This is a genomic window from Flagellimonas aquimarina (genome assembly GCF_003149745.1).
Lineage (GTDB): Bacteria > Bacteroidota > Bacteroidia > Flavobacteriales > Flavobacteriaceae > Flagellimonas > Flagellimonas aquimarina.
Map to the genome: position 1 here is coordinate 230,687 of NZ_QGEG01000001.1, position 461,373 is coordinate 692,059.

At 37.9% G+C, this 461,373-nt stretch carries 418 protein-coding genes, 4 tRNA genes and 2 pseudogenes (2 of these 424 only partly in view); 201 read left to right on the forward strand and 223 right to left on the reverse strand.

The features are described 5' to 3' along the window. Window positions 1-859 carry the 3' portion of a DNA polymerase III subunit alpha gene (locus tag DKG77_RS01070; protein WP_109659368.1) on the forward strand. 2,141 nt of this gene lie to the left of the window's left edge, so only the last 859 of its 3,000 coding nucleotides appear in the window; its start codon lies off the left edge, out of view; its stop codon occupies window positions 857-859. 2 nt (window positions 860-861) lie between these two features. On the opposite strand, the gene DKG77_RS01075 is transcribed toward DKG77_RS01070, so the two are convergent. The 6 genes from DKG77_RS01075 to DKG77_RS01100 form a co-directional block, all read right to left on the reverse strand. Continuing rightward, on the reverse strand, window positions 862-2,139 hold the full coding sequence (locus tag DKG77_RS01075) for an aminotransferase class V-fold PLP-dependent enzyme (protein ID WP_109659370.1): 1,278 nt from the start codon (window positions 2,137-2,139) through the stop codon (window positions 862-864). A gap of 97 nt (window positions 2,140-2,236) precedes the next feature. Further along, on the reverse strand, window positions 2,237-3,415 hold the full coding sequence (locus DKG77_RS01080; RefSeq protein ID WP_109659372.1) for an acyl-CoA dehydrogenase family protein: 1,179 nt from the start codon (window positions 3,413-3,415) through the stop codon (window positions 2,237-2,239). 56 nt (window positions 3,416-3,471) lie between these two features. After that, window positions 3,472-4,185 (reverse strand): tRNA1(Val) (adenine(37)-N6)-methyltransferase, encoded by a 714-nt coding sequence (locus DKG77_RS01085; RefSeq protein ID WP_109659374.1) that lies wholly within the window; start codon window positions 4,183-4,185, stop codon window positions 3,472-3,474. Beyond that, a complete protein-coding gene (locus tag DKG77_RS01090) occupies window positions 4,178-5,608 on the reverse strand; it encodes a sulfatase family protein (RefSeq protein ID WP_109659375.1) in 1,431 nt (476 codons plus the stop codon). Before DKG77_RS01090 ends, DKG77_RS01085 begins: the two co-directional genes overlap by 8 nt. A 57-nt stretch (window positions 5,609-5,665) precedes the next feature. Continuing rightward, window positions 5,666-6,193 carry a ribosome maturation factor RimM gene (gene rimM / locus DKG77_RS01095; protein WP_109659377.1) on the reverse strand — a complete coding sequence of 176 codons (528 nt, stop codon included), beginning with the start codon at window positions 6,191-6,193 and terminating at the stop codon, window positions 5,666-5,668. 11 nt (window positions 6,194-6,204) lie between these two features. Beyond that, window positions 6,205-6,837 carry a 30S ribosomal protein S16 gene (locus DKG77_RS01100; protein WP_109659379.1) on the reverse strand — a complete coding sequence of 211 codons (633 nt, stop codon included), beginning with the start codon at window positions 6,835-6,837 and terminating at the stop codon, window positions 6,205-6,207. 232 nt (window positions 6,838-7,069) lie between these two features. On the opposite strand from DKG77_RS01100, the gene dnaE reads away from it, so the two are divergent. The 6 genes from dnaE to DKG77_RS01130 all read left to right on the forward strand — a co-directional run bounded on the left by dnaE (window position 7,070) and on the right by DKG77_RS01130 (window position 17,869). Next, window positions 7,070-11,455 carry a DNA polymerase III subunit alpha gene (gene dnaE / locus DKG77_RS01105; RefSeq protein ID WP_109659381.1) on the forward strand — a complete coding sequence of 1,462 codons (4,386 nt, stop codon included), beginning with the start codon at window positions 7,070-7,072 and terminating at the stop codon, window positions 11,453-11,455. A 105-nt stretch (window positions 11,456-11,560) separates the two neighbouring features. Continuing rightward, complete coding sequence (trxA, locus tag DKG77_RS01110) at window positions 11,561-11,878, forward strand: thioredoxin (protein ID WP_109659383.1); 318 nt, start codon at window positions 11,561-11,563, stop codon at window positions 11,876-11,878. 83 nt (window positions 11,879-11,961) lie between these two features. Then, window positions 11,962-12,891, forward strand: a complete 930-nt coding sequence (locus DKG77_RS01115; RefSeq protein ID WP_109659385.1) for a DUF58 domain-containing protein — start codon at window positions 11,962-11,964, stop codon at window positions 12,889-12,891. 134 nt (window positions 12,892-13,025) lie between these two features. Further along, window positions 13,026-13,099 (forward strand) — tRNA-Asp (locus DKG77_RS01120). 433 nt (window positions 13,100-13,532) lie between these two features. Beyond that, window positions 13,533-15,395, forward strand: a complete 1,863-nt coding sequence (locus DKG77_RS01125) for a tetratricopeptide repeat protein (protein ID WP_109659387.1) — start codon at window positions 13,533-13,535, stop codon at window positions 15,393-15,395. 236 nt (window positions 15,396-15,631) lie between these two features. Next, window positions 15,632-17,869, forward strand: coding sequence for a hypothetical protein (locus DKG77_RS01130; RefSeq protein ID WP_109659389.1), 2,238 nt, complete (start codon window positions 15,632-15,634; stop codon window positions 17,867-17,869). A 295-nt stretch (window positions 17,870-18,164) separates the two neighbouring features. Here the strand turns inward: DKG77_RS01130 and DKG77_RS01135 are convergent, their stop codons facing one another. From DKG77_RS01135 to DKG77_RS01165, 7 genes are all read right to left on the reverse strand, one after another. Continuing rightward, window positions 18,165-18,860: a hypothetical protein gene (locus DKG77_RS01135; protein ID WP_109659391.1), complete on the reverse strand. Its 696-nt coding sequence runs from the start codon at window positions 18,858-18,860 to the stop codon at window positions 18,165-18,167. Window positions 18,861-18,957: 97 nt separating this feature from the next. Beyond that, entirely contained in the window at window positions 18,958-19,377 is a 420-nt protein-coding gene (locus tag DKG77_RS16910; protein ID WP_165819322.1) for a helix-turn-helix domain-containing protein, read from the reverse strand. 734 nt (window positions 19,378-20,111) lie between these two features. Then, window positions 20,112-20,555: a GNAT family N-acetyltransferase gene (locus DKG77_RS01145; RefSeq protein ID WP_109659394.1), complete on the reverse strand. Its 444-nt coding sequence runs from the start codon at window positions 20,553-20,555 to the stop codon at window positions 20,112-20,114. After that, on the reverse strand, window positions 20,552-20,725 hold the full coding sequence (locus DKG77_RS17270; protein WP_417935450.1) for a DUF1272 domain-containing protein: 174 nt from the start codon (window positions 20,723-20,725) through the stop codon (window positions 20,552-20,554). Before DKG77_RS17270 ends, DKG77_RS01145 begins: the two co-directional genes overlap by 4 nt. A gap of 32 nt (window positions 20,726-20,757) precedes the next feature. Continuing rightward, window positions 20,758-21,345 carry a hypothetical protein gene (locus DKG77_RS01155; RefSeq protein ID WP_133248396.1) on the reverse strand — a complete coding sequence of 196 codons (588 nt, stop codon included), beginning with the start codon at window positions 21,343-21,345 and terminating at the stop codon, window positions 20,758-20,760. Between the two features lie 189 nt (window positions 21,346-21,534). Then, window positions 21,535-22,305 (reverse strand): DUF3108 domain-containing protein, encoded by a 771-nt coding sequence (locus DKG77_RS01160; protein WP_109659401.1) that lies wholly within the window; start codon window positions 22,303-22,305, stop codon window positions 21,535-21,537. 9 nt (window positions 22,306-22,314) lie between these two features. Then, window positions 22,315-22,854 carry a DinB family protein gene (locus tag DKG77_RS01165; RefSeq protein WP_165819323.1) on the reverse strand — a complete coding sequence of 180 codons (540 nt, stop codon included), beginning with the start codon at window positions 22,852-22,854 and terminating at the stop codon, window positions 22,315-22,317. A gap of 385 nt (window positions 22,855-23,239) precedes the next feature. Between DKG77_RS01165 and DKG77_RS01170 the strand changes: the two genes are divergently transcribed. Both DKG77_RS01170 and DKG77_RS01175 read left to right on the forward strand, forming a co-directional pair. Beyond that, window positions 23,240-24,142 (forward strand): sensor histidine kinase, encoded by a 903-nt coding sequence (locus DKG77_RS01170; RefSeq protein WP_165819324.1) that lies wholly within the window; start codon window positions 23,240-23,242, stop codon window positions 24,140-24,142. Between the two features lie 2 nt (window positions 24,143-24,144). Further along, window positions 24,145-24,834, forward strand: coding sequence for a LytR/AlgR family response regulator transcription factor (locus DKG77_RS01175; protein WP_109659407.1), 690 nt, complete (start codon window positions 24,145-24,147; stop codon window positions 24,832-24,834). 3 nt (window positions 24,835-24,837) lie between these two features. On the opposite strand, the gene DKG77_RS01180 is transcribed toward DKG77_RS01175, so the two are convergent. The 5 genes from DKG77_RS01180 to DKG77_RS01205 form a co-directional block, all read right to left on the reverse strand. Beyond that, window positions 24,838-26,031, reverse strand: a complete 1,194-nt coding sequence (locus DKG77_RS01180; RefSeq protein WP_165819325.1) for a serine hydrolase domain-containing protein — start codon at window positions 26,029-26,031, stop codon at window positions 24,838-24,840. A 253-nt stretch (window positions 26,032-26,284) separates the two neighbouring features. Beyond that, a complete protein-coding gene (locus DKG77_RS01185) occupies window positions 26,285-27,394 on the reverse strand; it encodes a helix-turn-helix domain-containing protein (RefSeq protein ID WP_109659411.1) in 1,110 nt (369 codons plus the stop codon). 364 nt (window positions 27,395-27,758) lie between these two features. Next, window positions 27,759-28,823, reverse strand: coding sequence for a dipeptidase (locus DKG77_RS01195; RefSeq protein ID WP_109659415.1), 1,065 nt, complete (start codon window positions 28,821-28,823; stop codon window positions 27,759-27,761). A gap of 48 nt (window positions 28,824-28,871) precedes the next feature. Next, window positions 28,872-29,336: a RidA family protein gene (locus DKG77_RS01200; RefSeq protein WP_109661359.1), complete on the reverse strand. Its 465-nt coding sequence runs from the start codon at window positions 29,334-29,336 to the stop codon at window positions 28,872-28,874. Window positions 29,337-29,347: 11 nt separating this feature from the next. Continuing rightward, window positions 29,348-30,661, reverse strand: coding sequence for a gluconate:H+ symporter (locus DKG77_RS01205; RefSeq protein WP_109659417.1), 1,314 nt, complete (start codon window positions 30,659-30,661; stop codon window positions 29,348-29,350). Between the two features lie 350 nt (window positions 30,662-31,011). On the opposite strand from DKG77_RS01205, the gene DKG77_RS01210 reads away from it, so the two are divergent. Continuing rightward, the gene (locus DKG77_RS01210) at window positions 31,012-31,341 is read left to right on the forward strand and encodes a YegP family protein (protein WP_109659419.1); all 330 of its coding nucleotides are present in this window, start codon (window positions 31,012-31,014) and stop codon (window positions 31,339-31,341) included. Between the two features lie 106 nt (window positions 31,342-31,447). Here DKG77_RS01210 and DKG77_RS01215 read toward each other — a convergent pair whose 3' ends face one another. The 7 genes from DKG77_RS01215 to DKG77_RS01245 all read right to left on the reverse strand — a co-directional run bounded on the left by DKG77_RS01215 (window position 31,448) and on the right by DKG77_RS01245 (window position 41,248). Continuing rightward, window positions 31,448-33,493 carry a DUF2231 domain-containing protein gene (locus DKG77_RS01215; protein ID WP_109659421.1) on the reverse strand — a complete coding sequence of 682 codons (2,046 nt, stop codon included), beginning with the start codon at window positions 33,491-33,493 and terminating at the stop codon, window positions 31,448-31,450. 13 nt (window positions 33,494-33,506) lie between these two features. Next, on the reverse strand, window positions 33,507-34,361 hold the full coding sequence (locus tag DKG77_RS01220; protein ID WP_109659423.1) for a chitobiase/beta-hexosaminidase C-terminal domain-containing protein: 855 nt from the start codon (window positions 34,359-34,361) through the stop codon (window positions 33,507-33,509). After that, entirely contained in the window at window positions 34,358-35,395 is a 1,038-nt protein-coding gene (locus tag DKG77_RS01225) for an NHL repeat-containing protein (protein ID WP_243414776.1), read from the reverse strand. The genes DKG77_RS01220 and DKG77_RS01225 overlap by 4 nt, the downstream gene beginning before the upstream one ends. Then, on the reverse strand, window positions 35,392-36,882 hold the full coding sequence (locus DKG77_RS01230) for a DUF1501 domain-containing protein (RefSeq protein WP_109659427.1): 1,491 nt from the start codon (window positions 36,880-36,882) through the stop codon (window positions 35,392-35,394). The genes DKG77_RS01225 and DKG77_RS01230 overlap by 4 nt, the downstream gene beginning before the upstream one ends. Window position 36,883: 1 nt before the next feature. Next, complete coding sequence (locus DKG77_RS01235) at window positions 36,884-39,241, reverse strand: PSD1 and planctomycete cytochrome C domain-containing protein (RefSeq protein ID WP_109659428.1); 2,358 nt, start codon at window positions 39,239-39,241, stop codon at window positions 36,884-36,886. Window positions 39,242-39,419: 178 nt separating this feature from the next. Then, a complete protein-coding gene (locus DKG77_RS01240) occupies window positions 39,420-40,160 on the reverse strand; it encodes a LytR/AlgR family response regulator transcription factor (protein WP_109659430.1) in 741 nt (246 codons plus the stop codon). Continuing rightward, a complete protein-coding gene (locus DKG77_RS01245; RefSeq protein ID WP_109659432.1) occupies window positions 40,157-41,248 on the reverse strand; it encodes a sensor histidine kinase in 1,092 nt (363 codons plus the stop codon). The genes DKG77_RS01240 and DKG77_RS01245 overlap by 4 nt, the downstream gene beginning before the upstream one ends. A gap of 229 nt (window positions 41,249-41,477) precedes the next feature. On the opposite strand from DKG77_RS01245, the gene DKG77_RS01250 reads away from it, so the two are divergent. The 13 genes from DKG77_RS01250 (at window position 41,478) to DKG77_RS01310 (ending at window position 66,353) form a co-directional block, all read left to right on the forward strand. After that, window positions 41,478-43,721 carry a GH92 family glycosyl hydrolase gene (locus tag DKG77_RS01250; protein WP_109659434.1) on the forward strand — a complete coding sequence of 748 codons (2,244 nt, stop codon included), beginning with the start codon at window positions 41,478-41,480 and terminating at the stop codon, window positions 43,719-43,721. Between the two features lie 19 nt (window positions 43,722-43,740). Further along, complete coding sequence (locus tag DKG77_RS01255) at window positions 43,741-45,618, forward strand: sodium:solute symporter family protein (RefSeq protein ID WP_109659435.1); 1,878 nt, start codon at window positions 43,741-43,743, stop codon at window positions 45,616-45,618. Window positions 45,619-45,658: 40 nt separating this feature from the next. Then, entirely contained in the window at window positions 45,659-46,624 is a 966-nt protein-coding gene (locus tag DKG77_RS01260; protein WP_109659437.1) for a glycoside hydrolase family 130 protein, read from the forward strand. A gap of 1 nt (window position 46,625) precedes the next feature. Beyond that, the gene (locus DKG77_RS01265) at window positions 46,626-47,717 is read left to right on the forward strand and encodes a carbohydrate-binding family 9-like protein (RefSeq protein ID WP_109659439.1); all 1,092 of its coding nucleotides are present in this window, start codon (window positions 46,626-46,628) and stop codon (window positions 47,715-47,717) included. A gap of 15 nt (window positions 47,718-47,732) precedes the next feature. Continuing rightward, window positions 47,733-49,985: a GH92 family glycosyl hydrolase gene (locus tag DKG77_RS01270; RefSeq protein ID WP_109659441.1), complete on the forward strand. Its 2,253-nt coding sequence runs from the start codon at window positions 47,733-47,735 to the stop codon at window positions 49,983-49,985. A gap of 1 nt (window position 49,986) precedes the next feature. Further along, complete coding sequence (locus DKG77_RS01275) at window positions 49,987-52,332, forward strand: GH92 family glycosyl hydrolase (protein ID WP_207785424.1); 2,346 nt, start codon at window positions 49,987-49,989, stop codon at window positions 52,330-52,332. After that, window positions 52,332-54,566: a GH92 family glycosyl hydrolase gene (locus DKG77_RS01280; RefSeq protein ID WP_109659445.1), complete on the forward strand. Its 2,235-nt coding sequence runs from the start codon at window positions 52,332-52,334 to the stop codon at window positions 54,564-54,566. Before DKG77_RS01275 ends, DKG77_RS01280 begins: the two co-directional genes overlap by 1 nt. A 296-nt stretch (window positions 54,567-54,862) precedes the next feature. Further along, window positions 54,863-58,015 (forward strand): SusC/RagA family TonB-linked outer membrane protein, encoded by a 3,153-nt coding sequence (locus DKG77_RS01285; RefSeq protein WP_109659447.1) that lies wholly within the window; start codon window positions 54,863-54,865, stop codon window positions 58,013-58,015. A gap of 11 nt (window positions 58,016-58,026) precedes the next feature. Next, on the forward strand, window positions 58,027-59,517 hold the full coding sequence (locus DKG77_RS01290; protein ID WP_109659449.1) for a SusD/RagB family nutrient-binding outer membrane lipoprotein: 1,491 nt from the start codon (window positions 58,027-58,029) through the stop codon (window positions 59,515-59,517). A 141-nt stretch (window positions 59,518-59,658) separates the two neighbouring features. Beyond that, window positions 59,659-63,006, forward strand: a complete 3,348-nt coding sequence (locus DKG77_RS01295) for a VCBS repeat-containing protein (protein WP_243414778.1) — start codon at window positions 59,659-59,661, stop codon at window positions 63,004-63,006. Window positions 63,007-63,018: 12 nt separating this feature from the next. Further along, window positions 63,019-64,461 carry a sugar MFS transporter gene (locus DKG77_RS01300; RefSeq protein ID WP_109659452.1) on the forward strand — a complete coding sequence of 481 codons (1,443 nt, stop codon included), beginning with the start codon at window positions 63,019-63,021 and terminating at the stop codon, window positions 64,459-64,461. 2 nt (window positions 64,462-64,463) lie between these two features. Continuing rightward, the gene (locus DKG77_RS01305) at window positions 64,464-65,405 is read left to right on the forward strand and encodes an ROK family protein (RefSeq protein ID WP_109659454.1); all 942 of its coding nucleotides are present in this window, start codon (window positions 64,464-64,466) and stop codon (window positions 65,403-65,405) included. A gap of 699 nt (window positions 65,406-66,104) precedes the next feature. Further along, window positions 66,105-66,353, forward strand: coding sequence for a LytR/AlgR family response regulator transcription factor (locus DKG77_RS01310; protein WP_279305969.1), 249 nt, complete (start codon window positions 66,105-66,107; stop codon window positions 66,351-66,353). Window positions 66,354-66,382: 29 nt separating this feature from the next. On the opposite strand, the gene DKG77_RS01315 is transcribed toward DKG77_RS01310, so the two are convergent. From DKG77_RS01315 to DKG77_RS01405, 20 genes are all read right to left on the reverse strand, one after another. Continuing rightward, entirely contained in the window at window positions 66,383-66,751 is a 369-nt protein-coding gene (locus DKG77_RS01315) for a DUF7009 family protein (RefSeq protein ID WP_109659456.1), read from the reverse strand. Then, entirely contained in the window at window positions 66,751-67,335 is a 585-nt protein-coding gene (locus tag DKG77_RS01320) for a precorrin-2 dehydrogenase/sirohydrochlorin ferrochelatase family protein (protein WP_109661361.1), read from the reverse strand. The genes DKG77_RS01315 and DKG77_RS01320 overlap by 1 nt, the downstream gene beginning before the upstream one ends. Further along, window positions 67,322-67,921 (reverse strand): DUF4202 domain-containing protein, encoded by a 600-nt coding sequence (locus tag DKG77_RS01325; protein WP_109659458.1) that lies wholly within the window; start codon window positions 67,919-67,921, stop codon window positions 67,322-67,324. The genes DKG77_RS01320 and DKG77_RS01325 overlap by 14 nt, the downstream gene beginning before the upstream one ends. A gap of 73 nt (window positions 67,922-67,994) precedes the next feature. After that, window positions 67,995-68,285 (reverse strand): DUF6958 family protein, encoded by a 291-nt coding sequence (locus DKG77_RS01330; protein WP_109659460.1) that lies wholly within the window; start codon window positions 68,283-68,285, stop codon window positions 67,995-67,997. A gap of 42 nt (window positions 68,286-68,327) precedes the next feature. Further along, window positions 68,328-69,161 carry a GIN domain-containing protein gene (locus DKG77_RS01335; protein ID WP_109659462.1) on the reverse strand — a complete coding sequence of 278 codons (834 nt, stop codon included), beginning with the start codon at window positions 69,159-69,161 and terminating at the stop codon, window positions 68,328-68,330. Window positions 69,162-69,177: 16 nt separating this feature from the next. Beyond that, window positions 69,178-71,523, reverse strand: coding sequence for a TonB-dependent receptor (locus DKG77_RS01340; protein WP_109659464.1), 2,346 nt, complete (start codon window positions 71,521-71,523; stop codon window positions 69,178-69,180). Window positions 71,524-71,537: 14 nt separating this feature from the next. Beyond that, the gene (locus DKG77_RS16915) at window positions 71,538-71,714 is read right to left on the reverse strand and encodes a hypothetical protein (protein ID WP_165819326.1); all 177 of its coding nucleotides are present in this window, start codon (window positions 71,712-71,714) and stop codon (window positions 71,538-71,540) included. Next, window positions 71,707-72,378 (reverse strand): hypothetical protein, encoded by a 672-nt coding sequence (locus tag DKG77_RS01345; RefSeq protein ID WP_109659466.1) that lies wholly within the window; start codon window positions 72,376-72,378, stop codon window positions 71,707-71,709. Before DKG77_RS01345 ends, DKG77_RS16915 begins: the two co-directional genes overlap by 8 nt. 104 nt (window positions 72,379-72,482) lie before the next feature. Then, the gene (locus tag DKG77_RS01350; protein WP_133248397.1) at window positions 72,483-73,571 is read right to left on the reverse strand and encodes a hypothetical protein; all 1,089 of its coding nucleotides are present in this window, start codon (window positions 73,569-73,571) and stop codon (window positions 72,483-72,485) included. Next, complete coding sequence (locus DKG77_RS01355; RefSeq protein WP_109659470.1) at window positions 73,552-74,097, reverse strand: hypothetical protein; 546 nt, start codon at window positions 74,095-74,097, stop codon at window positions 73,552-73,554. The genes DKG77_RS01350 and DKG77_RS01355 overlap by 20 nt, the downstream gene beginning before the upstream one ends. Continuing rightward, window positions 74,097-74,636, reverse strand: a complete 540-nt coding sequence (locus tag DKG77_RS01360) for an RNA polymerase sigma factor (RefSeq protein WP_165819327.1) — start codon at window positions 74,634-74,636, stop codon at window positions 74,097-74,099. The genes DKG77_RS01355 and DKG77_RS01360 overlap by 1 nt, the downstream gene beginning before the upstream one ends. A gap of 160 nt (window positions 74,637-74,796) precedes the next feature. Next, window positions 74,797-76,746, reverse strand: coding sequence for an OmpA family protein (locus DKG77_RS01365; protein WP_165819328.1), 1,950 nt, complete (start codon window positions 76,744-76,746; stop codon window positions 74,797-74,799). A 1-nt stretch (window position 76,747) separates the two neighbouring features. Beyond that, a complete protein-coding gene (locus DKG77_RS01370) occupies window positions 76,748-77,668 on the reverse strand; it encodes a PorP/SprF family type IX secretion system membrane protein (protein ID WP_243414783.1) in 921 nt (306 codons plus the stop codon). 37 nt (window positions 77,669-77,705) lie between these two features. Further along, entirely contained in the window at window positions 77,706-87,839 is a 10,134-nt protein-coding gene (locus DKG77_RS01375) for a PKD domain-containing protein (RefSeq protein ID WP_109659476.1), read from the reverse strand. A gap of 577 nt (window positions 87,840-88,416) precedes the next feature. Then, complete coding sequence (locus tag DKG77_RS01380) at window positions 88,417-88,971, reverse strand: hypothetical protein (RefSeq protein WP_133248398.1); 555 nt, start codon at window positions 88,969-88,971, stop codon at window positions 88,417-88,419. A 218-nt stretch (window positions 88,972-89,189) separates the two neighbouring features. Beyond that, window positions 89,190-90,089 carry an alpha/beta fold hydrolase gene (locus DKG77_RS01385; protein ID WP_109659480.1) on the reverse strand — a complete coding sequence of 300 codons (900 nt, stop codon included), beginning with the start codon at window positions 90,087-90,089 and terminating at the stop codon, window positions 89,190-89,192. Window positions 90,090-90,154: 65 nt separating this feature from the next. Then, window positions 90,155-90,631 (reverse strand): hypothetical protein, encoded by a 477-nt coding sequence (locus DKG77_RS01390; RefSeq protein WP_109659482.1) that lies wholly within the window; start codon window positions 90,629-90,631, stop codon window positions 90,155-90,157. A gap of 84 nt (window positions 90,632-90,715) precedes the next feature. After that, on the reverse strand, window positions 90,716-91,402 hold the full coding sequence (locus tag DKG77_RS01395) for a DUF4386 domain-containing protein (RefSeq protein ID WP_109659484.1): 687 nt from the start codon (window positions 91,400-91,402) through the stop codon (window positions 90,716-90,718). Window positions 91,403-91,596: 194 nt separating this feature from the next. Continuing rightward, window positions 91,597-91,719 carry an NAD(P)-binding protein gene (locus DKG77_RS01400; RefSeq protein ID WP_243414871.1) on the reverse strand — a complete coding sequence of 41 codons (123 nt, stop codon included), beginning with the start codon at window positions 91,717-91,719 and terminating at the stop codon, window positions 91,597-91,599. Between the two features lie 473 nt (window positions 91,720-92,192). Further along, window positions 92,193-92,273 (reverse strand) — tRNA-Leu (locus DKG77_RS01405). 152 nt (window positions 92,274-92,425) lie between these two features. Here DKG77_RS01405 and DKG77_RS01410 point away from each other — a divergent pair. From DKG77_RS01410 to pth, 3 genes are all read left to right on the forward strand, one after another. Then, window positions 92,426-93,367: a ribose-phosphate pyrophosphokinase gene (locus DKG77_RS01410; protein ID WP_109659486.1), complete on the forward strand. Its 942-nt coding sequence runs from the start codon at window positions 92,426-92,428 to the stop codon at window positions 93,365-93,367. 19 nt (window positions 93,368-93,386) lie between these two features. After that, complete coding sequence (locus DKG77_RS01415) at window positions 93,387-94,043, forward strand: 50S ribosomal protein L25/general stress protein Ctc (protein WP_109659488.1); 657 nt, start codon at window positions 93,387-93,389, stop codon at window positions 94,041-94,043. A gap of 83 nt (window positions 94,044-94,126) precedes the next feature. Further along, window positions 94,127-94,756, forward strand: a complete 630-nt coding sequence (pth, locus tag DKG77_RS01420; protein ID WP_109661364.1) for an aminoacyl-tRNA hydrolase — start codon at window positions 94,127-94,129, stop codon at window positions 94,754-94,756. Window positions 94,757-94,758: 2 nt separating this feature from the next. Here the strand turns inward: pth and DKG77_RS01425 are convergent, their stop codons facing one another. Then, on the reverse strand, window positions 94,759-95,445 hold the full coding sequence (locus DKG77_RS01425) for a hypothetical protein (RefSeq protein ID WP_109659490.1): 687 nt from the start codon (window positions 95,443-95,445) through the stop codon (window positions 94,759-94,761). Then, window positions 95,442-99,212, reverse strand: a complete 3,771-nt coding sequence (locus DKG77_RS01430) for a reprolysin-like metallopeptidase (protein ID WP_109659492.1) — start codon at window positions 99,210-99,212, stop codon at window positions 95,442-95,444. Before DKG77_RS01430 ends, DKG77_RS01425 begins: the two co-directional genes overlap by 4 nt. Before the next feature lie 55 nt (window positions 99,213-99,267). Between DKG77_RS01430 and DKG77_RS01435 the strand changes: the two genes are divergently transcribed. The 19 genes from DKG77_RS01435 to DKG77_RS01525 all read left to right on the forward strand — a co-directional run bounded on the left by DKG77_RS01435 (window position 99,268) and on the right by DKG77_RS01525 (window position 113,210). Further along, the gene (locus DKG77_RS01435) at window positions 99,268-100,197 is read left to right on the forward strand and encodes a bifunctional riboflavin kinase/FAD synthetase (RefSeq protein WP_109659493.1); all 930 of its coding nucleotides are present in this window, start codon (window positions 99,268-99,270) and stop codon (window positions 100,195-100,197) included. A gap of 1 nt (window position 100,198) precedes the next feature. Next, window positions 100,199-101,515, forward strand: coding sequence for an HTTM domain-containing protein (locus DKG77_RS01440; protein ID WP_109659495.1), 1,317 nt, complete (start codon window positions 100,199-100,201; stop codon window positions 101,513-101,515). Between the two features lie 52 nt (window positions 101,516-101,567). After that, window positions 101,568-102,839: a serine--tRNA ligase gene (gene serS / locus DKG77_RS01445; RefSeq protein WP_109659497.1), complete on the forward strand. Its 1,272-nt coding sequence runs from the start codon at window positions 101,568-101,570 to the stop codon at window positions 102,837-102,839. Between the two features lie 78 nt (window positions 102,840-102,917). Beyond that, window positions 102,918-104,702 carry a tetratricopeptide repeat protein gene (locus DKG77_RS01450; RefSeq protein WP_109659499.1) on the forward strand — a complete coding sequence of 595 codons (1,785 nt, stop codon included), beginning with the start codon at window positions 102,918-102,920 and terminating at the stop codon, window positions 104,700-104,702. A gap of 35 nt (window positions 104,703-104,737) precedes the next feature. Then, a complete protein-coding gene (locus DKG77_RS01455; RefSeq protein ID WP_109659501.1) occupies window positions 104,738-105,055 on the forward strand; it encodes a DUF4286 family protein in 318 nt (105 codons plus the stop codon). 4 nt (window positions 105,056-105,059) lie between these two features. Further along, a complete protein-coding gene (locus DKG77_RS01460) occupies window positions 105,060-105,368 on the forward strand; it encodes a gamma-glutamylcyclotransferase family protein (RefSeq protein ID WP_165819329.1) in 309 nt (102 codons plus the stop codon). 18 nt (window positions 105,369-105,386) lie between these two features. Beyond that, window positions 105,387-106,259, forward strand: a complete 873-nt coding sequence (rsmA, locus tag DKG77_RS01465; RefSeq protein WP_109659505.1) for a 16S rRNA (adenine(1518)-N(6)/adenine(1519)-N(6))-dimethyltransferase RsmA — start codon at window positions 105,387-105,389, stop codon at window positions 106,257-106,259. Beyond that, on the forward strand, window positions 106,246-107,598 hold the full coding sequence (gene mgtE / locus DKG77_RS01470) for a magnesium transporter (protein WP_109659507.1): 1,353 nt from the start codon (window positions 106,246-106,248) through the stop codon (window positions 107,596-107,598). Before rsmA ends, mgtE begins: the two co-directional genes overlap by 14 nt. A gap of 52 nt (window positions 107,599-107,650) precedes the next feature. Beyond that, window positions 107,651-108,016 carry a cupin domain-containing protein gene (locus DKG77_RS01475; RefSeq protein ID WP_109659509.1) on the forward strand — a complete coding sequence of 122 codons (366 nt, stop codon included), beginning with the start codon at window positions 107,651-107,653 and terminating at the stop codon, window positions 108,014-108,016. 14 nt (window positions 108,017-108,030) lie between these two features. Continuing rightward, window positions 108,031-108,963 (forward strand): 2-hydroxyacid dehydrogenase, encoded by a 933-nt coding sequence (locus DKG77_RS01480; protein WP_109659511.1) that lies wholly within the window; start codon window positions 108,031-108,033, stop codon window positions 108,961-108,963. Window positions 108,964-108,972: 9 nt separating this feature from the next. Then, complete coding sequence (locus DKG77_RS17205; RefSeq protein ID WP_109659513.1) at window positions 108,973-109,386, forward strand: response regulator transcription factor; 414 nt, start codon at window positions 108,973-108,975, stop codon at window positions 109,384-109,386. A 97-nt stretch (window positions 109,387-109,483) separates the two neighbouring features. Then, a complete protein-coding gene (locus DKG77_RS01490) occupies window positions 109,484-109,990 on the forward strand; it encodes a DUF4199 domain-containing protein (RefSeq protein ID WP_109659515.1) in 507 nt (168 codons plus the stop codon). Between the two features lie 7 nt (window positions 109,991-109,997). Further along, on the forward strand, window positions 109,998-110,453 hold the full coding sequence (locus tag DKG77_RS01495; RefSeq protein ID WP_109659517.1) for a DUF1801 domain-containing protein: 456 nt from the start codon (window positions 109,998-110,000) through the stop codon (window positions 110,451-110,453). 37 nt (window positions 110,454-110,490) lie between these two features. Beyond that, window positions 110,491-110,877, forward strand: a complete 387-nt coding sequence (locus DKG77_RS01500; RefSeq protein ID WP_109659518.1) for a VOC family protein — start codon at window positions 110,491-110,493, stop codon at window positions 110,875-110,877. A gap of 55 nt (window positions 110,878-110,932) precedes the next feature. Then, window positions 110,933-111,367, forward strand: coding sequence for a TM2 domain-containing protein (locus DKG77_RS01505; RefSeq protein ID WP_109659520.1), 435 nt, complete (start codon window positions 110,933-110,935; stop codon window positions 111,365-111,367). Between the two features lie 82 nt (window positions 111,368-111,449). After that, complete coding sequence (locus tag DKG77_RS01510) at window positions 111,450-111,773, forward strand: ArsR/SmtB family transcription factor (RefSeq protein WP_109659522.1); 324 nt, start codon at window positions 111,450-111,452, stop codon at window positions 111,771-111,773. Window positions 111,774-111,775: 2 nt separating this feature from the next. After that, window positions 111,776-112,273 (forward strand): DUF6428 family protein, encoded by a 498-nt coding sequence (locus DKG77_RS01515; protein WP_109659524.1) that lies wholly within the window; start codon window positions 111,776-111,778, stop codon window positions 112,271-112,273. A 9-nt stretch (window positions 112,274-112,282) separates the two neighbouring features. Beyond that, complete coding sequence (locus tag DKG77_RS01520; protein WP_109659525.1) at window positions 112,283-112,774, forward strand: GNAT family N-acetyltransferase; 492 nt, start codon at window positions 112,283-112,285, stop codon at window positions 112,772-112,774. A 13-nt stretch (window positions 112,775-112,787) separates the two neighbouring features. Beyond that, window positions 112,788-113,210, forward strand: a complete 423-nt coding sequence (locus tag DKG77_RS01525) for an arsenate reductase ArsC (protein ID WP_207785426.1) — start codon at window positions 112,788-112,790, stop codon at window positions 113,208-113,210. Window positions 113,211-113,228: 18 nt separating this feature from the next. Here the strand turns inward: DKG77_RS01525 and DKG77_RS01530 are convergent, their stop codons facing one another. The 4 genes from DKG77_RS01530 to DKG77_RS01545 form a co-directional block, all read right to left on the reverse strand. Further along, window positions 113,229-114,245, reverse strand: a complete 1,017-nt coding sequence (locus tag DKG77_RS01530; protein ID WP_109659529.1) for a carboxypeptidase-like regulatory domain-containing protein — start codon at window positions 114,243-114,245, stop codon at window positions 113,229-113,231. 12 nt (window positions 114,246-114,257) lie between these two features. Beyond that, window positions 114,258-116,054 (reverse strand): GNAT family N-acyltransferase, encoded by a 1,797-nt coding sequence (locus DKG77_RS01535; RefSeq protein ID WP_109659531.1) that lies wholly within the window; start codon window positions 116,052-116,054, stop codon window positions 114,258-114,260. A 77-nt stretch (window positions 116,055-116,131) separates the two neighbouring features. After that, the gene (locus DKG77_RS01540) at window positions 116,132-117,382 is read right to left on the reverse strand and encodes an aspartate kinase (protein ID WP_109659533.1); all 1,251 of its coding nucleotides are present in this window, start codon (window positions 117,380-117,382) and stop codon (window positions 116,132-116,134) included. A 33-nt stretch (window positions 117,383-117,415) separates the two neighbouring features. After that, window positions 117,416-117,898, reverse strand: coding sequence for a GNAT family N-acetyltransferase (locus DKG77_RS01545; RefSeq protein WP_109659535.1), 483 nt, complete (start codon window positions 117,896-117,898; stop codon window positions 117,416-117,418). 114 nt (window positions 117,899-118,012) lie between these two features. Between DKG77_RS01545 and fbp the strand changes: the two genes are divergently transcribed. Continuing rightward, a complete protein-coding gene (gene fbp / locus DKG77_RS01550) occupies window positions 118,013-119,017 on the forward strand; it encodes a class 1 fructose-bisphosphatase (RefSeq protein WP_109659537.1) in 1,005 nt (334 codons plus the stop codon). Window position 119,018: 1 nt separating this feature from the next. Here fbp and DKG77_RS01555 read toward each other — a convergent pair whose 3' ends face one another. Then, a complete protein-coding gene (locus DKG77_RS01555; RefSeq protein ID WP_109659538.1) occupies window positions 119,019-119,441 on the reverse strand; it encodes a hypothetical protein in 423 nt (140 codons plus the stop codon). Window positions 119,442-119,535: 94 nt separating this feature from the next. Here DKG77_RS01555 and DKG77_RS01560 point away from each other — a divergent pair, with 94 nt between their 5' ends. The 3 genes from DKG77_RS01560 to mfd are packed head-to-tail and all read left to right on the forward strand — an operon-like array spanning window position 119,536 to window position 126,054. Beyond that, entirely contained in the window at window positions 119,536-122,016 is a 2,481-nt protein-coding gene (locus DKG77_RS01560) for a ligase-associated DNA damage response DEXH box helicase (RefSeq protein WP_417935452.1), read from the forward strand. Next, entirely contained in the window at window positions 122,013-122,645 is a 633-nt protein-coding gene (gene pdeM / locus DKG77_RS01565; RefSeq protein ID WP_109659540.1) for a ligase-associated DNA damage response endonuclease PdeM, read from the forward strand. The genes DKG77_RS01560 and pdeM overlap by 4 nt, the downstream gene beginning before the upstream one ends. 55 nt (window positions 122,646-122,700) lie before the next feature. Further along, entirely contained in the window at window positions 122,701-126,054 is a 3,354-nt protein-coding gene (gene mfd / locus DKG77_RS01570) for a transcription-repair coupling factor (RefSeq protein WP_109659542.1), read from the forward strand. A 7-nt stretch (window positions 126,055-126,061) separates the two neighbouring features. On the opposite strand, the gene DKG77_RS01575 is transcribed toward mfd, so the two are convergent. Next, window positions 126,062-127,270 carry a carboxypeptidase-like regulatory domain-containing protein gene (locus tag DKG77_RS01575; protein ID WP_165819330.1) on the reverse strand — a complete coding sequence of 403 codons (1,209 nt, stop codon included), beginning with the start codon at window positions 127,268-127,270 and terminating at the stop codon, window positions 126,062-126,064. A gap of 285 nt (window positions 127,271-127,555) precedes the next feature. On the opposite strand from DKG77_RS01575, the gene DKG77_RS01580 reads away from it, so the two are divergent. After that, on the forward strand, window positions 127,556-129,910 hold the full coding sequence (locus tag DKG77_RS01580) for a sel1 repeat family protein (RefSeq protein ID WP_109659546.1): 2,355 nt from the start codon (window positions 127,556-127,558) through the stop codon (window positions 129,908-129,910). A 5-nt stretch (window positions 129,911-129,915) separates the two neighbouring features. Here the strand turns inward: DKG77_RS01580 and DKG77_RS01585 are convergent, their stop codons facing one another. Continuing rightward, window positions 129,916-130,887 carry a hypothetical protein gene (locus DKG77_RS01585; RefSeq protein WP_109659548.1) on the reverse strand — a complete coding sequence of 324 codons (972 nt, stop codon included), beginning with the start codon at window positions 130,885-130,887 and terminating at the stop codon, window positions 129,916-129,918. 308 nt (window positions 130,888-131,195) lie between these two features. Between DKG77_RS01585 and DKG77_RS01590 the strand changes: the two genes are divergently transcribed. Further along, window positions 131,196-131,909 (forward strand): Dph6-related ATP pyrophosphatase, encoded by a 714-nt coding sequence (locus tag DKG77_RS01590; protein ID WP_109659549.1) that lies wholly within the window; start codon window positions 131,196-131,198, stop codon window positions 131,907-131,909. On the opposite strand, the gene DKG77_RS01595 is transcribed toward DKG77_RS01590, so the two are convergent. The 4 genes from DKG77_RS01595 to DKG77_RS01610 form a co-directional block, all read right to left on the reverse strand. Further along, a complete protein-coding gene (locus tag DKG77_RS01595; RefSeq protein ID WP_109659551.1) occupies window positions 131,889-133,046 on the reverse strand; it encodes a serine hydrolase domain-containing protein in 1,158 nt (385 codons plus the stop codon). The two genes, DKG77_RS01590 and DKG77_RS01595, sit on opposite strands and share 21 nt — an antisense overlap. 73 nt (window positions 133,047-133,119) lie before the next feature. Further along, complete coding sequence (locus tag DKG77_RS01600) at window positions 133,120-135,024, reverse strand: DUF3352 domain-containing protein (protein ID WP_243414784.1); 1,905 nt, start codon at window positions 135,022-135,024, stop codon at window positions 133,120-133,122. A 140-nt stretch (window positions 135,025-135,164) separates the two neighbouring features. Beyond that, a complete protein-coding gene (locus DKG77_RS01605) occupies window positions 135,165-135,824 on the reverse strand; it encodes an aspartate kinase (RefSeq protein WP_109659555.1) in 660 nt (219 codons plus the stop codon). Window positions 135,825-135,876: 52 nt separating this feature from the next. After that, on the reverse strand, window positions 135,877-136,236 hold the full coding sequence (locus DKG77_RS01610; protein WP_109659557.1) for a YraN family protein: 360 nt from the start codon (window positions 136,234-136,236) through the stop codon (window positions 135,877-135,879). A gap of 169 nt (window positions 136,237-136,405) precedes the next feature. Here DKG77_RS01610 and DKG77_RS01615 point away from each other — a divergent pair, with 169 nt between their 5' ends. Both DKG77_RS01615 and DKG77_RS01620 read left to right on the forward strand, forming a co-directional pair. Continuing rightward, entirely contained in the window at window positions 136,406-137,917 is a 1,512-nt protein-coding gene (locus DKG77_RS01615) for a DUF1800 domain-containing protein (RefSeq protein WP_109659558.1), read from the forward strand. A 7-nt stretch (window positions 137,918-137,924) separates the two neighbouring features. Then, window positions 137,925-139,637: a DUF1501 domain-containing protein gene (locus tag DKG77_RS01620; RefSeq protein ID WP_109659560.1), complete on the forward strand. Its 1,713-nt coding sequence runs from the start codon at window positions 137,925-137,927 to the stop codon at window positions 139,635-139,637. A gap of 86 nt (window positions 139,638-139,723) precedes the next feature. On the opposite strand, the gene DKG77_RS16920 is transcribed toward DKG77_RS01620, so the two are convergent. After that, window positions 139,724-139,888, reverse strand: a complete 165-nt coding sequence (locus DKG77_RS16920; RefSeq protein ID WP_165819314.1) for a hypothetical protein — start codon at window positions 139,886-139,888, stop codon at window positions 139,724-139,726. Between the two features lie 163 nt (window positions 139,889-140,051). Here DKG77_RS16920 and metG point away from each other — a divergent pair, with 163 nt between their 5' ends. From metG to DKG77_RS01650, 6 genes are all read left to right on the forward strand, one after another. Further along, window positions 140,052-142,133 (forward strand): methionine--tRNA ligase, encoded by a 2,082-nt coding sequence (gene metG, locus DKG77_RS01625; RefSeq protein ID WP_109659562.1) that lies wholly within the window; start codon window positions 140,052-140,054, stop codon window positions 142,131-142,133. Between the two features lie 19 nt (window positions 142,134-142,152). Then, the gene (locus DKG77_RS01630; RefSeq protein ID WP_109659564.1) at window positions 142,153-143,538 is read left to right on the forward strand and encodes a hypothetical protein; all 1,386 of its coding nucleotides are present in this window, start codon (window positions 142,153-142,155) and stop codon (window positions 143,536-143,538) included. A gap of 38 nt (window positions 143,539-143,576) precedes the next feature. Further along, a complete protein-coding gene (locus DKG77_RS01635) occupies window positions 143,577-145,706 on the forward strand; it encodes a Tex family protein (RefSeq protein WP_109659566.1) in 2,130 nt (709 codons plus the stop codon). A 7-nt stretch (window positions 145,707-145,713) separates the two neighbouring features. Further along, window positions 145,714-146,616: a histone deacetylase family protein gene (locus DKG77_RS01640; RefSeq protein WP_109661371.1), complete on the forward strand. Its 903-nt coding sequence runs from the start codon at window positions 145,714-145,716 to the stop codon at window positions 146,614-146,616. A gap of 29 nt (window positions 146,617-146,645) precedes the next feature. Further along, window positions 146,646-147,485 carry a phosphatase PAP2 family protein gene (locus DKG77_RS01645; RefSeq protein WP_109659567.1) on the forward strand — a complete coding sequence of 280 codons (840 nt, stop codon included), beginning with the start codon at window positions 146,646-146,648 and terminating at the stop codon, window positions 147,483-147,485. Between the two features lie 68 nt (window positions 147,486-147,553). Next, on the forward strand, window positions 147,554-148,075 hold the full coding sequence (locus DKG77_RS01650) for a ferritin (RefSeq protein WP_109659569.1): 522 nt from the start codon (window positions 147,554-147,556) through the stop codon (window positions 148,073-148,075). A gap of 251 nt (window positions 148,076-148,326) precedes the next feature. Here the strand turns inward: DKG77_RS01650 and DKG77_RS01655 are convergent, their stop codons facing one another. Continuing rightward, window positions 148,327-148,767, reverse strand: coding sequence for a hypothetical protein (locus DKG77_RS01655; protein WP_133248399.1), 441 nt, complete (start codon window positions 148,765-148,767; stop codon window positions 148,327-148,329). Window positions 148,768-148,904: 137 nt separating this feature from the next. Continuing rightward, window positions 148,905-149,237 (reverse strand): single-stranded DNA-binding protein, encoded by a 333-nt coding sequence (locus DKG77_RS01660; protein ID WP_109659572.1) that lies wholly within the window; start codon window positions 149,235-149,237, stop codon window positions 148,905-148,907. Between the two features lie 465 nt (window positions 149,238-149,702). On the opposite strand from DKG77_RS01660, the gene DKG77_RS01665 reads away from it, so the two are divergent. From DKG77_RS01665 to DKG77_RS01680, 4 genes are all read left to right on the forward strand, one after another. Beyond that, window positions 149,703-150,197 carry a DUF2391 family protein gene (locus DKG77_RS01665; protein WP_109659574.1) on the forward strand — a complete coding sequence of 165 codons (495 nt, stop codon included), beginning with the start codon at window positions 149,703-149,705 and terminating at the stop codon, window positions 150,195-150,197. A 101-nt stretch (window positions 150,198-150,298) separates the two neighbouring features. Then, window positions 150,299-150,697, forward strand: a complete 399-nt coding sequence (locus DKG77_RS01670; RefSeq protein WP_109659576.1) for a hypothetical protein — start codon at window positions 150,299-150,301, stop codon at window positions 150,695-150,697. 80 nt (window positions 150,698-150,777) lie between these two features. Then, complete coding sequence (locus tag DKG77_RS01675) at window positions 150,778-155,109, forward strand: CusA/CzcA family heavy metal efflux RND transporter (protein ID WP_109659577.1); 4,332 nt, start codon at window positions 150,778-150,780, stop codon at window positions 155,107-155,109. A 10-nt stretch (window positions 155,110-155,119) separates the two neighbouring features. Further along, a complete protein-coding gene (locus DKG77_RS01680; protein ID WP_109659579.1) occupies window positions 155,120-156,259 on the forward strand; it encodes an efflux RND transporter periplasmic adaptor subunit in 1,140 nt (379 codons plus the stop codon). Here DKG77_RS01680 and DKG77_RS01685 read toward each other — a convergent pair. The 4 genes from DKG77_RS01685 to DKG77_RS01700 form a co-directional block, all read right to left on the reverse strand. Further along, a complete protein-coding gene (locus tag DKG77_RS01685; protein ID WP_165819331.1) occupies window positions 156,240-158,435 on the reverse strand; it encodes a xanthine dehydrogenase family protein molybdopterin-binding subunit in 2,196 nt (731 codons plus the stop codon). The two genes, DKG77_RS01680 and DKG77_RS01685, sit on opposite strands and share 20 nt — an antisense overlap. 4 nt (window positions 158,436-158,439) lie before the next feature. Then, the gene (locus DKG77_RS01690) at window positions 158,440-158,904 is read right to left on the reverse strand and encodes a (2Fe-2S)-binding protein (protein ID WP_109659583.1); all 465 of its coding nucleotides are present in this window, start codon (window positions 158,902-158,904) and stop codon (window positions 158,440-158,442) included. Between the two features lie 157 nt (window positions 158,905-159,061). Then, window positions 159,062-159,817 carry a LytTR family DNA-binding domain-containing protein gene (locus DKG77_RS01695; RefSeq protein WP_109659584.1) on the reverse strand — a complete coding sequence of 252 codons (756 nt, stop codon included), beginning with the start codon at window positions 159,815-159,817 and terminating at the stop codon, window positions 159,062-159,064. Continuing rightward, window positions 159,814-160,155, reverse strand: a complete 342-nt coding sequence (locus DKG77_RS01700) for an avidin-fold protein (RefSeq protein ID WP_243414786.1) — start codon at window positions 160,153-160,155, stop codon at window positions 159,814-159,816. The genes DKG77_RS01695 and DKG77_RS01700 overlap by 4 nt, the downstream gene beginning before the upstream one ends. Before the next feature lie 157 nt (window positions 160,156-160,312). Between DKG77_RS01700 and DKG77_RS01705 the strand changes: the two genes are divergently transcribed. From DKG77_RS01705 to DKG77_RS01730, 6 genes are all read left to right on the forward strand, one after another. Continuing rightward, on the forward strand, window positions 160,313-161,152 hold the full coding sequence (locus tag DKG77_RS01705; protein ID WP_109659586.1) for a bifunctional transcriptional activator/DNA repair enzyme AdaA: 840 nt from the start codon (window positions 160,313-160,315) through the stop codon (window positions 161,150-161,152). 7 nt (window positions 161,153-161,159) lie between these two features. Beyond that, window positions 161,160-161,873, forward strand: coding sequence for a 2OG-Fe(II) oxygenase (locus DKG77_RS01710; protein ID WP_109659588.1), 714 nt, complete (start codon window positions 161,160-161,162; stop codon window positions 161,871-161,873). A 2-nt stretch (window positions 161,874-161,875) separates the two neighbouring features. Continuing rightward, window positions 161,876-162,133 carry an Ada metal-binding domain-containing protein gene (locus DKG77_RS01715; protein WP_109659589.1) on the forward strand — a complete coding sequence of 86 codons (258 nt, stop codon included), beginning with the start codon at window positions 161,876-161,878 and terminating at the stop codon, window positions 162,131-162,133. 77 nt (window positions 162,134-162,210) lie between these two features. After that, window positions 162,211-162,537 carry a hypothetical protein gene (locus tag DKG77_RS01720; protein ID WP_109659591.1) on the forward strand — a complete coding sequence of 109 codons (327 nt, stop codon included), beginning with the start codon at window positions 162,211-162,213 and terminating at the stop codon, window positions 162,535-162,537. A gap of 82 nt (window positions 162,538-162,619) precedes the next feature. Beyond that, on the forward strand, window positions 162,620-164,815 hold the full coding sequence (locus tag DKG77_RS01725) for a carbohydrate binding family 9 domain-containing protein (RefSeq protein WP_109659593.1): 2,196 nt from the start codon (window positions 162,620-162,622) through the stop codon (window positions 164,813-164,815). Between the two features lie 75 nt (window positions 164,816-164,890). Continuing rightward, window positions 164,891-165,487: a GNAT family N-acetyltransferase gene (locus DKG77_RS01730; protein WP_109659594.1), complete on the forward strand. Its 597-nt coding sequence runs from the start codon at window positions 164,891-164,893 to the stop codon at window positions 165,485-165,487. Here the strand turns inward: DKG77_RS01730 and DKG77_RS01735 are convergent. From DKG77_RS01735 to DKG77_RS01755, 5 genes are all read right to left on the reverse strand, one after another. Continuing rightward, entirely contained in the window at window positions 165,484-166,629 is a 1,146-nt protein-coding gene (locus tag DKG77_RS01735; protein WP_109659596.1) for a glycerate kinase, read from the reverse strand. The genes DKG77_RS01730 and DKG77_RS01735 overlap by 4 nt on opposite strands. Window positions 166,630-166,640: 11 nt before the next feature. Further along, window positions 166,641-168,245, reverse strand: coding sequence for a sodium:solute symporter family protein (locus tag DKG77_RS01740; protein ID WP_109659598.1), 1,605 nt, complete (start codon window positions 168,243-168,245; stop codon window positions 166,641-166,643). Then, complete coding sequence (locus DKG77_RS01745; RefSeq protein ID WP_109659600.1) at window positions 168,242-168,835, reverse strand: GNAT family N-acetyltransferase; 594 nt, start codon at window positions 168,833-168,835, stop codon at window positions 168,242-168,244. The genes DKG77_RS01740 and DKG77_RS01745 overlap by 4 nt, the downstream gene beginning before the upstream one ends. Before the next feature lie 10 nt (window positions 168,836-168,845). Then, a complete protein-coding gene (locus DKG77_RS01750; RefSeq protein ID WP_109659602.1) occupies window positions 168,846-170,162 on the reverse strand; it encodes an MGH1-like glycoside hydrolase domain-containing protein in 1,317 nt (438 codons plus the stop codon). 87 nt (window positions 170,163-170,249) lie between these two features. After that, on the reverse strand, window positions 170,250-172,913 hold the full coding sequence (locus DKG77_RS01755) for a TonB-dependent receptor (protein WP_109659604.1): 2,664 nt from the start codon (window positions 172,911-172,913) through the stop codon (window positions 170,250-170,252). Between the two features lie 185 nt (window positions 172,914-173,098). Between DKG77_RS01755 and DKG77_RS01760 the strand changes: the two genes are divergently transcribed. Genes DKG77_RS01760 through DKG77_RS01770 form a run of 3 tightly spaced genes read left to right on the forward strand, consistent with a single transcriptional unit; the run spans window position 173,099 to window position 175,394 of the window. Continuing rightward, window positions 173,099-174,124: a LacI family DNA-binding transcriptional regulator gene (locus DKG77_RS01760; protein ID WP_109659606.1), complete on the forward strand. Its 1,026-nt coding sequence runs from the start codon at window positions 173,099-173,101 to the stop codon at window positions 174,122-174,124. A 38-nt stretch (window positions 174,125-174,162) separates the two neighbouring features. Next, on the forward strand, window positions 174,163-174,867 hold the full coding sequence (locus DKG77_RS01765) for an SIMPL domain-containing protein (protein WP_243414789.1): 705 nt from the start codon (window positions 174,163-174,165) through the stop codon (window positions 174,865-174,867). 38 nt (window positions 174,868-174,905) lie between these two features. Next, the gene (locus tag DKG77_RS01770; protein WP_109659610.1) at window positions 174,906-175,394 is read left to right on the forward strand and encodes a DUF6265 family protein; all 489 of its coding nucleotides are present in this window, start codon (window positions 174,906-174,908) and stop codon (window positions 175,392-175,394) included. A gap of 48 nt (window positions 175,395-175,442) precedes the next feature. Here the strand turns inward: DKG77_RS01770 and DKG77_RS01775 are convergent, their stop codons facing one another. Further along, the gene (locus DKG77_RS01775; RefSeq protein WP_109659612.1) at window positions 175,443-176,024 is read right to left on the reverse strand and encodes a TetR/AcrR family transcriptional regulator; all 582 of its coding nucleotides are present in this window, start codon (window positions 176,022-176,024) and stop codon (window positions 175,443-175,445) included. Between the two features lie 37 nt (window positions 176,025-176,061). Beyond that, window positions 176,062-176,811, reverse strand: coding sequence for an SDR family NAD(P)-dependent oxidoreductase (locus tag DKG77_RS01780; protein WP_109661375.1), 750 nt, complete (start codon window positions 176,809-176,811; stop codon window positions 176,062-176,064). Between the two features lie 163 nt (window positions 176,812-176,974). Here DKG77_RS01780 and DKG77_RS01785 point away from each other — a divergent pair, with 163 nt between their 5' ends. From DKG77_RS01785 to DKG77_RS01795, 3 genes are read left to right on the forward strand one after another with little or no spacing between them, the layout of a single operon-like run. Beyond that, window positions 176,975-180,121 carry a VPS10 domain-containing protein gene (locus DKG77_RS01785; RefSeq protein ID WP_109659614.1) on the forward strand — a complete coding sequence of 1,049 codons (3,147 nt, stop codon included), beginning with the start codon at window positions 176,975-176,977 and terminating at the stop codon, window positions 180,119-180,121. Window positions 180,122-180,169: 48 nt separating this feature from the next. Then, window positions 180,170-180,703 (forward strand): pentapeptide repeat-containing protein, encoded by a 534-nt coding sequence (locus DKG77_RS01790; RefSeq protein WP_243414790.1) that lies wholly within the window; start codon window positions 180,170-180,172, stop codon window positions 180,701-180,703. 10 nt (window positions 180,704-180,713) lie between these two features. Further along, window positions 180,714-181,067, forward strand: coding sequence for a hypothetical protein (locus tag DKG77_RS01795; protein WP_109661377.1), 354 nt, complete (start codon window positions 180,714-180,716; stop codon window positions 181,065-181,067). Between the two features lie 14 nt (window positions 181,068-181,081). On the opposite strand, the gene DKG77_RS01800 is transcribed toward DKG77_RS01795, so the two are convergent. Continuing rightward, window positions 181,082-181,552 carry a CBS domain-containing protein gene (locus DKG77_RS01800; protein ID WP_109659618.1) on the reverse strand — a complete coding sequence of 157 codons (471 nt, stop codon included), beginning with the start codon at window positions 181,550-181,552 and terminating at the stop codon, window positions 181,082-181,084. A gap of 121 nt (window positions 181,553-181,673) precedes the next feature. On the opposite strand from DKG77_RS01800, the gene DKG77_RS01805 reads away from it, so the two are divergent. From DKG77_RS01805 to DKG77_RS01820, 4 genes are all read left to right on the forward strand, one after another. After that, complete coding sequence (locus tag DKG77_RS01805) at window positions 181,674-183,953, forward strand: M28 family peptidase (RefSeq protein ID WP_109659620.1); 2,280 nt, start codon at window positions 181,674-181,676, stop codon at window positions 183,951-183,953. After that, entirely contained in the window at window positions 183,946-184,755 is an 810-nt protein-coding gene (locus DKG77_RS01810; protein ID WP_109659622.1) for an SDR family oxidoreductase, read from the forward strand. Before DKG77_RS01805 ends, DKG77_RS01810 begins: the two co-directional genes overlap by 8 nt. 121 nt (window positions 184,756-184,876) lie before the next feature. Further along, complete coding sequence (locus DKG77_RS01815; protein WP_109659624.1) at window positions 184,877-185,251, forward strand: hypothetical protein; 375 nt, start codon at window positions 184,877-184,879, stop codon at window positions 185,249-185,251. Window positions 185,252-185,374: 123 nt separating this feature from the next. Beyond that, a complete protein-coding gene (locus DKG77_RS01820) occupies window positions 185,375-186,070 on the forward strand; it encodes a hypothetical protein (protein WP_109659626.1) in 696 nt (231 codons plus the stop codon). Between the two features lie 5 nt (window positions 186,071-186,075). Here DKG77_RS01820 and DKG77_RS01825 read toward each other — a convergent pair whose 3' ends face one another. Both DKG77_RS01825 and DKG77_RS01830 read right to left on the reverse strand, forming a co-directional pair. Beyond that, complete coding sequence (locus DKG77_RS01825) at window positions 186,076-186,573, reverse strand: nuclear transport factor 2 family protein (protein WP_109659628.1); 498 nt, start codon at window positions 186,571-186,573, stop codon at window positions 186,076-186,078. Next, entirely contained in the window at window positions 186,563-187,060 is a 498-nt protein-coding gene (locus DKG77_RS01830) for a hypothetical protein (RefSeq protein ID WP_133248400.1), read from the reverse strand. The genes DKG77_RS01825 and DKG77_RS01830 overlap by 11 nt, the downstream gene beginning before the upstream one ends. A gap of 64 nt (window positions 187,061-187,124) precedes the next feature. Here DKG77_RS01830 and DKG77_RS01835 point away from each other — a divergent pair, with 64 nt between their 5' ends. Then, the gene (locus DKG77_RS01835; RefSeq protein WP_109659632.1) at window positions 187,125-188,072 is read left to right on the forward strand and encodes an NAD-dependent epimerase/dehydratase family protein; all 948 of its coding nucleotides are present in this window, start codon (window positions 187,125-187,127) and stop codon (window positions 188,070-188,072) included. 25 nt (window positions 188,073-188,097) lie between these two features. Here the strand turns inward: DKG77_RS01835 and DKG77_RS01840 are convergent, their stop codons facing one another. From DKG77_RS01840 to DKG77_RS01905, 16 genes and pseudogenes are all read right to left on the reverse strand, one after another. After that, window positions 188,098-188,526 carry a cyclic pyranopterin monophosphate synthase MoaC gene (locus tag DKG77_RS01840; RefSeq protein ID WP_109659634.1) on the reverse strand — a complete coding sequence of 143 codons (429 nt, stop codon included), beginning with the start codon at window positions 188,524-188,526 and terminating at the stop codon, window positions 188,098-188,100. Between the two features lie 4 nt (window positions 188,527-188,530). Further along, on the reverse strand, window positions 188,531-188,971 hold the full coding sequence (locus DKG77_RS01845; protein WP_207785427.1) for a molybdenum cofactor biosynthesis protein MoaE: 441 nt from the start codon (window positions 188,969-188,971) through the stop codon (window positions 188,531-188,533). A 462-nt stretch (window positions 188,972-189,433) separates the two neighbouring features. Then, a pseudogene (locus DKG77_RS01850) lies at window positions 189,434-189,742 on the reverse strand (GIY-YIG nuclease family protein); the annotation flags it as partial. 595 nt (window positions 189,743-190,337) lie between these two features. Next, window positions 190,338-191,027 carry a hypothetical protein gene (locus tag DKG77_RS01855; protein WP_109659638.1) on the reverse strand — a complete coding sequence of 230 codons (690 nt, stop codon included), beginning with the start codon at window positions 191,025-191,027 and terminating at the stop codon, window positions 190,338-190,340. Then, window positions 191,028-197,633, reverse strand: a complete 6,606-nt coding sequence (locus DKG77_RS01860; protein WP_109659640.1) for an RHS repeat-associated core domain-containing protein — start codon at window positions 197,631-197,633, stop codon at window positions 191,028-191,030. Window positions 197,634-197,637: 4 nt separating this feature from the next. Then, window positions 197,638-198,126, reverse strand: a complete 489-nt coding sequence (locus DKG77_RS01865; RefSeq protein ID WP_133248401.1) for a T9SS type A sorting domain-containing protein — start codon at window positions 198,124-198,126, stop codon at window positions 197,638-197,640. A gap of 4 nt (window positions 198,127-198,130) precedes the next feature. Continuing rightward, window positions 198,131-198,472 carry a hypothetical protein gene (locus tag DKG77_RS01870; RefSeq protein ID WP_165819332.1) on the reverse strand — a complete coding sequence of 114 codons (342 nt, stop codon included), beginning with the start codon at window positions 198,470-198,472 and terminating at the stop codon, window positions 198,131-198,133. Then, window positions 198,432-198,659, reverse strand: coding sequence for a hypothetical protein (locus DKG77_RS16880; RefSeq protein ID WP_133248403.1), 228 nt, complete (start codon window positions 198,657-198,659; stop codon window positions 198,432-198,434). Before DKG77_RS16880 ends, DKG77_RS01870 begins: the two co-directional genes overlap by 41 nt. A 12-nt stretch (window positions 198,660-198,671) precedes the next feature. Next, window positions 198,672-199,409, reverse strand: coding sequence for a tail fiber protein (locus tag DKG77_RS01875; protein WP_109659646.1), 738 nt, complete (start codon window positions 199,407-199,409; stop codon window positions 198,672-198,674). Further along, complete coding sequence (locus tag DKG77_RS17105) at window positions 199,409-200,458, reverse strand: tail fiber protein (RefSeq protein ID WP_109659648.1); 1,050 nt, start codon at window positions 200,456-200,458, stop codon at window positions 199,409-199,411. The genes DKG77_RS01875 and DKG77_RS17105 overlap by 1 nt, the downstream gene beginning before the upstream one ends. Further along, complete coding sequence (locus tag DKG77_RS01885) at window positions 200,455-201,372, reverse strand: helix-turn-helix domain-containing protein (RefSeq protein ID WP_133248404.1); 918 nt, start codon at window positions 201,370-201,372, stop codon at window positions 200,455-200,457. The genes DKG77_RS17105 and DKG77_RS01885 overlap by 4 nt, the downstream gene beginning before the upstream one ends. Before the next feature lie 608 nt (window positions 201,373-201,980). After that, window positions 201,981-202,052: transfer RNA gene (locus tag DKG77_RS01890), tRNA-Arg, on the reverse strand. A 48-nt stretch (window positions 202,053-202,100) separates the two neighbouring features. After that, window positions 202,101-202,514 carry a DUF6691 family protein gene (locus DKG77_RS01895; RefSeq protein WP_109659652.1) on the reverse strand — a complete coding sequence of 138 codons (414 nt, stop codon included), beginning with the start codon at window positions 202,512-202,514 and terminating at the stop codon, window positions 202,101-202,103. A 2-nt stretch (window positions 202,515-202,516) separates the two neighbouring features. Continuing rightward, window positions 202,517-203,074, reverse strand: a complete 558-nt coding sequence (locus DKG77_RS01900) for a YeeE/YedE family protein (protein WP_109659654.1) — start codon at window positions 203,072-203,074, stop codon at window positions 202,517-202,519. A 101-nt stretch (window positions 203,075-203,175) separates the two neighbouring features. After that, the gene (locus DKG77_RS16930) at window positions 203,176-203,322 is read right to left on the reverse strand and encodes a hypothetical protein (RefSeq protein WP_165819333.1); all 147 of its coding nucleotides are present in this window, start codon (window positions 203,320-203,322) and stop codon (window positions 203,176-203,178) included. Window positions 203,323-203,459: 137 nt separating this feature from the next. Beyond that, complete coding sequence (locus tag DKG77_RS01905) at window positions 203,460-203,666, reverse strand: YgaP family membrane protein (RefSeq protein ID WP_109659656.1); 207 nt, start codon at window positions 203,664-203,666, stop codon at window positions 203,460-203,462. 172 nt (window positions 203,667-203,838) lie between these two features. On the opposite strand from DKG77_RS01905, the gene DKG77_RS01910 reads away from it, so the two are divergent. Then, window positions 203,839-204,714 carry a sterol desaturase family protein gene (locus tag DKG77_RS01910; protein ID WP_109659658.1) on the forward strand — a complete coding sequence of 292 codons (876 nt, stop codon included), beginning with the start codon at window positions 203,839-203,841 and terminating at the stop codon, window positions 204,712-204,714. Window positions 204,715-204,756: 42 nt separating this feature from the next. Here the strand turns inward: DKG77_RS01910 and DKG77_RS01915 are convergent, their stop codons facing one another. The 6 genes from DKG77_RS01915 to DKG77_RS01940 all read right to left on the reverse strand — a co-directional run bounded on the left by DKG77_RS01915 (window position 204,757) and on the right by DKG77_RS01940 (window position 209,756). Further along, window positions 204,757-205,029, reverse strand: a complete 273-nt coding sequence (locus tag DKG77_RS01915; RefSeq protein ID WP_109661380.1) for a heavy-metal-associated domain-containing protein — start codon at window positions 205,027-205,029, stop codon at window positions 204,757-204,759. Between the two features lie 17 nt (window positions 205,030-205,046). Next, on the reverse strand, window positions 205,047-205,391 hold the full coding sequence (locus DKG77_RS01920; protein WP_109659660.1) for a rhodanese-like domain-containing protein: 345 nt from the start codon (window positions 205,389-205,391) through the stop codon (window positions 205,047-205,049). Between the two features lie 79 nt (window positions 205,392-205,470). Then, window positions 205,471-205,854, reverse strand: a complete 384-nt coding sequence (locus tag DKG77_RS01925; RefSeq protein WP_109659662.1) for a rhodanese-like domain-containing protein — start codon at window positions 205,852-205,854, stop codon at window positions 205,471-205,473. A gap of 6 nt (window positions 205,855-205,860) precedes the next feature. Next, on the reverse strand, window positions 205,861-207,270 hold the full coding sequence (locus DKG77_RS01930; protein ID WP_109659664.1) for an MBL fold metallo-hydrolase: 1,410 nt from the start codon (window positions 207,268-207,270) through the stop codon (window positions 205,861-205,863). A gap of 58 nt (window positions 207,271-207,328) precedes the next feature. Then, window positions 207,329-209,059 (reverse strand): SulP family inorganic anion transporter, encoded by a 1,731-nt coding sequence (locus DKG77_RS01935; RefSeq protein WP_109659666.1) that lies wholly within the window; start codon window positions 209,057-209,059, stop codon window positions 207,329-207,331. A 64-nt stretch (window positions 209,060-209,123) separates the two neighbouring features. Further along, window positions 209,124-209,756, reverse strand: a complete 633-nt coding sequence (locus DKG77_RS01940; RefSeq protein ID WP_109659668.1) for a Crp/Fnr family transcriptional regulator — start codon at window positions 209,754-209,756, stop codon at window positions 209,124-209,126. A 209-nt stretch (window positions 209,757-209,965) separates the two neighbouring features. On the opposite strand from DKG77_RS01940, the gene DKG77_RS01945 reads away from it, so the two are divergent. Then, window positions 209,966-211,102: a PQQ-dependent sugar dehydrogenase gene (locus DKG77_RS01945; protein WP_109659670.1), complete on the forward strand. Its 1,137-nt coding sequence runs from the start codon at window positions 209,966-209,968 to the stop codon at window positions 211,100-211,102. A gap of 451 nt (window positions 211,103-211,553) precedes the next feature. Here the strand turns inward: DKG77_RS01945 and DKG77_RS01950 are convergent, their stop codons facing one another. Continuing rightward, window positions 211,554-212,165 carry a hypothetical protein gene (locus DKG77_RS01950; RefSeq protein ID WP_109659671.1) on the reverse strand — a complete coding sequence of 204 codons (612 nt, stop codon included), beginning with the start codon at window positions 212,163-212,165 and terminating at the stop codon, window positions 211,554-211,556. A gap of 331 nt (window positions 212,166-212,496) precedes the next feature. On the opposite strand from DKG77_RS01950, the gene DKG77_RS01955 reads away from it, so the two are divergent. After that, complete coding sequence (locus tag DKG77_RS01955) at window positions 212,497-212,832, forward strand: hypothetical protein (protein ID WP_109659673.1); 336 nt, start codon at window positions 212,497-212,499, stop codon at window positions 212,830-212,832. Next, a complete protein-coding gene (locus DKG77_RS01960; RefSeq protein WP_109659674.1) occupies window positions 212,825-213,196 on the forward strand; it encodes a hypothetical protein in 372 nt (123 codons plus the stop codon). The genes DKG77_RS01955 and DKG77_RS01960 overlap by 8 nt, the downstream gene beginning before the upstream one ends. 146 nt (window positions 213,197-213,342) lie before the next feature. Here the strand turns inward: DKG77_RS01960 and DKG77_RS01965 are convergent, their stop codons facing one another. Then, window positions 213,343-213,651 carry a hypothetical protein gene (locus tag DKG77_RS01965; RefSeq protein ID WP_133248405.1) on the reverse strand — a complete coding sequence of 103 codons (309 nt, stop codon included), beginning with the start codon at window positions 213,649-213,651 and terminating at the stop codon, window positions 213,343-213,345. 143 nt (window positions 213,652-213,794) lie between these two features. Further along, on the reverse strand, window positions 213,795-215,453 hold the full coding sequence (locus DKG77_RS01970; RefSeq protein WP_109659678.1) for a hypothetical protein: 1,659 nt from the start codon (window positions 215,451-215,453) through the stop codon (window positions 213,795-213,797). A 496-nt stretch (window positions 215,454-215,949) separates the two neighbouring features. On the opposite strand from DKG77_RS01970, the gene DKG77_RS01975 reads away from it, so the two are divergent. Then, entirely contained in the window at window positions 215,950-216,558 is a 609-nt protein-coding gene (locus DKG77_RS01975) for a hypothetical protein (protein ID WP_133248406.1), read from the forward strand. A gap of 173 nt (window positions 216,559-216,731) precedes the next feature. Here DKG77_RS01975 and DKG77_RS01980 read toward each other — a convergent pair. Both DKG77_RS01980 and rseP read right to left on the reverse strand, forming a co-directional pair. Next, a tRNA-Asn gene (locus DKG77_RS01980) sits at window positions 216,732-216,805 on the reverse strand. Window positions 216,806-216,874: 69 nt separating this feature from the next. Beyond that, the gene (rseP, locus tag DKG77_RS01985; protein ID WP_109659682.1) at window positions 216,875-218,230 is read right to left on the reverse strand and encodes an RIP metalloprotease RseP; all 1,356 of its coding nucleotides are present in this window, start codon (window positions 218,228-218,230) and stop codon (window positions 216,875-216,877) included. Between the two features lie 153 nt (window positions 218,231-218,383). Here rseP and DKG77_RS01990 point away from each other — a divergent pair, with 153 nt between their 5' ends. The 8 genes from DKG77_RS01990 to DKG77_RS02025 all read left to right on the forward strand — a co-directional run bounded on the left by DKG77_RS01990 (window position 218,384) and on the right by DKG77_RS02025 (window position 225,246). Continuing rightward, entirely contained in the window at window positions 218,384-219,058 is a 675-nt protein-coding gene (locus DKG77_RS01990) for an SCO family protein (RefSeq protein ID WP_109659684.1), read from the forward strand. A gap of 86 nt (window positions 219,059-219,144) precedes the next feature. Next, window positions 219,145-219,387: a FeoA family protein gene (locus DKG77_RS01995; protein WP_109659686.1), complete on the forward strand. Its 243-nt coding sequence runs from the start codon at window positions 219,145-219,147 to the stop codon at window positions 219,385-219,387. After that, window positions 219,384-221,621 carry a ferrous iron transport protein B gene (gene feoB, locus DKG77_RS02000; protein ID WP_109659688.1) on the forward strand — a complete coding sequence of 746 codons (2,238 nt, stop codon included), beginning with the start codon at window positions 219,384-219,386 and terminating at the stop codon, window positions 221,619-221,621. Before DKG77_RS01995 ends, feoB begins: the two co-directional genes overlap by 4 nt. Window positions 221,622-221,900: 279 nt before the next feature. Then, the gene (locus tag DKG77_RS02005) at window positions 221,901-222,425 is read left to right on the forward strand and encodes an RNA polymerase sigma factor (protein ID WP_133248407.1); all 525 of its coding nucleotides are present in this window, start codon (window positions 221,901-221,903) and stop codon (window positions 222,423-222,425) included. A gap of 2 nt (window positions 222,426-222,427) precedes the next feature. Beyond that, window positions 222,428-223,219: a HEAT repeat domain-containing protein gene (locus DKG77_RS02010; RefSeq protein ID WP_109661382.1), complete on the forward strand. Its 792-nt coding sequence runs from the start codon at window positions 222,428-222,430 to the stop codon at window positions 223,217-223,219. Window positions 223,220-223,239: 20 nt separating this feature from the next. Beyond that, entirely contained in the window at window positions 223,240-223,992 is a 753-nt protein-coding gene (locus DKG77_RS02015; RefSeq protein WP_109659692.1) for a DUF4097 family beta strand repeat-containing protein, read from the forward strand. Between the two features lie 18 nt (window positions 223,993-224,010). Further along, window positions 224,011-224,721 (forward strand): DUF4097 family beta strand repeat-containing protein, encoded by a 711-nt coding sequence (locus DKG77_RS02020; RefSeq protein WP_109659693.1) that lies wholly within the window; start codon window positions 224,011-224,013, stop codon window positions 224,719-224,721. A 3-nt stretch (window positions 224,722-224,724) separates the two neighbouring features. Next, the gene (locus DKG77_RS02025) at window positions 224,725-225,246 is read left to right on the forward strand and encodes a nuclear transport factor 2 family protein (protein WP_109659695.1); all 522 of its coding nucleotides are present in this window, start codon (window positions 224,725-224,727) and stop codon (window positions 225,244-225,246) included. Between the two features lie 4 nt (window positions 225,247-225,250). Here DKG77_RS02025 and DKG77_RS02030 read toward each other — a convergent pair whose 3' ends face one another. From DKG77_RS02030 to DKG77_RS02045, 4 genes are read right to left on the reverse strand one after another with little or no spacing between them, the layout of a single operon-like run. After that, window positions 225,251-225,643 (reverse strand): DUF423 domain-containing protein, encoded by a 393-nt coding sequence (locus DKG77_RS02030; RefSeq protein ID WP_109659697.1) that lies wholly within the window; start codon window positions 225,641-225,643, stop codon window positions 225,251-225,253. 24 nt (window positions 225,644-225,667) lie between these two features. After that, on the reverse strand, window positions 225,668-226,075 hold the full coding sequence (locus DKG77_RS02035) for a DUF2141 domain-containing protein (RefSeq protein ID WP_109661384.1): 408 nt from the start codon (window positions 226,073-226,075) through the stop codon (window positions 225,668-225,670). A gap of 51 nt (window positions 226,076-226,126) precedes the next feature. Beyond that, window positions 226,127-226,561, reverse strand: coding sequence for a hypothetical protein (locus DKG77_RS02040; protein ID WP_109659699.1), 435 nt, complete (start codon window positions 226,559-226,561; stop codon window positions 226,127-226,129). After that, window positions 226,554-228,593, reverse strand: coding sequence for a S9 family peptidase (locus tag DKG77_RS02045; RefSeq protein WP_109661386.1), 2,040 nt, complete (start codon window positions 228,591-228,593; stop codon window positions 226,554-226,556). Before DKG77_RS02045 ends, DKG77_RS02040 begins: the two co-directional genes overlap by 8 nt. 63 nt (window positions 228,594-228,656) lie before the next feature. On the opposite strand from DKG77_RS02045, the gene DKG77_RS02050 reads away from it, so the two are divergent. The 8 genes from DKG77_RS02050 (at window position 228,657) to DKG77_RS02085 (ending at window position 236,445) form a co-directional block, all read left to right on the forward strand. Beyond that, a complete protein-coding gene (locus DKG77_RS02050; protein ID WP_109659701.1) occupies window positions 228,657-229,763 on the forward strand; it encodes an AraC family transcriptional regulator in 1,107 nt (368 codons plus the stop codon). 82 nt (window positions 229,764-229,845) lie between these two features. Next, window positions 229,846-230,364, forward strand: coding sequence for a hypothetical protein (locus DKG77_RS02055; protein ID WP_109659703.1), 519 nt, complete (start codon window positions 229,846-229,848; stop codon window positions 230,362-230,364). A gap of 8 nt (window positions 230,365-230,372) precedes the next feature. After that, complete coding sequence (locus DKG77_RS02060) at window positions 230,373-231,947, forward strand: alpha/beta hydrolase (protein WP_109659705.1); 1,575 nt, start codon at window positions 230,373-230,375, stop codon at window positions 231,945-231,947. Between the two features lie 174 nt (window positions 231,948-232,121). After that, window positions 232,122-233,642: a serine hydrolase gene (locus DKG77_RS02065; RefSeq protein ID WP_109659707.1), complete on the forward strand. Its 1,521-nt coding sequence runs from the start codon at window positions 232,122-232,124 to the stop codon at window positions 233,640-233,642. Further along, entirely contained in the window at window positions 233,635-234,396 is a 762-nt protein-coding gene (locus DKG77_RS02070; protein ID WP_109659709.1) for a DUF6090 family protein, read from the forward strand. The genes DKG77_RS02065 and DKG77_RS02070 overlap by 8 nt, the downstream gene beginning before the upstream one ends. Before the next feature lie 25 nt (window positions 234,397-234,421). After that, on the forward strand, window positions 234,422-235,180 hold the full coding sequence (locus tag DKG77_RS02075; RefSeq protein WP_109659712.1) for an SDR family NAD(P)-dependent oxidoreductase: 759 nt from the start codon (window positions 234,422-234,424) through the stop codon (window positions 235,178-235,180). A 9-nt stretch (window positions 235,181-235,189) separates the two neighbouring features. Next, a complete protein-coding gene (locus DKG77_RS02080; protein ID WP_109659714.1) occupies window positions 235,190-235,663 on the forward strand; it encodes a hypothetical protein in 474 nt (157 codons plus the stop codon). Between the two features lie 68 nt (window positions 235,664-235,731). Further along, window positions 235,732-236,445 carry a DUF4386 domain-containing protein gene (locus tag DKG77_RS02085; protein WP_109659716.1) on the forward strand — a complete coding sequence of 238 codons (714 nt, stop codon included), beginning with the start codon at window positions 235,732-235,734 and terminating at the stop codon, window positions 236,443-236,445. Between the two features lie 31 nt (window positions 236,446-236,476). On the opposite strand, the gene DKG77_RS02090 is transcribed toward DKG77_RS02085, so the two are convergent. From DKG77_RS02090 to DKG77_RS02100, 3 genes are read right to left on the reverse strand one after another with little or no spacing between them, the layout of a single operon-like run. After that, on the reverse strand, window positions 236,477-236,986 hold the full coding sequence (locus DKG77_RS02090; protein ID WP_109659718.1) for a Cif family virulence factor: 510 nt from the start codon (window positions 236,984-236,986) through the stop codon (window positions 236,477-236,479). 28 nt (window positions 236,987-237,014) lie between these two features. Further along, a complete protein-coding gene (locus DKG77_RS02095; RefSeq protein ID WP_109659719.1) occupies window positions 237,015-237,836 on the reverse strand; it encodes a ZIP family metal transporter in 822 nt (273 codons plus the stop codon). Continuing rightward, window positions 237,836-238,492, reverse strand: a complete 657-nt coding sequence (locus DKG77_RS02100) for a metal-dependent transcriptional regulator (protein WP_207785428.1) — start codon at window positions 238,490-238,492, stop codon at window positions 237,836-237,838. Before DKG77_RS02100 ends, DKG77_RS02095 begins: the two co-directional genes overlap by 1 nt. 86 nt (window positions 238,493-238,578) lie before the next feature. Here DKG77_RS02100 and DKG77_RS02105 point away from each other — a divergent pair, with 86 nt between their 5' ends. The 8 genes from DKG77_RS02105 (at window position 238,579) to DKG77_RS02140 (ending at window position 250,190) form a co-directional block, all read left to right on the forward strand. Beyond that, window positions 238,579-240,837 (forward strand): TonB-dependent receptor, encoded by a 2,259-nt coding sequence (locus tag DKG77_RS02105; RefSeq protein WP_109659723.1) that lies wholly within the window; start codon window positions 238,579-238,581, stop codon window positions 240,835-240,837. Between the two features lie 76 nt (window positions 240,838-240,913). Beyond that, on the forward strand, window positions 240,914-242,140 hold the full coding sequence (locus DKG77_RS02110) for a M14 family metallopeptidase (protein ID WP_109659725.1): 1,227 nt from the start codon (window positions 240,914-240,916) through the stop codon (window positions 242,138-242,140). 71 nt (window positions 242,141-242,211) lie between these two features. Beyond that, entirely contained in the window at window positions 242,212-242,703 is a 492-nt protein-coding gene (locus tag DKG77_RS02115) for a DinB family protein (RefSeq protein ID WP_109659727.1), read from the forward strand. Window positions 242,704-243,142: 439 nt separating this feature from the next. Next, complete coding sequence (locus DKG77_RS02120; RefSeq protein ID WP_109659729.1) at window positions 243,143-244,072, forward strand: TolB family protein; 930 nt, start codon at window positions 243,143-243,145, stop codon at window positions 244,070-244,072. A gap of 122 nt (window positions 244,073-244,194) precedes the next feature. Further along, window positions 244,195-246,624, forward strand: coding sequence for a CehA/McbA family metallohydrolase (locus tag DKG77_RS02125; RefSeq protein WP_109659730.1), 2,430 nt, complete (start codon window positions 244,195-244,197; stop codon window positions 246,622-246,624). 32 nt (window positions 246,625-246,656) lie between these two features. Continuing rightward, the gene (locus DKG77_RS02130) at window positions 246,657-247,712 is read left to right on the forward strand and encodes a bestrophin family protein (protein WP_109659732.1); all 1,056 of its coding nucleotides are present in this window, start codon (window positions 246,657-246,659) and stop codon (window positions 247,710-247,712) included. A gap of 30 nt (window positions 247,713-247,742) precedes the next feature. Continuing rightward, a complete protein-coding gene (locus DKG77_RS02135; RefSeq protein WP_109659734.1) occupies window positions 247,743-248,936 on the forward strand; it encodes a DUF5009 domain-containing protein in 1,194 nt (397 codons plus the stop codon). A 102-nt stretch (window positions 248,937-249,038) separates the two neighbouring features. Next, window positions 249,039-250,190 (forward strand): lycopene cyclase family protein, encoded by a 1,152-nt coding sequence (locus tag DKG77_RS02140; RefSeq protein ID WP_109659735.1) that lies wholly within the window; start codon window positions 249,039-249,041, stop codon window positions 250,188-250,190. On the opposite strand, the gene DKG77_RS02145 is transcribed toward DKG77_RS02140, so the two are convergent. Both DKG77_RS02145 and DKG77_RS02150 read right to left on the reverse strand, forming a co-directional pair. Then, window positions 250,187-250,612, reverse strand: a complete 426-nt coding sequence (locus DKG77_RS02145; protein WP_109659737.1) for a hypothetical protein — start codon at window positions 250,610-250,612, stop codon at window positions 250,187-250,189. The genes DKG77_RS02140 and DKG77_RS02145 overlap by 4 nt on opposite strands. Window positions 250,613-250,681: 69 nt before the next feature. After that, window positions 250,682-251,665 (reverse strand): polyprenyl synthetase family protein, encoded by a 984-nt coding sequence (locus DKG77_RS02150; protein WP_243414793.1) that lies wholly within the window; start codon window positions 251,663-251,665, stop codon window positions 250,682-250,684. 176 nt (window positions 251,666-251,841) lie between these two features. On the opposite strand from DKG77_RS02150, the gene DKG77_RS02155 reads away from it, so the two are divergent. From DKG77_RS02155 to DKG77_RS02180, 6 genes are all read left to right on the forward strand, one after another. Continuing rightward, window positions 251,842-252,390 carry an RNA polymerase sigma factor gene (locus tag DKG77_RS02155; RefSeq protein WP_109659742.1) on the forward strand — a complete coding sequence of 183 codons (549 nt, stop codon included), beginning with the start codon at window positions 251,842-251,844 and terminating at the stop codon, window positions 252,388-252,390. A 5-nt stretch (window positions 252,391-252,395) separates the two neighbouring features. Beyond that, complete coding sequence (locus DKG77_RS02160; RefSeq protein WP_109659744.1) at window positions 252,396-252,809, forward strand: hypothetical protein; 414 nt, start codon at window positions 252,396-252,398, stop codon at window positions 252,807-252,809. Window positions 252,810-253,032: 223 nt separating this feature from the next. Further along, window positions 253,033-253,638 (forward strand): TetR/AcrR family transcriptional regulator, encoded by a 606-nt coding sequence (locus tag DKG77_RS02165; protein WP_109661388.1) that lies wholly within the window; start codon window positions 253,033-253,035, stop codon window positions 253,636-253,638. After that, complete coding sequence (locus DKG77_RS02170) at window positions 253,639-254,970, forward strand: TolC family protein (protein WP_109659746.1); 1,332 nt, start codon at window positions 253,639-253,641, stop codon at window positions 254,968-254,970. A gap of 24 nt (window positions 254,971-254,994) precedes the next feature. Beyond that, window positions 254,995-256,170: an efflux RND transporter periplasmic adaptor subunit gene (locus DKG77_RS02175; RefSeq protein WP_109659748.1), complete on the forward strand. Its 1,176-nt coding sequence runs from the start codon at window positions 254,995-254,997 to the stop codon at window positions 256,168-256,170. A gap of 16 nt (window positions 256,171-256,186) precedes the next feature. Beyond that, window positions 256,187-259,696, forward strand: coding sequence for an efflux RND transporter permease subunit (locus DKG77_RS02180; RefSeq protein WP_109659750.1), 3,510 nt, complete (start codon window positions 256,187-256,189; stop codon window positions 259,694-259,696). A 75-nt stretch (window positions 259,697-259,771) separates the two neighbouring features. Here the strand turns inward: DKG77_RS02180 and DKG77_RS02185 are convergent, their stop codons facing one another. Beyond that, window positions 259,772-260,122, reverse strand: coding sequence for a toxin-antitoxin system YwqK family antitoxin (locus tag DKG77_RS02185; protein WP_109659752.1), 351 nt, complete (start codon window positions 260,120-260,122; stop codon window positions 259,772-259,774). Between the two features lie 332 nt (window positions 260,123-260,454). Here DKG77_RS02185 and aspS point away from each other — a divergent pair, with 332 nt between their 5' ends. The 4 genes from aspS to DKG77_RS02205 all read left to right on the forward strand — a co-directional run bounded on the left by aspS (window position 260,455) and on the right by DKG77_RS02205 (window position 264,583). Then, on the forward strand, window positions 260,455-262,203 hold the full coding sequence (gene aspS / locus DKG77_RS02190; RefSeq protein ID WP_109659754.1) for an aspartate--tRNA ligase: 1,749 nt from the start codon (window positions 260,455-260,457) through the stop codon (window positions 262,201-262,203). A 63-nt stretch (window positions 262,204-262,266) separates the two neighbouring features. Beyond that, window positions 262,267-264,051: a chloride channel protein gene (locus DKG77_RS02195; protein ID WP_109659756.1), complete on the forward strand. Its 1,785-nt coding sequence runs from the start codon at window positions 262,267-262,269 to the stop codon at window positions 264,049-264,051. Continuing rightward, on the forward strand, window positions 264,048-264,311 hold the full coding sequence (locus tag DKG77_RS02200) for a hypothetical protein (protein ID WP_109659758.1): 264 nt from the start codon (window positions 264,048-264,050) through the stop codon (window positions 264,309-264,311). The genes DKG77_RS02195 and DKG77_RS02200 overlap by 4 nt, the downstream gene beginning before the upstream one ends. 80 nt (window positions 264,312-264,391) lie before the next feature. Further along, a complete protein-coding gene (locus DKG77_RS02205) occupies window positions 264,392-264,583 on the forward strand; it encodes a cold-shock protein (RefSeq protein ID WP_109659760.1) in 192 nt (63 codons plus the stop codon). Between the two features lie 57 nt (window positions 264,584-264,640). Here the strand turns inward: DKG77_RS02205 and DKG77_RS02210 are convergent, their stop codons facing one another. Then, window positions 264,641-265,090 carry a nucleoside deaminase gene (locus DKG77_RS02210; RefSeq protein WP_109659762.1) on the reverse strand — a complete coding sequence of 150 codons (450 nt, stop codon included), beginning with the start codon at window positions 265,088-265,090 and terminating at the stop codon, window positions 264,641-264,643. An 83-nt stretch (window positions 265,091-265,173) separates the two neighbouring features. Here DKG77_RS02210 and DKG77_RS02215 point away from each other — a divergent pair, with 83 nt between their 5' ends. Together DKG77_RS02215 and DKG77_RS02220 are read left to right on the forward strand one after the other, a co-directional pair. Then, a complete protein-coding gene (locus tag DKG77_RS02215; RefSeq protein WP_109661390.1) occupies window positions 265,174-266,952 on the forward strand; it encodes a 1-deoxy-D-xylulose-5-phosphate synthase in 1,779 nt (592 codons plus the stop codon). Beyond that, a complete protein-coding gene (locus DKG77_RS02220; RefSeq protein ID WP_109659763.1) occupies window positions 266,943-267,998 on the forward strand; it encodes a DUF3078 domain-containing protein in 1,056 nt (351 codons plus the stop codon). The genes DKG77_RS02215 and DKG77_RS02220 overlap by 10 nt, the downstream gene beginning before the upstream one ends. On the opposite strand, the gene dgt is transcribed toward DKG77_RS02220, so the two are convergent. Next, the gene (gene dgt, locus DKG77_RS02225) at window positions 267,995-269,353 is read right to left on the reverse strand and encodes a dGTP triphosphohydrolase (protein ID WP_109659765.1); all 1,359 of its coding nucleotides are present in this window, start codon (window positions 269,351-269,353) and stop codon (window positions 267,995-267,997) included. The two genes, DKG77_RS02220 and dgt, sit on opposite strands and share 4 nt — an antisense overlap. Window positions 269,354-269,682: 329 nt before the next feature. Between dgt and DKG77_RS02230 the strand changes: the two genes are divergently transcribed. The 3 genes from DKG77_RS02230 (at window position 269,683) to DKG77_RS02240 (ending at window position 273,995) form a co-directional block, all read left to right on the forward strand. After that, on the forward strand, window positions 269,683-270,882 hold the full coding sequence (locus tag DKG77_RS02230) for a porin (protein WP_109659767.1): 1,200 nt from the start codon (window positions 269,683-269,685) through the stop codon (window positions 270,880-270,882). A 75-nt stretch (window positions 270,883-270,957) separates the two neighbouring features. Beyond that, a complete protein-coding gene (locus DKG77_RS02235; RefSeq protein ID WP_109659769.1) occupies window positions 270,958-273,255 on the forward strand; it encodes an inorganic phosphate transporter in 2,298 nt (765 codons plus the stop codon). A 23-nt stretch (window positions 273,256-273,278) separates the two neighbouring features. Then, the gene (locus tag DKG77_RS02240) at window positions 273,279-273,995 is read left to right on the forward strand and encodes a DUF6503 family protein (protein WP_109659771.1); all 717 of its coding nucleotides are present in this window, start codon (window positions 273,279-273,281) and stop codon (window positions 273,993-273,995) included. 3 nt (window positions 273,996-273,998) lie between these two features. On the opposite strand, the gene nadD is transcribed toward DKG77_RS02240, so the two are convergent. The 6 genes from nadD to DKG77_RS02270 all read right to left on the reverse strand — a co-directional run bounded on the left by nadD (window position 273,999) and on the right by DKG77_RS02270 (window position 278,690). Beyond that, window positions 273,999-274,583: a nicotinate (nicotinamide) nucleotide adenylyltransferase gene (nadD, locus tag DKG77_RS02245; RefSeq protein WP_109659773.1), complete on the reverse strand. Its 585-nt coding sequence runs from the start codon at window positions 274,581-274,583 to the stop codon at window positions 273,999-274,001. 4 nt (window positions 274,584-274,587) lie between these two features. Beyond that, entirely contained in the window at window positions 274,588-275,187 is a 600-nt protein-coding gene (gmk, locus tag DKG77_RS02250) for a guanylate kinase (protein ID WP_109659775.1), read from the reverse strand. Beyond that, the gene (locus tag DKG77_RS02255; RefSeq protein ID WP_109659777.1) at window positions 275,184-276,041 is read right to left on the reverse strand and encodes a YicC/YloC family endoribonuclease; all 858 of its coding nucleotides are present in this window, start codon (window positions 276,039-276,041) and stop codon (window positions 275,184-275,186) included. Before DKG77_RS02255 ends, gmk begins: the two co-directional genes overlap by 4 nt. Before the next feature lie 85 nt (window positions 276,042-276,126). Continuing rightward, a complete protein-coding gene (locus DKG77_RS02260) occupies window positions 276,127-276,885 on the reverse strand; it encodes a 3-keto-disaccharide hydrolase (protein ID WP_109659778.1) in 759 nt (252 codons plus the stop codon). Window positions 276,886-276,888: 3 nt separating this feature from the next. Then, window positions 276,889-277,641 (reverse strand): 3-keto-disaccharide hydrolase, encoded by a 753-nt coding sequence (locus tag DKG77_RS02265; protein ID WP_109659780.1) that lies wholly within the window; start codon window positions 277,639-277,641, stop codon window positions 276,889-276,891. Then, entirely contained in the window at window positions 277,638-278,690 is a 1,053-nt protein-coding gene (locus DKG77_RS02270; protein WP_109659782.1) for a sugar phosphate isomerase/epimerase family protein, read from the reverse strand. Before DKG77_RS02270 ends, DKG77_RS02265 begins: the two co-directional genes overlap by 4 nt. A 143-nt stretch (window positions 278,691-278,833) precedes the next feature. Here DKG77_RS02270 and DKG77_RS02275 point away from each other — a divergent pair, with 143 nt between their 5' ends. Then, window positions 278,834-280,537, forward strand: coding sequence for a GMC oxidoreductase (locus tag DKG77_RS02275; RefSeq protein ID WP_109659784.1), 1,704 nt, complete (start codon window positions 278,834-278,836; stop codon window positions 280,535-280,537). Between the two features lie 9 nt (window positions 280,538-280,546). Beyond that, a complete protein-coding gene (locus DKG77_RS02280) occupies window positions 280,547-281,011 on the forward strand; it encodes an ASCH domain-containing protein (protein WP_109659786.1) in 465 nt (154 codons plus the stop codon). A gap of 50 nt (window positions 281,012-281,061) precedes the next feature. On the opposite strand, the gene DKG77_RS02285 is transcribed toward DKG77_RS02280, so the two are convergent. From DKG77_RS02285 to DKG77_RS02305, 5 genes are read right to left on the reverse strand one after another with little or no spacing between them, the layout of a single operon-like run. Then, window positions 281,062-282,198, reverse strand: coding sequence for a Gfo/Idh/MocA family protein (locus tag DKG77_RS02285; protein WP_109659788.1), 1,137 nt, complete (start codon window positions 282,196-282,198; stop codon window positions 281,062-281,064). A gap of 13 nt (window positions 282,199-282,211) precedes the next feature. Further along, window positions 282,212-283,381 (reverse strand): MFS transporter, encoded by a 1,170-nt coding sequence (locus tag DKG77_RS02290; protein WP_109659790.1) that lies wholly within the window; start codon window positions 283,379-283,381, stop codon window positions 282,212-282,214. Between the two features lie 31 nt (window positions 283,382-283,412). Next, window positions 283,413-284,642 carry a nucleoside permease gene (locus DKG77_RS02295; RefSeq protein ID WP_109659792.1) on the reverse strand — a complete coding sequence of 410 codons (1,230 nt, stop codon included), beginning with the start codon at window positions 284,640-284,642 and terminating at the stop codon, window positions 283,413-283,415. Window positions 284,643-284,649: 7 nt separating this feature from the next. Continuing rightward, entirely contained in the window at window positions 284,650-285,093 is a 444-nt protein-coding gene (locus tag DKG77_RS02300; RefSeq protein WP_109659794.1) for a DinB family protein, read from the reverse strand. 12 nt (window positions 285,094-285,105) lie between these two features. Next, the gene (locus tag DKG77_RS02305) at window positions 285,106-286,110 is read right to left on the reverse strand and encodes a sugar phosphate isomerase/epimerase family protein (protein ID WP_109659796.1); all 1,005 of its coding nucleotides are present in this window, start codon (window positions 286,108-286,110) and stop codon (window positions 285,106-285,108) included. Between the two features lie 136 nt (window positions 286,111-286,246). On the opposite strand from DKG77_RS02305, the gene DKG77_RS02310 reads away from it, so the two are divergent. Next, entirely contained in the window at window positions 286,247-287,965 is a 1,719-nt protein-coding gene (locus tag DKG77_RS02310; RefSeq protein WP_109659798.1) for a GMC oxidoreductase, read from the forward strand. After that, entirely contained in the window at window positions 287,965-288,618 is a 654-nt protein-coding gene (locus tag DKG77_RS02315) for a gluconate 2-dehydrogenase subunit 3 family protein (RefSeq protein WP_109659800.1), read from the forward strand. The genes DKG77_RS02310 and DKG77_RS02315 overlap by 1 nt, the downstream gene beginning before the upstream one ends. A gap of 156 nt (window positions 288,619-288,774) precedes the next feature. On the opposite strand, the gene DKG77_RS02320 is transcribed toward DKG77_RS02315, so the two are convergent. Together DKG77_RS02320 and DKG77_RS02325 are read right to left on the reverse strand one after the other, a co-directional pair. After that, window positions 288,775-291,252 carry a ribonucleoside-diphosphate reductase subunit alpha gene (locus tag DKG77_RS02320; protein ID WP_109659802.1) on the reverse strand — a complete coding sequence of 826 codons (2,478 nt, stop codon included), beginning with the start codon at window positions 291,250-291,252 and terminating at the stop codon, window positions 288,775-288,777. Between the two features lie 136 nt (window positions 291,253-291,388). Beyond that, entirely contained in the window at window positions 291,389-292,375 is a 987-nt protein-coding gene (locus DKG77_RS02325) for a ribonucleotide-diphosphate reductase subunit beta (RefSeq protein ID WP_109659804.1), read from the reverse strand. Between the two features lie 921 nt (window positions 292,376-293,296). On the opposite strand from DKG77_RS02325, the gene DKG77_RS02335 reads away from it, so the two are divergent. Next, window positions 293,297-294,031: a LytR/AlgR family response regulator transcription factor gene (locus tag DKG77_RS02335; protein ID WP_109659808.1), complete on the forward strand. Its 735-nt coding sequence runs from the start codon at window positions 293,297-293,299 to the stop codon at window positions 294,029-294,031. 165 nt (window positions 294,032-294,196) lie between these two features. Continuing rightward, on the forward strand, window positions 294,197-296,014 hold the full coding sequence (locus tag DKG77_RS02340; RefSeq protein ID WP_109661392.1) for a tetratricopeptide repeat-containing sensor histidine kinase: 1,818 nt from the start codon (window positions 294,197-294,199) through the stop codon (window positions 296,012-296,014). Here the strand turns inward: DKG77_RS02340 and DKG77_RS02345 are convergent. Then, complete coding sequence (locus tag DKG77_RS02345; RefSeq protein ID WP_109659810.1) at window positions 296,004-296,576, reverse strand: DUF3109 family protein; 573 nt, start codon at window positions 296,574-296,576, stop codon at window positions 296,004-296,006. The genes DKG77_RS02340 and DKG77_RS02345 overlap by 11 nt on opposite strands. 119 nt (window positions 296,577-296,695) lie before the next feature. Between DKG77_RS02345 and DKG77_RS02350 the strand changes: the two genes are divergently transcribed. Further along, the gene (locus DKG77_RS02350) at window positions 296,696-297,274 is read left to right on the forward strand and encodes a MarC family protein (protein WP_109659812.1); all 579 of its coding nucleotides are present in this window, start codon (window positions 296,696-296,698) and stop codon (window positions 297,272-297,274) included. A gap of 17 nt (window positions 297,275-297,291) precedes the next feature. Next, on the forward strand, window positions 297,292-297,495 hold the full coding sequence (locus DKG77_RS02355) for a hypothetical protein (protein WP_109659814.1): 204 nt from the start codon (window positions 297,292-297,294) through the stop codon (window positions 297,493-297,495). Here DKG77_RS02355 and DKG77_RS02360 read toward each other — a convergent pair. The 4 genes from DKG77_RS02360 to DKG77_RS02375 form a co-directional block, all read right to left on the reverse strand. Beyond that, entirely contained in the window at window positions 297,492-299,120 is a 1,629-nt protein-coding gene (locus DKG77_RS02360) for a S41 family peptidase (protein ID WP_109659815.1), read from the reverse strand. The genes DKG77_RS02355 and DKG77_RS02360 overlap by 4 nt on opposite strands. Window positions 299,121-299,135: 15 nt before the next feature. Beyond that, window positions 299,136-299,573, reverse strand: a complete 438-nt coding sequence (locus tag DKG77_RS02365) for a deoxycytidylate deaminase (RefSeq protein ID WP_109659817.1) — start codon at window positions 299,571-299,573, stop codon at window positions 299,136-299,138. A gap of 85 nt (window positions 299,574-299,658) precedes the next feature. Beyond that, complete coding sequence (locus tag DKG77_RS02370) at window positions 299,659-300,243, reverse strand: HupE/UreJ family protein (protein WP_109659819.1); 585 nt, start codon at window positions 300,241-300,243, stop codon at window positions 299,659-299,661. A 9-nt stretch (window positions 300,244-300,252) separates the two neighbouring features. Next, on the reverse strand, window positions 300,253-300,993 hold the full coding sequence (locus tag DKG77_RS02375) for a TerB family tellurite resistance protein (RefSeq protein ID WP_109659821.1): 741 nt from the start codon (window positions 300,991-300,993) through the stop codon (window positions 300,253-300,255). A 125-nt stretch (window positions 300,994-301,118) separates the two neighbouring features. On the opposite strand from DKG77_RS02375, the gene DKG77_RS02380 reads away from it, so the two are divergent. The 4 genes from DKG77_RS02380 (at window position 301,119) to DKG77_RS02395 (ending at window position 303,700) form a co-directional block, all read left to right on the forward strand. Further along, the gene (locus DKG77_RS02380; protein ID WP_109659822.1) at window positions 301,119-301,529 is read left to right on the forward strand and encodes a BrxA/BrxB family bacilliredoxin; all 411 of its coding nucleotides are present in this window, start codon (window positions 301,119-301,121) and stop codon (window positions 301,527-301,529) included. Between the two features lie 64 nt (window positions 301,530-301,593). Beyond that, on the forward strand, window positions 301,594-302,310 hold the full coding sequence (locus DKG77_RS02385; protein WP_243414795.1) for an SDR family NAD(P)-dependent oxidoreductase: 717 nt from the start codon (window positions 301,594-301,596) through the stop codon (window positions 302,308-302,310). A 2-nt stretch (window positions 302,311-302,312) separates the two neighbouring features. Then, a complete protein-coding gene (locus tag DKG77_RS02390; protein WP_109661396.1) occupies window positions 302,313-303,050 on the forward strand; it encodes a lysophospholipid acyltransferase family protein in 738 nt (245 codons plus the stop codon). After that, window positions 303,047-303,700 (forward strand): HD domain-containing protein, encoded by a 654-nt coding sequence (locus tag DKG77_RS02395; protein WP_109659824.1) that lies wholly within the window; start codon window positions 303,047-303,049, stop codon window positions 303,698-303,700. The genes DKG77_RS02390 and DKG77_RS02395 overlap by 4 nt, the downstream gene beginning before the upstream one ends. A 37-nt stretch (window positions 303,701-303,737) precedes the next feature. Here the strand turns inward: DKG77_RS02395 and DKG77_RS02400 are convergent, their stop codons facing one another. Beyond that, entirely contained in the window at window positions 303,738-305,180 is a 1,443-nt protein-coding gene (locus DKG77_RS02400) for a glycosyltransferase family 2 protein (RefSeq protein ID WP_109659826.1), read from the reverse strand. 250 nt (window positions 305,181-305,430) lie between these two features. Between DKG77_RS02400 and DKG77_RS02405 the strand changes: the two genes are divergently transcribed. Next, the gene (locus tag DKG77_RS02405; RefSeq protein ID WP_109659827.1) at window positions 305,431-306,855 is read left to right on the forward strand and encodes a Gfo/Idh/MocA family protein; all 1,425 of its coding nucleotides are present in this window, start codon (window positions 305,431-305,433) and stop codon (window positions 306,853-306,855) included. Between the two features lie 168 nt (window positions 306,856-307,023). Then, complete coding sequence (locus DKG77_RS02410; RefSeq protein ID WP_109659829.1) at window positions 307,024-307,359, forward strand: avidin-fold protein; 336 nt, start codon at window positions 307,024-307,026, stop codon at window positions 307,357-307,359. 29 nt (window positions 307,360-307,388) lie between these two features. On the opposite strand, the gene DKG77_RS02415 is transcribed toward DKG77_RS02410, so the two are convergent. After that, window positions 307,389-307,763 carry a Fur family transcriptional regulator gene (locus DKG77_RS02415; protein WP_109659831.1) on the reverse strand — a complete coding sequence of 125 codons (375 nt, stop codon included), beginning with the start codon at window positions 307,761-307,763 and terminating at the stop codon, window positions 307,389-307,391. An 88-nt stretch (window positions 307,764-307,851) separates the two neighbouring features. On the opposite strand from DKG77_RS02415, the gene DKG77_RS02420 reads away from it, so the two are divergent. After that, entirely contained in the window at window positions 307,852-308,454 is a 603-nt protein-coding gene (locus DKG77_RS02420; protein ID WP_313789366.1) for an NAD(P)/FAD-dependent oxidoreductase, read from the forward strand. Further along, on the forward strand, window positions 308,451-308,768 hold the full coding sequence (locus tag DKG77_RS17255; protein WP_313789691.1) for an FAD-dependent oxidoreductase: 318 nt from the start codon (window positions 308,451-308,453) through the stop codon (window positions 308,766-308,768). The genes DKG77_RS02420 and DKG77_RS17255 overlap by 4 nt, the downstream gene beginning before the upstream one ends. Window position 308,769: 1 nt before the next feature. Here DKG77_RS17255 and DKG77_RS02425 read toward each other — a convergent pair whose 3' ends face one another. The 10 genes from DKG77_RS02425 to DKG77_RS02470 all read right to left on the reverse strand — a co-directional run bounded on the left by DKG77_RS02425 (window position 308,770) and on the right by DKG77_RS02470 (window position 320,766). Continuing rightward, window positions 308,770-310,023 (reverse strand): RNA polymerase sigma factor, encoded by a 1,254-nt coding sequence (locus DKG77_RS02425; RefSeq protein WP_109659833.1) that lies wholly within the window; start codon window positions 310,021-310,023, stop codon window positions 308,770-308,772. A gap of 57 nt (window positions 310,024-310,080) precedes the next feature. Next, window positions 310,081-310,434: a YciI family protein gene (locus tag DKG77_RS02430; RefSeq protein WP_109659835.1), complete on the reverse strand. Its 354-nt coding sequence runs from the start codon at window positions 310,432-310,434 to the stop codon at window positions 310,081-310,083. A gap of 9 nt (window positions 310,435-310,443) precedes the next feature. Then, window positions 310,444-310,797: a YciI family protein gene (locus DKG77_RS02435; RefSeq protein ID WP_109659837.1), complete on the reverse strand. Its 354-nt coding sequence runs from the start codon at window positions 310,795-310,797 to the stop codon at window positions 310,444-310,446. A 98-nt stretch (window positions 310,798-310,895) separates the two neighbouring features. Beyond that, window positions 310,896-311,972 carry a PA0069 family radical SAM protein gene (locus DKG77_RS02440; RefSeq protein ID WP_109659839.1) on the reverse strand — a complete coding sequence of 359 codons (1,077 nt, stop codon included), beginning with the start codon at window positions 311,970-311,972 and terminating at the stop codon, window positions 310,896-310,898. Window positions 311,973-312,070: 98 nt separating this feature from the next. After that, window positions 312,071-312,772 carry a collagen-like triple helix repeat-containing protein gene (locus DKG77_RS02445; RefSeq protein ID WP_133248409.1) on the reverse strand — a complete coding sequence of 234 codons (702 nt, stop codon included), beginning with the start codon at window positions 312,770-312,772 and terminating at the stop codon, window positions 312,071-312,073. Window positions 312,773-312,999: 227 nt separating this feature from the next. Further along, window positions 313,000-314,553, reverse strand: coding sequence for a hypothetical protein (locus tag DKG77_RS02450; RefSeq protein ID WP_243414797.1), 1,554 nt, complete (start codon window positions 314,551-314,553; stop codon window positions 313,000-313,002). A gap of 24 nt (window positions 314,554-314,577) precedes the next feature. Next, window positions 314,578-315,360 (reverse strand): enoyl-CoA hydratase/isomerase family protein, encoded by a 783-nt coding sequence (locus DKG77_RS02455; RefSeq protein WP_109659845.1) that lies wholly within the window; start codon window positions 315,358-315,360, stop codon window positions 314,578-314,580. An 87-nt stretch (window positions 315,361-315,447) separates the two neighbouring features. Next, the gene (locus tag DKG77_RS02460; protein ID WP_109659847.1) at window positions 315,448-316,854 is read right to left on the reverse strand and encodes a sensor histidine kinase; all 1,407 of its coding nucleotides are present in this window, start codon (window positions 316,852-316,854) and stop codon (window positions 315,448-315,450) included. A gap of 139 nt (window positions 316,855-316,993) precedes the next feature. Beyond that, a complete protein-coding gene (locus DKG77_RS02465) occupies window positions 316,994-317,542 on the reverse strand; it encodes a CopD family protein (protein WP_109659849.1) in 549 nt (182 codons plus the stop codon). A gap of 86 nt (window positions 317,543-317,628) precedes the next feature. Then, window positions 317,629-320,766, reverse strand: a complete 3,138-nt coding sequence (locus DKG77_RS02470; RefSeq protein WP_109661398.1) for a WD40/YVTN/BNR-like repeat-containing protein — start codon at window positions 320,764-320,766, stop codon at window positions 317,629-317,631. Window positions 320,767-320,855: 89 nt separating this feature from the next. Here DKG77_RS02470 and DKG77_RS02475 point away from each other — a divergent pair, with 89 nt between their 5' ends. The 7 genes from DKG77_RS02475 (at window position 320,856) to DKG77_RS02505 (ending at window position 327,244) form a co-directional block, all read left to right on the forward strand. Continuing rightward, on the forward strand, window positions 320,856-321,983 hold the full coding sequence (locus DKG77_RS02475) for a DmpA family aminopeptidase (protein WP_109659851.1): 1,128 nt from the start codon (window positions 320,856-320,858) through the stop codon (window positions 321,981-321,983). 65 nt (window positions 321,984-322,048) lie between these two features. Continuing rightward, window positions 322,049-323,179: an SPFH domain-containing protein gene (locus tag DKG77_RS02480; protein ID WP_109659853.1), complete on the forward strand. Its 1,131-nt coding sequence runs from the start codon at window positions 322,049-322,051 to the stop codon at window positions 323,177-323,179. 3 nt (window positions 323,180-323,182) lie between these two features. Next, the gene (locus DKG77_RS02485; protein WP_109659855.1) at window positions 323,183-324,274 is read left to right on the forward strand and encodes a TFIIB-type zinc ribbon-containing protein; all 1,092 of its coding nucleotides are present in this window, start codon (window positions 323,183-323,185) and stop codon (window positions 324,272-324,274) included. Between the two features lie 21 nt (window positions 324,275-324,295). Next, on the forward strand, window positions 324,296-324,802 hold the full coding sequence (locus DKG77_RS02490) for a hypothetical protein (RefSeq protein WP_109659857.1): 507 nt from the start codon (window positions 324,296-324,298) through the stop codon (window positions 324,800-324,802). A 40-nt stretch (window positions 324,803-324,842) separates the two neighbouring features. Further along, complete coding sequence (locus tag DKG77_RS02495) at window positions 324,843-325,607, forward strand: LytR/AlgR family response regulator transcription factor (RefSeq protein ID WP_133248410.1); 765 nt, start codon at window positions 324,843-324,845, stop codon at window positions 325,605-325,607. Window positions 325,608-325,700: 93 nt separating this feature from the next. After that, window positions 325,701-326,162, forward strand: coding sequence for a nuclear transport factor 2 family protein (locus DKG77_RS02500; protein ID WP_109659860.1), 462 nt, complete (start codon window positions 325,701-325,703; stop codon window positions 326,160-326,162). Between the two features lie 104 nt (window positions 326,163-326,266). After that, window positions 326,267-327,244, forward strand: a complete 978-nt coding sequence (locus DKG77_RS02505) for an SMP-30/gluconolactonase/LRE family protein (RefSeq protein ID WP_109659862.1) — start codon at window positions 326,267-326,269, stop codon at window positions 327,242-327,244. Here DKG77_RS02505 and DKG77_RS02510 read toward each other — a convergent pair. Beyond that, window positions 327,224-328,330 carry a lactonase family protein gene (locus DKG77_RS02510; RefSeq protein WP_109659864.1) on the reverse strand — a complete coding sequence of 369 codons (1,107 nt, stop codon included), beginning with the start codon at window positions 328,328-328,330 and terminating at the stop codon, window positions 327,224-327,226. The genes DKG77_RS02505 and DKG77_RS02510 overlap by 21 nt on opposite strands. Window positions 328,331-328,418: 88 nt before the next feature. Between DKG77_RS02510 and DKG77_RS02515 the strand changes: the two genes are divergently transcribed. From DKG77_RS02515 to DKG77_RS02525, 3 genes are all read left to right on the forward strand, one after another. After that, window positions 328,419-329,426, forward strand: coding sequence for a helix-turn-helix domain-containing protein (locus DKG77_RS02515; RefSeq protein ID WP_109659866.1), 1,008 nt, complete (start codon window positions 328,419-328,421; stop codon window positions 329,424-329,426). A gap of 79 nt (window positions 329,427-329,505) precedes the next feature. Further along, window positions 329,506-330,666: a PQQ-dependent sugar dehydrogenase gene (locus DKG77_RS02520; protein ID WP_109659869.1), complete on the forward strand. Its 1,161-nt coding sequence runs from the start codon at window positions 329,506-329,508 to the stop codon at window positions 330,664-330,666. Window positions 330,667-330,694: 28 nt separating this feature from the next. Further along, on the forward strand, window positions 330,695-331,117 hold the full coding sequence (locus tag DKG77_RS02525) for a nuclear transport factor 2 family protein (RefSeq protein ID WP_109659871.1): 423 nt from the start codon (window positions 330,695-330,697) through the stop codon (window positions 331,115-331,117). Window positions 331,118-331,123: 6 nt separating this feature from the next. Here DKG77_RS02525 and DKG77_RS02530 read toward each other — a convergent pair whose 3' ends face one another. Further along, window positions 331,124-332,515, reverse strand: a complete 1,392-nt coding sequence (locus tag DKG77_RS02530; protein WP_109659873.1) for an MATE family efflux transporter — start codon at window positions 332,513-332,515, stop codon at window positions 331,124-331,126. Next, complete coding sequence (gene hemH / locus DKG77_RS02535; RefSeq protein ID WP_109659875.1) at window positions 332,516-333,547, reverse strand: ferrochelatase; 1,032 nt, start codon at window positions 333,545-333,547, stop codon at window positions 332,516-332,518. Between the two features lie 122 nt (window positions 333,548-333,669). Between hemH and DKG77_RS02540 the strand changes: the two genes are divergently transcribed. Next, window positions 333,670-334,494, forward strand: a complete 825-nt coding sequence (locus DKG77_RS02540; protein WP_109659876.1) for an N-acetylmuramoyl-L-alanine amidase-like domain-containing protein — start codon at window positions 333,670-333,672, stop codon at window positions 334,492-334,494. Here DKG77_RS02540 and DKG77_RS02545 read toward each other — a convergent pair. Next, a complete protein-coding gene (locus DKG77_RS02545) occupies window positions 334,480-335,229 on the reverse strand; it encodes a ThuA domain-containing protein (protein ID WP_243414799.1) in 750 nt (249 codons plus the stop codon). The two genes, DKG77_RS02540 and DKG77_RS02545, sit on opposite strands and share 15 nt — an antisense overlap. 10 nt (window positions 335,230-335,239) lie before the next feature. Then, window positions 335,240-336,118 (reverse strand): AraC family transcriptional regulator, encoded by an 879-nt coding sequence (locus DKG77_RS02550; RefSeq protein WP_109659880.1) that lies wholly within the window; start codon window positions 336,116-336,118, stop codon window positions 335,240-335,242. Window positions 336,119-336,327: 209 nt separating this feature from the next. Here DKG77_RS02550 and hemA point away from each other — a divergent pair, with 209 nt between their 5' ends. From hemA to DKG77_RS02615, 13 genes are read left to right on the forward strand one after another with little or no spacing between them, the layout of a single operon-like run. After that, window positions 336,328-337,584, forward strand: a complete 1,257-nt coding sequence (gene hemA, locus DKG77_RS02555) for a glutamyl-tRNA reductase (RefSeq protein ID WP_109659882.1) — start codon at window positions 336,328-336,330, stop codon at window positions 337,582-337,584. After that, window positions 337,581-338,507: a hydroxymethylbilane synthase gene (gene hemC / locus DKG77_RS02560; RefSeq protein WP_109659884.1), complete on the forward strand. Its 927-nt coding sequence runs from the start codon at window positions 337,581-337,583 to the stop codon at window positions 338,505-338,507. The genes hemA and hemC overlap by 4 nt, the downstream gene beginning before the upstream one ends. Next, window positions 338,485-339,150 (forward strand): uroporphyrinogen-III synthase, encoded by a 666-nt coding sequence (locus tag DKG77_RS02565; protein ID WP_109659886.1) that lies wholly within the window; start codon window positions 338,485-338,487, stop codon window positions 339,148-339,150. The genes hemC and DKG77_RS02565 overlap by 23 nt, the downstream gene beginning before the upstream one ends. Next, window positions 339,143-340,168, forward strand: a complete 1,026-nt coding sequence (gene hemE, locus DKG77_RS02570; RefSeq protein ID WP_109659888.1) for a uroporphyrinogen decarboxylase — start codon at window positions 339,143-339,145, stop codon at window positions 340,166-340,168. Before DKG77_RS02565 ends, hemE begins: the two co-directional genes overlap by 8 nt. A 17-nt stretch (window positions 340,169-340,185) precedes the next feature. Further along, window positions 340,186-340,734, forward strand: a complete 549-nt coding sequence (locus tag DKG77_RS02575; protein ID WP_109659890.1) for a GNAT family N-acetyltransferase — start codon at window positions 340,186-340,188, stop codon at window positions 340,732-340,734. Window positions 340,735-340,738: 4 nt separating this feature from the next. Further along, window positions 340,739-341,230, forward strand: coding sequence for a DUF6973 domain-containing protein (locus DKG77_RS02580; RefSeq protein ID WP_417935456.1), 492 nt, complete (start codon window positions 340,739-340,741; stop codon window positions 341,228-341,230). Then, window positions 341,230-342,132, forward strand: a complete 903-nt coding sequence (gene hemF, locus DKG77_RS02585) for an oxygen-dependent coproporphyrinogen oxidase (RefSeq protein ID WP_109659894.1) — start codon at window positions 341,230-341,232, stop codon at window positions 342,130-342,132. The genes DKG77_RS02580 and hemF overlap by 1 nt, the downstream gene beginning before the upstream one ends. A gap of 28 nt (window positions 342,133-342,160) precedes the next feature. After that, window positions 342,161-342,949 (forward strand): PhzF family phenazine biosynthesis protein, encoded by a 789-nt coding sequence (locus DKG77_RS02590; RefSeq protein ID WP_109659896.1) that lies wholly within the window; start codon window positions 342,161-342,163, stop codon window positions 342,947-342,949. Window positions 342,950-342,953: 4 nt separating this feature from the next. Beyond that, window positions 342,954-343,943 carry a porphobilinogen synthase gene (hemB, locus tag DKG77_RS02595; protein WP_109659898.1) on the forward strand — a complete coding sequence of 330 codons (990 nt, stop codon included), beginning with the start codon at window positions 342,954-342,956 and terminating at the stop codon, window positions 343,941-343,943. Window positions 343,944-343,967: 24 nt separating this feature from the next. After that, window positions 343,968-345,254, forward strand: a complete 1,287-nt coding sequence (locus DKG77_RS02600; protein WP_109659900.1) for a serine hydrolase domain-containing protein — start codon at window positions 343,968-343,970, stop codon at window positions 345,252-345,254. A 52-nt stretch (window positions 345,255-345,306) separates the two neighbouring features. Continuing rightward, window positions 345,307-346,428 (forward strand): CNNM domain-containing protein, encoded by a 1,122-nt coding sequence (locus tag DKG77_RS02605; RefSeq protein WP_109659902.1) that lies wholly within the window; start codon window positions 345,307-345,309, stop codon window positions 346,426-346,428. Further along, on the forward strand, window positions 346,428-346,898 hold the full coding sequence (locus tag DKG77_RS02610; protein ID WP_109659904.1) for a methylated-DNA--[protein]-cysteine S-methyltransferase: 471 nt from the start codon (window positions 346,428-346,430) through the stop codon (window positions 346,896-346,898). Before DKG77_RS02605 ends, DKG77_RS02610 begins: the two co-directional genes overlap by 1 nt. A 9-nt stretch (window positions 346,899-346,907) precedes the next feature. After that, window positions 346,908-347,621, forward strand: coding sequence for a 3'-5' exonuclease (locus DKG77_RS02615; RefSeq protein WP_109659906.1), 714 nt, complete (start codon window positions 346,908-346,910; stop codon window positions 347,619-347,621). A 97-nt stretch (window positions 347,622-347,718) separates the two neighbouring features. Here the strand turns inward: DKG77_RS02615 and DKG77_RS02620 are convergent, their stop codons facing one another. Both DKG77_RS02620 and DKG77_RS02625 read right to left on the reverse strand, forming a co-directional pair. After that, window positions 347,719-349,914: a S8 family serine peptidase gene (locus tag DKG77_RS02620; RefSeq protein WP_109659908.1), complete on the reverse strand. Its 2,196-nt coding sequence runs from the start codon at window positions 349,912-349,914 to the stop codon at window positions 347,719-347,721. Window positions 349,915-350,072: 158 nt separating this feature from the next. Further along, window positions 350,073-351,083 carry an endonuclease/exonuclease/phosphatase family protein gene (locus tag DKG77_RS02625; RefSeq protein WP_313789383.1) on the reverse strand — a complete coding sequence of 337 codons (1,011 nt, stop codon included), beginning with the start codon at window positions 351,081-351,083 and terminating at the stop codon, window positions 350,073-350,075. A 33-nt stretch (window positions 351,084-351,116) separates the two neighbouring features. On the opposite strand from DKG77_RS02625, the gene hflX reads away from it, so the two are divergent. Next, window positions 351,117-352,328: a GTPase HflX gene (gene hflX, locus DKG77_RS02630; protein WP_109659910.1), complete on the forward strand. Its 1,212-nt coding sequence runs from the start codon at window positions 351,117-351,119 to the stop codon at window positions 352,326-352,328. A 268-nt stretch (window positions 352,329-352,596) separates the two neighbouring features. On the opposite strand, the gene DKG77_RS02635 is transcribed toward hflX, so the two are convergent. Further along, window positions 352,597-353,529: a DUF3078 domain-containing protein gene (locus DKG77_RS02635; protein ID WP_109659912.1), complete on the reverse strand. Its 933-nt coding sequence runs from the start codon at window positions 353,527-353,529 to the stop codon at window positions 352,597-352,599. Window positions 353,530-353,786: 257 nt separating this feature from the next. On the opposite strand from DKG77_RS02635, the gene DKG77_RS02640 reads away from it, so the two are divergent. After that, window positions 353,787-355,517, forward strand: a complete 1,731-nt coding sequence (locus tag DKG77_RS02640) for a BspA family leucine-rich repeat surface protein (protein ID WP_109659914.1) — start codon at window positions 353,787-353,789, stop codon at window positions 355,515-355,517. Between the two features lie 181 nt (window positions 355,518-355,698). On the opposite strand, the gene DKG77_RS02645 is transcribed toward DKG77_RS02640, so the two are convergent. The 11 genes from DKG77_RS02645 to DKG77_RS02695 form a co-directional block, all read right to left on the reverse strand. Then, entirely contained in the window at window positions 355,699-356,205 is a 507-nt protein-coding gene (locus DKG77_RS02645) for a DUF2480 family protein (protein WP_109659916.1), read from the reverse strand. Window positions 356,206-356,230: 25 nt separating this feature from the next. Next, entirely contained in the window at window positions 356,231-356,560 is a 330-nt protein-coding gene (locus DKG77_RS02650; RefSeq protein WP_109659918.1) for an SUF system Fe-S cluster assembly protein, read from the reverse strand. A 5-nt stretch (window positions 356,561-356,565) separates the two neighbouring features. After that, the gene (locus tag DKG77_RS02655) at window positions 356,566-356,988 is read right to left on the reverse strand and encodes a SufE family protein (protein ID WP_109659920.1); all 423 of its coding nucleotides are present in this window, start codon (window positions 356,986-356,988) and stop codon (window positions 356,566-356,568) included. Between the two features lie 72 nt (window positions 356,989-357,060). Next, complete coding sequence (locus tag DKG77_RS02660; RefSeq protein ID WP_109659922.1) at window positions 357,061-358,287, reverse strand: aminotransferase class V-fold PLP-dependent enzyme; 1,227 nt, start codon at window positions 358,285-358,287, stop codon at window positions 357,061-357,063. Window positions 358,288-358,324: 37 nt separating this feature from the next. Next, entirely contained in the window at window positions 358,325-359,641 is a 1,317-nt protein-coding gene (gene sufD / locus DKG77_RS02665) for a Fe-S cluster assembly protein SufD (RefSeq protein WP_109659924.1), read from the reverse strand. 16 nt (window positions 359,642-359,657) lie between these two features. Then, window positions 359,658-360,410 carry a Fe-S cluster assembly ATPase SufC gene (gene sufC / locus DKG77_RS02670; protein WP_109659926.1) on the reverse strand — a complete coding sequence of 251 codons (753 nt, stop codon included), beginning with the start codon at window positions 360,408-360,410 and terminating at the stop codon, window positions 359,658-359,660. A 17-nt stretch (window positions 360,411-360,427) separates the two neighbouring features. Then, window positions 360,428-361,303, reverse strand: a complete 876-nt coding sequence (locus DKG77_RS02675; RefSeq protein ID WP_109659928.1) for an N-acyl homoserine lactonase family protein — start codon at window positions 361,301-361,303, stop codon at window positions 360,428-360,430. 13 nt (window positions 361,304-361,316) lie between these two features. Further along, window positions 361,317-362,762, reverse strand: coding sequence for a Fe-S cluster assembly protein SufB (sufB, locus tag DKG77_RS02680; protein ID WP_109659930.1), 1,446 nt, complete (start codon window positions 362,760-362,762; stop codon window positions 361,317-361,319). 45 nt (window positions 362,763-362,807) lie between these two features. After that, complete coding sequence (locus tag DKG77_RS02685) at window positions 362,808-363,137, reverse strand: HesB/IscA family protein (RefSeq protein WP_109659932.1); 330 nt, start codon at window positions 363,135-363,137, stop codon at window positions 362,808-362,810. 119 nt (window positions 363,138-363,256) lie between these two features. After that, window positions 363,257-364,597 carry a hypothetical protein gene (locus DKG77_RS02690; RefSeq protein ID WP_109659934.1) on the reverse strand — a complete coding sequence of 447 codons (1,341 nt, stop codon included), beginning with the start codon at window positions 364,595-364,597 and terminating at the stop codon, window positions 363,257-363,259. An 8-nt stretch (window positions 364,598-364,605) separates the two neighbouring features. Beyond that, window positions 364,606-365,871: a choice-of-anchor B family protein gene (locus DKG77_RS02695; RefSeq protein WP_109659936.1), complete on the reverse strand. Its 1,266-nt coding sequence runs from the start codon at window positions 365,869-365,871 to the stop codon at window positions 364,606-364,608. A 63-nt stretch (window positions 365,872-365,934) separates the two neighbouring features. Here DKG77_RS02695 and thiL point away from each other — a divergent pair, with 63 nt between their 5' ends. Beyond that, window positions 365,935-366,981 (forward strand): thiamine-phosphate kinase, encoded by a 1,047-nt coding sequence (thiL, locus tag DKG77_RS02700; protein ID WP_109659938.1) that lies wholly within the window; start codon window positions 365,935-365,937, stop codon window positions 366,979-366,981. A gap of 125 nt (window positions 366,982-367,106) precedes the next feature. Here the strand turns inward: thiL and DKG77_RS02705 are convergent, their stop codons facing one another. Further along, entirely contained in the window at window positions 367,107-367,361 is a 255-nt protein-coding gene (locus tag DKG77_RS02705) for a hypothetical protein (protein ID WP_109659939.1), read from the reverse strand. Between the two features lie 277 nt (window positions 367,362-367,638). On the opposite strand from DKG77_RS02705, the gene brnQ reads away from it, so the two are divergent. Further along, window positions 367,639-368,910 (forward strand): branched-chain amino acid transport system II carrier protein, encoded by a 1,272-nt coding sequence (gene brnQ, locus DKG77_RS02710; protein ID WP_109659941.1) that lies wholly within the window; start codon window positions 367,639-367,641, stop codon window positions 368,908-368,910. Window positions 368,911-368,995: 85 nt separating this feature from the next. Here brnQ and DKG77_RS02715 read toward each other — a convergent pair whose 3' ends face one another. Together DKG77_RS02715 and DKG77_RS02720 are read right to left on the reverse strand one after the other, a co-directional pair. Further along, window positions 368,996-369,700, reverse strand: coding sequence for a hypothetical protein (locus tag DKG77_RS02715; RefSeq protein WP_109659943.1), 705 nt, complete (start codon window positions 369,698-369,700; stop codon window positions 368,996-368,998). Window positions 369,701-369,774: 74 nt separating this feature from the next. Next, a complete protein-coding gene (locus tag DKG77_RS02720; protein WP_109659945.1) occupies window positions 369,775-370,350 on the reverse strand; it encodes a Crp/Fnr family transcriptional regulator in 576 nt (191 codons plus the stop codon). Between the two features lie 309 nt (window positions 370,351-370,659). Between DKG77_RS02720 and DKG77_RS02725 the strand changes: the two genes are divergently transcribed. Beyond that, on the forward strand, window positions 370,660-371,982 hold the full coding sequence (locus DKG77_RS02725; RefSeq protein ID WP_109659947.1) for an AbiH family protein: 1,323 nt from the start codon (window positions 370,660-370,662) through the stop codon (window positions 371,980-371,982). Between the two features lie 357 nt (window positions 371,983-372,339). Here DKG77_RS02725 and DKG77_RS02730 read toward each other — a convergent pair whose 3' ends face one another. From DKG77_RS02730 to DKG77_RS02765, 8 genes are all read right to left on the reverse strand, one after another. After that, complete coding sequence (locus DKG77_RS02730) at window positions 372,340-373,038, reverse strand: hypothetical protein (RefSeq protein ID WP_109659949.1); 699 nt, start codon at window positions 373,036-373,038, stop codon at window positions 372,340-372,342. A gap of 242 nt (window positions 373,039-373,280) precedes the next feature. Beyond that, window positions 373,281-374,999, reverse strand: coding sequence for a serine hydrolase domain-containing protein (locus DKG77_RS02735; RefSeq protein WP_109659951.1), 1,719 nt, complete (start codon window positions 374,997-374,999; stop codon window positions 373,281-373,283). A 69-nt stretch (window positions 375,000-375,068) separates the two neighbouring features. Next, window positions 375,069-375,878, reverse strand: a complete 810-nt coding sequence (locus DKG77_RS02740) for a helix-turn-helix domain-containing protein (protein ID WP_109659953.1) — start codon at window positions 375,876-375,878, stop codon at window positions 375,069-375,071. 161 nt (window positions 375,879-376,039) lie between these two features. Further along, window positions 376,040-376,801: a hypothetical protein gene (locus DKG77_RS02745; RefSeq protein WP_109659955.1), complete on the reverse strand. Its 762-nt coding sequence runs from the start codon at window positions 376,799-376,801 to the stop codon at window positions 376,040-376,042. Window positions 376,802-376,929: 128 nt separating this feature from the next. Then, window positions 376,930-377,589 carry a hypothetical protein gene (locus DKG77_RS02750; RefSeq protein ID WP_109659957.1) on the reverse strand — a complete coding sequence of 220 codons (660 nt, stop codon included), beginning with the start codon at window positions 377,587-377,589 and terminating at the stop codon, window positions 376,930-376,932. A 142-nt stretch (window positions 377,590-377,731) separates the two neighbouring features. After that, the gene (locus DKG77_RS02755; protein WP_109659960.1) at window positions 377,732-377,911 is read right to left on the reverse strand and encodes a hypothetical protein; all 180 of its coding nucleotides are present in this window, start codon (window positions 377,909-377,911) and stop codon (window positions 377,732-377,734) included. A gap of 43 nt (window positions 377,912-377,954) precedes the next feature. Continuing rightward, window positions 377,955-379,247, reverse strand: a complete 1,293-nt coding sequence (locus tag DKG77_RS02760) for an aminopeptidase P family protein (protein ID WP_109659962.1) — start codon at window positions 379,245-379,247, stop codon at window positions 377,955-377,957. Between the two features lie 95 nt (window positions 379,248-379,342). Beyond that, on the reverse strand, window positions 379,343-379,624 hold the full coding sequence (locus tag DKG77_RS02765; RefSeq protein ID WP_109659964.1) for a hypothetical protein: 282 nt from the start codon (window positions 379,622-379,624) through the stop codon (window positions 379,343-379,345). 176 nt (window positions 379,625-379,800) lie between these two features. Here DKG77_RS02765 and DKG77_RS02770 point away from each other — a divergent pair, with 176 nt between their 5' ends. The 3 genes from DKG77_RS02770 to DKG77_RS02780 all read left to right on the forward strand — a co-directional run bounded on the left by DKG77_RS02770 (window position 379,801) and on the right by DKG77_RS02780 (window position 383,588). Further along, a complete protein-coding gene (locus tag DKG77_RS02770) occupies window positions 379,801-382,644 on the forward strand; it encodes a WD40/YVTN/BNR-like repeat-containing protein (RefSeq protein WP_109659966.1) in 2,844 nt (947 codons plus the stop codon). Beyond that, window positions 382,645-383,034, forward strand: coding sequence for a DUF2721 domain-containing protein (locus DKG77_RS02775; RefSeq protein WP_109659968.1), 390 nt, complete (start codon window positions 382,645-382,647; stop codon window positions 383,032-383,034). Window positions 383,035-383,162: 128 nt separating this feature from the next. Further along, window positions 383,163-383,588 carry a hypothetical protein gene (locus tag DKG77_RS02780; protein WP_109659970.1) on the forward strand — a complete coding sequence of 142 codons (426 nt, stop codon included), beginning with the start codon at window positions 383,163-383,165 and terminating at the stop codon, window positions 383,586-383,588. A gap of 10 nt (window positions 383,589-383,598) precedes the next feature. On the opposite strand, the gene DKG77_RS02785 is transcribed toward DKG77_RS02780, so the two are convergent. Continuing rightward, window positions 383,599-384,555 carry a succinylglutamate desuccinylase/aspartoacylase family protein gene (locus DKG77_RS02785; RefSeq protein WP_109659973.1) on the reverse strand — a complete coding sequence of 319 codons (957 nt, stop codon included), beginning with the start codon at window positions 384,553-384,555 and terminating at the stop codon, window positions 383,599-383,601. Continuing rightward, a complete protein-coding gene (locus tag DKG77_RS02790) occupies window positions 384,533-385,423 on the reverse strand; it encodes a RimK family alpha-L-glutamate ligase (protein WP_109659975.1) in 891 nt (296 codons plus the stop codon). Before DKG77_RS02790 ends, DKG77_RS02785 begins: the two co-directional genes overlap by 23 nt. Window positions 385,424-385,663: 240 nt before the next feature. Between DKG77_RS02790 and DKG77_RS02795 the strand changes: the two genes are divergently transcribed. The 5 genes from DKG77_RS02795 (at window position 385,664) to DKG77_RS02815 (ending at window position 390,781) form a co-directional block, all read left to right on the forward strand. Next, entirely contained in the window at window positions 385,664-386,332 is a 669-nt protein-coding gene (locus DKG77_RS02795; protein ID WP_109659976.1) for a succinate dehydrogenase cytochrome b subunit, read from the forward strand. Window positions 386,333-386,334: 2 nt separating this feature from the next. Further along, a complete protein-coding gene (locus tag DKG77_RS02800; protein ID WP_109659979.1) occupies window positions 386,335-388,338 on the forward strand; it encodes a fumarate reductase/succinate dehydrogenase flavoprotein subunit in 2,004 nt (667 codons plus the stop codon). Window positions 388,339-388,343: 5 nt separating this feature from the next. Continuing rightward, window positions 388,344-389,090, forward strand: a complete 747-nt coding sequence (locus tag DKG77_RS02805; protein WP_109659981.1) for a succinate dehydrogenase/fumarate reductase iron-sulfur subunit — start codon at window positions 388,344-388,346, stop codon at window positions 389,088-389,090. A gap of 72 nt (window positions 389,091-389,162) precedes the next feature. Then, window positions 389,163-389,639, forward strand: a complete 477-nt coding sequence (locus tag DKG77_RS02810) for a very short patch repair endonuclease (protein ID WP_109659983.1) — start codon at window positions 389,163-389,165, stop codon at window positions 389,637-389,639. After that, on the forward strand, window positions 389,639-390,781 hold the full coding sequence (locus tag DKG77_RS02815; RefSeq protein ID WP_109661402.1) for a methionine aminotransferase: 1,143 nt from the start codon (window positions 389,639-389,641) through the stop codon (window positions 390,779-390,781). The genes DKG77_RS02810 and DKG77_RS02815 overlap by 1 nt, the downstream gene beginning before the upstream one ends. Before the next feature lie 86 nt (window positions 390,782-390,867). On the opposite strand, the gene DKG77_RS02820 is transcribed toward DKG77_RS02815, so the two are convergent. From DKG77_RS02820 to trhO, 8 genes are all read right to left on the reverse strand, one after another. After that, the gene (locus tag DKG77_RS02820) at window positions 390,868-391,383 is read right to left on the reverse strand and encodes a GNAT family N-acetyltransferase (RefSeq protein WP_109659985.1); all 516 of its coding nucleotides are present in this window, start codon (window positions 391,381-391,383) and stop codon (window positions 390,868-390,870) included. A 326-nt stretch (window positions 391,384-391,709) separates the two neighbouring features. Continuing rightward, entirely contained in the window at window positions 391,710-392,363 is a 654-nt protein-coding gene (locus DKG77_RS02825; protein ID WP_109659986.1) for a 3-oxoacid CoA-transferase subunit B, read from the reverse strand. A 2-nt stretch (window positions 392,364-392,365) separates the two neighbouring features. After that, window positions 392,366-392,626, reverse strand: a complete 261-nt coding sequence (locus DKG77_RS02830; protein ID WP_243414801.1) for a hypothetical protein — start codon at window positions 392,624-392,626, stop codon at window positions 392,366-392,368. 80 nt (window positions 392,627-392,706) lie between these two features. Next, on the reverse strand, window positions 392,707-393,405 hold the full coding sequence (locus tag DKG77_RS02835) for a CoA transferase subunit A (protein WP_109659991.1): 699 nt from the start codon (window positions 393,403-393,405) through the stop codon (window positions 392,707-392,709). Between the two features lie 98 nt (window positions 393,406-393,503). Further along, window positions 393,504-395,828, reverse strand: coding sequence for a penicillin-binding protein 1A (locus DKG77_RS02840; RefSeq protein WP_109659993.1), 2,325 nt, complete (start codon window positions 395,826-395,828; stop codon window positions 393,504-393,506). 5 nt (window positions 395,829-395,833) lie between these two features. Beyond that, window positions 395,834-396,322 (reverse strand): gliding motility lipoprotein GldH, encoded by a 489-nt coding sequence (locus DKG77_RS02845; protein ID WP_109661404.1) that lies wholly within the window; start codon window positions 396,320-396,322, stop codon window positions 395,834-395,836. Further along, window positions 396,312-397,472, reverse strand: coding sequence for a PSP1 domain-containing protein (locus DKG77_RS02850; RefSeq protein ID WP_109659995.1), 1,161 nt, complete (start codon window positions 397,470-397,472; stop codon window positions 396,312-396,314). Before DKG77_RS02850 ends, DKG77_RS02845 begins: the two co-directional genes overlap by 11 nt. Before the next feature lie 49 nt (window positions 397,473-397,521). After that, a complete protein-coding gene (gene trhO, locus DKG77_RS02855) occupies window positions 397,522-398,604 on the reverse strand; it encodes an oxygen-dependent tRNA uridine(34) hydroxylase TrhO (protein WP_109659997.1) in 1,083 nt (360 codons plus the stop codon). Window positions 398,605-398,902: 298 nt separating this feature from the next. On the opposite strand from trhO, the gene recA reads away from it, so the two are divergent. From recA to DKG77_RS02885, 5 genes are all read left to right on the forward strand, one after another. Beyond that, on the forward strand, window positions 398,903-399,910 hold the full coding sequence (gene recA, locus DKG77_RS02865; RefSeq protein WP_109660001.1) for a recombinase RecA: 1,008 nt from the start codon (window positions 398,903-398,905) through the stop codon (window positions 399,908-399,910). Window positions 399,911-400,005: 95 nt separating this feature from the next. Next, window positions 400,006-400,446, forward strand: a complete 441-nt coding sequence (locus DKG77_RS02870; RefSeq protein ID WP_243414803.1) for a hypothetical protein — start codon at window positions 400,006-400,008, stop codon at window positions 400,444-400,446. Window positions 400,447-400,474: 28 nt separating this feature from the next. After that, window positions 400,475-401,005, forward strand: a complete 531-nt coding sequence (locus DKG77_RS02875; protein WP_109660004.1) for an RNA polymerase sigma factor — start codon at window positions 400,475-400,477, stop codon at window positions 401,003-401,005. A gap of 11 nt (window positions 401,006-401,016) precedes the next feature. Continuing rightward, window positions 401,017-402,609 (forward strand): outer membrane beta-barrel protein, encoded by a 1,593-nt coding sequence (locus DKG77_RS02880; RefSeq protein WP_109660007.1) that lies wholly within the window; start codon window positions 401,017-401,019, stop codon window positions 402,607-402,609. A 145-nt stretch (window positions 402,610-402,754) separates the two neighbouring features. Further along, window positions 402,755-403,918, forward strand: coding sequence for a histidine kinase (locus DKG77_RS02885; protein WP_243414805.1), 1,164 nt, complete (start codon window positions 402,755-402,757; stop codon window positions 403,916-403,918). 96 nt (window positions 403,919-404,014) lie between these two features. Here the strand turns inward: DKG77_RS02885 and DKG77_RS02890 are convergent, their stop codons facing one another. Next, window positions 404,015-404,761, reverse strand: a complete 747-nt coding sequence (locus DKG77_RS02890; protein WP_109660011.1) for a lysophospholipid acyltransferase family protein — start codon at window positions 404,759-404,761, stop codon at window positions 404,015-404,017. Window positions 404,762-404,817: 56 nt separating this feature from the next. On the opposite strand from DKG77_RS02890, the gene DKG77_RS02895 reads away from it, so the two are divergent. Then, window positions 404,818-405,060: a GlsB/YeaQ/YmgE family stress response membrane protein gene (locus DKG77_RS02895; protein WP_109660013.1), complete on the forward strand. Its 243-nt coding sequence runs from the start codon at window positions 404,818-404,820 to the stop codon at window positions 405,058-405,060. Between the two features lie 85 nt (window positions 405,061-405,145). Further along, window positions 405,146-406,114 carry a tryptophan--tRNA ligase gene (gene trpS / locus DKG77_RS02900; protein WP_109660015.1) on the forward strand — a complete coding sequence of 323 codons (969 nt, stop codon included), beginning with the start codon at window positions 405,146-405,148 and terminating at the stop codon, window positions 406,112-406,114. Here trpS and dprA read toward each other — a convergent pair. Continuing rightward, window positions 406,111-407,217, reverse strand: a complete 1,107-nt coding sequence (gene dprA / locus DKG77_RS02905; RefSeq protein ID WP_109660017.1) for a DNA-processing protein DprA — start codon at window positions 407,215-407,217, stop codon at window positions 406,111-406,113. The two genes, trpS and dprA, sit on opposite strands and share 4 nt — an antisense overlap. A 104-nt stretch (window positions 407,218-407,321) precedes the next feature. Between dprA and DKG77_RS02910 the strand changes: the two genes are divergently transcribed. Together DKG77_RS02910 and DKG77_RS02915 are read left to right on the forward strand one after the other, a co-directional pair. Beyond that, window positions 407,322-408,266 (forward strand): HU domain-containing protein, encoded by a 945-nt coding sequence (locus DKG77_RS02910; RefSeq protein ID WP_109660019.1) that lies wholly within the window; start codon window positions 407,322-407,324, stop codon window positions 408,264-408,266. Between the two features lie 60 nt (window positions 408,267-408,326). Beyond that, on the forward strand, window positions 408,327-408,839 hold the full coding sequence (locus DKG77_RS02915) for an acyl-CoA thioesterase (RefSeq protein WP_109660021.1): 513 nt from the start codon (window positions 408,327-408,329) through the stop codon (window positions 408,837-408,839). A 3-nt stretch (window positions 408,840-408,842) separates the two neighbouring features. Here DKG77_RS02915 and DKG77_RS02920 read toward each other — a convergent pair whose 3' ends face one another. Genes DKG77_RS02920 through DKG77_RS02950 form a run of 7 tightly spaced genes read right to left on the reverse strand, consistent with a single transcriptional unit; the run spans window position 408,843 to window position 415,594 of the window. Next, window positions 408,843-409,679, reverse strand: a complete 837-nt coding sequence (locus DKG77_RS02920; protein ID WP_109660023.1) for an aldo/keto reductase — start codon at window positions 409,677-409,679, stop codon at window positions 408,843-408,845. Window positions 409,680-409,682: 3 nt separating this feature from the next. Beyond that, window positions 409,683-410,906: a murein hydrolase activator EnvC family protein gene (locus DKG77_RS02925; RefSeq protein ID WP_109660025.1), complete on the reverse strand. Its 1,224-nt coding sequence runs from the start codon at window positions 410,904-410,906 to the stop codon at window positions 409,683-409,685. A gap of 1 nt (window position 410,907) precedes the next feature. Continuing rightward, window positions 410,908-411,693 carry a lipoprotein insertase outer membrane protein LolB1 gene (gene lolB1 / locus DKG77_RS02930; RefSeq protein WP_109660027.1) on the reverse strand — a complete coding sequence of 262 codons (786 nt, stop codon included), beginning with the start codon at window positions 411,691-411,693 and terminating at the stop codon, window positions 410,908-410,910. Then, window positions 411,693-412,607, reverse strand: a complete 915-nt coding sequence (locus tag DKG77_RS02935) for a tetratricopeptide repeat protein (protein ID WP_109660029.1) — start codon at window positions 412,605-412,607, stop codon at window positions 411,693-411,695. The genes lolB1 and DKG77_RS02935 overlap by 1 nt, the downstream gene beginning before the upstream one ends. Before the next feature lie 42 nt (window positions 412,608-412,649). Further along, the gene (locus DKG77_RS02940; protein ID WP_109660031.1) at window positions 412,650-413,666 is read right to left on the reverse strand and encodes a sugar phosphate nucleotidyltransferase; all 1,017 of its coding nucleotides are present in this window, start codon (window positions 413,664-413,666) and stop codon (window positions 412,650-412,652) included. 34 nt (window positions 413,667-413,700) lie between these two features. Further along, entirely contained in the window at window positions 413,701-414,135 is a 435-nt protein-coding gene (gene dut / locus DKG77_RS02945; protein WP_109660033.1) for a dUTP diphosphatase, read from the reverse strand. Next, window positions 414,125-415,594: a lipopolysaccharide biosynthesis protein gene (locus DKG77_RS02950; protein ID WP_109661406.1), complete on the reverse strand. Its 1,470-nt coding sequence runs from the start codon at window positions 415,592-415,594 to the stop codon at window positions 414,125-414,127. The genes dut and DKG77_RS02950 overlap by 11 nt, the downstream gene beginning before the upstream one ends. 173 nt (window positions 415,595-415,767) lie before the next feature. Between DKG77_RS02950 and DKG77_RS02955 the strand changes: the two genes are divergently transcribed. Beyond that, window positions 415,768-417,426: a sulfatase family protein gene (locus DKG77_RS02955; protein ID WP_109660035.1), complete on the forward strand. Its 1,659-nt coding sequence runs from the start codon at window positions 415,768-415,770 to the stop codon at window positions 417,424-417,426. A gap of 83 nt (window positions 417,427-417,509) precedes the next feature. On the opposite strand, the gene atpG is transcribed toward DKG77_RS02955, so the two are convergent. From atpG to DKG77_RS03010, 11 genes are all read right to left on the reverse strand, one after another. Next, window positions 417,510-418,370, reverse strand: a complete 861-nt coding sequence (atpG, locus tag DKG77_RS02960) for an ATP synthase F1 subunit gamma (protein ID WP_109660038.1) — start codon at window positions 418,368-418,370, stop codon at window positions 417,510-417,512. Between the two features lie 12 nt (window positions 418,371-418,382). After that, window positions 418,383-419,963, reverse strand: a complete 1,581-nt coding sequence (atpA, locus tag DKG77_RS02965; protein ID WP_109660040.1) for a F0F1 ATP synthase subunit alpha — start codon at window positions 419,961-419,963, stop codon at window positions 418,383-418,385. 2 nt (window positions 419,964-419,965) lie between these two features. Beyond that, complete coding sequence (atpH, locus tag DKG77_RS02970; protein ID WP_109660042.1) at window positions 419,966-420,505, reverse strand: ATP synthase F1 subunit delta; 540 nt, start codon at window positions 420,503-420,505, stop codon at window positions 419,966-419,968. Between the two features lie 6 nt (window positions 420,506-420,511). Then, the gene (locus tag DKG77_RS02975; protein WP_109660044.1) at window positions 420,512-421,012 is read right to left on the reverse strand and encodes a F0F1 ATP synthase subunit B; all 501 of its coding nucleotides are present in this window, start codon (window positions 421,010-421,012) and stop codon (window positions 420,512-420,514) included. Window positions 421,013-421,092: 80 nt separating this feature from the next. Further along, entirely contained in the window at window positions 421,093-421,284 is a 192-nt protein-coding gene (atpE, locus tag DKG77_RS02980; RefSeq protein ID WP_109660046.1) for an ATP synthase F0 subunit C, read from the reverse strand. Window positions 421,285-421,359: 75 nt separating this feature from the next. After that, complete coding sequence (gene atpB / locus DKG77_RS02985) at window positions 421,360-422,490, reverse strand: F0F1 ATP synthase subunit A (protein WP_109660048.1); 1,131 nt, start codon at window positions 422,488-422,490, stop codon at window positions 421,360-421,362. Between the two features lie 104 nt (window positions 422,491-422,594). Further along, window positions 422,595-422,999 (reverse strand): DUF6168 family protein, encoded by a 405-nt coding sequence (locus DKG77_RS02990; RefSeq protein WP_109660050.1) that lies wholly within the window; start codon window positions 422,997-422,999, stop codon window positions 422,595-422,597. Then, window positions 422,999-423,229: an AtpZ/AtpI family protein gene (locus tag DKG77_RS02995; RefSeq protein WP_097044397.1), complete on the reverse strand. Its 231-nt coding sequence runs from the start codon at window positions 423,227-423,229 to the stop codon at window positions 422,999-423,001. The genes DKG77_RS02990 and DKG77_RS02995 overlap by 1 nt, the downstream gene beginning before the upstream one ends. After that, window positions 423,207-423,641, reverse strand: coding sequence for a bactofilin family protein (locus DKG77_RS03000; protein WP_109660052.1), 435 nt, complete (start codon window positions 423,639-423,641; stop codon window positions 423,207-423,209). Before DKG77_RS03000 ends, DKG77_RS02995 begins: the two co-directional genes overlap by 23 nt. Window positions 423,642-423,647: 6 nt before the next feature. Further along, entirely contained in the window at window positions 423,648-426,203 is a 2,556-nt protein-coding gene (porW, locus tag DKG77_RS03005; protein WP_109660054.1) for a type IX secretion system periplasmic lipoprotein PorW/SprE, read from the reverse strand. Window positions 426,204-426,317: 114 nt separating this feature from the next. Then, window positions 426,318-427,331: a GlxA family transcriptional regulator gene (locus DKG77_RS03010; RefSeq protein ID WP_109660056.1), complete on the reverse strand. Its 1,014-nt coding sequence runs from the start codon at window positions 427,329-427,331 to the stop codon at window positions 426,318-426,320. A 111-nt stretch (window positions 427,332-427,442) separates the two neighbouring features. Between DKG77_RS03010 and DKG77_RS03015 the strand changes: the two genes are divergently transcribed. From DKG77_RS03015 to DKG77_RS03025, 3 genes are read left to right on the forward strand one after another with little or no spacing between them, the layout of a single operon-like run. After that, on the forward strand, window positions 427,443-427,760 hold the full coding sequence (locus DKG77_RS03015) for a hypothetical protein (protein WP_109660057.1): 318 nt from the start codon (window positions 427,443-427,445) through the stop codon (window positions 427,758-427,760). After that, entirely contained in the window at window positions 427,761-428,420 is a 660-nt protein-coding gene (locus DKG77_RS03020) for a DUF2461 domain-containing protein (protein WP_109660059.1), read from the forward strand. 40 nt (window positions 428,421-428,460) lie between these two features. Continuing rightward, window positions 428,461-428,832: a nuclear transport factor 2 family protein gene (locus tag DKG77_RS03025; RefSeq protein ID WP_109660061.1), complete on the forward strand. Its 372-nt coding sequence runs from the start codon at window positions 428,461-428,463 to the stop codon at window positions 428,830-428,832. 48 nt (window positions 428,833-428,880) lie between these two features. Here DKG77_RS03025 and DKG77_RS03030 read toward each other — a convergent pair whose 3' ends face one another. Both DKG77_RS03030 and DKG77_RS03035 read right to left on the reverse strand, forming a co-directional pair. After that, window positions 428,881-429,576 (reverse strand): ABC transporter ATP-binding protein, encoded by a 696-nt coding sequence (locus tag DKG77_RS03030; protein ID WP_109660062.1) that lies wholly within the window; start codon window positions 429,574-429,576, stop codon window positions 428,881-428,883. Window positions 429,577-429,612: 36 nt separating this feature from the next. Then, window positions 429,613-431,082 carry a DUF5687 family protein gene (locus DKG77_RS03035; RefSeq protein WP_109660064.1) on the reverse strand — a complete coding sequence of 490 codons (1,470 nt, stop codon included), beginning with the start codon at window positions 431,080-431,082 and terminating at the stop codon, window positions 429,613-429,615. Window positions 431,083-431,206: 124 nt separating this feature from the next. Here DKG77_RS03035 and DKG77_RS03040 point away from each other — a divergent pair, with 124 nt between their 5' ends. Continuing rightward, window positions 431,207-432,256 (forward strand): ferredoxin--NADP reductase, encoded by a 1,050-nt coding sequence (locus DKG77_RS03040; RefSeq protein ID WP_109660066.1) that lies wholly within the window; start codon window positions 431,207-431,209, stop codon window positions 432,254-432,256. A gap of 46 nt (window positions 432,257-432,302) precedes the next feature. On the opposite strand, the gene DKG77_RS03045 is transcribed toward DKG77_RS03040, so the two are convergent. Further along, on the reverse strand, window positions 432,303-433,091 hold the full coding sequence (locus DKG77_RS03045) for a patatin-like phospholipase family protein (RefSeq protein WP_109660068.1): 789 nt from the start codon (window positions 433,089-433,091) through the stop codon (window positions 432,303-432,305). 310 nt (window positions 433,092-433,401) lie between these two features. Between DKG77_RS03045 and DKG77_RS03050 the strand changes: the two genes are divergently transcribed. From DKG77_RS03050 to arsM, 8 genes and pseudogenes are all read left to right on the forward strand, one after another. Next, window positions 433,402-434,100, forward strand: a complete 699-nt coding sequence (locus DKG77_RS03050; RefSeq protein ID WP_165819334.1) for a TIGR04282 family arsenosugar biosynthesis glycosyltransferase — start codon at window positions 433,402-433,404, stop codon at window positions 434,098-434,100. 53 nt (window positions 434,101-434,153) lie between these two features. Beyond that, the gene (locus DKG77_RS03055; RefSeq protein WP_109660072.1) at window positions 434,154-437,357 is read left to right on the forward strand and encodes a SusC/RagA family TonB-linked outer membrane protein; all 3,204 of its coding nucleotides are present in this window, start codon (window positions 434,154-434,156) and stop codon (window positions 437,355-437,357) included. A 10-nt stretch (window positions 437,358-437,367) separates the two neighbouring features. Beyond that, the gene (locus tag DKG77_RS03060) at window positions 437,368-438,819 is read left to right on the forward strand and encodes a SusD/RagB family nutrient-binding outer membrane lipoprotein (RefSeq protein ID WP_109661408.1); all 1,452 of its coding nucleotides are present in this window, start codon (window positions 437,368-437,370) and stop codon (window positions 438,817-438,819) included. 16 nt (window positions 438,820-438,835) lie between these two features. Continuing rightward, the gene (locus DKG77_RS03065; protein ID WP_109660074.1) at window positions 438,836-440,176 is read left to right on the forward strand and encodes an SLC5/6 family protein; all 1,341 of its coding nucleotides are present in this window, start codon (window positions 438,836-438,838) and stop codon (window positions 440,174-440,176) included. Then, window positions 440,161-440,796 (forward strand): annotated as a pseudogene (locus DKG77_RS03070) (metallophosphoesterase family protein); the annotation flags it as partial. The gene DKG77_RS03065 and the pseudogene DKG77_RS03070, both read left to right, overlap by 16 nt. A 234-nt stretch (window positions 440,797-441,030) precedes the next feature. Continuing rightward, complete coding sequence (locus DKG77_RS03075) at window positions 441,031-441,366, forward strand: arsenosugar biosynthesis-associated peroxidase-like protein (protein ID WP_094999161.1); 336 nt, start codon at window positions 441,031-441,033, stop codon at window positions 441,364-441,366. An 87-nt stretch (window positions 441,367-441,453) separates the two neighbouring features. After that, on the forward strand, window positions 441,454-442,515 hold the full coding sequence (gene arsS, locus DKG77_RS03080) for an arsenosugar biosynthesis radical SAM (seleno)protein ArsS (protein ID WP_109661410.1): 1,062 nt from the start codon (window positions 441,454-441,456) through the stop codon (window positions 442,513-442,515). A 25-nt stretch (window positions 442,516-442,540) separates the two neighbouring features. Beyond that, complete coding sequence (arsM, locus tag DKG77_RS03085; RefSeq protein ID WP_109660076.1) at window positions 442,541-443,509, forward strand: arsenosugar biosynthesis arsenite methyltransferase ArsM; 969 nt, start codon at window positions 442,541-442,543, stop codon at window positions 443,507-443,509. Window positions 443,510-443,613: 104 nt separating this feature from the next. On the opposite strand, the gene DKG77_RS03090 is transcribed toward arsM, so the two are convergent. The 4 genes from DKG77_RS03090 to DKG77_RS03105 all read right to left on the reverse strand — a co-directional run bounded on the left by DKG77_RS03090 (window position 443,614) and on the right by DKG77_RS03105 (window position 446,908). Further along, the gene (locus DKG77_RS03090) at window positions 443,614-444,117 is read right to left on the reverse strand and encodes a DUF2867 domain-containing protein (protein WP_109660078.1); all 504 of its coding nucleotides are present in this window, start codon (window positions 444,115-444,117) and stop codon (window positions 443,614-443,616) included. Between the two features lie 46 nt (window positions 444,118-444,163). Beyond that, entirely contained in the window at window positions 444,164-445,270 is a 1,107-nt protein-coding gene (locus tag DKG77_RS03095; protein ID WP_109660080.1) for an Acg family FMN-binding oxidoreductase, read from the reverse strand. Window positions 445,271-445,286: 16 nt separating this feature from the next. Next, entirely contained in the window at window positions 445,287-445,841 is a 555-nt protein-coding gene (locus tag DKG77_RS03100) for a hypothetical protein (protein ID WP_109660082.1), read from the reverse strand. Between the two features lie 224 nt (window positions 445,842-446,065). Beyond that, the gene (locus DKG77_RS03105) at window positions 446,066-446,908 is read right to left on the reverse strand and encodes an NHL repeat-containing protein (RefSeq protein ID WP_165819335.1); all 843 of its coding nucleotides are present in this window, start codon (window positions 446,906-446,908) and stop codon (window positions 446,066-446,068) included. A gap of 444 nt (window positions 446,909-447,352) precedes the next feature. On the opposite strand from DKG77_RS03105, the gene DKG77_RS03110 reads away from it, so the two are divergent. Further along, a complete protein-coding gene (locus DKG77_RS03110) occupies window positions 447,353-447,970 on the forward strand; it encodes a TetR/AcrR family transcriptional regulator (protein WP_109660086.1) in 618 nt (205 codons plus the stop codon). Here the strand turns inward: DKG77_RS03110 and DKG77_RS03115 are convergent. From DKG77_RS03115 to DKG77_RS03125, 3 genes are read right to left on the reverse strand one after another with little or no spacing between them, the layout of a single operon-like run. Continuing rightward, entirely contained in the window at window positions 447,967-449,016 is a 1,050-nt protein-coding gene (locus tag DKG77_RS03115) for a glycosyltransferase family 9 protein (RefSeq protein ID WP_243414807.1), read from the reverse strand. The genes DKG77_RS03110 and DKG77_RS03115 overlap by 4 nt on opposite strands. Then, on the reverse strand, window positions 449,000-449,605 hold the full coding sequence (locus DKG77_RS03120; protein ID WP_109660090.1) for a DUF4254 domain-containing protein: 606 nt from the start codon (window positions 449,603-449,605) through the stop codon (window positions 449,000-449,002). Before DKG77_RS03120 ends, DKG77_RS03115 begins: the two co-directional genes overlap by 17 nt. Before the next feature lie 38 nt (window positions 449,606-449,643). Beyond that, window positions 449,644-450,576, reverse strand: a complete 933-nt coding sequence (locus DKG77_RS03125; protein WP_109660091.1) for a DUF6427 family protein — start codon at window positions 450,574-450,576, stop codon at window positions 449,644-449,646. Window positions 450,577-450,615: 39 nt separating this feature from the next. Here DKG77_RS03125 and DKG77_RS03130 point away from each other — a divergent pair, with 39 nt between their 5' ends. Next, entirely contained in the window at window positions 450,616-450,837 is a 222-nt protein-coding gene (locus DKG77_RS03130) for a DUF6341 family protein (RefSeq protein WP_109660093.1), read from the forward strand. Here DKG77_RS03130 and purD read toward each other — a convergent pair. The 9 genes from purD to DKG77_RS03175 form a co-directional block, all read right to left on the reverse strand. Then, the gene (purD, locus tag DKG77_RS03135) at window positions 450,832-452,103 is read right to left on the reverse strand and encodes a phosphoribosylamine--glycine ligase (RefSeq protein WP_109660095.1); all 1,272 of its coding nucleotides are present in this window, start codon (window positions 452,101-452,103) and stop codon (window positions 450,832-450,834) included. The two genes, DKG77_RS03130 and purD, sit on opposite strands and share 6 nt — an antisense overlap. A 42-nt stretch (window positions 452,104-452,145) precedes the next feature. Continuing rightward, the gene (locus DKG77_RS03140; RefSeq protein WP_109660097.1) at window positions 452,146-453,123 is read right to left on the reverse strand and encodes a UDP-glucuronic acid decarboxylase family protein; all 978 of its coding nucleotides are present in this window, start codon (window positions 453,121-453,123) and stop codon (window positions 452,146-452,148) included. A gap of 122 nt (window positions 453,124-453,245) precedes the next feature. Continuing rightward, window positions 453,246-454,595 (reverse strand): exopolysaccharide biosynthesis polyprenyl glycosylphosphotransferase, encoded by a 1,350-nt coding sequence (locus tag DKG77_RS03145; protein WP_109660099.1) that lies wholly within the window; start codon window positions 454,593-454,595, stop codon window positions 453,246-453,248. A gap of 130 nt (window positions 454,596-454,725) precedes the next feature. Further along, the gene (locus DKG77_RS03150) at window positions 454,726-455,859 is read right to left on the reverse strand and encodes a glycosyltransferase (protein WP_109660101.1); all 1,134 of its coding nucleotides are present in this window, start codon (window positions 455,857-455,859) and stop codon (window positions 454,726-454,728) included. A gap of 3 nt (window positions 455,860-455,862) precedes the next feature. Next, window positions 455,863-456,894, reverse strand: a complete 1,032-nt coding sequence (locus DKG77_RS03155; RefSeq protein ID WP_109660103.1) for a glycosyltransferase family 4 protein — start codon at window positions 456,892-456,894, stop codon at window positions 455,863-455,865. Beyond that, window positions 456,881-457,558 (reverse strand): O-antigen ligase family protein, encoded by a 678-nt coding sequence (locus tag DKG77_RS16935; RefSeq protein WP_165819336.1) that lies wholly within the window; start codon window positions 457,556-457,558, stop codon window positions 456,881-456,883. The genes DKG77_RS03155 and DKG77_RS16935 overlap by 14 nt, the downstream gene beginning before the upstream one ends. 674 nt (window positions 457,559-458,232) lie before the next feature. Further along, entirely contained in the window at window positions 458,233-459,393 is a 1,161-nt protein-coding gene (locus tag DKG77_RS03165) for a hypothetical protein (protein ID WP_109660107.1), read from the reverse strand. Window positions 459,394-459,395: 2 nt separating this feature from the next. Further along, window positions 459,396-460,580 (reverse strand): glycosyltransferase family 4 protein, encoded by a 1,185-nt coding sequence (locus DKG77_RS03170; protein ID WP_109660109.1) that lies wholly within the window; start codon window positions 460,578-460,580, stop codon window positions 459,396-459,398. Further along, window positions 460,577-461,373 carry the 3' portion of a lipopolysaccharide biosynthesis protein gene (locus tag DKG77_RS03175; protein WP_109660110.1) on the reverse strand. Its footprint extends 640 nt past the window's final position, so the window shows 797 of its 1,437 coding nt (coding positions 641-1,437); the start codon falls outside the window, past its right edge; it ends in the stop codon at window positions 460,577-460,579. Before DKG77_RS03175 ends, DKG77_RS03170 begins: the two co-directional genes overlap by 4 nt.

Genomic DNA, 461,373 nt, shown 5'->3' on the forward strand with positions numbered 1-461,373 from the left:
CGTACTTAATAATGGAGGTGGCTTTTACCGTTCTGAATTTTATATTCATGATGCCCGTATGATGGGAGCAACAATCCATCCTCCCTGCATCAATAATAGCGAAGCATCCAATAGAATCCATAAAAAACATATCTACCTAGGCATGATGTATCTAAGAGATTTGGAAAATAGGGTAATGGAGCGCATTATGAAAGAGCGTATGCTACATGGCAACTTTGTTTCTTTAGAAGATTTTCTTGATAGAGTTACTATTTCTATAGAACAATTATCCATTCTTATTCGTATTGATGCATTTAGATTTACCGAAATCAACAAGCACGAGCTGCTTTGGAAAGCCCATTTAATGCTATCCAAAAATGACCGTTTGGAACATCCCAAGCTTTTTCCTCCCCGTCATCAAAAGTTCCAAATTCCTAGACTACATACCACAAATCTTGAAACTGCCTTTGAACAGTTGGAATTGTTGGGCTTTAGTCTATGCAGTCCTTTTGAGTTATTGGCAGAACCTTTAAAAAACACCAATGGACAACAAGATTTAAAACACTACCTAAACAAACATATCGATATTTACGGGTATTTGGTAACGGTAAAAAACACCAGCACCCACAGCGGCAAGCGCATGCATTTTGCCACAATGGTAGACCAGCATGGAGAAGTGTTTGATACTGTACTTTTCCCTCCGGTTGCTGCCAAGTATCATTTTAGAGGAAAAGGCATTTATCGATTTTACGGCAAAGTGGTAGAAGAATTTGGTTTTTTGAGCATCGAAGTCATTAAAATGCAAAAACAAGATTATATCTCCGACCCCCGTTATGCGGATATGAAAACAAGCAAGAAGTTATTAAAGAATAAGTCTTGAGACTATCCTTTTGCCAGTTCTTCCAAAGCATCGACCAGGTAATCAATGTCCTTTTTAGTAATGTAAATTGCAAAGGAAAGTCGTAGCGCATTTAAGTCATGACTTGTCATGGGTCTACAATCAATACCATAATTGTCCCAAAGTTTTTCTTTGATATCCTTAACGTCAATTCCATTTATTTCCACTACTTGAATAGCACTAGAAAGTTCATCCAATACCGGAGTTTTGATAGTAAAATGGTCATTGCCCTCAATTTTAGACCGAAAATAGGCCTTAAGTTCATAACTGCGCTTATGTATTGCTTCAGCTCCTACTGTATTATGAAAATCTACCGAGGCACCCAGCCCTAAAACCTCAGGCAGATTACGAGTATTATAATTCTCTAAACGGCGGATGCTATCATCGGTATGACCACGGGCGACCATCAAAGGTTTCAAATGATGTTGACTTCCCTTCTTAGCATAAAACACCCCTACTCCTTTAGGAGAAAACAGCCATTTATGGGAACTAGCTGCATAAAAATCACACCCCAATTCATGTAAATCTATCTTAAACATACCTGCGGACTGCGCTCCATCCACAGCTACCAAAATACCTTTTTCATGTGCAATTTTGGAAACTTCCCGCACTGGCAATAGCATGCCATTGGTATTTACAATATGGCACATGGAAATTATCTTGGTCTTCGGGGTTATCGCCTTTTTATAAACCTCCGTCAATTCTGAAACACTTTTGGGGAGTATCGGTAATTCCGGGCGAACCAATTTTATGCCTTTCGTTTCTTGCCACACTTCCCAAGGAATTGTTCCGCTTGGGTGTTCATGGTTGGCCAAAATAATTTCATCACCTGGTTGAAGGTTAAAACTCCGTGCAATAAGATTCATTCCTTCGGTCGTATTGTGAATCAAGGCAATTTCCTCTGCATCAACCGAAAAAAGATTTGCAACAGACTCTCGAACTTTTTCCTTTTCTTTTTGCCATCCTCCCCACATATATTTGGAAGGAAACCCATCCAATAAATTCCTGAATTCCATTGTAGCTTGACGAATATGGGTAGAAGAAGCACCTAAGGAGGCATTGTTAAAATATTGGAGTCCTTCGGCCATATCAAACTGGGACTTAACCAATTCCCAATACGCTTCAGAAGTATCATCCACTTGGGTGAGTCCTTCGGCATGCCAATGATCGGCAAGAGAAGTTCCAAATACAGGTAATGCAAAGGAACCTATTGCTCCTTGACCCAGACGTTTTAAAAAAGTTCTTCGGGTTTTATGATTCATTTCATCTATTAAAGGCGTTGATTAATACACTCGCACCAATCTAATATAAGGATTTCACCTCTGTCCTTTATCCTGAAAATAAAATGATCCGGGTGCTCTATTTAAAAGCAGGGTACCCGGTAATATCAGCACCTGTAATCAATAAATGGATATCATGTGTTCCTTCATAGGTAATTACACTTTCCAAATTCATCATATGACGCATGATGCTGTACTCTCCAGTAATACCCATTCCACCCAAAACCTGTCTTGCCTCGCGTGCAATTTTGATGGCCATATCCACATTGTTACGTTTAGCCATAGATATTTGAGCAGTAGTTGCCCTACCTTCATTTTTAAGCTGTCCCAATCTGAACGCTAACAATTGTGCCTTGGTAATTTCGGTGATCATCTCTGCCAATTTCTTTTGCTGCAACTGTGTAGCAGCAATAGGTTTTCCAAATTGGATGCGCTCCTTGGCGTACCTGAGTGCCGTATCATAACAATCCATCGCAGCACCAATAGCGCCCCAAGCAATTCCGTAACGGGCAGAATCCAAACAACCCAATGGTGCTCCCAATCCACTTTTGCCAGGCAATAGGTTCTCTTTTGGCACTTTCACGTTATCGAAGATAAGTTCACCTGTGGCAGAAGCACGTAGTGACCATTTGTTGTGGGTCTCTGGAGTAGAGAAACCTTCCATTCCACGTTCCACAATGAGTCCATGGATTCTTCCTTCTTCATTTTTAGCCCACACCACCGCAACGTCTGCAAATGGTGAATTGGAAATCCACAACTTGGCGCCATTCAATAGAAAATGGTCACCCATATCCTTGTATTTAGTTTCCATGCCGCTAGGGTTGGAACCATGATTTGGTTCTGTTAACCCAAAGCAACCCATCCACTCTCCTGTTGCTAGTTTAGGTAAATATTTTTTTCGTTGTTCTTCCGTTCCATATGCAAAAATTGGGTACATCACCAAAGAAGATTGAACGGAGGCCGTTGAACGCACCCCACTATCCCCTCTTTCAATTTCTTGCATGATCAACCCATAACTGATTTGATCTAAGCCCGCGCCTCCGTATTCTTCAGGAATATATGGGCCAAAAGCTCCAATCTCTGCCAATCCTCCAATGATTTCTTTTGGAAATTCCGCTTTTTGGGCATATTCCTCTATAATTGGTGAAATATCTCGTTTTACCCATTGACGGGCGGCATCGCGCACTAATTTATGTTCTTCAGAAAGTAAATCATCAAGATTGTAGTAATCAGGGGCTTCAAATAAATCTGGCTTCATTCAAAAAGATTTTAGTCAAAGGTAATAATGAAATGTAACAATTCGAGTTCGAATTGTTACATTTTTATATAAAATGCTTTGGTCAAACTAATATACTCCTTTGTGTATTGTTGACGTTCCAATTCAATAGTCAATTCATCTATTTCAGGCTTCGCTTTAAAAAAACTAAACTCTAGCATGCTCCTTTTAAAGTCTGCATTTGGATTTCCTTTAACTCTGGTTACTCTAACCATATAAAGACCAAACTCATTTGCTAGGTTAATGAATTCCGCTTCCTCTTTGAAAGGAATGATAACAGAAAAAAGACCTTTTTTTGAAAGCAATTTTGAGACTCCTTCCAAAAGTTCATTAAAAGGCAAAGAAATGTTCTGTCTTGCTTTGTCTCTAGAAGCATCTCCGCTTGTAACTTCTTCTGAATAAAATGGTGGGTTTGAAACTATCAAATCATAATTGTCTTCTATCTCATCCGTGAATTCATCCAGCCCCGCATGATAGCAAAATAATCTATCTGACCAAGGCGATGTTTCAAAATTCTCCACACACTGTTCATAAGCATTTTCATCCAGCTCAATGGCATCAATCGTTTCCGCTATGGAACGTTGAGCCATTTGCAATGCTATTAAACCGGTTCCCGCACCTATGTCCAAAATAGAATCGGGTTGGGGTTCTAATGATGTCCAAGCCCCAAGCAACACCCCATCAGTTCCAATTTTCATTGCGCAACGATCTTGATGCACCTCGAACTGCTTAAACTTAAATGGACTATTCATCAATTCTGCCAGGCTCTCTAGTTTCGGACCCTTCTAGTTCATACAAAGAATCTCCGAGTCTTGACCTCATATTGTTGGCCAAATATTTGATCTTGGAAACTACTTCTGGATTTTCAGATGCCACATTTTCAGTCTCACTAATATCATTTTCCATATTGTACAACTCAATTTCCTCCATATCTATCATCTTATATTCTCCAGGTGTTCCATCCTTTCCCGGTTCTTGACCATCCATAGTACGATAACGATGAGGAAAGTACAGTTTCCAGTTTCCATAGCGTACACCAAACATTTCATTCACACGGTAATAAAAGAAATAGGCCTCTTGCACAGGCTCTTTATTCTCTCCAGATAAAACACTCCAAGCACTTTTACCATCAATAATTTGCTCTGGTAATTTAGCGCCAGTAAGCTCAGCAATGGTCGGTAAAATATCTATAGCCATTACAGGAATATCTATTTTTTGTCCTGCTTTAAGTTTGGCAGGGTATTTCATGATAAAAGGTTCTCTTTGACCACCTTCCCATGCAGTTCCTTTTCCTTCTCTAAGCGGCTCTGCACTGCCTGCATGGTTTCCGTAGGATAGCCAAGGGCCATTGTCCGAAGTAAAAATAACAATGGTATTTTCTTCAAGCCCATTGTCTTTAAGAGTCTTTAAAATCTGTCCAACAGACCAATCAATTTCCATAATCACATCTCCATACAATCCTCTTTTTGATTTTCCTTTAAACTTATCCGATACAAACAAAGGAACATGTGGCTGTGGGTGAGGCACGTATAAAAAGAAGGGGTTGTCCTTGTTTCTTTTGATAAAATCTACACTATGCTCCGTTATTTGAGTGGTCAATTGTGATTGTTCCGTCAAGGTGTCAATAACGGTTTCATTTTGATATAATGGCAAATCTGGAAAGCTAAAAATTGGGCCCTGTTGCGGATGGTACGGCCACATATCATTGGAATAGGGAATGCCAAACCATTCATCGAACCCATGATTGGTGGGCAAAAACTTTTGATGGTGTCCCAAATGCCATTTTCCAAAAATTCCAGTGGCATATCCTTTGTCTTTCAACATCTCTGCCAAAGTGGTTTCAGAGTCGTTTATCCCATGGGTATTGTCAGGACCCAAAGCATTGTGGATGCCAATGCGATTAGGATAGCACCCTGTTAAAATACCTGCTCTTGAAGCTGAGCAAACTGCCTGGGCCGAATAATAGCTGGTCAATTTAACCCCTTCGGCTGCCATTTGATCCAAATGGGGCGTTTCTATATCGGGTGACCCAAAAACGCCAACATCTTGATATCCCTGATCATCGGTAAAAATCAATACAACGTTTGGTGGACCTTCAGGTTTTTTGGTTTCTTCCTTTTTATTTCCACATGAAACAAAGCAAAAAATCAGGGCAATGAGGCAAGAGCGATACATAATTTTGAAATTCAAACATGAATCTAAATATAGTGCTAAATCACTACAATTTGATTTTTAGGAGAGGTAGAGTTCCACCAGCCCTTCTGGTGTCTTTACATGAATCTGTTTGTTCTGCCTGTCTACTTTGGTTATGATATCGTCGCTAACGGGAATCAACAACTCTTTGCCATCTTTCTCTGCTTCAAAAAGTTCTTGAGAGGCACTATCGTTTACAGCTTTGATCACTCCGATATCTCCATGGACCTCATCTATAAGAGTAAACCCAATGACTTCATGAAAATAAAATTTGTCTCCGGTCAAAGGTGGGAGCATATCCAATGGCAAATACAATTCTGCTCCAATCATTTTGTCTGCAGTGGGTTCGTCTTTCACCTCTTCAAAATCAATGCGAAGCAATGCGGATTTATGTAATCTACAGCGGTCAATAAAAAATGGAATCAGATTGTTTCCAATTGAAACAAATACTGATTCCATGTTTTCGTAGATATTGGGTTCGTCGGTATCTAATTTTACCAACAATTCACCCTTAAAACTATATTTTGAAACGACTTTGCCCAGGTAGAAGCAATCTTCCTTGCGCATCGCCTGAGTGTTTACTCTTCTTCTTTGCTAGCTTCGGCTTCTTCAGCAGGAGCAGCCTCCTCAACTTTAGCTTCCGGCTCAGCAACTTCTTCTTTAGCTGGCTCTTCAACTGCTGGAGTCTCCTCCGCAGCAGCCTCTGCAGTTTCAGCTACTTCTTCAGCAGGAGCAGCTTCCTCAGCAACTTCTTCTTCTACTTCTGGTAATGCTGCAGCAGCTCTTTTGTCACTAACCTCTTTTTCAGCTTCCAATGCTTTGGCTTTAGCCTCTGCCTTAGCCTTATCCAAACCACCAACTTTAGCAGCCACGGCTTTTTCTTTTTCTTCAACCCAGGCTTTGAACTTTTCCTCTGCTTGTTCTTCAGTTAAAGCTCCTTTGCGAACCCCACCTAATAAATGGTGCTTCATCATAACACCTTTATAAGATAAAATAGCTCTGGCAGTATCTGTAGGTTGTGCACCATTGCTCAACCATTTCACAGATCCATCAACATCTAAATTGATTGTAGCAGGATTTGTGTTAGGATTATATGTTCCTAATTTCTCCAAAAATTTACCGTCTCTTTTTGATCTGGAATCTGCAGCAACCACCCAATAGAATGGTTTACCTTTTTTACCGTGTCTTTGTAGTCTAATCTTTACTGGCATATCACATTAATTTGTAGGGTGCCCGACCCTGATTATTAATTCTTTTTTATCGCTTTCTAGTTAAGCGGGTGCAAATATAATTCAAATACCTTAACAGGCAATATGTTTTGTGTTTTTTATTGGTTGATAAATCTTTACAACTCTTTTTTTGGAAATCTGCCTTCTTCCTTATTTTTATCCATTGCTTTTAATTTAGCTATCGAACACGTTCAAACTAAAAGAACCCTTCAATATGTTTTTAATTTTTGATACTGAAACCACTGGCCTACCCAAGCGATGGAATGCACCAATTACGGATACCGATAATTGGCCCCGTTGCATCCAGATTGCATGGCAATTGCATGATGATTTGGGCAATTTGGTAGAGCATCAAGACATGTTGGTACAACCCGAAGGGTTCAATATTCCGTATGAGGCGGAACAAATCCATGGCATTTCTACCGCCTTGGCCGAACAAGACGGGGTTCCTTTACATGAAGCTTTAGAACTTTTTAATGAAGCGCTTTCCAAAGCAAAATTTGTAGTTGGTCAAAATGTAGATTTCGACATAAACATCATGGGCTGCGAATTCCATCGTATGGATGTTGAAAGTACGCTTACCACACTTCCAGTCCTGGACACTTGTACAGAGGCTACAGCAGAACTTTGTAGAATTCCTGGCGGACGTGGTGGTAAATTCAAATTACCCACCCTTACCGAACTCCATGAATACCTTTTTGACGAGCCTTTTGCAGAAGCACATAATGCAACTGCAGATGTAGAAGCCACTACACGATGTTTTTTAGAACTCGTTCGTAAAAAGCATTTCTCTATCAATGAACTGGACGTACAACCAGACTATTTTGAGCATTTCTCTGAGGCCAACCCACAGGTGGTTGAGCTTATCGGATTAAAACATATCAATCTTAAAAAAGCATCAAAAGCCATTGCAGATGCGCTTTGGGCTGAGGACACTGGAGAAATTTCAGAAGCTGAAATCAATGAAAATGTTGAAAGCCTGGCGGATGCATCCTTTGCACACCTGCACAATCACTCTCAGTTTTCAGTACTTCAATCCACCATAAACATTAAAGATCTGGTTAAGTCAACTGCACAGAATGGAATGACAGCAGTTGCTTTGACAGACCATGCCAATATGATGGGCGCCTTTCATTTTGTAAAAGAAGTAAAGGCCCATAACAAAATCGCAAAGGAAAAAAATGCCGAATTGGCAAAGAACGGAGAAGCTACAACTGAAAAGGAAATAGTCCCCATTGTTGGTTGCGAGTTTTATGTTTGCGAAGACCACACCAATAAAAATGTAAAGGATTATGGTTATCAAATAGTGCTGCTTGCCAAAAACAAAAATGGCTATCTAAATTTGGCCAAAATGTCTTCCATTGCCTATACGGATGGGTTTTACTATGTGCCCAGAATCGATAGAAAAATTGTTGAGCAGTATAAAGAAGATGTAATTGCCCTTACTGGAAATCTTTATGGTGAAGTGCCCAACAAAATATTGAATGTAGGTGAAAAGCAGGCAGAAGAAGCCTTACTCTGGTGGAAAGGTCAGTTTGGAGACGATTTGTATGTCGAAATGATGCGCCATGGTCAAGAAGACGAAGATCGTGTAAATCAAGTTTTGGTTCCACTGGCCAAAAAGCATCAAGTAAAACTGGTGGCTACCAACAACACTTATTATTGCGATAAAAAAGATGCCGAAGCACATGACATTTTGCTCTGTGTAAAAGATGGGGAGAAACAAACCACTCCTATAGGAAGGGGACGTGGCTACCGCTATGGATTGCCAAATCAGGAGTACTATTATAAGTCTTCTGATGAAATGAAAACCTTGTTCAAAGATATTCCTGAAGCCATTTTAAATGTCCAGGATGTTGTGGACAAAGTAGAACCTTTTGATCTCGCAAGAGATGTACTACTTCCAAAATTTGATATTCCACAAGAATTCAAGGTACAAGAAGATGAAGCTGATAGCGGTAAACGTGGCGAGAACTCCTATCTGCGTCATATTACCTATCAAGGTGCTGAAAAGCGCTATGATGAGATTACAGATGAAATCACAGAGCGAATTGATTTTGAACTGAAAACCATTGAGAATTCTGGATATCCAGGATACTTTTTGATTGTTGAAGATTTTATCAGGGAAGCACGGAACATGGATGTATCCGTAGGACCTGGTCGAGGTTCAGCTGCGGGGTCCGTAGTAGCTTACTGTTTGGGCATTACCAACATTGACCCGTTAAAGTACGATCTCCTTTTTGAGCGTTTCTTAAATCCAGATAGGGTGTCCATGCCTGATATTGATATTGATTTTGATGATGAAGGTCGTGGGAGGGTCATGGACTATGTGATCAACAAATATGGCGCTAATCAGGTTGCTCAAATTATTACTTATGGCACCATGGCCGCCAAATCTTCAATTAGGGATACCGCTCGGGTGTTGGATTTACCTCTTAACGATGCAGATCGGATTGCAAAGCTTATCCCAAACATGTCCAAATTGAACAAAATCTTTGGAGTTGAAGAGTCTGAGTTAAAAAAGAAGTTCCGATCAGATGACTTAGAAAAGGTGCATGAGCTCCTTAATATTTCAGAAGGTGATGATTTAGAAGGGCAAACGGTAAAAATGGCCCGTGTTCTTGAGGGTTCACTTCGTAATACTGGAATTCACGCTTGTGGGGTCATTATTACGCCAGATGACATTACCAATTTTGTGCCTGTTGCCACCGCCAAGGATTCGGACTTATATGTAACCCAATTTGATAATTCCGTTGTAGAAAGTGCCGGCTTGCTAAAAATGGATTTCTTGGGATTGAAGACCTTGACGCTCATCAAGGATACAGTAAAAATTGTCAAGGCCAGGACTGGGGTTGAACTGATTCCAGACGAATTTCCTCTGGATGATGAAAAAACATATGAATTGTTCCAACGCGGTGATACGGTGGGAATATTTCAATATGAATCCCCAGGAATGCAAAAGCACATGAAAAACCTAAAACCTACCGTTTTTGATGACCTTATTGCCATGAATGCCTTGTACCGCCCTGGCCCAATGGAATATATCCCCAGTTTTATTGCCAGAAAACATGGGGATGAAGAGATTACCTATGACCTTCCCGATATGGAAGAATACCTAAAGGAAACCTATGGGATTACGGTTTACCAAGAGCAAGTGATGTTACTTTCGCAAAAACTTGCAGGCTTTTCCAAGGGTGATGCGGATGTTCTGCGTAAAGCCATGGGTAAAAAGATTTTCGCCCTACTGCAAAAATTAAAACCACAGTTTCTGGATGGCGGTGAAAAGAACGGACACCCAAGAGATGTTCTGGAAAAAATCTGGAAAGATTGGGAAGCTTTTGCATCCTATGCCTTTAACAAAAGTCACTCCACTTGTTATGCGTTCATTGCATACCAAACTGCATATCTAAAAGCACACTATCCTGCAGAATATATGGCAGCAGTTTTATCCAATAACATGAACGATATTAAGCAGGTCACTTTCTTTATGGAAGAATGCAAACGTATGGGATTGGAAGTTCTTGGCCCCGATGTAAACGAATCGTATTACAAATTTGCAGTAAACCAAAGCAATGCGGTGCGTTTTGGAATGGGAGCCATTAAAGGTGTGGGGCGTTCTGCGGTAGAAACCATTGTGGAAAACAGAAAAGCAGATGGTCCTTATAAGTCAGTTTTTGATCTGGCCAAACGTGTGGAACTGCGTTCCGCCAATAAAAAATCCTTTGAAAACCTTGCTCTAGCTGGAGGGTTCGATTCTTTTGGAGACACCCATAGGTCGCAATATTTTCATGATGAAGGAGATGGGATATCCTTTCTGGAAAAAGTGATAAAGTCAGCATCAAAATATCAGGAAAATAAAAACTCCTCGCAGATGGATATGTTCGGGGGGACTAGCGAAGCGCAAATTGCAGAACCCGTTGTTCCTCCATGCGAAGATTGGGGCACAATGGAAAAACTTCGGCGTGAAAAGGAAGTAGTGGGCATCTATATTTCAGGACATCCTTTGGATGATTTTAAAAAGGAGATCACTGCCTTTTGCAATAGCAGTGTTTCCGCGTTTTCCAATTTGGACAATTATGTCAATCATGAATTGACAGTGGCTGGGGTAATTACAGATGTACAGCATCGTATTTCCAAAAATGGAAAGGGATGGGGTCTTTTCACCTTGGAAGATTACACAGATACTCATGAATTCCGGATTTTTGGAGAAGAATACTTAAAGTTCCGTCATTTTTTAATGATCAATTCCTTTGTGCACGTAAAAACCTATGTTCGTGAAGGGTGGATAAATAGAGAAACCGGTAAAAAAGGAGACCCAAGATTACAGTTTAATGATTTTAAACAGCTTCAAGATGTTATGGACTCCTATGCCAAAAAATTGACCATCAAATTAAATATTGATCGTCTACAGGAAAAGCGAATACAAATCTTAAAGAACACATTGGCATCCCATAAAGGAGACCATATACTCAATTTTGTAGTTTATGAAATGCAAGATGAAATAAAGCTTAATCTTTCTAGTAGAAAACAAAAAGTAAAAATCAACAGTGAACTTCTTTCTGAGCTGGAAGAGAATGAGATACATTACAAATTGAACTGATCCAACAATAATTAATGTTGATGGCACGATAATTAAAACGAATATAAGGCCAGTAAGGAAAGTGGTCAATATTTGACTAAATTTGCGAATATTAAAACAAATAAAATGGCACTAGAAATAACAGATGCAACTTTTGATGAAGTAGTACTTAAGAGCGACAAACCTGTCGTTGTAGATTTTTGGGCAGCATGGTGCGGCCCTTGTAGAATGGTAGGTCCTATCATTGATGAGGTAAGCTCTGAATATGAAGGCAAAGCAGTTGTTGGAAAAGTGGATGTGGATGCCAATCAGCAGTTTGCGGCTAAGTATGGTGTTCGTAACATCCCCACAGTCCTTGTTTTTAAGGATGGTGAGATTGTAAACCGCCAAGTTGGGGTATCTCCTAAGAAAGTATATACAGATGCTATAGAAGCTGCATTGTAAGCTTTATAAATAATTACAAGTTTTAAAAAAGGTTTGGCATGTGCCAAACCTTTTTTGTTTTATATTGAGGCATCAATCTTTGTATGGATATTAGATCAGAACTTCATAAAGCACAACTCTTTCAAAACCTTGAGCTTTTGGCAAACCAAATTGTTGAGGGTTTTATAAGTGGTATACATAAAAGTCCGTTTCATGGGTTTTCTGCCGAATTTGCAGAACATAAGATCTACAATCCAGGAGAAAGCACAAAGCATATTGATTGGAAGCTATTTGCTAAAACCGACAGATTATACACCAAGAGATATGAGGACGAAACCAATTTAAGATGCCATATGATTCTGGATAACTCAGCTTCCATGTATTATCCTGAAATAAAACAACCAGATATAGATAATCTAAACAAAGTAGGTTTTGGGGTCTTGGCCATAGCCGCCCTTATGCAAATTTTAAAAAAACAACGCGATGCAGTTGGGCTGAGCATTTATTCAGATTCATATAATTTTTATGCTTCCGAGAAAAGTAGTGAACGACATTTTCAAATGTTGTTTTCCAAGTTGAACGAAGTTTCAAGAACCGCAAACACTTCTAAAACAACCAAAACTTATACGTATTTGCATCAAATTGCAGAGAAAATACACCGCCGTAGTCTTATCTTTTTGTTTTCTGATATGTTCCAAACAGAAACGGAAGAAGCTCGATTATTTGAAGCACTTCGTCATTTAAAATATAACAAACATGCTGTGGTGCTTTTTCATCTATTAGATTACAAGCATGAACTTAATTTTGATTTTGAAAACACTCCCAAGCGTTTTGTTGATGTAGAAACCGGGGCGCACATAGATTTATATGCAGACAATATTAAAAAGGCTTATCATGAAAAAGTGGAGCAATATCAGGAAGACCTAAAATTGAAGTGTGCGCAATACAGAATAAAATATGTGGGTGTGGATGTAAGCTCCAATTTTTCGCAAGTACTGAACACCTTTATGATAGAGCGGCAAACGTTTGTATAGTTCTTCATTTTATTTTTAAAAAATCTTTTGTTCAATCGAAAACAGGAGTGTATATTTGCACTCGCTTCACAAAAAGCAATTGTAACAAGGTTTGAATCTGACTGTTGTCAGAGTCTATTTTAGATAAAATCATTGGTCTGGTAGTTCAGTTGGTTAGAATACCTGCCTGTCACGCAGGGGGTCGCGGGTTCGAGTCCCGTCCAGACCGCAGAGTTAATTTATAAATCCTTATAAATCATTGATTTATAAGGATTTTTCTTTTAAAGAGAATGAATGAGGTGATAAAAAGATGAACTATTGGCACATAATTCATCGTACTTTTAATCTATATTAAATCAAGACCTCATAAATTTAAAATACTTATGACTCCTCTAGAGTTCTTTTTTCTTTAGATACTTGAGGTTTGATCAATCTTTCCATGAGTTTGGATAGGAATATTAAGAGTACTTAGTATTTTACTTTTCTGCTTGTAATTGGGAATAAATAAAGATAATTGACTACTAATCTCATCCAAATTTGATAAGATATAGTGTTCCTTTCTTTTTGATGTTAAATCGAATTTAGCCAGCCTGTTTCCATAATTAATTCTTTTTCAGAGTGTTGGTTGAAATTGCTTATTTTTAAAAAGTAAACCGACCTCTATGAAATCCTCATGGCTCTATATAGTATTCGCACTTCTCATGGCATCCATTGCCAATGCCCAACATACCAAAACACTTGATAGCTTACTCAAAGTATACCAAAGTCAAGCTGAAGACACATCCAAAATCGGCACCATTAAACTTCTTTTTGACAGTTACTTGAACAATAACCTAAATGAAGCAGAGAAGTACGTTATTGAAGAGCTGGAATTATCCCAAAAACTCGATTACAAAAAGGGGGTGGGAATGGCCTACTTGCATTTTGGGGTATTAGACGAATATCGCTCCCACCTGGATTCGGCCAAAATAGATTACAGCAAAGCCAGAATCATTTTTCGAGATATTGAACACCATGGATTAGAAGCGGTAGCCATCAGAAATTTTGCAGGTGTAGAATACAATTTAGGCAACTATGATGAAGCGCTTAAGATTTTAGACGAGGGTATAGCTACCTTAAACAAACATAGCAGTGATAGCACAGCATTAATTCCATTTTACCATAATAAAGGGTTGATACACAAATTTAAAGGGAATTACAGAATTGCCACACAGCAGGTTATCAAAGAACTGCGGATTCTTGAAAAATTGAACAGGCCTATCCAAAAGGCCGATGCTCTGAATTTGCTGGCAAGCACAGAAAGCATTCAAGCCAATTACGAGAAAAGTATTGAGTATAACCTAGAGGCTCTAGAAGTATACCGAGAATTCAATGATAAATTCTTCGAAGTCAATGTATTAAATGACATTGGTCTCGATTACTATTCGCTTGAAAATTATGAACAGGCTATTGCGTATTTGGGAAAAGCCATTGAGGTAAACAAGATTATTAAAAATCAAAGTCTCAAATCTACTGTTCTAACCAATTTGGGAAATGCGTATGCCAAATCGAATCGACCAAGTGAAGCCATAAACTATATCTCTAAGGGAATTGAAACTGCCGAAAAAATTGGAGCCAAAAACAAAATGGTGGAAGGGTATAATGCCTTGGCGGCAGTACATGCCGGGTTGAACAATAATAATTTGGCAATTTCTTATTATTCTAAGTCCATTGAACATATTAATAAAGGGGGTTCGAAAGCAAATCTCAGTAATGCTTATAAAGGGAGGTCTGAGCTCCACGCCAGGATAAATAACCACAAATTGGCCTATGATGATCATTTATACCATAAACAGTTAAGTGATTCCATATATAACAACACAAAATCACAGCAAATAGGGGAGCTTAAGACGATATACGAAACAGAAAAAAAAGAGCAGCAAATTGCCATGCAAGAAAAGGACATCGCCGTTTTGGAGAAAGAAGCTCAAATAAGTTATCAGCAAAAATTACTCTTAGGAGGTGGATTGGGCCTTGCACTAATTGTACTGGGACTGGGCTTCTATGGCTTTCATCAAAAGGTTAAAAGAAACAAGCTGGAAAAAGAAAAAGTTGATGCCCAATTGGCCTTTAAAAAGAAAGAACTTACCACCCACGCTCTTCATCTTGCAAAAAAGAACGAGGTGCTGGAAAACTTAAAGCAAAGGGTAACTGAGATACAAGAAAAAGAAACGTCAAGCGATTACCGAGAGCTTATCAGTACCATTACTTTTGATCAACAAGACGATAAACATTGGCAAAGTTTTACCCAATACTTTGAGGCGGTACATAAAGATTTCTCCAAAAACGCTGCACAGACCTATCCCACCATCTCCAAAAGTGAACTGCGACTCATGGCACTCATTAGAATGAATCTTTCTTCCAAAGAAATCGCCAATATTTTGAACATTTCCGGTGAGGGTATTAAAAAAGCTCGCCAACGCCTTCGCAAAAAAATGAATCTAGAACGTCAAGATTCTTTGGAAACCACTATTGCGGCGCTCTAATCACTAGAAGCTACTTCCCATTAACCCAATAAAATAAGGCTTTACGGGCTTGTCCCCTTTTTGTCCCCACAGCATTTTTTTATACTGAAAACCAGCGCTTTAAGTTTGGAATGTCATTGAAAACCAATCAAAGCAATGACAACCGTTTTGTGGTCTTGCTCGGTTAAGGGTTCCGGACAGTTACCGAGCGAGTCACACAAAATTTAATCAAGTTTAACCCACAAAACAAAAGGATTATGAAAACCAAAAACGCTCTTTTTCAGAAATTAGGTCTTTTGCTCATACTTGCGTTAACCCTATCATGCGGTAGCGAAGATATTGAAGATGTGATTGTGCCTGACCCCACTGACCCAATCGGGATAGAACCTTGTGACGACCCTTGTGCTAATCCTGACAAATGCCCCGACAAATGCGAAAACCCGGCCACGGGCCTTAATCAAGAATCATTTGTGCCAGAGGGAACTGTCACCGAAACGGATGATGGCTATATGCTAGAAGGCAAATTGACCATTCCATTGGATTCCATCGGCGAAGTTGTATTCGAAAATGCCGATATCGATGTCTCGTTTAATGATGATGGTACATTAAAAGGTTTAACTGGAAATGTTGAAGTACCTCCGCTGGAAAACTTTTTTGAATTTGCACAACCGCTCCAGGCGGATATTGGATTCTACTCGGGGAAATACCTTAATGAAAACCGTAATTATGAAATTGTTCTAAAAGACGATAGGTCGTATTTTGTTTTCAACATACAAGCCAATATTGAGCTTAAAATTGGAGTCAATGATGATCCCAACGCTACCAAACCCCTTTCAATAAGCCCGGGAAGTGCCGGTATAGCCCTTATAACAGATTATACAGATCCAATGTTCTTTTTCTCTATTGGAGGTGGAATTGCTGGCGGGGATGGAGAAGACAACAACAATAACGGTGGTGGTGATAATGGAGGAGATAATGGTAATAGTAGTAATGATGGTAGATTGTTAGGTGTTAGTTTTGGGGGTTCTTTTGGGGGTAATATCGTTTACGAACCCACCAATCCGGTTGATGATGTGGTAAGCTTTGGTGCCAAAACCGTGGTGGGTGGTTCCGCCTCTCTCTTCAAAATAGTTGAGATGAGTGGGCTCTTGTACGAGAACAAAGGTTTTAGCATTGACGCTGATTTACAGGATCCCTTGTCCTCTGATATTGGCGTTGGTTATCGCTCTGGTTTCAACGGAAAGATGGACTTAGCACTTGAAATTAACTCGTTCATCTCCTTTGGCTTTCCGATAGCCTCAGGAAGTGCAGCTGTGGTTGCCGAAGCTTCTACCAATAATGGTATTGAAGCTAGGGCATTTATTAACGGGGAAGTAGACCCGGATTTGTCGTGGTATCCCAATTTTATCCCAATTAAACCCGATGGCAGTTTGAGTGCAGATGGTTATGTAAACCAAAATGGAGTTTTTGATATTGGTGTTCAGGGGACCTTTAGTATTGAAACACCAAACAACCAACAGGGTATTGAGGGGGCCATGCGCTTTTCCAATCCTGCGTTTGAAATAGGGGGTACATACTTCAAAAACGATAAAGAATGGTCCGTACAAGCGGCCATAAAAAAAGACGAGAGCGAAGTGGTGGTCAGCGCACCGACCGATTTTGTTTCTGGCCTAGATGTGGAAATATCCCAAAGAATTGATTCGACTTTGACCGTTGCCCAAGATGCACTTGCCAATTTGGAACAAGCCACGGCAGATTATGAATTTGAGTTGAGCCTACGAGGGTTACGACAAGTTTTACCAGGAATAATCTCGACAGCTTTACAAACGATAGATGATAAAGTAGCTGAAGGAATAGCAGAAGGACGTAGAAGGGCCGAAGAAGAAGTGTCCAGTAGAGGCGCTGTATATTGCAGTGATAATATTCCAAGTATTGTCAACGGGATTGTTAAGCCCTACAGAGATGCCTTGATTCGCATGAGAAACGCCGTAAATAACCAAACCGACAATGACCAAACCAGAGTAGAATTGGAAGCATCGTTAAGGAAATTGGCAAGTTTGGACCGTGTGAACAAAACGGTTACAGCTACCATCACTTGGGGCTTGCCTATTACTGCATGCGCGGTCCCGTTTACCAGCAACCGCAATGTTACCTTAGATTTTCAGGTATTGACCAATGAACAAGTCAACCAGTTGACCTTGGCTGCCGATAATGTGAAGTTCATTGCGGAGACCAGTGATATTATGATCAGTGCCCAGGCTATTTTTGATGCTGTGCCAACTCAAGAAATACTTGATCGTCTTGACAAGTTGAAACAAGACATTGCCAATCAAGTAAAATCATATTCAGATTTTGCAGGGGTTGGATTCATTAAAAACCATAATAGCAATGAATTTATCTTCTTTATTGAACAAGGTGGGGAACGAACAAATGTGGCAAGTTTTAATCTTTTTGACCCGAAATCCATTGTCAAAATATTGGTTCCAGATTTATAATCTAAAGTTTTAGAATAGGCTGAATCATCCTAAAATAGGTTTATTTTGTAATTGATTACGAACCAAAATCTATCAAATACAATTTTTGAAACGCCAAACTTGGTAAAAAGGAAAGCCTTGCGGTGCACCCAAAAAGCAACCATTTTTAGGCCTTAAAACGCGGGCATTTTGAAGAAAAGTTCGGGTTCCTTCCAGACCGCAGAAACAGAAAGTTAAAACCCCAATAATCATTTGATTCTTGGGGTTTTTTTATTAATAGAAACTGAAATCAAAAAACAATTTTACCTGGTTGTCATCATTCAGTTTTTGTCAAAAACTCAACCCCTTTATTAGCCGAACCAAGCCAATAACCAATCCATTGTTCATTCCAATGAGAAGACATATATCTAGGTTCAATTCTCATGTCATATTTACTTTTGGCATTTAACAAAAGTACTCTTCCGGCATAAACGGATTGATATTCCCCCTTTTTTATGAGATTTGTTGCCACGATAACATCTGTTAAAGGGTTATTGGAATTGGAGCTAATGGCTCTTTTCAATTCTGTTTCAGCTTTTTCGTGAAACTCTTTTTTCAAAACTTCATTGACAGAGGTCCATTCACTGAAATTGTAAATCAGTGACTGCAATGCATGGAAGTCGGATTTCATTTTCTGGTTCATCTTTTCGATTCTCCCATATGCCTTATCAATATTTTCTTGTGCTTTTTTGAGCAGAAGCTCCTCAGTTACTCCTTCTGGCCGATTATCTTTTGGTATATTTCTTACTAATTGTGTATAGAAATAACTAGCCCAATAATTTGGGAGCCATTGGTCTTTGTAGCTCTCACTTACTTTTTCCAAGATTTCCGCTCCTTTTTTCCAATCCGAAAAAGTTTCTCCATTGGAGTACGTATCAAAGCCAGTCTTCATATCATCAGAAAAGCTCTTGCTTTGTGCCTTGACAAAAGAAATGCTTAATAAGCATATCACCAATAATTTAGAAGTTTTCATATTTGTGAATTAAAATTTTAGATATCGTAAAACAAATCAAAAGTCAAGAACGCATTACAATAGTTTTTGCTAAATAGGGTAACATTTTAAAAAAGTGTTATTGTAATATTCTGTGTTTGAAACGAAAAGTTTCGGGGGTAATACCCTCAATTCTCTTAAATGTTCTATGAAAACTGGTTTTATTTGAAAACCCAGAATCAAGTGCGACTGCCAGCATTTTAACATTTGTTTTGGAAAGAAGGCTCTTAGAGTGTTCAACCCTGTATTCATTTATATAAGTAAAAAACGATTTCTTATGACCTCTATTAATTCTGTATGAAATTACATGGGAAGGTATCTGCAATACAGATGCTAGATCGTTAATTGTTAAGTTAGGGTTTAGAAAAAGACTATTGGCTAAAACCACCGTATCCATTTCAAATAACTCATCCACTGTCACCTTATTAACTTTGCTCATTGCATGAAAGGCCCTTTTTGGTCCCATTGCCTCAACTGGAATGATCCTTTTCTGTTTCATAACCGCTATTGATAAAATGACCAGATTTATCATAAGTATAAATGACATTATAGAATAAAGCATAGAAGTATCTAGAGCTTCGAACAAGCGAAGTGCAACAGCAAATAAGTATCCAACAAGAACCGCTACACATAAAAAAGTGAACCTATATAAGGATAAAACCCAAAATTTTTCTTTATTACCATGATGTTCAGCACTTCTTCTGCTATATTTTATAATCGTGATTAAACTAAAAAAGAGGTAAATAAACATTGAAAAAATAGACACTATCCATAGGAATGATATCAGCTTATCATAATATTGATTTCCGAAAGGAACAAAACTGTCAAGAAGAAAGCTCTTTGTACTGAGTGGTAAAATAAAAAAAGGAATCAATAACAACAATGAAACAAGTGCAGGGACAAAATGAAGGGTAATAGCCAAATAACCCAATTTTTTTACCTGGGCAAATCTTAATGTATATATAAGAAAAAGTGGACCAACACATAGTCTGATTGGAAACCGGTATCCAAAAAACCCTACTAGTTTATCGAAACTGTTGGGTGATCTAAAAATGCTATATTCAATTAAATGTATAGCAAACAAAATAGTTGTCAAACCAAAAATCCGCTTGTAGTTTTCCGTTTTTTCAAATAGTAAAATTAACCCAACTATTAAACCCTGTCCAGCACCAACAAATAGCAGCGCACTTTTCCAATCAAAAAGCATTTTATAAGGATATTAAGAATGTCATTCTATCCAGACCAGGCATAAAAGTTATGCTCAATGTCCAATGAAAAGTCAGTTTTTTTATACAGTCGATTGGCAATGACATTATTCCTTTGTGTTTCTAAAGTAAGCTCACAAGCACCTGTTTCCCTACATAGATCTTTAGCACAATCCAATAATTCTTTTGAAATGCCAAGTCCTCTGAAATTCTCATCAACAAATAAATCATTCAACAACCATATTTTCTTTAGCCGTGTGGAAGAAAAAAGAGGATACAATTGGGCAAAACCGATAATTTGATTATCCTTATTTTCACAAATAAACACTACTGATTCGCCATTCTTAATGCGATGTTCAATGAAATTGGTAGCAAGTTCCAAGTTGGGTTCTTCTCCATAAAAAACCCTATATTCTTCAAATAGTTTAACTAGCTTGGGTATATCCCCAAATATGGCTTTTCTGAACTTCATTGCACTTTTCTTTTAGGACGAATAACCAATTCTCCATTACAATTAATACAATTGTAATTCATACCTGTAGAACAAGTGCTACAAAATGTAAATTCATAACTACATATATACGCATCAGACTCATGATTTAATATAATATCACACTTTTCACATTTATTCCGCATTTCCATAGCTATAGTCCTAATAAAACTTTTCGCAAAGCTTATACTTTCATTCGCCTTGCACTTATTTTGCTAATTGGTTCCCACTTTCCATTGTCTGAAAGAATTTCATATTTCCATTGAAAAGAATTTTCTTCTATATCATAAAAAGTGACTAACCATTTCCCTGTTCCATCATGCATTTGAATTTTTCCATCTCTATATTCAGCCTCAAACTTTGGCGAGATTTTATGGGGTCTTGAATTCATAACAACAGCTTCCCACTTTGCAGTCTTTGGATTAAAAATAAATATGCCAGTGGCAAAATACTCTTTACTAATTGGGTTTGGAGAAGTATCCTCTTGCCACCATTGATTAAGTACTGCATGACCTCCAAGCACATATTCCCATTTCCAAGTAGCTTTGTTGGAATACCACTTAGCTTCCGTTTTGTTTCTTGTATCCAAGTCTATTGAAATGCAGTCCCATTCTCCAGCTAATTGACCCCATTGCTCTGTTTCTTTTGGGGCACTCGGGTTTATTTTACCATAGTTCCCCAAATTTGTTGTTAGCTTAATTTTGCCATCGTCAAGTTGATTGCATCCCATCCAAGCAATTAGAATACAAATTAAAACAAACGCCTTCCTCATATCGTTATTTACTTTTCTCAATCATTGTTACATAATTATGCTATTGACTCCCTTTTTTTTCAATGATCAACTATTATGAAAGTCATTTACTATTTAGAAAAAGGAGGGTATTTTAAAGAAAAAAGATTTATAAACGATTATAGACCTTGCATACTCATTAACTTTGAACCCAATAACCTCCCTTTCCATTCAAGATTCATTTAGCTTCCATTGAAACCAAACCCCCTTGTTTTCCATCTTTATCATAGCTTTTTTTTCGGTATCAATCCAAAATGTTTTTTCCCGGCTGCCCCTGGACAAAACCTTCCATGTTTCATACTTTTTTCCTTTAATACGGACGTTCTCCTTTCCAAGGACTTCAACATTTGCCCAAATTATTGAAGATCCATTATTTAAATCCAACATGGGCAACGATACTTTGTATCCCTTTTTTAAAGGAAGGACTCCCAATAAATAATTTAACATGGCTGGCTCAAACACTTCATGTGGAAATACTCTATCGTATAACAAAGGAGTTTTTAATTGAGAATCCTCTGTATATGGAGCTAGCTTTCCTATAAGTTTATTGTTCTCAAACTTTAAGTTCCCAGTATATTCAGAAAAGGCATTTTTAAAGGATTTTTTATAAAATGCCAAGGTTTTAGCATCAAAATAAACTGTATCTGGTGAGGCTTTTCCATTAACCATGAAATCAATGTTTAGCTGCCAATACTTATTATTGTCAATAAAAATTTCTTCTAAGCCATAAACCATTGTTCCCCAGGGTTTGGAATATTTATTAGAGTGCAAATCCTTCTTGACAATTTCCAGTTCTTTACTTCCTGGCAAAATCTTCTGGTATAAAGGAATGTTTTCACTCTGTTCATTCTTGGAACATGAATACAAAACAGCGAGCACTAGTAACCAAACCCAGCTGCGATTGACTTCCTTATGAAAAAACCCCTTTAAGACCAAAAACATATACAAAATTTAGAAACTCCATCCAGAAGATGGTGCCGGTTCTATATTATTTAGTCTAGCATATATTGTTATTTTACCATATTCAAGCTGAAAGTGACTATAGATCATTAAAAGCCCTTGATGTTTAGTGATTTTTCTTCCACTCCCAGGTCTTCCCCATTCGATTATATCGCCAAGTGCGCTATCATTTAAGGACAGTAAGTTTTGCTTGAAATAGTCAGATGATTTTCTAAAAAGGTCGATTATTCCATTTTTATCATTTGGAGGGTTCTTTTTGTCAAAAGAAAACTCAGGTCTTTTTCCAAAGACCATCATTCCCAATCCAATATTAGACCTTGTCAAATGATTGATTTGTTCGCCAAAACTTCTGATTTTTTCATTTGGCTTTTGATCATATAAAGATTCGGGTATTCTCTCAGCCGTATCTATTAGCATTTTAGACATATTATCCCATGCCTTTTCATAATCGCCCACCGTCATTTTCTGACCGGTCATCCATTGTGAGGCTAAAAAAACAAATACGTACGCTATTCTTTTGACATTTTTCATTTTATAAAAACTTAAGTCATCCTTCATTCTAAATATTTAAATGAATGTATTATTGAAGTTTTCCGTCTGCAACTTATTGTTATTAATTAATTGATAACAGGTATAGATCACTAAAATCTGATGACATAAAAGCTTATTGCATTTTTTGAGCTTTTATAACACGATACAGTACGTTCGTAACAACTAGCTTAAACCTAGTGCCAATTTTAACTATATTACATCAATGCAAAGATTATTGGTCAAAAGAGCAATTCACGTACTTGTTCATATAATTGTATGGATTTTTGCCACCTATTTTATTGCTCGCACATTTAGCTTAGAAACTGATAGCATTGTTGAATACCGAGGAGGAATTCAATCCATAACCAAGGTCTATAATTATAAGTTGCAATATGGATTACTGGCAACTATAGTTTTTAAAGTAGTTTTCTTCTACCTAATTTCTTTCTTTTTCTCAAGACTGATTTTTGAAAAAAAATATTTTAAATTCTTTGGACTTACACTATTCTTAATAGTGTTCTTTCTGTTATTGGAGAAATTGACATTATTAATCTTCTGTGATAAATTGTGCTTTTCAAGATATTTAAGAATTGGGATTGGTCTTTATTTATTCTTTGCAGCTGCATCAATCATATATAGTTTTTTGGCCCAATGGAAAAAGGACCAAAACATCAAAATAGATTTGTTAGAACAAAAAAGAACAGCGGAGCTCAACCTATTGCGCTCTCAAATAAATCCCCATTTCCTTTTCAATTCTTTAAATAATCTTCTTTCTATAGCCGAGAGAGAAAACCAAAAAGATGTTTCAAACGGGATATCTCAGTTATCGGAGTTATTAAGATTTATGCTATACGATAGCAGTTCAGAAACTATTTCAGTTACTAAGGAAATTGAGTTCATTGATAATTACATAAGTTTGAACAAACTTAGATTTGACCACACTGATTCAATTGAAATAAGGTTTGAAGTAAAGGGTGATCTTGAAAATATCAAAATTTACCCTGCTCTGCTAATTCCCTTTGTTGAAAATGCATTTAAGCATGGTATCAATATTTACGAAAAATCATATGTCAAAATCAAGCTTGAAATTGAAAACAAAACACTCTATTTCCTGGTTGAAAATTCTTTACATGTAAATGATCCCTTGAATGAATTTGAAAATAACAGTTCTGGAATTGGGTTAACAAATGTTCGTAGGAGGCTGGAAATACTCTATCCAAAAATGCACATCTTAAAAATATATGAACCAAAAGAAATGTTTAAAATAAATCTTGAGATTGTTTTATAGTTATGTTACAAGTTGTTATCATTGACGATGAGCCTAAGGCGATTGAATTATTAAAAAATTATATTGAAAGACTGCCTTTTCTCAACTGCCTTGAATCATTCAGAAACCCACTTGACGGATTAGGTTTTATACAATACAACCAAGTAGATCTTTTATTATTGGATATAAACATGCCTAAATTATCGGGTATATCTTTAGCCAAGACAATAAAGCCAAGCACTAAAATCATATTCACCACTGCCTATTCGGAGTATGCAGTAGAAAGTTATGAGTTAAATGCTATAGATTATTTACTTAAGCCGATATCTTTTGAAAGATTCTTAAAGGCCATCGTAAAAATAAAAAATGTCGAAAACAAAGAACCTTTATCAAGTGTCGAAAACAAAAGCATAAGTCTTAAGAGCGGACATATACTGCACAGGGTTAATCCTAGAAACATTTTATATCTAGAAAAACAGGGCAACTACATGTTTTACAACCTGAACGAAGGAAAAAGAATCATGGTAAGGGAAAGTATCTCTGATGCCCTTACCAAACTTCCTAACTACTTTATCCAAATACACAGGTCTTTTATCATTTCACTAAATAGCATAGAATCAATAGAGTCAAATCATCTCCTTATAAAGGGAGAAAAATTACCTATTGGGAAAAAATATAAAGAAAAATTGATTTCTTTTTTAAATATAAAATGATTTCTATTCATTATGAAAAAGCTTCGCAATATTAAACACCTCGATCAACCCATAATCATTTGGGTTCAATAAACCAGTATCACTATTTGCGCAAATTGCCACAACAATATTATCCTCAAGTACCTTTAGCACAAAAGAGCGCCCTCCTACTGAACTTCCTCCATGATGTATTACTGTTTTTTTTGATTTGGTGAAGTACGTTTTTCTAAAGCCCAACCCATAACCTGTGTTTTCCCCATTCCTTAATCTTTGAGATTCAAAGATTTTGTTTTGAGACTCTTCTGTCAACAGAGCGTCCAATTTCGTAAACATCAAAGCTAAATCTTTAGGAGTGGACAGAAAGCCGCCACCTGCCCATTTGTTGCTTAAATCAACTTCAAGAGTTTTCCTTATTTCGTCTTTTTTAATTGAAGAGCTATAACCTATATAATTCATTCGCTTATCATCCGGTATGGTATGGATCATCCCTAAGGGTTCGAAAATCTTCTGGTCCATGAAGCGCAAATACAGATCACCAGTTATTTCTTCTATCACCCCACTAAGAATAGAATAATTATAGGAACTGTATTCATAATTGGTTCCCGGTTCAAAAAGCAAGTCGTCATCTTTGAATATGTTCATAGCTTCATGTACACTTTTGTAAGACTTGTTAGACAACATCTCCAAACCTTTATATCCTCGAACACCACTTTGGTGACATGCTAAATCCTTAATTCTTATTTCATACTTTTTCTTTGGAAAAGAAGCTAAAACATTACCTATAGCTTCATTTAGGTCCAGCTTTTGATCATCCAATAATTTCCCCAACGCAATTCCCGTCATACTTTTAGATATGCTTCCTATCCTGAACAAGGAGGAATTAGTAATAGGGTGGTTAAATTCAATATTTTCACATCCAAATCCCTCATTCCAAATAATTTCATCATTGATAGCTACACATATTGCCAATCCGGGAATTCTATATTTTCTTTTTAAAATTTTCAAACTGTCTCTAGCAGCTGAAATTGAGTTGAAATAAGACCCATTCGCAATAGCCCAATTATCTTGTACACTACAATTTGAGGCTTGGGCATAAGTATAGTTGGGACCTCTTTCCAATAACCTTTTGAAGAGATCATATTGATATATTAAAAGCGTAGCCAAAATAATGGTGATTATCAAAATAGTGACACCTCCAATTTTTTTCAGTTTTTTCATTTTAAATTTCTTTAGCGATTTCTTAATAGTTTCCGTTATCACTTTGATTAAACCCCTACTCCCCATAATCTAATTACCAAATATTTCTACTATCAATCTATTTCAGGTTTATCCTTTTTGTTAGAAAATGTTTAGAGAATATAAAAGAGTACTATGGGCATTATGTCTTGTAAATGGTCCAATGTAATAAAGATCAACAGCAAAGAAGTCTCAGAAAACTTATTGAGACTTAATCTTGAAGCGATACGGAATTTTAAAAGCTGTTTCGAAAGGCTCTGGGAGATTGGTTTGTAAATTTCTTGAAAATCCTATTAAAAGTCGCCTTAGAATTAAATCCGCAATCATAGGCTATGCTCATGATTTTAAGATTCTCATACTTAGAATCTCCAAGACGTTTTTTTACCTCATCTACCCTATATTCATTTACAAAGTAATAAAAGTTCTTTTTCAACTTTCTATTTAAGGCAAGTGATATGTCTTTTTCGGTAAATCCAGATTGGGAACTTAACATTGTCAGGTTTAATTCAGGGTTCAAAAAAAGTTTTTCGTTTTTCATTATACTTTTCAAAACCGCTATAGGTTTAGAATAGTCTTTATCATCAACAATAAAATCAGCTTTAATGGGTGGATTATAAATTTGAGCTTGACCAAAACCCCTTATACTTAACCAATAGATTGTAATTATCAAAATGAGCTGAGTAACCCAGCGATAGGAAAATAAAAGTCCTTGATTGTATTCCACAGTAAAATCTATGAGTACTTCATAGTCCACCAACTGAAATAGTACTATCGCCAAAAAAGAAAATGACAAAACTCCAATGAGCTGTTTTATCCAGTTAAGAGTTACATTATCTATAGTGGATACATGATTCAGCAGGGATGAGTTGTAATTTCCAAGATTCTTATACGCCATAGCTAGATAAATAAAAATCAACGGTATCGCGTAAAACCCTATTGATTCTGTAAAGTTGTGTAGTTTTTGACTGTAATCCTCATTTTCGATTAAAATGTGATAAAATCCATGCAAATAATTTAGGACAAGTGGTGCAAAATGCCATAGATGTTTGGGAAGAAATCTTGAGTCTGGTTGAATAAGACATCTAATGTAAAAATAAAAAGCAGGGCCTAGCCAATACGTCATTGTAAAAGGCAGGTAGTAGAGCCATTCATTGGTTCCATAAAGCTTAAACTCCAAAAATAGGCTGGTCAGCAATGTACTGCTCAAAGAAATAAGGAGCACCAAAAGAAATTTGTTTGCTGTTCGATTATCTTTCTTTACCAATAACAAAAAGGAAAAAATCAAGCCAGTGATTATCGCCGTAAAACTAAGAAGCTGAACAATGTTTACATGGAATTTGATCATTTAGCCATTTCTTAATATTTTCAGGTCTAAGCTATCCATATTTGCTTTCTTTAATCAAAAATGATGTTTAAAATAACAGAAAACCTAAAGCATGGCAAAATGAATAGTTGTTTTCCTATGTATCCATTAAACCAGTTCGAATTTCTTGAGGTTGTATTATGCATAGAATTCATTACAATATCTGCTAATGTTTTCAAGAACTTAGAATCAATGCTTAGCAGGAATTACTTTAACCTATTTGAGTTCAGATATCAGCAGATGTTTAACCATCAATCAATACTTCCTTCCAGACCGCAGAGTTAAATTCCAATTCATTGTTTTTCAATGTTTTGGGATTTTTGCTTTTCTGCTTTCTTGTGATAGATCAATTCCAAGTTCTTTCAAGGAATTTAATGAAATTGAGGTGCATTATATTTTCTACATCACCATCTGAATAACCTCTTTTAGATAGTAAGACAGGAATTTTCTGCAAATCAGCTATAGTATTGAGATCCTCCGGGGATTGTTCCTTTCCAAAAGCCCCGTCAAGATCTGTTCCAATGCCCACATGTAAGGAATTGCCAGCCAGTTGGCAAATGTGATCAATATTATCCACCACTTTGTTTAAGGTAACCCCCATTTCTTTTGGAGTGGATTTTCCCCTTATCCAATTAGGGACCATCATCCATGCATCAAGAGCAATTCCTACGACCGCTTTTCTACTAATAAGTTCATTGATTTGCTCATCCGAAAACTGTCTATTATGATTTACAAATTTCCTGCAGTTGTTATGGCTTGCCCAAACCGGTCCATTGTATATTTTCATGGTTTCCCAAAAACTCATATCACAGAGGTGGGTGGCATCCAAAATAAGGTTGAGTTCTTCTATTTTTTTTAGAAGTTCTTTTCCTTTATAGCCAATTCCCCCAATGGAGTCAGTGCCGTGTGCATATGTCCCTGGCCCATAATGCGCAGGACCAATGGCCCTTAACCCCATTTTATGAGATTTTTCTAGATGCTCTATAGTAACAATCGAATCTGCACCTTCTAAGCTAAGTATGTATCCAATTGGCTTTTTGGAACCATCTTTTTTCCAAAGTGCAATATGTGCTTTTAACTCTTTTATATTGGTAATTTGCACCATCTCACCAATTTCTTCCATAGCCTTGTACCAGGCAAATTGACCCTGGGTTTGCGCCCAAGCCTGGTGCTGTGAGTTCCAACCTGGTAATGGACTTCCTCTTTTTACGTAACGAGCAATTTGTGTTGCTACGCAGAGGCCAACATTACCTTTTCGCATTGCCTGTAACGAAACCGTGTTTTTGCCCCGATCCGGTTTATCGGTCATCCCCATTTCACTCTTTCTAATTTCCTCAACAGTCCAGGTCAAATCCCTGTTCCATTCCAAAGCGTTCATGGCCAAATCCAAATGTGCATCGAATACGAACATAGTTAGGTGTTATAATATATAAATAATACACAGGCAATTTTTGTTGCTTTAATGCAACTGGAACATTGCCTCTACTTCAACGGGAATATTGTCTGGTAACATCATGCCAACTGCACTTCTAACTCCAATGCCGTTTTCTTTTCCAAACACATCAGCCATAAGTTCACTGAACCCATTTACAACATAGGGTTGTCTTCCAAAATCAGGAGTAGAATTCACCATTCCTAAAACTTTGACCACTCTTTTTATTTTATCCAAACTGCCAAAATGTGTTTGAATGGTAGATAACATGGTTAGTCCAACTTGGCGAGCTGCCAATTTAGCTTCATCTTCGTTTAGGTCATCTCCAGCTCTACCTATCATCAAAGTTCCATCCAAATTAATAGGTCCCTGTCCAGAAATGTACAGAAAATTATCCACCACCAATAGTGGCTTGTATACTCCAAGTGGTTTAGGGGCAGGAGGAAATTGAAGCCCCAACTGTTTTATTCTTTCTGAAGGTAAATTATCCATAATTATAAAAATTAAATAAACATATTCAACGTTAATACTCCCAAAAGTCCAATTATTCCAACCAAGGTTTCCATAACCGTCCATGTGGACAAAGTTTCTTTGACCGTAAGGTTGAAATATTCTTTGAACATCCAGAAACCAGTATCGTTTACATGAGATAACATTAGACTTCCGGAGCCAATGGCCAACACCATGAGTTCTGTATTAACACCTGTTCCTGATGCCAGTGGAAGAACAATGCCCGCCGCTGTCAACCCAGCTACAGTTGCAGAACCAACACAAACACGTATTGCTGTTGCTATCAACCAAGCCAAAACCAAAGGAGATACACTAGAGCCTTTTAATGAATCTGCAATATAATTGCTTATGCCACTGTCCACCAGTACTTCTTTAAGAGCACCTGCTCCAGCAATAATAAGAAGAATCATAGTGATACTGGATACAGAACTGGACAGAGAGTCCATAACCGCAATCATTTTTTTACCTCTTGCCAATCCCAACGTATAAATCGCCACCAATACCGAGATTAACATAGCAATAACTGGATTTCCCAAGAACACAAGAATGGTTTTAACACTACTGTCTTGCATAAATTGATCTGCAGCAATGGAAAGACCTATTAACAATATGGGCAGCAAAGCGGTAATAACACTTACCATAACACTAGGCAAATACTCATCCTTTATAACAACCGGATTGTAAAATTCCTTCAAAGGCTTGGCCTCTATTTTTTTTATTGTTCGTGCAAAAAGAGGACCAGCGATAACAATTGCAGGAATTGCTATGACAATACCATAGATCATGGTTTTTCCGATATTGGCATTAAACATCGCTGCTATAGCTGTTGGAGCAGGATGTGGTGGAAGGTATCCATGGGTTACGGATAAGGATGTGAGCATGGGCAACCCAACATATAGCAATGGAAGACCGGTTGAAATAGCAATGGTAAATACTAAAGGGATCAATATTACAAACCCAACGGAATAAAACATGGGAATACCCACAATAAATCCAGTTAAAACCACTGCCCATTGCACATATTTGACCCCAAAAGCTCCTACCAATTTTGTAGTAATCTGTTGCGCCGCACCGCTATCGGCAACCAGTTTCCCCAACATTGCACCTAGACCCAAAATCAGGACCAAAAAACCAAGTGTATTCCCAATGCCCGTTTGGATGGATTTTACAAGACCCTCTAAATCCATGCTTTGGGATATTCCAACAAATAAGGAAACAATTATAAATGAAAGAAAAGCGTTGAGTTTAAATTTTGCGATGAGGAGAAATAACAGGAATATTCCTATTACTACAAAAACAATGGGCATAAATTTTGGTTATTGATCGTATATAAATGTAAGAATTCAGAAGTAAAAACCGCCAACAATCCATCATGGATTACCATCAAAAAAGACAAATATTGTGATGGTTAATACAGAATAACCATTTTAAACCATTCCGTCTTTTAAAATTGATGCAATACCCTGGCCTTGCCATCAATTTTTATTGTTTTACAGACACATTTAAAATACTGGAACATCATTTCTAAAGGACCTCAAAAGCTTTCAGCTAAAGTTGAAGGCTTTTTTATTTTAAGCCGTTTATTATTATTTACTATGCATGATTAGCATATTTTTAATAAAAAACTTAGTTTTAAAGCAATTAAAAACATAATCCCATGGGTAAATTTGAAATAAAGAAAGACAAATCTGGACAATTCAGATTTAATTTAAAGGCCAACAACGGCCAAGTTATTCTAAGTAGTGAGGCATATACTACAAAGCCTGCTTGCGAAAACGGTATCGCATCCGTGCGAACAAACTCTCAAGATGACAATAGGTTTGACAGAAAAACTGCTAAGGACGGCAGCCCTTATTTTAATTTGAAAGCTTCTAACGGACAAGTTATTGGGGCAAGTGAAATGTACTCAAGTGCATCCGCCATGGAGAACGGTGTCGCTTCTGTAAAAAGCAATGCGCCAGATGCTTCTGTCGAAGATAATTCATAGCTTTTTCCAAAATATCTCTTTTATATCATGTTAGTGTTGATATAAAACTTAAGACGGCCCAATTGGGCCGTCTCTCTTTTCTCCTTGACCATAAATCGGCTACAGATTAATTAAAAACCAGTTCATCCAAGAAAATAAAACTATTACCTCCTGGAGCAATATGCCAATCTGGATTTTTTAGTGGGCTTTCAACAAAAAGTTTTACTTTTTTTAATGAAATAGGATCAAAACTAATGTTGTAAGCCATCCGCTCAATATCAATTGAAGGTGTTGGTTTTGGTAATTTTATAGTCTTTATTTTTTTGAAACTATTCCCATCGGCTGAACCCCAAACGGTATAACCTACGGGAAAGAAAATCCAACTAGTGGGTATGGAAAGGCTCCCGACCGAGATGTTGGATATTGTGGTCTGTTCTTTAAATTCAACTGTTGCCGTCATATGTTGACTTTCATAGCCCACCCAATTTCCATCAACAAAGTTAGTTGTCCCCCGTTTAAGGTCCATAAGGGTTTCCCCCCCTTTAGCCGTGTATTTTGGATGAGGTGATTGAGCCAAAGTGATATTGTTGATCTCCACTTGGTTTTTTAGAAAATGTGCAGTACTTGTTAAACTAGGTTCCCAATTGTCCAATGTGGAATATGTCTTTAGGGTAGAGGTTTCTTTAAGATAAAATGGCTCGGTATATTCTTTGGCTATAGTATCATTTTTTGAATTTTCAGTGATATAAAACACCTTGGCACCTTCAAAATATTGTTCTATAGATATTTTTACAGAATCCTTAAAAATTTCTTGGTCTGCAATAATGGTTGGTGGAGATAAGGTGCTAGACGCAAAAACACTATCCGCGACTCGACTTTGCACCATAATTGTTTCATTCTCTTTTTGAAATTCAGAAAGCCCATCTTTGGTCATTTTGGTTTGCCACACGTACAGATTTTTTAAATTAGGTAGCGTTGCTAAAGAGTTAAGGGCAGAATCGTCCAACTCAGAACCATAAAGGTTTAACGATTCTAAAAATTCTAAGTTGCTGATTATCTGAACAGTAGCATTGGTTATCCCTGTATTCTGCAACTGGAGCTTTGTAAGATGTTTAAACTGTTTTAGCCGTTTTGCCAATTCATCGGTTAAATTGGTATATCCTAAGTTTATTTCGACAATATTGTCTTTATAAGGCTTAAGCAAATCAAAGTCCTCATCGCTAAGGTTCTTTCGTTTCAAAAAATTAACGAACAATAACGGCATCTCTTCTGAAGCTAACTGGGCAGAAATATTACTTTGTGACAAACCTGCAATGAACTCTAAAGGCACATCATCCACTTTTTCCGCAATTAGTGCTTTGAGAGAGTTGTCTTTTTCCAATGAAGCCAAAATTGCATCCAACTTTTCATCTGTAGGCAGATTCTTTACCACACAATCAAAACAATTCTCATTTTTCATCCACCAATTCATTAAAAGTACTTCTTCAGAGGTAAGCTGCACTTTTCCCTTTGGTGGCATATGTTCTTTATCTGCCATAGGAAGATAAAGACGATGCATAAGCAACGAAGTCTTCTCCTTCTCCAGTGAATCTAGAAGTGAGCCTGAATCTCCACCAGCCAATAACTCTTTTTGTGATGTAAGCAATAACCCGCCTTTGGCCTTCCCACTATTGTGGCAACTAACACATTTTTGCTGAAGAATAGGTTGAATGACATCTGAGAATACCACTGCTTGTGCTATATCCTCAATTACAGGTTCTTCGTAAGCTTCTTTGAACAAAAAATCTTCGCCATGAGTAAGACTTCCTCCGAAATGGCCTGTTAAGGTCAACAAAATCAACACCAACACAAATACTGGGAAGTACGTTTTTTGAGCCAACCCATTGGCTGATTTCTTTAAGAAAAATAATATCAAAGCTCCCACAGAAAAAGCTACAGCAATCCACCTGTGCCTAAAAAGCAGCTCTTCATCATACCCTCCATTTTCTCCTAAAAACCAACCAGATGCAACTGAAAAGATAGCACTAAAAGCACCTATTGCCAGAGCAAAAAGGATAGTTCCGTTATCTTTTGGGGCCGGTTTTTTATAATAATAGAGCTCCATTAAAAATGCTAAAACCAAAATCCCTATGGGCAAATGGACAAATAAAGGATGTAAATTTCCTAACTGCATTATTAACTTTTATTTATTCAACAATAATTTCATCTACAAAAACCCAAGGCAATGTTCCTTTACCTGGATGCCAACCAGGGATTTCTTTTAAAGAAGAAATGGTTATGGTCAATTCGCTATATTTTTCTTTTTGAACTGGAACCTCAATAAAATCCATTGTCTTGCTTTTTGCTTCATCACCACTGTTCAATTCTATAGCCCCTATATTCCCCTTTTTAGATTTTACACTTATTGAAGCAGGTAAAAAAATCCATGACCCTTGATCTTGTAAAACACTCATGATTAACTTTTCCACCAAAATAGGTTCAGAAAATTTAAGGTCAACAACAATTTCGTTTTCTTGAAAACCCAACCATTTTGCACCATTTCTAAAGTTAACGGTTCCCTTAAGGCCATCTATCAAGGTGTTTTCTCCACTTCCTTTATAATTTTCATTGGGTCCTGGGTTAATATTTATTGCAGCGTTGGAAATATCCTTGCTCATTTTACGTATAACCATCGCTAGCTCTTCGCTAGGCTTAAAATCCTTGTGAAAAGCCCTTACTTTTAAGTGAGTCGTAGTTGTAATTTTTAAAGGTGCCCCATAACTACTGGCATTTTCTGTAACATTGCTTCCGTCCGTTGTATATCGGAGAATTGCATTATCATAAGCCAAATCTACCTTTACCAATGCCGAATTTCTAAAAAGTGATGAATCTATGTGAACTATGGGAAGTGACAATTGAATGGCTGATTCATTTAAAAAAATAGGTTTCTTTGATTGGCACGAAAGAGTGGTTAAACTGAAAAAGAAAATCAAAGCCGTTCCTTTCGCAATCTTGCCAAAAGTGCCAATTGCTGTATTTAACTTAAGACCTAAAACCGTCATACCCGATATAATTTTATGGGATATGTGGCCGAAGAATTCCACTGGGCAACATAAATATTCTCATCTTCATCTATACACACATCATGAGGGTGCGTAAAAATCTTTAAAGTTTGATGCATCGGATTCAGATTGTCATTTTCATATTCTGGAATACTTCCACCCGGAGCAGAAATCAATTTGTTGTTTTCATCTAATATTGAAATAAAACCTGTGCCCTCAGACCCATCTCCAGACCATATAGTAGCCAAGTAAATGTGATTGTTATGTATCACCGGCCTGCATATGTATGCTCCTGGCAAATCAATGGAGTTAAGATAGGTTCCATCCAACGAAAAACGTTTTAGCCTATTTTGTTGGCGAGCGGTTATCAACAAAGTTGGATTCTTTGGGTCACGATCATCAATACAAATACCATGAGCATTATTGAATAGGTGATCTTCATCACCTCTACCCCCAAATATGTTTTTTATGTTTCCTTTGGAATCGTAGTGCGTTATAAATTGAGAACCATACCCGTCTGCAACATAGATATCCCCATTTTCTGCAATAGCGGTTTCTGTGGGTATGTACTCCTCTTTGTTTTGATATTTCCCACTTTCTTTTGGAAATGGAAGAACTTGAATCACTTTTCCATCCAAAGTCGTTTTAATCACCTCGTGCCTATCATTATCAGAGATGTACAAAAATTCGGTTCCATTTTCATCATGTATGGTTAACCCATGTGCACCAGGATATTCTTTTCCCCAAGTATCTAACAATTTTCCAGACTTATCATAGATAAGAACATTGTTTTTGGTGTGATTGGTCAACAGGATAATTCTTCCTTTAGCATCTTGCACCATTTCATGACAGTCCTTCACTGGAAAGTTCTTGCTATTAAGTTTTCCCCAGTTTAAGTCTATCTTATACTGATGACTTCCATGACCGATAACAACGTCTTTTTGCATACGCTCAGAAAATGATAAACTACCTATGGATGCCAAGCTCAAAGAGGCCAACCCTCCTTTTTCGATGAACCGTCTCCTATTCATCATGCCAATATATCTTTTACCAAATGTCCTTCTACATCTGTAAGCCTAAATCTTCTGCCCTGATATTTATAAGTGAGTCTTTCATGATCAATACCCAATAAATGAAGCAGTGTTGCCTGAAAATCATGAACATGCACAGGATTGTCAACTATGTTATAACCAAACTCATCTGTTTCACCATAAACAAAACCTGGCTTAATACCTCCTCCAGCCATCCACATAGTAAAACACCTTGGGTGATGGTCTCTTCCATAGTTAGTATCGGTCAATAAACCTTGAGAGTAATTAGTTCTACCAAATTCACCTCCCCATACAACCAATGTATCTTCTAACATCCCTCTTTGCTTAAGGTCAGCAACTAGAGCAGCCGAAGCTTGATCTACGTCCTTTGCCTGTTTTTCAATTGCGGAAGGCAAATTATCATGCTGATCCCAGCCCATATGGTACAATTGGATAAAACGAACATCTTGCTCCGCCAACCTTCTAGCCAGCAAACAATTAGCAGCATAAGTGCCCGGTATTTTAGCATCAGCCCCATACATTTTATAAATGTAATCCGGTTCGTTCTCTGTGTTCATTACCTCCGGAACAGAAGTTTGCATTCTATAGGCCATTTCATATTGGGCTATTCTGCTTTGAATCTCCTCGTCGCCAAATTCCTTATACTGTTTTTCATTAAGTACGGCTAGATTATCGAGTATGGAACGCTTGGTTTCTTTAGATATACCTTTAGGGTCATTTAAATAAAGAACAGGGTCCTTTGCTGCCCTAAATTGTACCCCTTGATGCAATGAATGAAGAAAACCATTGCCCCATAATCTAGTGTACAAAGGTTGACCGTTTGGTCTTCCTGTTCCCCGCGACAATAACACTGTAAAAGAAGGTAAGTTTTCATTTTCGCTTCCCAGTCCATAACTTAACCAAGAGCCAATACTAGGCCTGCCTGGTTGCTGTGATCCTGTTTGAAAAAAAGTGACAGCTGGATCATGGTTTATTGCTTCGGTATACATTGATTTTACAATACATAGCTCATCTACCATTTTAGCCGTATAGGGCAGTAGGTCACTGATCCATGTTCCGTTTTTACCATGTTGTTGAAAACCAAAATTTGAACCTACCAAAGGAAACTTGTCCTGTCCTGAGGTCATGCCAGTCAAACGTTGTCCGTTACGAATAGATTCTGGCAAATCCTCGCCCCTCCTCTGGTTAAGCAACGGTTTATAATCAAAAAGTTCTAATTGTGAAGGACCTCCACTTTGAAATAGATAAATGACGCGTTTTATTTTTGCGGGATGATGAGGGGAGTTAAGAATACCTTTTATCCCCATTGGATTATCCGCTTTAGTAATTAAACTGCCTTCTTTTTGATAAAAATTACAGCCAAGAAGAGAACCCAATGCCATTCCACCAACTCCCAACGCAGACTTTCCTAAGAAAGACCTCCTGTTCATATTGATTGCGTTGTCCGCTATTATTTTCTTTTCACTCATATTACCCTCTTGAAATGGTTTCGTCTAAGTTTAGTATTGTATGTGCCGTTAAGGCCAATGCCGTTAAATGGTCTGAAGAAACTTCCATATCTGTAGAAAACTCCCCAATTGACAGATATTCGTCAGTAACCACTTCCCCTGCCTTTATCTTTTCAAACGTATCTAAATAAAGGTTATGTAAGATTTTCAATTCTTCCTCATTTGGTTTTCTAGAAGTAGCATTTTGAAAAACATAGCCTATTTGGTTCAATGGTTCTTTACCGCTTGCATCTATGGCTTTGTATGCCAAGGCCCTTGCCGCTTCTATTAACTGTGGGTCATTTAAAAGCACAAGTGCCTGCAATGGCGTGTTAGTCTCTTGGCGCTTTACGGTACAAAGATCTCTTGAGGAAGCATCAAAAGTCATCATAGTCGGCGGCGGTACCGTTCTCTTCCAAAAGGTGTATAAACTTTTTCTGTACAGATCTTCACCTTCACTTTGAACGTAAGTTGAGGTACTTCCACCTCCCCCACCTGTAGTTTCTTCCCATATACCTTCTGGCTGGTACGGTTTTACACTTGGACCACCAACCTCCTCATTCAATAATCCACTTATTTTCAAGGCTTGATCCCTAATCATTTCCGCACTCAACCTTAACCTGGAAGCTCTTGCCAAATAGGTGTTTTCTGGGTCTAATTCTTGCATTTCTTCTGTTATATGACTACTCTGTTGATAGGTGGAAGAGAGCACCATATATTTCATGATTTGCTTAACATCCCATCCTTCTTTCATAAACTTGACCGCCAGGAAATCAAGCAATTCTGGATGCGAAGGCAATGCTCCCTGGTTTCCAAAATCATAAGAGCTTTCCACCAAACCTTTTCCAAACATTCTCTGCCAGATTCGGTTGACCGCAACACGCGCAGTCAATGGGTTTTTTTCATGAAACAACCATTTGGATAAGCCCAATCTGTTTTTTGGAAAGTTATCTGGGAATGGTAAAATAGCCTCAGGCGTTGCAGGAAAGACTTGTTCTGAAGGTTGGTCATAAACCCCCCTATTCAAAACAAATGTTTCTCTCTGTACCGGCATATCCCTCATAACCATTACCTCTACCTTTTGCTCAGGGTTTTTGGTCATGTTCACAAAGTTCAACACCCCTTCTTTATCTTCTTTTGAAACTATTATATATGGTTTCGGTATTTCTTGGGCATTTGCCATAAGCCCTTTCTCATCTATATTATTGAAAAAACCGAAAAGCTGGAAATGTTCCTTTTGGCTTAAAGGGTCATATTTATGGTCATGACAGCGGGCGCATTCCATGGTCATTCCTAAAAAAGCAGTACTAAATGTATTTGTCCTATCCTCTACGTATTCTATGCGGTATTCCTCAGGAATCACCCCTCCTTCTGCAGTTATCTTGTGGTTTCTGTTAAATCCTGTGGCCAAAATGGATTCTTTGGTTGCATTGGAAAGCATGTCTCCCGCCAATTGGTAGGTGACAAATTCATTATAAGGCATATTTTTTTCAAAGGCATGAATGACCCAATCCCGCCAAGGCCACATGGTGCGCTCAAAATCATCTTGATAGCCATGTGTGTCCGCATATCTTGCAACGTCCATCCAGTCTGCAGCCATGTACTCGGCATAAGCCGTGGTATTGAGCAAAGAATCAACAATTTTTTCGTAAGCATTTTTAGAGGTGTCTTTTATGAAGGCGTTGACTTGATCCACACTTGGAGGCAGTCCTGCGATACTAAAAAATGCGCGACGGACAAGTTGTTCTTTAGCAGCTTTTTTTGAAGGCGAAAACCCTTGGAGGTTTAATTTTTCTTGAATAAACTTATCTATCTCGTTTTGGCTCCATTCATCATTTTCAATTATCGGCACTGCTGGGCTAACTGGCGGTACAAATGCCCAATGCTTCTTGTACACAGCGCCTTGCTCCACCCATTTTTTAAGCAGTTCCTTTTCATAATCGGACAATATGAGGTTGGATTCCGGTGGGGGCATTTTAAGCGTAGGGTCATCTTCAAAAATTCGTTTTATCAACTCACTTTTTTCCAAATCACCGGGGATAATTGCATATCTATCTTTGTTCTCACCAATTGCGGCATATGCATCTTCAGGTTTGTTCAAAGAAAGTCCACCTTCAACTGCATTTTTATCTGGTCCATGACAGACGAAACACCTATCAGAAAGAATTGGTTTTATATGAAATGAGAAGTCAATACTATCTGGGATTTGACTTATGGACTGTTCTAGAGATATAATTGCATACTCTCCTTTTTTACTCTGACAGCTTATCACTAAAAAAGACAGAATAACAAAATGTACCGGTAGAAACCTCTTCTTTATCAACGTCCTGATGACAGGCATACAATTGGATTTTTGATTGTTGCTTTGAAGCTAATTAGATAACTGGAATTGCACTCAAAAATTTCGACCAATGGCAGACCAGAAAAGACTAATGAATTTGTTTATGCAAATTCAACTAGAGTTGACAGTACAATTGAGAAACGAGTCTGTTTGAATACAGTAAAAGGGGGAATCTCCATTACTCTGGCGAATTCCTACCCCATGTTATTGAATCGTTTAAAATTCGGCCTTTAGCATCATTTAGGTAGCTCCTGCCTATGGTATACCTAATTCCGTCAACTTCTAAACTATTGCCCTCTATTGCCTCAACCTTATCTATAGCAATAGTGTAGGATCTGTGAATCCGCAGAAATTTATCGGAGGGCAATTCATCCGTAAAACTGCCCAGGGTTTTGTGAATTATATACTTTGCTGAGGTAGTTTTGATTCGAATGTAATCCTTCAGGCTTTCAACTACTACAATTTCATCCAGAAAAATTTTTTGTAGTTTTTTTTTGTCCACTTTGACAAAAATACTTGGCTTTTCGTGCGCTGAATGGGTCCCGCTATTGGATGCTCCTTGTTTTAAGCTTATAATTCGATTTACTGTTTTTAGAAATCTTGGAAAAGGAATAGGTTTTACGAGATAATCAATAACTTCAAGTTCAAAACTCTTTAATGCATATTCTTCATGCGCAGTAGTGATCACTATCATTGGAGAAACATGCAGCGATTCTAAAAAATTGAGCCCGTCCAAAATGGGCATATTGATATCCAGAAAAATGATATCAACTTCATTTTCCTGAAGAAATGATGTGGCGTCGATAGCATTTGAAAAAGTACGGACAAGATTTAATTGTTTTATCTGTTCGGCATAGTTCTTCAATACATTTATGGCCAATGGCTCATCATCAATAATAATAACTCGTAAAGCTGTCATACTTTTAGTTTTAAATCTACATGAAACATATTTTCTTTCTCAAAAATATCAAGGTCATAATCTTTTGAATCATACCCCAGTTCCAAACGTTTTTTTACATTGGAAAGTCCTATGCCGCCACTTCTGGTCGCCACTTTGCTTTCTCTGTCACTAACAGGAATGGTGTTGGACACATTAAAATACAAAAAATCGTCGGCAACACTTATATCTATCGTAATATGCATATCGCCAATGTTTTTGCTCGCTCCATGTTTAAAGCAGTTTTCAATTAATGGAACAAGCAACATTGGAGCTATCATCTTATTCTCTAAATCACCTGAAATCCCAATATCTATTTGTAATGAATCATTAAATCGTATTCGCTCTAAATCTATATAGTTTTGAATACAATCTATCTCGCTTTTAAGGTCTTGCTTTCTTTTTCTTGTGGCATATAGTAAGTATCGCATTAGTCCAGATAGCTTTAGAATTACCTCGGGCGCCTTATCAGATTTTTCAAGAGTGAGTGAATAAATATTGTTTAATGTATTAAAGAAAAAGTGTGGAGAAACTTGCGACCTTAAAAACTTGAGTTCTGTTGTCAATTGTCTTTTTTCAAGGTCATGAAGCTTACTGTTTTCCCGCAACCAATCTACGGTTATCTTAATAGCAGTGGCAAAAGACACCACATAGAGTTCTCCCAACATTGTTTGTATTGCATAGTTTAGGGTCAGCCCTTCTCCTGCCAGTTCGGCTGGTCCCTCTGGCCATACATTAGTACTCACTAAATAGTAGGTAAGGTTATATTTTACCAACAACATAACAAACAATGAAAGCAACACAATTGTGGTATATGTGATGTATTTTCTTTTATAAACATATTTGGGCATCAAAAAATAAATATTGAAGTAAGAAAGGGCAATATGAATTGGAAAACCTATCAAGTTGGTTTTGATGGAGTATTCAAAATCGTCATGCATGCTACCCCAACGCAATGTATTCAGTGCAAAATAAATTGCCCAAAAAATAATATGGTGCATATAGGTAATGCGATACTGTTGCGAAGATTCAGCTTTTAAAAGCTCATCCAATTTATCATTTATGTACATGGATTTCGATGCATTTTATTTGTACGGCTTTTCTGCTGTTTAGCTTTTGGGGCAGGTTGTTGGTCTAATTTTATTCCTCCTCAAAATAAAATTATAAATATTTAGGAATACAATTGCACAACCAATCACAACCATTGAATTTATCTACGCTACCGCCTAATCACCATAAGAAAATCAAATATATTTTGAGGAAAAGTATAAAAAATATCAATATTAATATAATTAGCAGATGAGCAAATCTTCTTTTCTTTTCTTTTTGATAGTGTTCTTCATTGGCTCATCTTGTAAAGAAAAAAAACTAAATAGCACTTCTGATCATTTTACCGGGTATGTAGATCCTTTTATTGGCACAGGTGGTCACGGACACACTTTTCCTGGCGCAACTGCTCCTTTTGGAATGGTGCAGCCAAGTCCGGATAATGGCACCACAGGCTGGGATTGGTGCTCTGGTTACCATATAACAGATTCCATTATTTCTGGCTTTGGACAATTGCATCTTAGCGGCACTGGAATAGGGGATTTGGCCGATCTATTGTTAATGCCAACAAACAAAACGACCAATGTATCTATGTTTGGCATTGCAAGGGATAGTTTGCCCTATACTGCCCGTTTTTCCCATTCTAGCGAAACTGCTTCCCCTGGTTATTACAAAGTTGACCTGGAAAATGATATACGAGTTGAACTTACCGCCAACGAATATGTGTCTTTACATAAGTATACGTATCAAAAAAGTGATGTGCCTTCTTTTATTATTGACTTAGGCTATGCGGTAAATTGGGATGCGCCTACCGAAAGCTACATTGCATTGGAAAGTGAAACCCAGATTGCGGGATACAGACACAGCGCGGGTTGGGCAAAAAACCAAAAAGTATTCTTTGTATTGGAAACCTCAGAACCAATCATAAACGCTCATTTTATGTCCAATGGTGAAACTTTGGGCAGCAGGAAAAAAGCAAAAGGAACAAAAACGGGAGCACAACTCTTTTTTAACAAAGATTCAACCTCAACGGTCGAAATCAAAGTGGCGGTATCTTCCGTAAGCATTGCAAACGCCAAAGAAAATCTTAGAAATTATGGTACTTCCGTTTCGTTTGACGAAGTAAAAAGCCAAACAAACAAAAAATGGGAAGAGCTATTGTCCAAAATTAAGATAGAGACACCTCAAGATTCTCTAAAGACCATTTTTTATACTGCATTATATCATACGCAGGTAGCTCCGGTGCTCTTCAGTGATATTAATGGCGAGTTCCGATTGCAAAACGACAGTATCAGTACTGCCCAAGATTGGAATGCATATTCAACCCTCTCTCTGTGGGACACCTTTAGGGCCGAAAATCCTTTATTAAATATTTTACAGCCTGAAAAAGCAAACGATATTGTGCGGTCTATGCTTGCCTATTATGATGAACAAGGTAGATTGCCCGTATGGACCTTATATGGCAACGAAACCAATACCATGACCGGAAACCATGGGGTATCAGTTGTTGTGGATACCTATTTAAAAGGAATTCGAGATTATGATGTTGATAAAGCATACGAGGCTGTTCGCAATACCATGATGGGAGATATTAGAGGACTGGCACCCTATAAAGAATACGGATATATTCCTTATACAGAATTGGATGAGTCAGTTACGATAAGCCTTGAATTTGCCTATAATGATTGGTGTGTTGCACAAATGGCCAAGGATTTAGGCAAAGAGGAGGATTATCAATATTTCAGCAATCGTTCTAAGGCATTTAGACATCTTTTTGATACCGAAACTGGATTTATGAGAGGTAAGTCCGTAGATGGAAAAAGTTGGAACGAGCCATTTGACCCCAAGTTTTCAAGTCATAGGGAGCATACTGATTATACAGAGGGCAATGCTTGGCAACACAGTTGGTTTGTTTTGCATGATGTTCCAAGTTTTATAGAGTTGCATGGAGGAAACAAGGCTTTTACAAAAAAGTTGGAACAACTTTTCACTGAAAGTTCAGAGATTTCTGGAGAAAACGTTTCTGCAGATATTTCGGGTCTAATTGGGCAGTATGCACATGGTAACGAACCAAGCCATCATATTGCCTACATGTTCAATAGTGCAAAAGAACCATGGAAGACTCAATACTGGGTAAGACAAATATTAGATACCCAATACACTACGCAGCCTGAAGGCTTGAGTGGAAACGAAGATTGTGGGCAAATGTCTGCGTGGTATGTTTTTAGTTCATTGGGCCTCTACCCTATGAACCCGGCATCAGGTCAATATGAACTTGGAAGCCCCCTTTTTAAGAAAGCGACCATAACAATATCAGAAACAAAGGATTTTATCATTTCAGCTGAGAGTACCTCATCAGTCAATAAGTACATTCAAGCAGTTAAACTAAATGGAGAATCATTGCAACGCACCTACATAACACACACGGAATTAATGGCAGGTGGCACATTAGAATTTGAAATGGGTCCTGATCCCAATAAAAATTGGGGTATTTAAATATGACCAGTACAATTATATGGATGTAATAGACATTTCGATCATAGTAGTCTATGTGTTACTGACGCTCTTTATTGGAATATGGGTTTCCAAAAAAGCTTCCAATGGGTTAGAATCCTATTTTCTAGGAGGAAATAATATTAAATGGTACTATTTAGGCCTAAGCAACGGATCCGGCATGTTCGATGTATCTGGAACCGCATGGATGGTTGGTATATTATTTCTATATGGCGCCAAAAGCTTTATGTTTATGTGGCTTTGGCCCGTTTGGAATCAGGTCTTTCTTATGATGTTTTTGGCCGTTTGGATAAGGCGTTCCAACATCATGACCGGTTCTGAGTGGATTTTAACACGATTTGGAGATGGTAGATCGGGAAGGGCATCGCACAGTATTGTGGCCATATTTGCTGTTGTTTCTGCCGTAGGATTCATAGCATACTTCTTTGAAGGTACAGGTAAGTTTTTGACCATTATCTTACCTTGGGACATTCCTTTGGAAATAGGAAATGTTCTTTTATTGACCTCAGAACAGTCCTATGCACTTATAATTATTTTCCTAACTACTATCTATACTGTTAAAGGAGGCATGTTCTCTGTTGTAGCTACTGAAGTTTTACAATATATCATCATGGTTATAGCCGGCATACTGGTAGCAGGCTATACTTTTTTTGCCATTAGCGATGTAGAAATTAACATGGTAATCTCTGATGAATGGCGAACTATTTTCTTTGGCGGTGAGCTGGAAACACATTGGAATACCAAATTTCAGGCTTTTAACGATTTAATAGATACGGAAGGATATAAAATGTTTGGGGCATTTATTGGAATGTCGCTTTTCAAAGGTTTCTTTGCAAGTATTGCAGGGCCTGTACCCAGTTATGATTTTCAGCGCATTCTATCTACAAGAACGGTTAAAGAAGCTGCTTATATGAGTGGTTTTACCAATCTGGTTTTATATATACCCAGATACTTATTGGTTACCGGAATCGTAGTCATTGCCTTAGTAGTTTTGGCTCCAGAAATGAGCACCAATCCTGGATTGGTTGGGGGCGATTTGGAGGTTATCCTGCCAAAAGTCATCAACCACCATATTCCAGTTGGGGTTAAAGGGTTGTTATTGGCAGGCCTTTTAGCCGCTTTTATGTCTACGTTTTCAGCTTTTGTAAATTCGAGTCCAGCTTATATAGTTAACGATATCTATAAAAAATACTTTAAGCCAAAAGCGTCCAATAAGCATTACATAAAGGCCAGTCATATTGCTTCATTTTTTGTAGTTGGGTTGGGCGTATGTATGGGCTTTTTTGCAGATTCCATCAACTCACTTACGTTATGGATAAGCAGTGCCTTATATGGCGGATATGTAGCATCCAACTTTTTAAAATGGGTGTGGTGGCGCTTTAACGGCTGGGGATACTTTTGGGGAATGGTTGCAGGGTTGCTAATAGCAAGTCTTCAGTTCATTTTAGATCAGAATAAGGCCAATTTTTTAGAAGGCACTTTTTTGTATGACCTATCGCACATTCATGCCATCTATCTTTTCCCATTGATTTTTGGATTTTCATTGTTAGGGTCCTTTTTAGGAACTTACCTGTCAAAACCTACAGCTGCAGAAGTCCTAAAATCTTTTTACAAAGATGTAAAACCTTGGGGTTGGTGGAAACCCATTCAAATGCAGCTAAAAAATGAAGACCCTTCTTTTGAGAAGAACAATGATTTTTGGTTAGACATGACGAATTGTGCCATTGGCATTGTTTGGCAATCCAGCATGATCTTACTGCCCATATATTTTATAATTAGAGACTATCCAAAAGCCATTTTAACACTAGTGGTGTTTTTAACAACTTCTTTAATTTTAAAATACACTTGGCTGGATAAGTTGAAAAAAATACCTAACTAAGCTTAGTTTTTAAACTAATTAAAATCAGATTATAAAGAAAATGAACGCGATTCCGTGGCAAGAAAGACCGGCAGACAATACTGATATAATTTGGAGATACGACCAAAATCCGATTATAAAAAGAGATGCCATACCATCATCCAACAGTATTTTCAATAGCGCTGTTGTTCCTTTTGAAGACGGCTTTGCCGGAGTATTTAGATGTGATAACAAAGCGGTGCAAATGAATATTTTTGCTGGTTTTAGCAAAGATGGCATCAACTGGGACATTGATCATGAGCCCATAGCATTTGAAGCAGGGAACACACAGATGATTGCATCAGATTATAAATACGACCCCCGTGTTACATTTATAGAGGACCGATACTGGATTACCTGGTGCAACGGCTACCATGGTCCAACAATCGGCATTGGTTATACTTTTGATTTCAAAGAATTTTTTCAATGTGAAAATGCATTCTTGCCATTCAATAGAAATGGTGTGCTCTTTCCAGAAAAGATAGATGGCAAATATGCCATGCTCAGTAGACCGAGTGATAACGGACATACCCCTTTTGGAGATATTTATCTTAGCTACAGCCCTGATATGAAATATTGGGGAGAACACAGATGTGTCATGAAAGCTGCCCCATTTACAGATAGCGCATGGCAATGCACAAAAATTGGGGCAGGTTCGGTTCCAATTTTGGTAGATGAAGGTTGGTTAATGTTCTACCACGGTGTCATAAACACCTGCAATGGCTTTAGATACTCCATGGGCTCAGTTATTTTAGATCAACACGACCCTAGCAAAGTAAAACACAGGACGCAACCTTATTTACTCTCACCACAAACCCCATATGAATGTATGGGCGATGTACCAAACGTAGTGTTCCCTTGCGCAACATTACATTCTATTGCAGAAGATAAGGTTACAATTTATTATGGTGCAGCAGATACAGTTACCGCAATGGCCTTTGGACACATATCCGAAGTCATACAATTCACAATAAAGAACAGTTTATGAAATGGAACAAGGCGTAGGAAAACATAAAAAACTAGTGAGTTTAATCCTTTTCTTTTTGTACATAGGGTGCATATTCTTATGCTCGCAAGAGGAACCAAGGACCTACGTGGCTTATCAAACGTTAGATTCGATTACAATCGATGGAAAGGCAAATGAGTCTTCTTGGGAAAAGGCAGTTTGGTCAGATTTGTTCATAGACATAGAGGGCGTAAAAAGGCCAACTTATGATACAAGAATGAAAATACTGTGGGATGAAACCAACATCTATTTCTTTGCCGAGCTAGAAGAACCTCACGTTTGGGCAAACCTAAAAGAACGTGATACGATCATATTTTATAATAACGATTTTGAAATCTTTATTGACCCAGATGGGGACACTCATAATTATTATGAGTATGAAATGAATGCTTTAAACACAATTTGGGATTTATTTCTCTCCAAGCCCTATCGTAATGGTGGAAAAGTATTGGGCGGATGGGATTTTAAAGAGCTTCAATCTGCAGTTTCTATTCAAGGTACATTGAACGATGCTTCGGATATTGATGAAGGATGGACCATAGAGATTGCCATTCCATGGTCTTTTTATACTGATCCAGGCGGACAGACCATTCTTCCAAAAAATGAACATTGGAGAATCAGTTTCTCAAGGGTAAATTGGAATTTTGATTTGTCCAATGGAAAGTACTCCAGAAAAAAAGATAAAAAAACCGGCAAATTCATGCATGAATACAATTGGGTCTGGTCCCCTCAACAAGTAATCAACATGCACGAACCCGAAAAATGGGGGTATGTATTTTTTTCAGACGGTAAAGTTGGAAACACCACCGTCAATTTTGAAATACCAAAAGACGACCATATCAAATGGTATCTGTACAAGTTGTACAGAGGCCTTATCAATGAAAAAAACAAGGATACTTACTGGAAAACAACAAATGAACAAACCTTTAGTGTTCCCAAAAAGATATTTGGGCAATCCGTGACCCCGGTTTTGGAAAAGTATACCAATGGTTTCACCATTTGGGCCAAAAGTCCATTCAGTAAAAATATATTATGTATTGCCAAAGACGGAAAGTTTGAGGCTTACCGCAAGTAAGAAATGTGAGAGCAAATGAGGTTGAGTTACGTTTATATAGCAATTTTAGTTTTATCAATAGGCTGTTCCCAAAATCCAAAGAAAGAAACCGCTGATGAAAAACTAATCACCTATGTGAACCCATTTATAGGAACAGATGGACCTGGAAACACATACCCTGGCGCTACTACTCCCTTTGGCATGGTGCAACTAAGTCCGGATATTGGAATTCCCGGATGGGATAGGATTGCTGGATATTATTACCAAGATTCCATCATTTCGGGATTCTCGCACACACATCTTACGGGAACAGGTGCAGGCGATTTGTATGATATTTTAGTGATGCCAACCAACAGCAGGTTTTCAGATAGGATTGAACAGAACAATTACAAACCTTTTTCTCATTTTAATCATAATCATGAAGGTGCATCTCCCGGATATTACTGGGTAAACTTGTTGGATTATGGGATCAAGGCAGAAATGACCGCGACCAGTAGAGTTGGAGTGCACAGATATACATTCCCTAAAGATGAGAGTAGTCAAATTCATGTGGACCTCGGATATACCTTAAATTGGGACAAGCCCACAGGTACTTTTATAAAAGTTGTCAATGACTCAATTTTACAAGGTCATAGAATGTCTACTGGCTGGGCCAGAAACCAAAAAGTGTTTTTTGAAATGCACTTTTCAAAACCTTTTACTTCTTATAAAATTGATGACAACGGCAAGGAAAACAATTCAAAAATAGTTTTGAACTATACTACAGATGAAGGAGAACAAATTATAGTAAAGACGGGATTATCCTCCGTAAGTTATGAAACTGCCGGGAAAGCAATTAAGCAAGAAGCGAACACAGGTTTTAACCAAATCAAAAGAAATGCAGAAGCCATCTGGGAAAAAGAGCTTCAAAAAATAAAAATAGTATCGAACGATGTTGACAAGAAAAACATTTTCTACACTATGCTGTATCAATCCATGCTGGCTCCAACATTATATAGCGATAGCAATGGTGAGTACAAAGCCGCAAATGATACTGAAGGAAAATACAAAATAGGAAAGGACTCTGTAGCAAAGGCATTAGGTTATAACCGATACGATACTTTTTCATTATGGGACACTTTTAGGGCAGCACACCCATTGTATACCATAATTCAACCTGATAAAGTACCCGATATGGTAAAGTCTTTATTGGCACATTACAAAGAAACAGATGTTCTTCCTGTTTGGTCTATGCAAGGCAGTGAAACCAACATGATGATTGGGTACCATGCGGTGCCAGTGATTGTGGATGCTTATTTTAAAGGGTTTCAGTTTGATTTTGATTTGGCTTACAAAGCCTGCAAAGAAAGTGCAATGGTGAATGAGCGTCAGATTGATGTATACAAAGAAAGAGGATTTATTCCTGTGGATGAGCATCATGAAAATTGGTCCGTTTCCAAAACCATGGAATATGCATATGATGACTGGTGCGTTGCCATGTTTGCAAAAGACCTGGGTAAGCAAGAGGATTATGAATACTTTTTGAAGCGTTCAGAAAATTGGAAAAACCTGTATAATTCTAAAAGATCATGGTTGCAACCCAAAGATATGGATGGAAAATTCATAGAACCTTTTTTACCAAAAGAATACTCTCCCTATTTCTGTGAAAGCAATGCCTGGCATTATTACTGGTATGTTCCGCAGGACATAACTGGACTTATTGAAAAAACAGGTGGAGAAGAACGTTTTGAACAGAAACTGGATTCCATGTTCAGCTATGCACCAAGTCCGGAAGACAAATTGCCTGTATTTAGTACAGGAATGATCGGTCAATATGCACACGGCAATGAACCTAGTCATCACGTTGCATACCTATACAATTATTTAAACCAACCTTCAAAAGCACAAAAATTGGTTCGGGAGATTTTAGAAAATCAATATAAAAATGAGCCCAATGGGCATTGTGGCAATGAAGACTGTGGACAAATGTCTTCTTGGTATATTCTTAGTTCGTTGGGATTCTATCCTGTAAATCCTGCACAAGGAGTATATGATTTAGGAATACCTCTTTTTAAGGAAGCGAGCGTACAAGTGGCGAATGGCAAAACCTTCACAGTTAGCGCTGATGGTCTAGAAGAAAATCAATTTGTGCAACGTGTATCCCTAAATGGTAATGAATTAAAAAGAAGTTACATCACACACCAAGAAATTATGAATGGTGGTACATTGGTATTTACCATGACCAATGATTCAAAATTGGCCGATAAGAATCAACTGAAGACACCAGAAGTCAACAAAATATACAACTAGTATGAGATTGAGAATGATTTACCAAATCAAGAAAACGATTTTCATTTTTGCCCTAGCCTTGGTAGTTGGCTCTTGTGCACAGAACACAAATAATGAGTCAGCTCAAAACCAGTCCAAGGGTAAAAAAGAATATTTGCAATATGTGAATCCGTTAATGGGAACTGATTCAGATTTCAGTCTGTCAAATGGAAATACCTACCCTGCAATTGCAACACCTTGGGGAATGAATTTTTGGACTCCCATGACCTCAAAAATGGGAGATGGTTGGACCTATAAATATGACGAAAAAACAATTCGGGGCATTAAACAAACCCACCAACCCAGCCCTTGGATCAATGATTATGCAGCATTCTCTTTAATGGCGGTTACCGGAGATCTAAAATACAAGGAAGATGAGCGAGCTTCGCATTTTTCGCATAAGGCCGAAACCGTAAAACCAGATTATTATAGCGTTTATTTGGCCGATTATGATGTGGTCGCCGAAGTGACACCTACAGAACGTGCCGCACATTTTAGATTTACCTTCCCAGAAACGGATGAAGCCTATATCATGCTTGATGGTTTTTTTAAAGGTTCCATGGTGAAAATTTTGCCCGAGCAACGGAAAATTATTGGCTATTGCCGAAACAATAGTGGAGGTGTTCCAGAAAACTTCCATAACTATTTTGTAGCAGAGTTTGATAAAGATTTTGAACTCACCCATACTTGGGGCGATGATTGGAAATTAGAAGAAAACACAACGGAAAACAGAGGGGATCATGTAGGGGCCATCATAGGTTTTAAAACAAAAAGAGGTGAAGCAGTACACGTAAAGGTGGCTTCATCCTTTATAAGTCCAGAACAAGCACAATTGAACTTGGACAGAGAAATTGGCTCTAAAGATTTTAAAGAAACCAGAAGTGAAGCTACAGAAGCTTGGGAAAAAGAATTGGGCAGGATTGAAGTGAGCACTCAAAATATAGATCATCTGCGCACTTTTTACTCCTGCTTGTATCGTGTATTGTTGTTTCCACGAAAGTTTTACGAGTTTGATGCCAATAACCAAGTGGCGCACTATAGTCCATATAATGGCCAGGTGTTGCCGGGCTATATGTTTACAGACAATGGTTTTTGGGATACCTTCCGTGCTGTGTTTCCATTTTTTAATATGATGTATCCAGAATTGAACAGCAATATCATGGAAGGATTGGCAAACACCTACAAAGAATCTGGATGGCTCCCAGAATGGGCAAGCCCAGGTCATCGAGATTGCATGATCGGTTCCAATTCAGCCCCAATTATTGCCGATGCACATTTGACAGGGGTTACTGGTTTTGATAAAGATTTGCTTTTAGAAGCCGTAATTAAAAATGCAACCACGTCCGAAGGAAGACCCGTAAACAGTGTTGGGAGAGCCGGTGTTGATTACTACAATGAATTGGGCTATGTACCCTATGATGTGGGCATTAATGAAAATGCCGCCAGAACTTTAGAATACGCCTACGCGGATTTTACAATAGCCCAAATGGCTAAATCTTTGGGTAAAAGCGAACTGGCAGACACCTACTACAAAAAATCCCTTAATTACAAGAAATTGTTTGACCCTTCTTCAAAATTGATGAGAGGAAAGAACAAGGACGGGCAATTTCAAACTCCTTTTAATCCATTAAAGTGGGGAGACGCTTTTACAGAAGGAAACAGCCTGCACTATACTTGGAGTGTTTTTCATGATGTACAGGGGCTTATGGACTTAATGGGTGGTGACAAAGAATTTGTGGGGATGCTTGATGGCGTTTTTAATATGCCTCCTGAATATGACGATTCCTATTATGGATTTACCATTCACGAAATACGAGAAATGCAGATTATGAATATGGGGAACTACGCCCATGGCAACCAGCCTATCCAACACATGATCTATCTGTATAATTATGCCAAGCAACCTTGGAAAACCCAGAGCAAAGTGCGCAAAGTATTGACCAAACTCTACACCCCTGCCCCAGATGGCTATTGTGGTGATGAGGATAATGGACAAACATCCGCTTGGTACGTGTTCAGCGCTCTGGGTTTTTATCCTGTTGCCCCGGCCACCAATCAGTATGTCATTGGCAGTCCCCTTTTTGATGAAGCAATATTGCATCTTCAAAATGGGAATACCTTTAAAATTACTGCAAAAGGTAATGGAAAAGACCATCCATTTATCCAAAGTGCACGTTTAAACAACAAAGACTATGACAATACTTGGATTGCTACGGAAACTATTCAAAAAGGAGGTGAATTACATTTTGAAATGGCCACTGAACCAAATAAAAAGTGGGGAGTTTCTATAGAGTCCATACCCTATTCCCTGTCCAATTCTGAAAAGTGATGAAAAGAATATTCATTAGCATCACATTGTTATTTCTTTATTCAACCTGTTTTGGACAAAAAACCCCAGTGGAATACGTAAATCCCTTTATAGGCACTTCCAATTTTGGAACTACCAATCCTGGACCAATTGCTGTTAGAGGAATGGCCAACGTATCTCCTTTTAATGTTGCAGGCCCTCAAAACCTTCCCTTGGAAAAGGACAGTCGTTGGTTATCCACTCCATACGTACATGAAAATACTTTTTTAACGGGTTTCAGTCATGTAAATTTGAGTGGTGTTGGTTGCCCAGAACTAGGGGTCATTCTTGCTATGCCAACCACTGGAACCATTAAAACCAACCATTTAGAATACGGGACCACCTACTCCAATGAAATTTCCAAGGTTGGCTATTATTCGAACATTTTGGATAAGTATAACATTAAAGTTGAAGCAACCGCTACAACCCGCACAGGAATAAGCAAATATTCCTTTCCCGCTGGCAAATCAAACATATTGTTGAATCTAGGATTAGGGCTTACCAACGAGCAAGGGGCCCAAGTAAATGTCGTTTCGCCAACCGAAATTGAGGGAATCCGTTCCGTGGGATCCTTCTGCTATTACAAGCCTGAAGAAGCCTATCCCATATATTTTGTGGCAAAGTTTTCAAAACCTGCTAAAGAATTTGGGGTTTGGAAAAAACCCACTACATATAAAGGAGCGGAAGCTGGGTGGATGGGCTACAATGGAATATCCAGACTGATGAAAGGCTACACCAAAGAAGTTGTGGGGGATAGCATTGGTGCCTATATGCACTATGATTTTGCAGTACCGACTCAGGTTGAAATGAAAATCGGAGTCTCATACGTGAGCATTGAAAATGCCCGTGAAAATTTAGAAAAAGAAACAGAAGGAAAGACATTTGACCAACTATTGACTTCTACAAAAAAGGAATGGAACCAATATCTATCAAAAATAGAAGTCGAAGGTGGCTCAGAGAACGAAAAAACCATTTTTTACACTGCCCTATACCATACATTGATACACCCAAGTACACTAAACGATTTTAATGGGGAATACCCCAAAATGAAAACACGTGAAACTTTAAAAACAAAAGGTACACGTTACACCACATTTTCACTTTGGGACACTTACAGAAACCTGCATCAATTGATGAGTTTGGTATACCCAAAACAACAATCCAATATGGTTAAAAGTATGTTGCAGATTTATGATGAATCTGGGTGGTTACCCAAATGGGAACTAAATGCAACAGAAACCACTACAATGGTGGGTGACCCTGCAGGTATTGTAATAGCTGATTCTTATTTACGTGGAATAAGGGATTTTGATATTGAAAAGGCTTATGGGGCAATGCTTAAAAGTGCAGACCAGCTAGAAGCAAATCCACTTAGGCCTGGTATACAGGATTATATTGAAAAAGGTTACCTAACCACAAAAACGACCAATAGTGGTTCTGTTTCAACAACTCAGGAATATAATATTACAGACTTTGCCATTTCTCAACTGGCAAAAGAGCTGGGCAAAAAAGAAGATTACAAACGTTTTGCAAAACGTTCCACATCCTATCGCAAACTATTCGATTCGGAATTCAATTTGTTACGACCTAAAAACCATGATGGTAGTTGGCTGTCACCGTACAATCCAGAAACAGGTGCCAATTTTGAAAAGAATGTGGGCTTCATAGAGGGAAATGCTTGGCAGTATACATTTATGGTACCCCATGATGTAAAAGGCCTCATGAAATTAATGGGAGGCACCAAGCCTTTTACAAATCGTTTACAGGATGTATTTGACAAGAATCAGTTTGATATGGCCAATGAACCTGACATTGCTTACCCCTATTTGTTCAATTACTCCAAAGGACAAGAGTGGCGCACACAAAAAAAAGTATCGGAATTGTTGAAAACCTATTTTAAAAATACTGCTGATGGTCTTCCAGGAAATGATGACACAGGAACAATGAGCGCTTGGGCAGTGTTTTCGATGATGGGAATATATCCGGTGACTCCAGCAGATCCCATATATGCTCTCACCACTCCAACATTTGATAAAATTACAATTCATCTGGATACCGATTATTATTCAAAGGATGTATTGACCATTATTTCCAAGCCTTCAGATAAAAAAGAAATAATCAACTCCATATTAATTGACGGGAAAAAACATAAAGACTATTTTATTTCACACCAAAACTTTACAAAAGCTCGTCAGATTGAATTTTTTTTCGACTAAAATAATGTCGTTCAGCTCTTTTTAAAGACAAACACAGTTGGTTTTGTAAGAAAAATCTAGGTCTTTGTAAAAAATCATTTTACTGGAAAAGACCATTTTTAAAGGTCTAACGAGTTGAAAAGCATACGTTTTATATAAATTGCCCACCTCAATCGTTTTCGCTTCCATGTTCTTTAGCTTTTCAGGTTTGTTATTAGTCGAATTTTTTTTCTATATAAATAAGGAATTTGAACATTTATAAAGTGAACATTAAGCTTATGTTAAGCTTTAGAAACTAATAACCAAACTCAAACAGTATGAACAAAAAAATTCATTACTTCTTAATGCTTTTGTCACTTCTATGTATTCAAGGGATAATGGCACAAGGACAAACAGTTACCGGAACGGTCTCAGATGCAGATACTGGAGGTCCGTTACCAGGTATTAATGTTGTAGAAAAAGGTACTAGAAATGGTACTTCTACAGATTTCGATGGCAATTATTCAATTTCAGTTTCTGGTAGTTCCGCCATTTTGGTATTTTCCGCTATTGGCTATACCGAAAAAGAAGTGTCCGTAGGTGGACAATCCTCAATTAATGTCACCTTGGCAGAAAACGTGGAATTGTTAGGAGAGGTTGTTGTAACGGCCTTAGGTATTAAAAAAGAAACGAAAGCACTTGGGTATTCGGTCACACAGGTTGGAAGCGAAGAAATTGCAACCATAAAGACACCCAACGCAATAAATTCCTTGCAAGGTAAGATTGCCGGTGTAAACATTACCCAAAACTCCACTGGTGCTGCCGGTTCCAGTAGGGTTATTATCAGGGGTAACAATTCATTAACAGGAGGAAACCAACCTTTATATGTTGTGGATGGTATTCCAATAGGAAACGAAAACAATGGAGCTGCAAGTTTGTGGGGCGGTAATGATGGTGGTGATGGTATTTCCAGCCTTAATGCTGATGAAATAGAATCTATTTCAGTTCTTAAAGGTGGTTCCGCAGCCGCATTATATGGTTCTAGAGGTGGTAATGGTGTTATTCTTATTACAACAAAGAGCGGTAGCAAGCAAGAAGGTTTTGGAATTGAATTTACAAGTACAGCAAATTTTGATGTAGTTGATACTTCAATACAAGACTTTCAAACAACCTATGGTCAAGGTCAATTAGCAGTAGCGCCAGCCACTCAAGAAGATGCTTTAGAAGCTGGCCTTAGTTCATGGGGTTCTAGATTAGATGGCTCCCAAGTGGTACAATGGGATGGTGTTCAAAGACCCTATTCCTATGTAGGCAGTAATTTAAAGCATTTTTACAATACAGGCACCACGTTCATAAACACCGTGGCGATGTCCAGTGGGACTGAAACTACCAATATTAGGTTTTCAGTTACAGACTTTACCAACGATGATATTACACCAAATTCAGGATTGAATCGGAAGATTTTTGCTTTGAATGCTGGGGCTGTACTGGCAGAAAAGTTAACTGCACAGGTTAGCGCCAAATATAGTATAGAAGATGTACAAAACAGACCCAGACTTTCAGATGCGCCCGGTAATGCTAATTTTACTGTTGGTTTGTTATCCCCCAATGTGGATGTCAGGTTTATGAATCCAGGAGCAGATGAATTTGGCAATGAAATACAGTATTCTAACAATATTTTTTCGCAAAACCCTTATTTTGCCGCCTTTAACTTTAGAAACGAAGACACAAGAAATAGGCTCATTGCCTCTGCTACGCTTCGGTATGATATTTTGGACTGGCTATATGTAACAGCCAGGGCAGGTATTGACCATTACACCTTACGTAGAACAAATGTAACACCCTTTGGCACTGCGTTTCAACCATTAGGTTCCATCGTGGAAGACGAATATAGATATAGCCAAGTAGATTCCGATATTATTCTAGGTGTTGAGAAGGACATAACAGAGAAATTCGCGGTGAATGCATTTGTTGGAGCAAACAAAAACAGTATTGACCATGAAGTTTTAAGACAGCGAGGAGATGATTTTATTGTACCTGGTTTAGAAGATGTGGGGAACACCGCACGCCAATCCAGGGATAGAAATTTTGATCCAGATCTTAACAATTTCGGAGAACGAAAAATAGGATCCGTTTACGGTTCTTTAGAACTCTCCTATAATAGATTTGCATATTTAACTTTTACCGGAAGAAATGACTGGTTCTCTACCCTCTCTTTTCCTGGTAAGGAAACCTCTAATAATGATTTTTATCCTTCAGTTAGTGGTAGTTTAATCCTATCGGATATGTTTGAGATGCCCACATTCGTTAATTTCTTAAAACTACGTAGTGGATTTTCCCAAACTGCAGGAGGTGCCGATCAAGCATATCAACTAGCATTGACCTATGAGATTTTTGATCAAGGACATTTAGGGCAACCATTAGGAAGGATAACAGGTGGTACGGTTCCAAATGCAAGTCTTGTTCCATGGAACAAGGATGAATTTGAAATTGGTTTTGATGCAAGATTTTTGAACAATAGATTATCATTAGATTTTGCATACTATACCAATCAAATAACCAGTGATATTGTAAAGGTAACTACCTCTGTAGGGTCAGGATTCAATAATGCAATATTTAATATTGGTGAAATTGAAAACAAGGGTGTTGAACTATTGATTACAGGTACACCCATCCGTAATGAAAATTTTGAATGGACAACTTCCGTTAACGCTTCATTTAATGAAGGGGTGGTTGTGAGTACAAACGACGTTGGAGACCCTATTTTCCTTGATGAGCCTCGTACAAGAAATGTTAGAATAGCACATGTTGTAGGAGAACGGTATGGTACTATATTTGGCACCTCTTATGTACGTGACAATAACGGAAACATTGTATACGACATTGATGGTGATGGCGTACCGATAGCACGCCAAGGAGAGCGCAAAATCTTAGGGGATGGTGTTCCACCATGGACCATTGGTTTCTCAAATTCCATTCGCTATAAAAACTTCAACCTTAATTTCTTGATTGACGGAAAATTTGGAGGACAATTATTTTCAGGAACAAATACAACCGCCATAGGGACAGGGTTGCATAAAAGAACCTTGGAAGGTAGAGAAAATGGCTTAGCTGTTTCAGGAATTGACGGCGCAACCTTTGACGCCGACGCCGGAACTGGTGCAGCATTTAACACAACAGTAGCACCTGAAAATTTATCAAACTATTGGGGAAGAGTTAATGACATTGCAGAAGAGTTTGTCGAAGATTCGGACTATATCAGGTTTAGACAATTAAGCTTGGGGTATACTTTTCCAACTGAAATCTTGGGAAAGACATTTATTAAAAGTGCCACAATAAACTTATTAGCGCAAAATTTATTCTACATTAAAAGAAGTATTGATAATGTAGATCCTGAAAGTGCATATAATGTGAGTAACTCTCAAGGATTGGAATATTTTGGAGTTCCTACCACAAGAGGTTATGGTGTAAGTCTTAACGTTAAGTTTTAAAAAAAATAATTATGAAAAAAGCTATTTATATTTTATTGTTTGCGTTAGTACTTGGCGCATGCGATGAGGGTTTTGAAGATTTGAACGTTAATCCTTTAAAACCAGTTCAAGTAAATGCTGCAAACAAATTAACTGCAGCGCAACTGTTTGCTTCTAGTGAACGTTATGATAATTGGCGTGCAGGTTTGATCTATCAATCTACCATGATGCAGCATATAGCAACTACAGCTGGTTATTGGGATGGAGACAAGTATACTTGGAACAGAGGCTATGCTTCATCCTTAATGGATAGATATTATGGTAACGCGGTTAAAACGTTACAAGATCTATTGTTTCAATTGGATACGGAAGAAGCTCCAGATGAAATGAAAGCAATTGCCAGAATAATGCGTGTTTTCGTGTTTTCAAGATTGACGGATTTATATGGCGATGTTCCTTACAGTGAAGCTGGATTAGCAGTTTTGGAAGGTATTACCAAGCCCAGATATGATCCGCAAAGTGAAATCTATGCAGACATGCTTAATGAGTTACAGGAATCTGCTGCGTTGTTGGGTTCAGGTACTTCAGCCTTTGGAGATGCAGACATCATTTATAACGGTGATCAAGCCAAATGGAAAAGACTGGCACATTCGCTAATGCTTCGTTTAGGATTAAGATTAATAAAAGTTGATCCCGCAGGTGCCCAGTCCTGGGCCACTACAGCAATAGCTGGAGGCGTAATGGAATCCAATGCGGACATTTTCTTTGTACCTCATACTCCTGGACCAGCAGGTGTTAACCAAAATGGAAATGGTGAGGTTTTTCTAGCAGATGGTAACCCCAGACTTAGTAAAACCTTTGTTGACTTTATGCAAGCTGGAAATGATCCTAGACTGCCTATTTTAGGAGCAAGAAGAAGTGATGGAGATACTGATCCTGCAAATTTAATTGGTTTTCCAAACGGTCTTGATGGACCAGGGCTTCTAGCTTTAACCGGTGAAGAGAATATGGATAATTATGCAGAACCCAATAGAAGTATAATTACTGGGGTAGATGCACCTATGATCTTCCAAACCTATGCAGAAGTTCAGTTTATGCTAGCAGAAGCCAATGTGCGTTGGGGTCTTGCAGGTGATGCTGAAACGCATTATAACAATGGAGTAAGAGCCGCTATGGAAATGTTATCTCTTTATGGAGACGCCGGTGTAATTGATTCAGCTGATATTGACACCTATCTAACAAACAATCCATATGATGCTGGTAACGCTTTAGAGCAGATAAACACGCAATATTGGGCAGCAACCTTTCTAAATGAGTATGAGACTTTCTCAAACTGGAGAAGAACCGGTTTCCCTGTATTGGTGCCCGTTAATTTTCCTGGTAACGTAACCAACGGGACCATTCCAAGAAGGTTATCCTATTCAGAAAGTGAACAAACCAACAATCCAGAAAACTATGCTGAGGCTATTGCAAGACAAGGCCCAGATGAACTAACCACACGTGTTTGGTGGGACGTTCAATAACATAATAATCTTTTTATCATTAGTTAATTTTAATTCAGTAAGTTTTTTAATTTAATTTTAAGTAGAGTTAGTAGTTTGAATAAAGGAGAGGCAACTCTCCTTTATTTTTGTTTCAGTATTTTGTAAAGTAATTGCATTGAAATGATGATAAAACGAACCGTTACAAAGCTTTTTTCTTTTTTACTTGTCGCGACTCCAATATGGATTGCTTGCTCTCAAGAGGTTAATGATGTTTTACGTTTTACATTAATGGAATCTCAGTATACCGGCATATTATTTTCAAATGATGTGCAAGATGAAAAGGAACATAACATTTTAAGGTATGCCAATTTTTATGGTGGTGCAGGAGTGGGAGTTGGCGACTTCAATAATGATGGACTTCAAGATTTATTTTTTGCCGGGAACCAAGTCTCGGACAAACTCTATTTTAATAAAGGCAATTTAAAATTCGATGATGTCACAGAGCAATCAGGAATACTAAATGATGGGGGATGGTCTACGGGAGTAACAGTAGCAGACATTAACAATGATGGCTATTTAGATATTTATGTAAGCAGAGAGTTGTATGATGACAACCCTAAATGGCGAACCAATCTTTTATATCTTAACAATGGTGATGGTTCTTTTACCGAGTCTGCTAAAAAATATGGAATAGCAAATAACCAACGTACTCGTCACGCTACATTTTTAGATTATGATAAAGATGGTTTTTTAGACCTTTTTTTACTTACACAGCCACCCAATCCAGGTAGTTTATCCCCATTTAAGGGAACAGAATTGCTAAAACCTGAGTACAGCCTTAAGCTTTATAAAAACCTTGACGGAAATTTTGAGGATGTCACAAAAGCGTCAGGCCTTGATCTTGTCGGTTTTCCAAATGGGGTTTCGGCAAGTGATATTAATAATGATGGATGGACCGACCTATACGTGTCCAACGATTTCTATGCCCCGGATTTTCTTTTGATAAACAACCAGAATGGCACTTTCACCAATACGGTAGATAGCGCTTTCAATCACATTTCTTACTTCAGCATGGGAGTAGATGTTGCTGATATCAACAACGATGCTCTTTTAGACATCTTTGTTCTGGATATGGTTCCTGAGGATAATTTTCGTTTAAAATCCAATATGAGCGGAATGGACCGCAGTTCGTTTTGGAAAGTATACAATGATGGCGGGCACTATCAATACATGTACAATACGCTTCAATTAAATAATGGCAACGAAACCTTTAGTGATGTGGCACAGCTTACAGGAATGGCGGCCACAGATTGGAGCTGGTCCAATTTAGTGGCAGATTTTGATAACGATGGTTTAAAGGATGTATACGTTACCAATGGGTTGTTAAGAGACATCAGAAATACAGATGCAGATAGTAAAGTGGCAGAGTATATCAACAAAACCCGATTGGATTGGATACAAAAACACCCAGATGGAGGAAACTTAAAATCTGTTTTTGACATCATTGACTTGGAAGATGCCCTGTCCCCTATTCCATCACAACCTCTGAAAAATTACACTTTTAAAAACAAGGGCAACCTAGAGTTTGAAAAGGTGATTGAAGAATGGGGGTTGAATGAAGAGTCTTTTTCCAACGGTGCCGCGTACGCAGATTTAGATAATGATGGCGACCTGGACATTGTGGTCAATAACATTAATGAAACCGCGTTCGTTTACCGCAACAACTCAGAAAAAACTTCCAACGCCAATTACATTAGAGCACAATTGATGGATAAAGACAATAAACCCGTCTTTGGAGCAAGGGTCACTTTGTCTGTTGGTAATCAAATTCAAGTAATAGAAACCACTAATGTTAGAGGTATTTATTCTACAAGTGAACCTTATGTCCATTTTGGATTGGGAGCACATAAAATAGTAGATAGCATTGAAATAATATGGCCCAACAATACCAAGAGTGTAAAAAAGAACATAAAGGCCAATAAAACCATACAATTTCAGATGGGTCAAGGTGTTTCATACAAAAAACTGCAACATCAAAAGGCAAAGAACTTTCAAGAAACTACATCTAGTCTTCCAATAAACCATGCACATGTTGAAAATGAGTTTGACGATTATGAACAGCAGGTGCTGTTGCCCCATAAATTATCACAATTTGGGCCAGCTCTTGCCGTAGCGGATGTAAATAATGATGGACTTGATGATATTTACGTTGGTGGTGCCACTGGAAAGAGTGGGGTTCTTTATCTACAAACTCAAGGTGGAGAATTTAAATCATCAAACCAGGAGTTTTGGAAAAAAGAAGCACCTTATGAAGACGTTGATGCTTTGTTCGTAGACATAAACCAAGACGGACATAAAGATTTATTTGTGGTTAGCGGTGGTAATGAATACCCAGCAAACGACCTACATTATGCTGACAGATTATACATAAATGATGGTAATGGAGCCTTTACTAAAGGAGCCATTATCAATGCATTCAGCACAAGTGGCTCAAAAGTAGTAGCTGAAGATTATGACAATGATGGCGATTACGATCTTTTTGTTGGGGGCAGGCATTTGCCCCACCAATACCCAAAGCCCACTGCAAGCAGCATACTTCAAAACGATAATGGTCAATTAATCAATGTCACCAGTGAGGTGGCCCCGGAACTTCTGGACATTGGAATGGTTACAGATGCCTTGTGGTCAGATTATGATAAGGATGGTGATAAAGATTTGGTTCTTTCAGGAGAATGGATGCCAATTACCATACTCAATAATCAAGACGGGAGATTCACAAAAGAGACTATAGTGGACTTGGAAAGCACTACAGGATGGTGGTTCAGTATTTCCAAAGGAGATTTTGACAATGATGGTGATGAGGATTTTATTGCAGGAAATCTTGGTCTAAATTACAAGTACAAGACCTCTCCAGAAAATCCTTTTGATATATATTATAATGATTTTGATGGTAACGGCTCCTCAGACATTGTATTAGGATATTACAATGATGAAAAGCATTTTCCCTTAAGAGGTTTTTCTTGCTCATCTGAGCAAGTTCCTGCCCTAAAAAAGAAAATTCAAAAGTATGACCTCTTCGCATCATTAGAATTGGAGTCTGTTTATGGTGCTAAAAAATTAGAAAACTCCCTTCACTATAAGGCCAATACCTTTGCCTCATCTTATATAGAAAACTTAGGAGATGGGCGTTTTAAAATATCTCCTCTGCCCAGGGCGGCGCAACACTCAAATATTAATGACATGCTTATTGACGACTTTAACCAAGATGGACATAAAGATGTGTTGATGGTAGGTAATTTGTTTGTTTCAGAAATAGAAACTCCAAGAAATGATGCCGGTACAGGGCTCTTGCTTTTGGGTGACGGCCAAGGCTCGTTTAAAGCCAAAACCAATATGGAAAGTGGATTCTTTGCAAAAGGCGATGCCAAGAAAATAGGAGTCATAAGACATATGAATCAACCAAAAATATTAGTAGCAAACAATAATGATATCCTACAATCCTTTTCAATCCTGAAAAAGACCGACTAAACCAACCCATTTATGGCAATTATACCCAATAGCAACAGCATAGCGGAATCCAACGAATCTACTAATTACAGAAAACCATTTCTCACAATCACTTTCTTATTTTTTATGTGGGGGTTCATAACGGTTATGAACGATGTTTTGATTCCTCATTTAAAAGAAGTTTTTGAACTTAGTTATTTTCAGGCTGCTCTTATACAATTTGCGTTTTTTGGTGCGTTTTTTATCATTTCACTGGTCTATTTCATTGTTTCCGTAAGCAAGGGAGATCCCATCTCGAGAATTGGATATAAAAATGGAATCATTATAGGTTTGGTGCTATGTGGTGTAGGCTGTTGTCTATTTTACCCAGCGGCAATCTTTCAGCGCTACGGTATATTTCTAAGTGCATTGTTTGTATTGGCCTCAGGAGTAACAATTTTGCAAATAGCAGCCAATCCATATGCAGCAATTTTGGGAAAACCTGAAACAGCTTCCAGTAGATTAAATCTTGCCCAGGGCTTTAATTCTTTTGGAGCCACACTGGCTCCTTTGATAGGTGCTCTTTTATTGTACAAAGTCTTTTCTAACGGAGAGATAACGGTTGATTCCCTAAAAATACCCTACTTAATTTACGGGGGATTATTTTTCCTTTTGGCTTTGATTATTAAATTCATAAAACTCCCTTCCTTTAAGAATACCGAAACACTAGAGAAAGGGCTTCATGTATTAAAATTTAGACATGTGGTCCTAGGAATGATAGCCATTTTTGTTTATGTGGGCGGTGAGGTAACCATAGGGAGCTTCCTGATCAATTTTTTTAAGTTGGACAGTATTGCCGGAATGGACGAAGCACAAGGAGGTGTTTTCTTATCCTATTATTGGGGAGGTGCAATGATCGGTAGGTTCTTAGGGTCCATCGCTATGGGAAGCATGACGGATAAATTGAAAAAGTACCTACTTATGGCGTGTCTTTCCATACTTTCATTTATGGTGATTTACCTTATTACAGGAGTACAAAATAATGACGGTGTCTTTTCTTTGGAACTTATTCCATTTGCCCAAATACAATTCTTCATATTCTTTTTGATTATCAATTACATCGCTTTTCTAATAGGCGGTTCTAAACCATCAAGGGTGCTCACTTTATTTGCTACCGTGGTTATCATATTATTGGCTATAATGATTCTAGCAGATGGGACCTTAGCATTTTGGAGTGCTATAGCTATTGGCGCATTCAATTCAATTTTATGGTCCAATATATTTACATTGGCCATTAAAGATTTAGGGAAGTACACTAGCCAAGCATCTTCATTATTGGTAATGATGATTGTGGGAGGGGCCATTGTTCCCATAATACAGGGAGCGGTCGCTGATCAAATAGGCATTCAACTCTCTTTTATTATTCCAATATTCTGTTATGCCTATCTAATCTTTTATGGATTAAAAGGTTATCAAGTAAAACCTTTAACTACTTAGGCATGACCCGGGAAGATATATATGTAATAGGAGTGGATATTGGAGGAACACACATATCCTCAGCGGTTGTGGATGTTCGAGAAAAAAGAATAATTGATGATACATACACCACAAGTCATGTAGCCAATTTAGAATCTTTGGAAGCGATTATGGAGACTTGGGCCAGTACTCTGAACAAAACCATACACGCAGCAGCAGAAATTCCTTTACTGGGTATTGCTTTTGCCATTCCAGGGCCCTTTGATTATAAAGAAGGTATTGCAAAATATCCCGAAGGATTTAAATATGGAGCGCTTTACCAAGCCAAAATCGAAGAAAACCTTAACCCCTTGCTCTCGCACAGTAGCCATTTGCCCATGCGTTTTTTAAACGATGCTACATCTTTTGCAGTAGGCGAAGCATGGTTATCTCATGCTGACGGAAACAGGAAACAATTGTGCATTACCCTTGGAACTGGTTTAGGGGCAGGGTTTATTGAAAATGGAGTTCCAATAGTAACCGGAAACACAGTGCCTCCCAATGGATGTTTATGGAACATCCTGCATGAAGATGGAATGGCGGACGATTATTTCTCAACTCGTGGGTTTATTAAAGCCTACCACCAAGCCACAGGTAAAAATATAGTTGGAGTAAAAGAACTTGTGGACAATTTTGATGCTGATGCAAAAATCAAAGAAGTCTTCCATGATTTTGGAAACAATTTAGGGGGCTTTCTCACTCCTTGGTTAAAAAAGTTTCAAGCTGATGTGCTAGTACTCGGAGGAAACATCTCTAAAGCCTACTCCTGTTTTGGTGTAGCTTTGGAGCAATGTCTTGATCAAAACGACCTCATTATTCCCATAAGGATTTCCCATCATATGGAAAAAGGAGCAATTATTGGTTGTACACGCATGTTTGATCCAAATTTCTGGGAGCACATTAAAAATAAACTTCCAAAAATTTAACCCTTGTTCTACAAAAATACTGGCCATCTTAAATCATTCTTATTGAAATTGCCTCTGTTCATTTTTCACCAGACTTCCAATTTATAACCTTATTAAACCAAGCTGAAACTGTTAAAAAAATAGTTGAAACGAGGATATTCCAATTTGGATTTTAACGAATTGCTAGACCAAACCACCCATTTGTTAAATGAAATGGGCCATCCATAAGCTCACTAGCTTCCCAACCATAATTGTAGAGTATGTTTGTCATGTAAATAATAGTTGAAACAGAAAGGTTTGGATAAATGCTTGTTCGTTTTCACATTATTTTAAACAGTAACACACTTTTGAACTGTTTGGTCATAAAGGTGTTTAGTTTAGTTGAGGTTTCTATTACGCCAAGGAATTCTTGGAATAATTCCTTGGTTGTAATGGATTTAAATCTAATTTAAAACATCCCATTTATTTAACCTATATACTTCTTAAAAGAGTCACTCCCCGTGACTCTTTTTTTAATTAAAGTCAAAATCATTTGTTTGACTCAAACTTTTGAGGTCTTAAAAAATTGATTTTCAGACACCTAACCAATAGATTGCTTGAAAAAAGGTCATATGTCCAGTGATTAATCCAACTTCTTCATTTATCAATTGAAAAAGCGTGTTCGTTCATTAGCATGATTCTTAAACACAAATTTATCATCTCTTTGTTCCCGTTTGTAAACTGGCCAAGCACCAGTATTCACAAAAAAATAAAAGTTCCCTATTGGTAAGCAAACATCTAAAGGAATATGAAAACCTATTGGCAGAACAACAATTTATGAGGGTACATAACAGTTACCTTATTAACTTAAAAGAGGTGAAAAAATACATTAAATCTGATGGTGGTTATATTATTATGAGCAATGATATGCATGTTAGTATTTCTCCTAGAAAGAAAGAAGAACTTCTTTGTGTAATGAAAAAGTTATGAGAATCTATTGATTAGTCCAGATAAAAGAGTCACCCTAAATTCTTAGGATTTGGGTAATTATCTGACTGGTCTTCAATGGTCTCATCCAAGCAAATAAAATCCTTTTCCAAAAGCAGATGAAGCTTTTTTCCACTTTTTAAAGTCATCTGATTTTCGTAACCCACTCGGGTTTCGTACATCCATTTTTCAGCTTCCTCCTTAGACAAAAACAACGTTATGGTGTTATTTTGGAACTCGGCTTCCAGACTATCTATACCTTCCTTAGTTTCAATTACATAGTTGAAAATGGCAGAATCAAAATTCGTTTGCTCACTATAACGACCCTCTTTACAAAATGTCTCCACTTCTGTTTTTGTTAGTCTAAACCGAACGGAATCTCCTTTTATCCTTATTTTCATTATTTACTCTTTTTGTTTACCAAGCTTTTGGTAAACTCATTTAAAGCTTCTACTTTTTCTTCAAAATCGCCTTTTATGGTTTTACGGTACTCATTTAAGTTCTTTACCAAATCATCAACGTTTTCTGGAAGCACATCCTCAAAAAATTGACGTAATCTTTTAGCCGCTGTTGGAGATTTTCCATTGGTGGAAATAGCTACCTTCACATTGCCCTTTGTCACAATACCGCCCATATAAAAATCACAAAAAGGAGGGTTATCCGCAACGTTTACCAAAATACTGCGTTCCCTGCAGTCATGATAAACTTCTTCATTCACTTCAACCCTATCTGTGCAAGCTACCACTATATGCTTTCCTTCTAAAAACCGTTTGTTATATACATCCTTAGTAATTTGGACATCATGGTTTTTTGCTAAATTCAAGGTCTCATTTAAAAATTGGGGAGCTATCATTTGCACCTTTGCGTTGGGGCTGGACTTTAGCAAAAAAGTCAGTTTTTCCAATCCAACATTACCTCCACCAACAATAAGTATGTTCAGGTTAGCTGCTTTTAAAAAGATAGGGTATAATTCATTTCTCTCCATTTGCGATTGCATTTGTTATTAGGTTTTTTGCATTTTCAGAAAATGCCAACTCCAAAGCTGACTTTTGGCCTTCTGGAGACATTTTTCGCCAGGTCTTTTGAACAATATCCACAACTTTGTCATTTGGATGTTTTTGCATAAACGGCTCAAAATAGTAATTTAGAAACACCAGACAAATAATGTCTTCCAAGGTTTGGGTTTCCTTACTTTTTTTAAGTTGCTTTTTTAATAAAAGGAATGTTACCTGGTCAATTGTATCTTGTGCATAACCAACTTGTTTTAGAATTTCGGAAGCCTTTTGCACATGGAATTTCTTAAGATCTTGCCGCCACTTTAAATACCCTGCACGACCCATTTCATATTTATTCCTAGGAATTTCCCATCTACAAATATGTTGGCTGCGAGCTGCAAGTTTTAATGCCTCTGAAGCGTTTGGAGCAAACAAGTCCAACATATCTGTCATACGCATAGCATACAACAATTCTTTTGGGTATGTTTTCCCGTTAAATACTTCTATATTGGGATCTTTGGTATTTGCCTCATCAAAAAGATGAAAGGCTTCCAAAAGCTTTTCAGATGCGGCCATAGTCGATTTTTTCTAAAAATATTCAGAAAAGAGATACGCTCAAAGCCATTAGCGTTTTTTAACCTGAAACTATCTAATTGGTTTTCATGCGAAGTTGATGAGGACTTGTTTTAGGAATACGTTCAATAATCCCTCTTGCTTCCAAATCCAATTTCACGCTAACAATATACCATAGCACTTTACCATCAAAAATGCCGGTTAATTCTTCTACCGCCCTGTCACCTAAACTTTCAAAAGTGATCACCTTCTTTTCGGCAATGGTATTCACAATAAAATCTTTAATCAAATCATAACGTCTTTTAAGAATATTGACCCCTGCTTTACCTTGCGGGTGCATTGTCATTATTTGCTCTTCTTTAGACATTTCTTCAATATTATTCTACCATACAATATATAAAAGATCGAGCTATTTTTTGATGACCTTTCCATCGCTTGACAATATTTGTCTCACTATTTCTGCATCTCCTTTATAAAACAGTCTACTATCAGAATTGGCCGTAACATCTATTGTATTGGAAACAGACAAATAAGAATCACTATCTGATGATAATGAGATTTTTAAATCTTTCACTTGCAAACCGTAGTCTTTCAGGTCACTATCAGAAGACAGTGTTGCTTCTAAGTTCCCAATGGCACCTATTAAGTCCACTACTGCATCCGATGATAATTTAATGATAGCCTTTTCCACATCTGATTCGCCATCCAGATCCGCGCCAGAAGAAAGGTTCATATATGCATCTGTAGCCTTTAAATAGACCATCGCTTTGCTATCTGAAGAGGCTCTTAGCTCAAAATCATTTGCGGTAATGTCCCCTTCAAAATACGCATCTGAACTTAGATTTATGGCAACATTTTTGGCATTTAATGGGGTATTTAAAAAAATGGCTGCATCTGAAGATGCTTTGTAATCCCTAATTTCTGGCATGGTAACAAACAGTTCTAAGGTTTCCTTTCCCTTTATGCTGACATTGTTCTTTAGTTTAACAGTAAGTCTTTCACCCTCTTGATAAACCCTCATTTTTTCAAAAAGATTGGTATTGGCCTTAATCCGCACGCTTTCTTCGGTATCAGAAAAAGTGACATATGCTTTAAAATCTGTTGCCACGGTAAGAGCGGTAACATTTTGATAGTCATAGTCTATGATAGAAACCTCATCAGAAACCCTAATGGTTTCGTGTGTGCATGAACTTGTTAATAGGGCCATACTTATGGCCAATAAACTGTTTTTGATTGTTATCATGATGTTCGTTTTTTGATTAAAATTCTATTCTATAATTGAGCAATGGTAAAAGTTCCAGTTGATATTCTGTCTCGATCATTCTGGTTTGGGTATTAAAAAATTCTTCATCCACGTTGAGCCTATTTGTAATGTTTTGAATATCAAGTGAGATGATATGGGCTACTTTGGGCCTGTTGATCCTATATGAAAAACTGGCATCTATTCTCCAGTAATCATCAAATTGCAGGGTGTTCCTTTGGTTTTGAATCAGCCGTACATTCCCCGTTTGGTCAAAGAAATCCAAGTCTATTGGCGTTCCTCTTTTACCACCGTTCCACAATACTTTGGCATTGACCCCAAAAATGTTGTTGTCATTTTTTCCAACTTTAAATTCTTTGCCACCAACTATGTTAAAAGTGTAATTAGCGTTGTATCTGCTATCATACCAATTGCCATCTGCAGCACGATATTGCGAATCGAAAAGCGAACTGGTCACCAAAAAATAATATTGGTTTGAAAAGAATTTTTCCAGGGTAAACTCCAATCCATAATTTCTGGCCTTACCGGAATCCGTAAGTTCTCCACTAATGAAGACCCCGTTTAAAAAAGAGTCGGTAAAATTAGGGCTATTTGCTACTGCCACTTTGTTCAAATCTTGGTAGTACGCTTCAATTTTTAAGTGACCGTTTTTGATAATCCGCCAATCATAACCTAGCACATAATGTGTGGCTCTCATCAAATCCAGTTGGGTGTTGGGCGTTCTTATATTTCCATTGCCATCTGGAATTTCAATAAAATATTGATTTAAGGGCATTCTTCTAGAATGCAGCCCAATACCGGCACTTAGGACATGTTTTGGAGAAATTTTATATTCAAATCCGCCTCTGGGTTCTATTACAAAATCATCGTTAACCGAAAACGAAGAGGCATGTAGCCCAAATGTAGTTGAGAACTTCTCATTGAATCTATATTTAGCTTGAGAAAAAAACTGAAGAAATGTACCATTTCCCTCAGCATCCACTAAAGTGGCGGTATTGGTATTTTGGGTTTCATCAGTTAAAACATCATAAGACAATCTGCTATAGATGAACCCGGTTTTAAGAGTTGTCTTAGCATTGAACTTTTGATTGAGATTAGCACTTAATCTAAAAGCATTGTTTCTAAGAACATCTCTTTCCTGAAAGAAATCGTCGTTGGTTGTATTATCTAGAGAAAAAACATAGTCACTTCTGTTACCCGATAAGGACAGGGCTCCATCTATGGATGTATTGGTATTAAAAAAGTGCTTGATATTGAGCCCACCCATGTAGGTTTTTGAATCAAACTGTTCATCCTCCGCAATAATTGGGTTTACTTGATCGGCATTATCCTGGTTATCTTCACTAATTCCGCCAATTCCCCATAGAGATAGATTTGTTTTTTCTCCAATTGGTAAATTCAGCTTAAATGCAATGTCCTGAAACGTGGGCACCGATCCTTCAGAAACTTCAATGATTTCATTCAAAACAGTTAGGGTAGAATAGCGATAATTGACCAAATAAGAACCTTTGTAATTTTTGGACAATGGCCCTTCAATGGCCAAATCGGTACCCAATACTCCAAACTGAAAGGCATACTCCGTATTTTCCGCATTTCCGTTTCTCAATTTAATATCAAAAACCCCAGAAGTGGCATTTCCATATTCTGCTGGAAAAGCTCCTGTGAAAAAATCAGAATTGCCCAACATATTGGTACTTAATAAGCTCACTGCTCCTGGTGAATATCCTTCTTCGGAAAAATGATTGGGTTCTGGCACCTCAACCCCTTCAATTTTCCATAATAGCTGGTTTGGCGCATTGCCTCTAATTACTATCTCATTGGTAGTATCATCCGTATTGGTTACACCCGCAAAAGAAAGTGCCATCCTACCGGGGTCGCTAATACTTGCCGGAAAGCGTTTGGCCTCTTCAACCCCAAATGACCTTGCGCTTACCGTTGCCAATTTATTGTTGGGTCTGATCTGATCTTTACGAGCTTGGACCACTACTTCTCCTAACCGATTCAAGGATTCCGTTAACCTAATGGTCAGGTTGATTTCCTTTGCAGATCCAATTAAAACTTCAGAAGCCAGAGCATCTTCATAACCCAAATAACTACAACTAAAAGATTGTCTTCCAACAGGTACATTCTCCATAATAAAAAATCCTTGCGTATCTGTAATTACCCCAAGTGGTGGTTCAGAATTAATAAGGACGATTGTTGCCCCCATCAATGGGCTTCCCGTGACTATATCGGTAACTTTTCCCTTTACCGTTTGTATTAAATTTTGACCATGCCCCAGAAATATAGATGTAAGAAACAGGCCCAAGAATAAAGGGCTATTGATTTTTGATTTTTTCATCATCTAATCTAAGGTGGTTAACGGAGCTCTTTTTCCAGTTTTAATACCGGAATCCAAAAGAAATTTATGACCGACCATTCATCCATTTCCAAATTTTGAGAGCTTCTTACAAAAACGGTCCCATTTTCTGAGAATACATGCCTCGATGACAGGCCTTTTATTGATTGTTCGTTGTTTTTTGATTTGTTATTCATTCCCTAAATGTTTTTTGTACCTATTTCTTCCCATATTGAAGATGCCCACTTTTATGCCAAAACCAGCAGAAAATCCATTTATGTTCTTGATTCTGTCCGGACTCAGGTCCACTTTACTGGAAAACCTATATCTCATGCCAACTTCCAGTTGCACATATCTTGAAAGGTTATAAAGAAAATTTACTCCAGGTTCAACAACAAAAACCTCATCCCATTCATCTCTATCTAAATCAATATCAATTTCTCTATTATTGTCCTCTACGTAAACCACGGCGCCGGCACCTACCAACAATGGAAATGAAAGGTTAACCTTGGAGCGACCAAATAGAATGGGCTCTATATGAAGACCTGCATAACCTCCTGCAAAGTCCAAGGTCTCAAAAGCGTCTATTCTTAAATCTTGTTGGGAATAAAACCCCACAGCCGCAAAACCTACTTCAAATTGTTTATTTGCCACATAGGCAACTTTGAATACGCCGTGATACGTGTTTTCGCCATCAATCTCTCCAAAATAAGCTCCTACGCCTAGGTAAACTCCATGTACTACGTTGCTACGATCATTAAATTCTATATACCCACTATCTTCTTGTTCTTGATCTTGGTCCTGGCCCCAGGAAATACAGTAGAATAATAGTACGGGTAAGATTAGTAGATGCTGTTTCATTGTTTTTGTTTAGGTTATCGCATTAAAGACAATCATAATTCCAAAAGGTTGCACACCTATCATTTTTTTTTCAAATTATTTTTAGCGCAATCAACATTAGACTTTTAATCTGTGAGCACAATTACCCCTTTAATTCCATTTATAGAGAAATCTCCTCTAGTCCCAGAGCCATAAGTGGCTGTAATATCCCTAATCTTTTTCCCAGCATTGGTCACATTGGTTTTAATCCCTGTAAAAGTTTTTGGGACTCTTAAAAGCCCTTGTTCCAACGTTGCTCTAAAATCAAATGCAAGACCTGAAATATTCATGTTTATATCTGAGGATTCTTGAACAATATTTATATCCGGACTGGGTTCAAGAAAATGGTGAATCTCAACTTCGGCTATCCTCAGGGTTAAAAATACTTCATCACCAATGTTTTTGATGTCCACATTAGAAAATTTAAAATCTCCACGAAGGCTTTCAATTTTAAACAGATTCACCTCATCTTTACTGGAATACAGCTCTAAGTTAGATACTTCATCCAAATTTATATCACTACCACTACTGATAATTTTCAACTTCTGCGCATTCTCAACATCAATGCCTCCATTGCTCATTTTAATGTTTCCGTAGCCGATTTTTCCACAATTTAATTTTCCAAAGCGCATATCAATTTTCATAGTAGATATATCTTCATTGATCCACATATCCCCATGCTGTATATTGGCCTCTAAATCTCCATTCCAATTTCCTATAATTACATCACCAAACTTGTTCGTAATATTAAGCTCTGTATTTACCGGCAGGTATACCTCATAATCTATTTGGATATTGGATTTATCAAAATCAAAGGGATTGGCCTTATTAAAATATCTGGAAAACACACTGGAACTGCGATCCGCAATCTCGGAAGTTACCCTAATAAAGTCTTCTGTCGTAATGACTTCTGGACGAATCCTATCTAGTAATTTCTTGGCATTTTCGTCCTTTCTATGGGTTACTTTCATGGATATGGACACCTTTACCTGATCTTTGTTCCAACCGTTGACGATTACATCCCCGTATTTATTCTCTATTTGCACTGTTCCTGAAGTTGGAAGGTCATAACTTTTTTCCCACTTCTTAGAACGCTCGCTCTGTGCTGCAGCAAAACTGACAAAGCAAAACAGCACTGCTGAGAGGATTGTGTTTTTATAAAATATACCCTTCATAATCCGTTTCATTTTTAGAAGCATTGATCTGTTTAAGTAAATTCTCAATCAGTTCAATACGTTTTTTATAATTGTTCACAATGGCTTCCAATACCAGCTCATTGTCCAAATTGTTCTGCATTTCTAGTCTTAATTGTTCGTATTCATAATCCAATTCATCCATAAAGGACAAGAATTCTTCTTTATCTTCAGCAGCAAGCGTAGGATGGTTTTTGACCAATTGTACTTGTTGATAAACCAAGTTTTTGTAATACATATCTATATCCAACAACTCCTCACTTGCATAGCCTTCACCTACTTGAGAAACCGGATTGCTTACCATTAGAAAAGTTGTCAATGATAGTCCCAATAGCAAGATTATCGAAGCCGCCACTCTAAGTTTACGGGATTTCCATAAGGGAATAACCTTAACCTGGTCATCCTCTTCCAATTGAGATGTAATCCCTTGCCAAAGCTTATCCTTATCCACTTTATGGATATTAAAAGCTTCTTTGTTTTCCTTTATGTATTTTTCAAAATTGTCCATTACAATTCATTTACAATTTGAACTAGTTTCTTTTTTGCTCTATGGTATTGCGACTTGGAGGTTGATGTTGATATTCCCAATATTTGTCCAATTTCCACATGATCATATCCTTCTATTAAATACAGTGTTATTATCTGTTTATATCCTTCTGGTAATTGCCCCAAGCCCATTTTTATTTTTTCTATTTCAAAATCTGGAACGAGCTCTGTTTCCTCTTCCTCTGCGGGTTCGCCTTCATTCTCTAATGATGACAACAGCAAACGCTTTGCTTTTAAATGATTGATGCTTCTATTGATTACAATTCTCTTTAACCAGGCCCCAAAAGTGCTTTCAAACCGAAAAGTATCCAACTTCTTAAATGCCTCCACAAAACTTTCTTGCAACACATCTTCTGCATCTTCCCTTATGGTCAATAACCGCATAGCCACATTGAACATGGCATCCACATACAGCCCGTACAATTGGTACTGGGCATTCTGGTTACCTGCTTTGCTTTGTTCTACCAAAGCTTGGTGCGTAAAACGTACGTTTGCTTCCAAAAATTCTGGACGGTTATTCAATGACTGCTAAAAATAATCCTATTTCATCTATTCCAAAGACAATTCGGAAATCTAAGGGTTGCATTAAACCTTATTTTAAATAAAAAAACCTCCAACGAAAGTTGAAGGTTTTTATGATGTTCTTATTTGCAATGCCTGTCTATTCCAATCTTACAATAATAAATTCAGATCTTCTGTTTACATCGTGCTCCTCATTAGTGCACCTAACTCCATTGCTACATTGGTTCAATAGCACCTTTTCTCCATAACCTATTGCACTTTCTATTCTATTGGTTTCTATCCCTTGAGAAATAATATAACTTCCTGTAGCCTTTGCCCTTTTATCGGATAAGGTTTCATTGTAGCGGTCGCTTCCTCTAGAATCTGTATGTGCTTCAACCTTAATAACCATTTTAGGATATTCCTTCATCACCTCTACAATCTTATTTAGTTCTTGAGCTGCGTCTGGACGAATGTCCGCCTTGTTCAAATCAAAATAAATGTTATCAATTTTAATTTTGAGCACTCCGTTTTCACGTACAATCAATTTGTTAAGCTCCTTGGTAATTTCCATAGGAACAGTGTTCATATAATCCTTCTCATTACTTGTTGTAAATGCTTTTTCATTGGCAATAAAGCCTTGTTTGCCTATTTTGATGTTGTACTCAGCCTCACAATCCAAAACAATGTCAAAATTAAATGCCCCATACGGGTCAGTAATCGTTTTGCCAATGGAAGTCCCATCTGCCAAAAGAAGCTCAACATTTACATTTACTATGGGCTGTGCATTGGCTTTTCTAATAACACTTCCTTTTACCGTCTGCTCGCAAGCTTCTTCTAAGCGTTGAAAAGAGTATATGTCATCGTCTCCCTTACCTCCTTCTCTATTTGAGGAAAAGTAACCTCTATCCGAAGACTCATTAACTATATATGCAAAGTCATCTCTATTGCTGTTTAAGGGCCTACCCAAATTATTGGGTGCTCCAAAACCATCTCGTCCTATTTCACTTTCAAAAATATCAAGTCCTCCCAGACCTAAATGTCCATCAGAAGCAAAATAGAGTTTTTCTTCAGTAATGTAAGGGAACATTTCCCTACCGCTGGTATTTATTGTGGGGCCCAAATTTCTTGGCTGTGAAAAACTGCCATCTTTATTGATTTCAACAACAAAAATGTCGGTGCCTCCAATACTGCCGGGCATGTCTGAAACAAAGAAAAGAAATCGCCCATCCGGACTTAATGCCGGTTGTCCTACGGAGTACTCCTCACTATTGAATGAAACCTCGGTTGCAGCTGTCCATTCTCCTCCTTGAAGCTGGGAAGTATACATTTTTAAATGGTTGGTACCTTCTCCGTCTCTCCCCAAGGTTTGGTTTGAGTAATTGTTTCTTGTAAAATACATTACATTACCTTCCGGAATAAAGGTTGCTACCGCTTCATGATATCTGGTATTCAGTATTTCTGAAAATTGAACCACCTCTGCCAAATCAGACCCAAGGTTATTGGTGTCCGCCATAAAGAAATCCAAATAAGGTTGTTTGTTCCATTCATATACCCTTGTCTCAAATCTTAGTGAATCCCTACTTGAGGAGAACACAATTTTGTCCTTATAATAGGTAGTTCCAAAATCAGCAACAGGGGTGTTAATGGCGAGATTTGAAATATAGAATTGAGGCTGTCTGTTCAACAATTCGTCCAAAGCTTCATCATTGTTCTTTAATTGGTCTACTTCAAAATCCGATGCATCCAATTTTTTGGTATAAATCTTCATAATGGCCTTGGCCAATTTATAATTACCTATTCCCTTTAGTGCATGAACATACCTAAAGACATGCTCTGGCTTAAGTACATTCTCATATTTAGAAAACAAAACACCATACCATTTAGCCGCATTTTCCATATCTGTATTGAAAAAATAGGCATCTCCCAAACGCTGTAAAACATGTTGGGAATCGTCTCCTTTTTGGACAATACTTTCATATTGATTTGCTGCCCTTACATACAGTAAATTATCAAAATTTGCATCGGCGTCATTGTACTTTAACTGGGCTTGCACAATGCACCCCATAAGTGAAAAAAGTATGACTATGTTGGTTTTTATAGTTTTCATCTTAGTAAAATCTTGGGGATTTAAGTCTTTTTTCCACGGTTTTAAACTCGTATCGTAAGAATATTTCATGTGTTCCACTGGTATAACTTCTCAAATCCGATGTAGTTAAATCGTAAGCATACCCCACACTTAAATCAGGTGATATTTGAAGTCCCAAAAGAGTGGAAAAGGAATCGTCCCAACGGTAAGCCAGACCTGCGGTAAAAGTTTCCATGAGCATAACGTTCGCAGAAATATCTGCAATAACCGGTGCCCCGGGAACCCATTTTACAAAAAAGGCGGGTTTAAATTTAATATCTGGGGTTAAATCAATAATCTTTCCCCCAATTAAAAAATAATGCAGCCTTTCTGCAGCAATTTCCTGTTCTTGCCCATCATAATGATCCTCTGAGAAAAAATTGGGCACCGCAAGTCCTAGATAACTTTTTGCTGTATGGTAATAAATACCTGCACCAATGGTTGGAAAAAATTTATTTTCAATATTATTCTGAAAGGCTACATCTGGGTTTTCTACCAACCCTTTGGAAAAATCGACATTAAATAGTCTCCCTCCTCCTTTAAGACCAAATGACAGTTTCTTATCCGAGTCATCCAGTTGTACGGTATAGGAAAAATTGGCATCCACAAAAGCCTCAGAAGAAGGCCCCAATGCATCATGGGAGAGTACCAATCCTAATCCTACATTATTCCCCATTGGACCATCAACAGCCAAAACCTGGGTTGTAGGTGCTCCATTGACCCCCACCCATTGCGAGCGATGCATCAACAGTGCTGTAAGATGTCCACGAGAACCTGCATAAGCCGGGTTTACACTTAAAGTATTGTACATATACTGTGTAAACTGTGGGTCTTGCTGCGCTGAAGCCATAAAGGTTCCCAACAGCAAGGTAATTAAACAGGCATATCGTAATTGCTTCTTCATTTGTTGTATTTTTTTGACTTTTCTAATACCCATTTTACTATCGATTTATGTATAACCAATCCGTTCTTGGCTCTGAGCCATCTCCAAGATCCAATACGTAGTAATATGTACCTACTGGCAATAAATCTCCTTTCTGCACTGTTGCGCGACCAGTAGAGGTCCCGTCCCAATCATTATTGTAGGAGCGCTGCTCATATACAATGTTTCCCCATCGGTTGTACACCTGTAGCACATTGTTTGGGTATCTAGAAATACAGTCAATTTTAAAGAACTCATTGACACCATCTCCATTTGGTGAAAACTCGTTATAAATAGTTAAACAGGAAGGCTCAACAGATGCTTGGTCAGAATCATTAGCAGTATTTACATCCAGTTGATCAACAAAGGCCAAGCTCGCCGTGTTTACATAATCATTGATATCCAAAACTTCGACCGTAAGTTGCAGACTGGACGTTCCCAGAATATCTAAATTCTCTATTTCCCAAAAACCTGAAATTTCATCATAAGCACCTACTGAGGCTTGAGTAGTAATCAATCTGAAACCAGAAGGCAATTGCTCTTCAATACCAATATTGGTTGCAGCAACACTGCCTTGATTGGTCACTGTGATAGTGAACACAACCTGATCTCCAATATTAGGGGAATTATTGTCTACCGTTTTTGTAACAGCAATATCCGTAGTTTGCGGAGTTACAAATGCAATGGCTTCATCATCATCATCCAGGCCATCTGAAAGGTCATCCACATCAATCCCTTGATTTGGGTTACTATCTGGATCTGATAAATCACTTGCGGATATTATTGCAACATTCAAATACTCATCAATAGTTCCTGATGGCGTATTTACCGTGGCCAACACCACCAATGTTTCTGTACTTTGATTTAGGATTGTACCGTTGATATTCCATATTCCTGCATTGAAATCATAGATTCCCGCAGTGGTTATGTGAGATTGATACGTATAACCAGATGGCAGTAAATCAGTAATCACTACTCCTGTTGCATCACTTGACCCATTGTTATTAACGTTTAGGGTGAACTCAACCACATCACCAACATTTGGTGTTCCATTGTTCACAGTTTTGGTCAATGATAAATCTGCTAGTCCATCTGGAACTGGAACAACAGTATCTTGATCGTCTTCTGAATTTAATTTGTTATCAGGAGTTGAATCAGGATCAAAAGTGTCCAAAGCAATAAGCTCCGCCGTGTTTCTATAATCTCCGCTTGACAAAACCAAAGCGGTGATCTGCAAGGTTTCTGAAGCTCCGTTGGCAATGGTCGCCAATGCCCATCCCCCAGTTATTCCATCATAGATACCAGAAGATGTAGTTGCGGACACAAAACTATAACCAGATGCCAAGGCATCTTCAATAACCAATCCTGAAGCATCGTTAGGGCCAGAATTATTCACCGTTACGGTAAAGACTATTTGGTCACCTACCAAGGGACTAAGGTTATCCGCAGTTTTAGTAACCGATATATCTGTTACTGCTCTTGGCGAAGTAGATTGTTCATCTTGATCATCTTCAATTAGAACATTATTTCCTGGCGTAGAATCAGGGTCTAATTGTATAGATGTAATAACTTCAGCACTATTCACATAATTTCCTGTAGCATTCACTTGCGCTGTTACGTTTAACACTGCGCTATTTCCACCTGTTACTGAACCAACATTCCAAAGCCCGCTAGCTGAACTGTATGTCCCCCCCGAATCATCAGAAATATAGGTGTATCCTGATGGCAAAACGTCAGAAACCACCACACCTGTAGCATCGCTCGGCCCTTCATTGGTTATGGTCACTGAAAAAGTCACGTTTGAACCAACATCAGGAAATTCATTGTCAACTGTTTTATCCAGTGCTAAATCTGCTGCTGGAATTGGTGTTGTTCCTGCGCTGTCTTGATCGTTCTCAAATATATTGTTGTTATTAGGAATGGAATTAGGGTCCAAATTACTTGAAGAAAAAACTTCGGTAACGTTGAAATAATCTCCAGTAGGATTTACCGTCGCTACAATATTTAAAGTTTCCGTAGTTCCATTTGGAATAACACCATTAAGTTCCCAAATACCTGTTGCAGGAATGTAAACTCCTGCGGTTCTATTGTTGGAAACATAGGTATATCCTGATGGTAACAAATCCAGCACTTCAACCCCCGTAACATCACTAGGTCCATTGTTGGTAATACTAATATTAAAAATCACCTCTTCACCCACTAACGGACTTAGAACATCAACCGATTTACGTAAAACTAAATCCGAAACCAATACGGGAATCGGTTCTATTGTCTGTTGATCATCTTCTGTATCATCATTGTTTGCAGGTTCGGAATCGATATCCGTCTCTGTTAGATCAGTTAGCTCAGCTATATTGGTGTAGTCTCCATTGGGAAGTACATTTGCCGTAATAACTATAGTTTCTGAGGCTCCATTGGCCAAATTGCCAATTGTCCAAGATCCATTTAGGGGTTCGTAAACTCCATTGGATGGAACAGCACTTACAAACTCATAACCAGATTCCAAGAAATCTGTGACTACAACATTGGTAGCATCATTTGGGCCATCATTAAGCACAGAAACTGTAAATACTATTTGGTCGCCCACATTTGGAGTAAGGTCATCAGCTGTTTTTGTAACCGAAATATCGACCAAAGGTCTAGCATTAACTACAGCATCGTCCTGGTCATCTTCTCCAGCAACTCCATTGTTTGGTGTAGAATCACTGTCTGCTTGGTCATGCGCGGTTACTTCCGCAACATTGGTATAATTACCGGTAACATTTACAGTTGCCGTAATATTTAATGTTTCTGTAGCTCCGCTTATCAAAGATCCTACATCCCATACACCAGTACCACTGGTATAATCTCCACCACCATCATCCAACACATAGGCAAATCCTGATGGAAGCAAGTCTGTTACTTCAACAGATGTAGCATCACTAGGTCCCGAGTTGGCAACCGTTAATGTAAATACCACATTGGAATTTACATCTGGATTGGAATTGTCCACATCTTTCGTTAAAGAAAGATCTATTAAAGCTGTTGGAGTAATCGTTACATCATCTTGATCATCTTCCGCTAAAACTCCATTACTTGGAGTAGAATCAATATCAAAAGCATCCGAAGCTGTTATCTGGGCAGTATTGGTATAGTTTCCTGAAGCATTTACTAAAACATCAATAATAATAGTTTCCGATGTTCCACCAGCCACTGTTCCTACTTGCCACTCCCCTGTTGTATCATTATAAATTCCTGCCGTAGCGCTATATAAAACATAATCAAAACCAGTAGGTAATTGATCTGTTACAACTACATTGGTAGCATCTGCTGGTCCAATGTTTGAAACGGTTATCTCAAAACTTATTTCATCGCCCACGTTAGGAGTTAGGTCATTATCTACTACAATTTTGGTTAAGGAAAGGTCTGCCTGCACTGGGGCCGCAGTAACCGCATCTTCATCATCTTCGCTCTGACTTCCCGTATCATTATTTGGAGTGCTATCAACATCATATTGATCGCTTGCTGTTACCTCAGCAATATGGGTAAATTCCCCTACTGCCCCTGTTGGTGTCAATACAGTAGCATTAAAGGTCAGCACCGTTGTGTTTGTTCCCAAAGGAACGGCAAGACCTGTCCAAGTGATTATATCGGAAACAAAACTAAAAGTCCCTCCATTGCTTATTCCAGAAATGCTTCCGTATCCGGGGGGAACAAGATTTTCAATAGAAACTCCAGAGGCTGCCACATCTCCCAGATTGCTCAAATTAATTGTAAAGGTGACCACATCGCCAACATCTGGTGTTGTGTTACTTGCCAATATTTCCAATTCCAAATCAACTACTTGAGGCGTTACCACAAAAAAGTCTTCATCATCCTCGTCTTGATCACCGTCATCATTTCCTGCGTCACTGTCCGGATCAAATTGATCTACAGCAGCAATTTCAGCTGTATTTAGGTATTCATCGGTAGTTCCTGTTGGTGCATTTACCGTCACTTCATATGAAACGGTTGTTGCCCCTACTGCCAATGAAGCAATATTCCATGTTAAGAAAGTACCGGCAATTGCAGATCCTCCATTATTGATTGTACCCAGAGTATACCCAGAAGGAACAATATCTTCCAAAACAATATTTGTTGCGGTATCCGGACCTGCATTAGTGATAGTCAACTCAAAAATTACAGTGTCACCAACATTAGATGTTGCACTTGACGCCACACTTATATCTTTTACTAGACTTAAATCTGCAGCAGTTGGGACAACTGTTTGTGCATCTTCATCATCTTCGCTTTGCGTACCGGTATCATTATTTGGTGTGCTATTTGGATCATATTGATCCGCAGCGGTAACTTGTACTATATTTTCATATTCTCCAAGTGTCCCGGTAGGTGGATTTACTGTTGCTTGATAGGTAAGGGTTGCACCTGTCAAAGGTATATTTGTCAATGTCCAAATAACCTCTGAACCCCCTAAATTAAATATTCCTCCATCGGATACTGAACCACCTACAATGGCATAACCAGACGGAACCTGATCTTCAATAGTTACGTTGGTTGCAATACTAGGTCCAGCATTATCCACTTGAACTGTAAATGTTATTGTATCGCCAATATCCGGCGTTGAGTCACTTACGGATTTATCCATTGAAAGATTAGCGACTTGAGGGGTTATGGTTAAACCTGTTTCATCATCGTCAGCAATGGTATCACCCAAATCATCTGCTCCAGATCCGACTGTAGGATCACTATCGGGATCAAATTGATTGCTCGCCGTAATTTGTGCGCTATTGGTGTACTCTCCCGGCGCACCTGTTGGAGTATTCACAGAAGCTTGATAGGTCAATGCAATATTTCCACCAGAAGGAACAAACAATCCGGTCCAACTGGCCATATTTCCAAGTGCTGCACCTCCACCATTTACCGCACCAAGTGTGAATCCTATTGGAAGCACATCTTCCACGGCAACACCTGTGGCATTGTTTGGTCCAGTATTGGAAAGTATAAGTTCAAAGGTGATGGTATCTCCAACATTTGGAGTTGTTGATCCAACAATTATGCTTTTGGCAATACTTAGATCAGCTTCTTCTGAGACAGTTAGGGATACTGAGTCTTCGTCATCCTCACTTTGATCTCCATCATCATTACTTGGCGTACTATTCGGATCAAATTGATCCGCTGCGGTAATCTCAGCAGTATTTACGTACTCATTGGAAGCGCCAGTAGGTGCATTCACTGTTACTTCATAAGATACCGTAGTCGTTCCTACAGCCAATGAAGCTATGTTCCAATTAATCGTTCCTCCAGAATTGACTCCACCGTTGTTAATGGTGCCTATGTTAAATCCAGACGGTACTGCATCCTCAAGGGTAATATTTGTTGCAGTATCGGGACCTGCATTCGTAATTGTCAGTTCAAAAACTACTGTATCACCAACATTTGGTGTTAAGCTTGACGCTGCGCTAATATCTTTTGAAAGACTTAAATCCGCAGAAGTTATGGTTACTTCTGCACTGTCTTGATCATCTTCGCCAGCAAGACCATTGTTTACCGTAGAATCTATATCAAAAGTATCATTGGCAGTAATTTCAGCTGTATTTACATAATCTCCTGAAGAATTAACAGTTGCATCAAAAGTTAAACTCGTTGTAGCTCCATTTAAAATAGAAAGGTTAGACCAGGTGATGGATAAATCGCCAATATTGTATACACCACTATTACTGACCGTACCAGGCACCAAGGCATATCCCGAAGGGATAACATCCCTAACGGTGACCCCAGATGCATCAGAAGCTGTAGATGCATCATTATTGAACACATCTATTGTAAACGTTACCGTATCTCCCGGATTGGCAGATACAGGTAAAACTGATTTTGTAAGTTCTAAATCAATCCCAATCAATGAGATTTGAACAGTATCCGATACTGGAGTACATGTACCATTTGAAACCGTCCATTGAAAAACATAAACACCTGAATTTGCCCCAAAAACTTCCGTATTGGGGTCATTTTCATTTACAAAACCTGCAGTGGTTGGTCCAGAAATCTGTGTCCATGTACCTGTTCCTGCCAATGCTGGATCGGCGGCCAAAGTAACGGTTGAAAATTGATTCAAAGATTGATCTACTCCTGCATCTGTGCTAATTGGGTCAGCATAAATTATTACTTCCATTGTATCTGTAAACGTACAGCCTCCATTAACTACAGTCCAAGTAAATTCATAAGTGCCTGGCTCTAGTGTATCAATCAATGTAGTTTCGCTATTCGGTGCCACGATATTGGCAGGAGTTCCCGGGGTTCCTCCAAACCCTGGACCAGCTGTTTGGGTCCAAGTTCCTGTGCCCACTAAAATAGCCGCAGCTGCCATGTTCGTCTGTGTGACAGCACAAAATTCTTGATCAGGTCCTGCATCCGCGGTTGATGGTGCATCCGCCGGGAAAGTTATATTCACAGTATCTGAACTCGGGTCGCAGGCAGATGGACTATCTACAAACGTAATACCATTGTGTGCAACTGTCCATGTTAACACATATGTTCCTGTTGCAGTAATATTTGATAGTGTTGATGTTGGGGAATTAGGATTATCAATTACCGCTGCACCTCCCGAAGGGTCCGTTGTAAAGGTCCATGTTCCTGTACCTGATGTTGGAACATCGGCATTAAGTTGCACCTCTGATTGGCATGCTGTGGCTTGATCTGGCCCAGCATTTGCAATTGAAGGAGCATCAAAAACCTGAATCCTAATAATATCTGCGGTATTAGAGCAGTTTCCTGATTGGAAATTCCACTCCAAAATGTAGGAGCCGGCAACACTTAGTCCGGTTATAGTAGAATTTTCATTTTGATCATTAGTAATGACCGCCACACTTCCCGCCGGCTCTTCCAAAAAACTCCATCGAGCTATATCCACATCATCTGGCGGGGTATTTCCTGCCAATGTGGTTTGATTTGGCACGACTAAATCACCAAGGCACAAAAGTTGATCTGGGCCTGCATCTGGAAGGATGGTTGGCAGTCCGCTTGATTCCACCTGTACTTCGTCTGATGTATTGCCACAGCCAGTAGCTCCTGGATAGTTTGTTGTGAATTGAAATCTGTATACCCTTCCTAATTCTATATTACTTACTTCTGCAACATTGCTATCAGATGGGTTTTGTGTTATAGTTGCCGGCGTTCCTGGAATTACGCCTACTCCTGGTCCAAATGTCTGCACCCAAGTACCGGTAGAACCAAAAGTTGCTTCTAGAAGAAAGTTTTCTACTTGACAAAAGTCTAAATCCGGTCCAGCATCGGCAGGAACAAAGACATTAACGGTTTTATCGGCAAAAGTGGTCGGGCAATTACTGTCTCCGGCTATGGTCCAACGAAATGTATAGGTTCCGGAAACCATACCAGTAATCATTGCATTTGGGTCATTGACATCAGAAAATGTTGGCGTATTGGGCGCTCCAGAAAGTAAGGTCCAATATCCCGTTTCAATGTTGCTATCAAATGGATTACCATCTAATGTTATTGTTGTTGAAGAACATATTGTCTCTATAGGTGTGGTCACCGCAGCGGTTGTAGGTGGAATACCAACATTCAGAGTTACTTGGTCAGTATCAGTGGAACAGGAACCATTATTGGCTGTCCATTCAAAAATATATTGTCCTGAAAAAGAAAATGTAATTTGAGCCGTAGGACTGGTTTCGTCATCAATTGAAAATCCTCCAGGCCCAGATACTTGCGTCCAGATTCCGCTATTTCCCACAGACGCTGTTGCATCCATAGTAAATATAGATTGACATGCCGTTTGGTCCAATCCTGCATTTGAGACTGCATTAGCCCCAATGGTAATCTCTACATCATCCGTAGTGGCCTGGCAACCAGGAGCGGTCTTCTCCAGAGTCCAAGTAAGTATATAGCTTTGTTCAATAGTAATAGTTGCATCAGTATCGAACTGATTTGGATTATCAAATGCTATTCCAACAGCAGGAACAGCTGTCCATGTTCCGGTTTCATCACCTGCAGGTTGATTTCCAGCTAGGGTTACCGAAGTAGATCCTACTCCTAAACATTGATCTGGTCCTGCATCTGCTAAAGTTGGTCCTTGTGTTGCACTTGTATTTATGGTAACAGTATCGGTTCCAGGTGTTGGACAGGTGATATCATTTGGGTTTGCAATTGTCCATAAGAAAATATATGTTTCATTTGGATCATCCAATCCGGATACCAAAGTTTTAGGGTCGTTCTCATCATCAAAAACAATAGTTGCTCCTACAGGTGCAGTATCCACCGTCCATGTTCCTACCAAGTTTGAAGTTGGTGGGGCATTACCATCCAATTGTGTTGGAGCACCAAAGCAAATAGTTTGGTCTGTTCCAGCGGCAGTTGCAACCGCTACATTTGACGATACTGTAATTTCCACGGTATCCTCTGCGGATGGTGCACAAGCATTACCGCCAGATATTCCATATTGGAAAACATAAGTTCCTGCGATTAAATTAGAAACATTTGTTGTTCTTGCGTATGGACTTCCTATTGTAGCGCTATTTGGACCACTAATCTGGGACCATAGTGAGTTTCCTATTGTAACAACATTTCCTGTGATATCCGTATCCGTTATATTACAAGCTAAGGTTTGGTCTGTTCCCGCATTGGAAGCGGTAGGTGCTAAAGCTATGGTTACATTAATAGCATCTGTAGCTACATCACAACCAGTTTGTATTGTTCCACTTAAGGTTCTTCTAAGTAGTATGGTATAGGTTCCTTCAACATCAAAATCTATATTTAATGGTGTACTCCCCGTGTTTGTAAATGTACTTGCATCTACTAAAGTAGATCCACTTGGGCCATTAATAATACTATAGGTATTGGTCCCATTTCCAGTAGTTGAAAAAGGAATATCCACACTTGTAACCCCGCAGATTGCAACGATATCAGCGCCACCTCCAGCCGGATTTGCAGAAATTGAAACAGGGTTTGTAGAATAACGAACAGTAGCTGTAGCCGAATCATCACATAAGGTGGCAGCATTTGTTATGGTATAGGTAAACTCATAGGTACTACTTCCATCTAAACCGCTAATCTGTGTAGTGCTGGAGTTAGGGTTTAATATATTAATTCCCGCCAGAGGCCCACCTGTCTGAGTCCATGTAACTGTCTCTCCAGTGAACAATGGTTGCGAACCCGCAAGGGTAACAGTGGTAATACCAGCATCGCAAAAACGTATATTGTTATCTTGTATTGAGGCAGGAGAAATGTCTTGCGTAGCTTCTGCAACAGTAATTGTCATTGTATCCTCTCCGCTTGCACAGGGCCCACTTACTGACCATCTAAAGACATAGACCCCTTCAATAAGTCCAGAAACATTAGTGTTGTTAGCGTTTGCATTTGAAAAGCTCGGAGTACTTGGGCCACTAACAAAAGACCAAATTCCAACTTGCCCGTTAATATTATTACCTCCAAAACTACCGCTCATGGTCGTGGATTGGGTAACTGCATAACAATTATCCAAGTTTTGATCACCTCCAGCACTAACTGCAGGAACACCGCCATAATTTGTAACTGTAATAGTAGAAGATGACTCACAAAATTGTCCAGGTGCATAGTCAGCTCCTGTAATTGTCCACTGCAAAGTGGTACTGCCCGCATTGGTTTCTGGTAGAGTTAAACTGGTGGTAGGAGAAGTTGGCGAATTAATAATTACACCTGCATCATTGCTGCCTACAACACTCCATTGCCCAGTTTCCCCAGCATTGAGTGGAGTATTGGCATTCGTTGTAATTGCACCTGTATTGTCTGGGCAAGATGCTATATCACTTCCTGCATTTGAAATTGTAATTGGTTCAACGGTAATATCAACATCCTGAAACTGTGAAGTTCCATCAGTACATGTAGCACTAAGTCTAAATGTATACGTATTTCCACCTACCAATCCGGTTATGCCCGTATTGAGGTTGGATGTATCGTTAATGATTACGGATGGCCCTCCCACTTGGGACCAAGTTGGACCACTTTGAACAAGACCAGAAGATGATCCTGATAAAGTAAATGTTCCATCATTCTCACATATCGTTTCCGGTATTCCTGCATTGACAGAACAATTCTGAGCATAACTCAATTGAAATGAGGTTAGCAAAAACACAAAAAATAAGAGAAGTTTTCCTTTTTTTTGGTGGGTTAGAAGTGTGTTCATAGTCAAAAAAATGAGGTTGTTCTTAATATGTAAGAATATTCAAACATATCTACTACCATCGACTAAAGGGAAAATATGTTGTATTTCAACGATCATTTGTTGTGAAACGTCGGATAATGGATGAAAGATTTATAGAATCCTTAGCAATTTACAATTCACACCCGCCGTAATCAGGTCAAAACAAGATAAATCAGAGTTTCAAACTACATTGATTATAAGGTAATTACGATGGAAAAATGATTTTGTACGGCTAGGATTTATATAAAATCATTAAAACAAAAAAATGAGGTAATAAGTTGAGTGAGAATCTATGGGAGAATTAGGTTGTCATAGGCCCTTAAATTTTACATTTAAAGGTTCAACCAACTAAAAAAAGCTTAGATTTTCATCTAAGCTTTTTAGTACTCGAGGTGGCAATCGAACCCACACTTCAAAGGAACTGGATTTTGAATCCAACTCAATACGCAATAACATATTAACTAATTGATAACCATATATTTAAATACGTTAAGAGGTGATTAAAGCTAAAATTACTCCAATAATGATTAATGCGGTTTTCATGATTTACAGTTTATCTTTAGAAATGCCAGCCAAGCTTTACAGATATTTCAGGAATTATTAGTTTTGTTTCAAATGTACTTTGGTCTACCATGACGTCTTTATCCCCGCCTATTCTTAAATGCCCAGCTACCCACGGGTTCAAATAGAAATTCTTATAGAACTTCCAGACATATCCTCCGCCAAGAGTAAATATTATATTATTGTATTCTGCAGTTTCCAATTTAGCATCGGTCTGTATCGTAGCGTCCCAATACTCTAGACCTGGACCTATCCACCAACCTTCAAAGTCAGGTTTAAAAAAGTAATCCACAATGGCCGCATAAACTTTCATTTCATTGTTGGTAAAACCATCTTCTAAAACAAAGTCAGGTGTTTCTATTTTTGTAATGACTGCTCTATATCTCAAATGATTGTGACCAACCCAGACCGAACCATAATATCCTTTGAAGATATAGGGCACTGCATCTAGTTCAAAACCTACGGTAGTATTTTTGGTTGATTGATTATCTGCTTGTCCGTAAGAGAAACTGAATAGTAACATGAGGCAGATAGATAAAAATGTTGCTTTCATGATATGGATATGATTTTGAAAGCAAATTACTATCGTGTATAAGTTTATGAAATGATTTTTGTCATATAAGGCACTGTAAGCTAATGGTATACAATGTTTTGTGTAGGATGCATCTTACTCTCTGACTCGAGTAAAAAAGTAAATAATAATTAGCTTTAAAGAACTGGATCAAGTTTTTTCATGGGCTATGTTGTTGTATGTTGGTGTGTTGGTAAACATTATTGCTCTTGTAAAAAATCAAGAACCTTTCTATTGACCAACTCTGCACGGGAATGCGTTATATCGTGGCTGGCATCGGGAACAATTATTGTTTTTATCTGTGGTGCAATATCATTAAGGCGCTTCACAACTTTATCAGCAGGGTATAAAACTTCTTTTTCCCCAATAAGGTACATTATAGGAACTTTAAGATTTTGTAAATCATGGTCACTTAAAACGGTCGGATCGATAAATTTTCCTTTTTTGAAACATCTCCCGGCCAATACGATATCTTCAGTCATTTGGTCTGCAATAGCCCGACCTAACTCTCCTTGTTTTACCAAACATTTTCTTTCCCAATAGACTAGTTTTTTTACAAAGAAATGAAATGGAAAAAAATGTACGAATATTGCAGGTATCAAGTAACGTATTCTTGGTTGAAATACTGTTGAAGAAGGAGAGATAAGTATGGTTTTATTGAGCCTTTCTGGATGAGCCAGCGTATAAATACTCGTAATCCACCCACCATATGAAAATCCTAAAAGATTAATATTGTTTTTCAGATTCAATGCATCAAACACTTCATTTAACCAGTGAACAAAATCTCTGGGCTTTTTCAAAGGTCGGTAATATATACTTCGCCCATTGTCATAGATATTGTCTAACGCATATGTTTGATAGTGTTCTGAAAAATCCTTTATCTGGGGCATCCAAGACAATGAATTTTCAGTGTCCCCGGGTAAAAGAATTAAAGGTGGTTTATCTTCTGCACCACTTATTCTAACAAAAGTTTTTCCATTAGAGGTTTCAATACATTTATTCTTTGAAGGAACAGGCCAAAGTTTAGCATGTTTATCATTGAAAGCAAGATATTTTTCTTTTGCTTTTTCTGACTTAAAAGGGTGATAAGATTCATTCATTTTAATATCCTTCTGTGACGAGTTAATATAATGGCCCCAAACTTTAAAACATAAAATCTTTCAACTCATGTTATATTTGAAAGCTCATTTCTTTTTTCTTTGGTCAATACTTCTCCATACAGTTTCATTGTATTTTTTAATCCCAATTTTTCAAGTCCCAGTACAATGGCCTCATCAATACAAGAAAAATCTTTTATTCTATTAGGTTTCTGTAGATGCCCATTTATTGCTACTCTCAATACTTCTAAAAACCTTACCGATATACCGAATTTTTTTGAAAGTTCTTGAAGCTTATTTTTATCCCTTAAGGTTTTTTGCAATACCTCAACATCTTCAATATTATGGCTTTTAATTATATCAAGATTGTTGCTGGTGTTCTCTTTCAAAATCATTCTACTTGGAATCAAGTTGGCAGATTTCAAAACCTCTTTGTATTTGTCGATGCTTACACTTTTTAAATCAATATGATATCCTATATTTTTCTGATTTCGTTTTTTGAAATGACTTGGTATTCGTTTGTGAGCACGTTTCCATATACGCATGATCTTTATAATAGTCTGTTTTTTAATGTAAGGCCCATTGGTGATTATAACAAAAGTAGCTTGCCGAAAGGCAGCTATGATCTGTTACACATTATTGTCTGTTTGTTTTGGCGATTCATATGTTAAGCCCTTTACAATGAGCCATATGGCAAACACCATTTCTTGTATTCCTATTATAAAATCCAGGGCTTCAGTTACTTGAATGTCATAAAATTTCAATAGCACTATGGTCATCGTTACCAGTGCACCGAGAAAGCCCCAAACGGACAACCATCTAGGGACGAGTGCAAATCGGAATAATATGTAATTCAATATCAGGGCGGAAATAGTAAATACAATTCCGAGTCCTATGTCGAATGCCCATTCCGCTAAAATCAATAAGGATCGACCTATGAGTTTGAAGTTACTAGCATCCTGAACGTTACTGGATGAATATTCCTTGCTTATAGACAAAACAGTTAACAATATCACAACATAAGCAGCGAATAGAATACCTTCCATAATTCGCATTCCAACATAACCCAGTGCCAACCTTTCACTATTCTTTTTAAGAATAGGGAATAACAATATCGCGATAAATACAACTGAAATAGCATCTATAAGCATGAGAAGCATAGCTGCTACAATTTGATTTGAATATTCAGAAAATGCTTTAAGAAAATTAGTTGCTTCAAGAGCGGGTTCTGTAATCCAGATGCTCAGTGAAGAAGTAATAGTAGCAGTTATAAATAATGTCCCGACAATTTTGGCTATATGCTTATTTGAATACATAAAATATATTATTAATTACGGATAACTGTAAGAACATCAAGCGTTGCCACCAAATGGGAACAGTGATTCCATATACATTGTTGCACTACCACACTTTTCTACTTTTTTAGACATAAACCATAGGTCCATATACAATGCCCTTATCATTAATTTTTATTAGCCTTCAGCTTTTAGAAAAGCCGCTGTCATCCAGTTCAACTTGAAACCTCAAGATATCGTCCTCTCATTTCGTGCAAGCCGACTTCTATAATGAAATCCCCTTGTTTAAATGTGGTTGCACAGCCCCCAGGTTTGTGGTGCTGTTCCAATAAAAGCACTTTCTTACCAAATTTTGATAGGGTGGCTCTGGCAGTCAATCCAGCCAATCCCCCCGATGATAATCGTATTATATTTCATAGTAGTTTATTTAGTGCACAATCCGACTTTTAGGTAGGCAACCGGTTTGACATCGTATAATATCAAATGGGAGAACTGGAAAGAATGGGATAAAGTTTTCCGTGATATGGGAATAACTAATCGAAAATACTATTGAAAAAGCTATGATAAAATGATGAAAATCAGTTTGGCGAGCACTTTTTGCCGATAACCTTTTGTCACCAACCATTAATTGATTCGTAGTTCTTGGAAAGCTCCATATAAGGAAGGTTTTAAGGGACGCCTTATTATACTATTTAATAAATTTTGGTATTAAAAGACATCAAAATATACAATTCCAAATGACCCTCTAAAAAACAGCAAAATGTTGTACCTGAGCATAAAAAAAGCTTAGATTTTCATCTAAGCTTTTTAGTACTCGAGGTGGGAATCGAACCCACACTCCAAAGGAACTGGATTTTGAATCCAGCGCGTCTACCAGTTCCGCCACTCGAGCATTAATTTTCTAAAAGGACTGCAAAGCTAAAAAATAATTTCATTTACCACCAAAAATACCTTCATTAATCCTTTAGCAACCCGAATTAATTTATAAATTTGCACCTCTTTTATAAAAAGTTATTTTAAAAGGCTAGCTAACAACAGATTGCAATGTCGTATCAAGTTCCCGAACCTAAAATTTTTGCTTGTACCCAAAGTACCGTGCTTGGTGAGAAGATTGCAGCCTCCTACGGTGCAGACTTAGGTAAGGTTCTTTTCTCTAGATACAGCGATGGTGAATTTCAACCTTCATTTGAAGAGTCCATCAGAGGGACGCGTATTTTTATTATTGGCTCTACCAATCCTGGTTCGGAAAATTTAATGGAAATGTTGTTAATGATCGACGCTGCTAAAAGAGCATCCGCTAGGCATATTACGGCGGTAATGCCTTATTTTGGATGGGCCAGGCAAGATAGAAAAGACAAACCAAGGGTTCCAATTGCTGCTAAGTTGGTGGCTAAAATGTTGGAGACCGCAGGTGCTACCCGCATTATTACCATGGACTTGCATGCTGATCAAATTCAAGGTTTTTTTGAAAAACCGGTAGATCATCTTTTTGCGTCAACCTTGTTTTTACCCTATCTAAAGGGACTTAATTTGGATAACTTATGTATTGCCTCGCCAGACATGGGTGGATCTAAAAGGGCCTATGCTTACTCCAAAGCGTTGGAGTGTGATGTGGTTATTTGTTATAAGCAACGTGCCAAAGCCAATGTAATTTCACACATGGAATTAATTGGTGAAGTAACAGGTAAAAACGTGGTTTTGGTGGATGATATGGTAGATACAGCTGGCACATTGACCAAAGCGGCCGACCTTATGATGGAACGAGGGGCAAAAAGTGTACGTGCTATTACCACACACGGATTGTTGTCTGGAAATGCGTATGAGAAAATAGAAAAATCAAAGCTGTTAGAACTTATTGTTACCGATTCTATTCCTGTCGAGCACGATAAGAAAAAAATAAAGATATTGGGTTGCGCGGATCTTTTTGCAGATGTTATGCACAGGGTTCACCACAATACTTCCATATCGTCAAAATTTTTAATGTAAATCAATTTTAATATATATAATGAAGTCAATTACTATCAAAGGATCTCAAAGAGAAAGCGTGGGCAAGGTATCTACCAAAGCTCTACGTAATGCTGGAAAGGTCCCTTGCGTACTGTACGGAGGGGATAAACCATTACACTTTTCAGCTGATGAACTAGCATTCAGACATTTAGTGTATACTCCTAACGCGCACACTGCTGTGATTGAGTTGGAAGATGGCCAAAAGTTGAAAGCTGTATTACAGGACATCCAGTTTCATCCTGTAACGGATAAAATTCTTCACATAGATTTTTATCAATTGTTCAGTGACAAACCTGTTACAATGAATATTCCTGTGCGTTTAGAAGGAAATTCACCAGGTGTTAGAAATGGTGGTCGTTTGCTTTTCAGAAAAAGAAAACTTTCTATTAAAGCACTTCCGGACTTGCTTCCTGATTTTATCACTATTGATATTTCAAAGCTGAAAATTGGTGGTACCATCCCAGTGGAAACACTTTTAAATGATGATTACTCCATTCTTCATCCAGATAGTACCGCAGTGGTACAGGTAAAAGCTTCTAGAGTATCTGTTGAAGATGAAGAAGATGAAGAAGAAACTGAAGGTGAAGAAGGCGCTGAAGGAGCAGAAGCATCCGCAGACGGAGCAGAAGCACCAGCAGCTGAAGCTACTGAATAGTTAACATAACTACTATATAAAAAAGCATCCCGACTTTTTGTTTTGGGATGCTTTTGTATTTTTGGATAAATGGAAATCTTCAAATGTTTCAACTTTTCAAGGCATTTTTTAGAATACCAAAACAGTTATTGGAAGAAACTGATACCATGAAAAAATTCCTAGTTGTTGGCCTTGGAAACATAGGATCCGAGTACGAAGAAACACGGCACAATATTGGTTTTAAAATCTTGGATTTTCTATCTGAGCAGGAAGACTTTACTTTTGAAAGCGTAAAACTGGGTGCTGTTGCCACTTTTAAACATAAGGGAAGGAGTATTTTATGTTTAAAACCATCTACTTACATGAACTTGAGCGGTAAAGCAGTTAAGTATTGGATGGAAAAGGAAAAAATTCCTTTAGAAAACGTACTGATTGTAACAGATGACATCAATCTTGATTTTGGCACCATCCGCCTAAAGACCAAAGGTAGTGATGGTGGACATAATGGCCTGAAGGATATTCAAAATACCTTGCAAACATCGCAATACAATCGTTTTAGATTTGGCGTTGGTTCTGAATTTGGAAAAGGAAAGCAGGTTGATTATGTCCTAGGAAAGTGGAATGCTGATGAAACAAAACATCTATCAGAAAGGTTGTGCAAAGCAGCAGATTTAATTCGTTCTTTTGTGTTCTCGGGCGTTAAGAATACGATGAACCAATTTAATGGCACATAGAGCTATAAAATCTTAAATTCAAATACGCCAGAATCAGACGTATTGCCCTCCAAATCGGTAGTAATAACTTTCCAATAATAAATCGTGTTGGACTCAACACTGACCACTAATTCCGTTATGGTAGAAGTGGTATTTCCTACTGAAGATGTTGGCGGGTTTTGGTCTGAAAAGAAAATTTCAAATCCGCTGATATCACTATCGACATCCGCTCCTGACCATGATAAAGCAATTTCATTGGCAATGCTTTTTTGCACCGTCGAACCAGATAAAGGACTTACCAATTGAGCAGGAAATGGCGCATATGTTGTCTGGGAACCTGAATTATAAAACAACCATGTTTCACTAGTGGCTATTTGATCAGAACTAGAATTACGCGAGGTAACGGACCATGAATACGGAGTTCCTTTACCAATGGGCAAACTCGCAGAAGTTGCTGCGGTAGAAATTGTTTGCGGCATATTTGTCTCCAAATTTACCGCACTTAAAGTGTAACTATCCGTATTTGCAGAAGCTAGCCATTCAAAGGTTACCTGGCTTTGCGTATCATTAATACTGACTCCTGTTGTACATTCTGAACTTTCTAAAGGAAAAACCAGATTTGCACCAACTGGAGCAGGTGGCGGATCATCATTCCCTCCACAAGAAGAGAGCAGGATCAGAATCAGTATGCTTAGAAAAAAATGCTTCATTCTTTTATCAATTTAAACACTTCCTTTATATCCAAACTTTGAATGCTCATATAGTAAGCTCCCGTAGGCAAAGTTGAAAAATCCATTTCGAGTTCATTCCCATTTGTCTCTTTTACTTGCTGGTGCACTAATCTTCCATTAGCAGAGAAGACTTGAACCTCAACTTCACCAATAATCCCATTTAGAAAAACCTTGGTGCTTGCGCCAACAGGATTAGGATAAACTATGGGTTTAGACGAAATAAAGAAGGAATCCTCATAAGTACCTTGGCATGGCAAATTGGTTGAAATTTTTAACGTATTGCGACCATTTTTCAGGTTGAGTTGAATTTCAGAATCCACAGTTTGTGTCACCAGTCCATTTAATTCCACATTGTAGAATTCCCCACCATTTAATGAAAGTGCTAGCACATTCGCAGTAACAACCGCTGAAGCACTTAAAAGTTCTGGTTCTGAAATTACGATTGCAAAACACGTTTCTTGATATGTAATTGCGCCATTTGTACCTGTTATGCACAAAGAATAATTGCCGGCTTGCAAGCCTTGAAAAATATGCGTTTCTGAAAAATCCATATTCAAGGTATTTCCCTCACCGTCTAAGGTGGCAGAATACGTTATTGAGGTATCTGAAGCCGTTACGGACACCGTACCATCATTATTGTTCCTGCATGCTTCACTTTCTATTTGTACCAAAAAATTATCCGAAGGAAACCTATTTACCGGGCAACCACTTGTATCCACTTCAACACCTTTTGGGGTGCCCAAACACAAGTCATCACCATCATCAAAAACACCGTCTTCATCCTCATCTGGCCTAAAAGCTCCTTCAACACATACCTCTAGTGAGAATGCCACCAAAGAACCTCCATCTCCATTGGCAGTATCTTGAATTTCCAAAACCCATTCTCCAAGTGTAGATTCCCCTTTCAAAGAGGCTAAAGAACCTAAAGGGCTTACAGTTCCAGAAATTGCAGGATTTCCTGAACAAACAATTGGTGCTCCATCATCATCAAAAATTGCATTTAAATTATTTAGTTCACCACAAGTATTTGAAATTAGAACAACTCTTGTGCCCGAAGGGGAAATCAAACTTATTCTAAGGTCTTCTAAATAGGTGTGGGTAAACTCTAGACCCACATTAACATCTGAAATAGGCAGGTCTTCAAAAAATTGCACTGAAGTTGATATTGTTGGAGTACCTACGTTGGAAATCTCCAACGGCAAGTCATTCGGTTCCATATTTTTACAATCCACTTGTATGGTAGTAAAACTAAACGGTGTTCCAAAAGACCCTGTCCCACAATTGTTTTTAGGCCTTATCCTCCAAAAATAATCAGTTTCAGCAGCCAAACCATTTGATTGGTATAAATTAAAAGGTACCGTGGCAGACTCTATAATATTGGCAAAACCAATATCCGTCGCAATTTCAATGTCATAATCTGAATATAAGGGATTGTCCTCCCAATTAAGTTGTGTGCTTATAGATACATTTGCTTGGCTATCTGCTGGAGAAACCAGAACCACATTTGAAAAATTCGTATCCTTTATCACTAGGGAAAGTGGAACAATTTTTGTCTCCGAAGCGGAAGTAGATGTAATGGTTATTGGGTACACTCCTGGAGCAACAGCATTGGTGTTGGAAATAGTTAGTTCAACGGCCGTATCATTTGCATCTGCCAGTGCGGGAACAAAAGCAGCATTTAAGCCAATGGGCAAATCAGCAGAAAATGTTGAGGTTTCATTAAATCCTGAAAAGGTTTGATAAGTGAAATCAACAATAATATCATCTGGCTGACAGGTTTCAAAAGATAAGTTTTGAAGATTTAATACAACTTGTGATTCTTGAATGGAAAAATTGTCCGAATTAACGGCAAAAAAGACATTATCACTTGCTTTGACCATGATACGAGCCATATCAGTAGCGTTTCCGGGAACAAGTATTTCCTCACTTCCATCATTAAGAACATCTTCTGCCAAGGTAATGGGGAAGCTAATGCCCCCATCCAATGAAAGAAAAATATCAACGGTTCCGACATTAATTGGCGAAATGTTGGTATTGGCAACATCCCAGGTTATTTCCTGAACGGAACCACCTTCGTAAATCTCATTTGCTGCTTGCGATGTAACCAAAAATGGCCCTGCAGAACTGATTACCTGCACATCAAGCAAGTCTGAAACCACCTGCCCTCCCCCAACAGCATTGTCCCTAACGGTAAATGCAAAACTTAAGTTACGCTGTATACTCGAAACAGTTTCCCATGCATCATTTGTAGCTGGATTGGTCTGAGTTAAATTTCCTTGAACAACTCTTGACAATCTTGGAAAATATCTTGCCGGGTTTGTAGTGGGGGGCAATGATCTAAAATTGGCCCCACTTGGATTTTCTGGCCCAAAAGTGCTTGTAGTTACCACTCCGTTGTCTATTTGTTCCCATGTGAAGGTCAAAACATCATCAACATCAACATCCGTCGCAATTCCCTCAAGCACAAAGGCAGTACTTTTTGGGATAATAAAATCACCAACTGGCGTTAGGACCGGAGGATTGTTGGTAAGTACGGTAGTCTGTGCACAAGAGACACTTTCCAAATAATTCGAAATTTGAAGGATACTGTTGTAATGATAGTAATCGTCTCCGTTAGGAGCTACGTTGTTTCCTGTAACAATACCGGCATAGCCCATAATTGTTGTACCGCTTGCAGGTTCTGCTTGTACGCCTGTGCCTTCAGATTCAAACGACCATGTATGGTTGGCACCAAACTGATGTCCTAATTCATGAGAAACAAAATCCAAATCAAAAACATCTCCTTGGGGACTAAAAGCAGATGAGAATGCACTTCCTTTTCTATTGTCAGAACATACAGCGCCAATAAAACCCGCATTACCGTTATCTTCACCTTCACCAACCTTATTAAAAAGATGGCCTACATCATAATTTTCTTCTCCAATCGTTGTGGTAAGTGTATTCTGCACTTCTCCATTTAAATTACCATTGTACGGATCTGTGAGTGGATCTGTAAATATTACCAAATCATTATTGGGAATCAATTCCAAAGTCACTCCTAAATCAGTTTCAAAAACCTCATTAACTCTTGTTAGAGTTGCATTTATGGCGGCTAGAGCATCGGCAACCGTTCCTCCATGAAAATCTGTATACTCTCCTGTAGTGGAAACTGCTATTCTAAACTTGCGTAGCATTTGATCATCTACCAAAGGGGTAATTGTTTTTTCGACACTTTGCTGCAATTTCTCAGTATCACAAGTAAATCCATCTTTCCCAGAAGATCCTGCACCTCTTTCATAAATAACGTATGAATTGTTTTTGTTGGACAACTGCTCCATAAATGCAGTTTTTCTGTCCTCTAAATTTACCATCATACTTTGAAGCCCTTTATGCGAACTACTAAGCTTCACTTTATACTTTCCATCCAAACTATGACCGGAAAACGACCTTATATTTGGATATTTCTTTGCTAGATCTGGATGAAGAACCGAGGTTTCTACTATATTAAATGCTACCACATTCCCTTTATGGTCTGGAAGATAGATTTGATGTTTTCCGTTTTTAGAATTGGAAAGGGAGTTGAGTTTTTTTGAAAAAAGGGTTTTATCCAAAGAAAAAACAGCATTGGCCTTACCCATATCTTTGAGCGATGCACTCTTAAAACTCGATTTTACGGGAATAGTTTTCCAATATGCTTGTTGTCCAAATGCGCAAAAGCAGGTAAAAAATATGGTTATTGAAAAAACAAGATGTAATTTAGCTTTCATGCATAAGGGGCGTAAGTCAAATTCAAAAATAAGCCTTTTTTATTTTCTTTATTAAGTGAAAACAATCCAAGGCATTTCTCAGTTTACCGATACTACGTTTCACACAGCTGTTACCATTGGCACTTTTGACGGAGTGCACCTTGGTCACCGCAAGATATTGGAACGCCTCATAAATAGTGCCAAAAACACAGGCTTGAAGTCCACCGTGCTTACTTTTTTCCCCCATCCTAGGATGGTTTTACAAAAAGATACGGACATTAAGCTATTGAACACCTTAGAAGAGAAAATACAGATTCTTGACTCTTTGGGTCTAGATTACCTCATTGTCCACCCCTTCACAAAAGACTTTTCAAGACTTTCTGCAACAGAATTTGTTAGGGATATACTTGTAAATAATTTAAGAACAAAAGTAATTATAATCGGATATGACCATAGGTTTGGCAGAAATCGTAATGCCAACATTCAGGATTTGATTGCGTTTGGAAACACCTTGGATTTTGAAGTTGAAGAAATCCCTGCCCAAGAAATAGATGAAGTCTCTGTAAGTTCCACGAAAATCAGAAATGCTCTTTTAGATGGTGATATTACCACCGCCAACACATATTTAAATTATGCTTACATGCTTACCGGAGTCGTTAAAAAAGGCAAAGGTCTTGGTAAAGAATTTGGGTTTCCAACGGCCAACCTCCATATAGCGGAAGATTACAAACTAATTCCAAAAAATGGGGTATATGTGGTCAAGAGCCTCCTGAATGATACAGCATATCATGGAATGATGAACATTGGTTTTAACCCAACAGTATCTGGAATAGAAAGGAGCATAGAGGTCAACTTTTTTGAATTTGAAGGAAATCTTTATGACAAAAAAATTCAGGTGAGTATTTTACATCGCATTAGGGATGAGCACAAATTTGATTCGGTTCAGGAACTGAAAGAACAGTTAAAAAAGGATAGAAACCATTCACTCTCTTTAATTGCAAAATAAGATGTTGAATCAATTTCTTTTTAAAAAAATAGACAATTCGCAGCTGATAATTTTCAGAGTGTTCTATGGATTACTGGTAAGTGCAGAATGTTATGGGGCCATTGCGACAGGCTGGGTTCGCAGAACGCTAATAGAGCCCAAGTTCACATTTTCTTTTATTGGGTTTGAATGGCTACAGCCAATCCCTGGTAACGGAATGTATATCTATTTTGCAATTATGGGAACACTGGGTCTTTTAATAGCTCTTGGCTATAAATATAGGTTTAGTGCCTTTGCCTTTGCCTTTATGTGGACCGGAGTTTATTTAATGCAGAAAACCTCATACAACAACCATTATTATCTGCTAATGCTGCTGGCTTTCATTATGGCTTTTTTGCCTGCTGGCCGAAGCCTTTCATTAGACACCAAATTAAACCCAAAATTTAGTTCCAATACAATGTACAATTGGGTCCGTTGGGTCATTATCCTGCAACTGTTCATCGTATATACATATGCCTCCATAGCCAAATTGTATGGAGATTGGTTAGATTTTAGCATAATTGAAATATTGATGAAATCCAAAAAGGATTATTTCTTAATTGGAGAATTGCTGCAACAAGAATGGATACATAAAATAGTAGCGGTTTTTGGGATTCTTTTCGATTTATTGATTGTTCCTGCCTTGCTATGGAAGCCTACCAGAAAAATTGCTTTTGCATTCTCCATATTTTTCCATCTATTTAATAGTGTAGTTTTTCAAATAGGTATTTTCCCTTATCTATCATTGGCTTTTACCGTGTTCTTTTTTGAACCACAGACCATTAGAAATATCTTCTTAAAAGAAAAAACTATAACGATTGATAATGAAACAACCCTTCCAAAAAATGCAAGCTTATTGGTGGGCGCCTTAAGCATTTACTTTTTGGTACAGCTGGCTCTCCCTCTTAGACATCACACCTTTAAAGATGATGTGTTATGGACGGAAGAAGGTCATCGTATGAGTTGGCGCATGATGTTGCGCAGTCGCACAGGAAATATAACCTTTAAGGTTTTAAACAAAGAAACAGGCAAGGGCAGTTATATTAATTTGGATGAATACCTTACCAAAAAACAAAAAAGAAAGGTGGCCTGTTATCCTGATTTCATCTGGCAATTCGCTCAACATTTAAAAGAAGAATACAGAAAAAAAGGTGAAGACATTCAGGTATTTGTAAGTGGCAGGGTTAAAGTGAATGACAATAATTACCATCAATTTATCGATCCAAATGTAGACCTGGCAAGTGTGCCTTGGAAACATTTTTCTCATAACGAGTGGATAAGGCCATCACAAAAAGAATAATTGTTGGTCAACTTCCTTAGATTGACTTAAATTTGCGGTTCAAAACAGGGCCATGCTTCAATTACAGACAATTCGAGAGAACAAGGAAAGTATCATCACCGCGCTGAAAAAGCGAAATCTTGATGCAGAGCCCATTCTATCTGCTATACTGGATTTAGATGAAAAAAGACGCTCCATTCAAACAGAATTAGATAGCACTTTGGCTGAGTCCAACAGGCTTTCCAAAGAAATTGGAATGCTTTTTAAATCTGGAAAAGCAAAAGAGGCCAATGAGCTAAAGGAACAAACCGCTGGCCTTAAAGAAGCTTCCAAACAATTGGGAGAAGATTTAAATGCAACAAGTGCGGCTTTACAGGAGCATTTATACCAAATTCCAAATATTCCCCATAAGTCTGTTCCAGCAGGAAATTCAGATGAGGACAATGAGGAGATTTTCCGTGAAGGTGACATTCCCGTGCTTTTTGAAAATGCATTGCCCCACTGGGAACTGGCCAAAAAGTATGATATCATTGATTTTGAATTGGGAGTGAAAGTCACCGGTGCAGGATTCCCAATATACAAGGGTAAAGGAGCGCGTTTACAACGTGCACTGATTGCTTATTTCTTGGACAAAAATACCAACGCAGGTTACTTAGAAGTACAACCACCGCATATGGTAAACGAAGCTTCTGGCTATGGCACAGGGCAGTTACCCGATAAAGAAGGGCAAATGTACCATGTTCAAGCAGATGACCTTTATCTTATTCCAACCGCCGAAGTGCCCATTACGAATTTGCACAGGAACGACATTGTTCCTCAAGAAAACTTCCCTATTAAATACACTGGATATACACCATGTTTTAGAAGAGAAGCGGGAAGTTATGGTGCCCATGTAAGAGGGTTAAACAGGCTTCACCAATTTGATAAAGTTGAGCTTGTTCGTATAGAACACCCCAATACTTCATACGAAGCTTTGGATGGGATGGTAGAACATGTTAAGAACATTCTAAGAGAATTAAAATTACCTTACCGAGTGCTGCGTCTTTGTGGTGGTGATTTAGGTTTTACCTCTGCCCTAACCTTTGATTTTGAAGTTTTTTCAACGGCTCAAGACAGATGGTTGGAAATTAGTTCGGTATCCAATTTTGAAACTTTTCAGGCCAATCGATTAAAACTGCGATTTAAGGATGAGAATGGAAAAAGTCAACTGGCGCATACCCTAAATGGCAGTTCTTTGGCATTGCCCAGGGTTTTGGCCGGAATATTGGAAAATTATCAAACCAAAGATGGCATCAAAATTCCAGAAGTTTTAGTTCCTTATTGTGGTTTTAATATGATTGATTAGCAGGATTTCCCCTTTTATTTGGAATCACTTAACAGATTTAGGCGTTTTTCTACGTTATATTTGAAATAAAAAGAGCTATTGCGGTACATTTTATTTCTTATTTCTTTCCTTTTTCTTTCTTCGGTCCAGTCACAAGAAGATTTTTTGGCCAAACAGTATTTTAATGATGGTGACTATGACAAAGCATTGGTTTTCTATGAAAAGCTAGTCAAGAAAAACCCAAGGCGTACAGATTATTCAGAAGGTTTAGTCGCATGTTATCAACAATTGGAACGTTATGGCGATGCGGAAAGTTTCTTGCTGAAAAAAATTGAAGATACGCATGCTTTCCCCACTTTTTTCATAGAATTGGGTTATAACTACACCTTGCAAGATCAACCTGAAAAAGCGGCCATTTACTATGATCGTGCAATAGCAAAAATTGATGAAAACCCAAATTTTGGATATAGTGTAGGTTACCGTTTTCAAAAATATGCACTGTTGGATCAAGCTCTTTTGGCCTATACAAGGGCTATGACACTTAAACCAGATTTGAACTACGATTATCAATTGGCCCGAATCTATGGAGAACAAGGCAATATTGAAAAAATGTATCAGTCCTACTTAAACTTGATTTATGAGGGAAGAACCTCACGATCCAATATCCTACGAAACGTTGATGATTTTATTTCGGAAGACCCTTCCAATCCCAATAACATCTTGCTGAGAAAAGTATTGCTCAAAAATGCTCAGAAAAATCCCAACACACTTTGGAACGAACTGCTTAGCTGGCTCTTTATTCAACAAAAACAATACAACAACGCTTTTAGCCAAGAAAAGGCCATATACAAGAGAACAGATCAAACTTCCTTAGATCGTATGGAAAACCTTGGACAGATCACTTTGGAAGATAAGGACTATAAAAACGCCACTACCATTTTTGAATACGTTGTGGACAATAGCAACGACCCCGTTTCCAAACTGAACGCCGAGCTTCATCTAATTGATATTGAGCTTGAAGATGCCAATGGAAAAAAATTGGATGCCGTAGAAAAGAAATTTCAAATGCTGATTGGGGAATATGGAAACCAAAGCCGCACATTGCAACTTCAAATTGCTTACGCCAATTTCCTCACTTTTAAAAAAGAAACTCCTGCACCTGCAATCGCCATGCTTAAAGAAAGCCTAAGACTTCCTTTAGGGCGCATGGGGGTTGCCTATGTAAAATTGGCCTTAGGTGACATCCTGGTATATGACCAAAAATTTAATCAAGCTCTCATTTATTTCACGCAGATCCAGAAGAGCTTAAAGAACGACGTTTTAGGTCAAGATGCGCGTTTTAAAGTAGCCCAGACCAGTTTTTACAAAGGTGATTTTGATTGGGCGCTAACGCAGTTAAAAGTGCTAAGAGGTTCTACCTCTCAGCTTATCGCCAATGATGCCATGCAGTTAAGTCTTTTAATATCTGATAATTCTCTAGAGGATTCTACACAAACTGCCCTCAAAAAATATGCAAGAGCGGACCTTCTGGCATATCAGAATAAAAACAAACAGGCCATTGAGGCTTTGGAAGATATCCTACAGAATCATAAAGGCGAAAAAATTGAGGACGAAGCGCTACTTAAACAAGGGCAGCTTTTAGAGGCTCAAAAGGCCTATGAAAGTGCAGAATTCAATTATAAAAAAATAACGGGTTTCTATGCTGATGGTATTTTGGCAGATGATGCCCATTTTGCATTGGGAGAATTGTACCGAAACATTTTAAATGAACCGGAGAAAGCAAAAACCCACTATGAAAAAATTATTTACAATTATCAGGACAGTTATTACTTTCCAAAGGCACGAAAACAATTTAGAAGGCTTAGAGGTGATGCAATAAACTAAACTTCTATACATTTGAGCCATAAAACCCAACGTTAATGCTCATTTACAACGTCACAATCAATATAGACGAAAGCGTCCATGATCAATGGCTCATATGGATGAGGGACAAACATGTTCCAGATATGCTTGCCACTGGCAAATTTTCTCATGCAAAAATGGCCAAGGTCCTAATTGAAGAAGATATGGGAGGGATTACATATTCTGTTCAATACACAACTAAGGATAGGCAGACTCTGGAATTGTACTATAAAGAAGATGCCGAAAGGCTTAGAGGGGATGCTATGAAATTGTTTTCTAACAAATTTGTAGCCTTCAGAACAGAATTGGAAATCATTAGCCAACAGATTCCATAGTATTTTGGATTACCTTTTTACATATGGCACACTGCAAGATTTGCAGGTACAAAAATATATATTTGGTCGTGTTCTGGATGGAAAAACGGATTTTTTATTGGGATTTAAACGACTGGATAATGCAGTATACGAAAGATATTCATTGGTAGTGCAGACCAAAGATTTTAAAAACAAGGTTGAAGGAAAAGTCTACAGAGTAACCACATTGGATTTAAGAAAAGCTGATGTATACGAAACCAGCGCATACAAACGGAAAAAAGTAAAATTGGAATCTGGTATTGAGGCCTGGTTGTATATCGGAAATTCACATTAACTTGCAAAAAAACGTTCAGTGTCCAAAAAAAATAAAAAGAAGTTTGGTAGTGGTAAACCAAAGAAATTCACAAATGGGCAAGATGAAGCTGCGGTAAGGGCCAAAAAACATTTAGGACAGCACTTTCTTATAGATGAAGACATTGCCAAACAAATTGCGGACACACTTTCCCTAAAAGATTATACCAACGTTATTGAGATTGGCCCAGGCATGGGAGTTCTCACTAAATATCTACTGCTTAAAGATATAGATTTGGTTGCCATGGATTTGGATGAGGAATCCATTGTATACCTTAATCATAGCTTTCGTTTAGAACATCCAAAAGTATTCGAAAAAAACAACCGATTAAACATTATAGAAGCGGACTTTTTAAAGTTCAATCTACAGCAATTGTTTGGTGAAGAACAATTTGCTATTACAGGCAATTTTCCCTACAACATTTCTACTCAGATAGTTTTTAAAATGCTTGAAATGAGGCAACAGGTTCCAGAGTTTTCTGGAATGTTCCAGAAAGAAGTGGCACAACGTATTTGCGAAAAACCCGGAAACAAAACCTACGGAATCCTTTCTGTGCTGGTCCAGGCATTTTATGAAGCAGAATACCTATTTACGGTGCCGCCACAGGTATTTAATCCACCTCCAAAAGTACAATCCGGGGTATTGCGCCTAACCAGGAGAGAAAACCTAAAGCTGCCTTGTGACGAACATTTATTTTTTAAAATTGTAAAAGCTAGTTTTAACCAAAGACGAAAGACCATTCGTAATAGCCTTAAAACTTTTAACCTTTCTGATAATCTAAAAGAAGATATTATCTTTGACCAGCGCCCAGAACAGCTAAGTGTAGCCGATTTTATAACGCTAACGCAGAAGATAGCCAATGATTCCGTTTAAACTCACAGATGAGCTAATAGAACAGATTCAGCAACTAATAGCGACCAAAAAGAACGCTAACCTTAGGTTGATGATGAAGGAGTTCCACTATGCAGATATTGCAGAAATTGCAGAGGAACTTACTAAAGATGAGGCCACTTATCTCATTAAACTTCTTGATAGCGAAAAGACCTCTGATATTCTTGCCGAAATGGATGAGGATTTGCGGGAATCCATACTTAAAAACCTTTCTGTAAAGGAGATTGCCGGTGAATTGGAAGAATTGGATACAGATGATGCTGCGGATATTGTAAGTGAGCTTCCAAAAGACATTGTACAAGAGGTGATTTCCGAAATAGAAGATAAGGAACACGCCAAAGACATTGTCGATCTTTTACGTTATGATGACGATACGGCCGGTGGGCTCATGGCCAAAGAATTGGTGAAAGTCAAAGAAAACTGGAACGTGCTCACTTGTGTAAAAGAAATGCGTTCCCAAGCAGAAAATGTTACTAGAGTACATTCTATATATGTAGTAGACGATGAAGACAAACTTAAAGGCAGACTTTCATTAAAAGACTTATTAACAACCTCTACAAAGACCCATATAAGAGATGTTTACATTGCAAAAGTAGATTACGTAAATGTTAATGAAAAGTCAGAAGAAGTAGCCAAGATTATGTCCAAATATGATTTGGAAGCTATTCCTGTGGTTGATGAAATAGGAAGATTGGTCGGGCGTATTACGATTGATGATATTGTTGATGTTATAAAAGAAGAAGCGGATAAAGATTACCAATTGGCTGCTGGTATTTATCAAGATGTTGAGGCAGATGATAGTATTTGGGAACTTACGCGAGCTCGTTTGCCTTGGCTAATTCTAGGGCTTTTTGGCGGGCTAGGTGCTGCTGCTATAATGGGCGGTTTTGAAGAAATGATCGCAAAGCATGCCATTCTCTTTTTCTTTACCCCATTGATTGCGGCAATGGCCGGTAACGTTGGGGTACAATCCAGTGCCATTATCGTTCAAGGTCTTGCCAATGATGATTTAAAGGGAAGTATCAGTAACCGTTTGGTCAAAGAAATGTTATTGGCTTTGTTGAATGGACTCATACTTGCCGCTTTGCTCTTAATTTTTACATGGATTTGGAAAGGTGATTTTTTGACAGCCTTGGCCATTTCCATCTCCTTGGTTGTTGTAATTATTGTAGCTGGAATAATAGGCACATTTATACCACTTTTTTTAGATAAACGAGGAATAGACCCTGCTATCGCAACCGGCCCATTTATTACTACTAGTAATGATATTTTTGGCATCTTAATTTACTTTTGGATCGCCAAGCTAGTTTTGGGAATTTAGTATCTTTAATTGTAGTAACCTTTACAATACCTGCTAATTAATTATAAGTTACATGAAACCTATCAATCTTAAGCAAAAACACACCAAATTTGACAAGCAGTGGCACCCACATCAAATAGCCACGGTTGATGATATGCAAGTAATCCTAGCTAAGATCAAAGGGGAGTTTGTTTGGCACTCACATGAAAATGAAGACGAGCTTTTTCAGGTAATTAAAGGCACTCTGTACATGCAGTTTAGAGATAGGACCGAGGTCGTAAAGGAAGGTGAGATTATTGTTGTGCCAAAAGGGGTGGAGCATAATCCTAAAACAAAAAATGGCGAAGAAGTCCATCTATTACTTTTTGAAAAACAAAATACAGCTCATACAGGTGACATTCAACACGAAATGACTCAAACTGAGTACCCTAAAATTTAGGGTATATTTAGCCCATGAAAGTTCTCCACCTAGACATCAACCATCCATTACTTCTTGAACAATTTACCCATTTGGGTTTTGAAAATCATGAAGACTATACCGCTACCAAAGAAGAGATTGAAAAAAAAATCCATTTGTACGACGGAGTAATTATTAGAAGTAGGTTTACCCTAGATCAACAATTCTTTGACAAAGCCACAAATCTAAAGTTTATAGGAAGACTTGGAGCCGGTTTAGAAAACATAGATGCCGAATATGCTAAACAAAAAAATGTATTCCTAGCATCTGCCCCAGAGGGAAATCGAAATGCCGTTGGTGAACATACCTTAGGAATGTTGTTGTCCCTAATGAACAAAATGACCAAGGCCAATAGAGAGGTGAAAAAAGGAAAATGGGACCGCGAAGGTAACCGTGGGGTAGAATTGGATGGTAAAACAGTCGGCATTATAGGTTATGGAAATATGGGCAAGGCGTTTGCACAAAAACTCAAAGGCTTTAATGTAGAAATCATATGTTATGATATTGTTGGAGGTGTTGGCGATGATAGCGCAAGACAGGTGGGAATTATGGAATTTCAGCAGAGGTCAGATATTGTGAGCCTTCATGTTCCACAAACAGAACTGACCACAGGAATGGTCAACTCTAAATTTATAAATGCTTTTCATAAGCCTTTTTGGTTGATAAATACTGCACGTGGAAAATGTGTTGTTACCAAAGATTTGGTCACCGGTTTAAAGTCAGAAAAAATCCTAGGTGCTGGATTGGATGTTTTGGAGTACGAAAAAAAGTCTTTCGAAAACATGTTCGCCCAAAAGCCAAAAGCGTTCAAATATTTGCGAAAAGCCAAAAATGTTCTGTTAACACCTCACGTTGCAGGATGGACCATTGAGAGCAAAGAAAAGCTCGCCCAGACCATTGTAGACAAAATCAAGGCTAGATTTTGTTAATTTTATAAGGTGAAAAAGACCATTTTCGTTTTTTCTTCGCTTATTATAGCATTGCTTGTTCTATTCCAACTGAGTAAGTATTCTTATGTTTCTGGAGATATTTCGCTTGAAATAATAATAGCCATTATTGCAATTGTCTTCTTTGTAATTGGAGTTTACATTAACAAAAAAACGCTTCGAAAAGAAAAACTATCATCTCCCATAAATTCTAAAAACATAGAACAGCTTGGTATTAGCAAACGAGAGTATGAAGTGCTTGTTCAAATTTCCAATGGTTTATCCAACAAGGAAATTGCGGAAAAACTTTTTGTTTCAGAAAGTACCATAAAGACGCATGTATCCAATCTCTTATTGAAGTTAGATGCCAAAAGACGTACTCAGGCAATACAGAAGGCCAAAGACCTTCATATTTTAGCCATTTGATTGATTTTGATGCCATTTATGTTGGTTTTGGTACTTTAGTATGACTCCCAAACTTATTTCCGATATTACTTTTAACTAACCATTTAAACAACTGATCATGAAAAAAACGGTACTAAGATTTGGACTTTATGGTGCTATCACCATCTGTATTCTCTTTTTAATAAGCTGGTTCTTATTGGGTGATTTACCATTTTCTACCCAAGAAGTAATAGGTTATGCATCCATGATTTTATCCTTAGGGTTTGTCTATTTAGGCATTAAACATTTCAGAGATAAAGAAAATCAAGGTAAAGTAAGTTTTAAAAAAGCACTGATCATTGGTATACTCATTAGCCTCATCACGGCCTTAGCTTTTGGGATTCTTGATATTTTTTATACCGAGGTCCTCAATCCAGATTTTGCCGCTCAATATTATGACACGGTTATTGAGAATAATAGAACTTCCTTGCCTCCAGAAGAATTTAAAATAAAATTGGCCGAGCTAGAATCACAAAGGGAAGTATTTTCCAACCCTCTTTTTTCTTTTGGGTTAATGGCCATGACCGTTTTTGTAATCGGATTTATAATTACTCTAATCTCAGCATTGATACTACAACGAAAATAATTTCAGCATGACTATAGATGCCAGCACGCCAGACGAATACATTAACAAGTTGCCTGAAGAACGTAAAGTCGTAATTTCTAAATTACGAGAAACTGTAAAAACAAATTTGCCTACTGGTTTTCAAGAATGTATCAGTTATAAGATGATAGGCTATGTGGTTCCACATTCTCTATATGCACCAGGGTACCACTGTGACCCAAAACTACCTTTGCCATTTATAAATATAGCTTCGCAAAAAAACTTTGTAGCACTCTACCATTCCGGAATTTATGCGGACAAAGAATTACTGGACTGGTTTGTTGGGGAATATCCAAAATATGTAAAAACCAAATTGGATATGGGCAAAAGTTGCATTCGATTTAAAAAAATGGAAAATATTCCTTACCAGCTTATTGCGGAACTATGCCAAAAAATGACCCCAAAAGCATGGATCGCCTTATACGAAAAAAACGTAAAACAGTAATTAGGTTTCCCTTAGCGGAGATTAAAACACCACGATCATGAAAAATAGAGTAACAGGATTAGGAGGGTTTTTCTTTAAAACAAAAGACCCTGATCACATAAAAGAATGGTATAAAAACCATTTAGGATTGAACACCGATAAATACGGTTGTACATTTTGGTGGAAAGACAAGGAAGGCAACGATTGTTCAACGCAATGGAGTCCTTTCAAAGACGACACCACCTATTTTCAGCCAAGCGAAAAACAGTTCATGATGAACTTTAGGGTAGAAAACTTAGTGGAGCTTTTAAAAGTTCTAAAAGATGAAGGCGTCACTATTGTTGGTAAGATTGAAGAGTATGATTATGGAAAATTTGGATGGATTTTGGATCCAGAAGGCAACAAATTAGAGCTTTGGGAACCTGTTGATAAAGCATTTCTGTAGCTATTAAAATAATCCTTAATTTTAATACTCGTTTAACCAACAAAAAACAATTACCATGTCTGAAGAAAACAAAGACTTAGGAGATAAGGCAGAAGAAGCCTTTGACAAAGCCAAAGAAGCTGCAAAGGATGCTGCTGAAGATGCCAAAGAAGCCGCTGGGGATTTCGCTGATGAAGCCAAAAAAACTGCTAATGAGTTTAAAGAGGGAATCAAAAATGCCGGCGGGGACAACAAGAAAATTCTAGCAGGTATTCTAGGCCTTATTTTTGGTTCTCTAGGTGTTCACAAATTTATATTAGGTTATAATAAAGAAGGTGTTATTCTTTTAATTATAACAATTGTAGGTTATGCAACAGCATGCTTTGTTGTAGGTTATTTTTTATTAATGGCAACTTGGGCCATAGGTATTATTGAGGGTATCATCTACCTTACCAAATCAGATGAAGAATTTTACAACACATATCAGGCTGGAAAAAAGCCTTGGTTCTAAATAAAAAGCCAGAGAAAAAACACTCTGGCTTTTTTATTTACTATTATTATCGTAATATTGCAATATAATATTTCAATTAACAATGGGAGCCTCTAAAACACATATGTTTTCTGTAACACAAAATGAGTTGGCGCAAGTTGCCAAAGTTCTGGCCCACCCTGCTCGTATAGCAATTTTAGAATATATAAGCAGACAGGAAAATTGCATATGTAATGATTTAGTGGATGTTATTGGACTTTCACAACCTACCATATCTCAACATTTAAACGAAATAAAGAAAATAGGGCTTTTAAAAGGAACCTTTGAAGGCAAAAACCTTTGCTACTGTATCAATGAAGAACGTTGGGGAGAATTACAAAATTCTTTTAATACGTTTTTTACCAATATTAATTATAATTGCTGTTAATCATGAATACATCAGAATTTCTATCATTGCTAAAACAACATCAGAACAAAAGCTTACTTTTTGAATATGCTGAAGGTAAATTCGTAGGAGCTAATTACCATATTACCGAAATTAAAAATATCACCGTCGACTCCGTAGATTGTGGAACAGGAACGGATTTTTGGAAAGAAACCATTGTACAATTATGGGAAAGTCCAAAGGAAAAAGATAAAAAGGAATTTATGTCTGCCTACAAGGCCTTGGGCATCCTCAACAAAGTGGATGGGATTAAACCTATGATAAGAGATGCCGAAATAAAGTTTGAGTATAGCAATCCAGGTTTTCATACAGCTCAGCTCTTTGTGCATGATTATACCATGGATGACAAATCCATAGTTTTAAAGCTTTCTGTAGAAAAGACAGATTGTAAAGCAAAAGAGACCTGTGGTGTTATGGACACATCGGAAGAGGCTGTTGCAGAAACTTCCGGTTCCTGTGCTCCAGAAAGTGGTTGTTGCTAATAAAGTACTATGCAGGTCCGTGAAATGAAGGTTTCGGATTGGGAGAAGGTCTCCCAGATTTATGCTGAAGGCATTGCGACCGGTTTTGCAACCTTTGAGCAAACCGTTCCCAGTTTTGAAAGCTGGAACGAAGCACATGTAGAGCAATGCAGATTGGTTGCCGAAAAAGATGGTGAAATTCATGGCTGGGCTGCTTTATCCCCCGTTTCAAGTAGATGTGTTTATGGGGGCGTTGGAGAAGTAAGTGTCTATATTGGTGAAGCAAGCAGAGGCATGGGCGTTGGGAAACTACTTTTGGAACAACTAATCTCCGAGAGCGAAAAAGCCGGGTTTTGGACAATACAATCTGGAATTTTTCCGGAGAACGAAGCAAGCATATACCTTCATAAAAAAGTGGGATTCAGGTTTATTGGCCGGCGTGAACAGGTAGGAAAGATTCATGGCAACTGGAAAGACAATCTGTTATTTGAAAAAAGAAGTAAAACCATAGGAACAGAATAATCATATTAAAAAAATGAAAAATGTACTGGTATTGTGCACCGGGAATTCATGTAGAAGTCAAATGGCGCACGGGTATTTAAATTATTTTCAAGATTCTTTGGCGACCATTTATAGTGCAGGGATAGAAACTCATGGACTAAACCCGGGAGCGGTCTCCATAATGCAAGAAGACGGGATAGATATTACATCTCATACATCGAACAACGTTGATGAATATGAGGGTATAGAATGGGATTATATTATTACCGTTTGTGATCATGCCAAAGAAAATTGTCCTTTTATTCCGGCGAAAAACGCAGAACGAATTCATCACAACTTTTCTGACCCTTCCAAAGTTAATGGCACACAGGAGATAAAACACGCTGCATTCTTAAAAACAAGGGAAGAAATAAAAGCATTTTGCCATGACTTTGTAAAGGAAGAACTGGTTAACTAAATGTGCCTATTTGACTACTTAAAGCCCATAATCTATGGGTAGCATTTCCCCTATTCGAAAATTGGCCATGTACCCTCCAAAAATTATTTCTTGAAAGGGAGAATAGTTTCCATACCTATCCAAAGTATAGATTGTATCAAGATTGTTTATGCTCAAAGTTGATCTATAATTCCCTTTTTTCTTGTGATAAATCACGTATTTATCACTTAAAAACTGAATGTTTTGCAAATCCTCATTCGGGCTTTTTTTAGAGAAGAATTTTTGAATTGACACCGGCTTAAACCCACGTTTCAGTTCAAAATTTTGATTTTTAAAATCCCCATCCCAACAGGACCTCATGAAATGCATGGCAGAACCCAAATATGCTTTTTCCCTGCGTTCCCTTATTTTTAGGTCATTGGAAGAGACATCATAAAATTGAGTGGAGCCATCATATACAGTATGATAAATATTATCTGTTCGTTCTAGACTCCTTTTCTTGAAGAAAATTTTAAATTCTTCAATATCAAAGTTTACAACATAACCCAAATAATCATTTTGAATGATCAAAGGTTTGTTGCAATATGCAGAAAGCGTATTATCATAGGTATTAAAAAACAACTTTACTTCATCTTCATTCACAATTGTACTGTTTCGTCCACCTTTGGTGTCCCCTAAAAATTCCAACTTAAAAACCTTTAGCTTTTGCTTACGAGAGAATGGATCCGATGTAACAACGATTTCATTTAAATTCTCTATTGATTCCCTCATCTCAATTTTAAGTTCGGAGGACTCTTCAGGGTTTACAATTTTTTTGGTTTCATACCCTAAGAAGCGTATTACCAAAGTGGCATTGTTCTTATATAACAGCTTAATTTTAAAATTACCTTGCTGATCTGTTATGGTGCCAGTAGAACTACCATCAAAGTAAACCGAAGCACCATCAATTGGTTTTTTGGTCACCTTATCAACAACCGACCCAACTATTTCTTGACTTTGCGCAAAAAATACAAAGAGGAAAAATAAAGTAAATATTAACGATTTTGTAAACGGCATTCAACTGAAAAACTAGTGATTTAATTTACGTTCCAATTCTGCTTGAAACTCTTCCATTACTGGCTTTACCGTACTTTCTGGCAAGTCTGCAATTTTTATGTACATCAACCCATCCACAGAATTGTTGAACAGTGGATCAACATTAAAAGCAACAACCTTTGCATTTTGTTTGATGTATTTTTTTATTAAGACCGGTAAACGTAGACTTCCTGGCTCCACCTCATTGATAAGTTTATCAAACTTGTTTAAATCCGCTTGGGTCTCATCAAAAACGAATTCCTTGTCTGCATCCTTCAAAAGCACTTTAAATTCCTTTTTTGGTCTTATGTACTGTGCTACATAAGGGTCCCAATAATTGGATTTCATAAACTCGATCATCAACGATTTTGAAAAGTTGGAGAACTGATTACTGATGCTTACCCCGCCAATTAAATACTTATGCTCTGGGTGCCTTAAGGTGGTATGTACGATTCCCTTCCACAATAAGAACAAAGGCATTGGTTTTTGCTGGTATTCTTTTACAATGTAAGCTCTTCCCATTTCAATGGATTTTTCCATCATTCCATAGAGTTCTGGTTCAAAACGAAATAAATCCTGAAGGTAGAATCCATCAATACCGTATTTTTTGAATATTTGAGAACCAAGTCCCATGCGGTAGGCTCCAACCACAGCTTTCTCTTGATCGTCCCAAAGAAAAAGATGGTGATAGTAAGAATCAAACTCATCTAAATCAACAGCATTGTTCGTTCCCTCTCCTACTTCTCTAAATGTTATTTCACGCTGCCTTCCAATTTCATTTAAAATAAAAGGCATGTCCTTTTCTTGGGCCAGATATACTTCATAGTTTTTACTTTGAAGCATCCGGCAATCCTTTTCTCTTAACTTTTCTATTTCACCCTGCAATACTTCAGAACCTACTGCAGTAGCTATTTTTTTTGGTGGCTTTGGAATTTTTAAGGTTGTAGGCACTTTATCAATTAGTCGTTCTTTCTCAAAAGCATTGGCCAAGAGATAGGTCTTTTTCCTTAATAGTTCTGTGAAAGATTCAAGCGTTTGCTCTTCCTTTTGAGCATTTACAGATATAGGTTGCCCCACGCGAACCTTTATTGGTCTTCTGTTTTGAGATGCAACCTCAGATGGTAGTTTAGCAGTTCTAAAAACATCGTTAATCTTAGATAACCTATAAAAGAGTCTACTGTTTCTGGCATGAAAATATATGGGGACCACGGGAACTTCCGCTTTTCTAATGAGTTTCAGAGCTGCCTCTTCCCATGGTTTGTCCACTACTAATTTTCCATCTCTGTAAGTGGAGACTTCACCAGCAGGGAAAATACCCAAAGGATGACCCTCTCTAAGGTGTAAAAGCGCATTTTTAAAACCTGCAATACTGCTTTTGGCGTCCTTATGGTTCTCAAAAGGGTTCACCGGCATAATATAAGGCTTCATCGGTTCAATTCGATTCAGCAGAAAATTAGCTATGATCTTAAAATCCTCCCTCTCCTGAAGCATAAGTTTTAACAACAACACTCCATCAATTCCGCCTAATGGGTGATTGCTGATTGTAATGTAAGGTCCGCCTTTTGGAAGGCGCTTTAAATCCTCTTCGGGAATCTCAAAATCAATCTCGTAGTGATCTAGGATAGCTTCTAAAAAATCTCTTCCCTGAAGTGACTTATTTTTATTGTAAAATCTATTTATCCCTGTAATCCTTGTGGCGACCATTAAGAGCCATCCAACGAAGGTGCCTAAAAAACCATACCTGTCCAGTTTGATGACTTTTGCCACCTCTTTCGCAGAAACCAACCCCATAAAACAAAAATTAGGTAAGCGTAAAGATAGAAAATTACCACTATTAGGTTTTTGGAGAAAATATAGTTTTTGACATTTTACTTTACAACGAGCTGAACTGTCTCTCTACCACGTTGTTCCACTAGTACGGACCTTCCATTTTGAAGCGATTTTACAGCCTTGTCATTAAAATGTCTAATGGTATAAAGAGAAACATCTTCATGGCAAACCACCTTAAATTTTCGTTTTAGTTCGTTCAACATAAGTTGAAGCCCATTAAACTTGTTGTCCAAACAAACGGAGAAACTGATAGCAGAATTCTGTATTAAATCCACTTTCATTTTATGATGATGAAACAATTTGAAGATTTCACTAATATTATCTTCCATGATAAATGAGAAATCCAAGGAAGATAGCTTTATTAACACTTGATTCTTTTTTACTATAAAGCAAGGTACTCTAGGTGATATGTCTTCTCCCTTGCCCACTGTTGTTCCATCACCATTAGGGGCAATGAAAGATTTTACATGCAATGGAATCTCTTTTCTTTGCAGTGGCTGAAGAGTTTTTGGGTGGATTACAGAAGCTCCATAAAATGCCAATTCTATTGCCTCTCTGTATGAGATTTGATCAAGCAATTGGGTCTCTTTAAAATTTCTTGGGTCCGCGTTTAGAACCCCTGGAACATCTTTCCAGATTGTTACAGAGTCTGCATTAAGGCAGTAAGCTAAAATCGCTGCGGAGTAATCCGACCCCTCTCTGCCTAAAGTGGTGGTAAAATTATTGTCATCGCTTCCCAAAAAACCTTGGGTAATGTTCAATTTAGACATGTCCACTTTTTCTGTAACTTCTTTCTGGGTCCGTTCCCAATTAACAGAAGCATCCCTATAGCTATTGTCCGTTTTAATGAGATTGCGAACATCTTGCCAAACATTTGGGATTCCAACTTCTCCAAAGTATTCACTTACTATGGTCGTGGAAACCAATTCTCCATACCCAACAACCTGGTCATAAACAAAGGCATACTTTGGTGACTTGTTCCAGGTTAAAAACCCTTTAACCTCATCAAACAGGAGTTTTACCTTATTATAAACAGGGTGATTTTTGTTTTCGAACAAGTCGAATAAAATATTGTCATGATAATCTATAACCTCTTGTATGGAAGTTGTTATGGATTGTTTATCCTCAAAATAAGAAGTCACAACTTTCTCCATGGCGTTGGTCATCTTTCCCATTGCCGAAATCACAACTAAAGTATCTTTATGCCCAACTTCCTGCAATACTTCTACAACATTCCTAATACTATCAGCATCTTTGACCGAAGCCCCGCCAAACTTAAAAATTCTCATTTATTTTCAGTTCTATATTATCCCTTTAGAGGGTTAATTTATATTGTTTATGTACTTACTAATACCCAATTCATCAAGCTGAACAACATCCCAATCTCGCATTACCTTGGCGCCCTTTTTTTCATAAAACTTAATGGCCGGTTCATTCCAATCCAATACTTCCCAACAGATTCTTCTAACGCCTAATTTATGGCCATATTTTACTACTTCATTCAAAAGAGCCGTACCCAAACCGCTTCCGCGCATTTTTTCAGAAACAATTAAGTCTTCTAAATGTATAACCGGTCCTTTCCATGTAGAATATCTGGGATATACTAGAGCAATCCCCACAATCTCCTCTTCCTTTTCAGCTACAAAACAATGAAATCGTTTATTTTCTCCAAATCCGTCTTTGACCAAGTCCTCTTTAGTGACTTCAACTGCATTATCTTCATTTTCAAATGCTGCTAACTCTTGAACAAGCTGCAGTACTTGACCCATATCTTCCTTTTTGGCATCTCTGATTGAAAAATCCATATTGTTATAAATAAAACTCAAAGTTATAAAAATCAAAAACTTTACTTTAACGAAAACGATGTAGTATCACAAAATACACGATATTTGTCGCCAAATAAAACACTTACCTATTCAATGGGAAAAATAAACAAAACACTTGGTGAATTCATCATTGAAAACCAGTCTTCATTTCAGTATACCACGGGAGAGCTCTCCAAATTAATCCATGCGATTCGTCTAGCGGCAAAAGTAGTCAACCATGAGGTAAACAAAGCTGGGCTAGTAGATATTCTTGGGGATGCAGGTGACACCAATGTACAAGGTGAGGACCAGCAAAAATTAGATGTGCTGGCCAACGAAAAGTTTATTCAAACATTAAAGAATAGAGAAATTGTCTGCGGAATTGCATCTGAAGAAGAGGATGATTTTATAGCCATTAACAGTAATGATGAACAACATCAAAACAAATATGTGGTATTAATAGATCCTTTGGATGGTTCATCCAACATAGATGTCAATGTATCTGTAGGAACCATTTTTTCTGTTTACAGAAGGGTTACACCGGTTGGCACTCCTGTCACACTTAAAGATTTTCTTCAGCCTGGCAAAAATCAGGTAGCGGCGGGGTATGTAGTTTATGGAACATCCACAATGTTGGTCTATACCACTGGTGATGGTGTAAACGGGTTTACATTGAACCCAGCCATTGGCACATTTTATCTTTCTCACCCAAACATGCAATTTCCTGAAACCGGAAAAATTTATTCTGTCAATGAGGGAAACTATATCCATTTTCCCCAAGGTGTAAAGGATTATATCAAATACTGTCAAAAAGAAGAAGAGGATAGACCTTATACATCAAGATATATTGGCTCCTTAGTGTCAGACTTTCATAGAAACATGATTAAAGGCGGCATCTACATGTACCCTAAGAGCAGTAAAGCACAAAAAGGTAAGCTTCGCTTATTATATGAGTGCAACCCCATGGCTTTTTTGGCAGAACAGGCAAATGGGAAAGCAGTTGACGGGCATCAGCGTATTATGGACATTCAACCAACAGAATTGCACGAACGTGTTCCGTTCTTTTGTGGGAGCAAAAAAATGGTAGAAAAAGCAGAGGAATTTATGGCTAAATCCTAGTCTATTTTTCCATTAAATACTGGTAATCCTCAAAAGCTATATTACCAGTGAATATGGCAATGGATTTTTTAATGATTTGTGATGCTTTTTCTGGAGAGTAACCCAATCCTATAGCATATTTCACAATTAGCCCCATCTGTTCTTCATCGACATTGTTGTCAGCAAAGGCCATCCCAAAGAAATCAAACAAACGCTTCAACCTTTTTTCTCCACTATGAGGAGTTTCTATTGGGTATTTGTTCTCTTTTTTCATCACCTCTTTGTACTCTGTATCGGTGATATTTAGTTTGAATGCAAACTTGTCCAATATTGCTTTTTCCTTTTCACTTACCACTCCATCCACTGCGGCCAAACTTGCCAAAGTAGCAAAATGAGCCAAATTATGTCTTTGTTCGCTGTGTTCGTATAAATCTATAATGGGCATATACTAAAATTTGTTCGGCAAATATAAATCTTAAAGTAGAAAAGATCATAACATTATCCCCAAAAGAAATTTGTAATTTTCCTTCTACTATTAAATGCTCAATTGTATTCCGCTGGAACAATCAAAACTTCTTCATATTGCCGAAAATTGGTTCCATGAACAAAATTGGAAGCCTTTCCCATTTCAAAAACAAACATGGAATGCTTTTTTAGAAGGCAAGCACGGTTTATTGAATGCCCCAACAGGCAGTGGAAAAACCTATGCCCTTTGGTTTCCCATTGTTTTGAACTACATCAACACTAACCCTGATTACAAAATCAAGCACAAAAAAGGGCTCAAAGCCATTTGGATCACACCCTTGCGAGCACTATCTCAAGAAATAAAACAATCAGCAGAACGGATAACACAAGATTTGGGAACACAAATGACTGTAGGTATCCGAACAGGAGACACCTCGACCAAGGAAAGGGCCAAGCAGAGAGCGAACATGCCCGATCTATTGATTACCACGCCTGAAAGTTTGCAATTATTGCTTTCCTCAAAAGGGTATGACAAAACCTTTAAACACTGTTCTGCCATTGTTGTTGATGAATGGCATGAACTTCTTGGCACTAAACGTGGGGTGCAAATGGAGTTGGGTTTATCTCGGTTAAAAACAATCTGTTCCACCCTAAGAATTTGGGGAATTTCTGCCACTATTGGCAATTTGGAGCAAGCTAGGGAAGTGCTTTTGGGGCCAACAGGCAGTGCCTTGAAAAACTCGATACTGATCAAAGCCAAACTCAACAAAAAAATTACAGTAAAGAGCATTATACCAAAACAAATGGAAACTTTTCCTTGGAGAGGGCATTTGGGTCTGCATTTATTGGAAGATGTAATCCCAATCATCAATAAAAGTAAAACCACATTACTTTTTACCAATACAAGAAGCCAATGTGAAATTTGGTTCCAGAAAATTTTGGAAAAACATCCTGAGTATGCAGGTGAAATAGCCATGCACCATGGTAGTATAAACAAAGAAACCAGACTTTGGGTGGAACAGGCCATTCGCAATGAAAGTCTAAAAGCCGTGGTCTGTACTTCCAGTTTGGATTTGGGAGTTGATTTTGCTCCCGTGGAGACCGTTGTTCAAATTGGAGGCCCTAAAGGTGTAGCTAGATTCCTGCAACGCGCTGGACGAAGTGGTCATAGACCAGGAAAGGAAAGTGTTATTTATTTTTTGCCCACCCATGCCATGGAGTTAATTGAAGCTTCAGCCATGCAAAAGGCCGTTTTAAATAGCGCTGTCGAAGACAGAATTCCATACTTGAACAGTTATGATGTTTTAATCCAGTATTTAACAACCTTGGCTGTATCCGATGGTTTTATTCCTGAGGAAATCTATCCAGAAATCAAACAGACCTTTTGCTATCAAGCACTTTCCCAAGAACAGTGGCAATGGTTACTCAATTTTTTGGTAATGGGCAGTCAAAGCTTAAAAACGTATGACGAATACAAAAAAGTTGAGATAGAAGATGATGGAAGATTTAAAGTGAACAACAGGGCCATTGCCATGCGGCATCGGTTTCAAATTGGAACTATTGTGGGTGATGCCAATCTTACGGTGCGCTATCAAAAAGGAGGATATATAGGCACCATAGAAGAATCTTTCATTTCTAAACTGGTGCCAGGAGATGTGTTCACTTTTGCAGGAAGGAATTTAGAGTTTATTCGTATAAAGGGGATGTCCGCCCAAGTTCGGAATTCCTCAAAACGCACCAACAAAGTTCCATCCTGGATGGGAGGGCGGTTGAGCTTTTCAGCAAAAATGTCAGAACTGCTTCGTCAAGAATTGTATACCGCAGAATTGGAACCCAAAGCGCAATCCATTGAGATTGCATCCTTGGCTCCTATGTTCAAAAAGCAGAGAGAAGAAAGCATTGTTCCCCAACCCAATCAATTTTTAATTGAAACCTTTAAAAGTGACGATGGATACCATCATATCTTCTATCCTTTTGAAGGACGCGCCATTCACGAAGGAATGAGCAGCTTGCTTGCCTATCGCATAAGTCTATTAACACCAATCACCTGTTCTTTGGCTTTTAATGATTACGGCTTTGAACTGCTTTCTGATAAAGAAATTGATATTCAAGAGGTATTGGACAACAACCTTTTTACACCAGAATACATGCTTTCGGACCTTCAAAAAAGTCTGAATTCCAATGAAATGGCCCGACGAAAATTTAGGGATATCGCCGTTATCAGCGGAATGGTATTTACCGGTTATCCTGAAAAGGGAGTTAAAATGAAACATCTTCAAAGCAGTTCCCAGTTACTTTTTGATGTATTCAAGGATTTTGAAGATGACAATTTACTCTTTCAGCAGGCCTTTACAGAAACCTATGAACATCAGCTGGAAGAAGGTCGCTTGCGTATGGCACTGGAACGTATAGCAAAGCAGAAAGTGGTTTGGAAAAAATGTCAAAACCACACACCATTTTCCTTCCCAATAATTACCGATCGCTTGCGAGAAAAGTTATCCAACGAAAAATTGGCCGATCGCATAAAGAGAATGACAAAGATTTTGACCAGATGACCCATACGGCCACATTTAACAATCAGGAATTTGTTTTACATCCCTTGGGCGGAATGTTTTGGGTGGAAAAATCCTTGTTGCTCATTAGCGATGTGCATTTGGGCAAGGTGAATCATTTTAGAAAATTTGGGGCCGCTGTGCCAAGACAGGCCATCCATAAAAATTTTCTGCTACTTGATCAAATCGTTGCGGATTTTAGTCCCTTTCAAATTTGTTTTTTGGGTGATTTATTCCATTCGTCCCTTAACAAAGAATGGGAGCTTTTTGAAAACTGGGTGGCCAAAACCCCAGCTGAGATTATTTTGGTATCAGGAAATCATGATATCATCTCCCCAATTTTATTTGAAAAACTAAACATTGAAATTTACCTGGAATGGATTTTGGATGACTTTTTACTTACCCACCATCCAGAAGAACGGGATGGCCTATTTAATTTTTGCGGACATATTCATCCAGCTGTCAAACTAAAAGGGTTTGGGCGTCAAAATTTAAGACTTTCTTGTTTTTTTAAAACCAAAAACCAACTGATTCTTCCTGCTTTTGGTGAATTTACCGGTACCTACACCCTTAAACCAACCAAAAAAGATGAAGTTTATGCCATTGTGGAAGATCAAGTGGTAAAAGTTTAAATTCAGTCTTGTCCACTTCTGATCTTCAATCTATATTTGCCACAAAGTTTTTGGATTGACCAAATCTTCTATTTCATTCCTTTTTGAACAGTCTCCGCAACTTAGGAAACTGAGAAATGCCATTGCCCAAACCGAAAAAATAAATGTAAAAGGACTTACTGGTTCTGCATTGTCTTTTGCCATTGCAGATGTCTTTAAATCAGCAGAATTACCTTTTTTGGTTTTGCTGAACGATAAAGAAGAAGCCGCTTATTACCTTAACGATCTAGAACAATTAATTGGCGAAAACGAGGTGCTTTTTTATCCCGGAAGCTATCGTAGGCCCTACCAAATTGAAGAGACCGATAATGCCAACGTACTCTTAAGAGCAGAGGTTTTAAACCGGATAAATTCCAGAAAAAAACCTGCGGTCATTGTCACTTACCCCGATGCTCTTTTTGAAAAAGTGGTGACCCGAAAAGAGCTGGACAAAAACACTCTAAAAATTAAACTTGAGGACACTCTATCCCTCGACTTTTTAAACGAAGTGCTTTTTGAATACCAGTTTAAACGTGTCGATTTTGTAACCGAACCTGGGGAGTTTTCAGTTCGTGGAGGCATTGTAGATGTTTTTTCTTTCTCTCATGATGAACCTTATAGAATTGAATTTTTTGGAGATGAAGTGGAAAGTATCAGAACTTTTGATGTGGAAACACAACTATCTACAGAAAAGGTCAAGCGCATCACCATCATTCCAAATGTAGAGAACAAATTTTTACAAGAATCCAGAGAAAGCTTTTTAAAATATATCTCTCCAAAAACCATCATTTTTTCAAAAAATTTGGGCTTGGTCTATGATCGAATCCACTCCTTTTTTGAAAAAGCAGAGGAGAGTTTTACAAAACTGAGTGAGGAGATAAAACACGCCAAGCCTGAAGAACTTTTCGTGAATTCTGAATTGTTAAAATCCCAACTGCAAAATTTCAGTTTGGTTGAATTGGATGGTTCTGCTCAAGACATATCAACAGGGCTGGAACTGGCCTTCAATACCAAACCTCAACCAGCATTCAATAAAAAGTTCGACCTTCTTATTGAGAATCTCAATAAGAATCATGAGGCCGGTTTTACCAACTATATTTTCTGCTCCACGGATCAGCAAGCAAAACGTTTTCACGATATTTTTGAAGAGGTAGACCAAGCCGTACATTACAAAACCTTAGTCTTCCCGTTGTTCCAAGGTTTTATTGACCATGATTTAAAACTTGCCTGCTATACCGATCATCAAATTTTTGAGCGTTATCACAAATTCCAATTAAAGAATGGCTATGCCAAAAAACAGGCCATCACCCTTAAAGAACTCAATAAACTGGAAATCGGGGATTATGTAACGCATATTGATCACGGTATTGGCAAATTCGGAGGACTTCAAAAAATAGATGTAGAAGGCAAAAAACAAGAGGCCATAAAACTAATGTATGGTGAGAGAGATATTCTTTATGTAAGCATTCATTCCCTGCATAAAATATCAAAATTCAACGGCAAGGATGGTGCCCCGCCCAAAATCTACAAACTAGGATCTGCTGCATGGAAAAAACTGAAGCAGAAAACTAAAAGCAGGGTCAAAAAAATTGCCTTTGACCTTATTAAGGTCTACGCAAAACGACGTTTGGAAAAAGGGTTTCAATATGCCCCTGACAGTTACTTGCAGCACGAACTGGAAGCTTCATTTATTTATGAAGACACACCAGATCAGGAAAAATCTACCCAAGATGTAAAAAGGGACATGGAGAGTGAACGCCCCATGGATCGTTTAATATGTGGGGATGTTGGTTTTGGTAAAACAGAAGTTGCTATCCGAGCCGCCTTCAAAGCAGTTGACAACGGGAAACAAGTTGCCATACTTGTCCCAACTACCATTTTAGCATTTCAACACAATAGAACTTTTAAAGAACGGCTAAAGGAAATGCCCGTTACTGTAGATTATTTAAATCGTTTTAGAACGGCCAAAGAAAAACGAGATATCCATGAAAGATTGGCTGCGGGAAAAATTGATATTATCATTGGCACACACCAATTGGTGAACAAAAGTGTCCAGTTTAAAGATTTGGGGCTCCTTATTGTGGATGAAGAACAAAAATTTGGAGTGGCCGTAAAGGACAAACTCAAATCCATCAAGGAAAATGTAGATGTATTGACCTTGACCGCGACGCCCATTCCAAGAACTTTACAGTTTAGCTTAATGGCGGCCAGGGACCTTTCGGTCATCAATACACCCCCACCCAACCGTTACCCAATTGAAAGTAGAGTGATTCGTTTTCAGGAGGAAATTATTCGTGATGCCGTTTCATATGAAATTCAACGTGGCGGACAGGTATTCTTTATCCATAACCGTATTGAAAATATTAAAGAAGTTGCTGGCATGATTCAGCGCCTGGTACCTGATGCTAAAATCGGCATTGGACACGGCCAGATGGAAGGTAGAAAATTGGAGCAATTGATGCTTGCTTTTATGAATGGGGAGTTTGATGTTTTGGTTTCTACTACAATTGTGGAAAGTGGACTGGACGTCACCAATGCCAATACCATTTTTATTCATAATGCTAATAATTTTGGATTGAGCGATCTTCATCAAATGCGGGGACGTGTAGGCCGAAGTAACAAAAAGGCCTTTTGTTTCTTTATTACCCCACCTTACGAAGTTATGACGGCAGATGCCCGCAAACGTATTGAAGCGCTGGAACAATTTACCGAACTGGGGAGTGGTTTTAATATTGCCATGAAGGATTTGGAGATTCGGGGTGCAGGGGATTTATTAGGCGGCGAACAAAGCGGATTCATCAATGAAATTGGTTTTGAAACCTACCAGAAAATATTGGCAGAAGCCATAGAAGAACTCAAAGAAAACGAGTTTAAGGAACTTTATGAAGAGGTTGAGGGCAAACAGGAAAAGGCTTATGTAAAAGATACACAATTGGATACTGATTTTGAACTTCTTTTTCCAGATGATTACATTAACAATATCACCGAACGTCTTAACCTTTATACTCAATTAAACGAGGTGGCCGATGAAGCAGAGCTTCAAAAATATGAAGGGGAATTGGTTGATCGGTTTGGGGAGTTGCCAACCCAAGCAGTGGATCTGTTGAATTCGGTTCGGATTAAATGGACTGCAAACAGCATAGGATTAGAACGTGTAATTTTAAAACAAGGAAAGTTCTTGGGCTATTTTATTGCCGACCAACAATCACCTTTCTACCAAAGTCCTGTCTTTACCCAAGTGTTGCACTATGTGCAGGCCAATCCCAATATTTGTAAACTTAAAGAAAAACAAACCCGAAATGGATTACGGTTGCTATTGGTTTTTGATGGTATTACCAGTGTAGAAAAAGCTTTGAAGGTTTTGGAGCCTTTAAGCTTTTTGAAAAGTTAAAATACTATCAATTACTTTCCAACTCCCTTAATATTTGACTTTGTTTGGCTGTACGCTGTGGAATATTATAGGTAGCCCAAAATTCAGTGTCAAAATTTTCAGTTTGGCTTTCAATACTGGAATTGATATTCATGTTCCTTGAAAATTGATAATTGTCTACATCATCTACAACAATGTTGTTAATGAAGAGCTCCTTTTTGGGGTATTTGGTAAACAGTACAACATCGGAATCCTGTCCTTTGTAAATCCTCCAAACATCCTCTTCTTTTTGATATTTTAAATAGAACTTTCCTTTGTATTCTTGGTATTCGAAAATGACATTGTAGTACACCTGCTGTGAACCATTGGTAAAACGTCTTTGCCAAGATGTTCCATTATTTACCTCTCTGGTCAGCTCTACCCGCACAAAGGCAAAAGTCTCTGCATCAATATAGAGGGTGGCAGTCTGAAAAGGGGCATCTACTCCCAGTATCTTATATACCAATCGATTATCATAAGATTCAATACTTTCAATTTCATATTTCCAACCCTTCTTGCCCAAAATAGGGCCATAATCAAACCGAATGAAATCGTCCTCTACTAAATCTATAAGCGAGTTTTTACGTTCTTCATTTTTATTCCAAAGGTGCTTTGTGGCAATGCTATTGGTTCTCACTCCAAGTAATTCAATTGCGGGTTTTCGCTTTACCTGAGCACCCTGATAAAGAAACTTTGCAGCACATTCCAAATATTCCACATAAGTGTCGTCCTCTCTCTGCAGATCTCGCACAAAACCTTCTAAAAAGTAGGGTTCCGTAGGGTAATTTTGGGCAATGTTCTTGTAGGCTTTCTTAACAATTTCCTTTGCTTTGAGTACTTTAGTTGCATTACCGTCGACCAGCACCTCATCCAATTGATTGATTTGCGGAAGTAATGATATTACCTCATCCATAGAAAAAGAATCAAGTTTTCTTGCAACACTGGTATACCCCATTGCAGAAATGACGACCAATGCTCCCCTTTCTTTAGTTGGAACATGAAATATAAAATACCCTTCTGTATTGCTGGTAGTGCCAATTGGTTTGCCCTTTAGATATATAGAAGCATAAGGTATGGATTGCTGTGTTTCGGCATCCACCAATTGCCCGTTAATGGTAAATACTTCCTGTTGACCATGCAAAATTATTGCACAAAAAATGAAAAGTACAGACAAACAACATTTACTACTTCTAGCCATAGTTTTAAGACGAAACATATTTTATCTTTTAACAAATAACGTGAGATTTCTTAAACTCAGCGCTTCTTGTTCCAAATAACAAATGCATTCAAAGTAATATCTTCGGCTTATGGCCCAAAATTCCAAAACCTATTTAACTGGAGCTCAGGAAAGGACTCAGCATTGGGCTTTTATTACTTAAAACAACAAAATTGACTTATCGAGTTGTCATCCTTTATAATTTATGATATATTAAGAAACCTTTTCATGTAAATTACCAGTACTTTTTCTTGATAACCTCGAACAATGCGATATTTTATTCTATTATTATTATCATCAAATTTTATTCTGTCACAAAATTTCAACCCTTCTCCAGAAGAGACCTATTGCTCTATGCTCAGTTTTTCTCCTGATCCAGAAGCCCAATTTATAGTTGATAAAATTCTTAATGAAATTGGGGCGTTTAGAAATTTTACTATTCAGGCTTGTGAAGGAATTGAAGGCGCAAGCGCAAAAATTGTAGAGACCATAGGAGGACAAAAAGAACGCTATATTTTCTATGACAAAAAATTCTTGGAAAAGATACGAAACAAGGCTAATTCGGACTGGGCGCCACTTTGTATTCTTGCACACGAAATAGCCCATCATTTAAACGGCCATGCACTAAACAATAGAGGAAGCATCCACCGTTTTGAGCTAGAAGCAGATTACTCCGCCACTAGATGGGTAGCACGAATGGGAGCCAGTTTAAAAGAGGCACAAAGTGCAGTAAATGCTCTTGAATATGAAAAAGAAACACCAAAACATCCTGCAAAGGCTGATCGTTTAAAACAAATTGAAAAAGCCTGGAGGGACGAGAATGGAATGCAGACGGAAAGTAACCCAAAAAGAGACGCCTCAGATATTGAGTTTAACATGGGTATAAAAGCATTTGAAGCAAAAGCATTCGATAATGCGATTAAACATTTTACCAAAAGTGCTCGCTCAGGGAATCCAGATGGTTATTACTTTCTTTCTGTAATTTATTATTCTGGTTTGGGGGTGAAAATAGATTATGCCAAAGCATATTCCAATGCCCAAAAAGGATACGATAAGGGTTCTGTTCCTAGCGTATATCAGTTGGGCAAGTACCTCTCAAACGGTATTGGAATTAAAATGAACAAGGCAGAAGCTCAGCGATTGTTTAAAAAAGACTACCAGTTTAAGTGGTTCAAAGATAAATATAGCAAAACCAAGGTTCCACATTACGCTTACGTAATTGGTTACATGTTTGAACATGGGTATGGAGGTGTCAACCAAGACTCCTATACTGCATTCCAATGGTACAAAACTTCGGCAGAGGAGGGAGACCTTGTGGGAATGAACAATTTTGGTGTTTTATATGGCGATGGCAACAATTCTGATATTATTAGTAGAAACGATACTATTGCTCTTAACTGGTACAAAAAAGCGGCCAATTTTGGTTTGCCAGTTTCTATTTCCAATGTTGGAAATATGTATCACTTTGGAAAAGGAGTTGAAAAGAACTTGGAAAAAGCAAAGATATATTATAACAAGGCAATGGCGTCGAATTTGCATGACGCCATGTATGGCTTAGCTATTTTATATTCTGCTGAAAAAGAAAGTGCCAAAAGCCAAAAAATTGCTTTTGACTTATACTTTAAAGCCGCAAAACTTGGTAATTCAAGAGCCATGCGTGAATTGGCCAATTGTTATAAAAATGCAAAGGGTACAGAGGAAAATTCAAAACAAGCATTTTTATGGATGCAAAAGGCAGCAGCTCTTCAAAACCCTACTGGCGCACTTGAATTATCAAACTTTTTTATCACAGGATATGGTGTTGAACAAAGCGACGAAGATGCCTTTAACTGGAGAATGAAATCCCATGAATATGGCAGTATTCTGGCAAAGCGAATAATAGGCTATCATTACCTTAAAGGCTGGCATGTTGAACAAGACTCCAAAGTAGGATTAAATTGGCTAGAATTGGCAGCTGATAAAGGTGATGTTCCTGCCATGAGTGCCTTAGCAGAGTTTTACTTTACTGGAAAATATGTTATGCAAGATTATAAACTGGCTTTGGAATGGGCAAAAAAAGCCGCTCTCTTGCAAAACCCATATGCAACTAATCTAGTCGGCTTAATGTACTATAGGGGAAATGGCACCAAGCAAAACTGGCCAGAAGCATATGAGTGGTATAAAAAAGCGGATTCTCTTGGTTTTAGTGAGGCAACATTCAATTTAGGCGTACTACATAGAAAAGGTAGGGCTGTTCCCAAAAATGTAGATAAAGCCGTAGAGTTTTACAAAAAAGCTATGGATAGAGGTAACGGAAGAGCTGCAGAAGCCATCGCCTTTATTCATTATAATGAGGAGGGAGGGTATCCTAAGGACTTTGAAAAAATAATTTTTTGGCTTAAGAAAGCTGATGAACTTGGTTACTTGGGCTCAACCTGTAATTTGGCAGATTTGTATTTTGACGGAGAAGGAGTCACACAAAATTACCAAGAAGCTTTGAAGTGGTATACCAAAGCTGGCGAAAAAGGATTTAAAAAAGCCATTGAAAAGCTTATAAAAATTTATTCGGAGGGCCTAGGTGTTGCCAAAAACCCAGAGAAGGAAAAATACTGGCATAAAAAACTATACTCGGAGACAAATTGAATGTTCTATTTCCTAACCGAAAAGTGTACATGATCAAAATGACCTTTTACCTTATAGCTAAAACTATTGGCCCTTTTACTATCCTTTTCATTCTTCTTTAGCTTTTCCCTTCTAAGCTTAGTTCGAATTATAGGTCCAAAATTTTCTCTCCGATACTTGTAATTTTGCATAGCAACTTGTAGCTGTAATATTCTTTGATATAAATAAACCATATCTTCTTTTTCACTGTCCTTTTTCATCAAACTATCGGCAAGTTCAATTTTCTGTAAATTGGACATAAACAAAATGAGTGAGTATCCATAGTTGATCATATATTCCCCATTTATTCGTGAAATATCCACAGCGTTACCGGAGTAATGATTACTGCTTTTTCCATGATTACCATTTGTAGTCGCTTTAATGTAGATAGACTTTATAAGTGGGGCTTTGATTCTATCAAGATTCCTATTGGTCTCTGTTAACACTTCGGTAAGAGCATCAATAAGTATTGGCTTAACCTTTTGGTTTGCGTTTAAAGAGTCAGATTCAGTAATTCCAAAATTAACATCTACTTTGTTGCCTTTATATGTTATAACGGGCACTACAAATTTTTTAAAATCATCTTTGTTATCAGTTTCATCAACCATTTTATCAGGAGTTGGAAACTCTAAATATTGGTCATCAGCATTTAAGATACCTCCTCGGTTAACACCTTCAAAAAGTAGGTTTTTCTGATTTGCTATTGCACTCTGTTTATTTAACTTATAATTTTTTCCAATTTGGGTGATTTCATCATCTACCAAACTAAAGAGTTGGTTCCATTTTTTGTCCTCTCCTGAGTAATTAAGATTTTTACTCCTCCACAATAAAGAAAAAGTATTTTCTATTTCCTCTTGCGAAAAACTAAGGGCAGAACTTTCTTGGTAAATATCTTGTCCAAAAGAAAAATTGAACATTAATGTAAAAAAAGGAATAAGCCCAAAACGTCTAAAAGTCATTATTTTTTGCGGTATAAAAATTAATTCTGATGTGTCTAAAGTTTAAAAGATAGAGTATATTTTTGAGATTATGGACTAGGTTTGAAGTAAAAAATGCATCACCTGAACGACCAAAACAAAACAATTCTAGAAATCACCCATCGCTTCATTTCCTGTTATAACATTTTAGCAATCTTGCATTGACGTATACTCTCTTCTTGAGGAAATCTATTTTACCTTTTAAACCAACTGATTTTGAGATTGTTTCATGATTTCACCTATTTAAAACCACTTTCAAATTTGCGCATTTAAAGCTATATCTTAGAACCATGCCTAAAAATTCCAAAACTTATTTTAACTGGAGCTCAGGAAAAGATTCTGCTTTAGCTCTCTATTATTTAAAACAGAACAATATAAAAGTTGATTGTTTATTGACAACGATAAATGCTCATTACAACCGGGTTTCCATGCATGGACTTCGAAGGGAGGTTTTGGAAGCTCAGGCAGCCCAAACTAGCATTCCATTGGACATTCTTGAAGTTCCCGAAAAACCAAGTATGGAGGAGTACAATGCCCTAATGAAAGATAAAATTATGGAACTTCAATCTGAAGGGTATACCCAAACCGTATTCGGAGATATCTTTTTGGAAGATTTAAAACTGTACAGAGAACGAATGCTTTCCCCATATGGTATCACCTCAGTTTTTCCACTCTGGAAAAAAGATACCATGCAATTGATTCACGAGTTTCTGCATTTGGGCTTTAAAGCGGTCATTGTTTGCATTGACAACTTAAAATTGGATGCTTCTTTTCTTGGGAAGGAGCTATCAATAGAACTTGTAAATCAATTTCCAGAAGATGTAGATCCTTGTGGTGAAAATGGGGAGTTCCATACTTTTTGTTTTGATGGTCCCATTTTTAAAAACCCTATTGCCTTTGAGCTAGGAGAAAAAGTTTATAGAACTTATGATGACCCCTCGGATAAAATCAAAAAAATCAAGTTTGGATTTTGTGATATCTTGTTAAAAAGCATCATAAACTAATTTCACAAACTCTCCAATTTTATTGGGCTCTAACCATCGGGTTACCAGCATGAGTCCACTTTTTTGGTCCACTACAATAAAATTGCCTCCAAAACCAGCTGCATAAAACAAATGCTCTGGAACACCGTCCCAGTGGCGTGGTCCTTTCTGGTTCAACCACCACATATAGCCATAGTTTATATTGGGAACCGATGGTGCGGTTGCTTTGGCAATCCAATCTTCACTCAATAATTGCTCATTTTTCCAACGGCCATTGTTAAGGAATACCAATCCAAAACGAGCCATATCCTCTGTATTGATGAAGAGTCCAGCACCAGAATGCCCTCCTCCCGTTACAGATTTCATTTGAATGCCATCAACTTCTGTCCAAGCATGATCATAGCCGTACCAACGCCATGTTGTAGAGGCTCCAATCTTATCCATTAGCTGTTCTTTTAGAACCATGGGCATAGGCTTGCGCCAAAGATGGGTAAGGGAATAAGACAGCACATTTACCCGAACATCATTATACTCCATTACGGTACCTGGTTCGTTTAATTTTCTAAATCGCCAATCATCTAAATCACCTTCTTTGGGTGGGCGATCTGCCCAATCTTTCAGCCCCCAGAGCTCTCCAGACCAATCTGAATTTTGCTGCAAGAGATGCTCCCAACTTACTTTACTGTTGTGGCGTCCATCAAAAGTGCCATCCCAGATGTATGTTCCAACTTTGTCACCTGTACTTGAAATCAGCCCTTTGTCCAATGCCAAGCCAGCCATTGTGGAGAGAAAACTTTTGGTAACGCTAAAAGTCATATCGACCCGTTTGGTATCTCCCCAAGAAGCAAGTACATAACCATTTTTCAGAATCATTCCCGCAGGTCCTCCCCTTTTTTTGGTAGGCCCTAAAATTTCATGAAAAGGCTCTCTTTGGAATCCTTTTAAAATCGCTCGGCGTAAATCCCTTGACCCTGAGTATTCATTTGCATTAGCAAAATCAACAGCTGCTCGCAATTTGTTCTCATTAAAGGAAAATTGATTCTTGGAAGCTTGTTTCCAAGCGGCATTACGTTCTGGAAAATAAATATCTTGACACACTCCAAAATGTGCGGACAAAGTAAAAACAAGCAATACGATTAGGCGGGTAATATTTTTCATTTATAGTAACTCTTGGTTTGGGAAATCAAGTTACTAATTGCAAGTTACATCCTGAAGCGCTTTTGAGAATATATTAAAATCGCTTCTTCCTTACCAACTCCCCGGCAGCATCATAATACCGCCATGTTCCCACTTGTTCATCTTTTTTGAACCGCCCTGTCATTTTTTCATTGCCATTGGAGTAGAACTCGGTGTAACGGCCATGTTTAAGGCCATCCTTTAATTCTACTTCGAACCTGAGCTTCCCGTTGGAATAGTTTCTATGAAAGCTCTTGGCATTTAAGTCAGTTGGGTAAATGGGCTTTAGATTAAAAACGGCATCCGTAATCTGTTTGGTTTTTGCTGATTGGACCGTGGTTTTTAAAACGCTGGCGCCTTCCTTAAACTGGGATTTTGTTTTTACCTCTTCCACATTTTGATAGTTGACCACCAACCTACTTTCAAATAAGTTGTCATCTGGGGTTAATTGAAACCCTATCTGTGGGAAACAGATGATAAAATCTTTATTCTTTCGCAATTGTATGCGAGTAGAACCATCAGCTAACGAATACATATTATCATACAAAACTGGGATATTGCTATACACAAATAGACTAGACTCGCTTTTGAAATTTTTGTCGAAGTCTTTAAAGTCTTCTGAAGATGACAAGGTTTCTTCGACCACAAAATCATCAATAATACTTTTTAATGTATTGGGATTATCGCTAAATACAACATATTGGTCTATGATCGTAAAATAGGGCTTGTCAAACTCCTTGAACCGATTTCCCAGCAAAATTTTAAAAAATCCTTTGATAGAGAGGAAATGGATTTCATGCTCCTTATAAGTAATTGCTTTAAATTTTACGGGAGTCTTCTTTTTGATTTGTTTAAGTACAAAATCCAAATTGGTTTTGGCATTATCAATGGCATTGGTTTTTAACACCAAGGCAAGGTCATTTTTCCCTTTAGAAATTTCGGATTTTATTTGAAGCAGCGCTATCTCATCGTCAATCCAACTTATAAAGTTCTCCTTGACATTTATCTTTAAGAATTTCTCTACTTTTTCAATGCCTTCTTGGTAGGTGTTAAACTGTTCAGGGTTGTCCTTTTGGACCGTTTCAAAATTCTCATAAAACTCTGAAAAGCTATCAAAACCATAACTAACATATAATGCGGTTCTTTTGGGCGCTATGCCAGGAATTGTGCGTTTGGCTTTACCGGATTTTTGAAGTGCCTCTAAATAATTATGATTTGTAGAACTTATGTTGCTGTATCCATTTGCGGTAATGGTGCTGTTCTTGTCTAGATCAAAGCTGAATCCCGAAAACAAAAAATTCTCACTTATCCGATTTACCCAATCACTTGGTTTATTAGAAAAACGCTTGTAGTAGTTGTCCAAAAAGTCGTACTGCAGATATAATCTGAACAAATCTTCATATCCTACTTTTTTGTTGACCTCAATAAAATTCAAATTCCTACCCAGCAATGGTTCTTCATATTGATCAATAGAAGCTTCTACCAATGTATGGGTATAAGAAGCTACCAACTGGTTTTTTACAAAAGATAGGTACATGGTCTCTTTGTTCTTACGATCATACACCTCCAAAATCTCATGTTCATGATAATTTCTTTTGCTTAAAGAGTAATTGTCATTGAGCAACGTATTCAAATAGGTTTTAAGCAGTTTTAGCTTGGCTATTCGCTTTAGGTCCAGCACATAGAAAATACCATAATCCTTTTCAGAAACCATATGGATGGAAATAAACAGAGACCTCCCGTCAAAAAATTCAAATAACTTATGATTGTTATTAAATACGGTATCTACTTTCTGAATGTTTTCTGTTAACTCTGCAAAATATCCGTTCTTTTGAAGGTGTTGCCAAGCTTTGGACTCGCTCACTTTTTGCCAACTCTCAACAGGTTTTTCAGATTCTATTACAAAAACAGCATCCCTAGGAATCAAATAAATGGATTGTAAATTGGTTTTTGGGGACAAAACCAAAATATATAAAAGGTAGCCGATGTAAATAAGCAATAATGCGAGTATAGTAAAGAGAAATCTTTTTTTGATCATTGGTAGAGAAGTGTCTTTTCTAACAACGAAAAAGCGGATACTTTAGTCTAGAACATTGATTGTTATAGAGATTTCAAATCCTTAATGGTCTTAAAAGCTACATCAACTTGCTCCTCATTTACCAAAATGGTGAACTCATTGGTTGTTGAAATAACTTCGTACAATATAATGCCTTCCCAAGCCAGTCGTTGAAAGATAAAATAATAAATTCCAGGCACAGAAACATTTTCTGCAGGTAGTTTTACCGTAATAGAGGACAAATTTTCAGCTTTCTGGGTGCAGCGTTCATGCTTAAAATACTTTTCTACCACTGTATCCATGAGATTACTGATTACAATATTAATTTCATTTACACCCCTGGAAGAAGTATAGAACACATCTTGATTGGCGTTTACCTCTTGCAATAATCTGGCCTGCTGTTGCAAAATAGTATCCGAAGCTAAAAATGTATAATCGGTTAAAGAAGAGCGAACGGTAATTTCCCCTATGTTCTTAAGAACTTTTACAATCTTATGTGTTGCTCTAAACTCTAGATCGTCAGATAATCTTTTTAGCGCCATGACTATAGCACCGTCCTTTACATCTTTTCCCAATGCATCTGATATTTCGGGTTTTATTTGTCTGGACAAAGATGTAAGGTTAATGATTCCTTGAGCTAGGGCGCTTTGTAAGAAGGGCTTCTTCTTAATATAATGTTCAACTACAGCAGAAATGGTTTTCATTACGGGTGGCTTTTAAGCAAAAATAACATATTGTTATAAATAAAACAAATGGTTAAAAATGATAGAAGGCATTTTCCAAATGTTCAACTTTAAACTTTTCTCCCTTTTTTATCACAGTAATAATATCAAACCTAACTTCAACCTCTAAACGGTTTTCTTGAACATAATGGTCCGCAGCCATGATCAAGAGTTTTATTTTCTTTGGGGTTATTATGTCTGAAACATCTCCAAAAAAACCAATTGTTCTAGATTTCACCTCTACTATGGCTAGCTCCTCACCTTTTTTGGCGATGATATCGACCTCGGCCTTTAAATGGCGATAGTTCTTAAAAAGTATTTCATAACCCTTTTCAATTAAAAAATCAACAGCTTTTTGCTCGCCAAGCTTCCCAAATTCGTTATGTTTTCCCATGGATTATGAAAAATATTAAAAAATATGTGCAGTTCATCGAAAAATTTGGTAGTTCAAGGCAAAAACAACGTTTAGATTGTAATTTGTTGGCTGAATTGAACCACACCCAACGTTAACTAAACATATAGTTGCCCCAAAACTATGGACCTAATTAACGCCAGACATTGCTATGGAGTACTTCATTAATTGTAATTCCTCAACTTTGGCGCCGTATACTACTCCATTGGATGAGTTGCGTGCTGCCCATTTGTACAGGAGGCTTGGTTTTAGTGCCTCAGTACAGACCATTAATGCCGCTGTTGGACAAACAGCCACTGCCATTGTGGACAATTTAGTAAATCAAGCGCTTGCCATGCCGCCAATACCTGCTCCTCTTTGGGCAGATTGGACAAATGCTGATTATCCTGCGGATGATGATTTAGCAAGGCAAGTAAGAAGAGCTCAGGTAGAAGAATTTACTATAGCCTATGGTAACGCATTATTAGACAATAATCTTCGTGATAGATTAAGTTTCTTCTGGAGCAATCATTTTGTAACAGAATTAGATGTTTATGATTGTAATTCCTTTTTATATTATTACATAAACTGTCTACAGCGAAATGCCATTGGAAACTTTAGAACTTTTGTTAGCGAAATTGGTCTAACAAGTGCCATGCTATATTATTTAGATGGTGTTCGAAACCGCGGAAACAATCCAAACGAAAATTATGCCCGGGAGCTTTATGAGCTTTTTGCATTAGGTGAGGGCAATAATTATACAGAGGATGATATCATTGAAACTGCAAAAGCTATTTCAGGGTATACCGATCGTGGTGAAGAAGGCTGTACCCAAGTTGCCTTTGATGCAGAGGACTTCAATACAGATAACAAAACTATTTTTGGGCAAACAGGAAATTGGGGATACGATGATGTAATTGATATCCTATTTACCCAAAGACCAAATGAAATAGCTGGTTTTATCTGCAAAAAACTTTATGAATTCTTTGTACATCCAGATTCCACAAATGATGATGGAGGTATAGCACCAGATATTATTGATGAATTGGCGCAAACTTTCGTTGCCAACAATTTTGAAATTGCCCCAGTACTATCACAATTATTCAGAAGTCAACATTTTTTTGATGAAACCGCTATCGGTGTAATCATCAAGAGTCCGTTTGACCTTTATATGAACTTGATCAAAGAAACTGGATTCACCTATGATGATGGCACAGTGATCAACGTAGTGGATGCTTCCAGATTAATTGGCCAGACCATGTTTGATCCTTTTGATGTTGCCGGTTGGCAGCGAGACAGACAATGGATCAACACCAATTTTATAATTGGGCGTTGGTTGACATCAGAAGTTTTCTTGGAGCGTTTCTTCCAAGCCAATCCTGAGCAATTTAGGACATTGGCCATGGATGCAGTTGGCGCTGCCGATATGAACACCAGTAATCCAGAAATAGTAGTGCGGGCCTTGGTGAACAAGTTTACACCTAAAGGTTTATTAACAGATCAGGATTTTGAAAATGCAATGGATGCCTTCAAAATTGATGACGTACCTGAGAATTATTATTCGCCAGATTACATAGCAGGAGGGTTAAGTCTTTGGTCGCTTTCTATAAGTGCTGAAGTACCTACCCAAGTTTATGTTTTATTACGTCACCTATCTAGAGAACCTGAATTTCAACTTAAATAACCCTACTATGTGCGATACTCATCATACTCACGATACAACACCACACAAAGGCCTAGAACATGATGGCCACGATTTAGAACACAAAACATGGAGCAGACGTTCCTTTATCCAAGCATTGGGTATAGCTGGATCAGGTTCTATGTTTTTAGGAAGTAACTTGGTTTCAGCTTCGGCACCTTCTCCTTTAACATCTGCTATTGCAGATGCAGATACAGATAACATTTTAATCTTGATTAGGTTATCTGGAGGTAATGATGGACTGAGCACGGTTATTCCAATTCAACAATATGATACTTATGCTAATGCAAGACCCAATATCTACATCCCCGAAAGTAAGGTCTTAAAACTTACTGATGATTTTGGCGTACCTACCTACATGAATTCTCTTGAGCCGCTATGGGGAGAAGGTCAGTTCAAAGCTGTTCACGGCGTTGGTTACGAAGGCCAAAGCCTGTCCCATTTCACAGGTTCAGATATTTTTGCCAACACAGATCTTACCACAACTGGTTTTAGCGGGCTAAATACAGGATGGATGGGAAGACATTTTGAGGAATGTTTCCCAGATTATTTAATCAATCCGCCAGAAGCTCCTGCAGCTATTCAAATTGGTAATTTGGCCAACTTGGTTTTTCAAGGTGAAGAAACAAACTATGCTTTCGTTACCAATAACATTGATCAGTTAGAAGAAATTGCACAAACTGGTTTCTTTTATGATATTGAAAATGCTCCTTTTGATAACTGTATGTACGGTGATCAACTTAAATTCTTAAGAGGTGTGGCAAACACTACTTATGAATATGCAGGGAAAATTCATGAAGCTTACGAGAGAGGACAAAACCAAGTGGAATACCAAGACAATGGTTTTGCAAGACAATTGGCCCTTTTGGCAAGACTGATCAAAGGAAACTTAGGCACCAAAGTGTATATGATTTCTATGGGAGGATTTGACACTCATGGTAATCAGCCACTTGCTCATGAAAGATTGATGACCAATCTTTCTATTGCCATCAATAATTTTTATGAAGATGTTGCTTTTACCCAACAAGATGAAAAGGTATTGAGCATGACATTCTCAGAGTTTGGTCGAAGAATCTTTGAAAATGGTTCAAATGGTACGGATCATGGAAAAGCAGCTCCAACCCTATTCTTCGGATCAGGATTGAATGGAAGTGCTTTTATTGGTGACCACCCTTCACTGGAAAGTCCTAATGGACGTGGAAACCTGGAACACACTATGGATTTTAGAAATCTCTATGGTACAGTCTTGGCAGAGTGGTTATGCGTTCCAAGAGAAGCAGTTGAACGTCACTTGTTAGGCTATACCTATCAGGCTATAGACCTAGGTTTCAATTGTAGTGGTGAAGTCTTTGATGATATTGCAATGGATAGTGATCCGCCAACATTACCAGATACCCCACCTAGTCCAGATGGTATGGATCCAGATCCAGATGCATTGGCTACAATCATCCATAGGCCTTACTATCCAACTGAGCGCACTCCACATATTTATTTGGAAATGCCCGTTGCGGCCCATGTCGATATTCAACTATACAACATCCTAGGCCAAAATGTAGGTACAGTGTTCAATGAGATGATGTTGGAAGGTTCCGCTGAAATTAATATCAGGGAGCGAATGAGAGATAGTCTGTCCACTGGAAAATATATCTATAGAATCTCGGTAGGAGACGAAAAAATGAGTAAATCCGTAATGATAATGTAGACAAGTCGTAACGTATACATTCCAGAATCCTCCGATAGTGCAACTCCCCACCCCAATTAGAGCTGCATGATTCGGAGGTTTCCTTTTTAGGTCAGTTTCGGTTTGTCCTTATCTGTTTTAAATGCCAAGGCCTTTTTTACTTCGTGGTTTTTGTCCTTGTACACTCGCGTCACTTCTTCTTTTTTTTCTTCTTTTAAAACTTCCTTGAATTTTTTAAGATTCTTGAATTTCTTGGGGTTACCTGTACTCATAATATTGTTTTTGTAGAATATTCCTACAATATACTGATTATCTCATCCTTCATTTTTTAAAAACTTCATTTTTCGATATCCTAACACCCTTCAACAAGTCCATATAAAGGATAGAATCACTCGAATGAAATTCAGTATTTTTGGGGCCTAATTAAAATGATTCATGTCAGAGACCAATTCTCCATCAAGATATACCATAACGGCAGCACTACCCTACACTAATGGACCAATCCATATTGGGCATTTGGCCGGTGTTTATGTTCCTGCCGATATCTATTCCCGCTATTTACGTTTAAAAGGACATGATGTCGCTTTTATATGTGGTAGTGATGAACACGGAGTGGCCATTCCCATGAAGGCCAAAAAAGAAGGCGTTTCTCCAAAAGAGATTATAGACAAGTATCATGAGATCATTAAAAAATCATTTGTTGATTTCGGGATTTCTATGGACAATTATTCCCGTACCTCGGCAGAAATTCATCATAAAACAGCGTCGGATTTTTTTAAAAAACTATATGATCAAAATGATTTCATAGAAGAAGTAACCGAGCAACTTTATGATGAAAAGGCGCAACAGTTTTTGGCAGACAGATTCGTTGTGGGTACCTGTCCCATATGTGGAAACGAAGAAGCCTATGGTGATCAATGCGAAAATTGCGGTTCATCTTTGAACGCCACAGACTTGATAAATCCAAAATCTACGATTACTGGCAATGTGCCTACCCTGAAGAAAACCAAACATTGGTTTTTACCTCTGGATCGCTACGAAGGATTTTTAAAAGAATGGATTTTAGAAGGACATAAAAACGATTGGAAACCCAATGTCTACGGCCAATGCAAATCTTGGATAGACGATGGCCTAAAACCACGTGCTGTTACCCGAGATTTGGATTGGGGGATCCCCGTTCCGGTGGAAGGTGGTGAGGGCAAGGTATTGTACGTTTGGTTCGATGCCCCTATTGGATATATCTCATCCACAAAAGAATGGGCAGAACGAGAAGGAAAAGATTGGGAACCCTATTGGAAAGATAAAAGCACCAAATTGCTCCATTTTATTGGAAAGGACAATATTGTTTTTCATTGTATCATCTTCCCAAGCATGCTCAAAGCACATGGAGATTTTGTACTCCCGGAAAACGTGCCCGCCAACGAGTTTTTAAATTTAGAAGGCAATAAGCTATCTACTTCCAAAAACTGGGCGGTCTGGTTGCATGAATATTTAGAAGAATTTCCAGATATGCAAGATGTGCTCAGGTATACCTTGACCGCCAATGCACCCGAAACAAAAGACAACGACTTTACCTGGAAGGATTTTCAGGCGAGGAACAACAATGAGCTTGTAGCTATTTTTGGCAATTTTATAAACCGTGTGACTGTCCTTACCCATAAGTATTATGATGGTGTGGTGCCTAATCCTAATGCCCTTTCAGCAGTTGATAAACAGACGTTAGACGCCTTAAAGGGCTTTCCTGATACTCTTTCGAACTCTCTTGAACGTTATCGCTTTAGAGAGGCCAGTCAAGAGTTGATGAATCTTGCAAGATTGGGAAACAAATATCTGGCGGACGAAGAGCCTTGGAAGCTGATAAAAACTGATGAAGAACGCGTAAAAACCGTAATGTATGTGGCACTTCAGATTGCAACAGGTTTGGCCATATTGAGTGAGCCTTTTTTACCATTTACGTCCAACAAGCTTAAAAACATTCTTAATGTCATTTCTAACGAAGGTGAGAAATCTTTGGGATGGAGTGACATAAGTACCTCGGATATTCTTCTTCCCGCAGGTCATCAAATCAATAAAAGTGAATTGTTGTTCCGAAAGGTAGAAGACAAAGAAATTGAAGCACAACTTGAGAAGCTCGAAGCTACCAAAAAAGCAAACGAACAAATGGACAAGGAAATCACCCCACAAAAAGACACCATAACTTTTGACGATTTTACCAAATTGGATATGCGTGTTGGCACTATTATAGAGGCTGAAAAAATGCCCAAGGCCAACAAACTTTTGGTTTTAAAAGTAGATACAGGATTAGACACCCGTACCATTGTTTCTGGCATTGCAGAAAGCTTTAAACCTGAAGAAATTGTAGGCAAAAAAGTAACCGTTTTGGTAAACCTTGCCCCAAGAAAACTGCGTGGCGTAGAAAGTGAGGGCATGATTCTCATGACTGAAAACGAGGAAGGCAAATTGGTTTTCGTAAACCCAGATGAAGAAGGTGTGGGGAATGGAGAGACCATAAATTAATAATAGCTTTATTTTTAATATGAATAAGAAATTGCTCTTAATGCTTGTATTTTTAGGTGTACTAATAAGCAAAGCCCAAGATATAGTTCTTGAAAAACAACTTCCTGAAGGGTTTAAAATTAAAAGAGCTTTTCAAATACCAAATAAGACAAACAACAATTTAGGTTTGTTTTTCTTCAATAAGAAGGAATCAAAAGCATTCCTATTTGATAATTCAATGAATGAAAAATCATCAATTGAGTTTGATGCGATTCTGAATAAATATTCTTCTCCACTGGGGGGAATTGTGACCAATCAAAATAAGTTCATATTTATAGTCTGTAATAACACATCTGATAAGTTTGCAGTTGGTGAGTTTGATTTCAACAGTAAAAAGGCAAAATTCAAAGGGTCTGAAATAGAACTTAAAAAAGAGAGGTTTCTTCAACATTTTGCAGTAGAAGGTTCATTTTACATACTAACAATTAACAATAGGTCTAGTATTTTAAATTTGTATCGCTTTAATAACCAAGGAGAGCATAAAAAAGAAGTCATTGACTTAGGTGAAACCAATTTTCGCCACTGGAACAACAATATAGTCCCTCTCACTACTCTACTATATTCGCCATTCGGTAAAGCTTTGGAAACGCCACTCCAAAAGATAAATACGAAAACCCCAAATTCTTTAGAAATCACTGCTAGTCCTTCTAAGATGTTTATTGAAAATAACAAACTCTATCTAGCGCTTGAAAGTAATAGAAGTGTAACACAAGCTATTACCATTGATCTAGATAATTTTTCTAAAACTGTTACAACTTTTAACAAGCCTTTTATCGCTAATGTTGTTAATGGTAGAAAATCAAATAGCTTCATTTTTGACAATAAATATTTTGGAGTCACGGGTGCAAGTGATATCGTAAAAATGGAAATAAAAGACTTCGATACTAGGGAGGTCCTAAAAACTTATGAGATAAAAAAGGGAGAGAATATTCCTTTCAAGAATGCAGCTATTTATTTTGAAGGTACTGGGTTAGGAAATCGTTCAAAACAAATTGACAATACAAATAGATTTCTTAGAAATATTTCAAGATCAGAGGTAGGCATTTCGGTATTCAACCAGAACGGAAACAATGTCATTACACTTGGTTCATTCAAAGAAGGGGTGTCTGGCTTTGGTATTGGTTATGGACCAATTGCTGCAGTATATAGCTACACTACGACAAAGTCGACCTTTATAAAATGTAAGTTTGATAAAAATTATAATTATTTAGAGGGTGTGGTAAAATCAAACGTTTTGGATTCCTTAAAAAAATTCGTGGATGAAAATGGGAAAGGGTCTCATGAGGAATTTACGAAAGTCTCAGATGGCTACTTATATGGCTCTTTTAATAAAAGTTTAAACAAATATGTGGTCAGAAGGTTCTAATTCAAAAACGCCTACTTTAATTTATCAACCAGCACCAAATGCAACTCATCCCCTACATCTTAAAACACACACAGCTTTCAGAAAAGAGCATTGTAAACACGGTTGTATTACTAAACGAAGATTGCACTATTCCCTTTATATCTCGATACAGAAAAGAACGCACAGGTAATTTAGATGAAGTTCAGGTTGGTGCTATTGTACAGTTTAAAACTCAGTTTGAAGCGCTTGAAAAAAGAAAAACTGCCATTATAAAAGCGGTTGAAGAACAAGGACTCCTTACTCCGGAGTTGCAATCAAAGTTTCAAAATTGTATCGCCCTTACCAGCTTGGAAGATCTTTATCTTCCATTCAAAAAAAGTAAAAAAACAAAAGCGGAGACTGCACGTAAATATGGTTTAGAGTCTTTGGCCAAAATCATCATGGCGCAACGAAGTGATGAGATTGAATTCATTGCATCCAAATACCTCAGCAAAGAAATTGTTAATGAAGATGATGCATTGGAAGGTGCTCGTCATATCATAGCTGAATGGATCAATGAACGTACCGATATTCGCAATCAGCTCAGAAATCAGCTAGAGCGACATGCTCTAATCACTTCAAAAGTGATAAAAACCAAAAAAGAGGACGAAAAAGCCCAAAAGTTCCGTGACTATTTTGATTGGAGTGAATCCTTAAATCGTTGCCCTTCACATCGTTTTTTAGCTATCCTAAGAGCAGAAAAAGAAGGTTTCATCCGAATAAAAATTGAAATTGATAATGATAGAGCGCTTGACACTATAGAAAGGCGTATTATAAAATCGAATAATGCTTGTACGACTCAAATTAAATTGGCCATTGCTGATGCATACAAACGACTTTTGTTGCCCTCATTATCCAACGAGCTTTTAAAAAACGCCAAAGACAAAGCTGATACCGATGCAATTCAGGTATTCTCTAAAAATCTAAAGCAGTTATTGCTCGGTGCCCCTTTAGGCGAAAAACGAATTTTGGCCATAGATCCTGGGTTTAGAACTGGCTGTAAAGTAGTTTGCCTAGATGCACAGGGAGACTTAAAACATAACGAGACCATTTATCCACACGCACCACAAAATGACAGTTCTGGTGCCATTAAAAAGATAAGTTCTTTAGTGGATGCCCATAAAATTGAAGCGATTGCCATTGGTAATGGCACTGCATCTAGAGAGACAGAGCGATTGGTTAAGCGCATTGCATTTAAAAATCCCATTGAAGTTTTTGTGGTCAGTGAAGCAGGTGCATCCATTTATTCGGCATCAAAAATTGCAAGGGACGAATTTCCCAACTATGATGTAACCGTTAGAGGTGCAGTTTCTATTGGTCGCCGTTTGGCAGACCCTTTGGCTGAACTGGTAAAGATTGATGCCAAATCCATTGGTGTTGGGCAATACCAACATGACGTGGACCAGATCAAGTTAAAAACCTCTTTGGATACCGTTGTAGAAAGCTGTGTCAACTCAGTCGGTGTTAATATCAATACTGCAAGTGTTCCTTTGTTGAGCTATGTATCGGGTATTGGACCAAAACTAGCTGAAAATATTGTGGCATACCGTAATGAAAATGGTGCTTTTAAAAGTAGAAGTGAGATTAAAAAAGTGCCTCGTCTGGGCGGAAAAGCATTTGAACAAGGTGCTGGTTTTTTACGGATAAAAGAAGGGGGGAATCCGCTGGATGATTCTGCGGTACACCCTGAAAGTTATGGTATTGTTGCAAAAATGGCCAAAGATAAAGGAGTGCCGTTAGCAGATATTATTGGAAACAAAGCTGTATTGCAAAGCATTGACCTTAAATCCTATTGCACGGAAACCATTGGTATGCCTACCTTGGAAGATATTCTTAAAGAATTGGAAAAACCAGGATTGGATCGCAGAGAAAAGGCCAAAGTCTTTACATTTAACCAGAACATTAAACAGATTACAGATTTACAACCAGGTCAATTGCTGCCAGGCATTGTCAATAATATTACCAATTTTGGATGTTTTGTGAATATTGGGATCAAAGAAAGTGGCCTTATCCATGTATCTAATTTATCAGATTCGTTCGTCAAAGATGTTAATGAGCATGTAAGCCTACACCAACAAATTGTGGTTAAGGTTTTGGATGTAGATGTGTCTAGAAAACGTATTCAATTGGCATTGTATAAAAAAGATTGACCCTACAATGCTCAAAATAGCTTTTCACCCCATCTATAAACATCACTTGCCAGATAAGCATCGGTTTCCGATGATCAAATACGAGCTGCTACCACAGCAATTGCTTCATGAAGGCACCTGTGTTGAAGACAATTTTTTTCAACCGGAAATACCAAGTAATGAACCTATTTTGGCCGTGCATGATTCGGAATATTATAACAATCTTATCACTCTTAACATTAAACCAAGTGCGGCCAGAAAAATCGGTTTTCCCTTGAGCAATGAATTGGTGCAACGAGAACGCATTATCGCTGATGGCACCATTAAAGGGTGCGAATTTGCGTTGAAGCATGGTATCGCCATGAACATTGCCGGAGGCACTCACCATGCATACTCCAACCGAGGCGAAGCTTTTTGTATGCTCAACGACCAAGCTATTGGGGCCAGATATCTTCAAAACAAAGGCCTGGCAAAAAGAATCCTAATTGTGGACTTAGATGTTCACCAAGGCAATGGCACTGCTGAGATTTTTCAAGATGATGATTCCGTTTTTACTTTTTCCATGCATGGAAAAGGAAACTATCCATTTAAAAAAGAAACCTCCGATCTAGATATTCCGCTGGAAAAAGGAACTACTGATCAAGAATACCTTTCTATTTTAAAAAACATGCTACCAAGAATATTGGATAAGGTCCAACCCCATTTTGTGTTTTATTTGTGCGGGGTAGATGTGCTTGCTTCCGATAAATTAGGAACCCTTGGAATGACTTTGGATGGCTGTAAGGAACGGGACTCATATGTGCTCCAAACATGCCTAGATGCAAATACTCCAATACAATGCAGTATGGGTGGTGGTTATTCTCCAGACATTAATACTATTGTTGATGCGCATGCAAATACTTTTAGGTTAGCACAGGATATTTATGCTTAATTTTACCGGCTTATTTTAGTTTCAACCTTATGAAGTCATTAAAGTACCTTTTTCTCCTGCTATTTGCGGTTCCACTAATAGGTCAGGATTTAGAGATCAAGGAGGAAAAAAACCTCTGGAATAATTTTACCTACGACATGGGCAATGTCTTTGGAGGTGTTGGGCATTCCTATAGCAGACCTTTTCATTGGAAGGGCAAAGATTGGTCCAATCTGGCTTATTTGACGGCTGGCACAGCCTTTTTGTTTACGGTTGATGACGAAATGGATAATTGGGTAGATGGTTTTAGAGAAGATGTCCCAGATTTTCTTGTGGACTATGGGAACAGGTATGGTAACCCACAAAACAATTATATGTTTACTGGCGGTGTTTATCTTGCAGGACTTTTTACCAAAGATGAAAAGTTAAGGCGTACAGGGGTCTTGTTGATTTCATCGGCAACCGCTATTGGCTTTTTACAACAAGTAAGTGCCCGTATGATTGGAAGGGCCAGACCAAAAAGTGGTGATTCATCCAGTGTATATGACCCTTTTCAAATAGCTAGGAAAAAAAATTACGATGCATTTCCTTCTGGGCATACCATGTTAGCATTTACTAATGCATATGCCATTGCCAAACAATTTAAAAGCCCTTGGATAAAAGCTGGTATTTATACCGTGGGAATGATTCCCGGGTTTGCCAGAATTACTGATGGTTTTCACTGGGTTTCAGATGTGGCATTCAGTACCGTTCTCAGTATTTTTGTTGTTGAGTCCATAGATAAGTATTTAGATAAAAAATACGACCAAAAGTATAACAACACAGAAAAAGACCTTAGTTGGAACCTATCTTTTGGTCCAAACACCCTTGGTTTGGTGGTTCAATTTTAATAATTGCATAAAAATCAAGAGAACAAATACTCATTTTGTAATTTTATGTCTTAAACACACATCAAGCTATGTTATCAAAGAAACTTGAAAAAGCACTTAACGATCAAATACAAATAGAAGCAGAATCTTCTCAGGTATATCTATCAATGGCTTCATGGGCAGAAGTAAAAGGCTTGGAAGGAATTGCCGGTTTTATGTACGGCCATTCAGATGAGGAACGTATGCACATGCTAAAATTGGTGAAGTACGTGAACGAACGAGGGGGACACGCTAAAATTTCAACACTGAAAGCACCAAAAACTGATTTTGTTTCCTTTCAAAAAATGTTTGAGGAATTATATCAGCATGAAATATTCGTTTCAAATAGCATCAATGATTTGGTTCATGTAACCTTGGAAGAAAAAGATTATGCCACACATAATTTTTTGCAATGGTATGTGGCAGAGCAATTGGAGGAAGAAGCCTTAGCGCGAACGGTATTGGATAAAATCAATTTAATTGGTAATGACAAAGGAGGGCTTTACCTTTTTGATCGCGATGTACAGCAGATTACAGTGGAAAGTGCAGCTTCCAATACAGCGGGAGAATAATTTTTGATGATTCTTTTATTTAGATTAATTTAAAATAACTATTTTTGGCCCGTCTTTAGCTTACGATGGGAAAAAAGAAAAAAGATTCAAAGAAAAACAACAAGGCCTTGTTAAAGGAATTGCCCATTACCAATTGTAAAACAAAGTGCTGCAAAAAATATAAAAAGGGAGAAAATAAACGTTGCAAGCGTTGCCCTTGTTTTGACCTACTTAAGAAAGTAGCATAAAAAAAACGCTTTTAAGCGTTTTTTTTATTTTCTATGTTCGGGTTTATTATCCTTTTTCTTTTGAGTGAAAGATTGCACCACATTTTGAGATTTGAGGCTTAACAGCTCATCAGAATTGGATAACGATAAATACTCCTTTGCTTTTTCTAAATACAACTCGCTATGCCGATATTTATGGTCGCAAGTTTGCACATGTTCATGGTACGCGTCTTTTTTACCTTTCATGTATACTAAGTATGATGTAAAATTGGCTTTTCCCAAATGCCTTTCATAGTTGCGCTGGTCTATCCAATAATCAGACTCATCTTGGTTACCCAACAACTGCATTGACTGCTCGTAACTAGCATCTCTTTTTGCCAGTTTTTCATAAAAGCGTAATCCTTTGTTATTCTGCACATCCTGTGCCCATGTCGATAGACAAAAACTACAGGTAAAAAGCAATGAAAGGGTTTGCACAGATTTCATGATACTGTCTTATACTATATTGGACGCACAACTTCTATAATTGTTGCGTGATCTTATATTAAGTTAAAGTTAAAATCCATCATACTAAAAGAAAGGGGGCCAATTGCCCCCTTTATCGATAACCTGTATCTAACCAGCTACTTACCTAGCATTAGTAGTTCATTGCATTTAATTTCTGTAATGTATCTTTTTTCTCCTTCTTTGGTTTCATATGATCGTGATACTAATTTACCTTCAATGGCAACTTCTTTTCCTTTTACCAAATAACTTTCCACTATCTCTGCGGTCTTTCCCCATGCCACAATATTGTGCCATTGAGTATCTGTAATCTTTTCTCCATCGGCATTCTTGTACGTTTCGTTGGTAGCAATGGAAAATTTGGCCAGTTTATTTCCATTTTCCAAGATTACCATTTCTGGGTCATTTCCCAAGTTTCCAATCAACTGCACTTTGTTTTTTAGCGAATTCATAATTTTTATTTTACGTGATAAACAGTTAATACTATCGAATTCTTATCATCCGACAGGGCAAACATACTATTGGAAAAAAACATGAATTGGTTCTTAACCGTTTGCTTTCGTTTGTAAACGAATGTAATTATTTAAAAACCTATATGGATGCCCACGAACCCCTAGATTCTTTTTCTGGTTCAGGAGGCTGCAACTTACTTTAGTATCCAGTAGAGAAGTAGAAGAAATGCGGAAAAAGCCATCCCATAAAGAATTAACCACAAGTTATCCATCCAAAACTTTTTTCGTGGGTAATTTTTGATTTCTGTATAAATAGACTGAATCAGTTTTACAAGTGACATATCAAAAGTGAATATAAGAAAACCTAATTTTTATTCACCCTTTGTCCCGCTTTGTATATGGATGCCCACCAACCCCTAGATTCTTTTTCTGGTTCAGGAAGGTTTATTCCCTATCTTTAAAACAATGGAAAGCCAAAAAACATTTACAAAACGAATTGGGGGCTATCTACATAAAATGATTCCCATTACAGATGCTAGTGGAAAACTGCTTCATTATGTGACAAAACCTTTAATGGTGGAGCTCAAACCCAGGGACATAATGCAGATAATAATTGGATCCACGATTTTGGCACTTCCTGTAGCCTATACTGAGGAGGCTTGGAAATTGGGAGAAGAACTGCCGCTATTGAACGTTGGGTTTCTTTCTATAATCTCACTTGTTTTCATTGCACTTTTCGTTTTCTTCAATTTCTATCGATTCAATATAAATGGAAATGTCTTCAACTATATAAAGAGGGTCATTGCAACCTATATTATTTCAATATTGGTCGTGGCGGTTCTCCTTACCATAATACAAAGATGCCCTTGGGAAACGGATTTTGTACTGGCAATAAAACGTATAATCATAGTTGCATTCCCCGCTTCAATGAGTGCAACCATAAGTGATGTCCTAAAATAGTTCTTGTCTCACTTTATGTATAGATGCCTTCTATTGCCAAAAAGAACTTAAATTGACTTTAAGCTGCAAAAACGCCACGTAATTTTGTTAACTTTGTGATAGTGAGCAAACTATTTTCCATATCGTTATCTTTTATAATCTTATTACAAAGTTTTGGGTTACACTTTGATGATTTGGTGCAAATTGATGAGTTCATAGAGCATGCACAATTTCACAATAAAGAATATGGAGATAATGTTCTAATCTTCATTTCCAAACATTACGGAGAGTTAAAAGCCGATCACGACAAAGAACATCAAGAAGAAAAGGAAGACCATGAACAACTCCCTTTTCAGCATCAATCGCATGCCACCTCACTAACTGATTTTACCTTGAACACATACAATACGGAATTTAACACACCTGTATTTTTAGAATTTAGTCCTGCTAATTTTCATTATCAATCACTTTCTTCCTCACTTCATTCGGATGGGCTCCTTCAGCCACCGCGGCTCTCATAAGTAATTGCCAGTCTATTCAATTTTAATTCCTTGACCATTCCTTTGGTTTTGGACTGTTCACGCAGATTATATTTTAAAAAATGCTATCACATATTATTAATTTCAGTATAAAGAACAAGTTTATTGTTCTCTTATTTACAACCTTAATTATAGGGTTTGGGCTGTACTCATTATCTCAAATTCCCATTGGTGCCGTACCGGATGTAACAAACAACCAGGTTCAGGTCATCACGACATCCACAAATCTCTCTACGCAAGATATGGAACAGTTCATAACGTATCCCATAGAGTTAGAAATGGCAAATTTACCAGGTGTAAAGGAAGTTCGTTCCATTTCCAAATTCGGAATATCAGTGGTCACCATCGTCTTTGACGATAAAATGGGAACCTTCTTGCCCAGACAACTTATTTCCGAAAAAATAAAATCGGCATCGGAGAAAATCCCAAAAGGCTTTGGTTCGCCAGAAATGGGTCCTATTACCACAGGACTTGGAGAAATTTATCAATATATCCTTGATGTAAAACCAGAGTTTAAACACTTGTACAACGCCGAAGATTTAAGAACCATACAAGATTGGATTGTAAAACGACAACTCTCTGGTATTCCTGGGGTGGTCGAAGTAAACACATGGGGCGGTTTTCTAAAACAATACGAAGTTGCCATTAAAACTGAAAAATTGCATGCCATGAACATCTCGGCAAATGATGTTTTTACTGCATTGGAAATGAACAATAGTGTTTCTGGTGGTGGCTATATTGAAAAGGTAAATCAGGCATTTTTCATTCGTGGAGAAGGTCTGGTCTCATCTCTGGAAGACATTAACAATATCGTTGTTAAAAATGAAGGTGGCTTTCCCATTTATATAAGAGATGTTGCGGAGGTAGGTTTTGGAAGAGCTACTCGCTTTGGGGCGATTACGGGCAATGGTGAAGGTGAAAAGGTTTTGGGGCAAGTAATGATGCTCAAAAATGCAAATTCTAAAAAAGTAATCGAAGCGGTAAAGGAACGTGTGTCAGAAATCTCAAAATCACTGCCAGAAGGTGTTTACATCAATGCATTTCTTGATCGTAGTGAACTGATTGCAAAAACAACTTTTACCGTTTCGGAGAACTTGATTCTTGGGTGCTTGATTGTAATTTTTGTCGTGGTATTGCTCTTGGGCAACTTTCGTTCTGGACTTGTCGTAGCATCAGTTATTCCATTATGCCTGCTTTTTGCGCTGTCTTTAATGTACATCTTTGGAGTGGATGCCAACTTAATGAGTTTAGGAGCTATCGATTTTGGAATCATTATAGACGGCTCAGTAATCATTGTTGAATTCATTGCTTTTCAAATGACGAAGAAGAAGGATGAGATCAACACTTTTGCCAAAGCAGAACAACAAGAATTGAAAGATGAAATCACATCTTTTGGAGCAATAAAAATGATGAACTCGGCCATCTTTGGACAGCTTATTATTTTAATTGTTTTCATCCCAATCCTATCACTAAGTGGTGTAGAGGGCAAGATGTTCAAGCCTATGGCATTAACCTTTAGTTTTGCACTCATTGGAGCAATGATTCTTTGTTTTACCTATGTTCCCGCAGTGGCATCGATATTCTTAAAACCATCAAAAGCTACAGACAAAAACATCTCCGTACGATTAATGAAATGGGTCAGCAAAATTTATGACCCCGTTATTCATTGGGCATTACAAAGCAAGAAACTGGTGTTGGGAATCGCTATTGGCCTTTTGGCTATTTCAATCTATCTGTTCACCTCCATGGGAGCTGAATTTGTACCAACCTTGGATGAAGGTGATTTTGTTATTCAGCCAGTATTAAAAACAGGAACATCCTTAAGCAATACGGTTGAAATTACTACCCAAATTGAGAAGATACTTTTAAAAGAATTTCCAGAAGTTGAACAAGTGGTCACGCGCATCGGTGCCGCTGAAGTGCCTACAGATCCAATGTCTATGGAAGAAAGTGATGTGATAATTATCCTGAAACCGAAGAGAGAATGGACATCTGCATCCTCTAAAGATGAACTGGCAGACAAGTTTAAAGAAGCCCTTGGGGTTATTCCAGGAATGGAAATAGAGTTCACGCAGCCCATTGAAATGCGATTCAATGAACTGATTACGGGAGTTCGCGCTGATATTGCCATCAAGGTTTTTGGAGATGACCTGGAAGTACTGGCCAAAAAGGGAAGTGAAATCGGCGCTTTAATTGAAAACGTTCCTGGGGCAGCAGATGTTACAGTAGAAAAAATTGCAGGGCTACCAGAGATGAATGTAAAATACAATCGTTCTAAAATTGCCAGATACGGCCTCAATATTCAAGAGTTGAATGATATGGTATCCATGGGGTTTGCAGGAAAATCCGCAGGTAGCGTTTTTGAAGGAGAAAAACGCTTTGACCTAGTTGTTAGACTACACAAACAGAAACGTCAAGATATTGACAATCTAAAAAACTTATATGTTGATTTACCTTCTGGCGGAAAAATTCCATTGAGCGAACTGGCAGATATAAGCTATAAAAAAGGTGCTGCAAAAATATCTCGTGATGACACCAGACGTAGAATTGTAGTGGGCATTAATGTTCGCAACCGTGACTTGCAATCGGTGGTAAAAGATGTACAAGAATTAATAGATGAAAATATAAAATTGCCCATTGGGTACTCTATTACCTATGGCGGCCAATTTGAGAATTTACAAAGTGCCAAATCAAGATTAATGGCCGCTGTACCTATAGCACTCATCTTAATTTTTGTGCTATTGTATTTCGCATTCAAATCGGTTAAAGAAGCCCTTATGATTTACTCAGCAATTCCTCTTGCCACTGTTGGAGGCGTTTTGTTGTTATGGATTCGCGGCTTACCATTTAGTATATCCGCAGGAGTTGGTTTCATTGCACTTTTTGGTATTGCCGTGCTTAATGGCATTGTATTGATCGAACACTTTAAAGCATTACAAAAAGAAGGATTCAAAAGCATGGAAGTCCTAATAAAACAAGGAACAAAAGATAGGTTAAGAGCGGTATTATTAACTGCATCTGCTGCTGCATTAGGTTTTTTGCCGATGGCGATATCAACCAATGCGGGAGCCGAGGTTCAACGTCCATTGGCTACGGTTGTTATAGGAGGTTTAATCACTGCCACACTTTTAACTTTAGTGGTGCTTCCGGTACTTTATGCGTATGTAAATGCCCCTAGAGCAAAGAAAAAAGCATCCAACAAAGCCACTACAATAGGTTTGAGTATGTTTGTTTTGCTGTTTTCTATACATGCAAAAGCACAGCAAGAACCCAAGACTCTTCCAGAATTAATTCATCTAGCTATTGAAAACAATGCTGGACTAAAGGCAAGTGAATTACAAGTAGAACAATCCGATGTTTTAATAAACAGTGCTTTTAGCTTTGATAAAACACAGGTTTATTATGAGTTTGATGAAAACAATTTAGCCTTGAACAATGAACCGCTGAAGGTATTCGGAATTCAACAAGACTTTAAATTTCCAACAGTTTATTTTTCCGAAAAGAAAATGAACAAAGCACGTTATGGGGTTACTTCTAGCTCTTATGATATCAAAAAAAAGGGGATTGCCCGCAAAGTGACATCCGCTTATTATGAATATCAAATTGCAAAAGAGAAACAACAAGTTTACAAAAGGTTAGATAGCTTATACAGCGATTTTTCCAAAATCGCGATTAGACGTTTTGAACTGGGTGAAACCAATTATCTAGAGAAAATTACTGCTATCTCTAAACAGAAGCAAATCAACATTAACCACAAGCAAGCACAAAAAGAAGTGGTGCACGCTTATAGTGAGTTACTAAAAGTAATCCAAACAGATGAAAACGTTGTTGTGGCCAATGAAGACTCACTTAAGGTGTCAAAGAATATTTTAGATATTAATGCAAGTGTAGAAATGGCATATTACCAAAACAAAATCTCATTACTACAAGCAGAACGTCGTTTGGAAAATCAAAAATTATTGCCCGATATAAGCCTTAATTATTTTCAAGGAACAAATTCACAGTTAAATGGAAATCTTTATGGATATCAATTTGGCTTGAAAATGCCTTTACTTTTCAGCGGGCAATCGTCTCGGATTAAAGCTTCAAAAATTGCAATGGATATCGCAGAGGCAGAATCTAGTGAATACGAAATTCAGTTAAAAGCAAAATTCAATATCCTGGAAACAGCGCTAAAACAACTTCAAGATGCATTGGATTACTATGAAAATGAAGGTAAATCACTTTCCGAAGAAATTTTAAAAACTGCGAATGGCAGTTTCAGAAATGGAGAGATTGATTTCTATCAATATATCCAGAGTTTGGAAGGTGCGTATGAGATCAAGCTGAGTTATCTGGATAAACTCAATGAGTACAACCAAACCATTATTGCCATTAATTATTTAACCTTATAAACACAACGTTATGAACCATAACATATATAAAATCATATTTCTAGCTCTTGTTTTTGCCCTATCCGGTTGTGGCGGAAAAAATAATCCATCAGCCACTATTGAAAACAAAAAGATAACGGATGGCCACATACAAGTGACACATGCCCAATTTGAACAAAGTAAAATGCTTTTAGGAAGTTTTGAGGAAAAACAGTTCCCTGATGTGGTTATTGTCAACGGAATGATTGATGTTCCACCAGAAAACAGAGCTGTAGTAAATGCAACAATGGGCGGCTATATAAAATCAACACCTTTGCTAATAGGAGATAGGGTAAATAAAGGACAAGTACTTGTTACAATCGAAAATCCAAAGTTTGTGACCATACAGCAACAGTATATGGAAGTCAATGAGCAACTTACCTATTTAAAGGCAGAATATGATAGACAAATAACAATGAAAGTTGAAAACATTACCTCTCAGAAAAGTTATTTAAAGGCAGAAAGCGAATACAAATCAGCAGTTGCCAGACACACAGGCCTGGACAAACAACTAAGAATGTTGAACATATCGCCATCAAGAGTTAGGGAAGGAGCTATTAGTTCTGTTGTAAGTGTATACGCCCCTATTTCTGGCAGCATAACAAAGGTAAATGTGACGAAAGGTTCCTATGTTTCTCCTGCTACCGAGATTTTAGAAATCATTGATAACGACCATATTCATTTAGAGCTTTCTGTTTTTGAGAAAGATATTATGAAAATCAAGAAAGGACAAAAAATCAATTTCAAAATTCCAGAGGCATCACCTGAGACGTACAAAGCGGAAGTACATCTTGTAGGTGCTTCCATAGAAGCCACCAGAACTATAAAAGTGCACGGACATTTAGAAGATGAGTCTAGCAATAATTTCTTAACAGGAATGTTTGTGGAAGCCAGCATTATTACAGATTCCACCATAGAAAAAGCTTTGCCAAGTAAGTCAGTAATTGTAGTTGATGGAGTTTCATACGTCCTTGTGTTAGATAAAAATGAAAGTGACACGTATTATTTCAATCAAGTGGAAGTTGTGGTCAAAGAGAGCCATGATGGTTTTTCAATTATAGAAAACAAGGATGATTTTAAACCAAACACACAGTTTTTAACAAAAGGCTCATTTAGTCTACTAGGTGATTAACTATTGGCAACTTTCTAATTCGCTTTCCTGTGGCTGCATAAATGGCATTCGCCAATGCAGGGATTGCTGGCGGTAAAGGAGGTTCGCCAAGGCCTCTTGGGGGCAGCTCGTTTTTTATAAATTCCACATTTATCTCTGGCATCTCTCCCATTCGCATCCATTGATAATCATGAAAATTGGACTGGACCGTAGCTCCATCTTTAACTGTTATTTCTCCATAAAGTGCAGCACAGAGTCCTTCAAGAATACCGCCTTCCACTTGCGCCTTTGCTCCAGAAGGATTTACTACTATTCCACAGTCAACCGCAGCATCTACGCGCAATATTTTTACTTTTCCATTTTCATCTGTGTCTATGGTTACTACTTCGGCAATAAAAGAGCCTGCACCTTTGCGCGCTGCAAAACCCCTTCCCTGCCCCTTGGGCAATGCCGTATCCCAATTACTGTTTTGCCTTACTTTTTCCACTACGGTAATCAAACGTTCCACATCAAACTCATAATCTCCCACAACGGGGACCATCCTTTTTGGGCCCAAAAATTCCAAAAAATAATCAATGGGGTCCATTTTGTTTATAAATGCCAACTCGTCCAAAAAGCAATGAACGGCAAACGCATTTGCAGAGGCTGCTACTGCACGCCATTGTCCTAAAGGGACATCGCTCAATACATGACCATATTCAAATTGAAGGTTTGGAACAAATCCGGCAGGAAAGTCATATTCATCTATTTCGGTACCCGCTGGACCTCCTTCTCTGCCTAAGGATGTTTTACGTGAAGCATTGGCCAAAATGTGCTGCCACCCTATAACCATACCCTCTTTATCAAGTGAGGCCGCAATTTTCTGTACGCTTCCAGGTCTATACCAGTCATGCCTAATGTCTTCTTCCCTAGTCCAAGTAAGTTTAACCGGTTTTCCTGTTTTTTGAGACAAAATTGCAGCATCCATGGCATAATCCACATAATACCTTCTTCCAAACCCCCCACCTATTCTTGGTAAGTGAATTTTTATTTGTTCTGGTTTTAATCCAAACAACTTCATTAATCCTTCTTGCAATGCTTCTGGGTTTTGAGTAGGAGCCCAGACTTCACAAAAGTCGTCTCTAAAATCAACTGTGCAGTTCATGGGTTCCATAGTAGCATGTGCTAAAAAAGGAACTTCATAAACGGCTTCATAGTTCAAGGCAGCGCTCCTTTTTGCCTTTTTTATATCCCCATCTTTTCTTTCTATGGAAGTATTTGAAAGTTGGTCATGAAAACGCACAAAAATCTCATCTGTATTCTCTTTTCGTGAGCTGGAATTATCCCAGACCACCTTGAGTTTCTTGACAGCTTTAAATGTAGCCCAGGTGGACTTCCCAATTACTGCAATACCATTCACAAAGTTTGGACTGTTTGGTGCTATTAGTCTTCCCCCATATGCTGCGTTGTTGAGTTCTATGATATCAACAACGCCATTCACCAATCTTGCTTCGTTATCCTCATAACTAGTTATTCCTCCTTCAAAAACGGGGTTTTTTAAAACAGTTGCATATACCATTTCCGGTAGTTTTACATCAATAGCATATTCAACACCTCCGCTCACTACTTTATCCAAGTCTACTTGGGGAATGCTTTTACCCACAATTTCAAAAGAGTCCATAGACTTAAATTCCACTTCCTCTGGCAATGGTATTTGGGAAGCTTCTACAATAAGCTTTTCGAAAGGTAGGCTGTCCCCGGATTTTACGTGCACTATGTTACTGTTCTTGGCGGTAAGTTCTTCAATAGGAAGGTTCATTTTTTGTGATGCCGCCCTTACGAGCACTTGTCTTACCATGGCCCCCGCCGTTCTCATTAAATCCCAGTTTAAGATGATTGCATAGCTGCCTCCTGCCCATTGCTCATCGTAAACTTTATTATAATCTGCCTGAACCACTTTTACCTTGTTCCAATTGGCTCCCAGTTCTTCGGCTAAAATCATGGGTAGAGCGGTTTTTATTCCCTGCCCAATCTCAGGGTTCTTGGCTATAAGTGAGACCCACCCGTCCGTATCAATTTTTATTAGTGGCGAAAACTCATATACTTCTGGTATCTTTTTTTTAGGCATACAGGATTGAAGATGTACTCCGATTACAAGGGCTCCACTAGCCGAAACCGTAAGTTTGATGAAATTCCTTCTTTTTAATGTGTTTTTCATTTTCTTATTTATCCAGTTTGCTTGAAGCCAGTTGTATGGCTTTTCGTATTCTTGTGTATGTGCCGCATCTACAGATATTACCTGACATTGCAGCATTTATTTCATCCTCTGTGGGATTGTTGTTTTTGGAGAGCAATGTGGCAGCGCTTATTAATTGACCCGATTGGCAGTATCCACACTGTGGCACATCCAATTCCATCCAAGCTTGTTGCACTGGATGATTTTGGTCTGGGGACAGTCCTTCAATAGTGGTGATGTTGGCTTCCAAAGCAGATGAAATTGGTAGCGTACAGGATCTAATGGCGTTTCCTTTGTACTGCACAGTGCATGAGCCACAAAGGCCCTTTCCACAGGCATACTTGGTACCTGTTAATCCTAGTTCATCTCTTAATACCCATAGCAATGGAGTATCTGCATCGACTGAGACGGTTTTTTCTGCATTGTTCACTCTTATTGTGTACGATGGCATATGTATATTTTTGAATTCATAATTAGGTGAAGATTGATTGATGAATACCTTTTTAGGGTCATTAATATGAACCCAGAATCAATACTAAACTTACCTAATAATTAGAGTGGAATTCTGTCCTTGCAGTAAACGGATAAGTTTTTGGTAGCGAACCGTGTTAATATGTTCTATCCTTAAAGAAAAGTGTAATCTCTTTTATAAAAGTCCTACTCACTTTTCGTCTAGTCCCATCTTTCATGATTACTTCCAAACTATGGCCGCTCCCTCTAGAAAGCTCTGACACATAGTTTACGTTAACTATAGTAGATCGGTGGATTTTCCTAAACATGTTTTGGGGAAGAATATCATAGAAAGACTTTAAAGGTTTGCGCATAACAAAAGTACCTTCTGTTGTAAACAACTTGGTATAATAGTTTTCCGCAACCAGTAGATAAATTTGGGAGGGCTCACAGAAGTACTTATTGCTCCCTCTCGTCAGCTCTAACAACAAGGGAGGTTTTGGTTCTCTTTCTATTGTAGTCTTCAATTTGTCGATTATGAACCATACCAAGCCAATATCCACTAGTGTCCAAAAGATAAAAAAGTAACGATACACCCCAAACCTAGAGCCTTCCAAATCTAGGTACGGGCTGTAGGTAGAGCTGAACATGAAAAACCAACCAAAATGCAAACAGACGAATACCAAGCCTACACCCAATAGCAGAGGTAAACCAAATTTAGATTCAACACTACATTTATTTATTTTCTCCAACACTTTAAAACCAATAATCCAGGGAATCCAAATGGCAAGCTGCCATAGCAATACATGGTATAGAGTCACCTGGTCTCTAGTTGCATATTCCCGCCAATAAATCAACAAGCCCAGAAGTACTGCGATTGAGAGTATTAAACCTATAAAATTTTTGGTTTTCATTCAATTTCAATGTATTCCGAATGCCCTGCGGTCAACGTTCCATTAATCCAATTCCATTCAAACTTTAGCTCCAATTTGTTTTCTGCATTTTTCAAAACAATTCCTGTCGATTGTCCTGCTTTTAACTCCCCTTGATCCGTAAGGCATTGATATAGCAATTGTATTTTGTTATCCCCAATTTGTTTTCCAACAATAAGCCCTTCAACAATTGCTCCTCCTTTGTAGCTTCCGGTTATCGTTTTTCCATTTTGATAGTATTGAAAAACCGTCTCGTTCGAAGCAAGTCCTTTCCTATTATTTAAGGTAACAAACCTCTTATTGTTAAGATTCAATCCCATTTGATTTTACTTTTATAGCATATAAATTTACCAAAACCCATTAATATTTATTTTAGCCTTAAAGTGTGCCTTTTCCTAGCTTCAGTCAAAAACAGCAAGAATCGGGTTTTCTTCAAATCTCCTCCACACTATTTTTGGGCATGTAAAAACAGGTATTATGAACGAACAGGAAAACTTAAACTATAATCGAATAGCAAAGGCTATCGCTCATATCAATACTAATTTTAAAGAGCAGCCCAGTTTAGATGAGATTGCAGAACATGTACATTTAAGCCCATATCATTTTCAGCGAATCTTTAAGGAATGGGCGGGAATCACCCCTAAAAAGTTTTTACAGTACACCAGCGTTCAGTATGCAAAACAAATATTGGACGAGGGAACAACTACACTTTTTGATGCAGCGATGGAAACCGGTCTTTCTGGAACAAGCAGACTGCACGACCTATTTATCAGTATTGAGGGGATGACTCCGGGAGAGTACAAAAATGAAGGAGAAAACCTTAGCATTAACTATAGCTATGCCCATAGTCCTTTTGGCCTTGTTGCCATAGCATCTACATCTAAAGGGTTATGCCATGTTGCATTTATTGATGATGAAGAGAAAGGGCTTTATGAGCTTAAAAAGCAATTTCCAAAAGCACAATATCATCAACGTGTGGATCAAACACAGGTAAATGCCTTAATGGTTTTCGCAAATGATTGGAGTCAGATTTCAGAAATCAAACTTCATTTGAAGGGCACAGATTTTCAATTAAAAGTTTGGGAATCTCTACTAAGAATACCCAAAGGGCAGTTGGCCACCTATGGTAAAATTGCCGGTGTTATTAAAAAACCAAAGGCATCCCGGGCCGTAGGCACTGCAATTGGAAGCAATCCCATAGCGTATTTGATTCCATGTCACAGAGTAATTCAGTCTTCTGGAAATTTAGGAGGCTATCGTTGGGATAGTATTCGAAAAACAGCCATTATTGGATGGGAAGCTGCTCAAACTCGTTAATTGTAAGATGAAGACCATATCAAAATACCTTGACACCATCATTTGGAAAAATGTTCAGAAAACATTGTACGAACAAGGATATGTTATATTGGAAAACGTACTGGATAATCAAGATTGCAGAAGCTTAATTGAAGCATTTGATGAGCCAGAACATTATCGGAAAACGGTTGAAATGGAACGGTATCGCTTCGGAGCTGGAACTTATAAATATTTTAGCTACCCACTTCCTGGATTATTGGAATCCATACGAGAAAAAATGTATCCAAAACTGGTTCCCGTGGCAAATCAATGGATGAAGGATCTAAGACTAGATGTTTCATTTCCATCAAAACTATCAGAGTTGCACCATCGATGCAAGCTTAATGGGCAATCCTTAGCCACACCTTTAATTCTAAAATATGGAAAAGGGGGCTACAACACACTGCATCAAGATTTATATGGGGAAATATATTTCCCGTTACAGGCCGTTCTATTTTTAAACGATCCGGAGACGGATTATAGCGGAGGTGAATTTGTAATGACACAACAAGTTCCACGTGCACAGTCCAAGGCAATAGTGCTACGTCCAAAAAAAGGTTCCATGCTCATTTTTACGACCAATTTTAAACCAATGAAAGGTAAAAAAGGGCATTACCGTGTTAACATGAAACATGGCGTTAGCGAGGTGAGTTCAGGAGAACGGCACACCCTGGGCATCATTTTTCATGATGCCACTTCTTAGCTATGATTGAACATAAGAAAATATCTTCCTCTGAACTTTTCAGTTTCTTAAAGCAACAAAAAACACAATGGGCCGGTAACAGCAAACTGAAGATTTATGGAACGCTCCATTGCAAATCTGGAAAACGCCTAAAGGTGGAGAACCGTGTTTTCTTCCATTCAGAAGAAGATGCTCTTAAACAAGGTTACCGCCCTTGTGGGCACTGCATGCGAAAAGCTTACCAGCTTTGGAAAAACAGCTCTCGTCAACAAAGTTTTTAGTATGTATAGCAAGAATCGGATTGTTAATCGTCTTTGGTTTTTGAAATCTTTAGCATCATGAACAAAATCTATCCTTTATGAAGTTAGTTTCAAAATGCGTATTGGTCAGTGCCCTTTTTATTATTCAATTAAGTTACTCCCAACTTCGAATATCAGAAAAATTAAAGCTCATAGAAACCTCCGAGCATATTAAAAATCCATACGAGCTTTTTGAAAAGCTCAAGCTTGTGAACAATCAAGATTCCATTGCGCTTATTACCTTTTCTAAAGTAACGGGTGAGTTATTGGAGCACAGCAATGTAAGCAAGAAAGCAATTCTTGCAGATGTGCGTAAAACTGGATTTCAACACCGTTATTTTGTTATGCTCTTAGGGACCAATGCCATCTTCTATTTAGATAACTGACCAAACAAACAGTTAGCAAGAATCGGGTTTCTTTCGGTACTCATATCTACTTCATTTGCTCCCTAAACTAAATACAGAGCAAATGAGAAATACGGTAACATTGACCCTTTTATGCATTGTGGTTTCACTCAATGGGCAGACAATTTTTGAGCCTCCAATAGATAAAATTTCTGTATCGGCAACATTTACTGGCAATAGTGTTAAAATAGATGGTGAGCTAACAGAAACCGCTTGGGAAGAAGCCAAGGTCCTCACTAATTTCATTCAGATAGAACCAAACCAAGGTGAAACATCTCAGTTCAACACTTTTGTAAGGGTATTATATGATGAACAAAATCTATACATAGGTGCATTTTGTGAAGATTTGGAGGGCAAAAAAGGCGTACGTGTCCCCGATTTGGCCAGAGACTTTTCATTCCGGACCAATGACACTTTTGCGATTGGAATAGATGGTTTTCTTGATGAACGGAACAGTATTACCATAGCAACCAATCCGTATGGCACTCAAAAGGATTACCTCTCTTTTGATGATACTTTTTTTGATGCGAGGTGGAATGGATTATGGAAAGTGAGGACATCAATAACAGATAAGGGTTGGTATGCTGAATTTCAAATTCCTTGGAAAACACTCAGATATAATGAAACTGGGGACACCTCTTCAAAATGGGGGATTAACTTTGTGCGCCAACGAAGAAAAAGCAACGAGATCTCTGCATGGTCCCCATACCCCAGGGCTTATGGTTTCAATCGTTCGGAATATTTTGGGTGGCTTATGCAAGTGAAGCCAAAAAAACCAAGCACGAACATTCAGATAAACCCATACATACTATCCGAATACATAGAAACAAAAGAAAACGGGGAAACACAAACTTCAGAAAACAATTATACTATTGGAGGTGAACTTAAATGGGCTCTAAATACCAATACCTTAATGGATCTAACTTTTAATACCGATTTTGCTCAAGCTGAAGCTGATAGACAGGTAAACAACATCAGTAGGTTTTCAGTTTTCTTTCCAGAAAGAAGACAATTTTTCTTGGAAAATGCATCGCTTTTTGGTGCCGGACTGTATAGCGATACAGGAGGCTCTGGTAACCTAAGTATAATTCCCTTTTTTAGCAGGCGTATAGGATTAGATTCAAACGGTATGCCTTTGAGAATAGACGCCGGATTACGATTGGTCCACCAATCCACGGATCAAAGCTTTGGGGTAATGGGAATAAAAGAAGATGGAGGAACGAGTAGCTCTGCTAGTTATAATTTTGTTGGACGTTATGTAAAAAACTTTGGAAAACAGAATAGGCTCGGCATAATCACCACCACCAAAATCCAAAACGAAAACACCAATATCATTGGCGGTCTAGATGGTTTTTTTAGAATGAACAAGGTCCACAGCATAGGGTTTACTGCAATGACCTCTGTAGATACCCAAAACGATGAGTTGGGTTTTGGAGGATATCTTCAATATCGATACGATACAAATTCTGTCAATGCATGGTGGACACAATCAATATTGGACGAGCGATTTAAGCCAGAACTTGGGTTTGTATCGCGTACAAACGTTTTTGCCACTTCACCTGGCGTTGTTGCCAACTATAGAGGAGAAAAATTACCTTTCAAAAAGTTTTTGAGGGCGTACAGACCTAGAATAATCGGCAATTGGTTCTATGAAGCCTCTTCAGGTAAACTCACCGAAAGAGAGATTTCAATAAGTCCATTTTGGTTAGAAGCCCAAAACGGTGGGTTTTTCAGTTTTACAACCTCATTTAGTGAACAAAATGTGTCCAATGCTTTTACCTTGCTTAATGAAGAGATAGCAGTGGGATCCTATAACTATACTAGGTATAATTTTGGTATAGGAACAGATCCATCTGGCAAAGTATCTGCTGAAATGAATTATGAGTTTGGAGATTTCTACAATGGAAATCTGAACAGCTGGAACACATCCCTTACCATCATACCAATTCCACACATATTTCTAAGCGGAACCATAAATAGCAACTCCTATGATTCTTTAGGAACGGGGTTAAATACTAGGACGGCGGATTTATACACTTTGGAAAGCCGTATTTTTCTTAATCCAAGAATAAGCCTAAGTGGATTGTACCAAAGAAACACCCAAAACAATTCTGATTTCTACAATATTCGTTTTGCTTGGGAGTACAACCCGCTTTCATATGTATTCTTGGTTTTCAACTCTAACCAGAAAAACATTGCCGAAGACACCTTCCTTGAGCGTCAAGCTATTGTAAAACTGAGTTTTTTAAAACAATTCTAGTTCTTAACTTGTGCTTTGTATCCGGTCATATAAAAAAGAGAAAACCAGAACATATTTGACTAAAAGAGAAGTGGTATGAAAACATGGTTAAGTCCAGTTGTATTAGAAGGTAAATTGGTCAAACTAATTCCTATGGAAGGTTTCCACATACCCGATCTGTTAGCGGCAGCTGAGGATGGCAAGTTGTGGGAACTTTGGTATACCTCTGTTCCCTCATCAAAAACCATTAAGAGTTATGTAAATACCGTTCTTGATGAACAAAAGGCTGGACTGGCCATGCCTTTTGTTGTTCTGGACAAGAAGACCAACACGGTTATTGGTTCTACACGATATTTAAATGTTGATGCCAAAAACCGAAGGCTAGAAATAGGAGCGACCTGGTATTCGCAACGAGTTCAACGAACCGGTATAAATACAGAATGTAAGCATTTGCTATTAACCCATGCTTTTGAAAAACTTAAATGCATCGCCGTTGAGTTTAAGACACATTTTCATAATCACACATCACGGAATGCCATTCTGCGATTGGGCGCAAAACAGGAAGGAATTATTCGGAATCATAGAATCGATGACCAGGGAAATCTTCGTGACACTGTTATATTTTCCATATTGGATAGCGAATGGAAAGCGGTTAAAACCGGCCTGGAATTTAAAATGAGCAGGTCGTATTAATTCTTTTTAGCCATGCCACGTTTTAATAAACTGGCAAAATTAAAACTGGCCTTTTGCAAATTGGTATAACTATTGGCCTTTGCATCTTCTAAATTTCCTACGTGATTGATAATTGATACGGCGTAATCAAGTCCTAATTTTTGCAGCTCATCAATGGACATGTTTATAGAACCACAAAATGCTGCCACTGGAATATTTAGGGATTTTGCTGACTCAAGCACTCCATTAATAGTCTTTCCTGATAGGGTTTGATTGTCCATTTGTCCTTCTCCGGTAAGAATCCAATCTGCATCTATTAAGGCATCATTAAACTTGGCTATTTCCATCACCAAATCCACTCCAGAGGTCAAAATAGCTTTTAGAAAAACCAGTGCCCCTGCCCCCAGACCTCCTGCAGCTCCCGCGCCTGGGATGTTTTGAACATCAATCCCAAAATCCGAGTAGATGACATTTGCAAAACTTTTAAGTCCATTGTCCAAAAACTCAACTTCTTCATTGGATGCCCCTTTTTGAGGGCCATAAACGTGTGCAGCTCCATTTTTGCCATACAATGGATTGTTTACATCACAAGCAACTTTAAATTTTGCACTGGAAAGTTTCGAGTGAATTCCAGTTTTTATAATCTCTCTTACTTTAATCAAATTTTCTCCGGTTGGCTTCAACTTGTTTCCATCACCATCCAAGAATTTATATCCCAAAGCAGTTGCCATGCCCATTCCACAGTCATTGGTTGCGCTTCCGCCTATTCCAAGAACTATTTCTTTTGCGCCTTTGTTCAACGCATCTTCAATTAATTGCCCAGTACCAAAAGATGTGGTGCGCATGCAGTTCATTTCATTCTGTGCAAGCAATTTATAGCCAGATGCTTCGGACATTTCTATAAAAGCTGTCTTCTTATCGTTGGAAAGTAAGTATCCGGCATCTATATCCCTAAAAAGAGGGTCTTTGACCGTAACTTTGACTTCAGAAGCGTTTAAATAATGTTTTGCAACTTCTATTGTGCCATCACCACCATCTGCCAATGGTTTGTTTATGATGACCGCTTTTGGAAAAACCATTTTGATTCCACTGTCAACAGCTTCGCAAAACTGTTGCCCTGAAAGGGAGCCTTTATACTTATCGGGAGCTAATACAAACTTCATGCATATTGAAATTAACTAAACAGGTTGGGTAAACCTATGCTCAATATTACAATTAATAGAAAGAAACCCGCCAATATCAACACTTCTTTTTTACCCGAATAATAGACCACTTCCAAGCCTTCATTGGCTTGTCTTTTAATGATATAGCTTAACCCTAAAGCTACAATTATAGTGACCAAACAGCCAATGGCATTCCACCAAAACCAGAAAACCTCTGGTACGTACAGCCACAGATACATATTAAGCAAAACGCCAACCACAATACCTATGTTTGCTCCTAAAGCATGTGTCTTTTTAGTTAGAATTGCTAAAATAAAGGCAGCCAGTATTGGTCCGTAAAATACAGAGCTAATTTTGTTGATGACCTCTATTACGGTTCCCTCAATGTTACCTGCAAAGAAGGCAAATGACAAACATACCAAACCCCAAAAGAGCGATAACAAACGTGAATTCATTACATACTTTTTGTCGCTCATTTTAGGTCTGAATCTTTTTACAAAATCCTCCATGGTCACTGCTGAAAGTGAATTTACCGTAGAACTCAAAGAGGACATTGCAGCAGACATAATTGCCACTATTAGAATGCCTATGATTCCATTTGGCAAATAGTTAATGATAAAAACTGGAACCATTAAATCTGCTTTTTTTCCTTCCAAAGAGCTAATATTTGCTTGGTAAACGGAATCCATCATTTCTTGAAACCCAACATCCTGAAGCAATAGTGTCCCTAAAACAAGGCCCATGATGCAATATGTAAGTGTTAATGGGAACCTGAAAAGTCCGTTTGCCAGCAACAGTTTTTTTATGGTAGGCATTCCTTTTGCAGAAAGCAATCGTTGGGACTGTGTTTGATCAGTTCCGTAGTAAGAGGCATAAAGAAAAAATCCTCCTATAACCATGGGCCAAAAACCAAATTCGTCTCCTCCATCAGCATTGTTAAAACCCCATTTGGTAAAATCAACTGCAGTAATACGGTCTTGGTCTACATTAGTAAGAAAGTTTTCAAATCCACCCAACTCACTTATTCCATAGATCAGACATATAATGATTCCTAAAAATAATATGATCATTTGAATTACATCTCCCCAAATGACAGCTTTCATTCCTCCTTGGAACGAGTATACCAAAGTAATTACTCCAATTATTAAAATAGAAATCCAGAAATCCACCCCTACGGTAGCTTGCAGTATAAGGGCCATTGTATAGACCATAACACCTGTTGCTACAGAGCGGCTTACTTGAAAAACAAAGCTTATCAATAAACGTGAAGAGGCATCAAAACGTTGTTCCAAATACTCATATACACTGACAATTCCAGATTTATACAATGTGGGTATAACGGCAATCAACAAAAAAGCCATTGCCAAAGGCACACCAAACTCATATGTCAACCATTGTAGTCCACCTCCGTCTTTTAAACCCACAAATGCCGGTGCAGAAATAAAGCTTATTGCAGATAATTGAGTGGCCATTGTTGAAAGGCTTAATGGCAACCATCCCATGCTTCTACCACCCAAAAAATAGTCGCCAGAACTTTTGTTTTCCTTAAAAAAGTAGCCAATCCCTAAAAATCCAATGAGATATACTATAATGATGATGTAATCTAAATAGTTCATAATCTGCTTTTTAAGTTTTTCTTTTTGTTCTCAAGCCATTCCTGTTTAAGAATACCCAGCAAAACAGCATCTGATCTTCCCTTGCCATGGATAGAAGGGAAAAGATTTCGGATTTGCCCTTCTTTGGTACAGCCCACACTCTTCATAGCCGCAATGCTAACTTTGTTTTCTGAGTGAGCACCCAATCCAACTCTTTCTAAACCAATTTGGTCAAACGCAAATTGAAACATTAGGTATTTGCAATTCTTGTTTACCCCCGTTCCTCTAAAATCCTTTCCATACCATGTGTACCCCAACCTAATTATATTTAAGTTTTCCTGATAATCGAAAAAACGTGTGCATCCTGCATAGCATTTTTTCATTTTGTCATAGACTGCAAAAGGATATCCACTTTTTTTATCTCGATCAGCAATAGCTTCAAGGATGTACTTTTTAAAATCCCCGCTGCCATCTGACTTTCCTAAAAAATAGGTCCATAAATTTTTTTCTCTTGAAATTTCCCACAGCAAATCCACATGATCTGCTGTCAACGGAATTAACTTTACTCTATCATTTTCCAAAACATAATCCTTAGTAAAGTCAAGTGTCATTATCCACGGCTTAAGATTCTTCTTTTAGAAAATCTATCAATAAAGCAGCGCTCCATGAGAAATTATCTCCCCCATATCCACTTTTTTCGGCATCTGGATTGGCCTTCCTAGAATCGAAATATTCAAAAAAACCATTGTTTTCAACAAGCTCAAGGGAGTCATTTTTAACCCTTTGTCCAAGCTCGTCATATCCATACCTTTTTAGTCCATGATAAAGCATCCAGTTCATATTAATCCATACTGGGCCCCTCCAGTATTTCTTTGGATTAAATTTTTCATGTGTTGGATCAAAAGACGCGCATAGGTATCTGTCTTCACCTCCAAATTTTTGAATCATAGTTTTTACCAAACGTTCTGCCATTGCTCTATCTGGCGCGCCTGAATAAAGCGGGGTAAAAGATGAAGAAGAGATATATGGTATTTGCCTATTGTTCCTTAAATCGAAATGTAAATAGGCTCCAAGTTCTTCATTAAATAATTTAGCATTCAGACTTTGAATACTCTTTTGCTGTTTGGATTTTAAATATGCAATCTTTTCATCATTCCCGCCCAACAGTTTATAGAGCTTGATCAACGCTTCATTAGATCTTATCAAGATGGAGTTAAAAAGTGGGTCCAATACCAAAAAAGGAGAGTGTTCGGCTATTTTGGCATCATCATAATTGTATTTCTTTGCAACATCAATAATATATAAGTAATGGTCATACTCCCTTTTTGAAGGACGCTGGGAAGCATCAACATGTGATGTATCCCTTCTTTCAAATTCATATTCAGGAGGATCCATGGTCAACCAAATATCGTCCCACATGGGGGAATTATCCGTGCCTGACTCCCAATTGTGATATATGTAAACAAGGCCTTCATTGTTCCAATCCCGATTTTCATAAAAGTAAACGTGATTTTCATAGACCTTATCAATTTGCTTACTTATGAATTCCAGCATCTCATCACTTCCTTTGTCAATCTCTAAAAGCCTTTCTAAAATAAAGCCCATTACAGGAGGTTGAGTCATTCCCGTGGAACGATATTTTTTTGAAGATTGAGGATGAAGGTTTGATTGATGGAAATCAGGTCCGGGAAAATAAGAATCGCTGTCCGTATGAAAAATGATATGTGGAATAAAACCATTTTCCCATTGTGCATCTAGCAATGTTTCAACTTCAATTTTTGCCTTTTTAAGATCATAATGTGCAAAACCCAATGCAATAAAACCAGAATCCCATTTCCATTGAAAAGGATAAAGCCCTTTACTAGGAATCGTAAAACCGCCATCTTGAAAGTTATCTTCTAACACCTTAATGGCTTTATTAATTAATTTATCTCTCATAAACAGAATATAAAAACATATTGGCGGCTGTCACCACCAATATGTTACATGAACAAGAAAACTAACTTAAACTATATTTTTTATCTGCTAAAAATTAAATGTAGCGGTCAGGAAAAATCTTCTTGGAAGGATTGGACGACCAAAGAAAAAATCTTGATTTCCAGCTTCACCAGCCACTCCTGCCCTTGGATTTCCTTCTGTAATACCATCACTATCAAATAAATTAAAGACCGAAAAACCAAGCCTTACTGAATTTTCATCCGTTGTATTAAATGTATAACCTGCTCCCAAACGTGCAATGGTTATGGCGTCCAGTTCCACATCATTAATATCTGAAGTAAACTTTTTTCCAGTATGGTTCAAAGAGAATAAGGCATCAAACTCTCTATTGTCATAGTTCAGTCCCAATGTACCTAATAGATTAGGTTGCCTTGCCAATTCGTTACCCTCATTGGTTGTTGTTGTTCCTCCATTGACCAAATCTTCCTGAATATTTTTGGTGATTTCATGATTTTGATAAGTAGCGGTTCCTTGCAAACTAAGGTCGTCTGTGAATCTATAATTCCAAGTAGCTTCTACACCAAAAGTTGAAGTATTCTGTTCTGTTCTTGTTTGGTCCACCAATAAACCTCCTACAATAGCCTGGTTAATTCGAATTCTATCCTTTAAGCTTACATAATAGGCAGCCGCAGAACCAGAGAATTTTGAGGTGCCAAATTTGGCGCCAGCCTCAAACTGAATAATGTTTTCTGAATCGTAATTTGATTCACGAATACCAGGGACCGGAGCAAAGCTTCTTATTTGAGGAAAGAAAAAGCCTCTTGAAAAGTTTGCGTACAGATTAGTGCTTTCAGAAAGTTCATATAAACCAGCCAAAGATAAAGCCCAATCAGAAGCGCTTATGGTTGCCCGAGTAAAGCTTCCATCAGCAAAATTCACATTCCTAAGATCATCTGTAAGCTCTGTGTTATCATAGAGTGTTGACTCAACAATACCTCCGTTACTAAAAGTTCCTTCTGTGGATTCATATCTGAAACCAACATCAAAACGCCATCTGTCAAAAACCATTTCATCCGTTAGGTAGAAAGCGGTTCTATTCTGATCCAGAAATCTATTTGATGTCATTCCAATTCGATTGGTAAGACCTCCTTCAGAAAAGATTACATTGGCACCGTTTTCATCAGTATAACTTAGGTTGACCAATCTAGGATTGTTATTGAATTCTGATAACACTCTATATTGATAATTCACATCTTCCGCTTCAGTTCTGGACAAAAATGTACCTGCTGTGAAGTTATGGATGCCATCATTTGAACTTAATGTGAGCGATGCTTCTCCTGAATAATCAGTCATTGGTCGCAGTCTATCAACGTGCAGATTATCTACAACCAAATCAGAACCACTTATCTGCGCATCACCACCACCTTGATAGGTTGCCACAAATCCTTGGTTGTTTTCATCCACACTGTTTACATAGTTGTTTAGTGAAATTGGATTTCCATTGTTCCCATTCCCTCCAACATATAGTGCAAAATTATGCTCGTAGTTAGCATACCTTACCTTGGATTTGAATCTTAGATTATCTGAAAAGTTATAGTTGAAATCTCCCATAACATAACCCCCTTTTGTAAAAACACCGTCTTCAATAGGGCTTTCATAAACACCTCCTGCTGTTAAGAAAGAGGTTTCTTCCAACTCTCCAGACAATAACTGCTCTACAGGTTGCCCATCATTCCCATCTATTCTTTCTCTTGATGCACTTAGCGGCAATGGCAAGAAGAATTGTGCCCTGTCGTTTATAAATTGGGCGTGAACCGTAAATGAACCATTCTCAAATCTCTTTTTAATATTTCCACGGAATTGAACCCCTCTTGTGGCCAAACCAGTATCGATTGGACCATCATCTGTTCTTACAAAACCGGTGAAGGCATAAAAGGTATTTGAGTCTTCTCCGCCAAGTCTACCCCCGCTATAAAAATCTGTTTTAAACCTATCACCATCTCCCCATTCAACATTTATTATATTACCAGGGTTTGAATCTCCTGTTTTGCTCGTGTAATTGATAATACCGGCTACAGATCCTGCGCCATATAATATTGCTGCACCACCTCTAACAAATTCAACGCCTTTAAATCCAATATCCGGTCTTGCGTATACATCATGAGCTGATGAGTTCAATCCAAATGAGCTTATCAAAGGCATTCCATCATATTGAAGAGGATTAAAAACATACTGCCCACCTGAAGGAAGTCCTCTAACGAACAAGTTGGTCGCTGTTTCACCACCACCACCTTCAGCAGTAATACCAGGAACGCTCCTTAATATATCTGCTTGGCTATTGGCGGATAACTTGGTGATTTCTGCCATTTTCTTTGAGCTAATTGATAGTGGTGCCTGTTTCTGTGATCTAAACGTACTCGAAGCAGTGATTACAACCTCATCTAATTGCTGACCACTTTCTTGAAGCACGACATCTAACGTGAGCGCTGATCCATTTAAATCTACCACCTGTTCTGATGACGTAAATCCAATAAAAGATATCCTAATGGTTTGACTTCCACTTAAGCTAGTGGACAACAAAAAATTTCCATCAAAATCTGTAGTAGTTCCCTCTGTGGTTCCCAGTATCAAAACATTGGCCCCTAGAATTGGGACCCCTGAACCGTCTTTTACATTTCCTGTAATCTCCGTTTGTGCAAAGCTTGTTCCAAAGCAGCATAGCACAATTATCGCAAAGAATAAGTTTTTCATAATTGTTTAGTTATTAGTGAAACATTTTTTGAGTTAGATTATGTTTTTAGTAATTATTGATTAAAATTATTTGAATCTTTTAATCGTTTGCCTGATTTTTTGTCATTCCTTTACGCAAACGTTTGCGGAAACGTTTGCAATGGCAATTATTTTCTTTGTCAATCAGTAGTTTTAGTTTTGAAGACATGCAAAAGAAACGCAACATCACTTTAAAAGAACTGGCAAAAGCACTGGAACTTTCAATTTCCACAGTCTCGAGGGCATTGAACAATCATCCTGACATTAGTGAACCTACAAAAGAAAAAGTTCAAAAACTCGCTGAAAAACATAACTATGTACCAAATCTATTTGCAAGTGGTTTCAGAAGCCATAGAACTCATATTCTTGGAGTAATTGTACCTAACATCTCGCACTACTTTACCTCTACCATATTAAAGGGGATTTTGGAAAAGGCCGAGAATTCCGGATATAGGGTAATCATATCGGAATCAAAAAACGATGAAAAAAAGCAATCTGAAATGCTGCAGACCATGATGCAATTTGGTGTAGATGGTATTTTAATGGCATTATCAAGAAGAACAAAATCCATAGATGACATTCTCAAAATCGTAAATAGAATCCCCTTGGTGATGTTTGATAAAGTCTCTGGAAAAATACCTTGCACGCAAGTGGTCATTAATGAAGAGGAAGCAGCCTATAATGCAATTGAACACCTCATCAACATAGGAAAACGAAGAATCGCCATTATTAAGGAAACTGAAGGATCATTTAATTCTGAAAAAAGGTTCGAAGGTTATTTAAGAGCTCTTAGGGAACATGACCTCCCTATTGATGAAAAAATTATTCTGAGTACCGAAGACATTTCGTTGAGCAAAGGTAGAATGATGGCCAATGTTTTATTAAGTCTTAAGAAAAGGCCCGATGCCATATTCGCAATTACAGACAGTGCGGCCATTGGGGTAATTAAGGCATTGAACAAGTTCAAGGTAAACATCCCAGATGAAATTGCCGTTGTTGGTTTTAGTAACTCGGTTAACTCAACTATCATTAGTCCGTCTTTGTCCACAGTCGATCAGCCTGGACATCAAATAGGGCGGACGGCAGTAAAATATCTCATTGAAGAAATTGAAAACCCAAAAGAAGATTTGGTTACAAGAACCATTGAGATAAAGACCAATCTCATTGTACGGGATTCCTCTTTTAAAGTGTAATTTTGTAGGAGAAAGATTTAGTTAATTTAAACTTGGCCATGATGAAAAAAATTGTTGTTACTTTTATTCTAACCTTTGTATTAACCTCTGTAATGGGACAATCGAAAAACTTCTTGGATATACCTTATCTTGAAACATCTGCAAGAGTGGATACACTGGTCACACCAGATAAAATTTATTTGAACATCACCATTAAAGAAAAGGACTCCAAGGGCAAGAAGTCCGTTGAGGAGCAGGAAAACAAGATGGCCCAGAGTCTAAAAGCTTTAGGAATTGACCTTGACAAGCAACTGGTCATCAAGGATCTTAGTAGCAACTTTAAGAAATATTTCTTAAGACAGAAAGACATTCTAAAAAGCAAACAATATTCATTGGAGTTATATGATGGCCAAACAGCGGGAAAAGTTATGGTTGCATTGGAAAGGCTGAACATAGCCAATGCCTATCTAGAAAAAACAGAGTATTCCAAAATGGATGAATTAGAATTGGAACTAAAATCCAGGGCAGTTAAAAAAGCCAAAAAGAAGGCTGAAGCTCTAACGGCTCCTTTAGGGCAAAGTGTTGGGGCGGCAATTCATATTTTGGACACTTCTACTCCATATTATCCAAGATACAATCAAGCACCTCGTATGCAAATGAAAACCATGGAAATGGATATGGCAGAAGCAGAGCCTCTAGATATTGGGTTTGAAAAAATTAAGGTAGAGACTTCTGTAAATATAAAGTTTGCATTGTCCGAATAACCTGTTTTCATTCGTCATTATACCAAAACCAGGTATCCATGAAAACTATATTATTCCTACTTCTTTTCAATATTACATTACTTCAGGCACAAAAAACCTTTCAACTAAATGAAGGTCAAAAGTCGCCTAAAGGAGACTTGGAACAAGTTTCTTGGATTACTGGTCATTGGCGCGGTGAAGCATTTGGTGGTATTTCTGAAGAAATATGGAGCCCTCCATTAGGAGATTCCATGATGTTCGTTTTCCGATTAATTAATGAGGGCAAAGTCTCTTTTTATGAAATTGGGCACATTCGCCAACTGGACACTACACTAATAATGCAGTTGAAACATTTTCACGGAAATCTTAAAGGATGGGAAAGCAAGGATAAGACAATAGATTTTAAGCTGATCAAACTGGAAAAACACAAAGCATATTTTGAGGGGATTACGTTTGAACGTGTTAATGAGAATGAAATCAACGTTTATGTGCTGGTAGAAGATTCAGGCAACTCAGAAGAAGTTTTGTTCAATTACAAAAGGTTCTGACAAAAACTATTAGCATGATCACTAACTCGAGCTGTTTACTTTGATTGACTAGTCAAGCACGGATAAGCCGGCTTGGACCATTAGGTTTAGCTTATCTGAATCTGAGTCTACTTTTGCCAAAACTCGAAGTCCACTATATAGGGCAAAAAACATTAGCCCAATGCTCTCAGCATTTTTTGAAACATCAATTTCTCCATTATCGATTCCTTTTTGAAGGTAGTTGATGAAAAGGGACTCAATATTCGTCTTATTATCACTCAAGACCTTATGTATTGCCTCATCGCCGGGAATAAGTTCTGTAGTGGTATTGACCACAAAACAGCCTTTGCGAGCTTGATCTGTTTTTGCCTCGTCAATGGCCATATCAAAGAGCTTTTTTAAACCTGCCCGAACAGAATCTTCTGTATCAAAAATTTCTTTGAGAACATTGCCTGTTTTACTTCTATATTCTTTAAAAGCCCTATTAAACAATTCTTCTTTGCCCCCAAAAGTGTCATAAAGACTGGCTCTGTTGATTCCTAAATGAGACACTAAATTTTGAATTGAGGTGGCATGGAACCCTCTTTCCCAAAAGAGCTCCATTGCCTTTTTCAATATTTCTTCTTCATTAAATTGTTTTACTCTTGGCATTATTTTGGAATAATTGTTCCAAATTTATTGAAAAAAATTATACCTGCGCAAGACCTCCATCAACAGGAATCTCCGCTCCAGTAATATAGCTACTATCGGCAGATGCCAAAAATAAGGCGGTGGTAGCCACCTCATCTGCACTGCCAAACCTTCCAAGTGATACCATGGATGGAAGACCAGATGCCATTTCATCAATATTTTCCTGAGGCGCATTGTGCTTTACATAAAGCGGTGTATCTATGGGACCTGGAGCTATAGCATTAACTCGAATTCCCTTAGGGCCGAATTCGCTGGCCAATGTTCTGGTCAAAGAACGTAAAGCTGCTTTGCTTGATGCATAAGCGGCCATACCTACAAATCCTTTTACATTTACAATGGAAGTATTGAAAATAATACTGGCACCTTCATTCAAGTCATTGTAAGCCGCTTTTACCGTAAAAAGTGGCCCTTTAACATTAATGTTATGTACTTCATCAAAGATTTCTTCCGTAAGCCCATCTATAGTTTCCACTCTGAAAATTCCTGCATTCAAAAAGAGTACATCAATTTTTCCAAAAGTATCAACTGCAATTTTAATCAAATGCTCGCTATCAGCAAGACTGCTTGCTTCCGCCTTTACTAAAAGATAATCTCCTTTTAATTCAGTTTTTAAGGCATCCAGTTTTTCTTGACTCCTCCCTGTCAATACCACCTTCGCGCCTTCTTCTAAATAGCGTTTTGCAGTTTGAAGACCCATGCCACTCGTGGCACCGGTAATTACAGCCACCTTGTTTTCCAATTTTTTCATGATAATAATTTTGATTATTAGATTTCTGTTTATTTTGGAATGTTCATTCCAGTACAAACATATAAATAACAGAACGATTGTTCCAAATAAAATTCAATCTTTATCTTTTTGTTAACATTCTGTTTGGGTTTTGTATCTTCCCAGAAGCTAAATCAAATCAAAAATGAAAGCACTTCAATTCTTCCTTGCCCTTGTTTTACTCGTATCCTTTAACAGCGAAGCTCAACGTAGAAAAAAGAAAAACCCTTTACCTTCCATAGTTCTTAATGACTCAATGTACCATGGCCTAAAATGGAGAAATATTGGTCCGTTTAGAGGTGGTAGAAGTGTAGCATCCTCTGGAGTTGTAGGTCGGCCCATGACCTACTATATGGGTTCCACTGGAGGTGGTATTTGGAAAACTACCGATGATGGTATTACCTGGAAAAATATTTCAGATGGTTTTCTTAAAACAGGAACGGTGGGAGCAATTGCTGTTTCTGAAAGTAATCCCAACATTGTTTTTGTGGGGATGGGAGAACACGCCGCTAGAGGTGTAATGACGTCTATGGGTGATGGTGTTTACAAATCTACAGATGCTGGAAAAACGTGGAAACATTTAGGACTCGACGAAACACGCCATATTTCTGATGTGGTTATTCACCCCAAAAACCCAGATATAGTTTTTGTAACGGCGCAAGGAGCTCAATATGGGCCTTCAAGCCAAAGGGGAGTTTACCGTTCCTTGGATGGGGGCAATACATGGGAAAATGTACTTTTTGTTGATGAAAATACTGGAGCCTCTTCTTTGTCAATGGATATGACCAACCCATTGATTCTCTATGCCGCTATGTGGGAACATAGACGTTACCCTTGGAAAATAGAATCTGGAGGTGAAAACTCAGGATTGTATAAATCTACCGATGGCGGTACTAGTTGGAAAAAACTTAAGGAGGGGCTTCCAACAGCTTTTGGCAAAGCCGGAATTTCAGTTTCGCGAGCAAATGCGGACAGAGTTTTTGCAGTTATTGAAGCAGAAGGAAAAAAAGGGGGTGTTTACCGGAGTGATGATGCTGGAAAAAAATGGACCCAAATCAATTCAAACCGAATCAACATAGCCAGATCTTGGTACTATATGGAGATTTTTGCAGATCCGCAGGATGAAAATGTGGTCTACGTATTAAATGCCCCGGTTACAAAATCAATTGATGGAGGCAAAACTTTTGCTCCCCTACCCACTCCTCATGGAGACAACCACCATTTGTGGATCAATCCATATGACAATTCCAAAATGATCAATTCTAACGACGGAGGTGCCAATGTTTCAAATAATGGCGGCAAAAGTTGGAGCACACAACAAAATCAACCCACCTCGCAATTTTATAGGGTAATTACGGATAATCTGGTGCCCTACAATGTCTATGGAGGGCAACAGGATAATTCGGCCATTGCAATAGCAAGCAGAACCAATGATAATGGGATCGATTGGAAAGACTGGTATTCCGTCGCTGGTTGTGAAAGTGCCTTCCTTGCTTTTGACCCAGATAATCCAGAAGTGGTCTATGGCGGTTGTTATCAAGGTATTATTGAAAAATGGGTACGTGCTTCCAGAGAAGGAAAAGCTATAAAAGAATACCCTGAACTTGGCCTTGGCAAGGTGCCAAAAGATTTCAAGTTTAGATACAATTGGAATGCACCAATTATAAGTTCCTCTCATGATAGAAATACAATATACCATGCAGGAAATGTTGTTTTCAAAACTGTGGACGGTGGCCAAAGCTGGGAGGTAGTAAGTCCAGACCTTACAAGAAACGAACTGGAAAAACAAGGTGAAGGAGGCGGCCCATATACCAATGAGGCAGCTGGGGGAGAAAACTATAATACCTTAATGGCCCTAGTTGAATCACCACACGAACAAGGTGTACTTTACGCTGGCAGTGATGATGGTCTAGTTCATGTCACTAAGGACGGTGGTGCCAATTGGCAAAATATTACCCCCCCTAATTTACCTGAAGGGATTATCAACAGTATTGAAGTATCTCCACACGACCCTGCTACGGCATACATAGCCGTGATGCGTTACAAATCCATGGACTTAAAACCCTATATCTTTAAAACCAGTGATTACGGCAATACTTGGACCAAAATCACCAATGGAATAGTGGACAAACATACATTTGTTCGTGTGGTCAGGGAAGACAAAAAACAGAAAGGACTGTTATATGCCGGTACAGAAACAGGACTATATCTCTCTTTGGATGATGGTTTAAATTGGCAACCTTTTCAATTAAACCTTCCTGTTGTACCTATAAATGACCTTACCATTCAGGACAATGATCTGGTAGCGGCCACTGCAGGGCGGTCCTTCTGGATTTTGGATGATTTAGGGGCAATACAGAACAGTTTGGACACCTCGGAAAAACTAAAAATTTACAAGCCAAAAGATACCTATCGCATCTTTGGTGGAAGTCCTGAAAAACCAGTTCCAGGTTTGGGTCAAAATCCAAAACAGGGTGTGACTTTTGATTATTACTTACCAAAAAAATCAGACTCCTTAGATCTTAAACTTGAAATCCTTCATAATGGAAAAGTCATAAAAACGGTCAGCAATACAAAGCCAAAAGATTTTAAATCATGGCCGGGAGGTCCACCAAAGTCCCCTGTTTTGTCTTCAAAAAAAGGGCATAACCGTTTTACTTGGGATTTTAGCAAAGAGCAGATTCCTTCAATTGATAAGGTTTTTGTTTTTGGCAACTATAACGGAGCAAGTGTTGCGCCAGGGGTTTTTATGCTAAGACTTAGTTTAGAGGGCGAATCAGTGGAAACCGAAGCTGTTATTCTACCAAACCCAAAAATTAAAGGTGCCAAAGCGGATTACGAAGAACAACAAAAGGCATTAAATGAAATAGAAAGCGCCATATACTCCATGCATGAAGCCGTTAACCAAATGCGCTCTGCCAAGGCACAACTAAAAAGCTACGCCAATTTGCTAAAAGAGAACGAAAGCGCAAGTGAGCTCTTAAAGGTTGGCGACTCCTTGATCAAACGAATTAAGGTGTGGGAAGAAAACCTTATTCAACCAAAGCAAAAAACTTTTCAAGATGTCATTAATTTTCACAACCAACTAAATGCAGATTTCATGCATTTAAAGGGATTTATAGATACTGCAGAGCCTAAAGTGACAGAGGGAGCCAAAGAGCGCCTGAGAGATCTTTTGAATCAATGGAAAACATTTGAAAATGAAAAGAACGCCATTGTAAATACGGAGATGGTCAAATACAATGAGCTGTACAGTGGACTTAAATTGCCGGCGATATTATTGAAAGATTAATTCTTAAAAATGCAACAATCTTTTATCGCCGATCAAAAATTTAAGGGTATGGATTACACAAAAAACAGATTGCCCAAGGCGGACTATGAAAACTGTATTTTTGAAAATTGCAAGTTCTCAGATAGTTATCTAGACAATCAAAATTTTATGGAATGTGAATTCATAGAATGCGATTTAGGGAACGCAAACGTAAAAAACACCATCTTTAAGGAGGTGGTTTTTAAACGATGTAAATTGATTGGCCTCCATATTGAGGATTGCAACGATTTCCTAATGTCTTTCCAATTTGAAAACTGCAATTTAAATCTTGCATCCTTCTTAGGTATGAAACTTGCCAACACAAGATTTACTGAATGCAAATTGGTGCAAACAGACTTTGCGCAAGCGGATTTGACGAAAGCACTTTTCTTAAATTGTAATATGGAAAATGCCATCTTTCAACATACCGTTCTAGAAAAAGCTGATTTAAGCACTTCATTTAATTTTAATATTGACCCCGAACAAAACAGACTTAAGAAGGCAAAGTTCAGCAAAGACAACCTAAGAGGTTTATTGAAAAAATACGATATTGTAATTGAATAAGGCGCCCATTATGTTGGAAAAAAAATGTCTAGAATGCGGTGAAAAGCTCCTCGGCAGAATAGATAAAAAATACTGTTCTGACCATTGCAGAAACACCTACAACAATAGACTAAACAAGGATAGTAAAAACCTAGTAAGAAATATAAACAATAGGTTGCGCAAGAACTATCGTGTACTCAATAGCTTTCCTTTAAAAGATGGAAAGACAAAGACCACCAAAATGCGGCTTATGGATAAAGGTTTCGATTTTGAACACATCACAAATCTATACACCACAAAAAAAGGAACTACTTACTATTTTGTGTATGATCTTGGATATTTACCCTTAGACAACGACTATTATATGATTGTAAAACGTGAATAAAAAAGTGGTTGGGACTATTTCCAGTTTTGCGCACTTAGCTTCAAAGCTGCAATAACAATATCTTTCCGACTTATTTGCCCTACAAGAATATCATTTTTCATAACAGGCAATCTACGTCTTTTATGTTTGTCAAAAACACCTGCCGCATCAAAAATACTCATGTCATGAGGTATGGTTTCCACATTTTTAGTCATGTAGCGTTCCACACTTTTATCTAAAATTGGCTGGTTAAAGTACCTACTCTCGGAAATTTGTTTCATACAATCCGCTTCGGAAATAATTCCTACCAAAAAACCATTCTTGTCCATAACTGGTCCCCCAGAAATATGGTTTTTGGCAAATGATTCCATTACAGCCAAAATGGATTGTTCCGGTGAAAAAGTAACTAACTTCTTTGTCATATAGTCTTCCACAAGTATAGGAGCATCATATTCTTTCTTTGAGGCCCCTTTAGATCTAACGCCTTGAAAACTCTTGATTGCCATATCGTTACTTTTTGGGTTGATTAATAAATATAGGGAATTTTAACGAATAATTTAAATTTTATAGGACAAACCTGCGAACCTTTCATAATTTTATATTTTTACATGCCAACTTAATCAGACTATGAAGTTTTCAAAAACAATTGCTTTTTTACTGCTCATTTTTGCAGTGTATTGGAGCTACAAAGCTTTAATGCCAACATACCATAGTGATCAGGACAGTGCACTGCAATCCTTTTCTACGGATAGGGCTTTGGTCCATGTCGAGAACATTGCCAAAGAACCACATGCAGTTGGTTTTCCAGGGCATGCAAACGCAAGGGGCTACGTTATATCCGAACTTAAAAAACTTGGTTTGGAAACCACAACTCAAGAAGGATACACTGCTGGTGATTGGGCAAACCTTAGCAAGGCTACAAACATATTGGCCAAAATTGAAGGTTCCAGTGAGGGCAAGGCACTTCTTTTATTATCTCATTATGACAGTAACCCCCATTCATCTTTTGGTGCCAGTGATGCCGGGAGTGGAGTTGCGACCATCCTTGAGGGTATTCGAGCATTCTTGGCAGAAAACAAGACTCCAAAGAACGATATTATAATACTAATTACCGATGCCGAAGAATTAGGCCTTAACGGAGCTGACCTTTTTGTAAATAATCATCCATGGGCAAAAGAGGTAGGGCTCGTTTTAAATTTTGAGGCACGAGGAAGCGGTGGGCCAAGTTATATGCTTATAGAAACCAACAGAGGTAATGGAACCCTTATAGAAGAGTTTACAAAGGCGAATCCCAAATACCCCGTAGCTAACTCATTGGCTTACAGCATCTACAAAATGTTGCCCAATGATACAGATTTAACCGTTTTCAGGGAGGATGGTGATATTGAAGGCTTCAACTTTGCGTTTATTGATGATCATTTTGATTATCATACGGCTTTAGACACTTACAAAAGGTTGGATAAAACCTCTTTGGCACATCAAGGCAGTTATCTAATGCCCTTGCTAAATCATTTTAGTGAGGTTGATTTAAACAACCTGAAAAGTCAAGATGATTTCATTTACTTTAACCTTCCTTTCTTTAATTTGGTTTCATATCCATTTGAATGGATTTGGCCCATGTTTGGTATTGCGGTCATTGCATTTGTACTACTTCTTATAACTGGTTTTAAGAAACAGAGACTTAATTTAAAAGATCTTTTTGGAGGTTTTATACCTCTGTTAGTCACTTTGGTCATTAATGGCTCATTGGGGTACTTTAGTTGGAGTGCATTAAAATGGTGGTACCCTGACTATAATGATATGCTTCATGGCTTTACTTACAATGGACATACCTATATTTTGGTCTATGCATTTTTGTCCTTAGCCGTTTGTTTTTGGGTTTATCATAGATTTAGAAAAATCAGCACACCCAATCTGCTTGCAGCCCCCATTTTGTTATGGTTGATTGTATGTGGCATGGTTGCTATTTATTTAAAGGGAGCTAGTTTTTTTATTATTCCCTTGTTTGGTATGTTGGCGGCTTTTATGGTAACAATCAATCAAGAAGAGCCCAATCCTTTCTTATTGGTTTTTTTAGTACTGCCAGCTGTATTTATTCATTCCCCTTTTATAAAAATGTTTCCTGTTGGTTTAGGGTTAAAAATGATGGTGGCAGCTACAATTTTCACTACCCTGCTTTTTTTCTTGGTACTGCCATTTTTTGGACAGCTAAAAAACAAAGATCGCTTTGCCTATTTATCGGTGTTTTTATTTGCAGTGTTTAGTATTTCGGCGCATATCAAATCAGATTTTAACGAGAAAAGACCAAAACCAAGCAGCCTTTTGTACGTTCACAACGCAGATAAAGATTCTGCAATTTGGGCAACCTATGATTATAGACTCATAGATTGGAACGGTCAGTTTATAGGAGGTAAAAAACGAATACCTAAGGCTGGAGAGTACAAAACCCTTCCCAGTAAATATCGCTCAGAATTCACCTATGTAGCAGATGCCCCTAAAAAGGCCATAGCCGCGCCGTGGATTGATACACTTAAAGACACCATAATTGGAAATGACCGTGTTTTAGAATTATGCGTTACCCCAAAAAGACATGTAAATCGATTAGATATTTACACCAATCCTATAAAACTGAGTTCGGCAAAGGTCAATAACTTCCAACTTTCAGACTATTTCCTGGAAAACCGAAAAAACAGATTGATCACGCATTACATTACAGACAATGATTATACAGAACTGGTGCTAAGTTTTCCCAAAGATCTAGTGCTAGAACTTACATTTTATGAGGCTTCTAATGATTTATTGACTAATACCGCTTTTACAGTACCAGAAAGACCCAAAAATAGTATTCCAATGCCTTTTGTCCTTAATGATGCCATTTTGGTAACCAAAACAATAAAATTTGAATGACACAATAGGCGTATTGGGTTGTGGTTGGCTTGGATTGCCTTTGGCCAAGTATTTAATCACTCACAAATATGAGGTTTATGGAAGTACTACTTCCGAAGAGAAAGTAGTGTTTCTTCAAAAGGAAGGGATCCGTGCTTATCAGATTTCATTATCCGCTGCTGGAATCGATGGAGATATCAAAGATTTTTTGTCCAATATTGATATTCTTATCATTAACCTTCCCCCAAAATTAAGAAGTGGTAATCGAGAAAGCTTTGTAGAGAAAATAAAACAGCTTTATTCAGAAATCAAAACAAGCAAGGTTCTTAAGGTCATTTTTGTAAGCAGTACGGCAGTTTATGGAGATATAGACGGTGATGTAACCGAATCAACAGTACCAAAACCTTCTACTGAATCTGGTAGACAACTGTTGCAATGTGAACAACTCTTTCAACAAGATAGAGATCTGGATACTACTATTGTTCGCTTTGGCGGTTTGATCGGACCCAATAGACACCCTGTTAATATGCTGTCCAAAAGACAAAATCTTACAAATGGAAGCAATCCCATAAACCTCATCCATTTAGATGATTGCATTCATATGTTGAGCACTATAATTGCAAACAACTATTGGAATCAAATATTCAATGGAGTATATCCTTTACATATAACAAAAAAGGAATATTATACCTCAGAAGCATTAAAAAGAGGCGTTTCTTTACCTGATTATGAAGACAGTTCTTCAGGTAAGAATAACAAAGTTATTATAAGTAAGAATTTTCTAGATAAAAATCATGGTTTCCAGACTTCACTTCTTTCTTGATTGACCACAATAAAGCGGTTCTTCACAACAATTAAGACAATTTTAAGTTAATTAATTAACTGATTTTTAATTGGTTATATGCCTCAATAGTATCTTTGTGATAGTTTAATTTATTAATGTCATGGGAAATTCAAGATTAACAACAAGAATCTTGATGGAGATGGAGAATTTGATTACAAAAAGTAGTACAAGAGAAAACATAACCTCAAGATTTCAAGACTTACATAAGTCAATTCTGCGAAAGCATTACAATGCTGCAGATGTAGATATAGATTACGATAGACATCGGATAAAAATGGATGTGGTATTAAACGACCAAGAATATGATCCAAAAACCATTAATATTGTGGTTTCCACAATTCCTGTCAACCTTTTTTATAAGGATCTAAGTGCTTTTTTAAAATCCTGTTTGCTAAAAGATGTAAAAAGTCTGGCATTTTATGCAAGTTTGCTCAAACACCATACAGATAAAGATATTTCGATGATGGCACTTTAAAAGGAATACCATTACTACAAAAAGGATGTATTAAGTGCTTTTTTTGTTTTTGATCCTTATAGTATTCTTTAACAGGATAATACCAATAATTTTTTTAGTTTTGGCGCACTAAAGCCAAGATAGATGAAAAAGATTGTTTTATTGTTGCTATTGTTCATAGGTTTCAATGGTATTTCACAGACCAAAAATGAGCTTTTAGCGCATTATGAGGCATTTTACAAAGAAATGCGATTACAAGGAGATGTTAGCGGTGTTATCAACTCTTTGACACATTTAAATGTGCTTGCACCCTCTAAAGAACGTAGAGATACATTGGCCTTTGTCTACATGAACAACAATCAGCATATGCAGGCTTTGAACACTATCGGAATTGAAAAGAAAGATGATGATTCTGATTTAGCCGTGCAGGTCAAGGCAGTTTCTTTAAAAGCTTTGAACCAGCCCAAAAGAGCATTGGAACATTTTGAAATACTTTTTGCTCGTGTTCCATCTGCGTATTTAGCTTACGAATTGGCAGACCTTAATATTCAAACCGGAAACAATGAACGCGCCTCTGTCAACATTGAATATGGTATTGCCAATGCCAAAGATGATATGAAATATGCCTTTTATGAAAGACAGCAGCCATACGAAGTTGCCTTAAAAGCAGCTTTTTATCACTTACAAGGACTTGTTGCGTACAACAACGACAAAAACAATATTGATAGTGCAATCGCCTCTATTGATGAGGCCCTTAAAATTGATCCAAACTTTAACTTGGCCAGTTTAAGCAAACAGGCATTGGAATCAAGAAAAGAAAAACCCGAGGGACAAGAATAAAGAAGTTATTTCTTTTTAAGATCAAGAAGCATTAAGCTATCCTTTTCTTTTTTAATTTGAATTAACTCCGCAACGTTTTCGTTGGGTACCGCAATAGAAAGTACATAATGGGCAATCTTCCATTGCCCATTTTCTTTTTTCATTACTCCAGAACCTCTGCAAAGTTTCATTTGCGTATCCAATAGCTCATCAAACCAAGCAAAGTCTCCGGCTTTGTTCATGTAGACATTTCGTTCCACAGCTGTAAAGCTCCATGCTTTCCCCTTATCAAAATATGGTTTGGAAAATTCTTTAAAAGCCGCATTTTGCCAATTTTCAGTTGCGTCTGTGCCAATAAACACACCATCATCGGTCATTTTACTAAAATAAGAGTCAAAATCAGCATTTGACGCAGCAAGATGCCAATCATCCAATACTTTGTTTATGTTTTCTTTTTCGTTATTCTGTGCTTTAATAGTTACCGCTAAAAGCAATAACAGACCCAATATACTTTTACCCTTCATTTAAAATCAATTTTGTGTCCAATTGGCTATTGACAAGAACATTGAACTGTTTACGAAATGCATTGTAAGTTTCCAACATCTCTATAGTTGTTTGTGTGGCATCCCTATTGTCCAAAACATCAGCTTTTACTTTTAGCATGTAGGTTTTAAGAACCCGTTGCCTACTTTTGATCTGAAACTTATCAAACACCTCTGGGTACTTTCCCTTTTCCAAAAGTTTTTCCTTTTCAATAAGATCATCAATGGCCAAAATTAGATCCTCATTGTTTCTGGCTTTGTATAAAACATCAAAACTACTGGACAAATTTTTAAACTCCACCCATTCTTCAACAATCACCGTTGCCTTTGGGTTTATAGTGAGTTTTTTAGGCATTTTTTGATAATTGAAAACAAGTTCATCATTTCCAATATCCAAAGGGGAATCTCCATTTTTTTTACAACCCATCAAGATTATAAAAAAAGCCAAAATGCATGATAATTTTCGCATAGGCGAATGTACAAATTTTAATAAAAGCTATATTTACCAATTAACTAGATTAACTTCATTTTAAATGCAAAAACCCATTCTCATTCTTGGCGCTTGTGGCCAAATTGGCACGGAACTTACCATTGAACTAAGGGCTAAATATGGTTCTGAAAATGTTGTGGCCAGTGATATTAGAGAAGGTAGTGAATCCTTAATGGCTTCTGGTCCTTTTGAGTTGTTGGATGCCACAAATTACGAGGCCATTGAAGACGTGGTCATGCATTATGAAATTGATGAAGTATACTTAATGGCGGCCATGTTAAGTGCCACCGCTGAAAAGTTTCCCATGAGGGCCTGGAATCTAAACATGAATTCCTTATTCAATGTCCTTAATCTAGCAAAAGACCGAAAAATAAACAAAATCTTCTGGCCTTCCAGCATTGCCGTTTTTGGTCCTAATACTCCTAAAGAGCATACGCCACAAAACACAATTATGGAGCCTAGTACCGTTTATGGTATTAGCAAACAATCTGGCGAGCGTTGGTGCGAATATTATTTTAATAAGTTTGGAGTGGATGTACGTAGCGTACGATATCCAGGGCTAATTAGTTGGAAGACCATGCCTGGTGGAGGAACTACGGACTATGCTGTAGAAATATATCATGAAGCATTGAAAAAAGGAACTTATTCCTGTTTTTTGAATGAAAGCACCAAATTGCCCATGATGTATATGGATGATGCCATTAGGGCAACCATAGGTTTAATGGAAAGTGATCCTGAAAAACTGAGTGTTAGGTCCTCATACAACTTGGGAAGCATGAGTTTTGCTCCAAAAGAAATAACACAAAGCATTCAAAAGCACATTCCTGGTTTTAAAGTGACCTATGCGCCAGATTTTAGGCAGGAAATAGCTGATTCATGGCCAAGCAGTATCGATGACACCACTGCAAAAAAAGATTGGAATTGGAAACCGGCATTTGATTTGGACAGTACCACGGGAGAAATGCTAGATAATTTGAAAAAGACTTCCTAAGAAGAACATGCTCTTCTTACGGACACTATTTGTTTTCAATATCGGACTTCCCGCCCGTCTTTTTGAACAACTTTATAAGATGTATTTCAACCCCCTTATCAATGGGTTTTAGCATATCGTACATATTAAGTGCTACCACACTTGCACCGTGCATGGCCTCAACCTCAACTCCAGTTTTGTAAAAGGTTTTTACCATGATTTTTATTATGATGTCAAGACCATCTATTTCGTAGTCTATTGCGCAATGTTCAACTGGTAAAGGATGGCAATCTGGTAATAGATCTGCTGTTTTTTTAACACCCAAAAAACCGGCTGCTTTGCTCATAGCAAAGACATCTCCTTTGGGTACAGTTCCTTTTTTAATGGCATCTATGGTCACCAATGAGCTTACTTTAACAATTGCTTGGGCAACTGCTGTTCTATAGGTGGACTGTTTCTGTGTAATGTCAACCATTATCTTAGGTATTTACTTTCCATTGATAGGAATCATCTTCAAAAAGTTCTTTTCCAAAAACAGGCACATGGGCCTTTATTTCTTCAACTACGAATTCCAGCGCTTCAAATGCTGTTCTTCTATGGGGGGAAGAGACAAAAACAAAAAGACATATTTCGCCAACACCTACTTTTCCCAAACTATGATAGATATGCATGCAAGTGATGTCAAATTTATCAAAGGTCTTTTCCCTTATCTCATGAAATTTTAAGTTGGCCATTTCTTCATAGGCAGTATATTCTATGGCACCTACAGTTTTACCTTCAATTTTATCCGCGCGTACCTGACCTAAAAAAATATCGTGCGCTCCAATCTGGGTTTTGGATTGATGTTTTTGGATAGAACTTGCTATAAAGTCAGGACTTATAGCACCTTTCCTGAATACATTCTTTATTTTCTTTTCCATAGAAAATGAATTTATGCTAAGGTAGCTAAGAAAGTTGAAAGCTAAGAGTGAGGAAAGAACAATCTCTAACCATTTTAGTGCGGCTTTTTTAACGTATTATCCTTATTATTTTTAGATTTCTCGTCGCTGCGCTCACTCGAAATGACAATGGAGGGTTCTTAGTCATTACGAACGCATGTGAGAAATCTCACCGTGGTTTTCTCAGATTTCTCAATCCATGCTACGCATCTCATATCGAAATGACACTGTTCCTCTTTTTGTCATGCCGAACAGAGGTGAAGAATCTCATTACCCATTTTAGATTTCTCATCGCTGTACTCACTCGAAATGACTTTTCCCTGTCGTTTCGAACCGAATAGAATGAGCGTGAGAAATCTCACCGTGGCTTTCTTAGATTTCTCAGTCGTCACACTCCTTCGAAATGACAGGTGATTTTGTGTCATTTCGAGCGAAGGGAGAAATCTATATCACCTGATGATTTAAAAACTCCCAATCTGGATTAAAAGAAGTTATCAATTTATTCTTTTTCTCCCTACGCCATTTTTTGAGTTCTTTTTCTCTTTGGATTGCCGTTTCTATATCTTCAAAACCCTCATAATACACCAGATAATAACAATTGTATTTTCCCGCGAACGATTTTTTAGCGTTTTGACTGTCAAAATAGTGTTGGGAAAGCCTTTTTTGGATGTTATTGGTAATACCTATATAAAGTGTAGTTTTATTTTCATTGGTAGTAATGTAGACAAAGTAGGCATGGAACATGAATAAATATAGCTGTTTTAGATTTCTCCATCGCTGCGCTCACTCGAAATGACACTGTTCCCTTTTTTTGTCATTTCCAATGGAGGTAAGGAATCTCATTACCTCTTTTAGATTTCTCGTCGCTGCGCTCACTCGAAATGACCTTTGGTCTCCACGTCATTTCGAACCGAATAGAATGAGCGTGAGAAATCTCACCGTGGCTTTCTTAGATTTCTCAATCGCTGCGCTCATTTCGAAATGACACTGCCTTTTTTGTTATTCCCAACGGAGGTGAGGAATCTCATTATCTATTTTAGATTTCTCGTCGCTGCGCTCACTCGAAATGACAATTGAGGGTTCTCAGAGTCATTACGAACGCATGTGACAAATCTCACTCTAAGATTTCTAGATTTCTCAGTCGTCACACTCCTTCGAAATGACAGGTGATTTTGTGTCATTTCGAGCAAAGCGAGAAATCTAACCCATTATTAATATAAGTTTATAACCCAAAAGCCACGACTATAACAGTTATGGCTTTATCATTTGGTCTTCTCAAGCTAACCCACCGACTACCCACACCTGTACTGAGTTTGACGAAGTAGACTAGAGAGCTAGAAGATATTTTTCAAATTTTACCATCTAAATATGAATCAAAATCAAATATTCCTGATTCTAGTGCTTTAAAAAATGCTTCTTTGTTTTCAAAGATTTTTTCAATTTTAAATGGGTCATGAAACATTCCATATATACTGCCATTTGTATCAATAGATATATAGTTACCGTCCTCCATATCTTTAATCACATAAAACTTTTTTTTATCAATTTCAATTTCAAATGTCTGTTCAATATCCAACACCTTATCAATATCTTCTGAAACTTCACCAATAATTTTCACTAAAGAGTCAAAATCACTATTATTAAAGTGTTTTTCGTTTAACTGGGAAATGTCAATTTTGCTTAAATCTAAATCCGAATAATTACTAGCTACTTTAAAACCTGAAATCATTCCATTTACGATATCTAATTCAACAGATTCATATTCCTTTGTTCTCTTATTCCAAATCAACATATTCCTAATAATGAAGAACCTAGGAAGGTTTTTATTGTAAAAAAGGTTTTCAATTTTTGCGTTTAGAGTTAACATATAAACTCCTTCTTCTTCACTAGTTGGGTTTGGTTTTTTATCAAGAATGAAATCTTTGTTTGCCTGATTTTCAAGATAAGGATATCTATCAAGTAGATTTTCCACTAGGGAAGAAAGGAAGATATAATCTTCTTTCTTTATTTGTTTCTTCTTTTTCAAAAATCCTAACATTTACTTCCATTTTAGATTATAAACCTCTTTAGCCCAAGCCGGAGCAAAACGTGCTCTATATGGGTCCTGTTTAGCATGGTCTAAACTATTAATTCTTTTCAAGTTAACTCTATTATTTATTAGCCAATCAGGTAAATCAAATTCTTTTTGGGCCCTTTGAGGAATAAATCTATGGTGAAGCTCTTCATACTGTTTCCAAACTTTACCTGTTTGTCGATTTGTAATTACATCTAATTCCTGTTTCTTTCTTTTAGACCAAAAAGACTTTTTATATTGTTGAAATGTTTTTCCTCCTCTAGGCAAACGTTTTCCAACACTTTTTGCAGTCTTTTTCAATAACGATCTCCCTCCTACTTTAATCCCCGTCTTTACTGCTCCTTTTAAAACAGAAGCACTTCCCAGTGTAAAAACATCTAAAACAAGGAACCCTGCCCCAAGTGCCACCTGCCAACCGTTACCATCGCGTATCCCTTGATAAATATCTTTGCCGCTCCCTACAAATGGTATAAAATCCATTGCTGTATCCAAAACATCTTCAGTGGTAATGGTAAAGCCTTCGCTTATGGGTTCAGTAGGACCACCCGCCTCGGGGTTGTATTCCCAACCGTCCGGTTTTGGTATGCCCTGTAACGGATCGGCGCGGCCCGTTAACGAAATACCCGTTGGGACCACATTTTGATATGAGAAATTATTCCCCAAGGTATAGTTGATCACACTACCTGCCGCATCTACGGCCGGTATATCCAATGCTACAAGCCCGCCATCGTTAAAGGCCGACCGTTTGCCAGAAGATGACATGCTCGATGCCGCTTGGGTATTGTTCTGTACATTGCCCGGTGCTGGAGCGGGGCCCGTATTGGAACTTGATGAATACCCAACATCCGGTGCCGAGAATATTCCCAAATCCAAAAAGCTATCTGCAATAATTAGCGCTCCCAAACCAACCGTAACCCATTTTGCAATAATTGCAAACAAACCAATTTCTGCACCGCCCAAAAAGAATTCCCCACTTGGATCCACATACGAAAGTGGATTATTGAACGCATACCCATAACGGTTGTAACTTTGGGTATTAAAGGGTTCTTGTATGTAATTGTCAGGGCTTAAAAAACGTCCCAATTGGGCATCATACATACGCCCGTTCATATGGATCAGGCCAACTTCAAAAAAGTGTTCGTGGCCGGTATAGCCCCTACCCAACAAAGCGGTATGGTCAAAAGTAGTGCCAGCGCCACTGTCCAAAAATTGATCTACGCTCCCCCAAGCGCCAAATTGGCGTTCTTCCTTAACATCGCCATCGGCATCGGTTATGGCCAAAATACTGCCTAGATAGTCCCGGTGCAAGTAATGGTATTCGTCCAAATTTCCACCACCTTCTTGTTTAATATGTACTACTGGGGCCGTGTATGCATCACCGCCTACATAGGTTACAATCTTGGAGGTACCTGCTTGGGTATCTTGTACAATTTCAGCAGGTATAATAGCGGAATAATGCTTTACAAACCTGCGCAATGCCTGGTCTTGTTGCTCCCCACCATAATAGGCCGTACTGCGGTTCATGAGTGGGCCATATTCAAAGCTTACCCGTCCATGTCCCGTTTGGTGGATCTCTACCGGTTTCTTAAAAGCATTGTAACTGATCTGCTGGGTGGGATGCTGTTGGAAATATGTATCTCCTGCAGAATTGGGGTCAATCTCCGTTAAGCGGTATTTTTTGTTGGTATTACCATACACATAATCGCCTAAAGCGTCATTATTATCTACGTTACCGTTGTTCTTGTAGGTTTTGGCATGAGATACATCCCCGCTAATGTCGATCAACCGATCCTGAATGTCATAATTAAATGTTTCCTGCCAACTAAAGCCAAAATTTTCCCTAGAGTTTAAATTGCCTCGTTGTACATTAAAATCGTACTCGGTATGCAATGCTACCGTAGGGTTAGGAGCTGTGCCACTTTCTTTGTCCTCAATCTTGGTAAGATATCCATAAGCATCATACGTCTTTGCTTGGGTTATTCCATTGCCCAAATTTACGGTCAGCTCTTGACCCCTAGCATTAATTTCACTGAGCTCCCAGAGTTTAAGGGGGGTGCCTTCGTTCCATATCTCCGTTAAAATACCCGAGGTATCGTACTCATTACGCGTAGTAATTGCTTTGGAGATACCACCCGCTAAAGTGGAAATCTGCTCTTCTTTCCATACTCTACCATAGGTAGGATCATAAGTAATTTCATACTCAAAACTGGCCAATCCGGTGTTTTCAGTTATCTTTTTGGGTCTTTCATAGGTATCATAGAAATATTCGTAGAGATATGTTCTTCCCGCATTTAGATTATCGGTACCTGTAATCTTTTTCAGCTGTTTTGTAGTGGCCTCATGATACTCATAGGTAAGGGATAAATCTGTAAAATCACCCGTAATGGTCTTGGAGGTTACTTTTCCTTCTCCATCATATTGATATGTTGTGGTACCTTTAGGAGAGGTCTGCTCTAAAAGCTCCCCGTAATTATTGTACTTATAGGTATAGTTCCCCGCTGAGGGGTCATTTAAACTGGTTTTGCGGCCCCAGCCATCTACTCCAACGGTCACCAAATTACCCCCATAATCGGCAGACTTCAGTTGGCCACTGGCATGGTAGGTATAGTCAATGGTACCTCCTAGATCCACTACCTTAATGGTATTGCCCAGGGCATCTAAGGTAGTGGTCACGTTTTTAACCCCATCATTGACCGTAGAAGAAAGCCCTGAATATGAGGTGACCGTTATATTTCTACCGGTGTAGAGTTGTTGCGAAACCACTCTACTATATTCATCAAAATTGGTTACATTCCACTGGCTTGGTGATCCTTTATGTGGCTCACTTTCCTTAATAAGCCTTCCACTTGCATCGTATTCATAACTTGTGTAAGACCATTCGTTGTTGAGACTTAACGCTCCTGTTTTTATTTCCCAGCCAAATGCGTTAAATGTACTTTCCTCTTTACTGCCTTGAGGGTAATCTACAGATGTTTTGGTGCCCCCATCTTGCAAGTACTGGGTGCCATATTGGGTAATATTTCCCAAATAATCGGTTTCCGAAATTATTCGACCCCAAAGATCATGACCGTAGTAAGTGGTTAATTGATAGCTATCTGTTGTACTTTTTAAAAGACCTGAGGAAGCTTCATAGGTAAAAGTGGTATTCAGGGAATCAATATCTATGTACTTGGTCAAAAAGCGATTGCCATATCCATTATACTCAAACCTTTGTATTCTATCTGGCTCGGTCCCTGTAGTCTTTAAGGTTTTAGTTTTGATATTGCCATAAGTATCATACTCTAATTCTTGAGTAATCCAGTCTGTTCCATTACCTTTTCTACGGATAAGGTCAACCAAATTGTTGTTATACTGATACTGTTCTTCTGTTGTAAACGTACTTCCATTTAGCGTAAGTCGCTCCTGCATTTTTAGTGGTTTACCAATATGGTATGTATTATTGGTCGCATTGGCATTGTTCGAATATTGATAGGTAAGTACACGGCTGCCCCCAGGATAAGATGTTGTGGTCACCAATGGATTGTTGTAGTCATCATAAGTATAGGTCTCAGTAGTTGTTACTCCGGTAAGACCATTATCGGTTTCAGTGCGGTTTAGACGAATATCGACCGCTCCTGCATAGCCATCATCACCGGGTTGTTCATTTGGCGGAAAAATATAGGCCCAGTAGCTGCCATTGGATCCTATAGCATGAAAACCAGGGAGAAGCGAAACGAACTCTTCCACTTCATCTGTTTGTGCACCGGGCAAGCTAGAGTTTCTGCTGATATTCTCGGTGATTTGAGGTGCGATTGGAGACCCTGGGTTTGCAATTAACTGATAATCATAAAAATAATTTACCTTTCGTTGGTATTGGGTTGGATTGGTATCTGATGAGTTTGCCGTTATCTGTTCGGTGACCACGCCGCGAAGCAGGGTATTCCTTTTAGTTATGGACCATAATGGAAGTACGTTATTTCCAAACCAACCGCTTGTTTTGACAATTTCAAAACCCTGAAATCCTAAGCCTTTTGTATGCGAAACAGCTCCTTCATAATAAAATAGTTTTGTTCTGTCGATTCCAGAAGCAGTTTGGTCCAAACGCCTAACTACCTTAAAGGTAGGTGCCACATTGATATTCACAAAGGGAAATACTTTTCCATACTTGGGAAAATAAGAGTTGATATATCCTCCTGGGAAATTACCATCACCTTCATAGCTAGGGTCAACAGGGTCGTAGGTAATATCAGTAGAGACTCCATTATTATTGACTTTTTCCAGCATAACATCCTTCCTATGGTCCAAACCGAAACTATATGATCTTACATGTTTGTTGCTTATTACACCAAAGTCTAAATTATTATTGGGTTGACTTGAAGGTAAAATGATAGGTATGGGATAATGGCTTAGTGTTCCGAATCTGGTGTCCGTGCTTAACTCTAAAAATTTCTTAGGAGATATAATTAAATGCGGGGTTAAGTACTGTGTACCTGTCCCACCACTGTTGGTAACCGTATTAAACTCCAAAATATCTGTTTTACCATCTCCATTTATATCGATCGGTAATAAATCGTAAGTGTACTTAGGGTTTCCATCGATTGCATTAGGTTTATAGGAGAAGGTTTGGGATTGTAAAGAAGTAATATTAAAAAATCTTCCCTTAGATGAAAATATTCTAAAATCTGTACTGTTATCTTGCTGCGGTATTATAAAATCAACTTTTCCATCACCGTTATAATCTCCAGGCAAAATGGGAAAATCTACATTTATGGTCGAACTATACTGATTCCAAACCTCAATCAAGTTATTATTATTTTCATCTAAACCATATACATAAACATTGTTTGCCTTAAAGAGTATGATGTTCGTTCGACCGTCCCCAGTTACGTCTGCAGTAAACAATTTGTCATTTATGCCCACTGTTTCGCTTAATTGACCCAAAGAAGAAGAGAAATCATTGCTTGCTGTCAATCTACGGTCCAGTTTTATCAAATGAACTGTTTTTGGATATACAGTTGTAGCACTACAAGTATTACATCCACTTCCTCCTCCGCTAGGGTAACAAATACGGGAATCATTTTGTCCTTTTGAAATTGAGATTACGTCTGTCAAACCATCACCATCAAAGTCACCAGAAAGATAATCTCGGGCTATGCGTTGGTAGGTCGTGCTACAATCTTCCAATTGATAGGATATTCCAGGGGCATTCCAAATTTTGGTATACTTTGTAGACAAAGGCGCTCCATCTTCTTTGGCCATGATGGTAAACTTAACATCCTTACTACCGGTATTTTGCACCGCTACCAGACCCTGTCCTGGCATCAAGTTGTTTTGATGATTCAACCATGTCGCTGTAAACATTTCTTCAAATGACCCAATATTAACACCATCACCATAATTAAATCCTTGGTCGTTTTGAATATCATCAAAAATCCAAAACTTCTTTTTAGTATCTGGGCCTGTAGTAGGGTAAATCACAAAATCCATTTTGCCATTACCACTAAGGTCTCCAGGTATCACTCCGGAATTATCCCTATTAATATTGGATATGCTAAGGTTTGTAGCCGTACCATCAACATCGGTTAAACTGTAGTTGGTGTCTCCATACTCAAATGTTACGCTTCTACTAGACCCAGAGCTCGGATATTCTTTTACTTCGATTAAACGTTGATAGTTTACCAGAGTCTTGTCATGAAAAAGCTCATACTTTCTATACAAGGAATTTGTTTGTCCAAATACTTCTATTTTATTCAGAGTTGAGGAATTTTGGAAGTACTCTTGTCCTATCCAAGCGGACTCGACATGCTTGTTAATACTGCCTGAGAGGTAGGTAAACCTTATCTCATTTATGGCTGGATTACTTCCCTTGCTACCATATTTGATTTTACTGATATGTCCTCCCGAGTACTCATAGGATATTCGTATTCCTTGGGGATTTTCCCAATACGAAATGGCATAATCCATAGAAGTTCTTGAATCGGGATTAAGGCCATAAAAAGCAATAGAGCCATCCGGATATAATACCTTAAAATGTCCAGGTCCAGAAGACGTGGTATTCGTGCCCACCCCAATAATTTTCACATTGGAGTATTGTTCCGTTTGATAAGTACTGCCATCAGTTCCATAAGTGCCTGTCTTTACAATCAAACGCTGCCCATCCAAAGCAAAGCGGTCATCCAAGTCAAAATCCACCGGATCAATTTGATTGTCGTGAAACATCGTTGAAGGGATTCTGGTAATCACCGAAACACCAGAAACATTCCATCCCCAGCCAGCCATTCCTCTACCAGTGTGGCTATCAAAATCCAAGGAAACCTCTGGAACAACTCCATTAAGGCCTGGAGGAACATTTATAGGAATTGAATAATTTAATCCCCCTGATGAGTTTACGGATAAATCTGCAGTAATACTTCCTTCAGAACCACTTAGATTAACAAGTTCAGATTCAGAAGAAGATTCATCTTCTGACATCTCATAATCTAAAATGATAATTTCTTTAGTACCAGTTGTCTTATAAGTTCTTGGTTTTTCATCCTTAGTAAAGGATAATAACATAAAAATGACAAAAAAAAGAAGTGTTAGGTTTTTCATTGGGCTATTTTTTTATGACGTGAAAGGTTTGCTTGGTATTGTCTGTGTAGAATACGGAAACCATATATCTGCCTGCAGGGTAAATTCCAAAGTTTAGGCCTAAGCTTCCTTGTCTGTTCTTAATGGTTTTTTGGAACAATTGCTGTCCTATACCATTAAATAAAATAATCTGTGCCACCTGCCTTTGGGTATCTTGCCATTCTACCGTAAGCTGTTCTGTTACCGGATTTGGATACGCTACTATGTTAGAAAAATTATCTCCTTCATTTAAGCCCGAAACATCTTCTAAAATATCTTCTTGCAAAGCAACATCTTCAACCAAAGTAGAATCTAAAGCCTCTTTAGACGTATTGCAATTAATGCAGACCCTATCCCTTAGGGTTTGGTTGCCTGCGCTGTCATAACTAAACTGGATTTTATATTGGGATTGGGCAAATGTAGATGTCATTGCCATAATCCATACCAGACCAAATAAAAGTAATTTTTGTTTCAAACTCTTAGTTTTTAAGGTTATTGATTTGTTGTTCCAAGGCCTCTAGCTTCTCGGTTAGAAGTGTGATGCCTTTCTTATATGTGTTCATTTCTTCTTGCTGTTGTAATGTATACAGCGTTAGCTCCTCAATTTTCTCCAAGAGCAGTTTGTTCATCTTACCCAATTGAATGCCATTTTCTTCCACTTCTTCGGCTGACGGGATATTGATGAGATGGCCTTTTTCTTGAATATGCTTTTCCACTTCTTCAAGTGTGGGCAAATCATAATTTTCTTTAAAAACATAATCCGCCCAGCCCGTTTCTACTTTAATTTCCTCCGCCCCATTTGGTCGCACCCGTGGGGTCAAAAAAATGGTTTCCGCGCGCCCAGCCACTGGTTGTTGTGGGAATTTTAAAACGAACGCTCAACCCATCCATGATTACATCAGAATTTGACGGGTACTGGTTCTGAGAAAAACCCATTTGAATGTTTATCAGTAAAAGAAAAATTATGCTTTTACCAATAATTGGAATTCTTGTACTATAGTTTTTCACGATTTTCTATTTTTAGAATTTATTTTCAAGGATTACTAGACGTTTTTCAAGTTCTTGTATTTTTTTGTTGTTTTTCTCAAGCTCGATTACATAGAGTGTCAACTCCTCTATCTTCTCCAACAGTATCATATTCATCGCTCCTAGCTGAATACCATTCTCTTCCATTTCCATAGCGGATGGTATATTAGGTAAGTGACCATGGTCCTCAATGTAGTTTTGGACCTCTTCTAAAGACCTAAGATTGTACTCTTCTTTAAAGACATAATCAGGGCCTGGAACAGAAAGATCTACCTTGACCTCCTCGGCATGGATATCACCTTTTACTGTGAGTTTGGAATCTGGGGAGGAGGTCCCTATGCCCATTGAACCATTTCTTGTAATTCGTACACTTTCATATATTGGCCCTAGTCCATCAGTGCCTTTTGTGAAAAATGCCAATCCAATATGATCAGAATCCGTATGTTCTTGTATTGCAGCAATTGCCGCCCTTCTTCTGGAATTCACTTTCCAAGTTATTCCTCCAAAAAAATTGCCTATCCCCGGTGTATTTGAAGTAAAGGAAACATGGTCTTGGGATTGAGCTTCCATACTGGTATTAAACAAATTTGGATTGTATATTTCCAGTTTTTGACTTGGATTCGTAGTGCCAATACCTACATTGCCATCATCGGGAAACGAATTGGTGACTTGGGCATTAATAGTCAAAAATGACACAAGCGAAATCGCTACTATTAATTGTAATTTATTCATCAATTTTGGTTTAAAAGTTGTTCAATTTTTTGAAAACGGATTTCTTGTTGAGCAAGCCTTTCTTCTTGTTCCAAAATATAAAGGGTCAACTCCTCAATCTTCTCTAAAAGCTTCATGTTCATTTCGCCCAATTGCACACCATTCTCTTCCATTTCCTTAGCCGAAGGAATATTTGGTAAATGTCCATTCTCTTTAATGTAGTTTTCGACTTCCTCCAAAGATTTCAGGTTGTAGTCTTCTTTAAAGACATAATCCGGACCTGGAACGGAAAGATCAACTTTTACTTCTTCTGCATGGATATTTCCCTTTACGGTAAGTTTGGAGTCCGGAGTAGTCGTGCCTATGCCCACATTGCCATTGGCTTTTAGTGTAAATAGATTGGATGTTATCTGTGATGTATTATTATGTACTAAACTTGAGGCGAACGTTGTATGGTCTGCTGTATTGCTCCTTCTATTTATCACAAATTGATCTGAACCGGAATATGGTCTTCCAATGAACCACTCATTGGTCCCTCCTAGGTCATGCATAAACATCCCTAAACCTCGTTGATTAGCACTGTGAATCGCCTTAAGCACAATACCAGCATTAATGGCACCATTGGCAGTGCCGGTTAATGTCAGTTCGGCCCGGCTGTCCGCAGAATTCATTTCCAATAATGTTGACGGTGAATCAGTACCAATACCAACCCAACCGTTATCATTTATTATTATTCCTTTGCCTTGATTTTTTAGATTGATATCGTAACCAGCTCGGTTGGTGTAAAACCCAAGTTGTTTAGTTGTCCCACTTCCTTCTCCCAACCACCATATTTCATCTCCACTTTTGTCATAACCACCAAGCCAACCATAGAAAGCATCCTCTGTATCCTCATCACTGGTATTTTGTAGTTTAATAACCGCTCCGCTACCTGCTACATGAAGTTTTGTGCTAGGAGTGGTTGTTCCAATTCCAACATTACCATCATTAGGAAAAGAATTAGTAACCTGGGCATTAGTTGTTAAAAATGTTCCAAAAATAATAGCTACAATAAGTTCTATTTTTCTCATCTATTTCGATTTAAAAGTTGTTCTAGTTTTTCGAGGCGGTTTTCTTGATTTGTCACTTTACTTTTCAGCTCATCCATTTCCTTTAACTTTTTTTCCTGTTCCAAAGTGTACAAGGTCAATTCCTCTATCTTCTCCAACAGTTTCATGTTCATCTCTCCCAATTGGATTCCGTCTTCTTCCATCTCCTTTGCTGAAGGAATGTTGGGCAAATGCCCATATTGTTCGATGTAGTTTTGAACTTCTTCCAAAGATTTAAGGCCATACCCTTTCTTAAAGACATAATCTGGGCCAGGAACGGAAAGGTCAACTTTTACTTCTTCTGCATGGATGTTGCCTTTTACGGTAAGTTTGGAATCTGGAGCGGCGGTGCCAATGCCCACCTTTCCATTGCTTTGCACTTTCATCCTAACATTGCCGCTACCATCTTCTAACTGAAGAATTGTCGGGTTATTGGTCGATTGAGAACCTCCATAACCACTTTGTATTAAAAGACCTTTTCCTTCACCTCCTCCATTATATATTTTAGCCGTCCAAGAATTGTTGATAGACTTGTTTACCTCAACAAAGGCAGAAGCTTGAGAGGTTCCTATGCCAAAGTTTCCATTTCCATCTTCAGCAATTATTGGACGCCAACTGGTCCAAACATTGTTAGCAGGGTCCCATTGTCTAAGCTTCAAATCCCCATAAGGGTAAGTGGTTGAAGCTATTTCAAAATTCCTATATGGGCCTTCCAGAACAGTTAACTTTGTACCATAAGGATAAGTCCAGTTTAAGGCAGAATTATTACCGCCGGGGCCCTCTTGGTAGTAAACGCCAGATGCCATATTGTTTGGGTGTTCACTTTCTGCATATTGATTCTGGGCCATTAACAATACAGGAGTTAACCAAATGGTGAGCTTTAAAAGATTTTTCATTTTTTGTAATTTTTTTGGTGTACTTAATACGTAATTTTACAAGATTCTGTTGCTGCATTAAAAAAAGTTGTCCAATTTTTTATATCAATTTATAAATTGACTCAAGTTTTTTTTTCTGGCCCTCGCACATATTGAATGGGTCCCATGAAAAATCTCTGATACCTATTGAAAAGAAATATTGAGACATCGGTTTTGCAGTTTCACAACAACAATGTAGGAAAATATTGTATTTTTTTATTATATAAAAACCTTAGTTTTCTAGTGTTTTTTACGTAAAATTTTATAAGTAATTAATTATTAATATATTATGGGAGGAAGAATTTTTATCCTTGACATAAACTTAATGTCGGTAATAACCACTTACGTCTTTATTATGAGACTTAAACTGTATATATAGTCGAAAATCCTCAATAAAATTCTGAAAGTGCAATATTTTAAGGAATCAAATGAAGCGAGAATTAGCCATAATTGAAATCGGGACCCAACAATATGAGCTGCTAAATATTCTAAGACATTTTATGTGCCCAAGGCAATGGACAAGAGAAATCCAGAGTGAAAGGTAATTTTAGGGTAATGTTAACATGGGATACTCTTTGCGGCTAAAAAAGTAGCCCCGGCAAGAATCGAACTTGCATCTAAAGTTTAGGAAACTTCTATTCTATCCATTGAACTACGGGGCCATTGCCATAAATGGATTGCAAAAATATGTTTTTTGCCAAAAAGAATTTTTAATGCGGTAATTTATCTTTGAGCAGTCCGTAGATGTAGGTTCCCAAAACTGCAGAAATCAAAACTACTACAATAGGAAGAAAACCAGCCCCCAACAAGGTAAATATAGGTCCGGGGCATGCACCTGCAAGTGCCCAACCCAATCCAAAGAGGATGCCTCCTATCAAATATCTTTTAAATCCTCTTTCTTTGGGAGGTATATTAATTTCTTCACCATAAAAAGATTTGATTTTAAATCTTTTTATCAGCTGTATACCAACTACTCCAATAACTAGTGCAGAGCCTATGATTCCATACATATGAAATGAATCAAACTGAAACATTTCGTAAATCCTGAACCAAGAGGCAGCTTCTGATTTGAACAGCAAAATACCGAAAAAAATACCGATAACCAGATATATAAAAGTTCTCATAATCAAAAAATAAAAGGGAATAAAACATGAACCATAAAAAGGCCTCCAATAAAAAAGCCAATAACCGCAATTAATGAAGGTTTTTGCAAATTGCTCAAACCAGAAATAGCATGACCAGAGGTACAGCCGCCAGCATAGCGGGCTCCGAAACCTACAAGAAGCCCCCCAATAATCAATAATGTCATGCCTTTTATATCTGAAAACACGGCTGTGCTAAACAGTTCCGTTGGGAGGTAAGCGGTACCAGAACTATTGAAACCTAAGGATTTTAATTCTGATATTGTATCCGCACTAATGTTTACAGACAGATCTGAAGACAAAAAGTTGGAGCCAATAAAACCACCGATAATGGTTCCTACAACCACCACAAGGTTCCATTTTTGCGACTTCCAATCGAACCTAAAGAAATTTGAATGTTTTCCAGCCCCGCACATAGTGCAAAGGGTCTTTAAATTGGACGACATGCCAAAACGTTTGCCGATCATGATCAATATGAACATGACCAACGCAATCAATGGGCCAGATACATACCATGGCCAAGGTCTATAGAGTAAATCCATTTAAAATTTCTAGCAATAAAGATTAAGCCATCAATTTAGTGACTTTTGTTTTAAGACAATAGTCTTGAATATGGTGTACTAAAGATTTTGGAAAATTGGAACTAAGGCTTTTTAGGGCCTTCTCTTTTTCCACTGCTCATCAACGCCAAAACTGCTCCTACCAAAGCAATTACAACAGCAGCGAAAACACCGATCATCCAAATACCATTTTCCCAAGAAACCAACGGAATTATGTGAAGTAATTTCATCCTTTTTCAATTTTATGAAAACCAAATTTAATTGGCATATTACTTATAAAACATGATATTTCTCAAACAACCTAAATTGGTAAAAATACACCTCGACAATAAATATCGAGGTGTATCAAAAACAATCAATCAAAAAACTATTTTTTCTGCTTAATACTGTTCACTCTAAAAAGAGCATATAAAGGACAAAAGCTCACAAAGCTGGTAATAACAAATATTCCCGCTAAAGCCATTAAGATGTAAGCAAGAGTACCCTCTATAACATTAAAATAGTATAAGCCAAACACAACTACCGCCACTATCAGCCTTATAAAACGGTCAAGCCCACTCATATTCTTTTTCATAATATCTTCATTTTACAGTTTTCAATTAAGAAAATATCAATATCATCTTTTGGTTGGTCATTCAAAATTAACATACATCCACAAGCTATTCAGTAACCTTAGTTACATTGCTGTTTACAATTTTATGCTACTTTTAATTTTAGGATATTTGTTATAGCCCAATACTGATTCTATGCAAGACTATTTTGAAGCTTTTATCAATGGTTTTTTAGGAACCGCTCAATGGACTTGGAAATCTGTCTTATTTGAAGTACCATGGTATACCAATTATTTTTGGGGCTTAATTCTTATTTCTCTTCTTGTATGGGGATTGGAAATTATATTTCCATGGCGTAAGGATCAATCCATTTTTAGAAAAGATTTTTGGCTGGATGGCTTCTATATGTTCTTCAATTTTTTCATTTTCGCCATTGTTATCAGTGGTGTCTACAAAATGTTGGAGCTTTTGTTAGGCACTATTGGGGTTACTGCCAATAGTGTTGCCATCATTGATTTTTCAAATTGGCCAATTTGGTCTCAACTGCTTATTTTCTTTATCATTCTAGACTTTGTTCAATGGTTTACCCATGTGCTATTACACAAGTTTCCTTTTCTATGGCGATTTCATCAAGTACACCACAGTGTAAAAGAAATGGGGTTTGCGGCACACTTACGTTACCACTGGATGGAAAACATATTTTACAAGCCTTTGAAGACATTTGGGGTTATGATTTTGGGAGGGTTTGAGCCAGAACAAGCCTATATTGTTCATTTTGCTGCCATTGCCATTGGTCATTTAAACCATGCCAACATTAAACTTACCTATGGTCCTTTAAAATATCTTTTAAATAATCCGGTAATGCATTTGTACCACCATTCCTATATCCTTCCCAAAGGAAAGTTTGGGGTTAATTTTGGAATTAGCCTAAGTCTCTGGGATTATCTTTTTGGCACCAATTACATTCCAGAAAGCAGTGGTAAAATTGAACTAGGATACCCAGGTGACCAAGCGTTTCCTAAAAGCTTTTGGGGACAATTGGTTTATGGTTTTAAAAAAACCAAGCCGTAATTCTAATAAAAAATCCTTAAACCAGATAGTCGTTCCAACAAATCAGCTGCTCATAAACTTTCCATTGGCACAACTTACAAACGACTTTGCTTTTTGCAATATCCCATTTTCGTCATCAATCGCAGGGTATCCCAATGCTCTAAGTCTATCTTTGACAACCCCAATTACATTGACGTCTTGATATTTAAATATGACCGATGACGTTTCTTGATCAATCATTATTTCATCAATCCCATCTAGTTTTGATAGCTTATCCTTAATTGTTTTGGAACAGCCTCCACATTTTAGGTTTTGAATTTGAAGTGTTGTTTTCATTCCAAATGGTTTTTGGTTTAATACTTCCACATGCTATAGCCTCCACGTAAATCATAAACAGTGCTAAAGCCCATGGCCACAAGTTTTTTTGCAGCTTTTTGACTTCTGTTCCCTGATTGACAATATAGGTAAACTGGTTCGTCCTTATTCATTTTAGAAAAAGTGGCCTTAAATTCGGGTTGCTTGAAAAAATCAATGTTTTGAGCTCCCTTGATATGCCCAGAAGTAAACTCCCTTGAAGTTCTTACATCTACCAATTGTACCTTTTTATTAGAGATGGCATTTCTAAAGTCCTCAGCATTCAGTACCTCACTGGCTTCTATATTAGTCTGCTTTTTGAACAAAAAATCTAAAATCGACATATTCATGTTTTTAAGAATTCTTAAAATTAAACATCATGAACACGATGGTCAGTAACGAGAGTTACACAACTAAGAACAATTACTCTGTAGCACTCCAATCATCATATCCGCCGGAGTAGTCGAAGATTTTTTTGAAGCCCTTGGTCTTTAACAATATAGCCGCATTGTTACTTCTTGTTCCTCTTCTACAATAGAGATAGACAGGTTCTTCTTTGTTAAGAGTAGCTATTTGACTTAAAAATGCAGTACTATCTTTGAAATTGAAATTTATGGCATCATCAATACGACCATCTTTGTATTCTTCTGGTGTTCGCACATCGATAAATTGCACATCATTTCCCACCACGTCGGTCTTAACGGTTTTTTTATCAATTTTTACTATTGTACCTTCTTCCTTAGTCTTACAGGAAGCGAGTAATAGAAAACAAAAACTAAATAGGGAAATCTTCAATACACTTTTCATAATAGCTTATTTTAAGGTTGTAGGGCAGACAAAGTCTGTTACCGGAATTCCAGCTTCCTTGATAGCTTTAAATCCTCCGGCCACATCTACCAAGTTATGAATTCCTCTGCTCTTAAGGATTGAAGCAGCAATCATACTTCTATAACCTCCTGCACAATGAACGTAAAAAGTCTCTTTTTCGGGAAACTCGGATAAGTGATCATTGATGAAATCCAATGGCGTCAACATAGCGTCGCCAACATGTTCAGCTGAATATTCGGTTTCTTTGCGAACATCAAATACAGGAACTTTATCAGTTAGTCTTTGCTTAAATTCATCTGCATTGATACTTTTTACGGTGTCAATTTCCTTTCCCGCTTCTTTCCATGATGCCATTTCTCCTTCAAGATAGCCCAAAGTACCATCAAAACCTACTCTGGATAAGCGGGTTATTGTTTCTTCTTCTTTTCCTTTGGGTGTGACCAAAAGTATGGGTTGTTTTACGTCTGCAATTAGGGCTCCCACCCAAGGGGCAAAACTTCCGCCCAATCCAATAAAAATAGACCTAGGCACATGACCTTTTGCAAAATCGTCTTGGTGACGCACATCTAAAACTATGGCTCCTGTTTCGTTTGCTGCAGTTTCAAAAGCATCTGGTGATAAAGCTTGGGTTCCTCTTTGCAATACATCATCAATATCCTCATAACCCTCTTTGTTCATCTTTACGTTTAATGGGAAATATTGTGGTGGTGGCAAAAGGCCCTCTGTAACTTCTTTTATGAATTCTTCCTTGGTCATATCTGAACGCAAAGCATAATTCATTTTCTTTTGATTGCCCAAAGTGTCGACGGTTTCCTTCATCATATTCTTTCCACATGCTGAGCCTGCCCCATGAGCTGGGTACACGATAATATCATCTGCCAAAGGCATTATTTTGTTTCTGAGGCTATCGAACAAGGTTCCTGCCAGTTCTTCTTGAGTCATGTGCGCAGCCTTTTGTGCTAAATCTGGCCTTCCCACATCACCTAAAAACAAAGTATCCCCACTAAAAATAGCATGGTCTCTCCCTGTTTCATCCATTAATAAAAAAGTAGTGCTTTCCATAGTATGCCCAGGAGTATGCAAAATCTTGATAGTTAATTTACCCAGTTTAAACTCCTGCCCATCCGTGGCGATAACAGCATCAAAGGAAGGATTGGCATTAGGGCCAAAAACAATGGGCGCTCCTGTTTCCTTAGATAATGTAACATGCCCACTTACAAAGTCTGCGTGGAAATGGGTTTCAAAAATGTATTTAATTTCAGCACCGTCTTCTTGCGCTCTTTTTAAATAAGGCTTTATCTCTCTCAAAGGATCAATAATTGCCACTTCTCCTTCGCTTTCAATATAATATGCGCCTTGGGCCAAACATCCAGTATATATTTGTTCTATTTTCATCTGTTATAATTTTGTTGTCAAAAATAAGATTGGCTTGCGACCTATGCAGTTACCAAAGTTACAAATGCTTTGTTTTAGATTGTAATGAAACTTTGTCTTGAATGCTATTTTTCTCTTTTTGGTTGGTGCAGTACTCAAAGGCTTCGCTAGTCCTGACAAACAGATTCTCTTTCCCTATTTTTTTAACCAATCCACTGGAAAATAAGATATCACGAGTAGGTCCAATAACACCAGCAATGAGCAATGCAATATCTTTTGTTTTTAAGTCATTTACTACTTGACTCAACATATTCAAAGCGCTGCTGTCTATATAATTAATTGCCTCAGCATTTAAAATGATATACTTTAGAGCACCCCGCTTCTCTTTAATGTTTTTATACAATTCTGTTTTAAAATAGTCTTTATTGGCAAAGTATAATTGTCCATCAAAACGAAGAACCAATATATTATCGAACAGTTCAATATCATTGCTGAAACGATTCACGTTTTTAAAATAATCAGTGCCCTTTATACGACCCAAAATGGCAATATGGGGCTTTGATGTCCTGTTGACCAACAATAAGAGTGAAAACAGCACACCAAAAATTATTCCCTGGGAAATTCCTATCAGCAAGGTGGTAAGAAACGTAACCACCAATAAAAAGAACTCGTCTTTACGTTGCTTCCATAATTGTTTCGGATATTTTAAATCAACCAAACCATAGACCGCAACCAATATAATGGCCCCTAAAACCGATTTTGGCAGATAATAAAAGAACGGTGTTAGAAATAGCAATGTTAAACCTACGACCAAAACGCTCACCAAAGAGGCAACACCAGTTTTAGCTCCTTCATTTACATTGACAGCGGTTCTTGATAGACCCGCGTTCGCTGGAAAGGATTGAAAAAGAGAACCTATGATATTGGAAATTCCTAAAGCCCTTAATTCTTGGTTAGGTTCCGTATGGTATTCATTACTTTGATCCTCCACCGCCTTTGCTATTGTCATTGCTTCTGCAAAGGCAATAAAGGCCAACGCCATAGCCGTTGGAAAAGCTTTTATTATTACATCAATATCTAGTTGAGGCATCTTAAAAGCAGGTAATCCTTTTGGTATCTGACCAACAATGTGCACATCTGTATCATTTACCATGAAAAAAAAGATTCCTAAGATCGATAAAATAACGACCACCATTGCGGCCGGTAATTTTCTGTTCAGTCTTTTTAATCCTAAAATCACCAAAACAGCTGCAAAACCTATGCTCAAATCGTAAAAATTCGTCTCCGACAACGCGCCAAAAATTGCTTGAAGCGTTTTTAAGGTATTGTTAGTGCTTATTTCCAATCCAAAAAAATGCTTAAGCTGACTTATTGCAATAACAAGGGCAGCTGCGGAGGTAAAACCACTTACCACCGGTTTTGATAAGAAATTAGAGAGGAAACCAAGGCGCATAAAGCCCATTATTAATTGAATGCTTCCAACAAATAGCGCTAAAAAAATAGCCATGCTAATATAATCATCAATGTTTGCCAACTTCATGGCTGCCAAACTTGAAGCAACAATCAGCGAGTCTAGAGCTACAGGACCTACTGCCAATTTTCTGCTAGACCCAGTAAAAGCATAGATTAAGTTAGGCACCAAAGCTGCATACAGACCATAAACAGGTGGAAGACCAGCAATTAAGGCATACGCCATTCCTTGAGGAATGAGCATGACCCCTACGGTAATACCGGCAATCATATCCTTTAAGAGAAAAGAACGATTGTATTCGGGTATCCATGATAAAAATGGAAGATACCGTTTGAGCATTTAGTTGAATTTTTTGTAAAAATAAGGTGTGCAGTGATCAATTACAGTAACAAAGGACACAAACTTATAAATCTACTATTTGAATATGGTTCCTATGCAACACCAATTTTTTCATTTTCTCTAGTTTTTTTAATAGTCTGGAAATCACAACTCTAGAAGTATGTAAGTCGTAAGCTATCTCTTGATGTGTGTTTCTAATACAATCATCATTTGTAACCTGTGCTTTCTTTTTAAGGTATGCCACCAACCTTTGGTCCAAATTTTTAAATGCTATACTATCTACGGTATTTAGTAATTCGTTCAAACGATTATGGTAACTTTCAAAAACATAGTTGCGCCATCCTTTGTATTTTGCCATCCACTCCTCCATTTTAGGTACGGGCACCATAACTATTTTCGTTTCGGTTTCTGTAATGGCCCTGATCTCACTTTTTGTCTGCCCCATACAACAGGCCATGGTTACCGAACAGGTTTCCCCTTGCTCCAAATAATACAGGAGCAACTCATCACCTTCGTCATCCTCTCGCAATACTTTAATGGCACCCGAGAGCAATAATGGCATAAATCTTACATAATTACCAATATCCATTATAGTTTCTCCTGCTGGCACTTCTACCAACTTGCCTACAGCAACAATTTCATCAATAAGAGGTTGTTCAAACTGGGTTCCAAAAGTGCTTAAAAGTTCTTCTCTCATAGAACATATATATTCTTCTAAGTTAATGTATTTGTAGAAAGGTTTTCATGAAACTTTCAAGGTTTTGTTTTGTGAAATACATTGAAAAAGAATTTTTAACCCCGATAGATTATAATCAATTTATAAATCCATCATAGTACTATCTAAATTCAACATTTGTTATCCAAAGAATAATGGATATTCCTGTCATTAGTTCATAATTGTTGCTCATGAAATATAAGGACCATTCTTGTTTGTTATTAATTGGTATTTGGTTGTCTCTCCTATTTTTTAACTGTACAGATGAAGAGCAGGCATGGACGTTTAAAAGCGAAGAAATCAATTTTAGGTTAGAGAAAGTAGCAGACAGCATCCGTGTCCCCTTTGGAATTTCATTCTTACCCAACGGAAAAATGCTTGTCACCAATAGGTTTGCTGGAGAAATATTATTGGTCGATATTGACTCTGGAGAAAAGAAAATGCTCAAGGGAGTTCCTAAATCCTATTGCAAAGGAGATGGAGGAGCGTTGGACATATTGCCCCACCCAAAATATGAACAAAATGGATGGCTTTATTTCTCACACTCAATTGGGGACAGTATCAGTAGTTCTATGTCCATTGAAAGGGGAAAGCTCAAAGGTGATTCGCTGATCAATGTAGAACGTATTTTTACGGCGTATCCATTTTATGAATCACCAAGTCATTATGGTTCAAGGATGGTTTTAAAGGATGGGTATTTGTTTTTTACCATGGGAGATCGTTATGACCTAAAGGATTCTGCCCAGACCTTGAACAATCATTTAGGAAAAGTAATGCGCATTTTTGAAGATGGCCAAATCCCTAAAGACAACCCTTTTGTTGATACAAAAAATGCAAAGCCAGAAATCTGGAGTTTTGGACATAGAAACCCTCAGGGGTTAACGCTACATCCCAAAACCAATGCACTCTGGTTGCATGAGCACGGACCAAAAGGAGGGGATGAACTAAATCTTGTTAAACCAGGTCTTAATTATGGGTGGCCCATAATTTGCCACGGTATAGATTACGATGACACCCCAATAGGAGAAGGGATTACGCATAAAGAGGGAATGGAACAACCCATACATCATTACACTCCCTCTATAGCCCCCAGCGGTATGGAGTTTTATCATGGAAATGCATTTAAAGAATGGAATGGCAACGTATTCATAGGGGCCATGGCAAAAACCCATTTAAACCGTCTAGTATTTAAAAATGGCAAAGTTGTTCATGAAGAACGCCTGCTGGAAAGCTTTGGAAGAAGGATACGTGCGGTTAAACAAGGGCCAGATGGTCTTATCTATATTGGTGTTGATGGTGGTATGATTCTTAGGTTGAGGCCTATATAATATCCTTTTTGTCCAAAGAAAAAAGCCTCTCGATTTCTCGAAAGGCTTTCCGTTATGCTCCCCCTCTTGGGGTGCTAACATTGATTTCAGCACAATCACATGAATTCTATTTCTTTAATATTTTATTTATAATACTTAACAGAAGAAATTAATCTAAAATGATAGAATTCACTTTAAAAAATATGGGATATAAAGTGGGATAAATATTAAATATCGGTTAACTTCCTTAAGCGCATTAAGTTCCTCTCGGAGTTCAGGACTATCAGGGAGATAAACAAACACCTCAGCATCCACGAAAAGAGCGTACAGCAATATTTGAACTTAATGGTGCAGTTGGGGTTTGATGTTGAGGTCAGGATGGGCAAGTACCATTCCTATCGCATAACTAATACCAAGGAATACTTTTGGATAACTTGACAGAAGGCTTCATATGCGCCATTGTGTACCTAGATTATCTGAAATCTATAAATTCTTTTCCTACAAGTTCTCCAAAAGAATATATGGGTTCCTCATAATACTCCACTGGATGGCTAAACGGTTTGAAATGATGCCCAATGGCAAACCCAATCTTAACACTGAAATTCTCTTCTGAAGTTAAATAGACATTGTCATATTCGTCATCGGATTTTGGTATGAACAACATTACCTTTTTATTATCAATGGGCCTTTGAACCCACTCGTCTTTTTCTTTGGCAGTGGTCCAACCTCTTATTGCAGGATCATAACCTATATCGTTGGGGTAGTGCAAATAGTTTACAAACACACAAAACGTAGCGAAATCAATGTCATATGGAAACGTAATAACAAACTCTTCTTCACCAAATGCAAATAGTCTAGGCAATGCCCTAAAACTTTCCTGGTTGTACATATTACAAAACTGCTCAATTGCTTTTTCTAAATCCCTTTTCTTTACACTCCTGACACTTATAAGTTTATCATTAAAGACTTCGACTACAGGTAATAAATTTTGATTAGGTCTACTAGGTTTGCCAGAGGGAAGGCAAGACTGAATTAAAAGAGCCACTGCTGCAACCGCAATAATTATTGTCAAGGTTCTGTTCATATACACAATACTTAGATGAGATAAACTTATGAATTTACTTATTTCCATCCTACTAGAACTTTTTAGCGACCGCTTGAATTTTACCAGCAAGTAATATTTTGGAGTTACCTAATGGAAGATTATTGGGTGGTCTCAACGCGCGCGTAGTGGTTAGATTTTGAATTTTATATGAATATTCGGGTATCTGTCGCACATGTATCGGATTAGACTTCGTGACTATCTGTTCGCGCGCAGAGGACTTACCAAAACTTAACCTTCCTATAGTCTCAAAAACGATGAAAAAAAAGATGACCAGGGTTTTACCAAATCTCTAATTGGTTAATTTAGGCTCATGAAGGAAATGCCCGTAAATCAATTATCTTCTATTGAAGAAATAAATGCAGAAATACAAAAGGCTCAGAGCCAAATCCCAAATCTTCGGAAACAGATCCCTGTAGCAATTCCACTGATTATAATGTTTTCATCTGTGCTACCTTTTCTGCACGGAAGATATGGAGCAAGGCCAATGATGGAGAGTATAGGTTATTGGAAAGGAGTTTTTTTTTGTAAATCGATTTTATTGGCTGCATGGGTTTACAGTTACTACAGGGATAAAACCAGGTTAGAGAACAGGGTTGCGGATTTAAAGTTTAGAAGGGGAATTTTACAAAAAAGGTCAAATGGATAAGATTAACTTCAAACAAGTTCAATACTCTGTTCTTGGCGTCTTCTTGGTAATCATTGGAATTTTGATTTGGTATCTCAATACCGATTATTTTGTTAAAAAGGACTATTACCATTTCAAGGATGAAGGATTTAACTCAACCCTATTTAAAAAAGTCGAAATACATCCCACAAGAGGGAACAAGATATTTTTAAACACTGGCATGGAGTTGGTTTTAGATAGAGGGCTGTTCGACAAACTTCAAGTAGGTGATTCGGTCGTAAAGATAGTAGGTAGTGACTCTATCTATTTTTATACCAATCAAGGGTTGATAATCCATGACTATAATGAATTTAAAAGAAAGAAGTTTATGAAATCACTCAAGTGACATCTATTGTTCCGCCAATCATAATTGTTTCCAAAGTAACAGAATGGAAGATAATTGGGGGATCTATACGCGCGCAAGTACTGCTTACTTTTTACAACTTCGTGGGTATCCGCCGCCGAGTTACATTGGTTGAGTTTCATTTAACATCACATCTCGCCGGATCTGATTATTTTTATTATCCATTTTTCATCAATTAATTGAGAAGTGCCAGTAATTACCGCCCCCTCAATTGGATAGTACAAATAGAAATTGAATTTTTTCAAATCACAGTCAAGACTATCAATTCTTATGTTTACCGTACTGCTTTCCTCATCAATATTGCTTTTTAAAATCACTCTTTTGCCATTAATGGTCAAATCCATATCGGCTGATATAAAATCTGATTTGAGCAATTTTATAGGTAATCTCCCTTTAACCTCAGGGTGTAAAAAAAACTGGAATTTTTGATGTTTCAATATCGAACTTATTGCGCCGGACCTTTCCTCTTTTGAAAAGCAATCTTGATACACTGGTTCACGTATTTCAGTTTTTTCGACATTTGTCTTGCAGCATATTAGAAATAGGAAAAGTATTAATTTCAACTTATTCATATTCCAATTTAATTATTAATCCTATCTAATACTAATCTTGCAGTGTCTGGGCCAACATTGAAACCATAGACCTTAACTTCGAATATTCGTCCCTCTTCCCCTGGATAATCAAAACCTTGGGAATAATCCCCATAATGAACGTACTCATGTAAGATTGTGGTTCCTAAGAAAAATAAAAGCTCATCTTCAATGGGCTGATCAGTTGTTCCCTGTTCTAAATCGTTAACATAATCTACATCTAAATATATCCTTTCAGGGGTATTATCATCAAAAAAACCAGCCGAATCTTCATCTGTAACACCCGGGACAAAATTATCTAATTGTGTTATCTCTAAAATTGGCCCTTCCCCCCATTTCAAATCATTTTTGATATCTGTTATTGGTATGTTTGTCAATTCATGTATTGCATCAACAATTTTAGAGATACCAGCCACTTTTGGCATTTGGTTTTTAAGGTATTCAGTTAATTTAGGATATTGTTGTTCATAAAGAAGTACTTTATCAATTGGATATTTTATCAAAGGAAAAGGAACCACCACTTCGTTATTTGTAGTATAATTTCTTTCACTTACCAGAATAGAATTAAAACTAAAAAATTCCCCTTCCATTATCCCTTCAATTGCTCTTAGTACAAATCTTTTTCCTTCATCGTTGTCATTAGCATTTATAAAGTTCAATATTTGTTGGCACATACTACTATTTGAAGATAAAAACGAAAGTTGGTATGTATTCAATATATTATCCAGCTTTGTATTTAGAATTCCTGCGTAAAGACTGGGAGTTGTATTTACCGGAACCCCACCTGGCTGAATTACATCACAACCTATACAATCATCGACTATCCTCTTCTGGGATGCACCTGAGCCATTGTCATAAACATGGACAATAATGCATTCCCCTGGATGTTGACAAGTACTTGCCGATGTGTAGCGATAAATACCGTCTTGAGGTGTAATATGATAAATTCTCGTACCCGACCAGCCTGTATATGGGTCCCATGGCGGATTGTTTGAACCTCCAACACCACCTCCAACACCACCTGAGCCATTTGAACCGCTATCGATTATAAGTTCATCACATAGTATTGGGTCGCCATATTCATCGTGTCCCGTGCAGTTATTTTTGGCATAAGTCCCATTAGGGAAAAAATATTCAAATGGATGGATGTTCAAGGTTCCGGAAAAGTTGGCAAAATCGATACCTGTAGAATTTGGATCTTGCAAGAAAGTATCCAATGTTTCTGGTTCGCTGGTATAACTTATAACATACGGTTCTTTAGGAGTTTCGTCAGCAGAGATGGGGACTATCAGATTGTAAAAAGTAAAGGGTGGGGCCTCAGTGGACAGAAATTGAAATGAATAATTCTTATTGCCGAGCGTATCCACAATCATCAAGATTTCATCTTGGTTTATAACTACCTGACCATTTTTATTTGATAGACCGCTTTCAAAAAAAATTGACCCGCCTGATTTTGTGGCTAAAAAATTGTGAACCTTGGGAATATCTCTCAAAGTTACCATTGAGTGAGAATAGGGATTGCTGGATAAATATTCCACGTTTGAAATTTCCTTGACTTGGCCGTCATTTAAAGTTGACTCATCGTCACAACTGAACAAAAAAAAGCTTATTAGAATCCATGCACAAATCGATATTTTACGAAGTATCATAATTTATGTTATAAGGTTTAATTTGCATTAAAAGTAAGATAATTCTATCAAATCGAATCGTTATGAGTGAACGCTTAAAATTGATTCTTGCTTTTTGCGCATAGCCAAATAATTGAAACTAAAAGTTTGCTGCTAAGCACACTGGTTGAGAATAACATTTTAGGATGGAATAATTGAAAAAGGTTGAATGAAAACCTAGAGTTATTGGAATTTGAGCCAATTGGAAAACATAACCAGTTCATCAAAACAGTTTCAGAAAAGATAAAAAAATGGTGATTATTGGGACAATTAAAAATAAAAAACGACACTACAACAACGTGTATAATTCATTGCTAGTACTAGCTTACTTACGAAAATCCTCGCGCATTTTCTATTCGGTTTGTATTTGCTAATTTAGTTGCTAAAACACGCGACGAAATCATACATAAGACCATTGTGCAACATTAAATGAGCGAAAAAGAAATAATATGGAAATATCAGTTGAAAAAAATTAAATGTGAATAAAGCAAATTCTTTTACTAAAGTAATGGCCGCTAAAACGGATATAGAACTACTTGAATATGTTGAAAAAAAATCAAGATTTCAAGAACGTGCGGTGCTTGCTGCTAGTTGGGAACTCGAGAAAAGAGGAAGGACAACGGAGGATGTCAAAAAACTAATCGTTGAACTGGAAAAGAAAGAGTCATTTGCAGAGAGCGAGTCAATTGTAAAACCGAAACCCTCCAATGTTACAGAAGATCCGAATGCACCATTACTTTACAGCCCAAAATTCATTTTGGTCTATGGGGCACTTTTCTCAGTCCTTTTTGGAGGCATATTAATGGCTGTAAACTTTGCTAGGTTAGGAAAGCAGAAGTTAGCATGGATGGTTGCTCTTTCTGCCCTATTATATTCAGTTCTGCAAGGAACTCTATTAAACTCAATAGATCAGGACATGCTTACAGTACCGCTCACAATATTGGGTGTTTATCTTCTTGAGCAACTAATTTGGAAACCTAATGTCTCACCTGATTTAAAATATCGTAAACGAAAAATATGGATTCCTCTTCTCATTGCAATCGGAATATGGGGACCTATATTTTATCTAATTATAACCGGAGGGTAACCGTTCGTGACAAAAATATCAGAACTACACAGAAAGTATGAATGGAATGATAACCGAAAGTCTGGAAGGGAATGTCATTTGTTAACTTTTTAAGTTTTGGAATATAATCTAGGATAAAAACCTTCTATAAATCAAAAAACCCAGCAAGAATAGTACTTACTGGGCTGTCACTGCTCCCCCTCTTGGGCTCGAACCAAGGACCCTCTGATTAACAGTCAGATGCTCTAACCAACTGAGCTAAGGAGGAATATTTTATCCTAAGCGGGTGCAAATATAGGAGTTTCTTTAAAATGCAACAAGCAAAAAAAGTGGTTTTCTATTTAAAAAGCCATTTATACAAATCGTTGCCATTTGCAAACAGCAATAATCCTATTAAAAGAAAGAAACCAACCATTTGTGCATACTCCAAAAATTTATCGCTGGGTTTTTTTCCCGTTACCATTTCATATAGCAAAAACGTTACATGACCACCATCTAAAGCTGGTATTGGCAATATGTTCATAAAAGCTAGAATAATGGATATCAATGCAGTGGTGGACCAAAATGCAGCCCAGTCCCAGGTATCTGGAAACATACTACCGATAGCGGCAAAACCGCCAACACCTTTATACGCACCAGTTGAAGGGTTGAATATTTTTTTAAGCTGCTTTACGTAACTAGATAAGGTGGTTACCCCTTTATCTATTCCAGCTGGTATTGCTTCAAGAAAAGTGTATTTCTGGGTCTGAATCTTAAAGTAGCCCCTGTCCTCTAGGTCCTTCATAGTAAACCCTCCAATCTCTATGCCCAGCTTTGCATCATCATTTACACTGGCCGTTAAATCAGCCTGTGTTCCATCTGCCCTATTTACTTTTATATTGATGTTCTTACCCCTGTTCTCCTCTAAAAGGGCCATTACTTGATCTCTATAAATAGCTTCAGAACCATTAATGGACAAAAACTCGTCCTTAGTTTTAAACCCTGCATCCGTGTTGTGTGAACCTTTAGATACTTTATTCACTACAAAGGGTGCTCTAAGGCTTAGAAACCTTACTTTCTCTTCATCTTCCAACAAGGTGGAAATAAAATCTACTGGGATTTCTTTTTCGATTTGCTGCCCATCTCTATCTATGGTAATGGTATTGCCATTTATCAGTTCAATAAAAACGCTGTTGAAGGTCTTTAGTTTTTCCCCATCTACTGCAATGATTTTATCTCCGGTCTGTATGCCAACCTTGTCCCCTATTTCTTTTTCTACCACCCATACACCATCTCGTAGGCTTTCCATAGGAATGTATTGATCACCATAAGAATAGGCCATTCCAATATAGATGATAACAGCTAGAATAAAATTGACCGTTACACCACCAAGCATAATTATAAGACGTTGCCAAGCTGGTTTACTGCGAAACTCCCATGGTTTTGGCTCTTCTTTCATGGCTTCTGTATCCATGCTCTCATCAATCATACCGGCAATTTTCACATACCCTCCTAAGGGCAACCAACCTATTCCGTATACGGTTTCACCAATCTTTTTCTTAAAAAGGGAATATTTTACATCAAAAAAGAGATAGAATTTTTCCACCCTTGTCTTAAATATTTTAGCGGGAATAAAATGTCCCAACTCATGAAGAACAATGAGCAAGGAAAGACTAAGAAAGAATTGTATTACTTGTATTACTACAGGATTCATCAGCATTTATCTATTAAAACGCACAAAAGTAAACTTTTAGCCAGTGATAAAAAAACGGCAAAACCTAGCACCACTTTGTTTTAAGAAAGTTTTAGCACCAAAACTTATGTTTTATCTTGAAGAATCCTTTGGTCAGCCGTAATTTTGCAACGGATGAGGTCATTTTTTTCTAAATACAAATTCTTTGGAATAACGCTTTTAGCACTCTCTGTGGTAATTATCTATTTGTTTTACAATGCCTTACAGCCAAAAAAAATGCTTCCGGTTTTTCAACCCTCCATGGTGAGCCAAGAGTTGGTGGACAGTACTTTACATTACAAAAGGAAATATCATACCATTTCAGATTTTGAATTGATCAATCAAAATGGGAAAAAGATCACCCAGCAAGATTATGAAGACAAAATCTATGTGGCCGATTTCTTTTTTACCACCTGCCCCACAATTTGTCCCATCATGACCAAGAACATGGCAGAAATCCAAAGTTCCATTTTGGATGACCAAGATGTTTTGTTGCTTTCCCATTCGGTGACACCGGTTATTGACTCTGTGCCCCAACTAAAAAAATATGCTTTAGAGAAAGGGGTTATAGACAGCAAATGGAACCTTGTTACCGGAGATAAAAAACAGATTTACCAGCTTGCCAGAAAGTCCTATTTGGCGGTAAAAAATGATGGCGACGGTGGTCCATATGATATGATCCATACCGAAAATTTTATTCTTGTGGACAAGGAAAGAAGGATTCGCGGATTCTACGACGGCACCAATAAAGAAGAAATACAAAAACTGCTCACAGATTTGGAAATCTTAAAAAACAGCTATACCGAATAGCCTTTTAAGCTTTATAAAAATTTAAGAATCTTTTGTTCCCATTTTTACTTACTTTTGCTTACTTAAAATCAATCTAAATAAGTTAAGTGGCGACTGTTGCAGATTTAGAACACGGACAAAAAGGAATCATAAAGGAATTTTCAGATATTGTTCTTCCCATAAAACTTATGGAACTAGGGTGTTTGCCAGGAAATAGCGTAGAATTGGTTCAAATTGCACCGCTGAAAGACCCTATTTATATCAACGTAAATGGAAGTCACATTGCCATTAGGCGTTCCCTTGCCAGACAGATTGAGCTGGACATTTTAGAAGACCCCAAAGCTATATGAGCAAAAACATAAATGTTGCACTTATTGGCAATCCAAATACAGGAAAAACCTCAGTCTTCAATCAACTTACTGGACTAAAACAAAAGGTTGGCAACTATCCTGGCATCACCGTAGAAAAGAAAGAGGGTGTCTGTAAACTCCCTCGAGGTGTAAAAGCACATATTCTTGACCTTCCTGGCACCTACAGTCTTAACACCACTTCATTGGATGAGAGCGTGGTCGTTGAATTATTGTTGAACAAAAACGATAAGGATTATCCAGATGTAGCCGTAGTAGTTAGTGATGTAGAAAACCTAAAAAGAAATCTGCTGCTCTTTACGCAGATCAAAGATTTGGGCATCCCCACAATTTTGGTCATTAACATGGCGGATAGAATGTCTAGAAAAGGAATTTCTTTGGACATTGAAACATTGGAAGAAAAGTTGAATACCAAAATTGCCTTGGTGAGTACGCGCAAGGGAAATGGTATTGAACGTATTAAAGAACTGATTGCCGATTATAAAACCTTATCAACAAAGCCCAATGTAAATACTTCTAGAATCTCCCCTGAATATTTTGGGCGCTTGCAAAAGGCTTTTCCAAAAGAGGATTTGTATAAACTATGGTTGGTCATTACACAGGATGTAAACTTTATGCCCATTGAAAAAAAGCGAATTCAGGATGCGACTTCTTTTTCAACCAAATCAAAAGACGAGCTCAAAAAACTTCAGCATAAAGAAACCGTTTTACGTTATCAGTTTATAAATAACACCTTGAAAGAAACCTACAAGGTAGATTTTCAAGCCGCCAAAGGACTAAGAGCCTCTTTTGATAAAGTGTTAACGCATAAGGTGTTTGGTTATGTTATTTTTTTGGTCATATTATTGACCATTTTTCAAGCAATTTTTGATTGGAGCACTTATCCGCAAGACTTTATTGATGAGCAATTTGCCATGGCCGGGGAATGGATTAAAAATACGTTGCCCCCAGGAGTATTTACCGATTTGTTGGCCGAAGGAATACTGGCGGGCATAGGAGGTATTGTTATTTTTATTCCGCAAATAGCATTTTTATTTCTGTTCATTTCATTGTTGGAAGAGACTGGCTATATGAGCAGGGTTGTCTTTTTAATGGACAAACTCATGCGCCCATTTGGTCTTAGCGGTAAAAGTGTGGTGCCTCTCATCTCAGGAACTGCATGTGCAATCCCAGCAGTGATGGCCACAAGAACCATTGAAAATTGGAAAGAACGACTCATCACAATTTTAGTCACACCTTTTACTACTTGTTCAGCAAGACTCCCAATTTATTTGATTCTAATAGCGCTTGTAATTCCAAAAGGGCGCATTCTTGGGCTGAGTTACCAAGCCCTGACCTTGATGTTATTGTATATTATTGGGTTTGGCATGGCCATTTTTTCGGCAATGATTTTGAATAAAATCTTGAAGATTAAAAGTAGCTCTCTATTCATGGTGGAAATGCCAACCTATAGACTTCCTCTTCTAAAAAATGTAGCTTATACAGTGATAGAAAAAACCAAGAGTTTTGTCTTTGGTGCAGGAAAAATCATTCTGGCTATTTCTATTGTGCTTTGGTTTTTGGGATCTAATGGACATTCTGAAGATTTTAAGAACGCCGAAAGTATTGTTAATAAAAGAATTGAAGATGAAGGCCTTTCCAATTACAGTAAAAACTACATTCAGAATAACATTGACACCTACATGCGGAGCACCAAATTGAGTGTTGTAGATCAACCCAATGCCATTGGACTAAAATCGCTCCAAGATTCTGTGCTGATCATGACAAAAGAACTAAAAGAGAGAGCCAAGGCACAGGAAGTTGCAAGTTACAAGCTGGAACACTCCTATATAGGTTATGCGGGAAAAGCTATTGAGCCAATCGTTAGGCCTTTGGGCTATGATTGGAAAATTGGTATTGCGGTATTGACGTCTTTCGCTGCTCGAGAAGTCTTTGTTGGAACCCTAGCAACTATTTATAGTGTGGGCAATGACGAAGAAGAAACAATCAAAAGCAGAATGTCTGCAGAACTTCATCATTCAGGCAAGAAACCATTGTTCAATCTGGCCTCAGGTATTTCATTGATGCTTTTTTACGCTTTCGCTATGCAGTGCATGAGTACGTTAGCTATCGTAAAAAAAGAGACTAATTCATGGAAATGGCCTTTACTCCAACTAATATTTATGAGTGCTTTTGCTTATATTGTAGCATTGACGGCCTATCAAATTCTAAAATAAATGGAAATTTTTCAGCACATATTGGCATATTTAATTTTAGCGATTGCCGTTGGATATTTGGCATTAAAATTCATTCTTCCAAAATCATTCATACTCAACAGAAAAAAAACCACAAAATCTTGTGGGCAAGACGGTTGCGGTTGCAGCTAGGAATTTCTACATATTTATAGTATCCTCTTTCTTAAGCTTCTGGAATTTAAATTGAAAAAATTTTATTCCCAGTGTAACCTTTTATAAATTCCTGATTATATAGGTTAGAAGACCAACTAAAAACATCTTTTGGAAGAGCTCTCGGATGAAATAGTAATGCAAAAAGTTGCTGCCGGTAATCTAGATTTACTCAAGGTACTTTTTGATAGACATCACAGACACGTATATAATTTTTTATACAAAATGTCTGGAGATAAGATGCTGAGTGAAGATTTGACACAGGATGTTTTTTATAAAATTATCAAGTATAGAAGCTCTTACAAAAATGGTTCGTTTGTAGCTTGGTTGTTTACCATAGCCAGAAACGATTTAAAAACACATTTTACAAGAGTCCATAAAAATCATGAAGATATAGACGCGGTGGATTACAAAAAAGTGGAAAATCAAGAAGATCGGAGTGAAGAACATTCTCACTTGCAAAATGCATTGAACAAGCTGGATGCCACGGATCGTGAATTGGTTATTTTAAACAGGTTTCAGGAAATCAGATATAACGAATTGGCAGAAATAACAGGTAGTACCCCAGGAGCGATTAAAACCAGAATGAGCAGAGCACTTAAAAAATTAAAAAGAATTTACTTAGAAAATATATAGGCATGGAAAATAATCATGTTACAAAATTGCTCCCAGAGTATCTAGATAATACACTGAGCAAAGAAGACAAAGAAAAGGTGAGAAAACATATTGCTGATTGCATTCAGTGCAAGTTGGAACATGATGAGATGAACATATTGTTCAAGGCTTTTGAAAATGAGCCCATTTCAGTTCCCACAGAGAGTCTTACCGCCAAATTTGATAAAGCGCTACAGCAAGAAAAAATGGAAACATCTAAAGTTATCCCAATTTCTTCGGAAAAGAAAAAAATCGGATGGGCCTCCAATATGCTTAAAGTAGCGGCAAGTATTGCCCTATTGGTTGCTTCCTTTCAAATGGGAAGGTTCCTACAACAAGAAAAGTCCAATGAAGATATTGCCATTTTACTTGATGAGACACTACAAGTAAAACAAACTGCCATGCTTTCCCTAATGGAGAATCAATCTGCAAGTAAACGTATTCAAGGGGTAAACTATATTGAGGAGTTTCCAAATCCAGATGAGGCCATTGTAAAGGCCCTGGCCAACCGATTGCTACATGACGAAAACGACAATGTACGCTTAAACGCTTTTGAGGCTTTGTCAAGATTTGCTACCTCACCAACCGTTAAACAAGCTTTTATTGAAGCATTGGATATTGAAAAGAACCCTAGTATTCAAATTGCCATTATACAGTCGTTGGTAAAAATTCAGGAAAAGAAAGCGGCGGCACCTATGAAAAAATTATTAGAACAAGAGGACACACAGCCTTTTGTAAGGAACGAAATTGAATTAGCATTACCTAAAATTATATAAACATCAAAAAACGAAAAATCATGAAACAATTATCAATTCTTTTAGTAGCATTTGCTTTTGCCACGACAATCAATGCACAAACAGGTTACACAAAATCTTTAAGTGGTATTGAGTGGGTCAAAATAGAGTCCAAATCAGATATTACGTTGAAAACTTCTAGTGCCAATGAGTTGCGCATTAAAGGAAGCAGAAGTTCTAAAGTGTCAGAAAAAGCAAAGGGCCTTAGACTTGTTGGGGAAGGAGGCAATGACAATACGGATGTTGGTTTCTATGTGGTGCAAGATGGGAACACCTTGATTGTGAAAAATCTAAGAAAATCTGAAGGCGCTGAAATTTTCCTCCCAAAAAATCAAAATGTATCTGTTAAGAGCACATGGGCGGGCGACATTGAGATTGATGGTTTTTCTGGAGAGGTTGAAGCAGATGCGAAACTCAATGGCAGTATTGAAATAACCAATGTTAATGGGCCAGTAACCGCAAATGCGCTTAATGGTGAAATAGCTGTGCAGTTTGGGACAGTAAAACAGAATTCCCCTATTTCTATCTATACCACAAATGGAGCGGTAGATGTTTCACTGCCAGGAAGTACTCCAGCAGATTTGGTAATGAGCACAACAAACGGAGATATCTACACCAACTTTGATATTAAAAGAGAAGAAAAAGATGGGCTAAAGTCCATTTCTGGAAGAAAGGTAAGAGCTTCCATCAATAGCGGGGGTGTAAACATTTCGCTAAAATCCACCAACGGAAATATTTATCTCAGAAAACAATAATCACTAAACAGAACAGTCATGAAAAATCTAATGATTCTATTAGCATTGGGCTTCATCAGCCTATCCGTAAACTCCCAAAAAGTCATAGAAAAAAACATCAACTACAACAATCAGATAATAGATGTCGAGGTAAAATTTGCATCACATATAAAAGTGAAAACATGGGATAAGCCTACCATATATTTTAAGGCCGATATTTCAACAGAAGACGGAAAATATCTTGATCTATACAATCTTAAAGTAAAAGAAGCCAACGGTTTTATCAGTATTAGTTCCCAGACCGAAAAAATACTTAAAGCTTTTCATGATGAATGGAACAAAACCAGAAGAGACAGTTACAAGCATTACTATACTAGCGATATGTATGAATTTGATTATGTGCTGTATGTTCCAAAAAACGCAAATTTCAGTGTGAGCAGCATTAACGGCGATCTAAGTGCTGAACTTATTGAAGGTGATTTTACCGCTGACTTGATCAATGGCAATATCGATATAAAAAAATACAACGGCAATCTGGATCTAAAGACCATAAATGGGGAAATAGATTTAGTGCTGTCCAATTCTCGTCTTATTGCGGAAACAATTCACGGGCAAATCTATGCAGATGAAAATTTAGACTTAAAAGTTACGGATCGTCACGTGGGACAAAAAGTGGAAGGAAACTTCAATAACGCTTCAAACCGCCTTAAACTGAACACAATAAACGGCAACATGTATTTACGGCTTTAGATCATGAAAAAAACATTTAAAGCAATTCTTATACTTGGACTATGCATTTGTTCATGCAAAAAATCTCTGACCAGTTCAAATCAAAACCTTATTACAAACGATTCCTTGCAATTGGTTGAATTAATTTTGGATCGAGAACAAGCCATGATCAAAAAAGATGTTGACCTGGTCATGTCTCAATTTTCAGATGATGCAACTTGGATAAATTCCCAAGGATATCTGTTCGAAGGAAAAAGGGAATTGGGAAAATTTCACTCAATGTTTTTTGAAAATGATTCCTTAAACTATTATTATGAAATTGGAATTCCAAAAATACGCTTCTTAGATCATAATAGTGCTTTAGCCTATTATTCTTGGAAAATGTTTTGGATCAAAAAAGAAAATCCCGCGGATACAACATTTAAGGAAATTGGTCTAATGACTTTAAATGCTCAAAAAGAAAAAGGAAAATGGCAATGGACTGCAATTACAAACCAGCATACACCTTGGTTTTTTAATGAGGTCAAGCCTGTACAGATAGAATAACTCTTTAAAGTATGGTTGCTATAAAAGAATATAGAAGCAAGGCCCAGCCCATCACTAGCAATAATCCCCCAATAGGCGTTATAGGCCCCAAAAACTTTAGCTTTTTTCCTTTTGATGAGCTTAAGCAAAGACCATAAATACTAAAGGAAAACAGTAAAGTACCTGTAACAAAGCAATTAACAATGTATTTGTCCAAGGGTCCATCAAACCCAAGGTTATAGCTAAGTACAATTAATAATATAGCATGGTACATTTGGTACTTGACCCCGGTTTCAAAACTATGAAGTTGTTCTGGGGTCAATTTCTTTTTTAGTGCGTGGGCCCCAAATGCCCCAAAAATAATAGCCAAAAGCCCATAAAAGCCTCCCATAACCTGAGCAAGTAGTATTGTTTCCATATTTGTAAGCAATAAAAAATTCTATTAGAACATTACATCAATTTCGGTATCTCTAGTAACCTTAAAGCAACACTCTTTATACTTTGGAGGACCAAAGGTTTTCATTTTTGCTTTTGAAAAAGCCACTTTTTCCTTCGGAATTCCTAACCAATTTGTGTCGAGTATATCATTACCATTTTGATCATGGAACACCGCTACGGCATATTCTCCTGGAGGCAAATTCTCTATGTTTAACATAACCACTCCCTCTTGTGCTGGTGCAGTTCCAGTTTTCACCACCCCCTCAAAAGTCAAAAAAGTGTCCCCCGAATCATAAACTGCCACATTTACTTTGCCTTCTGTTGATGGAACATTATGGACATGAACGGAAATAGTATTCTGTGAAAACATGAAAAAAGGCAACAAAAAAAGGATGTAGAAAACAGGTTTCATAGGTAAAATTTGGACAGGGTTATCATGGCTTGAATACATACGCATGTAAAATCAATTTTGGTTTTCAAGATTTGCCATTAATTCAGTATTCAGCAGATTATAAACATCATGCGTTTGCAAACTGTCTTTAAAGTTGAGAAATATCTTAAGCGAATCATGATGTACCAATCTAATTTTTCGTTGTCGCAGATCATCAACAAAAACATACACCTTGGCTTGAGTCAACGAATCTTTAAAAACACCTTTTTCCTTAGCACTCCAAGAAAATCCGCTTGAGCGTTTCATTTGCGGCAGTTTGTCCACAAATTCAACACTATCTATTTCAGAAACGGGAATTGCCTGGTAATAGATTCCTGAAAGGATTTTTAGCTCTCCATCTTCTATTTTATGCCAATTCTTATAGTGTTCTATAAAGGCAAGAATACATACAATTAGCGTGAATACAATTAATACATTCCACAGCCAATGTCGTTTCTTTTTATTCATTTTTCTTGTCCGTTCTATACTTATCAAACCAAGCAACCGTATGGGCAATTTTAGTAATCAAATTACTGGGTTTACTTGCAATTCCATGGCTCGCACCAGGAATTTCAACCAATACGGTTTCAATCTTTCGTAATTTAAGGGCATGGTAAAGTTGTTTGGCCTCACTGGGTGGGGTTCGTAAATCGTTCATGCCAACCATTACCATTGTTGGGGTCTCTATATTACCAACGAGTGAAATGGGAGAAAATTTCCAATAGCCCTCAAAATTTTCCCAAGGCTGCCCTGGATATCGATGCTCTGCGTAATAAAAATAATTATCGGCAACCAATGTCTTGCTTATCCAGTTCATAACTGGTTTAGCCACAACGGCAGATTCAAATCGGTTGTTCTTACCAATCATCCATGCAGACATGATACCGCCGGCGCTACCCCCTGTAACGAATAATTGATCTTCATGGGCAATACCCATTTTTATGCAATGGTCAACACCATCCATAACATCATTATAATCTTCTCCAGGATAATTGTTGTAGAGCAAATTTCCAAACTCTTCGCCATAGCTTGTGCTCCCTCTTGGATTGGGATAAAAAACCACATATCCGGCCGAGGCATACAATTGCATTTCAATTGAAAAACGGTCGCCATAGTTAAGTATTGGACCTCCATGGTTTTCCACCATAAATGGATATTTTTTAGAAGCCTCATAATTAGGAGGATATACGACCCAACCTTGAATGTCTCTCCCATCTACTGAAGATTTGTACCATACTTCTTCCACCTTTCCCAAATCTCTGTAATTAAGCAATGCTTTATTCAGGGCGGTAATCTTTAAGGGACTTTTACTTTTTGGTTTAAGGATGGCCAGATCAGCCGGGTATTCTGGTCTTGAATGGGTATACGCAATAGTTCCATTTTTAGAAATACTATAAGAACCACTTCCGTAAGGTCTGCCCAATGTTGTTCCACCAACATTGTCCGCAACTTTAGATACTGTCCCAGAAAGGGAAATGTGCCCTATTTTGCCATTTCCTTTATCATCATAAGAAATGAACAGTCCATCGCTTTTTGCATTCCATTCAATGTTGGAAATAGTTCTGTCCAATCCCTCGGAAATTACTCGCATACCACTTCCATCCAAATTCATGATGTGCAACTTGCGTATTTGGTACGCCTGCACTTTATCTTCAAAACCTAAATAGGCAATGCGTTTACCATCTGGAGAAACTTTTGGATTATAGTCGGGCCCATTTCTATCGGTCAATCCCGCTATTGTTCCATTTTGGACCTCAACGGAATAGATTTCACTATTTCTAAAATTGTATTGCCAGTTCTCATCACGATTGGCTGAAAAGTAAATTTTACTTCCATCATTGGCCCATGAGAGAGTACCTCGATGATGGTAGTCTCCAGAAGTTAGCTGTCTTGGTGCCCCACCGTCCGAAGGAATTGTAAAAATATGATTGAACCCCGGCTTGATATATCCCCTCCCATCAGCTTCATGGTAGACACGATCAGTAATTCTCGGCGCGTCTGCCCACTTGGCTCCCTTGGGTTTTTTAGGCATTTTTGCAATAACTGGTGGTGCCTTGGGAACATTCATGGAAAAAGCCAATTGTTTACCGTTTGGTGACCATGTTAAGGAACTTGGACTAAAAGGCAATTGAGTCAACTTTGCAGTTTTTCCAGAAGTGACCCAGTAAACAAATATTTCCGAACCTTCATCCGTACTGCTTGAAAATACAATACGATCACCATTCGGAGACCATTTTGGGCTACTTTCACTTACTTCTCTTGAGGTTAATTTTTGGTGCTGACTTCCGTCGGATTTTAACAACCAAAGATTACCAACCGAGCGGTCTTGCATAACATCATACCTCATACGACGATATACTACCCACTCTCCGTTAGGTGAAATTTGGGGGTCAGAAACATATTGTAGATCAAAAATGTCCAGATAAGAAAAACTTTGTTTTTGTGCAGTTGAAAATTGCAGTGCACCGGCCATAAGCAATAAAAGAAGAAGTCTCCGCATAGTTTTGAAATTTGTAGTTTTAAAGGTAGCAGAAAACAAAGACGCTTCAAAAATAAATTGCAAATGCAGCTTAACATTTCCATAGTTCAACTCATTACTATTTGTGCGGTTGCCAATGGATTTGTTTTTGGGTTTCTACTATTGGAAAAAAAAGAAAACAGATTCGCAAATCGTTTTCTATCCCTTTCGTTAATATGTATATGCCTGACCTTTACCCCATACATGCTGGACCCTTCAATTTGGAATACCCATAGATGGTTGGCATGGATGCCTTTTTCATTGTCATATTGGATAGGTCCCTCTTTTTATTTTTATGTTCGAACGCTCACCAATCCAAGTTTTCGGTTTTTAAAAAGACATCTTTGGCATTTTTCACCTCTTGTTCTTAACTATATACATAGCATCTATCATGCTGTTTTTCCTGGGAGCAGAACACCATGGCATTGGTTTCATTTTGTGGCTGAACTTTTTGAATCAGCAGCAATCCTCTCCATTTTAATCTATATGGTGATATCTATTAGGAGGATAAAAAAATATCAACAACAACTTCTGAACAACGTATCCAACATTACTGAAATTGACCTTCAATGGGTAAAAAAAACCATCATGGTCATTGCTGCTTCCTTTGTATTGATTTCAATTTTTCTATTTATTAGCAGTGGCGTCAGCGGGAAAGAATTCTTTCACCAATGGGATGAATATAGATCTGCTGTTTTATTGCTCTATTCATTTATGCTGTATTGGCTAAGCGTCCGCGGATATCAGCAGGCACAAACCATAAAAATCATAAAGCCAACGGATATGCCCATTGGCCTACCTGACACAGAATCATCTAAAATAATTGACCAACTTCATTGCACAATGGTCAACGAAAAACTGTTTAGAAGTCCTGAGTTGAGCCTTACCGGTTTGAGCAAATCCGTTTCTGTTTCCGAAAGGACCATTTCTGAAGTTTTAAATGGTACCCTAAACAAAAACTTTTATCAATTTGTAAATGAATATCGTGTTAAGGATGTACAAGAAAAACTGAAAAATCCCAAAAACTCCAACATAAAGATTCTAAGCCTTGCTTTTGATGCAGGATTTAATTCCAAAGCAACATTCAATAGGCTATTTAAGGCTTATACAGGCTTGACTCCAAAAGAATTTAAATCCAAAAACTTGCGTTAAAAACGGTTTTTGATACTTGTAATCAGGTATTGAGACCTTTTTGAAAGACTTCCTGACTAGCTTGAGGTAAAATTTACATCTCATGCAAAAGTCATTGTTTCTTCTACTGTCCATTTTAATTGCTCACACTTCATTCTCTCAATCTATTAAGGATCTAAACTTTTTAATTGGAGATTGGAAGGTTGTGGAAACCATATATCCTGGTACCGAAAAAGAGTATCAAGAAATTGGAAAAAGAACTTGCGAATATTATTTGAACGGAAGTTTTATCAAATGTGAATCGCTCACCGTGGATCAAAGAAATCTGCGAGAACGTTCTTATGCCTATATCATTAACTATCATAAAAAGGAAGATGTTTTTTTGGTTACTTCCCTAGCGCATGACTTTCCGTTGCATGGCAAACATAAATGGTTCTTAGATAAAGAGAATAAGCGCATTAATGCCATATCTCCCAAAAACGTAATTGAGGACCGCTTTTTTAGGGCGACAATTTCATATGCCAACGAAAAGAAATTGGTGTGGAATGGATGGTCTAGCAAGTTTTTAAACGATAAAGAATGGGTGCAGATTTTCAACGATGTGACCACAAAAACGGATTAATCTAGATCATGCATAAAAAACTGTCTTTTATTGTTCTATTGTTAATGTTCTTTGGGTGTCAAGACCCAAAAAATGGGTCCTTAGAAGAGCCTTTTTCCAATTTTATGGGTTATGGTGAATATTCGGTAGGGTTCAAGAGCTTATTCCTATCTGATCTTTCAAGGGAGCATGTACCATACGCTGATTGGAGCGGTAAGCTATATCCAGAGAATGGGACATCTAAAGGCAGAAAGTTGCCCATACACATTTGGTACCCCGCTTCGGAAAAGTCCAAATTACTCCCCTATCGCCATTTTGTTAATTTGATTACCAAGCAGACCCAAGAAGAATTCAATAAAGAGTCTGATTCTTTGGCCAGTAAAATCTTTGCTTACCAGATCAGTGAATTAAAAGGAGATTCCAGCTTTGCCCAAGACCAATTGGACACTCTTTTGGCATTGAAGACAAACGCTTCGCTCAATACCCTTCCTGTCCAACAAAAATTTCCATTGATCTTATTTCCCAATGGCACAAGTCCTGCTATCCAAAGTGTAATGTGCGAGTATTTGGCCAGTCATGGCTACATAGTTGCTGCCATTGCCCTTAAGGGGCAATTTTCACATGTGGTGGACACCTCAACAAAAGGGTTGGAAGTAGCGGTGGACGATTTAGAATTTGCACTGCAACAGTTACTTGAACTGCCGAACATAGATGAAACCCAAATTGCCTTACTGGCCAATGCAATTCAATCTTCATTTTGCGTTGGTTTAGCTTCCAGAAACAAAAAAATAAAAGCTTTGATAAGCCTGGAAGGTGGGTTCCTTTCCCAGTTTGAACAAAATATTCTAAATAGCACCAGTTTTTATGAGCCTCAAAATATTGCCATTCCCATTCTAGCAATTTATGCCCCTCACCCCAGTATTTCTCCACACCATATTTATCACTTAAAATATAGTGATCGCTATTTTGCGCATTTTCCAAAAATGAGCGAGTTTCATTTTTTAAACTATGGCCTTTTTGAAGAATATGTTCCCAATATAATTGGCGAACCTAAAGGAAACACTAAAAAAGGTTTCAAGGCCGCATCTGAGCTTTCACTTTCATTTTTGAATGCAATGCTTAAAGGGAAAACAAAAAAGTTTGATCAATTTTATACTAAAGAGATACCAAAAGAATATGAGATAACCATAGATACCGTGTTTAAAATGGCAGGGATTGTACCACCTCCAAACATGGCAATACTCAAAAATGTTTTTATTTCTGATGGCATAGACGCTATAGAAAGCATATATCAATCACAAATTATGGAGGGTAACCCAACACCATTCTCCATGACTTTTTATAACGATTTTAAAAATTGGTTGGCTTGGAAAAAAGACCCTGAATATACAAATAGACTTCGCTTATATAAGATGGCAGTTAAAAGCTATCCCAACTCGGCATTAAATAACTACCGCCTTGCTTTTTATCTTGATAAAAACAATGCTGATAAAGCTTCACATTCATATTACCTAAAAGCCAGCCAATTGCTAGATAAGGATAGTACTTTAACCCAATCACAGGTGGCAGATTTAAAAAATGCCATTGTCCAAGCTTTGCAATAACCATATTTTCAACAAATGGAATAAAAGCACTTTTATATGGCATAACTTGCTATATTTAGAGTAAATAGCCAACCTGGTCTAACTTCTTATAAATTAAGGATATTTGTTGTTTCAGTATGAGATAACATTTATTGATTGAGAAGTGGATCAAGGTATTGAAACCATCACAAAACCATGAGAAATAATATCTATTTGCCGTTATTCTTCCTAACGCTAGTATTAAACCAAGCTTTAAACGCCCAACAAAAAACGAACTCAAAAAAATTGGATGCCATGATAGTCCAGGGCATACAGGATTGGAAAGTTCCTGGACTGGCTGCAATAGTGGTCAAGGATGGAGATGTGGTTTTTCAAAAAACCTATGGGGTAAAAAATTTAGAGACCAAAGAAAAGGTAGATGGGAATACGTTATTCAATATGGCTTCCACTACCAAAGCGGTGGTGGCCATTGCCATGGGTATGTTGGTGGATGAAGGCAAACTAAATTGGGATGATAAGGTTGTAGACCATCTGCCTTATTTTAAATTGTCCGATCCACTTACCACTGCCGATGCTCGTATAAAGGATTTATTCACTCATAATTTAGGTATTGGCAATGCGGATGCTTTATGGATTGTTGATAGTGTTTCTACACGAGAAACTATAAGAAAATTTCAATTCGCAAAAAAAACATATCCACTCCGTGGCGGGTTCACCTACCAGAACATTATGTATGCCGTAGCCGGGGAAGTTATTGCAACAGTAAGTGGAAAACCATGGAACCAATTTGTAAAAGAGCGCATATTTAATCCTTTGGAGATGACGCGTACCCAAGCCCTAGCCAAAGATGTTTTTGGTGCTGGAAATTATGTAACTCCATATTTAGACGACAATGAAGATGGTCTGGTTGAGGTTGATTATGGTTTTTCCGATCAAATAGGTCCGGCAGGAATGATTTGCTCTACCCCAAATGACATTTCAAACTACTTGACATTCTTGGTAAATGATGGTGTTTACAAATCCGATACACTGGTAAAACCAAAAACCTTTAAGTACCTATTTGAACCTCAATCTTTTTTAGGCTCAAATGGAACTTATCCTACCAACCCTCTTACCAAACCTAATTGGAATACCTATGGTATAGGCTGGTTTCAGCAAGATTATAAAGGTCATAAACTAGATTTTCATACTGGAAGTTTATTTGGATTGGTAGCCATTGCTGGGGTAATGCATGACAAGAATGTAGCGGTCTATGTGTTTGCAAACTTAGATCACGCCGAGCTGCGACATGCTATTATGTACAAGGCATTGGATTTGTATGGCTTTAACGATGATAGCCGTGATTGGCATACAGAGGTTTTCAAACTATACCAGGGGTTTAAGAAAGAGCATATTGAAAATACCGAAAAGAAGATTTCAGAACGCGCAAAAAACACAAAACCCAGTTTACCATTAGAGGCTTACGAAGGGTCGTATACCAACGACATGTTGGGTACGGTCGTAGTCACGGTCCAGGACAATGCGCTGCAAACCAATTTTAATGATTTTATCACTTACGAAACCACACATTGGCATTATGACACTTTTATTACGAATAAGGACCCACGGTTTCGTGAAAAGTTATTAATTCGTTTTGAGCTCAATACTGATGGAAAAGTCAACCAACTTGATTTTATGAGTGAAGTTTTTACCAAAGCCAATAAAGAGGATGATTAAATTCTTTCGTCGTATTCGCCAAAAATCACTTTCTGAAAACAAAATCAGTAAATATATCCTCTATGCCATTGGTGAAATTGTGTTAGTGGTCATTGGTATTTTGATTGCCTTGCAGATTAATAATTACAGTGAACATAAAAAAGAACGTAACAAAGAGCTAGTGCTTCTTACAAATCTTTCAAATGAAATTAAATTGGATATTCTTCAGATCGAAAACAATACCAAATTATCTAAGGAAAGACTGCACAGACTTGATAGCTTGATACACTTATTAAAAAATACGGACAGCATTGATAAATTCAGTTTCATTCAACAGTCGTTTGAGTTTGTTATTGACCAATACTTTAAGAGCAATAGCGGTATTTTTGATGAAGCCATTTCTTCGGGTAAAATGAGTTATGTGCAAAATGAAACTTTAAGGCAAAATATTTTTAACTATTACCGTAATGCCAAAGAAACCTATACAGATGGCACCACAAGACAGATTACGGACGAGTTTATTACACCTCTTTTGGTTGATAACGTTTATCTTAATCTTGAAGGGTTTGCTATGTTGGGAGTGAATATCGAAGGCGTTTCCAATATAGAAAATCTTGATTTGGACAAACTTTTAAAAAATAGAGATTATTGGAAAATGGTATTATTGAAATTCGGAGGCAACAGGGAGCAAATTTTACGATGGGAAGGTATTAAACATAGAGCCCAAGAACTAAAGCAACAAATTGGCCAGGAGCTTGAAAAATTGAACCAATGATAAAATCCGTTGAAAAGATTCGTCCATGAATTTTAAAAACAAAACCGTTCTTATAACCGGAGCTTCGCGCGGTATTGGCAAGGCAACTGCCATGGCTTTTGCACAAAAAGGCGCAAAAGTGGGCATCAATTTTAGAAATAACTTGAAAGAAGCTGAGAAAACCCTTGCAGAACTACCCGGTGAATGCCATCAATTGTTTCAACAAGACATTTCAGAAAAAGATGGCCCTGAAGCTTTGATTCAACGTTTTGTTGATTGTTATGGACGATTGGATATTTTGGTCAACAATGCCGGTATTTCCATTTTCCATAAAATTGATGAAGTGGATTTTGAACATTGGACCCATGCTTGGGAAAATACTTTTAAAACCAATCTTTTCGCTGTATCCAATCTCTGTTATTGGGGAGCAAAAGCCATGATGAAAAACGGAGGAGGACGAATTGTAAATGTATCGTCTAGAGGAGCCTTTAGGGGAGAACCAACCAAGCCCGCTTATGGTGCCAGCAAAGCAGCTCTGAATTCCATGAGTCAATCCTTGGCCAAAGCACTGGCCCCTCATAAAATCTATATTGGGGTGGTAGCACCCGGATTCACAGAAACTGAAATGGCCGCCATAACCTTAACTCCCGCAGAAAGAGAAAATCTGCTTCGTGAGTCCCCGTTTAAGCGTATGGCACAGCCTCAAGAAGTGGCGCATGCCATTCTGTTTTTAGCTTCTGATGGTGCAGAATATTCTTCGGGCACTATAATCGATGTTAATGGCGCTTCATATTTAAGGAGTTAACTTTGTTGTATGAAAGCCGCGACCGTAGTCCAACTCAAAAAAGAACTCCAACAAAGAAATCCAGAAGAGCTATTGAGCCTGTGCTTACGTTTAGCACGCTTTAAAAAAGAAAACAAAGAGCTTCTTACCTATCTCCTTTTTGAAGCGGGCCATGAGGATGGTTATATTGAAACGGTAAAAAACGAGATTGACGAGCTGTTTTCAGATATCAATACCAACAGTTTTTTCTATATTAAAAAAAGCGTGCGAAAAATTTTGCGGAACCTTAAAAAATATATCCGCTACTCTGGAAACAAAGAGACCGAAGTGGAGCTCTTGCTCTATTTCTGCCAAAAATTGAAGGAGTTTAGACCCTCCATGAACAATAACATTACCCTACGTAATTTGTATGATAGGCAATTGGCCTTTATTGCCAAAAAAGTGGATGCCCTTCACGAAGACCTTCAATATGATTATGGTTTGGTTTTGGAAGAATTAAAATAGTCTTCCAGGCAACCATTTATAAAGAAGAAGCGTCTTTCTTTATACAAACCATATCAATCATCAAACAAATGGGTCCAAACAAAAAAACAGCACACCTAGCTGGCTTACTCTATTTCTTAGTTGTGATAACCGGTATTTTCAGTCTCTTATATGTTCCATCACAGCTTATTGTTTGGAGCAATCCAGCCGAAACTGTAGAAAATATCAAATCTTCAGAATCCCTTTTCCGCTTGGAAATTTTAAGTGGTCTACTGTGCTATATTTTCTTTTTACTACTACCATGGGTGCTGTATAAATTATTTAAGGAGATAAATAAAAGCTATGCTGTACTGATGGTCGTTCTGGCTGTTATTAGTGTTCCTATATCATTTATTAGTCTAACGCATAAACTGGACATTCTTTCTTTACTGAGTGATGCTGAATATCTTACTTTGTATTCTCCTGAACAGATTCAGGCACAGGTAATGCTAGCGCTAGAGTCTTACCATCATGGGAATTTGGTTGCCCAAGCATTTTGGGGTTTATGGCTTTTTCCCTTTGGGTATTTGGTGTTCAGGTCAGGGTTTTTACCAAAGTTTTTAGGTGTCTTTTTAATGGTAGGTAGTTGCGGCTATTTTTTGGATTTTGCAGGACGCATTGCATATTCAAATTATAGTGAGCTGTGGCTTTCAGATTACATCACCATACCCGCCAGCATTGGTGAAATTGGCACCTGTCTGTGGCTATTGATAATGGGGATAAAAACTGTTGTCCCAATTGCAAAAGATGCTAAGGCCACATAGCAGGCTTATAGCAATATCGGCTGAAGCACAGTTAAAACTTTAAGATACTTTTCTTGGCAAAATCTGCAGCTGTTATAGAATTTCCGTTAATAGTTGCAGTATCCCAGTCTTGGATTATTTTCCATTGCCCTTCCATCTTTTTGAGAACAATATGAAACTGCCCGTAGCTATAATCGGTTTCACCTTCCTTGGCTGTAAATCCTATTCTATAAAACCCTACTTCATAAGAGGTGGTTTCATTGGTACGTCGACTATCAAACCAAAAATCCAATGTAATGGATATGCCATCTTCCCTGCTCTGTTCAAAACGCTTAAGGTTTGCAGATTTAAAAGCATTCTCGGTGTCAATTCCTTGTGGGGTTACCCTAAGCACCTCATCGCCATATGTTGCATTAAGTGCCTCACCATCTAAAGTCTCAAATGCTTTTTGAAATGGCTTCCAAACGGTCTTGTCAATTTCATTTTGAATTTGCTCAATATGCTTCTGTCCATAACCAAAATAGGTCAAGCATAATAGGCATAGTAATACCAACCTTCTCATAATTTGTTGCTTTAATTTCTTTAGATGATTATCCTAGACCCACATCCAAGGTCATCATTATGATAAATCCTCCAATAAAGCCCATTGTGGCAACATCGGTGTATTTATCTCTTTGTGTTTCAGGAATCACTTCTTCCACTACAACAAAAATCATTGCACCTGCTGCAAAAGATAACGCATATGGCAAAATAGGTTCAAAAGTAAGAACGGCCCAAGCTCCCAAAACCCCGGCAACAGGCTCCACTATGGCCGAAGCTTGACCATACATAAAGCTTTTGAATCGACTTAGGCCCTGTCTACGCAAAGGCATGGCCACTGCAAATCCTTCAGGAAAGTTTTGAAGTCCTATTCCTAAGGCCAAAGCTACGGCACCTCCAATGGTGGCACCATCAAAACCAGCAGCAACACCTCCAAAAAGTACTCCAACCGCTAATCCTTCGGGAATGTTGTGCAATGTAATGGCCAAAGTCAATAGTGTTGTTCGGTGCCATGGTGTTTTTACGCCTTCGGCTTCGCTTTCCTTAAAGTTGATGTGTAAATGCGGTAAAACTTTATCCAACCCAAAAATAAAGGCAGCACCCAATAGAAATCCAACCGCAGCTGGAATCACCTTTACAAAACCTTCCCCTTCACTCATTTCAATTCCAGGAGCCAACAAGCTCCAAAAACTGGCAGCTACCATTACTCCTCCCGTAAAACCCAGCATTCCGTCTAATAGAGCACGGTTCATTCCTTTGAACAAAAAAACCAAGGCTGCTCCTGCAGCTGTCAACCCCCATGTAAACAAAGTGGCATAAAGGGCAGCTAAAATAGGGTCGATATTTTCAAAATAGTGAATTACCTGTTCCATTAGTCGTTCTTTTTTATGTAAAGATTTGATGCTATTTGATGCGAAATATGAAGTTCCTTGCCTTCCATCTGTATATGAAGTGATTGATCAAAATCCTCTTTCTCCAATACCTTAATGGTATTGCCTAAGGCAATGCGGTTCTTATCCAAAAATTTGAGAAACGCAGCCGAAGTGTCCTTGACGCCAACACAGACCCCTTCAGTTTTTAGTGCCATATCGCTCAATAACTGCTTATGGCGCTCCATGAACTTTCCGTCCTTACTGGGAATTGGATCCCCATGGGGATCGTATTTTGGAAAATCTAAAAGCGCATCAATACTATCTATCAGCTTTTCACTTTTAATATGCTCCAACTGCTCTGCCACTTCATGAACTTCATCCCAAGAAAAATCCAATTTTTCCACCAAAAAAACTTCCCATAAGCGATGCTTTCTAATAATTGAAAGTGCCGTGTTAATTCCAAAATCAGTTAAAGAAACTCCCTGATACTTCTTATAGTTTACAAAACCCTTCTCAGCTAATTTTTTGGCCATATCCGTTACAGAAGATGGTTTGGTATCCATCTGTTCGGCTATTGCATTTGTGCTAACAAGATCAGAAGAATTGTCTCCTAGGTGAAAAATGGTTTTGATATAGTTTTCCTCAGAACGGGTCACAAAAAAATAATTTTCCCAAAAATACATTTTTATTTATAAAAACAAATTTTTAGATTTGTCTAAATTTTAATTTAAACACCCAAAAATTGAAACGGTTTTTACTGATATTTACGTTGTTATGCTCTCTTGCCATTTGGTCTCAAAACAGCACTGTTCAAGGAACCGTTTCTGAAAATGGACAAAGTCTACCCTTTATCAATGTCTACTTAAAAGGCACTCAAAATGGCACAGCCACAGATGAAGATGGAAATTATTCCATTACAAACCTATCTCCGGGAAACTATGTTATGATTGCTTCAGCTATTGGGTATGAGCCTTTTAGAAAGTCCTTTTTAATTGGAAAAGGTGAATCCGTAAAACTAGATATTGAATTAACGCAGTCAGCGGAAGCTTTGGATGAAATGGTGGTTACCGGCACATTAAAAGCTGTAAGCCGGCTAGAAAGTGCGGTCCCTGTTGAGGTCTATAAACCGAGTTTTCTAAAGAAAAATCCAACTCCAAGTATTTTTGAAGCACTTCAAAATGTAAATGGAGTTCGCCCACAAATCAATTGTAATGTATGTAACACGGGCGACATCCATATTAATGGATTAGAAGGTCCTTACACTTTGGTATTGATAGATGGAATGCCTATTGTAAGTGGTTTAGGCACGGTCTATGGCTTATCTGGAATACCAAATTCGTTAATTGAACAAATTGAAATCGTCAAAGGTCCAGCCTCCACATTGTATGGAAGCGAAGCTGTTGGAGGGTTAATCAACATTATTACAAAACATGCTCCCAATGCTCCGGAATTTTTTGCTGATGCGTATCTGACCGGTTGGGGTGAATACAATTTGGATGTGGGGTCAAAAATTGAAGTAGGAAAGAAAACTGATTTGTTGCTTGGTGTAAACTACTTCAATTATGATGAAATTATTGACAACAACGGTGACAATTTTACGGACTTAACGTTACAGGATCGCATCTCCCTCTTTCAAAAATGGAACTTTAAACGAGATGATGCCAAAGTGTTTTCCCTAGCAGGTCGCTTCTTTTATGAAGATCGCTGGGGAGGTGAGCTGCAATGGACTCCAGAATTTAGAGGAGGTGATGAAATATACGGAGAAAGCATCTATACCCGAAGATGGGAAATACTAGGCAAATACCAATTGCCTATTGATGAAAAAGTATTGCTTTCCATGTCCTACAATGACCATAATCAAAACTCGGTATATGGTGATGTGACCTATTTGGCAGATCAGCGTATTGGTTTTGGACAAATGACATGGGATAAATCGGTTGGAAATCATGACCTTCTTTTTGGTAGTGCCATTAGGTACAATTATTATGATGACAATACTCCTGCCACCCAAAGTGCTGATGAAGTTTGGATTCCCAGTCTTTTTGTTCAAGATGAACTGAAACTTGCCAAAAAACATTCCATTTTAGGAGGAATACGATACGATTATGACCAAAGACATGGTAATATTTTTACTCCAAGGGCAGCTTACAAGTGGAAAATTTCGGACAATGATATTTTTAGGGTCAATGCAGGAACGGGATTTAGAGTGGTAAACTTGTTTACCGAAGATCATGCCGCCTTAACCGGTTCGCGGGATGTAATCATTGCTGAGGAGTTAAAACCGGAGCGCTCCGTAAATGTTAACCTCAACTATCTAAAAAAAATATATGCGGACAACGGTACTTTTGTGGGTATAGATGCTTCTGCATTTTACACCCATTTCTCCAACATTATTTTACCGGATTACGACACCAATCCCAATCAAATTATCTATGATAACTTGGATGGTAAATCCGTTTCAAAGGGAGTAAGTGCCAACATTGATTTAGTGCTCCCAAACGGCCTCAAGTTTCTAGTGGGGGCCACTTGGCAAGATGTGAGCAATACAGAAAATGGGGTTACCCAACGCCAAATATTGACCGAAAGCATTACCGGAACATGGAATGTCTCTTATACCATTAGAAGTTTAGATCTAACTCTGGATTATACGGGCAACCTATATGGCCCTATGCGATTACCAACCCTTGGTGAATTAGACCCTCGACAAGATTTTTCGCCCACATGGAGCATTCAGAATATTCAGTTTACTTATAAAGGTCTGGACAAGTTTGAGTTCTATGGCGGTGTTAAAAACCTGTTGGATTGGACACCCAATCGAGGTAACCCATTTATAATAGCACGAGCAGATGATCCCTTTGATCAAAACGTGCAGTTTGATCCACAGGGTAATGTTGTAGCCACCGCAGACAATCCTTTTGCCCTCACTTTTGACCCCAGCTATGTGTATGGGCCCAATCAGGGTATACGTGGTTTCTTTGGGTTGCGGTACACGGTTTTTTAAGACTCCCTTCCTTTTGTTATCTTACATAGATAATGGATACACAATCGTATGCATCCATTAGACGAAAACAACGTTAATGTATGTAGCAAAAAACTATAGGTTATTAGGTTTTATTGGAATGATCAGTTTCTTTGGAGTCATTGGTTGTGCAGAAAGAACAAGCAGTAAAAATGTGTCTCTTTCAACCAAAAATCAACTTAAACAGGTCTTTAAAATTGAGCATGTGTTTGCAGACAACAAGTTTGATGGTGCTCGCCTCAATGGATTTGTTCAACCGAACGATTCTACTTATCAAGTGCAAATTTTTCCTGAAAATGTACCTGTTAACAATAGCCCTTGGTATGCGTTTAGAATATGGTCTAACAAAGACACAACCGTTAATTTAGAGATTGCATATTCTGAAGGTTTTCAAAACAGATACATTCCAAAAATAAGCCCTGATGGAATTTCATGGAAACCTTTGAATCAAAAGCTTTTTGAAATAGATAGTTCCAAAAGAACTATCAAAATGGAATTATCATTAACTCCAAATAAATCATGGATTTCAGCGCAGGAAGTTATTGGTTCAAAACAAATTTCCAATTGGTTGGATTCGCTTGCAACATCAGAAAATATAAAAAGAGAGAAAATAGGTGAAAGTGTCTTGGGAAGACCTATTGATTTAGTAACCATCGATGAAAAAAAATCTCAGAAATCAATACTTCTAATTGCAAGACAACATCCTCCTGAAGTACCTGGAGGAACAATATCCCTAATGGCATTTGTACAAACAATTTTGTCCAACTCAGATTTGGCAACACAGTTCAGGAAAGATTTTAAGATTTACATTTTTCCTTTGCTTAATCCAGATGGAGTAGATCTAGGAAACTGGAGACACAATGCAAATGGGGTTGATTTAAACAGGGATTGGTCTTCATTTAGTCAACCTGAAACTAAAACTGTAAGGGATTGGTTCCACAATGAGCGGCAAAACAATCCAAACCAACGCTATTGTTTTGGGATTGATTTCCACACTTCATATAGTGGCCCATACCTATTAACCTTGGACACAATCCCACATAAAGTTAAGTCGGATATAACATCCAAATGGATTGGTGCCATTGAACATGTTAAAAATGAAACTCTAGATATTCGTCCTCGATCACAATCACTCCCCTACTCTTACAATTGGATGATAAATGAAGTTGGAATGGAAGCCGTAACTTACGAGGAGGGAGACGAGGTTGATAGAAAAATTGTAAAAAATAGAGCTGAAATTTATGCCAATTCCCTAATGCGGATTTTAATGGATAAATATGATTAGAAGTTTAGACTGTTGAACTCCATTTAGCCATTTGAAAATAATATTGCTCATTGATTAAATCAAAATAACAAATGAAATACACCCCAAAAGATGGATTCCCGTATTATTTTGACTTGGTAAAGAATATGGATTGTCCATCACTTTTTTCTGATTCATCCACTGGTATATTTTTAAATTCTATTAGTGAGGAAAAAGCGGTTTATCGTTATGCGCCAAACAAATGGAGCATTAAACAAGTAGTAGGGCATATTACCGATCATGAAAGAATAAAGATGTCCCGGGCATTTTTGCTGAGCAGGAACCAAAAAGTGGAACTCTGGGGCTACGACCAAAATTCCTTAGTGAAAAATAGTCGTTTTGATGAGTTGTCATTTCAACAATTATTAAATGACTTTATAAATGTAAGGAAGGCCTCTATTAGTTTTATTGATACTTTGTCCGAAGAACAATTAAAACTGAAAGGAATGGCCGGGCAACATGAGATTACCCTTGAATATTTTTTAAAATCGATAATTGGTCATGAAAGACATCATTTAAACAGTATTAAAGAAAAATACATTTAATAAAAATGACCCTATGTTTTGATATGGACTAGACTCCTAAAAGATGAAAGCAAACACCGCATATATATTGCTTCTGCTTCTACTTCTGCTTCTATTAAACAATCTTGCTTGTTTTAAGCTTACCGCCCAAACTGTTGGAAAGAATATGTAGCTACATTAAAAAAATAGGTGCTAACCATCCCATCACTCCTGTGGAATCATGGACCTTTGGGCTAGAATAGTGGAAAATATACAATCAATATAAAAAAACTAGACCTTAGTTGCATTCGTTCAGGGTTAGTGGTGTTCTCCAGGAGCTATGGATCGCCACAAAGCATTTACTTAGACGATGTCGTTTTTGAATAGATAGATGTTAATAGCACAACATTCTCAGTCATTACATACTTATTTTGAGAATTAAAGATTGTTTATCTTAGGTACTAAAAAGTAGATGTAGATAATGAAAATAGCAGTTCTAACCTTAGCGATACTGATAATTCCAACCCAAACATTTGCACAAAACATAACAAAGTACCTTGGAGAAAAACCCCCAGGAATTATGGCAAAATTGTTTCATGGAGGTAAATTGGTTGAGCATGAAAAAGGAGAAAAGAGAAGTTTTAACGTTGCATTCTCCCCAGATGGAAACGAAATGTTCTTCTCCTATTATAAAGGAACCGCAGAAAAACCTTACCCTTCTTACGAAATAAAAACCTTTAAGCTCATTAACAATGAATGGGTAGGACCTAAAACTGCCTCCTTTTCTGGTAAATATTCTGATGTGGATATAAATTTTTCTCCAGATGGCAATTATGTTTTCTTTGCTTCAGATAGACCACAACCAAATTCTGTTGGCCTTGATATATACTATTCATTAAAAACTACAAATGGGTGGTCCGAGCCCATTTATGCAGGAACGGACGTGAACACTACAGAAGGAGAAGTGTACCCTTCTGTTTCAGAAAAAAAGAATATTTTCTTTCGTTCATCCCGCTCGGGAGGTTATGGCGCAGATGATATATATCGTGCAGATTGGTTAAATGGAAATTTTGTAAATGTGAAAAATCTTGGGCCAAACGTAAATTCCTCTTATGGAGAAAGTAATTCCATTATTGCACCAGATGAAAGCTACATACTTTTCTGTACATCCAGACCCGAAAATGACAACGTACAACAGATTTACATCTCTTTTCAAATAGGTGAAAACATCTGGTCAAAAGCCACTCTTATAGGTGATCAGGTGAATACTGAAGCGGGTTCAAGTGCCCCAACGCTTACGCCTGATGGCAAGTATCTCTTTTTCAAAAAAATAAAAGAACCTCATCGTGGTCTTTATTGGATTAGCACAGCCGTTTTTGAAGAAGTAAAGCCACTTGAGCTTAAGCATTAAAGAAGGTAATTGCCATAATTACCTATCTTAGGTACCAATAGTTACGATGTAACCAAACCAAACCGTTTATACCTATTTGCAAAGTCTTTTTTATACGCTTTGTAATCAATATTAAAGTACCTATGAAAAACCTCACTGCAATTACCTGCTTTCTTCTGTTAAGTTCATATTTCGCAGATGCACAATGGAAAAATCGATATCCAAAGGTGGAAGGCTATCGTCACCATGTCTATCTAGAAGGGTATGAACTTCCTGTTTTAAATTCAGGCCCCATGGATTCAGCACCTGCCCCCACAAACGATCAGGTGGCGTTTTCAGCCAAAGGATGGTTATGGATTATGGACTTACAAACTTTAGAGGCCACAAGAATCACCTCTTCCGCTGGTATTGATTCAAGCCCCAATTGGTCTCCAGATGGAAAACAATTGGTTTTTGTTAGAGATAATAGCATGGATACCCAAATAGTCTTGTTAAATCTTGATTCTAAAGAAGAAACCGTTTTGATTGATTCCAAAGCATTGGATCTAGACCCCATCTTTTCAAATGATGGCGACTTTGTCTATTATTCCTCAGCAAAAAATGGTTCGTTCGATCTTTGGCGAGTAAACCTTAATACAAATGAGCATACTGCAATAACAGCGGATAAAAGTCTTGAACGGCTCCCTGTTCCAGCAAAACAAAACAATCAAATAGTATATCTAAAAAAATATGGTTTCTCATATGACTCTATAGAATTATGGGATATGGAAAAGGGCACTTCCATCCCTTTGGCAGAGGAAAACTTTACCTCTCAAACCGCTTTTTCACTCTCACCAGATAATCAAACTCTTGCCTACACTTGGCCCAACGGAGATAATTATGAGCTTCGAGTTTTGAATATTGCAATCCCCAAAAGCAATATGCTGATCACTAAAAGTGAAGGGCTTCCTTTAGCTCCAAAATTTAGTTCCGATGGTCTATGGATCTATTTTACTGAATACAATAAAAATGAAGTTTCTGAATTAAAAAGAATCTCCATAAATGGAGGTGCCACAGAGAAACTGTCTGTGAAAAAATGGAATTGGGGAACATCTACCGGAAAAATGAAAATTACCAGCAAGGTTGATGGAAAAATAGATGCCGTTAGAATGAGCATCACAGATCAAAATGGACATCCCGTTATTCCAGACAGTGGTGTTGTGCATTCAGAGGGGCAACATGGTATGGTATTTTTCTATTCCCCAGGAGAAATTGAGGTTGAAGCTCCAATCGGAAATCTAAAAATAACAGCTGTACACGGATTTTCTACGGTAAAACACGTTCAAGAAGAAAAAATGGAAGAAGGGGTATCTACAGCAGAAATCAATCTAAACAAAATCTGGAATGCCAATGCCAATGGATGGTATTCTGCCGACAATCATTTTCACCTAAACTATGGGGGAACAAATCAATTAGATCCAGAGGACATTCTACTAGATCTTAGAGCAGAAGATTTGGATATTGGCTTCCCGCTGGTTGCAAATCTGGGAAATAGATTTCTTGGACAGGACCTATGGGGCTGGAAAAATGAAGGAACCCCAATCATTCGTATTGGACAAGAAGTGCGGTCACATTTTTTAGGGCATTTGGGTTTAATTGGAACAACCAAATTGTACTGGCCATGGGTTTGGGGCCCTTTTTATGACGTTTATGGCAAAGATGATAGACTTAATGCCGAACCTCTGCGTTTTGCTGAAAAAAATAAAGGTTTAGGAGGGTATGTACATCCAGTAGCCGTAAAAGACCCTTTCAAAGAAGGTGAGGCAAGAAGTATTCCAATAACATTGATTTCGGACGCCGTTCTTGAAGAGGTGGACATTTTAGAATTAGGTTGTCTTTGGACAGACGAAATTGGCACTTCTGCACTGTGGCATGAGTTTCTAAATATGGGAATACCCATGGGTCAATCCGCTGGTAGCGATGTAATGAATGACCTATACCGCACCATGGCCATAGGTGCAACTAGAGTTTATGTAAAACCCAATGGCAAATTTACTGCAGATAGTTATCTAAAGGCTCTTAAAGATGGAAGAAGTTTTGTGAGCAATGGACCTCAGCTTGTATTCAAAGTAAATGGAAAAGAAGTGGGGGATGTTATCAATCCAGAACAAAAAAAAGTAAAATGGTCTCTCAACATATATTCTCCCGTTACCTATGAAAAGGTGGAGATTTTTGTGAATGGCAAAGCTGTATGGACCAAAGAAAGTAAGGGTGGGAATAACGAGACTTATCGTGGTTCCATTAAAATTCCAGAAGGTGGATGGGTAACCGCAAGAGTTTCTGGAGGAAAGTCTGAATGGCCCATGATGGACAGTTATCCATTTGCGGAAAGTGCACCAATATGGTTTGGAGAAGTAGGAAGCACTGATACAACCTCCAAAACCAATGCTGCCACTAAATTACTTAAGGCCTTGAAGGTTTCGGAAGATAGAATGAAGCAAGGATATGGAGAAAACCCTATCCCAAATCTTTTAGGGCATTTTGAAAAAGCAAGGCAAAAGCTAATGAGAATTATTGAAGCAGAATCAAAATAGAATCATAGAAAATAACCAATAACCACCAATATATGTATACCGGAAAAGTATATCGTCTATTTGATATGGCAAGATGGACGCGTTTTGAAACTTTATTGTTAATCTTCATAATTATTATCTGGGTCTCGGCTTACTATTTTTTGGATTTGGATTGGTTTAAAATACCTTGGACCCCTTTAGCATTAATAGGTACAGCAGTTGCATTTGTTATTGGTTTCCAAAACAATGCGGTTTACGGACGTATCTGGGAAGCCAGAAAGATTTGGGGCGGAATTGTAAACACATCCCGCACCTTTGGTGTGTATGTAAAAGATATGCTCTCCAATGAACATACTAAAGAGAATGTACCCCAAGAGGTAATTGACAAAGAGGTAAAAGCAATTACATACAGGCATATTGCTTGGATGACGGCATTAAGACATGCCATGCGTCAACAAAAAAAATGGGAGACCACAAGCAACCATAAAACCAATAGAGAATGGGGCATAAAACCTCCAGAAAAGGAAACTACACTTGAAGAGGATTTAAAACCATATCTATCCACAACCGATCTAGACTATGTATTGAGTAAAAACAATCACCAAACTGCATTGCTCTATTTACAGTCAAATCACATCAAAAGTTTAAAGGACCAAGGTGTCATTTGGGAATTTTCATTTCTAGAGCTTGAAGGACTCATCAAAGAACTGTTTACCCTGCAAGGGCAAACCGAGCGGATTAAAAATTTTCCATACCCTAGACAATATGCCACTTTAAATCACTATTTCATGTGGCTTTTATTGCTTCTTCTCCCTATGGCGATTGTTCCACAATTTATTGAAATTGGCAAGGAAATCTCTGAGAACCATCCTTTTTTTGGAAGCATATTTATATGGTTTTCAATTCCGATTTATACAGCGGTAGCCTGGATGTTCCATACCATGGAAAGGATTGGCAGAACAGGGGAAAACCCTTTTGAGGGCACATCAAACGATGTTCCCATTTCAACAATTTCACGCGGAATTGAAATTGACCTAAGACAAAATCTTGGTGAAGACAAGAATCAAATTCCTGTCCAATTTCCGGAAAATCATGGGGTTCAATTTTAATATTATGATTCTTGCATATCCCACATCCAATTGAAAAAAGACAATAGCACCCGTATTCTATCCATTGACATTATGAGGGGGTTAACGCTTTTCCTAATGTTATTTGTAAATGATCTATATGTCCCCGGCGTACCCAAATGGTTAGTTCACACATCCATATCAGAAGATGGGATGGGCTTGGCAGATTGGGTTTTTCCCGGTTTTTTATTCATGGTTGGTCTGTCCATTCCATTTGCTTTTATGGCCAGAAAAAAAAGAGCAGAATCCAATACTCAGCTGCTCTTACATATTCTAACTAGAACATTTAGCCTTTTGCTCATAGGTTTTTTTATGGTGAACATGGAAAATTACAATGTTGAGCTAGCAAAAATAGACAAGTATTTATGGGCTATTTTAGTATATCTATCCGTTTTTCTTATTTGGAACAAGTACCCAAAAGGGCATAAGTCCTTCTCAATATTTAAACTACTTAAACTTGTTGGTATTATAGGTCTTTTGTCCATGGCCTTCTTCTATAGGTCTGGTACATCTGAAGATATAGGTTGGATGAGCACTAGCTGGTGGGGCATACTTGGTTTAATTGGTTGGGGATACTTGGTTTCTTCGTTGACCCATTTTTGGTTAAAAGATAGAGCATTGGCAATTGCTGTTGTTTGGACGGTGTTTGTTTCCCTCAATGTTTTGGCTCAAACATCTTTTTTGGATTTTCTAAGTCCGATAAAATCCATTTTTGGAGTAATCATTAACGGAAATGTACCATCAATTGTACTTTCTGGCTTATTAATAGGAGTTCTTTTAAAAAAACACCAGAACAGCTATGCCCGGTTTTTAGCAATTATCGTTCCCATTGGTCTAGTGTGCATTTTATTGGCTCTTGTCATGAGGAATTGGTTTACTATTTCCAAGCTTATGGGAACCCCCTCCTGGGCAATGCTATGCAATGGTCTTAGCATTTTGCTTTTTGCTCTGTTATTGTATGTGCTTGATATAAAAAAATGGCGAAAATGGTCAATCCCTTTTCTCCCTGCTGGCCAAAATTCCTTAACCACCTATTTAGCTCCAGACATTCTGTATTATCTGATTTGGGGTCTTAATCTAAATATTTTGTTCTACAAACAGGCAGAAATACCCTGGTTGGCAGTAATGGGATCAATTGTATGGGCTTTTGCAATGATCGGTTTGGCAGCGGTACTAGCCCAAATTCATATCCGACTTAAGTTATGATTTATATAACTGCAAGCGAAAAGCCCTATTGCACTTTTTGTTTAAGCAAATTCTAGTTTATATATCTACATTAAACTATTTTCCATTCCGTATTTTTGACCAATGTCCAACTACGACTATATTGTTATTGGAGCGGGGGCTGCAGGATTATTGTTGGCCGATGCCCTTACGAATGATAATTTCTTCGCTTCCAAATCTATCTTGGTTCTTGATAAAGACGATAAGACCAAAAATGATCGAACTTGGTGTTTTTGGGAAGAGGATAATCGTAGATTTGATGCCATTTTGCATAAAAGTTGGCCTAACATCTATTTTGCCGGAAAGCAGTTAAAGCTCTCTACCACTATTAAACCCTATCGTTATAAAATGCTCAGGGGAATTGACTTCTATCAACACTTTATTGATAAAATAAAAAAAAGCCCAAACATTACCTGGGCAAAGGAGGAGGTAGTCAACATTCAGGAAAATGAGAGTTCAGTGCTAGTGTCCACCAAAACCAATCAGTTTAGCGGAACTATGGTGTTCAACAGTATTTTTGAATATCAACGTGTAAAAAGCCAGAAAAAATATCCTTTACTACAGCAACATTTTTTAGGTTGGTTCGTAAAAACGGAGCAAGCCGTTTTCAACGAAGAAGAGGCTACTTTTATGGACTTTTCTATCCCACAAAAAGGGAATACCCGTTTTATGTATGTTTTACCTTTTTCCGGCACAGAAGCTCTTGTAGAATACACTTTATTCTCAGAACATACTTTGGAAAAAACTGAGTACGAAAATGCCATTGTGGATTATCTAGAGCAAAAATTAGGCTGCACTGATTATGAAATTCTAGAAAAGGAAACAGGTAATATTCCCATGACCTGTTATCCATTTTATAAACACAATTCCAATAGATTGATGAATATTGGCATTGCTGGAGGATGGGCAAAGCCCAGTACTGGATTTACATTTTGTAATACACATAAAAAAGTAATCTCTTTGGCAAGGCATCTTAAAAAAGGCAAAGAAACGACCTCTTTTAATAAGCGTACCAAATTTTGGTTCTATGACCTTTTGCTGTTGGATATTCTTTATAAGAACAACCATTTGGGTCAATCCATTTTTGAAGCGTTGTTTAAAAAAAGAAAACCTCAATTAATATTAAAGTTTCTGGATGAAGACACCACGCTGTGGGAAGACCTTCAAATAATCAGTGCTTGCCCAAAATGGCCTTTTCTGAAAGCATTATGGTCTAGAATACTCTTTAAATACTAATCCTCCCTATCAAATAGATAAGCTCCTCCGTCCCAAGGGCGTGCATCAGAAATAAGCTGATCTGCGCATATTTGGATAGATCCATCAAGGTATGCCGATATAGGGTCAAGTGACACATAAAAAAAGTCGTCTGTTTCTTGTATGCTCCAAACGCCTTCCGAGATGATTTCCTGATCCTCCATTACCAAAAAAGTATTATCAGTATTGAATTGGGCAACTACCAATTTATCGGCTTTAATTGGTTTTGGATTAATACAAAAAGAACAACTGCTTTCTATCCATTTCCATTTTCCAGTTAATTCTGAAGCAATTTCAATGTCATCTTTGTTGCATTCGTAGAACGAACTAATTTCAAATATTTCATCTTTGTCATTTGAACATGCCAGACTAAACAAAACCAAGAACAAAACAGAGATTTTCATATATAACGGTATAGTATGATTTATTCTATAGATGGATACATACTTATTTGGTTGCTTGTAAAAAGCTTCCTAAACAGTTCGTTTCATAAGGTCTTCGCCAAACTGTTTTAAAATGGTCTTGTTGGCATCATCAATAGAAATAGTTGTCAAAGCATCAAACGCTTTTTGAGTGTAAGTGTTGATTTCATTTTTAGCTTCTTCCACAGCCCCACTTTCTTCAAAAATCAATTTCACCGTTTCTATTTTCGTTCTAGAATCCACAGGTTTTATAGAGTATAAATGCAATAGTCCTTCTCGCTGTTCTTTTTCTGCATATTCCAGAGATTTAAGAAAAAGAAAGGTTTTTTTGTTTTCAATAATGTCCCCACCAACTTGCTTGCCAAAAGTTTCTGGGTCTCCAAAAGCATCTAGATAATCATCCTGTAATTGAAAGGCGATGCCCAGGTTCTTGCCAAATTCATACACAGCCTCTGTATCAGCCTCCGTAGCATCGGCAATAATTGCCCCCATCTTCATGGCAGCCGCTACCAAAACGGCCGTTTTATATTCAATCATTTTTAAATATTCGGGGATGGTAACATCATCCCTAGTTTCAAAATCCACATCATACTGCTGTCCTTCACAGACTTCGATAGCCGTTTTACTAAAAAGTGAGGTAAGTTTTTTAAAAATTTCTGGTGGATAGCTTTCAAAGTATTGATACGAATTTATCAACATGGCATCACCAGATAAAATACCCGTATTTACATCCCACTTTTCATGTACAGTGGTCTTTCCCCTTCTCAATGGAGCATCGTCCATTATATCATCATGTACCAACGAAAAATTATGAAAAACTTCTATGGCCATTGCAGAATCCAGGGCATCCATAAAGTTCCCTCCAAACAAATCGGCCGTCATGAGGGTAAGTATGGGTCTTAATCTTTTGCCTCCTAGACCAAGGATATAATTTATAGGTTCATAAAGATTCTGTGGCTCTTTTGTCTTGATCTGGTTTTCCAAATGGGAAATAAATGCAGTACCATACCGCTCAATGCTATACGAATTCATCATAAATCAAAAATACTGTCAATAAATTAAATTGCTCTGTAATTCCAGAAGAGTTTACCTGCACATTTTGCATTTCAGAAACCAAGATTTGCAAGGTTTGAAAAAAGTTTGTGCAAAAAACGCAATAGATTTGAAAACCTTCGTCTTTATAATTGAAGACAGCAAACAGCCTTTTTTGAATGGTTTCCAATAAAGAGAACTATAAAAACCTTACAACTTTTTTTGATGATGAGTATCATTCTCTAAAGGTATACGTGCGCTCAAGAGTGGATGATACAACAGAAAGGGACGCCGAGGACATTATTCAAGATGTGGCTTTGCGAATATTCTCAAGGCCAGATGATTCCTCACCCATAAACAATATTGCGGGCTTTGTATACAATTCCATCAAAAATAGAATCATTGATGTAATGAGGACCAAAAAAGAAAAAGTGCATGAGACAGACGATATTGATAAACAATGGGCCGAGTTTGCAGAACTCTTTTACGATACCGCAGACAATGTATACCCAGAAGATTCTGTACAAGCTCTTAAAGAAGCAATAAAGCAACTAAAGCCTTCTTATCAAGACATTATCATCGCGATTGATTTTGAAGGTTACACCTACAGGGAAATTGCTGAGCAAACGGGCATTTCTCTTGGAACATTAATGTCAAGAAGACATAGGGCACTATCCCTATTATCAAAAAAATTAGAACTAGAAAAAATAAGAATTAATAAAAATTGAAGAACATGGAACATACGGGTAGATATGAAAGAAAAATGGAGCGATATGTAACCAAAGCGGTTAAGGTCTTGTTCATGATCATTTTTGGAATTATCATGATTTTTTTAATGGGCTTTGTGTTCATGTGGTTATGGAATTGGTTGATGCCAGATATTTTTGGTTTAACCACCCTTACCTACTGGCAGTCTTTTGGTTTATTGGCATTGGCCAAAATAATTTTTGGATTTGGTGGTGACTCATCAAAAGGTGGCGGACATAAAAAGTCCAAAAGGGGTGATAAACTGAAGAAATATTGTAACTCCAAAAATGGAGATTCTGATTGGAGGCACTATGACCAATTTTGGAAAGAAGAAGGGCAAGAAGCTTTTAATGCTTATGTGGATAGAATTAAAAAAGAAGATCTAGATGAAGGAGAGTAAAAAGAACAGTCCCATTCAGAGAAGGCAGGCTTACCAATACAGGACATTTTTTTGGAGTTCAAACAGTAAAACAACAGTCCAGTCCAATAAGAGTTTCTTTTTTCGTCTTTTTATGGGTAGTTGAACCATTATTCCCAAAGAACTAAGGATACGTTAAAAAAATGTAAAACTTTGGAAACTTTTTTTGTTTTTAAAGTTTCCAAATCTATTTTTGCTGCCCATTATGCGAGAAAAGATTTTACATAAAGCGACGGAACTGTTCTTAAATCTAGGGTTTAAGAGTGTAACCATGGATGATTTGGCCAATGAAATGGGAATTTCTAAAAAGACCATTTACTCCCATTTTGAAAATAAAACCAAATTAGTGGAAGAGAGTACCATGGATTTGTTTTGGTTTATTTCCAACGGCATTGATGAAATTGTTGCGCTACAAAAAAACCCAATTGAAGAGCTTTACGAGATCAAAAAGTTTGTTATGCTCCACTTAAAAGATGAAAAATCATCACCACAGTACCAATTGCAGAAATACTATCCAAAAGTGCATGAAACTTTAAAAAGAAAACAATATGAGGTTATGCAAGAATGTATCATCGCAAATGTAAAGCGTGGAATGGAAATGGAGATTTATAGAGATAATCTTAATGTAGAATTTGTCTCTAGAATTTATTTTTCCGGTGTGACCAGCATAAAGGACAACAGTCTTTTTCCAATGCAAATTTTCTCCATGATTCAATTAATGGACTATTATCTAGAATACCATCTGCGGGGCATTGTGACCCCAAAGGGAAGAAAAATATTAAACTCAATCATCAATTCAAACCAAGAATAAATGCGAACAACCTTAATTAGTTTACTGTTAATAATCCCATTGTTCTCTCAAGCGCAGGAAAGCAAAAACAGCTTTAGTCTAGACGAGGCAATAGCCTATGCATTGGAGCATAATTATTCTGTAATCAATGCGGACAGGGATATAGTGGATGCGCAAAAGCAAAAATGGGAAACCATTGCGGGCGGACTTCCACAGATTTCTGGAGCTATCAGTTATCAAAACCAGCTAAAACAACCCGTTTCACAAATTCCTGCTGAGTTTTTTGGAGGAGAACCTGGCACTTTTCAAGAAGTAGTCTTTGGCCAGCCCCAGTCTGCAAGAGCTACCGCTACATTGGAACAGCAGATTTTCGATGGATCTTACATTGTTGGTGTTCAGGCGACAAAAGCTTTTTTAAGTTATAGCCAAAATAATAAGGAAAAAACAGATTTGGACGTTAGAAAAGCTGTTGTAGAAGCGTATGGAAATGTATTGTTGGCTCAAGAAAGTGTGTTGATCTCTGAAAACAACAAAGCTACTTTAGAAAAGAACCTTTATGAAACCAAGCGGATTTATGAGAATGGGCTGGGGGATGAAGAAAGTGTGGATCAGTTGCAGATCACATTGTCTTCCGTGGACAATCAGCTAAAAAATGCAAAACGTCTAGAGAAGATTACCCTTCAAATGCTGAATTTGATGATGGGTTTACCTATTACATCCCCAACAGAACTGACCGAAAATCTTGATGATTTGGCTCAAAAGCAAATTAATCTGGGATTGGTGGATTCTGAATTCAACATAGAGAACAACGTAGATTATAAGTTGGCCCTCAATTTGAATGAACAACGTTACTATGAGCATAAGCTGGCAAAAAGTAGAGCGTTGCCCACATTGAATGCCTTTGTTAATTATGGAGGGAACTCCTTTAGTGATAGCTTTAATTTTTTAAGTAGTGGACAAGAATGGTTTGGCCAATCTATTTTAGGGTTCGACCTCAACATCCCCATTTTCAGTTCATTAAAAAGAAGTGCAAGTACGCAACGTGCCAAAATAGCGCTGGAAAAAGCCAAAACACAGTTTACAGAAGCCCAAGAACAGATACGGTTACAGTTGGAAAGCGCAAAAAGCGATTACATACTTTCCATAGAGGAATATGATACCTCAAAACAGAATTTAAAACTTGCTGAACGTATCGAAAACAAAAATCAAATTAAATATTCTGAAGGATTGGCGACCAGTTTTGAGCTTAGACAAGCACAGACACAGCTATATTCCACACAGCAGGAATACCTGCAATCCATGGTTGATGTCATCAACCGCAAAACAGAATTGGAAATCATATTAAATCAATAGTCAAAAAAAGAAAACCATATCAACATGAAAAATTTAATATATCTAGTACTTACGGCCCTTGTTCTATCTTCCTGTGGAGGAGGCAACAATGGCTCGGTAGAAAGCGTTATCGCCGGGAATGATTTGGAGGCAATCCGAGCAAAACGAACAGAGATTTCAGAACAGCAAAAAGGCTTGGAAATGGAAATTCAATCCTTGGATTCTGTTATTGCGTTGCTAGATGATAATGCAAAACTCCCTCTAGTTACAACAATACAGACCAAAACCGAAAGGTTTGATCATTATTTAGAGCTTCAAGGTGATGTAACCACAAAACAGAATGTGCTTATTTATCCTGAAATGGGCGGCACTTTATATCGTGTTTATGTAAAAGAAGGCCAAAAAGTTTCCAAAGGTCAATTATTGGCTTCAATAGATGATGGGGGGCTGTCCAGTCAGTTGGCGCAGTTAAAAACACAATCCGCATTAGCCAAGACCACATTTGAGCGCCAAAAAAGACTTTGGGAGCAAAATATTGGTTCTGAAATTCAATACTTGGAGGCAAAAACTTCCTATGAAGCACAAGAAAGTGCTGTAAAGCAAATGCAGAGTCAAGTTTCAAAGTCCTCTATAAGAGCACCATTTTCAGGAATTATTGATGATGTTATAAAAGATCAAGGTACAGTTGTTAGCCCTGGTCCCGGTTCAGAAGTTTTCCGTATTGTCAACCTTAGCAATATGTACATTAAAGTGGAAGTTCCTGAGAGTCATTTACCTAATGTAACTCCGGGAAAAAATGTTAATGTCTATTTCCCTGTGCTTGATTACAGTGTAAAAACCAAGGTGAGACAAACTGGCAATTTTATTAATCCCAGCAATAGATCTTTTACAGCAGAAATTCCTGTTCCAAGTAACGGAGGCAATATAAAGCCAAATCTTACTGCAAAGGTCATGATCAATGATTATACCAATGATAATGCTATCCTAATTCCACAAAGTATTGTTTCTGAAAATGCGGAAGGTGAGCAATACGTGTATTTGGTTAGTGCCGATTCTATTTCTTCAGATGCAATAGCACAAAAAGCAATCATCACTACCGGAAAAACACAAGGTGATTATGTGGAAGTACTTTCAGGGGTGAATAGTGGTGATGGTATTATTAACGAAGGTGCAAGAAGCGTTAAAGAAGGGCAGAAAGTAAAAATCAAGAATGGCCAATAGCCAAAAGACATAGACTATGAGTAAGCAAAAGAAAAAAGTGGATAAAGAATTTGGACTGGCATCTTGGGCAATTAACAACAAAACAACAATGTATGTTTTGATAGCCGTTATACTTTTTCTAGGAGCATCGGCTTATTTTAGCATGCCCCGAGAAAATTTTCCGGAGATAAAGGAGACCAAGATCTATATTAGTTCCGTGTACCCAGGGAACACAGCTGAAGATATAGAAAAACTTATTACAGACCCACTTGAGGACGAGCTCAAAACCGTTAGCAATGTGGTCGAGATTACCTCAACATCTCAAGAAGACTATTCTATAATCATTGTTGAGTTTGACGAAAATTTATCTGTAGAAGCTGCTAAACAAAAGGTGAAGGACGAGGTAGATTCAAAAACCGCTGGAGAAGACTGGCCTACTTTTAATGATGCTAAAGTTGAACCCAATGTGTTTGACTTGAGCATGTCCGAAGAGATTCCAATTTTAAACATTAATATCTCTGGAGACTACCCAGTTGATAAACTCAAAGAATATGGGGAATATTTAGAGGATGAGATTGAGAGTCTACAGGAAATAAAACAAGTAGATATACGCGGCGCACAAGAAAAGGAAGTTGAAGTTGCCGTGGACATTTACAAAATGATGGCCGCTCAAGTTAGTTTTGACGATGTTATCAATACCATAGACAGGGGAAACACTACAATTTCTGCTGGTAACCTAATTACTAGTGGACAACGAAGAACAATAAGAATTGTAGGCGAAATTGATGAGCCGAGCGAGCTTGAAAGCTTTGTGGTAAAATCTGAAAACAATAACCCAATTTATCTAAAAGACATTGCTGTTGTAACCTTTAAAGAGGAAGACAAGACCACCTTTGCAAGAGAGTTTGGACATCCTGTTGTAATGTTGGACGTTAAAAAACGAGCTGGTAAAAACATGGTTGCCGCAGCAGAACAAATTCAAGTTATTGTCGAAGACGCAGTTAAGAATGTATTTCCACAGGACTTAGAAGTGAGTATTGCCAATGATCAATCATCAAAAACCATAGGGCAGGTTGATGATTTAGTGAACAATATCATTTTTGGTATTATTCTGGTTGTTACCGTTTTAATGTTCTTCTTAGGATTTAAAAATGCCCTTTTTGTGGGCTTTGCAATTCCTATGTCCATGTTCATGTCGCTGATGATATTGAGCCTTTTGGGATACACAATGAACACCATGATTCTTTTTGGATTGATCATGGGTCTAGGTATGCTGGTTGATAATGGTATTGTTGTAGTAGAGAACGTTTACCGTTTAATGGATGAAGAGGGCATGTCTCGTATTCAAGCTGCCAAAAAAGGGATTGGAGAAATTGCGTTCCCTATTATAATTTCTACATTGACTACGGTTGCAGCCTTTGTGCCCCTAGGGCTTTGGCCTGGAGTAATGGGTCAGTTTATGATCTATTTCCCTGTAACCCTGTCGGTTGTTCTTGGTTCATCATTGTTTGTCGCAATCTTTTTTAACTCCGTATTGGTGTCTCAATTTATGACCACTGAGGACAAAGACATGCCCTTAAAGCAGATTATTAAAATAACGGCTATTATGGCAGGAATTGGGTTGTTGATTCTGATTTTTGGTGGTAGTTATCGTGCGCTGGGCACCTTGATGATAGTGACCTCAATTTTGCTTTGGATCTATAGATTGTTCCTAAGGAATTGGGCCAATGGTTTTCAGAACAAAATCTTACCTAGATGGGAAAGGTTTTATGAAAAAACGCTTAGAAATGCGTTAACCGGAAGAAAGCCCATTTTTATTGCCATAGGTACTTTTGTACTGCTCCTTGTTGCTTTTATGGGCTTTGGAGCTTCTGTTGGCAGTCAACGTACCAAAGTGGAATTCTTTCCAGACAATACTCCAAATCAGATTATTGTATATATAGAATACCCTGAAGGAACAGACATTAAGAAAACCAACGAAATCACAAACGATGTTGAACAAAGGGTCTATGATATCATTAATGAAGATGCCTACATGCATGGAGACTATAACTTCTTAACAGAGAGTGCGGTTTCTCAAGTAGGCGAAGGAGCTGGAAATCCGCAGACAGATGGTGGCTCTGCAGCGGAAATGCCTCATCGTGGAAAAATTACTGCAACCATGCGTGAATACAAATTCCGTGAAGGTGCTGATAGTAACGACCTATTAAAAAAGGTGCAAGAAGCACTAAAAGATGTATATCCCGGTGTTGCAATTTCGGTAGAGAAAGATGCCGTGGGCCCACCTGCAGGCTATCCCATTAATATTGAATTGGAAGGAGATGATTATTCCAAGTTAATCGCTACCGCAGAAAGAATGCGTAATTATATCAACGCAAAAAACATCCCGGGGATTGATGAGCTTAAAATTGATGTGAATAAATCTAAACCGGCCATGTTGGTTGCCGTGGACAGAAAGAAAGCGGGAGAGCTTGGAGTAGCTACTGGTCAAGTTGGACAACAGCTTAGAAATTCAATTTTCGGAGCTAAGGCGGGCATCTACAAAGAAGATGGTGAAGATTATGATATTTATGTTCGCTTTAATGAGGAAAACAGATACAATACAAGTGCCATTTTTAACCAAAAAATCACTTTTAGAGATCAGTCTTCAGGACAAATAAAGGAAGTCCCTGTTTCCGCTGTTGCAAAACAAGTGAACAGTTCTGGTTTTAGTGCTATTAAGCATCGTGATGTTAAACGAGTGGTTACCGTTTACTCAGCACTTGCTCCCGGATTTACGGATGCGGGTGCAATTGTGAGTAAGGTTCAAGGTGAAATGGAAAGCTTCAAAGACCTTCCGGATGGAATACATATTGATTACACTGGTCAGATAGAGGAGCAAAACAAACAAATGGCCTTTTTGATGGGAGCATTTTTCACCGGACTGGGGTTGATTTTCTTTATTCTGATTTTCCAATTTAACTCGGTTTCCAAACCAGGAATTATCATGCTGGCTATTTTCCTGAGTTTAATAGGTGTTTTTGGTGGTATTGTTGCTACAGGAAGTGCATTTGTTATCATGATGACCATGATGGGTATTATTTCACTTGCAGGTATTGTTGTAAACAATGGTGTGGTGCTCTTGGATTATACCCAGTTGCTTATTGATAGGAAAAGTGTGGAGCTTGAGTTGGAAGACGGAGAACTGTTAAACTCTAAGGATTTTATGGAGGCCGTTGTTAAAGGCGGCAAAGCAAGGCTGCGTCCTGTATTGCTTACGGCAATCACTACTATTTTAGGATTGATTCCTTTGGCAACAGGTTTCAACATTAATTTCTTTACGCTTTTCAGCGAGTTCAATCCAAATATTTATTTTGGAGGTGATAACGTAATTTTCTGGGGACCTTTAGCATGGACCGTTATTTACGGATTGTTGATTGCTACCTTTTTAACATTGATTGTTGTTCCCATTCTTTTTAGCCTTGTATACAGAATTAAAGTAAGGGTTAGAAAAAATAAAATCAGGAAAGAAGAAAGCAAAAAGGAAGAGCTGGATATTGCGGCTTAACCTTAAAAAACAGTTTTAAACTAAAAAAGCCCTGGCAAATTTGCCAGGGCTTTTTTGTTTTCCGTTTTTTTTGAATCACTTGTTGGTAGTCGCCACTTGTGATTGATTCCAATTTTTTACATCAACAATACGATTATCCGCATAATCAACTTCCTTTAAAATCTCACCTTCCCAAAAGAACCATTTACCAGATTTAGTACCATTAATATATTTTCCAGAGGCAATTTTATTGCCTTCTGAGTTATACATAAACCACTGTCCATGCAATTTACCATCCAAGTAATGTCCAACTTGAGCTATCTGACCGTTTTCGTGAAAATATGTAGCCTTAACCATTTCGCCTACTTTCTCAAGAGTAGGCTCCGTACTTTGTGAATACATACCAACTGAAAATACGACTGCCATCAAAAATATTATTTTCTTCATATGATATGGGTTTTGTAGAATTAATCTATAATCTTAACGATATAAATGTACCATTATTTTACATTAAATACATATTTAAGTAACATTAAATTTACATTAAACCTGTAAGTATTTGATAAATAGAAAGTTAAATTATCATCTATATTGTAAATGTTTTCCGTTTATTGGTAAAACCGCGAAAACAAGGTGCAGGCCATTGGCAAAATAGACAAGCTAATCCCTGCTATTTTGTTTTTCTTTTGTGATTGGCAAATTTATTATCCATCAGAAAATCCATATATCTAGCGGTATATATTTACATTCCTATTAAATTTGCCGCTCAGATAGAAATCATGTATAGAAGCAACACCTGTGGTGACTTAAGAGCATCACATATAAATAAAGAAGTTGTCCTAAGCGGCTGGGTTCACAAAGTAAGGGATAAAGGTTTTGTAATCTGGATCGACCTTCGTGACCGTTATGGCATTACACAATTGGTACTGGACCAAGATCGTACCGCAATGGCACTTTTGGAACAAGCAAAAGAACTGGGCCGAGAAACTGTAATACAAGTAAAAGGTAAAGTTATTGAAAGAACTTCCAAAAACCCTAACATCCCAACAGGAGATATAGAGGTGCTCGTAACTGAACTTCAAATATTGAACGAATCTATTTTACCTCCTTTTACCATTGAGGATGATACTGATGGCGGTGAAGACATTCGTATGAAATATCGCTATCTGGATATTCGAAGGAATCCTGTTAAAAACAATCTTATGTTTAGGCATAAGGTGACCATGGAGGTTCGCAAATACCTTTCGGATCAAGAATTTATTGAAGTTGAAACTCCTTATTTAATAAAGTCCACACCAGAAGGTGCTCGGGATTTTGTGGTTCCAAGTAGGATGAATGAAGGGCAGTTCTATGCCCTCCCCCAATCTCCACAAACATTTAAGCAATTGCTTATGGTAGGTGGAATGGACAAGTATTTTCAGATTGTTAAGTGTTTTAGGGACGAAGACCTAAGAGCTGATAGACAACCTGAATTTACGCAGATAGATTGTGAAATGGCTTTTGTTGAACAAGAAGACATTTTAAATGCTTTTGAAGGATTGACCAAACATCTACTAAAAGAAATTCACGGCATAGATTCACAAGATTTTCCAAGAATCACCTATGATGATGCGATGCGTTTGTATGGTAATGACAAACCTGACATTCGTTTTGGAATGGAGTTCGGTGAACTTAATGCTGTTGCCCAACATAAAGATTTTAATGTTTTCAACTCGGCAGAGTTGGTAGTTGGCATTTCTGTTCCTGGTGGAGCTTCCTATACACGAAAAGAAATTGACAGGCTTATTGATTGGGTCAGACGGCCACAAGTAGGTGCCAAAGGCATGGTCTATGTAAAATGTAATGAAGATGGCACATATAAATCTTCAGTTGACAAGTTTTATGGTCAAGAAGATTTGGCCAAATGGGCAGAAGTTACCAAAGCAAAGGCAGGGGATCTTATCTGTGTGCTTTCAGGAAACACCAATGAAACAAGGGCACAGTTAAGTGCACTTCGTATGGAATTAGCGGAACGCTTAGATCTTAGAAAACCGGATGATTTTGCGCCCTTGTGGGTAGTTGACTTTCCCTTATTGGAACTAGATGAAGAAACGGGAACCTACCATGCCATGCACCATCCATTTACCTCTCCTAAACCAGGACAAATGGAGCTGTTGGAAACCAGTCCGGGAGAAGTAAAGGCGAATGCTTATGATTTGGTGTTGAACGGAAATGAAATTGGCGGGGGTTCTATCCGAATTCACGATAAGGACATTCAGGCTACCATGTTCAAACATTTAGGTTTTACTCCAGAAGAGGCAAAAGCACAATTCGGGTTCTTAATGGATGCTTTTCAGTACGGTGCACCTCCCCATGGTGGAATTGCTTTCGGTTTAGATAGATTAGTTTCTATTTTAGGTGGACAGGAAACCATCCGGGATTTTATTGCTTTCCCAAAAAACAACAGCGGTAGAGATGTAATGATTGATGCTCCTGCACCAATTGATGATGAACAATTAAAAGAGCTTCATTTAAGGCTAGATATATAAGATATTATAGAATCCCGCTCTTAAGCGGGATTTTTTAATACTTTTAAGTGTATCATCAACCCCATGCCCAACAAAAAGAAAAGTTTACTGACACGTTTCCTTAAATGGCGATATAAGAATATCTCCAATAGGACCTTTGTTCATATCATGAGCTTAGTAGTTGGCTTTTTGGCAGGATTGGTAGCAGTTACTCTAAAAAACACTACCTATTTTATACAGTCCCTACTAGAAAAAGGAATAGTTTTTTCTGAAAACCAGCTGTACTTTATTCTACCAATTATTGGTTTGGCCCTAGTGTTTCTCTATGTAAAATTTGTACATAAAAAACCAATTCAACATGCAGTTTCTTCTATTATATTCTCTCTATCAAAAAAAGGCGGATTGTTAAATGTAAAAGATATCTATACTCCTTTAATTGCCGCACCATTAACAGTTGGCTTTGGTGGATCTGTTGGGTTGCTGGGGCCTGCGGTTAAATCTGGATCCGCACTAAGTTCCAACCTTAGCAGGTTATTTCATATAGATGCCAAAACACGTTCCTTATTGGTTGCTTGTGCATCTGCCGGGGCTATTTCGTCCATATTTCAATCTCCCATTGCAGCCATTATTTTTGCTGTGGAAGTATTCACTTTGGATTTGACCATGCTCTCTATGCTTCCGTTACTTTTGGCATCAATTTCAGGTGTACTTACCTCCTATTTCTTTTTGGGTAATGAGGTGCTTTTTAGTTTTTCACTGTCCGAAGGTTTTCAACTCAAAGACACTCTTTTCTATATTTTGTTAGGAGTGGGCACTGCATTTGCCTCTATATATTTTACCAAAATGTACTTTGGAATTTTTGATTTGTTCAAGCGCTTCAAAAGCCCAAAATATAAACTTTTGTTTGGTGGTATTGCCATTGGGGTCATGCTATATGCAATTCCCCCATTATATGGTGAAGGTTTTGGGTTTATCAACAATTTATTGGAAGGAGAACACTTAAAAGCTTTGGGTAAAACCCCTTTTGATGATTTTACAAACAACATTTGGGTAGTTATAGCCCTATTGTTTGGCATTACCATATTTAAGGCCATTGCCATGACCGCTACATTTGCGGCAGGGGGTGCAGGAGGGATATTCATCCCAACCATGGTCATGGGCAGCGCTCTAGGCAACGTATTGGCCAAGGTCATCAATAATCTGGGACTTGGTTTTGCTGTTTCGGAAAGTAATTTCACACTCATCGGAATGGCAGGATTAATTGCCGGTGTAATTCATGCTCCACTGACCGCAATTTTCTTGATTGCCGAAATCACGGGTGGCTATGAATTGTTCGTTCCATTAATGATCACAGCCTCTATATCCTATTTAATCACCAAAAATGCGCTGGACTATACTATTTATACTAAAGAATTGGCAAAAATTGGTGCTGTACTCACCCACAACAAAGATCAAATGGTGCTGGGTCTAATGGAAATGGATGATGTTATAGAAAAAAACTTCAAATCTGTTCGCCCAGAAATGTCCCTTGGTGAAATGTTGCACGAATCGGTCTCAAAATCCAAAAGAAACATTTTTCCCGTTTTAAATGAGGAAGAAAAATTAATGGGTATCATCGTCTTGGACGATATTCGTGAATTCATGTTCGATAACGAACTTTACAATTCCGTTTATGTTAAAAATTTAATGCACGCCCCACCGGAGCACATTTTCTACGATACCGATAGTATGAAAATTGTAATGCGAAAATTTCAGGATAGCGGTGCTTGGAACTTACCGGTCATTAAAGAGGGAAAATACGTTGGTTTCATTTCAAAATCAAAATTGCTAACCGCATACCGTAGAAAATTAATTAACTATACCCGATGAAGTCTAAATTAAAATATATAATTACTCTAATTGTCTTGCTTTCTTTTACCTCGATCATATATGGTTTTAGAATTAAAAAAGATCAACCTTCTACTGCCAATAAATATATTGGAAGTGGAACTGTAGGTATTTTCTTGGTAGCTATGCCGCTTTTTTTGTTTAAAGAAAGTAAGGGGAAAAACATGAAAGATTATATGTTGACCAAGGAGAATATTAAAAAAATGCAAGCTAAGGAGGGAGAAAACCCTGAAAATCAATAATTTTATTAAGATTTAGAGCTTATTTCATCTAGGTGTATTTAAAATACCCTACTTTAGTATTTTAACAATTATTTATTTTAATGACTGGCACAGTAAAATTTTTTAATGGATCCAAAGGTTTTGGGTTTATTACCAACGACGAAACAGGAAAAGACATTTTTGTTCATGTTACGGCATTGAACGGAGTGGAATTGAACGAAGGCGACAAAGTAGAATACCAAGAAGAAGAAGGAAGAAAAGGAGTGGTTGCTGCACAAGTGCAAGTAATCTAACAACAATATTTTATTTTGATTAGATTTGACCCTGATGAAACCATCAGGGTTTTTTATTTAGTTTAAATTTCTTCTTTGTATAAAAAACCGCTTTAACAGTTCCGCAGCTTCGTTTTCCAAAACACCTCCAACTAGCTCTGTTTTAGGATGCAGTTGCCCTCCAATTACACTAAACCCTCTTTCTAAATCTGGAGCTCCATAAACAATTCTTGAAACTTGACTCCAATATAACGCTCCCGCGCACATTTGGCACGGCTCTAGAGTAACATATAAGGTGCATCCATGTAAATATTTACCTCCTAAAAAATTCGATGCTGCCGTAATGGCCTGCATCTCTGCATGTGCTGTTACATCTTTTAACCGCTCTGTTAAGTTATGTGCCCTGCCAATAATCCTATTGTTCACGGCCACAACCGCACCTACGGGAACCTCCCCATTTTCAAAAGCAATCTCAGCCTCCTGCAAGGCTTTTTTCATAAAGTAATTATCGTCAAAAGGGTTTTTCACAATTTTTAAAAATGATTTATAAAAAGACTAAACTAAGCATAAAATCATTTTACTGATTATAGGTACTTTTGTTTTTTGTTTCCTTGGAAAAACTTTTAACACATATCAACACTCCTAAAGACCTTAAAAAGTTATCCTTGGATGAGTTACCTCAACTTGCCCAAGAATTAAGGGAGTTTATAATAGACATTGTTGCCACTAAAGAAGGACATTTAGGAGCTAGTTTGGGAGTGGTGGAACTCACAATTGCCATACATTATGTTTTTGATACTCCTGTAGACAAATTAATATGGGATGTGGGTCATCAGGCCTATGGACATAAGATTTTGACCGGTAGGAAAGATATTTTTGACACCAACAGGCAACTGAATGGCATTAGTGGTTTTCCTAAAAGAAGTGAAAGCGAATATGATGATTTTGGCACAGGACATAGTTCCACAGCTATTTCTGCTATCCTTGGTATGGCCATAGCCTCCAAGTTAAATGGAGAACATTTAAAGCAACACATTGCAGTGGTAGGAGATGCTTCCATCGCCAGTGGAATGGCCTTTGAGGGGTTAAATCACCTAGGAGTATCAGATGCAAATGCACTCATTGTGCTAAACGACAATGCCATTGGAATTGATCCAAGTGTAGGGGCTCTAAAAAAATATCTCACCAATGTAAAGGCCGGTACCGCCAAAGATGAAAATATTTTTGAATGCCTTAACCTAAACTACACAGGACCTATAGATGGGCATAATGTAATAGGCCTAGTTGAGGAGCTTGAGAGGTTAAAGGCAATCAATGGACCCAAACTACTCCATATTATAACCACCAAAGGAAAAGGGCTAAAAAAAGCAGAGGAAAATCAAGTTGTTTACCATGCTCCAGGAAAGTTTGATAAAAACACAGGAGAACAACTTAAAAAGTCAGATGCGCTACAACCTCCAAAATATCAAGATGTTTTTGGGCATACCTTAGTTGAGCTGGCCAAAACCAATAAAAAAATCATTGGCATTACACCAGCTATGCCCACTGGCAGTTCGTTAAAGTATATGATGGAAGAAATTCCGGATAGAGCTTTTGATGTAGGCATAGCCGAACAACATGCCGTTACCCTTGCCGCAGGAATGGCCACTCAAGGACTTATACCGTTCTGTAATATTTATTCCACTTTTTTACAACGCGCTTACGATCAAGTCATACATGATGTGGCTTTGCAGAACCTACCCGTAATTTTTTGTTTAGACAGGGCGGGACTTGTAGGCCAAGATGGTCCAACACATCATGGAGTGTTTGACCTGGCATATTTGCAATGTATTCCCAATCTCGTTGTATTTGCTCCAATGAACGAAATGGAGCTTAGAAACATAATGTTTACTTGTCAAAATGGTCTGGATTTCCCCATTGCAATACGATATCCGCGCGGGAGAGGAGTGAATTTAGATTGGAAAAACGAATTTAATACTATTGAAATAGGCACAGCTCGCTGTTTAAAGGAAGGCTCTAAAACGGCCATTCTAAGTTTAGGGCATATAGGAAATGATGTTTCCTTGATATTGGAAGAATTAGGGCAACCTGAATCTATTGGGCATTACGATATGCGTTTTGTAAAACCTTTGGACAAAAAATTGCTTAAAACCATTTTTAGAAAATATGAAAACCTCATCACGGTAGAAGATGGTTGCAAGATAGGAGGCTTTGGGTCCGCAATTTTGAGGTTGGCAAATGAGGAGAAAATTTCAAAACCTGTTAAGATTTTTGGTGTACCTGATAGGTTTGTTGATCATGGAACAATACAAGAAACACAGCAAATAGCTGGTATAGATTTTGATGCATTAAAAACTTACATTAAATCAACCTTAAACCAATGCGAGTAATTTGTTTTTCTATTCTTTTTCTTGCTTTTTTTTCCGTCCATTCACAAGTAAACCTTCTAAAAGTATTTGAACCAGATAGCACAGAGGCTGGTTTTAAAGTGGTTCGGATAAAGGATGTAAAGCTTAAATATGTGCCAAGGAGTGCTAAACTCACGGACCCCAGAACCGTGCTAAATAGGGTAAAACCGTTAAGCAGATGGTACAAACGCTTTAAGCCACAATCTTTCTGGGATAAGGTAAATGAATTTGGACTCAACATCAACGAAGTTGCTTTTGTAAATTGGAATGCAGGTGGTGATAACTCAGTATCCGCATTGGCTAATATGCGTTTTGTCAGAAACTATAAGTTCAGGTACCTGAATTGGGATAATGAAGTACGATTGCGGTACGGCCTAAACGCCCAAGAAGGCAGACAATTAAGAAAGACCGATGATCAAATAAGGCTGTCATCTACCGTTGGTTTTAGAAAAGATACAATCACCAATTGGTATTATTCGGTCAAATCAACTTTCAATACACAATTTTCAAATGGTTTTAAATACCCTAACAGAACAACCCCAATTTCAAGATTCATGGCCCCAGGCTATCTTTTCTTAGGAGCTGGTACCTCTTACATACCAGAGGGGAAAAAATTCAACTTATACATATCTCCCATTACCCAAAAGGCAACATTTGTTTTAGATGAAAACTTATCTAATCAAGGGGCATTTGGTGTTGAGGAAGGAGAACATGTATTTATGGAGATTGGTTTTCTTGTCACCAATACCTGGGAGAAAGAAGTGTTGAAAAATGTAATTATGAACCATCGTCTAAGTTTGTACACGGATTATCTTAAGAGCTTTGGGAATATTGATGTGGACTGGGAGGTAACCTTCAATTTAAAGGTTAATGACCATATCAACGCAAATATTGGAACACATCTTATTTACGACAATGATATCAAGTTTGATGAAGTAGTTGCGAATGACGGAACCATTGTTGATCCTGGAATTGCCAGAATACAGTTTAAGCAATCCCTAGGTGTTGGGCTTACATATGCCTTCTAAAACTGTTTTCCCATTAATTTACTATGAATATGCACCGCAGCACTGTCTGATAGGCTAGCTACAAAACAGCACGTATCCAATAAAATCTTGTAGACAGAAGTTTCTGAACTCTTATAGTTTTCTGGTAAACTTTGTATTAGCAGTTTATCATAATTGGTATGAATTCCTTCTTTTTTGTTCACCAAAGCAGTTGTATAAACATCAAGTATGTCTGAAATGATTCTATATCCAGCCAATTCTTTATCAACAACCTCGGTGGATTGATATACCTTCTCAACACTTAGTTTAATAATGTCATCTATTTGAGCTTTGTACTTGCCTTTATCCAGTAAAGGAGAATCAAAAGTCCCTGCCAAAATTTCTGTTTCGTTTTCTTCAAAAACTTCTACAGCATCCATGATCAAAGTATTTATGGCCAATGCCCTTAAATAGCTCAGGCGGTCACTGGACTGTTTCATGGAATTATATTTTTTGGTGTTGATATTTTCTTTCACCAAGTTAATGAGGTACTCCAATGCGTATTCTTCAGGAATGAGTCCTAAATTGATGCCATCTTCAAAATCAATAATTGTATAACAGATGTCATCAGCTGCCTCCACCAAGTATGCCAATGGATGTCTATAAAATCCAACCCCCGCATTTTTTGGATTGGGAATAAGCCCTATCTCATCCACAACTTCCATAAAAAAATCCTTTTCAGATTGAAAAAATCCAAATTTCTTATCTGCAATATGTTTGGAGGGTTTCTTTGGAAGTGAAGCTTTAGGATATTTCATGAATGCACCTAAAGTAGCATAGCTCAAACGCAGCCCTCCTGGCACACCTTCCCTTGATTCTGTTAGTAACTTAAACCCATTGGCATTCCCTTCAAAGTCGATTAAATCTTGATATTCCTCTTTAGATAGAAAAGTCTTGTACTTTTTACCGTTTCCTCTCTCAAAATAGTTGCCAATTGCTTTTTCTCCGCTATGTCCAAAAGGAGGGTTTCCTATATCATGCGCCAAAGCTGCTGCTGCCACTATAGCACCAAAATCACTAAAATGATAGCCATGGACCTCATTTAAATAAGGATATTTTGACAGAATCTTCTGCCCAGCAATGCGACCCAATGTCCTACCAACCACTGAGACCTCCAGACTATGCGTAAGTCGTGTGTGCACAAAGTCCTTTTTAGAACCTACACTTATGGGTAGCGGAATAACTTGGGTCTTGTCCTGTAGACTCCTAAAGGTTGAAGAAAAAATAATACGGTCATAGTCGACCTCAAAACCCAGACGGGTTTCTTCTTGCTCTTTGCGCAGCCTTTTATGCGTATCCCCATGTCTTTTTAAGGAAAGTAATTGTTCCCAATTCATAACCAAATGTATATTAAAGTGCAATATACAGTTTATGTATGCTTCTTGTCATATTAGCAGATATTGCCTTAAACAAAAACCTTTATGGGGCACCTAAGTTTAAACTTAAGTTAATCTTTAGGTTACAATAAATTAGTTTTTCTGTCGGATTTTTGTTCTTGTCTTAAGGCAAAACGGATTTCAGGATATATTAGTTTTTGTCGACTATTCTTTTGAAATCTAAAATATGGCCACCTTGGCCAGGGTGGCCATTATCAAACATAACATAAAACAAACGTTAAATTAACATTGATATTAGTTATTTGCACTCGACAAAAACTAATATTAAAATGAAATTAAAATTCTTGGCCATTGGTGTGGTCACTTTCTTTTGCCTTTCTTCCTATTCTCAAGTTGAAGCTCCTAAGTTTGGAAAAGGTCTCCTAAATATTGTCGGAAAAGATAGTACATGGACTATGAAATTTGCAATGCGCATGCAATTTTTGGGCATTGCTACATGGGATAATGGAACGGATAATGGCTTTGTAAATCCAGAGCAAAATTTTTTGGTTCGAAGAGCAAGGTTAAAATTTGATGGATTTGCCTATTCACCAAAGCTTAGGTATAAATTTGAATTGGGATTGTCAAACCGAGATATTTCTGGAGCAAATCAATTTACAAGTAATGCTCCTCGGTATATATTGGACGCGGTAGTGATGTGGAATTTTCATCGCAATTTTGAACTTTGGGTAGGGCAGACAAAACTTCCCGGCAATATTGAACGTGTTATTTCCTCTGGAAACTTACAGCAGGTGGATCGTTCTTTGGTAAACAGTAGATTCAATATTGATCGCGATATGGGTATTCAATTAAGGCACCATTTTAATCTAACCGATAAGTTTTTGGTTCGTGAAAAATTTGCTCTTTCGCAAGGAGAAGGAAGGAATGTAACTACTGGAAACCTTGGCGGACACCAATACACAGCAAGAATTGAATTACTGCCCTTTGGTAAATTTAAGAGCAAAGGAGACTATAGTGGTGCAGATCTTAAACGTGAAGCAACTTCAAAATTAATGTTGGCGGTTACCTACGATTCTAATCAAGATGCTGTAAAGACAAGGAGTAATTTGGGCTCTTATATGGCCAATGATGTAGGTTTTTATGAAACTACCATCAACACCACCTTTGTGGATGCCATGTACAAATACAATGGTTTTTCACTAATGGGAGAATACGCCCATAGAGACGCGAAAGATCCAATCGCCAAAAACTCTGATGGCTCAGAAACAGGAGACCTAGTTGTTGTAGGTGACGGGTTAAACCTTCAAGCCGGTTATTTGTTCAAGAGCAATTGGGAAATATCTGGCAGATATACCAATATTAATTTTGACAACATTATAGGCAGAGATACAGAAACACAATATACACTTGGACTATCAAAATATCTTTTAGGCCATAAACTTAAAGTGCAAACGGATTTAAGTTATCTTTCGGTTGATGGCGGCACAGATGAATTGATGTATAGATTACAGATGGATGTTCATTTTTAAAGGAAAACATAACTTTTAAATAACATTGAAAATCAGTAAAGTATAGACATTTGAAAATTATTTTTTAATACTATTATGGACAATATTTACCTTCTAATGATTATCGCCCTAGCTGTTTTGGCAATTGCCGATTTAGTAGTGGGAGTCAGCAATGACGCAGTTAATTTTTTGAATTCGGCTATTGGCTCCAAAGCGATTTCATTCAAATCTATAATGATTATTGCCAGTATTGGTATTGCTTGCGGGGCTATTTTTTCAAGCGGTCTGATGGAGGTTGCCCGTAAAGGCATCTTTAATCCAGGTGAGTTCTATTTTCAAGAAATCATGTTCATATTTATGGCAGTGATGATTACGGATATCCTGTTACTTGATTTTTTTAATAGTCATGGAATGCCAACTTCTACTACGGTATCAATCGTTTTTGAGTTGCTGGGTGCCGCAGTTGCTATGTCTTTGTTGAAGATTGGTGCTGCCAATGGAGACTTTTCTGACGTAGTAAACTATATTAACACTTCAAAAGCAGTACAGATTATTTCTGGTATTTTATTGTCCGTTGTTGTTGCTTTTTCAATAGGTGCGATTGTCCAGTGGATATCAAGGCTGTTACTGTCTTATGATTTTGAGAAAAAGTCTAAATGGACCGGTGCTCTATTTGGTGGAATAGCGTTATCATCAATAGCCTACTTCATCCTTATGAAAGGAATCAAAGGAACTCCGTATGCTAGCGAAACCTTTGATATTATTGGAGGAATGAAAATCAAAGATTTTCTAGAAGCTGAGGTTGTCCCAATTATAATTGTAAATTTTGTGTTGTGGTCATTTCTTTCTTACGTATTGATTTATTTTACGAAGACCAATATCTATAAAGTAATTATTGGTGTTGGCACTTTTGCCCTTGCCCTTGCCTTTGCGGGTAACGATTTAGTTAACTTTATTGGTGTTCCCATAGCTGCTTGGCAAAGTTATGAGGCATGGGTCGTTTCAGGGATTCCAGCTACAGAGTTTAGCATGGACGTTCTTTCAAAGAAGGTTCCTACCCCTACCTTACTTCTTTTTGTTTCAGGTATTATCATGGTAACTACATTGTGGCTTTCAAAAAAAGCTCGTTACGTGGCAGATACTGAAATTAACCTCTCTAGAGAAGGGGAAGCAAAAGAACGGTTTCAACCCAACTTTATTTCAAGAGGTTTAGTCAGAATTTCCTCCAGAACCTCACAGTATTTGATGGGCTTGTTACCAAAGAACTTGAAGGCAAAACTAGATAGGCAATTTGAAAAACCAATAATTGCGCTATCACAGGACAGGACACATAAACTTCCAGCATTTGATATGGTTAGGGCAGCCGTCAACCTAATGGTTGCGGGAATTTTGATTTCTATAGCCACGTCATACAAACTGCCGTTGTCCACAACGTATGTAACTTTTATGGTTGCCATGGGTACCTCATTGGCCGATAGGGCATGGGGAGCAGAAAGTGCAGTGTATAGAGTTGCAGGCGTCCTCAACGTAATTGGCGGTTGGTTCGGCACAGCAATAATCGCTTTTATTGCATCTGGCACGGTTTTAACGCTAATAAATTTTGGTCAAGGAGCAGCAATTGCCATCTTATTGTTTACAGCCATATTACTACTAGTAAGAAATTATAGTGCTTACAATAAAAAAATTAAGGAACAGAAGGCGGAGGATAGCCTTAATAGAGCTGAAAGCAGTTCAATACAAGGAGTCATTGAAGAAAGTGCCAATAATATTGCAAATGTTATAAAAAGAACCAATAAAATATATACCAACTCCATAAACGGGTTGGCAAAACAAGATTTAGAACTTTTAAAAAAGAATAAGAAACAAGGTGCCAAACTTTCCTCAGAAATAGAGGATCTTAGAAATAATCTTTTCTTTTTTATCAAAAACCTTGACGAAGCAAATGTAGGAGCAAGTAACTTTTACATCAATATTTTAGGTCATCTTACTGACATTGCACAATCACTTGAATACATAGGCAAAGTAAGCCACACACACGTACACAATAATCATAAAAAGTTAAAGTACAATCAGATTAAAGAACTTAAAGAGTTAGATCTTAGGCTTGAAAAATTATTCACCGATACACAGCAAATTTTTGAGAACAGAACATTTGAGGACGTGGGAAGTGCATTGGAAGATAAAAATGCCTTATTTGAGCTTATGTCGGATAAAATTCAACGCCAAGTTGCAAGAACAAGAACAGAAGAATCAAGTCCAAAAAACACTACCCTGTACTTCTCGATTTTGACAGAAAGCAAAGATTTGGTCGAAGTTATTTTTGAGCTCTTAGAGCTATACTATATAGAGCATGACAGTACCGTAGAACCAGCACGAATAGAAAAACAAGACTAGATTAACCTATCACTATTTATTTTATGCGTTACCTTCTTTTATTTCTGATTCTTTTTGTGAGCACTGCGTGCTATGCACAAACCATTACTGCAGATGAATTATTGAACAAATCCATAGCGTTCCATAATCCAAACAATCAATGGGAAAATTTCAATGGAGCATTTAAAGTGCTTATGAATCGTCCAAATTCCAGCGAACGTGTAAGCATCATTAAAATGGATTTGCCAAAACAGCAATTCTCATTAGAAGTACAAAAAGATAATGTTACTTATAGTTATGTTTTTGACAAAGAAGAATGTACCACAAGCTTAAATGGCTCCTCAGAAATATCTGATGAAGACAGAAAAACCTTTAGGTTAACTTGTGAACGGGGCAAAATGATGAAAAACTACTATACCTATTTGTATGGATTGCCAATGAAACTAAAGGATCCGGGCACCATTCTAGACAGCGCAGTACAAACCAAGACTTTTAAAGGAAAAGAGTACCTTGTTTTAAAAGTAAATTACGAAGAAGGGGTAGGTAAAGATGTGTGGTACTTTTATTTTGACCCCAATACTTACGCCATGGAAGTATATCAGTTTTATCATGATCAAAGTAAAAATGATGGTGAATATATTCTACTAGAAGGGTTGGAAGAAATAAACGGGGTCAAAATGCCTAAAACCAGAGCTTGGTATTATAACAAGGACAATAAATATTTGGCCACTGATATTTTACTTCAACCGGAAACGAAGTAGCAATTACCTATAAAAGTTCATTTCATCCATGTATTTCCAGACAGGGGCGGGAAGAAGCGGTTTTATATTCTTTCCTTTCTTATGTTCATTGCGTATAAACGTAGATGAAATTTCCATAATGGGGGCGTCTACCTTCATAATTTTTGAATGGCCCTCAAATCTATTTTCAGCCTTGCCATCAGAGATTCTAGGATATACGTATATAGAATAATGCTCTAAAATGGCTTCGTAATTCTTCCATTTATGAAAGCTTTTCAAGTTATCCTCGCCCATAATAAGTGAGAACCCATATTCTGCACCGTATTGTTCCTCCAAATACAATAGGGTATTAATGGTATAATTGGGCTGTGGCAAATCAAATTCTATTTTACTTGGCTTCAGTTTTGGGTAATCCTGTACCGCTTCAAAAACCATCTGATACCTATGGTTATTGTCTAAGAGGGATAGTTTGGTTTTAAAGGGACTTTGGGGTGTAATGATAAACCAGACTTCATCCAAATCTGAAAATTCGACCATATGATTGGCAATCACCAAATGACCAATGTGGATAGGGTTAAATGTTCCAAAGTACAGCCCTACTTTCTTCATCTATTCAACTTTCTTTTGAATCTGGCATTTTTGCCCCAACAAATTCTGCCACCAATTTATGCGATTCTTGCAGCGCAATATCCAAGTCGTAGTTTTTGATGACCTTATCAAATTGAGGTGCTGTGGCAAGCTCTACGGATGCTTTGGCAACTCGCATATTAATTTTATCATCACTTTCCGTACTGCGTTTTTTAAGCCTTATCTTAAGTTCATCAACACTGGGGGGCTTTACAAAAACGGCCAAGGTCTCTTCTGGGAACTTCTTTTTAATTCGAAGTCCACCTACTACATCAATATCAAAAATAACATTCTTGCCTTCCGCCCAAAGACGTTCTACTTCACTCTTTAATGTGCCATAGAAATTGTCTCTATATACTTCTTCCCATTCTAGAAAATCATCACTTTTAATATGTCCCTTAAACTCAGAAATAGACATAAAGTAATAATTGACCCCATCCTTTTCCTCACCTCTTTTGGCGCGGGAAGTAGCCGAAACGGAGAAAGCCAAATTGAGTTCAGGTTGTTTAAGCAGGTGCCTAACAATTGTAGTTTTTCCGCTGCCAGAAGGGGCAGAAAAAATAATAAGTTTTCCTCCTTCTTTCATAAAACATTAAGCATTTGCTCTTTGATCTTTTCAAGTTCATCCTTCATCTGCACAACCAATTGTTGCATGGGTGCATAATTGGCCTTGGATCCAATAGTATTAATTTCCCTACCTATTTCTTGAGCTATAAAACCAAGTTTCTTACCATTGGAATCTTTAGATTCTAATGTGGTCTCAAAGTAATCCAAATGATTGGCCAAGCGAACCTTTTCCTCTGTGATGTCATACTTTTCCAAGTAGTAAATCAATTCCTGTTCAAAACGATTGGCGTCCAATTCGACTTTTAAATCTGCAACTGCTTTTTCCAGGCGTTCGCGCACTGTATCCAACCGTTCAGGATCCATTGTCTTTACTTCATCAAGTAGGGCATTTAGGTTCTTCAAGCGAGCATTAAAATCTTTTTCCAATACCTGTCCTTCTTCATTGCGGAAAATGATAATTTCTGAAAGAGCCTGTTTCATTGCACCTTTGATGGCTTCATATTCCAATGGATCAATATCTCCCTTCTCGGTCTTCATGGTATCTGGCATGCGTAATGCCATTTCAAGTAACTTTACATCATCTCCCTTGGCAATATTGGCTAGCTGCTGCATGTATTTTTTAACAACACCTTGGTTTACCTCAGCAGTGGTTTCCTCTCCAGTAATCTCTAAATAAAGCCCAAAATCCACCTTTCCACGGATCAGTTCATCTGCAATCATTTTGCGAAGTTCCAGCTCCTTTTCCCTATAGGATTGTGGAATTCTAGCGTTTATATCAAGGTTTTTGCTATTAAGCGATTTAAGCTCTATGGTAATTTTTTTGGAAGGAAGTTGCACTACGTGCTTTCCAAAACCAGTCATGGATTGAATCATACAGAATGATAAATTTTGGCAAAGGTAACCAAAATAGGTATTTAGCACTTTGTTGTAAAAAACTGTCTTGAAGTGGTCAATTGGTTTAATCCAACTCCCTTACCCAAATGTTTCTATAGCTGACCCTGCTGTTATCCCCATGGTCCTGCAACATTATCGGAGCTTTTCCATGCGCTTCGTATTTAGGCCAACCAATATACTTGATTGTTCCCTCTATTATAAAATGGTCTTGAACCAGTACACCATTATGCAGTAATGTTACCGTTGCCGGTTCTACTATATTTCCTCCTCTACTAAACTCCGGTGCATGAAAAATGATATCATAAGTGTTCCATTCTCCAGTAGGGACCGAGGCCATTGCCAATGGAACGCCTTGTTTATAAACAGAGCCCACTTGCCCATTGGTATAGGTTGGGTTGTCATTGTTGTCCAACACTTGAATCTCATAGCGTTGTTGTATAAAAACACCACTGTTTGCCCTATTCTGTCCTTCTCTTTGAATTTCGGCAGGGGATTTCCATTCTATATGGAGTTGCATGCTCCCAAAATTCTTTTTTGTCTGGATGTTTCCGGTCTTGTCATTTACAGACATGCTCCCATCCGCATTTAAATGCCATTTTACCGTTGTGCTATCTACGCTACTAACCCATTGGTCAAAGTTTTTACCATCAAAAAGCACAATGGCATCACTTGGAGCGGCATTATTTTTTCCCGGAATGACCCTTGGTGGAACCGGCTCATAAAATTCCGTGGCTTCAGGTATGGTTGGTTCTTTTTCTTGACCGAAGGTAAACGTGACAGCGAATGCAAAAAATACGAAAAGGATATTGGAATACTTGGACATATGTTATAGCTCTTTAATTTTAATATTTCTGTAACCAATCACTATTGGTTCTCCATGATCTTGAAATGCAATTTTTCCGGTTTTAAACTTCCCAAAGGCCTCCCAAGTAGCGAATTTAGAATTGGCCACCATTGCATCCCAAGCTTCTCCATTTACAGGAAATTCTACGATTTTGACTCCATTTAAAACCACACTGCCTTGATTGACTTTATGGTTGATGGTAATTAGATAATGATTCCATTCCCCTAGAGGTTTTACCACATTCTGAGACGGTGATACCATATCGTAAAGTGCTCCTGCTTGGTGGTTAGTTCCATTCTTTGCATCTGGATGACCTATGTTGTCCAATACTTGAATCTCAGGTCCTGTGGTATATGGCTCTGGGTATTTTTCGTCTTCCACCACTCCCCACATGATGCCGCTATTGGCTCCACTATTTACCATCCATTCCACTGAAAGTTCAAAATTGGTGTATTCCTTGTCCGTTACAATGTTGAAACGCTCTCCATCCTTTCGCTGTTCAGATGTTTTGTTCAAAAGCATAGCCCCATCTTCCAAGCTCCAAGCTTCTTCTATGTTCCTTCCAGAATAGATGTGCCATCCATCCCAAGAAGACCCGTCAAACAAAACCGTCCAATTAGATTTTTCTTCCACTTTTGTTTCCGCGGTTTCCTCAACCTCTTTAGGACTTTCTTTTGGCTTCTCCTTACAAGCAAAAGCAAAGATCATTACAGTTAACAAAACTAATTTTTTCATAATCCCAGTATCTTTTTAAGTTTATTGGTATCGGTTTCCGCTCCAGCAAAATCATCAAACGTTTTGGTCGTAGCCTCAATAATATGGTCTTGAATAAATTTAGCACCTTCTCTCGCACCTTGCTCAGGACTTTTTATACAGCATTCCCATTCCATGACTGCCCAAACATCACAACCGTACTGGGTTAATTTGGAAAAAATGGTCTTAAAATCAATCTGCCCATCTCCCAGAGAACGGTATCTTCCTGCGCGATCTCCCCAATCATTATATCCTCCAAAGGCACCTTTTTTTCCAGTTGGGTTGAATTCGGAATCTTTTACGTGAAATGATTTAATAAACTCATGATAATGATCTATATACGCTATATAATCCAATTGTTGCAATACAAAATGGCTGGGGTCATATAAAATGTTTACCCTCTTATGATTGCCCGTAGCTTCCAAAAAACGCTCAAAAGTGTCGCCATCATGTAAATCTTCTCCAGGATGAATCTCATAACAAACATCCACCCCTTCTTCATCAAAATGATTTAAAATAGGTGTCCATCTTTTGGCCAACTCCGCAAAACCCATTTCTACCAGTCCAGGTGGTCTCTGCGGCCATGGGTGCGCAGTGTGCCAAAGTAGCGCTCCTGAAAAAGTAGCATGAGCCTTTATTCCCAGTCTTCGACTTGCCGTTGCCGCTTTTTTTACTGTTTCAACGGCCCATTCAGTGCGTGCCTTGGGATTGTTCTTTACCTTGTCTGGAGCAAAATTATCGAACATAATATCATACGCGGGATTTACCGCTACCAACTGCCCTTGCAAGTGGGTGGAAAGTTCTGTTATCTCTAATCCATAAGAATTTATTTTTCCTTTTAGCTCATCACAATAATCTTGACTTTCAGCCGCTTTGTCCAAATCTATAAGGAATGTTTCCCATGTTGGTATTTGAATTCCTTTGTACCCCAAGCCTGAAGCCCATTTGCACAGTCCATCCAAAGAGTTAAATGGAGGTTGACCATCCACAAATTGTGCAAGAAATACCGCAGGTCCTTTAATTGTTTTCATTTAAATCAATTTTTTAAGAAATGATAAATCCTTAACGTTTTAGGATTTATCGCCTATATTTAAGAAAAAAACTACGATGTTATTATTTTTCCTGTAGAAAGACATAAATATAGGGATTAGCTAACAATTAAAACAGTACAAAAATGAACGAAAATGTTGTTTATGATGCTATTGTTGTAGGAACCGGGATAAGTGGCGGTTGGGCAGCTAAAGAGCTTTGTGAAAATGGCCTGAAAACCTTGGTTTTGGAGCGTGGACCCATGGTAAAGCACATTCAAGATTACAAAACCATGAACGATGATCCATGGGATTATCCTTTAAAAGGTGAGTTGAGTGACAAGGAACTACAACAATACCCAAAACAACGTCGTCTAGGGTGGGCCCCGAAAGAAGATGTTAAACATTTTTTTGTTAACGACTTGGAACATCCTTATCAAGAAACCAAGCGGTTTGACTGGATAAGGGGATATCATGTTGGTGGCAGATCGCTAACATGGGGGAGACAAAGTTACCGTTGGAGCGATATTGATTTTGAAGCCAATAAAAAAGAAGGTGTTGCTGTGGATTGGCCCGTGCGTTATAAGGATATTTCGCCGTGGTACGATAAAGTAGAGTCTTATATTGGTGTCAGTGGTGAGAAGTTGGGACTTAAGCAATTACCAGATGGTCAATTTCAACCACCAATGGAGTTGAACTGCGTAGAAAAAGAACTGCAAAATGCTATGGGGACACAATTTGAAGATGGTAGACTTTTGACCATTGGAAGGGCGGCCCATATTACTGAAAACACAACCGCTTTTGAAGGTCGAGGACCCTGCCAGTATCGCAGCAGATGTTGGAGAGGGTGCCCGTTTGGAGGTTATTTTAGCAGTAATTCCTCTACTTTGCCTGCCGCTGAACGCACAGGCAATATGACGTTACGACCCAACTCCATTGTTCATGAAGTTGTCTATGATGAAAAACAAAAGAAGGCAACAGGAGTAAAAATAATTGATGCAGAGACTCAGGAAAAGTTAGAATTTAAAGGCAAAATAGTATTCTTATGCGCCTCTGCAATGGCTTCTGTAGGGATTTTGCTCCAATCAAAATCCAAAACATTCCCCAATGGAATGGGCAATAATCATGATGAGTTAGGCAGAAATATCATGGACCATCATTACCAGTTAGGAGCATCTGCAAAAGTTGATGGTCATCTAGACAAATATTATAAAGGGAGAAGACCAAATGGATTCTATATTCCTAGATTTGTTAACCTAGATGAAAAAACTAAAAGAAAAGAGTTTTTGAGAGGATTTGGATATCAAGGTGGTGCAAGCAGAAATCATTGGTCCGATATGGTAGCAGAAATGGGTTATGGAAAAGCACTTAAGGAAGCTATCCTAAAACCCGGAGGTTGGGAAATTGGCATGACCGGTTTTGGTGAAATGCTTCCCCATCATGATAACCGCGTGTCCTTAAGTCAAGATAAAAAAGACAAATGGGGATTGCCTCAACTAGATTTTGATGTTGAATTCAAAGAGAATGAACTTCATATGCGAGAAGCCATAAAAGAAGAAGCTGTAGCCATTCTAAAAGCTGCCGGTTTTAAAAATGTACAGTCTTATGACACCGAAACAGGTCCCGGTTTGGGAATACATGAAATGGGAGGTGCCCGAATGGGAAAAGACCCAAAAACTTCTGTTTTGAACAAGCACAATCAAGTTCATGATGTACCCAATGTCTATGTTACGGATGGCGCCTTTATGACCTCTGCCAGCTGTGTTAACCCCTCACTGACCTACATGGCTTTTACAGCCAGAGCGGCCAATCATGCTGCTGAACAATTTAAACAACATAAATTTTCTTAAATACCTACTATGGAAAACGCTTCTGCCCGAAATCTCTGGGGTGATTTTCTAGACGCCCATCTAGAATTTGCCTCTGAAGACGCACCAAAAGTGATACACTTTTGTGACAATGAAAAGGACGCCAATACTTGTGTCGACTTAGTTTGTAAAGATGTTAAACGTGCCACCTCTCATTCGTTGCTTGCAATGCAGCTGCGCAAGGAAGAATTGCCAAAAATCGGAGATTTTACAGTAGTCACGGACTGGTCTGGAAAAGCCAAATGTATTATCAGAACCACCTCAGTAAAGTTGGTTCCCTACTTTGCAGTTCATTCTGAACATGCACGGTTGGAAGGTGAAGGAGATAAAAGTATAGAACATTGGAAAAAGACCCATTGGGATTATTATACCAGAGAACTTTCCGAGTTTAACAGAACCCCGTTAGAAAGTATGATAGTTGTTTTTGAACGGTTCGAGAAAATCTTTCAAAGATAATGGCCGCCAAGTGCGGCCATTAAAATCTTCTTTGGAGAAAATTGTAATAATTAGTCCATTTCTACCCAAACATTGCCTTGTTTGTGCGAAGCTACGGTACCTTCAATAAAATTCATACCTCTAACACCATCTTCCATGGTTGGGAATTCACCATCATTGTATTGCTCTCCTCTTATGGCCTTTGCAGCTCCCAAATAAATATTTGCCATGGAATCAAAAATTCCCTCTGGATGGCCAGGTGGCATTTTTGATGCTCCTAAAGAGAGTTCAGAATTGTATGCATGTCCAGGCTTATATATTTGAACCGGTTCAGTATCACTCATTTTATAAAGGAAATTTGGCTTCTCTTGTTCCCATCTTAAAGCTCCTTTCTCTCCATAAATGGCAATTGCCAGCCCATTCTCCTCTCCTGTGGCAACTTGACTCCCCCTGATCACTCCTTTTACATGTTCTCCCATTCGAATAAGAACGGTTCCGTCCACGTCCATTTGATTGTCTTCATACAGGTAATTGAAATCGCATAACAACGATTTAACCTGTAGTCCTGTTGTAAATTCGACCATGTTAAACGCATGCACTCCAATATCTCCCATGCATGAACTTATTCCTGCCTTTGTGGGATCTAAACGCCAAACGGAAGAACGTTTTTCCTTATCATGGATTACCGTATTTATCCATCCTTGATAGTATCTGGCATCTACTTTATGAATTTTCCCCAATTCTCCATTTTTGATCATTTCCCTCATCTGTCTCACCATGGGGTAGCCAGTATAGGTATGGGTTAAGGCAAACACCTTGCCAGAGTTTCTATGGGCTTCTTGAAGGATTTTGGCCTCCTCATAGTCCATGGTCATTGGTTTTTCACAGATAACATGAAAGCCATTATCCAAAAGCTTCTTGGCCATTGGAAAATGCAAAAAGTTGGGTGTTAATACTGAGCAGACCTGAATACGTTCATCTTCCGGAAGTTTTAATTCTTCCTCAATAAGCGTGTCAAAGTCCTTATATATTCTATTGGTAGGCACATCAATCTCTTTGGCGAAAGCAATATTGTGCTCATAATCTGGGTTGAATACGGCTCCTACAATCTCATAATTATCATTGATGAAAGAGGCAACTCTATGGAGGACTCCAATAAGGGAATCACCTCCCCCTCCAATAATTCCTAGTCTTATTTTTTTTGGCATTTTTAAATCAGTATTAAGCTGTTTCTGTTTTTCTTTTCTTCATATATATATAAAGCCCAATGAAGGCAACAATCAAAATCGCTGGTAATATGGACATTGTTCTTAGTGCTTCTATTGCACTTGCATTATCCATTAAATTACCCATTACAGGTAAAACCACTGATACTGAAAGCATTCCAGCTCCACCCATTATGGACAGTCCCAAAGCTCCAGTTTCAGGAAGGTATTCTGCAACAAAACCAAGCATAGTTGGCCAGAAGAACGTAACTCCGACCGCAAAAACTGCTGCCGCCGCAAAAGTCATCCCCCCACTTGTAATAGTTAACAACCAAAGTCCTATAAATGTAAATACTGCCGAAAATAATAGCATACCTGCGGGCTGTAATTTATGAATGACCTTTCCTGCAAAGGCACGTCCTAACGCCATGATACCGTTTATAAATGCTAGCACCAATAACGGCACTGCAACGGATTCTTTTAGCAATGATTCTATGCGTTGCGTTGTTCCCAGCTCTGAAGCTGCAGTCAAAAACATACACAAGACCATAAAAATGAACAATGGCTTGCCTAAACTGGCAATCATTTTATTGTTGCTGACACCCATTTGTACGCGTTCGGTAACCGGAAAGTTTTGTCCCAAAAACATAAAACCATAGACAATTAATGGAATAAACAACACTCCTACCATTACCTGCCATCCAAGTCCCATGACATCCATCACTAACCAGCCTACCAAAGAACCTATTACTATTCCCCCTGGAAACCAAACATGAAAACGATTCAACATCTTTGTCTTATTCTTGGTATACATGGAGGCAATCATTGGGTTGAGCGCTGCTTCCACCATTCCATTGCCTATCCCTACAAAAAGTGTGGCCAAGAACAACGAAGTCTGATCCTTTGCCAATATTGTCCATATGATACCAATAGCATGGGTAATAAAAGCTATCCAGGTTATTTTTTTGATGCCTAGGGAATCCACCAAGGGTCCTCCAACTATCATGGCAATTGTAAAACCCCAAAAAGCAGGTGTAAACGCCCATCCTATTTGTTCCAAAGTAAGACCCACACCTTCTGGTCCGAAAACAGTTTCTAATCTTGCCCTTATTGCAAAGGTCATTGCCGTTACCAAGAGGGCAACACAGGAAGCAACAAAAAGTCTATTCTTATTAATATTTTCCATCAAAATGTATTTGGTTAGTTATCTATTTGGTTCAATTTTTATATTCTATTTTTTCATTTTTAAAAACCAATGCGAACAGTAAAAAAACAATTAAGGCAAATCCTGCCGGATATACCCAAACGTTTTCCCATAAAGCAGTGCCATCCGCTTGTATAAATTTATCATAGATTTTCCCAGCCACCCAAAATCCAATCAACATACCTACCCCGTAGGTTGCCAAAGTTATTAGGCCTTGAGCAGAGCTTTTATATTCTTCTCCAGCTTTTGAATCGGTATAAATTTGGCCGGACACAAAGAAGAAATCATAACAGATACCGTGAAGGGCAATTCCTATAGCTAGCATGAAAAATAGTTCTCCAGAATCACCAAAACTAAAGAGCAAGTACCTAACTGTCCATGCCAACATTCCTACCAAAATAGTTTTTTTAAATCCATATTTCCTAAAAAAGAAGGGAAGTAGTAACATGAAAAAGATTTCGGAAAATTGGCCTAAAGATGCCCAAGCCGTAGAATTTTCGACATTCGATTCCGTTAAAAAAGTTCCGATGTGCTGGTAATAAAATGCTAAAGGAATACATATTAAAATTGAGGATAAAAAGAACACAGAAAAGTTTCTATCCTTTAAAAGTTTTAAAGCATCCAATCCCAGTATTTGACCAATGGTTCTTTTTTCACCGGTTCCAACCTTGGGTGGCGTTTTTGGAAGTGAAAAACTAAATAGTCCCAAGATTGCTGAAGCAATAGCCACCATTAGAAAAGTGTTTTTCAAAAACCCTGACTCAATATTTTCAATCGAATCCCATTTAAAAGCCAAGCTAATTATCCAACCTGCCAAAATCCATCCAATAGTGCCAAACACCCTAATGTATGGAAACTCTTTTGATGGGTTTTTCATTTGATTAAAAGCAACTGAATTTACCAAAGCCAAGGTGGGCATATATAAAATCATGTAACCCAATACGTAGGGATAAAAAACTGTAAAATCTTCAGCTCCATACATAAGGTACATCAATATCGCACCAGAAATATGCAAAACTCCTAAAATACGTTCTGCGTTAAAATACCTATCTGCTATCAAGCCTATAATAAATGGCGCTATAATTGCTCCCCAGGACTGTGTGGAATATGCCATTGCCGTCTCGGCCCCTGATGCATTCAAATTATTTCCCAAAAAAGGTCCTAAAGTAACGAACCAGCCTCCCCAGATGAAAAATTCTAAAAACATCATAAAGGATAATTGGAACTTGATTTTTGTGCTCATAAATGAGTTATCTTTTGTATAAAATATAATCTAAAGGTTCTGGCTCAATTCCGGCCATGCGAAAATCCATCAAAATTTGTCCTCTATGGTGAGTGGAGTGGTTTACTATATGGAACAGGATATCCTTGAGCTCATTGGCAAAGGTTCTTCCCTCGCTGTTTTCATAATCTATTCTTTTGGTAAAATCATCCGCATTGGTGATGATCTCAAAAGAGGTTCTTTGGTTATCATAATGGATATCCTCCCAACTTTCAACCTTATGTTCTTGCCAAACACTAAAATCAATTGGCTTTCCCACTATCCTATGATTCCATATATGGTGGGCATTTAAAATATGGCTAAATAATTTTATACACTTTTCCGAAGTGTTCCCCATTGCCATACATTGCTCAATGAGCTTTTTGTTGCAATAGAAATTGTAATCAAAATGTTGGTGTAAAAATCCCTTCATAAACCCAATGTTTTATGCAGACAGATCAAGCAATTTGTTTAACAAATTTTTCGTGGCGATTATTCCTTCTTCCTCACTAAGCTGGTCTCCTTCATATTCTACTCCAACGTACCCTGAATATCCTGCGTCTTTAATGATTTTTATCATTCGTTCATAATCTGTATGTGTCTCATTACCTTGATCATCAAAATCGTGGGACTTGGCACTTACAGCTTTAGCGTATGGCATTAGTTCACTTATTCCTTTATATCTATCGTATTCTTCAATACAAGCAGTATCAAAATATGATCCATCTTCTCTTTTGGTACAGAAGTTGCCAAAATCTGGAAGCGTTCCACAATTAGGGAGGTTCACTTTTTCTATAACCTCAACCAGCATGGTTGCATCTGAAGAAAATCCTCCGTGGTTTTCAACAATCACATTAATGTTTTTATCCTTAGCATAGCTAGAGAGTTGGGAAAGTCCATCAATAGATGCCGGAGTCCATTCTTCGGCTATCTTGCTGCCCATTAAGTTCACTCTAACGGAATGACATCCTAAAGCCGCTGCAGCATCTACCCACTTAAAATGATTTTCTACCGCAGCTTTTCTTTCTGTTTCATCCGCAGCGGACAAATCTCCTTCATGATCAATCATGATAATCAGATTCTCCAAGCCATGTTTTTCACTCTCTGCTTTTGATTTTTCTACGAATTTGTCCATAGCTTCTTTGGAAAAATCAGCAGCCTTAAGTTCATCCTCATATAACTGACTTACATATTCCAAACCAGAAAATCCCCAGCCCTTGGCTTTTTCAGCAAATTGGTAGGGATCTAAGCCCTCTTCCCTAATCATTCGATGAATGGACCATTGTGCCAACGAAAGCTTGAATATTTGCTCTGGTATGGCTGGTGTTTCTTCTGGCATTTCCGTATCTGTTATTTCTTTTTTCTTGCTTTGTTTACATGCATATGCACCCAACAGTGAGACTGCAATTCCAGCTTGGGCACCATTTTGAATAAAATTCCTTCTCTTCATAAGGGCAAATTGTATAATATTAAATAGAATTAAAAAACTACAACGTTATAGTAACGAATTCTCAATAAACATAGGGATTAAATGTAGAAAATTAATTTAATAATTAATACATTTATGGAATAAACAATCCTATTAAATGAGTAAATTTTATTACAACGAAGAGCAGGAATCATATGATGCCATTGTAGTGGGAACGGGCATTAGTGGTGGTTGGGCTGCTAAAGAACTATGCGAAAATGGACTAAAGACGTTGGTCTTGGAGCGCGGTCGTATGGTAAATCATATTACTGACTACCCCACGGCAAATTTAGACCCTTGGGATTTTCCAAATAATGGAGAATTGTCCCCAGAAAAGATGGCAAGACAAGAGAAACAAGCCCGAACTGGTTATACCGTAAAAGCTCCTCATCATTTCTGGTTTGTAGATGACATAGACCATCCTTATAATGAAACAAAACGTTTTGATTGGATGCGAGGATATCATGTAGGTGGACGATCATTATTGTGGGGCCGTCATAGCTACCGCTGGAGTGAAATTGATTTCGAGGCGAATAAAAAGGAAGGTGTTGCTGTTGATTGGCCCGTTAGATATAAGGACATTGCTCCCTGGTACGATAAAGTTGAAAGTTATATAGGAGTTTCAGGAGAATTACTGAATTTGCCACAATTGCCAGATGGGCAATTTGAACCTATGATGGAATTAAATTGTGTGGAACAACAAGTGCGTGAACGTGTTGCGGATAATTTTGATGGTCGTGTTATTACGGCAGGTAGAGTTGCCCACATTAACAGTGATAAAAAATTTGACGGCCTAAACCGTAGCTCTTGTAAATTTAGAAACAGATGTGTAAGAGGTTGTCCTTTTGGCGCATATTTTAGCAGCAACTCTTCTACACTACCTGCTGCGGAACGTACCGGCAACATGACCCTTCGTCCAGATTCCATTGTACATGAGGTAATCTACGATCAAGACACAAAAAAAGCAACTGGGGTCAAAGTTATAGATCGTGTTACCAAAGAAGAATTTGAATTCAAGGCCAAGGTAATTTTCCTTTGTGCTTCTGCCATTGCATCCACTTCTATTTTAATGCAATCTAAATCAGATAGGTTCCCTAATGGAATGGGTAACGATTCAGGAGAATTGGGTCATAATATTATGGATCATCATTTCAAGGCCGGTGCTAGAGGTAAAGTAGATGGTTTTGAAGACAAATATTACAAAGGAAGAAAGCCGAACGGAATTTATGTTCCCCGTTTTAGGAACTTGGGAGGCAGTAGTAATATGAAAGAATTTACCAGAGGCTACGGATATCAAGGTGGTGCCGGAAGAGGTGATTATGAAGCCGCCATTGCAGAAGTTTCCCATGGAAAAGAGCTTAAAGATGCTATACTTAAACCAGGAGGTTGGAATATGAACATGTTAGGCTTTGGAGAAATTTTGCCTTATCATGAAAATAAAATGAGCTTGGACTATGACCAAAAGGATCAATGGGGTCTTCCTACGGTAACTTTTGATGCCGAGATAAAAGAAAATGAGCTAAACATGCGTAAGGATATGCAGGAGCAAGCAGCATCAATGCTTGAAAAGTCTGGTGTACGTGATGTTGAAACTTATGATGAAACTTACGCTTTAGGCTTAGGAATACATGAAATGGGCACTGCCAGAATGGGTAGAAACCCTAAAACTTCTGTGTTGAACGGATACAACCAAGTACATGCCGTTAAAAACGTTTATGTAACTGATGGTGCCTTTATGACATCTGCAAGTTGTGTAAACCCATCATTGACCTATATGGCTTTTACAGCAAGAGCTGCCAACCATGCAGCACAAGAACTTAAAAAAGGAAACATATAATGGAAAGAAGAGTCGCACTTAAAAATATGGGGTTGGCCTTTGGCTATACTGTCGCTGCTCCAACCCTTTTGGGAATAGTACAAAGTTGCAGTAGCAAAAAAGTATTGGATTGGACACCTGAATTCTTTTCTAAAGATGAAGGAACGGTCATGCATACACTTGTAGATATCTTATTGCCCAAAACTGACACTCCTTCCGCTACGGAAGTAAATGTGCATATGTTCATAGATAAGTTTGCAAATGAAGTGCTTCCTATAGAACATCAAGATTTTCTTAAGATGGGAATGAACAATTTTACAAATAAGGTTTTAGCTTCAGCCCAAAAAGAGGCACTTTCAGAATTGGATGAAGAAGATTTAGAGCCTGTTTTTGCAACGTATCTAAAGAAAAGAACAGATGAAGTAGAAGAAGCCCATGAAAAAGCTTTAGAAGCCTACTTTATGGCTGTTGAAAAAAACGACGGAAGCGCTGTATTGGATGAGGAGATTTCATGCTACAGCTTTGCCAATTCTTTAAGAGATATTTCTATTTGGTCTTATAAAACTTCGGAATACGTTGGTGAAGAAGTTCTAGCTTACCTCCCTATTCCTGGTGAATATATAGCCTGTGAAGATGAGCAAACCCTCACCCAAGGTAAGGCCTGGTCTTTATAGAACCTTGAAAAATTATTAAAAAAGCCCCTTAAAAGGGGCTTTTTTTATTGAATTTCTAATTCAGAAAAATACCTCGGAAGTTGTTCTATGTGGGGTGAACTTTCCCGAGGCATTTGTTCAATAAACACTATCACATGCTGATAAGTTCAGCACAAACTACGATCCACACATTAAGCAGTCATCGTCCGCTTGGCCTTCTTTGGCCCGTGCAATCATTTCTTTCATCTCTTCGGCTGTCATGGGCTGTATGTCCACTTCTTGCTGACCTGCAGACGAAGCTTCTACCTTAAGTTCTTCTGCAGCCTTAGGTGTTGCCGCCACAACTTCTGCTTCTGCAGCTACACTAATAGGAACTTCTTTCTTCTTGGTGTTGTCCAACGTGAACTTGATAGCATCTACCGCAGCCTTGGTTCTTAGATAATACATTCCTGTCTTAAGTCCACTTTTCCAAGCATAAAAGTGCATAGAAGTAAGCTTGGAATAATTTGCATTCTCCATGAACAAGTTCAAAGACTGACTTTGATCAATAAAATAGCCCCGCTGTCTACTCATGTCAATGATATCTTTCATGCTAAGTTCCCAAACGGTCTTGTACAGTTCTCTAATTTCCTGCGGAATAGTTTCTATATGTTGAATAGATCCGTTAGCACGCATCAATTCTTGTTTCATGTTTTCGTTCCAAAGGCCTAGGTTTACCAAATCTTCCAACAGGTGCTTGTTTACCACAATAAACTCACCAGAAAGTACTCTTCTCGTATAAATGTTAGAAGTATATGGCTCAAAACACTCATTGTTCCCAAGTATTTGAGAAGTAGATGCAGTTGGCATTGGAGCTACCAATAAGGAGTTGCGCACTCCATTTTTCTTAACTTCTTTTCTCAATTTAGCCCAGTCCCAACGTCCAGACAGCTCTTCGTCCTTAATGCCCCAAAGGTTATGTTGAAATTCCCCTTGTTCAATTGGAGAACCCTTATAGGAAGAATATGGTCCATCCTCTTTTGCTTGCTCCATAGAAGCCGTAACTGCAGCAAAATATAGGGTCTCAAATATCTCTTGATTCAGTTTTTTGGCTTCATCACTCGTAAAAGGTAATCGTAACATGATAAACGCATCTGCCAAGCCCTGAACTCCAAGACCAATTGGTCTATGGCGCATATTGGAATTTTCAGCTTCCTTAACCGGATAGTAGTTTCTATCTATTACCTTATTCAAGTTCTTGGTCACCCTTTTTGTAACCTTAAACAATTCTTTGTGGTCAAACTCCCCATTTTTTATGAACATGGGCAGCGCGATGGAAGCCAAGTTACATACCGCTATTTCGTCTGGAGAGGTGTACTCCAAAATTTCTGTACATAAGTTAGAAGAACGGATGGTTCCCAAATTTTTCTGGTTGCTCTTACGATTAGCAGCATCCTTGTACAACATATAGGGCGTACCAGTTTCAATTTGAGATTCTAATATTTTTTCCCAAAGTTCACGTGCTCTTACCGTTTTACGGCCTTTTCCTTCAGCTTCGTATTTTAAATATAATTCTTCAAACTCTTCACTATGATGAGTAAAAAGCCCTGGGCATTCATTTGGACACATTAATGTCCATTCTTCATTTGCTTCTACTCTTTTCATGAAAAGGTCAGATATCCACATGGCATAGAATAAATCCCGTGCTCGCATTTCTTCTTTTCCATGATTCTTTTTCAAATCAAGGAATTCATAGATATCTGCATGCCATGGTTCCATATAGATTGCAAAACTTCCTTTTCGTTTTCCGCCACCTTGATCCACATATCTAGCCGTATCATTAAATACCTGCAGCATTGGGACAATTCCGTTAGAAGTACCATTGGTTCCCGCAATATAGGATCCTGTAGCCCTAACATTGTGAATAGAAAGACCTATCCCTCCCGCGGATTGCGAAATTTTTGCTGTTTGCTTTAATGTATCATAAATACCATCAATACTGTCATCTTTCATTGCTAAAAGAAAGCAAGAGGACATCTGTGGTTTAGGTGTACCGGAATTGAATAATGTTGGTGTCGCATGAGTAAAGTACTTTTTGGACATAAGCTCATAGGTCTCTATGGCTGAATCCAAATCATTTAAATGGATACCAATGGAAACGCGCATCAACATATGCTGCGGGCGTTCTGCTATTTTACCATTTAATTTTAACAAGTATGAACGTTCCAATGTTTTAAAACCGAAGTAATCGTAGCCAAAATCACGGTTATAAATAATGGTTGAATCCAATTTTTCAGAATTTTTGGAAATTACCTCATACACCTCATCGGATAAAAGTGGTGCCTCTTTACCGGTTCTGGGGTTTACGTATTCGTACAAATCCTTCATGGTTTCCGAGAAGGATTTTTTAGTGTTCTTGTGTAGATTGGAGACTGAGATGCGAGCAGCCAATTTTGCATAATCAGGATGCGTAGTGGTCATGGTGGCGGCAATCTCTGCTGCCAAATTATCCAATTCGGATGTGGTGACACCATCATAAAGCCCCTCTATGACACGCATAGCTACTTTTAGTGGGTCTACCAGTCCGTTAAGACCATAACACAATTTTCTTACTCTGGCCGTGATCTTATCGAACATGATCAGCTCTTTTCTTCCGTCTCTTTTTACTACATACATGTGGCTACAATTATTTAAGTGATACGTTTGTTGGTTATACCAGCATACATTTTAATTGGCGATGGAATACTCCAACGCACTTAGGTTAAGATGGCGAAAACACGATGGGGCAGTGTTTTCTTAAAGGTTGGTCAATCTAAAAATCAGCATCGAAACTGATTTTTTGTGCGTCTTCATCTTTTTCTTTGTTCAACACTCCTGCTTTCTGATATTCGGAGACACGCTTTTCAAAGAAGTTCGTTTTGCCCTGAAGCGAAATCATGTCCATGAAATCAAACGGGTTGGTGGCATTGTATACTTTTTCGCATTCTAATTCTACGAGTAACCTATCTGTTACAAACTCTAGGTACTGTGTCATTAGTTTTGAGTTCATTCCAATAAGACTTGCTGGAAGTGACTCAGTGATAAATTCTCTTTCAATGTTAAGCGCATCAGTTAAAATTGCAGTGATTCGCTCTTTTGGCACTTTATTGATCAAATGCTTGTTATGTAAATGAACTGCATAATCGCAGTGCATTCCTTCATCTCTAGATATTAACTCATTAGAAAATGTAAGCCCTGGCATTAGACCTCTTTTCTTAAGCCAGAAAATGGAGCAGAAAGCACCTGAAAAGAAAATACCCTCAACTGCTGCGAAAGCGATTAATCTTTCTGCAAAGCTTGGAGACTCTATCCAGTTCAATGCCCAATCTGCTTTCTTTTTGATGGCAGGAAAGTTTTCTATGGCCTTGAAAAGAACATTTTTCTCTTTTTCATCTTTCACATACGTATCTATTAGCAAAGAATATGTTTCTGAATGAATATTCTCCATCATAATTTGAAATCCATAGAAAAACTTTGCTTCGGCATATTGTACTTCGCTAACAAAATTTTCTGCCAAATTCTCATTTACAATACCATCAGATGCAGCAAAAAACGCAAGTATGTGCTTTATAAAATAACGCTCGTCATCATTCAGCTTATTGTTCCAGTCCGTCAAATCTTCATGAAGGTCTATTTCTTCAGCAGTCCAAAAACAAGCTTCACATTTTTTGTACCATTCCCAAAGATCATGATGTTTAATTGGGAATATTACAAATCTATCTTCATTTTCTTCTAAAATAGGCTCAATGGCTGCTGACATAATTACTAGTTACAAAATTTATAATTTGGAAAGGAAACTTCCTTGTGAATAGGGCTAACAAAGATTCAAAAATGTAACCAGATTGTAAAGTTTGTTTTATTAAAACGAGTGTAAAGTTTTTAACACAACATGTTGAAATCTAGGTTCGCAAGTGATGTTCCTTGGGATTTTGGGATTACGGCTCAATTGAAGTTTTTTTGTCAAGATTCAACAATAACAAAAAAGACCAAAAAGTATATTGTAATATACTTTTTGGTCTTAATCTTTTATGAAAATTTGCTCTTAAAGCTACTTTATAGTACTGCATTACCAAACAGTACGGCCACTTTCAGCTTTAACCTTGGAATGTGCCTTAATCTTAGGTAGTTCCCCCGAAACCCAAAACCAAAACTCAAAACCTTGATATCGCTGAACATTTTATTTTGCAAGCAGTTTCTAAAATCAAGAGGTTGGTTGCCTGGCCGTACGTTTGTTTGTTGGTAATGTATATGAACTTGTGCTGTTGAAACATTCTAGTCTACGTTGACCACTTTGTCCCAATCTGACTGCATTTTTAATTCTTTGCTCTCTAACACAGCAGCGAATATTAGAGCAAATATCAAAATCACGAATAATACAACACATTTTCTCATTGGAGTATCATTTAAGGTTGTTTCTTAATTTTTGATAAAGCCAAATTATAAAAGAATAGGTTCCTCTGGACCTTGTATGTATAATCGGTTACATTTTATGTATAAATGGTTTTTGACTTTCTTGCTCATCTATAGCTTGTTGGAATGCGGGGTTCTTGGTTAGGAACTGTTCCACAAAATCTTGTTACGTTCCTTTTTTTACCAATTATAAGCGCTAAATGTCCATTAGCACATATTTTTAAATACCTTATACAGAATAATCCTAAATTTGAATTTGATAATATAAAGAATGTTAGAAGCAGTTATTGTAGATGATGAGGTAAAGGCTTTACAAAGCTTAAGTTGGGAACTGACCAACCTGAGTGATGAAGTTGACATAATTGCGTCTTTTACAGATGCTCATGAAGCTCTGGATTATCTTGAACGCAATACACCAGACTGCCTTTTTTTAGATATTGAGATGCCCGCAATGGATGGTTTCCAGTTCATAAAAAATCTAAAAAACAAAGATTTTCCCGTTGTTATTACCACGGCCTATAATCAATACGCACTCCAAGCTTTGAAAAACGAGGCTATTGATTATCTTTTAAAGCCTATTGACACAGATGACCTTCAGGTAACCATTTCCAAAATAAAAAAGTACAATACCAAAAATTTGACTATAGACAAATTGGAAAAAATCTTGTTGAACTTTAATGCGGAATCCCATAGTAAAAAGATAACAATAAATACAGATGGAAAATTATTGTTTCTAAATAGTGATGATATATTGTATGCTGAATCTGATGGAAACTACAGCACAATATTTTTAAGTGATGGCCAAAAAATTTTATTGACAAAAAAGCTAAAAGAAGTAAATAATCTTTTACCAGATACTAGCTTTTTTAGAATACACAATTCCTATATCATCAATTTAAACAAAATAAAAGAGTTTCTCAAAACAGACGGTTATGTGGTTTTGGAATCCAACCACAAAATTCCCGTTTCTAGGCAAAAGAAATCTGACTTTTTGGATATGCTATAACTTCCCAAGACACCTGTGTTTAAAAAACAAGCTATAAAGACCGAAAATCTACATCCACAAAAAAATATTATAGGATTATTTTTTTTCCTTTTTCTGGTTCCATATTGCATCTTCTCACAAGAAATTCCAGAAACATTTAAAAATAAAGCTCAAAGGCTTGTTCAAATGAAGCCTAAAACTTATCTCACATTGGACACGGAACTAAAGTCTGAAAAAAGAGATACCACACTGTTACGTTATTTTGCAAATTTGTGCCAAACAGAAAACTATCTAGAAGGACAGGCATATGCCCTTAATCAAATGGGGTCTAAGTATAGAAATATTTCTCAGTTTAAAAATGCCGCAGACCTTCATCAACAGGCCTTAGAAATTTCGGAAAAAGCCAATAATATTGAATTAGAGGTATTAAGTCTTAATATGCTCGGTGTTGTTTATAGACGTACAGATGCCATTAAAACAGCTTTGGACTATAACCAAAAAGCCCTAGAATTGGCCGAACAGGTAGAGAATCCATCGCACCATATTAAAAGAAGTATAAATGTTTCCCTTAACTGTATTGGACTCCTATATCGATCTCTGGAACAGTATGACCTTGCCATAACACAGTTTAAGCGAGCTCTTAAGTTTGAGGAAGAGCTTGGCAATAAATTAGGCTTGGCCATCAACCACCAAAATATTGGAGGTTGCCTTGAGGAAAAAGGAGATTTGGAGGGCGCCCTTGAGAACTTTAGAAAATCATTGGCCTATAACGAAGAGATTAATTCGGACTTTGGGCGTGTTTTATGCAAAAACAGCTTAGCTCAAATTTACCTTAAACAAGATATGCCCTATGCTGCTTTGGTCCTTTTAGAGCCGCTACATGAGCAATCAAAGTCAATAGGAGATTTTCTTGTGACCTCAGCAGTATTTATCAATACCGGATGGGCACATACCAAACTGGGAAATTTTAATAAAGCCGGCAGGTTCATTCAAGATGGTCTGGAAATGGCACAAAACCACAACATGCCCAGCAATGTTCTCTATGGTTATCAAAAGCTTTCAGATTTTGAGCGTGAAAGAGGTAATTATAAAAAAGCCTATGAATACTATAAAAAGGCAGATGAATATGATAATGAGATATCAAGCGCTACCAATTTTAGGTACATGAACGACGTCATTGTACGATATGAAGCCGACAAAAAGAACAATCAAATATCTGTGCTGGCCAAGGAAAATGAAATTGTGCGATTAAGGCTTAGAAAAAACCAGACCACCCTGTTGGTAAGCGCACTCATTGTTGGGCTGATTTCTTCCATACTTTATATTCTATATAGACAATACCAAAGCAAGAATGAGAAAAGAGTTCTTACCCTGGAACAGAACATGCTCCGCAGCCAAATGAATCCTCATTTCTTGTTCAACTCGTTGAACTCGATTAAACTTTACATCATAAACAACGAGCAAAAAAATGCTGTACATTACTTAAACAAGTTTTCTAAACTAATCCGAAAAATACTGGAAGCGTCCTCAGTAAAAGAGATTACTCTGGCCGAAGAATTAGAGACTATTGAGCTATACATGAATATTGAAAACATAAGGTTTTCCAATGAAATAGATTTCAAGATTTCGATGGATAGCAATATCAATCCAGACAGCATAAAAATGCCTTCTTTGGCATTACAGCCCTTTTTGGAAAATTCACTGTGGCATGGACTTTCACCCAAAGAAGGTGAGAAAATCATTCACTTGAATATCAAAAAGAAAAATCGCAATCATGTATCTATAGAAATAGAAGATAACGGCGTGGGGCGAGGTGCTGCACAGACCAATAAGGAAAACAGAGTGCTAAAAAGGAAATCTGTTGGCATTCGTATTACCAAAGAGCGCCTAGCCAACTTTTCCAAGGATTACCAAAACAACTTTGAAGTGGATATTGTTGATTTGTTCGATGAAAACGGCAATCCCAGAGGAACAAAAGTAATATTGGACATTCCTACCGTTTAGTATTCTCCATAGCTACTTCTTCCAATTCCTTGTACCAATCTTCCCCAAACTTTCTAATTAAAGCTTCCTTTACAAATTTGTACACAGGAACCTTCAATTCTTCTCCCAAACTACATGCGGGGTCGCAAATTTCCCACTTATGGTAATTAACAGCGGTGAATTCTGAATACTCTCGCGTTCTTACAGGGTACAAATGACATGAAACTGGTTTCTTCCATTTTGTTGCACCATCATTGTATGCCGCTTCCAATCCGCACTTAGAAATTCCACTCTCCGAAAAAACAACATATGCGCATTCGCTTTTATTAACCAAAGGGGTTTCCCATTCCCCATCCTCTCCCTTTACAAATGCACCTTGTTCCATAATGGCATCTATGCCCTCTGGTCGCAGATAAGGTTTAACATCTTTAAAGATGTCCACAAGAATTTCGGTTTCAGAGTCTTCCAAGGGAGCTCCGTATTCTCCATCTACACAACAGGCTCCTTTACAGGCATTTAAATTGCAAACAAAATCGTTACTTATGATCTCTTCAGAAACTATGGTTTTCCCTATTTGGAACATATTGCTCTTTGCTTTTTGGGCAAAGGTAATTTAAAACCTAAAATTGATGTTTTCTGTGCATTTATATAAAATCCAAACACACTTTTTACACGTAAATTTGCAAACATATTTAAAGCACCATGAATTTTAATATAAAGGAAATAATAACCGCGAGCATGATTCTTTTTGCTGTTATAGATATTTTAGGCAGTGTCCCCATCATTATATCATTAAGAAGCAAGGTAGGTCATATTCAGTCTGAAAAAGCTTCTATTGTTGCTGCTTGCATTATGGTGGCCTTTCTTTTTGTTGGAGAAAGCATACTGAGCTTGATTGGAATTGACGTGAACTCTTTTGCAGTGGCCGGTGCGTTCGTCATTTTCTTTTTGGCGCTGGAAATGGTTTTAGGCATTACTCTTTTCAAGGATGATGAACCGGAAAGTGCCTCTGTAGTCCCCATTGCTTTTCCCTTGATTGCGGGAGCTGGAACTTTAACCTCTATTTTAGCTTTAAGGGCGGAATATCATGTTGAAAACATTATAGTTTCCATTGTAGTTAATATTATCTTTGTATATATTGTTCTTAAGTCCAGTGCTAAAATAGAACGCTTTTTGGGCAAGAATGGACTTAGCGTTATTCGTAAAGTTTTTGGGGTAATCCTTTTGGCAATTGCGGTAAAGCTCTTTGCCACAAACATTAATCAGATGTTAGGGAACTAACAATATGTTTCTTATTTATGAACAAGACATTTAGTATCGTTTTAATCTTTTTGGCCTTAGGGTTAATTGCCTATAATGTCACATTAGTGGATTTTAAAAACCCTATACAAGGTGATAGTACCATTGCATTGATTGGTATTATAGCTTCCTTATGTGCTATAGTTCTTCTCTTGATTTTTATGACATCAAAAAAAATAGACAAAAAGCTTAAGGAGGATTAATCTTGTAGTTTAAGAGCCCCTACCTCAGATTGGTCAAAAATTGCAGCGTCCAATGCCTTGACTTTTTCAAGCATTGTATCATGACTTCCTTTAATTTGTGCCGATAGGTTGGGAGAAAATAATTGTTCTGCAATATTTGCCTTTAAGTATGCCTTTATTTTTTCCTCATAGGCATAGAAGTCCAGCTTTATTTTTCTGTTCAACACAAACTGAATGAATTCATCAAATAGTATGTCATCAATTTTGTAATCGTCCAAAAATTGATTTTTAGTGAAGTCGGAGTACCGTGTGCGGTCCTTTTCCAAGTGTTCAAAAATGAATCTAGAAAAGAACTCGTACGTATCATCCATACTCTCTATAGCTTCTTCTTCATTGCTGCCAATGGGGACAAAAACATCTGGAATAATGCCGCCTCCGCCGTATACAATCTTTCCTTTTGGAGTTTTAAATTTTAAAGAATCTGCCACTTTTATACTGTCAACAGAAATCAATTCTCCACTACTGTATCGTTCCATAAAAGTTTGATAGTAGTCTTTATGCCCTTTTTTGTATGATTTTTGAATAGAACGTCCTGTAGGGGTGTAATATCTTGAAACGGTTAGACGGACCGCAGAACCATCTCCTAAATCCATTTCTCTTTGAACCAGTCCTTTTCCAAAAGACCGTCTTCCAACGATAGTGCCTATATCATTATCCTGTAGAGCTCCTGCTATAATTTCACTGGCAGAGGCCGAACGTTCGTTGATCAACACATAGACCGGTTTATCCTCAAAATCACCTTTTTTGGTAGCAAAGGCCTTCTTTATTCTACCTTTTTTATTCTTTGTATAGAGAATAAGCTTATCATCTTCCAAAAATTCATCGGCCAATTTTTCTGCAATGCCGAGGTAACCCCCAGGGTTATCCCTTAAATCTAGAACTAGCTTTTCTGCCCCCCTTAACTTAAGTTTCCTGAGCGCATCTTTAAATTCTGCAAATGTAGATTCTGCAAAACGGTTGATTTTTATGTACCCCATGTCTCTGGAGAGCATATAGTAGGCATCAACACTTTTAATGGGAACTCTATCTCTGGTTACCGTAACGTTCAAGGTTCTATTTGTGGCCTTTCGGTATACCTTTAGGTCTACCTTGGTCCCAATCTTTCCCTTAAGTTTGGAAACAACAACATTATTTGGTGTTTTCTTCCCAAAAAGAGTATCGTTGTCCGCAATCAATATTCGGTCTCCCGGTTTAATCCCACTCATATAGCTTGGACCATTCTTAATGGTTCTAATAACGGTAATGGTGTCCTTGTACATATAAAAACTAACACCTATACCTACAAAATCCCCTTTCATATTCTCAGATACCTCCCTCATTTCACTTTTCGGGATATATACTGAATGTGGGTCTAATTTTCCTAAAATATTGTTCACGGTAACATCAACAATACTATCTGTATTTATTTCATCAACATATTCGTAATCAATATAGTCGATCAACCTGTTTAGCTTGTCCTTTTTAGAATTGGTAGAAAACAATTTTTCTGGGGTGTCGTCAAAATGCAGTTTCCCTCCTATAAAAATTCCCACAGCAATAGCAAGAGCGATTAGTGTAGGCAATATGTAGCTATATTTTTTCTTCATAACTTAAATGGTGGGTTATACCATTTCTTCTAAAATAGGTAAGTGATGGGTAGTTACTCCAGCACGTTCTAAGAACTTTAATCCAGAATCATCTTTATAAGCGGTCTGATATACAACACGTTTTATGCCAGATTGATGTATCAACTTACTGCATTCCCTGCAGGGAGATAATGTAATATATAATGTGGCGCCTTCACAGGATTGCGTGGATGACGCTACTTTTGAAATGGCGTTGGCTTCGGCATGCAGCACATACCACTTGGTATATCCTTCATCGTCCTCGCAAATATTTTCAAAACCAGTAGGTGTTCCATTGTAACCATCTGATATAATCATCCTATCTTTTACTATGATTGCTCCCACCTGTTTTCTATGGCAATAAGAGAGTTTTCCCCATTCTTTCGCCATTCGTAAATAGGCCTTATCGTACTTTTCTTGTTTACGCTCCTTCATACTTGGCAAATAACCAGATATTTAAATAAATATACCTGCTTTGGAAGACCCTTACAACCTTATTCGATTAAATTTAACGAACGTCCTACTTGGGAAACGTAGCAATGAGCAGCGGTATTGTAATGCAAATGATTAAAATGGACGCTATGGCAATAAAATACGTCCTTTTCACCTTAATCAAGTCCTGAATTAAAAAGGCAATAGCCAGAATAGCGAGGATTATGGCAATTTGTGAAAATTCAATTCCAGTGGCAAATCCCAATAGCGGTGTCACTTTATCTTCTTCTTCTGCCATTAACATTTTAAAATAGTTTGAGAACCCGAAGCCATGTATTAGTCCAAAAAAAGCTGTCGCTAATATGTGCAGGTACATTCCCACGTTCTTATCCCCATTGTACACATAGATCAAATTGAACAGACTTGTTAGCGTAATGGTGACCGGAATAAGAAATTCTATTAACCCTACATCAACGGTAAGCACCCCAAATGCCGACAGCGCCAATGAAGTACAATGTGCTATGGTGAAAATTGTAGCCAAAATCACTACTTTTTTCCAGTTCTTAAACGTAAAGGGAATGGCCAGAGCAGATAAAAACAGGATATGGTCATACGCACCAAAATCCAACACGTGTTTTAATCCCAATTCTATGTAAAACCAAAATTCTTGCATATTCGTTTGTTATGAAATTCCTCTTTCTTTCTGAATAGTTTCGTAAGCCTTTTGTACTTCCTTAAATTTTTCTTCAGCACCCTTTTTAATGGCCTCGTTATCCGTTACAACCCTATCTGGATGATACTTCTTTGCCATTGTTCTATAGGCCTTTTTTACTTCATCATCAGAAACACTTCTCTCTATTTCTAAAATCTTGTACGCGTTATCTGCAGATTTTATGAACATGGCCATGATACTTTCAAAATCATGTAGGCCAACCCTTAAGTACCCTGCCAATTCTCTTAGTTTGCCTACCTCTGCTTTGCTTACTTGTCCATCCGCTTGAGCAATTCCAAAAAGAAAATGCAATAATTGCAGTCTTACTTCATACCTAGTGCGTTGTACCAAAAATGAACATATTCGCTGTGCAGAGATTTCCCTTTTTTTGATTACATCATTAAAAGTTCGAAATATAGCATTTGCCTTTTCCTTTCCATATGTGCTCAAAAAATATTGTCGCACATAATCCAATTCCCGCTGACTTACTTGCCCATCTGCCTTAATAACAATTGAACATAGCGATAGCAAGTTCAGTTCAAAATCTGCCGGAGAAACCGATTGACGGGTGAAATCTTGGAAAACTGTATTTCCGCCACGTTTATTGTTGCCCCCCAAACCGTCCAGAAGGCTTCCAACAAAAAAGCCAATTATAGCGCCTACAAATCCTCTAATAAAAAATCCAATGAAAGCAGCGGCCCACTTGATCATCCTTAAAATTTTTAAAGCCCAAATATAGGGTTTTGCCCAAGAAAGAAACCCTTAAGCGGTGTTAAGGGTGATGAAAAAAATACGACAAAAACCGTATCTTTGAATGCAAAATAAAAAATAAGACTATGTATCCAGAAGAATTGGTAAAACCTATGAGAGCTGACCTAGCTTCTGCTGGGTTTGAAGAATTATATACAAGCGAGGCGGTTGAAAATGCACTAAAACAGGAAGGAACAACTTTGGTTGTTGTAAACTCTGTTTGTGGTTGTGCCGCAGCCAACGCCAGACCTGCTGCCAAGCTAAGCTTGCAAAACAATAAGAAACCTAGCCATTTGGCAACCGTTTTTGCCGGGGTTGACACAGATGCCGTTAATACCGCAAGAAACCATATGGTTCCTTTCCCCCCATCATCACCAAGCATGGCATTGTTTAAAGATGGTGAATTGGTACACATGATAGAGAGACATCATATTGAAGGTAGACCTGCAGAAATGATTGCCGAAAATTTAATGGAAGCCTATAACGAGTTCTGCTAGTAATTGACTAGAAAAAGAATCTAGGACCACCTCATTTTGGGGTGGTTTTTTATTTTTACCAATTATGATAAAAAAGGCAATTGTTATTGGAGCAACTTCCGGTATTGGAAGGGAGCTTGCTCTTGTCTTATCTAAAAACAATTACAAAGTTGGTATCACCGGACGTCGTTCAGCATTGTTGAAAGCCCTAGAACAAAAATCTCCTGGTTCTTTTATTTCCATGGCTTTTGATTGCACCGAAGAACATGCGACAATTCACTTAGAGCAATTAATTGAAAAATTGGAGGGCTTAGACCTACTCATCTTCTCATCCGGAACAGGAGACCTTAATGAAGCACTTGTGTACGACATTGAAAAAATGACCAATACCTTGAATGTAGTTGCTTTCTCCAAAATAATGGGGTGGGCCTTCAAGCTTTTTCAAAAACAAGGAAATGGACATGTTGTTGCAATAACCTCAATAGGTGGATTAAGAGGAAGTGCCATTGCTCCGGCTTACAATGCTTCCAAGGCATATCAAATCAATTATTTGGAAGGGCTCCGTCAAAAAGCGAAGAAGTTGAAAATGGATATCACCCTCACCGATGTTCGCCCTGGATTTGTTAACACGGCAATGGCAAAAGGCGATGGACAATTTTGGGTAGCTTCACCCAAAAAAGCAGCCAATCAAATTTTTTTAGCCATCAGTAGAAAAAAAGATAGGGTCTATATTACAAAAAGATGGCAATTAATCGCCATAATTGTCAAGATTTTGCCAAATTGGCTTTACAAAAGAATGTGACCGTGCAAAAGTTGATTTCTTACCCTCTGACCTTACTTTTTTTCATCCTATTTGGGTTAGTGCTGATTTTTTTTCATCCTATACAATGGCTGTGTCTTAACCTTCTGGGTTATGATGCGCATAGACGTAGCGTGGCTATTTTAAACTGGTTTTTAATGCGATGCACCAAGGTCCTTGGAACGCGCTATAGATTTGAAAATAAACACAATATACCAACAGACAGGCCTCTTATCATTGTGTCCAATCATCAAAGTATGTATGATATTCCCCCTATTATCTGGTATATGCAAAAACATCATCCAAAGTTTGTAAGCAAAAAGGAATTGGGAAAAGGAATTCCAAGTGTATCATATAACCTAAGACACGGTGGTTCGGTTCTGATCGACAGAAAAGATGCAAAGCAAGCCATAATGGAAATTGGGAAATTAGGGTCCTATATTGAAAAACATAATCGTAGTGCCGTTATTTTTCCAGAAGGTACCCGAAGCAGGGATGGAAGGCCAAAACCTTTTAGGCCAACAGGGTTAAAAATGTTAATGAAAAAGTCTCCTTCTTCTCTTATAGTTCCCTTAACCATCAATAATTCTTGGAAAATGCTTCGCTTTGGAAAATTTCCCATGGGTCTAGGTGCCCATATTACCCATACTGTGCACAAACCCCTTGAGAATGACGGGAATTTAGATGAGCTTATTACAAAACTGGAGGGGATTGTTTCAGCGGGCATTAAAGTTAATTCATGACAGACTCAGAAATCTTAGAACACACCATCTCTTTTGTAAAGGAAACTCTTGAAAATGCTGAAGGAGGTCATGATTGGTTTCACATTGAACGTGTTTTCAATACCGCCAAGTTCATATCCAAACATGAAAAAGTAGATGCTTTGGTTGTAAAGTTAGCGGCTCTTTTGCATGATATTGCGGACCCAAAATTCTACAATGGAGATGAAAGCATAGGGCCTAAAATGGCTTATGATTTCTTAAATACTCTGAAAGTTGACCAAGAGACCATTAACCATATCATCGAAATTATTAAACATGTATCTTTTAAAAATAGTCTAGAAAAAAACCAAAAAGTGTTTTCTTCAATAGAGTTGAAAGTAGTACAGGATGCAGATCGCTTAGATGCCATTGGCGCAATCGGCATTGCGCGCGCATTTAATTATGGCGGCTATAAGAACAGGGAACTTCATAACCCAGAGATTTCCCCAAATTTGAACATGACCAAAGAGGAATATAAAAGGTCCAATGCTCCCACAATTAATCATTTTTATGAAAAATTGCTTCTGCTCAAAGAAAAAATGAACACCACAACCGGTAAAAAATTGGCCGAGGAACGCCATCAGTACATGCTAGGTTTTTTAAAGCAGTTCCACAAAGAATGGAATCCTTAGTGCTTAAAAAACATACTGATTCAATATTTTGTTACAGCTACTTTTTTTCTGGTAAACCACGTGTCAACCACCCTCTTCGTTTAACTGTGGCAATTGAGTAAGGTGTAATCCAGAATAGTCCAAAAGTGTATAGTATACTATATGAATAAGCCCAGAACGATTCTGATAAGTCATATCGTTTTGCATAGAAAATAACCGGAAAGGTAGATAGAACAAGAATACTAAAAAGCGTTGAACTCAAAAACAGTAAAGGGTGGGTTGCAACAAAAAATAACATGAACAACAAAAAAGGGTAGCTCATCGCAATTTTTGAGGACTGACTTAAAAACAAGAGTCTTGTGCCTACCTTGGACCCCTGTCTAAAATTCTTAAAGACATATTTAGACATCTCTATGTTCTCGCGAACATTACTTCTGCCCCATCTAATGAACATCTTGTATAGGTTGCGATATTTTTCGGGCACATTAGTGTAAGCATAGGCGTTCCTCTGAAATAAGACATGGTATCCTTGTTTCAATATCATATTGGTCATTGCACAATCTTCTCCAATATCAGAAGGTTGACCCATAAAAGTTTGATTGATCCAATCAGGAAGACAAGCAAAAACTGCAGAACTTCGATATGCTGCTAAAGCACCTGGTGTACAAAGTACGGAGTTAAGACTGCTTTCCGCGGAACGAACAAACTCAAAACTCAAAACAAAACTCACATCCAACATTTTAGGAAGCAGCGCCTTCTTGTTGTTTAAAACCCTAATATTTCCTGCCACTGCGCCACATTGTTCATTATTAATGAAAGGACTGACCAAATTTCTCAAGGTGTCCTTTTTTACAATAGAATCGCTGTCCACAGTTACAAAAATCTCTCCTTTTCCCTCGTTAAAGCCAAGGTATAATGCATGGCGTTTCCCCATGTTTTTAGGCTGTTTGTAAATGGTTAGACAATCTCCCAATTCTTTCTTTGCCTCCTGTATCCATTGCCAAGTATCATCTTGACTGCCATCATCAATAGCAAGCAATTGTAATTTCTCTTTAGGGAAATCACTATCTGCCAGACTCATCAATGTATGCCAAACTTGCTTACCTTCATTGTATGCTGGCACTATTACGGTGCAGGTAGGCAGTTCATTGTCCTTAACGGATGCAATAGGTTTATATCTAAAATATTGGAACAACGTATAAAGGAAAAAACCTGCCTTAAACAAAAATAGGCCACCTGCTAAAATCATAAAGGCCAATCCTAACTTGGAACTCATGCGATCCAAATTAAATTGAGTAAAATCGCTTTGCAAAACATACATTAGGTATACAGCTCCCAACATTAAAACAAATGTGCTTCCCAACACAAAAACACCCCAAGCATCGGCAGTTTCAAAAAATGAAATAATCCTATCCCTAAAGGTCAAGGTTTTTAAATTGTCAGAGATTTTTTTGGAATTGCCTTCCAAAGTATTTGTTTGATGTGATATCGTGTTTCCCATTTTCTTTCTTTTGCGGTAAAAGTGTCTTAGTGTTATACGTTCCCAATATTATTTTGGATTCATTTTTTTGAAATTTTAACCCAAGTGTTCAGGTAGGTAGGTACACCCAAAAGATTGAGAAGACAAGGGCGGAAAAATCCGTACTATAACTTTTGCGAACAATTCTGTAAAATATTATGCTGAAGACTGCGGTCTAGTAAAGTAATTACTGCTTTTTTGTATCTTCAAGCCTACAACTAATCCAAGTAAAATGCAAAGAAGAAAGTTCCTTAAGAATGCGGCTGCAGCTTCGGCCGCATTTTCAATTGTTCCAAGCCATGTTTTAGGAAAAAATCATGTTCCCCCAAGTGATACCCTTTACGTATCTGCCTTTGGTGTTGGCGGAAGGGGCAATGGTGTAATACAGGGTCTTGATGCAACAGGACACGTAAAATTTGTCTCGTTCTGTGATGTAGATGATAGACGTGCAAAGCAAACCTATGATCTTTTCCCAGATGTAAAACGATTTAAGGACTTTAGAAAGGTTTATGACAAACATTTAAAGGATATAGATGCTGTTATGGTCGCTACTCCGGATCATACCCATGCCACCATTGCGCTTCCTTTTATGCGTGAAAAGAAACATGCCTATGTTGAAAAACCATTGACACACAATATTCATGAAGCCAGATTGATGACCAAAGTTGCCGCCCAAAATGGCATTGTTACTCAGATGGGAAATCAAGGGGCATCCAGTGATGATAGCCGTATTGCGCGTGAATGGGTAGAATCTGGGATTATTGGTAAAATACATACTATTGATTGCTGGACCAACCGTCCTGTATGGCCCCAAGGCGTGCCAATACCAGTTGAAAGACAGAGAGTACCAAAAGAATTGGACTGGGACCTTTGGTTAGGCCCAGCAGCCATGCGCGATTATAATGCTGCATACTTGCCATTTAAATGGCGTGGCTGGTGGGACTTTGGGACCGGTGCACTTGGCGATATGGGTTGCCACATTATGGAAACACCATTTAGCGTATTGGATTTAGGTTACCCAAAAGAAGCAGAAGCTAGTTGTACTTCTGTTTGGGTTGGTGATTTTGTGGAAGCTGACTACAGTCCTTCATGCCCTCCTTCATCCAAAATACATTTAAAATTTGAGCATGAACACCATGGTGATATTGCATTGAACTGGTATGATGGAGGTTTAAAACCAGACCTTCCAGATGAGCTGAAAGATGATGAAACCATTGGTGATGGTGGCGGTGGAACAGTTATGTATGGTGATAAAGGAACTCTGGTTTGCGATACATATTCTAGAAATGCCCGTTTATTGCCATCAGAAATGATGAACCTATATAAATCTCCCGAGCCCAAGTACCCAAGAGTACCGGGTAGCATGGATGGTCATATTGCCAATTTTGTTGATGGTTGCATGAATGGTGCTGCTACTTCATCGGACTTTGCAAAATCAGGGCCATTGACCGAAACGGTGCTTATGGGGAACCTTGCTGTTAAAGCGTATCAATACAAAGTACTGCAAGAAGGAAAAAAGGTTGGCGACTGGGCTCCATATGATTATCCTGGCAGAAGAAAATTGTTATGGGATGGTGAGAACATGAAAATAACCAACTATGACAGGGCCAATGAGTGGGTATCAAGGGAGTATCGTAAAGGTTGGGAACTTAGTTGACCCAATTCACAATTTTTCTTTCTAAATAGCTTGCAATGAAAGAGTCAGCATAATAAATGCTAACCCCAGTATTTTGGTTTGAGTTTGTTGCTTCATTTTTAAGCGATGTATTTATCTTGAAGAACCAAAAAATTTGTATTGGTAACATTTGATAGTGATTTTTTATCTATGAAAAACTTAAACAACCTGCGCATGAACGTAGTCCAAACCTCAGAAAATGGTGTGGTCAATGAGGAAACGATATTTAATTTTAGACAATCGGGAAATATGGTTGAAGCTAATTATTCTGGCGGGCAGATCGCTCAAGGATTTCTGGTGGGCAAAATTCAAGGAGACATTTTACAGTTTAGCTATTGCCAGTTACAAACAGATGGTGAATTGGACAATGGTATTTCCAAATCTGAAATAAGTGTAAAAACCAATGGCAAAATTAGGTTAACGGAACATTTTGAATGGGCCTCTAGAGAAGGTCAATCTGGAGTAAACATTTTTGAGGAGCTCTAACTTTTTTAAACCAACTGTGATCATAACACTTATGTGCAGTCGTTACACGTACCCGATATCAATCCATTAAAATTTTCCAATACATACCCTTCAGGCAAACTGATGGATGCTTCTTTTTCTAGACATTCTACTTTTCCACATTGGGTACATCTAAAATGGAAGTGGTTATGGTTGTGTGTTTTTTGGGTACAGTTAAGGCAAAAGGCAAAGTACTGCTTGCCATCGTCCCCTACTATTTTGTGCACAATACCATCCTCACAAAAGCGGTTCAATACCCTGTAAATGGTTGCCCTGTTCACCTGGGAATCCAGTTTTGACTGAATCATTTCATGGTTCATCGCTTGGTTCTCTGCTTTGAGCAGTTCTAGAATTTCTTGTGTGGAGTGGGTTTGTCTTCTTTTCATTTTTTAATGCGACATTGTTGCAATAATATAAATTCTCTATATCTTCGCCAAATAATTTGGAATACAATTTTTTGTCAAAACAATCATCATGAAAGATACAAACCAATTTGAAATCATAATTATTGGAGGAAGCTATGCGGGACTATCTGCTGCATTGGCCCTGGGAAGATCCCTGCGAAAGGTTCTGGTCATTGATAGCGGAAAACCATGCAATCGTCAAACACCACATTCGCATAACTTTCTTACCCAAGACGGAAAAACTCCCAAAGAAATAGCTACTGTTGGCCGCGAGCAAATTGCAAACTATAAAACCGTTGAGTTTTATCAAGGCCTAGCCGTAGAAGGTGTTAAAACCGCCAATGGATTCGCAATTACTACCCATGAAAACAAAACTTTTGTAGCAAAAAAGTTGATTTTTGCCACTGGGGTCAGGGACATTATGCCAGATATTGATGGATTCGCCGAATGTTGGGGCATTTCCGTCATTCATTGTCCTTACTGTCATGGTTATGAAGTACGAAATGAAAAAACCGCAATTCTTGGAAATGGGGATTATGGTTTTGAGTTTTCACAACTGATCCACAATTGGACAAAAAGTCTGACCTTGTTTACCAATGGCAAATCCACATTGACCAATGAGCAAACCAGCTTATTGCAAAAAAAGACATTGAAATTTACGAGGGCGAAATAGACCGATTTGAACATCTAAACGGTAAACTGGAACATATTGTATTTAAAGATGGATGTGAAATGAGTTTAAAAGCCATTTACGCCCGGGTACCGTTCGTTCAAAATTCGGATATTCCAACAAAACTGGGGTGCGAGCTCACGGACGATGGGCTACTACAAATCGATTCTTTTCAAAGGACCTCTGTTGATGGTATTTATGCTTGCGGGGACAGCACTATTTGGATGCGATCTGTTGCCAATGCCGTTGCCACCGGTGCAAACGCTGGGGCCTTCTTGAATAAGGATCTTATAAAAAAAGCGTTTTACCAGAATTGATCTAGATTCCTGGTAATTTCTTCTTTAAATGTTTTCTCACCAATTCGTTTTTGGTTAGCTCAATCGCCTTTTTAAGAGCGGCTTCATACTCATCCTGATTGTTAGCTTCCTTCAAAAGCTCCGCCTTAATTGCAAAGAAAAGTCCAGAGCTGCTAAAATCTGTTTTCTTCTGCAGTGCTCTTAATGCTTTGGTCCCTTCTGCTTCACCGTGCACTTTGGCATAAGGAATAATTTGGTTCAAAGCCAGCATGGGCGAGTATTGTCTCTTTAACTGTATATCGTAGAGTTCCAATATGCTTTTCCAATCTGTTTTTTGAAATGTCTTGGCCACACAATGGTAATATGATCGAGCAGCTTCCAAATGGTAGTTAGAGGGCATTTTATCCTCCGTTCCGGAGCTTTCTAAATGTTGAACTCCTATTCTAATGAGTTTTTGGTTGTATTTGGACCGATCTTGGTGCTCCAATGTAACCAACTCACCTTCTTCGTTCAAACGGGCATCAAACCGTGAGGCATGAAAACACATTAAGGCTATTAAGGCCGTTAAATTAGGGTGTTTACAATATTGGTTCTCTTTTAATAACAGCGCCAAACGTAAGGCTTCATAACAAATATCCCTTTTAAGAACACTAGACCCAGTAGTTGCGGCATACCCTTCCGTAAATAGTAAGTAAATGATCCGAAGGACTTTGAACAACCTGGACTGCAACCCCATCTGTACCGGAATCTGTAAAAACTGAACTTCTTGCCTAAACTTCTTTTTGGCCCTAGTAAAAGATTTGGCCACAGTTTCTTCCTTTTTTAACAAGGCTTCTCCCAATTCTTTGTTGCTAAAGCCCCCTATGAGCTTAAGACTCAATATAACCTGATATTCCTCGGATAGCGAAGGATGACAGCAGGCAAATATCATTTTTAACTGACTATCAGATATTGTGTCATCCAAAGAAATCTCCTTCTCTGGAAAAACTTCTCCATCATTGTTTAGATGTTTGTCATCAAGAAAGTCCATTTTCTTGCTTCGCCGCAATACATCTATAAGTGCATTGTTGGCTACTCTATAAAGCCATGCCGTTGGGTTATCTGGTACAGATTTATATGCCCAGACCTGCATTGCCTTTAAAAAAGTGTCTTGGGCAACGTCCTCGATTTGTTCCAAATAGGAAATCCCAAATTTATTGGTTAAAACTGCAACCACTTTTCCGTATTCATTTCGGAACAAATGGTCAATGGTATTGGTCAGGTTGTTTTCACTCATAGTTAAACCAAAAAAAGCCTGATATCCATCAGGCTCTCCTTCATTGTTTTTAGGGGGTTACTGAATGTTCATTGGTACAATTTCCCTTATTTCTAAAATACTGCCATCGAAACCAAAGTGCGGATTCCCTTTTGATATTTCCAAGGCTTCGTTCATATCCTTAGCGGAAACAATGGTATAACCTCCAATTACCTCCACGCCTTCTGCAAATGGCCCATTAGTAATCAGTTCTCCTTTTTTGTAAACCACTTTACCTTCCTGAGAAAGTGGCAATCCTTCCACAAGTTTTCCCTGCTCCTTTAAACGTTTCAACCATTTCTCCCAATCTTTGGTCAGCGCTTCCTTTTCTTGTTGGGACAACTTGTTATAATCATCATACCCGCCCCTAAACAGATATAAAAAATTGCTCATATACTATGTTTAATGGCTGTCCATTGACATAATTTCCCGCACTTCAACATTGCTTCCTTCATAATCAAAAATTGGGCATCCTTTAGACATTTCAACAGCTTCTTCCATGTCTTTTGCAGATACGATCAAATACCCTCCAACTACCTCAGCTCCTTCTGCGAACGGTCCGTTGGTGATCAATTCACCCCTATTATGTACTACTTTTCCATCCGCTCCCAAGGGGAGTCCATCCAATAGTTGGCCTTTTTCTTTTAGACCACCCATCCATTGTCCCCAAACCTGCATATGGGCCTGTTTCTCTTCTTGAGATAATTGGTTGAAGTTTTCGTCTCCTCCACGGAATAAATACAAAAAATTGCTCATTGGTTTTAGTTTTATGTTCGTCCATGACAAACTGAATTATACTTTGTTTACGCTCTTAAGACGAACGCCAACCTAGGCATTGGACAATCTTTATAAATTTATTTAAATAATTTCATTTGACCGTCTTTATACTGTTCATGTAAATCTTTATTAAGTTTTGGACCTTCTTTTTCCTTAAAATACCTGAGCCTGGCAAGCTTGGCCATATCATGAATTTGGGCAGCTACTTTTCCTTCGCCTCTGTTTCTTAGTCCAAACCGACTATCGTTGATAGAGCCTCCATGGCAATCCTGAATAAGGTGCAATACTTTGTCGGCCCTGTCTGGCATTGCCTTTTTAATCCAATCTGTAAAAATCTGTCCTATGGCCCCGTTCAAGCGAACTATGGTAATGGCAAATGACGATGCTCCATTGTCAGCGACCGCTTTGGCCAATGGCAACAATTCGTGACTATTGATTCCAGGTATGATAGGGGCCAACATAGCGTTTACCGGAATGTTGTTTTCCGATAAAACCCTGATGGTCTTTAACCTCTTTTGAATGGATGCAGTTCTGGGCTCCAATGTTCTCCTTGTTTTTTCTGAAAGCGAGGTCACCGAAATATTGACACCGACCAAGTTGTGGGCATGAAGTTCTTTAAGAATGTCCAGGTCCCGAAGAATCAAGGCATTTTTGGTAATGATGCCCACGGGATGACGATATTTGAGGAACACTTCCAAGCACTTTCTGGTAATCTCAAATTTTTGCTCAGCAGGTTGGTAGCAATCTGTATTGCCAGACATAACAATGGTCTGTGCTTTCCAGTTTTTATGTTTGATCTTGGCTTCCAACAACTCCGGGGCCGATTTTTTTACCAGAATCCTACGTTCAAAATCCAATCCTGCGCTGTAGCCCCAATACTCATGTGTATTGCGCGCATAGCAATAGATGCAACCATGCTCACAACCCTGGTAAGGGTTCATGGAATAGAGCATGCCCACATCTGGGCTATCCACTTTGTTAACGATGGTCTTAGGAAAAATGGGTATGTACTGGGTCTTATTGCTCTCAGGTTCCTCATCTTCAATTCTGCAGAACTCTAAAAAGTCCTCCCGGATTTCATAGATATGTTGTAAAAATTTGTTGGGGGTATTCTTTTGCGCTCCCCTCCCTTTTATTGTTTTCTTGGATTGCATTATTGGATTTATTCCAAATTTATGGAATTAATCCTAATTATAAAGAATTAAAAAGCCGGGTAGAAACCCGGCTTAATCAAAATAAATATGTTGTTGTCTTATTCTAAACCAAAATATGCTGCCACAGCTTTGTAGTTGCTTACATCCACTCCTGCGGCCTTAAGACTAGCCATTACATTTTGACTGTTTTTAGAGCTATTTGTAAGTTCTATGGCCACAGCAATTACTCGAGAATATAACCCCCCAGGAACTGCATGTAGGTTATCATTCAAATCATAGAATAAAATATCAAGAGTTCCATCTGGGAGATTGGTCTGCACTCTTGCATAATGGCTGTTATTTACCAAATGTCCAGGTATATGGAACCTTGTTCCATCATTTTGTTCCATGTAGAAAATAAAGGCATAGTTTGTAGGTGTATCAACAATGTTGTTTAAATCAAGAGGAAGTTCAATATAATTAGCAAATACATCTAAACTAAATGCATGTTCTTCTACATTGGCATTGCCATCTGTACCATTTGTACCATCTGTACCTTGACAGTCCAAGGTGTCAACAACACCATCTAAATTGGTGTCTTCATTATCAGTATCTTCGGTAATATCACCAACACCGTTGCCATTTAGATCCCAACAGCTAATACCATCGGCTCCAGAATCGCCGGCAGCTCCAGCAGGTCCTGGGTTTCCATCTGCGCCTGGAAGTCCATTTTCACCGTCTGCCCCATCTTCTCCAGAACAGGACAACATAGTCAAGGCCATGCATAGCACGACCACATTAATTACTCTAAATAATTTCATAATATTTTTATTTATAAGGTTATGTGGCCCAAATGTATAAGGTTACATTGGTGGTTTTAGACTGTACTTGACCTGTCCCTTATATGGTTTGACGGATTGGTTCCCAGGATTGACAAATCAATTACTTTGTAAGATTTTTCAACGACAACCTGAAAACAAAAAAATAGCCCCGTTAAGGGGCTACTTGGTATTTAAGCTATATGAGGTATGTTGGTGAGGAAATTCTGTTACTTAAAATCTACCTTCACCAATTGTTTTTTGCTGCCTCTTTTGGCATAAAAAAGCATGTTGTTTTCTGCAAGGTTCTTTAAAGGTTTAGATACCATTAATGGCAATCTAGCTTCTTGGTTATCTATGATTTTCTCATAATCCATAACACCGTTTTCGTCCAAAGAAATCATAAAGACATTGCGGTTTCTGCTCAATCCTTGCTTAAAGATCAGTCTTTCATTGTTGATCAATTGTGGGTTTTCTGAGGCTGTGCAGATAAAGAAATAGGTCTTTCCATCTTTACAGTACGAGCTGTAGGATGCATAGGCACCATCTCCTTGAGTTACCTCTGCTTTGTTAATGTTTCTGGCCCAAGCCAAATCTCCATTGGTATTTAGTTTTGCACTTACAATATCATTATGATGAAAACGCTCAAGTCTAATGCGTTGGCCAGCTCCTGTAACTTCCATGCCGTTGGTCACAAAATACTCTTCTGCATTAAAAAAGATTTCCCCATCTTTGGTAACCTCCACACCCTTGAACACAAGGTTCTTGATTACTTTTTCTTCATCCCTGCCAAATTTGTCTTCCATGAACTGTTGGGAAAATGGATTGTACTTTTTGGAGTTGATGTTCAAAGAGATGGGATTAATGTCGAAATATGCTATTCCGTTGTATCTGTTGTCCTTTCTATCCGCATAAAAACCCGTACAGACCAGTCTGTCATTGAAAATTATGGGATACAATCCTTCGGAGTATTTGCCGGGGTCATCAAACGACTGTGTTTGGCTTCCATTTTTGGAAACCTTTATCAATTCATACAGGAATTTGCGTTCATCTACTCGAAAACGTTTCTTTTTGAAGTATGCCTTTCCAACAATGTATGCCGTCTCTAAATCTGAGGTTATGGCAATATTTTCAAAAGCATAGTTCTTTTCTTCTATTTCATGGGAAAAATCGTGTTCAAACCTTTTATTGAGCGCGGTATCATAAAGGTGAATAATGTGTTTGTTAACCTTTCCCCTTTTATGGTGGGTGCTTATTACAAAACCTGTTTTTTCCTGATTAAAAAGAATAGCTGTTGAGAACCCTTTGGAGAAGTTCCTGTTATAATAGTTTTTGCCCACTGGGTTTTGAACTTGTTCCGACGCAATGGACAAAAGCTTTTGCGGCCTAAAATTAAAGTCGATTATGGGGCTTTTGTGTACCCAATATTCATATTGGCCACGCTCATAATTATAGTCAAGAAACAATAGGTTCAGTTGTCCGTTTTTAAGGAAACCGTCCACAAAGTCCAATCCTTTAAGCTTGTAGTTATATTCAGAAACCAGTTCCAAATTACTGTTATAGCGCTCAATTAAGTATCCCTTGGGTTTTAGAATTAGTCCTTGATAGTACGCTCTTACTAAAACATAGCCCCCATCCCCATCATCTGCTATTGTCATTAAATTAGAATACCGGTATCGATCACTGAATTTTTCACCAAAATCATAAGAAACCGGCATTTTTTGGGCATTCCCAATAACTCCCATTAAAATAAGGCACAGTAAAGCTATTCTTTGTTTCATCATAGTCTGGTTTGGTTAGACCAAAGGCTATGAACCAGGAAAATCTGCTTTTCGCTTTTCTAAAAAGGCTGAAGTGCCTTCTTTAAAGTCATTGGTTCCAAAGCAGTTGCCAAAAGCATCTATTTCCGCGGCATAACCATTTACATCATACTTAAAACCAGCATTTACAGCATTTATTGCATATTTTATTGCCACAGAGGAGTTATTCGATATCCTGCTCACTATTTTGTTGCACAATGGCAACAATTCTTCCTGCGGCACCACATAATTTACCAATCCAAAATCCAAAGCTTTTTCAGCATCGACCATACCGGCCGTCATGATCATTTCCATTGCCCTGCCCTTGCCAATAAGTTGCGGTAGGCGTTGTGTGCCCCCATAGCCGGGAATAACCCCCAATGATACTTCTGGCAGCCCCATTTTTGCGTTTTCGCTAGCAATTCTAAAATGACATGACATTGCCAGTTCTAACCCACCACCAAGGGCAAAACCATTAACTGCAGCAATTACAGGAGTGGGTAAGTTTTCCACCAAATCAAAAAGCAGCTTTTGGCCTTCCGCGGCCAATTGCCATGCTTCTTCAACAGAAAAGTGGGCAAATTCTGAAATGTCCGCTCCTGCTACAAAGGCTTTTTCACCACTTCCGGTAATTATTATAGCCTTGGTTTCCTTATCCTCATCCAACTCCTTAAATGCCGTATGAAGTTCATCTATTGTTCTTCTGTTAAGAGCATTTAGCTTTTTGGGCCTGTTGATCGTAATTGTAGCAATATTGTTTTCTTCTTCTATATAGATATTTTCGTAATCCATTTTCAGTAGTTGTTATTTGTTCAGCGTTAATGGTAAAATTAAAAAAACCCTTTCTAGAGGGCCATAAGTTTTAACTATCAACTTAAATTATCCTTTTGGAAATCTTACTGTAAACACGGTTCCTTTGCCCACCTGAGAGGTAAAATCTATGGTCCCCTTGTAGTTTTCCACAATATTTTTTACCATTCCTAGACCAAGGCCCATTCCACTTGACTTTGTGGTAAACTTAGGTTCAAAAACCTTGTCCATGAATTCGTCAGCGATACCAATGCCATTATCCGCGACCATAATCTTTACCTTTTCTTCTTCTGAGGCCACAGTGACCAAGATTCTTGGAGATTCTACCTCAGGAACTGCCTGTATCGCATTTTTAATCAAATTGGTAATCACCCTTATAAGTTGGGTACGATCTAATTTGGCAATAATTTCTTTTTCATCAGAAATGAAATGAATGTAGTCCTCATTAAAAATCTCCAAGGCAAGCCTAACAATTTTAACCACATTAAGCGTCTCATTTTGCTGGGCTGGCATATTGGCAAAATTGGAAAACGCAGAAGCTATATTGCTCATGGTATCTATTTGCTGAATAAGTGTTTTTGAAAATTCCTTGATTTTGACTTCCGCTTTGGGGTCGCTTGGGTCAAATTTTCGTTCAAAACTCTGAACGGTCAATCGCAATGGCGTAAGCGGATTTTTAATTTCATGCGCAACTTGTTTAGCCATTTCGCGCCAAGCTTGTTCGCGTTCACTGCGCGCTAGTTTAACGGCGCTTTCTTCAAGTTCATCTATCATTCTATTGTAAGAATCCACCAATTTCCCAATTTCCTCACTGGGATTTTCAATGATTATTTTTTCATTCCGCTTTGTTAAATTGGTCTGATTCATCTTGTCTGAAATCGTCTGTAGGGAACGTGTAATATATTTTGATACAAAATAGGCCAAGATAATTGCTGAAAGCAACATTAGTAAGTACACCCCACCAAGGCGAAACAAAAATTCCCGGAGCTCCATATTATTGAAGGTGTTATCTTCAAAATAGGGAAGGTTCATGATACCTATGGGCTTAAAATCGGAATCGTTAATGTAGTTGTAAGATGCCTTGTAGTTATCCCCGGCCGCAGTCTTTTCTTCAACATACCTTCTCTCAGAACTGATTTGTAGGTTATTCAGAATTTCGGCATCCAAGCAATTTGAAATGGAATCGATCTCAAAGGTTGGTCGGGAACTGCGTATTAAACCTCCTTCTAAATCATATATGTTAAAGTTCACATTTTGAACATCTGCAATCTTATATATCTCCTCATTAAAAATGTACTCAAGATTTTCTGTGGTAATTGGGTAGGTAGTTTCTTTAAGAATGTATGAAATACTTTGAAGAATCTGCTCTTCCTTCCGCTCCAGTCTATTTTCGTGGTAATCCTTGCTTTGCTCTCTGGATTGATATATGGTCACTCCTGCAATTAATACAGACGCAATAAGCACCAGTAAAATCATGGTGATAAAAATGCGTGAACGAAGTGATAGTTTTTTAAACAATCCTGAGCAGGTTTGGGAATAAAGTTAACAATAATCAAGCCAACTAGAGTTCATGTATAAAGCTTATGCCACAATTTGAAATCTACACTTTGCCTTTTTAAGCATTGGGGTTTTTATCCCTAATCCGTTTGTACAACCTAATGCCCAGCATCAGCAAAATGGCCAAGGCAAAAATACCAACAACACCATAGATCCAGTTAAAGGCGTTTTTTAAAACCACCAAGAATACAATTGCGAAAAGTACCAGTGTGGCCACTTCGTTCCATATACGCATAAACCTAGAGGTATATTTTACCTCATCTCTTTGCATTTGCTTAAAAATTTGATGGCATTTTAGATGGTAGAAGAACAGCAGTGCCACAAAGACCAGTTTTACATGCATCCAAGGCTGTTGTAACCAAGCTGGCATTAAAACAAGCAACCAAATAGCAAATATTGTACACAGAATAGCTGAGGGCCATGTTATTATGTACCATAGCCGTTTAGTCATCAGTTTGAGCTGTTGAGCAAGGATCTCTTTGTCCGGAGAAGGTTTTTGCCAAGCTTCGATATGATAAATAAACAAACGCGGAATGTAAAACAAACCTGCAAACCATGTCACTACAAAAATAAGATGGAGCGATTTTATGTAAGGGTAAATTTCCACTTTACGCAATTGGCATTTGGTAATGGGCTAAAGGTAATGCGTACTTTTTAAAGAACTTTAACCTTAACCCAAAACTTTATTGCCTTTTACTCTTCAATAAACAAATAGTTCAGTTTTAAACTATTGAATGAAGTATTAAAATCTTTGATTTCTTTATCTACCAAGGCATCAAAAGTTGATAATTGTGATTTTATTTTGCCAGAAAGCTCGTTCTTGACCGCAATGTCTTGCTCCGTTGGTGGAAAATCATCGATAGAAACAAGGCTGTTCAAATGCCCTAATTTATTGGTCAATCGAATTGGGAAATTCAATGGGTCCTGATTACTTCTGTTTTGGGTTTGATACAATGCTTTTTCAATCTCACTAAAATCCTCTTTCATTTTTGTTGCTTTTTCTACTAAATCTTTGGTTTGATCATTATCCTTATACTGCTTGGTAAAAGCTTCCAATTGTTTGTTGATTTTACGGATTTTTTTAATGGATTGGTGTGCTCTGTCAATAGTTTCATTGATGTCTGAAATGAAATCATATTGCTTTTGCATATCGGCAGTGGAGACCTCTGCTCTAGGGTCTGCAAGAATTTTAAATTCTTGGGATTGTGATGCTCCATTTACATTTAAATGAGCTTTATATGAACCAGGAACTGCTTTGGCGCCGCTAAAATTAGCCCACCAAAAAATCATGCCTTCCAGTTTTTCTGCGCCTTTGCCCCTAGTGTCCCAAACATGAGTGTTTCCTCCCTTTTTAACCTTAAGCTTTTTGTCCTTTTCTTTTGCAAAAGTGCTATAGTTGGCCAAAGTATCTCCATTCATCGTGGTATAGGTTAGGCTGATACTATCTTTTTCAGACATCTCTTTTAGGTAAAAATGTGTAACCACACCGTTCGGGTGATTTTGTCCTTCTGTTTTTGAAGGTTCTTTGGCAGCAGATCCTTTGGTGCGGTAACTATCTTTAGGTTTGTACAACATGGTTGTTGCGCTTTTGGCAGACACATTCAATTGGTGAAGCACCGTAAGATCATCTATCATCCAAATGCTTCGCCCTTGAGTAGCAACAATCAAATTATTATCTTTAATGGTCATATCTGTTATTGGGACTATGGGTAAATTCAGTTGGAATTTCTCCCACTTTTGTCCATCATTAAAGGAAACGTACATTCCTGTCTCTGTTCCTGCATATAATAAACCCTTTCTTTTTGGGTCTTCCCTGAGCACTCTTGTAAAGTGTTCGTTGTTTATACCGTTCGTTATTTTACTCCAGGTCTTCCCATAATCCGTTGTTTTGTAAAGATATGGCTGAAAGTCGCCCAACTTATAGCGTGTGGCTGCAACATAGCAAGTGCCTTCATCAAAGGCTGATGGTTCAATACTATTGATCATACTCCACTCTGGCATATTTGGGGGTGTTATATTCTCCCAACTCTGGCCACCATCTTTTGTAACATGAATTAATCCATCATCACTTCCAACCCATAACAATCCTTCTTTTAAAGGGCTCTCGTTGGCTGCAAAAATGGTACAGTAATATTCAACACTTGTGTTATCCTGTGTTATTGGACCACCGCTAGAAACTAATTTTGTTGGGTCGTTTCTTGTAAGGTCGTCGCTTAACAATTCCCAACTCTGCCCTTCATTAGTGCTCACATGCACATGGTTAGAGAACGTATAGAGTTTCTTGGGATTATGTCTACTGAAAATAATTGGGAAATTCCATTGAAAACGGTATTTCATACCTTCAGCTCCATGACCCATTGGATTGTCTGGCCATACATTGATTCCCCGAACGGTTTTGTTTTTATGGTTGACACGGGTTAGGAATCCATCATAACTACCCCCATAAACGATATCATTATCCAATGGGTCAACAGCAATATGGGCAGATTCGCCACCAGCCGTTGGTTCCCAATCATCTTCCCCAATAGAGCCATCATCACTACGGTGATTAATTCTGATGGTAGAATTGTCTTGCTGCGCTACGTAAATGCGATAAGGAAAGGCATTGTCCGTAGTCACTCTATAAAACTGTGCTGTTGGTTGGTTGTAGTAGGTGCTCCATGTTTCACCACCATCATAACTTACCTGAGCTCCGCCATCATCACCAATGATCATTCGTTTAGAGTTTTCTGGAGAAATCCAAAGGTCGTGATGGTCACCATGCGGTGCATTAAATGTATTGAAGGTCTTACCTCCATCAGTGGATTTATGATATCTTACGTTCATCACATAAACCACATTTTCATCCTCAGTATCTGCATAAACACGGGTGTAGTACCATGCTCTTTGTCTAAGTTTTCGCTCGCTATTGACTTGTGCCCATTTTTTTCCTCCATCTTCAGAACGGTACAAACCACCTTTTTCCTTGTTCTCCACTATGGCCCAAACCCTATCGCTATTTTTAGGGGAAACGGTCACCCCAATAATTCCAAGAGTGTCTTTTGGGAAGCCCTCATTTTTGGAAATCTCTGTCCAGGTTTCTCCACTATCTGTACTTTTCCAAAGTGCAGAACCATCTCCTCCACTACTTAAACTGTATGGTGTTCTTTTGGCGCGCCATGTAGAAGCGTACAAAATACGAGGGTTATTTGGATCAAAAGTCAAGTCCACAGCTCCGGCTTGGTCATTTACAAATAAAACCTGCTTCCAAGTTTTTCCGCCATCGGTACTCTTATACACCCCACGTTCCTTGGTTGGTTTGTAAATATTACCAAGAACAGCAGCATAAACCGTATTATAATCCGTTGGGTGAATTCTGATTCTGGGCACGTGCCTACTCTTTTCCAATCCAGCTTTCTTCCATGTCTTTCCTGCATCTTCGGTTTTCCAAATACCATATCCACTGGATACATTCCCCCGAAGCGTTTTTTCTCCACCGCCAACATAAATGACATTTGCATCGCTTTTGGCAACTTCTACGGAGCCAATACTTCCTCCAAAATAACCATCAGAGATATTTTCCCAGCTACGGCCACCATTCAGTGTTTTCCAAACCCCACCGCCAGTAGCGCCAAAATAAAATAGATTGGGTTCTCCTGGCACGCCAGTTACAGCTGCAGAACGTCCTCCACGAAAAGGGCCTACCAAACGATACTCCAAACTAGAATAAAGTTCTTCCGGGTATTCGGGGGCAGTCTTTGTTGATTTGTTGCGTCGTTGCGCCTCTGTTGAAATGGTAAAAAAGCAAAATGCCAGCAAGAACAAGCCGGCTTTGGAAAGCTGTTGTTTCATTTTTTTCATGTTGAATTAGTCGGTATTAAAAGTAGCGAAAAAGAGGGAATGATTGCTCCCTAAGTTTCAAAAATGGTATTTTGGTAGTCATGAAAAAAAAATCGTTTACAACACTTCTTCTTCTAGCTGTTCTTTTTTCAATTTCTGCGCAACAGAGTCGACTTCGTGATCACGGAATAGAAATTGGGGTCCTCAAACCCGGGCCCTTAAATGCCATTACAGATGTGCCAGGAGTGCAGGTTGGCCATTCAACATTAAAAAAAGGTGACAGTGTAAGAACTGGGGTAACCGCCATCTTACCTCATTCTAGCAATATTTTTCAGCAAAAAGTCCCTGCCGCCATTTATCTGGGAAATGGCTTTGGCAAACTTGCCGGTTACTCTCAAGTTAAAGAGTTGGGGAATTTGGAAACCCCCATTGTTTTAACCAATACTCTTGGGGTCGCTACAGCTGTAAATGCCTTAGTAGGGTATACTTTGTTTCTTCCAGGCAACGAGACCGTACGTTCCGTAAATGCCGTGGTAGGGGAAACAAATGATGGTTATCTTAATGATATTCGTGGGCGCCATGTTACGGAAAAAGATGTAAACAATGCTATTGAAAATGCAGAGGGCGGACAAGTTGAAGAGGGTAATGTTGGCGCTGGAACAGGCACCATTTGCTTTGGTTTTAAAGGAGGGATTGGAACCTCATCCCGAGTATTGCCAAAAAAATCAGGTGGATATACGGTAGGCGTTTTGGCGCAAACCAACTTTGGAGGAATGTTGAAAGTTGCAGGAGTGGATGTAGGCAAACAAATGGGGCATTATTCAGATAATTTTAAATATGCTACGGATGGTTCTTGTATGATGATAGTCCTCACGGACGCTCCCTTAGATTCCAGAAACTTGGAACGCTTGGCAAAGAGAGCCATGTTGGGGTTGGCAAGAACAGGCGGCATAGCCAGCAACGGCAGTGGTGACTATGTGATTGCTGTCTCCACAGCCGAAGAATGCAGAATTCCTTATAAAAACGACAGTGCCTTACAAACGGTGCCAACCCTAAGAAACTCTGCAATGACTCCATTGTTTTTAGCCACCATTGAGGCTACAGAGGAAGCTATTTTAAATTCCCTTTTTGCCGCAGAGACTATGACAGGTAGAAACGGGCATAAAATTGAAGCACTCCCTAAAAAAAAAGTGTTGGAAATGCTAAAGGCCGCAGGAAAAATTCGGTAAATATTATTTCCTTCACTCCTCCGTTTTTTTTAGTTTTAGAAAACAATTTTTAAAAACACTTTACCATGGATATTTTTAGCAAAATCAAAGAAAAACTCACCCACGAGTTTATTGATATTATTGAGTGGCTTGACTATACCGATGATACTATTGCACATCGATTTGAGCGCTACCAAAATGAGATTAAAAACGGTGCCAAGCTAATTGTTAGAGAAGGGCAAACGGCCGTTTTTGTAAACGAAGGACAGCTAGCTGATGTCTTTACACCAGGAACATACGATTTAACTACCAAGAATTTACCAATTCTGGCAACTCTTAAAGGATGGAAATACGGTTTCAATTCCCCTTTTAAAGCTGAGGTTTACTTTGTGAACACCCATCTCTTCACTGATGAAAAATGGGGGACAAAAAGTCCGATTACTTTAAGTGATGAGCGCTTTGGTTTGGTGGAAATCAGAGCTTTTGGAACATATGCCTTTAAAATTTCAGATGCGGGCAAGTTCATTGTAGATATTGTTGGAACCGACAACAATTTCACGAATTTTGAAATCAATGAGCATCTAAAAAGCTTAATTGCAACACGTTTTACAGATACCGTTGGCGAGGCAAATCTACCTATTGAACTATATGCGGCCAATACCTCAGAACTTTCGGAAACATGCCAAGAGGTAATGAAACCGGAATTTCTTTCGGTAGGGATTTCCTTGGAGAAATTCTATATTGAAAATGTCTCCATGCCCGAAGATCTTAAAAAAGAAATCTTCGAATACAGTCGTATTGACAAATTGGATTTGGATAAGTTGACAAAATTCAAAACCGCCAAAGCCATTGAAGCCGCTGCCAAAAATGAGGGTGGAACTGCAGGAGCAGGTATGGGAATGGGAATGGGCTTTGTATTGGCGCAACAAATGGGTGGACTAATGAGTCCTCAAATGGGAGGTAGTCCGCAAATACAACAGCAAGGTGCTTTTCCTCCACCAATGCCAGTGGCAGTGCAGTATTTCTATGCGGTTAATGGAGCTCAACAAGGCCCCGTCTCTTTTGAACAATTGCAGGCCCTATTTGCCGGGCGTACCATAAATAGAGATAGTCTGGTTTGGAAGCAAGGCATGGCCGCCTGGACCGCCTTAAAAGATGTGGAAGAATTGAAGTCGTTCTTAGGGGGGAACACTCCGCCGCCATTGCCAAATTCTTAATCTTTGGAAGCATCAATCCAAAAAACAGAACTTAAAAAACCCTGCATAAATTGCGGTGCAGAGCTTAAGTACAAACCCGGGACAACTAACATTAGTTGTGAGTATTGTGGGCATGAGGAATCTATAAATATAGATGAGAATGGGTTCACGGAGTTAGAACTGTATCCTTATCTTAAAGAGATGGGCGCCCAAAAGCACAGTGAAGAAATCTCTATGCTGCATTGCAAAAACTGTGGCGCCAATCAACACGTTGAGGAAAACTATAAATCGCTCCATTGCGTTTACTGCAGCATACCTTTGGTTGTAGAAGACGCGTACAAAGAAGGTTGGATATTGCCAGGTGCGATTTTACCATTTCAAATTGAAAAACAGAAATCGTTTCTCATTTTCCAAAAATGGGTGAGCAAGTTATGGTGGGCTCCCAATAAGCTTAAAAAAGCTTCTTTGGACCCTCAGTTTACCAAAGGATTGTATTTACCCTATTGGACTTTTGATGCACAACTATCAGCATCTTATTCTGGGCAGCGAGGTGAATATTATTATGAAACACAGCGCTACAGGGACAGCAATGGCAAAACCCGGACACGGCAGGTTCGCAAAACACGATGGTATCCAGCTTCAGGGAGCGTTTCTGGCTTTGTAGACGATACTTTGATAAAGGCGTCCAAACAAAAGACAGGAAGAATTCCAAGCAAAATTGCACATTGGAATTTAAAGAAATTACAACCTTTCGATAGTGGTTTTCTTTCTGGTTTTGTAACCGAAAAATATACCATTCCTTTAGAGCAAGGGCATTTATCAGCCAAGGGAGAAGCAAAACAAATTGCAGAACGCTGGTGCAGGCAAGATATTGGAGGTGATACACAGAGAGTGAACAGTATGGATATGAACTTATCAGAAGAAACCTTTAAGCATATTCTATTACCTGTTTATATAAGCGCGTATCGTTATAAAAGCAAAGAATACAATTTTTTTATTAATGGGGAAAATGGTCAAATATCCGGAACAAGACCTTATAGTTTTTGGAAAATATTCTTGGCCATTTTAGCTGCTATCTTATTGATTTGCATTTTAGTATATTTTGGTCAAGGTTAGTCAATATAAAAATATTTAGTCATGAAAAAAATACTTCTATTCTCTATGATCATCGTTCTATCCTCGTGCATAAAACAACAACCTTTTTCAAATGATTGGGATGTTGTTCTAAAGACGGATAGAGATGGGAGTGTTCTAAAAGGGTCTAAAAAAGATTTGATAAATGCGATTAGAAATGGCCAAGATTTAAAAATTGGATGGGGGGCAAAAAGAGAAGATCTTTCCATAGAACACTTGTCGTCGCCCATTTGGTTAGCCATACTAAGCGAAAAGGAAGTGATGGCCCATTTAGACCCTCAAGTATTGTCAAATATTGACTGGGACAGTCTTAATGTGAATTATAAAGATTCAGACAAGTTACAACAGGAGTGGCGGGTAGTGCTTAGCACAAAAAGCAACTTTGATGCTGTCTGGTATGATAAAAAGGCCGATACATTAATTAGAAGATGGCCCCAAAAGCATATTATGACTTGGTTTGCCAAAGGTCCCGTTGAGAAAAATGCAGTTCCTTTGTTTAACAAATCTTAAAGTTTTGGTGGGCTTCTAAAAGAATTACTACTTTTAAAATGTGTCTAAACGTGCCTCCTTAATATCTCTTTTTGTGTTGCTGAACATGGCCATAGGTCGTATGTTTCAGGAAAGTTTAGGCGCAACCTGTTTTTCTGAACTTTTTATTATTGCCATTACCAGTTTCTTTTTTTGGAATGTTTCCGCCCAACAAATAAAAAAATGGGGCAACAAATGGACAATATCATCATCAGGAAATAATATGCTGATCCAAAGTGGATTGGGCCTGTCCGTTTCTGCATTAAACATTATTATTGGCCATATTTTGGCTGCGCTTTTAATGACCGTGGTCTACCAACGCACTTCTCCCAGTTTTGATGTGTTAAATGCAAGCCTTACCAACAACATAGCTGTAAACCTGCTTTGTTATTTTTTATTACTGCTGTTCTTGGTTGACTCAAAAAAAGGGGAAATCCCCACCACCACGCCAAGCAAGAATATAGCATACAATAACCGCATTGCAGTTTCCAAAAAAGGCTTTCAATTTTTACTAAGCCCAGAAGAGGTTATTTATGTGGAAACCAGCAACAATTGCATCATTTTACATACAAAAAAAGGGAGGTTTGTAAAGTACCAAAGTCTAAAAACCTTTTCTAAAAACCTTTGCCCAAATACCTTTAAGCGTGTTCACCGTTCTTATCTTGTAAATTCGGATCTAATAGAACGCATCCAAAAGAATCATAATGGAGATGGAGTGCTTCATTTAAAAACAGGGGACGATATTAAGTTTAGCAGAACATACCTTAATACGATTACCAATACATAGAGTCTTCGCAACTCACCCTTTTTTTACCGCAGCTCGCATAGGTAATTTATACTTTCTTCATAGAAGTGATCATCTTTACAAAAATCAATTAAAATGATAAAAAAAGTATGCTGGCTAGTTTTGCTGGCTACCCTCGGTTGTCAAACAAAACCTCAAGAACATATCGTTCAAACCTCTATCGCACCAGAAGATAAAGAAACCCTTCGGCACCTAAAAGAAGTGCAATGGCCAAAAGCTTATCGAGAACAGGATACTATTTTGCTTGATCACATTTTAGGGGATGATTTTCAAATGGTAGATAACAGTGGTAACTGGTCCAACAAGATCAAAGAATTAGAGTGGATCAAAGAAAACGCCATGGAGCATGATTCTTTCTATTACGAAATAAAGCGTCTAGATATTTTGGATAATGGGACCGCTCTTATTTGTGGGACCGGACATATTTTAAACGATTCCACAGAAACGGTATATCAATCCAGCAATGTTCTTATCAAACGCGATGGGGATTGGAAAGCTATTGCATCCCACGTATCCGGAATAAAAACCCTTGACTAATCAATTTTGGGTTAAATAAATCTTAATCTTATGAAAATAAATGTTTTAAAAAAGCAATTTCTTTATTTTCCCATCTAGTACCTTCATTTTAAAAGCAATTTCAAATGAAAACGTATGCCCTTTGTTCACTTTTAGAAAGAAGTAAAATAAGAGCTTACCATACAGCACTGTTCTTTGCCCTCTCAGTTTGTTCGGGGCATTCACAGTCAAGTTCAGTTGAGCTCAAATTCGAAAAAAACCTCATCCCAGAAGGCATTGCAGTAGATGCTAAATCAGAAAAGGTATATCTAAATAGCCTTACCCTAAACAAAATTGTATGTTCCAATCTAGATGGTGGTAATCCTGAAGATTTTCTAAAAGAAAATGTGTACGATTATCTCTCTGGTTTTGGAATGACCATAAAAGGCAATACCCTGTTTGCCCTTGGGAATAGTCTTCCAAAAGAAAACAATGCATCTATACTACTTTTACTGGATATCACCTCGGGAGATTTGATTGAGTCTTACAAGTTGAACAATTCCGAATTCATCTATCTGAACGATATTGCCATAAGTTCCCTAGGCGATGTGTATATCACAGATTCAGAAAGCAATAATATCTATACCGTAAACAATTCTACAGATGATTTAGAAGTTTTTTTTTCCAGTGATGAAATCAAACACTCCAATGGGATAGCAATATCCAAGGATGATAAACACCTCTATTTTGCTTCATACACCAATGGGATTAGGATTCTGGATATTGCTACCAAAAAATTGGTAAATCAGCCCAATGACCACAAAGGAATCGATGGAATGAAGTTCTATAAGAACAGTTTAATAGGTATGGTCAATGCAAGAAGGGATGCTTCTGAAAATGGAGTTTATAGGTTTTATTTGAACGAAGAGCTTTCCGAGATTGTTCGTAAAGAGAAACTGATGGATTTTAGACGTAGTTCTGATATTCCTACCACTTTTGATTTGATTGAAGACACCATGTATTTTGTTGCTGATTCTCAAATGGATATTCTTGATCAGCAGACCAATACAATCATTGATGCCTCAAAATTGGAAAATTACCGATTAATCGTTCAAAAACTCTAAACAAACCGGGCTTGGTAACTCGGTCTCGTTTAAAAATTGCAAGGTTCCATTTTCAGTATTCCTTTTAAAGACGGTAATGTTATTGCTTCTCTGATTGGCTATCAGAATAAAGTTCCCGCTTGGATCAATAGTGAAATTCCGTGGCCAATTTCCCCTAACTGATTCGCGACCAACCAATTGCAATTTTCCCGTTGTTTGATCCACTTTAAAAATGACTATTGAATTTTCCCCACGGTTAGAGCCGTACAAATATTTACCGTCTGAAGATAAATGAATATCTGCACAAAAACTTTCACCTTTAAAAGAAGCATCAAGTGTACTTTTGGATTCTATTTCTGAATACTTCCCATCCTTATTTTTTTGAAAAACACCAATGGTTGAATTTAGTTCATTGATGATATATAGAAATTCATTTTTCTTACCGAAAACAAAGTGTCTTGGGCCTGCACCATCTGGTAAATCCAATGAAGCTTGATTTGCTGTTTTAAATTGCCCATTTTGGTTTTGATACCGCTTTATCGCATCTAGCCCCAAGTCTGATACAAACAAGCCCTCTACAGAAAACTTTGCCATATGGGCATGTGCCGTTTTAACCGTATCCAACATTTTGTGGTCAATGATCTGTGGATCGCTCTTTAGTGCTCCGCCATCTTCTAACCCAAAAATAGATACATTGCCTCCTGTATAATTTGAGACGGCCAAATACCCATAATTTGATAGTGACACATGGCAAGGATGCGCACCGCCAGTACCCATACTGTTCTGAAGTTCTAAAAGTCCATCCTTTAATTTAAAAGCAGTAACGCCTCCGCCCAAACTATCAAAATTTGCTGTTTCCTGCACGGCATACAAATTTGTTCTGTTCTTGGAAATTTTCAAAAAAGAGGGGTTTGGCAATACGGCGGCCAGACTCTTTTCTTCAAGTGTTCCAGAATTAGAATTGAATGTAAAACGATAGATTCCTTCACTTTCACCATCGGTATACGTTCCTACAAATAGTGGTAATGTTTTTGTCACTTGCTTTTTTTCAGAACAACCCATTAAAATCAACAAAGAAATACTAAAAACTATATAAGAAAACTTCATTCGCTAAAAGGTCTTTTGCTAAAAATAGTAACTATCTACGACATATAAATTTTCTTTGTCTCCTTCTTTATATTTTTGAACAGTGGATATGGATAACCTTATATTGGTTTTAAGTTGTTTGGGGATAGCCCAAGCTCTTTTCCTTTCCTTTTACCTCTTTACACTTAAAAAGGGAAATAGGAGCGCCAATGTTTTTTTGGCGTTCGTTATTTTTGGCTTGACCATGCGCATAGGCAAGTCTGTGTTTAATGTCTATTTAGATTTAGAGCCATGGCAACGTAATTTGGGGCTCTCCGGTATTTTGTTGGCAGGGCCTTTCTTATGGCTTTATGGCAAGGCATTGTTAACTGCAAGAAAGAAATTCGGCAATAAGGATTATGTTCATCTTGTTCCATTCATTTTATTTGTTCTTTTGTGCGCCTTCATTCCTAACGATGGCCGTCCAATCTCGTATGCCATTTATCTTGCAGTATTTGTTCATTTGGCAATTTATATTGCTTTCTCTTTTCATGTATTCTATAAAAACAGAGCCAAAGTGCATCCACAGCGATCCTCATGGTATAGAAATCTTGTTGTTGGAGTTGCGTTGATTTGGCTTTTTTACATGGGCAACCTTGCTGGATTGTTTTCCCTTTATATTGGTGGTGCTATTTTCTTCTCTGTACTCATATATATTTTCTCTTTTCTTTTTTTACAAAAACATGCTTTTCAATTAGGGAAGTACAACAGGTCAGCTTTAGACAAATCTGCTTCTGAGGAACTTTTGGAAACTTTAAAAGCCCTGTTCGAAAAGGAGCAGGTTTTCTTGGATAGTACTGTCTCGCTAGAAACTATTGCTAAAAAATTGAATGTCTCTTCAAGAAAATTGTCCCAGTCCATAAATGAAAATGAACACAAGAATTTTTCGGATTTTGTGAATGGTTACAGAATTGAAAAAGCAAAAGTATTGTTGGCCAATCCCAAGTATAACAAAGAAAAAATAGTTGCCATAGCCTATGATTGCGGTTTTAGCAATGCTACATCCTTTAACCTGGCCTTTAAGGCCAAAACGCAATTGACACCATCTCAATACCGAAAAGAATTTGGAGCAACCTAGTTCCTTTTTCATCTTAAAAATCATGTTTTTTAAAGGGTTATAGTTTTAGATTTTCATCATTTGTATAAAAATTACAACGATGAACAAATTGGTAATTCCCTTGGCGGTGCTTTTGATAGGTTGCTCCCAAAATCAGAAATCTTATGTGCCAAAAGAAATTACTTCAGCCATCCCAACCAAGCACATTGTTATAGATAGTCTTAATCATCCTTGGAGCATTGCCTTCTTATCAAACGAAGAAGCTCTGGTCTCTGAGAAAGATGGGAATCTTCTGCACATTGATCTTAACTCAAAAGAAAGGCGAGTCATTAAAGGGTTTCCAACCGATTTGACCGATAGTATTCGAGCCATTCATTTTGGCGATAATTCCGGGATTTTTGAAGTTCTTATTGATCCTGATTTTAAGGGTAATAAGTGGGTGTATGTTTCTTACGCTGCCAAAAAAGCAGGAGTTGGTTCAACAACAAAAGTCATCCGGGCCAAATTGCAAAACGACTCCCTTTATCAACATGAGACTTTATTGGTCGCCGAGCCTTTTACCCGAGAGTATTTTCATTATGGAGGCGGCATGACCTTTGGTGCCGATGGAACACTATATATAACTATTGGGGAACGTCTTTTTTGGGAGAGAGATGAGCCTGAAATACCCATTGCACAGGATGTGTCCGATAAACGGGGTAAAATCTATCGAATCAACCTCGATGGAAGCATCCCCGAAAACAATCCCGATTTTGGTCCAAATGCTGTGCCCGGTTTGTATGCCATGGGGATACGTGCAGCACAAGGAATAATCGTAGAACCCAAAACTGGTAACATCTGGTTTAGTGAACACGGAACCATACAAGGCGATGAATTAAACGTATTGAAGGCAGGCGCCAATTATGGCTGGCCCAATGTTACCTCTGGAAAACTACGCAGTCAAGATTATACTCCACCAAAACTTGAAGATGTGACCTTTACCTCTCCTGTTTGGTTTTGGCACCATACCGTTGCCCCAACCGGACTTGCTTTTTACACAGGCGATGAGTTTCCTGGATGGAAAAACAATTTGATCGTTCCTGGATTGTCCCGTGGAAGCCTATGGAGATTTAGGGTAGAAGATGAGGTTATAAAAAGCGTAGAAGAACTATTCATAGACGACCGCGTACGCATACGTAAAGTAAGACAAAGTCCAGATGGAAAACTCTACATCCTTACCGATGAGGATAATGGAAAACTCATTCAAATTAAAGCTCAATAAATCATCAATTCTTAAAACTTAGTTACACATGAAAACACAATTCTTGACACTTGCCTTTTTACTAATTACCCTTTCTTTATTTGCGCAATCTGAGGAAGAAGCTATACGGCAAACCCTTCAAAATTATATTGATGGTTCATCTTATAATAATCAGGAACTCATTCAATCAGCATTTTATGAAAATGCGGATCTGTTCCTATCTAAAAAAGACCAAGAATTGTGGATTTTATCTCCACAAGAATATGCCAGCTTATTTAAAAATAGAGAGAAAGGGAAATTCAATGGAAGAAATGGGAAAATACTGATGGTCGATTATGCAAATAATATTGCATCTGCCAAAGCCGAAATCCTGATTCCAGAAAGAGGACTGAAGTTTATCGATATATTCTTATTGAAAAAGCTTAGTGGTAAATGGAAAATCATTAGTAAAGCAGCTACTCAAATAAAGTAACAAAAACTATGTGTCGGCAGATACTTGAAGCTTTGTTTTTATTTCTTTGCCCAAATAAATGCCCGTAACTATTGTTGCCAAAACATCTGCAATAGGAAAGGACAACCAAACTCCCAACTCTCCCAAAAAACTGGGTAAAATCAAAATAAGTGGAATAAAAAAGAACCCTTGCCGCGTTAGCGTCAAAAGTAAAGCGGGGATTGCCTTTCCCACGGCTTGAAAATAGGCTGCACCTATTAGTTGCAATGCTATGATCGGTGTTGCCGCAAAAACCCATCTCATGGCCGTAGGGGCATGTTCCAATACAAAAGCATTTGTTATCAGTTCTTCCGGAGGTAAATCTTCCCTACTACTTAAAAACAAAGATGTTATGGCTTCCGGAAAAACCATCAACCCAATAAATACAAGCGTAGCTACCAAAGCTGCGTACTTGATAGCTGTGTAAATAGATTCTTTAACACGATTATATCTTAAAGCGCCATAGTTAAATCCTGCAATAGGCAGGAAGCCCTGTGTTACTCCAAATACCGGAAAAAGGGCGAACATGAGCATTCTACCTATAATAGCATACACGGCCACCATGGCCTCGCCTCCTAAATTGAACAGAATATTGTTCATTAGCAAATAGGTGATACTAGTAACTGCCTGCCTTGCCAAGGTTACAAAACCAAGAGAGCCTATCTCTTTTAAAATAGGCATGTTCAACCCAAAATGTGGCAGGTTTATTTTTAATTCTGAATTTTTGGAAAGAAAAAAGTAGAAGATGTAACCAAAGCACATTAGGTAACCAACTGTTGTTGCCCATGCCGCTCCATGCATCCCCCAATCAAAAACATAAATGAAAATATAATCCATGAGCAGGTTCCCAACAGAAGGAATAATCATGGCGATCATGGCAAATTTTGGTTTTCCTTCCGCTCTTATGACCGTGTTCCCCATCATACATAGTGCTAAAAAAGGCACCCCATATAAAATGATGGTATAATATATTTTTGCTGGATCAAAGATTGTTCCCTTACCTCCAAAAGCAGGTATAAGGTCATCTACAAAATAAAGCCCTAGGGCCACCATACTAATGGTCACCAAAAGGGTCAACGTAATTTGGTTTCCAAAAGTTTTGAGGGCCTTTTCCTTATTGTTTGCTCCCAGCGCTCTGGAAATAATGCTGGACCCTCCAATACCAATTGCCATTCCCAATGCGGCAATAAAAAACGATACGGGCAATACAACATTAATGGCAGCTATTGCAATGGACCCAATCCAATTTCCTACGAAAATGGAATCTACCAAAACATTCAAGGACATTACCAAAATTCCTATGGAAGCGGGTACTGCTTGCTTGATCAGTAGTTTACCAATCGGTTCTGTTCCTAATTGATCTGAGGATACTTTTGCCATCTACGTTGGCAGGGTTTCTTTGGACTGCCAATCATTGACCCATTTGGCCATTAGCTGAACCCATTCATGATTGTCATTTAGACAAGGTATGTGAATATAGGATTCGCCGCCAGCTTCCATAAATTGGTCCTTTCCTTCCATTGCAATTTCTTCCAACGTCTCTAAACAGTCAGAAACAAAGGCTGGTGTAATCACGGCCAATTTTGTTTTTCCTTCTTTTGCCAAACGTTCAAATTCAAAATCAGTAAATGGTTTTAACCATGGATCGTTGGGCAGCCTAGATTGAAAAGAAATACTGGTTTTATCTTCGGGCAATCCTAAAAAGGCTTTTACTTTTTCAGTAGTATCAAAACATTGATGACGGTAGCACGTATGGTGTGCCACGGAATTGGTTTGACAACAACTTCCATCTATTTTGCAATGGAATTTTGTTGGGTCCGATTTTCTAATATGGCGTTCTGGAATACCGTGATAAGAGAACAAAACATGATCATAATCAAAGCCCTCAAGTCCTTTCTGTATGCTTTTTGAAAGCACTTCAATGTAATCAGAATTATTATAAAAAGCTGGTAGTGTTGTAATTTGTATTTCTGGGAAATGTGCAGCCTGTACTTCCATGGTCTTAACCACAACGGTTTCAAAAGAGCTCATGGCATATTGTGGGTACAGGGGAACCAATAGCACCTCATTCACTCCCTTATCCTTTAATTCTTGCAACCCATTTTCTATGGTCATGGAACCATAACGCATTCCAAGGGCAACGGGTATGTTGGTCTGGTCTTTGACTTTTTCAGCAAATCGTTCGGAAATCACAATCAAAGGGGAACCTTCTTCCCACCAAATTTTCGCGTAGGCTTCGGCTGATTTTTTAGGGCGCGTCTGTAAAATGATTCCTCTTACAATAATGTTCCGCAGCCAATTGGGAACATCAATGACCCTCTTGTCCATAAGAAACTCATCCAAATAAGGTTTTACATCCTTTGCCGTTGGGCTATCTGGCGAACCCAAATTAACCAATAACACTCCTTTCATAGCAATTTGTTAAGAGCAGTAAAAATACTACTTGAAGATGATTTAACATTTGATTCCATCAATTTGTTTCTTTATAATTCCATAGATAATCCTAATTTAGTTTGATAAATCTAAACTTGTCTATGCTGCTTAGGTCTGTATTTTATTTCATTTTGGTTTTTACACTGACGGCAAATGCTCAAATCACCTGTTCTCCAATAGATTCTACTTTGTTCTATTCAAAATTAAAAGAGGTCAAGAGCAATTCTGTTATAGAGATCGGAAAATCATTTTTAGATATTCCCTATGTGGAAAAAACCTTGGAAATTGGTGACACCGAAACTCTGGTTATAAACTTAAGAGGATTTGATTGTACCACTTATGTGGAGAATGTTTTGGCCTTTGGCATGATGCTCCAAAACGATCAGGTCACTTTTGAGGGTTTTGCCAAAAATCTAAAAACCATTCGGTATAGAAATGGGGTTTTAAACGGCTATCCTTCTCGTTTACATTACTTTACAGAATGGATTAGAAATAATGAAAACAAAGGGTTGGTCGAAGATATCACCAACAGCCTTGGTGGAATTGACATGAACAAGGCCATCAATTTTATGGGTACACATCGTTCTCTTTATCCTTTTTTAAAGAATGACAATAACTTTGCACATATATTGAAGGTTGAAAAAGAGTTAGAGAAACAAAGCCTGTGTATTTTACCTCAAAATCAGATTGAAGGCAGTGAAAACCTTATTGAATCTGGGGACATAATCGCTTTGGCCACTTCCATAAAAGGATTGGATGTAACCCATACTGGATTTGCCATTAGGCAAAATGGAAGGGTCCATCTACTGCATGCTTCCAGTTCTGGATCTGTTAGAATAACCGAAGAACCTTTAATTGATTATTTAAAGAAAATCAAAAACAACATTGGAATTATTGTAGCTAGGCCTACCCTACTTTCTCCCTAAGCACCATTCAATGCCTCCCAATAGATGTTGTCTAAAATCAGGCTCATCAAAAGAAGCTTCTGTATGACCCCCACCGGTATAAAAAGCTTTTCCACCATCAAACTCATGGTACCAAGCAATAGGGTGGTTTTCTCCATTAGTTCCTCCTTCATAACTTTTCTCATCTAGATTAAGTAAGACAGAAACATTGGGGTTTAGACTTTTGTAATTGTACCATTCGTCCACGCGCATCCAAGAATCAGAAAGATGGGCTGTGGAACTATGTTCTTTATTTACAACCTCAATTTTTGCTTTATGTACACCTGGGGGATGGCTATCAAAATAGCCTCCAACCAATTTGCCATACCAAGGCCAATCATACTCTGTATCAGAAGCGGCATGAACGCCCATAAAGCTTCCTCCGCTTTTAATATAATTTTCAAAAGCCACTTGCTGGGTGTCATCCAAAACCTCCAATGTAGTGCTAAGAAAAACCACTAATTTGTAATTTTTTAGGTTTTGGGGGTTAAAGTCGGCGGACGTTTCTGTTTGTAGCACAATAAAACCGTTCTCCCTGCCCAGTTGTCTTAGGACGCGAACTCCTTTTTCTATGGATGCATGTCGATAACCGGTAGTTTTGCTAAAGACCAAAACCAATTCTGGGGTTTTTGGGGCATCTTCCGTTTTTGCATCATCCTGGGCATTAACGAATAAGGTTGAACAAAGGGCAAATAAGAATAATCTAATAGATTTCATCAAAAGTTTTTTAAGCATTTGAAGTTAAATATTTTTTTGGTGTTGTTCCATATTTCTTTTTGAAAGAAGCTATGAAATGACTAGCTGTGCTATACCCCACCCTAAGACCTACTTCGTTCACGTTATGACTTCCGGTTTCCAACATCTTACGAGCGTATTCCATCTTATAATCAAACAAAAAACCATAAACTGAGTCGCCATAAATCTGTTTAAATCCCTCCTTCAGCTTCTTCAAACTCAGTCCTATTTCCTTTGAAAGCTCATTCAATGTAGGAGGTTCCACCATTCTAGAAATCATGATTTCCTTTGCCATTTTTATACGGCGTACATTATCCTCATCTGCCAAGAAAGGGCATTGCTCCAAGTCTGCGTCTTTGGTTTTGTTGAAGTATAGTGAAATGAGCTCATACACTTTTCCCTTTACATATAGTTCTTTAATGGATGGGTGAAGGTTATAATTCATCAATTGACTTAAAACTACGGCAATTGCAGGAGAAACAACTTCTTGGGAATAGTATTTCTTTTCCTTGTTGTCCTCGCTCAAAAATGGAATGTAATTGGCCTCATTAGAAAAAAGGGAATGAAACTTTCTAATGGTCATGATGACCGATAACAACCATGTATTAGGTGAAATATTCAAATTTAAGGGCAAATCTTTTTGTGTATTGTACAACAAAAGAGAATTCTCTTCTGATACTTCCAGTGTATAATGTCCATGATTAAAATGAAACCGAGACCCACCCTTTAAACAAAAATGAAATTGTATGAATGAGCTATCGATTTCACGCTCAACAACACTAATTTCCTCCGTATCGTTCTGAATTTTAAGTAAATAAAACCCATCCTCTAGTAAAATTTCCTCATAGGAACCTTTGGCGACATTTTCCATTGCTAAACTTTGTTATTTTATGCAATTAGTTCTATTTAGAATGACTCTAAATTGTTTTCACTAACTCAAATCTACCAATAAATGCAGTGTTTTAGAAGTATTTGGTCAAAAATTGACCATAATTGTGCAAAGGCTGTTATTTATAGTTCCGCTAGCGTTATTTTTTAAAATATTGTGAAGCTATTTTTGTGTCGTGATTTTTATCCTTTATGAGGAGTTACCATATTTCAAAACATAATTCTTTTTACGCCATTGGCTTAAGCTATAAAAAAGCGGATGCCGAAGTAAGAGGGAAATTCAGCTTGGATGTTCCGGCGATAGACCGCATTATGGTTAAAGCTAAGGAGCAGGGTATAGATGGTCTTTTAGCCATCTCTACATGCAACCGGACTGAATTGTATGGTTTTGCACAACATCCCTTCCAGCTTATCAAATTGCTTTGTGACCAAACCCCCGGGAGTGTGGAGGAGTTTCAAGAGGTTGCTTACGTTTTTAAAAACCATGATGCCATTTCACATATGTTCAAAGTGGGGACTGGTTTGGACAGTCAAATTTTGGGCGATTTCGAAATTATAAGTCAAATTAAACAAGGTTTTTACCGTTCCAAAAAGCAGGATATGGCAAACCCATTTATTGAGCGCCTATGCAATGCGGTGATTCAAGCAAGCAAGCGTATTAAAAACGAAACCGAATTGTCCTCTGGCGCCACATCTGTTGCTTTTGCCTCTGTAAAGTATATTCTAAATACAATTTCAGACATATCTGAAAAGAACATTTTACTTTTTGGTACGGGAAAAATAGGAAGGAACACGTGCGAAAACCTTATCAAGCATTCCAACAACTCTCATATTACGCTAATTAATAGAACACGCGAAAAAGCCGAGGCCATAGCTGGAAAATTTGATTTGACCGTAAAAGATTATGGTGATTTACAAACAGAGATCAGAAAAGCTGATATTCTTGTTGTTGCCACGGGAGCTCAATTGCCCACAATTTCAAAAGCATTGATCTATCCAAAAAAACCTCTACTGATTTTAGACCTTTCCGTTCCCAAAAACGTATCTGACGATGTTTTGGAATTGGAAAATGTTTCCTTGGTACATTTAGACCAACTCTCTCAAATTACAGATGACACCCTGACCAAAAGAAAAGAATTTGTTCCTAAAGCGGAGGCTATAATTGAGCAAGTAAGAAAAGAGTTTTTAAAATGGTTGGAAACCAGGAAATTTGCTCCTGTAATTAATGCGCTAAAGGAAAAGCTTAAAACGATGAAAGCCGAAGAAATTGACTTTCATTCAAAAAAATTATCCGATTTTAATCAAGATCAAGCTGAAATTATTTCGGAACGAATTATTCAAAAGATCACCAAACAATTTGCCAACCATTTAAAGAGTTCCGAAGTTGATACCCAAGATAGTTTAGAACTTATTCAAAAGGTTTTCCAGTTAGAAATTGATTCCAAATGAGCAAAATCATAAGAATTGGAACCCGCGATAGCGAATTGGCATTGTGGCAGGCAACAACGGTACAACAAAAAATAGAGGACTTAGGCTTTGATACAACGTTGGTGCCCATAAAATCTACAGGTGATCAAGTTTTGGACAAGCCCCTTTACGAACTTGGAATTACTGGAATTTTTACTAAAACGCTGGATGTTGCTTTGCTAAAAGGCAAGATTGATATTGCCGTACATTCCATGAAAGATGTACCCACCCAATTACCCAAAGGAATTGTTCAGACAGCTGTTCTAGAACGTGCCATTACCAGCGACATATTGGTTCACAAAGGAATTGGTTTTCTGGAGTCTGAACGCGCAGCCACAATTGCTACAGGTAGCTTAAGAAGAAAAGCACAATGGCTTCATAAATACCCACACCATAAAGTTGTTGATTTGAGAGGAAATGTTAATTCCAGACTTCTAAAGCTGATTGAGAATGATTGGAGCGGGGCCATTTTTGCCCAAGCTGGATTAGAGCGGATCAAACTGTTACCAAAAGATGCTGTTCCGTTAGACTGGATGACTCCAGCTCCAGCGCAAGGAGCCATGCTAATAGTTGCTTTGGAGGAAGATGCGTTTTCCAAAGAAGTAAGCCATAAACTCAATCATCCAGAATCAGAGATTACAACTACAATTGAACGTGCGTTTTTAAGAACCTTAGAAGGTGGCTGTACCGCTCCCATTGGTGCACTGGCAATCATAAAAGACCAATTGGTTCATTTTAAAGGTGTTGTGTTTTCATTGGATGGAAAACAAAAAATTGAAATTGAAAAGACCATCCCTGTCAAATCTGCCAAAGGATTTGGACAAATATGCGCACAAGAAGTTTTAAATAAAGGTGGTGATAAACTCATGGAAAGTATCCGAAATGAAAACAGTGCTCTCCACTAAAATACTTTCACCTTCACAAAAGGAATTGTTCTTAAACTCTGGATTAGGTCTGGTTGAGTACAATGCATTGGATATTGAATTTCTCGATGTTTCTATTCCCCTTCACCATGAAAACTACATTTTCACAAGCAAAAATTCCGTAAAAGCTTTTTTGAGGCATTCCAAAAATAGTAAGATTTCAGATTTCAAAAGTTTTTGTGTTGGTGAAAAGACTAAGGCCATATTAGAACAAAACGGCCTAAACGTCATAAAAAATGTTGAAAATGCGTCAGATTTGGCGGATTTTATAGTAAAGAACCATAAAAATGAAGAATTTTTGTTTTTATGCGGAAATATGAGAAGAGAAGAACTGCCAGAAATATTATCAAAAAATAACATTCGGTATACCGAAATTGAAGCATACAAGACCCATTTGGCACCTAGAACGTTCAACCGTTCTTTTGATGGCTTGCTTTTTTTTAGTCCAAGTGGTATAAAAAGTTATACGAAAGGAAATTCTCTCTCGAAAAAATTGGTCTTCTGCATAGGCAACACTACCGCTAGTGAAGCCAAGAAATACACAGACCAGATTATAATCGCTAACAAACCAACAGTAGAAAATGTGTTGGTTCAGGCTATAAAACATCTTAAAAAGCATGATTAAAAACGATTTGTTCCTAAGAGCATTAAAAGGCGAAACTGTAGATAGGCCCCCAGTTTGGATGATGCGCCAAGCAGGCCGTTACCTTCCAGAGTTTATGGAACTAAAGGAAAAATACGATTTCTTTACCCGGTGCCAAACCCCAGAACTAGCATCTGAAATAACCGTTCAGCCTATTAGACGTTTTGGCATGGACGCTGCTATCCTGTTCAGCGATATTTTGGTTATTCCGCAGGCCATGAACATTGAAGTTCAAATGAAACCAAATTTTGGTCCTTATTTGCCAAATCCCATCCGATCAAAACAAGACCTAGAACGAGTTGTTATTCCAGATGTGAAAGACTCTTTGGGTTATGTATTGGATGCAATAGAAATGACCAAGGAAAAATTGGAAGATGAAATTCCACTAATTGGTTTTGCAGGGTCTCCTTGGACCATACTTTGTTACTGTGTTGAAGGTCAGGGTAGCAAAAGTTTTGACAAAGCTCGCGGATTTTGCTTTACACAACCTGACGCTGCACATCAACTGCTTCAAAAAATAACGGATACCACCATTGCTTATTTAAAAGCTAAGGTAAAGGCAGGTGTAAATGCCGTTCAGGTTTTTGATTCCTGGGGAGGAATGCTTTCTCCTGTTGATTATCAGGAATTTTCGTGGAAATACATTCAGCAAATTGTAGATGCTCTAAAAGATGAGGCGCCTGTAATCGTTTTTGGAAAAGGATGTTGGTTTGCGCTAAAAGAAATGTCACAATCTGGCGCCTCGGCACTTGGTGTGGACTGGACATGTTCTGCACAAAATGCCCGTTACCTGACAGGAGGAAACATTACCCTTCAAGGTAATTTTGATCCTGCACGATTGCTTTCTCCTCCAGAAGTAATTAAAAAAATGGTCACTCAAATGATTCGTGAATTTGGAAAAGACAAGTATGTTGTAAACTTGGGTCATGGCATCCTACCTCACATACCTGTAGAAAACGCAAAGGCCTTTATTGATGCAGTAAAGGAATACAAAAACTAACCTTTTAAGCATTTAATATGCAAATTGATTTTGAAAACTACTGTATAAGTCCCATTCAAGAAAAAGATGCTTGGAGACTTTGTGATTTCGTGGTTTCAAATTCAGAACGGCTTAAGGCGTATTTTCCAAAAACGGTACAACAAAATCTAACACCCACTTTGGCAGAATTGTTCGTTGCTAAAAAAGTAAAAGAATTTATGGGCCAAGAGGAGTTCCTATTTACCATAAAAGAAAATACAAATAGGACCATAATTGGGTTGCTCTATGTAAAAGAACTCCATAAAGTCAAACATCAAGGAGAATTAGCGTATTGTTTAGGTTATCAACATGAAGGTAAGGGCATCATCACCAGAAGCATTAAAAAATTGATTCCATGGTGTTTTAATGAAGCTAAACTGCACACATTGCAAATCATTGTTCACAATAGTAATTTGACCAGCAAGAAGGTTGCGGACAACAATGGATTTGTTTGGAAACAGACTTTGCCCAAAGAACATACTGCTGGCAATGGGGAAATTCTGGATATGGAACTATACGAACTCCATAACCCGAAAGCTGAAGGCTAATACCATGAACCTAATTAAAGTAGTACAACGGTTGAGTTTAAAAAGCATCTTGGTATTGCTAAAGTTATGTTTGCGTTTTCCCTTGTTTGTTTTCCCTACGGTGTCCGCAACTAAAAAATGTATGTCGGTTTCAAACCAGCATTATGGCCGTTCGCACTATAAAAATGGTCCTGCCAATGCTTTCAGGCATGCTTTCTGGAATTACCTAATTGCTAAAAAATGTCATCTTATCAGCAAAAATAAAGTCCGAGCACTTATTTGGTCCGAAAAAATAACAGATTGGCACGAAGAAGCATTTCAAAACCGAGAATTAGCAAGAAAGATGGATTTGCACAATAATGAAGTAGGCCGTTTTATTTTTTTAAAATATTCATCCTACGCCAAGAATGAGGTGATTAATATTTTAAAGCAAATGACCAGAGCATCTTCCAAAGTGGATAGTAATTCCAACTTTGCTAATTTTAAAAACAAATTGGTTCATATAATTGATGAATAATGAAGGACAAGTTCTACTCATATATACAAACCCTGCAGGATAACATTACCTCCAAGCTGGAAGAGATTGACGGAAAAGCTAAATTTCAAGAAGACATTTGGAAACGATCGGAAGGCGGAGGTGGCAGGACTCGAGTAATAGAAAATGGGGCTGTTTTTGAAAAAGGCGGTGTAAACATCTCAGCTGTGCATGGAGAACTCCCCAAAAGTATGCAGCAGTATTTTGGAGTGGAAAATGCTGATTTTTTTGCCTGTGGGTTAAGTTTGGTTTTACACCCTAAAAGTCCAATGGTTCCCACAGTACATGCCAATTGGAGGTATTTTGAAATGTATGATAAGGATGGAAACGTTATTGACCAATGGTTCGGAGGTGGACAGGACCTTACCCCATATTATTTATTTGAAGAAGACGGAAAGCATTTTCATACCATCTGTAAAAAGGCTTGCGACGCACATAATCCCGAGTTCTATTTTAACTATAAAAAACGCTGCGATAAATACTTTTGGAACACCCACAGGAATGAAGCCAGAGGTTTGGGCGGTCTTTTCTTTGATTATTGCAAAGCAACCGATACCATGAAAATGGAAGACTGGTACAACTTTGTTACTGAGGTTGGCAATAGCTTTTTAGAAGCATATATCCCAATTGTTTTAAAAAGGAAAGCGCTTTCGTATGACCAAAAACACAGGGACTGGCAAGAAATAAGACGAGGACGTTATGTAGAGTTCAATTTAGTGCACGATAAAGGAACCTTATTTGGTTTAAAAACGAATGGCCGTATTGAAAGCATTTTAATGAGCCTTCCCCCACATGTGCAATGGAAGTATGACCATCATCCCGAAAAAGGAAGTAAGGAGGAAAAGTTGATCCAAGTATTGGAAAATCCAATAAACTGGGTTTAATATGTAGCTTTGTGTTTAAACCAAACCTATGAAACAAAAAATCTATCAAATTGATGCTTTTACAGATACCGTTTTTGGTGGTAATCCAGCTGCAGTATGTATTCTTGATGAATGGCCCAGTTCGGATTTAATGCAGAAAATTGCACAGGAAAACAATCTGTCAGAAACGGCTTTTGTTGTGCAAAAGAATGCTGCTTATGAATTGCGCTGGTTTACACCAGAAACTGAAGTGGATTTGTGCGGACATGCTACTTTGGCCACTGCTTATGTACTCTATAACTATCATGGCCATCCAGAAAATACCATTCAATTTTATTCCCCAAGAAGCGGAAAACTTTTTGTGGAGAAAATGTCCAATGGATATATGACCATGGATTTTCCTGCTGACGATACCGCTTCCTTAAGAAGCATAGCTGAAATTAATGAGGCAATTGGATTAACGCCCATAAAGACCATTAAAGGGAAAACAGATTACTTACTCATCTATAACTCACAACAAGAAATTGAGGCTATAGCTCCCAACTTCTTTTTATTGGACAAATTGGATTGCAGGGGCGTTATTGTTTCTGCTCCGGGCGATGAAGTAGATTTTGTGTCCAGAGCTTTCTTTCCAAAATGTGGTATTCCAGAAGACCCGGTAACTGGCTCGGCACATACTACGTTAACTCCTTACTGGACCAAAGTACTAGGTAAAACCAAAATGACGGCAAAACAGCTTTCCGTAAGAGGAGGAGATTTAGTTTGTGAATATCTTGGAGAACGTATAAAAATATCCGGCAAAGCCGTGCCATATCTTATCGGTGAAATTGAAATATAAAGTTATGTACCCACTAATACGAAATAGAAGATTGCGCGCATCAGAATCCATTAGAAGATTGGTTCGCGAAACGGTAATAACCCCAGATGATTTTTTAGTACCCCTTTTTGTGGTAGAAGGCACCGGAGTAAAAGAAGAAATTCCTTCCATGCCAAATTATTATAGGTTGAGCCTGGACAATCTGGAAAAAGAAACCAAAGAACTTTGGCAAATGGGGTTATGTGCTGTATTGCTTTTTGTAAAAGTACCTGATAATCTAAAAGACAACAAGGGTACAGAAGCGCTTAATGCAAAAGGCTTGATGCAACGTGCCATTAAAGTAATAAAAAATGCCTGCCCTGATATGTTGGTGATGACCGACGTTGCCTTGGATCCTTATTCTTTGTATGGGCATGATGGAATTGTTGGCGAGGGAGAAATTTTAAATGATGAAACGGCCGAAGTCTTGGCAGAAATGAGTGTTTCCCATGCGCAAGCAGGTGCTGACTTTGTTGCGCCAAGCGATATGATGGACGGTCGTATTCTTACCATTCGTGAAGCCTTGGAAGACGAGGGCTTTCAAAATACTGGAATCATGAGCTATTCAGCCAAATATGCAAGTGCCTTCTATGGGCCTTTCCGAGATGCCTTGGATTCTGCCCCCGTGGATATAGCCAATGTTCCAAAGGACAAGAAAACCTATCAGATGGATTTTGCAAATCGGTTTGAGGCCATTCGTGAAACTCAAATGGATATAGACGAAGGAGCCGACATTGTTATGGTAAAACCTGGATTGGCGTATTTAGATATAGTTCGTGAAATTAAAAACGAAGTTGATGTACCGGTAGCGGTCTATCAAGTTTCTGGAGAATATGCCATGTTAAAAGCCGCAGCCGAAAAAGGCTGGCTAGATCATGATGCCGTAATGATGGAACAACTTATTGCCATTAAAAGAGCTGGCGCAAATATCATTGCCAGCTATTTTGCCAAGGATTTTATAAGGGCAATCGGTTAACTTCTTCCCATTAACACATAGACCATGAAAAATCTGGTTTTAGTAATCCTTTTTTTAATTGTACAAACCAACAACGCTCAAAAATTCGAGGAAGATGAGATGTCTTCTGAACTAGGTTTTGATACAGAATTCGTCGCTCTTAAAGTAGATTCCATAATGACCCATGGTATAAAGAACAGTGCTTTTCCGGGAGCTCAAGTGTTGGTGGCAAAAGACAATGAGGTGATTTTTCATAAGGCGTATGGACATCACACTTATGATAGCATTCAAAACGTTGGCTTAAATGATATCTATGATTTGGCTTCTGTTACCAAAATTACCGGACCCCTTCCTGCCATTATGAAATTGGTGGATGAGCAAAAACTGGATTTAGACGTGCCGTTTAGCACCTATTGGAAGCCTTGGAGAAAAAGAAAGAACAAGAAAGACCTTACCCTTAGACAAATTTTAAGTCATCAAGCGGGTTTGGTCCCTTACATTGTTTTTTTAGGGAAAGTGATGAAAAATGGTAAAATCAAAAAGCGTTTTATTAGAGAAAAGCAAAGTACACGATTTCAAAAACAGGTTTATAATAGTCTCTACATTAAAAATCGATTTAAGCAAAAAATGCATCGCATCATTAATCGGTCAAAAGTTTCAAATGAAAAAGTCTATAAATATTCGGGGCTTTCCTTTCTTATTTTTCCTGAGTTAATCTCACAGCTCACCAAAATGGACTATGAAGCATACCTCAAAGAAACTTTTTACGCCCCTTTAGGTTGCCATACGTTGAGTTTTAATCCAAACAATAAGGGCTTCCCGAATACTATTGTGCCCACGGAAAGCGATACGCTTTTTAGAAAAGATGTTGTGAAAGCATGGGTGCATGATGAAAACGCATCTCTCCTCGGCGGTGTTTCAGGAAATGCAGGATTGTTCGGCACTGCTCAAGACATGGCCAAAATTATGTTGTTTTATCAAAACCATGGAGCTTTGGGAGACAAACAAATCATTTCCAAAGAAACCTTAGAAGAGTTTACAAGAATCCAATATCCAGAAAATGAAAACCGAAGGGGATTAGGTTTTGACAAACCGCTAATTGGTAACGATACACTAGACTTAAAAGATGCCTATCCATCACCACTAACAAGCAAAACAAGTTTTGGTCATTCGGGATTTACTGGGACTTTTGTCTGGGCCGATCCCGAAAACCAATTGGTATTTATTTTTCTTTCCAATAGGGTCTATCCCACAAGAGCCAATAGAAACCTATATGAACTTAATGTAAGAACGGCTCTGCAAAATGTATTTTATAAAGCTACCTTAAAATAACAGGAAGTAAATTGATAGGTATTCATTATCTTGGTACTTATAGCCAAAACCTATGGGAGTTCTACTTTTTTACGCCTTCATTTCCATATTCTTTTCATTTCTCTGTTCCATATTGGAAGCAGTGCTCTTAAGCATTACCCCTACCTTCATCAATATAAAAAAACAAGAAGGAAAAGAGTATGCGGGCGAATTGGAGCTTCTTAAAAAAGATGTGGACAAGCCCCTAATTGCCATTCTAACCCTCAACACCATTGCGCATACCGTGGGTGCTATTTTGGTTGGGGTACAGGCCAAAGTCGCCTATGCCGATCTTTATGGAACCGCTACCCGAACGTTTTTAGGGCTTGAATTTACCGAAGATCTTATGGTAGGTGTGGTATCTACCATTATGACCATCTTAATTCTGGTAGCCTCGGAGATTATTCCAAAAACAATAGGAGCAACCTATTGGAAACAATTGGCAAATTTTACCGCAAAAGCATTGAAGGTGATGGTCTTTATTCTTAAATGGACAGGACTGTTATGGCTGTTGCAACTATTTACCAAACTCATTGGGAAAAAAGGACATCATGGAAGCGTATTGAGCAGGGAAGATTTTACCGCAATGACGGATATTGCACATGAAGAAGGAGTTTTTCAAGAATCGGAATCCAAGGTAATCAAGAACCTTTTGAATTTTGACGAAATCTTGGCTCAAGATATAATGACACCTAGAACGGTCATGAAAATTGCCTCAGAAGAAACATTGATTCAAGATTTTTTTGAAGCCAATAGACCGCTAAGGTTTTCCAGAATTCCACTTTACAAAGACCGAATGGACAACATAACGGGCTATTTTCTAAAAGATGAACTCATGGAGGCCATAATCAATAAAAGAGGAAAGGAGACCGTTTCTACCTTAAAACGTGAAATTTTGGTTACCGATCGCACAAAGCCCATTCCAGAGCTATTCGAAAAGTTTGTGGCACAAAGAGAGCACGTTTCCCTGGTTGTTGATGAATATGGCTCGGTAAGTGGTCTGGTGACCATGGAAGATGTTATTGAAACTTTGCTTGGATTAGAAATTATGGATGAAAGCGACAATGTTGAAGACCTACAGGTTCTAGCTAGAAAGAACTGGGAGAGCAGAGCAAAGCGTTTGGGGATTATTGAAGAAAAAGATGATATAGACTAATGGAAGTTGCTTATTTACAAACTCCTATGGGCATAGCAGAGTTTCAAGGCGATGCAAATGGCCTTGCTTCCATATCAATTTTGAATGATAATAAACCTATTGGTATAGTTCCTCATATTTTAGAAGATGCTATATATCAATTTCAAGAATATTTTGAAGGAACTCGAGAAAATTTCGACTTAAAATTAAACCCCACAGGAACAGATTTTCAAAAAAAAGTTTGGGATGCCCTTTGTGAAATCCCCTATGGAAAAACAGTTTCGTATCTTGAGCTCTCCAAAAAATTGGGTGACCCCAAAGCCATACGTGCCGTAGCCGCGGCCAATGGTAAAAACCCGCTTTGGATCGTTGTTCCATGCCACCGTGTAATTGGAAGCAACGGAGATCTTATTGGTTATGCCGGTGGGCTGCACCGTAAAAAATGGCTTTTAGAACACGAGAGTCCTGTAAAGCAGATGGCTCTCTTTTAATATTTGATCATGCTTTATAAACTTAACCTAGAACATATCCTTTTTTTGGATATTGAAACCGTGCCCCAAAAATCAAGTTTTACCGATTTAGATGAAACCACCCAATCGCTGTGGGAGCAAAAATCACAGTACCAGCGAAAAGATGAATTTAGTGCTGAAGAATTCTACGAACGTGCGGGAATCTGGGCAGAATTTGGCAAAATCATCTGTATTTCCGTTGGATACTTTACCGCTAAAGCCGATAGCCGAAACTTTAGAGTTACTTCTTTTCATGGAGAAGAAGTGCAATTGCTAAAGCAATTTAAACAGTTGTTACAAGAACATTTTAATCAGACCAAACATCTTTTATGTGCGCATAATGGAAAGGAATTTGACTTTCCCTATATTGCCCGTAGGATGGTCATTAACGGAATGAACCTACCTTACAAATTAGATTTATTTGGCAAAAAACCTTGGGAAGTTCCCCATTTGGATACTATGGAACTATGGAAGTTTGGCGATTACAAACATTTTACCTCCTTAAAACTATTGGCACACATATTGGGCATTCCCTCACCCAAAGAAGATATGGACGGTAGTATGGTAAAAGATGTTTTCTATGAAGAAAACGATTTAGATCGTATTGTTTCTTATTGTGAACTGGATGTGGTTACCACCGCACAGGTTTTTTTGAAATTACGAAATGAAAATTTGCTTTCCCAAGAGGAAATCAAAAAAGTATAACCGTTAGGAAAAACAGCATTTTTTTGGAAAACTCCAATGCCCCAAACTCGTTTGAAACGATTCCGGTAGTTTTAAAAAAGTACATAGGTGCTATTTTTTAGTTCTTATAAAATTTAGAACTTTTCATACCAGAATAATCCTGAACAACCAAAACATATAATCCTGAAGCTAGGTCGGAGACATTGATGGCTCCTGTTATACTGGCTTTTTTAACAATATTTCCAGAGGTAGTCACAATAGAATAAACAGCATCTTCTGATAATTTGGCATCTACCGTTAGCCATTCCACTGCCGGGTTAGGATATATCATGATTTTCAATGCATCATCAAAACCAAAAGGCTCATAAGCAATAAGCTCGGTCTCTGTTCCATTGAATTCAAACTGGATTTCTTCTGAAAAATCGGATACCATATTTTCAGTGCAAATGGAACGTATCCTTGCTTCATAGGTCACTCCGTTTTCCAGATCTGAAAGTTCAAAGCTACTCTCCCAAACCAGTTCACTTTTCCAATTGTTTTCATTTAAGGATTTGTACTGGACCTCAAAAAGCGTTTCTTCAGCGTCTGACCATGAAACGGTAGAACTATTTTCAGATGATGAAAGCAATTTAACCTCAGAAGGAACCTCAACGCTACATTTTGAAATTTGAGCTCCGGACACCACCAATGAAAAATCTTGAAATCCGTTTACCAATGTTCCCTTATGTGCAACTGTAATGCTATACTCTCCTTTTGCATTGTCAATTTCAATTCGTTCAAAGGGGTCTACCAGATTGTCTCCTTTTGTAGCAGCATCATTTACCCTGGTCGCATTTAACTTCCAAGGGTAGTATGTTTCTCCGTTTTTGGTAATTCTAATATCCAAATCATTTATCAATGCTGGAGTTGTGTCATTTAAATCTCCCCTATTAATAAATTCTCCCTCCGGATCTGTCCAAGAAATTGATACAAGCAGGGTTTCGTCACCATTTGCATTAATTGTGATTGAAAACGTTTCACCATCTACCAAGCTTTCTTCTTCAATAAGACTGCTATAGCCTCTATTTTGCATAACTTCTGCGGCTGTCTTGGCATTCATGATGCCCCATCCCATTTTATAATCTGGTCCCTGAGCATCTGTATCATCAGCAGTATGTAATGCAAGCCCTTTGAGTGTTGCTGCTTTCATGAAACCGCCAAACAATTCTTTATGGTATTGTTGTAACAACAAAAGAGATCCTGTTACTCCTGGTGCGGCCATGGATGTTCCTGCAGATGCATCATAACTTGTATTGCTCGTAGAACTTGTAGAAAATATGGAAGATCCATCACCAGCAAGATCAGGCTTTATTCTGCCATCATCCACAGGTCCTAAACTGCTGTATGCTGCGACACGGGCTTCTTTCAATTCGCCCTTATTGTCAATCTTTGTGTTAGCACCGGCAATGGTCAATCCGTTTTTAGACGTGGCAAACCCTAATAACAAATCGAAACCCTCAGCTGATGTACCAAAAATAGGGTCTGCATTGTCATATGATTTCTGAGAGTTCCCGGCTGCTGTTACCATAAGGTAATAGGGAGCATTGTACATGATTCTATCCCAATCCTGTGACACCCTAATGTATGATCCAAAATACCAGTCGGGAACACGATCAGATTTTATTCCGTAGGAATGATTACTTAACAAGAGCCCATTAGCAGCAGCTTCTGTAACTTCAATTTTGTCGCGTGTCCAATTATGAGATAATGCCCTTGCTCCATAAGCCACTCCTTTTGCATTTGGTTTTACTCCAGAGGATATGAGGTTTCCGGTAACCAAGGTGGCATGGTGTCCTATTTCTTCAGAATTATCTCCATTTATAGCTCTGGTATCAAATTCTTGATGAGTGGTGAGCGCAACACCGGCATCCCAAATACCCACTTGCATACCGCTGCCATCCAATCCTAAATTAAGAAGTCCGTCCGTGTATAACACATGTGCTCTGGAAACCTGTCTGGAAGGATCATTTAATGTCGTGTAAAAAAGAGGAGTTCCATCCGTTCCAATATCTTTTAGCGTTACTATGGAACCATCACCTAACTTTTCTGTGCGGTTCCAGTCATTGGTTTTTAGAATTTTGCTTATTTGAGATTCTTTGGATTGATGTTCAGCTTCCATTTTGGAAACTAATGAGACTATTTTGTTTTGATTGTAGGTGGATTGAATGAATTTCTTTTCAGATTTTGATTGCCCATGAATAAAAACAATTCCAAAAAAGAAAAATAAAAAGGATGGAAAAATTCCTCTTGCCCAAGTAGGTGTTTTGCAATCCATAATTATTGATTAAGTAAGATTTGGACTACAAAACTATTCTCGATTCAATATTTATCGATAAAAAACCCTTTTATTTCGATGAATTACATCGTATTTGAAGATGAGCTGTTGTGAAATTACATTTTTATGTGGTGTAGTATTTTTCTTTCTTTTATAAACTACCTGTTTTCTTTTAAAATCATATAAACCGGAAAGTGATCACTGTAGCCTCCCAAATATTTTTTACCAACAAAAGTTCTAAAAGGATTGCCTTTGTATCTTCCTTTCCATTCCTTAAGAAACTTTGGGGCAAAAATTTTGGCCTTTTTAAAACTATGTGTTCCTTTTTCGTAGTTCAAAAAACTGTGCGAAATTAAAATTTGATCAAACAAACTCCACTCTCCTTTGTAATTGGCACTCCCAGAATTTGGCGACAACAGTTTTTGCATGGGATTTACAAACGCGCCTGTTTCCATAATTTTTTTGATACTTTCAGAATTTGGGTCATCATTAAAATCCCCCATGATGATACAGTTAAAACTCTCTCTTGGCATATTGTTTATTTTTTGCAATATGGTCTCTGCGGCTTTTACTCTTTTGTAACTTGTTTCGTCCGCACCATCTCTTCGTGAAGGCCAATGGTTTACAAAAACATGAATCTCCTCTTCGTGCAACATTCCCCTTACATATAAAATATCCCTTGTTAAATCACGATCACCATTATTGTTAGCAACCAATAATGGAATGGTTTCGGACTCTAAAACCCTAAAATGTTCTCTGTTGTACAAAAGGGCTGTATCTATTCCTCTTTCATCGGGAGAATTAAAATGCACATAATCATAATCAACTTCTTTTAGGGCTTTTGTATTTAGAAGTGTATCAATGGCCTTCTTGTTTTCAACTTCGGCAATTCCTATTAAAATTGGTGGTATGCCGCTCTCTTCTGCACCTATCAGTGCTATGGTTCTGGCAAGTTTCTTCGTTTTTCTCCTAAATTTAGATTCATCCCAGGCTTTTATCCCATCGGGAGTGAAGTCATCGTCCAAAATATGCGGGTCGTTCTTGGTGTCAAAAAAATTTTCGAGATTATAAAATGCTACTGTAAACTGGGTCTCTTGACTATTCAACTTGTCTGTACTAGGGTGGTTTCTAAAATTATAAAAATCCAAAGTACAAAAAACAGCTTCCAAAACATTGATTAGATTTGCACTTTAATAGATTCAATGCTAGAAAAGAAGACTACAGATTATGAAAAGGCGGTGCTTATTGGTATTATCAATAAGGATCAAAATGAAACCAAGGTCACGGAATACTTGGACGAATTGGAATTTTTAACCTTTACAGCAGGTGGTGAGGTCACTCATAGATTCACCCAACGTATGGATGTTCCCAACCCTAAGACATTAATAGGCAGCGGAAAAATGGAAGAGGTTGAGCAATACGTAAAGGCAAATGATATTGGCTCCGTAATTTTTGATGATGAACTTTCACCTGCACAACAGCGAAACATTGAAAAACAACTTCGTTGTAAAATTATCGACAGAACAAGCTTAATACTAGATATTTTTGCTCAAAGGGCACAAACAAGTTACGCTAGAACACAGGTAGAATTGGCGCAATATGAATACTTGTTGCCTAGACTTACAGGTTTATGGACTCACTTGGAAAGGCAAAAAGGGGGTATAGGAATGCGCGGTCCTGGAGAAACAGAAATAGAAACGGACAGACGTATTGTTAGAGACCGTATATCACTGCTAAAAAAGAAGCTCACCAAAATAGATCGCCAGATGGAAACCCAACGTGGTAATCGCGGAGCCTTGGTCAGGGTTGCTTTGGTAGGCTATACCAATGTGGGTAAATCTACCCTAATGAATGTCATTAGCAAGAGTGATGTTTTTGCCGAAAACAAACTGTTTGCCACTTTAGATACAACTGTAAGAAAAGTGGTCATTGGCAATCTTCCGTTTTTATTAAGTGACACGGTTGGCTTTATAAGAAAGCTTCCAACGCAATTGGTGGAAAGTTTCAAGAGTACATTGGATGAGGTTAGGGAGGCAGATCTGTTATTGCATGTTGTAGACATTTCGCATCCCCAGTTTGAGGAACATATAGATTCCGTAAATCAAATTTTGGATGAGATTAAAAGTGCAGATAAAAAAACTATTATGGTCTTCAATAAAATTGACCAGCATAAAGCAGAAACAATTGATGAAGATGATCTGGTCACAGAAAAAACCAAGGCGCATTTCACCATTGAAGATTGGAAAAACACATGGTACAGTAAGATAGGTGATAGAGCACTTTTTATTTCTGCCCTTAACAAAGAGAATTTAGAAGAATTTAGAAAACGGGTATATGATGAGGTTAGAGACATTCATGTAACACGTTTTCCTTACAATAACTTTTTGTACCCAGAGCATCTGGATCAATATTGAAAGCTGTTTAGATGATGTGTTTTAGTTTACCGATGAAATACAATCGTTAACATTTTCCACCACATATTTTAAGTTGTTCACAACAAAAATTTAAGGACAAGCAACAGAAAAGCTAATTTCATCTTGTTTTTAAGTGTTAGCGTTACGACCTAGTCTTCCATAAGCTTAACCTACTTAGACCTTGGTTTTAAAGACACGAAAAAATATACATAACCCCATAAAAAAACCCTCTGATCTGGAGGGCTTTTTTATTTGGTAATCCGTTTTCTTAAAAGCTATAACTCAACCCTAAGGTCCAATAGGTTTGTAATTCGTTGTCAATAGTGTCAAAGGTAGCCGTAGGGTCCGGAGTTGGAGCATTGTTCACAATATAGTTGAGCGTCTCTTGTTTGTTGTTCCTGAGTCCAAAATCGAAACCAACACCTATAACTTTCCATAAGGTATAAGCAAAAGAATTCGTCCAGGTCCAGTTGCTCAAGTCGCCGCTCTCATAACTCTGAAACATGGAAAGGTTACTTTTAAAACTTACAGCACCTACTTGTTTGGTATAGTCTGCAACAATTTTTGCCCCTAAAGAAGAGTTAAAAATCGTATCCTCATCACTGAATACAAAATTGTAATTTAAAGGATGGATTACAACGACCAAATCTGGTATGGGTGTCCAAGTAGCACCTACCCCAAGGTCCAAATAGCCGGGGTCATTAAAGTTGCTCAATATGGTGGTCCTATACTCTGCCAATCCAGAAATGGCAAATTTATCATTTAATTTTCTTCCGTATAATGAAGAAATATTGAACACGTCAGTGGATTCACGAAACCCATCATCATCAGTTGGGTCATCCTTATCATCTAATTTCACCCAGTTTAAATTGATGTTGGCTGCATTTCTCCAAAAGAATTTCTCTTCCTGTTGGTTTGCAAATGCATTCACGGTAAATCCTATGGTCCCTGAATTGTTATTGGGAATACCTTGAGAAAACCAGTTGTTAAACCCAGAAAGGCTGCCGCCTATAGTGCCAAAGGCACCTATTTTCCAGCCAGGTAATGCATCCAGTTGCGCCTGTAGTGCATCAACGCGACCTTGAATCGCCGCAATGGAATCTTTCTTGGGACTAATTTGAGATTTTAATTCTTCTTCTGTTTGCGCATGTACTGTTGCCAGCAAAAAAAATGCTGTAGCCGAATAGAGGAGTTTTTTCATAGTATGGAGTTTTGTGTTTAGAAACACAAAAATATGAAATGTCACATTTAAAAACTTTCGGGAACAACATCATAAAAAAATGGCGGAAAAGCCATTCCTTTTCAATTCTTCAACCCCTAAATTCCGTCTCTTGTCCCTAAAGGGCCATCAAATAAATATCATCAATTATAAACTCGAAAAGGGCATACATCAGATCGTTCCCAAAACTCTTATAAGGTTGTGGCATATTGCGGTTTCGACCATTAAAAAATTCATATATGAAACTAAAAAATTTGTTTTGTTTGGCCCTTTTTGCAGTGGCCATCGTATCATGTAGCAAGGACGATGGTCCGGCTACACCAAAGAACAGCGCGCCAGTGATCAGCGCACAGGTGTTCTCCGCTCAAGATAATATCTCCGATACCGTGGTGATCGGAACGGTAAAGGCCGCTGACGCCGATGAGGATGCCCTTACCTTTACCATTGTCACCAACAGTGACGCACTTTTTGAGATTACAGATGCAGGCGCACTTAGCCTTGCCAGTGGTAAGGCCCTGGATTTTTCCACCAAGGCAATACACACCTTGGGCATTGGTGTCTCCGATGGCACGGACAGTGCCGAGGCCACCATTACCGTTAACGTTACAAATTCCAATGCTGTCCCAGTGGCAGAGGCCCAGACCTTTGAGGCTGAAGAGAACATTGCCGACGCCAAGGCGATCGGAACGGTAGCTGCCACAGATGATGGCTCCCTTACCTTTTCTATTGCTGTAAACGACAACGATCTCTTTGAGATCACCAGTGCCGGGGAGCTCAGCTTGGCAGAGGGCAAGACCCTTGACTTTGAGACCGACCAAGAGCACACCATCACGGTTGCCGTGAGCGATGGCACCCACCAAATTGAGGTGCAGGTGACCATTGAGGTAATCAATGTGATCGATACCCTGGCCGAGGACCCCGCCTCCTTTATCACGACTTGGAAAACAGAATCCGATAATAAAAAGATCGGAATTGGAATTGACACATTCGATCAACAATTTGATTTCACAATAGACTGGGGCGATGGCACCGTGGAGGACCTAATCCCTTTCGATACTTATGTGGTTGAACACATTTATGCAGTAGCTGGCACCTATACCGTGGCCATACAGGGCAGCTTCCCAGCTTTAGATCACTATAATTTTGAAAATATTACAATAGCCACACCAGGAAAACTTATGAGTATTGAGCAATGGGGGAACATCCAATGGCAATCCATGTTCAATGCATTTTACGGATGTGAAAACATGGTCTATAATGCCACCGATATGCCCGATTTCTCCAATGTAACGGATATGAGTAATATGTTCCGTGGGGCTGCCTCTTTTAATGGGGACATCAGTGGTTGGGACACCAGTAATGTAACGGGTATGAGTTATATGTTCCGTGGGGCCACCTCCTTTAATGGGGACATCAGTGGTTGGGACACCAGTAGTGTAACAAATATGACCCATATGTTCAATGGTGCCACCTCCTTTAATGCAGACATCAGTGGTTGGGACACCAGTAATGTAACGGGTATGAGTTATATGTTCCGTGGGGCTACCTCTTTTAATGGGGACCTCAGTGGTTGGGACACCAGTAGTGTAACAAATATGAACCATATGTTCGATGGTGCCACCACCTTTAATGAAGACATCAGTGTTTGGGACACCGGCAATGTAACAAATATGTCAAGTATGTTCCTTGGGGCTAGTTCCTTTGACGAAAACTTGGGACCCTGGAACATAGGCAGTGTAAATTCCATGTCCAATATGTTGGACAACAGCGGCATGTCCCCTCAGAACCTGAATGCCACGCTTATTGGGTGGCACGCCTTTGTGGATCAGAACAATGGCCCTGCTGATATTACATTGGGGCTTGTAGGGCTTACCGCTTGTGGGGAAGAATCCTTTCTTGCCGCTTTTGCACTTGACGTAAATTATGGATGGACGTTTGTGGGTGCCACCTTTGAGGAAACCTGTAATTGATGGCCTGACAACACAAAACCAGCATACTAAATATAGTTAACCAAGCTATACAACCGCAAGACCAATGGTCTTGCGGTTTTTTTGTTCAGGATGCCAGACTTTCGTGCAAGCCATTCCCTGGCCTTGGACCAATTCTTTGGGAAGATTCCTGCCTTACAACAAATAACTTATGCGGTAGTTGTCATTGTTTTCTTTTGTGGATGGGTACCGAAGAACATGCTTCCCCGTACATTACGCTTTTGGCCACGGGCTGTATTTTGGCAATGGCCATGATATAGGCATTTTCAGGCACGGGCTTGTTGGAGCAACCTTTTATGATTACGGGTTTGTCTATAAATTCAGAGACATCCAAGCCTTCTAGAAGAGTTTGATACAAAGACATTTCCAAATCTTCCAAACTTCCAATCACAGCTTTTTTGGCATGGGGATTAAGCTTGGAAGCTACCAACATGTAGGCCCAACCCGGCACTATGGCATCTGTGGTACAGCCCAACGCCACATAGGCATCTTTATAAACTGACCAATCATGGTCTTCCAGATGTTTTCTGAATTCCTTTTCCCTTAAAATAAAACCTTCATAAAGCCAGTCCTTAATATCGAGTATAACTCTCTGCCCTTGTGGATATAATTCTTCAAGGTCAAAGGTCATTAGTTTACTCTGTGCTACTCTGTTTACTATTTCAGACATAATATTCCTGACTTTTTAATGACCCCTAAAGCATGCCCAACTCAAGTTTGGCTTCTTCACTCATTAGTTCTTGTGTCCAGGGGGGATCAAAAGTAATCTCAACTTCCACATCTTTTAAAGCATCCAAGGATTTAACTTTTTCCTCTACCTCGACCGGTAATGTTTCTGCTACGGGGCAGTTAGGCGATGTCAATGTCATCAAAATCTTAACATCATTATCTTCATTTACAAATACATCGTAGATAAGACCTAACTCATATATATCAACTGGGATTTCTGGATCGTAAATGGTCTTAAGGACCCTCACTATTTTCTCCCCTAGTTCTTGCGTATCTACTGTGATCTCTTCACTCATTTTTCTCAATTTAATTGTGTTTGATAAGCGATGGCATATAATTTTAGCTGCTTTACCATACTTACCAATCCGTTTGCCCGTGTTGGCGAAAGATGCTCCTTAAGTCCTATTTCATCAATAAAATCTGTATTGGCATCAATAATGTCTTGTGGTTTTTGATTGCTAAATACCCTAATCAAAATAGCAATGATTCCTTTTGTAATTATAGCATCGCTATCTGCAGTAAAAACCAGTTTATCATTATCTAATTCAGCATGAACCCACACTTTGCTTTGACAACCTTTAATAATATTGTCATCTGTTTTGTATTGCTCATCAATCAACGGAAGTGATTTGCCCAGTTCGATCATGTATTCGTACCGCTGCATCCAATCATCGAACATGGAGAACTCATCTACAATCTCTTCCTGTATCTTTTCTATGGTCATCTGTCAGTTTTGTTCAAAAATACAATTAGGATGGTTGCTAATCAAACGTTTAAGATAAAGATAACTTCTGTGCTAAAGCAGCATATTTATGGCTCGCTTTACGCCCTCTACCAAAACATCTACCTCTTCCTTTGTGTTGTAAAAACTGAAGCTAGCCCTAACCGTGCCTGGAATTTTATAAAAATCCATAATGGGTTGTGCGCAGTGATGACCCGTTCGAACAGCGATGCCCAATTTGTCTAAAATGGTGCCAATATCATAGGGGTGGATTCCTTCAATATTAAAGGAGATAACAGAAGTTTTATTTTTGGCGGTTCCGTAGATTTTTAAGCCTTCAATCGCCAGCAATTGTTTGGTAGCATAATCAAGCAGTTCTTCTTCATATTGTGCAATTGCCTCAAAGCCTATACTGTTCATATAATCCAAAGCAGCTCCAAAGGCTATTCCTCCACAAATATTAGGAGTTCCAGCTTCAAACTTGTGCGGCAGGTCTGCATATGTGGTTTTTTCAAAAGTGACCTCGGCAATCATTTCTCCACCACCTTGATATGGAGGGAGTTTGTTCAGCCATTCTTCTTTTCCATAGAGCATTCCTACGCCGGTTGGGCCGCAAACTTTATGCGCTGAAATTGTATAAAAGTCTACATCCAAAGCTTGCATATCTGCTTTAATATGAGGTGCTGCCTGTGCGCCATCCACTAAAACTGCCGCCCCCACCTTATGGGATGCTTCAATAATTTCTTCTATTGGGTTTATAGTTCCCAAAGCGTTCGAAACGTGGTTGCAGAATACCAATTTTGTCTTTTCGGACAACAACTTGTGGTATTCTTCCATAACCAATTCCCCATTCTGGTTCATTGGAATCACTTTCAATACTCCACCAGTTCTTTCACAAAGCATCTGCCAAGGCACTATATTGGAGTGGTGCTCCATAGCGGAAACAAGGATCTCATCTCCTTCTTTTATAAACGATGTGAATCCGTTAGCAACCAAATTAATACTATGTGTAGTCCCAGAAGTTAGAATGACCTCATGGGTCTTGGCGATGTTGTAATGGTTCTGAATTTTAATTCTAGCAGCTTCGTAAGCATCTGTAGCTTCCTGCGAAAGGCTGTGCACACCGCGGTGAATGTTGGCATTGTAATTCTGGTAATAGTCAACAATAACATCTATTACCTGTTGGGGCGTTTGTGATGTTGCGGCATTGTCCAAATACACCAAAGGTTTTCCATTGACTTGCCTGTTTAAGATGGGAAAGTCCTTGCGTATGGTTTCAATATCTAAAGCTGTATGTATCATTGCTCGGGTTTCCCTTTTATGGGAAGACACTATCTAATTACAATTCAAACCCAACACGTACGCCAAGTTTGTTGGCTATAATCTTGTTGATTCTGGTTTTAAGCTCAGGAATTCTAACACTTTCCAAGACGTTGTTGGCAAAGGCATACATCAATAATGCCGTTGCTTCTTTCTTAGGAATGCCCCTGGATTGAAGATAAAACAAGGCATCCTCATCCAACTGTCCAATGGTGCATCCGTGGGAGCATTTTACATCGTCAGCAAAAATTTCCAATTGCGGTTTTGTATTGATTGTAGCCTTATCGCTAATCAATACATTATTGTTCTGCTGAAAGGCATTTGTCTTCTGCGCTATTTTGTCCACTATGATTTTGCCATTGAAAACGCCGGTAGATTTCTCTCCAAAAATTCCTTTGTAATCTTGGTGACTTTCACAATTGGGTTGCGCATGGTGTACCAATGTATGGTGGTCTACATGTTGTTTTTCACCTAAAATGGTAACTCCTTTGAGCACGGAGTCCATATATTCCCCGTTTTGATAAAAGTTCAAATTGTTTCGTGTTAGTTTACCACCAAATGAAAAGGTATGTACACGAACAATGCTTTTATCCTTTTGAGAAATATATGTGTTATCGATTAGAGATGCGGTGTTCTCGTCATTCTGAACTTTGTAATAATCCACATTGGCATCCTTGGCCGCAAAAATTTCCGTCACAGAATTTGTAAGCACCTCATTGCCCGTTAAACTTTGGTGACGTTCTATAATTTGCACTTCAGCATTTTCTTCAACGATAACCAGATTACGTGGCTGTAACATCAATGCCGCCTCATTGCCAGTTGCCAAGTGTACAATTTGGATTGGCTTTTTAGGCACTTTGTTCTTTGGAATATAGATATACGCTCCCTCTTTGCTAAAGGCTGTATTCAAGGTCGTCAAAGACTCATCTTTGGATGCCACTTTATTGAAATACACATCTATAACCTGTTTGTATTGTGGCTTGGTCAATGCAGCACTCATTAAGCACACATCCACACCATCGTGAGTGGTCTCTGATAGGTACGAGCTATAAACACCATCAATAAATACAATCTTATAGGTGTCTATTTCATGTAGGAAATACTTTTTAATATCCTTGTACTCCAGCGTGTTTTCCTTTTTTGGGAAAATACTGAAGTCCACCTTTTGTATACCGTTCAAAGATGTATATTTCCAAGCCTCCTCTTTTTTTGAAGGAAAGCCTTTTTCTTCAAAATTCTTTATGGCCTCTGAACGAACCTCATGTACTGGATGATCCAAGTCCACATTGTTCTCAAAAGCTAGAAATGAAGAAAGTAATTTATCTTTTAAATCCATTTTACATCAATTGTTATTAAACAACCGTTTCTTGCTTTATCCAGTCGTATCCTTTCTCTTCTAATTCTAAGGCTAACTCCTTGGTGCCAGACTTTACAATTTTTCCATCATGCAAGACATGTACAAAGTCAGGAACAATATATTCCAACAGTCTTTGGTAGTGGGTAATCACTATAATGGCATTGTCTTTTCCCCTAAGTTTATTAACCCCATTGGCCACAATACGAAGTGCGTCAATATCCAATCCTGAATCTGTTTCATCTAAAATGGCCAGTTTAGGTTCCAACATCGCCATTTGAAAAATCTCGTTTCGTTTTTTCTCTCCACCAGAGAATCCTTCATTTAAAGATCGAGATAGAAATTTGCGGTCTATTTCCAGCATTTCCGATTTCTCGCGAATCAGTTTTAGCATTTGGTTAGCGGGCATATCTTCCAAACCTTTTGCCTTTCTTGAAGCGTTGATGGCCGTTTTCATAAAATTGGTAACGGAAACTCCAGGAATTTCAACAGGGTATTGAAATGATAGAAAAATTCCTTTATGTGCTCTTTCTTCTGGATCTAATTCTTCTAAATCTTCACCTTCCAGAGCAATACTGCCCTTCTTTATTTCAAACTCTTCTTTTCCAGCAATCACAGATGCCAATGTGCTCTTACCTGAACCGTTTGGCCCCATGATAGCATGAACTTCTCCTGCGTTTACTTCAAGATTGATTCCATTCAATATCTTCTTGTCCTCTATGCTTGCGTGTAAATCCTTTATCTCTAGCATTCTATTGTAATTCAAGATTATTTTAAAAAGTTGGGTGCTTTGGGAAGCTTTTCAAAGTCTCCTTTAGCATGTTGTATATATACTTTAGCCTCTTTTTCTTCTGCAAAAGCTTCAAAAGCTACCATACTAGCTTTGGTCTGATCTACATCAAAATTGAAACTTGGCACTCTTTGGTGTTCGCGATTTTCATAGAAATGATACAAATCTCCTGAAAGCAATAGTGGTCCATGTTCTGGCATGTCCAAATAAAGCACCTGGTGTCCCGGTGTATGGCCTGGCATGGATTTTATGACTACACTGCCATCACCAAAAACATCAAAATCGCCATTTAGCTTTTTTGTTTTTTGAAGTTCTTTTATTGCGTTGTAATTATCAGCATTGTTTTTTTGAGTCTCTTCACTTGTAATAAAATCATACTCTGTTTGTTGAACTAACCAAGTGGATTCAGCAAACACATTGGCATGCCCCGTATGATCAAAATGCGTATGGGAAAGGGCAATGAAATCAATGTCGGCCACTTTCATCCCAATGCTTGCCAACTGGTTGACAACGGAGTCCTTTCTTGATACTGTAAAAGCACCACTAGGGTCTGTAAAGGGTTCTGGTAAACCAATCAATCCTTCAGGAAGGCCGGCATCCCACATTAGATTTCCTTTTGGATGACTTATTACATAAAAAGCATCTGCAAATTCTTTGGATTGACCGGTGTAAGTGGTGTCCTGCGAAAAGATTTCCAACATATTCGCTTTTACGTTGCCCCCACTAAACGTGTACAGTTTAATTTCTGGCTTTGTAATCTCAACTGTTTTCTCTTCAGTGTCCCCAAGCTCTTTCTTGGTCTGTTTGCAAGAAAAAGTTCCAATAAGTATAAGTAGTACTAGTATTTTTTTCATCGTTCTAGTTTGATTATCCAACAGAGCCCTCAAGGCTTATTTCCAATAATTTTTGAGCTTCCACCGCAAATTCCATTGGTAACTTGTTCAACACTTCTTTGCTAAAACCATTCACAATAAGGGCAATTGCTTTTTCAGTATCTATCCCACGCTGATTGCAATAGAAAATCTGGTCTTCTCCAATCTTACTGGTCGTGGCCTCATGTTCTATCTGAGCTGTTTTGTTTTTTGCTTCGATGTATGGAAATGTATGCGCACCACAGCGATTGCCCATCAGCAACGAATCGCATTGCGAAAAGTTTCTGGCGTTTTCTGCCCTGCTATTCACTTGTACCAATCCCCGATAACTGTTTTGTGATTGACCTGCAGATATTCCTTTGGAAATAATGGTACTCTTCGTATTTTTTCCAAGATGTATCATTTTGGTTCCTGTATCTGCCTGCTGAAAGTTATTGGTCACAGCAATTGAGTAAAACTCTCCTACGGAATTATTTCCTTTTAAAACACAAGAGGGATATTTCCAAGTTACCGCTGAGCCCGTTTCTACCTGGGTCCAAGAAATTTTCGAGTTTGTCTCGCACAAACCTCGTTTTGTCACAAAGTTGTATACTCCTCCTTTTCCTTCTGAATTTCCAGGGTACCAGTTTTGCACCGTTGAATATTTTATTTCAGCATCATCTAAGGCAATAAGCTCAACAACCGCGGCGTGCAATTGATTTTCATCTCTTGATGGAGCAGTGCACCCTTCTAAATAGCTTACATAGCTGCCTTCATCTGCAATGACAAGGGTTCTTTCGAACTGACCTGTACCCCCTTCATTAATTCTAAAATAAGTTGATAGTTCCATGGGGCATTTTACGCCTTTTGGAATGTAACAGAAAGAACCATCTGTAAACACAGCTGAATTTAAGGCTGCATAGAAGTTATCTGTTTTTGGAACAACAGTTCCCATGTATTTTTTTACTAATTCTGGGTGTTCCTGTATTGCTTCGGAAATGGGCATGAAGATGATCCCCTTTTCTGCCAATGTCTTTTTAAAGGTAGTCGCCACGGAAACTGAATCCACGACTATGTCAACAGCTACATTTTGCAATCTCTTTTGTTCATCAACGGAAATTCCTAGTTTTCGGTACATTTCCAGTAAATCTGGATCAACATCCTCTAAGGATTTATTGGGGTCTGCCGATTTAGGGGCGGAATAGTAGCTGATTGCCTGAAAGTCGGGTTTTTCATAATGGACATTTGCCCACTCGGGTTCTTCCATTTTTTCCCAAACACGAAAAGCTTCCAAACGCCAGTCGGTCATCCATTCAGGTTCGTTCTTTTTCTTAGAAATTGCACGAACAATATCTTCGCTCAACCCCTTTGGAAAAGTATCCGACTCAATATCTGTATAGAAACCATACTCATATTCCTTGGTTTCTAACTCTTTCTTTAATTCTTCCTCTGTGTAAGCCATATGCTCTCAGTTAGTCGATTGACAATAAACAAATTAGCAATATTATTAAAGCGAAAAGCTTTCTCCGCACCCACATGTGCGTTGAGCGTTAGGATTATTGAAGACAAAACCTTTTCCGTTCAACCCACCTGAATACTCCAAAGTGGTGCCGACTAGATATAAAAAGCTTTTCTTATCAACAATTATTCGTACCGCATTGTCTTCAAAAACCTTATCTGTATCTGTGGAAGATGTATCAAACTTTAATTCATAGGACAATCCACTACACCCTCCACTTTTTACGCCTACGCGCACAAAATCTGTGGAAGCATCAAAGCCTTCTTCGTTCATCATCATAACCACTTTTTGTCTGGCAGTCTCTGAAACTTTAATCATTCTTAATTGGATTTAATCTAAATAGCTAACAAATATAGGTTATAAGTAGTGTTTTACCATACTTCCTAACATTATAATAACGAATAATCCAATAGGTGTTATCTATGCAAATACAGGGGCTATTTTATTTTGATGACCACAAGATCGGTCATACCCCTTAATTGAAGGTTGGGAAAGTCATCACTGGCTGTCTCGCCCACTAGAATTAGGCCACCATCTTCGGTTTCCAATGTGTCGAAACCGTAGTCCAGACCAGAGCCCCCAAAGGTGCTTTGGTAGGTAATGTTTCCTTCGGAATCTGTTTTTATGACCCAAAGGTCATTTTCTCCTTTGTTTTCTTGAAGATCACCATCTAAGCTCTTGGAGTTTCCTGCAATGGCAAAGCCACCAGCAGCAGTTAAACTGAGCCCTCGGGCAGCATCGAAAGCTGTGCCGCCAAATGTCTTTTCCCATACAAGATTGCCATTGTCATCTACCTTAATCAACCAAACATCCGATTCACCGTTGTTTCTTGAAATATCTGTATCTGTGCTAAATGTGTTGCCCGTAATAACATAGGCATTGTCATTGGTTTTAACGATATCATAGGATTTATCAATTCCTGTTCCTCCAAAAGATCTTTCCCAAAGCAGTGCTCCAGTGTTGCTCACTTTCACAACCCAAAAATCATAACTTCCTTTTGAGTTTGAAATATCAAAATCATTACTTTCTGATGCGCCAACCATTAATAGTCCACCGTCATTCGCTTCTAGCACTCCAAATGATCTGTCATTATTGGTGCCTCCAAAATATCTGCGCCAAACAAGATTGCCATCAACATCTAATTTTGTGCCCCAAAACTCACCAACTCCATGGCGGGTAAGGTAGTTTCCTTTTCCAGTGTTTCCTTCTCCACCAGATGAGGTTACATCCAAAAACCCTGTAAAAAACAATCCACCATCTGAAGTTTCAATCACATCATAGGAATGGTCATGCCCAGAAAACCCAAAGCTCTTTTCCCAAAGAATATTTCCATTGGCGTCTAGGCGTAAAATCCAATTGTCATGAAATCCTTCATTATTACTTCCATCACCATCATCACTCATGGCGTACCCCACAATGGCATAACCCCCATCTGAGGTCTGCACCACAGATTGGCCTCTATCATCCTTACTTCCTCCGTAAGTCTTATTCCATTGTAAATTGCCTTCAGCATCCAATTTTAGCAACCAATAGTCGTTTACCGCCGTGGTTTTACCTACTAAGTCTCCATCAATACTATTACTATATCCTAAAACGGCAAAGCCTCCGTCTGAGGTTTGAACAACTGCCTGTGCAGTATCTTCTCCTGTACCACCAAAACTCTTAACCCAATCCACTTCACCTAAAAATGTAACTTCCTCTATGGGGTTTGGTTCAGAATCATCGCTTGTGCATGATGCAAAAGCAACCAGTGCAAAAACCGCCAACATCTTTTTCATAGCAGAGTTTAATTTGATTTTTCAATCACAAATAGTCCCGAATTGATATCATTGATGAGAATTTTTCCACTCTCAAAAAAAGGATAGACGCTCCAGACACCATCAAACCGGGCCGTGTCATTTGAAGGATACGTATCAAAAAAAGCTATTTCTGTGATGGTTTCGTTTTCAATATCTGAAATGTCCAAAACACGCATTCCTGCCGTATAGTTGGCCAAGAAAAACTCATCTCCCAGTACATATCCGTTATGGTCTATGGCGCCTGTTGGACCAATATAGGTTGTATGCAGCGAGGGGTTGTCCAAATCTGTTAAATCAAAAACAAGGGTTCTGGAATTGAATCCAAAATCCGTTTCATCCAATTCATCCCCTAAAATAAAGTATCGCTGATCTTCTGTAAACCACCCTTGATGGGTGTAACCGATATTACCATATGCCAATGTCCCAATCTCAACTGGGTTGGCCTTGTCCGTAATATCTGCAATAGCAATTTGGTTCTCGTTGGCTCCAATAAATATCTCCCGCCCAGAATAATCGGTATCAGGTCCATTGTACGTAATGACTTGGGCATCATGCGTGTAACCGTTGGTCCCATATCCTCCAATTCCATTTGGGTTTGTTGGGTTTTGAATATCTATAAAATGAACTCCTCCGTTAAACGCATCGTTCCTAGCTGTTCCTACAGGGTAAGCAAACCCCATTTCTTCATTGATCACAATGTTATGTGCATTTCCTATGCCTGAATATCTAGCATCTGCGGTAAACTGTTGGGGAGGATCGGTCACATTGCGCAGTCTGGTAAGGTCAAAAACCTGCATACCATGATTAGCTGCTTCTGCTACTATATAAGCGTGATTGCCATATACTTTTACATCTCGCCAAGGACTTGATGCCGTAGCCGTTAAAAGTTTTCCAAGATAGACTGGATTCTGGGCATTGGTAATGTCCACAAAGGCAGTTCCATTGTCCAAACCGATAATGGCATATTCTCTATTATTTGGTGTATCTACCCATCCCCAAATGTCGTTTGCGGAAGATGCAGCAAAGGCACTAAGATCCATTTGAAAAAGCAGGTCATAACCATTGCAAGGGTAAATTGATGCAGTGCCTCCTTGACATGGAGATGCGCTAGTAGCTACAAGACCCGTACCTAGATTAGGGCCATTATCATTATTCATCTCATTACCCTCCGAGTTAGGGTCCGCACTATCATCACTTGAACATCCTAAAAACAGGAGTGCCGCAAGAAGCGTTAACAAAGCAGGTCTCAACATTCTATAGCAATTTTAAGTTTCTACTAAAGATACAATTTATAATTATCCTCTTATTTTTGCCGAATGATAGAAGATAAGAATCCGCAAAGAACATCGCTTGAGAATTTAGGGGAATTTGGATTGATAAAACATTTGACCAAAAACTTTGAATTGAACCAAAGTTCATCAATTGTGGGAATTGGTGATGACGCCGCTGTCATGGACTTTAAAGGCAAAAAAACAATAGTCACTACAGATATGCTTGTGGAAGGGGTTCATTTTGACCTAAGCTACATGCCTTTAAAACATTTAGGCTATAAGTCTGTCATTGTCAACCTTTCAGATATCTATGCCATGAATGCAAAGGCAACCCAAATTACGGTTTCCATAGCGGTCTCCAATAGATTTCCTTTAGAGGCACTTGAAGAGTTTTACGAAGGTGTAGCAATGGCTTGCCAAATGTACAAGGTGGATTTAGTTGGTGGAGACACTACCTCATCTACAAAAGGCATGCTGGTAAGTATTACCGCTATAGGAATTGCTGAGGAAAATGAAATCATTTATAGAAACGGAACCAAACCAAACGACTTGTTAGTAGTTACAGGTGATTTAGGTGGAGCGTACCTTGGACTTCAAGTTTTGGAGCGAGAAAAAGAAGTCTTCAAAGTAAATCCAAACAATCAGCCAGACCTTGAACCCTATTCCTACATAGTGGAACGCCAATTGAAGCCAGAAGCCAGAAAAGATGTTATTGAGCTATTGGAAAAACTTGAGGTGAAACCTACAGCAATGATCGATATTAGTGATGGGCTCTCTTCCGAGATTTTGCACCTATGCGAACAAAGTGAGGTTGGGTGCAATCTTTTTGAAGATAAAATTCCTTTAGATCCCACGGTCATCTCCGCTGCAGAAGAATTTAAAATGGACTCCACAATGATTGCATTAAGTGGTGGTGAAGATTATGAATTGTTAATGACAATTGATCAAGCAGATTTTCCAAAAATAAAGGGCAACCCCAATCTAACAGTTATTGGGCATATGACATCTAAGGAAGAAGGAGCGCATTTAATTACCAGAGCTGACACAAAAATTCCATTATCGGCTCAGGGATGGAACTCGTTTAGGTCATAAAAAAATCCCGAAAACCAAGAGCATTTCTCGCTAAACGGTCTTGGGGCACAGGACTGAATAGACAAAGCGCTTTCTCAACTTCCGGGAATAAACCTTGAAATTTTTTAAAGAAAGTAAAACTTAAATTACGCTACTTGCGGAACTTGTCTATTGTGTCTTTTACGGTACATGTCTTCCAAAGTACTGTTGATGTCCTGCATTTGAGGAGTCAATGCAGATAACTTGCCACTTACATCAGTGGTAACTTCTTTTTGACAATGTAAACATTTGTATTCCTTAATGTGTTCCGTAACTCTTTTGGACACTACATAATGATGCCCGAATAAGTTACAGAAGAAAGAAGAGAATTTGTTGCCATGTTGGGTAGTGGATGTCTTCATAAGTTAGGTTTTGTTTGGGGGACGCATTAGTACGATTTGGGGATCGAGAAATGCAGAAAATATTTTACTGTAATTTTATTTTATATGAGTTCAGTTTTAATGAGTCATTTATTTAAGCAACGCATGTTAATAACTTTTTATTTTATCAACTTTTTTGTAATGCCTTTTTTTCGATGAAATGCACTCTTATCGATAAAAAGTTATATTCGCGCGTTGAAATACAATGCTCTAATATAGTTTTTTGATTTATTTTAACAAAAAAAAATATTAACAATATATGAATCGTAAAACCATCGCCATAACCGCTTTTGCACTTTTCTCTTTATTTTTTGGTGCAGGCAATCTTATTCTTCCCCCGCAATTAGGATTTAAGTCTGGCGACCTTTGGTGGTTAGTAGCTTTTGGTTTTTGCCTTTCCGCAGTCCTAATCCCTATTTTAGGGATTTTGGCCCATGCCAAATTGCAGGGCACCATGTTCGATTTTGCCAAGAAAGTGTCCCCAACATTCAGTGTGGTGTATTGTTATATTGTGTATGCAATTTCCATTTCATTGCCATCACCAAGAACGGCTTCCGTAACCCATGAAATGGCTATTCAACCTTTATGGAATTCCTCTTCGTTGGTTACTAGCATTGTTTACTTTGCGTTGGTCTATATTTTTGTGGTCAACCGTTCTAAGATTTTAGATGTGGTGGGCAAGTTCCTCACTCCAGGTATATTGCTAATTCTACTCCTTATAATAGGCACCTCCATCTTTACTTTGGATTTTGACTTTGGAACAACAGCATTTAAGAGTCCTTTTACCCATGGAATATTGGAAGGGTACCAAACTTTTGATGCCATAGGTGCCGTAGTAGTGGGCGGTGTTATCATTATTTCCATCAATCTGAAAGATAGTGATGCATCTTATGAGGTAAAAAGAAGCTTGATTAGAAAAGCAGGTTGGTTCGCTGGGCTTGGCCTCTTTTTGGTCTACACAGGGCTTATTATAACAGGAGCATTGTTTCATGATTCTTTTGATACCGAAATTTCCAGAACCTCCCTATTAAGCGGTATAAGTATAAAAACCTTGGGGAGCACTGCCAACTTCATGCTCAGTATTTTGGTAAGTCTTGCTTGCTTTACCACTGCTGTTGGTATAGTAACCGGAACAGCAGATTTTATCAAAGGTCGATTTAATGATTCTAGACAAGCTTATATCATCACAGCGATCATAGGCTGTATTCTTGGAGTGTTGATGGGGCAATTTAATGTAGGGTATATTATTGCTGTGGCCCTGCCTGCTTTAATGTTTATTTACCCTATTACCATCGTCCTTATCTTATTGAATGTTGTGCCTTCTAAATACGCTTCGAACAAAGTATTTAAATGGGTGGTTGCAACAACAATAGTATTTAGTGTTCCAGACTTTTTGGGGAGCATTGGTTTAGGCGAATCTATTTCTGGAATTACCCAGTGGATTCCATTAAGCCAGTTTCATATGGGATGGGTGTTGCCAGCTTTCGCAGTTTTTGTTTTGGTCAGTTTTAGTTCACTAAAAGAAAAGTGAATTTTTGATGCCTTTTCGTAATTATGAATGATTAGTTGGGGAAAGGATACGGGTCATTTTCCGCTGAAACCAACATTCAACCTTATTACAAATTTACCTTGCTAACCCCATTGTTCTCCTTTCCCAAACGTAACAACTGCCTTATGCTCACAAGATGAGAATAAAGTACAATTGGAACAATTACCGCCGGGAGCCAAACAAATGGAAAAAAAGTAACACCAATGTTGGGTTGGTCAAACGCTAACATTTGTAATGAAGTTGGAGCGCTCAATACAGCTATGGTCAGAATGTTTACCAATAGTCCTAGGCAAACAAAATTCCAAATTAGAAGCCCCTTTTTTCCAATCCAATTTTTTACGAATGCTGCATAGTAGATAACTGGAGCAGAAAGACCCGAAACAATATCAAAGTTATACCCATCAAAAGTCATAAGGTCGGGTATGTAGCCCTCTAAGAACACATAGTAAAGAACAATCTCCACCGGAATTCTTACAATATGAAGCATGGTCAACCATTTTAAACTTTGTTTATCGCCAAACCTTCGCCCCCTTGCAGTCAACAAATAAAGGAAAACAAACAACAGCCCTGGACCTAAAAGAAAAAGAAATGCCGGTGGCGTCATATTTTCTACTTGATAAAACCCTATAAACCCTAAAACCCCAACAAGGGTCATCCAAACAAGGATTCCGAAAAGTGCATTTCTGCTTTTAGCGGATTGATAAAAAAACCATAATGTGGCTACGGTGGTGAGAACAAATCCTATTGTTACAGGAATAGATATTTCTGCCATTTGAAAGAAGTTTTATTGCAAATTTCAAACAAGTGAAATTGAATCCGCTTGACAAAAGGCAAGAAAATGAAAGGCTACAAATTTTTTCGTAACCTGCTTAACGTGCTATCTGTAACTCCCAAATAAGAGGCTATAAATTTAAGCGGAGAATGCTGCAAGATTTGTGGTTTAGTCATTAATAGATTTTGATAGCGTTCTTTGGCCGTACGATTGATCATTCCATAATTTCTCTTTTGGGAAGCAATAAATTCCTTTACTAAAATGGCGCGACCAAAGTCACGAAAAGCTGGTTTGTCATGAAAGAGAGTATTTAGTTCTTCATACGAAATTCTAAAACCCGTGCATTTTGTAATGGCCTGAATATTGGCTTCCGAACGAACTCGATTAAAAAAGGAGGTGATTTCAAAGACAATATTATCTTCAATAAAAAAATCAATTGTAATTTCTTCTCCTTCCAAATCATAGAGAAAAGTTCTCATCAATCCATTTTCTAAATACAGATAGTCATCACTTACTTGATTTTCCTGAAGTAAAAATTCTTTTTCTTCAAGTTCAATGGGACGAAAGGCATCTGCAATCTCCTGAGCGTCTTTTGGTGTAATTTGTACAACTTTTAAAATGAAGTTTTTTAATGATTCTCTACTGTTCATTTGTCATATTACAGCTAAATAAAAGGATGTGGCTCCTTTTTAATGATTTATGTTCAACGATAAGTGAAGTTCGGAGATTTCTTGTTAACAGTCAAGTAAGGATTTTCTAATTTGGTTTATATATAGATAAAATCCTATTGATGTTTGGGAACACCCAACAAGCTGTTTTCCCTTGTAAACAAAAAAGGAGCTTCCCTTAAGGGAAAATCATATGGGGGTGTTGCCTGCTTTTGTAGTTTTTGTTTTGGGAAATTTTGCAAAGCAAAAAGACAATTGAAAAATCTTACTTTTTTGAGCTAAATTTAGCTCATGAATAAATTAGTAATTGTTGGGAACGGGTTTGACTTGGCTCATGAACTTCCAACATCATATAGTCATTTTATAGATTACTTCTGGTCTAATTTAGGATTAAGCTATCAAGAAAAAATTATTCTGGACATGGTTTATGTAAATCCTGAATTCGATCGGGTTTTAACGATAAACTCTATCAAAAGCTTTAAAGACTTTCTTAAAAATCTTGAAGAATACTGTCAAGAATATAGCTATAATTTAAACGAGGAAAATTTGGTTGCTAAAAACAAAGAAAGCTTTGGCAAAGAAATTTTCAAGTTCAATAATCTCTTTTTTAAAGAGTTAAATATAAAGTCCCTTGAAAATTGGGTGGACATTGAAAATGAATATTTTATTCAATTAAAAACAATATCAAAAAGAAAAATAGTATCCTATTCTGGTAGCAGGGAGAAAGCAGAGAAAAACCAAGAAAAAAAGAACAAAGAAGCCATAAACAAGTTAAATAAGGAATTTGAAGAAGTAAAAAAACTCCTTAAATTTTACCTAACAAAAAGTACCTGTGACAAGTATGAATTTTTAAACGGTAGAATTTCAAATTTTCAAAACTTACTTCGCTATTTTGAAGTGCGTTCTCAAAACCTTAATAACTCAAATCAAAATAGAGAGTTCCTTAATGAATTTCCTCTGGCCGATCATTCAAATATTATTGAGTTTGACACTGAACTAAGGCAAGCAGAACTAATCGGTCAGGCACATAAATTCTTAGCCAATTCAAACAAAAAAACAGTTTTCTTGAACTTTAATTATACCGACTCCCTATATCCATATATTGAAATTATGAAAACTCAAAATTATGGATACTACTTGCCTCCTGAAGAAATACCTATTCATGGAAGACTAAAAAATACGTTAGATTATGAAATGATATTTGGTTTTGGTGACGAAATGGATGAAGATTACAAATTCATTGAAAATCTCAATCAAAACGAATATCTAAGCAACTTTAAATCATTTAAGTATTCACGAACTCATTATTACAAAAAACTTTTGGATTATATAGACTCGGAAATGTTTCAGGTGTTTATTATGGGGCATTCTTGTGGATTATCAGATCGGACAATGTTAAACACCATCTTTGAACATAAAAATTGTAGGTCTATTAAAGTATTCTTTCATGAATGGGAAAATCATAATGGAAAAAAGATGGACAATTTCACTGAAATTGTCCAGAATATTTCAAGACATTTTAACGATAAGAAATTGATGCGTGAAAAAGTGGTCAATAAATCTTTATGTTATCCTTTGCCCCAGGATATGCGATTTGAAAAAAAAGGAGTTTAGATACCTCTATTTACTTTCAAACAAGCTTCGTCAAGCTCAATGCGACAAAAGTTTACTTGCAACTAAGAATTCTTTTTTCTTTTTATCATAATTACTTCGTGACCGATTAGATTCCCTTAATAGAGCATCATATGGGTTGGGTATTACCTGCTTTGGCAGTTTTTGTTTTATTCAATTTTATAAAGGAAAAACTGGCGTAAGTTTTTGGAATGGCACTTATCGGTTTTGGCTATGGTTTCGTTACGGAATGGTACGCGAGTATCATTCCGCAGTAACCATAAATTTAGCAAAAAGGCTTGAAATTCCGATTAGGAATTTCAGCCGTAATGAACTATAGCCGTTGTTGTAAACTGTGCTTTATGTGTTTTTTATTCTATTTACTTTGATATAAAACCAAGGTACAGGTTCAAATCCATTAGATTCGTCATTCATATATTCCATTAGTTTGTCCCAATTCTCATAATTTTCTATAAGTCCAAATTCATTTATTTTAATTCCGAATTTTTCTTTGAAATCGTTTAACAAGTCGTGGCAATGAAAAGAATGAAAATCTCCGCCAAGTTCAATTCCAATTATATCGTAACCTAAAAACTCGTCTTTTTCTAAATCAAGCTCTTTGTTTTTAAGTTTGTTATAAATTCCAATTTCTCCGCTAATCGATTCAGTCGGTTTTGTGATTTCCAAAGCTTCGTCCAAGTCAGATTCAGGAAAGCTGATACTTAATATTTCAAAGTCGGAATCTTTAGGAAAGAACTTTTCTTTGTATTCGGTCAATGTTTTTAAATCCGAAAAAGTATTTATCCAACCAAGTTTGTTTTCATTCAGTTTTTTGTCAGCCCAAACTTGAATTTCCTCAACATTTTTGTCAGTCAGATTAAAGGTCACTTTAGTATCATCAAGTTCTTTCTTTTCGGTTGATGCCCAAGAAATTGCCCAAGAGTCAAAAAAAGAGTCGTTTATACAACGACTACAAGTATAGATGTCAGAACCTTTAATCGCTCCATATTCGACAGGTTTTAATTTAATCAGATAATATGCTCCAATGTAGTACTTCACTCGGTTTTCAGCATTGTTTACAACGTTAAGCTAAAAATCGTTTTAATGATTCTTTAGCGACCGATAAGTGAAGTTAGCCGAATTTAAGTTTAAAATCAAGGAAGCATTAATGACTGGGACTTGCTAACAAGTAAAACACTCTTCGTATTTGACAATATATAATGAGCAGTGCCATTAAAATCAAAAAAAGAGATTCTCTAAGGAAAATCATATGAGATGGGTCTTGCTCGCTCTGGTGGTTTTTAATTCATCATTGCCGGCAGTATATAATCTTTGAGTATTTCCCTTGTCTGATTTCCTTTTCCATTTCTAAAATTTCCCGAGGTCATCACGACCACCGATTCCAGTTCAGGAATTATAAAGATAAACTGGCCCCCTGCACCTCTGGCTTCAATAGATTCAATAGCTCTTCCGTTTACAACATAGGTATCATGCCACCATAGGTATCCATACTCATTTTTATCCCTAACATCTTGCAATCGCATTCGCTTTTTGAACGATTCTTCCACCCATTTTTCTGAAATAATTTGTTTTCCTTTCCACCTGCCCTTGTCAAGGTACAACTGCCCAAACTTGAGTAAATCCCTTGAGGTTAAAAGCATGCCTCCCCCAAAATAGGGTGTTAGCTCTGTATCATCTGTTTGATTGATATAATTTGTAATTCCTAAGGGAGCAAAAAGCTTTTCGTCCATGTAAATTTCAAGCGGTTTGTTCAACCGTTCGTTTAAGTATATCCCGAGCAAAAAAGGATTTGCAGAGCCATAATCGGCATATGTGCCCGGTTCTTTTACCATAGGGGCTTCTAAAACCGTGGTCAGCCAACTTTTAGAATTGCTTGGGTCTTGGTAATAGTTCTCCGATGCTAAGTTATTCACATCTAATCCAGAGCTCATGGTCAATAAATCTTTTATACTGATTTTGGATTTCAATGGGCCTTTTGTGTATTGGTGTTCCTTGGGTATAAAGTCATATAGTTTTTGGTCAACACTTTCTATGATATTATCATCCATGGCAATACCTATCATGGCAGATGAAATACTCTTTGAAGCTGAACGCAAATCATGTGGGATATTGGCATTAAAGCCATCAAAATAGTTTTCAAACACCAATTTGTTATCCTTTGCAATGAGCACACTATGGGCGTTTACCAGTTTTTTAGCATGAATATCATCTATTAACCTGACCAATTGAGTTTTACTTATATCATAGTCTTTAATATTGGCTGTATCCCAGCCATCATTTAACTGTTCCGGTGTATTGGCGTTTTGGGATTGATTAACTGAATCCGTTTTGTATTCCCAACCATCTTTAGCAAACGTTAAGCTTGTTTTTGTGATTAAAGCATTGGTCAATAAAATCTCAAGTTCAATAGTGCTTTCCAATAGCTTGGCGCTAAAATTTAAACCTGAATTTTGGTCCCTAAATAGCAGTATGTTTCCTTTCTTTTTAAACCCGCTGGTCCAAATTCCCCTAGTCCTTTGGTCCCCCAAAAAAGGATACGCAACAAGTTTACCGTCTTCTGTGTTTTCTACATAAAGATTAATATCATTGGACTGTAAGCCATCATCAAAAAGAAATGGGTTCCAAGCTCCAACGAAGGTGTTATCGCCTATGTTTTGTAAGCTAACATGGTAAAAAAACCTTCCGGATTTAATAAACCCAACAAGTACCTGTCCGTTCCGATCATACTTTAAATTGAAAAATAACTGTTGATCTATATTGAATGTAATTTCATCTTTGCCGGATGATACCACATGTTCATCAATAAGGGTCTCATCATTGGATATGGTCAAATGATAATTGTTGCTTTCTAATTTAGACAATGATACCTGAAAATTGAAACTGCTTTTATTTGGTAAAAAACCTACCCACTCTCCTTGATAGTCTTGCTGGTTTTTCTGTGCACAACTTATTATTGTTGAAACGGATAGAACAATTAAAATCGATACTCTTTTTAACATGGTTTAAGCTTTTATAAAGGGCTAAAGTAGACCTCTGTAATTTTTAAAAATTGTATGAGCTTAACATGATCAAAAATTCTTCAATGATTTTCGATATGCACTTGGGGCCATGTTAAAATACGACTTGAATACACGGTTAAAATGACTTTGATCCGAAAAACCTACTTGATATGTGATTTCCGTCAATGATTTAGAAGGGTCCAATAAAAGAGGAATCGCTTTTTTAATTTTATGCTGCCTTAGATATTCCCCAAGGCTTACAGAAAGGTATCTTGAAGCCACTCTTGAGATGTGCACAGGATGTACTTCCAATTCTTTTGATAAATAATCTAGGCTAAGGGTAGCTGTATCATAGTGAAGTAATTCTTTTAATTCATCTACCCAAGCAGGGTTGTTTTGCGTGTTAATGTCCTTTAGGCTGCTTAAGGTTTCACAGATTTGTAGCAATAAAACCTCAACAGATACTTCGCTATAATTATCTGAAAGTAAAAATTCACGATATAATTTTGCAAACAGAAAATGTAGTCTTGGATTTTCAATTAGTTGGCTACCTTCCAGCAAGCTTAAAGGAACCTGGTTTTTTTTGAGCCAGTTTTTCTCAAACTCTAAATGGAACCCACTGGCATTAGCAGAATGTTTTGACCCGTAGTGTGGCTCTTGCCAATTATTAAACATTAAACTACCGGAAGGACACAATGTTTTTAATCTTGTATTGCAATCCTTCATATTACCACTTAACACATACATAAAATAGGGGTTTTCATGGTAATGCCAATCTGTTTTAATTCCTGTGTAAGTATACTGTGACAATAATACCCCATTGAAGGATATTTCTGAATTTTGACTTCCAAAATATTGCCCTTTGGTTAGTATTTTCATCTTCTTAGAGTCTGTACATAATATTATATTAAAAATCGCTTTGACGATTCTTTAGTGAATGATAAGTGAAGTTAGCCGAATTCAGGTTCAAAGTCAAGCAAGGATTATTGGGTTGGGTTCGTAAACATGTAAAAACTCCATTCATATTTAACAACAATGAACTAATCTTCTTTCATTGAAGCTAGTAGATTTGCTTTTGCTAATTCTAAAATCTGATGCAATTCCTTAAGGGTTATTTCTTCAGCATTATTGAAGTCTACCAAAACATGATCGTATTTTTTGGGGTATTTTTCTTGAATTGCTTCTCTAACAAATCTCACCGCTGGTCTTAAATGACGATATTCCCCGTCCACTTTTTCAGAGGATGCATACAGGGCACAAAAAAGACTGTACAAATCCTCTGACTCACAGATTCTGTTATCCATTTTGTTCCAGCGCTCTTTTGAGCTTAAAAGCTTCTGGGCATTTTCAATAATGTTTATTTCCGTTTCGCTGGCCTTAAACCAATTTCCTTGCAATTGGGCATCTTGAAAATTGAATTCTTTAACCACTATGGGAAGGATTTTGGTGCCGTCCTCAAAGTTGCCCGCATAGTATCCATTGGTGTATTGAATAAGTGTTGCAATTCTTTTGGGTTTATTGGGCCAAGAAATCTCCACAAACCGCTGTAAAGTATCGTTTTTGATGATGTTGAATTTGATTTCAGGTTTGCCATAGGGAGCAAGAACAAGCCTTTTTAATGCTCTTCCATCTTTTACAATATGATACCTTCCTTGGAGCACTTTCCCATTTTCATTGGTATATGTCCCAAACCAAAGTTCTTCCTTTTGTCCAAAGACTACACAACAAGAAAGTAACAGTGCCAATGTTATAAGTGTTACATATATTGAAGTTGAGTTGTTTTCCTTTTTTGTGTAATTCATAAACTGGTCTTGTTTAGTAACAGTTACTAAACAAGAGAATCAAAAAAATCAAAAGTGTTACATTCAGGAGGTAAAAATGTAGGGTGTCCAAAAAGCAAGCTGGTATGGCAATTGGATTTTAAATTGAATCATTTGGTTATTTTATACCTAAACTCAAATTTAATGGTGTCTTTCATTTCCGCATGTATCCCGTGGAGTACTTCCCAATTGGTAAAGGGAGCAATCTCTGGTTTATACGGAATCTCTAAAAAATATTCAGCTGTTTCATATCCAACAGATGAGATATAAAACTTTCTTTTGTCCTCATAAAAAATGGCATTCCTGTTTTCATAAACATAAAAATCGCCTTCCTTTTTTTCACTCCTCATTTTACTATGTGAACCTCCTTTAGAGCTTCTAAACGAAAAGGTTGCATTTTCTAAGTTTTCTTTTGTTCTAATTTCAAACGTTAGCCTGTGTACCTGTTTTTCTATGCTCGTTTGTCTGGGAGTTCCTATTTCAAAAAAGGTAATTATGAATATCAACAAGGGAAGGGATATAGGAACGAAAAAAAGAAATTTAACCCATAGGGAGGTAATGCCTTTGAAAAAAAAGGCATTTACAATTGTAAGAACAACTGCAACTATAAATAAAATGGCTAGGCCATAAAAAAAGGTCAGTCCTTTTGCCATGCCATTTCCGGCTGGATCACTACCAGTAAATTGTTGATTGGTGAAACTGATATACGCAATAACCAATATGATGATATAAAGCAGCGCGGTTGTAATGATAATTTTATTTGATGTCATTTGGTTTTAAATATTTAGAATTGGCATGACTCCATTATCTAATTAGTCTATTCTTAGCAGATAAAGTTCGAACATCTAAAGTATATTGGTTTAACCAAATTGACCTATTGGACCTATGAGGAGATAAATCCTTAATTATAGCTTACTGAGAACCTCTTTTCTTTTTGTTGTAATGGTAAATAGCATAAGCAATTCCTATTAAGACAACAAAAGGCAGGTACGACCCAATGACCACCCCAATTTCATAGGCGCTGTCTGGTGCCTCCTTAATTTTTTCCTCAATATTGGGTTGTTGCGCTACTAAAATGGCTATCAATTTCATATGATAAAATATTTCTCACCTTCAGTTCGAAATGACTTCAAAACTATGCTTGCATCAAGTCTTCAATTTCCTCAACTTCAATTGGAATGTTTTTCATCAAATTAACCGGCTCTCCGGTTTCTTGAATAACCACATTATCCTCTAGACGGATTCCCATTTGTTCACTGGGAATATAAATGCCCGGCTCCACTGTAAAGACCATATTAGGTTTCATTGGTGTTTTTAATTCACCATAATCGTGGGTGTCCAAGCCAATGTGGTGGCTAGTGCCGTGCATAAAGTATTTCTTATAGGCCGGCCAATTTTTATCCTCATTCTGAACATCGGCCTTATCCAACAATCCCAGACCCAATAACTCTGAAGTCATCAACTTACCCACTTCTTTATGGTATGTTGCCCAAATAGTTCCGGGCACCAACATTCTGGTTGCTTCGTTTTTTACCCTGAGTACCGCATTATATACCTCTTTCTGCCTGTTTGTATATTTCCCACTTGCAGGAATGGTACGTGTCATATCGCTTGAGTAGTTAGCATACTCCGCAGCCACATCCATTAAAATTAAATCCCCGTCCTTTACCTGTTGATTGTTCTCTATATAATGTAGTACGTTGGCATTGTCCCCAGACGCGATAATTGGAGTATAGGCAAACCCTTTGGATCTATTTCTAACAAATTCGTGCAAGAATTCCGCTTCCATTTCATACTCCCAAACACCTGGTTTGGTAAATTGTAAAATCCTTCGAAATCCTTTTTCGGTAATATCACAGGCTTGTTGCATCAGTGCAATTTCCTCAGGCTCTTTTACGCCTCTTATTTGCTGTAAAATGGGATTGCTCTTTGCCCATTGGTGAGCTGGGAATTCCTTTTTACACTGTTCTATAAAACGGTCTTCACGAGTTTGGGTCTCTACTGCCTGACGGTAATGTTCGTTTGTATTAAAATAAACAGTCTCTGATTCTGTCATTAAATCAAAAAACACTTTGCTAAAATCAGAGAGCCAATAAATAGTTTCAATTCCTGAAACTTCTGTAGCTTTTTCCTTCGTCAATTTGGCTCCTTCCCAAACGGCAATATGATCATTGGTCTCCCTAACAAATAGAATTTCCTTATGTTTTTGGTCCATTGCATCTGGGAATAAGACCAAAATGGTTTCTTCTTGGTCTGCACCACTTAAATAGAAAATATCACGGTGCTGTTCAAAAGGCATGGTACTGTCTGCACTAACCGGGTAAATATCGTTGGAATTGAATACCGCAATACTTTTTGGCTTCATTTGGGCCATAAATTTTCTGCGGTTTTTTATGAAGACTTCATTAGTGATCTGATGGTATTTCATTATACGACATTGTTTTTCCAAATGTAGAAATTTGGTTGTCGGGCTACAAACAAAAAAGGAGCCATAAAGGCTCCTTGACTACTTTTTTTATTCTTTTATTTGGCCATAGCGTTCTTTATGGCGCCAACAATTGCCATAATAACACCACCACCAACACCACCGCCAGCAACGCTTCCAAGGATTCCAGAAATATCCATTCCTCCATCGGTTCCCAAACCGACCATTCCTAGTAAATAACCTCCCAATCCTCCACCGAGGATTCCAGAAATTGAATTACCCAATGTTCCTAAATTCAATTTGGGCAATAACTTTGCTGCCAGATTTCCGCCCGCAGCACCTGAAACTAGTTGAATTATCAACGGTAAGTACTCTTCCATATTTATAGTTTAAATGGTTAATTGTCAAAAAATAAGCATTTTTTTGTCAATATGGCAAAATCATAGCTCATAAAATTTGATTTTATCAACTCATTGATCACAAGAATACAGTATTGGCAGTTTGCCCCAATAGTTTCTTATTCATACCTTGACCAAAGAATTAAAACCCGATTTTGATGAAAAAACTCCTGTTTTTTTGCTTGATTTTATTTCTTCAGGCAACTCTCGCCCAACAACCCTCAACTTCTGCAGAAAAAGTTATGGAAGCCTTGGAGCAAAAAGCTAAAATGGTCGAAACTTCATTGGTCAGAAACATCCCTTTAAAAAATATTGGCCCTTCTATAATGAGTGGTCGTGTGGTGGATCTAGATGTAAACCCGAATAACCCGACCGAATTCTTTGTGGCATACGCATCTGGTGGATTATGGCACACGGCAACCAACGGAATCTCATTTACTCCTGTTTTAGATAGTTCAAATACCCAAAACATTGGAGATATTGCTGTTGACTGGGCAACAGGAACCATTTGGGTAGGAACCGGAGAAAACAACTCTTCTCGTTCTTCGTATGCAGGAATTGGTATGCTAAAATCCACAGATAAAGGAAAGACATGGCAAAATATGGGCTTGCATGATTCTCAACATATTGGGAGAATTTTGATCAACCCAAATAATAGCAATGAAGTTGTTGTAGGTGTAACGGGGCACCTATACTCCTCGAACCAAGAAAGAGGAGTCTATAAAACTACTGATGGCGGAACAACATGGAATAAAACCTTGTTTATAAATGATGCAACAGGGATAATAGATATGGCATTTGCTCCTAATAATTTCAACATTCAATACGCTGCGGCCTGGCAAAAAGACAGAAAAGCATGGAATTTTGAAGGCAATGGTGCTGCCTCTGGAATTTATAAAAGTGTAGATGGAGGTAGCAACTGGTCTTTAGTTACAACCCCAGAAAGTGGATTCCCCACCGGAGCGGGCGTTGGTAGAATTGGACTTGCTGTTTTTGATGAAAATACCGTTTACGCTGTACACGATAGCCAGTTTAGAAGGGAGAAAAAAACGACGGAGAAGAAAGATGAGCTCACCAAAGATGATTTTAAAGCTATGGACAAAGAAACTTTCCTTGCTTTAGATGTTAAAAAACTGAACGATTATTTAAAGACCAATGGTTTTCAAGAAAAGTATAAAGCCGAGAACGTAAAACAAATGGTGAGAAGTGGCGTGGCAAAACCGGTGGATCTTGCCAAGTACTTAGAAAATGCCAACTCTCTTTTATTTGACACCCCAGTTGTAGGTGCTGAAGTATATAGAAGTGATGATGCTGGAGCCACTTGGAAAAAGATGAATAAGAATTACATAAACGATTTGTTCTATAGCTATGGCTATTATTTTGCCCAAATAAGAGTTGATCCAAGTAACAAGGATCGCATTTATTTAGCAGGGGTTCCCTTGATCAAATCTGAAGATGGCGGAAACACCTATACCTCCATTGGGAAAGAAAATGTGCATGCGGATCATCATGCACTTTGGATCAATCCCAAAATGCCCGGTCACCTTATAAATGGAAATGATGGCGGTTTAAATATTTCTTATGATAATGGTCAAAACTGGATGAAAAACAACTCGCCGACCGTTGCTCAGTTCTATGCCATAAACGTAGACAATGAAAAACCCTATAATGTATACGGAGGTCTGCAGGATAATGGGGTTTGGAAAGGCGCGCACAACAACAAACAGGACAGTCATTGGCACCAAACAGGTAAAAACCCTTGGCAGATGATCATGGGCGGTGATGGTATGCAGGTACAGATTGACAACAGAAATTCCAATATTGTGTACACCGGTTTTCAGTTTGGAAACTATTATCGCTTGGATTTGGAAAATGACAAACGAAAATACATTCAGCCCAAACACGAGTTGGGTGAATCTCCATATCGATTCAATTGGCAAACACCAATCTTGTTATCGCAACACAATCAAGATATTCTCTATTTGGGTGGAAACAAATTACACCGCTCTTTAAACAAGGGGGATGATTGGGAAGTAATTTCTGGAGACTTGACTCAAGGGGGTAAAAAAGGTAATGTTGCTTACGGTACTTTAGCAACTATTTCAGAATCGCCATTTAAATTTGGATTGCTATATACCGGAAGTGACGATGGTTTGGTTCAAGTTTCCAAAAACGGAGGTGGCAGTTGGGAAAACATTTCTTCATCTTTTCCTAAGAATTTATGGGTGAGCGAAGTTGCTGCATCCAAACACAAAAAAGAAAGGGTATATGCTACCCTAAATGGCTATCGCTGGGATGACTTCACCGCTTATGTATATGTAAGTGATAACCATGGAAAAAGCTGGAAAAACATTTCTGGCAACATTCCGGATTCCCCGGTAAATGCTTTAGTTGAAGATCCAGAAAACGAAGATCTTTTATTTGTTGGAACGGATAATGGACTTTATGTAAGCTTTAATCGAGGAGAGTCCTGGCAATTGTTCCAAAATGGCATGCCAAATGTGGCAGTGCATGATTTGGTCATTCAACCGGAAGCAAAACATTTATTGATTGGCACACATGGGCGTAGTATTTACAAAGCCAACATTGCAGCACTACAACAAATAAATCCTGAAGTGTTATCCAAGGCATTGATGGTTTTCGGCGTTAAAAACATAAAACATTCAAAAGGTTGGGGTAACTCATGGAGTTCCTGGATCACACCTGATACTCCAGGATTAGATGTTAATTTTTATTGTGCTACATCAGGTACATGCACTGCCAAAGTGCTTACTGCAAATGGCACGGAAGTAAGTTCCACAGAAATAGATGCAAGCAAAGGTTTAAACATCCTATCTTATGATCTTGCATTCTCTAAAAAAGGAAAAAGCAACTTCTTAAAGAAGAATAAAATGAAATTGACGGAAGCGAAGAATGGAAAGACCTATCTTCCAAAAGGAAACTACCTCGTTGAGATTTCTGGGAACGGTCAGGTTGAGAAAGTTGAATTCAAAATAGAGTAAATGCAATTATCCCTTAGTATTCCTGCTCTTTTATTTCCGGCAATCTCCTTGACCATGTTGGCCTATAATGCGCGTTATTTGGCCATTGCCGCATTGATTCGTCAATTGCATAAACAATATTTGGACGATGCCACTCCTCCAGTAAAAAAACAAATAGAGCAATTACAAAAAAGACTGGGTATTATTAAAAACATGCAAGCTACAGCGATAATAAGTTTTTTGTTGGCCGTAATTACCATGTTTCTTATCTATGTGGAGCAAAGCATTTGGGCAAATGTTATTTTTGGAGCAAGTCTTATCGCTTTGATCATGTCATTACTTTTATCGCTCATTGAAGTGCAATTATCCACCAAAGCTTTGGGGATTCAGTTAAAGAACATGGAAAACTAGTATTAAAAAATAAGTTTTATAGTACAAAAAGTTAGGAACTTTACTGTAGCTCGCAAGCATTTCCTTGCAGGAAAAAATCAAGATTATTAATATATTTACCATTGCTATCTGAAATACAATTCTTTGCAATGAAGCGTGTTAGAGATTTAGACTTTTTTAAAAATATTCGAGAGATAAGAGAATTTGAATTTGGAATTTTCTATTATTTCGAAGGTCTGGTAATTTCCGAAATGAAAGAAGGCGTTACCATGAACTGGAATATGGCTAAAAAAGCGGTAACAGCTGCCCACGAAATTTTTGGTGAAGACAAACCTATCGCATATATCTCTAATCGTATAAACAACTATTACGTAGTACCATCCGATTGGGCCAAATTCTATAAGCATCGTCATCAACTTAGTTTTTACTCCGTGGTAGGAAATACAAAAGGTAGTTTTGCTAGTCTTGTCCTGGAACGAATGTTTTTTCAAAATTCCATTAAGCAGTTTTCAGATCTAGAAGAGGCTGTTGAGTGGAGCCTAGCCAAAATTGAAAAGCAAAAAGAATTGGTTTAGCCTATTGGTCCTATTGCTTCCCAATATGGAATAGCGCATCTCCTTGATTTACTACTGCTTGATGATTCATGCAAAACACAAAACCATCAAAGGGAGCTTTTATTTTATTGCTTTTTTTTGCATAGGTATCTGTAATTGTTCCCAATACCTGTCCTTTTAAGATAGAACTCCCATTTTTTACCTCTGGAATAAACATTCCGGCCCTAGAAGCACGAATCCATCTTGTTGAATCAAACCAGATTGAGGTTTTCTTTGGAGGTTTTCCTGCAAGCATTCCCAGCCCGATCAAAATATTTTTTACTCCTTGAACACCAATTGCTATGGATTTCTCATCAAAACGCATACTCTCTCCAGCTTCATACACAATAATTGGCTTGTTCATTTTAAAAGCGGTCTTTCTAAAAGAACCGGTTATCAACCTAGAAGAAAAATGAAAAGGAGCGTTAAAGAGCAATGCCAAGTCCTTGCTCTTTTCATCTTCCAAAGTATATCTAATTTGTGGAAAATTATGACGCAACCCTCCTCCGGTATGTAAATCAATTCCAAAATCTATTTGTGGTAAAATTTCATTGGTATAATGATAGGCTATTCTGCTTGCCAATGACCCTTTCTTTCGTCCCGGAAAACTTCTATTTACATCCTTACCATCTGGCACATCCCTTGAAAAATGTATAAATCCAAACACATTTAAAATGGGAACAACTATGACGGCTCCTTTTTTAATTTTAAATTGGTCATCCTGAAGTAATCTGCGCAGTGTTTCCACTCCATTAATTTCATCTCCGTGCAGGCCTGCCTGCACCAAAACAGCAGGGCCTGCTTTTTTTCCATTGAACACATGTACGGGAATGTCGATCAATGTACCTGTTGGCAGTCTGGCAATATTTATTTTGACCTGTCTGTTTTCACCTGGAGAAATCATGTCTCCATTTATTACAACGGCTTTATTTTCTTTTTCTATTGCCATTTTTTTCAACAAATTGAATAATGTGTTTAGCTACATTCACACCTGTTGCCCCCTCGATACCCTGGAGCCCAGGAGATGCATTCACTTCTATTAAAACTGGGCCTTTTTTGGAGCGCATAAGATCCACTCCTGCCACGCCCAGTCCTAAATGTTTGGTGGCATTAAGCGCTATAAACTGTTCTTTAGCAGTAGGTTTTATTTCTTGGGTTTCCGCACCTCGATGCACATTGGACCTAAAATCGTCCAAATCACTAATTCGTTTCATACTGGCTACAACTTTATTGCCTACCACTATAATTCTAATATCCTCCCCATTGGCCTCCTCTATATATTTTTGAAGTAAAATACTCGTATCCATTTTATAGAAAGTGTCTATAATGGACTTGGCAGATTTCTTGCTTTCAGCCAAAATAACTCCACTTCCATGTGTTCCCTCCTGTAGTTTTATAATTACTGGCGGACCTCCTAAAAGTTCAATTTGCTCTCCTATATTATTGGGGTTTATGGAAAAAAGTGTCTCCGGAATTGGAATTCCTTTTCTTGCCATAATCTGAAGTGTGCGTACTTTGTTTCTTGCCCGCGTTATTCCCAATGAACGGGCCGTACTAAAAACGTTGTTCATTTCAAACTGCTTTACAATGGCTGCTCCATGCCTGGTCACCTTGGCTCCTATCCTCGGGATAATGGCATCAAATTCGTTGGTCACATTTTCATCATCCAAGTAAATTTGTGGCTTTCCATCACCCAGTTTCACAGAGCATTTTGTGTGGTCGATCAGTTCAACATAGTGGCCTGCTTTTTGGGCTTCTTCAACTATTCTTTTAGTAGAGTGCACATTGAGGCTTACAGATAAAATGGCAATATCCACGGCAATTATTTATCTAGTTTTAAACTTGCCTTCAATATCGGTTAAAAAAAATAATCCCGCTCTTCTTATTAAAAAAAATTATTTAAGCTCTTCTGCACAGACTTTTTTCTACATAAATCCTTGACATGGTTCAACAAATACCCTTTCATCCTATATTCATTCTAAATAGTGCCTTTTAAAATATTCAAAGCTTGTTAAAAACTTCCTTGTGCCGTAAATTTGTAGGTAAAACCAGCACTAATGAGTGGATTGATAAAATCTTCGATTGCCCGTAAAGTAGTGATGGCACTTTCGGGTCTTTTTCTAGTTACTTTTCTTGTATTACACGTCACCATCAACCTAGCATCTGTAATCTCACCAGAGTTTTTTAATGAAGCTTCCCATTTTATGGGCTATAATCCTTTGGTACAATATCTCATGCAGCCAATTTTAATTGCTGGTGTAATTGTACACTTTGTAATGGGCTTTGTTCTTGAGCTACAAAACCGGGCCGCTAGAGACATTAACTATTCAAAATTCAAAGGAAGTGCCAATTCCTCATGGGTGTCCAGAAACATGATTTATTCTGGATTGGTGATATTGGCCTTTTTAGGATTGCACTTTTATGATTTTTGGATTCATGAGATGACCTACAAGTATATTGAAATGAACCCTGAAGACCCCACGCGCTACTATGCGGAGACTGTAGAAAAATTTGCTCCCTTTTGGCGCACCGTAATTTACGTGGTTTCATTTGTGCTTCTTAGTCTTCATTTGTGGCATGGCTTTGCTTCATCATTCCAAAGTATGGGAGTCAACAACAAGTATACCCCAACCATTAAAACTTTTACAAAAATATTCGCAGTGGTCGTACCCTTAGCTTTTGCTTTTATCGCTTTGTACCATCACCTTAACCCAATAACACATTAATTATGGGCATATTGGATTCTAAAGAGCCACAAGGGCCATTGGCCAATAAATGGACTCAACACAAAAATGAGATTGATCTGGTGAACCCGGCCAATAAACGTAACATTGATATCATCATCGTTGGTACCGGCCTTGCTGGTGGTTCCGCAGCAGCTACTCTAGCAGAATTGGGTTATAATGTAAAAACCTTTTGTTATCAAGATTCACCAAGAAGAGCGCATTCCATTGCAGCTCAAGGAGGTGTAAATGCCGCAAAAAATTATCAAGGCGATGGGGATAGTGTTTATCGTTTGTTTTATGATACCGTAAAGGGAGGGGATTATCGTTCCCGTGAATCCAATGTGTATCGTTTGGCTGAGGTTTCTAGCAACATCATTGATCAATGTGTTGCTCAAGGTGTCCCTTTTGCTCGAGAATATGGCGGTCTACTTGACAACCGTTCTTTTGGTGGGGTTTTGGTTTCTAGAACTTTCTATGCAAAAGGCCAAACAGGGCAACAATTGCTTTTGGGAGCCTATGGCGCTATGAACAGACAAATTCAAAGAGGTAAAATAAAATCCTACACACGTCATGAAATGCTGGATTTGGTTCTGGTAGAGGGAAAAGCAAGAGGAATCATTGCCAGAGACCTAGTGAGTGGGGAAATTGAAAGACATTCGGCGCACGCGGTCGTATTGGCCACTGGGGGTTATGGAAATCTATTTTTCCTATCTACCTATGCCATGGGGGCTAATGTAATGGCGGCTTGGCGGGCACACCGAAGAGGTGCTTTCTTTGCCAACCCTTGCTTTACGCAAATTCACCCTACATGTATACCCGTTTCTGGTGAGCATCAATCCAAATTGACATTGATGTCAGAATCGCTCAGAAATGATGGACGAATTTGGGTTCCTAAAAGAAAAGAAGATGCCATAGCGATTAGGGAAGGTAAATTAAAACCTGTTCAATTAAGTGAAGAAGAACGGGATTATTATCTGGAAAGACGTTATCCTGCTTTTGGGAATCTAGTGCCGCGAGATGTTGCCTCCAGAGCAGCAAAAGAACGTTGTGATGCAGGTTTTGGGGTAAACAAAACTGGTGAAGCCGTATTCTTGGATTTCGCTTCAGCAATTATGCGTTATGGAAAAGAGAAGGCATTGACTTCTGGTATGAAAGAACCAGATGACAATACTATTCGAGAGCTAGGGGAGAAAATCGTTGAAGCCAAGTATGGTAACCTTTTTCAGATGTACGAGAAAATAGTGGATGCGAATCCTTACAAAACTCCTATGATGATTTATCCAGCGGTACATTATACTATGGGTGGCCTATGGGTGGATTATAACCTTCAAACTACAATTCCTGGTTGCTATGCTGCCGGAGAAGCCAATTTTAGTGATCATGGAGCCAACCGTTTGGGTGCTTCTGCGTTAATGCAGGGCTTGGCAGATGGTTATTTTGTGTTGCCGTATACCATTGGAGATTATTTATCCGATGACATTAGAACAGGAGCCATTCCTACAGATTCTCCAGAGTTTGATGCCGCTGAAAAAGATGTGCGTGATCGTATGGAGAAGCTAATGTCCGGGACAGGAATCCATTCTGTAGATTATTATCACAAGAAATTGGGTAAAATCATGTGGAACAAATGTGGAATGTCCCGTAATGAAAAAGAATTAAAAGAGGCTATAAAGGAGATTGCTGAGTTAAGAAAAGATTTCTGGGAAAATGTAAAAATTCCAGGTAGTCCAGATAGCAAAAACCAAGAGCTTGAAAAAGCGGGAAGGGTCGCTGATTTCTTAGAGTTAGGTGAACTTTTTGCAAAAGATGCTTTGGAGCGCAACGAATCTTGTGGTGGACACTTTAGAGAAGAATACCAAACGCCAGAAGGTGAAGCATTGCGGGATGACGAAAACTTCAAATTTGTCTCTGCTTGGGAATACATGGGAGAACCAAGTGCAGCAAAACTCCACAAGGAAAATTTGGTTTACGAAAACATCAAACTAAAAACACGCTCTTACAAATAAAAGCTATGAAATTACACTTAAAGATTTGGAGACAAAAAGATGCTTCTACTAAGGGTCAAATGGTAGATTATACCCTGGATGGTGTAGAAAGTGACATGTCCTTTTTAGAAATGTTGGACATTTTAAATGAAGAGTTGATTTCAAAAGGAGAAGAACCCATTGAATTTGACCATGATTGTCGTGAAGGTATTTGCGGTACTTGCTCATTACAAATAAACGGAAGGCCTCATGGGCCAGACACAATGATTACTGTATGCCAACTGCATATGCGCAGCTTTAATGATGGTGATGAAATTGTAATTGAACCATGGAGGGCAAAAGCATTTCCCGTTATCAAAGATCTTATTGTTGATCGCAGCGCTTTTGATAGAATTCAACAAGCGGGAGGTTATATTTCCGTGAATACTTCAGGAAGACCGGTGGATGCCAATACAATCCCTATTAAGAAACATATTGCGGATACGGCTATGGATGCCGCAACTTGTATTGGTTGTGGAGCCTGTGTAGCTGCTTGTAAAAACGCTAGTGCCATGTTGTTTACCTCAGCAAAAGTCTCTCAATTTGCCTTATTGCCACAAGGGCAGGTAGAGGCTCCGGAACGTGTTCAGAACATGGTGCGCCAAATGGATTTGGAAGGTTTTGGAAATTGTACAAACACCGGAGCTTGTGAAATTGAATGTCCTAAAGGAATTTCTCTGGAGAATATTGCACGTATGAATCGTGAGTACCTTTCTGCTACTGTAAAAGGATAGGTTACTTCCCAAGCAAAAAATCAAGACCCAAATTCCATTGTATGGAGTTTGGGTTTTTTGTTATCTTCCAATATGCCCAAAAAATATTCAGAAGAACGCATCAAAGTCCCTCGATTTAACGAGGAATCTGGATTTTATACTACTCCTCAGCGTTCCAAGATCATGGGTAAGATTAGAGGTAAAAACACCAAACCAGAGCTTATCTTTAGAAAAGCTTTGTGGGCAGCAGGATATCGTTATCGTATTGACTACAAAAAATTGATTGGCAAACCAGACATCGTCCTAAATAAGTATAAAACGGTCATTTTTATAGATGGGGAATTCTGGCATGGTTACAATTGGGAAGCACGAAAAGACAAAATAAAATCCAATCGTGAATTCTGGGTTCCAAAAATTGAACGAAACATTCAACGGGACAAAGAAGTAAATGCGGTATTGGAAGATTTAGGTTATACCATTTTTAGGTTTTGGGAGACCGATGTAAAAAAGAACCTTGACGCTTGTTTACAAAAGGTATTAACTTCACTAGGGAAACACCATTCAAAATGATCAGAATTGATTCTAAATTACCCAATGTGGGCACAAACATATTTACCACTATGGGTAGATTGGCAAATGAACACAATGCCGTAAACCTGTCTCAAGGGTTTCCAAATTTTGGTGCGGACCCTAAACTTTTACAACTGGCTGCTGATGCGTTAAAAGGTGGTTACAACCAATATGCACCTATGCAAGGTTCCGTTTCTTTGCGGATCAAAATTTCAGAGAAGATTGAAACCCTATATGAAAAAACGTATCACCCAGAATCTGAAATAACTATTACTTCAGGGGCTACACAGGCCATTTTTACTGCCATATCCACCTTTATAAGACCTGGTGATGAGGTGATTGTTTTAAAACCTGCTTATGATTGTTATGAACCGGCCATTGAGGTCTTTGGGGGCAAAACAATCCCTATTCAGTTGGAAGGATTGAATTATACCCTAAACTGGAATACTTTTAAGTCCGCCATTTCCTCTAAAACCAAAATGGTGATCATAAATACGCCCCACAATCCGGCAGGAACCATATGGAACGAAATTGATATGTTACAACTTCAGGAAATCCTTAAGGATACCAATATTATTTTGTTGAGTGATGAAGTTTATGAACACATTGTGTTTGATGGCAAGCAACATGAGAGTGTTGCCAAATATCCTGAGCTTGCTTCACGCAGCATCATTTGTTCTTCCTTTGGAAAAACCTTTCATGTTACAGGTTGGAAAATTGGCTACTGTGTTGCGCCAAAGGCCTTGATGCATGAGTTTCAAAAAGTACATCAGTTTAACGTGTTTTGTGTAAATCATCCTGCGCAAGAAGCCTTGGCCAAATACCTAGAGACTCCAGAGCATTACCTTACTCTTGGACAGTTTTACCAAGAAAAGCGAGATTATTTTTTAAACGCCATTCTTGGTTCTCGTTTTAAAATGATTCCCTCATCTGGAACCTATTTTCAACTATTGGAGTATTCAGATATCACCAATGAAACCGATACAGAATTTGCAGAAAGACTGATCAAAGAGTACAAGCTGGCAAGTATTCCTGTCTCTGTATTTAATTTAGATAACCTTGATAACAAACAGCTTCGTTTTTGCTTTGCAAAGACCAATACCGTTCTGGATCAAGCGGCGGAAATTCTAAACCGAATTTAACGGCCTTACCCAATCAGTGGTACTGTTTTTAGTAAAACTATTTACAATTGTGGACAGAAGGCAACATGGAATTGCTGAACAGCATACTACAGTTCTAGTCTAAGGAGCCAGTCCGTTTGCTTGTCTTTCCCAATGTAGTAAGGGTGTGTACCAAATTTTTTGAAACCATGCCTTTGATAGAATCTGATGGCAGCAGCATTTTTCTCCCATACTCCAAGCCATAGATAATCCTTGCCATTTTGTTTGGTCAGTTTTAGTACTTGTTGCAGTATCCATGCCCCTATTTTTTTTCCTTGATGTGCTCTAACTACATAAATGCGTTCCAGTTCAAAAGAGTCTTTACTCTTAACTTCTGTTTGAGCCTCATTCTCGTTCAATTTAAAATATCCAACCAGCTCTTCTTCCTCAAGCACAAAGTAAAATCTAGAGTTCTTATTTTCCAGTTCCGATTGCAATTTCTCCTTGTTGAAGGCAAAATCTATATAGTTCTTAAAATCTGCAGGGTCATTGTCCTCTTCAAAAGCAGCTATAAAAGTATCTCGAGAAATGTTAACCAGTTCATCCAAATCCAATTTTGTGCACTCACGAAAAGTTAAGCTCATATATGTTGGTTTCTTACCCAAAAATACTTCAAAAAAAAAGAGTCAACATATATGTTGACTCTCAAGTTTTTTGTGATTTGATTCTTTTTAAAGCATGAAAAGCTTTTTAATCAATAGCATAAAGCCGGTAAAAAAATCGTTTCGGTAGACTTGAATGTTGTCTTCCATAGAAGCTTGGTTTAATTTGGGTGCCATGGTGTTGTTTTTATGGTGTTAATTTGGGTAAAAAAATCGATAAAACCAAATATAACATCGATGTACTACCAAATACAAGAAAATGTTGTGAAATATTCCGATTTTGTTGTAAGTAAACTGATTGGTATTAACTAGAGGTCCATTTCCGGTATTTCTCCCTCTACGATCAATTTCCCTTCTGTTGCCCTGATAATGGTCTCAACAGAAACCCCAGGGGCTCTTTCCAATAGTTTAAAACCCTCTCCTGTAACTTCCATAACTGCTAAATTGGTCACTATTTTCTTTACACAGCCAACTCCGGTCAAGGGTAAAGTGCATTTTGTCAACAATTTGGATATTCCTGCCTTATTGGTGTGCATCATGGCAACTATAATATTCTCTGCAGAAGCTACAAGATCCATGGCGCCTCCCATGCCCTTGACCATTTTACCCGGAATCTTCCAATTGGCAATATCTCCATTCTCAGCAACTTCCATTGCTCCTAAAATTGTTAAATCAACATGTTTTCCCCTGATCATCCCAAAACTCATAGCTGAGTCAAAAAATGAAGCTCCCGGTAATGTTGTTATTGTCTGTTTTCCTGCATTTATGACATCTGCATCCTCTTCTCCTTCAAAAGGGAAAGGACCCATTCCTAGAACGCCGTTCTCACTTTGGAATTCAACACTGATATCATCTCGAACAAAGTTTGCGACCAAAGTAGGGATACCAATGCCCAAATTCACATAATATCCGTCTTTGACCTCTTTTGCAATTCGTTTTGCTATTCCGTTTTTATCCAACATACCTACTTTCTTCTAATTGTATATTTATTGAACCCGCTTAAAGCCTTGTTTTCAGAAATCCAAACTAATAGTGGTATTACAAAACTTATAGAAGCAATAGCTCCATAGTAATTCCATAAAACTAGAGTGACTATTAAACTCAGAAATACTCCAGCCATAATAATCCTGTTGTCAACTACTGCGTTGATGTTATTGATATGCTTTTTGTCCATTTTCCCACAGGAGTCGCAATTCACTTGCAATTCATCTTTCCCAGTTTTCATTTGCAAATCAGGTCTAGTCTCTGCCTTATCCTTTATATAATTCTGTTTATTACAAGAGGAACATATGTAGCCAAGTCTCATTATTTCTTTCTAACGGTTCTTTGTTCTATTCTTTTTTCATAGTCATACCCTTTAAAAATGCGCTGTACAAATATTCCAGGTATATGAATTTCATTGGGATCCAAGCTTCCTGCCGGTAACAGTTCTTCTACCTCGGCAACGGTAATTTTTGCCGCACCGCACATACATGGATTAAAGTTGCGGGCCGTGCCTTTAAAAATTAAATTTCCTGCTTCGTCACCTTTCCAAGCCTTTACAAATGAGAAATCAGCTTTAAAAGCTGGCTCCAATACATGCATTTTTCCGTCAAACTCTCTTGTTTCTTTTCCTTCGGCTACTTCGGTACCATACCCTGCTGGCGTATAAAATGCTGGAAAGCCTGCTTGAGCTGCCCTGCACTTTTCTGCCAATGTGCCCTGAGGGGTCAGTTCCACCTCTAGCTCACCACTTAACATTTGGCGCTCAAATTCATCGTTTTCCCCAACATAGGATGAAATCATTTTTTTTATCTGATGTTTTTGCAGTAGCAGCCCTAGGCCAAAATCATCTACCCCCGCATTATTGGAAATACAAGTGATGTCATTTATACCCAGCTTCACCAATTCTGCAATTGCATTTTCTGGAATCCCACATAGTCCAAAACCACCAAGCATAAATGTCATTCCATCAGCAACTCCTTTAAGTGCGCTCTCCACATTTGGAACTGTTTTTTTAATCATCTGTTCTTATCTTTTCTAATGGATTGAAATTACGATTTAAATAAAAAAGCCCCAAGATATAAATGCATCTTGGGGCAAAGTTTTAATAAAATTGAAGATTAGAATCCTACGTCTTCCAAATCGTCTTCTGTATCTAGTTCTTCTTTAAGTTTTTTGAGCGCTTTTGTACAGTCCACATTGATTGACATGTTTTCTGGTTCTTCAAAAGCATCTTTGGAAATCCCCAATTCTTCGTTCTCGTAGTTTTTCTTCATGTACAAGCCCCAAATAGGCAATGCCATTGACGCTCCTTGACCATAGGTAAGGCTGCTAAAATGAACAGACCTATTGTCTCCACCTACCCAAACACCTGTTACCAAATTGGGTACCATTCCCATAAACCAACCATCACTCTGGTTCTGTGTGGTCCCTGTTTTACCTGCAATTGGGTTAGTGAGCTCATATGGATACCCAGTAATAATCTCTTTGTACACTGTTTGCTCTTTGGCAAAAGAATGTCTTAACCTTCCCCCAGAGCCATATTGGGTAACCCCTTCCATTAAATTTACCATGGCATAGGCAACATCTTTACTTAAAACATCTTTTGTTTCAGGTACATATTCATATAGCACCGTTCCGTTTTTATCTTCAATCCGGGTTACCGTAACTGGTTTTACATACACTCCCTGATTGGCAAAAGTTCCATATGCCCCAACCATTTCAAATACATTAAAGTCTGGCGTTCCCAATGCTATTGAAGGCACTTCAGGTATTTCGCGGGTCAATCCCATATTCCTAGCTATTGCAACCACCGATCTTGGCCCCACTTTATCTATTAATTGTGCCGTTACCGTATTTACAGAATTTGCGAGAGCGTTCTTAAGTGTAAGGTCCTCACCTGAGTATTTCCCATTTGAGTTTTTTGGACACCAGGCTTCAGGGTTTCCATGTTTTAAAGGTTCTATACAATATTGATTATCGGGAAGAGAATCGCAAGGCGAATATCTTAGCTGATCAATTGCCGCTGCATATACAAATGGTTTAAAGGTAGAACCTGCCTGTCGCGCTCCTTGGTTTACATTGTCATATTGAAAATGTTTATAGTCAACACCTCCCACCCATGCTTTTACATGACCTGTTTGAGGTTCCATGGACATCATGGCAGTTCTTAAAAAAGTCTTGTAATATCGAATAGAATCCATAGGTGTCATTATGGTATCCTTTTCATAAGAATCACTATTCCAATCAAACACTGTCATTTCAGTCTTTTTGTGGAATGAATCTTTTATTTCCTTTTCCGTCTTGCCTTCCTTGGCCATACTTCTCCATCTATCTGATTGCTTCATCGCACGGCGCATTATGGTATCGATAGCGCCCTTTGTCAAATCTAAAAAAGGAGCTGTTGGGTTGCGTTTGAGCGTGTTTTGATGAAAGAACTCTGCCTGCAAGTTTTTCATATGTGCCTGGACCGCATCCTCGGCATTCTTTTGCATTCTTGAATCTATTGTGGTATAAATCTTTAACCCATCCAAATAGATGTTATATTTCTCTCCATCTGGCTTTGGGTTCTCTTTTACCCATTTATTCAACCATCGTTGCATATACATTCTAAAATAGGTGGCCAAACCTTCTCTATGTGACTCTGGATTAAAATTGATATCCATTTTGAGCTTCTGAAGTGAATCTTTTTCCATTTCAGTGATGTACCCATATTTAGCCATTTGTCCTAAAACTGTATTTCTGCGGTTAAGCACCAGTTCCTCCCTTCTTAACGGATTGTAAAGTGAAGAGTTCTTGAGCATCCCCACCAGCACTGCAGATTCTTCTATCTTTAATTCTGCAGGTTCCTTCCCGAAATAAATTCTAGCCGCGGAACGTATTCCATCGGCAGCATAACCAAAATCATAAATATTAAGATACATGGCTATTATTTCCTCTTTGGTATAGTTGCGTTCCAATCTAATGGCAATGACCCATTCTTTTATTTTTTGGGTATACTTTGTCCAGTCTTTTGCACGTATTCCCACAAACAGTTGCCTGGCCAACTGTTGAGAAATAGTACTTGCTCCCCCTTTTGAACCTAAATATGCAAATGCCCTTATTGTTCCCCTAGCATCAATTCCTGAATGACTATAGTACCGTGCATCTTCTGTTGCCACAAGTGCATTGACCAAGTTTTCTGGCAGTTTTTTATAGGAAACAGGCGTTCTGTTATCATCTAAGTACAACTTCCCTAATGTTTGTCCATCCGAAGAGATAAATTCTGTGGCCAGATTGGTCTGGGGGTTTTCCAAGCGTTCAAAGGTTGGCATTTCACCAAATGCTCCCCATGAAGCCAATAGAAATACCAGTATAATTAAGAATAAACCGGATCCAAAAAGAATCCAGAACCACTTGATGTATGTAAAGAAGCCTTTCTGCTTCTTTTGCTTAGCTTTTGCCATTGTTCTTATTGGGTGCTTTTTTCAATTTCTAAACCTACATCCGTAATGCCATTCAAAATATGAATACCGTCAACAGCTCCATTTTTGCGCATGGCATGGGAAACACTCACTCTATATACGCCAGAATCCTTAAAAACGATTTTTTCATGAAACCATAGTTTATTTTCTTTTATGCTTCCCAGTCCTTTGCCCAACCATTCTCCACTTACTTCAGCCATTTTATATTCCAAGGTGTCCTTTAATGTATTTCCGTTGGGGTATTCAAGTTCTGTAATCAAAAAAAGATTATTGAACTGGAACGTATTATCATTTCTAATATTGATGAACATATCATGTGCTTGAACAGAATCCAATTTGGAAAATTCAAATTCTACCGGATTATCAATTTTCCATGATGCGTTCTCCATTACCTCATAATCTGAAAAAACCAGATTGCTATCACATGAAGCTAAGGATAAAGAGAAAACCAAGGCCATGAGGAATTTATTGTGCATTGGAAGAAGCATTTGGTTTATTTTTTCTTCTTTTTTTATTGTTTCTTTTCTTTTTTCGAGGTCTATCAAAGCGCGTAAGGCTATCCTGGCCAACTACGTTTTCAAAAACCATTTTTTCTTCGCTCACATTGTCTTGAGCATATTCTTCCAAGCTTTCAATTTTTTCATTCTTTTTGTTGATTTCCAAAATTTCCAACACATGGTCTTTGCCCAATGCGTGCCAAGTGGCCGGGTCATCCTTATATGAAAACCACAAGGTTTCCTTGAAAATATCTGCTTTTTGACAAAAGGCAAGCCCTTTTTTGGTCATGATCTTGCTGTCCTGCGGCGGAAAGTTCTTCAATGCTTCCAAATACATATCCAACTCATAATTAAGACAGCATTTTAGTTTACCACACTGACCTGCCAATTTTTGAGGATTTAGGGCCAATTGTTGATATCTGGCAGAAGCTGTGCTCACGGACCTAAAGTCCGTTAACCACGTTGAGCAACAAAGCTCCCTGCCGCAAGAGCCTATACCGCCCAAGCGTTGAGCTTCTTGGCGATATCCTATTTGACGCATTTCTATTCTTATGCCAAAGGCTTTGGCCATATCTTTTATCAACTGCCTAAAATCTACACGGTCTTCGGCGGTATAGTAGAACGTTGCTTTTGATCCGTCTCCTTGAAATTCCACATCACTAAGCTTCATTTGAAGTTTTAACGAAATGGCAATCTCTCTAGATCTTTTTTGAATTTCGGGCTCTTTGTCCCTACATTTTTGCCAAATGTCAATATCTCTTTGAGATGCCTTCCTATAAACTTTTGGGATTTCATTGTCGTCCGGTGCAACTTTCTTTTTTTTCATTTGCACTTTAACCAATTCTCCGGTAAGCGTAACTATTCCTACATCATGACCCGACTTTGCCTGTGTGGCAACTACATCTCCTATTGCCAGTGGAAGGTTATCTGCATTTTTAAAAAATTCTTTTCTACTATTCTTGAAACGTACCTCAACACAATCAAAAGGCTTTTGACCGTTGGGTAGCGACATATTGGAAAGCCAATCAAAAACTGTTAGCTTGTTACAACCATCAGTGCCGCAAGTACCATTGTTCTTGCAACCACGCGGTTGTCCATCCTTGCCGGTTGAACAACTGCTACATCCCATATTTTGTATCTTGATTTAAAGAAATGACAACCATTTCCTTAAAAAGGGTTCATAAATAACTAGTTGTAAATATAGCATAAATTGTGGCAGAAGAGAAATGCTGCTTTTTATACTTCAATACTTCTGAACGCCCTTTTTTAAAAATTTTATTACTTGCTTTTTTGCCTTTGCGAAGTGCCTTTTGCTCCTCATACGGCAAAGAGTGCGTTTCCTTGCAATCCAAGGAGCAACAATCTTGCATGGCCTCGGCACATTCCATGCATTGTATAAAAAGTAGATGGCATGCCTCGTTGGCGCAATTTACATGTGTGTCGCATGGTTTACCACATTGATGACAATTGGAAATAACATCTTCAGAGATACGTTCTCCCCGTCTATGATCAAAAACGAAGTTCTTTCCCAAAAATTTGTTCTCTAGATCTTTGCTCTTCACCTGTCGGGTATATTCAATAATCCCACCCTCTAATTGGTATACATTTTTGAATCCTTTATGCTTGTAATAGGCACTGGCTTTTTCACATCGGATGCCCCCTGTACAGTACATTACCAATTTTTTGTCCTCTTTGTGCTCGGCAAGGTCTCTTTCAATAATGTCCAAAGAGTCTCTAAAGGTATCCACATCTGGGGTAACCGCATTTTTAAAATGCCCTATTTCACTCTCATAGTGGTTTCTCATATCTACCAGCACGGTATCAGGATCTTCAATGAGCTCATTAAATTTTTCTGCACCTACATGAACTCCCTTATTGGTAACGTCAAAAGTCTTGTCGTTCAATCCATCAGCCACTATTTTTTCTCGAACTTTTACTTTTAGCTTAAGAAATGATTTATTGTCTTGTTCAATGGCAATATTAAGACGCACATTTTCTAAAAAGGTAATACTGTCCAAATGCTTTTTGAACGATTCAAAGTTTTCCGCGGGGACTGAAAGCTGCGCATTTATACCTTCATGAGCCACATAAATTCTGCCCAATACTTCCTGTTCATTCCAATGAATGAATAGGTGGTTTCTAAAAATTCCAGGATTTGCTATGTGTGCATATTTGTAGAAAGAGATGGTAAGCCGTTCTTTGCCAGCTTCCTCTATAAGTTTTTCCCTTTCTTTTGCACTTAGTGTATTGTACAGTTGCATGCTATACCAATAGTTTAAGTTAAAGAATAGTCTAAATAATAAAACGGGTACAAAGGTAAAAATTCTTAATTCTTAAAAAGAAAAGGGGGCTCTTAAATTTAAGAGCCCCCTTTTTACCACATGTTTCTTTTCATAGCGCAAATTTCCCTTTTGCCCTGTGGCCGCAAATTCCCAAATGGAATCCACTATTATGTTTATTCGAGTTAGTACTATGTAGATACGGTCTTTTAAAAAGGTTGCGTGCCTTTTGCCGTATGTAGAAAGAAATGGTAATTTAGCCTTCCTAATAACGAGAACAATGAGCAACGAAAAAGAAGCAAAGTTAAAAGCCTTAAAACTTACACTGGACAAACTGGACAAGACCTATGGAAAAGGTGCTGTCATGAAAATGGGAGATAGTGTGGTTGAAGACATAGAAGTTATTCCTTCAGGATCGTTAGGGCTGGACATTGCTCTAGGGGTAAGTGGTTATCCAAGAGGTAGGGTTGTTGAAATATATGGTCCAGAATCATCTGGTAAAACTACCTTAACGCTACATGCCATTGCCGAAGCTCAAAAAAATGGAGGTATTGCTGCTTTTATTGATGCAGAGCATGCCTTTGATCGCTTTTATGCACAGAAATTGGGGGTAGATATAGACAACCTTATCATCTCCCAGCCAGACCATGGTGAGCAAGCGCTTGAAATAGCTGATAATCTTATTCGATCGGGCGCCATTGATATTGTCATTATTGATTCTGTTGCTGCACTTACTCCAAAAAGTGAAATTGAAGGAGAAATGGGTGATTCCAAAATGGGTCTCCATGCACGTTTAATGTCTCAGGCATTAAGGAAATTAACCTCTACAATCAGCAAAACAAACTGCACCGTAATCTTTATAAACCAATTGCGAGAAAAAATTGGGGTCATGTTTGGGAATCCAGAAACTACCACTGGCGGGAATGCACTGAAGTTTTATGCTTCGGTACGTTTAGATATTAGGCGTTCTACCCAAATTAAAGACACGGATGGAGCTGTACTTGGAAACAAAACAAGAGTAAAGGTGGTGAAGAACAAAGTTGCACCTCCCTTTAAAACTGCCGAGTTTGATATCATGTATGGAGAAGGTATCTCTAAAATTGGAGAAATTCTTGATCTTGGGGTAGCTTATGAAATTGTAAAGAAAAGTGGCTCTTGGTTTAGCTATGGTGATACAAAGCTCGGTCAAGGAAGAGACGCTGTAAAAGCGCTACTTGCTGATAATCCAGAACTATCTGATGAATTAGAGGCAAAAATCAAAGAGGCTATTGCCACAGTTAACGCATAAATTTGGCCTAACTTATATTCTAGTGTAGCCATAGGTTGTCAAAAATCCTACGCAACCCTTATGTATACCTTTCATCTATGGGTTAAAAGATTTTAATGATGAAAAAGGGAATTGTGCTATTTATTCTTTTTGGGATAAGTCTATTAATTGCCTCCTGTAATCTGGATGACGACCAACAGAATTTTCATTTTGCAACACTTTCTGGGGTAGAAGCGAATTTTCCAGACTCTTTTGAATTGAACAAAACGTATGACATTCAGGTCACCTATCTAAGACCTAACGGATGTACTTTTTTTGAAGGGTTCGATGTAGTCAAAACAGGAGAGACCGATAGGGACATAGTTGTAATTGGTTCTGTGTTTACAGATAACAACACCGCCTGCACACAGGCTGTTGAAGAAGTTGTTGCAACGTTAAAGTTTAACGTGATTTTCACTGGAGAATATCATTTTAGACTATATACGGGTACAGATGAAAATGAAGATGCAGCTTATATAGAATATACAGTGCCAGTAGTTACCGTTCCAACAAACTAAATATCAATAATCCAAAATTAACCAACATTTGGATCTTGAAGAACTGATACATAATTGTAAAAAGGGCAAAAGACAAGCGCAAGCTGAATTATACCGGAAATATTCTGGTGTTCTTTTCGGTATGTGTTTAAAATACTCCCGCAATAAAACTGAGGCAGAAGATAATCTACACGACAGTTTTATGACAATTTTCAACAAAATAGAGCAGTTCAATTTCAATGGTTCTTTTGAAGGTTGGATTAAACGGATTACTGTAAATACGGTGCTTCAGAAATATAGAAAAGAACAACACCTAAATGTAGTTTCAGAAAATGTTGGTGAAGAAATAGATGTTGATGTAGAACAAGCAGATATAAACCTGAGCACACTTTTGGGATACATTCAAGAGTTGCCAAATAAATATAGGTTAACATTCAATCTATATGTTTTGGATGGTTATAGCCATAAGGAAATAAGTGAGATGTTGGGGACATCCACTGGGACCTCAAAATCTAATCTGGCCAGGGCCAAAATGATTTTAAGGGAAAAAATAGATAAAGAAAATATAAACATTGCTTAAATGATTTAAGAATGGGGAAAAAGGATTTAGAGCAATTGTTCAAAGAAACCTTTAAAGAGTTTCATGAAGTTCCAGATGAAAAAGTCTGGAAATCCATCGAAGATTCTTTGGACAAAAAAAGAAAAAAGAAAAGAGTTGTTCCAATTTGGTGGCGCCTGGGAGGGGTGGCCGCTTTATTGGCCGTTTTATTTTACGTTATCAATCCATTTGATGGAGCAAATAATGATGCGGAAATCATCATTACAAATTCTGAAGAAAATACCGTTCCTTCTCAAAACGAAAGTATCATCAAGGAATCAGAAAAATCCGATCAAGAATTGCGGTTGAACAACGAAGAGAATTTGGTAGAATCATCCAATGAAAATGGTTCTGGTGATGTAGAGGATTCTGCAACACAAGCAGAAGAAAGTGCAGAGAGTTCTATCATCAAAAATCAAAGCATAAAAACTCAAGAGCAACAAGTAACGTCAAATACAACACAAAAAGGAGAAGTTCTTAAAAAGAAGCAATCTCTAAAGAATTACTTGACGCAGGAGAATGAATCAAATGTTGCCAAGAGTGCGGATCAAAACGTAGCTTTAGTAGACGCTGAAGTTGTTAAAACCCAAAAGGAAAATTCTGAACAATCGGATATTGTAGGTCTTTCCGAGGAGAAAAAATCCAACGCTATTGCGGCTATGGGCAAAGAAAACAATAACAACGTGCAATCTTCGGATAAAACTCAAAAAGAAGTTTTACAAGAAGAAAAAGTCTTGGAAAGCATAACGGAAGAAAATGCCGTGGCGCAAAATGAAGAAGAAAATGAAAAACGATCAATTTTTGAGGTAATAAAGGAACAGGAAGAGGAAGTTGTTGCAGAGAACACTAGTGAAAAATGGTCCATAGGACCATCCGTAGCTCCTGTTTATTTTAATGCTACTGGTGAGGGCTCTCCGATACATTCCAATTTTGCCTCAAATTCAAAATCTGGAAATGTTAATCTAAGTTATGGACTTACCGTTGCTTACAATGTAGGCAAAAGGCTCAAGGTTCGTTCTGGTGTGCACAGAGTTGACTTTGGTTACGACACCAATGAAGTTTTATTCTCTTCTTCGTTGGAAGGATCCACAAACGAGTTGATTGATAATATCAGTTATAGTCAAACTTCTAGAAACCTTGTTCTGCAAAGCAAGAACAGTACACCGCAAGCAGCAACAAATAACGATGCGTTATTTGAACTGGCAGCGAATGAAAGCCCTGCTCTAGATGGAAAAATGGTACAGCAATTGGGCTATATAGAGGTGCCTTTGGAGCTCGATTATGCCCTTGTTGACAAAAAATTTGGCATTAATCTTATTGGTGGAATTAGCTCTCTTTTTCTTGTAGACAATTCTGTATTATTGGAATCTGAGGGTTTAGTAACGGAAGTAGGAGAAGCAAATAATGCGAACTCCGTAAATTTTAGCACAAATGTAGGCATAGGTCTTAATTATGAGTTCTCTCCAAAAATGCACCTTAATTTGGAACCTGTTTTTAAATATCAATTGAATACTTTTTCTGAAACTGCAGGTGCATTTAGGCCCTTTTCCGTTGGGGTTTATAGTGGAGTTACTTTTAAGTTTTAGTTATATAAAGAAGTTGGTTAGGAAGGTTGCCCCTTTAGGCAATCAATTGAGCACCTCGCCTTTTTTGGCGGGGTGTTTTTTTATTGGAAGTTGAAGGTTTTTAAAATTTTACTAATTTAAACCTCTAACACAAAACCGCATTAGCTTGAAAAACAATCAGTTTGAGGATATTCTTGTTTATTTTTCAGAATCTTTGCTGGGCAAAGAAAATGAAGAAGATATTCTTTGGGATTTGGCCAAAAACTGTATCTCCAAACTCGGTTTTGTAGATTGTGTAATCTATCTAATAGATCATGAGAACAAATTACTTGTTCAAAAGGCCGCTTATGGTCCAAAAAATCCAAAGGATAAAACCCTGTACAACCCTGTTCAAATTGTTGTTGGTGATGGAATATCCGGTCATGTGGCCCAAACCGGTGTTCCTGAAATTGTTAACGATACCTCGAAAGATTTACGGTACATTGAAGATGACGATCTTCGCCTCTCAGAAATCTGCGTCCCAATTGCCCATGAAAACACCATTTATGGTGTCATAGACTGTGAACATCCCAAGAAAGAGTTTTTTACCAATCAACATCTCAGAATGCTTTCTGCGGTTGCTTCCATTTGCGCCATAAAAATAAAAAATGTTAGGGATAACAAGGCCCTCTTGGAAAAGCAAGAAAACCTTCTAAAGATCAAAGAAGAAATGGTGGGGCTTAGGCTCAAAGTTTTAAATTCACAATTAAATCCTCATTTTGTCTTTAATGCGCTCAATGCAATTCAAAATTTTATTACATCAGAAAAGAAAAAATTAGCATTAGAATATTTGTCGATTTTCAGTAAGCTCATCCGGTTTTATTTGAAAAGTCTAGAAAGTGATACAACGAGTCTAAAAGAAGAGGTTAAGATGCTCAATTCGTATTTGAAATTACAAAAACTTCGTTATGACAATCAATTTGAATATACTATTACCATAATGGACAATTCAAAAAAAATAGACGCCATAATTCCAGCATCGGTCATACAGACATTGTTCGAAAACATCATCGAATACAGTATGTTCAATCAACATAAAAACAAGAAATTGGATATTAGTTTTGAAGTACTTAAAACAAGTGTGCTTTTAAAAGTTAACTACCAACATAATGAAATTGCTTCTACAATTAAATATGAGCCTGAATATCGAGAGCGCATTATGCAATGGGAAAATCAGATTAGACTTCTTAATTCTGTTAAAAACTATACTATTGAAAAGGAAGTCATACTCAAAAACAAGAGAACCAAGCACTATGGTGAAATTACCTTAAGGCTCCCAAATTTAACTTAACATATACATGTTCTTTTGTGTTTTTTGGAGCACTTTGTTGAAGATTCAGAAAATGTTGAGATTTCTTTAAGTTAGTTAATTAGGAAAAACGTTTCCTCATAAAGTTTCTCTGTGGGTTAGTTCTTTCAAAATAACTTCTCTCACTTCCTCCCTAAGTGTTGTCTTATCATCCTCGGCCAAAATGCCAGTTTCAAAAAAACTGTGCACCTTGCATCTTACCCTTCCGGGACCACCGCTTAAAAAAGTAAACGGAAATCTTTTTTTGTTATCATAAAATGTTATGGGAACAACAGGAATCTTATGTGCAATAGCCATTTTAAAGGCACCATCTTTGAATACATCCAAAATAATATGTTCTTCTGGCACTCCACCTTCTGGAAAAATACAAATGCTCAGTCCTTGAGCAAGCCTTCTTTGTGCTCTTCTGTAAACCCCGGTTCTACTTTTAATATTATCCCTATCCACCATTATACATACACGTTTATAAAAAAATCCGAAAACCGGGATTTTAACCAGTTCTTTTTTGCCAACAAAGACAAAGGGGTTTTTGCTGACAAATAGCATCAACATAATGTCTAACATACTGGTATGATTGGCAATCAACATATAGCTTTTTCCTTTTTCCATGGGTTGTTCCCTAACAATTTTTGGAAAACAGCCCATACCATAAAGTATGGTCTTGGCCCATAAATTACGTGCCAACCAAAAAAACTGTTTATATGTTTTTTCGGAGATAGTGGTAGCCAATAAAAAGGGAAAGAAAATAAAAATAGGCAATGCTACAAGAATGTAAAACCAAATTCTGTACAAGACATGTCCTATGTTTTTGAAAATTGCAAACACGACCCAAAAGTAGAATTTTTGAATATCTTTATGTAAACAATCTAAAAATCAAATAAATGGGACTACTTTATGCTTTGTTAATTGGAGCGCTTGCCGGTTGGCTTGCGGGTAAAATTATGAAAGGGGGCGGTTTTGGGACCCTATTAAATATTATTCTCGGAATTGTAGGTGGTGTTGTGGGAAACTGGCTCTTTGGTATGTTGGGTGTTCATATAGGCTCTGGAATAGTTGGTGATTTGCTCACTGGAGTTATTGGAGCTGTGGTGATACTTTTTGTTGCCGGACTCTTTAAGAAATAACTTTTAGCATTCTTTTTCCATTAGCGGCTTAAGCCGCTTTTTTTATCCCATGTGGATTGTTACATTTACGCCTTAAAAATTAGGTATGTCCAGAATTTTAACGGGAATTCAAAGTACAGGCACTCCACACTTGGGAAACATCTTGGGGGCAATAATCCCAGCCATTCAAATGGCTCAAGATCCTAAAAACGAGTCTTTTCTTTTCATTGCAGATATGCACTCCCTTACCCAGATAAAGAACGGAGAAGAATTGAGAAACAACACATACGCCACAGCAGCCACTTGGTTAGCCTTTGGTCTGGATATTGAAAAAACTGTTTTCTATAGGCAAAGTGATGTCCCTCAGGTAACCGAACTGGCTTGGTATCTTAGCTGTTTTTATCCGTATCAACGGCTTACTTTGGCGCACTCTTTTAAGGATAAAGCGGATAGGTTGGAAGATGTAAACTCTGGATTGTTTACCTATCCTATGCTTATGGCAGCAGATATTTTGTTATATGATGCCCATATTGTTCCTGTGGGAAAGGACCAATTGCAACATTTGGAAATGACAAGAGATGTCGCTTCCAGGTTTCATCACCAGCTAGGTGAAACTTTTGTAATTCCTGAAGCAAAAGTGCAAGAAGAAACCATGTATGTCCCTGGCACAGATGGTGAGAAAATGAGCAAAAGCAAAGGGAATATCATTAATCTCTTTCAACCGGACAAAAAATTGCGAAAGCAGCTTATGGGCATAGTCACGGATAGTACTCCCATGGAAGACCCAAAAGACCCAGCCAAGGATAATGTTTTTGCTTTGTATAAAATCTTGGCATCACCAGAACAAATAGAAGAAATGAGTGCCAACTATTTGGCAGGAAATTATGGGTATGGCCATGCAAAACAAGCTTTGTACGAAGTCATCCTGAACAAGTTCGAAGAACCTCGTGAAAAATTTGAGTACTATATGAACCACTTAAATGAAGTGGATGAAGCCTTGGCCATTGGAGCAGAAAAGGCCAAAAAGGTGGCCAATGGCGTTTTGGAAAGGGTGCGTGGAAAGTTGGGTTACTAAATCGCCTCGAATAATTTACCAGGTAAAGGCCTAACCACTCCTTTCATTTCCATATTAAAAAGTGTTGAAGAGGTTTTAAAAATGGGTAGGTTACACTCTAAAGCAACGGTATCCAGTAATTGTTTCCCGTTCAATTGTAAATAAGAATAGATAGACTGTTCTGTTTCATCCAATTCTACAAACAACTGTTTTTGAACGGTTGTTTTCTTCTCCTTTTCTTCCAGTTCCCATCCCAATAGATACACTAATTCTGCGGCCGACGTCAACAAATGGGCTTTTTGTCTTTTGATCAAATCATTACACCCTTTACTGAACTTATCCGTGGCCCTTCCCGGAACGGCAAATACCTCTCGATTGTATCCATTTGCAATATCGGCCGTAACCAGACTGCCCCCTTTTTCTGCGGATTCAATTACAATAGTGGCCTCGCTAATACCTGCAATAATTCTGTTTCGTTTTAAAAAATTCTCCCTATCCGGATTACTAGTGCTCCAAAATTCAGTTAAGAAGCCTCCGTTCTTTTCTATTGGAGCTGCATGCTTTTTATGTGCTTTTGGATAAATTTGATTTAATCCATGGGCCAGACAACCAATGGTCTGCAATCCTTTTGCCAAAGCAGCTTTTTGAATTGTTATATCCACACCATAGGCAAAGCCGCTCACAATAATAGGGTTTAGAGGTGCAATCTCCTCTATAAAAGTTTCACAAAATGCAGTACCATAACTGGTAATGTTCCTAGTGCCCACCACACTGATAATTTTTCTGTTTTCCAAATCAATGTTACCGCTTTTAAAAAGTAATATGGGGCCATCTATACAATGTTTAAGGTATTTGGGATAGTCTTCATCCATAAAGAAAGAAAAGTCCAATTTCTCCTTTAAAAGAAAATCATATTCTGCTTCCGCTTCTTCTTTATGAATGGTGTCATAAAGTCCCCTTAACGTTCTTTGCCCAATGTTCTCTATTTTTAACAGATTTTGCAATTTATCCTCAAAAATTGCTTTTGGGCCGCCACAATGGGAAATCAGTTTTTTTGCAGTTACATCGCCAATATTCGGCACTTTCTGTAGCCTGAGTACAGCAAGGATTTCATCTTCAGTCATTTACATAAGTGGTTAAGTTGTTCACAAAATACAGAATTTCAAATGTTAATAAAAAGTGATAGGCGCTATTTTGTTCTCGTTGTTTTTTTACAATATTTGTGACAATGCAGATTGAGTCTTACATAGAAGAATTATTGTACAATTATAATTGTGTTGTTGTCCCAGGATTTGGAGCCTTTTTGGCACATGGAAAATCTGCGGAGCTTGATAACCAGACAAATACTTTAATTCCACCTTCCAAGACGGTTTCCTTCAACGCGCAATTGTCCAAAAATGATGGCCTTCTAGTATCGCATATTGCCAAAGAAAAACATCTTGGTTATGAAGAACTGTTGCAAGAAGTTGAAAATGTAGCTGAAACTTGGAACAAAAAACTTCAGCGAGGAGAGAACATTGAGGTTTTTGGTGTTGGAAAACTTTGGTTAAACCAGGAACAAAGAATTCAGTTTCAGCCCGAAAATAAAATCAATTACCTAACCTCTTCTTTTGGTCTTTCCACTTTTGCCGCAACACCTATTCAGAGAGAAGTATTAAAAGAGGAGATTGAAGAGTTGGAAGAAAAGATTCCATTTATAATCACTCCAGAAAAAAGAGAGCAATCCTCTTTTAGACCTTGGTTAAAATATGCTGCTGTTATATTATTGGCCGTCTCCTTGGGCTCTACTTCCTACAGTGCTTATGAAGATGTTCAACAAAAACAGATTGCTGTACAACAAGATGCACAAAAACAAGTTTCTCGACATATTCAAGAAGCCACTTTCTTTAAGAGTGCACCATTGGAATTTCCTGCAATCAATATAAAGGTCAACAAAAAGCAACTTGGAAAACATCATGTAATTGCCGGCGCTTTCAGAATTGAAAAAAATGCAGAAAAAAAAGTGAAGATGCTTGAAGAGAAGGGCTTTAAAGCATTTTATCTAGGTGTAAACAGATTTGGCTTGCACCAAGTGGCTTATGATAGTTTTGAAAATCCAAAAGAAGCACTTTCTTTTTTAAGAAAGGTTAAAAGAACCGAGTCTGCTGATGCTTGGCTGCTCTCAGAGAAATAATCTCTCTTTAGGTAAAACCTTCTTCTACACTTCAATATCTTTGCGCAAAATTAAAATGCTATGCGCACAAAAACTCCAAGAGAATCACGCACCGTAATGACCGATATGGTTTTGCCAAGTGAAACCAACCCTTTGAACAACCTTTTCGGAGGGGAACTCTTAGCACGCATGGATCGGGCCGCTAGCATTGCTGCAAGAAGACACAGTAGAAGAATTACCGTGACCGCATCTGTAAACCATGTTGCATTTAACCGTTCTGTACCATTAGGAAGCGTGGTCACCGTTGAAGCAGCCGTTTCAAGAGCATTTAAGACTTCTATGGAAATATTTATTGATGTTTGGATGGAAGATCGTTTTACAGGGGAACGTGCTAAAGCCAATGAGGCAATTTACACCTTTGTTGCTGTAGATGATACTGGAATACCTACTGAAGTTCCACCAATCCAACCTGAAACTGATTTGGAAAAGGAGCGTTTTGATGCTGCCCTTAGAAGAAAACAATTAAGTTTAGTTTTGGCAGGAAAAATGAAACCTTCAGATGCTACGGAATTAAAAGCCTTGTTTACTTCTTAAGGTTTAAAAGTCGAAATTATCTGGGTCTGGCCCAAACCTTTGGTTTCTGTCCAGCCCATCTAGTAATTGAACATCCTCATGCGTAAGTTCAAAATCAAAAATATCGGCATTTGAGATAATGCGTTGTTTCTTTGAAGACTTTGGAATAGTTACAACACCTTTTTGAAGATCCCAGCGTAAAACAATCTGGGCAGCGGTTTTTCCATATTTTTTTCCCAGTTCTTTTAAAAGCTGAATATCAAAAATGTTCCCTTGCATCATAGGGGACCATGCTTCATATTGAATTCCCTTGTTATGACAAAAATCTATCAAGTCCTGTTGTACCAGATACGGGTGAAATTCCATTTGGTTGACCATAGGGGTTATTTCTGTTTCGGTCAACAAATCTTCTAAGTGGTGTTGCATAAAATTACTTACTCCTATGGCACGCACCTTTTTTTCCTTGTACAATCGTTCCATGGCCTTCCATGTGTCTTTGGATTTATTTCCTTTAGGCCAATGAATCAAATAAAGGTCCAGATAGTCCATTCCCAATCGTTCCAAGCTGTCATCAAAAGCTTTCAAAGTGGAATCATATCCCTGATCATCATTCCAAACCTTACTTACAACAAAAATATCCTTACGATCAACATTACTTTGCTCAACACCTTGGCCTACGCCATTTTCGTTCTTATAAATTGAAGCTGTATCAATATGTCTATACCCATGGTTCAATGCATCCTTAACAGCATTTACCACCTCATTACCATCTTTTGATAAGTATACACCTAAACCAAAATAGGGCATTTTAACCCCATTGTTCAATTCAAAAGTTCCTTGTAAATCTGTAATTGTTCTCATGTTTTATAATTGATATATCCAGTCTTCAGGGTTTAAGCGATTGGAGTCTTGATAAAGATAAAACTTCAACTTGGTTGTGCCATCAAACCGATTGGTATAAATATCACCAAGCACTTCCTTTACAACAACTTTATCTCCTTTTTTAACATAAACATTTGATAAATTGTAATATGTGCTAATGTAATTTCCATGCTTTATCTGCACACCCCTGCTCCCACCAGGCACCGTTAAAATGGCAATGACCTCGCCTTCAAAAATTGCCCTTGCCTTACTTCCCTGATCTGTGGCTATGGTTACACCATTGTTTCTGTGTTTTATTCCCGGGTATAGTTTGTCACTGTAAACCCCGTAACCCTGACTTTTTATTCCCTTTTCAACCGGCCAAATAAGTTTTCCTTTGTTTGCAGAAAAATTATTGGCGACCAATTTAGCCTCCGGTGTGAGCACAAATTTGGTTCTGCTGGATTTACCAGCCTTTTTATTGGTGCTTGCAATGGCACTTTTTATAAGTCGCTCTATTTCCCTATCAATTTTGCGGGCCTCCTTCCTTTTTTGTGCAATAGCAGCTGTGTATTTTGTTTCATTCTGCCTAATGCTGCGCAACAGATTTTTTTGGGATTCTATTTCATTGAACAGATCATTCTTAACCTTTTTGTTTTCCGCCAATAAACGCTCTTTGGTTTTTCTTTGCAATACCAAGTCTTGATTTAGTGTGGCGAGCTCATTTGTTTTGGTAATGATATCCTCTCCCTGCTTTTTTCTATGCTTTGCATATTGCTCCATATATTGAAGTCTCTTAAATGCCTGATAAAAGTTCTCTGATGATAAAAGAAACATTAGCCGATTACTTTGGGCTTTGTTCTGATATGATTTTTGAATAAGATTGGCATAATCATTTCTGAGAATTTTTAGGTCTTCTCTTAGTTTACTAATACTTCTAATGTTTACATTGATTTGTCTATTGAGCAAATTAGACTGCTGATTGGTTACCCTGATAAGTTCCTGCCTTACATTAATTCTCTTGTCCAAAGCCTCCATTTGATCCAAAACCGTACCCTTTTCCTTCTTTTCTGCAAAAAGCAATCTGTTGATTTCCTTTATTTCTTGCTGCAATCTCTCCCGTTTGGACTCCAAGGCCTTTTGCTCACTCGTTTGTGCAGTGGCCGAAATAGAAACAAAGAGTGTAAAGGCCATACAACAAACGTAATATGAAATCTTATCTATCATATTACTTTAATATAATTTTGTCAAATCCTCTGGGAACTTTGTATGGAAAATTCAAAGCCCTGTTCAGTTCCAAGTTCTTAAAACTTAAGTCAATGATGGTTTTGTCCTTTTCTTCGGCGGCCACAATTTGAATTTCGTTAGGAAATATTTTACCTGAAATATCCTGATAGGTATATTTAGCTTGCAGTTGTCGATCTTCCTCTGGTTGCGATATTTCTTGGGAAGAGATCTTAAAATTTCGCGGCTCTAGCTGAAACAATATTTTAAAAAGTTCTCTTGCCTTTTTTGGTTTCAATTGATAATCCCCTTGATTGATCGTAGAGGTGTATTTCTCCTTTCTCAAATCAAAGACGGCATTGCCCAGCAACAAGTTCTGTACCTTATCAAAATCAAGTTCTGTGCCCAACAAATCACTTAAATAACTAAAATCCCCATCAAAATACTCCCCTTGGAGTTTGTTATAAAAGGAAACTCTTTCTGGAGTTATACGGGCCTTTACCACCCCAAGTGGAGCACTAATCCAAATCACCTTGTTCTTTTCCATTCTCAGGCTCACACTTACACCTTGATTTTTTTCTCCATCTGAGTAATCAATTTTCACTCTTCCGCTCAAGGTTTTGAAATCTACTTGATTAGTGTAATGATTTTCGATAATGCGCTTTGTAGAAATTCCTGAATCAACCTCGCCACCAACAACAGCTTTGGTGCTTTTACACGAGCCTAAAACTATGATGCATAAAAACAAAAGAGTAACCTGTTTCTCTATTTGAAATTGATATGATTGCATTACAAGCCTGTTTTTACTTTGTTCAAATATTCATTTGCCTTAGAAGTATTGCCAATAGCAGTATAGGCCTTTGATAATTCTGTATAAATCTTGTTGGCCAAAGAAACATCATCCAACAGATAATCCAGAGCGCTCTCCAAAACTTCAACCGCTTTGGCAGATTTAGAAGTCCTATTAAGTGCAGTTCCATATGCGAAGTGAAAATATGGTTGAAGCGGATATGAGTCCAGTGCTTCCTTGGAAACCATTTCCATATTCTCAAAATCACCTTTCTCTAACAACCCTTCTATCCGTGTTTGGTATTGTGCTATTGGATTATTCTCTTTTTCCACCGTCTTTTCTGGCTCAACCTTAGTGGTCAGTTTTTGGCTTATGCGCTGTATGGAATCATTGATTTTCAATGTTAGCTCAGCAGTAAACTTTGTGTTGCCAAGTCCTTCTAGAACTTTTAATGCATCATTGTATTTTCTCTTCTTAAAATAAAAAACAGCAAGGTTTTCCTGCAGCTTGTTATTGGTGAAAGGAATTCGTTCTTGAATTGTATAAACGGAGTTTCCTTGTTTTTCCAAAATGCGCAATAGGGTCTCCAAATACCAAAAATCCATTGGTTTTGCCTTCAAGGCATCAACAGCAAATTCCTGGGCCTGAATGTACTGCTTGTCTAAAAAGTAAGCTTTTGCCAACTCATAATCTATGACACTGTTGGAAGAATCCAATTGTTTGCATTCCAAAAACAAATCAATGGCCCTGTCATAGTTTTGAATCCCTTTTTGCTTTAATGCTTCAAAAAAACTTTCTTGAAACTCATCCGTATATTCCTCTAAAAAAACCTCAGCACTTTGCTCCTCTTCTTGGGCATATGTCCAGAAAGAAACTAAAGAAACAATTATATATGTGCCGATTAATCTTTTCAATTCATTTTAGGTTTTATGTTCTAACCAAGTTGAATTTAACAACTACTCCATAACGGAATAATCTCCAATACTAATGGTCTCAAAATTACCATCAAAAACTACATGGTTACCAATCATGGCGTTATCCAAATTAGCGTTTTTGATAATGCTCTTGCTCTGAATTAAGCTATTTTTAACGGTTGAGTTTTCAATTACTGTATCCGCACCTACTGATACGTATGGGCCCACCGTTGTGTTCTTAAGCACTACATTTTCCCCTATAAAACATGGTTCAATGATATTTGCATTTTCGTTTTCAACAGAATCTGCAATCAATCCCTCACCATCTTTTTCTAAAAAGCCTAGCATTCGTTGATTTGTTTCCACAGTCACATTTTTGTTTCCGCAGTCCATCCACTCATCTACCTTTCCTGGGACAAATTTCATGCCCTTCTCCATCATTCGCTTTATTCCATCATTTATTTGATACTCTCCGCCATTGATAATATCGTTGTCCAAAACGTACTGCAATTCATTTTTAAGAACACTTACGTCCTTAAAATAGTAAATACCAATTACGGCCAAATCCGAAACAAACTCTTGTGGTTTCTCAACCAACTCTACTATCTCATTCTGTTCACTCAATTTTACAACGCCAAAGGCCTCTGGTTTATCCACTTGTTTTACCCAAATAACACTATCCGCAGATTTATCCAAATCAAAATCAGCCCGTATCAGTGTATCGGCATAAGCAATCACCGCAGGCCCACTTAAAGAATCCTTGGCACTCATGATCGCGTGACCTGTTCCCAAAGGTTCATCTTGTCTATAAATTGATCCTTTGGCGCCAAGGTCTTTTGCCAATTGCATAAGGCTGTCTACAACATCGTCTCCAAAAAAAGCTGGGTCTCCCAATATAAAGGCAACTTCTTCTATTTGTTCTCCCAATACCTTAGCAATATCACTCACCAAACGATGAACAATTGGTTTGCCAGCAACCGGAATTAATGGTTTTGGAACTGTTAGTGTATGCGGTCTTAATCGGGAACCTCTTCCCGCCATGGGTACAATAATTTTCATGTGTTCTTTAATATAACGTAGTTAGTGTTTAGATTTATTGTGTTCCGGTACTACCAAAACCTCCGGCGCCCCTATCTGTCTCAGAAAGTGAGTCTACTTTAACCCATTCTGCCCGTTCATGCTTTACAATCACCATTTGGGCAATACGCTCTCCATTTTCAATGATAAAATCATCTGCAGAAAGATTTACTAAAATAACGCCCACTTCGCCTCTGTAATCCGCATCGACGGTTCCGGGAGCATTTAGCACGGTAATCCCTTTTTTTGCCGCAAGGCCGCTTCGAGGTCTTACCTGCGCCTCATAACCGACAGGCAATTCAATAAAAATTCCTGTGGGCACAATGGCTCTTTCCAATGATTTTAACGTAATAGGTTCGGTAATATTTGCCCTTAGATCCATACCTGCAGAAGCAAGCGTTTCATAATGGGGCAATTGATGTGTTGATGTATTTATGATTTTAATTTTCACGCTGTAAAAATATGGTCTTTAACTTGTCTCCTTCCATTTTGTAAACTAGCATCAAAAATAGCAAAAGTAAGAACCCTCCTGCTATTAAATTTCGGTTAAAAACATAAAAAGACAGTGTGGAAAATAGTATTGAAATAGATAAGTAAAATAGTATTTTTCGCATGTTGTAGGGAACTGGGTAATACTTCCTTCCAAAATAATAGGACAAAAGCATCATACTTGCATATGCCGCTAAAGTTGCCAATGCAGATGCCATATATCCTATTTTTGGGATAAAGGCAATGTTAATCATCAAGGTAATCAAAGCTCCTATGGAAGAAATATAAGCGCCAAACTTTGTTTGATCCGTAATCTTATACCAAACGGATAGGTTATGATAGATGCCCAAACACAGGCTTCCCAACAATATAATGGGCACTACGTCCAATGCTTCCCAATAGGTGGCATTTCGAATCAATAATTTTCCCAGAACATCTATAAAAACCACAACAGCAAGCAGTATGATACTTCCCAATATCACAAAATAATTGGTTATTTGCGCATAGGTCCTCTGTGGTTTTTCGGTTTTGGCATGGCTAAAGAAAAAAGGCTCTACTCCCATTCTAAAAGCCGTTCCGAACAAGGTCATAAAAAGTGCCAGTTTGTAGCATGCGCCATATTTGCCAACTTCGGTTGCTGCAATACCTTGCGGCAATAGTTCTGTCAACAAAATCTTATCTACTACCTCATTTATGGTAAATGCAATTCCGGCTACCATAATGGGGCCTGAATATTTAAGCATTTGCTTCCATAGGTCGTAATTATACTTGTACGAAACTTTAAAGTAAGTGGGCAGAAGCAATACTAAAGTAATAGCACTAGCAATGATATTAGAAATAAAAATATACTGAATCTCCCAGCCCTCCCTATATATTGAATTCAAAAAACCTTGATCGGTATCTTGAACGGCCTTTGGTAAAATGAGCAAGAAAAAAACATTGAACCCAAGGTTTATGGCAACGTTAATCGTTTTTAGAATTGCATACTTCATTGGTTTTTCCTGAGCTCTCAAAAGGGCAAAGGGAATAATCACCAATGCATCCAAAACCAAGATATAGGTGGTAAACTTTATGTAGTCCACATTAATATTGGTAAAGCTTGCAAGATTTTCTTTTATTATCAACGCTAACGCTAGAAACAATAGTGAGGAGGCCAATAACGAAATTAAAGAAGTAGAGATAACGGATTTTTTATCTTCTCTCTTATGATAAAAACGAAAAAAGGCGGTTTCCATTCCGTATGCCAGAAATACATTAAAAATTGCAATCCAGGCATATATGTTTACATACTGCCCATAACCAGAGGCATTTTCAAAAACAGATGTATACAGCGGTAGTAAAAAGAACGAAATAACACGTGGCAACACAGTGGCCAAGCCATAAATAAAAGTCTGTTTAAAAAGTCTTTTTAGTGGGTTCAATAGGAATCCGTTCTTTAAGAAAGCTTCTAATAAGGTGGGCACAAGTTACGCAAAACCGCTTAGTTATTGGCTTACAACCTTAATTTGTGTTTTATCCATTCAAACTAATTTCTGCGCTTCTGTACCTTTGAAGTAAATAATTTATATCTTTTGAGTGCAAACAATTCCCACCCATGAAAACTTTATCAAAACAAATTGTCGCTGCTATCGCTCTAACAACTGCAATCTCTTGTGGTGAAAAGAAAAAAGAAGCTGATACTCTGGTCCACGAAAAACCGAATATCATCTTCATCATGTCTGACGATCATGCCTACCAAGCAATAAGCACCTATAGTGATCATTTGATAGAGACCCCAAACATTGACCGGATTGGCAAAGAAGGTATCGTCTTTACCAATGCTTCCGTAACCAACTCTATTTGCGCTCCATCGCGAGCTACTATTTTAACAGGGAAACACACGCACATTAACGGAAAGGTTGATAACCAAATGCCTTTTGATACCACTCAAGTTACCTTTCCACAGATTTTTCAGCAGGCAGGTTACCAAACGGCAATGTTTGGAAAACTGCACTTTGGAAACAACCCCAAAGGTGTGGATGATTTTATGATTTTGCCCGGACAAGGAAATTATATCAACCCGGATTTTATTACGAAAACTGGAGACACCACCAGAATTGAGGGCTATGTTACCGATGTTATTACAGACTTGACCTTAAATTGGTTGGACAAAAAAAGAGATACTCTAAAACCCTTCATGCTGATGTATCTGCATAAAGCACCGCATAGACCTTGGTGGCCAAGACCGGATAAGTTCAAAGAATTTTTAGGTAAAACATTTCCTGAACCAGCTTCATTATTCGATGATTATAAAAACAGAGGTACAGCAGCCAAAACAGCAGAAATGAACTTGCTTTACGACATGATGTATAGTCATGATAGTAAAATTCGCCCCGAAACCATTGCACGAATGAAGAATGTGACCCCAGATGTGAGAGAGTATCCTGGTGGATGGGAGAATCCTTATGTAAACAGGATAAACGAGGAACAAAAAGCATTGTATGAGCCTATCTTGGATGAAATCAACAAAGATTTTGAAGAAAACTGGCCCTCAAAGACAGATGAAGAAAAAATGCGATGGAAATACCAGCGCTATATGCAAGACTATCTAGCGTGCATCTCTTCTGTGGATGATAATGTTGGGCGTCTGTTGGAATATTTGGATGAGAGCAAATTATCTGACAATACTATGGTTGTGTACACTTCCGATCAAGGTTTTTACCTGGGTGAGCATGGTTGGTTTGACAAACGTTTTATTTATGATGAGTCTTTTAAGACTCCGTTGTTGATTCGATGGCCAAATAGGATTGAACCAGGAATAACCAGTGAAGAAATGGTGCAAAACTTAGACTTTGCCCAGACATTTTTAGAGGCTGCACAAATTGAAGCCCCCGAAGACATGCAGGGTGAAAGCTTAATGCCTTTATTAACGTCCAATAACGCGGATTGGACAAGAGATGCGGTGTATTATCATTATTATGAATATCCCGCAGTACATCAGGTAAAAAGACATTATGGGATAGTGACCATTGATTACAAGTTGGCACATTTTTATTATGATGTGGATGAATGGGAGCTTTACGATCGCAAAAAAGACCCGCAAGAAATGAACAATGTGTATGATGACCCTGCTTATGCGGATGTGGTGACAGAGTTAAAGAAAAAATTGGAAGAGCTACGTGTTCAATACAAAGACTCAGACGAATTGAATCAGCAGTATATCGATATTCACCATGCAAACAGCATTGATTCTCCTTTAAATAAAAAGGGCTAATGCCCTTTCCCCTTTACTGGAACTTTTACAAAACAAAAAAGCCACTTCTAAAGAGGTGGCTTTTTTTATAAGTTCTATAAAGCTTAATTGTTCAATGCTTCCGCACCACCAACAATCTCAAGGATTTCATTAGTAATGGCAGCTTGTCTCGCTTTGTTATATGTCAATTTTAATTGATCTCTAAGCTCGGTTGCATTATCTGTTGCTTTGTGCATAGCAGTCATACGTGCACCATGTTCACTAGCAAAAGAATCACGAACAGCTTTGTACAATTGCGTTTTTAATGATTTTGGAATCAATTGTTCCACAATCTCAGGTTTAGAAGGCTCAAAAATATAATCAGCAGCACCAGAGGTATCTCCTTCAACAGGAACAATAGGCAAAAACTGCTCTGACATCACTATTTGAGTGGCGGCATTTTTGAACTTATTGTAAACCAATTCAATTCTATCGTAATTACCTTCGGTAAAATGATTCATTAAATCTTGGGCAATTAAAGCAACGTTATCAAAGCTTAACTCATCAAAAACTTGACTGTGATTAGCAATTACATTGCCTTTCTTTCCAAGGATATCATTTCCCCTTTTCCCAATAGCCAAGAAATCAACCTGCTTTCCAGCATAAGTGTCCTCAAGCAAGACAGTGGATTGCTTAATAATATTGGTGTTGAATGCGCCACATAATCCACGGTTAGATGTAATGGCTACAACCAATACTTTATTAACTGCTCTATTATCGGCAAACTTACTTCCTTCGTCGCCATCTAAACTTGCACTAAGATTTTGCAATAACTCAGTAAGCTTATTTGCATAAGGACGCATCGCGGTAATAGCATCTTGAGCTTTTTTCAACTTAGCGGCAGAAACCATTTTCATGGCACTGGTAATCTGCATTGTTGAAGATACCGAAGCTATCCTATTTCTTATTTCTTTTAGATTCGCCATTTATATTTGGGCTTAAGCTCTATACTTTCCTGAAAGATCCTTGCAAACAGCGGTCAATGTCTCTGTAACCTCATCTGTCAATTTTCCTGCCTTTAAGGTGTCCAATACACCTCTATGTTTGGCATTCATAAATTCAATAAAGTCTCTTTCAAATTCTTTTATCTTGTCAACTGGAACATCTCTTAAAAGGTTTTTAGAACCTGCGAAGATAATTGCTACTTGGTCTTCAACTGTAAAAGGATCGTTTTGCGCTTGTTTCAAAATCTCAACGTTTCTACGTCCTTTTTCAATTACGTTCAATGTAGCGGCGTCCAAATCAGAACCAAACTTGGCAAAGGCTTCCAATTCACGGAATTGGGCTTGATCAAGTTTCAAAGTACCAGCTACTTTTTTCATGGATTTAATCTGAGCATTACCCCCAACACGAGATACTGAAATACCCACGTTAATTGCTGGTCTTACACCTTGGTTGAATAAATCTTGCTCTAGGAATATCTGCCCATCCGTAATAGAAATTACGTTTGTAGGAATATATGCAGAAACGTCACCCGCCTGAGTTTCAATGATTGGAAGGGCAGTTAAAGAACCGCCACCTTTTACCATTGGTTTCAAAACATCAGGAAGGTCATTCATGTCTTTTGCAATAGTGTCATCATTGATCACTTTTGCGGAACGCTCCAATAATCTTGAGTGAAGGTAAAAAACATCACCAGGATATGCCTCACGTCCTGGAGGTCTTCTTAACAAAAGGGATACCTCGCGATAAGCAACCGCTTGTTTTGATAAATCATCATAGATAATCAAAGCTGGTCTACCCGTATCTCTAAAGTATTCTCCTATAGCAGCACCTGCAAACGGAGCATAAACCTGCATTGGAGCAGGATCGGATGCGTTTGCCGCAACTATCGTTGTATATGCCAATGCGCCTTTATCCTCCAAAACTTGAGCAATAGCAGCAACGGTAGAAGCTTTTTGTCCTATGGCAACATAGATACAATATACAGGCTCACCTGCATCGTAAAATTCTTTTTGATTCAAAATGGTGTCAATACAAACCGTGGTCTTCCCTGTTTGACGGTCACCAATTACCAATTCACGTTGACCTCTACCTACAGGAATCATTGCATCAATTGCCTTGATACCCGTTTGTAACGGCTCGGTTACTGGCTCACGGAAGATAACTCCAGGAGCTTTACGCTCTAGAGGCATTTCAAAAGTTTCGCCTGAAATAGGACCTTTACCATCGATAGGAACACCTAAAGTATTTACCACACGACCAACGATACCTTCACCAACATTGATAGAAGCAATTGTCTGTGTTCTTTTTACAACAGAACCTTCTTTCACATCACGTGAAGGGCTCAATAGTACAACACCAACGTTATCTTCTTCCAAGTTCAAAACGATACCTTTCAGTCCGCCTTCAAACTCAACTAATTCTCCGTATTGCACATTAGATAAACCGTATACACGGGCGATACCATCCCCCACCTGCAATACTGTACCTACTTCGTCCAAAGAAGCGGTAGCTTCGAATCCTGATAATTGTTTCTTTAAAATTGCTGATACTTCAGCGGCTTTTACTCCTGCCATTTTTATAGACTATTTGTAAATTCTCTTTTTAATCCGTTCAATTTGTTTGTTACGCTGGCATCATATTGCAAATCCCCAACGCGAAGCACAAATCCTCCTATGATACTTTCGTCAACTTTGTTTTCTATAGTGACCTCATTTTTGGTCATTTTAGCAACCTCAGCCAATATTTTCTTTTCAAGGTCTCTTGTTAAAGGAACTGCTGTGGTAACATAGGCAATGTCTTCTCCCTTTAATTGTTCATGGAGAATAATATATTTCAACGCTACTTCCTGCAACAATGAAATTCTCTTATTATCTGTTAAAGTGCTTATAAGCCCTTTGGTAATTTCTTGGGAACCCTTGAAGATTTCGTGCAACGAACTCTTTTTTGCCTCACCTTTTACAACTGGGCTTTCTAAAAGATTTTGAAGCTCCATATTTTCTGTGATTACAGCTGCTATTTCTCGCATATCTTTTTCAACGGCATCTGCCGCTTTCTTTTCGATAGCGAAATCTAAGGTTGCTTTTGCGTAGCGTATGGCTGCCCTGCTCTCGTTCATCTCTTCTTAGTTCAATTTAATGTCGCCCAACATGTCATCTACCAACTTCAACTGTTTTTTCTTGTCAGACAATTCACCCTTGATTATTTTTTCTGCAATATCAACAGATAAATTGGCTACTTGAGCTTTTATATCAGCAACGGCAGCATTCTTTTCACTTTCAATGGTTGCCTGTGCTTGCTTTACCATTTTATCACCTTCTACCTGAGCTTGGTCTTTGGCATCGGCAACGATTTTATCTTTGATCTCGCGAGCTTCTTTAAGCATGGCCTCTCTTTCGGCTCTTGCTTCTTTTAAAAGTTTCTCGCTATCTGCAGTAACATTCTGCATTTCTTTTTTGGCATCTTCCGCTGCATCCAATGCATTTTTGATACCATCTTCACGATCATTTACAGCTTTTAGGATAGGTTTCCATGCAAACTTCCACATGAGGAACAACAACAGTCCAAACAACAAAGTCTGCCAGAAAAACAATCCTACTGAAAACTCTTCCAATAACTTTTCCATAATCTATGCTTTAATACTTTTAATTTAAACTAAGCAAAAGCTGCAACCAACCGTTACAGCTTTTACTTTAGAATTTTTGATTATACCGCAAATAATGCAGCAAAACCAATTCCTTCAATCAACGCTGCTGCAATCAACATCGCTGTTTGGATTTTTCCGTAAGCTTCAGGCTGACGTGCTATGGCATCCATTGCAGAACCACCGATTCTACCAATACCAAGACCAACACCAATAACTACTAAACCTGCACCTACCATTACTGGAATTTCCATATCTATCTAGTTTAAAAATTAAAATTCAATTTTAGGTTCCCACACATCAACAAGCTCAGTGCGATACTACTTTTATTAATGGGCAATTTCTGCCTCATGTTCATGGTCATGCTCATGTTCTTCGGAAGCAAATCCAAAATACAGAGCGGACAACATGGTGAAAATATATGCTTGTAGCAATGCTACCAATACTTCAATCAATGAAATGGCAAAAGCTAGTCCAAATGACAATGGACTACCCAACCAACTTTTAAAAATGAACATCAACCCAATCAAACTCATCAAAACAATATGTCCTGCTTGCATGTTTGCATACAAACGAATCAATAATGAGAATGGCTTAATGATCAGTCCCAGTAATTCAATAGGAACCAAAATAATATATAAAGGTATTTTACCATACCAAGGCAATGATTTTCCTAGGGGATCAAATTGGTGCATCCAATAATCTTTTGTCCCTGTGAAATTGGTGATCAAAAAGGTCATGATCGCCAAAGAAACCGTTATGGCTATATTCCCTGTAACGTTAATTCCCAATGGGGTCAATCCAAACATGTTCAAAAACCAAATGAAGAAAAATATGGTCAACAAAAATGGCATGTATTTTCTATAACGCTTCTCTCCAATATTAGGTCTTGCGATATCATCCCTTATATAAAGTACTATTGGCTCAAAGAAACGACCGGCACCTGTTGGTACACCGTTGTTCTTTGCGTAAGACCTTGCCAAGCTCGTAAACAACCACAACATCAACAATCCTGTAACGATGATCATCACAACATTCTTGGTAATTGAAAAATCCAAAGGCTTTACATTGGTTGCATGATGATTCTCATCATAGTGGATAGTGCCCTGAGCATCCGTTTTGTAGATTTTACTGTGGTACAGCTTGTAATGGCTGCCCTCTACCTCAGCTAATGTTTCTCCATGGTGAAATTTTGAAGAAGAAAAAACCTTTAATCCATCATCCCATAAGATAACAGGCAATGGAAAACCAACATACTTGTGCTCTCCATTTTCCTTGGTATAAGAAAACAATGAAAAATCATGTGCATCCTGAAGGTGATGGGAGATATATTCCTTAATTTCTGTCTTAAGGTCCTTACCGTGTTCGCTGGCCTCTTTTTCCGTATCACTTGCAAAAGTGAACTGACCTAAAAATAGTGCTACTACGAGAAGAAATCTAGTCAAAGTGTTTTTTTGCATTTCGCTCAAAATATCGGTCTCTCAAAATCGGTGCAAATGTAAGTCTTTCTTACAAAAAGAAAAAAGCTTTCAAACTTTTATTTTTGAGGATTTTGAGGGCTCAATTATTTGCTGGAATCTTCTAGGTTTTTGAGCATTTTTGAAGTAAAAAAAGTCTCTAAAAAAAGACAGGCCAAATAGGGAACAAAAAAGGATGCAAATTCTAAACTGGACATATCACCATCACTTTTGTAGGTAGGGTAAAACAAAAGGAAAAAAAAGATGAATTTAAGAAAGCTTCCCCCCATAAATAAAAACCCTATCTGGTTTTTAAGTTTCTCCCTAAACCTATACAGCAGCAGAAAAATAATGGCTGCCAAAAGTGCATTTACAACATAGGAGCGAATAACAAGATTATCGAAAAGAGGTAAATCTTTGCTGGAAAGAATAAGTATGTGAACTCCAAAAGAAACCAACAGCACAAGGGCTAGAAGGAAGAAGAATTGGGTTGGTAAATTTAGTTTTGACATCAATATTTAATACGTTTCAACTGCTGCAAAACTACCCAAATTGAAATTGCCACTCCTAATAAAGTGGCAATTACCGTGAATATATTTTTCTCATTTTGATAATGGGCGTCCAACCATTTTCCTCCTTTAACGGCCAAAAAGATGATAGCTCCCATTTCAAACGCAATACCGGAAAGCATTGCGGCATTCTTAAAATTGTTTTTCTTCTTAGGAGACTTTTGCTGGTTCATTGGTCTTTGTGGACTGTAATCTTTGCGTAGGTGCAGAGGCGGCTGGTGTAGCTCCTTTGCCCATGGTGCAAGCTGCATTAAATGTTGCGCCTGGTTCAACGGCCAATTTGGAAACACTAACAGTACCTTCAATAAGAGCAGAAGCTTTTAATGAAAGGAGGTCCTTGACCATAAGCTCACCATTGAATTTTCCTTCTATATCTGCATTTACGCATTCTACCTTTCCGTTAATGTAGCCATCTTTGCCAATGACAACCTTTCCAGATGTCTTTACATTACCTTCCAATTTCCCGTCGATTCTAAAATCGGCTTCGGATGTAATATTTCCTTTGATCTTCGTGTTCTTCTCAATTCTGTTGGGTTGTCCTCCAAGTTCTGTCATAGGGCGTGGTTTTTTGTTGTCAGAAAACATTGTGTTCTAGGGTTTTGGGGTTAAAATATGTTCTTTATAAGTTCCTAAATTCTTATGGACCTGTATAATCTTGTAATTATCGGATAAAACTACAAAATTCTCATCTTTGATACGGTAGTCCTTGTTCTTTTTTATGAGTTCGGCATAGCCAAGTGCAAAGTCTTTAGATTTGAAACCGTGCACCACAACAAACTGATCTTCTAAGTTATAGATATCTTTGGACACGATATTTTTATACTTCAAATCCTTAATGACTCCTTCTAATCTCTCTTTAAGTTTCAACGCTTTTTCATTGTCCTTTATTTTAAAAGGAAAGACAACTTTCCAATTGCCCGCTCCCGTGGAGCCAATTTCTGGAGAAAATTCTTTTGCCTCCAACTTTGGAAGTTGATCGGCAACCATTTGTTCTGCTTTCTTCCCTTCAGGGTTGTTGGGGTAAGTTAGCGCAACATAGTTCAGTGCTTCTTTAAAGGATTCAAAACCTTGAAGACGACCAATTGCATTTGCTTTCAACATTTCAAATTTTGGAACTATTGGGTCTCCTGTAAACCTGTTGATGTACTCTTGGGATTTTGTTATGACCTGAAGGTATTCCTGTTCCTTGTAAAGCTTGAACAAAGACGCATACCTTGCATCTGGACTATCTGTATTTCCTTCAAGAATTGCCTGCGGGTTCAAAAGGATTTCCGCGTAGCGTGTATCTGAGTGGTTGGTTATGATATCTTGTCTCATATTTGAAGCCAAAGGGCTTCCAGTTTCTTCGTAAATTTTGTACAAGTTGTATTTTGACGGTAAAATCAATCGCTCCTCAGGGTTGGAAACCAAAACACGCTCCAGTTTTCCGGCAGCCAATAGGTTATCCTTGAACTTCTCTTTATAGATCAGACCCAATTGGTAGTTGGCAAAATTTCTCTCGGTTTTTAAACTGTCTATTACCGTGACATCAGTTGGAACTTGCTCTAAGTAAAAATCCAGCGAATATTTTTGTTCGTCCGTAATCTCATCTGCAGGCAGGCCATTGGCTAAAATTTCTTCTCCCGTAGCTTCCGAAGGCAAGGCTCTATTTTTATTGCTCCATCTCCAATCATCTTCCAGCACACGCTCACCCCATCGAGTTTTAAAATCATTTTTTCCGTACCCCAAACTGGTGATATTGTAAAAATAAAACTTGCCCTTATTTTCCTTTCCCCCTTTTGATTCGGAAAATGCGGCAAAGCCGGCAGTAGTCCTTTTTAACTCTTTTTCAGCGGCAGCTTCATCTTCCCGTTTTAATTCTGCAATATAATCCTCAAAATAGGCTTTGCGTTCCGCTTCTGGCATATCATAAACAGTAATTACGCTGTCTGCATACTGCACGATATCTTCATATTTGATTACATCTTCAAGGTTGTCCAATTTCTTTTTTATGCTGCGATATTTCCTTGTGTTATCCGTAAGGTTGGTCAAGGTACTGTCATAATATGCTCCTGCAACTTTGTATTTGTCCTTATCAAAATTGTAATCTGCCAAACTTTGATAGTTCAAAGCGTTTAGTTTCCTTTCCCTATTATTTGCCTTAAGGGATTTGTTGTAATATGCTATTGCTAGACTATCAGATTGGTTGGCTAAATGAAACTGCGCTATCTCCCTGTAAATTTTGTCTAAAAAAGGCCTGTTTTCCCTATTCTCTTCTAAATCTGTCAGGTATTCCAATAACTCCTCTCTATTAGAATCCGTGATTTCTGTATTCTGAATTTTCTTTAAATGGGAATTGATCATATAGACCCTTGGGGATCTACGATTGAGTGCAATGACCTTATCAAATGCGTAATTGGCACTGTCTTTATGCCCCATTTGGTTGTACAGTTGCCCTATTATGAACAAGTATCTTCCCTTTTCTGGATTCTTCTTGGTGTAGCCCTGCGCAATTTTTAATTTTTGAATAGCGGTATCAGCGGCCTTTAGGTTAATATAACATTGTGCCAGCACAGCATTGGCGTCTGCGTATTCTTGATCTTTTAGGGTTTCAAATTTAAAAAGCCGTCTTAAGTTTTTGATTGCCAACTCAGGGTTATCCAACCGCATATTGGTTTTTTCACGCCAAATGGTTGCCTCGTTCAACTTGTCGCTTTCAATATATTTTCTAAGGATGTAATTAAAGGATTCTAAGGCAGGGATGTAACGCTGGTCAAAATATCTTGCTTTGCCCAACAACAAAAATGCTTCATCAGTCTGGGGGTTTCGTTCTTCATCCTTAATGTCCATACTATGTCTTTGTATGGCCTTTGTGGCTTTTTCTTCGGCAATGATAAAATTGGGGTTGTTGTTTTCAGAATCCAATTTAATTTCTTCAGTTACCTCTAAGCGTTCTACCGGAAGCACTTCCCAATAATCGTCTCTGTAAGCGGAATTCAATTCTTCCCGTCCTTGCTCAAAGGCAATATTACCATTGTACAAGGTATTGTACTTGGTGTTCAGCGCATGCCAGTTGCGGTTAATGAATTTATCTTTTTTAGTGGAACACGCGTTAAAAACCAGTCCCCCTAAAATGATTGCTATAAAAAGTGTTTTCTGAAGCTTCAAAATTATTGGTAATCGTATCTAACCTTAACTAAAAAACAGCCAGATTATTATAAGGCTCATCGGTAAAATGCAATAATTTTTGCCAGTTGCACAAACATTAACAAAAAAGGCCTTCTACCAAGCAGTTGGTCTTTCAAAATTTACACGGCCGCGATTGTATTTTGTCTTGTATGCCACTGGGGATAATCCCGCGTACTTTTTAAATACGGTTCTAAATGCTTTTTGGTCTGCGTAACCTACCTGGTACATGACTTCATTTACATTTTGCTCTGTAGATTCCAGACTGCGTTTGGCCGCTTCTATTTTTACGCGTTGAATGTATTCCAAAGGAGTGTTTTGGGTAGCTTTTTTAAATCTGCGTACAAAGTTACGGCTGCTTATGGCATATTTCTGAGCTAATTTCTCCACAGATATTTTATCCTTTACATTGCTCTCAATATATTTTTGTGCTTCTTTAATTGCAACATCGTCATGGTCCTTTTGTCCTTGAAAAATGGCGAACTGGTTTTGATCCACCCTATCCATATCAATTTCAAAAAACTTTGAGATGTAGATGGCAACCCCACGCCCACAATACTTCTCTACCAAGTGCAACATTAGGTTTAAAAATGAAAACGCTCCTCCGCTGGAATAGATTCCATCTTCATCCGTCACAATTTTATTGGAAACCAGATTGACCTGTGGAAACATTTTTTGAAACATTTCCATGGCTGCCCAATGGGTAGCACATTGCTTGCCATCCACCAATCCCGTTTGCGCCAAAACAAAAGCCCCCATACACATACTGGCCACTTCTGCATTGTGTTTGTTGCGTTGGTTCAAAATCCAAGGAACAAAAGCTTGATTGTCAGCTAAATCTTCAGCCAATTTATCTGGTCTAAGCGCCGGTATTAAAATTAAATCTGTCTTTTCAATATCATGGATTGTACTATCGCAATGAATACTGAACATTCCATTATACAATGAATAATCATGTTCAAGACCCACTAAATGAGTTTCAAAAAAATCATCGCTTCTTGCCCCAGTTTGTTTTAAAAACTCATTTACCGCCATTAATACTTTAAATGGGCCCACAACATTGCTTAGGATGGCGTTTCCCTTAGGCACTAAAATACTTACATGTTTCATTCTCAACATTTTTAGCACTATAAATGTAATGGATATACATGGCACAATCAACCCTTAAAAGTGTCTTATTCACCCTTATCTTGGCTTGAAAGCCTTTTGTAGCTTTGGAATATGGAGTTTGAAAAATTCAAGGAAATCCGTGAATTATTTTGCTTGAAACACCCTGAGGTTACCGAAGGAAAAATGATGAGCTCCCCAGCGATTCACTACAAAAGCAAAGTTTTTGCTTTTTTTTCCAAAAAACATAAAATGGTCTTTAAATTGGGAAAGGACTATCATTTGGAAAAACAAGATTTTGAATTTTCTGAATTCAACCCTTTTAAAACCAAAAAACCATTGTCTGGTTGGTATGAGGTTGATTTTGAATACCATGAAAAATGGAGAGAGCTTACCAAAATTGCTCTAAATCAAATAAAAGCAAAATCATAAATGATCACTAAAACATATACTGCTTTCTTTAAAGAACTGGCCAGAAACAATAATAAAGAGTGGTTTCATGCCAACAAAAAACAATATGAGGAACAGGTGAAAGTTCCTTTTCTAAGTCTCTTGGACACTTTGTTGCACATCTTAACCGATTGGGACGATCGTATTCTTCCCGATGCTAAAAAAGCTATGTTCAGAATCAATAGGGACGTTCGTTTTTCAAAAGACAAAACGCCTTATCATACAATTTTAAAAGCTGGTTTTTCACCCAACGGAAAAAAATCCATTTTGCCAGGTTATTATTTAGGTATTGATGCCACAAGTATTCATGTTGGAGGTGGACTTTTTACGGTGAGACCTCCTGAACTTGCTTTGCTACGAAATCACATTGCAAAAAACGTGTCGGTATTCACAAAAATAATTGAGGCTTCATCGTTCACCCAAAATTTTGGTAGACTTAAAGGAGAGAAGTCAAAACGATTGGATAAAAGCTTACTTTCTTCTGCAGAAAAAACAGATTTAATCTATAACAAACAATTCTATGCCATGGCCGAATTTCCTTTGGAACCCTTTTATGGTTCCGACAGCTTATCCAATGAAATTTTGAGCCATTTTGAAGCTATTAAGCCTTTAAACACATATTTAAGTGAGGCTTTTTATTAACTTTTGAGTTTATTTATTAATCATAAAAACAGACACAAAAATGACAACACAAGAAGTTGCAAACAAACTAGTAAGCCTTTGTAGAGAGGGCAAATATGATCAGGCTTATGGCCTTTATGCCCAAGATGCGGTTAGCGTTGAGATGGCAGGGGTACCTAATGAGGTAACCGAAGGGATAGACAATATTTTAAAAGGCTTTGAGCAATGGGCCAGTAACATTGAAGAAGCACATGGCGGAACTGTAGGTGATCCAGTTGTTATGGGCAATCATTTTGTTGTTCCCATGACCAGCGATGTTACATTTAAGCAAGGAGGTCGGGTAAATATGGAAGAACTTTCCATGTATCAAGTGGAGAATGGCAAAATTAAAAGAGCACAGTTCTTTTATGATCCTTCTGTTTTTGGCGGGTAATTATAAGAAACGATGATTGATTAAGGCGATGGTGAACTATCGCCTTTTTTATCCCGCAAAAAACGCTTCCAATTCTTTAAGTGTTTCGGCTGAAGTTTGAATGTCCTTTACAATTTCTCCTTTGTTCAATACCACAATGCGCTCACAAACTTCGGTAACATGAATTAAATCGTGGCTCGATACCAAAACTGTCACTTCGTTTTTCTCGGCGAGCTCTTTAATTATTCCTTTTAACCTAATTTGTGTGGTAGGGTCTAGATTAGCAAAAGGCTCATCCAGAATAACTACCTCAGGATTGCCAATAAAAGAGGCAACTATACCTGCTTTCTTTTGATTTCCTTTGGATAGGTCGCGCAAATATTTCTTTTGCCCCAAAATTTCTCCATGGAAAAAGTCTTCAAAGTTTGAAAGCAAGGTATCTACATCAGCTTTGTTTCTTCCTCTTAAATCTCCAATAAAATAAAAATATTCTTCAGGTGTTAAGTATCCAATAAGGAAGGATTCATCAATAAATGAAGAGGTAAATGGTTTCCATCCTTCGCTCTTGTTTACTTGAATATCATTGCTTATGATATGGCCAGATGTGGGCTGAATCAAATCCAATAAGAGACTAAAAAAAGTAGTTTTGCCTGCACCGTTGTTCCCTACCAATCCAAAACTCTGTCCCTTGGGTATTTGCAAAGATTCAATATTCAATACGGTTTGGGACCCGTACTTTTTAGAAAGATTTTCAGTTGTAATCATCTATATGTGTTTAAGCTTCACTTTTATGAATTTTGTTTAGCTGTTTTTTTCTTTAAATCCAGCAATCATTCCGTATTTCTTTTTTCTGTACTGCTCCGTGATTTTGTCCAATAGATAATTCTTTAAGGCAAAACCTATAATTCCTAAAAGAGAAAGCGTTATCACCGCAGCCTCTATGGATATGAGATAATAAAGTACAGTGAAAATTAGAATGGGCAATCCTAAAACCGGCAACATGATTAAAAACTGAGTGGAGCTAGTACCCTGCATATTGCCAAATGGGCTTTTGTCCAAATCTATTCGCTTCTTGTTGAAAGAGCCAAAAAATAAGATTACGGGAATATTTACTCCCAAATTATAAACTGCGCTTCCAAAGTTTATGGCCAGTGCTTCCCAACCAAAATATACATAGGGAACGGTTAGCAAAAACATGACTGCCACGCTAACGGATATCAGTGTTGCTTTGGACTCTAAATATTTTCTAAGCGGTATATTCTGCGCCATCATCATACTATAATAGCCGCTATCCCATGCTGGGATAAATTGCCCAAAATTGCTTAAGAATATCCCTGTCATGAAGATTCCCAAAAAGGCAAACATTGGAATCATGTTGGCATACACCTCTTGGGTGTAAAATATTAAGCCATAAAAGACAAAGAGAAGCGATATAAAAACTTGAGCCTTGGTTCTTTTGTTGCGCCAAATCATCTTCAGGTCTAGCTGTAAAAAAGTTCCCATGTCTCCAAAGCGTTTTGTCCATGTCAAATCTGAGGTCTTTGCTTCTTTCGATTTGGTTTTTAAAGAAGCATCTAAAAAGAGTTTATTTTTAAGTAATTTATAATTTAAAAAGTATGCTAAAATAGCCAGTGCTACAGGAACAAGTACCGCGATGGGGTGTTGATAAAGTCCATGAAAAATTGGTCCAAAAAAATCTTTTACGGGTACTATTTGAAAATAATCAAGTCCATATAGCGCAAGGATAATACTCCCGATAACCACTAATGCCTTATCACTCTTGTTAATAAGAAAATTGATGTAATTAACGCACAATACTATTGCCAAAATTGACACAAGCCAGAGTACAACATTCAAAACAGGATATCCATTGAACAAAAGCACAATGCCAAAAGGCATAAAAAAGAAGAATGCCAACAAATTGTAGCCAGAAACTCCCGATCTTGCCAAAATATAATGTGTGATAGTGCTTTTTTTAATAGGAAAAGACAATAATGGCTTAATATCCATCACTGGTAGTTTCTGTAAAAAGTATCTGAAAAACAATTCTATCAGTATCCAGTAAATTAAATACCTACTTAACATCCACATTGGGGCTTGGTCAGGAAAGGCCTTTCTTAAGATTTCATAAAGAAACCCGCCAACAAACACCAGGGCTCCTATCATATAAATGCCAAAAAAGATCATTACAATTTTCAATGCCAATCCTTTTCCAAAGGAGGAAGATCTAAAAAAGGATTTCCACTGAAGATTGATAAATCGTTTAAACATGGGTTGGTGATTTTCTAGATGTTTGTACCTAAAATACTTGTTTTGTTACAAAAGGAACGCTTTTTTTAAAATCTAGCTTTCAAAATTACATGAATGCTTAGTTTTGCAAAAAAATTGATATTCCATGAGTGACTTTCATTCACTAAAAATTGCCGCGATTGACTCTTTGACCCCCAATGCAGTAGCCCTTACTTTTGAAATTCCCGAAAACCTTAAAGATAGTTTTGAATTTACCGCTGGGCAATACATTACTATTAAACATGAGATAAATGGAAAAGAACTGAGAAGGGCCTATTCCATTTCTTCAGCACCATCCTCTGGAAAACTTACTGTGGGAATTAAAAAAATGCCAGAAGGGACATTCTCAGTTTATGCGAATGAAAGCATTAAACCTGGAGATGTTTTTGAAGTTATGCCTCCTGAAGGACGATTTGTTTTTGATAGTCATTCTCAGTCCAAAAACATTGCAGCTTTTGCCGCTGGAAGCGGAATCACCCCAATAATGAGCATTGCCCAAACCGTATTGGAAAGTCATCCAGAAAATATTTTTGTTTTAGTGTTTGGAAACCAGTCTCCTGAAGAAACCATGTATTTAGAGGCCTTACAAGAGCTTCAAAAACAATATACCAATAGGTTTTTTATTCAAAATGTATATAGCCGCTCGCAGGCAGAAGATGCTCTTTTTGGCAGAATTGAAACCTCAACAGTTAACTTTGTAACCAAAAATAAGTTTAAAGAAACCTCTTTTGATGCCTTCTATTTATGCGGTCCAGAGGAAATGATCACTACAGTTTCTGATACTTTAAAAAACAATGGGATAGCTGAGGAAAAAATCTTGTTTGAGCTTTTTACGAGTTCCGATACGGAAGATACCTTAGCTGAAGAACTGGAAGGCAAAACAAAGGTCGAGGTAATCGTGGACGATGAGACCTTTTCCATTACCATGGATAAAAAAGAATTGGTGCTTGATGCTGTTCTTAAGGAAGATATAAACGCTCCATATTCCTGCCAAGGTGGTGTTTGCAGCAGTTGTATTGCAAGGATTACCGAAGGAAAAGCCGAAATGGTCAAAAACCAAATACTAACGGATGGAGAAGTTGCCGAAGGGCTTATTTTAACATGTCAGGCGCATCCCCTGACCCCAACACTTAAGGTAGATTATGACGATGTTTAGATGATTGAAACCTTGTAAGATTTGCCATAGCTAATTTTATGTGACTTCAATTCTTCATTTTCAACTCACCCTCCAGCGCCCTGCTACCATGGTCATAACCAATAGTAAAGGCTTTTTGAATACCCTTTTTGTCTAGCATTCCTATTTTTTCCAATTCTTTGGGTTCAATGTATAGGTCACATTCCTTAAGTTTTCCATAGCTGGCGGCATAAATCATCAACCCGGTTATCCTTCCGGCTAATTGTAAAGAATTTTTAAGGTCTTTTTTTTGGACTTCTCCTGCAATAGAAACATTGCTCCCAATAATAAAGTCAGCCTTTCCATCCACATACTCCTTAGGAAAGTTGTTCATTACGCCTCCATCCGCATAAAGTGTTTTGTTTATTTCAACCGGACTGAAAACTGGGGTTAACGCTGCAGAGGCCAAAAGAGGTTTTATCAGTTTTCCTTCTGCAAACACTTTTTCCTCCCCTTTAAGAAGATCAGTAGCCACCACAAACAACGGTTTCTCTAGGCTTTCAAACGAATCTTTTGGGAAATAGCCTTTAAAAATATTAAAATACCTTTCGGTATCAATAAACCCCGGCTTGCCTATTGCAAAGAAATTATATTGAAATAAGGGGGTGTCTTTAAAGAACTGCAGCATATCCTCAACAGAATTCCCATTTGCATACAAAGCCCCCACTAAAGCTCCCACACTGGAACCTGATATGATTTTAGCATCCAATCCTTGTTCCTTCATAGCTTTTATTAAACCTATATGGGCCATTCCACGAATTCCACCTCCTGAAAGGACCAATCCAATGGATTTTGCATGGGCAATATTTGTGTTCATGATAGAAGTAGATTAAACGCTCAACAAATTTAGCCTCTATAGGCCAAAACTGCTATATAACACATATTATTTAAGAGAATATTACCGACTCTCCAGTCTATCAACTCTAAAAATAATGGCTATTTGAGCATTTCATCGATACCACTTCGATTTTAATCTTTGCTTGCAATACTGCTCCTTTTTTAGAACCGACTTGCCGGTCGGAATGTTAAAATTGACAATTATCAAAGAAAAATGTAATTCCTGACTCTGCTTTTCGACCAAACCCTACATAGATATTTGTCGTAAGTTTACGATAGTAGAGCAAATCTTGAAAAACACTTTCTCAAAAGAAACAGCAATCTTGATTTTTGCGAATTCTGCCATTGCGGAAACTCGTCGTAAAAAGACTTTGGCAAATTTAAATTTGTTCCATGCATTAACTGAACGAACGCTACAAACCGCCAAAACCTCAGGATTACCCTATTTCCATTTTACTGAAAAAGAACAACAAGGCACCTCTTTTGGTGCACGCTTTTCCAACGCCATTCAAGCAATTTATGATAAGGGCTATAAAAATGTGATTACCATCGGCAATGATAGTCCACAACTAAAAGCCTCGCATATTATTGAGGCGGAAAAACAATTGCAGCTTGGAAAAACGGTCTTAGGGCCTGCATCTGATGGTGGCTTTTATTTAATGGGGCTGCATTGTTCCAATTTCGACCCAAACTTATTTCTAAGGTTGCCTTGGCAGCGTTTTGGGCTTTTCAACAAAATTTCGCAATTGTTTGAAAGTTACGACTCTCATGTACATAGGCTCCCTGTTTTACATGATATAGATTCGGAAAAGGATATTAAAACCTTATTGAACTTTTCCAAAACAATCTCCATTACCATATTAAAAATTCTTGGTTCCTTGCTAAAAAGGAGCACTCGGATTGTTTCTAAGAACGTCCAAATACTTCAATACTACTTTCACTCTCTTCATTTTAACAAAGGTTCACCAGTCTTGATGCGATTTTCCTAAGCATCAAGATTAATGGCACTTCTGCCATGTAAAGACTAACGATTATACCCAAAATGAAATATATTTTATTGGCTATGGCATTGCTCTTTGGAGTAAAGCATCAGGCACAACAAACCATATCTGGAATAGTTACAGATGAAAGTAACGTACCTGTTCCTTTTGTCAACATTATTTTGATAGGCACAAAAACAGGTACTATAACCAATCAACAAGGAAATTACACCTTGGAAGTTCCCTCATCTTCATCGGTGCTCGAATTTTCTGTTTTGGGCTACCAAACCCAGACCATCAACATAAATAATAGGACTAGCATCAATGTGCAACTCATTGAATCTTCCGAGCAATTAGAAGAAGTGGTATTGACCGCTTTGGGTTTAAAACGAGAGACCAAAGAACTGGGTTATGTGGTGCAAAGTCTTGATGCTAAGGGTGTAACAGAAGTGAAGTCGATTAACTTTCTGGATAATTTAGCCGGAAAACTAGCTGGTGTAACCATTAGTCAAGGTGCAACAGGGGTAGGTTCCACATCAAGGATAAGTATTCGGGGCGAGGCTTCCTTCTCCAACAACAACCCTTTGTTTGTAGTTGACGGGGTTCCCATCAACAACAATTCCGTTTTCAATTTTACCAATGAGGCTGCAGCTGGTTTTCAGGAAGTAGATTTTGGAAATGGCGCCATGGAAGTAAACCCAGACGATATTGCAGAAGTTTCGGTTCTTAAAGGGCCAAGTGCTGCCGCATTGTATGGAACACGTGCTGCCAACGGTGTCATTGTTATTGAAACCAAAGATGGTTCAAAAAGCAAAGGCTTGGGCATAAGTTATAACACCAGCTTTTTTGTGGACTCTGCTTTTAGACTTCCTGAATTTCAAAACCAATATGGACAAGGACAGTCCGGGGTATTTGAATTTGTTGATGGACTAGGAGGTGGAACCAGCGACAATATTACCTATAGTTGGGGTCCAAGATTGGATGTGGGCAACCTCATTCCGCAGTTTGACAGTCCTGTCACGCTGCCAGATGGGACCGTGGTGAGAGGAGGGGATACTTCCTTATATAGTGGCCTGTCCATTTCTCCAACTGAGTTTCGTTCAAATCCAGACAATCTGAAGGATTTTTATGAAACTGGAACCACTTTTATTAATAATCTGGCTATTTCATCTGCTTTTGATAAAGGAAACTATCGTCTTTCATTTACAGATTTACGCAGTGAGTCAATTATTCCCGGGGTAAACTTAGATCGACAGACCATTAGTGCCAGACTTACTTTTAAGCCCACAGAAAAGCTGCGTATCAATTCCTCCATTAGCTATGTAAACTCCCAAAGTGACAACAGACCATCAAGTGGTTATGGTTCTGAAAACGTGAACTATTCTTTGGTTGCATGGGGCCCTCGTTCATTGAACATTGATAGCCTTCGAGATTATTGGCAACCTGGCTTGGAAGGGGTACAACAGTTCTCTTACAACTACACTTTTTTCGACAATCCATTCTTTATCCTGTTCGAAAACAGAAATTCATTCAATCGGGACCGGGTATTTGGAAATGTATCTGCTTCTTATGATATTTCAGACAACATCACCGCAACAGTAAGGACAGGAATGGACTACTCTGATGAACTTCGTCAATTTAGACGTTCCTTTAGTTCCAATAGGTTCGCAAATGGGGGCTATGCCGAACATGATGTGTTTTATCGTGAAATTAACACGGATTTCTTATTGAACTATCACAATGCCTTTGGGGATTTTAAGGTCGACGTTTCTTTAGGAGGTAACCGTTTGGATCAAAAGGCCTTCACTTCCCAATCGCAGGCAACCAGTTTGGCACAGCCAGGTATTTTTAGGTTATCCAATGCTGCTTCACCTATTGAAGTTTTTGAATTTGAATCCAACAAACGGATAAATAGCTTTTATGGGCTGGCAAAGTTTGGCTACAAGAATTTCCTTTTTTTGGATATCACAGGGCGTAACGATTGGTCAAGTGCGTTGGCCACTCCGTTTTCTGTGGATAATACTTCCTTCTTTTATCCATCCGTCTCAAGTAGTTTTATTCTTTCTGAAATAGCAGATTTACCACAAGTAATTTCATTTGCAAAACTACGTGCTAGCTGGGCCCAAGTAGGAAATGATACTAATCCATACCAAACAACTGGGGCTTTTATAGCGCAAACCCCATTTAACGGCCAACCTACTTTTAGCGATCAAAATGTAATAGCTAATCCCAATTTAAGACCAGAACAGACCTCTTCTTTTGAAGTTGGTGCGGATGTGAGGCTGTTTGGAGATCGATTGAATTTTGATATCTCCTATTACAATGCGGTTACCAAAGACCAGATCATTTCTTTGCCCATTGGCATTTCGTCAGGTTTTACACAACAAGTGGTCAACGGTGGAAAGGTACGTGCCAAAGGGCTTGAAATCATAGCAAGTGTTACTCCTATCAGCAATGCAAGTTTTAGCTGGAACAGTACGTTCAATTTTAGCAGAAACCGCGCCACTGTTGAAGATTTACCGCAAGAAGCAGGGAGATTGACCTTGGCCTTTTCAAGAATCTATGACAGTCAAAACCAAACGGTATTTTTGCAGGTTGAAGAAGGTGGCAGAATTGGAGACCTATACGGAACAGGGTATTTAAAGAACGATAATGGCGATTTTATTCTAACAGATCAAGGGCGGTTTATTCCAGATAATACGCTGCAAAAACTAGGGAACAACAATCCAGATTTTATGTTGGGCCTCAACAATCAATTCCAATACAAGAATTGGGATTTAGGTTTTCTGTTGGATTGGCGCCAAGGTGGAATCATTGTGTCCCGGACCAGGGCACTGGGTAACGTTGGTGGTCAATTGGCAGAAACTGCATTTAGGCCCGAAGAAGGCATTGTTCCAAATGGAGTGGTCAATGTAGGAACCGCGGAAAATCCTGTTTTTGAACAGAACACGGTTGCGGTTTCCGCGGAAAGCTATTACAGACAATTTTTTGACCGAAACCATGAAGAAAACAATGTGTACGATGCTTCCTTTTTAAAATTAAGGCAGGTATCCATTGGTTATACGTTTAAAAGTTTTCAGCTATTTCAAAATGACGCAAGCTTAAGACTGTCCTTAATAGGGCGTAACCTTTTTGCCATTACCGAGAATCCACACTTTGATCCCGAACAATTCGCCGTACAGGGGAACAGTTTTGTAGGTGGCGTAGAGGATATGTCATATGCCACAACACGCAGCATTGGGTTTAAAGCAGGGTTTAATTTTTAAGATGAGGAAGATGAAAAACACATATAAAATAACAACTGCTCTTGTTTTTGCTCTCGTGCTCATGGTTTCATGTACCAAAGATTTTGAGGAAATCAATACCAACCCCAACCAGCCTTTATCCGTACAGCCAAGTTTGTTGCTTAGGCAGGTGATTTATGATTACGGAGAACAAATGTCGTACGAAGGCTTTACCGCTGGTAATCTTTTGGGACAATACACTACTGCTTTGGATTTCAACCTTTTTGACCGGCACGATTTAAAATCACCACAATTGGGAGGGAATCCTTGGCCCATATTTTTCCAAAACCTACGGGATAACGAGAGTGTCATCCAATTAGCGTTGGAAAATGAAACCTTTGCGGTTTACGAAGGTCCTTCCCGTATCCTGAAAGCCTATATGGCCGCTGCGCTTACAGACCTTTTTGGCGATGTCCCATATTTTGAGGCATTCCGAGGAAAGGAAGGAACAGTCACCCCGGTCTATGACACTCAACAAAGCATTTACACCGCAGAAGATGGTATTTTAGATAACCTCAACAAAGGAATTACCGCACTGGAAAATTATACTGGGAGCATTCCTTTAGAAGGCGATATTCTTTTTAACGGGGACTTGGATGGATGGATTCGATTTGCAAACTCCCTTCGAATAAAAGCTTTGATACGAATTTCAAATCAAACGGATGTTGCCACTGATTTACAATCCATTTTTACAGCTGGGAATTTCATCAACGAAAATGCGCAAAATGCCATTTTCAATTTTACCGACGGCGAACCCAATAATTTTCGTTTGGCACGATTGCGTATTGGTGACTTTAACAACTTTGTGATGTCCGAAACTATGGAGGAGATTCTAGCCGGATTCAATGATCCAAGGATTGAAACACTTTTTAGACCTTTTGGCAACAGTGATTCCGGGGAATTTAATGGGCTGCTCAATGGTATTGATGCCACTCAAAATGCTGCGGTTTTGGCCGATTTTTCCTTGGCAGGGACTATTTTTCGGGAAAATACTAGCGAATTGGACGCCAATTTCATGACCAGTTGGGAAACCCATTTTTTATTGGCCGAAGCAGCAGAACGCGGTTTTATAACTGCAGACCCACAACAATTGTATGAAATAGGGGTAACACAAGCTTTCGAATATTGGCAAGTAGCTCTTCCCGCGGATTATTTAACCAACAGTGCACCTTATGGCACAGGTGGTGATGCTTCCATTCAGCAAATAATAACACAAAAATGGATTGCAAACATCATCAACGGTTATGAAGGTTGGATTGAATATAGGAGAACTGGCTTTCCCCAGTTAAAGACATTGTCGGCAAGTTTAAACAATGATATCATTCCTGTTCGCATGCCTTATCCGGCAGAAGAAGAAGCACTCAATAGTGTTAACTATGCAGATGCGGCTTCAAGAACAGATGGAAATAGTATAAACGTTCCCGTTTGGTGGGATAACAATTAATAGTTAAGAAAAGTAAATGACTGACGCAATTTTTTGGCAATGGAGTTTAGTGATAGCATCTAGCTTGGTGTTGTTCCTGGTCTCTCCTTTTGCTAAAAACACAAATCAGTTTTTTAACGCTGTTTATCAAAAAAAGACCCCTAACAGCCTAGTGCTTATGGGGTCTTTGGTCATTTCATGGATCTTTGCAAAAAGCATCACCAATGCGGCAAATTTGGGATTGGAATTTGGATTGGTGGGCGGTGCTGCATATGCCGCTTACTACCTTTCTTTTGCAGTGGCTGGTATTGTCATTTATCGCATGCGAAAATTTGGTGGTTTTAGAAGCATTCACCATTTCCTTTCCTCCAAATTTGGAAAAAGTGCTGTAGCTGTGTTTTCAATATTGATTACCATTCGTTTGTTCAATGAGGTTTGGAGCAATACCATGGTCATTGGTTCCTATTTTGGAGATATGGGCTCCACACCCTACTACCTTTCCATTTTGGTTTTTACCGCATTGACATTGGCCTACGCTCTAAAAGGAGGCTTGAGCAGTTCCATATTTACGGATAGTATTCAAATGGTATTGTTTTCCATATTGCTCATTGTTATTTTATGGAATGTTTTTTCCGTAGATCAAGCATTCTCGGGCAAAACAGTTATAAACTCAGGAGTATGGTCTTTTGAAACTGGCCTTAATTTGTTATTTGCAGCGGTGCTTCAATCATTTAGTTACCCCTTTCATGATCCCGTGTTAACAGATAGGGGTTTTCTAAGCTCACATAAGATTACCTTAAAAAGCTTTTTGTGGGCAAGTGTTGTTGGTGGCCTATGTATTGTGCTATTTAGTATTATTGGTGTCTATGCACAACATCAAGGTTATGCTGGTCAAGCTGCTGTAGTGGTAGGTCAATCTTTTGGCATAGTAGTCCTGTTGGTAATCAATTTTATCATGATTACCTCGGCAGCATCTACATTGGATTCTACCTTTTCATCATTTTCCAAATTACTCTCTATAGACTTAAAGCTTGGAAATAGTTTAACTTTTGGCCGGATTGCAATGGTATTGATCGCGTTCTTGGGAACAATACCCGTTTTTCTGGATGCTGAAATTCTTTCGGCAACCACCATAAGTGGGACCATGGTCATAGGGTTGACACCCATTTTCATGTTTTGGAAGAAATCACCGCCCAAAATAAGTTTCCATCTAAGTGTTTTCTGTGGTTTGTTGTTTGGTTTTCTTTTGATTTTTGATTGGTTTCCAAAATCATTGATTTTCACTACAGGAAAGTATGCAGATTTGCTCTGGATCAATTTCTGGGGCATTCTATGTTGTATCATCTTATATTTGACGCCTTTATGGATAAAAAAATAAAACATATTGGCACAAAAAGTGGGAAGCTGTTGCTCTTTGGTGGGGTATATAGTAACCTTCAGGCATTGGAACAGTTAATTTCCATTGCAAAGGCAGAAGGAATTCCACCAGAGAATTGTATTTGTACAGGGGATATTACAGGATACTGTGCCCAGCCTGAAGAAACAATTACTTCCTTTAAAAATTGGGGTGCGTTGAGTATTGCGGGTAACGTAGAATTACAACTGTCCAATGACAGTCAGGATTGTGGCTGTGATTTTAAAGCGGGCGGGCGATGCGATAGTTTTTCCAAAATGTGGTTTCCCTATACCAAAGGACATCTCTCCGAGCCATCATTAGCGTGGGTTTCGCGACTCCCAGAATATATCGGTTTTGAATATGGTAATAAACAAATCTCTGTGGTCCATGGTAGCTATGAAAATGTTTCTGAATTCATTTTTGAATCCACTTCTGAAAACATCAAAAAAAAGTGCTTTGAGCAAACTGAAAGCGATGTGGTTATAGCCGGACATTGCGGATTACCATTCAATCAAACTATAGAGGAAAAACTTTGGTTAAACCCAGGAGCCATTGGCATGCCAGCCAATGATGGTACCAGACGGGTGTGGTATATTCTTTTGGAAATTGAAAATGGCAAAATAAAATATACTCATCGGTCTTTGGAATATGACTACAAGACCGCACAACAATTAATGTACAAAAATCATCTACCTGAAGCTTATGCAGATACATTGGCTTCTGGTATTTGGGACAATATGGAAATCCTTCCTGAACTTGAAAAAATGGGACAGGGCATTCCAATTCATTTTGATAACGATTCAACACAAAATAAAGAACCTAAAACCCCTAAAAAGATGGCAGATTCATATTACGACCCTAAAGACCTAAGAAAATTTGGGAAAATCACCGAATGGAGCGAAGAACTGGGAACAAAATTCTTCGACTATTATGGTAAGGTTTTCGAAGAAGGCGCACTTAGTGCAAGAGAAAAATCTTTGATTGCCTTGGCAGTATCCCATGTGGTAAAGTGTCCATATTGTATAGATGCCTATACAAAAGATGGCTTGCAAAAAGGCATCACCAAAGAAGAAATGATGGAAGCTGTTCATGTAGGTGCAGCCATTGAAAGTGGTGCAACTTTGGTACATGGTGTACAAATGATGAACAAATACAATAAATTATCAATGTAAGGAAGGAGCCTAGTTCAAAATTAGAATCGTGTCTCTGACTTTATGCCTATAAAATAATGCGTTATGAGTGAAAGCATATTGCCTCAAATGAAAAAGGCCAAAAAATCCATGAAAGCTCAGGAAAATGAGCTGGCAGAAATCAATAAGCAATTGGAAATTCTTAATGGTGGGGTTTTTGCAGATGGTGAGCTTCCTTACTTTAAGGATAAGATTGCAGAAATTGGGCATTTCCCGCTCCGGCCCAAAACGTTGGAAATTCTCCAGATTAATGTTGGCTATATGTGCAACCAGGTCTGTGAACATTGCCATGTGGATGCAGGACCAGACCGTAAAGAAATTATGACACGTGAAACAATGCAGCAATGTATCGAAGTCATAAAAAATACAGGGGCACATACATTAGACCTTACCGGTGGTGCTCCAGAAATGAATCCAGATTTTAGATGGTTTGTAGAAGAAGCCGCTAAAGCTGGAATCAAAGATTTTATTGTACGCTCCAACCTCACTATTATACGGGCCAACAAGAAGTACCATGATTTGCCGGACTTCTTTAAAAAGCACAATGTTCATGTAATTTCTTCCATGCCCCACTATACCCGTGGTAAAACGGACAAACAACGTGGAGATGGGGTTTTTGACAAATCCATAAAAGCATTGCAAGAATTGAATGCCAGAGGGTATGGCATGCCAGGCAGTGATTTGCGTTTGGATTTGGTTTACAATCCTTCTGGTGCATATTTGCCCGGAGATCAAATGGCAATGGAAAAAGATTTTAAAAAGGCTTTGGATGAGGATTTTGGAATTCAGTTCCATAACCTTTTTGCCATCACCAATTTGCCTATTGCTCGTTTTTTAGATTACCTAGTTGCATCAGAGAACTATGAGGATTATATGTATGCACTGGTTGAAGCCTATAATCCGGCCGCGGTGTCCAATGTAATGTGTACCAATACCATTTCCATTAGTTGGGACGGTTGGTTATACGACTGTGATTTTAACCAAATGCTAGACCTTAAGGTTGCTAGCAAGGTAAAACACATTAAAGACTATAATGAGGACATCTTAAACGATAGAAATATCATTATTTCCCAACACTGCTATGGTTGTACCGCAGGCGCAGGAAGTAGTTGCCAAGGGACAGTTGCATAATTAAAATGTATTAAAACAAAAGAATATGAGTTACTTACAAGCTACCAACGATCTATATAAAGAAGCCGCATTAACCCCGGACGTGGGTCTATGTTGCACTACGAACCCTATTTGGGAATTGCCAGGTTTAAAGATTCCCAGAATAATGCAAGAGATGAACTATGGTTGCGGTAGTACGGTGCATGCCAGAGATCTCTCTAACAACCCTAAAATGCTCTATGTAGGCGTAGGTGGGGGAATGGAGTTACTACAATTCTCTTATTTCAATCGTCAAAAAGGTGGAGTTGTTGGTGTTGACGTTGTTGATGAAATGCTTCAGGCTAGCAGCGATAATTTTAAAATTGCTGAAGAAGAAAATGATTGGTTCAGGTCAGAGTTTGTTGATTTGAAAAAGGGTGATGCCTTGAACCTTCCGGTCGAAGACAATTCAATTGATGTTGCAGCACAAAACTGCCTGTTCAACATTTTTAAGGAAGAAGATTTAAAGCGTGCTATTGAAGAAATGTACCGCGTTTTAAAACCGCACGGGAAGTTGGTTATGAGCGACCCCACCTGTGAGCAAGAAATGAATTCTGTTCTGAGAAATGATGATAGATTGCGAGCGCTCTGCTTAAGTGGTAGTTTGCCCATAAAACAATATGTAAAGGCTTTAACCGATGTTGGTTTTGGTACCATTGAAATAAGAGCTAGAAAGCCTTACCGTATTTTAGATCCCAAGAACTATCCTACGGATGAACTCATATATATTGAATCTATTGAGGTAGCCGCCATAAAAGACCCTATGCCAGAAGACGGTCCATGTATCTTTACCGGCAAAGCGGCCATATATTTTGGAGATGAAGATTATTTTGATGATCACAAAGGCCATGTGCTTTTAAAGAACCAACCTTTAGCTGTCTGTGACAAAACTGCGGGCGCCCTTGGTTCTTTAGAAAGGGATGATATTTTTATAAGCGAATCTACCTACCATTATGACGGTGGAGGCTGTTGTTAGAAAACAGTATTAACTATTTACAAAACCATCCAATATATCGTTGGGTGGTTTTTTACTTTTGGGAATAGTACTTATCGTTCTCGGTATGGCTTGTTTTAAGCCATTTACAGCTTTACTAACCTTTTCAACAGGCCAATAACAATTCTTCTGTGAAATATCCCAATAATAGAAAAGTAGAAACGCCCAAAGGTATTATGGTACTTCACTAAGGTTGTTAAATGAATCCTTCGTTTATCTTGTTCTCTATTTTCAAAAATAGAAATCCTAAAGTCTAAATGCTTATCAATTTCTTGTGTAATGATTTCGTTATCATTTCTATTGACAACTGTAAAGTAAACAGCTTTAGAGCCTATGGGGTAATGTTCTGCAATATTCGTATGTTCCTTAAAACCTCCCTTCTCTAAGCCAAAAAGACTGAATACCTTGTTTCTCATTCCCATTAACATATCTGCCCATTTAGGTGTTTGAAAAATGGTGGTAGCTATGCAATCCAAACTATCATTTTTTTGTGTAAATACTGAAAAAGAATCACAATAATGGTAATCATTAAAACCTTTTGTTATGATTGAATTTTCAGGGATTGTATGTGTCTTTATGACCTTTTTCATTCTGCATTTAACTTGCCAGAATTCATCAATAAGTTCCAATACAGGATTAAACAATAACCTCGCTTACAGGGCGTCGAAGAGATTTTGGAAGATCTGTTCCAACACCAAACCGAATTAATAAATCAGTTCTCCGATTTCCGATATTCAAGTAATTAGCCAACTGTGTCCGTACTTCTGGGACTTCAACGGCTTGGTTTACAAAAGAGTGTTTTAGTCCAAATGCTGTGGCCTGTAAAGCAAAACGTTGGTAACATCTTCCTGCCTTAATCCAATGTTCAATATCATCTTTTTCAGAAACGAGGGCAATAACTCCCGCTGAACTTCTTATCTGGTCTCTGTATTTATCATTTTCGGGCTTTTCATTAAAAACCATATCAAATAGCAGGCTACCAAAAAAAGTAGGTGAGGTAGGGTTGCCCGAAGTAGCTGTATAAAGACCATCACCATGTTTCATGGCTGAATGCGGATTAAATCGTATCCAATCTTTAAGTTCTTTTACAAAAGCTTTATCTCTCATTTGATCAGTATTTCCTGCAACCACGAACTCAAGAATAGTCTCTAAATCATTTGTGTCAGTAAATATTTGAGTTGAGATACCAGTGTCTTGTGCAATAATTTCTAACACCTTCAGTTGTTGTGCTGATGCTTTCTTACCTTCATAAGGCGCTCTTGTACACTGCCTTTTGGGAATTACTTTAAACAATTCCGATTGGCTTGAAGAAGTATGTTCAAAATCTATTTGAATTACTTCTGCCGAATCACTTTGAATCGAAACATTGGCTTCTAAGCTAAATACTCTAGCAGCATGCACAATATTCTCTGCGGCGCATCCTAGGCTTGCATAAAGATGGTGGTCATCCGGGTCTACTGCTGAACACCGTCTGGTAAAATCAGGTGAAATGGTAATTTTATTATTCCCTATTTTAAAAAACCATGGTTGGGTATTATGACTATTTGCTGCCAATGTTGCATATCTAATCAACTCGATCATTATTGCCCTATTTGAGCCGTCAAATTTGATTGAATGCCTCCAAGTATCATTAATTCTATCTATATATTTATGATTCTGATAGTTGTCGTTTAAAAAATACGTTAATCCACTAACCGCAACAGTTCCTGCTCCTGCAACAAAAATAAATTTTCGTCTTTTCATCATCTGTAGATTAATATTAGAAATGCCAGCCTAACTTTAAGGATATTTCAGGGATAAACAGTTGAGTATCATACGTACTTTCATCAACCACAACTTCTTTGTCTCCCGCTAACCTTAAATGCGCTGCCACCCATGGATTCAAATAGAAATTTTTATAAAACTTCCATACATGACCACCACCGACAGTGAATATTGTATTGTTGTAATTTGCTGTATTTAACTTAGCATCGGTCTGTATCTTACTGTCCCAATACTCTAAGCCGGTTCCTATCCACCAACCTTTAAAGTCCCGTTTAAAAAAGTAATCTACAACAGCTGCATAAGCCTTAATTTCATTGTTGGTAAAGCCATCTTTAATTACAAAGTCGGGTGTTTCAGCTCTTGCAATAATAGCTCTATATCTAAAATGATCGTGGCCAACCCAAACTGAAGCGTAATATCCTCCAGTTATATATGGTAATGCATCTAATTCAAAACCTACTTTGGTGTTTTTTGTTAGTTGATTATCAGCTTGTCCATAAGTGAAACTAAAGAAAAGAACATAGCAGATAGATAAGAATGTTGCTCTCATGATATGAATATATTTTTAAAAGCAAATTACTTTAGTGAATCTGTTTATGTAATGATTTTCATCATATAAGACGTTGTTTTTTAGTGGTGTGCAGCAAAAAGGATATGAATCCGTTTTAATGATTTACTTTTAACGATAAGTAAGGTTTGTACATTTTTAGTTAAGTATAAGGTGGCATTTACCAATCCTTTTTGACGCATGCTATGGAGTCTGTATTAGCGAGTCTACTTTTGTGAGTGCTTTTCCAAATTAAGCACAGTAATAAAGAATTCATTCTTGTTAACACTGCCTCTTGGAACGTATAAGGTATTACTGGAAGAATCAAACGCCAAATCACCACAGTACGCTTCCTCACCAATCAATTGAGTCACTTCCTTTTGATTGTTTATGTAATATAGTCCGCTGTTTTCAACTGTAGTGACAAAAAAACCTCCTGTACCATCTTCGGTCAATCCATCAAAATCCTTCATAGTGGAACCTAGTTCAAAAGGTAATATAGCTCCTGTTCCGTAATCGATTGTTTTTATATGGAGACCCGCAACGGTTAATCCTTCCTCATGTGCAATTAGGCCATTGGCCCAAGCCAGTTTTTCTTCATCATGAGCCCATAATTCCAATTTATCATCTTTCAGTTTAAAAACGGAATGAACAAAAGAGCCAGTTACAAACACCTCTCCTTTTTCCGTAATGCCAACATCATTTAAACCAGAATTTTCAATTGGTTCTTGAAAAGTACCCACCATCTTTGTTGAGTTGATGTTAATTTTCACCAGTCTATCAACATCCGCTACATATAATATGGAATCTTTAATTGCCATTCCTGTTGGTCTATTAAGCTCACTGATCCAATGAAGCTCTAAAAGCTCTCCATTTTCAGATATTTTAGAAATAAAACCATCTGACCCAGTACGATATTTTTTCCCGTTTGAAGCATACATTACTTTATTTGCTTTATCAAGTACGACGCTTTCCACATTCATTAAACCTTCTTTTCTGAGCCAATCTTCTTTTGAAGAAATACGCCAACCTATTGTTGTTGTGTCATTATCAATCGTTTCTTCCTTCACAACTTTGTTGGATTGCTTGCAACTGCAAAACCATAGAAAAGCAAAAAGGATTGTTACGAGTTTCATCGTCATAATCAAATTGAGTTGGAATGAGCACTGGGCTATATCTTGTGCAAAGTGCAATGAAGTTATCTGTATTTAAATTAAAAACAAATTAAACCGTTGGATCACTTTTTATTTCAACACATCCAAATTAAGTTAGAAAGCGGTTAATCGACACAATAATGCGGGTTGTCCTTCCCCCTGCATACCGATCAACCAAGAAAAGAATCTGTTAAACCGACTCAATGGTCGGTAACAATATTAAGGCATCAAGTTTTAAGCCTGATTTTTGCTTTTCACCGATTTTTCCTACAAATACATCCTCATTTATTTCGATTAGGGCGAATCTGTAGAATCTTTGTTACAGACTTAACGGTCTATTTAACCCAAAACCCAAATCATATGGAAAAGAACCTAAAAAGACGTGAAACCATGCACCGATTATGTGCTAAAGGCCTGGAAATATTTCATGAAAAGGGCTATTACAATACCAGTTTAGATGATATTTTAAAAGAGTTGGAGCTTTCCAAGGGTGCATTTTATCATCACTTTAAGTCCAAGGAAGATTATTTTATCACTATTATACAAAATTTGATTGTTCAGAAAGTGTATGCCTTGTTGGTAGAGCCATTGAATACTCAAGAAAACCCTTTGCCCATTATTTTGGATAGTCTGGAAAATGCTTTGGAGCCAGGCAAACGAAATGAAATGGCATACGGCTTTATGTTAAACGATTTTTTAACTGAATTCAATAAGCGAAATCTTGAAATAAGCACCTATTTAAAGGATATCATTAAGGTATGGGAAGTTAATCTGGTTTCTGTATTAAAAAGAGGCAAAATTGATGGTCATATAGCTAGGCATATTGATTGTGAAGGAGTCGCCACCTACATTATTGCATCTTATTTGGGAATGCGTTCTTTATTGATGGACAATACCAACAGACAATTAAAATATCAATACGTACAGCAATTAAAACATTACTTTAATTCAATTACCGAACGGAGCGTGATTGCCTAAGATTCCAATACCTTCTCAATTTTGGCCACGATCTGACCAGGAGTTATAGTTTTCATAACATTCTCATATCCGTTAGGAAGTTTGTTGCCATAAACTGAGGTAGGAATCAACGGATATTGCTTGCGGTCTGCCAACAAAGCATTTTCTATTGGTTGATTATAAGGATAGAATCCAGCATAAGGGTGGGTCACGCCCCAAAGTGTTACCACGGGAATACCATAGTTTGCTGCTAAATGTGAATTGCCACTGTCCATGCTAAGCATAAGGTCCAAATTTGAAATCAAGGTTAATTCTTCGGACAACTTAAGCTTTCCTGCCATATTAACAACGCCCTTATTTTCTCTCTGAATAGCTTCTAACTGTTGAATTTCCATAGGGCCGCCACCAAACAACAAGATTTTATACTTTTCGGTATTATTTAATTTTTCTATTGCTTTTTTTGTTAAGTCCAACGGATACATTTTGCCTTCATGAGCTGCAAAAGGTGCAATTCCCAACCATTTTTTTGCGTCTCTTCCCACCAATTCAATTACTTTATCTGGCAGGGATTGTCGCTTTAACAACTCTGCTTTTGATAGGTCAACAGGAAAACCCAAATTCTCAAAAACATCCGCGTAACGTTGATGGGTGCTTTTTAATTGCTGGAAGATCTTATTCTTGGAACGGGTGAGGGTCTTTTTCTCTGAACGCCCTTTATCAATTTGAACAAAAGGTGTTTTATCCAATGCAAAATACTTTTTCAATATTCGGCTTCGGAGTACATTATGTAAATCTGCCACGTAATCAACCTGTAGTTTTTTAAGTTCTTGGTACAATCGCCATAATCCAATAAGGCCTTTATGGCGTTTCTTAACATCCGCTTCATAAACAGAGACTCGCTCTAAACCTGAAAAAATTGGTAAAAACAGCTTCTTGGTAAGGACCGTTATTTGCGCCTCGGGATATTTTGCCAACACGGATTGTAAAACAGGAACGGTCATGGCTACATCTCCCATTGCAGAAAGTCTAATAACCAAAATATGGGTGGGTTTACCCTTTTTGTCCACGGAGCACCGGGTTTAATTCATCATCGTTGTACATCTTCATTTGTTTGTAGACTTTCATGTACTTATTTCCAGATTCAATATCAAGAAGCAATTGGTCAATTGCGGTTGAAAGGTCTTTCTTTTGCTCCAAAAGAACATTCAATTTCTCGCTGCATTTCTTAACATGCTCAGCAGAAGCATCCGTTCTATTGGCTTCTTCCTGCATGTGATAAATCTTCAATGCCAAAATGGAAAGTCTGTCAATGGCCCAAGCCGGGCTTTCCGTATTTATCGTGGCATCATCTTTAACTTTAACAGATTGATACTTTTTTAAAAAATAACTATCAATATACTCTACAAGATCTGTACGGTCTTGATTGCTGGCGTCTATTTTCCGTTTAAGGTCAAGCGCATCATCTGCATTTATAGATGGGTCTCGAATGATGTCCTCATAATGCCATTGCACGGTATCTATCCAATTTTTTCTATATAACAAATGCTCTACTTGATCCTTCGGGTAGAGGTTCACAAATTCTTGATAGACATTATCTTCTACATGATATTTGTTGATGCTTTCTTCAAAAATCTTAAAGGCAAGAGAACTAAACATAGACCAGTTAATTTAGCACAAAGATATTGCTTTATGGTTTACAGATTAAGCTCCAACAGAAAAAGGACAAAGGACAAAGCAATACATATTCCTACAACAACTTCCTTTAACCTTGCTTTTTTAATCGTCTCCAAATAATTGGTCAAAAAAACTGCGGCTGGAAAAAACGCGATTAAAACTGGAGACGCACTATTTGACTTGAACAGACTTATAAAAATCCCAAAGACAAAAGCTAAAAAAACAATGCGCAGCGGAACCAGTTTTCCACCGCCCTTCTTTCTTACTTTTAAAAAAACCAAAGACATTACTGCCAACAATAAGAGGACATAAAACAATAGTTTTATTATGCCCGGGTTTGAAAAAAAGTCGGTTTTTAGAAAATCAAAAGAAAACCTATAGTGCTCTGCAAAAAAAAATGTTTGCCCATTTAACCTTAAAAAAGCAAAAGTCAAGATGAAAAAGGTTAACACGCCTATAATTGGGACCAACCAATTTTTAAACGTTTTCCTATCATACACGTTGATAACAAAAAATACCAAAACAAAAAATACCAAAGCCCAATCGTAAAAAAGACTGGCAGCACAAATTAAGAGTGATGCATCAAAAATCTTGTGCTTAACATTTTTAATGGATTTAATAGCAAGCAATCGCCAGGTGGCAAGCAGTAAAAAAAAGTTGCAAAAAATGGCATTTTTATCTGCAAGCACTTCTGAAAAAGCAACAATCAATAAAACAAAAAAAAGGATTGCGTACGAACTGAAATCCGTTACTTTCTCAACACGAACAATTCTATTGATGATATAAATGGATAGAAGAAGGACCCCAACCGCTAAAACATTTAAGGGTATGGTATCCACGCTGATTTCTTGGTTAGCTTTTAAAAAAACGAAACCGGCATAAAAAAGGAACAGAAAAACCGATAGAACAACGTAGTTTATTGGTTTTGTTTTTCCGAAAAAGCTTGAAATCATGTTTGGTTTTACTACTTTTGTAAAGTAAATATAGCTAAGATGAGCAAGTTTTTTTACGGCATTGAGGACTTATTTGTAAATGGTCTTTTTGCGCCTTATGATTTTTTCCGTTTTATGCAAAACTGGTGGGGTTCCAATTCGGTTAACTGGATTTTTGCAATTATTGGTTTAGTGGCCATGGTATATTGGATGAACCAGTTGAAAATTTTCAACGACAATGGAGAAGAGGACAAGAGTATTACCTCACATTCCTACCTATAAATCGAACCCGAGGTCTTTTCTGTAATACATGCCATCAAAATGTAGTTTTTCTATATTTTGATAGGATTTTTGTAGTGCTTCCTTAAAGTCATTTCCAAATGAAGTAATTGCAATAACGCGACCTCCGTTGGTGACTACTTTTCCATCACTTTGTTTTGTTCCCGCATGAAAGACCAAGGAATCTTTTATGTTTTCAATCCCTTTTATCTCTTTTCCTTTTTCGTATGCTTCCGGATAGCCCCCTGAAACTGCCATTACCGTTGTGGCCGATCTTTCGTCTATTTCCAGATTGATTTTATCCAGACTTCCCTGGGCCATGGCCTCAAGGACATTAACTAAATCATTCTTAATTCTGGGAACAACCACTTCGGTCTCTGGATCCCCCATACGTACATTGTATTCAATAACCTTTGGTTCTTCACCAACTTTTATCAATCCTATAAAAATGAATCCCACGTAGGGCAGATTATCCTTTTTAAGGCCATCTACGGTAGGTTTTACTATCTGCTGTTCTATTTTGTCCATAAGTACAGCATCTGCGAAAGGAACCGGAGAAATGGCTCCCATACCGCCTGTGTTAAGCCCTGTATCTCCTTCGCCAATGCGTTTGTAATCTTTTGCAGTAGGAAGTATTTTATAGTTAGTGCCATCTGTAAGCACAAAACAGCTCAATTCTATTCCATCCAAGAACTCCTCAATAACTACTGTAGCACTGGCAGAACCAAATTTCGAATCTAACAGCATGGATTTTAGTTCCGCTTTTGCTTCATCTAAATCTTGAAGAATTAGAACGCCTTTTCCAGCGGCCAATCCATCGGCTTTGAGCACGTATGGCGGCTTTAGTGTTTCCAAAAACATATAACCCTTTTCCACCGTATCTGAGGTAAAACTTTCATAAGCCGCGGTCGGAATCTGATGGCGCATCATAAATTCCTTTGCAAACTCCTTGCTCCCTTCCAATTCTGCGGCTGCTTTTTGCGGGCCTATCACGGAAATGTCTTTTAAATCATCATCGGCCAAGAAGAAATCATGAACTCCATTTACAAGTGGGTCCTCCGGTCCTACTACCACCAAATCTATTTTTTTAGCCAGTACCAATGCTTTAATACTTTTAAAATCATTTACACCAACCTCAACATTGGTGGCAATTTCAGAAGTACCTGCATTGCCCGGGGCAACAAACAGTTTTTCTACTTTAGGGCTTTGTGAGATTTTAAGGGATATCGCATGTTCGCGACCTCCTGAACCAAGGACCAGAATATTCATCAATCGAAATTTTGGCAAAAATACGGTTTGATGAGGATTTGCCTATTTGTTTGCAGAGAAATCTCTATGATTCTTGCTCAATTCTTCAGATGAAAGTGATTGAAAATATTCATATACCTTCTTAAGTCCCTCCGAACGGTGTACCTTGGGTTCCCACCCCAATATCTCTTTGGCTCTGGAAATATCTGGTTGTCGTTGCAATGGGTCGTCCTTAGGCAATGGCTTAAAGGTTATTTTTTGATCGGTCCCCGTTAGCTTGATAATCTCTTCAGCAAACTCCAGAATTGTAGTCTCATCTGGATTGCCTATGTTGACAGGAAGGTGGTAATTGCTCATCAATAGCCGATATATCCCTTCAATCTGGTCATCGATATATGTAAAAGACCTTGTCTGGGACCCATCACCAAAAACAGTTAAGTCCTCACCTCTTAGCGCTTGACCCATAAACGCGGGCACCACCCGTCCATCATTTAATCGCATTCTTGAACCATATGTATTAAAAATTCGAACGATACGAGTATCCAATCCATGATGGGTATGATACGCCATTGTTATGGACTCCATAAAACGCTTGGCCTCATCATATACACCTCTTGGACCAATAGGACTTACATTGCCATAATACTCTTCGTTTTGTGGATGTACTAGGGGGTCTCCATAGACCTCTGAGGTTGAAGCAACCAATATCCTTGCATTCTTTTCCTTGGCGAGTCCCAGTAAGTTAAGAGTGCCCAGTGATCCCACTTTTAAGGTCTCAATTGGAATTTTTAAATAATCTATTGGACTTGCCGGGGAGGCAAAATGAAGAATATAGTCCAGATCACCAGCAATATGAACAAAAGTTGATACATCATGATGGTGGAACTCAAAATGCTCCAATGGAAACAGGTGTTCTATATTCTTTAGGTTACCGGTTATTAGGTTGTCCATACCGATGACTTGGAAGCCTAACTTAATAAAATAGTCACATAAATGTGAACCTAAGAATCCGGCAGCGCCAGTAATCAAAACTCTTTTCATTTGTTTGTTGTTTAGTATCTAAAAACTTCTTTTTATTGAACTAATTATCCATTGCAAGGCAAAAATAGTTGAACCGCATAGGCCTGCCCTTTTCTATATTGAAAATCCTTTTTAAAAATGTATTAATATGCTTTTTCCTCCCCTGAAATCGCATTCAAAACTGTTTGTATTATAATCTTAATATCTAGAAAAAATGACCAGTTCTCAATATAGAATATATCGAACTTAGTTCTATTAAGTATATCCATGTCTTTTTCTATCTCACCTCTATAACCACGTATCTGAGCTAGGCCTGTTATTCCAGGTTTTACAAAATGACGTAGCATATATTTGTTTACCTGTCCAGCAAATTTGTACGTATGGCTAACCATATGCGGTCTAGGACCAACAACTGACATTGTGCCAAAAAAAACATTATAGAATTGTGGCAATTCATCTATGCTCGTACGTCTAATAAATTTACCCACTTTGGTTACCCGCATGTCATTCTTAACAGTATGATTATCATCTGCAGTCTCATTTGCCATGGACCTAAACTTATAGCAATAGAATTCCCTATTGTCTATTCCATTTCGCTTTTGTCTAAAGAATACTGGGCCTCTGGATTCCGCAATAATTATTAAGGCCAATAATGGTGTTAACCAGGAAAGGATGCCTAAAATTATTACTGCTGAAAAAAAAATGTCGAATGCTCTTTTTAAAAAGGAATTAATGGTGCTATGCAAGGGTATATCCCTTAGTGAAAGTATTGGGATATAATCATAATATTCAAATCTCAATTTCTTGGCAAAAATTTTCCTGTTGTCCGGAATGAACTTCAAGGTCTTTAAATTATTATCTGCAAAATCGATAAACTCCGATATTTCTTCGTCTTTCAACGCTGAAACCGAGCAGTATATCTCATCAATATTGTTTCTAAGTATAAAGCCAAAACAATCCCTTACCTCAAATTCATTAGATTTTGAAGAAAATTGCTTTACAAAATGAAATCCGAATTCTGTTCTTTCTTGAAAAACTTTTATTAGTTGTTGTGTGTTTTTGTTTTTGCCAATAACCACAACATTTCTAAGATTCCCCTTTACACGTTCTCTATACTTCATTAACAGCACATAGTTTAGAAACTTCAGGGTAGTAACCGTCAAGAAAACGAAAATAAAATATTGGCCTAATGCTAACCTGCTCATAATAGGCTGTTTAAAGAACCCTATATATGCATACAAGATGAGAAAGAAAAATACAAACTGAGTAAACAATATTTTTAGAATATAGGTCACCTTTGTATATCTATATACTGAGTAAAACTCATTTTTTAAGGACACAATGATCCAAGCAAGGGATATGTATCCATGAAAGAGTGTTGGATTTTGAAAATTTATGGGCATGGAATAAGCAAATATGTTTATTACCAATAAATCCATTAGATATGATATGGGGTTAATAAATCCTGAATATCTGCCTTGTTTGAAGAACATTTATATTTTATTGAACAAGTTATAGCATCTTATTGTTGCAAAAATACTTCTTATAAAGGTTATTGGACATGCTCTCAAAAAAAGGAATACAATCATGTAAGAACTAACGAGTGATGGATTTCCCTATTCTTTATGATCTAACTTCAGTTTCATAGATTTTCTCTAATTGTTCTATGTTCTTTTCCATATTGAAGTTGCGTTCAAAAAGCTCCACTGCGTTAACTTCAAAACCTTTACGCAATTGTGAATCAAGGTGTAATCGCACTATTTTTTCTGACATTTCAACTATATCTTCTTGAGGTACCAAAAAGCCGTTATACCCATCTTGTATTAAATCTCTATTACCATCACAATCCGTTGCCACACATGCTTTTCCTAGCATTAGAGTTTCAATTATTGAGTATGGCAATCCCTCATATCGAGCAGTAGAAATATAAAATCTAGCATTTGAAATGATATTGAATATGTCCTCCCTAGAAGTCCAAGGCAATAAAGTAACATTTTCCGTGAGTCCTAAATAGGTGATAAGTTTATCAATCTTACTTAGATTGGGGGAATGATATCCGATTCCCATAAGAACCAAATGGACTTCTGACTGCTTGTGCTTAACCTCTGCCAGAACCCTTATCATCATTTCAATATTTTTTTGATATGAAGGGCGCCCCACTGAGCAAATGTAATTATCTGGCCATGTTTTATTTATGGACAATTGAGACACATCCTGTGAAGCTGTAATTGAATTATTAAATAAAAGAACCTTTTCTTTTTTGTACTTGACTTCTTTCAACGCCCTGTTCATTTCGGATTGGGAAGATGCCAAAACTTTACTGTTGGCAAAGGAAGTCATGCGTTCCAACCTAAGATACATACTTCTTTTAAACCAGCCCTGGGCACTGAGATAAGAATAAGCCTGAGGAGTATGAAAACTCGGAATATTTAAAATCGCACCAATAGTTTTTCCCAAGATGCCGCCTTTTGCACTATGAGCATGTATTAGATCAGGCTTTTCTCTTTTTATTATTCTTAACGCCTTAATGAGCGCCTTGAAATCCTTGAACAAGGAAATATCCCTTTGTATGGAAATCTTATATTCTTCCACCTCTTCGCCCTTATCGTCTAAATATGGGGTTGTAGTGTCATTAATGCCGTGGATAGCAATACTTTTAAAAATCTTGCTGTCCAAGTTTTCTAAAATTAAGCGAAGGGCTACATCTACCCCTCCAACCGAATTCAGAATATGGATTATCTTAATTTTTTCTTTCAATTTTTATTTTATTAATTCCAACACCTTTCCAGCACTGGTTTCCCAACTGAATTTATTCGATATTTTGTAATCAATCTCCTTCTTGTCCAATATTAATCCTGCTTCTATACCCTTTAAAATTGATTCTACTTTTTTTGGATCAACAAATATAACCGATCCCCCCGTAATTTCTCTAAACACAGGAATATCTGAAACTACGCACCCTATATTCTTGCTCATAGCCTCAATAACAGGGATTCCAAATCCTTCATAAAGACTTGGGAAAACAAAAAGTTCTGCATTTTCATAATAAGCGGATAATTTTTCATCCGAAATATTCTTTAAAAATTTCACTCTCTTTCCATAGTCAAAATCCTTATTTTCCAAACTTTGAGAAAAATGCTTGATTTCATTCCCTATGACAAATAACTTAATGGATTTATTCTCTAGTAAAGAAAATGCCTCTAAGAGGCGCTGATAATTTTTTCTGGGATGATGAGAAGATACTGTCAATATATATCTGTCCTTATTGGGAAGAGGTTGTCCCTTTGCCTTAAACACATCGGAAAGTCCATTATAAACAACCGTGATTTTCTCGGACGGAATATCCAGCTCTTGAATAAGCTCTTTTTTGGCAGATTCACTAACCGTTATAACATGAAGGCATTTTTTAGCAATTTTAGGGACTAAAAAATTATATAGGGCAGAAAAACTTTTTGAAAAGGTTTCCCTATAATACTTAAATGCCATATCATGAATAGAGACTATTTGATTATTATAAAATAATGGGCCAGTATACCCAAAAGATATCAACAATGGCTTCTTTTTCCTAATTAAATATAGGTACAAATCTATTTGTTCCCATATATGACTTTTATTGAATCCTATAACCTCAGCATCCAACTCTTTGGACAAATCTAAGTGAATTACACCTGGGTGGGTAACAAAATGGACTTTGTTTGGAAGCTTTTTTTTAAGAATCCTGGAAATCTCAACAGCGAATCTTTGAACTCCAGTAATAGGCTGAGTAAGAAACCGGGCATTAATTACAATCATCTACAAGCTTCTTAGGGTTAAACAAGAATAAAGAATTGAAAAAGGAAAAGAATATAAGCCCGTCCGAACGCACCAATACATTTTCAGTTAAGCAAATTATTGCCACAATAATTAAAAAGTAAAAATGTTGGTTCTCCTTTCTTTCAACAGAAATCTTCAATTGTATAGATAGGGATGTAAGAAACAGCAGTAATCCCAAAAGTCCAGCAGTAAGCAAAAAAAATAAATACTGACTGTGTGTGTTATAAGTAGTCCAACCATATATCTTAGCGCCCAATTCATCTCTGTAACAATCGTTCAATTTATCCTGGGCATCACCCAATCCAACACCTAAAAGAGCATTCTCCTTAATTATTTTTAGAGAACAAAAGTAGACCCCGTTCCTCACATTTGTAGAATTATACGTTTCAATATCATTGCCTGAACTAGGAAGGGCAAACTTTGTTCGAAACACCTCATCCACTCTTAACTTCACGGTTGTAAAGCTCAAATAGCTTCCAAGGGCAACAAAAATAGAAGCTCCTAAAATTATAACGTAGGTTTTTGTTTTAAACTTGGTGAAAATAAATAGTGTAATAAAGCCTCCTGATAAAATAGCCAAAATTGGCATTCTGGTGGACATAAGCAACAACCAAAAAAAAAGTATGCAAGCTAGAACAAGCATAGTAACATTTTTGATTTTTTTATGTTTATTGAAGTTAAAAAAAACAGATCTAATTAGGTAAAAAAAAGCAAATGCTATCCATAAACCTTGATAGGTTGTGTGTGTGTTCACTAAGCCGGTGGCATAACTGCGAAACCTTCTAAGCTTAATTCTATTTGTCATTTCAACATCAATAACTTCATATCCGTCTAAATTGTTTCGTTGTATTTCCAAGGGGCTTAAATTTCCCAACAAAAAATCTAAATTATAAAGCGATTTAACTATTTGATAAATAACTAAAAGCACAACAGAAGTACAAAAAACCATTATTATATTATCCCGAACCTTCCTATCAAATTTATTTGAGTTGAGAGAAAAAATAAGCGGATAAATCAATAAAGAGGACATTTGGACCAGCTTATTAAATCCTTCAACTATGTTCTCAGAATAAAAAAGAGTAAGAGGCAAATAAACAAAGGCGAAAATACTTATAAGAAAAAGCTTTTTGTTTTGATTTATCCCCAGGGCGTTCTTTTTTCTTTCCCTCAGGTAAGCATCCAACCCAATTAAGCACCAAACAGCAGTAATTATACTTCTAGCCCCATATGGCAATAAAGGGAACAAAGCCAACAAATAAGTTACATATATAAAACTTATGTCCGTGTACTTCTTATTAATTGGTAAAATACTAGTAATCATGTCCTAATGTTAGTTTCTTTTTTTATAAAAAGAAGAGGGAAAAGCACTAGAAATGGAATACTTTGAGTAATAGTTACAAAGAAAGCAGCACACAGAAAAGAGATTAGAATTATTTTCATTCTTTGGTTATCAGCGGCTTTTTCTTTCATAAAAAGAATTATCAATACTATTCCTATTATTCCTGTTGAGACAAGCATTAAAAGCCAATAGCTATCGAGCGTAGAAACAAAACCATCTCCTCTAACCGCTCCACCAACTTTTCCTATTGCTCCACCAATAAACAAGTTGAACTTTACATTCAAATCGTTTATCCAATGGTCAAATCTAGCCATAATTGATTTAAGAGACAGCAATTTAAAGTTGTAAAATGGAATGGCAATTAGAAAAATCAAAGGAATTAAATAGGGTAGTATGACCTCAAGTTTAAACAGGTTTTTCTTTTTGAGGAAAAACCGAAACACGAAAAACACCAGCAAAACCAGGTAGACACTTCTTACAAAAGTTAGGAGAACCAATAATAAAGGAAATAGCTTTTTCCGCTTATAAATTTCATCTTCTCTAAATAAAAAATAGCTTAGCAGTCCAAAATGCCCAACGGCAGCCGTCTCTCCTATTAATGCTGGGCTTCTCCAAAAAACATAAAAATTGCTTATTTTGAATTTATATTCACTATCAATTGGCCATATAAACCTGCCGGTAACTAGCTTCATATATTCTTCAGGGCCATAAACATAGGTCAATAAAATAAATAGCAAATTCCCTAAGACCAAAATATATAGGAGGCCAAGTATTTTTCTCCACAAACGCAACGGAATACTGGTTTGTCCATATAAAAAAATTAGCAGAAAAATTAGAATAACTTCTCTAAAAGTGAACAAAAAACTTGAAGAATCGGAAACATTGAGCACCAAAATAAAAATGCATATGGTAAAATATAAAAAAAGAAGTAGATCTATTCCTGAATATTTAAACTTGCCCCCATTTGCAAACTTCAATAAATAATAAATAATGACAACCAAAATTCCAATAGGATGTAAAAAGGACTTTAATTCCCAATCCCCCAAAAGTTTGAAAAGGTTAAATGTTATAATTCCCTGAGTGGAAACAACTTGAAGCAATATACCAAAGAAGAGTATGTTGGATAGTTTATATTGCATCGCTATCCATTTAAGGCTCGGGTGAAAAGGTCAATATATTTTCCTACTGATGTTTCGATAGAAAATTGCTTTAGATCAATTTTATCAAAACTGAATTCATTTAAAGTCTTAGGGCTTACAATTACTTTTTTCAGTATTTGAGTCAATTCTTCCCTATTGGGCTGAAACATAAAACTTTTGTTTTCTGCCCCCAACAACTCTGGTATTCCACCCCTATTGCTTCCCAAAATTGGTTTTTCATTAATCAACCCTTCGAGTATGACTCTTCCAAAGGGTTCTTCCCAAATGGAAGGGACTACAAGAACATCTATCTGTGGGAAAAAATCCTTAGGTTTTACAAACCCGTGGAAAACTACCTTCCCTTTTAGAAGTTTTGAACTTAATTCTTTTTTATAATTATCATTGATTTTTCCCGCTACATGTAGCACCCAATTACGATTACTCTTAAGAGCTGAAAAACTTTCCACCAATAATTCAAGACCTTTAGATTGATTTATTTGTCCAATAAAGCCAAAATTGACCTTATCTTTTTCTTCAAATTGTGTATTCCCTGTTTTTCTCCGTGGAATCATAAATCCATTATAAATTACTTGCTTCTTGGAACTTAAAAAATACCCTTTGGAAATATGGTCATTCAATATATACTTGCTTATTCCTATTAAACCATGAACTTTTTGAGAGGCCTTTTTCTTTTTAATTGATAAAAGATTGCATTCCAAACACTGTTTTGTGCACAAATTCCTTCCCTTAAACCTTGTAGTACGGGGGCATTGTAAATAATAATCCCTTAGCGTATGTACCACTTTAATGTTTCTACCATGGGCTATATCCCATATAGCCACAGAAAAACCCGCTAAATTATTGGTGTGAACTATGTGGGGCTTAAATTCTAAAAATATTTTATTTACGTCTTCTTGGTATCTTTTGTTGTAAACATCTTCCCAATGCCATTTTAGTTTTGTAAGTGTGGAAGAAGGTTCCTCATTGAAGGGCCAAAAAACATTTTGCAATTTCAATCGCCAAACTACTATTCCATTGACCATTGTTTTTTCCTTATTTTCTCCAAGAGTAACCACCCCAACTTTAATACCATTATCCAAAAGATTTTCAGCCAAATCCTGAACCGAAATCTCTGCTCCTCCTATTTTATAGGGTGTATATAGTGTGTTGAAAATTAGGACTCTCAATTGAATAGTTTTACTTCCTTTAAAAACTTTCTTATATCAGATTTTAAAAATAAAAAGTACAGAAACAGTACCAGTGCAAAAATTAATGTTTTAGTCAAGAAAAGATACCTATCAAAAACAGTTATAAAACCTATCAATGAGATTACAAAGAAACCAAGGGGCATAAATAGCATATATTTTACTGGATAAGTAATCTTAACATATCTACCATATAAAAAGCTTAGTGATATCGACAAAAGGAATTTGCTAATAAAGGTAGCTATTGCCGCTCCTAAAATACCATAAATTGGAATAAGCGCAATATTAAGTGCAATATTCGTTAAAGCGGCAGAAATAGTTGCTACAGGAATAATTCTATTTCCTCGACCCTTTATATCATAAAACAAAGCACCAACAAAAAAATAATATACCCCATGGTATACAAAAGCAAAAGCAATAAACGGTATTACCCTCCATGCACTATGATATATTTGAGGGGTTATCAGCATTATGACCTCTTTGCCAAAAAAAGACAGACTCAACGCAATGACACAATAAAAAAGAATCAATGATTTGGCAATTTTTGGTATTTCGGTCTTTTTATTTTCTTTAATTTTCTGATTAAACCATGGGACAAATGCTTGATTGATGCCAGAAGCGATCAGAAAAACAATTGCCCCGAAATTATTACCTATACTATAAATACCTACTAAGGATGTAGTGAGTAGCTTGTTTATTAAAATTCGATCTATTAGGGCTGTGGCTACGCCAGCAATGGTATGTGGTATTAAAGGAAATGCATATTTAATTGATT

What these genes read in the sequence shown, in the direction of transcription:
- DKG77_RS01655 (WP_133248399.1), bottom strand. Translation starts at nt 148,767, where the DNA reads ATGAAATCTGTGCAAACCCTTTCATTGCTTTTTACCTGTAGTTTTTGT.
- DKG77_RS02655 (WP_109659920.1), bottom strand. Translation starts at nt 356,988, where the DNA reads ATGACCATAGAAAAGATACAGGAAGAGATTGTAGATGAGTTCTCCATG.
- DKG77_RS03090 (WP_109660078.1), bottom strand. Translation starts at nt 444,117, where the DNA reads ATGAAAAAGGTCATAAAGACACATACAATCCCTGAAAATTCAATCATA.
- DKG77_RS01490 (WP_109659515.1), top strand. Translation starts at nt 109,484, where the DNA reads ATGAAAAAAACGGTACTAAGATTTGGACTTTATGGTGCTATCACCATC.
- DKG77_RS01495 (WP_109659517.1), top strand. Translation starts at nt 109,998, where the DNA reads ATGACTATAGATGCCAGCACGCCAGACGAATACATTAACAAGTTGCCT.
- DKG77_RS02455 (WP_109659845.1), bottom strand. Translation starts at nt 315,360, where the DNA reads ATGGATTACGAAAATATCTATATAGAAGAAGAAAACAATATTGCTACA.
- DKG77_RS02320 (WP_109659802.1), bottom strand. Translation starts at nt 291,252, where the DNA reads ATGTATGTAGTAAAAAGAGACGGAAGAAAAGAGCTGATCATGTTCGAT.
- DKG77_RS01715 (WP_109659589.1), top strand. Translation starts at nt 161,876, where the DNA reads ATGATTGAACATAAGAAAATATCTTCCTCTGAACTTTTCAGTTTCTTA.
- DKG77_RS02150 (WP_243414793.1), bottom strand. Translation starts at nt 251,665, where the DNA reads ATGATGAATTCGTATAGCATTGAGCGGTATGGTACTGCATTTATTTCC.
- hemA (WP_109659882.1), top strand. Translation starts at nt 336,328, where the DNA reads ATGAGGAGTTACCATATTTCAAAACATAATTCTTTTTACGCCATTGGC.
- DKG77_RS02775 (WP_109659968.1), top strand. Translation starts at nt 382,645, where the DNA reads ATGCAATTATCCCTTAGTATTCCTGCTCTTTTATTTCCGGCAATCTCC.
- DKG77_RS03095 (WP_109660080.1), bottom strand. Translation starts at nt 445,270, where the DNA reads ATGAAAAGACGAAAATTTATTTTTGTTGCAGGAGCAGGAACTGTTGCG.
- DKG77_RS03015 (WP_109660057.1), top strand. Translation starts at nt 427,443, where the DNA reads ATGGAGTTTGAAAAATTCAAGGAAATCCGTGAATTATTTTGCTTGAAA.
- DKG77_RS02545 (WP_243414799.1), bottom strand. Translation starts at nt 335,229, where the DNA reads ATGAAATCTATTAGATTATTCTTATTTGCCCTTTGTTCAACCTTATTC.
- DKG77_RS01825 (WP_109659628.1), bottom strand. Translation starts at nt 186,573, where the DNA reads ATGAAGGGTAAAAGTATATTGGGTCTGTTATTGCTTTTAGCGGTAACT.
- DKG77_RS02760 (WP_109659962.1), bottom strand. Translation starts at nt 379,247, where the DNA reads ATGAAATACCATCAGATCACTAATGAAGTCTTCATAAAAAACCGCAGA.
- DKG77_RS02550 (WP_109659880.1), bottom strand. Translation starts at nt 336,118, where the DNA reads ATGGAAAATGTCGCCAAAGGTTCCTATGAGGAAATTTTACTAGAGGAT.
- DKG77_RS02915 (WP_109660021.1), top strand. Translation starts at nt 408,327, where the DNA reads ATGCGCACAAAAACTCCAAGAGAATCACGCACCGTAATGACCGATATG.
- DKG77_RS01700 (WP_243414786.1), bottom strand. Translation starts at nt 160,155, where the DNA reads ATGGGATTGAATCTTAACAATAAGAGGTTTGTTACCTTAAATAATAGG.
- DKG77_RS16920 (WP_165819314.1), bottom strand. Translation starts at nt 139,888, where the DNA reads ATGAGTACAGGTAACCCCAAGAAATTCAAGAATCTTAAAAAATTCAAG.
- trxA (WP_109659383.1), top strand. Translation starts at nt 11,561, where the DNA reads ATGGCACTAGAAATAACAGATGCAACTTTTGATGAAGTAGTACTTAAG.
- DKG77_RS01255 (WP_109659435.1), top strand. Translation starts at nt 43,741, where the DNA reads ATGGATGTAATAGACATTTCGATCATAGTAGTCTATGTGTTACTGACG.
- DKG77_RS02260 (WP_109659778.1), bottom strand. Translation starts at nt 276,885, where the DNA reads ATGTCCAAGTATTCCAATATCCTTTTCGTATTTTTTGCATTCGCTGTC.
- thiL (WP_109659938.1), top strand. Translation starts at nt 365,935, where the DNA reads ATGATAGAAGATAAGAATCCGCAAAGAACATCGCTTGAGAATTTAGGG.
- DKG77_RS01455 (WP_109659501.1), top strand. Translation starts at nt 104,738, where the DNA reads ATGCTCATTTACAACGTCACAATCAATATAGACGAAAGCGTCCATGAT.
- DKG77_RS01415 (WP_109659488.1), top strand. Translation starts at nt 93,387, where the DNA reads ATGAAGTCAATTACTATCAAAGGATCTCAAAGAGAAAGCGTGGGCAAG.
- DKG77_RS01920 (WP_109659660.1), bottom strand. Translation starts at nt 205,391, where the DNA reads ATGTCGATTTTAGATTTTTTGTTCAAAAAGCAGACTAATATAGAAGCC.
- DKG77_RS01315 (WP_109659456.1), bottom strand. Translation starts at nt 66,751, where the DNA reads ATGAAAATAAGGATAAAAGGAGATTCCGTTCGGTTTAGACTAACAAAA.
- DKG77_RS01320 (WP_109661361.1), bottom strand. Translation starts at nt 67,335, where the DNA reads ATGGAGAGAAATGAATTATACCCTATCTTTTTAAAAGCAGCTAACCTG.
- DKG77_RS02375 (WP_109659821.1), bottom strand. Translation starts at nt 300,993, where the DNA reads ATGATCAAGTGGGCCGCTGCTTTCATTGGATTTTTTATTAGAGGATTT.
- DKG77_RS17270 (WP_417935450.1), bottom strand. Translation starts at nt 20,725, where the DNA reads ATGGAAATGCGGAATAAATGTGAAAAGTGTGATATTATATTAAATCAT.
- DKG77_RS01910 (WP_109659658.1), top strand. Translation starts at nt 203,839, where the DNA reads ATGCAAGACTATTTTGAAGCTTTTATCAATGGTTTTTTAGGAACCGCT.
- DKG77_RS01815 (WP_109659624.1), top strand. Translation starts at nt 184,877, where the DNA reads ATGGGAAATTCAAGATTAACAACAAGAATCTTGATGGAGATGGAGAAT.
- DKG77_RS01635 (WP_109659566.1), top strand. Translation starts at nt 143,577, where the DNA reads ATGCAACTCATCCCCTACATCTTAAAACACACACAGCTTTCAGAAAAG.
- DKG77_RS02035 (WP_109661384.1), bottom strand. Translation starts at nt 226,075, where the DNA reads ATGAAACCTGTTTTCTACATCCTTTTTTTGTTGCCTTTTTTCATGTTT.
- DKG77_RS01775 (WP_109659612.1), bottom strand. Translation starts at nt 176,024, where the DNA reads ATGCCAAGAGTAAAACAATTTAATGAAGAAGAAATATTGAAAAAGGCA.
- DKG77_RS02055 (WP_109659703.1), top strand. Translation starts at nt 229,846, where the DNA reads ATGCAAAAGTCATTGTTTCTTCTACTGTCCATTTTAATTGCTCACACT.
- DKG77_RS03035 (WP_109660064.1), bottom strand. Translation starts at nt 431,082, where the DNA reads ATGTTTAAACGATTTATCAATCTTCAGTGGAAATCCTTTTTTAGATCT.
- DKG77_RS03000 (WP_109660052.1), bottom strand. Translation starts at nt 423,641, where the DNA reads ATGTTTTCTGACAACAAAAAACCACGCCCTATGACAGAACTTGGAGGA.
- DKG77_RS02610 (WP_109659904.1), top strand. Translation starts at nt 346,428, where the DNA reads ATGGAAGTTGCTTATTTACAAACTCCTATGGGCATAGCAGAGTTTCAA.
- DKG77_RS01590 (WP_109659549.1), top strand. Translation starts at nt 131,196, where the DNA reads ATGCCTAAAAATTCCAAAACTTATTTTAACTGGAGCTCAGGAAAAGAT.
- DKG77_RS01855 (WP_109659638.1), bottom strand. Translation starts at nt 191,027, where the DNA reads ATGTTAGGATTTTTGAAAAAGAAGAAACAAATAAAGAAAGAAGATTAT.
- DKG77_RS02530 (WP_109659873.1), bottom strand. Translation starts at nt 332,515, where the DNA reads ATGGCAAAAGTATCCTCAGATCAATTAGGAACAGAACCGATTGGTAAA.
- DKG77_RS01905 (WP_109659656.1), bottom strand. Translation starts at nt 203,666, where the DNA reads ATGAAAAAGAATATGAGTGGGCTTGACCGTTTTATAAGGCTGATAGTG.
- DKG77_RS01295 (WP_243414778.1), top strand. Translation starts at nt 59,659, where the DNA reads ATGATGATAAAACGAACCGTTACAAAGCTTTTTTCTTTTTTACTTGTC.
- DKG77_RS02115 (WP_109659727.1), top strand. Translation starts at nt 242,212, where the DNA reads ATGAAATACACCCCAAAAGATGGATTCCCGTATTATTTTGACTTGGTA.
- DKG77_RS03025 (WP_109660061.1), top strand. Translation starts at nt 428,461, where the DNA reads ATGACAACACAAGAAGTTGCAAACAAACTAGTAAGCCTTTGTAGAGAG.
- DKG77_RS02955 (WP_109660035.1), top strand. Translation starts at nt 415,768, where the DNA reads ATGAAAACTTTATCAAAACAAATTGTCGCTGCTATCGCTCTAACAACT.
- DKG77_RS02920 (WP_109660023.1), bottom strand. Translation starts at nt 409,679, where the DNA reads ATGAGAACAATTACAGATTTACAAGGAACTTTTGAATTGAACAATGGG.
- DKG77_RS02430 (WP_109659835.1), bottom strand. Translation starts at nt 310,434, where the DNA reads ATGAGCAATTTTTTATATCTGTTTAGGGGCGGGTATGATGATTATAAC.
- DKG77_RS01605 (WP_109659555.1), bottom strand. Translation starts at nt 135,824, where the DNA reads ATGAAAACCATTTCTGCTGTAGTTGAACATTATATTAAGAAGAAGCCC.
- DKG77_RS01260 (WP_109659437.1), top strand. Translation starts at nt 45,659, where the DNA reads ATGAACGCGATTCCGTGGCAAGAAAGACCGGCAGACAATACTGATATA.
- lolB1 (WP_109660027.1), bottom strand. Translation starts at nt 411,693, where the DNA reads ATGCAATCATATCAATTTCAAATAGAGAAACAGGTTACTCTTTTGTTT.
- DKG77_RS03125 (WP_109660091.1), bottom strand. Translation starts at nt 450,576, where the DNA reads ATGATTTCAAGCTTTTTCGGAAAAACAAAACCAATAAACTACGTTGTT.
- DKG77_RS02230 (WP_109659767.1), top strand. Translation starts at nt 269,683, where the DNA reads ATGAAATTAAAATTCTTGGCCATTGGTGTGGTCACTTTCTTTTGCCTT.
- DKG77_RS02355 (WP_109659814.1), top strand. Translation starts at nt 297,292, where the DNA reads ATGAACAAGACATTTAGTATCGTTTTAATCTTTTTGGCCTTAGGGTTA.
- DKG77_RS03020 (WP_109660059.1), top strand. Translation starts at nt 427,761, where the DNA reads ATGATCACTAAAACATATACTGCTTTCTTTAAAGAACTGGCCAGAAAC.
- DKG77_RS02750 (WP_109659957.1), bottom strand. Translation starts at nt 377,589, where the DNA reads ATGACATCAAATAAAATTATCATTACAACCGCGCTGCTTTATATCATC.
- DKG77_RS02045 (WP_109661386.1), bottom strand. Translation starts at nt 228,593, where the DNA reads ATGCGGAGACTTCTTCTTTTATTGCTTATGGCCGGTGCACTGCAATTT.
- DKG77_RS02315 (WP_109659800.1), top strand. Translation starts at nt 287,965, where the DNA reads ATGGAAAGAAGAGTCGCACTTAAAAATATGGGGTTGGCCTTTGGCTAT.
- DKG77_RS01410 (WP_109659486.1), top strand. Translation starts at nt 92,426, where the DNA reads ATGTCGTATCAAGTTCCCGAACCTAAAATTTTTGCTTGTACCCAAAGT.
- DKG77_RS02290 (WP_109659790.1), bottom strand. Translation starts at nt 283,381, where the DNA reads ATGGAAAATATTAATAAGAATAGACTTTTTGTTGCTTCCTGTGTTGCC.
- DKG77_RS02470 (WP_109661398.1), bottom strand. Translation starts at nt 320,766, where the DNA reads ATGAAACAACAGCTTTCCAAAGCCGGCTTGTTCTTGCTGGCATTTTGC.
- DKG77_RS02410 (WP_109659829.1), top strand. Translation starts at nt 307,024, where the DNA reads ATGAAAAACTTAAACAACCTGCGCATGAACGTAGTCCAAACCTCAGAA.
- hflX (WP_109659910.1), top strand. Translation starts at nt 351,117, where the DNA reads ATGCTAGAAAAGAAGACTACAGATTATGAAAAGGCGGTGCTTATTGGT.
- DKG77_RS01545 (WP_109659535.1), bottom strand. Translation starts at nt 117,898, where the DNA reads ATGGATTTTTCAATCAGAGATGCCAAAAAGGAAGATATGGGTCAAGTA.
- DKG77_RS02770 (WP_109659966.1), top strand. Translation starts at nt 379,801, where the DNA reads ATGAAAAAACTCCTGTTTTTTTGCTTGATTTTATTTCTTCAGGCAACT.
- DKG77_RS02165 (WP_109661388.1), top strand. Translation starts at nt 253,033, where the DNA reads ATGCGAGAAAAGATTTTACATAAAGCGACGGAACTGTTCTTAAATCTA.
- DKG77_RS01895 (WP_109659652.1), bottom strand. Translation starts at nt 202,514, where the DNA reads ATGAGAACTTTTATATATCTGGTTATCGGTATTTTTTTCGGTATTTTG.
- pth (WP_109661364.1), top strand. Translation starts at nt 94,127, where the DNA reads ATGTTTCAACTTTTCAAGGCATTTTTTAGAATACCAAAACAGTTATTG.
- DKG77_RS01510 (WP_109659522.1), top strand. Translation starts at nt 111,450, where the DNA reads ATGGGAGCCTCTAAAACACATATGTTTTCTGTAACACAAAATGAGTTG.
- DKG77_RS02620 (WP_109659908.1), bottom strand. Translation starts at nt 349,914, where the DNA reads ATGGATTGCAAAACACCTACTTGGGCAAGAGGAATTTTTCCATCCTTT.
- DKG77_RS01535 (WP_109659531.1), bottom strand. Translation starts at nt 116,054, where the DNA reads ATGGGGTTGGTTTCTGCGAAAGAGGTGGCAAAAGTCATCAAACTGGAC.
- DKG77_RS01575 (WP_165819330.1), bottom strand. Translation starts at nt 127,270, where the DNA reads ATGGCTAGAAGTAGTAAATGTTGTTTGTCTGTACTTTTCATTTTTTGT.
- DKG77_RS01665 (WP_109659574.1), top strand. Translation starts at nt 149,703, where the DNA reads ATGGAAAGCCAAAAAACATTTACAAAACGAATTGGGGGCTATCTACAT.
- DKG77_RS01355 (WP_109659470.1), bottom strand. Translation starts at nt 74,097, where the DNA reads ATGGACAATTTTGAAAAATACATAAAGGAAAACAAAGAAGCTTTTAAT.
- DKG77_RS02085 (WP_109659716.1), top strand. Translation starts at nt 235,732, where the DNA reads ATGGGTCCAAACAAAAAAACAGCACACCTAGCTGGCTTACTCTATTTC.
- DKG77_RS01275 (WP_207785424.1), top strand. Translation starts at nt 49,987, where the DNA reads ATGAGATTGAGAATGATTTACCAAATCAAGAAAACGATTTTCATTTTT.
- DKG77_RS02450 (WP_243414797.1), bottom strand. Translation starts at nt 314,553, where the DNA reads ATGATGAAACAAAGAATAGCTTTACTGTGCCTTATTTTAATGGGAGTT.
- DKG77_RS02605 (WP_109659902.1), top strand. Translation starts at nt 345,307, where the DNA reads ATGGGAGTTCTACTTTTTTACGCCTTCATTTCCATATTCTTTTCATTT.
- DKG77_RS01730 (WP_109659594.1), top strand. Translation starts at nt 164,891, where the DNA reads ATGAAAACATGGTTAAGTCCAGTTGTATTAGAAGGTAAATTGGTCAAA.
- DKG77_RS02185 (WP_109659752.1), bottom strand. Translation starts at nt 260,122, where the DNA reads ATGAAGAAAATAATATTTTTGATGGCAGTCGTATTTTCAGTTGGTATG.
- DKG77_RS02745 (WP_109659955.1), bottom strand. Translation starts at nt 376,801, where the DNA reads ATGAATTACACAAAAAAGGAAAACAACTCAACTTCAATATATGTAACA.
- purD (WP_109660095.1), bottom strand. Translation starts at nt 452,103, where the DNA reads ATGAATATTCTGGTCCTTGGTTCAGGAGGTCGCGAACATGCGATATCC.
- DKG77_RS01180 (WP_165819325.1), bottom strand. Translation starts at nt 26,031, where the DNA reads ATGAAAAAACTGAAAAAAATTGGAGGTGTCACTATTTTGATAATCACC.
- rimM (WP_109659377.1), bottom strand. Translation starts at nt 6,193, where the DNA reads ATGCGCAAGGAAGATTGCTTCTACCTGGGCAAAGTCGTTTCAAAATAT.
- gmk (WP_109659775.1), bottom strand. Translation starts at nt 275,187, where the DNA reads ATGAAAGAAGGAGGAAAACTTATTATTTTTTCTGCCCCTTCTGGCAGC.
- DKG77_RS01685 (WP_165819331.1), bottom strand. Translation starts at nt 158,435, where the DNA reads ATGAAAAACACATTAAAAAGAAGGAATTTCATCAAACTTACGGTTTCG.
- DKG77_RS01885 (WP_133248404.1), bottom strand. Translation starts at nt 201,372, where the DNA reads ATGAAAAATCTTTTAAAGCTCACCATTTGGTTAACTCCTGTATTGTTA.
- DKG77_RS01800 (WP_109659618.1), bottom strand. Translation starts at nt 181,552, where the DNA reads ATGGCAATCAAGAGTTTTCAAGGCGTTAGATCTAAAGGGGCCTCAAAG.
- DKG77_RS03030 (WP_109660062.1), bottom strand. Translation starts at nt 429,576, where the DNA reads ATGATTACAACTGAAAATCTTTCTAAAAAGTACGGGTCCCAAACCGTA.
- hemF (WP_109659894.1), top strand. Translation starts at nt 341,230, where the DNA reads ATGAAGGACAAGTTCTACTCATATATACAAACCCTGCAGGATAACATT.
- DKG77_RS02065 (WP_109659707.1), top strand. Translation starts at nt 232,122, where the DNA reads ATGAGAAATAATATCTATTTGCCGTTATTCTTCCTAACGCTAGTATTA.
- DKG77_RS01930 (WP_109659664.1), bottom strand. Translation starts at nt 207,270, where the DNA reads ATGAAAATAGAACAAATATATACTGGATGTTTGGCCCAAGGCGCATAT.
- DKG77_RS02125 (WP_109659730.1), top strand. Translation starts at nt 244,195, where the DNA reads ATGAAAAACCTCACTGCAATTACCTGCTTTCTTCTGTTAAGTTCATAT.
- DKG77_RS01580 (WP_109659546.1), top strand. Translation starts at nt 127,556, where the DNA reads ATGCGATATTTTATTCTATTATTATTATCATCAAATTTTATTCTGTCA.
- DKG77_RS01160 (WP_109659401.1), bottom strand. Translation starts at nt 22,305, where the DNA reads ATGTTTTTGGTCTTAAAGGGGTTTTTTCATAAGGAAGTCAATCGCAGC.
- DKG77_RS01520 (WP_109659525.1), top strand. Translation starts at nt 112,283, where the DNA reads ATGCAGGTCCGTGAAATGAAGGTTTCGGATTGGGAGAAGGTCTCCCAG.
- DKG77_RS01860 (WP_109659640.1), bottom strand. Translation starts at nt 197,633, where the DNA reads ATGAAAAACCTAACACTTCTTTTTTTTGTCATTTTTATGTTATTATCC.
- brnQ (WP_109659941.1), top strand. Translation starts at nt 367,639, where the DNA reads ATGAATCGTAAAACCATCGCCATAACCGCTTTTGCACTTTTCTCTTTA.
- DKG77_RS01210 (WP_109659419.1), top strand. Translation starts at nt 31,012, where the DNA reads ATGGGTAAATTTGAAATAAAGAAAGACAAATCTGGACAATTCAGATTT.
- DKG77_RS16915 (WP_165819326.1), bottom strand. Translation starts at nt 71,714, where the DNA reads ATGAATAACAAATCAAAAAACAACGAACAATCAATAAAAGGCCTGTCA.
- DKG77_RS02800 (WP_109659979.1), top strand. Translation starts at nt 386,335, where the DNA reads ATGGGCATATTGGATTCTAAAGAGCCACAAGGGCCATTGGCCAATAAA.
- DKG77_RS01990 (WP_109659684.1), top strand. Translation starts at nt 218,384, where the DNA reads ATGAGGTCATTTTTTTCTAAATACAAATTCTTTGGAATAACGCTTTTA.
- DKG77_RS02400 (WP_109659826.1), bottom strand. Translation starts at nt 305,180, where the DNA reads ATGGGAAACACGATATCACATCAAACAAATACTTTGGAAGGCAATTCC.
- trhO (WP_109659997.1), bottom strand. Translation starts at nt 398,604, where the DNA reads ATGCAACTGTACAATACACTAAGTGCAAAAGAAAGGGAAAAACTTATA.
- dnaE (WP_109659381.1), top strand. Translation starts at nt 7,070, where the DNA reads ATGTTTTTAATTTTTGATACTGAAACCACTGGCCTACCCAAGCGATGG.
- DKG77_RS01720 (WP_109659591.1), top strand. Translation starts at nt 162,211, where the DNA reads ATGAAGTTAGTTTCAAAATGCGTATTGGTCAGTGCCCTTTTTATTATT.
- DKG77_RS02080 (WP_109659714.1), top strand. Translation starts at nt 235,190, where the DNA reads ATGAAAGCCGCGACCGTAGTCCAACTCAAAAAAGAACTCCAACAAAGA.
- DKG77_RS01935 (WP_109659666.1), bottom strand. Translation starts at nt 209,059, where the DNA reads ATGCTCAAACGGTATCTTCCATTTTTATCATGGATACCCGAATACAAT.
- DKG77_RS02850 (WP_109659995.1), bottom strand. Translation starts at nt 397,472, where the DNA reads ATGGGATGTAGCAGTTGTTCAACCGGCAAGGATGGACAACCGCGTGGT.
- DKG77_RS01695 (WP_109659584.1), bottom strand. Translation starts at nt 159,817, where the DNA reads ATGAAAACCAAAAATTTTATAGGTTTAATACTCTCAATCGCAGTACTT.
- DKG77_RS02565 (WP_109659886.1), top strand. Translation starts at nt 338,485, where the DNA reads ATGAAAACAGTGCTCTCCACTAAAATACTTTCACCTTCACAAAAGGAA.
- DKG77_RS01740 (WP_109659598.1), bottom strand. Translation starts at nt 168,245, where the DNA reads ATGAACTATTTAGATTACATCATCATTATAGTATATCTCATTGGATTT.
- DKG77_RS01335 (WP_109659462.1), bottom strand. Translation starts at nt 69,161, where the DNA reads ATGATAACAATCAAAAACAGTTTATTGGCCATAAGTATGGCCCTATTA.
- DKG77_RS02415 (WP_109659831.1), bottom strand. Translation starts at nt 307,763, where the DNA reads ATGAAAAGAAGACAAACCCACTCCACACAAGAAATTCTAGAACTGCTC.
- DKG77_RS02200 (WP_109659758.1), top strand. Translation starts at nt 264,048, where the DNA reads ATGAAGTCTAAATTAAAATATATAATTACTCTAATTGTCTTGCTTTCT.
- DKG77_RS01195 (WP_109659415.1), bottom strand. Translation starts at nt 28,823, where the DNA reads ATGTTCGTATTCGATGCACATTTGGATTTGGCCATGAACGCTTTGGAA.
- DKG77_RS02420 (WP_313789366.1), top strand. Translation starts at nt 307,852, where the DNA reads ATGAAAGATACAAACCAATTTGAAATCATAATTATTGGAGGAAGCTAT.
- DKG77_RS02600 (WP_109659900.1), top strand. Translation starts at nt 343,968, where the DNA reads ATGAAAAATCTGGTTTTAGTAATCCTTTTTTTAATTGTACAAACCAAC.
- DKG77_RS02020 (WP_109659693.1), top strand. Translation starts at nt 224,011, where the DNA reads ATGAAAAATCTAATGATTCTATTAGCATTGGGCTTCATCAGCCTATCC.
- DKG77_RS01960 (WP_109659674.1), top strand. Translation starts at nt 212,825, where the DNA reads ATGGATAAGATTAACTTCAAACAAGTTCAATACTCTGTTCTTGGCGTC.
- DKG77_RS02755 (WP_109659960.1), bottom strand. Translation starts at nt 377,911, where the DNA reads ATGAAATTGATAGCCATTTTAGTAGCGCAACAACCCAATATTGAGGAA.
- DKG77_RS02170 (WP_109659746.1), top strand. Translation starts at nt 253,639, where the DNA reads ATGCGAACAACCTTAATTAGTTTACTGTTAATAATCCCATTGTTCTCT.
- DKG77_RS01845 (WP_207785427.1), bottom strand. Translation starts at nt 188,971, where the DNA reads ATGGAAAAGAAAATAAAGAATGTATTCAGGAAAGGTGCTATAAGTCCT.
- DKG77_RS02095 (WP_109659719.1), bottom strand. Translation starts at nt 237,836, where the DNA reads ATGGAACAGGTAATTCACTATTTTGAAAATATCGACCCTATTTTAGCT.
- DKG77_RS01900 (WP_109659654.1), bottom strand. Translation starts at nt 203,074, where the DNA reads ATGGATTTACTCTATAGACCTTGGCCATGGTATGTATCTGGCCCATTG.
- DKG77_RS16930 (WP_165819333.1), bottom strand. Translation starts at nt 203,322, where the DNA reads ATGAAATTACTTCACATAATTCCGTTGGTTTCTTGGGAAAATGGTATT.
- DKG77_RS02510 (WP_109659864.1), bottom strand. Translation starts at nt 328,330, where the DNA reads ATGAAGTTTTCTTATATAGTTTTTAGTATTTCTTTGTTGATTTTAATG.
- DKG77_RS02675 (WP_109659928.1), bottom strand. Translation starts at nt 361,303, where the DNA reads ATGAAAAAAATACTAGTACTACTTATACTTATTGGAACTTTTTCTTGC.
- DKG77_RS01650 (WP_109659569.1), top strand. Translation starts at nt 147,554, where the DNA reads ATGTTATCAAAGAAACTTGAAAAAGCACTTAACGATCAAATACAAATA.
- DKG77_RS02195 (WP_109659756.1), top strand. Translation starts at nt 262,267, where the DNA reads ATGCCCAACAAAAAGAAAAGTTTACTGACACGTTTCCTTAAATGGCGA.
- DKG77_RS01145 (WP_109659394.1), bottom strand. Translation starts at nt 20,555, where the DNA reads ATGAAGTTCAGAAAAGCCATATTTGGGGATATACCCAAGCTAGTTAAA.
- atpA (WP_109660040.1), bottom strand. Translation starts at nt 419,963, where the DNA reads ATGGCAGGAGTAAAAGCCGCTGAAGTATCAGCAATTTTAAAGAAACAA.
- DKG77_RS02300 (WP_109659794.1), bottom strand. Translation starts at nt 285,093, where the DNA reads ATGAAGGGATTTTTACACCAACATTTTGATTACAATTTCTATTGCAAC.
- DKG77_RS02580 (WP_417935456.1), top strand. Translation starts at nt 340,739, where the DNA reads ATGAACCTAATTAAAGTAGTACAACGGTTGAGTTTAAAAAGCATCTTG.
- DKG77_RS02990 (WP_109660050.1), bottom strand. Translation starts at nt 422,999, where the DNA reads ATGTCAAAACTAAATTTACCAACCCAATTCTTCTTCCTTCTAGCCCTT.
- DKG77_RS01165 (WP_165819323.1), bottom strand. Translation starts at nt 22,854, where the DNA reads ATGAAAAATGTCAAAAGAATAGCGTACGTATTTGTTTTTTTAGCCTCA.
- DKG77_RS02110 (WP_109659725.1), top strand. Translation starts at nt 240,914, where the DNA reads ATGTATGTAGCAAAAAACTATAGGTTATTAGGTTTTATTGGAATGATC.
- DKG77_RS01610 (WP_109659557.1), bottom strand. Translation starts at nt 136,236, where the DNA reads ATGGGAAAACATAACGAATTTGGGAAGCTTGGCGAGCAAAAAGCTGTT.
- DKG77_RS02265 (WP_109659780.1), bottom strand. Translation starts at nt 277,641, where the DNA reads ATGAAAAAATTAGTTTTGTTAACTGTAATGATCTTTGCTTTTGCTTGT.
- DKG77_RS02635 (WP_109659912.1), bottom strand. Translation starts at nt 353,529, where the DNA reads ATGAAAAAACTCCTCTATTCGGCTACAGCATTTTTTTTGCTGGCAACA.
- DKG77_RS01500 (WP_109659518.1), top strand. Translation starts at nt 110,491, where the DNA reads ATGAAAAATAGAGTAACAGGATTAGGAGGGTTTTTCTTTAAAACAAAA.
- DKG77_RS01270 (WP_109659441.1), top strand. Translation starts at nt 47,733, where the DNA reads ATGAGGTTGAGTTACGTTTATATAGCAATTTTAGTTTTATCAATAGGC.
- sufB (WP_109659930.1), bottom strand. Translation starts at nt 362,762, where the DNA reads ATGGCTTACACAGAGGAAGAATTAAAGAAAGAGTTAGAAACCAAGGAA.
- DKG77_RS03110 (WP_109660086.1), top strand. Translation starts at nt 447,353, where the DNA reads ATGGAAAAGAACCTAAAAAGACGTGAAACCATGCACCGATTATGTGCT.
- DKG77_RS02475 (WP_109659851.1), top strand. Translation starts at nt 320,856, where the DNA reads ATGAAAAAAAAATCGTTTACAACACTTCTTCTTCTAGCTGTTCTTTTT.
- DKG77_RS01680 (WP_109659579.1), top strand. Translation starts at nt 155,120, where the DNA reads ATGAACCATAACATATATAAAATCATATTTCTAGCTCTTGTTTTTGCC.
- DKG77_RS01305 (WP_109659454.1), top strand. Translation starts at nt 64,464, where the DNA reads ATGACCCGGGAAGATATATATGTAATAGGAGTGGATATTGGAGGAACA.
- DKG77_RS03140 (WP_109660097.1), bottom strand. Translation starts at nt 453,123, where the DNA reads ATGAAAAGAGTTTTGATTACTGGCGCTGCCGGATTCTTAGGTTCACAT.
- DKG77_RS01560 (WP_417935452.1), top strand. Translation starts at nt 119,536, where the DNA reads ATGCTCAATTGTATTCCGCTGGAACAATCAAAACTTCTTCATATTGCC.
- DKG77_RS01235 (WP_109659428.1), bottom strand. Translation starts at nt 39,241, where the DNA reads ATGCCTGTCATCAGGACGTTGATAAAGAAGAGGTTTCTACCGGTACAT.
- DKG77_RS02805 (WP_109659981.1), top strand. Translation starts at nt 388,344, where the DNA reads ATGAAATTACACTTAAAGATTTGGAGACAAAAAGATGCTTCTACTAAG.
- DKG77_RS01250 (WP_109659434.1), top strand. Translation starts at nt 41,478, where the DNA reads ATGAGCAAATCTTCTTTTCTTTTCTTTTTGATAGTGTTCTTCATTGGC.
- DKG77_RS01100 (WP_109659379.1), bottom strand. Translation starts at nt 6,837, where the DNA reads ATGCCAGTAAAGATTAGACTACAAAGACACGGTAAAAAAGGTAAACCA.
- atpG (WP_109660038.1), bottom strand. Translation starts at nt 418,370, where the DNA reads ATGGCGAATCTAAAAGAAATAAGAAATAGGATAGCTTCGGTATCTTCA.
- DKG77_RS01840 (WP_109659634.1), bottom strand. Translation starts at nt 188,526, where the DNA reads ATGGTTGACATTACACAGAAACAGTCCACCTATAGAACAGCAGTTGCC.
- DKG77_RS03145 (WP_109660099.1), bottom strand. Translation starts at nt 454,595, where the DNA reads ATGTTCTTCAAACAAGGCAGATATTCAGGATTTATTAACCCCATATCA.
- DKG77_RS02425 (WP_109659833.1), bottom strand. Translation starts at nt 310,023, where the DNA reads ATGAGTGAAAACAACCTGACCAATACCATTGACCATTTGTTCCGAAAT.
- DKG77_RS01475 (WP_109659509.1), top strand. Translation starts at nt 107,651, where the DNA reads ATGAAACCTATCAATCTTAAGCAAAAACACACCAAATTTGACAAGCAG.
- DKG77_RS01390 (WP_109659482.1), bottom strand. Translation starts at nt 90,631, where the DNA reads ATGCGTATATGGAAACGTGCTCACAAACGAATACCAAGTCATTTCAAA.
- DKG77_RS03130 (WP_109660093.1), top strand. Translation starts at nt 450,616, where the DNA reads ATGAGCAAGTTTTTTTACGGCATTGAGGACTTATTTGTAAATGGTCTT.
- DKG77_RS01325 (WP_109659458.1), bottom strand. Translation starts at nt 67,921, where the DNA reads ATGGCCGCATCTGAAAAGCTTTTGGAAGCCTTTCATCTTTTTGATGAG.
- DKG77_RS01135 (WP_109659391.1), bottom strand. Translation starts at nt 18,860, where the DNA reads ATGAAAACTTCTAAATTATTGGTGATATGCTTATTAAGCATTTCTTTT.
- DKG77_RS01530 (WP_109659529.1), bottom strand. Translation starts at nt 114,245, where the DNA reads ATGCCGTTTACAAAATCGTTAATATTTACTTTATTTTTCCTCTTTGTA.
- DKG77_RS02440 (WP_109659839.1), bottom strand. Translation starts at nt 311,972, where the DNA reads ATGCAATCCAAGAAAACAATAAAAGGGAGGGGAGCGCAAAAGAATACC.
- DKG77_RS01340 (WP_109659464.1), bottom strand. Translation starts at nt 71,523, where the DNA reads ATGATGAAAAAATCAAAAATCAATAGCCCTTTATTCTTGGGCCTGTTT.
- DKG77_RS01230 (WP_109659427.1), bottom strand. Translation starts at nt 36,882, where the DNA reads ATGAGTGAAAAGAAAATAATAGCGGACAACGCAATCAATATGAACAGG.
- DKG77_RS01925 (WP_109659662.1), bottom strand. Translation starts at nt 205,854, where the DNA reads ATGAAAAGTGTATTGAAGATTTCCCTATTTAGTTTTTGTTTTCTATTA.
- DKG77_RS02925 (WP_109660025.1), bottom strand. Translation starts at nt 410,906, where the DNA reads ATGATAGATAAGATTTCATATTACGTTTGTTGTATGGCCTTTACACTC.
- DKG77_RS02840 (WP_109659993.1), bottom strand. Translation starts at nt 395,828, where the DNA reads ATGGCAAAAGCTAAGCAAAAGAAGCAGAAAGGCTTCTTTACATACATC.
- DKG77_RS01785 (WP_109659614.1), top strand. Translation starts at nt 176,975, where the DNA reads ATGAAAGCACTTCAATTCTTCCTTGCCCTTGTTTTACTCGTATCCTTT.
- DKG77_RS01585 (WP_109659548.1), bottom strand. Translation starts at nt 130,887, where the DNA reads ATGACTTTTAGACGTTTTGGGCTTATTCCTTTTTTTACATTAATGTTC.
- DKG77_RS01215 (WP_109659421.1), bottom strand. Translation starts at nt 33,493, where the DNA reads ATGCAGTTAGGAAATTTACATCCTTTATTTGTCCATTTGCCCATAGGG.
- DKG77_RS01075 (WP_109659370.1), bottom strand. Translation starts at nt 2,139, where the DNA reads ATGAATCATAAAACCCGAAGAACTTTTTTAAAACGTCTGGGTCAAGGA.
- DKG77_RS02025 (WP_109659695.1), top strand. Translation starts at nt 224,725, where the DNA reads ATGAAAAAAACATTTAAAGCAATTCTTATACTTGGACTATGCATTTGT.
- DKG77_RS02120 (WP_109659729.1), top strand. Translation starts at nt 243,143, where the DNA reads ATGAAAATAGCAGTTCTAACCTTAGCGATACTGATAATTCCAACCCAA.
- DKG77_RS02145 (WP_109659737.1), bottom strand. Translation starts at nt 250,612, where the DNA reads ATGAAAATCTCTGTTTTGTTCTTGGTTTTGTTTAGTCTGGCATGTTCA.
- DKG77_RS01595 (WP_109659551.1), bottom strand. Translation starts at nt 133,046, where the DNA reads ATGAAAAATATTACCCGCCTAATCGTATTGCTTGTTTTTACTTTGTCC.
- DKG77_RS01710 (WP_109659588.1), top strand. Translation starts at nt 161,160, where the DNA reads ATGAAGACCATATCAAAATACCTTGACACCATCATTTGGAAAAATGTT.
- DKG77_RS03055 (WP_109660072.1), top strand. Translation starts at nt 434,154, where the DNA reads ATGAAATATATTTTATTGGCTATGGCATTGCTCTTTGGAGTAAAGCAT.
- DKG77_RS01555 (WP_109659538.1), bottom strand. Translation starts at nt 119,441, where the DNA reads ATGCCCATTATAGATTTATACGAACACAGCGAACAAAGACATAATTTG.
- DKG77_RS02845 (WP_109661404.1), bottom strand. Translation starts at nt 396,322, where the DNA reads ATGCACAATAAATTCCTCATGGCCTTGGTTTTCTCTTTATCCTTAGCT.
- DKG77_RS01795 (WP_109661377.1), top strand. Translation starts at nt 180,714, where the DNA reads ATGTTGGAAAAAAAATGTCTAGAATGCGGTGAAAAGCTCCTCGGCAGA.
- DKG77_RS01345 (WP_109659466.1), bottom strand. Translation starts at nt 72,378, where the DNA reads ATGAAACAGCATCTACTAATCTTACCCGTACTATTATTCTACTGTATT.
- DKG77_RS02870 (WP_243414803.1), top strand. Translation starts at nt 400,006, where the DNA reads ATGATGAAAAAGGGAATTGTGCTATTTATTCTTTTTGGGATAAGTCTA.
- DKG77_RS02795 (WP_109659976.1), top strand. Translation starts at nt 385,664, where the DNA reads ATGAGTGGATTGATAAAATCTTCGATTGCCCGTAAAGTAGTGATGGCA.
- DKG77_RS02090 (WP_109659718.1), bottom strand. Translation starts at nt 236,986, where the DNA reads ATGAGAAGGTTGGTATTACTATGCCTATTATGCTTGACCTATTTTGGT.
- DKG77_RS02175 (WP_109659748.1), top strand. Translation starts at nt 254,995, where the DNA reads ATGAAAAATTTAATATATCTAGTACTTACGGCCCTTGTTCTATCTTCC.
- DKG77_RS02325 (WP_109659804.1), bottom strand. Translation starts at nt 292,375, where the DNA reads ATGTCAGCAGCCATTGAGCCTATTTTAGAAGAAAATGAAGATAGATTT.
- DKG77_RS01430 (WP_109659492.1), bottom strand. Translation starts at nt 99,212, where the DNA reads ATGAAAGCTAAATTACATCTTGTTTTTTCAATAACCATATTTTTTACC.
- hemB (WP_109659898.1), top strand. Translation starts at nt 342,954, where the DNA reads ATGTACCCACTAATACGAAATAGAAGATTGCGCGCATCAGAATCCATT.
- serS (WP_109659497.1), top strand. Translation starts at nt 101,568, where the DNA reads ATGCTTCAATTACAGACAATTCGAGAGAACAAGGAAAGTATCATCACC.
- DKG77_RS01505 (WP_109659520.1), top strand. Translation starts at nt 110,933, where the DNA reads ATGTCTGAAGAAAACAAAGACTTAGGAGATAAGGCAGAAGAAGCCTTT.
- DKG77_RS01705 (WP_109659586.1), top strand. Translation starts at nt 160,313, where the DNA reads ATGAACGAACAGGAAAACTTAAACTATAATCGAATAGCAAAGGCTATC.
- DKG77_RS01395 (WP_109659484.1), bottom strand. Translation starts at nt 91,402, where the DNA reads ATGTATTCAAATAAGCATATAGCCAAAATTGTCGGGACATTATTTATA.
- DKG77_RS01375 (WP_109659476.1), bottom strand. Translation starts at nt 87,839, where the DNA reads ATGAACACACTTCTAACCCACCAAAAAAAAGGAAAACTTCTCTTATTT.
- DKG77_RS02275 (WP_109659784.1), top strand. Translation starts at nt 278,834, where the DNA reads ATGAACGAAAATGTTGTTTATGATGCTATTGTTGTAGGAACCGGGATA.
- DKG77_RS01080 (WP_109659372.1), bottom strand. Translation starts at nt 3,415, where the DNA reads ATGAAGCCAGATTTATTTGAAGCCCCTGATTACTACAATCTTGATGAT.
- DKG77_RS01440 (WP_109659495.1), top strand. Translation starts at nt 100,199, where the DNA reads ATGTTGAATCAATTTCTTTTTAAAAAAATAGACAATTCGCAGCTGATA.
- DKG77_RS02575 (WP_109659890.1), top strand. Translation starts at nt 340,186, where the DNA reads ATGCAAATTGATTTTGAAAACTACTGTATAAGTCCCATTCAAGAAAAA.
- DKG77_RS02130 (WP_109659732.1), top strand. Translation starts at nt 246,657, where the DNA reads ATGTATACCGGAAAAGTATATCGTCTATTTGATATGGCAAGATGGACG.
- DKG77_RS01265 (WP_109659439.1), top strand. Translation starts at nt 46,626, where the DNA reads ATGGAACAAGGCGTAGGAAAACATAAAAAACTAGTGAGTTTAATCCTT.
- DKG77_RS03120 (WP_109660090.1), bottom strand. Translation starts at nt 449,605, where the DNA reads ATGTTTAGTTCTCTTGCCTTTAAGATTTTTGAAGAAAGCATCAACAAA.
- DKG77_RS01225 (WP_243414776.1), bottom strand. Translation starts at nt 35,395, where the DNA reads ATGATGAATAGGAGACGGTTCATCGAAAAAGGAGGGTTGGCCTCTTTG.
- DKG77_RS01765 (WP_243414789.1), top strand. Translation starts at nt 174,163, where the DNA reads ATGATGAAAAAAATTGTTGTTACTTTTATTCTAACCTTTGTATTAACC.
- DKG77_RS01640 (WP_109661371.1), top strand. Translation starts at nt 145,714, where the DNA reads ATGCTCAAAATAGCTTTTCACCCCATCTATAAACATCACTTGCCAGAT.
- DKG77_RS02830 (WP_243414801.1), bottom strand. Translation starts at nt 392,626, where the DNA reads ATGAAAACTGGGAAAGATGAATTGCAAGTGAATTGCGACTCCTGTGGG.
- atpE (WP_109660046.1), bottom strand. Translation starts at nt 421,284, where the DNA reads ATGGAAATTCCAGTAATGGTAGGTGCAGGTTTAGTAGTTATTGGTGTT.
- DKG77_RS01220 (WP_109659423.1), bottom strand. Translation starts at nt 34,361, where the DNA reads ATGACGGTTTTAGGTCTTAAGTTAAATACAGCAATTGGCACTTTTGGC.
- DKG77_RS16910 (WP_165819322.1), bottom strand. Translation starts at nt 19,377, where the DNA reads ATGAAACAGAAAAGGATCATTCCAGTTGAGGCAATGGGACCAAAAAGG.
- mgtE (WP_109659507.1), top strand. Translation starts at nt 106,246, where the DNA reads ATGATTCCGTTTAAACTCACAGATGAGCTAATAGAACAGATTCAGCAA.
- hemE (WP_109659888.1), top strand. Translation starts at nt 339,143, where the DNA reads ATGATTAAAAACGATTTGTTCCTAAGAGCATTAAAAGGCGAAACTGTA.
- DKG77_RS01330 (WP_109659460.1), bottom strand. Translation starts at nt 68,285, where the DNA reads ATGTCTAAAGAAGAGCAAATAATGACAATGCACCCGCAAGGTAAAGCA.
- DKG77_RS02515 (WP_109659866.1), top strand. Translation starts at nt 328,419, where the DNA reads ATGGATAACCTTATATTGGTTTTAAGTTGTTTGGGGATAGCCCAAGCT.
- DKG77_RS02480 (WP_109659853.1), top strand. Translation starts at nt 322,049, where the DNA reads ATGGATATTTTTAGCAAAATCAAAGAAAAACTCACCCACGAGTTTATT.
- DKG77_RS01745 (WP_109659600.1), bottom strand. Translation starts at nt 168,835, where the DNA reads ATGACACTTGACTTTACTAAGGATTATGTTTTGGAAAATGATAGAGTA.
- DKG77_RS02895 (WP_109660013.1), top strand. Translation starts at nt 404,818, where the DNA reads ATGGGACTACTTTATGCTTTGTTAATTGGAGCGCTTGCCGGTTGGCTT.
- DKG77_RS01350 (WP_133248397.1), bottom strand. Translation starts at nt 73,571, where the DNA reads ATGAAGGGTATATTTTATAAAAACACAATCCTCTCAGCAGTGCTGTTT.
- DKG77_RS01955 (WP_109659673.1), top strand. Translation starts at nt 212,497, where the DNA reads ATGAAGGAAATGCCCGTAAATCAATTATCTTCTATTGAAGAAATAAAT.
- DKG77_RS03065 (WP_109660074.1), top strand. Translation starts at nt 438,836, where the DNA reads ATGACTGACGCAATTTTTTGGCAATGGAGTTTAGTGATAGCATCTAGC.
- DKG77_RS17105 (WP_109659648.1), bottom strand. Translation starts at nt 200,458, where the DNA reads ATGAGAAAAATAGAACTTATTGTAGCTATTATTTTTGGAACATTTTTA.
- DKG77_RS01770 (WP_109659610.1), top strand. Translation starts at nt 174,906, where the DNA reads ATGAAAACTATATTATTCCTACTTCTTTTCAATATTACATTACTTCAG.
- DKG77_RS02365 (WP_109659817.1), bottom strand. Translation starts at nt 299,573, where the DNA reads ATGAAGGAGCGTAAACAAGAAAAGTACGATAAGGCCTATTTACGAATG.
- DKG77_RS02520 (WP_109659869.1), top strand. Translation starts at nt 329,506, where the DNA reads ATGAACAAATTGGTAATTCCCTTGGCGGTGCTTTTGATAGGTTGCTCC.
- DKG77_RS02180 (WP_109659750.1), top strand. Translation starts at nt 256,187, where the DNA reads ATGAGTAAGCAAAAGAAAAAAGTGGATAAAGAATTTGGACTGGCATCT.
- DKG77_RS01970 (WP_109659678.1), bottom strand. Translation starts at nt 215,453, where the DNA reads ATGATACTTCGTAAAATATCGATTTGTGCATGGATTCTAATAAGCTTT.
- DKG77_RS02160 (WP_109659744.1), top strand. Translation starts at nt 252,396, where the DNA reads ATGGAACATACGGGTAGATATGAAAGAAAAATGGAGCGATATGTAACC.
- DKG77_RS02370 (WP_109659819.1), bottom strand. Translation starts at nt 300,243, where the DNA reads ATGCAAGAATTTTGGTTTTACATAGAATTGGGATTAAAACACGTGTTG.
- DKG77_RS03165 (WP_109660107.1), bottom strand. Translation starts at nt 459,393, where the DNA reads ATGCAATATAAACTATCCAACATACTCTTCTTTGGTATATTGCTTCAA.
- DKG77_RS02345 (WP_109659810.1), bottom strand. Translation starts at nt 296,576, where the DNA reads ATGTTCCAAATAGGGAAAACCATAGTTTCTGAAGAGATCATAAGTAAC.
- DKG77_RS01820 (WP_109659626.1), top strand. Translation starts at nt 185,375, where the DNA reads ATGAAAAAGATTGTTTTATTGTTGCTATTGTTCATAGGTTTCAATGGT.
- DKG77_RS02540 (WP_109659876.1), top strand. Translation starts at nt 333,670, where the DNA reads ATGCTGCTTAGGTCTGTATTTTATTTCATTTTGGTTTTTACACTGACG.
- DKG77_RS01725 (WP_109659593.1), top strand. Translation starts at nt 162,620, where the DNA reads ATGAGAAATACGGTAACATTGACCCTTTTATGCATTGTGGTTTCACTC.
- DKG77_RS02385 (WP_243414795.1), top strand. Translation starts at nt 301,594, where the DNA reads ATGATAAAAAAGGCAATTGTTATTGGAGCAACTTCCGGTATTGGAAGG.
- DKG77_RS01365 (WP_165819328.1), bottom strand. Translation starts at nt 76,746, where the DNA reads ATGAAAACTATAAAAACCAACATAGTCATACTTTTTTCACTTATGGGG.
- DKG77_RS01280 (WP_109659445.1), top strand. Translation starts at nt 52,332, where the DNA reads ATGAAAAGAATATTCATTAGCATCACATTGTTATTTCTTTATTCAACC.
- DKG77_RS01385 (WP_109659480.1), bottom strand. Translation starts at nt 90,089, where the DNA reads ATGAATGAATCTTATCACCCTTTTAAGTCAGAAAAAGCAAAAGAAAAA.
- DKG77_RS01370 (WP_243414783.1), bottom strand. Translation starts at nt 77,668, where the DNA reads ATGAAGAAGCAATTACGATATGCCTGTTTAATTACCTTGCTGTTGGGA.
- sufC (WP_109659926.1), bottom strand. Translation starts at nt 360,410, where the DNA reads ATGCTAGAGATAAAGGATTTACACGCAAGCATAGAGGACAAGAAGATA.
- DKG77_RS01940 (WP_109659668.1), bottom strand. Translation starts at nt 209,756, where the DNA reads ATGAGAGAAGAACTTTTAAGCACTTTTGGAACCCAGTTTGAACAACCT.
- DKG77_RS01675 (WP_109659577.1), top strand. Translation starts at nt 150,778, where the DNA reads ATGCTATCACATATTATTAATTTCAGTATAAAGAACAAGTTTATTGTT.
- DKG77_RS02435 (WP_109659837.1), bottom strand. Translation starts at nt 310,797, where the DNA reads ATGAGCAATTTTTTGTATTTATTCCGTGGAGGAGACGAAAACTTCAAC.
- DKG77_RS03155 (WP_109660103.1), bottom strand. Translation starts at nt 456,894, where the DNA reads ATGATTGTAATTAATGCCCGGTTTCTTACTCAGCCTATTACTGGAGTT.
- DKG77_RS01660 (WP_109659572.1), bottom strand. Translation starts at nt 149,237, where the DNA reads ATGAATTCGCTAAAAAACAAAGTGCAGTTGATTGGAAACTTGGGAAAT.
- DKG77_RS01200 (WP_109661359.1), bottom strand. Translation starts at nt 29,336, where the DNA reads ATGGATAATTTACCTTCAGAAAGAATAAAACAGTTGGGGCTTCAATTT.
- DKG77_RS02660 (WP_109659922.1), bottom strand. Translation starts at nt 358,287, where the DNA reads ATGATACATACAGCTTTAGATATTGAAACCATACGCAAGGACTTTCCC.
- DKG77_RS02820 (WP_109659985.1), bottom strand. Translation starts at nt 391,383, where the DNA reads ATGAGCTTAACTTTTCGTGAGTGCACAAAATTGGATTTGGATGAACTG.
- DKG77_RS02765 (WP_109659964.1), bottom strand. Translation starts at nt 379,624, where the DNA reads ATGGAAGAGTACTTACCGTTGATAATTCAACTAGTTTCAGGTGCTGCG.
- DKG77_RS02640 (WP_109659914.1), top strand. Translation starts at nt 353,787, where the DNA reads ATGAAACTAAAAAATTTGTTTTGTTTGGCCCTTTTTGCAGTGGCCATC.
- DKG77_RS02715 (WP_109659943.1), bottom strand. Translation starts at nt 369,700, where the DNA reads ATGGCAGAAATATCTATTCCTGTAACAATAGGATTTGTTCTCACCACC.
- DKG77_RS02505 (WP_109659862.1), top strand. Translation starts at nt 326,267, where the DNA reads ATGAAAACGTATGCCCTTTGTTCACTTTTAGAAAGAAGTAAAATAAGA.
- DKG77_RS02270 (WP_109659782.1), bottom strand. Translation starts at nt 278,690, where the DNA reads ATGAAAACAATTAAAGGACCTGCGGTATTTCTTGCACAATTTGTGGAT.
- DKG77_RS02380 (WP_109659822.1), top strand. Translation starts at nt 301,119, where the DNA reads ATGTATCCAGAAGAATTGGTAAAACCTATGAGAGCTGACCTAGCTTCT.
- DKG77_RS02490 (WP_109659857.1), top strand. Translation starts at nt 324,296, where the DNA reads ATGAAAAAAATACTTCTATTCTCTATGATCATCGTTCTATCCTCGTGC.
- metG (WP_109659562.1), top strand. Translation starts at nt 140,052, where the DNA reads ATGTCAGAGACCAATTCTCCATCAAGATATACCATAACGGCAGCACTA.
- DKG77_RS01915 (WP_109661380.1), bottom strand. Translation starts at nt 205,029, where the DNA reads ATGAAAACAACACTTCAAATTCAAAACCTAAAATGTGGAGGCTGTTCC.
- DKG77_RS02645 (WP_109659916.1), bottom strand. Translation starts at nt 356,205, where the DNA reads ATGTCTGAAATAGTAAACAGAGTAGCACAGAGTAAACTAATGACCTTT.
- DKG77_RS03045 (WP_109660068.1), bottom strand. Translation starts at nt 433,091, where the DNA reads ATGAACACAAATATTGCCCATGCAAAATCCATTGGATTGGTCCTTTCA.
- DKG77_RS02155 (WP_109659742.1), top strand. Translation starts at nt 251,842, where the DNA reads ATGGTTTCCAATAAAGAGAACTATAAAAACCTTACAACTTTTTTTGAT.
- DKG77_RS02685 (WP_109659932.1), bottom strand. Translation starts at nt 363,137, where the DNA reads ATGATTAAAGTTTCAGAGACTGCCAGACAAAAAGTGGTTATGATGATG.
- DKG77_RS02220 (WP_109659763.1), top strand. Translation starts at nt 266,943, where the DNA reads ATGCGAGTAATTTGTTTTTCTATTCTTTTTCTTGCTTTTTTTTCCGTC.
- DKG77_RS01945 (WP_109659670.1), top strand. Translation starts at nt 209,966, where the DNA reads ATGAAATATAAGGACCATTCTTGTTTGTTATTAATTGGTATTTGGTTG.
- DKG77_RS01125 (WP_109659387.1), top strand. Translation starts at nt 13,533, where the DNA reads ATGAAATCCTCATGGCTCTATATAGTATTCGCACTTCTCATGGCATCC.
- DKG77_RS01790 (WP_243414790.1), top strand. Translation starts at nt 180,170, where the DNA reads ATGGATTACACAAAAAACAGATTGCCCAAGGCGGACTATGAAAACTGT.
- DKG77_RS01155 (WP_133248396.1), bottom strand. Translation starts at nt 21,345, where the DNA reads ATGAGGAAGGCGTTTGTTTTAATTTGTATTCTAATTGCTTGGATGGGA.
- DKG77_RS02350 (WP_109659812.1), top strand. Translation starts at nt 296,696, where the DNA reads ATGAATTTTAATATAAAGGAAATAATAACCGCGAGCATGATTCTTTTT.
- DKG77_RS02040 (WP_109659699.1), bottom strand. Translation starts at nt 226,561, where the DNA reads ATGAATAAAAAGAAACGACATTGGCTGTGGAATGTATTAATTGTATTC.
- DKG77_RS02590 (WP_109659896.1), top strand. Translation starts at nt 342,161, where the DNA reads ATGAAACAAAAAATCTATCAAATTGATGCTTTTACAGATACCGTTTTT.
- pdeM (WP_109659540.1), top strand. Translation starts at nt 122,013, where the DNA reads ATGACCCATACGGCCACATTTAACAATCAGGAATTTGTTTTACATCCC.
- arsM (WP_109660076.1), top strand. Translation starts at nt 442,541, where the DNA reads ATGAGTTACTTACAAGCTACCAACGATCTATATAAAGAAGCCGCATTA.
- DKG77_RS01240 (WP_109659430.1), bottom strand. Translation starts at nt 40,160, where the DNA reads ATGACAGCTTTACGAGTTATTATTATTGATGATGAGCCATTGGCCATA.
- DKG77_RS01805 (WP_109659620.1), top strand. Translation starts at nt 181,674, where the DNA reads ATGAAGTTTTCAAAAACAATTGCTTTTTTACTGCTCATTTTTGCAGTG.
- DKG77_RS02070 (WP_109659709.1), top strand. Translation starts at nt 233,635, where the DNA reads ATGATTAAATTCTTTCGTCGTATTCGCCAAAAATCACTTTCTGAAAAC.
- dprA (WP_109660017.1), bottom strand. Translation starts at nt 407,217, where the DNA reads ATGACTGAAGATGAAATCCTTGCTGTACTCAGGCTACAGAAAGTGCCG.
- DKG77_RS01090 (WP_109659375.1), bottom strand. Translation starts at nt 5,608, where the DNA reads ATGTATCGCTCTTGCCTCATTGCCCTGATTTTTTGCTTTGTTTCATGT.
- DKG77_RS01525 (WP_207785426.1), top strand. Translation starts at nt 112,788, where the DNA reads ATGAAAAATGTACTGGTATTGTGCACCGGGAATTCATGTAGAAGTCAA.
- hemC (WP_109659884.1), top strand. Translation starts at nt 337,581, where the DNA reads ATGAGCAAAATCATAAGAATTGGAACCCGCGATAGCGAATTGGCATTG.
- DKG77_RS01285 (WP_109659447.1), top strand. Translation starts at nt 54,863, where the DNA reads ATGAACAAAAAAATTCATTACTTCTTAATGCTTTTGTCACTTCTATGT.
- DKG77_RS02255 (WP_109659777.1), bottom strand. Translation starts at nt 276,041, where the DNA reads ATGATTCAATCCATGACTGGTTTTGGAAAGCACGTAGTGCAACTTCCT.
- DKG77_RS02405 (WP_109659827.1), top strand. Translation starts at nt 305,431, where the DNA reads ATGCAAAGAAGAAAGTTCCTTAAGAATGCGGCTGCAGCTTCGGCCGCA.
- DKG77_RS02995 (WP_097044397.1), bottom strand. Translation starts at nt 423,229, where the DNA reads ATGAACCAGCAAAAGTCTCCTAAGAAGAAAAACAATTTTAAGAATGCC.
- DKG77_RS02015 (WP_109659692.1), top strand. Translation starts at nt 223,240, where the DNA reads ATGAAACAATTATCAATTCTTTTAGTAGCATTTGCTTTTGCCACGACA.
- DKG77_RS03040 (WP_109660066.1), top strand. Translation starts at nt 431,207, where the DNA reads ATGAGTGACTTTCATTCACTAAAAATTGCCGCGATTGACTCTTTGACC.
- DKG77_RS02725 (WP_109659947.1), top strand. Translation starts at nt 370,660, where the DNA reads ATGAATAAATTAGTAATTGTTGGGAACGGGTTTGACTTGGCTCATGAA.
- DKG77_RS02650 (WP_109659918.1), bottom strand. Translation starts at nt 356,560, where the DNA reads ATGAGTGAAGAGATCACAGTAGATACGCAAGAACTAGGGGAGAAAATA.
- arsS (WP_109661410.1), top strand. Translation starts at nt 441,454, where the DNA reads ATGAAAAAGGCCAAAAAATCCATGAAAGCTCAGGAAAATGAGCTGGCA.
- DKG77_RS01615 (WP_109659558.1), top strand. Translation starts at nt 136,406, where the DNA reads ATGGAGTACTTCATTAATTGTAATTCCTCAACTTTGGCGCCGTATACT.
- DKG77_RS02940 (WP_109660031.1), bottom strand. Translation starts at nt 413,666, where the DNA reads ATGAAAATTATTGTACCCATGGCGGGAAGAGGTTCCCGATTAAGACCG.
- DKG77_RS02735 (WP_109659951.1), bottom strand. Translation starts at nt 374,999, where the DNA reads ATGTTAAAAAGAGTATCGATTTTAATTGTTCTATCCGTTTCAACAATA.
- sufD (WP_109659924.1), bottom strand. Translation starts at nt 359,641, where the DNA reads ATGGATTTAAAAGATAAATTACTTTCTTCATTTCTAGCTTTTGAGAAC.
- atpB (WP_109660048.1), bottom strand. Translation starts at nt 422,490, where the DNA reads ATGCAAAAAAACACTTTGACTAGATTTCTTCTCGTAGTAGCACTATTT.
- DKG77_RS03010 (WP_109660056.1), bottom strand. Translation starts at nt 427,331, where the DNA reads ATGAAACATGTAAGTATTTTAGTGCCTAAGGGAAACGCCATCCTAAGC.
- DKG77_RS01630 (WP_109659564.1), top strand. Translation starts at nt 142,153, where the DNA reads ATGAATAAGAAATTGCTCTTAATGCTTGTATTTTTAGGTGTACTAATA.
- DKG77_RS01115 (WP_109659385.1), top strand. Translation starts at nt 11,962, where the DNA reads ATGGATATTAGATCAGAACTTCATAAAGCACAACTCTTTCAAAACCTT.
- DKG77_RS01290 (WP_109659449.1), top strand. Translation starts at nt 58,027, where the DNA reads ATGAAAAAAGCTATTTATATTTTATTGTTTGCGTTAGTACTTGGCGCA.
- DKG77_RS02360 (WP_109659815.1), bottom strand. Translation starts at nt 299,120, where the DNA reads ATGAAGAAAAAATATAGCTACATATTGCCTACACTAATCGCTCTTGCT.
- DKG77_RS01780 (WP_109661375.1), bottom strand. Translation starts at nt 176,811, where the DNA reads ATGAAAAAATTGGAAAACAAGGTGGCTGTAATTACCGGTGCCACGAGT.
- DKG77_RS02780 (WP_109659970.1), top strand. Translation starts at nt 383,163, where the DNA reads ATGAAGCGTGTTAGAGATTTAGACTTTTTTAAAAATATTCGAGAGATA.
- rseP (WP_109659682.1), bottom strand. Translation starts at nt 218,230, where the DNA reads ATGAATCCTGTAGTAATACAAGTAATACAATTCTTTCTTAGTCTTTCC.
- DKG77_RS02280 (WP_109659786.1), top strand. Translation starts at nt 280,547, where the DNA reads ATGGAAAACGCTTCTGCCCGAAATCTCTGGGGTGATTTTCTAGACGCC.
- DKG77_RS01425 (WP_109659490.1), bottom strand. Translation starts at nt 95,445, where the DNA reads ATGAAGCATTTTTTTCTAAGCATACTGATTCTGATCCTGCTCTCTTCT.
- DKG77_RS02240 (WP_109659771.1), top strand. Translation starts at nt 273,279, where the DNA reads ATGCGTTACCTTCTTTTATTTCTGATTCTTTTTGTGAGCACTGCGTGC.
- nadD (WP_109659773.1), bottom strand. Translation starts at nt 274,583, where the DNA reads ATGAAGAAAGTAGGGCTGTACTTTGGAACATTTAACCCTATCCACATT.
- DKG77_RS01185 (WP_109659411.1), bottom strand. Translation starts at nt 27,394, where the DNA reads ATGATCAAATTCCATGTAAACATTGTTCAGCTTCTTAGTTTTACGGCG.
- DKG77_RS01760 (WP_109659606.1), top strand. Translation starts at nt 173,099, where the DNA reads ATGCAAAAGAAACGCAACATCACTTTAAAAGAACTGGCAAAAGCACTG.
- DKG77_RS02825 (WP_109659986.1), bottom strand. Translation starts at nt 392,363, where the DNA reads ATGTTGGATAAAAACGGAATAGCAAAACGAATTGCAAAAGAGGTCAAA.
- DKG77_RS03060 (WP_109661408.1), top strand. Translation starts at nt 437,368, where the DNA reads ATGAAAAACACATATAAAATAACAACTGCTCTTGTTTTTGCTCTCGTG.
- DKG77_RS01645 (WP_109659567.1), top strand. Translation starts at nt 146,646, where the DNA reads ATGAAGTCATTAAAGTACCTTTTTCTCCTGCTATTTGCGGTTCCACTA.
- DKG77_RS02910 (WP_109660019.1), top strand. Translation starts at nt 407,322, where the DNA reads ATGCAGATTGAGTCTTACATAGAAGAATTATTGTACAATTATAATTGT.
- DKG77_RS01175 (WP_109659407.1), top strand. Translation starts at nt 24,145, where the DNA reads ATGTTACAAGTTGTTATCATTGACGATGAGCCTAAGGCGATTGAATTA.
- DKG77_RS02690 (WP_109659934.1), bottom strand. Translation starts at nt 364,597, where the DNA reads ATGAAAAAGATGTTGGCGGTTTTTGCACTGGTTGCTTTTGCATCATGC.
- DKG77_RS01835 (WP_109659632.1), top strand. Translation starts at nt 187,125, where the DNA reads ATGCAAAAACCCATTCTCATTCTTGGCGCTTGTGGCCAAATTGGCACG.
- DKG77_RS01245 (WP_109659432.1), bottom strand. Translation starts at nt 41,248, where the DNA reads ATGTACATAAATGATAAATTGGATGAGCTTTTAAAAGCTGAATCTTCG.
- DKG77_RS01750 (WP_109659602.1), bottom strand. Translation starts at nt 170,162, where the DNA reads ATGAGAGATAAATTAATTAATAAAGCCATTAAGGTGTTAGAAGATAAC.
- DKG77_RS02615 (WP_109659906.1), top strand. Translation starts at nt 346,908, where the DNA reads ATGCTTTATAAACTTAACCTAGAACATATCCTTTTTTTGGATATTGAA.
- DKG77_RS02835 (WP_109659991.1), bottom strand. Translation starts at nt 393,405, where the DNA reads ATGATTAAAAAAACAGTTCCAAATGTGGAGAGCGCACTTAAAGGAGTT.
- DKG77_RS02060 (WP_109659705.1), top strand. Translation starts at nt 230,373, where the DNA reads ATGCATAAAAAACTGTCTTTTATTGTTCTATTGTTAATGTTCTTTGGG.
- atpH (WP_109660042.1), bottom strand. Translation starts at nt 420,505, where the DNA reads ATGAACGAGAGCAGGGCAGCCATACGCTACGCAAAAGCAACCTTAGAT.
- DKG77_RS01830 (WP_133248400.1), bottom strand. Translation starts at nt 187,060, where the DNA reads ATGCGAAAATTATCATGCATTTTGGCTTTTTTTATAATCTTGATGGGT.
- DKG77_RS01515 (WP_109659524.1), top strand. Translation starts at nt 111,776, where the DNA reads ATGAATACATCAGAATTTCTATCATTGCTAAAACAACATCAGAACAAA.
- DKG77_RS02785 (WP_109659973.1), bottom strand. Translation starts at nt 384,555, where the DNA reads ATGGCAATAGAAAAAGAAAATAAAGCCGTTGTAATAAATGGAGACATG.
- DKG77_RS03100 (WP_109660082.1), bottom strand. Translation starts at nt 445,841, where the DNA reads ATGAGAGCAACATTCTTATCTATCTGCTATGTTCTTTTCTTTAGTTTC.
- DKG77_RS02880 (WP_109660007.1), top strand. Translation starts at nt 401,017, where the DNA reads ATGGGGAAAAAGGATTTAGAGCAATTGTTCAAAGAAACCTTTAAAGAG.
- dgt (WP_109659765.1), bottom strand. Translation starts at nt 269,353, where the DNA reads ATGAATTGGGAACAATTACTTTCCTTAAAAAGACATGGGGATACGCAT.
- DKG77_RS02975 (WP_109660044.1), bottom strand. Translation starts at nt 421,012, where the DNA reads ATGGAAAAGTTATTGGAAGAGTTTTCAGTAGGATTGTTTTTCTGGCAG.
- DKG77_RS02140 (WP_109659735.1), top strand. Translation starts at nt 249,039, where the DNA reads ATGTCCAACTACGACTATATTGTTATTGGAGCGGGGGCTGCAGGATTA.
- DKG77_RS02310 (WP_109659798.1), top strand. Translation starts at nt 286,247, where the DNA reads ATGAGTAAATTTTATTACAACGAAGAGCAGGAATCATATGATGCCATT.
- DKG77_RS01380 (WP_133248398.1), bottom strand. Translation starts at nt 88,971, where the DNA reads ATGAAAGCAACATTTTTATCTATCTGCCTCATGTTACTATTCAGTTTC.
- DKG77_RS02285 (WP_109659788.1), bottom strand. Translation starts at nt 282,198, where the DNA reads ATGCCAAAAAAAATAAGACTAGGAATTATTGGAGGGGGAGGTGATTCC.
- DKG77_RS02500 (WP_109659860.1), top strand. Translation starts at nt 325,701, where the DNA reads ATGATAAAAAAAGTATGCTGGCTAGTTTTGCTGGCTACCCTCGGTTGT.
- DKG77_RS01130 (WP_109659389.1), top strand. Translation starts at nt 15,632, where the DNA reads ATGAAAACCAAAAACGCTCTTTTTCAGAAATTAGGTCTTTTGCTCATA.
- DKG77_RS02720 (WP_109659945.1), bottom strand. Translation starts at nt 370,350, where the DNA reads ATGAACAGTAGAGAATCATTAAAAAACTTCATTTTAAAAGTTGTACAA.
- DKG77_RS01085 (WP_109659374.1), bottom strand. Translation starts at nt 4,185, where the DNA reads ATGAATAGTCCATTTAAGTTTAAGCAGTTCGAGGTGCATCAAGATCGT.
- DKG77_RS02335 (WP_109659808.1), top strand. Translation starts at nt 293,297, where the DNA reads ATGTTAGAAGCAGTTATTGTAGATGATGAGGTAAAGGCTTTACAAAGC.
- DKG77_RS02030 (WP_109659697.1), bottom strand. Translation starts at nt 225,643, where the DNA reads ATGGAAACAATACTACTTGCTCAGGTTATGGGAGGCTTTTATGGGCTT.
- DKG77_RS02235 (WP_109659769.1), top strand. Translation starts at nt 270,958, where the DNA reads ATGGACAATATTTACCTTCTAATGATTATCGCCCTAGCTGTTTTGGCA.
- DKG77_RS02205 (WP_109659760.1), top strand. Translation starts at nt 264,392, where the DNA reads ATGACTGGCACAGTAAAATTTTTTAATGGATCCAAAGGTTTTGGGTTT.
- aspS (WP_109659754.1), top strand. Translation starts at nt 260,455, where the DNA reads ATGTATAGAAGCAACACCTGTGGTGACTTAAGAGCATCACATATAAAT.
- DKG77_RS01755 (WP_109659604.1), bottom strand. Translation starts at nt 172,913, where the DNA reads ATGAAAAACTTATTCTTTGCGATAATTGTGCTATGCTGCTTTGGAACA.
- DKG77_RS02810 (WP_109659983.1), top strand. Translation starts at nt 389,163, where the DNA reads ATGCCCAAAAAATATTCAGAAGAACGCATCAAAGTCCCTCGATTTAAC.
- DKG77_RS16935 (WP_165819336.1), bottom strand. Translation starts at nt 457,558, where the DNA reads ATGCTTGTTCTAGCTTGCATACTTTTTTTTTGGTTGTTGCTTATGTCC.
- recA (WP_109660001.1), top strand. Translation starts at nt 398,903, where the DNA reads ATGAGCAACGAAAAAGAAGCAAAGTTAAAAGCCTTAAAACTTACACTG.
- DKG77_RS02075 (WP_109659712.1), top strand. Translation starts at nt 234,422, where the DNA reads ATGAATTTTAAAAACAAAACCGTTCTTATAACCGGAGCTTCGCGCGGT.
- DKG77_RS02705 (WP_109659939.1), bottom strand. Translation starts at nt 367,361, where the DNA reads ATGAAGACATCCACTACCCAACATGGCAACAAATTCTCTTCTTTCTTC.
- DKG77_RS01205 (WP_109659417.1), bottom strand. Translation starts at nt 30,661, where the DNA reads ATGCCCATTGTTTTTGTAGTAATAGGAATATTCCTGTTATTTCTCCTC.
- feoB (WP_109659688.1), top strand. Translation starts at nt 219,384, where the DNA reads ATGAGCAAAAACATAAATGTTGCACTTATTGGCAATCCAAATACAGGA.
- DKG77_RS02460 (WP_109659847.1), bottom strand. Translation starts at nt 316,854, where the DNA reads ATGATTTTACTGGTGCTTATTGCGTCTGTATTAATTGCAGGAGTGACC.
- DKG77_RS02445 (WP_133248409.1), bottom strand. Translation starts at nt 312,772, where the DNA reads ATGAAATTATTTAGAGTAATTAATGTGGTCGTGCTATGCATGGCCTTG.
- DKG77_RS02695 (WP_109659936.1), bottom strand. Translation starts at nt 365,871, where the DNA reads ATGTTGAGACCTGCTTTGTTAACGCTTCTTGCGGCACTCCTGTTTTTA.
- DKG77_RS02395 (WP_109659824.1), top strand. Translation starts at nt 303,047, where the DNA reads ATGACAGACTCAGAAATCTTAGAACACACCATCTCTTTTGTAAAGGAA.
- DKG77_RS01690 (WP_109659583.1), bottom strand. Translation starts at nt 158,904, where the DNA reads ATGCCATCGTACACAATAAGAGTGAACAATGCAGAAAAAACCGTCTCA.
- DKG77_RS02305 (WP_109659796.1), bottom strand. Translation starts at nt 286,110, where the DNA reads ATGAAGAGAAGGAATTTTATTCAAAATGGTGCCCAAGCTGGAATTGCA.
- DKG77_RS01950 (WP_109659671.1), bottom strand. Translation starts at nt 212,165, where the DNA reads ATGAACAGAACCTTGACAATAATTATTGCGGTTGCAGCAGTGGCTCTT.
- DKG77_RS02050 (WP_109659701.1), top strand. Translation starts at nt 228,657, where the DNA reads ATGCAGCTTAACATTTCCATAGTTCAACTCATTACTATTTGTGCGGTT.
- DKG77_RS02340 (WP_109661392.1), top strand. Translation starts at nt 294,197, where the DNA reads ATGAAGCCTAAAACTTATCTCACATTGGACACGGAACTAAAGTCTGAA.
- DKG77_RS01300 (WP_109659452.1), top strand. Translation starts at nt 63,019, where the DNA reads ATGGCAATTATACCCAATAGCAACAGCATAGCGGAATCCAACGAATCT.
- DKG77_RS01735 (WP_109659596.1), bottom strand. Translation starts at nt 166,629, where the DNA reads ATGAAGTTTGTATTAGCTCCCGATAAGTATAAAGGCTCCCTTTCAGGG.
- DKG77_RS01620 (WP_109659560.1), top strand. Translation starts at nt 137,925, where the DNA reads ATGTGCGATACTCATCATACTCACGATACAACACCACACAAAGGCCTA.
- DKG77_RS02295 (WP_109659792.1), bottom strand. Translation starts at nt 284,642, where the DNA reads ATGAGCACAAAAATCAAGTTCCAATTATCCTTTATGATGTTTTTAGAA.
- DKG77_RS02010 (WP_109661382.1), top strand. Translation starts at nt 222,428, where the DNA reads ATGGAAAATAATCATGTTACAAAATTGCTCCCAGAGTATCTAGATAAT.
- DKG77_RS01480 (WP_109659511.1), top strand. Translation starts at nt 108,031, where the DNA reads ATGAAAGTTCTCCACCTAGACATCAACCATCCATTACTTCTTGAACAA.
- fbp (WP_109659537.1), top strand. Translation starts at nt 118,013, where the DNA reads ATGGGAAAAATAAACAAAACACTTGGTGAATTCATCATTGAAAACCAG.
- trpS (WP_109660015.1), top strand. Translation starts at nt 405,146, where the DNA reads ATGTCCAGAATTTTAACGGGAATTCAAAGTACAGGCACTCCACACTTG.
- DKG77_RS02740 (WP_109659953.1), bottom strand. Translation starts at nt 375,878, where the DNA reads ATGAAAATACTAACCAAAGGGCAATATTTTGGAAGTCAAAATTCAGAA.
- DKG77_RS01540 (WP_109659533.1), bottom strand. Translation starts at nt 117,382, where the DNA reads ATGAGAATTTTTAAGTTTGGCGGGGCTTCGGTCAAAGATGCTGATAGT.
- hemH (WP_109659875.1), bottom strand. Translation starts at nt 333,547, where the DNA reads ATGAAAGGAGTGTTATTGGTTAATTTGGGTTCGCCAGATAGCCCAACG.
- DKG77_RS01875 (WP_109659646.1), bottom strand. Translation starts at nt 199,409, where the DNA reads ATGAATAAATTACAATTAATAGTAGCGATTTCGCTTGTGTCATTTTTG.
- DKG77_RS02525 (WP_109659871.1), top strand. Translation starts at nt 330,695, where the DNA reads ATGAAAACACAATTCTTGACACTTGCCTTTTTACTAATTACCCTTTCT.
- DKG77_RS03075 (WP_094999161.1), top strand. Translation starts at nt 441,031, where the DNA reads ATGGCAGATTCATATTACGACCCTAAAGACCTAAGAAAATTTGGGAAA.